We start from the raw sequence: 461373 nt of genomic DNA on the forward strand, positions 1-461373 counted from the left end.
GACTTTTAGGAATACCAACAGTAACCGATAGAGTGTTACAACAAGCGGTGTCACAAGTTCTGATGCCACACTATGAGAATGAATTTAGTGTTCACAGTTATGGATTCAGACCCAACAAAAACGCCCGCCAAGCAGTTGGTAAAGCGTTGGAGCATATCCATGAAGGTTATCCATTTATTGTAGACATTGATCTAAAGACCTTCTTTGATGAAGTAGACCACTGCATTCTTCTGAACTTACTTTATCGAAAGGTAAAATGCCCAATAACCATGCGCTTAATCCGCAAATGGTTACGAGCTCCAATTCTAATCAATGGTCAATTACACAAACGAAGAAAAGGAGTTCCGCAAGGTTCACCTTTAAGTCCGTTGTTGTCGAATATCCTGCTCAACGAGTTGGATAAAGAATTGACAAAACGTAAACTTCGATTTGTACGTTACGCAGATGATTTTAGTATTTATACCCAGTATAAAAGCCATGCAACTGCCACGCTAAAAGCCATAGAAAAGTACTTGAAAACGAAACTCAAACTCACTATTAATGGTGAGAAAAGTGGCGTTAGAAAGCCAGTACAATTTGAACTACTGGGATTCGGATTCGAATCTACATATAAGAAAGGGGACAAGGGAAAATACCAATTGGTAGTAGGTAAGAAAGCGTGGACACGATTGAAAGAGCGACTAAAATCCCTCACCCGCAAAACCGCTCCGATAAGTTTTGATGAGCGTCTCCAAAAGATTAACGAAGTTCAGCGTGGATGGTTAAACTATTTTCGAGGAACAAGTATCAAAGGAAAACTCCTCAGCTTTGACGGATGGCTGAGAAACCGACTGCGGTATTGCATTTGGCATGATTGGAAGAAGCCCGAACGGAAGAGGAAAAACCTCATTCGATTAGGAATCGACCAAAGCCTTGCGTATGCATATAGCCGAACTCGGAAAGGAGGATGGGCAGTCGCACAAAGTCCTATTTTAGGAACAACAATCACTATTTCAAGGCTAAAGAAACGTGCATACATCGCCATGTTAGAACTTCATCTATCACTTAACCCATCAAGATACGAACCGCCGTATACGAGACCCGTACGTACGGTGGTGTGAGAGGCGTACTCCGTTCGATTATGAGCGGAGCCGTCTACTCGATTACCCACTGGCTTTCTTTCTATTTATTATGACATCTTATACTTTCATTGGGATAATATTTTTTCTTTAACCAAAATGAAACTCGAACTAAAAAGATAAGAACTGGAACTTCAACTAATGGTCCAACTACACCCGCAAAAGCCTGTCCGGAATTTAGTCCAAATACTGCTATAGCAACAGCAATCGCCAATTCAAAGTTATTTCCTGCTGCCGTAAATGAGACGGCTGCATTTTCCTTATAGGAAGCTCCCAGTGCTTTAGTAAAGAAAAAACTGATGACAAACATTAAACTAAAATACAAAATTAAAGGAACTGCAATAATTAAAACGTCCATTGGAATTTCAACAATTAACTCTCCTTTGAGCGAGAACATAATGACAATGGTAAATAATAACGCAATTAGCGTTATTGGTGAAATGGCAGGTATAAACTTTTCTGTGTACCACTTATCTCCTTTTAACCTTACCAAAATCACTCTACTTAAAATTCCCATTAAAAAGGGTAGTCCCAAATAGATTGCTACACTTTCTGCCACCGTACCAATTGAGATATCGACAATAGCTCCTTCAAATCCGAAATATGGTGGAAGCACCGTTATAAAAATCCAAGCATAGAAACTATAGGCAAAAACTTGGAAAATACTATTTAAAGCGACCAAACCTGCTCCATATTCGCTATCTCCTTCAGCAAGGTCGTTCCAAACCAAAACCATTGCGATACAGCGAGCCAATCCAATTAAAATAACGCCTACCATATATTCTGGATAATCACGTAAAAAAGTAATTGCCAAAACAAACATTAAAACAGGGGCAATTATCCAATTTAGAAAAAGTGAAATGGAAAGAATTTTAGTGTTTCTAAAAACTTTTGGCAAAAGAGCATAATTCACTTTAGCCAAAGGTGGATACATCATTAAGATTAATCCTATGGCTATGGGAATGTTAGTGGTGCCTCGACTCATGGAATCAATAATGCTTGGAAAAGATGGGAAAAAATATCCGATTCCCACGCCTAATAGCATAGCAATGAAAATCCATAGCGTTAAATAATTATTGAGAAAACTTATTTTTTTCATATACTTCTTGTATTCAATTATTTAAAATGTCTTTTTGCTGCTCAATTACTCCGTTTATATTGCACGATAACTTTACCGTATTGTAGATTGTGCCAAATTTTTCAATATTCTTTTTTAGCAATGGGATATTTAAATTTTCATCAGAACTGTAAATAGTTAGTCTATAATCTATGTTATCCATTTTCAAAGGTTTTTCCGTTCGTTTGGCTGACACATTTACTATGGCTTTTGAATAAGTAAACTTCATCATAGCAGAAAATCGCTCAATATTTTTTAGCATACACGCAGCAAAAGCTCCTAAAAAAAGCTCGGCAGGATTAGGTAAAGTTTCAGCAGATTTTGAAGTTGTTCCAAAAGCTATATCATTTTGCTTTATTTGTATAGCAGCGTTTTTATTTGAAATGGATGCGGCCTTAATTTGGTATTCCATAATTATTTCTATTTTGAATTAGTAGTTTTGAAAATAGTTAATAAGCTTTTATCTGAGAGAAAATGTAAAATAGTTCGGTTGCAATTTGCAGACTTCTTTCTTTATACTTTTCTGCTTGTTGTGGTGTATTGTCAAAAACTTTTGGGTCTTCAAAGGTTATCGGAATGCGTTTTTCAGCACCTGAAACAAATGGACACGCTTCATTTGCTGAATCGCAAGTCATAATCGCAACAAATTCGGATTTTGGGTTGAAATCGTCATCCAATCTTTTTGAAAATCCGATTATTGGATGCTGGTTGTCCGCATATTTAATGTTATAAACAGGGTTCTCGTTTTTTGAAATAGTTTTAATTTGAAAACCCGAATTTTGCAAAGTTTCTGCAACCATTGGGAAAAGTGCTGTAGCCTCTGTACCGCCAGAATAACAAAACACATTTTTGATATTGAAATGATAAGCCAAAGTTTGTGCCCAAACCTGTGATAAATGACTTCTTCGTGAATTGTGAGTACAGATAAAGTTGATTCTAATTTCTTGATGGCTTGAAACTTTAGACTGAATAAAATCCATTAACGGCTGTAAAATTGCTTTACGTTCAGTTGAAATTGTTTTAGGATTTAAGGCCTTGATTACTTGTTCAATTTCTGAAAACATTGTTGATTTTGTTATTGACATTTTCTTAATGTTAAATTATTATTTTAGCAACAGCCACTGCCTGGTGTACAAGAAGATCCATTATTAAATTCAGATAATTTAACTTTTGGTTTTTCACTTGGTATGTCGCATTTATCTTTCGCCAAACAATCGGTTTGTTTATTAGTCAACAAAAAGTTTTTACCGTCAAAATCAAGTCCGAATTTCCCAATCGTATTACCTTGATATTCCACTTCGATATCTAAATCTTCAATTCCTAAAATGCGTTCGGATAATTCAATGATGCTTAATAGTTTTTCTGGATGCAATCTGTGATCATAGTCATTGGCGTTCCAAAGTTGGAAGTTCACTACCTTCTCGTTTCTCACAGTTCCGCCACAATCAATGAAGTGTTTTGTAACTTTTCCAACTTCTGTTACGTGAAAGTGGTTGGGTACTAATTCCCCATTTGGTAATTGGAAAGCGATCTTATCCAGTTTATTCAATTTGTTTTTAATTTCTGATAACTTCATTTCTCTATATTTATTTGTTTATTGCGATTTAACGATTGATATAATGAAAAAATAATTAGCAACAATCTGCTTTAGGAATGTCCTGATCTAAAAATTGATGCATTAACATTTTCATTTTAGTCCAGTTTTCACTGTCTATACAATAGCAGACTTTGACACCTTCGACTGTTCCTTTAATAAGGCCTAAATTCCTTAATTCTTTTAAATGTTGGGATATAGTAGGTTGAGCAAGACCAATTTCTTCGGATAAATCTCCGCAATAGCAAGCATCAATTTTAAACAACTGCTGTAAAATAGCGACTCTAGCAGGATGGCTGAAAACCTTAGCGAATAAAGCGATTTCTTTTTGCTGATCTGTGTACATATTTTATATTCAATTCATTGTTTAATTGCAATATTACGATTAATATTTGAATTAGCAATTCCTTTTTAAAGTTTTGATAGACATTGATAATCTTTTATTGGAAATGGTTTTTGGGGAAAGAAAACATTTTTGTTGTAATGGTAATTTTTTTAGCTTGTGGGTAACGACCAGCTCGGCTTTGTCGTCGTTCTGAAAAAGGAGTTGAAAACTTCTTTTTCGGAATGCGTCAAAGGCGACTGTTGGGAGAACGTCGTGCGAATGCAACGATGGTTTCACAACAGTTGGCGGAGCCGAGCTGGTCGTTGGGAAAAATCGTCCCAAAGGGCGATTTTTCCCAACGGTGCTGGGCTTGCCGAAGGCGGGGATTTTTAGCAACTAAAGTTCAATAGAAATACTACTGTTGAACTTTGCAAAAATGTTCAATCGAAGAACTTAAGCCCCGCTTTTGGCAAACCCTTGTGTGTGCCCAGCATGGGCATCTTTCTCTTACGAAAGTAGGAAATTAATCTAGAGGGTGCAAGTCCCTTATGGGCGAGGGTAACGCCTTGAACCATTAGTAAGTCGCAAGGGTGGTAACCGTGAGGTTACATCTGAAGGAAGCGAGACTACAAAACTCGGTACTGACGAACAGGAACCGTATAGGAGGCATTTATGCATGGGTAAGCAAGCACATCATTGTAACGCCCTAAGATTACAAAAGTGCATAAATGTAGATACGGCAGGAATTGAGTGAAAGAAGATGCCATTACCTGGGGAGATCTTCGTAGCCACGAGTTGGCAAAACGAAGAAGTCAGCAGAAGTCATAGTACTTAGGAGTAACGAGCCGATGAATAAATCGGAGGACTCACAACCCAAGGAAGGACTGAACGTATTTTGGTTCTTAATTCACAATGGAATTCCCGTTAAACGGAATAGCCTTGGGAAAGCGGAACAGGTTAAAGTAAAAGAACAAGAATGATTGAAAGAGTATTACATCCTCGTAACATGCAACGAGCCTTACAGCAAGTAATTGCGAATAAAGGCAGTGCTGGCGTGGACGGAATGAACGTGCAAGAACTATCTGATTATCTTCGGAAAGAGAAAACACGACTTTATTCTTCCATAAAAGAGAGGTGTTATCTTCCTCAACCCATTCTTGGAGTAGAGATTCCTAAAGGAAATGGTAAAACCCGACTTTTAGGAATACCAACAGTAACCGATAGAGTGTTACAACAAGCGGTATCACAAGTTTTGATGCCACATTACGAGAAGGAATTTAGTGTTCACAGTTATGGATTCAGACCCAACAAAAACGCCCGCCAAGCAGTTGGTAAAGCGTTGGAGCATATCCATGAAGGTTATCCATTTATTGTAGACATTGATCTAAAGACCTTCTTTGATGAAGTAGACCACTGCATTCTTCTGAACTTACTTTATCGAAAGGTAAAATGTCCAGTAACCATGCGCTTAATCCGCAAATGGTTACGAGCCCCAATTCTAATCAATGGTCAATTACAGAAACGAAGAAAAGGAGTTCCGCAAGGTTCGCCTTTAAGTCCGTTATTGTCGAATATCCTGCTCAATGAGTTGGATAAAGAATTGACAAAACGTAAACTTCGATTTGTGCGCTACGCAGATGATTTTAGTATTTATACCCAGTATAAAAGCCACGCAACTGCAACGCTAAAAGCCATAGAGAAGTACTTGAAAACGAAACTCAAACTCACTATTAATGGTGAGAAAAGTGGAGTTAGAAAGCCAGTACAATTTGAACTACTGGGATTCGGATTCGAATCTACATATAAGAAAGGGGACAAGGGAAAATACCAATTGGTAGTAGGTAAGAAAGCGTGGACACGATTGAAAGAGCGACTAAAATCCCTCACCCGAAAAACCGCTCCGATAAGTTTTGATGAGCGTATCCAAAAGATTAACGAAGTTCAGCGTGGATGGTTAAACTATTTTCGAGGAACAAGTATCAAAGGAAAACTCCTCAGCTTTGACGGATGGCTGAGAAACCGACTGCGGTATTGCATTTGGCATGATTGGAAGAAGCCCGAACGGAAGAGGAAAAACCTCATTCGATTAGGAATCGACCAAAGCCTTGCGTATGCATATAGCCGAACTCGGAAAGGAGGATGGGCAGTCGCACAAAGTCCTATTTTAGGAACAACAATCACTATTTCAAGGCTAAAGAAACGTGCATACATCGCCATGTTAGAACTTCATCTATCACTTAACCCATCAAGATACGAACCGCCGTATACGAGACCCGTACGTACGGTGGTGTGAGAGGCGTACTCCGTTAGATTATGAGCGGAGCCGTCTACTCGATTAGCAGAAGTTTTTTATTTTGTCAGTTCTAAAATTATTGTCAATATTCCAATTATCAAGCATAATGGTGAAAAATATTTCGTGTCATTTTTGCTAAATTTTGTTTGTTTTATTCTCTTGAAAAAACCAACATAATTAAAATCTCCAATTGCTCTCAAAGTAAAAATACCTGCAATTATCCAAAGTCCATATTTAGAAAGCCATTGAGGAGTGTCAAAAGTTATCAGTCCCGACATTACGAAAATAAAAAGTCCAAAACCCAATAAGCCAAACGCAACAATTAATGTTGCTATAATAGTGGGATTTAATGTCTTTGTATTGTTATCTTCTTTTGTTGGCAATACAGCATCGCTTCCCCATTTTCCTCCAAATACCCAATAAAAGTGAATGGAAGAGATAAACAAGAAAATTAAAATTAATGTAATGGCAATTATTGTTGTCATATTTGGTTTAGATTAAAGATTGCATTTAGTTGTTTTTTGTTTACTGATTTAGGCATATTCCTAATTGTCAAATTACGCAACCAAACTCCAAAATTATTTTCTATGTGTGCAATTTTTCCGAATGTCCAACTTGTGTTTACAATCATATGTGCCTTTTTTCGTCTTAGGCTTTCATATTCTGAAATAGCTTTTTCTATGCTTAGACCTTTATCAAGAAGTTTTCCCAACACATAAGCATCTTCAATGGCTTGACAAGCCCCTTGCCCTAAATTTGGTGTGGTAGCGTGAGCCGCATCTCCAATTAAACAAACATTATCTTTTTGCCATTTATCAATAGGCTTTAAGTCAAAAATGTCGCTTACAATTATTTGTTCTTTTTGAGTAGCCGAAATAATATTTAAAATATCAATATGAAATTCGTCATAAAATTTTGTCAAGCTTATATCGTTTACTTTTACATTTTTTGAGTTTGCCAAGGCATACCAATATACTTTTCTATCACTGATTTTTACAAATCCAAAGCGTTTACCTTTTCCCCAGGCTTCATTCAATTCGTTATGATATTTTTGAGGTAAATCAATTTCACAAATGCCTCTCCAACATATTTGGTCTGCATTTCGTAATGAGCTTTCTGCAAATAATTGATTTCTAACTACAGACTTTATGCCGTCTGCACCAATCACAACTTTACCTACAAAAGTAGAATGGTCTTCAAAAGTTAGCTTCAAAAATTCAGTCTTCTCAATTTGAGTTAATCGTTTGGAAAGATATATATGGTCATAGCCAATTTCGTCAACTAAAATTTTTTGTAATTCTCCTCTATGAATAGCAATATTATGAACACCATACTTTTTTTCGAATTCAGATAACTCAGATACTGAAATATTTTTAAGTTGTTCATCAGTAATTTTTATATAGGAAATCCTATTTCCCACTTTTTCAATTTTTTCTTGAAGTCCTAATTTTTGAAAAACTTGCATTGCATTATTTGCCAAAATAATTCCCGCACCAACTGGTTTTATTTCTGTCGAGCTTTCAAAAATATTCACATTTATTCCTCTTTGTTTTGCTATCAAAGCGGTTGTTAAACCTCCAATTCCTGCTCCAATTATGTTTATTGTTTCTGTCATTGCTATTCTGTTTTATAATGTAAAATTATAGAACGAGATTTGAAGAAACGTTCGCTTAAGTTAATTAATTCGGTTTCGAATTCTACTTAATGACTGGGGAGTGATTCCCAGATAGCTTGCTATATACTTTTGTGGTATCTTTTGGAATATTTGAGGATTTTCTTTTAAAAGTTTTAAATATCTATTTTCGGGAGAATAATAAAGTAAATCCTCTACTCTTTTTTTAGCAGACAAATAGACTTTTTCAGTCATCTTTTTTGAAAAATACAGCCAAAATGCGTTTTTATTAAATAAGTTATTCCAATCATCCTTATCAATGAAATACACTTTAGAATTTTCAAGTGCTTGAATATTTAGTTTTGATTTTGTACCCAATAGAAAACCCTCATAATCTGTAAAAACAATATCTTCAATTTGTTGATTAAAATGAAACAGGAAACTCACATCTTCTCCATTTTCATTTACATAAAATGTCCTCATTGAGCCTTCTTCCAATAATCCTATAAATTTACACGTATCGTTTTCCCTTAACACAAAATCATTTTTCTTTATTTCCTTAAATTTTAATAATGAATACAACTCGTTAAATGCGGGGTTCTCAATTTCAAGTAGTCTTTGTAATTTATTATAAAATGGGTTGTCCATAAAATTTCTGCTAACTCGTTTATATGTCTTACTCCGTTAGACAAATACAACGTATTTGGTAGGTATTTGTCTGATATTCGTAAGACTTATTTCTAATCACTAAGATATGTTTTTTCCGACTATTGTTTTCCGCAATTGTAATTAAATTTTTCCTGAAAGCGTTAAATATCTTAAATAACTTCGTCTTTTTAGACCACTTCTAAAGGCTACCATACGCCATAAAAAAAGCAGTCCTTCTCAAAAACTGCTTTGATGATCTCTATTCTAAAAACGACAACTCCATAAAAGACCATAACGCTATTGAAAAGCTACCGGAGCTTCCGTTCAACGGGCTTTCATTTCTTGGCTTGCAGACAAAACGAAAGCTTAGTTATTAGCGGTAGTGTTTATTTCTGTTCAGCTATTTCTTTCAATTTTTTATTCATTTCTTCAAATCCTTTTTTTGTATTGTTGTCAAGTTGTTTTTTGAAAAGTGGAACAAGAATTCCTTTAAATTTTTCACTTTGTATAAATGTTGTTGTACCATTTCCGTTGTCGATAAGTTCAAATTTATGTTCACCGTCAAAAAGTCCCGCAAACAATAAATGTCCACGCCATTTTAATTCTTTGTTAATTTCATAGGTCAAAACTTTTGGTTTAAAAGTCATTCCTTCTGCTTCTGGTGGTTCAATTCTTGCCGTGATTTTATTTCCAACTTTCACTTCTCCTTTTATTGATTTTATAAATGGGTTCCAATTCGGATAATTTTCAAAGTTTGTAAGAATTGCCCAAACTTTTTCAGGTGTTGCATTAATTAGAATTTCTGTTTTGATTTCTTTTGCCATTGCTGTTACTTTTAAAAATGTGATTAAAATAATTGTTGTTAAGTATTTCATTTGTTTCGTTTTTGAATTACGATACAAAGGTCTAACAGAACAAGTATTTTGCTCTTGACAAAAATCAAGAAATTATAATAGTTGCCTTTTCCTAATTCTACTGAATGTTTCGGGTGTCATTCCAATCATTGAAGCAATGTATTGCAAAGGAACTTGGTTAAAAAGTTCTCGGTTATTTTCAAAGAAGTATTCATATCTTTCTGCCGCTGTCATCGATAAATGACTAAAAATTCTTTCTTCTAAAATTATAAAGCAACGTACAATAAATAATTTTTCCAATTCGTGCCATTTTGGAACTAATTCGCTAATTAATTTATAATCTTCCTTTGAAATAGTAAAAACTTCAGTGTCAACTAATGCCTGGATTGATAAACGAGAAGGTGTCTCAAATACAAAACTTGATAAATCTGTCGAAAAATAACCCTTTGTCGAAATCCATTGTGTTATTTCTTTGTCATCTGTTGTGATAAACATTCTTAAAAGTCCTGATTGAACAAAACTTAATTTGTCGCAACGTTTTCCATTTTTTAATAAAAAATCATTCTTTTTAATAGTTGTCAATTTGAATAATGAAACTATTGTTTTCAAGTCGTCAGTATTGACTACTCCAAAGTATGATTTTATGTATTGTTCAAGTTCTGTCATATTTCGTGGTGTCTCGCAACATTACCGCTAACGTCAGTCTGTGAAAAAACCTCTGTTTATTACTTTCAAAAGTAGCTAAATTATTTCAATGATACGGGAGTAAATTCGTATATTTAGTAATGCAACACATCATTGGAATAGCCCGCAATCAAATGGTCTTTTCTAGTTTTCTGGAAAAGGCTCTAATAACAAAAATGCAGTCCTTCTAAAAACTGCTTTGTGTATCTAATTTCAAAAAAAGGGGTACAGACATGCTGGTGAAAAGCTATCGAAGGTTCCGTTCGACTGGCTTTCAGTTTTTATCTTTCAGACAAAACGAAAGCTTAGTTATTTAGCTTGTTTTTCTTTCTCTCATTTAATACGTCGATTAAAAAGTCGCATAATGTCATTGTTGAGTTTACTGCAAGTTTAGCGTGATGTCGTTTAGTGTTAAATTTATTTGCGTGTCTGTCACCTGCATTATTACTTAATCCTGCAAGTCCATTTATTGTTGTGTCAAGTCCTGATAAAATTTGAAATACAAAATCTGGTATTTCGGCTTTTTTTAGATCAAGTTTTAACACTTTTTTTGCTTTTGACCATAGATTGATAAGATTTCCGTCGTTTTTAATATGACCGTTATCAATTGTTTCAATTATATGAATCAGAATTGCTTCACATAAAGTTCTTGCATTAGTAATTGCACCATTGAAGTCATCCGACGCAATTTTTTGTTGACATTTTTCAATTTGTTCATTCACGAATTCGTGTCCTATTGTTGAAATAGTTTCAGGATTAATAAAGTTTCCTTGTATGTCAGCAACTTTATAGATTTCTCCCCTTTTAATTAAAGCAAATCCATCATATTTTATTAATTGATTAAATTCATTTACTATTTTGTCTATAATTTGCTCGTCACCTCCATATCTTCTCGGGTCGACGAAATCTTCTAAAATATTTTTTAGTCGTTGCGTTCCGTTACTTTCTACAATTTTGTCAGTTGAATATCTCCACCTCGAAGGAAAACCTTCTCCATAAACGTCATCAAATCCGCATTCGTTATAAAAAATCCACCAGTTTTGGACCAGTTAAATAAGGTGCAGAACCTGTGTCTCCTGCAATCAGTTTCCCGATCTGTTCTGTTATTTTATTTGAAATCTTCACTTTCGAATCGTAATTTTTTAAAATGTCGTACAACGTCCGGGTATTTCTGCAGGCGGGCTAAAAATACAAAAACTTTCTATTTGCTAAAAACTGAATTAAGCGCTAAAATCTTCAATGAAAACTTCATACCCGCTTGTAGAAATATCTTGTGTGTGCCCAGCATGGGCATCTTTCTCTTACGAAAGTAGGAAATTAATCTAGAGGGTGCAAGTCCCTTATGGGCGAGGGTAACGCCTTGAACCATTAGTAAGTCGCAAGGGTGGTAACCGTGAGGTTACATCTGAAGGAAGCGAGACTACAAAACTCGGTACTGACGAACAGGAACCGTATAGGAGGCATTTATGCATGGGTAAGCAAGCACATCATTGTAACGCCCTAAGATTACAAAAGTGCATAAATGTAGATACGGCAGGAATTGAGTGAAAGAAGATGCCATTACCTGGGGAGATCTTCGTAGCCACGAGTTGGCAAAACGAAGAAGTCAGCAGAGGTCATAGTACTTAGGAGCAACGAGCCGATGAATAAATCGGAGGACTCACAACCCAAGGAAGGACTGAACGTATTTTGGTTCTTAATTCACAATGGAATTCCCGTTAAAGGGAATAGCCTTGGGAAAGCGGAACAGGTTAAAGTAAAAGAACAAGAATGATTGAAAGAGTATTACATCCTCGCAACATGCAACGAGCCTTAGAGCAAGTAATTGCGAATAAAGGCAGCGCTGGCGTAGACGGAATGAACGTGCAAGAACTATCTGATTATCTTCGGAAAGAGAAAACACGACTTTATTCTTCCATAAAAGAGAGGTGTTATCTTCCTCAACCCATTCTTGGAGTAGAGATTTCTAAAGGAAACGGTAAAACCCGACTTTTAGGAATACCTACAGTAACCGATAGAGTGTTACAACAAGCGGTATCACAAGTTCTGATGCCACACTATGAGAATGAATTTAGTGTTCACAGTTATGGATTCAGACCCAACAAAAACGCCCGCCAAGCAGTTGGTAAAGCGTTGGAGCATATCCATGAAGGTTATCCATTTATTGTAGATATTGATCTAAAGACCTTCTTTGATGAAGTAGACCACTGCATCCTTCTTAACTTACTTTATCGAAAGGTAAAATGCCCAATAACCATGCGCTTAATCCGCAAATGGTTACGAGCTCCAATTCTAATCAATGGTCAATTACACAAACGAAGAAAAGGAGTTCCGCAAGGTTCACCTTTAAGTCCGTTGTTGTCGAATATCCTGCTCAATGAGTTGGATAAAGAATTGACAAAACGTAAACTTCGATTTGTGCGCTACGCAGATGATTTTAGTATTTATACCCAGTATAAAAGCCACGCAACTGCAACGCTAAAAGCCATAGAGAAGTACTTGAAAACGAAACTCAAACTCACTATTAATGGTGAGAAAAGTGGAGTTAGAAAGCCAGTACAATTTGAACTACTGGGATTCGGATTCGAATCTACATATAAGAAAGGGGACAAGGGAAAATACCAATTGGTAGTAGGTAAGAAAGCGTGGACACGATTGAAAGAGCGACTAAAATCCCTCACCCGAAAAACCGCTCCGATAAGTTTTGATGAGCGTATCCAAAAGATTAACGAAGTTCAGCGTGGATGGTTAAACTATTTTCGAGGAACAAGTATCAAAGGAAAACTCCTCAACTTTGACGGATGGCTGAGAAACCGACTGCGGTATTGCATTTGGCATGATTGGAAGAAGCCCGAACGGAAGAGGAAAAACCTCATTCGATTAGGAATCGACCAAAGCCTTGCGTATGCATATAGCCGAACTCGGAAAGGAGGATGGGCAGTCGCACAAAGTCCTATTTTAGGAACAACAATCACTATTTCAAGGCTAAAGAAACGTGCATACATCGCCATGTTAGAACTTCATCTATCACTTAACCCATCAAGATACGAACCGCCGTATACGAGACCCGTACGTACGGTGGTGTGAGAGGCGTACTCCGTTCGATTATGAGCGGAGCCGTCTACTCGATTATCGATAGTGGTTCTGTCGGTCGTGTCGTTTTTCATGTCTTATTGATGTGTTGGCTAATCCGGTTTTGTCTTGTAGTGTTCTGTCTGCACTTTTTCTGTCATAATACGTTTCCGTTACCAATGTCACGCTCCGTTTACTTGAAATGTTAGTTGTAGTTCCGGTACAGCCCTGCAAATCCAAAAATGGGAAATAACAAGGCAAATTCTGCTTCGTCAAAACCCAAAACGGAAGTTATTCAGTTAAAAGTATACAATAACTATTATGGTTGGAAAGCCCAGTGCTGAAACCGCACATCAAAAAAACTCGGTTGCAACAGTATTGCTTACAATTTTCTTTATCATTATTAAATTGGTTTGTTTGGTGTTACCAACCTTTTACCGCACCGCCTTTAAATAATTTTTCAACTGCCTTTTCAACGGCTTCCGATTGATACGCTTTCACGAAGTTTTTTACTTTTTCCGAATCTTTATTGTTTTTTCTTGACACAATTACATTTACATAAGGCGATTGTTTATCTTCTTTCAAAATACCGTATTCCTCAGCGTTTAATCCTGCTTGTGCCGCAAAATTGTTGTTGATAATGGCAATGGTTACTTGTTTGTCGTCCAGTACTGTTGGCAATTGTGGTGCTTCTATTTCCATAATTTTTAACTGCTTCGGATTTTCAAGAATGTCGGTAACTTTCGGTAAAAGCCCAATGCTTTTTTTTAGTTTCAACAAGCCATTTTTTTGCAATAACAATAATGAACGTCCGCCATTGGTAGGGTCGTTGGGAATGACAATCGTGCTGCCGTTTTGCAGTTCGGAAATGTTTTTAATTTTCTTGGAATACGCCACAATCGGGTAAACAAATGTATTGCCAACAACCGCTAGTTTGTATCCTCTTTGTTTGGATTGTTCCTCTAAATATGGAACGTGTTGAAAAGCGTTTACATCAATTTCGCCATTGTTCAGGGCTTCGTTCGGAATTACATAATCGTTGAACACAACCAATTCCACAACTAAGTTGTATTTTTCTTTTGCTTCCTTTTTTGCTGCTTCGGCTATCTGTTGTTCTAAGCCCGAAGTAATGCCAACTCTGATATAATTCGGGTCGTTTTCTCTTGAATTTCCGCAAGAGTTAAGCAATAGCAAACCTGCAGTAATTACACTTAAAAATCCTATTTTTTTCATCTGTTTCATCTGTTTTATTTGTTTTATCTGTGATTGATTTTTTTTGAAAGTTTATCGCCCGAAAACTGAATAACGAATACCAATGCTATCAGCAAAAGTAAAACCGTATTCATAATAAACGGATTGTAACCGACATAACCGTATTGATAACCGATTTGTCCTAATCCGCCTGCACCCACCGCACCGCCCATTGCGGAATATCCCACTAAGGTGATCAATGTAATGGTTGCATTATTGATAAGTGAAGGTAGCGCTTCGGGAAGCAATACTTTTTTGATGACTTGTAATGGACTTGCACCCAGAGCTCTTGCTGTTTCTATTAATCCGTTTGGTACTTCAAGTAAACTGTTTTCTACTAAGCGCGCTATGAACGGTGCTGCACCAATACTCAACGGCACAAGTGCCGCGTACACACCAATGGAAGTACCTATCAATGCTCGTGTGAACGGAATGAGCCACACAATTAAAATGATAAAAGGAATGGAACGAAACACATTTACAAAAACTGATAAAATGCGGTTATAAAAACGGTTTTCTAGCAGTTGGTCTTTTTGGGTAAGAAACAAAATTATCCCTAAAGGAAGTCCAATTACAAACCCGAAAAAGCCCGATGTTAAAGTCATAAAAACAGTTTCCCAAAGTCCTTTAAGCAATAATGAAATAGTAGTTTGATCAAGCATAGCCTCTTATGGTATTTTGAATGTTGTTTTGATTGAAATACTGAATGGCTTGTGTATTTTCTTCTAAACTCCCTTGCAGATGAAGCAATAATTTCCCAAAACTTGCTTTACTTAAATATTCTACATCTGCCGTTATGATTTTGTACGGAATGCTGTAATCGCTATAAAGTACCGATAGTAATTTCTCAAACGGAATGTTGCCATTCAGCTCTATTTCCAGCAAAGGAAATAATCCTGCTGCTGGTTGTTGCTGTAACTTACTGCTTAATGATTGTGGTAGATTCATTGTTTTTGAAATAGTAAATTGTTTAATAATCGGATGTTCTTTATCATAAATAATATCTTCCAACGTTCCTTTTGCAATCAGTTTTCCTTTGTCTATTACGGCAACGTGGTTGCAGATTGCTTTTATTACGTCCATTTCGTGGGTAATAAGCAAAATTGTAATGCCTAACCGTTGGTTGATGTCTTTCAACAGCTGTAAAATAGAATGCGTTGTGGCAGGGTCAAGGGCACTTGTGGCTTCATCACACAACAACAGATAAGGGTCATTTGCCAAAGATCTTGCAATGGCTACTCGTTGTTTTTGTCCTCCTGAAAGACTTTTTGGATAGCTGTTTACTTTGTCTTCCAGCCCTACAATTTTCAAAAGTTCATTTACTTTTTTGCTGATTTCTGTTTTGCTTGCATTATCCAATTCCAATGGTAAAGCCACATTGTCAAAAACGGTTCTTGATGAAAGTAGATTGAAATGTTGGAAAATCATTCCTATTTTTTTTCGCTCTTTCGACAATTCCCTATTGCTTAATTTCGTTAAATCTTTTCCGTTTATAATAACCTGTCCGCTATCAGGTCGTTCAAGTAGGTTGAGGCATCTAATTAAAGTACTTTTTCCTGCTCCCGAACTTCCTATTATTCCGACAATATCACCTTGTTCGGCTGTCAGATTTACACTATCAAGTGCCTTGAAATGCTGCTGTTTTTGGCGAAATATTTTCGAAATATTTTTAATGACTATCATAGATTTTTAGTTTTAGCGTTTTGTTTACCTGCTATCGGTGCCAGCAACCAATTATATACATAACATCCAACACAGATTTTAAAAACCGCTTCCAAAAGGGCAAAAAGAATCAATGTGACGCTTACTATATATGCCACTTTTGTAAGGTTCAGCAACAACAAAACTGTAATTGAAAGCGAAAACACAAAGCCTACTGCTGCCGCAAATTTTTTAGGTGCTGCAAAAATGGGTTTGGGTTTTAGCCTAAAAAGATTAACCACTAATTTAGCAACAAATGTCAATGGCGAAGGCAGAAAAGTAAATGCACGAATGGCAAAATCTGCCGTTAAAATAAATATCAAAAACGTGCTAATGTTGAAAAACACCAAAAGCAAAATAGTGATTACTTGAAATGCTATCAGCCGGGTAACGTTTTCGTCTGTTTGGTATTTTGAAATGTCTTTTTTGGTCATACTAATTGAAATTTTAAAGTGAACTATATTTATAGGGTTGGCCAATACTTACCAAAACCCTGACGTTTCTTCTAATCTGTACTTTTTTGCGATTAGACAGTTTGAAATAAGTGGTTACGTTAGTGAGCAACACACCAAACAAAATGATAAACAAACCAATCAACTGATTGCCGTTGATCACTTCGTTTGAAATAAACCAACCTGCAATAACTGCAACAATAGGATTGATGTAAGTATGTGTGCTTACCAAAGCAGCGTCTTTTACGGAAAGCAACCATATATAAGAAATGTAAGCGACAAGTGAGCCGAAGAAAATCAAAAACAACAAACCTAACCAAGCGGAAGTAGGAACGGTTGTAAAAGAAAATTCGCTCCATTCGCCTCTGAACAGCGCAATCAAAAACGAAGCAATTCCTGCCGTAATAAGCTGTTGAGCAATATTCATAAAGTTAGAATGACTTGCAGCGTTGTTTTTAGAGTATAGTGAACCCAAAACCCACGCAACGGAACTCAATCCTAAAACCACAAAAGCAACAATCTTGATAGATGAAGATGCGGTATGATGGCTGTTGTTGCCCGAAATACTTCCACCCAAAAACAAAATCAATCCTACAAACCCGATAATAAGACCTATCGGTATCCATTTGTCGGAAAAATATTTTTTCCAGTTTTTTTTATCAATAGCGATAAACCAAATAGGTCCTGTTGCTAAGACAATGGCAGCTTCGGGAGCGGTTACATACTGTTCGGCCCAACCGACAAGTCCTGTTCCGCTTGTGAGAATGAGTATTCCTGTAATGGCATTTTTTCGCCAATTTACAAGAGAATCGGCTTTTTCGCCTTTTGTTCGCAAGTATCCGATCAGCAGTAAACCTGCAGCAAGAAATCGTAAACCCGAAAGAATGAAAGGCGGAAAGCCACTTAAACCAAATGAAATGGCTATAAATGTCAAGCCCCAAATGATGTATATGTTGGCGAATGCCACAGGCACAAACCAATTTTTGTTTTTATTTTTACTCATTGTTTTATTTTTTTAATTGTTATTACTATTGTTGTGAAAATAAAAAAGGCGTTACGATGTGTCGTAACGCCTTTTATAAAAGATTTAAATTAAGGTTTATATACGACAACACCGTTGCATTTTCATACGGTAGCACATCATCATTTTATTCATATCCTTACTATTCTTCATTGTCTTATTTTTTACTTCTGTTTGCATTTTTAAACTGTTTTAAACAAAAAAAATCCACCGAGTTGTATCGGTGGATTTTTCAAATTATTTTATTTAATCTCTTTGATTTTACCCAATACAACCTACATCTGACGACATACACTTACAGTAAGACATCATCTTTGAAGTCTTGTTTATGTTGCTGTATTTGATAAAATTACTGTTCATATTTTTCTTAATTCAGTTCTTGTTGTTTGATACAAGGGTGCAAATATAGCACTTATTTTTATTACGCAATAAACTTGGTAGATATTTTTTTATGCCTCAATGAAAACGTACGATTGAGAAGTCCGTTTTTGGGTCGTGGCTTGGCTTCGGTCGCAAGCACTTTTTTTGATTTCGCGAAAAACAACCAAACAACTTTGCGAGAAAATTGTCTGTCGCTCGTTTGTCAGTCCGAATGTTGATGTTTAGCAGGATCGTCCTACCATTATCGATAACGGTTCTCAGCTATACGCAGGCAGGGTATTTTACCACTGTACTTCCTACGAAGAACTGAACTTCAAATATACCACTTTCCTGTCCTACGAAGCACGAAACCCCTGCTTGCGTATAGCTGATGTGTGTGCCCAGCATGGGCATCTTTCTCTTACGAAAGTAGGAAATTAATCTAGAGGGTGCAAGTCCCTTATGGGCGAGGGTAACGCCTTGAACCATTAGTAAGTCGCAAGGGTGGTAACCGTGAGGTTACATCTGAAGGAAGCGAGACTACAAAACTCGGTACTGACGAACAGGAACCGTATAGGAGGCATTTATGCATGGGTAAGCAAGCACATCATTGTAACGCCCTAAGATTACAAAAGTGCATAAATGTAGATACGGCAGGAATTGAGTGAAAGAAGATGCCATTACCTGGGGAGATCTTCGTAGCCACGAGTTGGCAAAACGAAGAAGTCAGCAGAGGTCATAGTACTTAGGAGCAACGAGCCGATGAATAAATCGGAGGACTCACAACCCAAGGAAGGACTGAACGTATTTTGGTTCTTAATTCACAATGGAATTCCCGTTAAACGGAATAGCCTTGGGAAAGCGGAACAGGTTAAAGTAAAAGAACAAGAATGATTGAAAGAGTATTACATCCTCGCAACATGCAACGAGCCTTAGAGCAAGTAATTGCGAATAAAGGCAGCGCTGGCGTGGACGGAATGAACGTGCAAGAACTATCTGATTATCTTCGGAAAGAGAAAACACGACTTTATTCTTCCATAAAAGAGAGGTGTTATCTTCCTCAACCCATTCTTGGAGTAGAGATTCCTAAAGGAAATGGTAAAACCCGACTTTTAGGAATACCAACAGTAACCGATAGAGTGTTACAACAAGCGGTGTCACAAGTTCTGATGCCACACTATGAGAATGAATTTAGTGTTCACAGTTATGGATTCAGACCCAACAAAAACGCCCGCCAAGCAGTTGGTAAAGCGTTGGAGCATATCCATGAAGGTTATCCATTTATTGTAGATATTGATCTAAAGACCTTCTTTGATGAAGTAGACCACTGCATCCTTCTTAACTTACTTTATCGAAAGGTAAAATGCCCAATAACCATGCGCTTAATCCGCAAATGGTTACGAGCTCCAATTCTAATCAATGGTCAATTACACAAACGAAGAAAAGGAGTTCCGCAAGGTTCGCCTTTAAGTCCGTTATTGTCGAATATCCTGCTCAATGAGTTGGATAAAGAATTGACAAAACGTAAACTTCGATTTGTGCGCTACGCAGATGATTTTAGTATTTATACCCAGTATAAAAGCCACGCAACTGCAACGCTAAAAGCCATAGAGAAGTACTTGAAAACGAAACTCAAACTCACTATTAATGGTGAGAAAAGTGGAGTTAGAAAGCCAGTACAATTTGAACTACTGGGATTCGGATTCGAATCTACATATAAGAAAGGGGACAAGGGAAAATACCAATTGGTAGTAGGTAAGAAAGCGTGGACACGATTGAAAGAGCGACTAAAATCCCTCACCCGAAAAACCGCTCCGATAAGTTTTGATGAGCGTATCCAAAAGATTAACGAAGTTCAGCGTGGATGGTTAAACTATTTTCGAGGAACAAGTATCAAAGGAAAACTCCTCAGCTTTGACGGATGGCTGAGAAACCGACTGCGGTATTGCATTTGGCATGATTGGAAGAAGCCCGAACGGAAGAGGAAAAACCTCATTCGATTAGGAATCGACCAAAGCCTTGCGTATGCATATAGCCGAACTCGGAAAGGAGGATGGGCAGTCGCACAAAGTCCTATTTTAGGAACAACAATCACTATTTCAAGGCTAAAGAAACGTGCATACATCGCCATGTTAGAACTTCATCTATCACTTAACCCATCAAGATACGAACCGCCGTATACGAGACCCGTACGTACGGTGGTGTGAGAGGCGTACTCCGTTCGATTATGAGCGGAGCCGTCTACTCGATTAGCGGTTCGGGCTTCTTTATTTAGTTGTCTCAAATACATTGTCAACGATTGTTTCTACTGCATTTTTTGTTCTCGGTACACTGTCAACAAGTAAATATTCACGAAGTCTGTTAGCAATGATTTCAGGTCTTGGATTATCAATAAGTCTTGGGTTTAATTGTCGTAACCAAAGTGATTGGTTTAATCTTTCGCCTATTGTTGTGCAATAAATTAAACTGTCAAGTGCTATCAAACTCAAAGGTCGTCCAAGTGTCAACCACTTGTTTGCTCTGTTCCAAGTGAACTGCGAACTTGCGGCAAGTTGTCCCCAGCTAGAAGAAATATTTTTTATTCTTTTACTAACTTTTTCAATCCAGTCAAGTGTCTGGTCGCTTTTGAAATAGAGAAGTGCGGAAACATTTTCGGATAAAAATTTATCGTCTCCGCTTTCTAGTTCAATTGTTAGAATTTTAAATGCTTCGTCAAAATCCAAACACTTTGCTATTGGTTCTGCAAATATTTGAAGTTCATTTTCTCGTCTGTTAATCCATTCTTTCTTTATCCATTCTTCTGCTGTTTTACCAACTACCTTCCCAGCAATTTCATAGGCTTTGTAATTGATAGCTCGATTATAATCTACCTTTTCTTTAAGTCTTTTAAGAACTTCCAATTTGTCGAACTCTTGAAGCTCGTTGATAACAAAATCGTCCGTGAAATACTGAACAAATGAAAAGTCAATAAGTCTGTTTAAATCATTTCTGATTTGTTCAAAGCTTGGAAATGGAAATTTTTCAGCGTCAATTACTTCAATGTCCGATTGTGTAGCTTCTCCTGTGTCGTAATCGTAAAAGTCATCGTGTAAATAGTAACCGTGTCCGTGAATTGCAGTTAAGTTAAAAAACTCTAAAGGTCTTAATGCTTTGTTTAATAGTCTGTCGTGACAAGGCAAACACAAACGAAAAGGATTTTGTCCTTCGTCCGCAAGTTCTTCAACTTCAATTTCTCTTATGTTGCAACTTTCACATTTCATTGTCTGTGTCGTTTTTTAGCCTGACCGCTAACTCGTTTATATGTCTTACTCCGTTAGACAAATACAACGTATTTGGTAGGTATTTGTCTGATATTGGTAAGACTTATTTCTAATCACTAAGATATGTTTTTTCCGACTATTGTTTTCCGCAATTGTAATTAAATTTTTCCTGGAGACGTAATTATATCTTAAATAACTCCGTCTTTTTAGACCACTCTTAAAGGCTGTCAAAAGCCACAAAAAAAGCAGTCCTTCTCAAAAACTGCTTTGATGATCTCTATTCTAAAAACGACAACTCCATAAGGTTATAAATATGGTGTTTAAAGGTCTCTGAAGCTTCCGTTCAACAGGCTTTACTTCGTAATTTTTATTTTTTAAAGGTCTCGGTGATTTATCAATTCATTTCTTGCAGACAAAACGACCCGAACGAAGTGAACAGAGCGCAGCTAAAGCTTAGTTATTGTGTGCTGGGTTTCTTCGTCAGTCTAAGCTTAATTTATTATCAAGCTGTTTTGTAAACAAAGGCAACCTGTCCAAATTCCTTTACAGAACTTTGACAGGCAGCCATTTTATAATAATTGTGGTGTATTTATTTAGCCGCTAAAACATCCAATTTCTCAATAGATGGTGCAGTAGCCAACAATTCAGGTGCATTTTCCATTAACGCCTTTGCAATCTTACCACCAAGATGTGCTTCTCTGCCCTCTTCATCTGAAAAAGTGTCAAAAATGCCAAATGTAGAAGCGTCAATACGGAACGCATACCATGTAATAGTACCCGCTTCTTCATTAGCAAGTGGCAATGCACTTGTAATAAACTCTTCAACATTTTTTTCTTTTCCTGCTTTTGCTTCTAGTCGAACTAATAATCCTAATTTTTTCATGTCTTTTTATTTTTAAATTAAACCAATTTTGTTTTAACAAATGTAGCACCTTTAAACTTGTGGTGCTTTTTTATTTAGTTCAAAAACTTATGAAAAAAGGTCAAGTTTTCATCATGTTTTTTGGACTGTAACCAAATTCATTTTTAAAGGCTGTGCTAAAATTTGATAAGCTATCATAACCAAAGTCCATATAGATTTCTGATGGGTTTGCTTCATTATTAAGCAATAATTTTTTGGCTTTGTTGAGCCGTTTTAGTTGAAACCATTTTCCTGGAGACTCTTGATATAATTGTAAAAATTTCCGCTTAAAAGTAGACAGACTCATATTGCACAGAAAAGCGACCTCGTCAATATTCAAACTCGTGTACAGATTTTTTTCAATGACCATTTTAAAAGATAATTCTCTTTCATTGATTAATAATGAATGTAGATAAACAAAAAAACTTTGCCCATACTTATCAGCCAGATACAGCATAATTTCTTCAAATTTCAATTCCAGAATCTTTTGAGAGATTGTTTGATTCAAACCATAAATTTGTTGAATAGAATTAATAAAATGGATAATAAAATTGTCTTTTTCCATAAGGAAATAGGGACTACTGGCCGCTGATTTATTTAAGTCATTTGGGTTAAATAAATGCCCATATTTCAATAAAAAATCATTAATGTTTTTTTGAGAAAAGAAAAAGAGTAGGCAACTATAACTATTTGCCCCTACAATTTCTGTTGTTAAAAAATTCCCCGATGCAAGAAGCAAGGATTGTGTATCATCGATCGAAACGATGTCATTAGAAAAGTGAATGTCCTTTTGTCCGTCCAACAAAAAACTGAATACATTTTTGTTTAGGTTAATCTTATTTTTGGAAACAAGTTTATACGCCTCGTAGTTAGCAATTTGCAGGTCTGAAGTGTCCGTGTAGTTATTTTCAAATAAATCTTCTGGCAAATTTGTAATGTCCATGATAGTGTTGTTTTAAAAAACATTTTGGCATTGTAAATATATTACATTTCTATTTCAAAAATTGTTTGCTAAAGTTTGGATGAATAGGTCGTTTAGCCTTGCACACAACGTTTTGAGGCTTTGCGAGGTTGCGAACTTCGTAACCGAGTATTTTCGGCTAAGATAAAATTTCTTGCGAAACGAAAACGTGAATTAACTACAAAATTCGCAATCTTGCAAAGCCGCTGTTGTGCGATGTTTTTTATTTTTCAAATGTTTCAATTATCCAATTCAGGCAAACTTCAGAATCCATAATTGACCAAGAATGTGGGTTTATAGTTCCGTCTAATCTAACTCCTTTTCCTTGACTAACGATTACTCTAGCGTTTTCATTTCCCATTATTCTTAATTGGTTTATCATTGAGATTATATCAATTCCATTCCAATCATTTAAGTCACGATGCCTTTGATTAATTAACCAATCTGTATCTAAATCAGTAAACATTAAAAGAGGCATTTTTTTTAAATACGTTGCGTTTCCGCCATCTTTTGCTCCATAAGAATAAATAGAATTTTCTATATATTTTTCTGGAAATTTTTCTGGTGATCCTCCATAAATACTGTCCCAATTATTCTTCATCCATTTTGCTTCATCTACCGCAGGTTTATAAATATTTCTTTCGATTTCTCTTTCGCAATATTTATAAAATCTTGCTTGGTCTAAAGGTGCGTCTAATGCAAAAACCCCTTTTGGTATTAGAAAAAACTTTTCGGGATTTTTAGTTGCCTTTTCAGCGTAAGTTAATGAAATCATTGCGCCACTTGAAAGTCCACCGATTATAAATTTATCTTTCGATACTTTATGCTTTCCTACAATTTCACTGAAAATTTTATCAAGTAATTTGAATTCTGCTTCTCGATTATCTGTTCCCCAATTTATTGATGGAACAATTACTATAATTCCTTTTTCAACTGCTATTTTTTGAAGAGTTATTTGTTTTAATGTATTTTCAACGAGTTCTCCACCAGAAGGAATAATAACTAAAACGCCTTTGATACTAATTTTTGGTAAATATTTATAATAAAATAATTCTGTAGAATTTTCATCATTAATGTACAGTTCGGAATTATCTGTTTTTGAAACATATATTTTTTCAAATTCTTGTGCTTTACAAGATAAAAAATTAAAAATTAGAGCAAAAATTAATATGTTTTTCATTTTTCGGTTTTTTCGGTCAAAATATCGCACAACGTGCCGCGTATTGGCGATGGGCGGGATTTTTAGCACTGAACTTCAATCGAAGAACGGAAGTTGAATTTTGCACTTCCGTTGATACGAAGCCGTTCAGCCCGCCTATTGCCAATACGATGTGTGTGCCCAGCATGGGCATCTTTCTCTTACGAAAGTAGGAAATTAATCTAGAGGGTGCAAGTCCCTTATGGGCGAGGGTAACGCCTTGAACCATTAGTAAGTCGCAAGGGTGGTAACCGTGAGGTTACATCTGAAGGAAGCGAGACTACAAAACTCGGTACTGACGAACAGGAACCGTATAGGAGGCATTTATGCATGGGTAAGCAAGCACATCATTGTAACGCCCTAAGATTACAAAAGTGCATAAATGTAGATACGGCAGGAATTGAGTGAAAGAAGATGCCATTACCTGGGGAGATCTTCGTAGCCACGAGTTGGCAAAACGAAGAAGTCAGCAGAGGTCATAGTACTTAGGAGCAACGAGCCGATGAATAAATCGGAGGACTCACAACCCAAGGAAGGACTGAACGTATTTTGGTTCTTAATTCACAATGGAATTCCCGTTAAACGGAATAGCCTTGGGAAAGCGGAACAGGTTAAAGTAAAAGAACAAGAATGATTGAAAGAGTATTACATCCTCGCAACATGCAACGAGCCTTAGAGCAAGTAATTGCGAATAAAGGCAGCGCTGGCGTGGACGGAATGAACGTGCAAGAACTATCTGATTATCTTCGGAAAGAGAAAACACGACTTTATTCTTCCATAAAAGAGAGGTGTTATCTTCCTCAACCCATTCTTGGAGTAGAGATTCCTAAAGGAAATGGTAAAACCCGACTTTTAGGAATACCAGCAGTAACCGATAGAGTGTTACAACAAGCGGTATCACAAGTTTTGATGCCACATTACGAGAAGGAATTTAGTGTTCACAGTTATGGATTCAGACCCAACAAAAACGCCCGCCAAGCAGTTGGTAAAGCGTTGGAGCATATCCATGAAGGTTATCCATTTATTGTAGATATTGATCTAAAGACCTTCTTTGATGAAGTAGACCACTGCATCCTTCTTAACTTACTTTATCGAAAGGTAAAATGCCCAATAACCATGCGCTTAATCCGCAAATGGTTACGAGCTCCAATTCTAATCAATGGTCAATTACACAAACGAAGAAAAGGAGTTCCGCAAGGTTCACCTTTAAGTCCGTTGTTGTCGAATATCCTGCTCAATGAGTTGGATAAAGAATTGACAAAACGTAAACTTCGATTTGTGCGCTACGCAGATGATTTTAGTATTTATACCCAGTATAAAAGCCACGCAACTGCAACGCTAAAAGCCATAGAGAAGTACTTGAAAACGAAACTCAAACTCACTATTAATGGTGAGAAAAGTGGAGTTAGAAAGCCAGTACAATTTGAACTACTGGGATTCGGATTCGAATCTACATATAAGAAAGGGGACAAGGGAAAATACCAATTGGTAGTAGGTAAGAAAGCGTGGACACGATTGAAAGAGCGACTAAAATCCCTCACTCGAAAAACCGCTCCGATAAGTTTTGATGAGCGCATCCAAAAGATTAACGAAGTTCAGCGTGGATGGTTAAACTATTTTCGAGGAACAAGTATCAAAGGAAAACTCCTCAACTTTGACGGATGGCTGAGAAACCGACTGCGGTATTGCATTTGGCATGATTGGAAGAAGCCCGAACGGAAGAGGAAAAACCTCATTCGATTAGGAATCGACCAAAGCCTTGCGTATGCATATAGCCGAACTCGGAAAGGAGGATGGGCAGTCGCACAAAGTCCTATTTTAGGAACAACAATCACTATTTCAAGGCTAAAGAAACGTGCATACATCGCCATGTTAGAACTTCATCTATCACTTAACCCATCAAGATACGAACCGCCGTATACGAGACCCGTACGTACGGTGGTGTGAGAGGCGTACTCCGTTAGATTATGAGCGGAGCCGTCTACTCGATTGGCTGTAGTTTTTTTTATTCGGTTTTGTGTTTTTTGTTTCTCAATAAGTAATGATAAACATTTTGATTTCCAACCGAAATTGCATAGGCATTTACAAATTCGTAGCCATTTTTCGACATAAAATTCAAAGCGTCAATCATTGAATTAAAATCGACAGCTTTTCCGTCAAAATCTTTTACAATCGTTTCTTTACCAGAAGAAAAGAATTTTGTTTTTTGTCCAAAGTCAATTTCGATGGTTAATTTGGTACTTAAAAGTTTGGAAGTTCCAACAATTTGTACGTATTCAACATCAATGTCTTTTAGTGGAGTGTCATTTACAGTTTGAGCTTTCATTGTTAAGCTACAAACAAGAATTACTGCAGAAAGTAATAATTTCTTCATTTTGTTTATTTTTTAAGTTCGTCTATTTTATTTTTTGCATCTGTAAAAGCGGTTTCAATAGTATCTCCGTTGTCAATAAATAAGGTGTTATCTGAACCATATTTTTCAAGTTTTATGTACCAACTGGCTTTTCCGCCACTTATAAAATAACCAACTTGAAAACCATCAACAGTAACAAATTTATTTTCCATATAGTCAGGATTTGCAGAAACATCATTTGCTACATCGGTTTTTAAAACTTTCAAAGCTTTCAGAATTTCTGTCAAATCACTGTATTCAATTGAAGCAGTATTGCTACTATATTTTCCTTCTTTTTCTATTTGATAAAAGAATGCGGAAGTTGTTCCATTTGTGATTTTTCTAATTCTAGTTTGAGCTGAACCATAAGTTGCTTTTAGATTTGGAAGTTTTGTGTCTACAAATTTTGTTATGCTTCCTGTTTTGGATGCAAAAACGTCCATTTTTGTTTTTACATTTTCAGCTTCTTTTTTTACGTCTTGCCCGTAAGTTGCAACTGACATAATTGTCAATGTTGAAATAAGGAAAAATTTTCTTACCATCTGTTTTTTTGATTAGTTAATTATTTATTTGGCTAATGTAAAACTAAAATTCTGTGCTTCATTACGGGAAACCGTAATTGGTTACGAAGTTTTGTTTTAAAATTACAGCCAACGAAAAGGTATTTGCGAAGAACGGGCTACTGCAAACCAAAAAGTGATAAGGAAAACCGCCTGGAGCAAAATGCTTTTTCAGATTTCTAAATTACTGAAAATTGAAATATGAAAAGCATTTTTGCGGATATTAAAAACCAAATTTTCAAAGGAAAAACTCAACCCCGTTTTTTGCAAATACACTGTTAGCAGAAGTTTATTTTAATTTTCTTAAGAGTATGTTCCTATTTCTTTCATTGCTAATCAAAATGCCATTTTTTGTCTTTGTAAAACTATAATTAGCATCTACATATCTCGGTATTCCACTACCTGCTTTACGATTATATTTTGCTTTTCTCAGTTTTGAATAAATTTTATTATTGTACTGATCTACTTCATACAGGTAATAACCTCCTCTAGTTGAGTCAATGACCAGCTTCCTTTTATTTTTATATATAACAGGAATTTTACTCAATATCGATTTATTTTGAGTGATATTTAGTGTTAATTTATAATACACTTGATTTTTCTGTAAATGGATTTTTCCATAATCTATATTACATGTATCTGAATAGCAGAATGGATTTTGTTCAAAACCAACGTAAGTTCCATTTTCAATATATTGGGCTTGAACAGAATTAAAGATTAAGAACAATAATGTAAAGGTCAATCTATTCATGGTAATTTTAATTAAATTTCTGCTAACGGCCAGCTCGGCTTTGTCGTCGTTCTGAAAAGAAGTTGTAAACTTCTTTTCGGAATGCGTCAAAGGCGACTGTTGGGAGAACGTCGTGCGAAAGCAACGATGGTTTCCCGGCAGTCGGCGAAGCCGAGCTGGCCGTTGGGAAAAATCGTCCCAAAGGGCGATTTTTCCCAACTTGTTTATATGTCTTACTTCGTCAGACAAATACAACGTATTTGGTAGGTATTTGTCTGATATTCGTAAGACTTATTTCTAATCACTAAGATATATATTTTTTCTTTATAAATCATCAAACGGACTTTTGATGTGTTATAAACTTTTGGTGCTTACATGGGTGTAAATTTCCGCTACTCTGCCGCTGTTAGGTCCCACTAATTCTTGAATATAACACAAATCGTTGTCGCAACTGTAAGCCCAAAAATGCCAGATAACCTCTTTTGTTTATTTCACTTTTTCTAAGACCGATTTTAGTAAATGATGAAAGCTGTATTAAGAATAGAATTTTTTTTTTGAGAAATAAAAATTCCCTTCAAATCATTGAAAGGAATTTTTATTAAATAACTTAGTCACCTATTAATCTAGCCTAACTTCTAATCCACTTCCATAACTCCTTGGCCGTCGCTTTATTACCATACATTAAAATTCCAACACGGTAAACTTTCGCCGCGATGTAAACCATGAATAAAGTTGATAGTAAAAGAAGGAAAATGGACAGGAAAATTTGCCATGGCGGTACTCCGAAAGGAATTCTTGCAATCATGGCCACAGGTGAAGTAAATGGGATCATGGACAGCCAGAATCCTAAAGGACCCTCCGGATTATTCATTATGGTGAAGCTTCCATACATTCCCAACATCAAGGGGATGATCGCAAACATTGTAAACTGTTGGGTTTCAGTTTCATTATCAACGGCAGAACCAATTGCGGCATACATTGAACTGTAAAACACATACCCGAGCAAAAAGAAAACGATAAAAACACCGATAATTACAGGAACATTCATATCCAATAAGATATGAGAAATTTCTCCGGCAGTTTGTTTAAAATCGAATTTCTGGATCATTTCTGTAGATTGTCCACCAGGGATCTGATCCTTCATCGCACTAAAACCCGTGTTTAGAAATAGCGCTCCTACCACTGCCATTGTGATCCATACTGTAAACTGTGTTAGTGCCACTAAAGTTACACCAAGAATTTTGCCCATCATCAACTCAAATGGTTTCACCGACGAGATAATTATTTCTACCACACGATTATTTTTCTCTTCTAAAACACTTCTCATCACTCGAACTCCGTAGATGATGATAAACATGAAAACAGCGTACATTAAAACCATGGCTAAACCCGATTTTACGCCAAAAGACAAATCACTGTCTGAGCTTTTATTATCTACAATATTCTGGGTATTCAGTTCGAAATTTTGATCTAGATTTCTCATCTGATCTTCTGAAATCCCCAGTGTTTTAATCTTTTCTTGTCGAATGATTTTAGAAAGATCGGACGCTACTTTTGTTTTCGTATCAAATCCTATCTTTTTGTTGATCAGCAGCTTGGCGTTATTTTGTAAGGCATCGTAATTTTCATTGTCCAATTTGGGAATTACAAGTAAACCTTCAATACCGTCCATTTCTTTTAAAGTTGCCGTAAGAGATTTCTCATTTTCTGCAGGAACAAAAACGTATTTTACCTGTTTTGTGCTTTTTAAATTGCCTACAAAAAGGCCACTTTTATCAACCACGTTAAAGGTACTCGAGCTTTCATTCGCTTTGAACATAAAGGCAATAACAGCGCCGAACGCAATCATTAGAATTGGCGCCAGGAGCGTTAGAAGAACAAAAGATTTTTTCTTGACCTGCGTGAGATATTCTCTTTTAGTAATCAGAAATATATTTTTCATGAATGTTTAATTAAATTTTAATTCAGAATTAAAGAACCAATGTTGGTCTCTCACTTTGATTCCCACTAACTGCATTGATGAAAACTTCATTCATACTTGGGATTTTTTCATCAAAAGAACGGATTTTTCCGATGGTCATCAGTTGATTAAGCAGCAGGTTTTGGTCGCTGTCATTTTTTAAATCAAAAGAAATCAATTCATTTTCAGTTTTGTAGTTATTGATTTGAAATTGATTTTTAAACTGGTCAAATAAATCCATATTAACGTCTGCCAAAGTCACATTGAAGATATTCTTCTTGAATTGCTCGCGCACATCAAACACTTTTCCATCCAAAACCTTCTTTGCCTGGTTGATCAAAGCTACATAATCACACATTTCCTCCACACTTTCCATCCGGTGAGTAGAAAGGATAATGGTGGTTCCGTTCCTTTTCAAATTCAGGATTTGATCTTTAATCATATTTGCATTTACAGGGTCGAAACCCGAAAACGGTTCATCTAGAATTAGCAATTTTGGACGGTGCAAAACCGTAACCACAAACTGAATTTTCTGCGCCATTCCTTTCGAAAGTTCACTTAGTTTTTTCTTCCACCATTGATCAATGTCTAACTGCTCAAACCAATATTTTGCCTGCGTCAATGCATCACTTTTAGTCATTCCTTTCAGTTCACCAAAGTATAAAAGCTGATCTCCAACCGTCATATTTTTATACAAACCGCGTTCTTCCGGCATATAACCGATCTGTCGGATATGTTCAGGATTCAGTTTCTGATTATTGATATAGACCTCACCAGAATCAGCTTGGGTAATTTGGTTGATAATCCGAATGAAAGTGGTTTTTCCAGCACCATTTGGACCTAGAAGTCCATAAATACTACCTTCGGGAACATCTATAGAGAAATCCTCTAAGGCGATTTTTTTTCCCGCGTTATAGGTTTTAGTTACATTTTCTGCTTTTAGCATCGAATTAATTTTATATGATTAGTCCTTTAAAGATGGGAAAAGTTACGGAAATTATGATTGATTTTTAGGAGCCGGGAACCTGCTTTCACTACTCGCTTTTTTCCAGATTTTCCCACACCCATATTCCACACAAAAAATCTGCAAAAAGAGCTCAAACAGGCCGTTCAATCAGGGCTAAGTTTAATACCGGAATTTTTGAATACGACTAATTGAGTCAATGAAGAGTATCAGCCGACATTTGCTTCGAATTCCGAAGGTAAACGCTACTTCTTATTTTTTCTTGGCTCCTAAAATAGAGGTTTAAATTAATTCACAAATTCAAAATTTTTGTAAAACTGATTGGTTTCTTCGATCACTCCATCCATTTCTTCTAAAGTAAAAACTTCCAGAAACTTCCGGCGGAAATCTTTAAAATGAGGAATGCCACGGAAGTAATTACCGTAATGTTGTCGCATTTCTATTAAGCCTAAGCGTTCGCCTTTCCAGTCTTTACTCCATTCTGCGTGTTGTCTTACGGCTTCTAATCTTTGTGCAATGGTAGGTTCTGGTAATATTTCACCTGTTTTAAAGAAATGTTTCACTTCATTGAAAATCCAGGGATAGCCAATAGCTCCACGGCCAATCATGATGCCGTCACAATCAAATTTATTTTTATATTCCCAGGCTTTTTGCGCTGAATCAATATCTCCATTTCCAAAGATTGGAATTTCAATATTTGGATTGTTTTTTACCGCGTGAATATAATTCCAGTCAGCTTCACCTTTGTACATTTGCGCGCGGGTTCGGGCATGAATGGTTAAAGCTTTTACCCCAGCATCTTGAAGCCGCTCTGCAACCTCCATGATGTTGATGCTTTCTGTATCCCAACCTAATCTGGTTTTTACAGTTACCGGAAGATGGGTAGAATTTACTACCGCTTTGGTCAGGCGGATCATCAGATCAATATCTTTCAAAACTCCAGCGCCAGCTCCTTTGCAAACCACTTTTTTAACAGGACATCCGAAATTGATATCTACTAAATCTGGATTTACAGCTTCTACGATCTTTGCGGAAAGTGCCATTGCTTCTTCGTCCCCGCCGAAAATCTGAATTCCAACTGGTCTTTCATAATCGAAAATATCCAGTTTCTTCATGCTTTTCATGGCGTCACGTATAAGTCCTTCAGAAGAAATAAATTCCGAATACATCATGTCTGCGCCATGCAAATTACATAATCGTCGAAAAGGTGGATCCGAAACATCTTCCATCGGTGCAAGCAACAACGGAAATTCGGGCAGTTCGATATTGCCAATTTTTACCATGGTGCAAAGATATTAATAATGCGATAAAAAATAGAAGAGTTTACGATAGAATAAAAGAGACCATGTGCAGGGTCCGTTGCCTCAGTCAAAGTCGTGATGGGTATCATCTTTGGAGTTTCTATGAACGAACCACATTCCAATAGTTAATCCAATTACGCCAGCAAAGGCAGTCATTAAAGCTCTTTCAATTTTATCAGGCATTGGATTTCCTATATAGTTATATAGAAATAAGATGATGAAAGTGATTATTGCAATGATTGCGTATCGGGTACTTTTTATATTCATAATTATAGTTTATAGCCAATCATTACGCCACCGCGGTAGGGGATCCATTCGCCACTTTTATTCCATTTTCTGTCATCATTGTAATAAATAAATACATGATCCGGATCAGATTCGTCATAACCGTGATAGAATCCCTGTGAGGTACCGCCACCTAAATAAACATCAATGTTCCAGCGGTCACTCAGGTGGAACTGATAGCCAACGGTAGCTCCAGCGAGAATGGCGAAGCCTCTCTGAAATTTATTGGTGTTGATATAATTCCACTTCTGCATGTCAAAAACGGCACTTCCTATATTTACTCCAACATAAAAGTGATGGAAAGCTTCTTTAAAATAGTAACGACCTTCCAAATTTCCCATATAGATTTGGGCATGATTTCCCATAAGGGATTTCCAGGGAGATATAAATACATCTGCTTGAAGCGTAATCTTATCTTTTAACTGGTATTCTAATCCGGCATTCAGCATTCCAAGCGGAAGGAAAAGGGCGTTACCCTTAATATACAATTGATTTTTGGGAACGGAATCCTGACTTTGTGCATTCACAAAAACACTGCAGATGATGGCGAAAAGAACAATTGGATTTTTCAAAATTTATTTCAGTGTTTCCAGAAGTTGAATGGCTGGAGATGCATCGATACCTTGTTGTTGCGATAGGTTCTTAGACATTTCGGCGTACATTATTGCTCCATCTTTATTTCCTGTCTTAGCATACAGTTTTGCCAGGATATAAGTATTCTCAGCAGATTCTGAGTTCATGACTGATTTTTCAGCCCACTCTTCTGCTTTTTTCAAAGAACTTCTCGTTTCGATATGTTCACTGAAGATAAAAGCGGGTTTTAATAGTTCTTGAGGATCGAAATCTTCTGAATTTTTATAATAAGCTAAAGCCGCTTTTTCATACTCTTTGTAATTTCCGGCATTAGCGTAGTAGATCACTTTCATTCTGTTAAGAGCGGTTTCGGCTTCTTTCTGATTCACCAAAGGAACAGCATTTTTGTAAAAATAAGCCTCATCGATCAATCCTGATTTTTGATCCAAAGAGTTTTCCATAATCTTTGAGATCTTAATATTTACATCGAATTGCTGGTAAATATCCTCCGACATTACTTTGACAATATCTGCTTTTTTATTTTTAAAAACTTGGTAGTTAAGATCTGCTGGAGATTTTAGAAAATACAAAAGCATTCCAACATCATCTCTGGTGAGTTCACGGTCTTTTTTTACGTTAAAATAGCGCTCCGAAACTTTTTTAGCCAAATCATAATCGCTTTGGGCATAAAGTCGCATCATATTTAATAAGAAATCGGGATCACTTTCACCCTTCTCAAAAAGTTCTTTGGTAGAAGCATTGGCAAATTTTGGATTATTAGCTTCTTTCGCTATGGTAAGAAAATCCTGTTCTCCCATATATCCTCTGTTTTGCAACACTAATTCTCCATCACCATTGATGAACAGGAAAGAAGGGTAGGAGCGAACTCCGTATTTTAAAGCAATATCGCGACCTTCTCCTTTCTCCATGTCGAATCTTGCATTGATAAAATTAGCGTTGTAATATTCCTTCACTGCAGGAAGTGGAAAAATATTTTTTTCCATCAATTTGCAAGGACCGCACCACGAAGCATAAGCATCCATAAATACGAGTTTCTTTTCTTTTTTTGCCTTCGCTAAAATTTCCTTGAAACTGGTATTTTGAAAATCAATTGTTTCCTGTGAATATGACAGTAGAAACAGGAACAAAAATAGAATGGCAGTGATTTTTTTCATGATGATATAAATTCCGTGCGAAGATAATTATAAAATTATAACCTCTTTGTATAGACCTTTTATTTTTATAATAGATTAGGATTGTTTACAGGTAATTAACATAAAATTCTGCTTTCGCTAGAAAATCTATGTCTTTTATATCAATTAGTTGAAAACCGCAGATACAATAAAAAACTCCGAATAATTTCGGAGTTTTGATTGTAATTTATAGAAACCTATTCAGGTTTGTAACCATCTTTTAGAGTAACGGTTCGGTTAAAAACTAATTGTTCTGCAGAAGAGTCTCTATCTTTGGTAAAATAGCCAATTCTTTGAAATTGATACGGGTGTCCGATCTCTGCGTTTTTTAAGCTAGGCTCGGCAAATCCCTGTACCAGCTTCAAGCTTTCCGGGTTGATAAACTGCATGAAATCAATTTCCTTTTCTGCATCAGGTTGCGGTGTTGTAAACAATCGGTCGTACACTCTTACTTCCACCGGAATCGCATGTTTTGCCGAAACCCAATGCAAGGTGCCTTTTACTTTTCGCAAACTTTCTTCTGTTCCACTCCCTGATTTACTTTTTTCATCGTAGGTTGCATAAATAGTAGTAATTTCTCCATTTTCATCTTTATCTACGCTTTCTGCCTTAATAATGTAAGCAGATTTCAGCCGAACTTCTCCGCCCAATTTCAAACGGAAGAATTTTTTGTTTCCTTCTTCTTTAAAATCCTCCCTTTCGATGTAAAGTTCTCTGGAAAACGGTACTTCTCTGGTTCCTGCATTTTCATCCTCAGGATTATTTTCCGTTTCCAGCCATTCTTCATTATTTTCAGGATAGTTGGTAATCACAAGCTTTACTGGATCTACAACAGCCATTACTCTTGTGGCAATTTTGTTAAGGTCTTCTCTTACGAAGAATTCAAGCAATTGCACATCGATAAGGTTTTCTCTTTTCGCAACACCAACTCTTTCAATAAAGTTTTTAATAGAAGTAGGGGTAAAGCCTAATCTTCGCATTCCCGAAATGGTAGGCATTCTTGGATCGTCCCAACCTGTAACTGCTTTCTCTGCAACTAATCGTTGTAATTTTCTTTTGGAGGTGATCATGTAAGAAACATTCATTCTTGCGAATTCTCTTTGTTTGTTTCTTAGAGACTTCTCATCATAAATTTGATCGAGATACCAATCGTATAACGGTCGGTGATTTTCAAATTCCAACGAGCATAAGGAATGAGAGATTTGTTCGATATAATCGGATTCTCCGTGGGCCCAATCATACATAGGATAGATTTTCCATTTTTCACCGGTCCTGTGATGTGGTCTTTTTAAGATTCGATACATGACGGGATCACGCATATTCATGTTAGGAGAGGTCATATCGATTTTTGCTCGAAGTGACATCGCGCCTTCTTCGAATTCTCCATTTTTCATTTTTTCGAAAAGCGCCAGGCTTTCTTCCATAGGGCGGTTTCTAAAAGGAGAATCTATTCCGTCCTCGAAAGGGTTTTTCCGCTGAGCCGAAATTTCTTCAGACGGCTGCTCATCTACATAAGCTTTACCATCTCTGATCATTTGAACAGCCCAGTCATACAATTGCTCAAAATAATCAGAAGTATATAATTCCTGATCATATTTAAACCCTAACCAATCAATATCTGCTTTAATGGAATCGACAAATTCCTGTTCTTCTTTCTCAGGGTTGGTATCATCAAAACGAAGATTTACAGGAGCTCCATACTTTTCGCCTAAACCGAAATTAATGCAAATTGCCTTGGTGTGACCAACGTGCAAATAACCATTAGGTTCCGGTGGAAAGCGAAAACGCAGTTTCTCCTTCGGTAAACCATTGGCTAAATCTTCTTCTATAATATGCTCAATAAAATTAAGGGATTTTTTATCTTCTTCCATGGGGTTGTTCATTCAGCAAATTTAGGCAAAAGTGTGCAAAATAAAAAGCAAGAGTTGTCTGGGAATATTTTTATAAAACATTAGTTGATGAAATTTCTTAGGAGGATTGTTTTATTGATTTTATTCGGAGAATTCATTGTTATTTTAAATGAAATATCTTGAATCTTCTGCTTACAAAATAATTGGAGGTCTTTAATTTATTTAAAAATGATTTGGTTAGCAATATTTGATTATTGCTATATAATCATTAAAAATTCATCTTTGTGATTACTGATATTGGCATGAATTATGTATTTTTATGAAAATAAATATATTTTTTAACAATAAATTGCCGCATATTTTATTAAATAGTAGTAATTTCCCCACCTACATGAACTATTAAAGAAAAATGATGAACGGGTGATTGGTTATTTTTAATAACCATTGATCTTCTTTAATTTCCATATCAGATGAGGTTTGAAATATATTCAGGCGTGTCTTAAAAAAACAGAACACAAATTTTGAAAGCTAACCAACTAAAAAAAATGCCTGTATCAAATGCGGAGATTATTATTTTTTTTATTATGCACTTTCATGCTCTTTACCTCATCTTTAGAGGGTCAAGATTTTTGCAATGTCCCAAAAATAACAGATATTCTTGGGAACGAAGATGTTATAATCGATTGTGCCTATCCTTTAAATAATGGAGCTTGTCTACCTCTGAAAGTAGCGTATCCCTCATTTAAAGAAACAACATCTTACAGCGTAGATCCTGCGAATTTTTCACCTTATGCTGCCTTCAATTCTGGAACTCCCCTAAATGCAAATGCAGATGATCTTTTTACGGATAAATTAAAATTACCATTCAATTTCTGTTATTTTGGAACGAATTATAATGAAGTAATCATTGGCAGCAATGGTGTGATAACTTTCGATATCGCACAATTGGGAAAAGTAAATTATCCGAATGTAGATGAATTAAATCCAAGTATTAGTCTTCCCAAAAGTGCCATTTTTGGTGTATTCAGCGATATGGTTTTTTCAAACAGTAATGATTCAGAGATTTATTACAGTGTTATCGGAACAGCACCTTGCCGAAAATTTATTGTTAATTTTTATAAAGGAAGACTTTTAGGTTGTGATCAAACCGTTACCTCGCAAATCGTATTGTCTGAAGGGTCGAACAACGTAGAGATTTTTATCGAAAATAAACCGCTAATTTGTTCAGATGCAAAATTTAACAAATCACTTGTAGGAATTATCAATACAGACAGAGATTTAGGGTATTCTCCTCCAGATCGAAATTCTGGTGTATGGGAGACTCAAAATGAAGCATGGATCTTTGCTCCGAATGGCGCAACAGTAGTTCCGCAAATTGCCTGGTTTAATTCCAGTAATCAACAAGTGGGAACTGGAGATCAAGTGAATGTGTGCCCTGAGAAAAATGAAATTTATACCGCGAAAATTACCTATCCAATTTGTGGAAATGAAAATTTAGTACTTCAAGACACAGCCTCCGTAACATTTGCACCCGATTATCCTTTAGCAAAAAATCATACTGAGGTTTTTTGTGGTTCCAATTCAGTAAACGTTAATCTTGACGCCTACATCGCACAGCTGACCCCTCAGAATCCTGCGAATTTAAAATTCAGTTTTCATAATTCACTTGCAGATGCACAAAATAACGTCAATGAACAGCCAAAAACTTTTAATTTAACTGCAAATAAGGTTTTTTATGTTCGGGTGCAAAATCCTTCTGATCCAACGTGTTTTCGGACCGCTATTTTAAATCTAAACTTAATAACGAAAAGCTTACTTGCGACAAGAGTTAGTATTTGTGATGTAGATAATAATGGGGTAGAAAATAATTTTCAGCTTTCACCCTTAAATTCAAAATTATTTGCATCGCCTATTAATGGGACAATCCACTATTTTCTTAATCAGGCTGATGCAGATAATAATTTAAATGAAATCTTTACCACAAATATTGTTGATAATTCACAGTATTATGTCAATTATAAAACAGCGTCCTGTACCCAGACTTTCGGACCGATAACGATCAATCTTGTACCTGCTCCGGTTTTAAATACTCCTATAAGTTTCAGTTATACCACTTGCGATTACAAACGTGATTTGACTGAGCCTTTCGAATTTGAGGTAATTATAGGTCCTTTAATTACTAAAGATCCAACTGTTACTTTGAGGTTTTATAAAACATACGAACAAGCTTATTCAGGAACAGGAGCAACAGTTAGCACGGTGAAAGAAGGGCAGTATCCTATTTTTGTCCGGGCAGAATTCCCTGGTGGGTGTTTTAGTGTCGCTACAGTGAATTTAAATATCACTTTTACTAAAGTTGAAGCCATCGATAGAACCGCTTATATTTGTTTTGATGGGAAACAGGATATCAGCATCAATATCGATGATTACGCACCAAAGATGTTAATTGATTCGCCAGTGGGAATTGTAACAACATATTTCGCAAGTAGTAAAGATGCAGATGACAATGTAAATCCAATTTCTAATAGTCAGATTATTGATACAAATGGGAATTTTGTAACTAAAACCTTTTATGTTCGATTTGAAGATGCAACAGGATGCTATGCGATAAAGGCATTGACCATTAATTTAGTTCATGTTATTATTGCTAAAACTCAGTTTGAAATTTGTGACTTCTATAACAATGGAGAAGAGGTAATCACCCTATCATCCATAAGCAAAGAGATTGCTGGAAATCAGAACGCAACCGTTTCTTATTTTACGACTTTAGCTGATGCTCAGAAAAACTTAAATGCTATCAGTATTTTCAATGTACAAAATTCTGCTAAACTCTTTGTCAGAATTCAATCCTATGGTTGCTCAGATGTATTTGAAATCACAATTCGTCTGGGCGCAACACCCATTTTAAAAACAACGGTTGATATCGTAAAAGATGCGGTGTGTGATAATAATAATGATGGTTACGAACCTGTCGATTTGACCAAGTTTCAATCAAAGATATACGCAGGATCAGAACCTGTTACTTTTCAATATTTTACTGGATATAATGATTCGAATCAATCCTTATCTGGATTAATAGCTTCTCCAACTTCTTATATTATTCCAGGAGCAGGGAAGGTTTACGCAAAAGTATCTGCAGTCGGAGGTTGTTACTCTGTAAGTACAATCAATATTAAATTAAATTTTCTACCCGGAATCGTTGTAAAAAAAGCAGCTCTTCAAAAATGTGACTATGAATTTAATCTGAATGAATCGTTTAATTTGCCCGATGCTATTCCTCAATTATTTGTACAAAGCGAAAATTCTAATAGCTTTGGGGATTTAGAGGTTACCTATTACAGAACTGACGGTGAAGCTAATGCAGGAATCCCTTCTACGCGAATTAATGCTCCTGTAGTTACAATTAATTCAAAAACAACTGTTTGGGCTAGGTTTACTTCAAAACTTAGTACTTGCTATTCTATTGCGCCAATTGAATTACAGACTTATTTGCCGCCAAAAGCAAAAATATCAACGATACCTGATCTCTGCGATGAGAACCTCGATGGTTTGTATGATGTTAATTTAATGAATTTTACGTCCAGGATGGTTTACACCCAAAGTGCAGATAATATTTTTAGTTTTTTCTATACGCAATCAGATGCTAATCAGAATATCAATCCCATCAAAAATCCGGAATCTTTAAGTTTAAGACCAACAACGACGAGAATCTGGATGCGTGTTGAAAATATTCCAGGGTGTTTTGATACGGCATCGGTAGATTTAACATTCGGTAATAAAATTATATTTGATAATGCTGGACCTTTCTTTGCAGAAATTTGTGATGATGGGAATGATGGATCGCAAAGTGTTGATTTAACACAATATGAAAGTACAATTTATAAAAATAATGGTGTTTTTGAATATTACCCTACGATTGTAGATATTAATAATAATTCCAATAAAATTAGCAATCCAAAAGATTATCTGTTTAATGAAAATTTAGGACCCAAAAAGATTTATGCTAAAGTAAATACAGCGGGATTCTGTCCCGACCTGGTTGAAATTAATTTAAGTCTCAAAAAAACACCGATGTTTAGATTACCCGACTATTATTTCTGTCCGAATGGTACTGTAAATATCGATCCTGATTTCTCTAATCTTGATATCGTAAATTATGAATGGATGAATCCTACGAGTAAAGTTCTTTCGGTAACCGATGAATTACATGATGTAGGAACTGAAGGGGTTTATACGATTAATGTAACATCTTCTAATGGATGTACATTCACAACCAATTTTAATGTTATCATGTACGAAGTTCCAATAATTACCAATCTTGTAGCAAGCGGAAACTCCTACACCGTTATCGCGACCGGAAGTAAGAAAATCTTGTATTCTATTGACGGCAGTAATTACCAACCGAATAATATCTTCCATAATTTACCTTACGGAGTTACTACTTTTTATGTGAAATTTGAGGGGTCTGATTGTATTGGAGTTATTAAAAAAGGTTTGATATTAAACATCAAAAACGTGTTCACTCCAAATAATGATGGTATCAATGATACCTGGATTATTGATGATCTTAATGTTTTCGAGGGAGCGAAAACGAACTTAAAAGTGTACAATCGATTGCAGGAAAAAATATTTGAGCAGGAGAGTGCTACCCGTTTGGAATGGGATGGTAAAACGCTGTCGAGGGTCGTTCCTACCGATTCTTATTGGTATGTGCTTACGTTGGCTGATGGGCGGATTTTTACAGGATGGGTTTTAGTAAAAGATAGAAATTGATAGTGAGGTTATTTCAATTTATAAATTGTGCAATATTCAAAATTATTCTCATAGATTATATTGGATTCATCGGAAATTAATTTTTTAGCAATGAGGTTTAGCATTAGGAAATTTCAGTTCAATATCTTTGCATAATGATTTTATATGATCTTGTAATAATTGGCGGTGGACCTATAGGATTAAACTGCGCACTTGAAGCGGAAAAAGCTGGCTTGTCTTATCTAATTTTAGAAAAAGGTACCATTGTGAATTCCCTCTACAATTATCCATTGTACATGACTTTCTTTTCCACAGCTGATAAATTGGAAATTGCCAATATTCCTTTTATTTCTACTGCACCAAAACCCGGCAGGAGAGAAGCATTGGAATACTATCAGGGTATTACCCGTCAGCGTGATATTAATATCAATTTATATGAAGCGGTTTTAAAAATTGAAAAGGAAGAAAATTTCTTAGTTCAAACGAACAAGAATAAATACATTGCTAAAAAAGTAGTTATTGCAACTGGTTTTTATGATATTCCAAATTTGATGAATGTTAAGGGCGAAACTTTGCCGAAAGTAAAACATTATTATTCAGAACCTTATCCGTATGCAAAACAAAAAATCGCTGTAATTGGATCCAGTAATTCGGCGGTTGATGCTGCTTTGGAAACGTATAGAAAAGGAGCAGATGTTACCATGATTATTCGCCATGCTGAGATTTCGAAAAGTGTAAAATACTGGGTGAAACCTGATATTGAAAATAGGATTAATGAAGGGAGTATTTCAGCTCATTTTCATGCTGATCTTCTAGAAATTACGCCGGATTCAATTATATTTAAAGATGAGAAAGAGGATATTCATGAAATTGAAAATGATTATGTTTTAGCAATGACAGGGTATCTTCCTAATTTTGAGTTCCTTAAAAACTCCGGAATAAATTTACAGGGAGATTGCTTAAAACCTCAATATGATGAGAACACCATGGAGACTAATGTCCCTGGTTTGTACTTAGCGGGAGTAGTTTGTGGCGGTAAAGATACGCATCTTTGGTTTATCGAAAATTCAAGAATTCATGCAGAGATTATTGTGAAACATATTCTGCATTCCAGCTGAAAAAATTTATAAATTCTTTAAACTAAAAAAAGAAAAGAATTTTAAAAGGGTGATGAAACTGTTATTTCTTTTGTGGTAAAAATTCATTTTCTTCAACCAGATCACGGATTTTAAATTTTGAAAAATAATTAACTCATCATCAATTGATCGCCGTGCAAAACCAGACGGGTTTTTAAATTATTGGTGAATAATCCGCCGGTTCCTAAACCTTGTGGGATTTTTGCATTTTTCGTAAATGTATATTGTGCGATGGCGTTTAGGCCAATATTGCTTTCGAGTGCAGAAGTGATCCACCATCCAATTTCATTATTTTCTGCTAAGGAAATCCATTCATCAGTGCCAGAAATCCCTCCAACCAATGAAGGTTTTAAAATAATATACTGTGGATTAATCGTTTCTAAAAGTTCTTTTTTGTCTTTGAAATTTACAATTCCTATTAGTTCTTCATCCAATGCTATGGGGGTCGGAGTGATAGAACAAAGGGCACTTATTTCTTTGATGTAACCTGCTTTTATTGGTTGTTCAATAGAATGGATTTCCAATTCCGAGAGTTCCTGCAAAACTACTCGGGCTTCTTCATAACTAAAACCACCATTAGCATCAACGCGTAATTCTAATTGTTCTTTAGGAAATTTTTTTCTAAGCTGTTTTAGAATAGCTTTTTCAGATTTCCAGTCAACACCAATTTTTAATTTGATACAGTCAAATCCTTGATTTAATTTATCTTCAATCTGTTGTTGCATGAAATCTGCAGTTCCCATCCAAATCAAACCATTAATTTTTATAGAAGATTTTCCTTCCGTAAAAGTACTCGGGAAATAAATATCGTGACCATTTTTCAGGTTCAAAATAGCTTGTTCATAACCAAACCAAATTGAGGGAAAATGAAGCAACTCCTTTTGAAGAAATTCTCTACTTTCGTTTATATGATTGCAAAGCCATTCCAGTTTGTTTTTGTATTCAGGAACATCATCATAACTCAATCCACGGAAAATCCCACATTCTCCAATTCCTTTTTTATCGTTCTCGGTAATTTCAAGAAAATAGGTTTCTTTGGTAGTAAGAATTCCGCGTGAAGTCCCACTGGCTTGTTTGAAATTTAAAAGATATTGTTTAAATGTGGCTTTTTTCATGACTTATACGATCAAGAATTGGTGAGAAGTATGTTTTTTAGATCAGGTCTAATTTCATCTGTGGCAGAAATCGGTCTTTAATTGAAGACTCCCTTTTACCGTAGGTTATAAATCCGAATTTTTTATAAAAATTTTCAGCTTGAGGCTCAGCCTCTAAGGTGATTCGTTTTGGAGCTTCAGCTTGCACTTTCAATAAAAAGTCCAGCATCAGTAGCTTTCCATAACCTTTACCGATATATTTTGGAGAAAGAAAAAGGTAATCTAATTTAATTTCCATCTCAGCTACCATTAAATAAGAATAGTAGCCGATTATTTCTCCGTTTAAAAGTAATTTATAAATCTCATTTTCTTCAATGTACTCAGAAGTAATCGTTAAATCTCTTTTCCAGCTTAAAAGTTGTGTTTGTGAATAACCCCAAAAACCTTTTCCCTCAAAAGTTATTTGAGTTAACAGTTTATGATCTGAAGATTCTGCTGGTAGGATTTCAACTGTTTCCAACGAAATTTAATTTGATGAAAATTATACCGATTCATTTATTCCAATTCTCTCATGAATTCTTCGGCTTTATCTACCATTGTAGTGCTTCCACAGAAGAAAGGGACTCTTTGGTGTAGTTCTGTTGGCTCAATTTCCATAATTCTTTGAAAGCCGTCAGTACACTTTCCACCAGCTTGTTCTGTAATAAAAGCCATAGGATTACATTCGTACAGTAATCGAAGTTTACCATTCGGTGATTGTGAAGTAGATGGATATATATAAATACCTCCTTTAATCATATTTCTATGGAAATCAGATACCAAACTACCAATATAGCGGGAGGTGTAAGGACGGTCTCCCTCTTCTTGCTGACAATATTTTAGATATTTTTTTACTCCTTGCGGGAATTTAGCGTAATTACCTTCATTGATCGAGTAAATGTTTCCGCTTTTGGGGAACTGCATATTCGGATGAGAAAGGTAATAGGTTCCTAAACTTGGATCAAGCGTAAAGCCATTAACCCCATTTCCGGTGGTGAAGACAATCATTGTGGATGATCCGTAAACTACATATCCTGCTGCAACCTGATTTACACCTTTTTGTAGAAAGTCTTCTAAAACAACAGGTGTTCCTGGTTCTGAAACTCGTCTGTATATTGAAAATATAGTACCTACAGAAACGTTGACGTCAATATTAGAAGAACCATCCAATGGATCGATCAACACTACATATTTACCCAAATGTGCATTGTGGCTCGTTCTTATTTGCATAAAATCGTCATTCTCTTCAGAAGCTATTCCACAAACGACTTCACGTTGAGATAATGCTTCTATAAAAATTTCATTAGCAAGAACATCTAGTTTCTGTTGCGCTTCACCCTGAATATTATCATTTCCTGCTTTTCCGATAATATTAGCAATTCCCGCTTTGTTTACCTGGCGGTTAACCATTTTGGAAGCGAGACGAATAGCACTCAGTAGGCGAGAAAGCTCACCGGTAGAATACATGAAATCTTCCTGTTTATCGATAATAAATTCACCAAGGGTTTGAAACGACTGATCTTCCATTTTTTTACTTTTTGGGTTTTTACAAATTTCGGAAAATTCTTTTGATTAAAGGGTATTTGTTTTTTAATAAATGGCAGGTCTTTGATGAAGTTCCTTAAAAGTGGAGCCTATTTATGTTTAAAAAAAGTCTTTAAAAAGAGGGTTTGTACTGAGAATTAGCCAGTCGTTTTTTTTATTCATTCTAAATTAATAATTTTGATCCTTGCAATTTTTAAAATGTTTTGCAACTCTTAACGGAATAATTAATTGATAAATAAATATTTGGATGAAGGTTTTTAAATTTGGTGGTGCGTCGGTAAAAGATGCGCAAAGTGTGAAAAATGTAGCAGCAGTATTAGAAACTCAGGGTTTTGAAGGGTGCCTTTTAATCGTTTCTGCGATGGGTAAAACAACCAATGCTTTGGAGAAGGTAGTGGAGAATTATTTTGCTAAAAAAAATTACCAGTCCGAAATTGAAAATGTAAAACTTAAACATTTAGAGATTTCTGAAGAATTATTTGAAAAAGGTCATTCCGTTTTCGCTGAAATTTCACTTTTCTTTAGTGATATTGAATCTTTTTTGCGAAGAAATAAATCTCCAAATTATAATTTCGTTTATGATCAGGTTGTAAGTTGTGGGGAATTAATTTCTTCAAAAATTTTAAGTGAATATTTGAATGATATTCAGTTTAAAAACAAGTGGTGCGATGCGCGTGATTTTATAAAGACAGATCACAACTACCGCGAAGGTAATGTAAACTGGGAAGAGACTGAAAAGAAGATGGCAGGTTTTGATCAGCATACATGCTATGTTACCCAAGGATTCATAGGTTCAGATGATCATAATTTTACGGTTACTTTGGGTAGGGAAGGCTCTGACTATTCCGCGGCTATTTTTGCTTATTGTATGAACGCAGAAACGATGACGATTTGGAAAGATGTGCCGGGAGTGATGACTGGAGACCCAAGAAAATTTGATAACGTTTCCCTGCTTACGCACCTCTCCTATGAAGATGCAATAGAAATGGCTTATTACGGCGCGTCTATTATTCATCCAAAGACTCTTCAGCCTCTTCAGCAGAAAAAGATTCCTTTCTATGTTAAATCTTTCTTAGAACCTTTAAATCCAGGAACAAGAGTGGGGTCTAATGAAAGTAAAAGTGACAAAGAATCTTTTATTTTAAAGGAGAATCAGCATTTAATGCGAATCGCTACTCGAGATTTTTCCTTCATTGCAGAAGATCATTTAAGTCAAATTTTTTCTCTTCTCGCTAAAAACAAAATCAAAATTTCATTGATGCAGAATTCTGCTATTTCATTAGATTTATGTGTAGAAGATATTTATGATTCAATTGATGAACTAGAAAAAGAGCTTCAGCAGGAATTCAAAACTGAAATTATTAAAAGTGTTTCCCTCTATACGATTAGAAATGCTAATTTAGAGGATTCAAATAAAATTTATCAAAACAAAAACGTACTATTGGAACAGATTTCTCAAAAAACAGTCCAAGTGGTAACTAACTAATTGCTTATGAGCCTAATATCTAAAAGTGATTTGATTAAAGCGTCAGGATTGTCTAGACTGGGTTTTCTGAAAAATCCCGCTGCCATAGCACTCATGCGTTTTACGAAAATAGATAAAGTCAATCAGATGTATGATGCTCTGAAAGACAAGACAGGAAAAGATTTTTTCGATTCGTTTGTGCGGTATCGTGACCTAAAATATATTGTTTTTGAAGAAGATTTAGCAAGAATACCCAAAACGGGCCCTTTTATTTTGGTTTCTAATCATCCTCTTGGAGCGATTGATGGTATTTTAATGACTAAAATTCTCACGGAAATTCGACCTGATTTTAAAATCATGGGTAATTTTTTATTGGAGAAAATAGTTCCGATGAAACCTTACGTAATTTCTGTGAACCCTTTTGAGAACCGAAAAGAGTTGAAGAGTAGTTCTGCGGGAATGCGGGAAACATTGAAACACTTAGAAAATGGAGGTTGCATTGGAATTTTTCCCGCGGGAGAAGTTTCTAATATGAACAATGAATTCCGGGAAATTCTCGATAAAGAGTGGCAAAAGCCAGCTTTGAAATTAATTAAAATGGCAAAAGTTCCTGTTGTTCCCATGTACTTCCACGCGCAGAACAGTCGGCTTTTTTATCAACTTGCAAAACTTCATCCCGACTTACAAACGATTTTATTACCATCTGAAATGATGAATAAGCGCGAAAAACCGATTCGAGTCCGTATTGGTAAGCCCATTTCGGTAAAGGTTTTGGAGGATCATGATTCTGTGGAAGAGATGGGTGAATTCCTACAGAAGAAAATCTACCTTTTAAAGTCTTACTATGAAAAGCGAAAGTCCTTGGCTGACCGCTTAAATATCCCAAATTTGAAATTAAATTTCCCTTTAATGAAGGAAGAAAATGTGGTGCAAAACATCATTGATGAAACTCCACAGGAAGATATTATTAAAGAGATTGATGAATTATATAAAAAAGACAAAATGCTTTTCCGAAACGGAATATATGAAGTTTTTTTCTCTTCTTATAATGAGATTCCTTCCATCATGCGGGAAATTGGTAGGCAGCGGGAGTTAACTTTTAGAAAAATAGGAGAAGGGAGTAATTTACCTTTTGATCTAGACGAATATGATGAGCATTATCACCATCTTTTCCTTTGGGATAATAAAGAACGAAAATTAGCAGGTGCTTATCGGATGGCTTTAGGAAACGAAGTGATGAAGAAACATGGTATTGATGGTTTCTATACAAGTTCACTTTTCGAATTTGATCCTGAGCTTCGCCCTTTCTTTCGCAAAGTGATCGAAATGGGACGGGCGTATATCTCTTCCGAATATCAGCAGAAGCCATTGCCTTTATTTCTTTTATGGCGCGGGATCGTGCATGTTTGTTTAAGGAACCCTGAACATAAATTCTTGATGGGTGGCGTAAGTATTTCAGATAAGTTCTCGGAGTTTTCGAAGTCTTTAATGATCGAATTTATGCGGTCACATTATTATGATTCAGCAGTTGCACAATATATACACCCTAAACATGAGTTTAAGGTAAAATTAAAAGACCGGGACAAGCACTTGTTTTTTGATGAGGTCGAGGCGGATTTAAATAAACTGGATAAAATCATCGATGATCTCGAACCAGAAATGCGCTTGCCTGTGTTAATTAAAAAATATATCAAGCAAAATGCAAAGGTCATCTCTTTCAACGTAGATCCAAGCTTTAATGACGCTATTGATGGCTTAATGTACATTCGAATTAGTGAATTGCCAGAGAGTACTATCAAGCCTGTTTTGGAAGAAATGAGTGAGCAAATACAGCGCGAAGAAAATAATAGCGTTGATAATCAATAATATTAGGTTTTTTTATTAAAATATCTCATTAATGATTTGTGAGTTTAGGATAAAGTTATTACTTTTGCACCACTCAATTAACGAAAGGTCTCTTAGCTCAGTTGGTAGAGCAATGGATTGAAAATCCATGTGTCCCTGGTTCGATTCCTGGAGAGACCACTTTAATTTAATCACTTACTTTATTTAGTAGGTGATTTTTTTTTAGATTAGATTTGAGTTTAGAACAAATGGTGATATAATTTTTTTCACAAATGACAATAAAGATCATTCTTACGGACCTGTACGAGTTCTTACGCAGACCTAACGATGAGCAAATAAAACTCAACTTTAAAAATAAATTTCAATTTATTCTAATTTTATTAGGCTTTGAAATCGCGATATCATTGGCTGTTATTTTTCCATTGATGTATTTGATTAATGAAATTACGCCTATAAAGCAAGATCGCTTCGACTATGCAGATACTTTTTTTAATTCAATATTATATTGGGTTCTTATCGTTCCTGTCATTGAAGAAATCATGTTCCGGTATTTTATGAGATTTACCAAGACGAAAAGCATTCTTTTTACGAGAAAAGAGTGGGATAAGATATTTCCGTTTTTGGTTTATATTCCTGTAATCTGCTTTGGTTTAGTCCATATCAGTAACTTTACAAACGATAGTACTTTATTCTATATTTTATCTCCATTACTGGTTATTTCACAGCTTACAGGTGGTTTAATCATTTCATTTATTCGGGTGAGATTAAATTTTTTGTCTGGCGTAATATACCATTGGTCCTGGAACTTTTTATTTGTGATCGCTCTACCAGTGGTATTAAGTGTTTTTATGCAGTCGTACACTGAAAAAACATCGGAGTATCAGATTTCAATCGATGAAAAGCATTTTTTCGATAAAGAAAAAGATCAGGTTTTCAAAATTGACAGTACTCAAAATAGGCTGAATGTGATACATTTAGAACAGTATTCAATGCAACATTTACTTGATTCCTTATACTCAAAGAACAAATATTACGTGGACGATGTCTTGATTAATCTTGATTTTAAATCAAACAAAGGTTTGAATAAAGAAGCGTTCTTAGAGGTTTTAAAGAAAGAGTACGAAATCAAGGATCACTTTGAGTAATTTTGTAGAAATTTTAATTAGTATTATTCTTTTGTAATACTATGATTTTAATCTTTATTTCAACTGACTCTTAATCCGCTCAATCAACATCGTGATGATTCTTTTGTTATAATCCTTGCTTTCCAAACTGTATCTTTCTAATTCTTCTTGGTTAAACATTCCAATGGTCATTCCGATCATGGTGTTTTTTAGAACACTATCTTTTTGAAGACTTTGTTCGATAAATACCTTTTTCTTTTCTGGTTTCAGGGTAACGGCATCAACTTTTTGTCTTTCGGCGTACGTTTTAAACAAAGCTAAATAAAGTTCGTTTTGTAATTTTAAAACAGGTCTTAAAGTTTGGTTTTGAAATCTTTCTATTTCAGAATTGCTTTCTGAAATAGGTATTTCCAACGGTTCTCTTAATTCTAATTTGCTACTCATGCAGGTTTTTATAATTAGGTTGATTTCTTCTTTGAGGAACGAAAATTAGGTAATGGTCATCATACCGTAACTTAATCGGGAATGAATTGCCTCTTTTAGATATAATTATAGAATGATTTATAAGTTTCTTTAAAAACGAAAAGCCCTCTAAGAAAACTTAGAGGGCCCTTTTAATATTATTAATACTTATTTCTTAATGAATTTTACTGTTTTAGAATCTGAAGACCCATTTAGTTTCAACAAATAAATTCCCGCAGCAAGTTTTCCTACAGAAGTCGATTTTTGCTGTTTAAGGTTATCTTGCTGTACCATTTGTCCATTGATACTGTAAATTTGATACCCGTTGAAAGAAGATAGATCTCCTTTCATATTAAGTTGATCTTGTACAGGATTTGGATTGATCGATATTGAGTGTGCGTTACTGCCTGATTCATCGGTAGCCATATTTCCTAAAGATTTCACACTTAAGTCAAATTTGCCTTCTGCAAAGTCGATTAGGCTTCTGTTTCCAACATTAATATAATACATAGTTCCTACCTGACTTACAAAAGTTCCTGTTTCCGTACCTTGATATCCGGTTTCATCAACACTTACTACACATGAAGTTGCAGCGCAGGTACCTTCTTTTACAACAATCATGGGATCCCAAAATTCTGTCGCTTTAACTTTAACTTCTATTTTTTCTCCAGTACCCAAAAACGAATACCATACTCCATCATTGGCTACTTCTATTCCGTCGCAAGAAACATAACCTCCATTATTGCTTGAATAAGTTGCATCTACAGCTTTGATAAGCGGCAAAGTTGTGATTGCTTCTGCCGTAGAGCAGTTGTCATTTGCCACTGCAGCTCCTGTTGTAAACGAACTCGTGCTACATCCTGTAGCTTCACCATTGCTATTTGAAGGATTAATAGTAACATAATAAGTAGTTTCAGGATCTAATCCTTCTGCAAAGAAATAATCCAAATAAGTCCCATTATCATAATGATTCGTAATATCATTACCGCCGGGTGTAGTTCCTACAGTTACAAAATATTTTGTAGCACCCGCTGATGAATTGTAATCTATTTTAGGTAAAAATTCCACATTCGTCGCACCGTTCGCAGGTGATGTTACTGTCGTACATTGTGGGGCAACTGCTGGTGCTGTAAGACCTAAAAGTGTCACATTAGGCAGATAGCTATACGATGCTTTTGAAGTGCCTGCTGCTATGTTAGTAGGATCTATAACACTTCCTCCGAAAAGGTAATACGCCTGTATAGTGCTTAATGCAGGAGCTGAAGTACTTGAGAATTTATCCGAAGAACTTCCATAGTTTGGTGCTATTTCATTCACTGCTATAACAAGGTTATCAACATTATTGTAGGTGAATGAATCACTGAAATTAATTGTGGTAACTCCGGCCGAAAAAGTAAGGGTACCATCAAAAACTTTGGTCATACCTGATGTAGGAAGATAGTCAGTACTGTTGGAGAACACGCTTTTTGCAGTATGTCCCAACCAAACCTGTATTTTATTGGTGTTGTTAAACATCGCTGTAGAACTGCTTGACTTGTAGCGAAGACCTGTAATTGCACCAGAAGCTCCGATCGCACTTTTCAAATAAATACTCTGCGAATAGGAATAACTATATGATCCTGTAAATGGTGCAGATCCGAAAGTTGTTCCGTTTCCAATGGTAATTTGCGCATTAATTACTAACGATGCGAAGATCGTTAGTAATAATAATAGATTTTTTTTCATTTTGAGTGTTTAATTATTTATGATAATTTTTTCATTTGCTTTAAAGTTTAATCCTTCGATATTTACGAGATAGACCCCTTTTGTTAAATTTCTTACATTAACAGGTTCTCCGTCTTTAACATAGGTTTTACTAACCAGTCCTCCGGACATGTTATAGATCGTTACCAAAAGTTTTTCTTTTACCGTACCATTTTTTATGTAGAACTCATCTGTAGCGGGATTCGGGAAAAGGGTTAACTTACTATCCTCAAGTGACACATTTGTTGCAGATAATTCAGCTTTACATTTCGCTGGATAAGTAAAATCTTCGACCTGGTCGGTAATCAACTTTTTATTCCCTGCTGCCGCATTTACTCCAACTCCTCTTTTTGCGAACGCACCCCAGATAAGACATTCGTTTTGGCCAGCATTAGCTAGGGCGTCTGCTTGTATGATGGCATCACGACCCTCTATGAAACCAGGATTACATCCTTGTAATTTCAAAGCATCAACAACAAGTTGCAATGCTTTTGCGTTTCCAGCCGTTCTATTGTTAACAACGTCGGCTGCGTAACCATATTTGTCAATCATTTTCCATGTCATGTCCCATAAGATCGTAGCGTATACAAATCCCACACTATGTACATCGATTTGGGTTACATTGTTGGTGTCTTGGTAGGACATCGCATTGGTATCTGCATAGGTATAATTATTAATAGCAAAGTCAGGGGAATATTTTGCCGGTCTAATTCCGCCACCAGTCGTTGCTTCGCCTGTCGCAAAAGTCCCAACTCCTCTCGCAACTTGTGCTGTAGCACCTGGTTGATACGTAAGCATCATTGCAAAATAATCAGACCATCCTTCTCCCATTTGTTCGGCAGAGGTAGATTTGCTTAAACAACCATATCCTGTTCCAGTCATTCTGTTGGAAATTCCGTGACCATATTCATGGATTACGATACCGTTGTCGAGAGATCCATCCACATATTTATATTGGGTTTTATCATCTTCTAACTTAACAGTTACAGTTTGAGAGGTCATCAATGATTTTAGGTAATCGCCATCGTCATTTTTAATCAAAATTGAAGGAATCGTAATTGTAGTATCTGTGCCACCCATTGGTCCAAATGTAGAACTTGCCAGTGGATTGTAAATGACAACTGCGGTCGCTCCAGCATCCTGCGCAGCTTTTACTTTCATGACAAAATTACAGCTGCCACGCTCTACAAGGGCAATATTTCCATTAATAGCAGCGCCGTTTGTAAGCGCAGTACATCCATCTACAGGTTGAGCCAGTTTTAAGGTTCCAGTTGCTGGTTGACTTTCTAGAGACGGACCAAACGAAGCTAATTTGCTTGCAATATCTCTACTTACTCCAGCTACAGGTGAGGTGATGAAAATATTTTGAATTGATTTTGGACTCCAAAGGTACATCTGCATTCTAGGATATAAGATTGATGATCCTTCGTAACCTGGTCCAAAATTAGCGTTATCTAATCCTCCTCCATCTTGAGCTTCTGCTCTTACATAATCACCACCAGTTCCGCCTTTTCCCAAATTTGAATTTTGAAAGTTTTTTGCTGTTTCAGTAAATCCAAAACTATAAAAAACATCGTGCATCATGTTATTTACATAAAATAAATTGGTGATCGCAGCATCTTTATAATTCTGTGCATTTTCATTAATATTTAGTGGATAATTAAACACTAAATTAGCAGCAAACGGCGAGTTTCCTGGTTCGTTTATACCCGAAGAATCATCGTAGGCATATACATTGTTTCCTTTAGTTGTATTGTAGGAATTGTCCCCATCATTATGCCACCCGATTGGCGAAGAAGTGGTCATCCACGGATCGCTGATCAAAGATCGAGGTCCGAAAGTGGGTGCTTCAAGTGGAAAAGCAAAAACGTTATAACTTGCGGTCGCAGCTGCTTGTTTTAGTTGAGTTGATGATTCTGTATTTTCGTTTTTTAAGTTAAGAGTATTAAGATTTGCATTGCCATGGTCAACTTCATCGTGACGGAAATTACAGGAAATAGTAGTTACTTCATCGTGAATGACAGATCCGGTATTGGCATCTACAATCGTCATTTTTTCAAGATCTCCGCTGTGGTAGCCCAATCTCCAGGACAAAACCAATTGACCGTCTAGTGGATAATAAACAAGATGACCATCAACCTTTTCATTATTGATGGTGTTTTTACCTTGTGTGATATTAATTGCATCATTTATATTAAGAGAAGGTTTTGAGTTATTTTGTTTCATTGCAGAAGATAATGGTGAAAAATTATCTTTTTCTGTAATAACTGCTCCGTCTCTCAATACTAAAACTGCGTCCGAATACATAACAGGCACGCCGTTCATCTTTTGCTGAATATTGATAACTGTTGCTTTAAGAGAGGTGGACGGGTCAACATTATTAATTTCCCACTCATTGTAAGTATTGCTATTTGTTTTTAAGCTGGAGGTTTTTTGCGCCAAATACCCTTTGATAATCGAAGAGTAATCCTGTGCGTTTACCGTGTAAACTAGACCAGTCAATACGAATAAAGCAATAGTCGTTATTTTTTTCATCTATTAAATTTTTGCCAAAAGTATACAAAATATTCTTAATATTTGATAGTTATTTAATATTTACGTAATGTTTTTGCCAGATTTATTCGTACTTGATACTTTCGTCTTAAGGTAAAAAAAGTATGAAGATGTCTATAATTGCTATGTGTTCAATATATTTTATACCTAATTATTGAATATTATGAGAATAATTCATTTTTAGTACGTTTCAAGCCTTCGGTTTTTGAGGTAATATTCTTTAAGAAACTTTTGTAAATGTTAAATATGCAATTCAGCTTTTGCATTTTTTTTCTTAAGAAAGGAAGAGATTGATTTTTTAACAGTCGCACTAAAACACCCATCAAAGATTCAGTTTTAAATAATAAATTTTTAAAAGGTGAAAAATATTTGCCTGAAATTTGATAGGTTTTAAATCCGATAGAAATTTTAATTTAAAATATAGTACTATGGTTGAGGCCAGCGAATACACGTTTGATTTTTGGAAAATGTTATTTGGAGATTTCACAATCCTCATTTACCTGGAAATTATTCTTCGAGTCGTTATCATTATGGTTTATACCATTTTTATGATCAGATGGATTGGTAAGCGGGTAGTAGGTGGTTTGGGTAGTGCTGATGTTTTATTGATAGTTGCGATGGGAAGTGCAGTTGGTGATGCCATGTTTTATCCTGATATCCCACTCTCTATCCCCATAACAGTGATTACATTAATTGCAGCCTTTCAGAAGTTATATGTTTACGTAGGGATAAAATACGAATCTATACGAAAGGTAACGGACCCCAAAGTCATGAAATTGGTGGAAAATGGAAAATTATTAAAACAGAATTTCACAGAAGATGACATTGATGAAAATGAAGTTTATATGCTTTTAAGACAACAAGGAATAAAGTTTCTATCAGAAGTTGAACACGCATATTATGAGCAATCTGGTGTATTGAGTGTCTATAAATTTGAAAATCCAGTTTTAGAAAATTCTATTTTACCGGAACATCTCGAGAGCTTGAAAAGTAAAGAGAGAAAATGACCTAAGTAGTAGCTAACTTTATTATTATTTTAAGATATAGTATATACCGTACGCTTTTATCTATTTTAATCTGATTGGTTTGTTCTGTTTACAAGAGACTAAATCCGTTCCAGTTCATCTCCACTGATCTGCGTTTTAAACATTCCATAATTCACGGAAACCTTTCCATTCTTCTCAATTTTTTCTATTGTTCCGATACTCGTAGAGCCTTTAATTCTTACGCGCTGACCAACTTTCATCCATATAGCACGTTCTTTTTGTCGTTTGTCTTCCAGCTTATCGTTGGTTTCTTCAATCTTTTCCTGAACGTCCACTTTCTTTAGTTGCTGGGTAATCTTACGTTTTACAATTTGCAGTTTTTTATTTTCATCTTTATCTGTACCCAATTTTCTGAACTTTTCCTGCTCTAAAATTTTAACAAAATCTGCAACAACTAGCTTTCGTGATTTTCCTTTAACATAAGAATCAATAAATCCTTCGATTTTATTTCCGAACTGCAGCTTTCTGTGCTCGTCTTCGTAGAGTTTTTGAAAATTAAAAAGTTTTTGCTGAAGTTGATCATTAAGTTTTTCGAGATTTTCCTTTTTATTTTGGGTAGAATCTCTTTTCTCGGCCAAATCAGTTTTGATTTTCTCGATTTCAAATTTTTCCTGCTGCAGGCGCACAATAGTTTTATCAAGGTTTACGATATCGTGTACCACTTTTTTCTTCGCAGATTCGATAATAAATTTTGGGATTTTATTTTTCGTTGCAACTTCAAACGTAAATGAACTTCCTGCCTGTCCAACTTCTAATTTATAAAGTGGTTCCAATGAATTTTCGTCAAAAAGCATCGCGGCGTTAATGGCGTGTGGAAGTTGTTCGATCACCAGTTTAATATTGGTGTAATGGGTGGTGATAATCGAAAAACTTTTCTTGTCGTAGAAAAATTCGAGGAAACTTTCTGCCAAAGCACCACCTAATTCGGGATCGGAACCAGTTCCGAATTCGTCAATCAGCAATAAAGTTTTTGAGTCGGCTTCTTTAATGATTTTGGCCATTTTCTTCAATCGGGAAGAATAGGTAGAAAGGTGGTTTTCAATAGACTGATTATCACCAATGTCAGTCATGATCTTATCAAAGAAAAACATTTCAGATTTCGGGTGTACTGGAACCAAAATTCCACTCTGAATCATTAGTTGTAGTAAACCGACGGTCTTTAAAGTGATCGATTTTCCACCCGCATTTGGACCTGAAATACACAAGATGCGATTTTGCTCTGTTAAGGTTAGCGTTTGGGGGAATATTTTCTTTTTTTCTTCTTTATTTCTAATGAGTAGCAATGGGTGAAAAGCACTTACCAATCGCATGGTTCTGTGGTGGTTTATTTTCGGTAAGATTCCACCTATTCTTTCGGCAAATTTTGCTTTTGCTCGGGTGAAGTCTAGATCGAAAATATATTTTTGATAAGAATAGAGCTGGGATTGGAATTCTGAAATTTCAAAGGTCAGCTTTCGCAATATTTTATCAACCTCTTTTTTCTCCTCTTCAATATCTTCCCTCAGTTTAAATTGATGTTTTACTACTGATTCTGGCTGAATATAAGTAATAGAACCCGTTTTAGATACTCCTAAAACCCTGCCGGCAACTCTTTTCTTATAACCTGATTTTACTGCTAAAACTCTTTGGTCATCTACGATGCTTTCTCGAATATCATCCAGGAAATCAGTGTTGGTAAGCGAGGTTAGCGCTCTGTTGAAGTTTTCTTGAATTGCTTTTCGAGCATGAGAAATATCTGCCCGTAAATTTTTTAGAATGGGTGATGAATCACTTTTTACTTCACCAAACCGATTAAAAACCTTATCAATTTTATCAATGATCTCCTTTCGGTATTCTAGATCTTTAACATCGATATTGAGGTGAAAAAACAAATCGTCATACGCAGGAAAGAATTTTTGCAACCTCGCAATTTGTTCTGTAAGACTTTTGATTTTGAGAAAAGATGCATTGTCTAATCGAAAATTTTCGATGAGCATTAGCTGTAGTTCCTCTTCAATATCTTCATATTCGTTAAAGGGAATGGCATTGTCACTTTCGAAACTGGAAAGATACTCTGCACCTTTTTTTAAGGAAAGCTCCGCATCTTCAATTGCAAACGGGCGAAGGTTTTTTATTTTTAATGCTGTTTTCTTAGAAAATGCATAAGGTGCAATCTCCGCTAACAGTTCCGGAAATTCTAGTTCGTCTAAATCGTCTTTTTGTATATCCACCTTGCAAATTTAATGAGATAATCTGATAATTGTATGATGTGATTTATTTACAATCATTCGATTTATCAAATGTCTATCTTTGGGTCATGAAATTTTTTACGAAACGCCTGGTTTTAAGAATGATTACGGAACATGATGCAGCTGAAATTTTCAAGATAAGAAGTGATCAGGAGATTAATCGGTTTCTTCACCGAATTCCTCCGAAAGATTCTTTTGATGGCCTCGAATTTATATTAAATATTAAGAAGAAATCAGCGAATAATGAAATAGTGTTTCTTGGAATTACTTATCAAAATGATCCTCAGTTATTGGGAACGATATGTTTGTGGAAATTTTCCAATACCAGAGACCGCGCCGAGTTAGGGTATGAATTACTGCCTGCTAACCACGGAAATGGAATTATGTCCGAAGCTGCAAATTTTTTTTTAAATTATGGATTCAATGAATTAAATTTAAAAACGATCGATGCATTTTCCAATAAAGATAATTTTAATTCCATTAAATTACTTCAGAAGCTAAAATTTATTTTGAATGAAAATCGGCATGATGAGAAATTTCCAGAAAATCTTATTTTTGAACTCAATAATCATGATATTTCAACATTAACTTAATTATACTACTACCAAATGACTTGGACTGAAATTCTGGAACCCATAAAAAATACCGACTATTTTCTGAATCTTTGGCAAAAAGTGGAATTGGAATATTCGACTGAAAAATGTTTTCCACCTAAAGATCAAATATTTAGAGCTTTGGAATTAACTGATTTTGACAATGTTAATGTAGTTTTTATTGGTCAGGATCCTTATCACAATGATGGCCAGGCGAACGGCTTATGCTTTTCGGTCTCTGAAAATGTCACGGCGCCACCTTCGCTTAAAAATATTTTTAAGGAACTTTACGATGATCTGGGAATACACAGAACTAAAAAAGAGCTTGATGATTGGGCAAATCAGGGAATTTTACTTTTAAATGCCACCTTAACGGTTCGCGCACATTTGCCTAATTCTCATAAAGATCTGGGTTGGAGTAAATTCACCGATTTTATTATTCGAGAGATCTCAGAGAAGAGAGAAAATGTAATCTTTGTATTGTGGGGCGCTTTCGCACAAAAAAAAGAGGAACTGATTGATTCCTCTAAACATTTTATCGTAAAATCTGCACATCCATCACCATTTTCTGTATATCGTGGTTTCTATGGCAGTAAACCTTTCTCTCAAATTAATGATTATTTAAAAAAGAATAATCAAAAACCTATTTCATGGTAGGTCCGTTATTTTTAGTTGGAGCATTTTCTTTTTCAAATTGAAGTGCTACTTTATAACTTCCTTTTAGTGCATTGAATCCTTTTGCTGATGTGGTTTCGGGAGTCAGTTCTATTAAAGATATCTTGTACCCATTAAAGCTTTGTGACTGGAAAAAACCTCTGCTTTCACTTCTTGTAGTACTGATTTGTAAAGTCGTAGGTCTGGTATAAGTTCCCATTACTTCAATTTCTGCAATGGCATTTCCGATCCACACGCAGTTCACATCTTTTGGACATCGGCTGTCTTCTAAAACTCTTTTAAAGGTGACATTCATTTCATATTCTTTAAGGAACTTATTTTCTCCTTCTTTCAGATAGATGATTCTTTCTTGAGGTGATTCGTCGGATTCTTTCACTTGTGTTTTTGGATTGGTTTCTTCTTTGTTAGGAGAAGAATTTATTGGGCTGTCTTTGCTGTCTTGAAGTACAATGTTAGAATCAAGAGAAGACTGTTTTTTGGCTTTTATCTCTTTCTGCGTTTGACAGGTGGTCAAAGTTAATAGGGAAAAAGAAGCGATGAATAATTTGTAGATCATTTGTTTAGTGTTTTATAATATCAATTATCACTACCAAAAACATTGCCACTCCTACAATGAAATTAAATCCAGTGCCATATAGAAAACCAATCATGGCTCCTTTGGTTGAATTCCAGGCTTTTTTCTTATCGGTCGCATCATGTAAAAGCTCGCCGATGAAAACGCCTAAAAACATTCCGATCAAAAATCCAAAAGGAAGTGGAATAAAAAACATTCCCGCCAAAGTTCCTACAATAGATCCAATACTGCCCCAACGGGTGCCTCCGTATTTGCGATTTGTTCTTGCTGGGATTACGTAATTTAAAATAGCAGATAAAATGGTTAAAACTACAAATATCCAGATGTAAACCATTGAAATGGGAGCGTCAGTACCGAATTTATAGATTAACAGGCCTGCTAAACTCAATAAAAGCCCAGGTAGAACGGGTAAAAAAGTACCAAGGATTCCCACAATTAATAAAATAATACTTACAAGCTGAATTAAAGCGATGTCCATAGGTGATAAATTTTGTTAAATGTACTTATTAATCTGCGAAAGACAAACGGAATTCCTATTTTTGCTGGAATGAATAAAGAACTTGCAGACACTAAAGATTTTCTGGTCAACATAAGTGATTATATTCACTATTTTGTTAGGGCTAACGTCGCGGATAGTTGGGTCTTAATAGTCCAGATCCTGTTGAAATTTATCTTTTTTATAGGGGTTATTTTCGTAGTTGATTTCTTATTTAAGTTATTAATTAACACGGTTTTTAAACTATTTTTCGATAAAGAGAAATACCCGATTTTGAAATCGGTTTATGTTTCGAAAATAACCAACTCTATATCGCATATTAATGCGCTGCTATTCGGTAGCTACGCACTCTTTTCCGTCTTTAGAAGGCATCCACGAAGCCATGAATTTTTAGAAAGAATGATTGGTTTGTTCATTGTTTTAGTTGTGGCTCAAATGCTTCTGCGTGGAGTAACTGCTTTCAGGAATTACTTTGTTATCAAAAAAGATTATTATAAGATTATTGCGCTTAATGCGGTTTCACAGACCATTAATATTTTTGGAATTTTTGTTTGTTCTGTGATTGCGATTAGTGTATTGTTTGGAATCAGCAGCTCTACCATTCTTGGTAGTTTAGGAGCAATTACGGCAGTTTTAGTCTTGGTGTTTAGGGATACCATTCTTGGTTTTGTGACAGGAATCCACGTTGCAACTTCAAAGAATTTAAAAGTGGGTGATTGGATCGGGATTCCCAAGTATAATCTTGAAGGAACGATTGTGGATCTCAATCTTTTAACAACAAAGATTGAGAATTTTGATAAAACCATTTCAACAATTCCGACTTATGATTTTTTAACCACTGAGATTAAAAATCTTCAGGTGATGTCGGAAAGTAACACCCGGCGGATTAAAAGATCGCTTATTTTTAATATTAAATCTTTTAAATTTTTGGATGATGATATGATTGAGCATCTTTCTAAAATTAATTTGATTAAAGAGTATTTGAGCGGGATGAAGTCTGAAATCAGTAAGGAAAGAAATCCTGTGGAAAATGGTGATCTTAAACTCAATGGAAGACAATTAACAAATATCGGGGTTTTCCGAATGTATGCTTTAAACTATCTTAAAACCAATAAACATATTGATCAAAACGGAACTTTGATGGTTCGCCAACTTGAAAATACACCGCATGGGATGCCTTTAGAAATTTATTGTTTTACCAATGACTCGGCATGGGAAAATTATGAAGTGATCATGGCAGATATATTTGATCACCTTCTGGTAGCCTCCAAAGAATTTGATCTGGAAATCATGCAGTTCAATAAAATTTAGAAAAATGACAAAACTTAGCGTAAATATTAATAAAATAGCCACGATCAGAAATGCTCGTGGAGGTGAGCTACCTAGCGTAACGGAAGCTACAATTAAGTTACAGGCATTTGGTGCACAAGGAATAACCATTCACCCAAGGCCAGATCAAAGACATATCACTCGAAAAGATGTTTATGATTTAAAACCTTTAGTTCATACTGAATTTAATATTGAAGGAAATCCCCATCGTCCTTTCATCGATATGGTTTTGGAAATTAAACCAGAGCAGGTAACCTTGGTTCCAGATAGTGATGATGCCATTACATCTAATGCAGGCTGGGATTGTGAGAAGCATTTAGGATTTTTAAAAAATGTGATTTCTGAATTTAAAAATGCAGGTATTAGAACTTCTATTTTTCTTGATCCTGATCCCGGTATGGTGAAATTTGCCAAAGAAACTGGTGCAGATAGGATAGAACTTTATACGGAAGCTTATGCTACTAATTACTCAAAAAATAAAGAAGAAGCGATCAAGCCTTATGTCGAAACTGCATTGGAAGCAGAGAAATATGGCTTGGGAATTAATGCAGGACATGATTTAAGTTTAGATAATTTAAAATATTTTGCAGATCATATTCCTAATTTAGTAGAGGTTTCCATTGGTCATGCGTTAATATCGGAAGCACTTTATATGGGACTGGAAAATACAGTGCAGGCTTATCTTAAAAGATTAGCAAAGTGGTAATTGTTTAAGTGGTTCTAACCACTTGTAAAATGAGTATCAGAGATAATTATATTAATTCAAACTTTAATTTTTTTTAATGGAGATCCTACACTCAAAAATATATGGAGAAGATCAATCCGGAATCCCACTTTTGGTTTTTCACGGCCTTTTTGGAATGCTTGATAATTGGGGCAGTTTCGGAAAAGAAATGGGAGCGTTTTTTCCGTTACATTTAATTGATTTAAGAAATCATGGGAAAAGCTTTCATTCTTCAGAAATGTCGCATGATAACCTGGCTGATGATATTTTAAACTACATGAATGCACATAAACTCCATAAAGTGAATTTGTTAGGACATTCCCTAGGCGGAAAAGCTGTAATGCAGTTTGCGATGAATTATCCGGATAAATTAGAGAAACTCATCGTAGTAGACATCTCACCAAAAGCATATCCTCCTCACCATCAAGGGATTATTAAAGCTTTGGAAAGTGTTGATTTTCAAAATATCACTACAAGACAGGAAGTGGAGGAAGTATTACAACAGTACATTCCTGAAAAATCAGTTATTCAGTTTTTAGCAAAAAACCTATATTGGAACGATGATAAAAAACTGAGTTGGAGGTTCAATCTTTCTACGCTTTCCGCGAAGTATTCAGAATTTGTTTCTAACGCAATAAAATTTGGAGTGTTTGCCGGAAAAACTTTATTTGTTTCAGGAGCGAAATCGAACTACATTTTACCACAGGATGAATATCTGATCAAACAGCAATTTCCTAATGCTTCAATTGTGACCATTAAGAATGCTGGACATTGGGTACAGGCAGAAAATCCTAGCGACTTTAATGAAGTAGTGAAAGATTTTTTAGTGAAATAATTTTTAAAAATTTTATATAGAAATCTAGCTTTTCGAAGTTCATTTTATCAATCTTACCTTAGAAAATATGGTTTTAGTCACAGGTGCAACTGGAATTCTCGGTAGAGTTATTGTTTTAGAATTGCTGAAGCAAGGAAAAGAAGTGCGTGTAACAAAGAGACCATCAAGTGACATACAGGAGGTTCTGAAATCATATCGTTTCTATACCGATCAACCAGAAATGTTTTTCAATAAGATAAATTGGGTTGATGTGGATTTTGAAGATAGTGATTCAATCGATGCCGCGCTCCGTCAAGTTACAGAGGTCTACCATTGTGCAGCTCATGTAAGTTTTCATCCAGATGATCGACGTTCGATGTATCATACCAATATTGAAGGAACCCGCCAGCTCTTATTCTCCTCTCAAAATTCCGCTGTTCAAAAGTTTTGCTTTATAAGTTCTACCGCGGTTTTAGATGGTATGAATGAAAAAGGTGAAATTTCCGAAGATTCAGATTATAATTCGAAAGTTAATCATTCCCCTTATGCAAGATCGAAACATTTTGCTGAAATGGAAGTTTGGCGAGCCTCAGCGGAAGGATTAAATACTATCATCCTCAATCCAGGTGTTATCATTGGGAGTGGAAATTGGTATTCCAGCAGTGGAGAAATATTTCATGCATTTTCCAAATATCCTTATGCGATGAGTGGGAGCACCGCCTATGTTGATGTAAGAGACGTGGGCAAAATTGCGATCTCTTTAATGGAGAAAAATCGGTTTGGAGAAAGATATGTACTAATTTCAGAATCAAAGAAAATTTTAGAAGTTGCTAATTTCGTTCGTGGGAAACTGGGAAAATCAAAAGCGAAAGTGATATCAAAAAATTTTTTGACTATTGGTTACGGGTTACATATTTTATTTGGTTGGCTTATTCCACCATTGAGAATGCTGAACAAAGTCAATTTAGAAACAGTAACTTCCCATCCAGTTATTTCGAATCAAAAAATAAGACAAGAACTAGACTATCAATTTATACCTGTTTTTGAAAGTCTTGATTTTCATCTAAAGAATTATATCTCAGATCACAATAAACTATGAATATTGCAGAGTTCCTAAATACAAATACAGCTAAATTTCCGAGTAAACCCGCTATAGGTTTTAAGAAGAAAGAAAAATGGACCGAAATTTCCTGGTCTGATTTTCGAAGATCGGTTTTCAAGACCGCAAATGCATTGCGTGATGCTGGGATCAATGAGCATGATAAAGTAGCGATTTATTCTGATAATTCTGCAGAATGGATCGTAATGGATTTAGCTATTTTGTCTTTAGGCGCAGTTACTGTTCCTATTTATTCTACCAATAATGAAGAACAAGCCGAGTATATTCTGAATGAATCTGAATGTAAAATCATCTTGGTTGGAAACCAAGAGCAATATGATGCAGCTTTTGAGATTCTAAACAGAAATCAAATTTTACAAAAGGTTCTCGTTGCAAAAAAATCAATTTGGATCAAGAAAGAGAATAGTGCCTACCTGGAAGATTTTATAAAAAAATCAAACGAAGATTTACAAATCGTTGAGAAAAGGGACAGCGATCTGGCTACAATTATCTATACTTCTGGAACAACGGGAGTTCCAAAAGGAGTGATGTTAAGTCATGGAAATTTCCATAAATCCGTAGAAGCTCACTTTAATTTCTTCAAATTTAAGAACTTTGAACAGGAAACTTCGATGGCTTTCTTACCACTAACTCATATTTTCGAGCGAAGTTGGACTTTACTGGCTTTATATGGTGGAGCAAAAGTGTATTTTCTTGAGAATACAAAATTGATCGCCAGTGCTTTAGCAGAAGTGAAACCTACGGTTATGTGCGCAGTGCCTAGATTTTATCAGAAAATTTATGCTGGTGTTCATGAGATGGCAAATAACAGTTCAGCTTCTAAAAAGAAAATCTTTAATTGGGCTATTAAAACGGGAACCGAAGTTGCGGAATTACGAAGATTAAATAAAAATATTCCTTCGTCCTTAAATTTAAAAAATAAAATTGCCAACCTTATGGTCTTTAACAAGATCAAGAAAAAAATGGGTGGTAAACTTTGGTTTATGCCTTGTGGTGGAGCTTCTGTTTCTGCAGAAGTTACTCAGTTTTTTGAAGCATTGGGTATTCATATCACTGTAGGTTATGGATTGACAGAAACTACTGCGACCTTAACTGCTTTTCCTTTTCATCATTTCGTACATGGTTCAGCTGGAATTCCGTTTGGTGACACTGAAATAAAGATTGGTGAGAACGATGAAATTTTAGCCAAAGGAAGTGGTATTATGAAAGGTTATTATAAGAAACCTTCTGAAACTGCTGAAGTATTCACTGCTGATGGTTGGTTTAGGACGGGAGATGCCGGAAAATTCGACGAAGCTGGAAACTTAGTAATTACCGATCGGATTAAGGATTTGATGAAAACTTCCAATGGGAAATATATCACACCACAACCCATTGAAAATCTGCTTTCTAATAATAATTTTATCAATCAAGTGATGATTATTGCAGAAGGGAAACCTTATGTCACCGCTTTAATAATTCCTAATTTTGAAGCTTTGCAGGAACAACTTGAGAAAAAAAATATTCCGTTTACATCATGGGAAGAAATAGTGGAAACAGATAGTGTTAAAGAATTTTATAGGGAAAAAATAGATGAGATCCAAAAAGGTCTTTCTGGTTTCGAAAAAGTGAAAAAGTTTACCATAATGCCTGCTGAATTTGAAATTAACAGTGGTGAGATCACTCCGACTTTGAAAGTGAAGAGAAACGTAGTATTAAAGAAATACGCGGATGTTGTAGATAAAATGTATAATTCTTAGATCTACTTTATTATATAAATGAGTCTTTGTAAAAGTTAAATAAGAAATTAAAATGAACGAATTTTCTGGCAGCACCAACTTCGAAATTTCTGATCAAAAAGTGACAGATAGTTGTCCTTCCAATATCGCATTAATAAAATATTGGGGAAAGTACGAAAATCAAATTCCTGCAAATCCCAGTATTAGTTATACTTTAAACCTATGTAAAACGAATACTGAAATGGCGTTTTTTGCTGGAGAGGAATTTTCAGTAATGACTTTTTTAGGTGGAAACGAAGAATTGAAATTCGCCGAGAAAATAGAAAAATACTTTAAAAATATTCGGGAATATTTACCTTGGATTTTACAAGGAAGATACCTCATTACAACTGAAAATACTTTTCCCCACAGTTCAGGTATCGCAAGTTCTGCATCGGGTTTTGGTGCCATTGCAAAGTGTTTAATGCAGTTAGATCAAACTTTTAGTGGAAGTTCTAATGAAGAAGAAGCTTTGAAAAAAGCAAGCTTCCTTGCGCGATTAGGAAGTGGAAGTGCCTGTCGTAGTTTGTATGACGGTTTGGTGGTTTGGGGTGAAACAAAAGAAGTTTTGGCAAGTTCTGATTTGTTTGCTATTCGATATCCAAATGATGAAATTCATCCAATATTTAAAAATTTTAACGATTGGGTTCTGCTTATCCACGAAGGTGAAAAGTCAGTGAGCTCAACTGTCGGACATGGTTTGATGAACACCAACCCTTATGCGCAAAGGCGATTTCAGGAAGCACATGAAAATTTCTTAACGCTGAAAACAATCTTGAAAGATGGAGATATGGACGCGTTTATAAAATTGGTGGAACATGAAGCCTTAACACTGCACGCCATGATGATGATGAGCGACCCTGCATTCATCTTGATGAAAACTGGAACTTTGGCAGTCATTGATAAAATATGGGACTTTAGAAAAGAAACGGATTTGCCTTTATTCTTCACCTTGGATGCTGGCGCGAATGTGCACCTTTTGTTTCCTGCCAATAAAGATGAAGAGCAAATTAAAGAATTTATTATCAAGGAACTGATACAGCATACCCAAAATAATGGGGTTGTGAAAGATGTGATGAGGTTTTAATGGAAATTTGGAAATCGTGGATTCTGCGACGACAAAAAAAGAGATTTTTGAAGTTTGCCATTTTAGGTAATATATCGGAAACGAAAGGAAAAGTTTTCGCAGGTTTAAAGCCTATCTGTGACTTTTAATCCTTGATCTGATCTTAATAAAGATATTAATTTTTTAAATAAATCATTCCGATAATCCCTTAAATTTTGGAATTTAGATTTTTGTTCCAGGAATTTCAATGTATGGTTATGCGGTTAAACTTACATTGCGTTTATTATTTCCTTAAATAATTTTAATGGATATCCGCAAATAAAGTAATTCCAAGCTAGTTGTTAAGAATATTCCGGCAAATTTCTTGCAGTTGAATCTCTACTGTGCGAGTTTTCTCAGAAAATAGCTAACCCAAAAAATAAGATCTGCCTGTACTTTAGAAAAACAAATCTCTAAAGTGGAAAACTGAACTATTTTTTAAGAGATAAAGTACGCATAGTATGCAAGACGTAAACAACGATGATTCCTAAGATCGCTGCCGAAATAGATAAAATGAATTTAGAATTTTCTTCATGCCAAAATCCTAGGTTCCATTCCATCATATACAGATTGAATCCGATGAAAATTACAAATAGCGCTAAAAATACTTTATAAAAGAGTTGCATTTTGTCTTAATTAAAATTTAACATACGTTGAGAACAACTGAGCAAAATTTGCTGTAAATAACTTAATTGAAATCGCAAGTAGAATAATCCCGAAAACTTTCTGTAAAACCTGTAAAGTTCCATCTCCTAATTTATTCTCAAGCCAGTTCGCTGATTTCAGCACCAAATATACGAAAATAGTATTGAGAATAATACCTGCAATGATATTGATATCATGATATTCCGCACGTAAAGAAAGGGTAGTGGTTAGTGTTCCTGCACCTGCAATTAGTGGAAATGCAATCGGAACTATCGAGGCCGATTTTGATTCTGCATTTTTCTGGATTTCTATTCCTAAAATCATCTCAATCGCAATCACAAAAATAACAAATGCTCCTGCAATTGCAAAGGAATTGACATCAACCCCAATTAATTTCAAGATGTTATTACCAATAAAAAGAAATGCGATCATCAGAGCTCCAGCAACAATCGTCGCTCTCTCAGCTTCGATTTTACCAAACTTTTTCTTTAGTCCAACAATAATCGGTACAGATCCAACAATATCGATGACGGCGAATAGAATCATCGTTGCGGTAAGGGTTTCTTTGATAGAGAAAAATTCGAACATTTCTTAGAATTATTAATTTCGCAAAAATATGAAAAATAATTGGTTATTTATGAATCTTCGAATATAAGGTAACAATAGATTCATACAAGTTGTCTATTTGCCGGTCAAAGTGCAATGGTGCAAATTTTTCAATCTGTACTTTTTCAGAAAGTAATCTGTATTCTTCTGCGATTCCTTTTCCTTTTAACTGTTCTAGTTTCAATAAAAAATCGGAATCCGATGTTGCAGCGAATTTTTCCTTTGTTTCATTCTTTAGCTCTTCATAAGAACTAAAGAATGTTATAAAATTATTATTATCCTTTAATATTTTTAAGTATTCTATACTTTCTTCAAAGTGATTGGAAAGATTTTTCCTAAGAATTTCTTCGGTTTCCGCAATTGAGGAAGATGGTTTTGAAATTAATTTCGGTTGCATCTTCTTTTTCTGTTTTTTCTGTGTTATTATGAAAAATAGTGAAAGCAGCGCCGCAAGAAGGGAGATATTTCCGATAATAATTGACCAGTTCACCGTATTGCCATTTTTAACGATTAGGTTTTGGGTTTTTAAAACCGGGGTGTTTACTGTTTCTAAAACGGTATTTGTATAATCATTTACTTTTTCCAGAGTAGTTTTTGCATCAGCGATTTGGGCTGGAGTTTGAACGTTGATCACTAATTCTTCTGCTCCTAAGTCGATATAGTTATTTGCTTGCGGATCGAAATAGGAAAAATCTTCAAACTTAAGTTTTATTCGACCTGCTTTTTTGGGAATCACTACATATTGGGCACTTACGAATCCTAACAGTTGATCGTTTTTTGTGGAAGTTGAAGTGGAGATCTTTGGTTCATAAAATAGATAATCATCAGATTTTATGATTTTTGGCAGATGTAAACTGCCTAAGTTTCCATTACCGGAAATTTTTAAAATGATATTTAATGGTTTGTCAATTTCAGAAATTTCGTTTGTATTTAAAAGTTTTAGATCCGATGTGAAATTGCCAACCGCATTTTTATAATTCATTGGCATTCCTTCGGGTAGATTTTTTACATTTATTTTCGCCCGGTTAGAGGTAATTTTATTGTGTTTACTCGAATGAGAAAGTGAGGCCGAAATCGGATTAATTTGGACAGTTCCAGCTTCTGTCGGAAAGACCATAAAAACTCCTATAACTTGAGAGGAAACACCAGCCTTTGTTTCAATTTCAGACTTTGCGAAACTGACCTGTTTGATATTGGCATTTTTTTGATGAGATAATTGAATTTTGCCTACTTTTCTAAAATTATCATAATTTTTACTGTATGCTTTTAAAACAGCAATAGTAGGTTGGTCTTTATAGACTACCTTATTTTTTACTTCTAAGTTCAAATATAAATCGTTCTTATCAGTATGATCGGCAACCGATGTTTTTTCATTCTCCCGGATATTAATATCAAAAGGTTCGGTCTTGTATGTTTTACCATTAACTTTAACCAGAACGGATCCGATTTTCACTGTGCCTGCTTGTTTTGGTGAGAGTACATATTGGTAAACAAGTTGGTTGATGGTACTCCCTTTGTTACCATCTAAAATGATCGTATTACGATCAGATGCACTTCCTATAATATCAAACTTAGAGAGATCTGGCATCATCAGTGGAGTCTGTTGCTCCATATTCTCGCCGCTGATCTCAAGTAGAATTGTTAGATTGAATGGTCCTTTAACTTTTTGATCTGCTACTTTAGAAATTGCAAGAGTAACCTGACCGTATGCTAATACAGTTGAAAATAAGGTCAATATGTAAGAAAACAAATATTTCATTACCAATCCTTTTCGTTACTTTCTGGAGTTGAGTAGGAATTTTTATTTAAGATACGTTTTGCTGTTTCTCTCTCTTTGTTACCGACTCTGTTCAAGATGGCATTTTCTACTTCTTTCGGCATGCTGTTGGCGTTGCTGTTTTCATTGGGATCTTTGCCTTCATCGTCGCCTTTATTTTGCTGTCCTTTACCCCCGGAAGTTTTCGCTTGATCTCCTTTATCCTCTCCCTGATTTGGATCTTTACTTTTGTCGTCTCCGTTGCCGCCAGATTTACCCTGTTGCTTCTTTTGTTCTTTTTTTTCCTTTTCCTTCAGCATCGCGATCTCGTAATTTTTGCGAATGCTTTCATTGTATGGGTCTTGTTTCAGTGCTTGTTTGTACAATTCTGCTGCTTTTTTAGAATCTTCTTCTTGCATGTAGGAGTTGCCAAGATTATATAATGCAGCACTCTTGTCAGGAAAAGTTTTAGAAAGTTGCTCCGCTTTTTCATACTCTGCTTTCGCTTCCTCATACATCTTTCGCTTATACAAAGAATTGCCTAAGTTGTAATGAGCCATAAAATCTTTGTCATTCTGTTTTATAGCTTCCATGTATTTGGAAGAAGAGGATTCGTAATTTTTTGCATTAAATTGCTGATTGCCTTTGTGCACGAGCGTTTTATAATTTTCCTGCGCAGAAAAGAAAGTACAGCCAACCATCATTAAAAAAATAGAAAAAATTAGATTTTTATTCATCAGTGCAAAATTATCCCTTTATATGTTAAGGACCATGGTTGGAACTGTTAAAATTGGGTTAAAAAACTTGATATCAGTAGGTTTAGAATTACAAATTGAAATCTTTTTTCGGATTAAAAAGAAAAATAATCATAAAAAACAGAATCGATAATGCCAAAAAATATTGATAATAGTGAATTGCATTATTTGATTGTACAGAACTTTCAGACGAAGAGGTGCTTTTTCGCAATCCATCAATAATCTGGGTAGTAGCATTGTCAAGATTATTGCCATCAACATAAGTTCCATCGGTTTGACTTGCAATATTTTTTAAAGCGAGATCCTGTCTTTTTGAAATGACGGTTTCTCCTGCAAGATCTGTTTTATATCCCATTAATTGTCCGAACACATATTCGGGGATTGGAGCACCTTCTTCTGAGCCTATCCCCACGGTAATGATAGAAATTCCCTCTTTTGAAGCCAATTTTATCGCTGCTTTTTCATTTCCTTCATTATCTTCACCATCGCTTAGCATGATTACTGTACGGGCTCCTTTGGGAATGTTTTTAAATTTCTCAGTAACTGTCTGTAAAGCCTTCAGAAAATCAGTTCCCTGTGTTTTGACAATATTCGTTTCTACTCCGCCTAGATACGTCTCTGCAGCAGTAAAATCTGTAGTTAATGGCATAATGGATGATGCTTCACCTGCGAATACCACAATTCCAACCTTGTCATTTTTCATTTTACCCATGGTGTTAATGATGATGTTCTTGGCTTCATCTAAACGGTTAGGTGCGATATCTTGTGCATTCATAGAGTTAGAAACATCCAACAAGAAGATAACGTTGTTCATTTTCTGTTTCGTCTTTATCTCTTCGGAACCGCTTAAAACATCAACAATTGATAAAATTAAAAATAAGGTACCCAGTAGATAAAGCAGAGGCAGTATTTTTGAGAATTTGGATTTCTTCTCAAATAATTCCTCTTGAAACCTTACTTCTGCAAAGATCCTCTTTCTACCATTTTTCCATTTGAGATAGTAAACCATAATGATCCCTAGCAGCGGCAAAAGCAACAGCAGAAATAAATACCAGTTATTTCCTAAAGTCCAGTTCATTTTTTATATCGTAGTCAATTTTTAATCTTTTTTATCTTTCATTAAACAAAACCCTTGAACTTCTAGCCCCGATTGCAGTGAAAATCCTCTATTTGAGTTTTGCGAAAATAGAGATTGCAGCGAAAAGCGGGATCGTTTTTCAATAAAGCTAAAATCATGTTGCTTCTAATTACAGTTATCCTCTTCTAACTTAAAAATTTATAAAACACCCAACGCAATAAAGCATCAAAAATCAAAACGCCTAAAGCAATCCAAAGAAAAATCCTAAAATATTCCTGGTAATTGTATAGCTTACTGGTTTTTAATTCGGATTTTTCAAGTTGATTAATTTCTTCATATACGTTCTCCAAACTTTCGTTAGAAGTTGCTCGAAAATATTTTCCATTTGTCGTCTGTGCGATTTCACGAAGGACAGGTTCGTCAATTTGTACTTCCGTCTCCGTGAAAACCAAATCACCAAAAATATCAGTCGCAGTCGGCATCAGGGCGTAACCATTAGTTCCAATTCCGATCGTATAAACTTTGATGCCATTACTTCGGGCTAATTCTGCGCCAACTTGGGTTGGCATTGCATTTTCAATCGTATTTACTCCATCCGTCATTAAAATAATGATTTTGGATTTTGCTTTGCTGTTTCTTAAATGGGTTACGGCTACAGACAAACCTTCGCCAATGGCAGTTCCAGGCAAGAGTTCAAGAGGATTCAATTGATCTAACTCTTCCAGAACGACTGCGTGATCAGAAGTGACGGGAACTTTTGTAAATGCTTCCCCCGAATAAGTTACTAATCCAATACGGTCGCCAGGTCTTTGATTAACAAATTTTTTCGCAATTTTTTTCAGAGCCGTTAGGCGGTCAGGTTCCAGATCTTTTGCAAGCATACTCAGCGAGACATCTACGGAAAGCATGATATCGATACCTTTGCTGTCATCTTGATTTTGAGAGATTGTAAAGGTTCTCGGTCGGGAAATGGCAATAATTAAGGCAGAAAGGATAACGTATTTAGAGATTTTCAGTAAAAAAAGAACAAAGAGAATGGTTTTGTTCTCGTCCATACTTTGAGTGGAAGGGACCTTGATTCCTGAGCGTTTTTTCTTGCGCAGATCTAAAATGATCAACGGAATGAAAATCAAAAACAGCAACAAAAACCACGGACTGTAAAACTCAAAGTTTAAAAAATCTAATGCCATCATCTTATTTTTAAACACCAGTCCTTAATTGTTCGTCTTCCAAATCTCTGGAAGATCGTTTCACAAATGTTTTCATTTGATCAAAATCAGTTTGCATATTTTGCTGGTCTGGAAAAACCTTTGCAAATTTCACCAGATCTCCTCTCAAGAAGATGTCTTCTATGATTCTTTCGTTTTCTGGTGAAATGGTATTGTTTAACTTAATTACATCAATCAAATCGTCTGTAAGCAGCACATTCGCTGGGATTTTATATTGTTTCGTGATGAAGTTTCTGGTAATGTCCAGCAATTCTACATAGAATAGGCGGTAGTTTCCGTCTTCTATATATTTTTTCTTTTTCAACAGGTCCAATTCTTTTAAAGTTTGATTGGTCATAACGATAGGCGACGATTTTCTTCTCTTTCCGTAGCGAATAAGTTGATAGATAAGAAATACGATCGCAATTAAAATTAAGGTTCCCAAAATATACCACTTGTAAAGCTGCCAGTAATCCTGCACATCGAGTTTGACCTCTTTGTTTTTCATGATGTCATTGATCTCATCGCCTTTTTGTGCGGTGTTAATTACTTCTACATCATATGGAATTGTTTTAAATACTTTTCCATTAATCTTAAAATCTAAAGAAGGAATAGTGAATTTACCTTCCTCAAATACTGCAAATTCAATAACACGGTCGTAAGTATCAACCTGTTTAGAAATACTGTCTTTTATTTCTTCAAAATGAAAGGGAAGTAATTCATTTTTAGGTGCAGACTGAACATCTTTACCTTGCAATTCTGCGATATGAATTCTAAATATTCCCGGTTCCCCTAAAGCTAAAGTTTGCTTATCTAATTTTGAACCAAGCGTTTGCGAAAACACGAGAACCTGTAGGAATAAAAATATAAGGAGTGCTGTTTTTTTCAATTTATCTTTTTCTAAAATATTGATACAAAAATTTTGCGTAGTCTTCTCCCGTATTAATATTGAGAAAACCTGCAGATGAGCTTTCAAAATCTTCTGTGAGCTTTTTTACTTTTTGTTTTTGCTCTTCTGCGAAGCTGTACCTCCATCGAGCGCTTGAAGTATTTGCCCAAATTTGCTTGCCTGTTTCGGCGTCTGTGAACAGAGCATATCCAACGTCAGGAATCTCATTATCTTTCTGGTCAAAAACTCTTAATCCTAATAATTGATGTTTTCTGGAAGCTACTCTTAGCATTTTCAAATCGTATTTATCTTCAAAATCAGAAAACATAAAGACGAGCGATTTTTTTTTGAATACCGTCATCATATATTCTAATGCTTTCTCAATTTTGGTTTCGGCCTGTACATAATCAGCTGTTAAGATCGTGCTGATAATGGCTAATATATGTTTTCTGCCTTTTTGTGGTGGAATGACTTTGTACACTTTATCGGCGAATAAAATAAGGCCCACTTTATCATTATTTCCCGCCGCAGAGAATCCAACACTTGCTGCAATTTCTGCTACGAATTCTCTTTTTAACTGGGTTTGTGTTCCATAATCCATAGATGCGGAAATATCAACCAGCAACATCATGGTGAGTTCCCGCTCTTCTTCCATCACCTTCACAAATGGTTCCCGGAATCGCGCTGTTTTGTTCCAGTCAATTCTTCGGATCTCATCACCAAATTGATAGGGGCGGACTTCTGAGAACGTCATACCCTGACCTTTGAATGCGCTGTGATATTGTCCCATCAATGTTTCTTCGGACTTTTTCTTAGTCCGAATCTCAATCTGTTTTACTTTTTTGACAATGTCTTTAATCTGCACCGTGGGAATCTTATCGTTAAATTTAGTAGTTAAACTAAATCTCTTTAATTAAAATATGGAATTTCTGATTTCTTCTTAAAATTAAGGAGCTTCAATTTTAGTAAGAATTTTTTCAATAATATCATCAGTACTAATTTCTTCTGCTTCTGCTTCAAAACTTAATCCTATGCGGTGACGCAATACATCTTTCGCAATATCTTTTACATCTTCGGGAATTACAAATGCCCGGTTTTTCAAAAATGCTAAAGCTCTGGCTGCGATTGATAAGTTAATTGAAGCTCTTGGTGAAGCTCCAAAACTGATATAATTTTTTAATTCTGAAAGGCCATACTTCTCTGGAAAACGGGTGGCGAAAACCATATCAAGAATATATTTTTCGATTTTCTCATCCAGATAGATTTGATTAACCAATTTCTTTGCCTCTGTAACATGCTCTAACGTAATCACGGGTCTAATCTCAGGTTGGTGCTCTGTAGCCACCATTTTCATGATTTTTCGCTCATCTTCAAAATCGGGATAGGTGATCGTACACTTCAGCATAAACCGATCGCTCTGCGCTTCCGGCAATAAATAGGTTCCTTCTTGATCAATCGGATTCTGAGTTGCCAATACTAAAAATGGTTTTGGCAAAGGCATCGTCTCATCCCCAATCGTAACTTGCTTTTCCTGCATCGCTTCTAATAGAGCCGATTGTACTTTGGAAGGCGCTCTGTTAATCTCATCCGCTAAAACGAAATTTGCGAAAATGGGTCCTTTTTTGATAGAGAAATCATTGTCTTTGATGCTGTAGATCATGGTACCAACAACATCAGCTGGTAATAGATCGGGGGTGAATTGGATTCTTGAAAATTCTCCATCAACCGCATCTGCCAATGTTTTAATTGCCAGTGTTTTTGCTAGTCCAGGTACTCCTTCCAGTAATACATGACCATTGCCCAGAAGACCGACTAGTAAACGGTCTACCATATATTCCTGTCCAATGATTGCTTTGTTGATTTCCTGTTTTAGAAGGGTGAAAAAATAGTTTTGTTCTCTTACTCTCTCTGTTAGTTGTCTAATATCTTCAGCTTGATGAATTTCTGACATAATTTGTTTAGCATTTAAAGTGTAAATTTCTAATAAATACGCTCACCAATCAACACAATGGATGCCAATACTACGTTAAAGTTTGTTAAAAATTATGAGTAACCGAGACCATTGGTTGAAAAGTGTACCTTTTACCCTCGAAATTTCAGTGCCTCTTATTTAATTTTACTTATATTTAATTGTGATATATCTTATATTAATACAAGGATGTAGTGTGCTAAATTCTTGTCGTTTACAGTTAATTAACCTAATTTTGACCTTTAAATAAATGAAAAATGAATTATCATTTTCAGGCACATCGTGCGGTAAGGCAAAATTTGCTTGAAGTCTTACAGAATACTTCGAAGCGGGATCTGCTATTAATACCAGATGGTTTTAACAATAACATCTATTGGAATATTGCCCATACAGTAGCAACACAGCAGCTTCTTCATTATTATTTAAGCGGTAATCCATTTCGTATTGATAAGTATTGGATCGAAACTTATAAGAAGGGGACGCTTCCTGTTTTAGATGTTCCTCAATCTGAAATGGAAGATCTAGCCTTTTTGCTTACTGAAACTTCGAAAATTTTGATGAAAGATTTTGATGCAGACTTTTTTACCGATTACACTTCTTATACCACGAGTTTTGGGTTGGATCTTAAAAACATTCAAGATGCTATCATCTTCAACAACATGCATGAAACGCAGCATTTAGGATATGCGATGGCACAAAAAAGAGCAATTTTAGGAGAGCAGTTTTAATAGAATTTAATCCATTTTTAAGTTTGGGAGCTGATAATTAAACTTAAATATTAAATAAATATATGAAAGACGATTTTATATTTGGGCTTCGGCCCGTGATCGAAGCACTTGAAGCTGGAAAAACAGTTGATAAAGTATTTTTACAAAATGCCTTACAGGGACCGCTATATGCCGAGCTAAAAGCACTTTTGGCAGAGCATAAAATTCGGGCAAATTATGTTCCGATTGAAAAACTAAACCGATTTACTCGCAAAAACCACCAAGGTGTGGTTGCTTTTATTTCAGATGTCCCTTTTCATTCCATTGAAAATATTTTACCGGAGCTCTTCGAAGCCGGAAAAGTACCTTTTCTACTTATTTTGGATCGGTTAACAGATGTTAGAAATTTCGGTGCTATTTGTAGAACTGCGGAATGTGTCGGAATTGATGCGATTATTATCCCGGAAAAAGGAGGTGCACCCCTGAATTCTGATGCAATAAAAACTTCTGCCGGTGCAATTTATAATTTGAAGATTTGCAAAGAAAAGAATTTAGGACATGTAGTAGATTTTTTACAGCAGTCTGGTGTTCAGGTATTTTCAGCGACAGAAAAAGCTCAAAAATTATTATACGATGTTGATTTTACACAACCTTGTGCAATCGTTATGGGGAATGAAGAAACTGGAATTTCTAAAGAAGTACTGCATCACTCCGATGAGAAAATTAAATTACCCATTGAAGGTAAAACGCAATCACTGAATGTTTCTGTGGCTTGTGGAGCAATTTTATATGAAGCTACAAGACAAAAGCTGAAAGCGCTATAGTTTCGCTGTCAATTCTAAGTTTGGCAGTTGATTTGTGACCACTTTTATTTAATAATATTTTTTATCTTTAAATATAAATAGAAGTGGAATGCAGAAGAGTACTCTAGTAAAAAGTGATGTTAGAAATCACGTTAAAGGAATTATTTCCCAGAAAATAGAAAAGCTTGGCCGGTTTATGGAGTTTACTTTGGATGCTAGTCGTGAAGTGAAGAAAACACCAAAGTATGATTCTATTCGCGAAGAGATGCAGTCAGAAATTTATCACATGCAAAAACAGATGGCTGCGCTTAAGAATTTACAGAATAACTTGGCGAAAGTTCTCAACAATAATTCGGAGAGGATTCAGCTCGGTTCGATTGTCTTCACCAATAAAGCAAGGTTTTACATCTCCGTATCTTTAGGTGAGTTTATTTTTGAAGGAGACCGATTTTATGCCATTTCTGAAGAGAGTCCAATGGCAAAGATTATGTTTGGGAAAAAACAAGGGGATGAATTTGTGTTGAATAATATAAGTCAGGTTATTGAGCATATCTGGTAATTATTCCTATCAGTTATCATTTAAAAATTTTATGGAAAAAACAAGCGTTTTAAAAGAAATTATAGAAGGGAGAAAAAGTATTTTTCCGAAGTCATATTCTGCAGAAGAAATCGATGGGGAAGTTTTGAATGAAATTATAAATTCAGGAAACTACGCTCCAAATCATAAGCGAACAAAACCTTGGCGCTTTAGAACTTTCAGAAATGAAGAAAAGAACCAGTTAGGGGTAAAATTAGCAGAGATCTATAAGCAGACTTGCTTACCACAAGCATATCTTGAAAAAAAATATCTGGATATTTCCGACAAGATTTCAAAAACAGATACCATCATTACCATTTGCGTTAATTTTAGCGGTCTCTTACCAGAGTGGGAAGAAATTGCGGCTACCTCTATGGCGGTCCAAAATATGTATCTTACAGCTACTGCCTACGAAATTGGCTGCTATTGGAGTACTCCCGGAATGATTCAGCACGTAGGTGATTATCTTAGTTTAGAAGATAATCAGAAATGTATTGGGTTTTTCTATTTAGGGAAAGTAGCGCGTTAATGTAACAAGAGCTTCTTTTTAAAGACTTATATATAAACATATAACGAAAACTTTAAAAAATGGAAACTTACGGTTACAACAGTCCAAATTCATCTTCTAATCAAAATTTTAGTAACGGGAATTATCGGTCAGAGAAAAAATTAGCTGCGGGACTTTTGGGTCTTTTATTGGCGCCTTTTGCAGCAAATAAATTTTACTTGGGATATATTAGTGAAGGTTTTATTCAGATAGCGCTAAATATCGGTACCTGCGGCATTGCTACAATTATTCCTTTTATCGAAGGTATTATTTATATAACGATGAGTGATGAACAATTTGATCGCACCTATGTTCAACAAAAGAAAGGTTGGTTTTAATAATAAAAGAGCTTCTGTTTTCAGAAGCTCTTATTGTATTAAAGGAAAATAGATTATTGATTAAGCAAAATAGCTGCTTCTTTTGCAGCATAAGTAAAAATCATATCTGCTCCTGCACGTTTAATGCATGTCAGGCTTTCCATGATCGCTTTGTCATTATCCAACCAGCCGTTTTGTGCTGCTGCTTTCAGCATAGCATATTCTCCGCTTACGTTATAAACAGCAATTGGCAAGTCGATTGCTTGACGTATTTTAGCTACGATATCTAGATACGGCATTCCTGGTTTGATCATGATTATATCTGCTCCTTCTGCAATATCTTTTAGAACTTCATCCATCGCTTCGCGGGAATTATGAAAATCCATTTGATACGTCTTTTTGTCTTTAGGGTTTTCTGTATTCTCTTTGGGCGCAGAATCAAGCGCATTTCTAAAAGGTCCATAAAAAGAACTGGCATATTTTGCGGCATAACTTAAAATACCAACATCAATAAATCCACTTTCTTCTAAACCAGCTCTTATGGCAGCAACCCTTCCATCCATCATATCGCTGGGTGCAACAATATCCGCTCCTGCTTGTGCTAATGAGATAGACATTTTTGTTAATGCATCGTTTGTTGCATCATTGTCAACTTTTCCTTTAGTAATAATTCCGTCATGGCCATAGATGGAATACGGGTCCAGCGCGACATCGGGCATAATCACCATTTCCGGGACTGCATCTTTTATCGCTTTAATGGTATTCTGCATCAGTCCGTTGGGATTCCAGGATTCTTTCCCTGTATTATCTTTCAAATCTTCAGAAACTTTCATGTACAGATTGACTGCTTTTATCCCCAAAGAAAATAATTCCTGACATTCTTTTACCGTTAAATCGATACTGCGTCTGAAAATTCCAGGCATGGAGGAAATTGCTTCCTGCTTACCAACTCCTTCCATCACAAAAATAGGCATTACCAAATCATTGGTAGTTAATACAGTTTCCTGAACCAAAGCTCTTATTGATGCATTGGTTCTTAATCGTCTGTTTCTAGAATATATAATCATATTGGAATAATATTTGTTTTATCGACTGCAAATTTAATTATAGTTTTTTTAAAGAGCTATGATATTTAAATTCATTTGATTACTTTTGTTTGATAAATCTTAAATAAAATCATTATAGGTGAAAAAACTATTATTTCTTGTGCTCTTTATCAGCAGTTTAACTGTTTTATCCGAAAATTTTTATGCGCAGTCTGTAGACAGGTTACCCGCTATAAATACTAATAAAGCGGATGACGGAGTAGTGGTTGCGTATCCAAATCCTGCACGTGACTTTATTATGGTAAAATCTAAAGATGCCACGGTACTTATTAAGTCGGTCACTTTTTATTCAATTCTAGGAATGCAGGTTGCGGAATATCAGATTAACAAGAATTCTGACGAAATACGATTAGATAGATTAAGACCAGGTAAATATCTCATGCGATATACGCTTAGTGACAATACGCAGAAGGTCACCCAGATCGTAAAACAATAAATATAAATCCTTGAAATTTTTCGAGGATTTTTTTTGGCTCTTATATTGTTGATGTTTAGAAACATTTGATTTTAATTTCCCTAATTTTGCAGCAATGGAAACACGTGAAAAAATAGTAATTATCGGAGGCGGTTTTGCAGGACTTCAGTTAGCAAAATCACTGAATAATGAAAGGAAAAAAGTGATGGTCATAGATAAAGTAAACCATCACATGTTTCAACCTCTTTTTTATCAGGTTGCCTGCGGACGGATTGAGCCCAGTAATATTTCTTTTCCTTTTAGAAAAATATTCCAAAGGTCAAGAAATGTACAATTTCGAATGACTGAAGTGGAACAGATTATTCCTGAGTATAATAAAATTGTAACCAGTGAAGGAGAATTTACTTATGATAAATTAGTAATTGCAACGGGCTGTAAGACCAATTTTTTCGGAAATGCAAAAATGGAAAGCTTGACTTATGGTATGAAAAATACACAGGAAGCTATTGCGATCAGAAATAATGTGTTGCTAACTTTTGAAAAATTAATTATCGAAAAAAAGCGAAGTGATGATGGCAACTGGAATATCATTATTGTGGGAAGTGGTCCCACTGGTGTTGAGTTGGCTGGAGCCTTTGCCGAAATGAAAAAAGATATTTTGCCTAGAGATTATCCACATATGAATTTTCAGGATCTCAAAATTATCTTGATTAGTTCTACAGAAACTCCTTTGGGGATGATGAGTGAAGAAGCTCAGGAGAAATCCGCTCAATATTTGAAGGAATTGGGAGTGGATTTTATGAGGGGAGAAATGGTGACAGATTATGATGGTGACAAAGTATTCATGAAGAGTGGAAAGGCAATCTCTTCCAATAACGTTATTTGGGCAGCTGGAGTAACCGGAAATATAGTTGATGGATTAAATCCAGAAGTTGTTTTAAGAAATCGATTCCGTACAGATCGTTATAATAGAATTGAAGGATATCCTAATATTTTTGCAATCGGAGATATTGCATATATGGAAACGCCGAAATATCCAACAGGTCACCCTCAGGTTGCGAACGTTGCAATCAATCAAGGTAAGAATTTAGGGAAAAATTTCTTAAAAAAATCTGTCAAAGATTGGGTGGAGTATGAATATGTCGATCAGGGAAGTATGGCGACAATAGGTAAGCACAGAGCGGTAGTAGATTTACCAAAGCTGAAATTTCAAGGTCTGCTGGCGTGGTATTTTTGGATGTTCCTTCACTTGATGCTTATTCTGAGCGTTCGTAATAAACTCGCTATTTTCTTCAACTGGATGTGGAGTTATATCAATAAAGACTCTTCGTTACGACTAATTATTATTCCTAACAAAAAGAACAATACTGAACAATGAGAATAGATGTTATTAGTGTATTACCTGAGTTAATGGAGAGTCCTTTTCAAGCATCAATTCTAAAGAGAGCGGTTGAAAAAGGATTGGCGGAAGTTCATTTTCATCAACTGAGAAATTGGAGTATTGGTAAGCATCGTCAGATCGATGATGAGCCTTATGGCGGCGGTGCTGGTATGGTGATGATGATTGAGCCAATCGATAAATGTATCTCGGAATTAAAAGCGCAACGGGAATATGATGAGATTATTTATTTAACTCCCGATGGCGAGACTTTAACTCAAAAAATCGCAAACACACTTTCTCTTAAGAAAAATCTTATTTTCCTATGTGGGCATTATAAGGGAATTGATCAGCGGGTTCGCGAACTTCATATCACTAAAGAAATTTCCATAGGTGATTATGTGTTGACAGGAGGTGAATTAGCAGCCTGTGTGTTGGCAGACTCAATTATTCGTTTATTGCCAGGAGTACTCAACGATGAGCAATCTGCCCTTACAGATAGTTTCCAGGATAACTTGTTGGCACCGCCGATTTACACAAGACCTTCTGATTATAAAGGACTTAAAGTGCCAGATGTTCTATTATCAGGCAATTTGAAAAATATTGAAGATTGGCAGTACGATGAGGCCGTTCGTATTACTTTAGAAAAAAGACCAGATATTTTAAATTAATTGTAAGCATAATTAATTATTTTTGCTAAGTTTACAATCTTAATTAAAATAAAGGTTGCTTTTCATATGCCAAATAAGGATAATACAGAAATAATTGCGTTCTATAATGTAGAGAATCTTTTTAATCCCGATCCTACACCAGTACATAAACTTGATCCCACCATCTCCGGCTTAAAAAATTGGGACGAAAGGAAATACAATAACAAGCTTCTAAAAATAGCTCACGTTTTCAGATTAATCTTGGAAACGGAAGGAGAACTGCCCATGCTGATCGGATTGTCTGAAGTACAGGGTCAGAAACCTTTGGAAGAGTTAATCCAGTTAGAGCCTTTTGATGGTAATTATGGAATTGTTCACTATGAGTCAATGGATGAACGAGGAGTAGATGTTGCTTTTTTATACGATAAAGCAAAGGTCGAAATTATTTCATCTGAACCATTTTCATATTTTTTCACTATGGATAATGGAAAATCAGAATATTACGACACTACTCGTGATGTGCTTTTTTGCAAAGTAAAATGTGCGGGTGTACTGATCAATCTATTTGTATTGCATTTGCCAAGCAAAAGAGAGCGGGATGTCAATAAATTCAAACGCGATTATATTTTAGCAGACCTAAATGCCAAAATCTCAGAATTACTTAAAAATGATAAAGATTCAGTAATCGTGATGGGTGATTTTAATGAAAATCCTGATGAAGATAATCTGAATAATTTCCTTTATGATGGCGATTTTAATAAGATATTATTAAATCCTTACATCGATTTATTTAAAAATGGCGTATTTTCTACCTTTCATTACAAAAGTGGCTTGCTTTTTGACCAGATAATATTATCGCCAAAATTTTTTGATGAAGAATATCCACTGAACTTTCAATTCGCAAAAGCTTTTAACCATCAGAAATTAAGAAATTGGGATAAAAAATCCTCAGAAAGACCGTTTAGAACTTATGCAGGAACCAGGTATCTAGGTGGTTATAGTGATCACTTACCTGTGATATCGGTTTTTTCGAGGGACTAATTCTATAAAACGTTAATAACAGAAAAATTTTAAAAAAAATGAAAAATGCAGTGAATGCCGAGTATCATTTAGATGCTATAGATAAGGAAATCATTTATATGCTAATGGATAATGCAAAATCCTCTCTAGCACAGATTTCAAAAAATGTTGGAATATCCACTACAGCGGTACACCAAAGAATAAAGAAATTGGAACAGGCTGGGGTTATAGAAAATTCTATTTCTTTTCTTAATCCTCGAAAGATTGGTTATAAAGTAGTCTCGTATATCGGGGTTTACTTAGAGCAACCTAGTCATTATCACGATGCCATAAAATCGTTAAATGACATCAATGAGGTAGTAGAAGCTCATTATACGACAGGGAATTACACCGTCTTTTTGAAGGTACTTTGTAAAGATAATGATCATTTAATGGAGATTCTGAACAAATTACAGAAATTAAAAGGAGTGACAAGAACAGAAACTTTTATATCCTTAGAACAAAGTATTAACAGACAATTGAAGGTTTGAACAATGAATTTATAAATACTAATTACAAAAATACATTTCGTTAGAAATGTATTTTTTGTTCCAGTTGATGACCACTATTTTCAGTACAAATCATTTTCATTTGTATATAATTAGCTAATTTTACATATCATAAGAAATTCAAAAATATTTTCTAATTAACTCCTGAATTTATGCAAAAGACATTAGAAAAAAAATCGAGCAACCCTATGCATGATCATAGTGAACAAAGAAATAAAGGTCTTCCCTTTAATACCAAATATTTCGATAGGATCAATATTAACCGAAGCGCAGTTGATCGTCGCGTTACAACTTTGGGTGGACGAAGAAGTGTGAAAAAAGAGTTTCAAGCAGCTTGGCTTTTAAAAGCAATTTCTATGATTGACCTGACCACCTTGGCAGGCGACGATACCCGTGGAAATGTTCTGCGCTTGTGCGAAAAAGCGAAGAATCCCGTTCGACAGGATATTTTAAAGGCTTTACAAATGCAGAATGCCAACCTTACCACGGGTGCGGTTTGCGTATACCATAATTTAATTCCTTACGCAAAGGAAGCGCTGAAAGGAAGTACGATACCGATTGCAGCAGTATCAACAGGTTTTCCAGCGGGTCAAATTTCGCTTGAAGAAAAAATTACAGAAATCAAAAAATCAGTTGCCGCCGGTGCAACCGAAATCGATATTGTTATTTCTCGAGCATTGGTTTTAGAATCAAAATGGAAAGAACTTTACGACGAAATCAAATTGTGTCGCGAAGCTTGTGGCGATGCACACATGAAAACCATTTTGGCAACGGGTGAAATTCCAACATATACTAAAGTAGCAAAAGCATCTTGGGTAGCCATGATGGCCGGTTCGGATTTTATCAAAACATCTACCGGAAAAGAATCCGTGAATGCAACTCTAGCCGTGAGTTTGGTGATGATTCGTTGTATTCGTGATTATTATGAATTAACGGGTGTCAAAATAGGTTACAAGCCAGCGGGCGGAATCCAAAAAGCAAAACAGGCTCTCGATTATTTAATTCTGATCAAGGAAGAATTAGGAAACGAATGGTTAACTCCCAACCTTTTCAGATTCGGTGCAAGTTCCCTTTTGGGTGATATTGAGCGACAATTAGAGCATTACGTCACTGGCCGATATAGTGCAGGATTCAGACATCCAATGGCATAGTTTGTAATACGGAACGAAGCAAACGGGTACTGAGCGAAGTTGAAGTAGGGCGCACATTTCCGCCCTCCGTTCCCGCTTTTTTCATCCGCTGCCACGGATGAAAAAGAGCTCCACTCAGGTCGGGGCGCAGTGGGAACCCAATATAAAGAAAGGTTATAATAATAAATACTTAGATTTTTAAAAGCGTAAAATCACATTGTTTTTTTTGCTCTTTTGAGAAATTTAAAAAAAATAAAAACTTTTGTGACTTTTGTGGTTAATATCACATCAATATATTAACACATCACCAAATTATCACATGATCAAATCTACATAATGGAAATCAAAGAAATATACAACACTATGGTTTACGGTCCAGCTCCAGAAAGCGCAGCTGCTGCTGTGGAATTTTTAGAAAATCATAACCGAAGTTTTGACTTGTTCATTGGCGGTGAATGGGTAAAACCGCACTCCAAGAAATACATGGATTCCAACAATCCATCCAATAAAGAATTTTTAGCAAAAGTAGCCGAAGGTGATGAAAACGATGTTGATAAAGCTGTGATGGCAGCCAATAGCGCCCTCGCAAACTGGGTAAACATTGGAGGTTTCGAACGTGCAAAATATTTGTACGCTATCGCAAGACAGATTCAAAAGCACTCCAGATTATTTGCAGTTCTTGAAACATTAGACAACGGAAAATCAATTCGCGAAACCCGCGATATCGATATTCCAATTGTTGCAAGACATTTCTACCATCATGCAGGTTGGGCAAAACTCATGGATACCGAATTCAGAGATTATCAGGAAGTAGGTGTTATCGGACAAATCATTCCGTGGAATTTTCCTTTAATGATGCTTTCCTGGAAAGTAGCTCCGGCTTTAGCCATGGGAAATACGATCGTTTTGAAACCGGCAGAATACACCTCTTTAACTGCCTTGCTTTTCGCTGAGATCTGTGAAAAAATCGGCTTGCCAAAAGGTGTTGTAAACGTAGTTACCGGTCTTGGAACAGTTGCTGGGAATGCTTTAGTAAATCACAAAGATATTCAGAAAGTTGCCTTCACTGGTTCTACCAAAGTGGGCAAAATCTTAAGAACAAATATTGCCGGAACAGGTAAGAAAATATCTCTGGAATTAGGAGGTAAATCACCGTTCATCGTTTTCGAAGATGCAGATCTGGATTCTGCAGTAGAAGGAATTGTAGATGCGATCTGGTTCAATCAAGGACAGGTTTGTTGTGCAGGTTCCAGACTGTTAATTCAGGAATCAGTCTCTGAAGTATTTTACAAAAAACTTCGTGCAAGAATGGAAACGCTTCGTATCGGCGATCCAATGGATAAAGCAGTCGATATGGGTTCCATCATTGATCCGATCCAGTTAAAAAGCATTAAAGAGATGGTGAAAATCGGAATTGATGAAGGTTGCACGATTTATCAACCAAAAAATGGCGTTCCAGAAAATGGATGGTTTTATCCACCGACATTATTTACAGATGTTCCGACCAGCGCCGTCATCGCGCAAGAGGAGATCTTCGGACCGGTTTTGGTCGCTATGACCTTCCGTTCGCATTCGGAGGCTGTTGCTTTGGCGAATAATACAAGATACGGTTTGGCTTCAAGTGTCTGGACAGAAAATATCAATTTAGCTTTAGATATTGCTCCAAAAATTAAAGCAGGAAGCGTTTGGATCAACTGTACGAATCAGTTTGACGCCGCTGCAGGTTTTGGTGGTTACCGAGAATCCGGTTTCGGAAGGGAAGGTGGAAAAGAAGGTTTGTATGAATATATGAAACCTAAAGTGGAGGCTGAATTTACTTCAAAACCAATTGTACCAAAAGCTGAAAAACCCAAAGACGCTAAAAAAGTTGAAAATACTTTGGCAGAAATCGACCGTACAACAAAAATGTACATCGGTGGTAAACAGGCTCGCCCAGATGGTGGGTACAGTACTGAAATAAAAAATGCCTTCGGTGAATACATTGGTGAGGTTTCAGAAGGTAACAGAAAAGACATCAGAAATGCCGTTGAAGCAGCACACGCAGAAAAATCCTGGGGTGGAATGACGGGGCATTCCAGAGCACAGGTTTTATACTATATCGCAGAAAACTTAGCGATCCGTTCAGAAGAATTCGCGGAGAGAATTGTTGAAATGACCAACCAATCTTTAGAATCTGCTCAGGACGAGGTTGGGAAATCGATCGAAAGAATTTATACATATGCAGCTTACGCCGATAAATATGATGGTGCTGCACATTCTACCGTTCAGAGAATGGTGACTTTTGCCATGCCGGAAGCAATTGGCGTGATGGCCATTATTTGTCCAGATGAAAATCCGTTGTTAGGATTTATTTCTACGGTAATTCCCGCCATTGCGATGGGAAATAGAGTGGTCGTAATTCCGTCTGAAAAACACCCTTTTTCAGCAACCGATTTCTATCAGATCTTAGAAACTTCGGATGTTCCTGCAGGGACGGTAAATATTGTAACCGGACCAAAAGAAGAATTAGCCGGTGAACTTGCTAAACATTATAATATTGAAGGGATCTGGTATTTCGGAACAGCTGAAGGAAGTAAAAATATCGAATTACAATCTACAGATTCTATGAAACGTTCCTGGGTGAATTTCGGAAAATACAGAAACTGGCTAAATCCAGCCCATGGAGAAGGTCAGGAGTTTCTAAGACATGCTACAGAGATTAAAAATATTTGGATTCCTTACGGCGCTTAGGATTTTTAAAGTACATAAAAAACCATGCATTATGCATGGTTTTTTTATGGGGAATTGTTTGAAAATTATTTTGTTTCTTTTTTTACATAATCTTTGGTGTCTTCATAACCTTCTTTAACTGCTTTCCCACCTTTTTTAGCAGTTTTATCTGTCCATTTTGCACCTTTTTTGATTCCTTTCTTTGTCGCTTTTGCTCCTTTTTTCACCGTTTTCCCGGTCCATTCTGCGCCTTTTTTTACGGTTGTTCCTACTGCTTTTGCATCTTGTTTAACCTCTTGTTTTAAAGTAGGTTTTGCATCTTGTGCAGAAACCATTACTGCAAATAAAACTATTGCTGCTAATGATAATAACTTCGTTTTCATCCTGATCAATTTTATTGTTAATTCGGTTAGTAATTTCACATATTAAGCCAATATTGAAATGAAAATATTTTTAACTATAAATTAACGCTTTCATATTTAAATTGATATTTTTGCAGCTTCATGGCCAGGAAAACAATTAAAAGAAAAACCAAAAGAAAAATTCATAAAAAGCGCAAAAGGCATTTTCTTCTGCGTCGTGAAATATTGCTGTTCTTTCTCGTCGTTGCATTGCTTGGAACTGGTTTTTATTTAAAGCAGAAAGTTTCGTTTTACTACGCCATGTATTTCAATAAATTCGAACATAAAAGGCTTTCGAATTCGGAAAAGGAAGAAAATAGAATCAATCGCATCATTGGTGATTATGCCGATAAAACCTTTGGGATGGATATTTCTCATTATCAAAGGAAAGAAGATATTGCCTGGGATAGTTTAAGCATAGGAAATCGATCTATTCCACTTAAATTTGTGGTTCTTCGGGCAACTATGGGAAACCGAACTGCTGATAAGCATTTTGACGATTTCTGGAAACTCTCAAAAAAGCATGAGCTTATTCGTGGTGCGTATCATTTTTACAGAGCAGATGAAGATCCCGTAATGCAGGCTAATAATTTTCTGTCAAATGTAAAATTAGAATCTGGAGATTTGCCACCGATTTTAGATATTGAAAAAATCCCCAAACGAAAATCGACTAAAAAATTAATTGAAGATTTAAAGATCTGGTGCCGAATTGTTGAGGAAGCATACGGCGTAAAACCGATTATTTATACCTATTATCATTACCACAAGGATTTTCTAAAAGGCGAGTTTGATGACTATCCACTTTGGTTAGCGAACTATAATGATGTTCCGCAACCTACAGCAGATAATGAATGGGAAATCTGGCAATTCACTGAAAATGGAATTGTTTATGGAATTAATACCAAAGTCGATTTGAACGTTTTCAATGGAAATATGTGGTCGCTGAAAAGACTGACTTTGGATTAACAAAAAAAGGATGCCCGCGAGCATCCTTTATAAATTATATAAAATGAATTATTTGATTTTATCCAATATAGCCTGAGTTTCGCCATATTCCTGACTTTCTTTCTTAGCCAACTCAATTGCCTTTGTCGCCCAAGTTTTAGCATTTACCTTATCTCCCATTTTGAAATAAAGATTTGCTACGGTGTCCGTATTTGCATATCCTTCTTGTAATTTAACAGACTGTTTTGCCCAAAGTAAAGCATGGTCTAAAGCTACTTTGTCAGTTGCGTTTTCAAAGAAGTTCCAGGCAATAGAATTAAGCTCATTTGAACTAAAATCAGAAGATGTACCGTCTTTGTAGTATTCGATCGCCAACTTTTGATATCCAGCCGAATCTTTATTCATAGTAGCAACTCTCATTTTTGTTTTCAATAATAAGGGTTTTACCTCTTCTTCAGACATAGTTTTTCGAGCTTCTGCAACATATTTCTTTTCATCAAAAACTTTCGTTGTCTTGTCATAAGAAGTATTGAAGAGAGAATTCAATTTGAAGTTATTAAGCGTTTTATTATAATTTTCCTCTGGCATTACCTTTAATAATTCCTCTTTACGAGAAATAAATTGCGGATAAAGAGGAGAATTAGAATCTTTCGTTAAAGAAAAAAGATAAGAGAAATCTTCTTGATCCATCGGCTCTTTCTTTTGATTAAAATAAATCGCAGCTGCTTTCGTCGCTAAATCCGGATCTGCAAAAGCATAAACTTTAATAAAGCTTTTCAAAAATTCTGGATTTTTATCACCAGCTTCAAATCTCTTTTTAAGAGCTCCCATCTGTTTTGCAGGATCTATCGCGTCTTTACCAACGTTAATAAATTCTGGAGCGTCATAATAAGAAGTAACACGATGGATCAATTCCCCATCTCCGTTGATGAAAAGATAAGTTGGATAAGCTCTTACGTTGTATTTCTTTGCAATTTCGATTCCTTCCCCTTTTTCCATATCAATTTTCGAATTGACGAAATTGGCATTGTAGAAATTCCCAACTGTTTCCTGTGGAAAAACGTTTTTCGCCATCTGTTTACATGGTCCACACCATGTAGTATAAGCGTCTAGGAAAAGTAATTTATTTTCTTTCTTAGCAGTGGCCAGGAGCTCTTTGAAGGATTTGTTTTCCTCAAATTTCATTCCCTGTCCAAAGGTGATGATGCTGAACAACACCAATAAGATTAATGATATTTTTTTCATTTTTTTAAAATTTATTAAGATGCTAAAATAATGTATTCTGTTTAAAAGAGGATTGAAACCGATATTTATTTTTGAACTTTTACGTCGAGATTAATTGCGGGACTTACCATAGGAACGTTTTTCCATTCTCCCAAATAATTTCTGTAGATGGTTTTATTTCCCATCAATGCGCCACTCATATAGAATCGTCCGTTAAAATTACTCAAAAGCTGAATCCCGACATAGAAATTATCTTTCATCCAAATGTTATTTTTTGAAACATTAAAACTATAAGTGTTGTCTATAATTTTATCTGAAGTAATTTCATCGTGTAGATCTTCGCTAAGAATCGGATTTAGATTTTTATCATAGATCGTAAACCTGATAAAAACGGGTTTGTCGCTTTCAAAACTTGAAATATTAATGTTGATCTTTTCGATTTTAGTCTTTTTATTCGTCTTAAAAAGCATTGCAATTTCTTTTGACCGGTCTTCACTTTCTTTTGAAGGATTATGGCCGATCTGTATTTTTTTAGTTTTCGTATTGATGCCCCAATTCTTTTTTACAAATTTTCCAGGAATAATTTTGACTTCCTCAATATTGCTCACTTTCTGTGTCAAGAGAATTTTATGTGAAGTTTGTTTTAGAAACTGCGCTACAGGAATGGTGTATTTTTCAAAACCACCCACTTCAATTTTTAAATTTGTTTTCGGATTAACGTTTGTTAAATCGATTTTAAAATTTCCGTTTTCATCAGCGATCGTTCCGGTGTTTTGATTACCTATTCCTATTTTGGCGTAGGGAACTGGTTGGTTTTCTTCTTTGGATAAAATGGTTCCTGAAATTGCTTGCGCATTCATTAAAAATCCAAGAAATAGAATAAAAAGTAAAGATGCTTTTTTCATATATTATTTTTCAGCAAATATTAGAAAATTATTGATAAAAGTATCCTAACGAATTGTTAAACAAAATCGAGTGAGAGTTATATTTTTCTTAATAGCGTAAAGTTAATTTTAAGCGAAGATCTACGCCCCGACCTGAACGGAACTCTTTTTTATTTTTAGAGAATTTGGTTTGGTGATGCCGGAAAATAAAAAAAGTGGGAGTCCTTCGACAAGCTCAGGATAAATTCAAGCGGGAAAAGGCGCCCAAAAAATACAAGAATATATACCCGTTTAATTTCCGTACTTTTGCACCTTTCAAAAATCATATAGTCCAAATCTACAATGAATTACATTTCAGCCGAAAATCTAACGAAATCTTACGGGGTAAAAACGCTTTTCAGAGACATTACTTTCCACATTAATGAAGGTGATAAAATTGCCATTGTTGCAAAAAACGGTTCTGGTAAATCGACTTTGCTCAAAATTTTAATGGGTAACGAAATTGCAGATTCTGGGACAGTCGTTATTAATAAAGATATTCAGGTTGTTTTATTTGATCAGGAAATTGATTTTGAAGGCGAGCTGAATGTTGAAGAGTTTATGATGACTTTGGATTCTGCACCGATTATGGCTTTGAAAAATTACCATCACGCGCTGATTTCTGAAAATCCAGACGATATGGATAAAGCGCTGAATGAAATGGAAATTCACGAAGCTTGGGATTTGGAAAATGAGATGAGTCAGATTTTGAGTCAGTTGAAAATTACGGACTTGACTTCGAAAATGAAAACCCTTTCCGGTGGTCAGATTAAAAGAGTTGCCTTGGCAAAACTTTTGGTAGAAACGCGTGCACAACACCGTCATACGTTATTGATTATGGATGAGCCAACCAACCACTTGGATGTTGATATGGTGGAATGGCTGGAGAATTATTTATCAAAAGCAATGGTTACTTTGCTTCTGGTAACTCACGACAGGTATTTCCTGGACGCTGTTTGTGATATTATTTGGGAAATTGAAGATTTCAATATGTATGTCCACAACGGAAGTTATGGAACTTATTTGGAGAACAAAATTATCCGCGAAGACAATATGAACTCTACGATTGATAAAGCGCAAAACCTTTACCGCAAGGAATTGGAGTGGATGCGTCGTCAACCGAAAGCGCGTACCACGAAGTCTAAATCAAGACAAGATGATTTTTACGAAACGGAAAAAATTGCAAAAACAGACACTAGAAAAGAGAAGTTAGAATTGGATTTTGAGATGAAACGTCTGGGATCAAAAATCTTGGAATTGCATGATATTAATAAAAGCTACGGTGATAATTTATTATTAAAAGATTTTTCTTACCAATTTCAACGTGGTGAAAAAGTAGGAATTGTTGGAAAAAATGGTGCCGGAAAATCGACGCTTTTGAATATTATTCAAGGTTTAGAGCCTTATGATTCTGGTTCTATTGAAACAGGAGAAACCATTAAATTCGGTTACTTCGCCCAAAAAGGATTAAAGTATAAAGAAGATCAGCGAGTGATTGACTTTATTAAAGATATTTCAGAAAATTTCCCTTTGGCAAACGGAAGAACGATTTCTGCCTCGCAGTTTTTGCGTCTCTTCTTATTTGACGATCAAACGCAATATGCACCGATTTCGAAACTTTCGGGTGGTGAAAAAAGGAGATTACACCTGATGCATGTGTTGTATCAAAATCCTAATTTCCTAATCTTTGATGAGCCAACTAATGATTTGGATTTACCAACGTTGACGGTTTTAGAGAATTTTTTGTTGCAATTTCAGGGAAGTTTGATTATCGTTTCTCACGATAGATACTTCATGGATCGAATTGTTGATCATATTTTAGCTTTTGAAGGAAATGGCATTATTAAAGACTTTGTTGGGACATTCTCGGAATACCGTGATAAGAAAGCACAGGATCAAAATAAAAAGGTAGCTGCACCTGTTGTAGAATCTCCCAAGAAAGTGGAAGCACCTAAATCGTCTGAGACTATTGCTGTTAAAAAATTATCTTTTAAAGAGCAACAGGAATTAAAAGATATCGACAGGGAAATGCCAAAGTTGGAAAAACAGCGTACAGAAATTTTAGCAAAGCTCAATAATGAAACTGATTACGGTAAAATAGCTGAATTCTCTAAAAGTTTAGAAGATATTTCAGATAAACTTCAGGAATTAGAAATGCGTTGGTTGGAACTTCAGGATTAATTGCAAAAATTGATTTACGGAAGATTTATATATCACAAGACGGGCTTTTGCTCGTTTTTTTTTTTTTTTTTTCTTATTGCAATCTCCGAATTCATTAATTTCTATTTTTTCAGTTATTTAAGTGCCTTGAAGCAATATATAGGGAGAGACACTATGTTTTAAGCAAAATCGTAATAAGATTTTATGAATTTTATCCCATTAGGTTGTTTTTATTTAATTTTTAAAAACCTTTTGCTTTCTTTGTATCAAAAATTTTTAAAGATGAGTACCGACCAGAAATTAGAAGCTAAATACGGACTTTTTACCGCCGTTTCCATGGTTATAGGGCAAGTGATAGGTTCTGGCATTTTCTTTAAGGTGGATGATGTATTATTAGCGACGCAGGGAAATACTTTAGCCGGACTTTTAGGATTTTTAATTGTTGGTATAAGTGTGGTATTTGCAGGCATTTCGATGGCGAATTATGCTGAAATACTACCTCAGGGCGGCGGGATTCTCAATTATGTGAATTATAGATTCGGAGCCACCGCAAGTTATTTTGTAGGCTGGATGTATATGAGTTTGTTCTATCCCGCGCTTACGGCTGTTCTTTTTACGGTTTCGGGAATTTACATTGCACACTTACTGGCAGAGTTCATGAATTTCGAACCGACGAATATACATTTTGTACTTATTGGTTTTGTTAATTTAGGCATCTTTTTCTTTATTAATATCTTTCGACCAAAGAGTAGTGGGATTTTTCAACAGATGACAACCGTTTTGAAAGTTTTACCTCTTATTTTTATCGCATCGCTTGGAATTTTGAGTCTTGTCAAAGGCAATGTAAGTGAAGTGAATACTTTTACACAAATAGGAACTGGCGTGCAAAATCAGTCTTTTATCTTATTGGTTGCAGCGAGTTTTATTCCGATTTCGTTTGCTTTTGACGGTTGGTATATTGCCACCCAGATTTCAGGTGAGATTAAAAATTCCAGTAAAAACCTGCCGAAAGCTTTAATTATAGGAACAATTTCCGTGATGGTCATTTATATTGCTTACTATTTAGGAATCGTTTTTCGAATGAGTGGCGAAGAAATTATTCAGTTAAAAGATACTTATATCACGGAATTTGCGAGAAAAATAGCTTCTAATTCAGGTGCGTTGATCATGCAGCTCTTTATTATTATTTCCGTTTTAGGAACTTCAAATGGATTGTTATTAGCCACTATTCGGGTGCCGTACCAGTTTTCTGACTTAGAAAAATCCAAGAAATTCCTGAACTTAGATAAAGTGAATGAAAATACTAAAATGCCTGTCAATAGTGCGATTTTTGGTGCATCTTTAATTGTTTTTTATCTCGCTGTTTACTATATCAGTAATACAAACGCGTTTTTTTTAGAGAAAAATTTTGACCTTTCTGCGATTCCCATCATTTTTATTTATTTGGTAAATGGTGCTTTATTCGTAGGATTGTTTCGGTTATTTAAAAAGAAGGTCTTTAGTAGAAATTTATTTTTCAAAAAAGTAATGGCTGTTATTGCTGTGCTGGGAATCGGGGTTGTGCTTGCAGGTACTTTTAGTGCACCTAATGGAATGTTGTATTTTGTAGTTAATATCCTCTTTTTTCTTACCGGATTTCTTCTGATAAAGAAAGCATGATAAATGTCATTTCCGTTAAATTATACTCATTTTCAGTGATTTATAGATCAATCTTCGATTCTATTTAGAATAATTAAAGATAAGCTTGCATAAGAGTAGATGCTTTTCTATTTTTGCATCGTTATTTTAATTCAGTCTAAATAAAAACGTTCTATGAAAAAACAGTTAATTTCACTCGGAGCCTTGATTATTGTATCCTCTGTAAGTGCACAGATGCAATTTAAGCCGCAAAGTGATACCATTAGAATTCAGCAAATCGAAGATATTAACCTGCACAAAACAGGGAATCCTAATAAAGCAAAACCGATGTCGTCTAAGTCAAATTTGACGATCATGGAAAATCCACAACCGGTTGCTATTGTTACCCATGAAATTATTGAGCAACAACAGTCAAAACAGTTGAGTGATGTTCTTCAAAATGTAAACGGACTATATATTACTTCTTCCAGAGGAAATTCTCAAGACAGTTTTGGTGGGAGAGGTTTTAATTTTGGAAACGATAATATCTTCAAGAATGGAGCAAGAGTAAATAGCGGTGTTTTCCCCGAGGTTTCTGGTCTGGAAAGAGTAGAGGTCTTAAAAGGTGGAAATGCGATGCTTTACGGAAATGTTGCAGCGGGTGGTGTTGTAAATTTAATTACGAAGAAACCAAGGTTTGATTTTGGTGGAAGTGTTGGACTAAGCGGTGGAAGCTGGAATAATTACAAATCGACCGTCGACTTTTACGGACCGTTGTCTAAATCTGTAGCTTTCCGCGTAAACGGAGCTTATGAAACTGCTGACAGCTTTCGAGATGTAGTTGAATCTCAAAAATATTATTTCAATCCATCCTTTTTATTTAATATCGGAGAAAATTCACAGTTAATCGTAGAAGCAGATTATTTAAAGAATGACTTTACACCCGATTTCGGAATTGGATCAATTACCAATAAAGATGGGTCTTACTCTATGAATAACTTGTTATCAAGAAAAGATTTTGTAGGTGCAGACTGGCAATTTCAAAATGTAGAACAGGCTACGACTGGAATTACTTTTAACCATCAGTTTAGTGATGTCTGGACTTTAAATGCCGTAGCTTCTTATCAGAATTATACCAAGGATTATTTTTCTTCAGAGAGAGTACAATGGGGTTATGCAACCCCTGCAGCAACTCGTTTATCTTGGAAAAGACCTATTAACAGAACCTATGCTGAGCAAAATTACACTTCATTGCAGGTTAATTTGAATGGTGAATTTAAAACTGGAAGCGTTAATCATAAAGTTTTAGTTGGAACAGATGGTGATTATGGAACCAATGATTCTTACGCCTACAATCTTTCTCAAACTCAATATGGAACTAATGGCAGCACCAACGGAACAATCTATTTAGATGATCCTTCAACGTGGGCTTCAGGAGCAATGCCAGATGCTGTTAGAAAAGATAGAAACAGAATTCCAACCCAAAGATTTGGAGTTTATGCACAGGATTATATTGAACTTTCAGATAAATTTAAAGTTTTGGCCGGTTTAAGATGGTCTTATATTGAGAATAAGGATTCAGAAAAAACAACTTTCGCAAACAACGAAACTGCATATTCTGATGGTACGGTTGACAGAGCTTTTTCTCCAAAAGCAGGTTTGGTCTATATGCCGAATGATAATTTATCTCTTTTCGCAACCTACACCAACTCATTCTCGGCAAATACAGGCGAAGATGCAGTAACTGGTTTGGCTTTAAAACCTTCTTTAATCGATCAGTTTGAAGTGGGAATGAAACATAATTTCTGGAATAATGCAGTAGCACTGAATTTATCAGTATATCAAATTGAAAACAGAAACTTTTATCAAACGGCTGAAATGAAAGATGGTCTTCCAAACAGTAATTCTATTTATAAAGAGTTCGCTGGAAAAATGAGAAGCAGAGGTGTTGAATTAGACATCACCGGAAATCCTTATCCGAACCTGTCGATCATCGCCGGAGCGTCTTATAACCATTCTGTTTATTTAGATACGCCCGCAGATTTTGGATATGTTGAGAATCAAAGGTTAGTAAGAACTCCTGCAACCACTGCGAATGCTTCAGTTTTTTATACTTTCACCAATTACGTAAAAGGTCTTAGATTAGGAGCAAGTGCCTACTATGTTGGAGATCGAATCGCAGGTTGGAACGATACTAAAAAAACGTTAGTAGATAGAAATGGTGTTTCACGATTTTTAGAGGTTGGCGACTACGTTACGGCAGCAGTTTCTGTAGGATATGACTGGAATAAATTCTCTGTTATGGGGAAAGTGGGGAACTTATTCGACACGGTAGATTATAACTATCACGAAAATTATTCAGTAAACCCAATTACTCCGAGAAATTTCTATTTGACCTTAACGTACAAATTATAATAAAATACTTTTTTCATATCAATTTAATTCATAGTAACAGCAGTGGGAATTTCGGTTTCCACTTCTGTTATTTTCAGATAAAAAAACAAAAAAACAGAAAATTATGGCAAAAATTAAAGACACCAAGACGTTCATGCGAATAACGCACCGTTATTTAGGATATTTCGCAGCGGGAATAATGGTGGTTTATTCATTGAGTGGAGTATTATTGATTTACCGTGATACCAATTTCCTGAAAAAAGAAAATAAAACAGAAATCGTATTGAAACCCAATATGACGGAAAAGGAACTGGCGAAAGAAATCAAAATGAAAAATGTTGAGTTCGAACCTGGGGAAAGTGCTTTAAAAACTTTTAAGCAGGGAACTTACAATTCACAAACGGGTGAAGCGAAATACAGCAAAATGCAGTTGCCATTTGTTTTGGAAAAATTTAATCAATTACATAAATCAACATCAACTCATCGATATGCGTCGTTGAATACGGTTTTTGGTCTGGTGTTATTTTTCTTTGTTATCTCCTCTTTCTGGATGTTCAATTTCAAATCTAAAGCTTTTCGCCGGGGGATGATTTACGCCGGAATTGGTTTTGTGCTGGCTTTGATTATGGTGTTCTTTCAGTAGTTTTTGCAGCTGCAGAATTTTTTAACCACAAAGGCACAAAGTTTTTTAAGGGGACAAATGAATCTGATAAGTTTTAGTTTAATGCAAAGTTCATCAAGGATTGCAGATATTAATTTTCAAATGGAATTTTAAGTGAACTTACTAACTTCATTAAACCTTAATGCTGAGTTTTTTCCATTTAAAATCTTTAATTTTAAATCTAAAATTGTTTGATAGCAGAATCTCTAGCCCTGATTGAACGGCATGTTTGAGCTCTCCCAAGCGAAGGAAGAAGCGCAGGAGGGAAGCGAGTAGTGAAAGCAGGTTCCTGGCTCCTAAAAAATAAATATTCGGTTGTAAATATTCACGTAATGAGATTGTTGGATTAATAATTTTGATTATCTTTGCACCCTTATAAATAACCGGGACGAGTTCCCATAATTAATCGGGACGAGTTCCCACAAATTCAAACATTTATGTCAGTAAAAATTAGATTACAAAGACACGGTAAAAAAGGAAAACCTTTCTACCACATCGTAGTTGCCGATGCAAGAGCAAGTAGAGATGGAAAATTCATCGAAAAAATCGGTACTTACAATCCAATTACTAACCCAGCAGTTATTGAACTTAACGTAGATTCTGCAGTAAAATGGTTAGAAAATGGAGCGCAGCCAACTGATACCGCTCGTGCTATTCTTTCTTACAAAGGAGTTCTTTACAAAAGACACTTACAAGGTGGAGTTGCAAAAGGTGCTTTTGATCAAGAAGCAGCTGACAGCAAATTTGCAGCTTGGTTAGAAGGAAAAGACAAACAGGTTCTTGGTAAAAAAGACGGTTTGGCAAAATCTAAAGACGATGCTAAAAAAGCAGCTTTAGAAGCTGAAGCAAAAGTAAACCAAGGTAGATTAGATGCTGCACAGAAATTGGTTGACGATGCAAAAGCTGAAGCTGATGCTAAATTAGCAGAAGAAAAAGCGGCAGAAGATGCTAAAGTTGCAGAAGCAAAAGCAGCTGAAGAAGCAGCTAATGCACCTGCAGAAGATAAATCTGTTGTAGAAAACGTAGCAGAAACTTTAGGTGGAGCAGCAGCTGCAGTTGAAGGTGCTGTTGATTCTGTAAAAGAAACAGTAGCAAACGTTACTGAGAAATTAACAGGAACTGACGAAGCTAAAGCTTAATAAATTTCTTATTTAAGAATTATGAAGGCGTCATTTTTGACGCCTTTATTATTTTAAAACTATTTATATTTGCATCATGAAAAAAGAAGATTGCTATTTTTTAGGGAAGATTACCCGCAGACACGGACTGCATGGAAATGTATTCTTGAAACTGGATACTGACCAACCTGAAATGTATTCAAAATTAGACACCGTATTTGTTGATATCAACGGATTATTGGTGCCTTTTTTCATTGCTAAACAAGCTTGGAGCAAAGGTGAAACGCTGATTGTTTCTTTCAAGAATTCAACTGAAGCTTTGGTAGATCAGGTTGTGGGAAAAGATGTTTATCTCCCTTTATCTGGCTTACCCAAACTTACCGGAAACAAGTTTTATTATCACGAAGTCGTAGGTTTCGAAATCCGCGAAGAAGATGGCAAATCTTGTGGAATCATTGAGACGATTAATGACCAAACCGGTCAACACTATTTCGTGCTTAATCTAGGCGGTAAACAAATCGTTATTCCTATCATCAGAGATTGGATTCTTGAATTGAATCGCGAAGAAAAATTCTTGAAAATGTCCTTACCCGAAGGTTTGATGGATGTGTTCTTGGTTCCTTCAAAGAAAGACGAGTAAATTTTTTTATTTTTTAGGGCGATAATTTCAGGTTTCAGCTAAGCCTTATACACTCCACGGATTACTCTTAGAAATTAGGGATACAAAATCAATTGCTCGTTCAAGTTTAGAGGTAATAAAAATTTTAAAAAGAATATGACACTTCTCAATTAATTGAAGCAACCAATAAAGAGAAACTATTAAAAATTACGGTGAGATCCTGGTTTAAATTGAAATTTGATTATTTCGCCAATCCACTCCAAGATTACGATAATTCTACATTATTGATTAAAGTGGAGAATCGAAATATAAAAGAAGCTGATTTACCAGAACTTGCTCAGAAGGAAAGTATTATCTTCGAAAAGATAATAATCCGGTGGAGATTGATAAACCAATTTATTATTCCGCAGAATGAATTCAAACGCTTGTTACGAAGCGTTTTTTTTATGATAATTTCTGCCTAAGAGCAAAATTTACGCCAATTTTTAGTAAGTTTGCATGTACTGATTATAAATACATTGGAAAACTTAAAAGGATTCCGAAATAAATAAAATATTGATTGTTAGCGCATGAGAACGACTATTAAAGAATTACTTGGAGATTATAAAAAACTACTTCATCACGACATTACCATTCAAGGTTGGGTTAGAGCATTTCGTTCGAACCGATTCATTGCTTTGAATGATGGATCAACTATTAATAACTTGCAAATCGTTGTAGATTTCGAAAAATTCGACGAGAATATTTTGAAGCATATCAGCAATTCTGCGTCATTAAAAATTGTAGGCGAAGTAGTCGAAAGTCAAGGTGCGGGACAAAGCATCGAAATCATTGCCAAGAAGATTATTATTCTGGGTGAAAATTTTACTGAAGAGAGAGATAAGACCATTCTACAACCTAAAAAACATTCTTTGGAGGTTTTACGGGAGCAAGCACATTTACGTTTCCGTACCAATTTGTTCAGCGCAGTCTTTAGAGTAAGAAGTTCGGTGAGTTTCGCCATTCACCAGTTCTTTAATCAAAACCAGTTTTTCTACATGAACACGCCAATTATTACGGGTGCAGATGCAGAAGGAGCTGGCGAAATGTTCAGCGTTACCAATTTTGATTTAAATGAAATTCCTCGTAGCGAAGACGGAGCAATTGATTTCAGCCAGGATTTTTTTGGTAAGAAAACAAACCTTACCGTTTCAGGACAGTTAAGTGTAGAAACTGCCATGATGGGATTAGGTAGAGTATATACCTTTGGACCTACTTTCCGCGCAGAGAATTCTAATACCACGCGGCACCTTGCAGAATTCTGGATGGTGGAACCTGAAGTTGCTTTTAATAATTTAGAAGATAATATTGATCTTGCAGAAGATTTCTTGAAATATGTTATCAACTATGTTCTGGAAAATTGTAAAGATGATTTAGAGTTTTTAGATAAGCGATTTGCTGAAGAGCAAAAACAAAAACCAGAGAAAGACAGAGCTTCCGAAGGATTGCTTGAAAAATTACAGAATGTAATTCAGAAAAGATTTAAGAGAGTTTCCTATACGGAAGCAATTGATATTCTAAGAAATTCAAAAGAAAATAAAAAAGGGAAATTCCAATTCCCTATCGAAGAATGGGGTGCTGATCTACAAAGTGAGCATGAACGTTTCTTAGTAGAAAAGCATTTTGAATGTCCTGTTGTCCTTTTTGATTATCCAAAAGAAATCAAAGCGTTCTACATGAAGTTAAATGACGACGGTAAAACAGTTGCCGCAATGGATGTTTTATTCCCTGGAATCGGTGAGATCATCGGAGGTTCTCAGCGGGAAGATCAGCTTGCGGTTCTTCAGGATAAAATGAAAGCGATGAACGTGGACGAAGAAGAACTTTGGTGGTATTTGGATACAAGAAAGTTCGGCTCTGTACCACATGCCGGCTTCGGACTGGGATTGGAAAGACTTGTTCTTTTCGTAACGGGAATGACCAATATCAGGGATGTAATTCCTTTCCCAAGAACACCTCATAATGCGGAATTCTAAAAAAAAATCACTAAGTTTATATTTCTAAGGTCCTATTTTTTAATAAAAAAACTGAGAAATAACATCATAATATGTTAAAACAAAATCTTCAAATGAGACTTGGCCAAAAATTGGCCCCGCAACAAATTCAGCTGATGAAGTTAATTCAACTTCACACGCTAGAATTTGAAGAAGAATTAGAGCGTGAGCTTGAAGAAAATCCAGCATTAGAGAAAGCAACAGAAGAGCCGAAAGAAGAAGATTACTCTTCATTAGATGATAAATATGAAGATGACGGGAACGAAAGTATCGATACCGATTTTGATGTTAATGAATATATTTTCGACGACGAGCCTTCTTATAAAACGAGCGCAAATAATTTTTCTGCCGACGATGAAGATTTTGACAACCAGTCACTTTTGACCGAAGGACAATCATTATACGACTATCTTTTGGAGCAAATTCATTTGGCGAATATTGATGACGACGACTTAAAAATTGCAGAATATATTATAGGTAATCTCGATAATGATGGTTATCTGCGTCGTGAGATCAAACAGTTAGTTGATGATTTAGCTTTTTCCCAAGGTTTGATGACGACTACCGAACGGGTAACAGAGATTCTGGAAAATTATGTTCAGAAATTAGATCCAGCTGGAGTGGGAGCTCGTGGATTGCAGGAATGTCTGCTTTTGCAGATTGAAAAAAAGGTTAGTGCTGATAAAGCAGTGACGTTGGCAGCAAGTATTCTGCGTAATCAATTTGATGCTTTAACGAACAAACATTACAACAAGATCATCCAGAAATATGATATTGAAGAAGATGATTTAAAAGATGCTTTGGAAGTGATTTCTAAACTTTCACCAAAAGTTGGGGGGAATTATGATACCCAAACTATCACCATTAATAACGAAATTATCCCTGACTTTTTAATTCAGGTTAAAGATAACGGACCAAAAGGTGTAGACGTTATTCCGTCGCTAAACAGTAAAAATGCGCCATCTCTAAGGGTGTCCGATGAGTATAAGAATATTTTAACGACTTATTCGCACGACAAGAAATCTGCAGAGCATAAGCAGGCAGCCCTATTTATCAAGCAAAAACTGGATGCAGCGAAATGGTATATAGATGCAATCAATCAGCGCCAAAACACTTTATTACAGACTATTACCGCTATTGTTCAGCTGCAGAAAGAATATTTTATTACTGCAGATGATAAATCATTGAAGCCAATGATTTTGAAAGATGTCGCAGATATTACTGGTTTTGATATCTCAACAATTTCCCGGGTAGTGAAAAGCAAATATGCTGATACTCCGAACGGAATTGTCTATCTGAAAAGCTTGTTCTCTGATTCATTGACCAATGACGATGGTGAAGAAGTTTCTACTAAAGAGATTAAAACTCATTTACTAGATGTGATTAGTAATGAGAATAAGAGAAAACCTCACACCGATGATGCTTTAGTAAAATTATTAAAAGAAAAAGGATACAATATTGCCCGAAGAACAATTGCGAAATATCGCGAGCAACTGAATATTCCAGTGGCACGTTTACGTAAAGAGTTATAAACAGCAATATTAACTTATAAAAGGAGAGGGGAATTTTAATTAATTTCCCTCTTCTATATTTTGTAGCTGACGTAAATTTTTACCCAGTCTTTTCAAAATAAATCCGTAAACGATTCTGTAGTAAACCCAAATTAATCCTACACTTACAAGCATTAAGACTGATATTGCAATCAGAAAACTTACGAAAGTGGGGTTGTTAAGTTGAATGTCTTCACTGGATAAAAAGGAGAATATAAATATGCCTAAGACTAAAGTAAATAGAATTACAAGCAATATGTTGGTCAAAATAAAGAGTTGAACTGTTTTTTTGAACCGGATGATTTGTAATATTAATTTTTTCAGGTTTGCTTCAATGTTTATTTTTCGGTAGTTCTGATAGAACAAGATAACAAACACTGCTGTAAGTGCAAGACTCACGATTTTCAAAACAAGATATAATTGTGTGAGTGTATTTTCAAACGCGACCGAGTCTTGAATACCAAATTTCTTCAACATATTAACCAAACCATTGGTTTCTTCACCGCAGAAAGTGTAGTAAAGATTGGCCCCGAAAATGATGATAAACTCTACGATACTTATCCAGAGAATATACTTTACGTAATTACGTGAGGATTTATTCAGCATCGATTCGATATCGCTGCTGTCGTATTTTGGCTGCGCAGGTTGCTCTTGCCAGGTTGTTTTAAAATTGTCTAAATCGAATTCAGGCATGTTTTTCCATTAAGTCTTTTAATGTTTTCTTCAATCTATTCATTTTTACCCTAGCGTTTACTTCGGTAATTCCTAAGTTTCCGGCAATATCCCGATAGGGTAGATCATCAAGATACATGGTTACAATCGCACGCTCTACATTAGGAAGCATTTTAATCACTTTGTAAAGGACCGCAACATGTTGTTGTTTCTCATCATCATCTTCTACATAATCTCCATGGTGAAAGTCCATGAGTTCGTCTGTTTGAGGTGATTTCGTCTTTTTACGGAATAAGGTAATTGCTGTATTTAAAGCGACACGATACATCCATGTTGAAATTTTAGATTGACCTTTGAATGAGTCGTAGGAACGCCAGAGTTGTAACACGATTTCCTGAAAAAGATCTTCCTCATCTTCTAAAGTATTGGTGTAAAGCCGAGAAACCTTGATAATCAGACCTTGATTATCTTTAATTAATTTCGCAAACTCTTTCTCTTTGACACTCAAAATCTTAAGATTTTTAAAGAGCGAAGATAATTTTTTTAAATGGGAAATGAAACTATAGTGGTATATTTTACAGTTGTATTCTTCTCATTTCCTTAATCTTTCACCTAATTTATTATATTTGTGCTATGATTCTACGTGGAGAAAATTTAATTAAAGAATACGGTCAGAAAAAAGTGGTCAAAGGCGTTTCTGTTGAAGTTGCACAAGGCGAAATCGTGGGGCTTTTAGGACCAAATGGAGCAGGAAAGACGACTAGTTTTTATATGATTGTAGGTTTGGTAAAACCCACATCGGGTAAAATTTTCTTAGATAATCAGGAAATTACCAGTGACGCGATGTACCGTCGCGCGCAGAAAGGAATTGGCTATTTGGCGCAAGAAGCTTCTGTATTCAGAAAACTATCTGTAGAAGATAATATTTTGGGGGTTTTACAATTAACCAAACTTTCTAAAAGAGAACAGCAAATGAAATGCGACGAACTGATTGAAGAATTTTCTTTGCAGCATGTTCGTAAAAACCGTGGAGATTTACTTTCTGGTGGCGAAAGAAGAAGAACCGAAATCGCAAGATGCTTGGCTACTAGTCCTAACTTTATTTTACTTGATGAACCTTTTGCGGGGGTTGATCCAATTGCAGTAGAAGATATACAGAAAATTGTAAGAAGTTTAGTTGATAAAAATATTGGGATACTGATTACGGATCACAATGTTCAGCAGACCTTAGCAATTACGGATAAGACCTATATAATGTTTGAAGGGAGAATTTTGAAAGAAGGACTTCCACATGACTTAGCCAATGATCCACAAGTTCGTGAAGCATACCTTGGTGAGAATTTTGTTTACCAGGATATTTTGAGTAAACCAAAGAAAAGATCTTTCGTTTATAATATCTGGGCAGGCAACTTTGATTCTAAAAATCAATTCCAAAATTTTGTAGAGGAAAATTTCCAAAATACCGATAATCTTCGGTTAATGTATGGCTTTGAAGATATTAGTTTTGCTTCTCTGGCGAATTCTGAAATCGACCATATTTTTAATCAAGTCGTAGATAAGAATGCCAATAATTCTTTTCTGTTTCAGAAAAAAGAGATCAATTCTAATTTTTCTTTAGCAGAATCAGAATCTGCGTCGGCACAATTAGCGAAAGATCAACTTCGATATCTAACAAGTTATTTGTTCGAATCTTAAGGCTGATTAATTTTTTTAAGTTTTTGGTTGAAAAAATATAGCTCCATTTATGGTCGGATTTTTGTTAAATGAGCATGTAGTTTAAATTTCCTTCCAATATGCCTAAACCTTTCAACCGAACGATTACTCTTTATAATATTTATCAGCAACTGGTCCCTTTTATTAAACCATATCGTTTAATGATGTACGGCACTTTGTTTCTGACTTTTATTGGTGCTTTGATGGCGCAGGTAAATCCGCTGGTTTTAAAATATACTGTTGATGAAGTAACAAAACTAACACAGCTTCCTAATCCTATGGATGAGGGGATTCATGTTTTGGTTATCATCTCTGCAATTTTACTTGGCAAAGAAATCCTAAATATTTTCATTCAGTTTGGGCAAAAATTTTACGGTGAAAAAATTAGAATTAATACCAGTTCTGTTCTAGCACAAACGGCTATTGATAAAATCCTTACTTACAGTGTTGCTTTTTATAACGACGAAAACCACGAGTCCGGAAAACTACAGCAAAGAATTGATCGTGGAATTGAGAGCTTAACGAAACTGGTTCAGAATTTCTTTATTGATATTTTACCGATGTTTTCTAATGCAATGATTGCTTTGGTGATCATGTATATGCAAAATGTATATGTCGGCTTAGTTTCTACGATTGTTGTCCCTATTTATTTTGCCGTCAGTTCTCTACAGGCGAAAAAACTGTCTGGCGTTCGTCGTCAGTTACGGAATCAAAGAGAGCAAAAAACTTCCGGACTTTTAAATTTAATCAATTCTATTATGGTGATTAAAAGTTTTGTTCGGGAAAAATTTGAAGGAAAGAAGCAGTATGATTTACAAATGCAGTTGATGGAAAGCCAGATGTTTACACGAAGAACTAATTTTATTTATGATGGTTTAAAAACCTTTATAGAACAGGCTGGAGTTGTTTTAATTATTCTTTTGACCGTCTATTTAGTGCTCGATCAACAAATGACGATTGGAGCAATTATGTTGCATATTTTATTGTTTAATAATGTTTCTGCACCTATTCGTCAGCTACACCGTATTTACGATGATATGAATGATGCGATGATTTATGCAGAAGGATATTTTGATATTTTAAATGCGGATGATCAAACAGAACCCACTGGAACTTTCGTGGAAAAAGATATCAAAGGAAAATTTGAATTAAAAAATGTAGATTTTACTTATCCTAACGGAACCAAAGCATTGCACAATGTTAATATGACCATTGAGAACGGGAAAACAACGGCGCTGGTCGGTTTAAGTGGTGCCGGGAAATCTACCATTATTAATCTTTTGTGTAAATTTTATCTGCCGGATTCGGGTGATATCGTTTTAGATGATGTTAAATTAAATGACTTTGATAATACTTCTCTACGAAATGATATCGGTTTAGTTCTCCAGAAGAATCACATTTTCCAGGGAAGTATTGAAGATAATATTCGCTACGGAAATATGAATGCGACTTTTGAACAGATTGAAACTGCTGCGAAAAAAGCTTATTTACACGATCAAATTATTGATTTACCCGAAAAATATGATCATGATGCAACGCAACTTTCCGGTGGGCAGCAACAGAGAATTGCGATCGCGCGTTTATTTCTGAAAGATCCTCCAATTATATTCCTGGATGAGCCAACGGCCAGTTTAGATGCTATTGCTACAGAACAGATCAAAAACTCTTTAGACGCAATTAAAGTAGGTAGAACCGTGGTGATTATTTCACATTCTCTGTCACAGATTTTAGATTCGGATTGTATTTATGTAATGAAGAAAGGAATGGTGGTGGAAAGCGGAACGCATGGCGATCTCATTAATCTTAATGGTTCATATCGTGAGATTTTCGATGCCTCCGCCAGAAGTCTAAACCTTGATAAATTATTGAGCTCTCTCAAAGAAAATTAAATTGAAATTTTTAATATGAAAAAATATATTTTAGTCATTTTGCCTTTAGCAATATTAATTTCCTGCAACAAAATAGAAGAAACGATCAATGAGCAGATTGACAAAACTACCACAACAGTCAAAGAAAAAGCACAAAATGCGGTAAAGGAAACGCTGAGTAATTCCATTAATTCAGTGACCAACGCAGAAGACGCTCAGTTTCAAGAAGTTTTTCCGAATGGCGAACCAACGATGATCTCAGATTTTAAAGGAAAGAAATTTACGTTCCCCAATGGTTCACCAGCTTTTCTTTTTAGATACAAAGCCGATCGGGATTTGTTGATTCCCTTTTTGGAACAACAGGAAACTTCAGATGAAATGAAATCCGATAAAGTGGCTAAGAAAATGGATGGTAAAACTTTTCTTGATAAACTAAGTTTTATAGAGAAATTTCTGCCTCCAAATATGATTGATATGACTTTTTTGGAGGATCTTAAAAATGATAAAAGTATAGAGTATTATAAATTGAAAAGATTTCCCAACAACAGTACGATTATTTATAGCCCTAAGACACAACAGATTTATCAATTTATAGAAGTTTCTAAATAAATGTGCACTTTTTGTAAACTACAAAAGATACAAAACCAAAATTGAGGAAAAATTTTAAAATTACTTTTGTGTGAAGAAAGCAAAATCTTTGAAAATTTATCGATTTTTATTATTGTGATTGTCTACTATTTATTTTGATAAATTCTGTAGTGACTTTTGTCGTTTAATAACCCTAATATTAAGTTGATTAACAAATTGTAAAAAATATGTCCCAAAATTTAATTCAAAATACAATCTCTTTTGTCAAAGAAAAATTAGAAGGTGCGGAAGCGGGTCACGACTGGTTTCATATTGAAAGAGTTTGGAAACTATCAAAAAAAATCGCAGAGTTGGAAACTTGTGATCTAGAGGTGGTGGAGCTTTCTGCTCTTCTTCACGATATTGCTGATCCCAAATTTCACGGTGGCGACGAAACTTTAGCCCTGAAAATATCTCAGGAATTTCTAGAGAGTGAAAATGCTGAACCTCAGATAATAGAGCAGGTTTTATTCATTATTAAAAATATTTCCTTTAAAAATAGAGGAGAGATGCCTGCTATTTTGCCTGTCGAATTACAAATTGTACAAGATGCAGATCGCCTCGATGCAATAGGAGCAATTGGTATTGCAAGAACCTTCAATTTTGGTGGCTTTAAGAATAATTTAATGTACGACCCCGAGATTTCACCTAAGCTGAACCAAACCAAAAATGAATATAAAAAATCAAACGGTATGACCATCAATCATTTTTACGAAAAACTCTTATTGTTAAAAGATTTAATGAATACTAAAGAAGCAAAGAAAATCGCAGAACAGCGTCATCAGTTTATGCTGGAATTCTTAGATCAGTTCTATAAAGAATGGAAAGTGGAGTAGGAATGTTGCGGTGATGATTTCGGTTTCTAATCGCGAATTTTATTTATCTTTACCGCATGTTTTATTTGTTTTTTATACTTGCAGTTTTACTTGCATTTAGTTTGTTTCTTTCTGTAATAAGATCTGGGAGATTCAGTACTTGGGCAAAAGTATTTCGAATTTTGATGGTCGTTGGGTCGATCGCTATTTTTGCGATTTTATTTTTTAGAAAAAGTGTAGATCAGTTTCTTGAAAATTCTGTCACAGTTCAGGTGATTAACAAACTCCCATTCCCACTCGATTTTTATATTATTAAGGTTAATGATGGAGCAGATCCAGATTTGAAATATGAAACCAGGCACGTTGGAAAAATAAGAAATGATTTTTACAGGATCGACTATCTGGAAATGTCGAATTCTCAACAATATTGGCTGGCTGGTTATATGGGAAAGAAGAACCTGGTTTATTTCTCGCAGCATTCTGTACCTAATAAAAACGAAGATCAAATTATAGAGGTGCGAAATTATATCATACAGAGTTATAAATTAGCAGAGATTGCAAAAGTTGAGATTGATTATCTTAAATTCAATAACATCAAAACTGCGATTTGGATTACGTTGGACCTTTTGTTATTGTTTCTAAATCTCGCTTTATTACTTAGAAAGCCAAAAGAAAAATCCCGGAAGCAAGTCCGGGAAGTATAATATTTATTTGGCTTTTTTCTCTTTCAAAGCTTCTTTGTCTTTATCAGAAGGGTTCCAGACTTTCACTTCAGAATCCTTTGTAATACCTGAGAGTATTTGAACGTTAATTCCATCACTTGCACCTAGTTTTACATTTACTTTCTTAAACTTACCATCTGGTTGTTTAACTTCCACGAAAGAATTGTCCTGGCCTTTAATCTTCTCATACTGAATTAGTGATTCGTCCAATAGCAAAGCATTTTTCTGAGAGCTTAGGATGATCTCGCCATTTGCAGAAAATCCAGCTCGGATATATTCATTTGTTTTATTGAAAACATCACCTTCAATTGGGAATTTAATTGTTCCTGCTTCCTCTTTTCCTTTTGGTGCGATCATGGTTACGCGTCCGGGGAATGATTTATTTTGCAAAGCACCAATCACGATATTCATATTCATGCCTTCTTTTAATTTACCTGCTTGCGCTTCGTCAATCGTTCCTTCAAAAATTAACGAATTCAAATCTGCAATTGAACAGATTGTCGTACCCGCATTGAATGAATTGGCCTCGATAACCTGACTTCCAATCTTTACCGGAACTTCCAGCACCGTTCCGTTTGCTTTGGAGCGTATTTGTGTTGTCGCCAGACCCGCGAGCTCTGGAGTAGCACCAGTTCTTGCGATCTGCAGATTCTTTTCTGCAGTCTGTCTTTGCTGTTGCGCATTTCGAAGTACTTGTTGCGTAGATTGTAATTGTTGCTGGGCCGAAATATATTCCTGTTTAGAGATCACCCCTTGTGTATATAATCTCTGCTGCATTGCAAATTGTTTTTGCTGTTGGGAAACGTTAATCTGCGCGTTGCTGATTTGCAAATTAGCACCACTTATTTCTTGCTGTGCCGCATTTACTGTTTGAATACTAGGGACGATCCTGATTGTTGCTACCAATTGTCCTGCAACAACTTTATCACCCTCTGTAACCAATACTTTATCGATGATTCCCGATATATTTGGCTTAATTTCAATCTCTTCACGAGGCACAATTTTTCCGGTCGCCATTACTTTGTCGTCCATATTTTGAACAACGGGTTTTTTGGTCAGAAAGGTTTCGCTTTCTTTCGTATTGGACGTAATCAGATATTTGATACCCATAATCAACGCCAAGGCGAAAATCAATCCTAAAAAGATATAGATTCCTTTCTTAAAAGTGAATTTCTTTTTCATATACTTAGTTTATTTTTTAATTTTTAATGGCGACTTTATCCGCCCTCCATTCCCGCTTTTTTGTTCGGCTTGCACCTCACAAAAAGAGCTCCATTCAGGTCGGGTCGCAGCTTTGTTCATATATCAAAGTCCAGTTAACTTTTTCTAATTTCCGTCTAACATCATTTACTCCGATCTCAATGCTTCAATCGGTCTTATCTTTACGGCACGCTGTGCGGGAATCATTCCTATAACTAAACCTAAGATCACCATAATCATCATCGCTCCGAAAACCTGTGCGTAATTCACGGTTGGATTATAAAACGGAAAACTATCCTGATTTTTTGTAATGAGATCGATGATCATGAGCAGGAAAATCCCAAAAACAAAACCTAAAACACCAGAAGTCAATGTGATAACTACACTCTCAAGTAAGATCTGGTTACGAACTTCCGCAGGTTTGGCACCTAAAGCACGACGGATCCCAATCTCTTTGGTTCTCTCTTTCACGGTAATCAACAAAATATTGGAGATGGCAATTACACCCGCTAAAATAGTCAGTGAACCTACCACAATCGTTAAGATCTGCATCCCAGTTAGGAAACCTGTTAATTTTCCGAACTCTTTTCCGAGGTTGAAACTTCCAAAAGCATTGGTGTCCTCAGGAGAAACATTGTATTTCTTCTTTAATTCTTCTTTCACCTGATCTTCAACAATTGACAGATCTGCATCAGGCTTACTTACAATCGCAAAAAAACCTACTTTGTCCCCTGCATTGTACATTTTAGAATAAGTGGAAAAGGGAATAAAAGCCGATTGATCATTATCCGGACCACCGGTTTTCTTTACCCGGAAAACACCTATTACGTTAAAGAAAATACCTTTCACATTGATCGATTTCCCGATTGGGTCTTCGTTCTTTTTAGCATCGAAAAAATTTTTGTAGACTTCCTCGCCAATGACCGCGACATTTTTATTTCCAGAGATATCAGCATCATTTAAGTATCTTCCGTATATCAATTTTTTCTCCGAAATTCTATTACCTACCGGGAAGTCACCAGTTAAAGTATAAGTTGCATTTTTTCCATTTCTGGAAAATGATTCACCTGGAGTACCAAATTTGCCGCGTGAACTTTGAGGGGAAATATAATCGATTTGCTTAATTTTTTGTGGAAGCAAGTCGAGATCACTCAAATGCAGATCCATTTTTCTGCCTTTAGGAAAACCATCATATGGAATGGAGGTGTTCTGAGCCCAAAGAAAAATTGAGTTGGTTGCAAAACCTGAAAATACTTTATCAAATCCATTTTCCATTCCTTTTGCAGCACCCAGAAGCGCTACAAAAAGAAACATTCCCCAGCCCACTCCGATCATGGTTAGAAACGTACGCAACTTATTATTCTTTAGGGAATAATAAATCTCTTGCCAGGTATCTATTTTGAAAATGATGTTCATATAAAAAACTTTGTTTTTCGGTCAATTTGTTCTAGTGACTTCGGCTTGCCCGGTCAAATTCGCTTCATGGTTAATTTCTAGGAGTGAATTTTTTCAAGTCATTTTTTATAAAGTTAATTTCCTTCAATCTATTTTAAAATTCACTATTCACTACGAAGTAAATTGCGCTTATTCACTTCGCAAAGCTTCGATCGGTTTTATTCTACTAGCCCGATAAGCAGGTACAAATCCTGCAATAAGTCCAGAAATTACTAAACTTATAAACGCAGCGAGAATAAGTCCCCAACCTACGCTTGGACTTTTAATAAAATATTTTTCTAAACGGTCTCCAATAAGAAATAAAGTAAATACACCTAAAGCAACTCCTATTAGACCAGAGATCACTGTAATGACGATACTTTCCTGCATAATTAGAGCAACAATACTTTTTGGTTTTGCCCCAATAGCTTTACGAACTCCTATTTCCTGAGTACGTTCTTTCACAATATATACCATGATATTGCTGATTCCAATAATTCCAGCCAGTAACGTTCCCATTCCAATAAAACCTACAATAAGGGTAATAATAAAAAGAAACTGGAAAGTTTCGCCCATATTTTTGGCATTATTTCGGACAACAACGCCATTTTCATCATCTGGTGAGACTTTATGCTTTGTCTTTAATTCTTTTTCAACTTTATCACCGTAAGAAACTGCTTGATCTACAGAAAGCTTTGGATTGTAGGTCAGGAAAATAGTATTTACCGTGTCGGATCCTTTTTTCAATTGTTGCAAAGTGGTTATGGGAACAGTAATCATCCGTTCGTCGAAATCACCACCATCATCAGAAAAGACGCCCACCACTTTAAACATCGTACCATTAATGTCCAGGTCTTTACCCAGCGGACTGCTGTTTTTAATCAGGTCACGCTGCACCATCCGGCCGATCACCGCCACATTTTGTTTTCGGTTGATATCTAAAGCATTGATATATCTGCCGTCGATTACATTTCTATTCTCGATAATTTTCTCATCGGGATTGGCACCACTTATTTGATAGTTTCCACTTTCGCGTCCGTATTTTACGGTCATGTTAGCGGAATATCTGGGAGTAGCGCTCTCTAATTTTTCAGGATCTTCTTTTGTAATTTGATCGTAATCTTCATTTTTAAGAACGATTTGTCGGTCAGATTGTAATCCGCCGTACGCGATCGTAGTTTTACGGGTAAAAATAGTAATAAGATTGGTGGCGTCACCAGCAAACCCTTCGGTAAAAGCATTTTGTAATCCTTTTCCAATGCCAAAAAGTACAATAAAAATATAGAGTCCAAGCGCCACTGTAAAGCCCGAAAGTATTGTTCGCAATACATTAGTGCGAATCGATTCGAAAATTTCTCTCCAGCGGTCGAGATCAAACATACTTTTTAATTTTCTATTTTATTTTAAAACTCTTTGAGTAATGAACTCATCACTTTCGATAATACCATCTTTAAGAATTACATTTCTCTTGGTTTCTGCAGCGACATCGGGTTCGTGAGTTACTACGATAATCGTTTTTCCTGCTTCATTAATTTCCTGCAGAAGTTTCATAATATCATACGTCGTTTTCGAATCCAATGCACCTGTGGGTTCATCGGCAAGAATAACTTTTGGATCGGTGATCAATGCTCTTGCTATCGCAATTCTTTGTTTCTGGCCACCCGAAAGTTCGTTAGGCAAATGTGTAGCCCACTGCGCAAGACCTACTTTTTCAAGATATTCCATTGCTCTCTGGTTTCTCTCTTTACGAGGAACATCTTGATAATAGAGCGGGAGTGCAACATTTTCCAAAGCGTTCTTGTACCCGATCAAGTTAAAAGACTGAAAAATAAACCCTAAAAACCGACTTCTATATTCGGCCGCTTTTATTTCTGAAAGATGCTCAATCGGAATTCCATCTAGTTCGTAGATTCCAGAATCTTTTTCATCCAAGATGCCGATAATGTTCAATAAAGTGGATTTTCCTGACCCTGAACTTCCCATGATCGATACAAATTCACCTTCTGCAATGGTAAGGTCAATACCTTTCAAAACATGAAGTTTACTTTTGCCGGTGTCGTATGATTTGTTGAGATCTTTAATTACTAACATCAATGAGAGGATTAATTTAAACGATAAGTAGGAAAAAAAAAATAATTGTTACAGAAGGTCGTTTTTAATATGTTAAATTATTGATGTTTAATGGAAATTCTCCTTTTCATTGTTGGTTGTTATCTCCTGTTTAAATATTTTCGTTGCGAACGCTGATGCCGGTTTTCAAATCGGTGCTAAACCTTTATGAATGCAAGGTCTGTGTGATTGTGGAAAAGTTTTGACCCTTACAGTCAGTTAATTAATGTTTAGGACTTTCTTTGTATGCTTTCATTTTCTATTTTTGTACAGAATGCATAAAAGATCAATTTCTCTATTTCTAGAACATTATCTTTTTCTTAAGTGTTTAATAATCATTTCGTTGTGTAGCTTTGCTTTTTGCGGGTTGAATAAATAAAATAGTTTTCAATATGGGAATTTTCGACAAAAGAGTAGGGTATAAACCCTTTGAGTATCCAGAAGTTTTGCAGTTTGTAGAAGCTATAAATAAATCATTTTGGGTCCATTCCGAGGTAGATTTTACTGCAGATGTACAAGATTTTCATTCACAGTTAGAACCTCATGAAAAGAATGCAATTAAAAATGCACTTCTGGCTATTGCTCAAATTGAAGTTTCCGTGAAGACATTTTGGGGAAATCTTTATAATCACATGCCGAAACCGGAATTGAACGGATTGGGTGCTACTTTTGCAGAATGTGAATTCCGCCATTCAGAAGCGTATTCCAGATTGTTAGAAGTCTTGGGATATAATGATTCCTTCAATCAATTGGTGGAAATCCCTGCGATTAAAAAGAGAATTGAATTTCTTTCCAATGTTTTGAAACATGCCAATTCTACCACGCCAAAAGAGTATGTGTCTTCTCTTTTGTTGTTTAGTATTTTAATTGAAAACGTTTCCTTATTCTCTCAGTTTGCGATTATCTTATCCTTTACGAGATTCAAAGGATATATGAAAAACGTGTCCAATATTATTGCCTGGACATCAGTTGATGAGCAGATTCACGCCAATGCAGGGATTTATCTAATCAATAAAGTTCGTCAGGAACAACCAGATTTATTAACTGATTCTGATATTGAAGATATTTACACTTTAGTTGATCACTCCATCACCGTTGAAGAGGAAATCCTTGACTGGATTTTCGAAATGGGAGAAATTGATAATATCAGCAAAGAAAATTTACTGAATTTTATGAAATTTCGGGTGGACGATAGTTTGAAAAAAATCAACATGAAGCCCCGATATAATATTACTAGTGATCAGTACCGCCCTATGGTTTGGTTCGAGGAGGAAGTTTTCGCCAATTCTATGGATGATTTCTTCGCCAAAAGACCGGTAGATTATACCAAACACGACAAGAGTATTACTTCGAACGATTTGTTCTAGCTCTATAATTAGGCGCGTTTCAGCCTTTCTTTCGTGCTTTTTTTCTTTTTATAGAAGGCTGTAGAAAGTAAGATGGAATTCACCATAATCAGGATTGAGAAACATTTCCTGTTTAATTAATTTTTTTATAAAAAATCTAAAACATGAAAAATGCAACTCATAACCAGGTCGAGCAACTTGTAAAAATAAAAGATAAAATTAAATTATTAACAGATACTGAAGCAAAAACGAACCTGTTTGTCGATGCAGAGGAAATACTGAAGAATATTGATTTTATGAGTAGTTTTTATAGTGCTTTCGTCGGTGATTTAAGAAGATACAAAACTCAAAAAGGGATGTCCATAGAAGTGCTCTTGTTACAATTTTAGATGAAGCTATTGATCATTATAAAAACTAACATGCTTTCGGGCAAGTTCAGTGACTTAGAATAGTTGCTGCGATACGCGCGAAATGAATATAACGAAGGATATTTTAAATTTTGAAAAAGATAACGACAGGAGTTAATAGCCCCGATTGAAACGACATCCTTTTTGTTTTTTTGAAAAAAATAAAAAGATACAGTGGAAAGCGGGAATGGAATTGATAAGAAGCAAGCAGTTAATGCTTCTATAAAAAGATATAAAAACAGTGTACACCGTACATTTTACATTTTAGAAAAAGAAATATGGAGGATCAAAGGAAGATATGGTGGCTGAATGAAGAGTCGGAGCAAATGCTCAACAGAGGTTATTTACTGAAAGGAGAGACCGTAGAAGGAGCGATCTTGAGAATTACGTCTGCTGCTGCAAAACGATTGTACAAACCGGAATTACAACCTGCTTTTGAGGAAATGATCACCAAGGGGTGGATCAGTTTTTCTTCACCAGTTTGGGCCAATATGGGAACGGAAAGAGGATTGCCGATTTCTTGTTTCAATGTGCACGTGCCAGATAATATCGAGGGAATTACCCACAAATTAGGCGAAGTGATTATGCAGACCAAAATTGGTGGCGGAACTTCCGGCTATTTTGGTGAACTGAGAAATCGTGGAACTGCAGTAACAGACAACGGAAAATCTTCTGGTGCAGTGTCGTTCATGAAATTATATGATACTGCGATGGATGTGGTTTCGCAGGGCGGCGTGCGTCGTGGTGCTTTTGCTGCATATTTGGATGTGGACCACGGCGATATTGAAGAATTTTTATCGATAAAAGATATTGGAAGCCCGATCCAGAATTTGTTTACCGGGATCTGCGTGCCGGATTACTGGATGCAAGACATGATCGATGGCGATATGGACAAACGCAAAATTTGGGCAAGAGTTTTAGAAAGCCGTGCTCAAAAAGGTTTGCCGTATATTTTCTTCACCGATAATGTGAATAGAAATAAACCTCAGGTTTATAAAGATCTTGGAATGCCGGTAAACGCGAGTAATTTGTGTTCTGAAATTATGTTGCCATCGAACCAAGAAGAGTCATTCATTTGCTGTCTATCTTCTATGAATTTAGAATTATACGATGAGTGGAAAGATACCGATGCTGTGAAATTGGCGATCTATTTCTTAGATGCTGTCTTATCTGAGTTTATTGAGAAAACAGAAGGAAACTATTATCTAACTGGAGCTAGGAACTTTGCCTTACGTCATAGAGCTCTTGGTTTAGGTGTTTTAGGATATCATTCTTACCTACAGAAAAATATGATTCCATTTGAAAGTTTTGAGGCTACGCAATTCAATGCAAAAGCATTCAGACAGATTAAAGAGCAATCGATTGTTGCTTCTCAGGAATTGGCGAATATTTACGGAGAACCAGAATTGCTAAAAGGTTATGGATTGCGTAATACCACAACGATGGCTATTGCACCTACAACATCCAGTTCTGCAATTTTAGGACAAACCTCACCCGGGATTGAGCCGTTTGCATCCAATTATTATAAAGCAGGTTTGGCTAAAGGTAACTTTATGCGTAAGAATAAATATCTTTCAGTCTTGCTTCAGGAAAAAGGAATTGATAATGAAGATACATGGAGAACAATCATGTTAAACCATGGTTCTGTGCAGAATATTCCAGAACTGACTGACGAAGAAAAAGCGGTATTTAAAACGTTTAGAGAGATTTCTCCAATGGAAATTATTTCTCAGGCAGCACAAAGACAACAATATATTGACCAGGGACAATCATTAAACTTGCAAATTCCTGCAACAATGCCTGTGAAGGATGTGAACTATCTTTATATTGAAGCTTGGAAAAAAGGAGTTAAATCTTTGTATTACCAAAGAAGTTCTTCAGTTTCTAAAGAAATGATGGTGAACTTTGTGAGTTGCTCGAGCTGTGAAGCTTAAAAGAGTTTAAGATTATAGACCAATAGATTATAGACTAAACCGTAGAATTTTTTCTACGGTTTTTTTTACCTTTGATAGGTTAAGACCTAAATTCTGCAACCTAAAACCTAAAAAAATGAAATTCGGACAAGTATCAGACCCATCTCAAATTGATTTTACCCTTCCTAAAGATCATCCAAGAACTGAGGAAATTCTAAAGAAATATCAATCCAGAGATTTCAATGTGTTTGTTGGCTGTGCAAAATGGAATAAAACGGATCTGAAAGGATTCTACCCAAGAGGCACTAAAGATGAATTATCCTATTACTCGACGCAATTTAATTCAATTGAGCTGAATGCAACTTTTTACAAATCTCCCACACCAGATCAGGTTTTAACGTGGAAAGATAAGACGCCGGCTGATTTTAAATTCTTTCCTAAAGTTCCAAATACGGTTTCGCATTACCGAAGGTTATTGAATATCACTGATGTCGTGACTCAATTTGCCACTTCAGTATTAAATTTTGATGATAAGTTAGGAATGGTCTTTCTTCAGCTCCATGATAATTTTAAACCAAAAGATTTTGACAGACTTGAAAAGTTTATTCATGACTGGCCCAAAGAAGTGCCACTAGCCGTTGAGCTAAGAAATGAAGAATGGTTTGCTGATAAAGAAAGATTTGATGCAACAATGGATCTTTTTGAAAAGTATAATATCACCAATATCATAGTAGATACCGCCGGAAGAAGAGATCTGCTACACATGAGACTTACAACGGCAACTGCATTCATTCGATATGTTGGTGCTAACCATGAAAGTGATTACACACGACTTGATGATTGGATAGAGCGCATTAAGATCTGGGAACAAGAAGGTCTGAAAAATCTGTATTTCTTTGTTCATCAGAATGTGGAGAAAGCATCGCCTCTTTTGTCTGCTTATTTTATTGAAGCACTCAATAAGGAATTCAATATGAACTTACACGTTCCTCTAATGGCATAAGGAAAAAAGATATTTCTATCTTTTTTGATAATTAAGCAAAAAATAATAGAGGACTATTTTGTCTTTTATTATTATTTTTCTTTACATTTGTTCTCAGTAATAGTGGTATGTTTTCAAAATCATGTGAATATGGAATACGGGCTTCAATTTATGTTACAAAGCATTCGCTTAAGAACAAGAAAGTAAGTTTGAAAGATGTTGCGAAACATACAGATTCGCCACCCGCATTTATAGCAAAAATATTACAGAAATTGGTAAAAACACAGGTTTTATCTTCTTTTAAAGGTCCTACTGGTGGTTTTTATGTATCACAGGAGGATTTAAAAGAGCTTACGTTGCTCAGTATTGTATTAGCTATAGATGGTGATGGAATTTTTGAAAACTGCACTTTGGGATTAAGAAGATGTGATGGCCAAAAACCTTGCCCAATGCATTCTAAATTTATAGTCATTCGTGATGAAATGAGAGAGATGCTGGAAAGTACTTCTTTAAAATCTTTAGCAGAAGATGTTTCTGACGGGATTACGTTTTTAAAGCGGTAATTTTCTTACAATAATAAAGGACAAATTTATCTTATAATATTTCTATATGAATAATTCAATATTTGGGGAATCGGGAATTCAGATTACGGTGCTTCTTATTTTATTGCCGGTACTTGCCGGTTTGGTCATTGCGATTGTAAAAACCTATAGTACGTACAAAGATTTGAGGAATCGTCGGAAGCTTTTGGAATTTAATAAGAAGATAGAAAATCTTACTCCCGAAGAGCTCGAGTTTTACGAAAAAAGGAAAACGGAAGAAGAATATCAGATCGCACATAATGAACTGTCTGGAGAGATCCCTCCTTCAGATGAAAAAGGGATTATCCATAACATCAACGTGATTGATGAACTGCGGTTTATTCCACATAAAAAAAGCTTTGTTCCACAGAAATATATTTCCCCCGAATTAGCGAAGTTGATTCTATATTTTATCGGTTTCTCTATTTTCTGGTTACTTTTCGGTACTACTGTCGGGGAATATTTGGGAATTAAGTTCGTAGCCCCAGATGCGGATCATGTAAGTTGGTTAAGTTTTGGGCGGCTACGTCCAGTTCATACCAATATGGTTTTTTGGGGTTGGGCTTCATTTGCAATGGTTGGTCTTGCCTATTATGTGATTCCACGGGTAAGTAATGTCGGTATTCATAGCCTCAAAATAGGTTGGTATACTTTGATTTTAATGAATGTCGCTGTGCTGTCAGGAACCATTTCATTAATGGCTGGTATTAATAATGGAGGTGGTGAATACCGGGAATACATCTGGCCAGTGATGGCAATTTTCGCTGCGGGCATCGTGATGTCGCTTTATAATTTCTTAATGACGGTTGCCAAGCGTACAACTCATGAAATTTATGTTTCAAATTGGTATATTATTTCTGCAATGATGTATGTGGTCGTTATTTTGGTTGTGGCTTATGTTCCGATCTGGCAAGACGGTTTGGCAGAAACAATCATTCAAGGATATTATATGCATCAAGGAGTGGGAATGTGGTTCATGTTTTTAAGTCTTGGTTTGATGTATTACTTCTTACCACAACAATTGAATAAACCGATTTACTCTTACAGTTTAGGGATCTTGGCTTTTTGGACGCAAATTATCTTTTATACGCTAATTGGAAGCCATCACTTTATATTTAGTGCCATCCCTTGGTGGATGCAAACCGTGGCCATTGTAGCGAGTGTAGGTATGGTAATTCCAGTTGTAGCAGGAACGGCTAACTTTTTATTAACATTCAATGGAGCTTGGTATCAGGTGAAAAATTCTTACACGCTTCCATTTTATATCATCGGTATAATTTTCTATTTCACAGGCTCGATGCAGGGAACAGTAGAAGCATTTCGATTTACAAATTTGATTTGGCACTTTACCGACTTCACGGTTGCTCACTCGCATTTAACGATGTACGGAATTATTACATTTATGCTGTGGGGATTCATCTATACTTTAATTCCGAGGATTACTGGAAAAGAACCACCAAAAATTTCGGTGGGTATTCATTTCTGGTTAGCTTTGATAGGATTGATGTTCTACACCGTTTCATTGATGATTGGGTCTACGGCGAAAGGATTACTTTGGATGGAAAATAAACCATTTATTCAAAGTGTCGTGCTCATGGCTCCTTATTGGTTATGGCGTGCCATCGGTGGTACCATGATGTGGATCTCGCACTTTGTTTTCGCTTATAATTTCTATAAAATGGTCAATAAAAAACCAGATGTGATCATTCCGACCACTCCAGCAGAAATTTTGGAAGCAAAAAGACAACTGAAAAATACTGAATACATCCCTACAAAATAAATTGGAATAATGGAATTTTTAAATAATCATAAAACTTTGTTCTGGTCGGCATTAATTTTATTTCTGTTCCTTACTTTACAGATTGCAATTTTGCCTGCTTTTACTAATCAACAAGTATACAAGCCATTACCCGACGCGAAACCATTGACCAAAGATGAAGCAGCAGGAAAAGCTGTTTATATTGAAAACGGTTGCATCGCTTGTCACACCCAACAAGTTCGGGAAGTTGAAATGGATAAAGTGTTTGGTAGCAGACCAAGTATCCCTGCAGATTATGCAGGAAATCACCGAACAGATATATGGAGAAATACAGCAAATTTATTAGGTTCTGAAAGAACGGGACCTGATTTAACAGCAATTGGTGAAAGACAGCCTAGCGTCGATTGGCAGTTACTGCACCTTTATCAACCAAGAGCTGTTGTTAAGGAATCCATCATGCCTTCTTTCTCGTTTCTTTTTGAAGAAAAAGAATATCTTGACAAAGGAGATATAGAAGTGAAAGTACCAGCGGAGTTTTTAAAACATAAGTTTAAAAAAATTGTTGCGACCAAAAAAGCACTTCAACTGGTTGCTTATTTAGTAAGTTTGAAACAGACCAAATTGCCTGAAGGGGTGAAACCACAAGAATTTCTTTATAAAAAAGAAGTGAAGAAAACTGCTGGTGCCGCTGGTGCATCTGATTTGCCGGATGGGGGAGAGTTGTTTACCGCAAACTGTGCAAGCTGTCACCAAGCTAACGGAGAAGGATTACCAGGTGCTTTCCCGCCTTTGAAAGGAAGCCCGATTGTCGCAGGAGATGATATTGCAGTTTATGTTAATATTATCATGACCGGTTATACAGGGCGACCGGGTTATGGACCAATGCCTGCAGTTGGTAAAAACGCCAACTTTACGCCCGAAATGGTTACTGCTATTATGAATCACGAAAGATCATCCTGGGGGAATAATGCTAAGCCTGTAACTTTAGAACAAGTAAAAGCAGTAATGGATCAAATGAAATAAATATTTTTAAATAATATTGAAAACCTTAAATGAAAAACATGAGAAATATTAAAAATGTCGCAATTGTCTTTTTCTTACTGTTAGTGAATTTCGCCTTAGCGTGTGATGCCTGTAAATTACAACAGCCAGCGGTGACCAGAGATTTCACACATGGAGTAGGACCTCGTGGGGATTTCGATTGGATTATCGTTGCAATAATCGCGGTGCTTACCATTTTTACTTTTGTTTATTCTTTAAAGTATTTGGTGAAACCTGGAGAAAAAGAAAGAAATCACATAAAGAATTCTATTTTCAATTAATCCAAAAAAAAGTTAAAGATGACTAAAGATAGAAGTTCCGTTTTTCTTTTTATCGACGACGAAGTAAAGCCGCTCGCAGAGCTGGAAACTCCAATCGTATTTGATTTTGACACCTCAAAATTAACAGATGGTGATCATATTTTAAAGATTGTAAGCAAGTCGCCTACAGGAAGAGAAGGGATTAGAAAAATAAATTTCACGGTAAAAAATGGTCCGTCTATTAGTGTAGAAGGGCTTAACGAAGACGATATCGTAGATGGAGTTCTTCCATTAATGATTAATGCCTACGACAAAGGGAATCAAAAAAGTTTCGTTATCGAGGGAAGTGAAACTCCACAAACCGTTCCTGTTTGGATGTGGATTATTATGATTTTAATCGCTGGTTGGGGTGCATATTATTTAATTACTTATTTCAGCGGCCTCCCCTATTAAAGACCTTATTTTCTCCTGACAATAATTATTGCTCCATGATAATATTTCAGTTTAATTATTTTAAAAGACAAAACGGTTTCAAAATTTTTGAAACCGTTTTATAGCTTTATCTACCGAAAGTATCATACTTGTCTTCTGCATATTTAATGAATCGTGTCAGCATTATGATATTTCCTTTTTCCATTTCGGTCAGCTCTTTTTCAACGTCATTAGAAACGGGAATATACCAGTCGGTTTGCTCGAAAAAGTTTCTAAAAGTTTCTTTTCTAAAAGAATAACCATGTCTTGCGTAGATTGCATTCTTTATAATTTCAAGATCTATTTTTCGTAAATTTTTTAATTCTTTTTCCGTAAATGTTTTTTTGGAACCATTAAGTCTGAAGATTGCCTCCGTCCCACTTCTGTTTTGGCGCGACGTGTAAGTTTCGGTTTTACCTGTTTCATCGTCTGTATACTTATTGGTTACTTCCTTAGAATTAGTCCAGTCTACGAGATCAGTCGACTCTTCATCCAGCATAAAATTAGGATTATAGACAAAAGTCTTTTTTATTAATTTCAATTTTTTGAGTGGTGATTTTACTTTCGACTTATTATAAGCGGACCATTTTCCGGTTAAACTGTCTTTCGCGATGGTAACTTCAAATCGTCCGTCTGTCTTGTCGGATCCTGGTTCGTCCAATATAAATTGGTTGTTTTTTTCATTGAAAATTCCGCGAAATGGCCTTTGGTTTCCATTTAAAATACTTTGACCGTAAACACTGTCTTTTGTAATACGGTTTATTTTTAGTGATATCTTTTTATATTCATTTTCATCATAGACATAATCATCCGTTCTTACCTCGTAGGTACCTGTAAAATCTCCAGTGTAAATTCCATAAAGTTCTTGATGTACCTCCGGGATCTCCACAATGGTGTCTTTCTCAATATTCTTTTCGGTTATCTCAGTACTGGCTTCTTTTTTACAGCTAGTGAGGGCTAATGAAATTAAAAAGGCGGACAATAAAGTTTTATTTTTCATCATAGTATTTTTTTTCTGATTAATAATTCGACTAATAATATATTTGGAATCCAGCCTAACCACGCAACAATTTGGTAAACGTCCATAGGATTAAGTTGAAAGAAGTAAACGATGATCCATTTCCAAAGCCTCAAGGTGATTGCTGAAAGAGTAAGTGCAAAACTTCGCCACATCCACTGTTGGTGCGTCGTATAGTTTTTACCACGGACCGATTGATAAGCTTTGAAGGTTGAAAACCACCAAAAAATCCCCAATAGAACAAATGATATTTTTGAAAAAAAACCTCCGTTTGCAAAAAGGCCCATATAAATGCCCGTTGGTGCTGATAGAAATAATAGACCGAAGACATAAATTTTTCCTGAATACTGATGTAATTTTTTAGTACGAAAATTCATTCTAATAATAGCAAAGAAACCTGCAATTAGAACAAAAATGGAAGAATAAACATGAATATAGAAAAAACTTAAATACTCAGGCCGTGTTTCTACCTCAGTTTGTTTAATCATCAAAAACGCGACATCCGATTGTGCGGGCACATATTCCAAGGTCAATTTCAACATCAACCAAAAGAAGTAACCAAAACATAGAATTAATCCTGTTTTTAAGGCTATTGTCAAATTGTATTTTGAGGATAAGTACGTTTTATTTTGCAAAAATTATAAATTTTAGTAGATTCAAATATAACGAAAAAACATAATGAAAGTCTAGACTGATCTAAAGATGATTACCGTGAAAAAACCCTTTTATTTCGAACTTTATAATTTTTTAACCCGCGGAGATTTGATTTTTTTTAAATAAAAAAACGGCCTCAATATAATTGAAACCGTCTATAATTTGAGATGAGGTTCTAAGCTAAAAACTCTATTTCTTTATCTTTAAATTCACTATTGTCTACAAGATCCTGCATCGAACTCATGATCTTCTTACGGAGTTTTGCTAAATTTCGGATGTTGTCATCTTCACTGTAATCAAAGATATTATCCTCAAAAGAAAAAGTATCTCCTTCTTTAAATTCAATTTTGTTGTCCTTAAATTCTTTCAAAAGCATTAGATTGGTCATTGTTTCCAATAAATGATATTCGATTTTTGCCAATTTCTTCAATGATTTTAAAACCTCTTTTTTATATTTCTTCTTTGTTTTCATAACAATACTCTTTTTAACTTTGTCTCGCAAGATAGGATTTTAAACTAAATTTTTCAAGTTAATTCTTAACATTTTAAAGCAATTCATTTGCCAAATTCTTACCTTTGTTGCACTCATGAAAAACACCGATCTTTTAACCTTAATTGCTCTTGCCAAGAACAAAAATCAGAAAGCGCAAACTCAGCTAATTAATTTATTTTGGGTAGATGTTTTTAGTTTTGTCATGAAGAAAGTCCAGAATGAGCATGTTTCAGATGAACTTACTGTTTCTGTATTTTCTAAAGTTTTGGCAAAATTAGATTTGTATGATCCCAATTTTCAATTTAAAACCTGGATTCTAACAATTGCTCAAAATTCTATTATTGATTACTGGCGCAAAAAATCAAGAGATACTGAAGATACTATAGACAATTTTGATGATTTTAAAAATCATTTGGCACTTTCACCGGAAGAATTGTTAATTTCGGAAGAAGACCAGAAACAGATTCTGACCGTCATAGAAAGTCTGGATGCTAACTATAAAGAGATGATTAAGTTGCGTTTCTTTGAAGAGAAAAGTATTAAAGAAATTGCTGAAGAACTTAACTTGACTGTTGCCAATACGAAGGTGAGAATTATGAGGGCAAAAAAGTTGCTGGCTGGCTTACTAAAGAATAATGACTTTGAAGATTAAGTGCAAACCCATACGAATTTTGTAAATTTGTTATTTATTATTAAAAATGAACGAAACACTTACTGATACGACTACTCAAAAACCAAAATGGATTCGCGTAAAACTTCCAACTGGGAAGAATTATCGAGAGCTTAGAACCTTGGTTGATAAATATAAATTAAACACCATTTGCCAAAGCGGGAGTTGTCCAAACATGGGTGAATGTTGGGGTGAAGGAACTGCAACTTTTATGATATTGGGAAATATCTGTACCCGAAGTTGCGGATTTTGCGGAGTAAAAACTGGAAAACCCTTGGATGTCAATTGGGACGAACCTGAAAAAGTGGCCCGTTCAATCAAATTAATGAAGATTAAACATGCGGTATTAACTTCCGTAGATCGTGATGATTTGAAAGATATGGGATCTATTCTTTGGGCAGAAACAGTGAATGCAGTACGTAGAATTTCACCAGGAACCACTATGGAAACTTTAATCCCTGATTTTCAAGGAATTACCAAGCATATAGATCGTTTGATCGAAGTGCATCCAGAAGTAATATCTCACAATATGGAAACGGTTAAACGATTAACCAGAGAAGTTCGTATTCAAGCGAAATATGAACGAAGTTTAGAAGTTTTGTCTTATTTAAAATCGGCAGGCCAAAATCGAACTAAAACAGGATTAATGTTAGGATTGGGTGAAGAGAATGACGAGGTTTTTCAAACGATTGAAGATATCAGAAATGCAAACGTAGATGTGATTACAATTGGACAGTATCTACAACCGACTAAGAAACATTTACCGGTCAAGAAATTTGTAACACCTGAACAATTTACTGAGTTCGGGGATTTCGCGAGGAGTCTAGGCTTCCGACATGTAGAAAGTTCACCATTGGTAAGAAGTTCCTACCACGCAGAAAAGCATATTCACTAAAAATATAAGTAGAAGCCGCCTCAGTATTGAGACGGCTTCATTTTTACTTTCCTTTATAATGAAGGGAATTATTAATTAGTCTTTGAAATATTTTCGCAATTTCCAAGCCATTTTCTCATGTTCCTGCATCAGTCCGTTTAAGAAATCCGACGTTCCTGCATCATTATGATCTTCTTCTACCTTGTCTAAGTTTTCTCTTAATGATTTAACGATAGATTCATGATCACCAACTAGTTCTTTAAGCATGCCTTGGGTATCCGGCACTTTTCCAGGAGTTTCTTTTAATTGAGATTCTTTCGCAAACTCTGCAGTTGTCCCTATAGCTGTTCCTCCCAAAGTTGCGATCCTTTCTGCAACTTCATCAGCTGCTTCTGCCACAGCATTGTACTGGTTTTCAAATAGAAGATGTAATTCCATAAAATTATCTCCGGATAAATTCCAGTGGAATTTTCTTAGTTTAATGTATAAAATGTTGCTGTCAGCCAAAACTGTATTTAAAATTTTGTGAACTGCGGTTAGATTTTTTTGAGTAATTCCTAAGTCTGGTTTCATAATTTATATTTTTAATAAGTTAATTATACATGTAAGTTTCCTTCTCTGCCATCATCATTATCCGATTTTTGTCCTGTGATCGCTGCGGTGGCAAAATGAAGCATCGATACAAATTTTCCAACTTTCGGTTCCCAATAATATGTTTCTTCTGGAGTCACCCTAATCACAGAAACATTTGGATCATCAGAACCATCAAACCAGGCATTTGCGAGGGGACTCCATTTATCTTCGATCGTTCCTTTATCGTTGTAGATATAGGCTTTTCCTAAAATTGAAAGATATTCGGAATCGCTGTTGTTCATAAAATAAAGCTGTACGCGATTGTCTTCTTTAATTTCAAAGTTCTTGTGACTTTGGTCACTACTTAAAAACCAAAGATTTCCCTCTTCATCAGTTTCTTTCAGACTCATTGGTCTGGAAGAATTTGGAAGGGTTTCAAGATCGGTACAGAACATACAGATTCTTGCGCTTTCCGACAGTTTCTTTAAAGTTTCTATGGCTTCTTTTTGCCCTAAATTTTCAGTTGACATATTTTTGATATTTTAATGTTAGCACAAATAAATCGTTGTAAACAATTAAATTCATTTGATAGTTAAGTAGATTCAAAAACTAAACCATGTTTCTTTAAAACGTATTTTAATAGGTTAAAATTTTCTTAAATTATGAAATACATTAATTAGTTTGCTGTTTAATTATTGATCCCACAATACGGCTTGGTTTTTGTTTTTGATTAAATCTACTATAGAATATTTACCGTCTAAATTTTAGTTGGTCTTTAATTAAAACATAAGAAGTGAAAAAATTTAATAAAATAGCAATTCCTGTCGCTTTAGGAATTTTTGGTTTGGCCGTCTTAAATTCATGTTCCGTGGGAATTCCCAAAGGTGCCACTGCAGTTCAAAATTTTAATTCTCCAAAATTCTTGGGTAAATGGTATGAGGTCGCGCGTTTCGATTATCGTTTTGAAAAAAATATGAATAACGTAACAGCAACCTATTCCAAAAAAGACAATGGGAATATTAAAGTGGACAACAGAGGCTATGACTATGTGAAAAATAAATGGAAAGAAAGTATCGGGGAAGCCAAATTTGTCAAAAATGATAAGATCGGCGAGTTGAAAGTCTCTTTCTTCAAACCAATTTGGGCAGGTTATAATGTGATAGATATCGATGACGATTATAAATATGCCCTAATTTCCGGCAACAATCTGGATTATCTGTGGATTCTTTCCCGCGAGAAAACAATTCCAGCTGTCTACAAAGAACGGTTTTTAGCAAAAGCGAAAAGTATCGGGTACAACACTGATCAATTAATTTGGGTGGAGCACGATAAGTAAAATTTTGATGATTTGGGCAACAATTTCCGCCTACCATTCGCGCTTTTTTGTTCCAGTCCGTTTCACAAAAAGAGATCCATTAAAATCACAAAGTGATTAGACGATTCAAATAAAAATAAAAAAGAGGCATAGAGTCAATTCGGGTTGCAAGAAATGCTTATTTACAAAAACTGAATTTTATTTCATGTGCTGGAATAAAATTCAGTATTTTTATACTCTAAATTCTTTTATGGAAGCAGTCCTTATCACTATCGGCGACGAAATTCTGTCCGGAAATACCGTCGATACCAATTCTAATTTTATCGCTGGAGAACTGAAAAAAATCGGCATTCCTGTCGTTCAAATATTCACTATTTCAGACGAGATTGAAAGTATAAAAAATGGGTTAGATGCCGCCCTTAAACTGGGCGATTTGGTTATTGCCACTGGAGGACTCGGACCTACCAGAGATGATAAGACCAAAACTGCATTCAAAGAATTTTTCAATGATGAAATTATTTTAGATCCAGCGACTTTTGAACATTTAAGGAAATTGTTAGAGAAAAGAAACAGGGAGCACTTGCTTGAGTTGAATAAACCACAAGCTGAGGTTTTAAGCAAAGCGTTTATTTTTCAAAACGAAAACGGAAGCGCACCCTGTCAAATGATTCAGGAAAATGGCAAGATTGTAATATCACTTCCCGGAGTTCCTTTCGAAGTCAAACCTTTAATAAAAGATAAGATCATCCCTTTTTTGGCAGAGAAATTCAGTTTAAATCACATTGTCACCCAAACCGTTTCCGTCGTTGGGATTCCCGAAAGTTTGTTATCTGATCAAATCGAATCCTGGGAATTGGCTTTGCCAAAAGATATTTCACTTTCTTATCTGCCCGTTGGAAATCGTATTAAGCTTCGGTTAACCTCGCAAGGAAAATCCAAAGAAGAGCTTGAAGAAAGAATAGAATATGAAGTTCAGAAATTAAAACCTTTAATTGGCGAAAATGTTATCTCTTGGAACGGCGATCACATCGAAGAAATATTGAAAGAAATTTTAGATGAAAAGAAATTGACCGTTTCGACAGCTGAAAGTTGCACTGGCGGCGAGTTGTCAAGATTATTAACATCTATTTCGGGCAGTTCTACTTATTTTTCAGGCGGAATAGTGGCTTACGATTATCAGAAGAAAATGGAAATTCTCGGTGTTTCAAAAGAAACCATCAAAGAAAAAACGGCCGTGTCAGAAGAGGTTGCACAGGAAATGAGTTTTGGTGGGCAACAATTATTCAAAACAAATATTTCGCTTTCTACCACAGGTGTCGCAGGGCCAAATTCAGATGAATTTAATAATGAAGTTGGAACTGTGTTTTATTCTGTACGCGTTAATCATTTTGAAAAAACAAGCAGACTGCATCTTCCACATTTTGAGCGAAATGATTTCGTCAGCTTTGTTTCAAAACGGGTTTTACAGGATTTGGTTGAAATTTTAATAAAAGAACATTATTAAATTTTTAAAGTTCAAAGATCAAATTGTCAGTAAACGCAATACAGTCAAAGTCCTCGCAAGATTTAGTATCCAAACCGGTAAACTCACTGAAGGCAGGAAGAATTAACTGATTATTTGAAACTCTAAAACACGGCAGCCGAACCGATTTTCTTTTTTCTAATTTCACCGTTACGCCGGGGTGAAGATGCCCTGAGATCGAAAACTTATTTTCAGCATCTTCCGGCTCATGGATAAAAGTGAAAGGTTCGATCAATAAGGAATTTTCAACAATTGAAATATCCAGATGTTTCAATAAATCTGCTTGGTGAATATCATGATTTCCTTTGATCAAAATTATTTTTAAAGCGGGATTCTTCGAGCGCCACTCCTCGAAAAGTTCGAAATCTTTATTTTTACCGGCGTGTAAGAAATCACCAACAATGATCAATTGTTCTGTGTTAAAATTCTCAACCAAAACTTCTAAGCGTTCTAAATCTCTTTCCAAAATATTAGCCGGAATGGGAATTCCATTTTTCCTGAAATAGGCTGTTTTTCCAATATGCAGATCACTAATGATCACCGCTTTTTGTTCTTGCCAAAATAAAGCGCGCTGATTGGTAAATACAAGAGTTTGGTTTTGGATTGTTTTCTCTAAGGTCTGCAACGTCATTTTTTCATTTTCTTTTTCATGGTTTCTACTTTCATGCGTAGAATGCGGGCTTTTAAATCTTCGCTGCTCAAACTTTGACGCAAACTGTCGACTTTAATGGGGAAACTTAAGGGTGTAAAGGTATTTGAATTTTTAATAATAATTTCACTTTCATGGATTCGATTAAAGGCATCAACCAATCTAGATTCATCAATTTGCTGAAAGAAAACTTCCGAATACGCCTGCTTTAATAATAGGTTTTCCGGATCGTAATCTTCTAAAACATTAAATATTAAACCGGAAGACGATTGTAGATTTTTATTATTTTTCTGCTGTCCCGGATAAGTGCGAATCACCATTCCCGAAATAACGGCGATATCACGAAATTTCCTTCTTGCCATTTCTGTAGAATTGACAGAAGCCATCACATCGCGAATTAGATTTTCTTTGGACAAGATTTCATGAATATTTTCTTCAGTTAAGGGAATTTCTAATTTCGAAAATAATTCAAATCCGTAATCGTTCATAGCGATTGAAAAGGAGATCGGCGAAATACGGGAAATGCGGTAGGCAATGAGTGCCGACATAACTTCATGTATTAATCTTCCTTCAAACGGGTACATAAATAAATGATGACCTTCACGCGTTTTGATGCGTTCGACCAGAAACTCATTTTCGCTTGGAATATGTGAATTTTCCTGCTGACTTACTAAAAGCGGATGTAAAAATTGCAGTTCTTTCTCAGATGATTTTGCATCCAAAGATTCGGAAAGTTTTTGGCGTAGAAAAACACTTAGGTAAGATGACATCGGTAACCTTCCTCCCAAATAACTGGGCACAATTCCCTTACCATTGGAGTTCCGAACATAAACCGTCATTTCCTTGACGTGCGAAACTTCAAGCACTCGTCCGGCCAAAATAAATTTATCGTTTTTCTTTAATTTTGAAATAAAATATTCTTCGATCATTCCTACATATCCACCAGAAAAAAACTTGACTTTTAGCATCGAATCACTTACGATGGCGCCAATATTCATTCGATGCAACATCGCAATTCTTCGAGATGTTACTTTATACAAACCGTTTTCAATAACGACTTTATGGTATTCTTCGTAGTTTTTTAATTTGCCGCCGACAGTAATGAAAGTCAAAATCCAGGTCCATTCTTCTAAAGACAATTCTCTAAAAGCATTGGTTGTCGTAATTTGCTGATACGTTTCTTTTTCATTAAAGCCGTCGCCAACCGCCAACGTCAGTACGAACTGAAGCAAAACATCATAACATAAAACCAATGGTTCCCGAGGTTCAATTTTATTTTGTTTCACGGCTTCTTTCAAAGCGGCGACTTCAATCAGTTCTAAAGAATGCGTCGGAACGAAATAGATCTTAGAAATTTCAAAAGGCGAGTGGCCACTTCTTCCGGCACGTTGTAGAAATCGCGCGATTCCTTTACTCGACCCAATTTGAATCACCGTATCCACTGGTTTGAAATCCACTCCTAAGTCTAATGATGAGGTTGAAATCACGGCTTTTAAATATCCGGATGATAAATTTTCCTCGATCCAAATTCGAATATCTTTATCGACCGAACTGTGGTGAATTGCTATTTGACCCGCAAAATCAGGATGCGTATTCAGTAAAACCTGATACCACATTTCGGCCTGACTTCGGGTATTCGTAAAAACCAAGGTCGTTTGACTTTCCAGAATGATCGGTATGATTTTGTCGGCCAGTTTTGTTCCTAAATGTCCGGCCCAGGGCAAGACTTCTACATCATCTGGGAAAACAGATTTGATCTCGATTTTCTTTCTTTCCTTGGCGACGATCTTCGTTTTTTTGATATCGTAAGGAATTAAAACATCCATCGCTTCCTCCAAATTTCCGATGGTTGCAGTAATTCCCCAGATTCTTAATTTTTTCTGATAATTAAAGATTCTTGACACCGCGAGTTCCGTCATGACTCCACGCTTGGAACTGAGCAGTTCATGCCATTCATCGACAACTATACATTGTAGATTTTTGAAAAACTTCTGATGTTGTTTTTGGGCTAGAAGTAAGTGCAGGCTTTCTGGTGTAATGATTAAAATGTCGGGCATTTTTTTCGTCTGTCTCGCCCGAATGTTCTGTGGAGTGTCGCCATTTCGAACGGAAACTTCCCAGTCTAATCCAATTTCGTCTAAAGCTTCGCTCATGGCTTTTGCGATATCTTTTGCTAAGGCACGAAGTGGCGTTATCCATAACAATTTCATTCCTGGTTTATAATTTTCCGGATGGTTCATATAATCGATGACGACTGCTAGAAAAACGGAAAATGTTTTCCCAAAACCTGTTGGCGCAATCACCATTCCTGAATAATTATTGGAAAATTTAAACCACGTTTCTGACTGAAAACCAAACGGCTCCCGGTCTTTTTCATCCATCCATTTTTTGATGATTTGAAAACCTGTGGAATTTTTAAACTTTTCGGTCATTTAGATTTAAGATACTTTTAAGTAATCAGTTTTTTAATTTCTTCAAGTTCATCAATTTCTTCTACTGTTTTATCGCGACGCCACCGCACAATTCGTGGGAATCTTAAAGCGACTCCGCTTTTATGACGGCTGCTAAAACCAATTCCTTCAAAAGCGATTTCAAAAACCAATTCGGGTTTTACCGTTCTCACGGGTCCGAATTTTTCAATCGCATTTTTATTCACAAACCTACTAACTTCCATTATTTCCTTATCGGTCAAACCGGAATACGCTTTTGCAATGGTCACCAGTTTATCTTCATTTTTCACGGCAAAAGTATAATCTGTGTAATAACTGCTTCGTCGCCCCGAACCTTTTTGGGCATAAATTAAAACCGCATCAATCGTAAGCGGACTGACTTTCCATTTCCACCAGTCGCCTTTTTTTCGTCCGGCATGGTAATGAGAATTGAGTTCTTTCAACATCAAACCTTCGGAATTATTATCTCTGGAATTTTCTCTGATTCCTGCCAAGTCTTCCCAGGTTTCTGCATGAACAATTTCTGAGACCCTGATTCGTTCAACCGGAGAATTTTCAATTAAACTTTCTAAAAACAACCTTCTTTCTGATAAAGGTTTCTCCCGTAAATCTTCAAACTCTAATTCTAAAATATCATACACAAAAATATGGACCGGAAGTTCTTCCAGCATCTTTTTAGGAATAGTTTTACGGTTTAATCTTTTCTGTAATTCATTAAAATTAAGAACTTTGTTTTCTCTAACAACGAGGATTTCTCCATCGATCACAAAATTTCCTTCCACTTCTTTTAACGCGGTGACGATTTCCGGAAACTGTTCGGTGACCAATTCTTCGCCACGCGACCAGATGAAAATTTCGTCATTTCTTTTGATGAATTGCCCGCGAATACCATCCCATTTAAATTCTGCCTGCCAGTTTTTCCGGTCACCGAGATCCTGTGTTTCCTTTTCTAAAGGATACGCAAGACAAAAAGGGTAAGGTTTCGATTGATCCGGATTAATATGGGTTCCCTGAATAAGATCATCAAAATTTTCTTCCTCCATTTTCCATTTTCCCATAATGGAATGCATCAGAATATTTCCATCAACGCCTGAAAATTTGGAAAGTGCGTTGATCAGTAATTTCTTGGAAACGCCAATCCGAAAGCTTCCACCGATCAATTTATTAAAAATGAAGCGTTCCACATGGTTTAATCCGTTCCAGGATTCGAGGACATATTTTTTCTTTTCTTCGTCAGTTTGATCTGTCAACGCAATGAGTTCGGTCATCCATTGATTTAATGATTTGTCGATCTCATTTTCCGCGTTGGGAAGAATTAAAGATAAGGTTTCGCCCAAATCTCCAACAGAAGAATAAGACTCAATAAAAAGCCATTCCGGAAGTTGGGTAATTTCCAAAGCCCATTGTTTTAAAAGATTGGTATTAACGGGTCTTTTTGGTCGTTTCCCAGTAAACAAAGCTAAAAACCATAATTTGTCACTGGCGTTTGCAGTTTGCAAGTAAGTGACCATCGCTTCTACTTTGGCGGTGGTTTTATTGGTGCTGTCAAGCGCGTTGATGAGGTAGGCAAAATCTTTCATTTAGTTTTCTATCAATTCTTTTTCGGAAGGTTCTTCATCGCCAAAAATGGTTTTCAATTCTACGGCATTGATGCCAATTTCATTTAAGTATTTGGAGAAAACGGCGGTTTGTCCGTGGGTGACATATACTTTTTCAGCTTCGGTAGCTTTGACAGTTTCGATGAGTCCGGTCCAATCTGCGTGATCTGAAATGGCAAAACCAGCATCTGCCGACCGCCACCGTCTGGAACCGCGAACCTGCATCCAACCAGAACAAATTGCCGTCGCACGATTTGGTATTTTTTTAATAATGTTAGAATCAAATAAAGCAGGTGGCAAAATCACGATTTCACCATCGGCGTGTTTTACACTTTCCGTGAAATCCAAAGTTTCATATTCAGGTAAATCAATTCCCACTGATTCCATTCCTTCATTAAGTTTTCCAATAGAACGGTGGACAAATATTTTGCTGCTGCCTTCAATGGATTTCATAATCCTCTGGGCTTTTCCTAAAGAGTAGCCGATGAAGACCGAAGTTTTTCCATTATCTCGATTTTGTTGCACCCAGTTTTTCATTAATTCAGAATATTCCTGAGGTTTGAGCCAATGATAAATAGGCAAGCCAAAAGTGCTTTCTGTGATGAATTCATTGCATCTCACCAATTCAAAAGGCGTTGATAAACCATCATCATCCGTTTTGTAATCGCCGGAAAAAACGATCACATATCCTTTGTATTCCATTCTGATTTGCGCGGAACCAATAATATGTCCCGCAGGATGTAATGAAACTTTGACGCCGTTAATGATGATTTCTTCTCCATATTCCATCGCTTGGATTTCTATATCTTCTCCAATTCTATGTTTTAATATGGGTCTGGTAAAGTGGTGACATAAATATTTTTTCATTCCCCACCTTGCGTGATCTCCGTGGCCGTGTGAAATTACAGCTAAGTCAACCGGCTTCCATGGGTCAATATAAAATTTCCCAGGAATGCAGTAAATTCCTTTGTCGGTCAGTTTTATAAATGTTTTTGATTTCATAATATTTGAGAAAATATATTTTAGAGAGAAGTGGGTAGGGTTATTCAAAAATTAAACCTTTCTCAATGATTTGGTAAGAAATAATACCAAGATTTCAATAAAAGTATTAAGTGATGTTAAAATGACGGATGGATTTAAAATAAATTCTTCTCAAAAACGTTACTTTTACCAAACTAAAATTAAAGTTATGAAAAAAGTTGCAGTGGGTTTAATGTTGGGTGTTTTCCAACTTTCCTTTGCTCAGTTTACAAGAAATGTGGGTGAATTTTCCTCTCTGAAAGTATACGATAAAATAAATGTCGTGATTATTCCATCAACTGAAAGTAAAGTAGAAGCCGAAAATGCTGACGTAGAAACGGTGAACAAAAATGGAGAATTGAAAATTAGAATGACTCCTACAAAAATAATGCAAGGACATCAAGTTTCTGTTATGGTGTATTATCAAAGTTTAAATGATATTCAGGCAAGTCAAGGTTCTTCTGTGACGAATAAGAATACTTTGAAATCCAGTATGCTGAGTTTAACTGCTAATGAAGGTTCACAAATAAATTTAGATATCAATACAGGAAAACTTAATGTAAAAACCAATTCTGGTGGAGAAGTGGTCGTAAAAGGAAATGCGGAGCATCAAGATATTATTGTGAATACTGGTGGAATATTTAACGGGCAAACTTTAGAATCGAAAAGTGCCACAGTCACTTCAAATGCGGGTGGAATTGCCGAAGTTTTTGCGACAGAATCCGTAAGTGCAACCACCAGAGCGGGTGGAGTAATTGATGTGTATGGTGATCCAGATGAACGAAAATATAAAAATGTGATTGGTGGAAAAATAAACTTTAAATAACAAAAAAGAGTCATTCGCTAAGAATGACTCTTTTTTGTTATGGATACTTGTAACAAAAAAACAAAAACTAAGACTAAATAATAAAGAGTGCTACTATGAAAAATATGAAAATAAGTATCTTGGCTTTCGCTGGGATGTTTGCAATTAATTCTTGTGCTACTAAAGTATCGAATCCTGCAGAACCAGAAGGGCCGTCGGTAGAAAAAGTGAAAGAAGTTTCGGAACAAGGATTGGATTTGTCAACGATAGACAAGTCTGTTCGTCCACAGGATGATTTTTATAATTTCGTGAATGGAAGTTGGATGAAAACAGCGAAAATTCCTGGTGATAAATCAACCTGGGGTTCGTTCAACAAGTTAGCAGAGGATACTGATAATAATTCGATGACGATTTTAAATTCTTTATTGAATGATCAATTTGAACCCGGAAGCGAAGGGAAGAAAATCCAGGACATGTATGCTACCTATATGGATATGTCAAAAAGAAATGCCGACGGCATTGCACCTATCAAATCTGATCTAGCAAAAATCGACGGAATCAAATCAATGACTGATCTGCAAAATTATCTGATTGAAGCAACTAAAAACGGAGAAAATCCTTTTTATGCGTGGGGTGTAGATTCAGATTTGAAGAATTCAGGGATGAATGCAGTTTATTTGGGTACCGCAGATCTTGGTTTGGGTAGAGATTATTATCAGAAAGTAAATCCGAAAAACACTGAAACCCTCACGGAGTACACGAAGTATGTAACATCTATGTTGAAGGTTTTGGGATATAAAAATGCTGAAAGTACAGCACAGGAAATTGTTAATTTTGAAAAAAGTATTGCGCAGACTTACTTAACAAATGAGCAGATTCGCGATGCTACTTTACAGTATAATCCGCAAACAATGCCAGAACTTTCGAAACTGGTAAAGAATGTGAACTTACCGAAATACTTTACTGCAGTTGGTGTTAATACGGATAAAGCAATTATTGGTGAGTTAAAATATTACCAAAATTTAGACAAGTTCGTTAATTCGAAAAATATTCCTTTGATCAAAGATTATATGAAATTTCATTTGCTTTCGGGAAGCGCAAGTTACCTGTCTAAAGATCTTGATGACATGAAATTTAATTTTTACAGCAAATATTTGCGTGGTCAGGATGTACAGAGAGCTCAGAACAAAAGAGGATTTGAACTTATTAATGGCGTTTTAGGTGAAGCATTTGGTAAATTATATGTAGAGAAATACTTTCCTGCAGAAGCTAAAGCTCAAATGGTTGAGTTGATCGGTTATTTGAAAAAAAGTTTTGCTTCACATATCAGTAATTTAACTTGGATGTCTCCGGTGACAAAAGAAAAAGCTTTGAATAAACTTAATAAGTTTACGGTAAAGGTTGCTTATCCAGATAAGTGGAAAGATTATTCTAAGCTGACGATTGTTGGTGAGAAGGACGGCGGTACTTTATATCAAAATCTACAGAATGTAAATTCCTGGAGTTATCAGAAAGAGCTAGAAAAAGTAGGAAAACCAGTTGATCGTACGGAGTGGGGGATGACTCCACAAACCGTAAATGCTTATTATAATCCAGTAAATAATGAGATCGTTTTCCCAGCAGCTATATTGCAGCCACCATTCTTTAATCCAAATGCAGATGCAGCGGTAAATTTTGGGGGAATTGGAGCGGTAATAGGCCACGAAATTACGCACGGTTTTGATGATTCAGGCGCGCAATTTGACGCAGATGGAAATCTTGTAGATTGGTGGACTGCTGAAGATAAAGCAAACTTTGAGAAAGCGACTAAAGCTTTAGCAGCACAGTATGGAAAATACGAACCAATTAAAGGAAATTTCGTAAATGGTGAATTTACAAATGGTGAAAATATTGCAGATCTAGGAGGTGTTAATATCTCTTACGATGCATTACAGATGTACCTCGAAGATCATGGGAATCCAGGAACAATAAGCGGTTATACGCAAGATCAAAGATTTTTTATGAGCTGGGCAACCGTTTGGAGAACACTACAAAAAGAAGCAGCATTACTTAATCAAATCAAAACAGATCCGCATTCTCCAGGATTGTACCGAGCTTTTGCTCCGTTGGTGAATACCGATGCATTCTATAAAGCGTTTGATGTAAAAGCAGGTGATCAACTTTATAAAAAGCCAGAAGAAAGAATTAAGATCTGGTAATAAATAAGGGTCCTAATTAAAGAAAATCACTCACTTACTTGGGTGATTTTCTTTTAGATGTATCTTTCCTTCGGGAATGATGCGCTCGCTCTTCAATGCCTCATCCGGGTCGGGCTTTTTGCTATACCTGCCTGCAGACAGGTCTTTTTTTTATACTAAATCCTTCTTCCAAAGAAAAGGACTTATAGCAAAAAAAAGGGATGTCGCTGTAATCCCCTTACGTTATAAAAAATGGCGTGATAAAGGAATAAATATTCAATAATAAATAATTATCTTTGATAATAATCTTAAATAACATTAATAAAAGGCTTATGAAAAGAATTACTATTGCAACCCTTGCTTTTTCAGGAATCGTTTTCCTGAATTCTTGTTCAACTTCGAAAGTGACAAGTGTGGAAAAGGAAGAAACAACTACTGTAGAGCAGACTGCAAAAACAGACGATGGAATCAATCTCTCTTATATGGATACATCCGTTCGTCCACAAGATGATTTCTTTAATTATGTGAATGGAAACTGGATGAAAACAGCGGAAATTCCATCAGATAAATCAAGTTGGGGAAGCTTCAATGCTTTGAGAGAAGATGTTGATAATGCCTCTTTAGAAATTTTAAATAAAATCCTAACTGACAGGTTTGAGCCCGGTTCTGAAGGACAAAAAATCCAGAATCTTTATGGAACCTTTATGGATTGGGACAAAAGAAATGCAGATGGCATTAACCCAATTAAGGGAGATTTAGAAAGAATTGATAATATTAAATCAATTTCTGAACTACAAAAATACCTGACGGAAGCTACAAAAACGGGCGACAATCCTTTCTATGCCTGGCGTGTTGGAGCAGATATGAAAAACTCTGTGATGAATGCTGTTTACTTAGGTGGCGCTTCACTAGGATTAGGTCGCGATTACTATCAAAAAGATAATGAGGCTAATACAAAGACGTTAGAAGAATATAAAAATTATTTAACTCAGTTATTTACCATTATTGGTTATAAGAATGCACAGCAGGCAGCAGCAAATGTTTCCGCCTTTGAAAAAAAATTGGCTAAAGATATGTTGACCAATGAAGAAAATCGTGATGCTAATCTTCGTTACAACCCGAAGACAATGCCTGAGCTTTCTAAATTGGTGAAAAATGTGAATTTACCAAAGTATATGGCTGATGTGGGTGTGAAAACCGATAAAGTCATTGTAAGTGAACTGAAATATTATCAGAAAATGGATTCTTGGATGAACGATCAAAATCTGCCGCTTATCAAAGAATATATGAAAGCGAGATTGGTTTCTGGAAACGCAGGAAATCTTAATAAAGAATTAGATGATTTGAATTTCAACTTCTATTCAAAATATCTTCAAGGTCAGCAAGAACAGCGTGCCATGAATAAAAGAGGTTTGGGCGTGATTAATGGTGTTCTGGGAGAAGCTTTTGGTAAACTGTACGTGGAGCAATATTTCCCGGCAGAAGCAAAAAGCCAGATGGAAACGTATATTATGTATATCAAGAAATCGTTTAAGCAACATATTGCAGATAACGATTGGATGACACCAGAAACGAAAGTGAAAGCACAAGAAAAACTCGCTAAGTTTTCGGTGAAGATCGCTTATCCTGATACATGGAAAGATTATTCTAAACTTCAACTACAAGGGAAAGCAGATGGTGGAACGTATTACAAGAACTTACAGAATATCACCGAATGGAGTTATGCTAAAAATTTAGCCAAAGTTGGTAAGCCGGTTGATAAAATGGAATGGGGAATGTCTCCACAAACCGTAAATGCTTACTACAGCGGTTCCAACAATGAAATTGTTTTCCCGGCTGCGATCTTACAACCACCTTTCTTTAACTTCAAAGCAGATCCTGCTGTAAACTTTGGAGGGATTGGTGCCGTAATAGGACACGAAATCTCGCATGGATTTGATGATTCTGGTTCTAGATTTGATGGAGATGGAAATCTTAATAACTGGTGGTCGGAAGCAGATCGTAAAAACTTTGATGCGAAGGTGGGAGCATTAGCAGCTCAATACGATGCGTATGAGCCTGTTAAAGGGAGTTTCATTAACGGTAAATTTACAAGTGGTGAAAACATCGGTGATCTAGGTGGAGTAGCTGTAGCTTATACTGCACTGCAAATGTATTTGAAAGATAAAGGAGATCCCGGATTAATCAGCGGATTCAACCAAGACCAAAGATTTTTTATGAGTTGGGCAACGGTTTGGAGAACCAAATCTACGGAGAAATATATGGTAAATCAAGTTAAAACAGATCCACACTCTCCAGGATTTTTCCGCGCATTTGGACCTTTGGTAAATCAGGATTCTTTCTACAAAGCATTCGACATTAAACCAGGTGATAAATTATATAGAGCGCCAAACCAGAGAATTAAAATCTGGTAATGCACTGAAATAGTGATTATTTATAACCCTTTCAAATACTGAAAGGGTTTTTTTGTAACAATAGTAGAAGTTTCATTACAAATTATGTAGTAAGTTAAGTGGTTGCTTAAGATTATTATAATATTAATTGGGAAATTCCTTATCAAATATATTAAATGATGAAAAATATAATTGAAATAAAAAATTTAAATTTTGGTTTCGATAAAAATAAATTGATACTGAAAGATGTCAATTTAACGGTTCCGAAAGGTTCAATTTATGGATTTCTCGGATCGAATGGTGCTGGAAAATCGACCACAATGCGTTTAATTATGGGACTTTTTAATGATGATCAAAATTCTGTAAAGGTTTTTGATACTTCAGTCTCAGATTTATATCCAGAGGGTTTGCATAAAATTGGATCATTGATTGACTATCCTGCATTTTACGACCATCTTTCAGGCTATGACAATTTAAAAGTAGTTTGTATTCTAAGAAATCTCAAAGAAAGTAGAATTGAGGAGATTTTAGAATTAGTGGGATTGTCGGAAGCGAGGAATATTAAAATGAAAAAGTATTCTCTTGGTATGAAACAGCGTCTTGCCATTGGTTTAGCCTTAATAAGTAATCCTGAATTGTTGGTATTAGATGAACCAGTAAATGGTTTGGATCCTAATGGAATGAAAGAAGTACGTGAGCTTCTTATTAAATTAAATCAAGAGCATGGAGTCACCGTTTTTATCTCTAGTCATTTGCTTTTAGAAATTGAAAAAATGGTAACCCATATCGGAATTATTTCCAATGGTGAAATTAAATTTCAAGGAAGCAAAGAGGATCTTAATGAGTTGTACCGCTTCCAAAAAACAAAATTCAGTTTAAAAAATCTAAAGAATTTTGAATCGCTTTTAACTGAGCATTATCAGGTAGAATTCAAGAATGAAAATGTTTGTGAGATCGTGACCAGTTCGCCAAAACAGATTGCGGAAATCAATACTCTTTTGGTAAATAATGGTGCAGAGATCCATCAGATTTCTCCAGCAGGTGGTTTAGAAGAGTGGTTTATGGAAATTTCAAAATAAAATTAAAAAGCAAAGATGAAAAATAAATCCAGTTTAATAAAGTCTTTTAAGGCAGAATGGCTAAAAATAAAAGGTTTAGGATTAGTGCCGCTTGCGATAATATTTGGAGCTCTGATTCCTACTTTATTATTCACGATCGGGATGTTCAGTGAAAATGCCAGATTGTATGATGGTCTTTTAACAAATGCCGCTACCAAAGATGTAAAAGAAACAGTAAGTCAGTTTGGTGGCTTCTTCATGTTGCTGTTAGTTATTATTGCGGCAACCAGAGTTACACAAATTGATCATAAAAATAATGGTTGGACCTTCCTGGAAACTCAACCAGTTTCAAAATTAAGTATTTACACTTCTAAATTCTTAGTTCTTGTATTGCTTACATTAATAATGTTTGCAGTCTACTTTTTAACGTCAATTATATTTTCAAATATAACGTTGTTTATATTTCCTCAGGAAGGACTACAATCGGGTGTAGATGTATACTGGCAATTTCAGACCTTTGTGCGACTCTTCTTACTAAGCCTTTGTATTATTTCATTCCAGTTAATGCTGTCAATCATCATTCCCGGTTTTATTTGGCCATTTGCTATTGGATTCGTAGGTTTTGTGATCAATATTGTAGCTGCTGTATTGCAGAAAACATATGATTTTATTCCCTATAATAATGTACAAACAGGTTTGAAATTTGAAGATTCTTTTCAGCTTAATCATTTTCTTAACTATACAGAATATCTAAGTTTATTCTGGACGGTATTATTTTTCGTTATTGGGTACTTATGGTATAGCAGAAGAGGGTTCAAAAGTGCTTTTTTAAGTAGTTCGAAATCAAAAATATCAACTATAATCGGAATCGTCGTCTTCGCAGGTATTTATTTTCTGATAACAAAACCAGTTTATCCTAAGAAATTTACCGATCACTCGCTGATCAGTGGTTCTGTTCAGTCTCCAAAACCTTTAAAAAATGTAAGTATCACTTCTCAGGAATTTGGTGATAAAATAGCAGAGATTCCGGTCGAAAATGGTTTGTTTACCTGGAATTCAAAAGAAGGTATTCCTTTTGGTAATTACGTCCTCAATTATGAAGGTAAATCTTATCCTTTCATTTTTTCAAAAGGGGATCATGTTCATTTTGATATAAAAATGGATGCGAGACAAGCTGCTGTAGTAGTAAAAGGTACCAGGAAGGCGGAAGATCTTTATAACAAATTAGATAATGGTGGCTCGACATTTTATAATTATATCGTCGCTGAAAAATTGTTAACGGACAAACCTTCATCTTTTTACAAAGAGGCAATGAAGGAGTGGGAAAATGAATTAAAGAATTTGAAAAACTTTAGAACTGCTGAAAATATCTATGTCGCAGATGATTTCAAGGAATTTCAAATCCAAAAAAAAGCCACAAGAATGTTATCTGCACTTTATGACTACCAAAAAATGACTTCATTTACAGATAAGAAATTTGCACCTGACCGCTCATTTGTTTCAGAACTGGAAAGTCTAATCCGTAAGCCAAGTCCATTATTATATGCTACTGATAGCTATAAATCCTGGAAGCTAAAAGAATTACTGCCGAAGGAGGGGAACAAAAATCCCGATAGTATCGTTTTTGTAAAGTTAGCACAAATGCCTTCTGGAGTTGCAAAAGACCAGTTGTTGAGCACCCAGATTATTAAAATGATTAATTTAGAAAATGATGAAGTAAAAAGAAATCTGATTTTTCAACAAAATATCGAAGGGATCCAGAATCCAAAGTTTAAAAGCTTTGTAGGACGAAATCTAGAGATCATTAATAATCAGCAAAAAGGGAAGCCATTTCCAATATTGGCTTTTGAAGATGAGGATGGCAAAAAGGTGAGTATTTCCCAATTCAAAGGGAAGTTTGTCGTGATTGATTTCTGGGCTACGTGGTGTGCACCGTGTAAGGAAACGTCTCCGGTTTTTGATTATCAAGCCAAGAAAAATAGAAATAATGATAATATCGTATTCTTGTCCATAAGCATTGATGAAGATAAAAATAAGTGGAAGTTAGATCTTAAAAATACGAAATCTAATGTGAAGCAATGGTGGGCCTCCGATGCAAATATCTTAAAGGAACTTGGGGTAAACAGTATCCCCAGATTTATGATGCTGGATCCAGACGGTAAAATTTATAATGCAAATATGCCCCGACCCAATGAAACTAATTTTGTAGATATTTTAGAAAAGGCTGCCGGGAAAAACACTGATTTTTTTGAGCACGGATTTTAAAATATTTATAAAATATTTTTATCTGCGCCAACTTTAATGAAGTAACTTTATACAATATAAGCCGATTCATATGGAACTTAACATCGATAGAAATATCATCATAAAAAATCCTGCAACCAAAGATTTTTTAGCAGATGTATATTATCCAAAACATCAGGAGAAATTACCTCTGGTTATTTTTGCACATGGTTATAAAGGTTATAAAGATTGGGGTGCCTGGGATTTGATGGCTAAAGAATTTGCTCAAGCTGGATTTTTCTTTGTAAAATTTAATTTTTCCCATAATGGAACAACAGTAGATCAACCAAGTGATTTTGCAGATTTAGAGGCCTTTGGAAATAATAATTTCTCTATAGAAATGTCGGATTATGATGAGGTACTCAACTATTTTTATAATCATCCAAAAATCGATCAAGAAAAAATAACCATTATTGGTCATAGTCGCGGCGGTGGTATTACCGTCATTAAAGCAGCAGAGGATGAACGTGTGAAAGCAGTTGTTATTTTGGCAGGAGTTAGTCATTTTGGATATCGTTTCCCATCAGATGAAAGATTGGTGGAGTGGGAAAAAGAAGGAGTTATGTATTCAGAAAATGGACGAACGCACCAGCAAATGCCGCATTATTTTCAGTTTTTCCAAGATTATAAAGCTAATGAACAGCGGTTCAACATTCAGCACGCTGCTCATCATTTAGAGAAACCTACGTTGATTCTTCAGGGAACGGCGGACGAGGCTGTGAAGGAAAAAGAAGCCAATCTCCTTAATGACTGGATCAAAGATTCTGAACTTTTCTTAATTCAGGAAGCCAATCACACTTTTGGATCAAAGGAACCTTGGAGGGAAAGCAAGCTACCCAACGATTTAGGAATTGCGACAGCAAAGATGATAAGCTTTCTAAAAACGTACTTTTAAAGTAATGTTAATAAAATTTAATATAAAATCTTTTTAAAATTTCTTTAGTTTTACCGACCCAAAATTTAACATATGCTATTATTGTCGGTACTTGAATTTCCTGATTTTGCACAACCACAAATCTGGATAAGTTTACTTACGCTTACGTTTCTAGAGATTATTCTCGGTGTTGATAACATCATCTTTATCTCCATTATTTCTGATAAGTTACCTAAAGAGCGTCAGAAATTTGCCAGAAATTTAGGCTTAGCATTTGCGATGCTTTTCCGGGTTGCATTGTTGTTAATGATTAACTGGATTATTGGATTAAAAGAACCTATTCTTACTTTGGGCTTTATTGAAGAACCAGGAAGCGATTTAGCATTGGCATTAAGCTGGAAAGATCTGATTCTTTTGGTGGGAGGGATTTTCCTCATTGGTAAAAGTACTTTTGAAATTCACAGTAAGATGCAGGGTCTTGAAGAGAATCATAAACCAAAATCGGCAGGCTCTAGTTTGATGACCATGGTTATTGTTCAGATCATATTAGTGGATATGGTTTTTTCGCTGGACTCTATTTTAACAGCGATTGGTTTGGTAGATAATGTGGTGCTGATGATTATCGCCGTAGTTATTTCTATAGGAATTATGATGGTGTTTGCGGGACCAATCTCTGCGATCATTAATAGATATCCGAGTTTACAGATGCTTGCACTTTCCTTCTTGGTAGTGATCGGCGTAATGTTAGTTGCAGAAGGAATTCATCAACATGTAAGCAAAAATATTATTTATTCTTGCCTTGCATTTAGCTTGCTGGTAGAGGTGCTTAATATTAAGTTTAGAAATAACCAGGTTAAAAAAGCCTTAAAATTGAATCCGGATTTAAATTCCGATTTGAGTATCAGGGAAAAGTTATAAAGAATAAAGCCACGTAATTTCGTGGCTTTACTCTTTTATGATGAACAATTTATCGTCCTGTTTTAAGTGTAAGTATGGAAAGCTTTATTAAAGAGATAAAATATTCCAGGCTTCCTTAATTTGATTATTTAGAAGCATCTTTTGAGCGTCGCGATGATTATTTTCGTCTGCTGAAAATTCGCCTTCATTTAATACTTCCACATTGGCAAGCATTCCCAGATCATTTCCAGTGAAAATTTTGCTATATTTCACTTCATCAGGTAAGCGATCGAACCCAATACCTTTTGTTACTAAAGGTTTCGGTACTTCGAAAAGGTTGTTTTCATTATTTCTGGAATACCAGTTTCCACCTAATCTCGCAACCAGATCTAATTTTTGTTGATCTAGATTACCTTGCTCATTTAAATATTCTTCCCGTACATGAATTTTGATGATCTCACAAATAACAAGATTCCCAGCACCTCCTTCTGATCCTAAGTGTTTAACTTCTAATACTTTACATTCTAAATTAACGGGACATTCTTCGATCAGTTTCGGTTGTACCAAATCTGCATCCTTCATGGTTAATCCTGATTTTACAAACTCGTTAATCTCTTTATCATATTCTGTAGAAGCAAGTGAGATCTGTTGAACGATTTTATAATTTACAATACCAATTACAACTTCGGGAAGATCCAAAACATTTTGTAGCGTATGTTTAGTCGTATTGTCTCTCACTCTTCTGGCTGGTGAAAAAATCAGCACTGGCGGATTAGAACTAAATAAATTAAAGAAACTGAAAGGACTTAAGTTGATATTCCCTTCTTTATCAATAGTAGATGCAAGAGCAATCGGGCGGGGAGCTATTGCCGTCTGTAAAAGGGTCTGTAACTCGTGGTTATTTAATTCTTTGGGCGAAATTGTTTTCATCACTGTTATTTAGTTATTTCGCGGGTAGTACTTTGCCTGAGACCTCTCCAAAACCTACTCTTATACCTTCTTTCTCGGCGTAACCTCTCATAATAATGGTATCATTATCCTCAATAAATTTACGTTCGCTGCCATCTGTTAACTTCAAAGGTTTAGTTCCTCTCCAGGTTAGTTCAAGCATAGATCCAAATGAGTTCTTTTCTTTGCCTGAAATAGTTCCAGAGGCATATAGGTCGCCAACTTCAACATTACAGCCATTGATGGTGTGATGTGCCAGCTGCTGCGCCATATTCCAGTACATGTATTTATAATTGCTTTCAGAAATTAAATTTTCGGTGCCATTTTCTGGTTGCAAATAAACATTTAGTTTAATATCGATATTTTGCTTCCCTTCAAACTTCAAATAATCTAAAACTTCGGGCTCTTGTTTTGGCGTTTCCACTCGAAAGGGTTCCAAAGCCTCCAAAGTAACAACCCAAGGTGATACGGTGGAGCAGAAGTTTTTTCCTAAAAATGGTCCTAATGGAACATATTCCCAACTTTGAATATCTCGTGCTGACCAATCGTTAAATAAAACCATCCCAAAAATTGCGTCATTCGCTTCCGTCGTGGAAATACTGTCGCCCATTTCGGTGTTTTTATTAACGATGAAACCCATCTCCAATTCAAAATCTAGTTGTTTACACGGACCAAAAATAGGGTTTGCAGCATCCGCGGGCTTCATTTGACCTTTCGGACGATGGAATTCGGAACCAGAAACAACAATGGATGAAGCTCTTCCATGGTATCCTACAGGGATATGTTTCCAGTTTGGCAATAGTGCATTTTCTTCCCCACGAAACATTTTTCCTACATTAGTTGCATGTTCAATGCTGCTGTAGAAATCGGTATAGTTAGGAACGTGTACCGGCATCATCATCTGAACACTGTTACAATCATAAAAACATGCTTCGATTGTTTTTTCATCATCAGCAATTTTTGAATTTTCCTGAAGAAGTTCTTGTATTTTCAGACGCACAGCATTAGTCACTGGTTTTCCTAATTCGATAAATTCGTTAAGGGTATACGCTTCAAACACATTTTCGTCAATGCCTTCTATTTCATCAAAAAATCCATAGTCATATAAAGTGGCCAAGTCAATCACCATATCCCCAATTCGGGTACAGCAAGAAATATATTCTTTGTTAAAAACTCCTACGCCAAACGGAATGTTATGAATTGAAAAATCTGAATTCTCGGGTATATTTATAAATGATTTCATACTATTATTTGTTAGAATAAAGGTTCAAAGTCAAAAATTTTGAACTTCGAACCTTTAGTTGATAAATTATTTTTTATTGATCGCACCTTCATCGATCCAGCGCTCTTTTGTATTGATATCGATAAGATATAATATTTTTTTCTGCTGAGTCAGTAAAAATGTTTTGGTAAGTGCAATGGGGATTGTCTCTCCTTCGAGACGATTTCCACGAAAAGAAATTATTTGATTTTTTGAACGGACAATATCTCCGGAAAAAACATTTGAAGAGGTTTGTCCAGTAGCTTTATCATCAAAAACTTCAATATAGGTTGCTAAATTACCATTAAGGACGAGAAAATTTCGTTCAGTATGATCTTCAAAATCTTTAATTAAAATAAATTTTCGACCATCAAGATTAATCTTACCCAAATTTTTATTAATTCCTCTATTTTCTTCTAAACGGTCTAAAACCGCATTAATACTTACATACTGTGCTTTTATGCAAGTACTTGAGAAAAGAAAAAATAAGGCGATAAATAATCTGTTCATTGAATTCTAATTAGAGTAAGATAAACTGAAATTTAAAGATTACCTCTCTTTTCCTGTTCTCTTTCTAATGCTTCAAAGAGAGCTTTAAAATTACCTGCTCCGAAACTTTGTGCTCCATGACGCTCGATAATTTCGAAAAATAAAGTTGGACGGTCTTCCACTGGTTTTGTAAAGATCTGAAGCAAATATCCTTCTTCATCATGATCGATCAGAATTCCTAGGTCCTGTAGTTTCTTTAAATCTTCATCAATATGCCCGACTCTCTCAGGAACCATGTCGTAATATGCTTCTGGTGGCGCAGATAAAAACTCAACCCCTTTAGATTTTAATTGGGTAACGGTCTTTATAATATCTTTTGTGGCTACTGCAATGTGCTGAACTCCTTCACCTTCATAAAAATCCAGGTATTCTTCTACTTGAGATTTTTTCTTTCCTTCTGCAGGCTCATTAATTGGGAATTTTGCAAAACCGTTTCCATTACTCATCACTTTGGACATCAAAGCAGAATATTCTGTATTAATTTGCTTGTCATCAAAACTTAAGATGTTAACAAATCCCATTACATCTTCATACCACTTTACCACAGGAAGCATTCTGTCCCAATCTACATTTCCTACACAGTGGTCAACATATAAAAGTCCTGCATCTTCTGGTGCGTAGTCACTTTCCCATTTTTTGTAGCCAGGCATGAAATCTCCTTTATAATTTTTACGTTCTACAAACATGTGGATGGTTTCTCCATAGGTATAAACTCCTGACATTCTAACTTCGCCATGTTCATCCGTTAGGGTAGTTGGTTCAAGGTATGGTTTTGCACCACGTTTGGTCGTTTCTTCAAATGCAGAATAGGCATCGTCAACCCATAGTGCTAGAATTTTCACTCCATCACCATGTTTTTTTTGATGTTCACATATTGGCGAATCTGATCTTAATCCAGAAGTTAAAACTAATCTTATTTTTCCTTGTTGTAGAACGTAAGAAGCACGATCACGAATTCCTGTTTCAGGTCCCGCGTAGGCTAATGATTGAAAACCAAACGCAGTTTTATAAAAATGCGCTGCCTGTTTTGCATTTCCGACGTAAAATTCAATATAATCTGTTCCATTAATTGGCAAAAAGTTTTCAGCCTGTGCAATTTTTTCAGCAAATGTAAGTGTTGACATTTTTTTTGTTTTTTTAGATGTTGCAAATTACGAAAATTATAGGAATTTTGAAAATTGCGCTTAGAATGAACAAATTAGTTTTACGAGCGTAGCTTAGATTCGATTAAGCATTTACCGCCTGATTTCTTAATGTAAATTGAAAATTTAATTTTGCGAATGGTAAGTTTGAAACGCTTTACTTAAAAACTTAAGTAAAAGGTTCAGGACTTAAAACAAAAATTCCCAATTTTTATTGGGAATGTATTTTTTTTCTTTCTTAAAGTGAAACTTTAAATCGCTCAAAAGCAGCTTTATCCAACATTTCTCTGTCCTCTGGGTGAGCAATATCTATAAGAGCTTTTGCGCGTTGTCGAAGGCTCTTGCCATATAAATAGGCAACTCCGAATTCAGTTACTACATAATGAATATGACCTCTGGTTGTTACAACGCCTGCACCTTGTTTTAAGAAAGGTGTAATTCTGGGAATTCCTTTCTTGGTTCTGGACGAAATAGCAATAATAGGTTTTCCACCGTCTGATAGTGCAGCGCCACGCATGAAGTCCATCTGACCACCGATTCCACTAAACTGGAATGTTCCGATAGAGTCTGCGCATACCTGCCCCGTCAGATCAATTTCAATCGCAGAATTGATCGCAACCATTTTTTTGTTTTTCATGATGTTTATGGGGTAATTAACATGTTCAACATCCATAAATTCAAAGGAAGGATTATCGTCAATATAGTCATATAGCTTCCTAGTCCCGAACGCAAAACTTGTGATGGTTCTGTTCAGATGTGTTCCTTTAAACTTATTTGTTATAATGTCTTTTGCTACCAAATCTACAATCCCGTCACTGATCATTTCGGTATGAACTCCCAGATCTTTGTGATTATGGAGACATTTTAAGACCGCATCTGGTATGGTACCAATTCCCATTTGTAAAGTAGAGCGGTCATCAATTAATTGAGCGACGTTTCTTCCGATTCGCATTTCTTCTTCACCTACTTTCGCACCATAATCGATTGTTAGTAGTTCCTCTTCATGCCAAACCATCTTGTGGATCTTGCTGTAGTGAATCATTCCGTCACCATGCGTTCTTGGCATTCTTGGATTTACTTGGGCAATGATTATTTTTGCAGTATCAACAGCGCTTCTCGCAACGTCAACAGAGGTTCCCAGAGTACAGTAACCATGAATGTCGGGAGGTGAAACAGTGATTATTGCTACGTCTAACGGCAATATTCCACTTTTAAAAAGAATAGGGATCTCACTTAAAAATACCGGTATAAAATCTCCTCGTTCGGAATTGACCGCTTCACGCACTGGAGTTGACACGAATAGAGAGTTGATATAAAAACTGTCTTTATATTGAGGTTTAGCAACTTCTACATTTCCTTGCTGTGTGATGGAAACAAATTCAACATCTTTTAATCGAGAAGATTGTTTAGCCAATTCGCTAATCAATAAATTCGGTGTACATGCGCTACCATGAGAGAAAATCCGATCACCGCTCTTTATCAAAGACATGGCGTCTTGGGCACTGACATACTGAACCATATTTTATTTGTTTTAATTACCATAGATTTACCTTTCAAAAGTAATTCTTCCATTCCGGATCTGGAATGAGGAATATCAGTTTTCGATAAATTGTAGAGGTGATATTTGTTACTCCTGACTTCGATCTTTTAAAGTATGATCCTCTGTTTCTAACCAAGAAGTTTTGTACGAAGGATCTTCTACTTTCATTGCTTCTTCAGTGATTTTAAAGGGTCGGAATGGATCTACCATTACCGCATATTCTTCTGTAAATTTCTTGCCAATACTACGTTCCATCGCGCCAGGATGAGGTCCGTGTACGATTCCGCCTGGATGTAAGGTGAAATCCATTAAATCAATATGATTACGACTCATAAAATCGCCTTCCGTGTAAAATAGTACTTCATCTGAGTCTATATTGGAGTGGTTGTAAGGAGCTGGGATTGCCTGTGGATGGTAATCATACATTCTCGCCACAAAAGAACAGATAACAAAGTTATGAGCCTCGAAGTTTTGGTGAATTGGCGGCGGCAAATGAACGCGACCCGTGATCGGTTCGAAATTTTTAATATTAAATTTATAAGGATAAAAATACCCGTCCCAACCTACCACATCAAAAGGGTGGGTTGCATAGATGAAATCCCAGATCTGATCTTCTTTTTTTACTTTTATTAAAAATTCACCTTTTTCGTCGGTTGGTTCAACAAAAGTGGGAACCACAACGTCTCGCTCACAAAAAGGAGAATGCTCCAACAATTGCCCGAACTCATTTCGGTAACGCTTTGGGGTATAAATTGGGGAATGACTTTCAATAAAGAAAAGCACATTCTTTTCGTCTTTAAATTCGATAGAGTATATAGTTCCTCTCGGAATCACCAGGTAGTCACCATAAGAAAAGTCTAAGTTACCGACGAAGGTTTTTAGCGTGCCAGTTCCTTCATGAATGAAAAGAAGCTCATCACATTCTGCATTTTTATAGAAGTAGTCAGTTGATTTTCTCGGTTTTGCCAAACCCATTTTCAGATCATTATTGACCATGAGGATTTTTCTACTATCCAAAAAATCTTCTTCAGAGGAAATATTCATCCCCTTGAACATTCTTGGTGTTACATTTTTTGCAACTGCAATTTTGGGTGTAACATCTTTCGGTTCGCTGATCGATTTAATTTGCGTAGGTCGATGAATATGGTATAAAAGCGAGGAGATTCCATGAAATCCTTCTGTTCCAAAAAGTTGTTCGTAATAGAATTTATCGTCGTCTGATTTAAAGACGGTATGGCGTTTATTTGGGATTTTTCCGGATTGTTGATATCTCATTTGATTTGTTTTAGAAAGGTAAATTTAATGAAATTTTCAGACTTCCAGAAAATCCGGATTAATTAAGGATTCAAAATTCGAAATTCATTACAGGTTCGTAAAAATTTTCTTCCAGTATACCGAATTGCTGAGATAGTAATTGAAGTCCCTCTATATTTTGTAAAATAGCCTCATTGGAAATCGGAATAGCTCCTAAAGAGGTTTGTAAAATAAATGAGTTACCCGATTTTTGATACAGTGCATTTTCAAATGGTAATTTTCTGAAAAAATTTCCTGCGTTATCTACTGTTTCGCTAATGTTGGTATGGTGTACTAAAACGCCACCAGCAATAACATTATTCAAGACTTTAGAAATTGATGAGTCAGGAATTTCTGCGGTAATCAGTACGATGTTGGGTTGAAATTTCGCTGCTTTATCAAGGTCCGAGGTTTCAAGAATAACAAAGTCATTATAGGAATTTTTTGCGTTTCCATTTTCTAAATAAAAATCAAATTCTTTATCGTTAAACTCTAAAACATGGATCAATAATTTTGATACTGAAGGCTGGGTGCTTAAAACCAAAACACGCGTTTTATTCTTAAAAGCTTCGAAATTATTTTCCATCAAATTATTTTCCAGATTTGGTTGTTGTATTTTGGTCGATGATTTGTTGAAAAACGACCACAATTTTATTCCAGCGTGGCAGATCATTTTCCATGATAAAAGAAGCGTCACTCTTGCTTCCGCTATTATTTCCTTTTTTTACGTTAATACTAGTTGTAATATTATCATAAACTTTTTTGTAATCTTCGCGAATCATTCTAAAATTATTTTCAGTAAGAACGCGTTCGATATTTTTTAGATCATCATTAGAAATGGTGAAATCTTTTTTTATGTTTTTCTGGTGCCCTTCAAAAGAATAATGAACCTTGTTTCCTTTGATCAGTAAGTTTTCATAAATCGGTGCAAAACCTCCGCTGCGGGAATAGCTGTAATCAAAATCAGAATATTTATCCTGACTGCCGCAGCTTGCTAAAATAATCAATAAAAATACGTATATCAGCTTTTTCATAAAGTACTTTTTAATTTTTAATTTCTGTTTTTTGAGCTTTTAGTTCTTCATCGTACTCATGCAATACATTAAAATCTTCGGTTTGTTCTATAGCAACCATTATTTTTCGCATGATGGTATGGGAATCATCCTTTTCGTAGTCAATATCCAAAGGGGGTTTAAATTCCATAGTCGGCTTTACACCAGTTACTTTTACCCTTAGTCCCTTTTTATCGAAAGCTCTTCTAAAACCATTAATTTTAATTGGAATTACAATAGGTTTTTGATTTTTAACCAATTTCGCTGTTCCTTTTCTTCCCTGTGCGAATGCAGAGGTAGTACCCTGTGGGAAAGTGATTACCCAGCCATTATCCAACGCTTTCATAATGTTTTCAACTTCAGACAAATCAACCATTCTGTTTACATTATGTCCTTCTGCACGCCAGGTTCTTTTTACAGTAACTGCTCCAGCCAACTTGAAGATTCTTGTCATAAATCCTTTATTCATCGTTTCTTCCGCGGCAACATAATAAATGTCAACTTTTGGATTTAAGAGATAAATTGGATTTTTAATCGAATTTAAATAACCATTGTTTACCGCGCAAAAAGCCTGATACATAGCCGCAACATCTGCGAAATACGTTTGATGATTGGATACGAAGAGCACATTGGAATCAGGAAGATCAACTAAATTTTCGGCGCCAGAAATTTTCAGCTTATTAAAACCGTTGAACCGTCGGTAGGAGATCATCCCTAAGATAAAAATTATCAACCGTTTTAAGAAATACAGATTACCAAAGGCATCTGTGAATATATTTTTCTTCGCCATTTTCAAATTAACATAATTTGCGAATTTACAAATTTTTCAATAATTGACTGAACTCACTCAAAATCATAGAAGTCGCTCCCCAAATGATGTACCCGTTGAAATTAATCACCGGAACTTCTACGCCTCTTGAACCTGGTAAAGTCATCATCTCAGGTTCATTACCCAATGCTAAAATAGAAGAGATTGGGAATTCAATCAGTTCTACAGCCTCACTTTCCTGCAATATAAATTGCGGATTTTTTTTTGTGTAAGAAACAAAAGCTTTGACATAAAAATTACTTGGCGGGATATAGATTGGGGAAAGTTCGCGAATGATTCTTATGTAATGTTCTTCAATTCCCACTTCTTCTGAAGTTTCCCTTTTTGCGGTAGTTGCAAACGTGGGATCACAATCCTCCTTTTTTCCACCAGGTAAAGAAATTTGGCCACTGTGACGGTCTCTTTCATTCTCGCTGCGGACAATTAACGGGATATACCATTCATTATCTTTCAAATATAAAAGAATGTTGACTGCTGCAAATTTTGGATTTTTTTCTAGAATTTCGTCATAAGAATAAAGTGGACGGTAAGGTGGCGAATAAATTTCATGTGCAGCCTCGCCTTGAAGCATTGCCTGTTGTATTTTTGTTAATAGATCGCGACCAAAGGTTTTCATATTACAAATTTACAAAATACGTTAATGAAAGTGTTTTAAAGGAAAGTTAAATTTATAAATAATTTAAAGTGAAACTGATCAATTAAGGCAATTGTTTAAATTTATTTAAAGTGAAAGAATGGATTTCATTTCCGCGTTTTATCCTGACCTTGAGTTTAAGAATATTTTTTTCTAGGTCGTTTAGGGATATAAATACTACAAAAAACGAAAATAGAGATTTCAACATAAGGTGATTATTGTTTATTGATCAAATATTAAACTAGTACAAATATTTCAAAAAAGAGCTAATTCTTCTACTGAAAATGACCTTTTTTTCAAAACTACTTCTTTGAAGAATCCCTTTTCGTTTTAATTTTTGCTACTTTTGCATCTCTTAAAAAATCAGATTGGAAACTTCGGAAATTATTTTTAACCCTCAAGATATTGCAGAAACGCTGAGCGAATTACACGTTGATCAGCGGCTTATAGCATTCTTGAAAGTTCCGAAGCAATATAAAGCAGATGTGTTTTCGCATTTGGATCCTGATTTTCAAGAAGAAACCATCCGAAGGATAGGAAACGAAGAAGTTTCTGAACTTTTGAATGCGATGACTCCTGATGACAGAACTGCTTTGTTTGAGGATTTTCCAGATGAATTGATCAAGTATTCCATTAATCATCTAAATCCGAAAGAAAGGAGGATCGCCCTAAAATTACTGGGTTATCATGTAGATTCCATTGCGCGTTTGATGACTCCATACTATATTCAGATCCGTAAGGAGTGGACTGTTAAAAAGTGTTTTCAGCAGATCAAAAAAGTAGGTAAAAAGGTGGAGACCATGAACCACCTTTATGTGGTTGATGAAAAAAACCGCCTTATTGATGATATTGCTATCGGATCGCTTCTGTTGGCAGAAGAAGATACTTTAATTTCAGAAATAACTGATGATCATTTTGTTGCTATTACAACGACAACGTCAAAAGAAGATGCCGTTCTTTATTTCGAAAAATATGACCGTTCTGCTTTACCGATTGTTACGGAAGCGGGTGTTCTTGTAGGAATTGTAACTATTGATGATATTTTAGACCAGATTGCAGCTCAGAATACTGAAGATATCCAGAGATTTGGGGGTGTGGACGCGCTCGATATGCCTTATACGCAAACCTCCTGGATAGAAATGGTTAAAAAACGGGGAACATGGTTGGTGATTCTTTTTTTCTCCGAAATGTTAACGGCTTCTGCAATGGGATTTTTTGAACATGAAATTGAAAAAGCAGTCGTACTCGCACTTTTCGTTCCACTAATTATTTCCAGTGGTGGAAATTCCGGTTCGCAGGCGGCAACGCTGATTATTCGTGCGATGGCACTTCAAGAAATTGGTTTGAAAGATTGGTGGTATGTCATGCGAAAAGAAATTGTTTCGGGAATTTTGCTTGGTGGGATTCTGGGTATTATTGGTTTTATCAGAATCATGACGTGGCAAAAAACGGGATTGTATGATTACGGTGAGCATTGGGTTTATATTGGCTTTAGTATTGCGGTTTCGTTGGTGTTAATAATCCTTTGGGGAACGCTTTCTGGTTCGATGATTCCTTTTGTTTTAAAAAGATTTAAACTGGATCCTGCAACTTCATCCGCGCCGTTTGTAGCGACCTTGGTCGATGTGACTGGTTTGATTATTTATTTCACCGTAGCCGGGATGTTCCTGGCAGGAAAACTCCTTTAAATCATGAGAATTATTTCATTGGTTCCCAGTATTACCGAAACGCTTTTTGATTTTGGCTTAACTGATGTAGACGTTGTTGGACGTACTAAATTTTGTATTCATCCGGCTGATTTAGTTAAAAATGTAGAAATTATAGGTGGTACAAAAAATTTGAATCTGGATAAAATTAAAGCGCTTAAACCCGATTTAATTATTGCCAACAAAGAAGAAAATGAAAAGTTTCAAGTTGAAGAATTAATGAAAGATTTTAAAGTTTGGGTGACCGATATCGAAACTTTAGAAGATAATCAAGCATTTATAACCGAACTTGGAGCCCTCTTAGATAGAGAAGAATTAGCCGAAAATTTTAATCAGGGAATTGCCTCTATCTTTAACGGTATTAATGTCTCCAAATCTAAAACGGTGGCCTATCTTATTTGGAGAAATCCTTACATGACGGTAGGTTCCGATACTTTTATTAATGAGGTATTAGAAAAACTCGGCTTTGAAAATTTATTTAAATCTCAAACAAGATATCCGGAAATTTCAGGTGAAGATTTAAAAAATGCTGATCTTATTTTTCTTTCTTCAGAACCATATCCTTTTCAGCAAAAGCACATCGATGAACTTCAATTACAACAGATAAATAATGAGATGATTTTAGTCGATGGTGAAGCATTTTCCTGGTTTGGAACCCATTTAATAAAGGTACAGAAATATTTGAAAGAGTTATCTTTAGAACTCGCATAAAAAAAGGATTCTTTCGAAAAAGAATCCCTTCGTATTATTTTAATAAGCAATTAAATGGTAGCCATTTGAGCTTTAATTTTATTCTGTAACTCTTCTGTTGCCACGACTAATGGCAGTCTTACGAAATTTTTAACGATTCCAAGTTCAGCCAATACTGTTTTAATTCCGGCTGGATTTCCTTCAGCAAAGATCATTCGTGTAATTTCTACCAATTTATTGTGAATTTCATAGGCCTCTTTCACTTTTCCGTCAAAAGCCAACTGAACCATTGTTGAAAACTCTTTCGGATATCCTTGTCCAATTACCGAAATTACTCCATTCCCACCTGCTAAAGTTACAGGTAGCGTATATTCGTCGTCGCCAGATACCAGATTGAAGTTCTCAGGTTTTTGTCTCAAAATATCAAAATACTGTAGGATATTAGGTGCTGCTTCTTTGATCATCATGAGATTCGGGAATTCCTTCGCTAACCTCAATGTTGTCGATGCCTCAATATTCTGCCCGGTCCGAGAAGGAACATTATAAATGATTATTTTTTTTCCTATTCCAGCTAATACTTTGTAATGCTGATAAAGTCCTTCTTGGTTTGGTCTGTTATAATATGGTGAAACAGAAAGTATCGCTTCGAAATCCGCTAGATCGCTCTCTTCGATTTCTTTTTTAACTTCCATCGTGTTATTGCCACCAATTCCCAGAACCAAAGGAAGTCGCTTATTGTTAATCTTTATAATGTGTTTGGTTACAGCGTCCTTTTCTTCCTTTGAAAGTGTTGCCGCTTCTGCTGTTGTTCCCAAAACGACCAAATAATTTGTTCCGTTTTTGATATTGAACTCAATCAATTTCGTTAAAGAATCGAAATCTACCGATAAATCTTCATTAAATGGCGTTACTAAAGCAACACCCAAACCTTTTAAATTACTCATTATTATAAAATTAATCTTTCAAAAATACAAAAATTAATGGGAGAATTTAATTAAAAAAGAGATAAGTTTATATTCATATCTTTATATTTGCAACCACAGATTTAGGGATTATGAAGACAAAATTTTTAATGCTCAGTTTGGTGTTTTTATCGATTATCTCGTGTAGAACTTCACTAAGCTTTGCCAGCGTTCAGACCGAGAAAAATATTGCTATTTCGAAAGATTTACCAGAAGATCAAAATTTTAAGGAAGTTATTAAACCTTATAGAATGGAATTGGAAGGTAAAATGAATACCAAAATTTCTCATACATCAGTAGATTTAACGAAACAAGGAGACAATAGTAATCTGGGCAATCTTCTTGCAGATTATACTTTTGAAGGTGCCGATGAGTGGGCGAAAAAGAATGGAATTCCAAACGGAGTTGATGGTGCGGTGATCAATATCGGGGGAATTAGAACTACGATTGCAGTAGGTGATATTTTGACCAGACAGATTTATGAAGTAATGCCTTTTGAAAATGAAGTGATGATCATGAAGATGAAAGGGACCGATATGCAGGGGCTTTTTGATTATTATTTGAAAACATTGAAAAATAATCCAGTTTCGCACATTGTTATTGAAACAGATAAAGATAAAATAATCAAGCAGCTCATCAATGGAAAACCTATTGATCCTCAAAAAGTGTATTACATTGCAACCTCTGATTATTTGGCGTTAGGTGGAGATAATATGGATTATTTCAAAAAAGGTGAAATGATTTCAACAGGTGTTAAATTACGTGATTTATTTCTTGAGAAATTTATTGCTAATCCTGAAGTTAAAGTTCCTACTGATATGCGTTTAGATTTTAAAAATAAGAAAAACAAAACTGATGAATAGGAAACAGTTTCTGAAAACGATAGGTGGTGGAACATTAGCCATGACATTGGCTCCCAATCTTTTGATGGCGGAGAGCTTTTCGTTATTAAATTCCGCATCGGAATATCAATTGACCATTCTTCATACGAACGATCAACACAGCCGAATTGAACCTTTTGATTCGAGTTATACCCGTAATCCTAATCAAGGTGGTTTTGCAAGACGTGCTGCTTTGATTCAGAAAATTCGTGGTGAAGAAAAGAATATTCTGCTGCTCGATTCGGGAGATACTTTCCAGGGAACACCTTACTTTAATTTCTTCGGTGGTGAGTTGGAGTTCAAATTAATGTCCATGATGGGTTATGATGCCTCGACAATGGGGAATCATGATTTTGATAACGGCTTGGGCGGATTCAAAAAAGTAAGATCAGCCGCTAAATTTCCTTTTATATGTTCGAATTATAATTTTAAAAATACCATTCTAGATGGTGAAACGGAGCCTTACAAAATTTTTAATAAAAATGGAATTAGAGTTGGGATATTCGGAGTAGGAATTGAACTTTCGGGTTTGGTTGGTAAAAAGGACTACGGTGAGACAGAATATTTGGATCCTGTTGAAATAGCCCAGCATTATGCTGATTTCTTAAAAAATGATAAGAAATGTGATTTGGTTATTTGTCTTTCACATATAGGATTTGATTATAAAGATGATCCAAAAAAAGTTTCAGACAAGATATTAGCAGCAAATACCAATGGAATTGATTTGATTCTAGGGGGCCATACGCATACTTTTCTACCCGAACCGCAGTCTTTTATGAACAAGATTGGGAAAAATGTTCTGGTCAATCAGGTTGGTTGGGCAGGATTGCTTTTAGGGAAAATTACCTTTTATTTTGATAAAAATAAAAATGTGAAAAATATTTCCTGGAATAATCAAGTTATAGATGACAGCATTCTAGTATAATCGAATGAAAAAAATAACAGCTTTTTTAATTTTTGTCCTTTCATTTCATGTATTTGGCCAGAAAATTTCTTCCAGCAAATGGACCGATTTGTTTTCTTATAACAATATTGTTGCCATTCGAGAAGATAATGGGCGACTTATCACAGCTACGGAGAACGGCATATTCTTCTATACACCAGCATCAGGAGAGATTACCAAATTATCCAAAGCGAATGGTCTTCATGAAGTAAAAATATCCGCATTTGACTACAATCCTGAAACAAAAATAGGTTTGGTAGGATACAAAAATGGAGCTCTTGATGTAATTACTCCAGACGGTATAACTTATGTGGTAGATATTCCTATTGCTACAGGATATAATGGAGAGAAGAAAATCAACCATATTTCTATTACCGGAAATTTTGCTGTGATCTCAGTTGGTTACGGAGTTTCAATTTTTAGATTGGATAAAAAAGAATTTGGTGATTCTGCATTTTTTATCAATTCAGGAATTTATCAGGAAGTTAAGGAAGCTGTGATCAAAGATAATGCAGTGTATGCTGCTACATCAACCGGGCTAAAATCGCATTCAATGCCCGATCCGACCAATGTAACATTCCCTATATATAATACCTGGACTACGATCGCTAGTGGTGATATTAAGCAAGTGGCTACAGGAGGCGTAATTGCTTATGCACATAATAATAAGGTTTATTATTCAGCAGGTGGTCCTTTCTCAGTGTTATCGCAAACCTTTTCAAGCATTCAAGATGTGGTTGTAAATTCACAAAATCTAATTGTGGCCAATGGAAACTCTTTATCTGCATTCGACTTCTCCGGAAATAGCATTAAATCTTTGGACGCTACTGAAAAAGTAAATACAGGCATATTTACCGACTCCAAATTGTATGCAGGAACCAAATTATCTGGAATTATTAATGAATCTGGCGAGCATTTAAAACCAGATGGTCCTTACAATAATACATCGTATAAAATTGATATACAAGGAGATAAGCTCTTGGTTTCAAGCGGTGCCCGGGAAAGCTATAATAACGCAATCTATAATAATTTAGGTTACTATCATTTTGATGGAGCGAAGTGGATATATCCCGAATTGTTTAAGAATTCAAATGTTACTTACAATGTTTTAGATGCCGTTATAAATCCTGCAAAATTATCTGAGATATTTTTTACCAACTATTCCACGCAGGATGGTAGTAAAGGAATTTACAAAATGAATGATGATCAATTTGTAAAAATTTATAAAAGTACCGGTGGATCTTATAATAGGGTGGTTGGGTGTACATTTGATGAGGATAATCAACTCTTTGTGTCAGTATGGAGTGGTGGAGATACTTCAGGCAAAGGAGGCTTTTATTATTATAATAGTAGTATAGATGATTTTAATTTGGTATCAGTAACTACATTGGGAGTACCTCAAAAACCGTTTTCACACGATGGAATTCTCTATATTTTCTCTGCGTTCTTCAATACTACGGGTGGTATGCTTATCTATGATTATAACAAAACATTATCTTCATTAGGAGATGATCGGTTCAAATTAATCAGACAGGGAAATAACCTTCCGGCAGATGGCGTTGTCTCTGCGGCATTAGACCAAAATGACGATTTATGGATCGGAACGAGAATCGGCCTTCGCATATTGCAAAATCCAAGCAGTGCAATAGATGAGGCTAATCCACAAACAGAACCAATTATCATTGAAGAAAATGGAGTAGGAGAAGAATTATTTAGGGATGGACAGATATTGCAAATTGAAGTCGACTCTGGAAACCAAAAGTGGGTTTCTGTTGATGACGGAGGTGTGTTTTATTTAAGCCCGAATGGTGAGCAAACATTAACTTTCTTTAATCGTGCAAATTCACCGCTGCCAACTAATAACGTAACCGATATAAAAGTTGATAAAAAAACTGGGAAGGTTTATTTTGTGACTTTAGATGGAGTCGTGGTATATCAAGGCGATGTTTTAACAGTTACTAAGGATTTTGGAGATGTTCTGGTTTATCCCAATCCAGTAGTTTATGCACAATATAAAGGTAATGTTAGTATTCGTGGCCTTGCTGCAAAAACGAATATCAGAATTACAGATGCTGCCGGAAATTTAGTTCATCAAGCTGTGGCACGTGGTGGTTCTTATGAATGGAATTTAGCAAATCATCGTGGGGTACGTGTAGCATCTGGAATTTATTTCGTCTTAATGACCAATGAAGACGGAACAGATACTGCGACTGCAAAAATTGCTGTTGTTAATTAATGGAGACGCAGAGTTGCTTTCTTCTTTCTTATTTAAAATATGGCGACTATGATGCAATATTGCATTGTTTCACTAAAGAGAACGGTTTTCAAAGTTTTTTTGCAAAAGGAATTTACACCGCTAAAAATAAAAAGAAACCATATTTATATCCGCTCAGCTTATTGCAGATAACAACTTCTAAAGCTTCTAATAGTGGTGGTATCTCAAGAATTTCAAAGATGGAACTAGATTCTGATTCGTATGATTTTTCAGAAATATCGATGACGGCTATTCTTTTTTTTATCGCTGATTTTCTACATCAAGTTTTAAGGGAAGAAAGTGCTAATATTGTAATGTTTGATGAAATCAATAGTTTAAAAAGAGAAATTTCGCTGGGTAATTCTGATGCGTATTTATCCTTTATCTTTAGATTTTTAAAATTATCGGGCTTAGCGCCATTAAATGGAGACGGAAAATACTTGAATCCAGAAAGTGGTATTTTTGAAAATGAAATATCTCACCGTATTTTTAATCAGGAGATTTCTGACCTTTGGAAAACGCTATTGACTATAAGCTCTATTTACAGCTTAGATCTGAAACGAAATCAAAGGAATACATTCTTAGACTCCTTGATAATTTATTGCCAATTTCATCTTGATTCCTTTTATACGCCCAATTCTCTCGCAGTGGTTAGGCAGATCTTTGACTAAATATCGACATTTGAATACATAAAAAAAGTTCCTCATCACTGGGAACTTTTCAATATTAATAAAATAAGTTTACTCTTGACTAGTAGGTCTCGTCTCAGCTTTGTAGATTTGGAAGTTAAAGACAAAACTTCGATTTGCCAACGAAACATTTGAATAGTTGAAATGGGGATCACGAGCAAATGCTGCTCTTGAAGGAACTATAATAACTCCTTGTAAGTTATAATCACTCTCATTTGGAATATCGTACGCTTTAAATTTCTGAAGAGCCTCTTTAAATCCTTCAATCTCGTAATAATTACGTTTTTTTTCAACTTCAGAAGTTCCAGAATTCAGTTTAGCATTATTTACATAATAAAATATAGGATCTTTGTCAGGGACACCCAGTCCAGCAAGATTATTGCTAAATAAAAACGGTGATGTAAAAGATACTTTAGAGTCAATCTCTTTAGCTATATATGTATTGGTATAACTCATTAATCTAATAATGTCAGTGTTGCCAATCGCATTTCCGGGATTAGGTTGAGCATTAGCTCTCATCACGTAAATTACTCCTGAAGGAAGTTTAACAGGGTTAAGAGCGGATAGTTTAACATTGGTAACATCTGCGGCGTCTAATTGTTTTATATTCCCTTTGCTGTCGAAATAATGGGTCTCTAAAAATTTAGTAGCAGCTTGATCATCGTAACTATTTTGCGTTTCTATACTTACTTCTGGTATTACTTCTCCTTCATCCTCTTTTCTACAAGAGGTAATTGCTATTGAAGCCAATGCAAGAAACAAAAATGTTTTTTTCATATTTAATAATATCATTAAATTGCTAAAATTATTTAATGCAGCAAAAGTATAAATAAAATATGAGAATAGATAAATTTTTATGGTGTGTTCGCTTTTATAAAACAAGAAGCATTGCCGCAGACGAAATTAAAAAGAACAGAGTGTCCCTCGCAGGTCAAACTGTAAAATCTTCCAAAGAGGTGAAAGAAGGAGATGTACTTAAGATTCGAAAAAACCAAATTGACTATCAGCTCAAAATTTTACAAATTCCTAAAAGTAGGATAGGATCAAAATTAGTTCCAGATTTCATTGCGGACAAAACAGAGAAAGAGCAGTACGAGATTTTAAAACTAAGAAAGCTTAATCAGGAGCATTATAGAAATAAGGGAGAAGGCAGACCAACCAAAAAAGACCGTCGGGATATTGATGGTTTTGTTGTTGCAGATGGCAATTCGGAGATGGAAAGCGGTGATTGGGATTTGTTTTTTAGTGATGTGGAGGAAGGTTCGCTTGATTAAATAAGTGAAATAATTTCGTCTGTGATCTCTTCCGGAGTTTTAGAATTTGTATTCACTGTATATTTTGCCTGACTATAGAATGGCTGTCTTTCAAAAAGATGCTTAGCAATGAATTCAGGAAGATTTTCGTTTGTTATTTTTGCGATGAGGGGCCTTTTGTTTTTGTGAAGCAATAATCGTTCTGTTAAGTTTTTGATGTTTGTTTGTAAATAAATACTTGTACTTTTTTCATTAATGATTTTCATATTGTCATAGTACGCAGGAGTTCCACCGCCTAAACTTAGTATGCAGGCTGTTTCTGAGTTTAGACATTGTTCTAAAATCTGCCTTTCTTCCTTCCGAAAGTATATTTCTCCTCTTTTTTCAAATATTTCTGCTATTGAAGAATTATTTTGTAAAGAAATCTGGTGATCCAGATCAATTAATTTTAACCCTGTTTTTTTGCTCAAAACTTTGGAAATGTGAGATTTGCCACTTCCCATATAGCCGATGAGTGAAATGATCATATTTTTATTTTGTACAAATTACCAAAAAAATTTTGAGATTTTAAAAAAATAAGTATCTTTGCACCACTCTAAAACGAGAATATAATTATTCAAATTTTAGTGGTGACCGACTCGGTAGCTCAGCTGGTAGAGCAATACACTTTTAATGTATGGGTCCTGGGTTCGAATCCCAGCCGGGTCACTAGCGAAAAAATTCCGTATTTTTTACGGATTTTTTTTGCCTGCGTGGTGGAATTGGTAGACACGCCATCTTGAGGGGGTGGTTTCCTATGGATGTGCTGGTTCGAGTCCAGTCGCAGGCACACAGCAAAAACTATTAGATGGTAAATTTATTTACAAATTCTAAGACTCGGTAGCTCAGCTGGTAGAGCAATACACTTTTAATGTATGGGTCCTGGGTTCGAATCCCAGCCGGGTCACAAAAATTACTTCTTCGGAGGTAATTTTTTTTTCATATTAATATTTTGTGATTTGGTGTTCAAAAGTCTTCCAGTTAGGAAGACTTTTGATTTTTAAATTATTATCACTAGTCCAAATGTAAATTATCAATTAATCGCACATCACCAACATTTACTACAATAAAAGCTCGGTAATTTTTATCTTTATAAAAGAAATCGGTTTCCTTTAAAGTCTGTTCATCAGCAATTTCAAAATATTCTAAAACCATTCCTCGTTGATCGTCAAAAATATCTTTAACACGTGTGTTAATTTCAGGAATGGTGATTATTCTAAACCAATCGTTCACTTTTAATAGAGTTTCATGAAGTACTTTGGCAGCATCTCGTTGCGCGCTGCTTAATCTTTCATTCCTTGAGCTCATCGCCAGACCATTTTCTTCGCGATAAATTGCAACTCCGTGAATTTTTATAGGTAATTTTAATTGTTCTACCAATTTTTCAATGATCGCCAATTGCTGAAAATCTTTCTCTCCGAAATAGGCGTTGTCGGGTTTAACCTGAAGTAATAGTTCTTCCACGACCGTACCCACACCATCAAAGTGCCCAGGACGAAACTTTCCTTCCATTTCGTTTTCTAAACCTTCAAAATCAAATGATTTACTTTTTGGACCTTCTGGGTAGAGGTCTGCGACTTCTGGAAGATAAACCGCATCAACGATGCCGGTCTTGTCTAATAAGTTAATGTCTCGGTCCGTGTTGCGTGGATATTTCTCTAAATCCGTAGCATTGTTAAATTGAGTAGGATTTACAAATATTGATGATATAACAAGATCATTCTCCTTATTTGCAATTTCGTACAAAGATAAATGTCCTTGGTGTAGCGCCCCCATTGTTGGTGCGAAGCCAATTCTCTTGCCCATTTCTTTCTGTCTTTCAATATAGTCTGTAAATGGCTTTTTTGATCTGAAGATTTCCATAAGTATACTTGTTAGTCAATGTAAAAATAACAATTTTCATCAAATTAAAATATTTAACAATCATAAATATCTAATTATTTATAAGGCTTTCCTACTACAAATATTAAAAAATGTTAATTAAAATATATTAGCATAAAATTTCGTAATTTTGCACAGTAGAATATTCTGCCCAAAAATTAGAAGAAAGTTAGAATTTATGCCGAACCAAAAGATTTTATATGTCACCACGGAGATGTTTCCTTATCAAGAAGACAACAACATGGCGACCATGGTGAGTAAGATGGCGCTTAAAATGCATCAGGAAGGGAATGATGTGAGAGTGTTTATGCCAAAATTTGGCCAAATAAGTGAAAGAAAATTCCAACTGCATGAAGTTATTCGCCTTTCGGGGATGAATATTATTATCAACGATTTGGATCAACCTTTAATTATTAAAGTTGCATCACTACCTGGCGAGCGTCTTCAGGTTTATTTTATAGACAATGAAGAATACTTCAAAAGAAAGCAGTTTTACATTGATGATGAAGGAAAGCCTTTTGGAGATAATGACGAGAGAGCCATGTTTTTTGCACGAGGAGTGATCGAAACGATTAAAAAACTAAATTGGGTTCCTGATGTAATTCATCTTAATGGATGGATGGCGTCTTTTATTCCTGTTTATTTACAAACTTTTTACAAGAACGATTCTTACTTCAAAGATTCAAAAATCGTACTTTCTGTTTACAATGAGGAGAATTTAGCATTGTCTGAATCTGTGGAAGAAAAGATGAAGTTCGACAATATTACCGGATTGAAAGCGTTTGAGAAGCCTAGCTTTCAAAGTTTTGTGATTGAAAGTATGGATTTGGTCGATATGGTAATTAAAGGGGATGAATTTTTAGAGGAAGAACTTGATCAAGCATTCAGTAAAACGAGTACGACGAAATCAGAATACATCGACGCTTCAACAATCAACAATTTATACTAATTTACATTTAATGATAAGAAATATTAAAGAATTATTCAAAATCACTACAACATTGGTGATTGGGAGTTTAATTTTATGGAATTGTGAATCTGATGCTGACCAGCTGGGATCCCAATTTTTTCAAAATGGTGCAACTGGTGTAGAAAAAACTTATCCGATAGTTGCCTACAATGTATTCAATAATAATTCAATTAGATCAGATGCAGATCGTTTACAAAGCGCGACTCTAGGTGCATTTCGAGAATCTCAATTTGGATTGCAGAAATCTGCGTTTGTAAGTCAGGTTCGTTTGTCTGAGTACAGTCCTGATTTTGGAACTAATCCCGTATTGGATTCAGTTGTTTTAGTAATTAAGCCGCAATATGCTGCAGATTCATTGACAACAGATACTGATGAAAATTATGTTTATCCTGTCGGATTAACTCCTGCGAAAAAAGTCTTGAGTACTTATCCGGTATTAAAATATGGTAGAACTAAAATTGCTTCTAAAACACTTTTAAATTTAAAAGTAGAAGAGGTTACTGAGTTTCTTTCTTCACGTGCGGATGAAGTTCAATCTGATCGCAATGTTACGACTGGAGCTGTACTTGGAACTAAAACTTTTGACGGTAATGTTCGTGCTGTAAAAATCACTAAGAGTTCGGATAATAGTTCTCTAGTGGATCTTCCAGCTGCTATAAGAATACCTTTAGATAATACATTTTTCACCAATAAAATTTTAACAAAAGGTTCTTCTACTGAATTACTGGATGCAGCCTCTTTTATCAGATATTTTAAAGGTATTAAAATTTCAGTGGATGATAATGACGGCTATATTTTTAATTTTGATCCTAATGGAACAGAGATTAATCTTTATTACAAAAAAGACAAAGTTGAAGGTGCTGTAACTACACGCGAGCAGTCTATTTATGTTATGAATGCGGGATCGCAGAATGCTCAATTTAACCAATTTACATTCGACAGAACTAATACCCCATCTGAATCGGTTACAGCAGCGTCTTCACAAGACTCTATTGTTGGAGCATCGAGGCTGTATGCACAGGGAATGGGAGGTCCAGGTATTGGTCTTAAAGTTCCTGACGCAAAAATTGCCGAGTTAAAAGCATTATATCAGACTGACAAAATTGGAATTATCTCTGCTAAGATGAGAATATATACCGATGCCGGAGCGTGGACGAGTAAATATAAAAAACCTATGGATTTCGTCGTGCAGCACAAAGTTGGCGGTGTTACTTTGGATACTTATTTACAAGATTTGGCTACATTGCCTCTTAGCGGTATGTATCGTTTGGTGAAAGCTTACGATTTAGAAAAAAATCCAGCTTATTATGATATAAGTATTACACAGACTTTTAAAAATATTATCGAATCGAATAAGACGATACCAGCACACTTTGTTGTGAATGTAGGTGCTTATACTTATGATACTAATGGTAATTTGGTAGGAGCAATGTCACCAGGAGTTGGCCAAAATTTCAATACAAGAAGTTTTACACCTTATAGAGCAGTGTTTGTAGGAACTGATCTTGCTAACCCAGATAATCCGACGAGTGCAAAATTAATTCTTACTTACGGTAAAAAATAGAACTAAAACGAATATAATATGTGTGGAATTGTAGGATATACAGGTTTTCAAGACGCTTATGAAGTAGTGATTAATGGTCTTCGCAGATTAGAATATAGAGGATATGACAGTGCAGGGATAGTTTTGGACAATAACAAATCAGACTTCTTCGTTGCAAAAACTAAAGGTAAAGTTGATGATTTGGTTGCGATTTCAAGTGAGCTCGCAGGTAAATCTCATGTAGGGATGGGGCACACGCGTTGGGCTACTCATGGGATTCCTAGTGATAGTAACTCACATCCGCATTTATCAAATAATGGTAAGATCGCATTAGTGCATAACGGTATTATTGAAAATTATGATACTCTAAAAATTATGCTAACTGAGAAGGGATTTACCTTCAAGTCAGAAACAGATACAGAAGCCCTGGTTAATCTTATTCAGTATTTTATGGATACCAATCCAGAATTTGATTTCCCAACTTCAGTTAGATATGCGCTAAATGAAGTTTATGGAGCATACGCTATTACAGTGATGCATGATGACTTTCCTGGTTTACTGGTTGTAGCGCGATTAGGTTCGCCTTTAGCAATTGGTTTGGGGACTAATGAGTATTTTATTGCGTCCGACGCTTCACCATTTGTAGAGTTTACAAAAGAAGCTGTTTATTTGGAAGAAGGGCATATGGCTACTATTTCATTGGAAAATGGAGTAGATATCAGAAATATTAAAGATAATGTCAAGATAACACCTGAAGTACAGCAACTTAAATTAAGTTTAGAACAGATTGAAAAAGGTGGTTATGAGCATTTCATGCTTAAAGAGATATTCGAACAACCTAAATCGATTCATGATACTTTAAGAGGAAGACTTTTGGTAGAAGAGGGTGCTATAAAAATGGCGGGAATTTGGGACCACTTAGAAAGAATAAATCAAGCACAAAAAATTACCATTATTGCATGTGGAACATCTTGGCATGCAGGATTAATTGGAGAGTATTTAATTGAGGAGTTTGCAAGAATTCCGGTAGAAGTTGAATACGCTTCCGAATTTAGATATAGAAATCCAATTATTTCAGAGAAAGATATTGTAATTGCAATATCACAGTCAGGAGAAACTGCCGACACCATGGCAGCTATTAAAATGGCTAAAGAAAAAGGTGCTTTTGTTTATGGTATTTGTAATGTAGTTGATTCTTCTATTTCAAGGGTGACGGATGCAGGTTCCTATACTCATGCCGGACCAGAGATCGGCGTTGCTTCAACAAAAGCATTTACTGCACAACTCACTGTGCTCTCTTTAATTGCTTTGAAATTAGGAAAACATAACGGACATCTGGGTAACCAAGAATTCATGCGTTTAATTACAGAATTAGAAGCGATTCCAAAGAAAGTTCAAGAAGTATTAGAAAATACGCATGAAATTACGAAGGAAATCGCCAAAGATTTTGTTGATGCTCAGAATTTCTTATACTTAGGAAGAGGATATAACTTTCCAGCAGCATTAGAAGGTGCTTTAAAGTTGAAAGAGATTTCGTATATTCATGCAGAAGGTTATCCCGCCGCAGAAATGAAACATGGACCCATTGCGTTGATTGATGAAAATATGCCCATCGTAATTATCGCACCTAAGCAAGGACACTATGATAAAATTGTAAGTAATGTTCAAGAAATAAAAGCAAGAAAAGGAAAAGTGATCGCTTTAGTTAACAAAGGAGATACTCAAGTTTCTTCCGTTGCTGATTATGTGATTGAATTCCCTGAGACTTCGGAATGTTTTTCACCAATTATTGCATCAGTTCCGTTGCAGCTGTTAGCATACTATATAGCTGTTTATAGAGGTGCAAACGTAGATCAACCAAGAAATCTCGCAAAATCTGTTACTGTAGAATAACATTAATTAATAGATCTGTAAAATATTATAAACTATTTTACGTTTTGGAAAAAAAATAACAATGTTTTCCGAAAAAATTATATATTTACCGCTTAATTTTAAAATTTAGAATGAAAAGAGTATTCCTTATATTAATGTCAGCTGCTGTAGTGATTTCTTGTTCAAAACGAGGAGGAGCGTCAGCTGGAAAACCTGGGTCAAAAGGAGAACTTGTGACAAAAGGGAAGTCGAAATCTTTTGTGTCGCAAAGACCTTATGGTATGGTTGCAATCCCAGCCGGCTCCTATGTAATGGGAATGGCTGATCAGGATTTTACCAATACCCCAGAGAAGGCGACTCTTAAAACAGTTACTGTTTCCTCATTCTTTATGGATGAAAGTGAAATTACCAATGCAGAATATCGATTATTTATTGATTACGTGCGTGATTCTGTTGTACGATCTTTATTAGCTGAAGCAGATGAAAGTGGTACATATGCATATGCTGCTAAGAAAGCAGGTAATCAAAATGCGTACCAAGAGTATTTGGATTCACAAGGGGGAAGAGATGGCTATGATGAATCCAAGAAATTAGATTGGAGTACTCCTCTTCAATGGAGAACATCTAACTATCCAGATGCTAAATATGCGGAGATTTTAGAATCTATTTATATTCCACCAGCAGAGAGAATTAATAATGAAAGAATTATCGACACCAGAAAGTTACTCTATGCCTATAATTGGGAAGATATAGAGTCTGCTGTCAAAGACAAGTCTAGAGGTGCTAAATATCTTAAAAAAGAAAGTATCGCAGTATATCCAGATACAACGGTTTGGTTAAAAGATTTTAATTATGCTTACAATGAGCCTTTGTATGAAGGTTACTTTTGGCATAATGCTTATAAAGCTTACCCTGTAGTTGGAGTAACTTGGGATCAGGCCAGAGCTTTTTGTAACTATAGATCTAAAATGAAATCTGACTACAACGAAGCTTTAAAAAAGAAAAAGCAAAAAGCGATGGCATTTAGACTTCCTACAGAAGCAGAGTGGGAATATGCAGCGAAAGGTGGAAAAGAGAATGCAACCTATCCTTGGGGCGGTCCGTATTTACAAGATGACAGAGGTTGTTATCTAGCGAACTTCAAACCGAAACGAGGTAATTATATTGAGGATGAGAAAAAAGGTACGTATACCTATACAGCTCCTGTAAAACAATTTGCGAAAAATGGCTTTGGATTATATGATATGGCAGGAAATGTTGCAGAATGGACAGAATCTCCTTACAATAATTCAACCTACCAATTTGCTTCTACATTAAATCCATATTTATCAAATCAAGCTTACAAAGAACCTCGTAAATCTGTAAGAGGTGGTTCTTGGAAAGATATCGGTTATCTTTTAATGACTGGATATAGAGATTACGAAAGAAAAGATTCTGCAAGAAGCTATATCGGATTCAGAACAGTACAAGACATTCCTGATGGAACAGCTAAGTACAAGAAAAGAACAAGATAGATTACAATTATACTTTAAATAAACTAACAAATACAACTCAAACTTATGTTCAAAGACAAAGCTTCAATTTCAAATTTCATCTATTCCTTTTTCGCGGCAATCGTGTTACTAGGTGCTTTATTTAAAATGACACACTGGAGTATCGGGCCAATAGGTGGAAATTTAATGCTAGGTATCGGTTTGGGTGCTGAAGTTTTAGTATTTCTATTTATGGCATTTTTTCCAGACTCAACTGATACAAGTTATGCGTGGGAAAATGTATATCCTGAATTATTAGACAAAGACACTGTACCAAGTAAAAGAAATGTTGGTAATTCTATGCAATTAGCGGAAGTTAAAGAATTAGAAACTTCGTTATCTGATAAATTAGATGCCATGCTTGCTGATGCAAAACTGGATGTAACTTTATTTGAAAGATTAAGAACAGGAATTGATAAATTTTCAAATTCTGTAGAGCAGATCAATCAAACGGTGGACGTTTCTGGATCTACTCAAAAATACAATGATCAGTTAGTACTTGCTGCAAGTCATTTAGAAAGTATGAATGCTCTATATTCATTACAATTAGAACACGGTAAAGCGCAATCAGAATACAGTAAAAAATATGTAGAGGATATGCAGAAATCTGCAGCTCATTCTGAGAAATTTAATGAAGAATTATCTGGATTAACTTCTAACCTTAATAGTCTTAATAGAGTATACGGCGGAATGCTTAGCGCCATGAAATCGTAGTTCCTAAACCATTATAATTAAAATTTAAAATTATTTACAAAATTTACTAAAAAATGGCACAAGGAAAACAGTCACCTCGTCAGAAGATGATTAACTTGATGTATTTAGTTTTCATTGCTATGCTTGCAATGCAGATTGATCAAGAAATTATTCGTTCTTATAAAGACACTACAGGTTCATTGGTTGAGACCAGAGAACTTACAGAAAATAACAATTCAATATTTAAGCAAACTTTACAAGCGAAGGCAGCAAATACGCCGGAGACTTTTCAAGGTGCATTGGAGCGATACCAAGGATTAGAAGAGAAATCAGATAATTTGGTTAAGTATATTGATGATTTGAAATTAGAGTTAAGCAAGGAAGCCGATTACGATAGTAAAGCTGAAATTCAGGAAAGTTTCGCTGCTCTTAACAATACAGAGCCATCGACATCAGTTTTCTTTACTAAAGGAGATGAAAATATTCCTTCCAAGAAAGCAAGCGACTTAAAAGCAAAAATTGAAGATTACAAAAATTATATCAATCAAACTTTAGGGTCAAATAATTTGATGAAATCTGTTGTTGATAGAACCAATAAACAGATGATTACTGAGTATAAGAATGCTAGAAACGGTAAAAAATGGTTACAGTATCAATTTTACAACCAACCATTAATTGCTGCTTTATCTAACTTAGAAATTATTCAGGCTACAGCCAGAGGAATTCAGGGTGATGCTCTTTCGGTAATGCTTCAAGAAAAAGTGGATGCAGATATCAAATTTGATGCTTATTCAGCAATTGTTTCGGCGCCAACTATTGTAGTTCAAGGTGAATCTGCTCAAGGTAGAGTTGCTATTGGAAATTATTCTAGCAATGTTCCGGGACTTAACATGCCAGGTTTAACAATACAAAATGGTCAGGGAGTAAGAAACTTAGATACAGGATCTTTAGGTGATAAGAGCTTTAGTGGTACTATATCATTTAAAGATGTTAATGGAAAAGAGATCCCTTTAACCTATAACCATACCTATAAAGTTATTGCAGGTGCTCAAGAATTAAAAGCTCAAAAAGGGGCAATTTTAACGGCAGATAAAATGAACGTTCTGTATAGAGGATTACCAAATCCAATTTCTGGATCTATTCTAGGTGCAGATATGTCAGGAATTTCTTTATCAGCAGCAGGAGCATCCGTAAGTGGAGGTGGTGGTAAATGGACTGTTACTCCAGGAGGAGGTAATACGGTAACATTAACTATTTCCGGGCGTGATCCAAAAGGAGGTTCAATATCTCAAGCTTTTCCTTTCAGAATTAAAAATGTCCCACCACCAATTGGACAAATTCAAGGGAAAAATGTGGTGTCGATGCCTGCAAGTTCCATTGCAAACCAGAGAGTTACGGCGGATATGCCAGACTTTGATTTCGATGTACGCTTTACAGTAAACAGTTTTATGTTCAAAGCTCCTGGTAAAGCAGCTATGTTAGTAAACGGAAGTTCACTGAGTTCTGTAGCAAACCTTACAAAAGGGTTAAGAGCTGGTGATATTGCTTACGTATTTAATATTCAGGCTACCGCCACGGGGTTAGGAAACCAACAATTAAAAAATATTGGTAACGTCATAATAAACGTACAATAATAACGTTCGAAGTAATGTAGGTGAAATTTCATCTATCGTTTAAATTTTTACAATGAAAAAGGTCATAATAATACTTCTTGCAATTAGTTTTACTTCGGTTGGAGCACAAACTAAAAAGAAGACCAAGCGTAAGGCTAAACCGAAAACAACTGTTGCTACTAAGCCTTTAGAAGTTGATCCTGCATATGAAATGCCGGAAGAGACCAATACAGGTGGAGTTCAAGTTGATGATTCTCCCATTAATTCAATGTCGATTTTGAATGCGAAATCTCCGGAATCTTTTAGAAAGTACAGGGAATTGAACATGATTAAGAAAGGAGATTCTATGGTTTCTACTAAAATTACACCTTTAAAGTATGGTTTTATAGAAGACAAGGATATTCTGAAAAGTATGGTGGTTTGGGAAATTATTGATATGAATGACAAACTCAATCAACCCTATTATCATAATGAAGATGGCTTAATTTCGCAGAACAAATCGCTTTATCAGATATTATTTGATGCCATTAATGACGGTAGAATCAAAGAGGTTTATGATGATGAGTTATTCGAAACCAGATTAAGTCCAGAAGCAATTCAGTCGCGGATTAAAAGTGAAGTGATGAGTGATGCTGGAATTGACAGGATTAATGAAACTGGTAAATTAACTGACGACGAGAAGAAAGAATATACTAATGTTTACGAAACTAAAACGGAAAACGTTAAGGTTTTGAAAATCAAAGGGATGTGGTATATCGATCGAAGAGATAGTCAAATGAAGTATCGCTTGCTGGGAATTGCAGCGATGGGTCAGGATCCTTCGACAATGGGTCAGTATGGTCCAGATGGTCAACCTTTAGCTTCAAAAGATGAACTGATTGATCTATTTTGGGTTTACTATCCAGATGCGCGAGAAGTTTTGGCGAATTCTGTAGCATTTAACAACAAGAATTTATCTTCGGATATAACTTTTGATGATTTATTAAATGCAAGAAGATTCTCTACAGTTATTTATAAATCTGATAACGGTCTCGGAAATGGGGTGATCAAAGACTATATCCCAAATGATGCAGATGAGCAATTGGAAGAGAGCGAGAGAATTAAAGCTCAGATCCTGCAGATGGAGAGTGATATGTGGAATTACTAAGCAATTTGCTTGAAAATATAAAAGAACCTGGGCACATTTGCTCAGGTTTTTTTGTTTAATTGAACCTTTTACAATTTAGTTTAAAATGAAGAATGTAGATTATATTATTGTTGGTGATGGTTATGCCGCAATGTTCTTTGCCCACCAATTAATAAAACACGAGAAATCTTTCATAATGTTTGCCGGCGAACGTAAAAGTGCGTCACGTGTTTCCGCAGGTATTGTGAACCCATTGGTGTTAAAAAAATTTACGACTTTTTGGTTAGCAGCAGAGCAAATTAATTTTCTAACAAAAACAATGTCGGAAATTGAAGAGTACACTGGCGAAAATTATTTAATTCATGAAAGTATTCACCGTATTTTTCATGATGAAAGAGAAAAAGAATTATGGTTAATTAAAACGGAATTGGATGAATTGAAACCGTTCCTTGATCCGGCATTTGAATCCGTAAATACCCTAATCAATCCATATGGTACAGGTAAAGTAAAGCATTCGGGTCGCGTTGATGTGAACGCTTTCTTCAATGGTATTATGGCTTATTTGGAACAGAATACAATGGTAGTCGCTAAAGATTTTCAATATCATAAAATAGAGGGAAAGACCTACGAAGATTTTGCTTTTAAACACATTGTCTTTTGTGAAGGAATGGGTGTGCGCTCAAATCCTTTTTTCAAGGACATTCCTGTTATTCCAAATAAAGGACATCATTTGAAGGTTCGGTTATCAAAAAAAATGGACAATCAATATACTTTTAAGAAAAAACATTTCTTATTTCCACTTAATGAACAATCCTATTATTATGGAGGAACTTATGATCCCAACGAACGGGAAAATGATATTGATGATTTTAAGACGGAAGAGCTGATTCAGGGATTAAAAGAATTTTATCCACATGATTTTGAAGTAGAAGAAGTTAACTTCGGTTTTCGCCCTACGGTAAAGGATCGGCGTCCTATTCTGGGAAATCATGCTCAATATCAAAATTATTATCTGTTTAACGGCTTAGGTGCCCGTGGTATTTTAAATGGATGTTACTTTTCACAGGAACTATATGACCATATTGAAAATGGGAAAGAGCTAATGTCGGAAGTAGATTTAAGAAGATTCCAGAAATAATTTCACGCTTAAAAGAAAAATCAGTGCAAAAAATCATTTTATTTTTTACTTTAGTTTTGGTTCTTTCTTGTGGGTCTGCGGAAAGTCAAGATTCCTCTCCTCTTGTCTTAGATACCAGTACTTCTGGCAAAGAAACTCAAGAATTAAGTACATTAAATACAAATCCTAAAAGGCAAAAGGATAATAAAATTGTTTATCAAGAATCTACTTATGATGATCCGAAGTTTATTTCTCAGATAGTAGATCATCAAAATAATTTAAAGCGACTTTCAGATAATAAGATATTCTCTAATATTAGTTTACAACTTCTAAGTCGGCTTAACAAAACGCATCAAAAATATTTTAAAAATCACGCCGAATTTGAACTTCTTTCTGCCGCAGAAGGAAATTTATTTCGGGGACAAGGAAAAGATGCAGTATTCTTCGTGTACGATAAAATAAGAAATAGAGGGGTTTTCTTGGTATACCATGATAATAAAAATCGTTATTTTCAACTTTTTACTGAGATACAAGTTGTTAACGGGTTAGAAGGTGCAAATTGTAATTACGGTAACTTTGGCTCTCTGGACTATCGATTTTCGGAAGTGCTTATTGAACAGGAAGAGTATCTTACCAAGAATCCTTATCTTTTTTTGAAGGACCTTCCAATAAAGATTACAGACTTTAGAAAAGATAAAGACTTTGTATTAAAAGAAGGTTGTTTTGCTAAAACTTACATCAAAAATGAAATATCGGATGCGTTTTGTATTTCAACAAGTTCTGTTTATAATAATTGGGAATGTTTACGATATGACAAGAGCAACAACACTTTTAATATTTTCTATGGACAAGCTTTTGCGGATTAAAAATTCCATATAGCTTTTTGAAAATAATTTTTAGTATTCTATTAATTTGGGATTCTGTTCAAGTAAGTTTTATCAGGTTAATATCTTAGATTTAAAATATCGTGCTTTCATTCATGCAATACTGCTCGAGCCTGACTTAATTATAAAAAAAACTTTTCTATTTTGTATCATTTTTTAATATGCAAAATATCTTCACAAAGTAGTTCGTATAGAGATCAATAGGATTTTTAAAAAGATTAGCTATTGATAGATCTGTTAAGGACTGTACATTTTATCTTGTTAATTATTATAAATGTACAAGGTATTCGGAATGTGAATGTTGATGTAAAGTGTTAAAATATAGGGGTTTATTCCAACGATAATAAACGAAATTTAGATTGTGAATAAGACTTACATATTACATATTTATTGATTTTTAATTAAAAAGCACGTATTAAAAAAAATTGTTTTTTATTAAAATATTGAAATATGTCTTATGAAAATTGTCTAGTTAATAATTATGCAATGCATAAACAATATTTTCTATCACTTTTAACAATAAATAAAAAATTTCACTCATTTAATAGGTATTCAACTATAATCATTGGCCAATATATTTTCCATATCATTAAATAAAATTACATAGTAAAATATTAATAATATTTTCGGGTTTAGTTTATGTTTTTAAGGTATTTAGTTATAAATTCGTGCTGTTGATCCAATAAAAACACAAAACAATTATGAAAAAACTAAATCAGTTTTTAGCAGCGTTGGCTTTTGTATTTACTATGCTTTTTACGACGCAGGTAAGTGCACAGACCTTTGTTGTTAAAGGTATTAAGGTTGCTCATGTCGATGGAAGCGCAACAGGAAAAAACAATTTCGGAGAAATTAAATCGGTTTCGAATACGTTTAAGAAGTATGATGTTTTTAAGCTAAATATCAAAGATTTGGCAACTCATGTAAAAGGAGCCAGCGGGACTACAATTATTAATTTTGCCTTAGGTGAAGCTTATCAGTGGAAGATGAATATTGAGCATGTTGATCTTTATTCTCCAAATGCAAAAGGGTATGAACTTACCGAAAATGGACAAAAAGAAGTCGCTTTACCTAGAAATATCTTATTTAAAGGGACTGTGAATGGTAATAAGGCAGACGAAGCCAGACTTACTATAGCGGATAATACTATTGCCGGAATGCTTATGATCGGTGATGAAAAGTATTATATCGAAAGTTTAAAAAACATTGAAAAAAGTGGAGATGTTGAAAACTACGTTATCTATAAAGCATCCGATGTAGTTGAACGTCCAGACCTATTTTGTCAAGCCACCAAAGACACTCGAGGTGCTGCTGATGTTAATAATGATCTGGAGACGGGTAAAGCAGGTTCTTGTAACGGTCAGTGGGTAAACAAGATTGCGACTTATGCTACCTATAAAAGATTTAATTCTGCTGGTGGAACGACTCAGGTTAATACGGAGATCTTAACCATTTTAAATAATGTGCAGGCGTTCTATAATGAATATAATTTGAAATTAGTTGTTACAGAGCAAAAAGTGGCTACATGCAGTACTTGTAACCCATGGGGTGATCGAGATAATAATATCAACAGTCTATTGGATGGTTTCACGAGTTGGGGTCCGACAGGTTTTACCAGCACTCATGATCAAGGAATTTGTTTTTTTGATGGATCAGGATCGGGCGCAGTTGGCTTGGCGTGGGTTGGAACAATCTGCACCAATAATAGATATAATGTTTGTGATAAGTTGGGTTCATCATCACAGAATCGTGTTCTGGTAGCACATGAAATGGGCCATAATTTTGGTGCCAATCATGATGCAGCAGGTAGCAATTATATTATGGCACCAAGTGTAAGCGCAGCAACTACATGGTCTTCATCATCCAAAAATGCGATCAGTGGTCATATTGCTAGTAGAAGTTGTTTATCTTGTGATGCCGGCACGACCCCAACAGAATGTAATATTCCTACAGGTTTAGCAGTAGAGAATCTTACTGCAACTGCTGTTACTTTGAACTGGAATGATATTTCAGGTGCAACTGGATATACTTTGCAGTTTAGAGCTACCGGAAGTTCCACTTGGCAGTCTTTTGATACTACGGCGAGTGTTCTTGATTTAAGTGGATTGACAACGGGAATTACGTATCAGTGGCAAGTTAAAACAAAATGTTCATCATCTTCTAGCAGTGCTTATGCTGGAGGATCTGACTTTACGTCTGAAACGGATACACCACCAGACACTTGTGCTGCACCTGCATCTGCTTCAGCGTCAAATATTACCACTTCGTCAGCTACAATCAATTGGTCTTCGGCAGAAGCTCCAAATTATTATATTTACGTTTTACCTTCAGGAGGGAACTGGTATTTAGCTGCGTCTGAATTAACGGGTACCTCTTATAACTTAACGGGACTGACTGCAAATAAATCATATACGATAGAAGTATATTCTAATTGTTCAAACGGTGCAGTTGCTAAACGTTTTACCTTCACAACTTCATCCAACCCATCATCGTGCGGATCTCCTATAAATCCATCGATAGTTACACAATACGGGGATTATGCTAAATTAGCTTGGGGAGGAGTTTCAGGTGCTGGTACATACACGACCCAAATAAAACCATCATACAGTTCGTCTTGGTATATTTATACTTATCCCAATACGAGTATTGCTTTTCAAGGTTTGCAATATGGCGTAACTTACCAATGGCGTGTAAGAAGCAATTGTAGTAAAGGTTCATCCGATTACGTTTATGGACCAAATATTAATGGTTATGCGAGAGGATATATGGAATTGACTGTCGCTAAAGAAGAGAAATTAACTATTTATCCGAACCCAAGCAAGAGCAATTTTACTTTGAGGGTAGAAAATTCAAGTTCCCAATTTGGAGACATGGAAGTTATTGACATTTCAGGGAAAGTAGTTTACAGTGCTTCAACGGTCGATTTAAGTTTACCATTGGTATTCGGGGATCAGTTAGTGGCTGGTATCTATATTGTTAGAGTGATTACCGCACAAAAAACTACCGTTTCAAAAGTGATCAAGTTATAATTTTAATACTTTTAAAAAGGGGCTGTTCAGAAATGAACAGCCTTTTTTTATAAATATTTTTAATCAAATAAACCCGGTGAGAATATTCAATTATGAATTGACTCTTGTAAATCATTTTTTTACAATAAAATAGAATAAATCTTAAATTCCAAAAGGTAGATGAGATAATGTGGAAAATAGAAACTGCGATCAATAAGACATCCTCCTACCGAAAAATAGGCATTTTATAAAAAATAGGTATAGAAAAGATGAGACTTTCGGTTCATTAAAATAGACCAGTCTTAATAATTATTATCTTTAAATTCACTTCTTTAGATAAAGTTAAAACCCATTCGTATTGAATTAAATTCAGTTTACTCTTCTCAAATTCTTCCTGAAATTTTTCGGTGATCACAAATTTTTTCTCTGCCACGGTCACACTGCTTTTTTCGTAGGATTTACTATTTCTCGAAATCCAATTCTTTATCTCTAATCTTCTTGAGTACAGGAAGTAGGTCAGGGAATTTATCAACTCTAGCTTCTGTCCAAAAATAATATGGGAAACCATTATCACTGAAGTTGTTTAAGATAATTGACAACCTTCTTCGTTTTTCATCTACCATATATTTGAATTTAGTTTCTTTCGCATTGAAGATAAATTCACTAGATTTTTTCTTATACCTTAAATCCAAATTAGGTACGATGCTTTGCTCAATGAAGGCAATGAATTCATCTATTTCATCAATACCAACCCATGCCGACATATAGTCATCATTCCCCATTAAACCTGGATTTAAAGACATCGCGCCAAGAATTACTGCATTTGCACCTCCTTTTTTGATATACATATCAACTTGTAAAGCATTAGTAGTTACTCCGCTTTTGAGATTAACAATCTGCACAGGATAAAACTGTACGCTTTCTCCAATCCCTGATTTAAATTCTGCCATATTGCTCCAATCTTTGTTAATTCTAACAATGCTGGCGTCAATAATCATTTTCCTAGCATCAGACATCTCTTCAATTTTCTCGAAAGAATCGTCTTTGGAAGTCGTTGTCGTAGGTTGGTTTTGATTGGTTTTCGGTGTTGTCTTTTTCTTTTGTGCGGCTGCTAAAGTTGCAACACTTAATGCAGTAACCAGAAGTAAATTTTTCATCATAATTTTTATTTTAATAAGTTTTTTTAAATATATTACAATTATTGTAACCTGGCAATAACCTTCACTTTCCCAATAACCACGTTATCGATGAGCACCGTTTTGTATTCTTTCAGTTTTTCTATTTCCTGCTTTTTAATGGAAATGGTTATAAAAATTTTATATCATACAAAACAAACAGCCAAAACTTTATAGTTTTGGCTGTGTTTTTGGCTGTAATTATCATAAGTAGTTGATAATCAAATGGAATTGTAGAGAGGATGGGAATCTAAAAAACCAATCCAGTATATTGTAAACAATTGAAAATCAACATTAACAGTATTCTGATTTTGTTGTTTTTTTAAGTGTTTTGTTTATTTTTTGTTTGTATTTTTCATCGGAAAGATTGAAGATCCAATTACTATCAATATTTAATTTCTTGCACACATTCTCAATATGAAGAGGGGTGAAATGATAACTTTGATTAGGATAATTCTCACTTTTTTTGATCTTGGCAAAGTTTGCTGGATTAATTTCTATGATCTCACAGAATTCTTTATCTGAAGAAATTTTATTTTCAGATTTTAATAGCTCAACGAGTTCTAATATTTTTCTGTCAGAAGTGTACATATTACCTAATTTTTTTAATGTATTTACGGTAGAATTTTGCGCATGATGATTCCTCCTTATAAATAACCAAGTCTCCTTCTTTAACCCCTTCAACATCTGCGCACTTAAATGTTCTATCTAAAGTCATTGGAGTTTCACCACATCCAACAACTGGACAACCGGAACTTCTAGTGCAATATTCCATAACAGTCCATTCTTGCGTACAAAGTGTGTTTTCTGAACTGTCCCTTGAGCATCCCATAATTAGGGGGATTAAAAATATTAGTTTTTTCATTCCTTTATTTTTTATAAATGAGAACATTTACATCTTCTTGCGAAACGCCATTTACTTTCAATAAATGGGAAAGTAAGTTGATCATTTTGTTCTGATTTTTTATTTGTGTATCAATTCGAAACACATATCTAATTATTGCGATTTGTATTGCGACAACAAATATTGACACGATTAAAATTGGTAAAATACTTTCCATATTGTTTCAGTTTTTATTTTGATGTAGAAAATCGCTCACCAGGAACGACAGATTTTTTGTCTTTTTTTAATTGCTGGTTTTCTTCCTCCAGTTTCTCAATTTTCTCCTTGTAGAAATCGATCTTCTCTTCATAAAGATGCAAGCGTTCCATAACTAAAGATAAATTCTCATCGAGTTGCGAATACTCCTTTGGTTTTTTGTGATGGATATCTAATGCATAAGGCATTTCCCCTTCTCCAGTAATGAACCAATCGTAATTAAATGAAAATTCTTTCGCGAATTTTTCTAAAAAACTTTTTGTTAAATATCTCGGATCACCTTTGATCGCTCTAGAAAGATTAGATTTTGCGATTAGTCCCCGATCAGATATGTCTTTTTGATTTTTTATAATTTCTCTTCCTTTTAATAAAGCAATGGCGGAATTAAATCTTTTTGCGATATCAATATTGTTTGTATCATCTTGATCTTTCATATATTTGGTTAAAATTTGGTTTATGATTATTTTTTTTAAAAAATTATTCAGGAAAGTAAATAACAACAATACTGTCAATAATTTACCAAAACATCGTAATCCTCCACTACCTCCTCCACCCAAAAAAAAAATTATTGCTTAGGCTTTGGAGGAGGTGGAGATGGCGGGTTTCTGTGTGATGGAATATTGTTACTTCCTTTTTCTGGGTATGATCCTGGGTGTGGTCTCGATGGAGAAGGAGGAGTCGGTCTCGACGGAGGAGTGGGTCTAGGGTTCTCTTGTTTAGCCATGTTGTTATAAATTAAATATTTTCTTAAAATAATTATCACATTCTATCTCTGCAGTTGACAGCATTTTAGAATTCTGATTTCGAATTACATCATTTACAATCTTATTTATTTCTGATTCTGACTTAATAATACTGTAAAATTTTTCTTGTGCTTCACTGTCACTTACTATATAATTATAGTGGTCATACCATAGGTTTTCGATCTGATTAAAATGGTTGAAATAAAAATCTATTATTTTTTCAGATTTTGTAAATACTTTTTCATTGGGTAAAAACTCAGTTCCAATAATTTTAAATAAAGCCATTCCAGAAACTAAAATACTGGTAGCTAGAGGAAAATCTTTCCAGAAACTCCATCCCAATACTCCTGAAGCTGAAAAAATTAGGATAAATGCATTGAACCATTTATTAATTTTTCGCTGCTCTGCTAAGTAGATTTTAGTGTAAATGCCTTTTAACTTGGCGTCTACCATTTCATGCCAAATTCTTTCCCTCATTTTTTTTTAATCCTGATTTTCAAGCTGTTAAATATTTTTATATCAAAAAAGTTGATATTGTTTTGTTTTATATCAACTTAGTTGGTATATTTGCTCAATCAATGTTAACAAAGTTATATAAAAATATGATAGCACAAATTAAATACTGCGAAAAAATCATTAAGACCCCAGAATTACTTGGGGAACTGATCAAAAAGATTAATGGGAATATGTCTCCAGACAATATCATTAGACATCTGCAACGGTCCAGCAAAAACATTCGTTCGAATGTGGCTTTGATCGAAACACTGAGAGATTCAGGATTGAAAGACGAGGAAATATTTGAGTCTGAAGAAACCGAAAAAGTAACAGCATGACAGCAGAACAAGCCTATCCGGCTATATCGGCAATCATACAACAATTGCAGGATCCGGGCGAAAAAAGAAAACTAGAAACAATGATACTGGGGGCGGTGGAAAGTTTCGAAAGAAGAAAAGCCCGGATAGCTGCAAATCTGGAAAAGTATGACCGCTATCAAGTAAAACCAAAACGAGTTAACACAAAAATCAATTAAATATTTAAAGCAATGAAAAATCTACTCATCACAGCAATCATACTGATGATAATTACTATCGGTTGCGACATTGAAACCAACGCCAATCAGAATTTGCTGGACTACACCAAATCGATTGCCTTACTGCCATTCTTAGTACTTGCAATTTATGCAGTTACTCATTTAGATGAATTCAAAAAAACAATCAAATGGTAACTGAAATTAAAAACGTTGGCGGCATCTGGTTCATTTGTACTGATGGCCATGCCAAAAGATTAGGCCATGATAAGTTGAGTCCGGAAGAACTTTCTACACTAGATGAGTTTATCCGAGACTACAAAGAATATCTGACTAAAATAAATTCTTAAAACAATTTTCTAAAACAATAGTAATGAATACAATTATCCTTAAAAAACTAAACCTGATTAATTTCAAGGGAGTGAAAAATCTAAGTGTAGATTTTGACGACAGTACCAATATTTTCGGAGCCAATGGAAGCGGAAAGACAACCATTTTCGATGCTTGCACCTGGTTGCTTTTTGGCAAAGATTCTACAGACCGAAAAGATTTCGAATTGAAAACATTGGATGAATTCAATGTGGTCATCCCGAAAATAGAGCATGAAGTGAATGGGGTTTTTATGGTAGGCAACGAAGAAATTACCATTAAAAAAATTCTGAAAGAGAAATGGCCAAAAATAAAAGGTCAATTAGAACCACAATTCGCAGGAAACGAAACACTTTATTATTGGAATGAAGTTCCTCTATCAATGAAAGAATTTCAAACCAAAGTTTCTCAGATTTTGGATGAAACGATTTTCAAACTCATTACTTCTCCAACGGCTTTTAATCAAATGAAATGGCAAGACCGCAGATCTGTTCTGATTCAAATTGTCGGTAATATTTCTGATCAAGAACTGGCCAAAGGAAATGCAGACTATGAAAGATTGGTTTCCCTGCTTACTAATAAAACGTTGGAAGAATATAAGAAACAAATCGCTTCTACCATCAGGAAATCGAAGGAGGATATTAAGTTGATCCCGACCCGAATTGATGAAGTGGAACGCAGTAAACCAGAACCGGTTGAAGAAACAGAGATCGTGCAATTAATCGCTGCAAAAGAAAAGGAAATTGAAGCCATCGACAACCAATTGCAAGACAAGTCGGCCGATCATGATGAAATCATCAAAAAAAGAAATGCGAACCAGGATCAGATTTTCAATCTGAAATCAGATATGAACGCCATTGAATTTGAAGGTCGAGAAAAGGCAAAACTAGAGCAAAAAACAGATACCTCGAAAGCGGACGGAATCCGTAAAGAAATCACAGAAATAGAAGCCGACGTAACAACGGCCAAAACAAAGGTCGAAACTTTGACCACCAAGAAAGCGGGAATCAAAACTCAGTTATTCACTTTAGAAACATTAATCACCAACGCCCGAACCAAATGGAATGAAGTTAACGCCACGGAATTACAGTTCAATGAAACTGAATTCTGCTGTCCAACCTGCCAACGCGAATTTGAAGCGTCGGATGTTGAAACCAAGAAAGAGGAACTGAAAGCCAACTTTATTACTGATAAACAAAATCAGTTAAAAAAGATCAGCGAAACCGGTAAATCCCATGCAGCAGAAAAAACCAATTTAACTGCAGAATTGGAAGGTCTTGAAGAAAGAATTCAAAACGGCGCTGCTTATATTATTCAGTTGAATGGCAAATTGGAGGAACTAAATTTCAATCTTAAAAAGGTAGTTGCTCAAGAACAATCCATTGAAAAACCATCAGCGCAATCGTTGCTAGAATCTTATTTGGCTGCAAACGAAAAGTACCAGGAATTGAAAGCGAAGATCTCGGATTTAGTCGCTTTGAAATTCGAAACTCCCGAAGGAAATAATTCGGAAGCGAAAGAAGCCAAACAGAAAATTAATGAGGAAATCACTGCATTAAGAGCGCAGTTGTCCGTGAATGACCAAATAATTATCGCTAATTCAAGGATCAAAGAATTGATGGCCGAGGAATCTAAATTGGCGCAGGAAATTGCCAATATCGAGAAAGAGCAATACATCATCGACAACTTCATCAAGTTGAAAATTGACACCATTGAAAGCAAGATCAACCAGAAATTCTCTTTCGTAAAATTCAAATTGTTCGAAACTCAAATTAATGGTGCGGAGGTTGAAACCTGCGAGGCTTTGATCAACGGCGTGCCTTTCTCCGATGCGAACACCGCTTCTAAAATTAACGCCGGAGTTGATATCATCAATACGCTTTGCGACTTCTACAAAGTTTCCGCGCCAATCTTCATCGATAATAGAGAGAGTGTAGTTGATCTGATTGATTCTGAATCGCAAATTATCAATCTGATTGTTTCCGCTGGAGACAAAAAACTGAGAGTAGCGTAATGGCATTACCTGATTCAGCCGAATATTGGCAAGATGTGAAAGGTGGTTTTATAATTCCAAATGGATTTCGCCATGCAAAAGGAGTTGATTGTGGACATAATCACAATATTGAAACTGAATATTTTAAAGACGTCGATTGCCATGCTTGTAAAAAAATAATTAATAAAAACAGACCTGCCAATTTACTAGATGGTGATGCACCAGAATTTTATTATTACAGCAAAACGTCCGCTAAAAAAATGCGTAAAGCAAAAAAAGAGCGTGAAGAATTTAATAATGAAAATGGTATTTGTGAATGTGGTTCTGATTGGAAAATCAGATTTAATAAAATTAAAAAACAACATTTTTTAGGTTGTTCTAATTATCCTATTTGTAAAAAAACAAAGTCAATTCCTAAGTAATATTTCAAAATAAAAAAAATGCAAAAAATTTTAATCATCGACATCGAAACAACTGGATTTTCCCACAGAAGCGCAAAGATCGTAGAAATCGGAATCGTCGAACTCAATTTAGCCACGGGCGAAAAACAGATCATATTCGATCAAGTATGCCAGGAACAGGGAACCACGGTTGAAGAAATAGAAGCGTCTTGGATCGTTCAGAATTCCACACTAACAAGCGAGGCAATTTTAGAAGCTAAATTCCTACATGATCTGTCTCCGGAAATTCAAGACATCATCAATAAATATGAACATGGTGCAACCGCCTTTAATAATGTTTTTGATTTCGGATTTCTGGAAAGTAGAGGATTCGTTTTTCCTAAAAAATTAGCGTGTCCGATGCAACTTTCGACCAACATCTGCAAAATACCAAGTCCGCGAGGATTCAAATGGCCGAAAGTAGAAGAGGCTCACACTCATTTCTTTGGAAACGTTGGCTATATCGAAAAACACAGAGGCGCAGATGACGCTTTTCATGAAGCCGATATCGTACTGGAATTATTCAAACTGGGTGTATTTAAATTAAACTAATCTTAAAATTCATATAAAATGAGCACAGAAAACGCCAAAAATGAAGTGTCAAAACTTCAAGAAAAGAACGAAATGGTTCAGCAGAAAACAGAAGTTACACCTTCTGATAGATTCACAAATGCCGTTTTAAAAGAGTTTCCAAGCCCTGGAAACCAACCATTAGAATTAACAAACTTTCAAAGAAAACTGATCCAGAATTACTTCATAAAAATAGATGGAGTATTAAAAGAAAGCGAAGTTAAAAGACTTGGAAAATCAGAACAATATAGAGATGCCTTGTCTTATAATTGGAACAATGTGAATATGAATAAACTTGCGCAGGATGTCGTGGCTTATTCAATGATCGGCCTAGATCCTTTGCAGAAAAACCATATCAATCCAATACCGTACAAAAACAGTAAAACCCAAAAATTTGACATCACTTTCATTGAAGGGTTCAATGGATTGGAACTAAAATCTAAAAAATACGGTTTCGATGTTCCTACAAATGTGATTTTCGAACTAAAGTACTCTTCGGATAAATTCAAATCTGTTAAGAAAAACATTAATAATAAAATCGAAAGTTACGAATTCGAAATCACCGATGATTTTAACCGAGGAACTTTAGATGGTGGTTTTTACTATATGGAATACGAAAATCCAGAAAAAAACAAATTGGTAGTACTGAATCGTGAACAAATTGAAAAACGCAAACCTCAATATGCATCTGCTGAGTTTTGGGGTGGTGAAAAAGACGAATACAAAAATGGAAGCAAAACCGGAGAAAAAATAAAGATTGAAGGTTGGGAAGATGAAATGTATTTAAAAACGATAAAGCGCCATTGCTGGAATTCAATCAATATTGATTCAGAAAAGATTGATGAACATCTTTTAAGAATTATCACCAATGAAAACGACCGCGTCCCACAAGCAGTAATGGAGGATATTGAAAGAAATGCCAACAAAGAGGAATTGGGTTTTGCTGATATTTCTGATGCCGAAGTTGTAGAAGATGAAGCACCGGAAGTTCTGGGGGAAATTGAATATGAAGTAGAAACTGCTAACGCTGGACCAGGATTCTAATGAAACTCAAAGTAATTGGATCAGGCTCCAAAGGAAATGCTTACCTGCTCGAAAATGAGCAGGAAGCCCTCCTGATTGAATGTGGAGTAAATATTTCGGAGATCAAAAAAGCAGTGAATTTTAATGTTTCAAAGATTGCTGGTTGCATCGTTACGCATGAACACGGCGATCACGCAAAAAGCATCAATGAAGTAATGAAAGCAGGAATCAACACCTACGCAACCAAAGGGACATTTGCCAAAGCGGCAAAGAATCACCGGATGAAGATCGTTCCCCAAAAAGGACAGTTTCAAGTCGGTAATTTCAAAGTGATTTCATTTCCTACAATTCATGATGTGGCAGAACCTTGCGGTTTTCTGATCAATCACAAAGATTGTGGAAATACGCTTTTCCTGACCGATACGGTGTATTGCCCTTTCACTTTCACAGGTTTGAACAATATCATCGTAGAGGCGAATTATGATCAGGAAATCATTGATGAGAAATTAGGCGGTATGAAGTTCCTCCGGGATCGAATCTACAACTCTCACATGAGCATCGATACTTGTTTGGATTTCTTGAAAGCCAATGACCTCACAGCGGTGAATAATATCGTATTGATTCACTTGTCCGACAGTAATTCCCATGAGTTGAATTTCGCTGATCATGTGAACAAACTCACCGGAAAAAGCGTACACGTTGCAACGAATGGAATGCAGATCGGATTTAATAAAACACCTTTTTAAAATGAAAAATGCAGATAAACCAATAAATCCTATGAGTGCATCATTTGCAGGTGCAGATAACGAGTTGAAAATTGAATATCAGAACGACAACTTTTCACAGCAAATGGGAGGATTAACCAAACGCGAATATTTCGCAGGATTAGCAATGCAAGGATTAATTAATAATGTTAATTCTCCAACTTTTATCGCACAGAAAGCCGTGGAACTAGCAGATAAACTTTTACAAAAATTAGAATATAAATAATGGCAGAAGTAAAGCTATCAGAACTCCCATTTGGAGAAGAAATCGACATTGGAGGTCATATTTACACTTTTGAAGGCTTCGAAAAGCGAAAAACCAATTTTGGAAATCAGCAGTTTTTTGTTTTCAAATGTAAAAAACCAGAGCAGGAGAAAATCTTTGAAAGATTCAAGTTCTCAACGACTAAAATAAAGTTGAACAACGGAAAATACAAATGGTAAATAATTTTTAAAAATAAGTAATGAGCAAAATTGAAATTAAAAAAGCAGGTATTCGAGGCGGAATCTTTCTCGCTTACGAATACAACATGGAGGACAACGGCGTATCTGCAAAAAACAAAACGCAGTCCACCGCACCCATTCATGATGATTTGAGAGGAGCCTTTGAGAAACTGATCCCTCACTTTATTCTTCTGACTGAAGAATTACCAACAGATCGAATGAAAGACATCATCGAAAAAGGCGAACTCCTTCCAGAAGATATTGAAAAGAAGTACCAGGTTACCGATTTCGAATTGGGCGGTTCTGAAGATGCGCAAACCATTAGAATCACGGGATTTAAAGTTTTGAGCAATGACAAATCGGTCAGTTTTTCAACGCCTTCTCAAAAGCTTTATGAAGAAAAAACAGACGGATATAAATTCGATGAATACCTCAGAGAAATTTTAGAGGTAATTCTTAGCGAAGTACTGGAGTACATGGACGGCAAACAAGCACCACGCTCTGAGACTGGAACTTTAGATTTTGGTGATGAAGATGATGACGAAGCTTTCTCTATGCCATCCGACGTGATTAAGGATTTGAAAAACAATCTTCCTGAAGGCGTAACGGTTGAAGTTTCTACTTCGAAATCAAAGAAGAGAATCGCTGAGCCAATTATTGAAGCTGGAGAAGAAGATTAAAGCGATGAGTAATGAAAAACAATATCCACCCATTAAAAAAGAGATCAAGGTTTCGATATATGCAAGGCCAACTTGATCAACTGGGTTCGCTAACAAATATTCATAAAATAGGAAATAAACACTTTGAATTTCTATTGAATGGAGAAGTGAAGAAAAAATATAAGACACGACAAAGTTGCAATAGACAAATCGAGAAATTATATAAAACCATATCATAAATGAAATTCACATATGATCAACTTGAGTATATCAAAGAAAATTTTAAAAATAAAACGTCAATTAATCTTTTTAACCATTTGGTGAAAGAATTTGATTTTAAATTTTGCTATACCTCATTTCGAAGCGAGTTATATGTAAACGGATTTCATAAAGTAATAATGAGAAGATGGTCGAAATCTGAAACTGATTTCTTATTGAATAATTACAAGTCAATCGGCAATATAGAAATTGGCAAATTACTTACAAAAGGTAAGAGGGTTTTTACAAAAAAACAGGTTCAGAAAAAGATGCAACTTTTAAATTTAAAAAGGACTGATCAAGAATTACAATTGATTTTGGAAAGGAATAAAAGTAATGGACTTTTTAAAGATTGCGGCATAAAAGCATGGGAAACAAGACTTAAAAACAACAATTATCAAAAACAAAGCAATGACAGAATTTAAAGAATTAAAATTAACAGAATTGGTTGCAAGCTCAACCAACCCAAGAACGGAATTCGAAGAGAATTCCTTAAAAGAGTTAGCAGAATCAATTAAACAACATGGTGTTTTGCAACCAATTATAGCAAGGATTCATCCCGATAATAACAAAAAATACGAAGTCGTTTGTGGAGAACGTCGTTTTCGGGCTTCTAAAATTTCAGGAGTGAAAACTATTCCAGTTTCGATCAGGGAATTTAACGATGATGAGGTTTTCGAAATCCAAATCATCGAGAACCTGGAACGAAAAGATGTTCACCCAATGGATGAAGCGGTTGCTTTCAAAAGAATGGTAGAATCCGGAAAGTACACGATAGAAGATATCGCTGCGAAAGTGGCAAAAAATCTAACTTTCGTTGCGCAAAGATTAAAATTAAATGATCTCATCATGGATCTGCAAAATGATTTTAAAGCCGGAAAATTCGGAATTGGTCACGCTGTATTATTGGCCAGAGTTGATGAGGAATCTCAACAGGAAATTCTTTCTGATTATACCAATGATTTTTATCCTACTATTTCCGATCTAAAATATGAATTGCAGGATAATTTCCTTGATAATGCAAAGTTTGATTTGCAGGACGAAACCTTGGTTCCGGAAGCTGGTCCATGTTCTACTTGTCCAAAGTCATCTTTTGGAAATCCAGTATTATTTCCTGATTTGGAAGATAATAGATGTTTTGATAAAAAATGTTTTGAGAATAAAACGGAAATATTTCAGTCAAATAAACTTCAAAAAATAATTGATGAAAATCCCGGAATTCAATTGGTTTGTAATTATGGCGAACCGGAGGAACATTTAGGAAATGTTGCTGCATCAAATGGTAAAACAGTATTAAAATGGAATCATTACAATGGATCGATTGAGGATAATAAACATTCTATTCAAGCCTTTAATATATATTCATGGCAAATTATCTGGATTACATTAACAGGCCGTTCCGTGGAAAAAGGCGTAACCAGTTCACCGGAAGAAAATATAAAAACCGAGATTTTTAATATTAAATCGCGAGCGGATAGAGCGCTTGAATTAGATCGGGAAAAAATTTATATCCGGGCTTTAAAAGAAATTACAAAGAACGAAGAGCGAAATAACAAAATGCTCAATTCAGATACTTTGGAACTTTGTGAGAAAAAAGCATTGGCACTTTCAATCATTTCCTATCAGGATGATAAGTGGATCGAGGAAGAGTACGGACAAAAACTAGGATATAATGACCGACATAATCAATTAGATAAAATTTTCTCCGACTCATTTTTGAATAAATTAATAAGACACCACATTCAAAGATCTTTAATTTCGGAAAACATTGCAGACTTCCAAAAACATGATCGTGCTGCATATATGCATTCAATTTTCGGTCATTATTTTCCAAACGAAATTGAATTATACACCCTCGAACAAACTGCGATCGCAGAAAAAAGAATCATAAAATCTGATCAACGAATTAAAGTGCTGCAGGATGAAATCGACGGCAAAATCGACACTGTAAAACGTTGTGCTAGTTGCAAAAAGTCAGATGATGATTTCCTGGAAGAATTTAGTGTTCCTGCAATGTGGAAAGGAGACTTATGTCATTCATGTTATGTAAAATCAGATAATACTGATACTGAACAAATATGTAGAGTTTGTGGATGTACAAATGATAATTGCATTCAGTGTATTGAAAAAACAGGACATGCTTGTCATTGGGTGGAAGATGATTTATGTTCCGCTTGTGTGGAAATTTTAGACGTAGAATCTGAACCTTCTACTGATGTATCCAATCTTCCAACTTTTGAAAAAATTACTCGCAAAAAGAAATTTTCTTTAAATAATTCTTACTTCAAAAATCATTTAAATACAGAGCCAGGAACTCCATTTGAGATTTACTCATATTTCAAACAGCACGGTGAACTTCCTTTCGATATGGATCCGGAAGAAAATCCCAATTGGATGTATGAAACCTATATTGAATTTCAGAAACGTGCTGGAGTTTATAACTCTCAATTTTTCACACCTCCAGCAACAGCTGAAAGAATCGCAGAATTAGCAGATGAATACTTTACTACAGTTGGTATAGAACCTTATGTTCTTGATGCTTGTTGTGGATTTGGAATGCTTACAAAACCATTAACTGAGAAAGGATTTTTGGTAAAAGGAATTGACAATAATTCTGAAATTCTAAAAATGTACTCGGAGTTTACAGGGTGTTTAAGCGAACAAAAAGATATTAATTCTTACATGAATCAAGATCCTAAATGGATGAATATCGTGGCTAATCCTCCGTATGAAATCAAAGAATTAACTCAATTTTTCAAACTCTTATATGATTTACTTGAAAACGGTGGACTGGCGATCTTGCTTTTACCAAAAGGATTTGTAGATAAAGAAAGGCCAAAACAGTTGGTAGAAACCCTTGAACTGTTCACAGTTATTCATCGTGAAGATATGCAAGAGGATTTTGAGAGAACTGCAATCAATGCGGAAATAGTTGTAATTGAAAGATAAATAAATGACCACTCAAGAACTTCTCCGGCTTCTAAAACCAATCTTCCAGGAGATTGAAAAATCAGAAGGAAAACTTTCAATATTGGAAGCCGTGGAAGTGATCGAGGAATTTAAAAAACAACATCAAGATGAAACAATTAATCAATTTCTTAAAACTTATGGTTTCCTCTACAAAACCAAACTCGCACAAAGGGCAAAAGCTTTTGATTCCGAGCGATTTCAAAATCTTAAAAAAACATTTCTAAAATGCAAGTAGTAGAATTTACAAACGAATTTCACCTCAAAGTAGATTTTGGACGGTTCAAAGATTACCATACCAACATGATCAAGTCGATCGTGAAAGTGATCGAATGGACCACCAGTATTTTTGATGGGAAATATATCTCGCACCCAACCGAAATAGGATATTTCTTGGTTCCAAAAAACCAATGGGACACCATAGAAAAACCTTTCGAATTTAAAAAAGACAACAGTTCTATCACCTTTCGAAACTATGTTTCTGTCGCCAAATTTAATTGGGAGAAAAAAGCATACATCGTCCCGGCCAACTTCATAAAAGAAGTGTACACGCTTGGAAAAATTTGCAAAGCCTCCCACATTAAAATCGGGGAACAACTGCCAGAAGAAGTTGATGTTATTTCACCGCTTCCGGATCTTGATTTTCATATTCCACTCTTAATGGGTGAAATGCGAGACTATCAAAAGAAGGGAGTTGCACGCGGTATTCAATTGAAAAAGTATATCAACGGAGACATGCCGGGACTCGGGAAAACCCTCCAAAGTATTGCCACCTTAGAAGGTGCTGCCATTAAAGGTGAAGACGTATTTCCTGCCTTGGTGATCTGTCCGTCTGCTTTAAAAATAAACTGGTTGCGGGAATTTGAACAGTGGACTGGCCGGAAAGCAATTGTTTTGAATGACAAAATAAAAACTTCCTGGCATGTGTATTACGAAATTGGTGAAGCTGATGTATTTATTACCAATCCCGAAAGCTTGAGAAAGTATTTTGTTCGAAAATATCCAAACAAAGCAGACTTAAAAACTTCTGCTGATATTGAAATGGACCCACGAATCGACCGCTTTAAATCGGTGATCATTGATGAAATTCATAAACTCAAAAACATGGAGTCTCAGCGCTCAAAAATTGCACTTCGGGTAACACGTGGAAAGAACTACATCATCGGATTAACCGGAACGCCTGTGGTCAACAAACCATCGGATTTATTAGCGCAATTGGGTATTATTTCCCGTCTTAAAAAATTCGGTGGACTCAATGGTTTTAAAGCGAGGTATTGCGAAGGTGGTTCTGGATCATCCAACTTAAAAGAACTTAATTTCTTACTCAACAAAAACTGTTTTTTCCGACGTGAAAAACATGAGGTTTTAAAAGATCTTCCAGCGAAAATGAGACAAACAATTTTCTGCAGTCTGGACCCTGATATTCAAAAAGAATATTCCAAAGCGGAAAATAATTTCCGGGCTTTTCTGGTGGATAATGATTTTACAGATAAAGAGATTGCTAAGAAATTGCGGTCGGCGGTTATCGTACAAATCACCATGTTGCTGCAACTTTCTGCCAAAGGAAAGATTGAAGCGGCCAGAGAATACATTGACGAGATCGTAGATTCTGGACAAAAGATCGTGGTATTCTGCCGACATCGAATTGTGGTCGATCTGCTTTGTGAAATTTATCCACAAGCGGTACGAGTTACCGGATCTGAAAATGAAATTCAAAAACAGAATTCCGTGGATTCCTTCCAAAAAAGCGAAAAGACCAATATCATCATCGGATCTCATAGAGCTGCAGGAGTTGGTTTGACTTTAACCGCCAGTTCAGAAGTTTTATTTCTGGAATTGCCCTGGACATTTGCAGACTTAGAACAGTGTGAAGACCGATGCCACAGAATGGGACAACCAGAATCAGTTCGCTGTACGTCGCTTTTGGGCGAAAATACAATCGATAATTGGCTGTATGAGTTGATCATGGAGAAAAAGAAAATCGCGGACGCTGTGACGGGTGCTGATGATATTGTTCCGGTAAGTGTAGTAGATAGTATTATGAATGTTTTTAAAAAATAGAATGATGGGTAAAATTAAAATTAATCAGGGGGTATATTTTATCGGTGAAAGTTTACCGATGACTGTGATGGCAAAAAGTGATAGATATATTATTTGTTCGAGGAGTTTAGATGTAAAAGAAGATGAAGATCTTATTTCTGATGAAGTAAAAAGAGGTGCATATTTTAATAAACATGAGGCTTATAAAGATTTGAAAGAATGTCCTGTTTATTCAATTTTAGATTTAGAGGAAAATGTAAAAGGTCCTGACAGCTATATTTTCGGAATGTTTGATTATTCAAATTCGGATGATTGTGAAGAAGCAATTGCTGAGCTTGAAGCTGAAGAAATGCAAGTCTCATATAGGAACAGATCTAATTTAAATATCGACTGGGAAAGAACAAAAACAAATTAATATGAAAGCACTATCAATAAAACAGCCTTGGGCTTCACTAATCGCTCACGGCATAAAAGACATCGAAAACCGAACCTGGAAAACCAATTTCAGAGGTCGGATTTATATTCATGCTTCAGGAACCAAAGTTTTGAATGGACTACGGGTTTTAACCGAAGAACAATATGTAATCGCACAAAAGATATTCCTAGAAAATGGTTTTGATAAATTTTCAGACTTACCAGTTTCGGCCATCATCGGAGAAGTTGAAATCGTGGATTGCGTAATTAATCATTCGAGCATTTGGGCGGAAGAAACTGAACTTCCTGAACAATTAGGTAATCAATGTATATGGAACTGGGTTCTCGCCAATCCAATCCTCTACAAAAATCCAATTCTCAACGTGAAAGGGAAACTTTCTTTCTGGGAGCCGGATAATCATCTGGAAGAGTGTATCTGGTGTTCAGGTAGATCAAACTTTGAAGAAATGATTCAGGATGCGGGCGACAATCACTATTGCCCTGAATGCTGGAAAGAAGCCGAACCAATCCTGCAAGCAGAATATGACGAAATGATTAAGAACGGCGAAATCGATCCACTGGAAGCAAATGGTTTCTCTTTCGAAACAGGTGTATAAAATTTAAATAAAGTAAAAATGGCAAGACCGCAAAAAACAGGATTAGATTATTTCCCTTTGGACGTTGATTTCTTTGAAGACGAAAAGATATTGGCCATCTCGGGGGAGTTCGCTGTGAAAGGTGAAATAATCGCGTTGAGGCTTCTTTGTGAAATATACAAGAATGGATATTTCGTGGAGTGGTCTGAACTACTTAAAAACAAAATGGCCCGACTTGGTGGCTTGTCTGCCGGATTAATAGAAGAGGTTGTAATTAAGCTTGTGAAATATGGGTTCTTTGATGAGTCTCTATTTTGTGAACATAAAGTTTTAACCTCCAACGGAATCCAAAAACGATTCTTTGAAGCTGTAAAAAGAAGAAAAGATGTCAAATTTTCTAAATATTTACTAATTGAAGGAGTTAATGTAAACATTAACCCCGCTAAAGATGTAGTTAATGTAAACATTAGTACACAAAGTAAAGTAGATGAAAGTAAAGTAGATGAAAGTAAAGTAAATGAAAGTAAAGTAAAGAAAGTAGAAGAAAGCCCCGGTTTTTCATCTTCATCAACTCAACAAATTTTGCTTTCAAAACAAATTTCTATCGATCAATGGGCAATGATGTTCAAAGTTTCAAAAGAAAGAATTCATACCTGCATCTCCGAGTTTTCAGAATTTAAAGCCAGGCATTCCGAAAATACGTGGAAAAACGAAACCGATCTTTCAAAAAACTTTGAATTTTGGCTCCGGTCAAACGTGCACGCAAAATCCCTAAAACCTCAAAATCAAAATCAACCACATGCAAACCTCCAAAGAGCAAAAAGGCGATAAGTTAATTCCGCCCGCAAAAAGTTCTGCAATCAAAATGCTTCAAGCTATAAAACCTGATCATCCGATTGCAAAAAAATATGAAGAAGATTACGAAGAATATCAAAAAAACTTTCAAAATCATCTCAATTCTTTACCGAAAAAAGAAGAAATAATCCTTCCGGATCTTCACCCAATCCCCGTTGATAATCTCTACGCAGTTTTCAAAGAAGGTTTTAAATTTTTCAACGGTAAAGACTTTGACGAAAATTGCAATAACGGTGAAGGTCGAAAATTAGCCAGAACACTCTGTGCTTATTTCCTCGAAAAAGACGGGTTTTATAAATCCCCGCTTCTCAACAATAAATCAAATCCCAATCTAAAAAAAGGGCTAATGATCATTGGATCTTACGGAACGGGTAAGACTTGCATTTTAAAAACTTTTTATCAAATTTTCGCCAACGCAAACAATCATCCGATCAAAGTAATCGACAAAAACGGCACAGATCAATTTTTGGGACGGTATAAATTGGGGTTTGGATATTTTACGGCTAATGACATCGTTAAAAAATTTGAATCGATTTTAGACCACTCTGAGAAAGAAGCATTTTGGAACCGTTACAAAGTCGGATTTAAGTATTTTGATGACATCATGACCGAGAATACCGCCTCAAATTACGGTAAAATCGAAATTTTCAAGGACATTTTGGAGATGAGATACACTTCTGGTGCCCGAACACTCATCAGTCTCAACTACTCCGGAACCTCGGTTGATGAAACCCTCGAAGCACTTTCAAACAAGTACGGTGAAAGGGTTTACGATCGTTTGTTTGAGATGTTTAATATCATCGAATTGAAGGGTGAGAGCCTACGCCGCTAGGTCAACTTGGGTCATATAAAATTTAACAATCAAAAACAAAAAGAACAATGGAAAAAGAAACGACGTTACGTAACGAGAGTTCGTCTGCGACAAAACCCGTGTTTGTGGCTGGGCTCTCTATTGAAGATTGGATTGCCAAAGAAACTGCACCAAGAACTCCAAGTTTATGGGGTCAAAAATATCCAGAATATTGCCCTTATTTATGCGAAAATGTTCTTGGCGATGGATTACAATTAGTTTACCTAGGAACAATAAACAATCGCCCTTATCATTGGTTGATTTTAATTGACAGTAAAACAGACGTAACCTCAGATGAATTTGATTTTGAAGATATTTTACAACCAATAGAAGAAGAATGTGGGAGATGTGAAGATGACGAATGCGAAAGGTGTCAAGAAAATGGCTACGAATGCGAATATCCAAACAATATATCTTGGGGCGGTGGTCATTGGGGTATGATTGTAAATTTTGGTACTGGTGAGGTCGGTTAATAAACAGAAATAAATAATGAGTTGGACAAAAGCCGATTTAAATAAACTCCAGGGCAAAGTGAAATCAATTCACATTCCTCCGGTACCGAAAAATAAGGTGATCATTCCAAAATCAATTGGGAAATACAAACTGCACATCATTCAGGTTCTAAAATCGAGTGGTCTGCATTTCGTAGAGGAACTGCAGTTTGATCAAAAAAGAAAATTTCGATTTGATTGGGCGATCCCGGAACTGATGTTGGGAATTGAGTTCGAAGGAATCATTTCTGAAAAAAGCAGACATACAACCATTCAGGGATTCAGTACTGATTGTGAAAAATATAATCTTTGCCAAATTGCTGGTTGGAAAGTTTTGCGATATACCGTTTTGAATTATACCGATTTTGAGAAGGATTTGAATGGAATAATTTGTATATTTGAAAAGCAAAACCGCACCATGCGACAACATGATACGGTTTCTAATAATCAAAATAAATGTAACTTATTATGAAAACTACTGCAAATGTAGCCAATATTCCTTTTTGGCAAAACACTAATTTAAAAAGTTTACCTAATGAAATCTGGAAAGACATCAATGGTTTTGATGGATATTTAGCGTCGAATTTAGGACGCTTAAAAGCATTGTCAAAACCAAAGTGGAATGGTAATGTATATTACAATACTCCTGAAAAAATAATGAAACAGTCAGTTGCCAAAACAGGTTATTTGGTTGTATCAATGAAAAGAAAAACACAATATGTTCACAGAATTATTGGAATAGCATTTCATTCAGAAGAAAATTTTAAATTACTAGACATCAACCATATTAACGGAATTAAGACAGATAACCGTGGTGAAAATTTAGAGTGGTGTACTAGAAGTGAAAATATTTTACATGCATTTTCTACCGGCTTAAATACCAGCGTTTGCGTTGTTTCAGAAGAAACCGCAAAAAATATTATTGCAAAACATCACGAAACTGGACTTGGTAAAGTTTTATTACAAAGATATTTTTTTCCCAATGTCAATAAAAGCACAATTCAAAGTATCACCGATGGTAAAAACTGGAAGCATTTACCAAGACCATTAAAAAAATAAACGATAATTATTTGGATATTGAAAGTGATCTCAAGGAAATAGTAAAATAAAAAAATGACAGAAAAAATAATTCAAAAAGCATTATACACTAAATTTTCATCACACCAATTTAAGTTTGCAAATGCTTTTTATTTCGAAAATGAAAGCGATTTTTTAACGTTTCTTCCATCAGGATACTGTTATGAATTTGAAATAAAAATAAGCCGTTCAGACTTTAAGGCTGATTTTAAGAAAATAAAACATCAAATACATGCGGAAAACGATAAAGGGAATGAATACTTCATGGATAAGAAAGGCATGAGAACGAATTATGACCCATCTTGGGAATTCTGCAAAAACTTTCCCGAATTGGTCATTGCAGAAGAATATCAGGACTATCGGCAAAAAAGATATAACGAGTGGTCCATTCGATTAAAATTCAACCCGTATTCCATGATAGATTTTAGAAGAGTTTCAAATGAAAGATTACCTAATAAATTCTTTTACGCCGTTCCTGCTGGATTGATTTCCAAAGGCGAAGTTCCGGAGTATGCAGGCTTAGTTTACATCAATGAAGATTTAACCGTAACAAAAATAAAAGACGGGAAATTCATTCATAAAGATCTTCTGAAGCCGCAAAAACTATGGAATAAAATCTATTATGCTTATGAAAACTTATTGAGGTCAACTCTTTATTCTAATTCGCAGTAACCGCTTGTTTTTTTTATTCCATTGAAATTGTATGATATACAACTTTTAATTTATATTTTTGTACCATGCTCGAAAGAATTCAACTCCACCATGCAGATAATTTAGAAATAATGAAAACCCTTTCAGATGAAAGTGTAGATGTTATTTGCATTGATCTACCGTATTTATATCTGAAAAACCAGAAGCTCGAAAGGGTTTTTGATGAGTTGAAATTCTTTTCTGAATGCAAAAGACTTTTGACAAAAGATGGTTTTATTATAATGTTCGGGCGTGGGACTTCTTTTTACCGTTGGAATACAATTTTGGAATATCTTGGATATACCTTCAAAGAAGAAATAATCTGGAATAAATCTTATGGCAGCAGTCCTCTAATGGCCATTACAAGAATTCATGAAACTATTTCAATTTTCTCAAAAGGAAATGGCTCTATTTCTAAAGTTAAAGTTCCTTATTTAGAAATGAGATCCTTTGATATTGGAGCAATTAAAACTGATGTAAGCCGGATCAATAGTTCCTTCGGAAATAAAAAACATTTTGAAGCGCTTCTAAAATATTTTAATGATGGTGAAATTTCCTTTGATGGCGATTATGATTCGTCAACAACTATAACTTCAGGAAGAAAAAGAGTAAATAGATGCATTTCAACCGCACAGGCAATAATTGACGGGATGAATGAAAAAAGTATAATTAAGCTAAAGAGAGAACACTACACTTCAATCCATCCAACCCAAAAACCCGTACGATTATTGGAGCGTCTTTTAAATTTGGTACTTCCGAAAGATAAGAAGGAAATAGTAATCGCCGATTTTTTCGCTGGTTCTATGTCGTGTATGGAAGCCGTTATCAATCTTCAAAATCAAAACCCGGATAAAACTTTTCACGGCATTGCTACAGAAATAGATGAAGAATATTTTTTAGCAGGAAAAGAAAGAATTGAAAATAAGATCAAAACCGAAATTAATTTATTTAATCAGACAGTTATTTAATTCACCATGTCAAAAGCCTCGACACTTGAAAAAGAAAAGAGAATTCAATCCGTTATGGGTTGGATTATTTCCGGTATGCCAACTTACAAACTTTTAAAAAAAGTAAAAGACACTTTCAAAGTTGAAAACAGACAAGCGCGCCGATACATTAACGAGGCTTTTAACCGATGGAAGCCAGAAGCCGATGAAAATATTGAAAGCAAGCGACACGCCCGAATTGATGAACTCAAAGAAATTCTTACTGGAATGTCAGCAGCGAATAAAAAAACGCCTGCCGGAATCAGAACCATCTTAGCGGTGAAAAAGGAAATGTCGAAACTTGAAAATCTTTATCCAGCGAAAAGATTCATTCATTCCAACGATCCAGATAATCCACTCCCAGAAAACTCAACCCAAGTTTCAATATTTCAAATTCCAGAAAATAATAGATAAATTATGAAAATAGAAGAATTAAGGCTAGGAAATATTATACATGTGGACACGGGTTTTCATGATTTCGGATATAAAAAAGGCACTCATGTTATTGATAAAAGATTACTGATTGATATTCTAACTTATTCTACTCTTCAAAAATGCATCAAAGCGGTTCCTGTCACAGAAGAATGGTTGTTGAAGTTTGGGTTTAAAAGATTTCCGTGGGGGCTCGTTATAGGTGAGTTGCTTTTTAAAGACAATTTAAAATGTACAGAATTAACCTTTGAAGTAGGAAATGGTTTTCGTGTTGAATTAAAATATGTTCACCACCTGCAAAATTTTTATTTCGATTTTAACAACGAAGAATTAAAACAACAATAGCCGTTAATTTATATACAAAATCCCGCAAAAATTATATAATTGTCAGCAGTAGACTACATTAGACCTCAAGATGGTTACCAAATGAAAGCCCTATCTTCATTCGCTGACATTGTGGTGGGCGGTGGTGCTGCTGGTGTGGGTAAAACCTTCTCTTTACTTCTGGAACCTATTCGGCATATTCACGTGAAAGGTTTCGGTGCCGTTTGTTTTCGTCGTACCACTCCAATGATTAGAACGGAGGGCGGTTTATGGGATGCCTCCGGTAAATTGTACCGAAAAATAAGTGGAGCAAAACCGAGGGAAAATACCCTCGAATGGAAATTTGAGAAAGGTCCTAAGATCAAGTTTTCCCACATGGAGCACGAGAGCAATAAGTACGATTGGCAGGGTTCAGAAATCCCACTCATCATGTTCGACGAGCTCACACACTTCACGAAATCAATGTTTCTATACATGCTTTCGCGTAACCGTTCCACGTGTGGCGTAAAACCTTACATTCGTGCAACGTGCAATCCCGACCCTGATTCTTGGGTTGCCGATTTGGTAGAGTGGTATATTGAACAGGATCCTAATTCCCCTAATTACGGTTTCCCTATTCTTGAACGTCAAGGCGTGGTTCGCTATTTCGCTTCTGAAAATGATAAGTTTGTTTGGGGTTCCACACCCGATGAGGTGTATCAAAAGTGCAAGGCTTTTATTGATCTTCAAGTTGAAGCGTCAGGCGGATTAGTTCAGCCGAATGACTTCATCAAATCATTTACTTTCATCGGCGGTTCCATCTACGATAACAAAGAACTTTTAAAAATCAATCCTGGTTATTTGGGTAACTTGAATCTACTTTCAGAAGATGAGAAGGTTCGCCTTTTGGGTGGGAACTGGAAGATCTCCAGCAAAGGAAATGACATCTATGATTTCAAAAAATTCAATGATATTTTCACGAACTCCTACGTTCCAGAAGGTCAAAAATTCATCACCACCGATATCGCGCTGAAAGGTTCTGATAAGTTTATTATTTTCGTTTGGTCTGGGAAAAGGTTAGTTGATTTCCACGTCATGGGAAAATCAAACGGTAAGCAGGTGATCGACAAAATCAAAGAATATGCATTTGCTTACTCTGTTCCTTTCTCCAACATTCTTTTTGATAACGACGGCGTTGGTCAGTTCGTAGATGGATTTATCGAAGGCGCTCAGGAATTCCGAAATGGTGGAACGGTGTTACCAAACAACGAATCTGGCGAAAAAGAAAATTACAATCACCTTAAATCTCAATGCTTTTATCATTCGGGTGACGCTGTATCTCGTGGCGAATACTTTGTAACTGAATTTGCAGCCAACAAAAAGTATGATGCTACAATGACTTTGCGTGAACGTTTACTTTGGGAAAGAAAAGCTGTTAAGCGTGGAAATATTGATAAAGATGGGAAATTGTGCGTCATCCCAAAAGTTGAAATGAAAAACTTTCTTGATGGTCAATCACCCGATGTTATGGATGCTTTCATGATGCGCGAGTGGTTTGATTTCGATGAAAACGACACTTCTGGAAGTAATGTGGCAATATCACAATCTTACGATTCCGACGATGAAGAGCGACTTAATGATCTTCTTGATTTTTTAAATTAAAATAATTGTATAATATACAAGATTATTTAATAAATTTACAATTCTAAACAATTGAATTATACCTAATTCTAACCAAAAAAAACAAAGTCAATGAAAAATGAAAACGTTCAAAAAGCCGTAGCAATTCTTGAAGAAGCAAAAGACTACGCCCTGGAAGAGTTGAAAAGCGAAGCCATGTTAGGCCTTCGTGTTGCTAATACAATGCAAACCTTGATCAATGGATTGAAGCACGTCGGTGGATTTGCTGGAGAGGTAACCGGTACTGTTGATTCTACAAATTCCGTTCAACCTGCTAAAACCTTCATGGGTTTAGATCTTGGTGAATTGGAAAAAGAACAAGTTCCGGCAAAGGTTGATGTTCCAACGGATGAAAAAGAGGCCTTTAAGCAGAAAGTAACAGAACTGCATGCTGGATTCTTTGGCCGTGACGAAAAAGAACTTCAGGAAGCATTGACGAGAGAAGAACTTTTGGGAGTTGCGAAGTTATCCGGAATAACCGTTCCTGATCCGACCAAGCAAAACGTTACTCTGAAACTAATCCGAGAAATCAAAGAAGCCATGGAAGATAAAGCCAAACTGGATGAAGAAAAAGCCGCCAAAATTCGAGAATTAGAAAACCAAGGATCAGAAGATTCAGAAGGTGAAGGCTCAGAAGGTAATGATATTCCCAACGCTGGAGACGGAGCCAATGAAAATCAATCATAACGGTAAATCCTACAATTGTCCTGCTTCATTGAGCGAAATAACCTTGAAGCAGGTTATTGATTTTCAATTGCAATACGGAAAAGATTTAGAAACATTTCTAAGCAAAGCGGATCCGGATAATGAATTAGAGTTCTTTGAAATCAAAATGGATATGGCTTGTAAGTCGGTTTCATTCTTTACCGGGATTCCTTTGGAAGAAATTTACAAAACGGATATCACTCATGTATTTTCGATTTTCGACAATGCTCTCGCTCCGATTTTTCAACCACAAGAAGAAAGAACCTTGTACGAGAATTATCATTTTAAAAACGAACTGTGGACCATAGCAAGCCCGCAAATGACTTTTGAAAATACAATGACTTTCAATGAATTGATTCTTGGCAAAGTGATCACCAACGATATGAAAAACTTTGCAGCCGGAAAGTTCGAAGCGCTTCAAAGATTGGCCGTTGTTTATTTCCGGAAAGTAGATGAAAAGTTAGACGAAAGTTGGTTGAGTGAAGAGTTCGAACAAAGCGAAAGATTAAAGATGATGGCAGACTTGCCTATGGATATTGTTTTAGATATCGCTTTTTTTTTGCAAAGTTCGATGATTGCCTTTCTTCAAAGTTCTCTGTTTTCGGGAAATCAAAAGGAAGTAACGGACCCAATTTAACAAAGCATTTTGAAAAATGGGGCTGGATGAGTTTCATGATTTACGTTGCTGAAAATGCGAGCGTTTTTTACAAGAGTAACGGACAAAGCAATTTAGACAACATCAAAGAAACCAAGGCTTATGACATCTTGATCTGGTCGAGTCACCAGAAAGATTTTGACGAAAATATTAACGAATACTACGAAAGTAAGAAATGACAACAATTCACAAATACACTATTCCCTACGAGTTTAATGAACTAAGTATCCCAGAAGGTGCCGAAATACTGTCAATGCAATTGCAAAATGGAATTCCTTGTATTTGGGTAATGGTTGACACGGATCAACCAAAAATAAAAAGAAAATTTATGATCGTAGGAACTGGTAAAGAATTACACCCATGTGTATTACATACTTTTATTGGGACTTATCAATTAAATGAAAAAGGATTGGTATTTCATGTTTTTGAAATTCCAATGCACAATAAGAAATCATGAAGCGACTAGCTTCCTTTTTAATGATAGGAGTATTAATTACTTCTTTCACGTGGGCCGGGGCAACCATTCCCGACACGAAGGAAAATTCAAAAACCGAGTTCGTCTCGAGTAAAATGGTAAACGATCAAGAAGTTCAATTGGTAAAAATCTTCACAATGCAAAAAGCAGCACAACCCACCAGCCAGTATCAAGTTTTCTGTGATACGTTCGACATGAAAGGAGAGGTCAAAATTCACAAGACTGATGACGGTACCCAAAAATTATTGTTATCGCTGACTTCGGAAGATGGAGAAAAAACGCAATCGGTTTCACTATTTAAAGAAGATGCAGAAATGTTGGCCCACTTTATAAACAAAACTACACCGTATCTGAAGAAGAGACAACCTAAGGTCCCCAAGATTCATGATCTGAAAGATCGAAAGGTCTGGTCCTAAAGAATATAACGACTTATAAAATCAACAATCCGAATCATCTCGGTTCGGATTGTTTTAAAATGGGAAAGTAGTTCAGTTGGTTAGAATGAGTGGATATTTAATATCCCGGGTCATTGGTTCGAGTCCAATCTTTTCCACACCTGCAAAAGTTGACAGCACGGAAAGACGTGCATTCATGGTTATTAGTTTTCCCGGTTTTTCGTCATAGTTAAGCCGGTTTTTTTTAAAAATGAAATTATCAAAACAACAGCGAGAAGAGTTCGCAGCGACTTATTTAAAAAACAGACTTTCAAAAAATAATTATAAACCCAAAACTAAAAAAGTATGGATCAAAAAGATTTCAGAGCCGAATTCGAAAAGCAGTTAAAGAAAACCACTTTTCCTAAAGATCAAATAATTGAGGACGTGATCGCCCATTCGTTCGCCATGTTCAATGCAAAATCATTGCATGACTTGAATATCAACATCAAAGATTACAACGATGTGTTGAAGTCGATGAGCGTTGAAGATCTTTCCCTTTACGAAATGTCGCATATTCTTAATAATCTTCCGGGAATGTCGGCAAAAGATTTAGGACTAACGATCAATGAATATACAGCCTTGATGTTTCAAGTCGAAGAAATGGGAGAGCGATGGAATGTGTTGATGAAACCGATTCAAGACAAATTGGTAGATGAGATGAACCGAGAAGCGGCGAAAACGACCAAATCAAACGGTAAAAATGTGAATCCCAATTTAAAAAGAAGGTGATGACAAAAGAGAACAAAAATATAGCAATTGGCTGCGGTGTGATTATCACCGTGGCTTTGGCGTGTATGGCATTCGGAGGTTTGGGAGTTTATTTCTGGATGCGATAATGATTAATATTTTCCACATAGCAAAAGGATGGTTCAGTTCACTGATCTATGCATCCGAAAAGCAGAAGAAACTTTCTGCTGAAAGAATGGCGGTTTGCGAAACCTGTCCTTTTGCTGTGGAAACTACTTTCACCAAAATACTACCGAATGAAGCATTGGAAGAAAAAAAGAAAGCCTGCAAGTTCTGTGGCTGTCCGATCTACGAAAAGAGTTTGGTCAAAGAAGAAAAATGTCCGATGAATCTTTGGAAGCGATGATATGGATGGGGAAAAATGCGGTGGAAAAGTCATCTATCAAAGTTGGCGCGCAGCCAAAACAGAAGTCAATAAAATAAAACGAACCAGCCACCGAAAGAAAATCCCGAAACGGGTTTATTTCTGCCGGTTCTGCAAAGGCTTTCACATGACGAGCCTTCATAACAAAAAAAGACCAGAGCAATGAATGAACTTAATATTTATACGCTATTTCAAAACATATTCTCACAATCCGCTGTAATCGGCGGACGGTTTTCTATCGCAACTGGGTACGGCTCCAGCCTTGATGATGAGAAAGTCGGCGACTACATTATCAATACTTTAAAACCAAAGAAATATCCTTTGGTTGCTTTATTTCCACCAATAGATTTTCCTAAAGAAAGAGGCACAGAATATAAAATGAAAATGGTTTTCGTGGTTCAACAAGGGAACGGATCATTTGGCATTAAATATTCTTTGGCCAATAATACAACTGGTCATCCGATCATTTACGATTGGAAAGATATGCGGGAATGCGCCTTGAATTTTATCAATATTCTTGATAAAGTTTCAAAATTAACACCTCGACTTTTCTCAACATCGCTGGATATGGTAGAGCGGTTTTCTTATCTGGGAACTTCAAAACTTTCAGGAGTTGCCATTTCATTTGACATGAAGGTGATTGAAAATACTAATTGTCAAAACAGCGAGTATCAGCACCTCGATAAAGATTCTCTTTCAATTTTATTAAGCACCGACGATATTCACCCACAACACCAACACTGATGAGTTATTTAAAAACCTTGGCTATGCAGATTCCGGACAGAATCAGAAGTGAAAGATTACTTACTGAGGCTGACCCGATCAAAAATGCCAAAGCAAATAATATGGATGAGCACATGATCTTACTTTCTAAGATCTGGTTTACTTACATAGAGCCTCACAAAGAAGCGAGCAATTGTCCTTTGTGCCTCAATAATGTTCTGTCAAGTTTCCGGAATCTAAAACCTGCATTAATGGAGTTAGAAGTTTCTTATCAAAAACTTAATTATTTATGAACGGCGAGATCATTTTAAAAGAAGCGGGCGAAAAACTAAACAAGATTCTCACCCAAGAATTAAGGGATCAAGGTCATTACTTGACTGGATCATTGGAGGCATCTATAAACAATTCTTTCCGGGTTGAAAAAATGAATCGGAAATATGTTTTACGCGGTTTCGCCTTGGATTATTCTATTAGTTTGGATCAGGGATTAAGTCCAAGAAGTAGCAAACTACCTTCTGTAGATGATTTAAAGAAATATTTTTTACTAAGAGGTTTACCACCCATTCAAGCGCAAGAAGCGGCTTTCTTAACCGCAAGAAAACATAAAAAAGAAGGAATGTCAACCGCTGCATCTTCACAGTTTTCCAACACAGGTGAAAGGAAAAAATTTATCTCATTGTCCTGGGAAAAGGCCGAAAAGATCATTGATAAAATCATCGACGGAAAAACCGATAAAATATTTGAATTTGAAGTCGCTAAACAAAAATCTGAAATCATATAATGCCAGCAATCATAACCCAACAACCGACTGCCAATCAAATACTATCTGCTTATAAACCGATGGTCATTGCATGTACCGCAACAACATCAACCGGTGGAGTTCCAACGTTAGTCCTTTGCGATGTATATATTAATTCGGTGTATTACCGGACCTTTTTCAGTTCAAAGGCGGACAAGGAAGGTAAATATACTTTTGATATTCAGGATGCAGTTCAGGAAAGATTAACGTATTTCATCCCACCAATCGATGGTAATAAAATCGAAATTAATAACTCATCATTAGTTGACATTGTTGTTAAGTTGCGAACTTCAAAACTAAATGCAAGTGGTCTTAATGAATTTGAACAAACGCCACCCATTCCAGGGACTGATGATACATTACCGAGCACTGGTCAAGGGGTGTCGTCAAATAAGTTTTTTGCATTAAATATTTTGATTCAGAATGAAGAAAATCAGGATATAATTTCACTGTGTAGCTCATTTAAAACCAATGATTGGAATAATGAAGCCATTCCGCTAACAAGAAGAAATAAAATAAATTTCCTCACAGCTGATCAAAGTTCATACTTTCCTTTTTTGAGTGATAAGGATATCAGAAAGGTGAAATTATTTGCAAAATTAAAAGGCTCAACTGATTTCCAGGAATATGAAAGAGAGATTGTTTGGGCTGATGATATAAACGAAGTTTCTAATCCCCCGACTATCAACATAAAATGGCTGACTAATGATAGTTCAGAAACGATAACTCCAAAAGTTTTTGATTTAAAATTTGGAGCATTTGTTCCAATTAAAATAAAAACCTATCCCGAGGATCCAGATAGTGACATTGAAAAAGTTGAATTATTCAGCAATACAAATAATGCTGGTTGGATCTCTTTGGGAGAATTAGCTACAAACATTTTTGATATTAACACATTGACTGTTGGTAAATATCAATACAAGGCTATTGTTACCGATAGTAAAGCAAATTTCGCAGAATCAAATATACTGATTTACGAAATCAAGGATACAACTCCAGCACCTGGAACAATAACCTTGGAAGATTTTGATAATGTCGTTGCAACTGGTGGCTTGTATTCTACCAGAGTTAGGCCTATAATTGGAGAACCGGATCGTTTTATAACTTTTTATTCTATCGATTTAGGCATGACTATTAAAAATTTCTATGAAAGCAAAGGCATGATTGCATCCGAATTAAGGATAAAATTTACAGAATTATTTGATTATAATTCCTGGAGGTACAATAATACCGTTGTCACAGAATCTAATTACTCCAGTACAGAAGTGATGCCCTCACAGCTGACTCAATTTAATTCCGATAGTGAAATTGAAGAAGTCGGCACTGCGCAGATTATCCACGAATTTCAAATCTATCATACCGCTGATCCACTACAAGTTTTCACCAATTATCTACAAATGCAATTTGATTAATGAAAAAAGTACAACAATTACCAGAAGGTGCAACCAATCTTAAAGATTTCTTTCCAGAAGTCTATTTCCCCGATGTTGAAGAGTGGAAGGTTCAGGCAATCGATGAAAACAATGAAGTTATAATGACCTCCCGGCTGAATAAAAAAGAATGCTGTTGTGATATCAGAATTCATTTTGTGAATTCCATGGGTCAGTTAGATGCTTTGAATTTCCGTCATCTGGAAAGAATGCAGGAATCAAAATCGGGAGTATGGGAAAAACCACAGTCGAGAAACTTTGACGTTACCAAAGGCGGCCGTTATCGTCAGAATATTACTACCGAAGATCAGTTTGAACTGGAAACCTCTTTTTATCTTGAAAGTGAATTATCATATATAAAAGATTTCGCCAATTCGCCGATGCATTTTATTGAGTATGATATTGAGAATGGTTTCCAAAACTCACTTCAAAAAAACTACGTTCCTTTTTTAATTCAGGAATGCAAAATACCGCAGAAAGCCAAAGATATTTTTGAATTCCAAATTCAGGTGAAAGGTCAATTGTCTAATCAAAGAATTAATTTCCGATGAAAGATTTAAAAATTTATCTGGAGGAAGAAGAGTTGGATTATGATATTGCATCTGGTGATTTTCCTGTAACCATTGATTATGCTTTTGAAGATGCTTCTGATTTTCAGAAAAAGAAAGGGAGTGAAGCGTTAGATATTAATCTTCCTGGCACACTCAGAAACCAACAGATTTTAAATTCGTTTGGAACCAACGCTGTTGTCGATGTTTCTGCAGATCAAAAAAGCAAAAATATAAAGCCGTTGCGAATTCTCGCTTATGGTGATGAGGTTTTTTCAGGTAAAGCAATTACAAAAGGAGCAAAAAAACAGCATGGTCGAGTAACAGGATTTAAAATAAATGCATTCGGTGGGAATTCTGATTGGATTCTGGCTTTGAATGATACTACACTTTACGATTTACTGAAGCATATAAGTCTCGATTTTACGAAGCAAAACATTATTGATTCGTGGGCTTATGATGGCAGAAATGAAAATATGCCTTTTGTTTTTGCTCCGGTAAAATATGCCGTTCCTTTAGATTTTGAAGGCGGGGATGATCGCATTTATTCTGTTGAGAATATGAAACCCAGTATTTCGCCGTACTGGATTATTTATTGGGCTTTTAAAAGTGTTGGGTATTCTATAAGATCAGAATTTTTTAATACCGATTATTTCCGTCGCCTGACAATGCCTTGGACTTGGGGCGCGTTTCTTACTTCTGAAGGTACAAAATATGATATTCACAAAATTGAAGCGAAAAGTCAGTATACTTACAGAATTGAAGGCGATCTCTATCAAGAGATTGATTTCAATGTTTCCAAAGAGCTCGCTGATAACAATTCAACAATTCCTGGTGGAGACTATTCCTACATTTCACCTCGTATGGTTTGGAAATATAATACGCCACATTTTGGTTTACTGAAATCCAGATTTGGAATTGATATTAGTTTTGATTCCCTCGTTGACATGGGGAGTTATTTCTATATTTATGTGAATTGGTTTAAAAATGGAGTGCATATAAAGGAGAAATTAATTAATTATGTTAAAGCTCCGGCCTTTGGACGACGTGCAGACGCCGGTGTGGTTTATGATTGGTTTGATGTTGAAATTAATCCGAATGACACTATTGAATGTAGCATTGTGGTCAATTCTAAAGAAACAAATACAGCGACTGTTTGCAGATCAAATATTTCTGTTCTTTCATTCAAAACAGAATTTTTTAAAATACCAGAAGGTGGTACTGTTGATTTTGATAATTATTTGGGGCTTCAAAAATACAAGTTTTTAGATTTCTTCAAAGGGATTATTGATACGTGTAATCTTTCTTTTGCAACCCACAATGCAGAAAAAACAGTTCTCATTGAGCCTACTCACCCATATTCGTTAACCAACAATTTAGCGACCGTTTCAGGTGGATATTTCAATAATCAAACGCTCAACTGGACCAATATTGAAGACGTAGAAAAAGAAAGTGAAATCATTCTTTACTCAGATGCAGCGCGGGAATACGTCTTTAAATTCAAACAGGATTCTTCAGACGGTGCATTGAAAGTAGTTCAGGATCGAAATAAAATTCTCTTAGGATCCAGCAAATACGTTTTCTCCGAAAGATTCAAAGATAAAACCGAATTCGAAAACCGTTTTTTCAGTCCAACCATGCATTATTTCTGTAATGATTTTCAAGATGTCACAGGTATTTCACCTCAAATGGTTTGCCTGGTTCCAGAAAACATTTCTAATACTTCTTCCGGTGAAGCTCAAAATATATTCGAACCGAAATTATGTTATTACAAAGGCCGCGTTTCGGGTGTTGGTGGTTGGCGTTTAAAGGATCAGAAAGGAGTTACAGAAACCTATACGGATTTTCCATATATGTTCGCTGTTAATTACAAACCGGGCGGAGAGAATGATCCTTGCCTCTCCTATACCGATGAAAGGATAGGCGATAGCAAAAGCTCACCAATCGCTTTTGGATTGATGAAACGCTTCTTTCTCCAAAGGCTCACCATTATGAATCATGGCGTTTGGAATTACACCAACTTCAAGATCACCAACAGTCATATTTCGAACTGGTTTCATCGGGAGCATATTACAACTGATGGAATTCGTTGGGAAATCATCAACGTAAAAGCGTTTAACCCGCTCAACAACGATAGTACGTCGGTAACTTTGCGCCAGTGGTTTCCGGTATCACAAAGAGATATCGACTTTTCATTTCCCAGCAACGATAGTGTAAAATCGGGAAAAATAACCAGCAATAGTAATTCGGGTTTTGACATGCCTTACAATCAGTTGATCTGTCTGTACGGTGATATACCACGAGAAATAAAAGATTAAGATGGCTAAGATTGAAAAAATTTACCAGATCACTCTGGACGGTGAACAAACCTTGCTCCAAAAAATGGACGCGGTTAATAAGACTTTTGAGAATACGAAGAAACTTTTTCAAAATGTTAAGGCGAGTTCGAAAGGGATCTTCGGAAATACTGAAGAATTAACCAAAGAGAAATTGGAACTAGAGAAGGTGACTGTAGAACTCGTCAAACAGCAATCTGAATCAAAAAAACTTCGTGCTGAAACCATCGCCCTTCAAAATTCTAAAAGAGCGCTGACCAATGAAGAATTGAAGAATCAGCAGGCGACCGCAAAAACCTACGAGGCTTATCAGAAACTTAACCGCCAATATCTAGAAGCGAAGAAAAACGCTCTGGGTATCGGCGCAACTTATGGTATAAATTCCCAACGGTTTCAAAAAGCAACAGCGGAATCACAAAAATATTATCAACAAATGCTCGCTCTTAATAAAGCGCAGGGAGATTTCAGATTGAACGTCGGTAACTATCCAACAGCAGCTGTTCGAAATTTTGCAGAAACTTTTAATCAGAGTTTCACAGATATGAAAGGACAATTAGCCTCATTTGCGTTGGGTTATTTGTCTTTTCAGGCTGCATTGAATGTCGGTACTAGAATCAAAAACGATGTTATTGCTTTCGATTCCTTAAATAAATCAATTGAAGCAGTTTCTGCTAAAACAGGTGATTATGCATTAAATCAGGAATTTCTTATTGATGTTTCAGAACGCCTTGGACAAAAAACCTTAGATGCCAGCAAAAGTTTTAAAACATTTTTCGCAGCCTTTACAGAGTCGGGAGGTGGAGCACAGCAGGCGAGAGATATTTTTGAAGCCGCTGCGGAATCTTCCGCGAATCTTAGATTAAGCCAGGAACAAACCAATGGTGTAATGCTTGCATTTGGACAAATAGCGTCCAAAGGAAAAGTTCAGGCTGAAGAACTACGTGGACAGATCGGGGAGCGTGTTCCTGGAGCATTTGGAATTGCAGCGCGTGCCATGGGAATGACTACCGCAGAATTGGATAAAGCGATGAGTAAAGGTGAAATTTATTCGAAAGATTTCCTTCCAAAATTTGCAAAACAATTAAAACTATCTTTCGGTACCGGCGGTGAAGCTGTTCAAGGTTTACAAGCAGATTTGAATCGACTAGATAATATGATCGCTAAAGTCGGTAGCAATAAAAGATTCATTTCTTTGGTAAGCACAACTGTTTCTGTAATCATACTTTTAGCACAAACTATCGGTAAAATTCCTTTTTCTGTTTGGCTTTCCTTTGTTGGATTATTAACGTTTGCTTACTACGCCAAATTACAAGCAATCGCAGCAAATACGGTCGCTATTGGTGCATACATTATCAGAATGGGAGTAGGTAACGCCTTAATCGCAACCGCGATGGTTTTGGAAAATGCGCACGCTTTAGTTTTGGGTATTGTTAATGGCGCTTATACCGCTTTGATATTCACCATGAATCTTTTTGGAATTTCAACCGCACGTTTAAGAGCTTTGGTAATGGGGCTAAATCTTACTTTAGCAGCAACACCTTGGGGAATTGTCATCGGGTTGCTTTTTGCCGTGGGTGCTGCAACAGTTGCATTTGCAAATTCAACAGAAAATGCCACTGGAAAACTGAAAGCGCATGGAAAAGCCTTGAAAGAAAACGCCGCTTTAATGAAAGTTACGGCCGAAATCAACAAACAGGTTTCCGATACTATTTCTGGTCAAATGGGAAAACTAGAAAGATTAACCGCCATTATAAAAAATAATGCGAATTCTCTTGATACCAAAAAAAGAGCAATGCAGGAGATCATTGCCATTGATCCTAAATATCTGGAAGGTCTTACTTTGGGTAACTTCCATACCGCACAGGGAACAAAAATTTTAGATGATTACAAAACCAAATTATTAGAAGTTGCAAAAGCCAAAGCAGCCGTGGCCATCTACGATAAAAAAGCCGCTGAATTATTCGAAAAAGAAATTACCCTTTCCGATGCAGAGAAAGAAGCTGATAAATATGTTAAGTCTGATTTCTGGTCTAAAAGGAATTTTGGTGAAACATTCAAATCAATGGGTGCAGATATTGGCATTGGAGATGGTAGTTCTGTTGATAAACTAAAAAAACAACGCTCAGAAATACAAGGCCTGAAAGAAGACTTGAATCAACTTGGAAATGTGATTGCTGGTAATTCTAAAAAAGGAATCAATCCAGATGATCCAATTTTGGGCGGTGCTGCTGCTGGAAATGTAGCAGCCAATGCAAATTCTATTAAAAGGCTTCGTGAAGAAATTGATGCGTTGAACAAAGAGTTTGAAGATGCAACTATTGGGTCTAAAAAATACTACTCCGTTCAGTCACAATTAAAGAATAAACAGGCAGAATTGGATCGATTGATTGGGAAAAATGGCAAAGGTTCAACATCACGAGCTTACCGTGGTTCTAGATTAGATGGTTATCAAAGAGATTACCTAAAAGATCTTGAAGCCAATCGCGATCGTGAACTTGCAATTATCGAAACCAAATTCCTTAAAGGTGAAATCCTTGAAGAAGATTACATCACAAAAAGCTTGACCGAAAATCAGAAGTATTTCACCAAGAAAATCGCCTATTTAAAAGGGGGCAATGCAGAAGAAAGAAAACAGGAAGCCCGCGCCATTTTAGATAAAATAAAAGCGGAAAGCGAGGCTAATGATAAACTTTACGCGATCTTCAAAAAACGAAATGATCAAGAACTGAAATTGGCAGAAGATAATGCAAAGGACCAATTAAATAAAGTTCTGAACGATCCGTACGCGACCGATTTACAAAAGATAGAAGCCCAAAAAACCTACTACAACGAAAGTACGTCTGCGCAGATTATTTACAATCAAAAAATGATTGATCTTGAAAACGATTTAAGTAAAAAGATGATTGAAGAGGTGAGTGATCGGAGTAGAGTTCTTCAGCAAAAATTAGATGAGGAAAATAATAATAATCTTCAGTCCAGAATTGCATCAACTAGGGCCACAATAGATCTTATTGATGAGGGATCAGAATATCTTGAAAATCAAATTGAAATTAAGGGAGCCATACTGCGTCGTAATATTCTCAACGACAAATCACTAACGCAAGAGCAGAAAAAAATCGATCTTCAAAGATTGTCAGCCAAGTTAGAGTTAGATAATACCAATATAGAACTTGGGAATGTAAATGCACGACTCGCAATTTATAACATGGAACTAGGTCAAAGAAAACTGACCAACAATGAGATGCGGGAGTATAATCGTTTATTAAAAGAGCGAGGTATTTTACAAGGTTCTAAAGCCAATCAGGAAACAAACTTACAACGTTCAGGATATTCTCCGGGAATGCCAGGCTCCGGAACCTCGGGACTTGCTTCTTTCTTCAAACAAAGAATGCAGGGTTCTGATGGCACTTTCAGTATTGGGAAAGATAAGAACGGTGCAGATGTCGATGGTTCTGAATTGCTAGGAGAGGTTCTAGCGCAGTCATTCGAAACCGCCACTTTAGCAATGAATAGTTATTTTGATGCAGAAAGAGACCGAATTGAAAAATCAAAGGAACTCGCCTATAGTAAAATTGAATTAGAACGTGACCAACAAATGAGATATGCTCAATCTGCTGGTGAACGTGAGGCTATAGACAAGGAAGCTGCGCAGAAAAAGAAACAAGCAGATAAAGAAGCCGGTGAACGATTGAAGAAAGTTAAAAAGCAAGAACTAAAAGTTGCCTTGGCAATGCAATTAGCAAACATTGGCGTTGCAGCTGCTCAAAATCCTCTAAATGGTATTACTTTAGGAGCAGCCGGCATCGCAATGTATGCTGCTTTAGCAGCGTTGGCGTTCGGTCAGTATTTTATAAATTTATCTGCAGTGAATTCTGCTCAGTATAAAAAAGGTGGACAGTTCCTCGGTCAAGGTGGACAGTTAAGAGGACCATCTCACAGCAACGGTGGAATGCCCGTTTATAATCCACAAACCGGACAAAAAGTTGCAGAAATGGAAGGCAAAGAAGGAATAATCAATGCCCGGACAATGGAAGATAAAAATATCTATTCCGTTACCGGTACACCTTCACAAATTGCAAGTCGTATCAATGCAAATGGTGGTGGTGTAGATTGGTTTGGTGGTGCAACCATGAAGAAATTCGCTTCCGGTGGTATCTTTAATTGGAATAGAACGCAACCTCCAATATTCAATTCTCAGATTTCTAAGTTTGAAGACAAAGCAGACAATTACAATTCTGATCGTTTGAACCGGATCGAAGAAAATATGGAAACACTTTCACGTGAAGGATTTAAGAAAGTAGTTTTAAATCCAAATGAAGTCACCGAGTACCAAAAAGAAAAGAATAAGCAAACCGAAATTGGAACATTATGAACGTCGTAGATTACACCAATATAGCCTTGCGCCTTGCGCTTGAAGATTTTGAGAAGTTCTGTAAAATGAGCGGCGCAAATATGAATCAATTACGAGTTTGCATAGAACGGGAACGTGGTCTTTCTCTCCAGCAGATTGCCAATAAGTTCAACATTCCGAAAGGCACCGTTAACGACATCTGCGAAAGATGTTTTAAATAAGTAAAATCAAAAGCGTTTGTAAAATCCAAACGCTTTTTGTTGTATAATATACAATCGTTTCATTTTACTTCTACTTTTGTTAAAGAAAGTACAACTAATGAAAAAACTACCGATTTTTAATTACCATATAGAGAATAAATCCGCTGATAGGCTAGATGTTTTTATTGATGGAACTATCGTAGATGCGGAGACGAAAGAATGGTTATCAGAATGGTACAATGAGCATTCTTCGGTTTCATTCAAATCTTTCCGTAATGAAGTCATTTCTTCTGGGATCAAAAATATCAGAATTACTATTAATTCTTTTGGAGGTCAAATCGGCGACGCAATGGCAATGCATGATTTCATTCAACAGTTGGAAAACGACGGTTATGATATTGAGACCATAGGAATCGGAATGGTTTGCAGTGCTGCAACTTACATTCTTTCTGCTTCCAAAAATTCAAAGATTTCCAAAAACGCTTATTACATGATTCATAATGTTTCTGGCGGCGTTTGGGGTGATGTAAATGATATTGAAAAGTACGCTCAAAGTTTAAGAAAATTCAATAACAACATCAGAGATTTCTATTCCAATTTAACAGGCAAAACAGCTGATGAAATTGAAAATTGGATGAATGAAGAAACTTGGTTTTACGGCAAAGAAGTAACCGATAATGGTTTTGTAAAAGAAACTATCGGTGAGTCTAATGTTTCAAATGCAATCAATAAAAATGATTGGGCTTTCAAAAACCAAAATCCGCTTAATGTTTACAATTCTTTCGTAAACAAACCTTCCAACGAAAACTTAATTCAAAATTTAGATATGAAAAATTTAGCAACCCTTATTGGTGTAGCTGTAAGCAACGCCTTTAGTAATCACATCGTAACACCAAAGCCCGCAGAAGGTGCGGAAGGTGCAACGCCGGAACCAGTAACCAACGAAGCATTGACTAATGTAATCACCAATGCACTCGCAGAAATCAAATTTGACGAACATATCACCAATGCGGTGATTGAAATGTTTAAAGATGGTTTGCCAGAAAATATGGTAACACAAATTACCGATGCCGTAAAACCTGCCGAAGCAGCTCCTTTAAATCTTGCAGAAAATGAAGATTACAAAGGCTTGATCAATCGTGTTTCAGAGGTTGAAAAAAAGATCCTTAACGGTGTTGGTGCAGTTCAGCCTCCGAAAAACGAGGACAATGAAAAGTATGCAGGTGTTTCATTCGATTAATTCTTAAAATAATATACAATGAATCCATTTGATAATTCAGCCTTAACAGGCTTTTGCGGATGTGGAGTTAACGGTTTTCAGCCCGCAATTTCATACAGTTTGAACTCAGGCACGAAAGCCTTAACCGTTACCGATGCGAGTGTTTTTCCTGCGGGAGATTCTTTCAAAGCAGTAAATGTGTGGGCAATCGATAAAAACGGAAATGAAGTAAAAGGACAAATTACAGCAGCTGCAGGAAACGTAGTTCTGAGTTTAGTCGCTCCATTTGATGTGAACGGTGGTTTTACCATCACAGCAACAGTAGTTTCCACAAAAAGAGCCGTAGCGGATCTTTCTGTGAGAGGGGTAGGTCTTGCGCTTGCAGCCAGCACTGGAAACCTCGGAAACGCTGCTATTTAATCTTTAATAATTCAAATTTTATACAATGAAAAAGTTTACACTTACGGCTCAGGCGGTTTTCCTTTTTTTAATTGCTCCACACTTCCAGGATTTAACGCCTGATTTCAACGGTGCGTATAACGGAACATTGCAAGAGTTTACCATCGTCGATGATGTATCGATGATGAAGGGTACTCCGATTCTTGATATTTTCAAAAGAGGAAATATCTTAAGAAGAAAGGATGCTGCCTGTGAAGTCGATTGGTCAAAAATCGCAAGATCCGGAGCCCGAAAAATCACAGTTGATGAAATTTACGGTGCTACCAAAATTTGTGAGGTAGAATTCTACCAAGGATGTTTGAAAGATCTTTCTGAAGGATCTCCAAAATTTAGAGATTTCATTCTTCAGTTCTTTAAAGGAGCGGTGGGAATGGATATCGCAACCAACGCCTATTGGGGTGATGTTGCAAGAGCATCAGATGATGAATTCTCCTTGAATATTTTTGATGGGGTAATGACCAAAATCAAAAATTACATTGCGCTTAATAATCCAGACTACAAACCAACCGTTGCAGGTGCAATTACCGCAGGAACGTTAACTCCGGCTCAATGCTACGCGGTTTTTCAAACGGCTGTAGATGCTCAAACGATGGTTTTAGAAAATGCGTTAGGCAGTCAGAAATACTTCACTGTCGATTACGATTTGGCAAAAGGTCTTTGGAGATATTACCAATCAATTGGTGAAAATTCTGGGAACATCAATATTTATCAAAACGGTCAGCCGTCTTTAGAATTTGATGGTATTCCTGTATTGGTTGAACCAACTTGGAAAGCAGTTTTAAGAAAACTGAACGGAGGTACTCAAGCGCATACATGTATCTTGACTTTGAGAAAGAACTTCATTTGGGCGACTAATAAAAACTTCAACAAAAACCTTACAGAAGGAAAAGCGATGAAAGTTTGGTATTCTGAAGATGATTTCCATTGGAAATACTTGTTAGAATTGGTTGCCGGGACTGAGATCGTGTCTCCAAAAGACATTGTGATTCTTCAAACCGAGATCGCATAATTAATTATTAATCTTTAAATAAAATACGATGTTAGGTTATCAAGCACAATCATATCAAACTGCGTGTGGAACTCTTTCGGGAGGTATCTCTGAATTATTCTGGTTCGATCCGGATGATTTGAATTTCACACAAGCAGCAGCAACAGCCGCTCTTTTATTACCACCTTATACGGCGGTGGCTTTAAGAGCTGGAGCAACAGTAGCAACAGGAGGCGGACTTTTCCCAATCGGAATCGAAGAGGAAACAGGAACATTTAAAGCAACTCAAACCATTTCCGGAAGATCAGTAAAATGGGATTACGAAATTGTAGGAGAGTTGGCAAAAATGAGTAATAGTCTTACGAATTTCATGGCCAGATTAGATGCAGCTTCTGTTTGTTCAAATATTGGTTTAGTAATCGTTGACACCACCGGTACAATTCACGTTGTTGCGGAGCGATACGTTAATGATTCTGTTATTCCAAAATTCAAAATGAAAAACGACGGTTCAGTTATTGAACTTGGGGCGGCTTTCGATGGTAAAAACGGCGGTACCGTTTCTTTGAAAGGAGTTTACTCACGCGGTCCGTTGGAGTACACTGGTGGACGTGCATCGTTAGATGCTTTCATTGAAGGTTACACTCCGTAAATTATTATGGAAGTTATAATTAAAACCGAGTTTTTGGATACCGTAATTGGATTCAATAACTCGGCTCTTCCATTAGGTAAAAGACAAGATTTACATATTCTCGCTGAGATGGCCAAGAATAGCAATGATCAGTCTTTACTCCACCTATTTGAAGAGTTGCCGGATCAGGAAGAACTGAACCAGATCAAGGAAGAAAAACTACTAGAAGAAACCACACATGTCAGCACCGACAATAAACCGACGAAAAAACAACGCAACACCCCAAAAAACGCCGACACAAGAGACAAGCCTTAGTGTTAGCAATGAGGTGAAATTAGATGTGTTAAATCCTATCCCGTTTGAAGGGAAAGGAAATTCTACCGCGTTTGATCTTTTCGATGGTGACAAAAAATACATCCCTTTTCTTAATCCTACTGATAATTACTTTAGTGTTCTTCAGGAATCATCTATTCTAAGTCCAACGAACCAAGCGTGTATTAATTCTAAGGTTTTTTTCTGCTCAGGAAATGGAATTAGAATTAAGGATGCGACTGATGAAATAATGAAAGATTTCAAGTTATTTCAAAAAAAAATTAACAACCGACGCCAGTCTCTGGGTAAAATTGTTGATCGAATTTTCAGTAATTATTTCCGGGTTGGAAATGTTTTTATCGAAATAATCAGGATTAAAGTAGGTGAAACCTCAAAAGTAATGGCTTATGTACGGTCTTTTTTAGATTGCCGATTGGGTGCGCCTGATAGTAATGACATTCCCCAAACTGTTCTAATTTCCCAAAAATTCCGAGGCTCAAAAGATTGGGTGATCGATGATAAAAACGCTGTGGAATTACCTATTTATAACGGAGAGGAAACAAAGTGGAAAGAATTTAAAGACGGATCCGAACGATGCATGATTCATATTAAAAATGATATGGATGGGTACGATTATTATGGTTTGCCAGAAAATGTTTCCAGTCTACCATGGCAAATATTAGAATACAATGGTGCTAGGTATAACCTGGACAATTTTGAAAATAATATGGTCATTGGTGGTGCAATTATGCTTCAAGGTAGTTACACCGATACTGAATTGACTAAAGTTGCTACCAATATTCGCAGACAACATACAGGACCTGGAAAACGTGGAAGATGGACCGTTCTTTCAACAAAGCAGGGCGGTGGAACTGTAGAAAATTTCTCCAAACAAACCGACGGTGATTTCCTGAAGTTGGATGAGAATGCTGAACAAAAAATTATTGATTCAAATAATTGGGATTCTTCTCTTTACGGACAGAACAATTCAAAAGGATTAGGAAATGGTGGTAATACTTACTTGAGAAGTATTTTCAAAATCAAACATAAAACGGTCATTGAACCTACGCGTGAAGTTATTTTAGAAGAATTCCTTCTTCCTTTTTTAGAAATAACGGATGCGTTTTGCCAGACGAAGTGGTCAGATGAAGATATTGAATTCGTCTCCATCGACATTGAAGATCTTGTGGAAGATATCGAAATCAATTCCGTCATCACCGTAAATGAAGGTCGAACGAAATTAGGTATAGATGAATTAGAAGACGAGCGTGGTAAAAAATTAATCTCCGAAGTAACTAAAGGAAAAAATGTACAGACTCAACAGAACTAACCGCAATGTTTTGATTATTCCAGATGAGGTAATATTTCATGCAGCGATTACCAGCGATGTAGGTGAGCGCCAGATTCTCAACAATATCATTATTGCTGAGGAACGATTTATTGTTGAAGAGTTAGGCTATGATTTTTACCAAAACATCAACGATAAAAAGAATGTAAAAGTCACCGACTTGAACAAAGCGGATCTCTTGACAAAACTCAGAGCTGATTATGCAAAACAGAATATTAATTTCCAAGACGAGGACCTTCAAGAAGGAATGATCGTGAATGCTATTGAGTTTATTGAAGATGAGTGGATTGTAAAGCTTTGGAATCAATATCTCTGGAAACTAACCGCCGAGTGTGTTGATTTTGTTACGACTGTTCCTTCTTGGCTTCAAACAACTGCAAAGGGGCAACAAACCAATAATCCGAGAAGCATCAGTTCTACAGATATGGCCAGTGGGTCTCGAAATGATGTGGTTTTTAAAATGCAGGATGCGATGCAAGAAAGAATGGGACCATTAGCGGTTAATATGCATGAATGGCTTTGTCGCCATCAATCTTATTTTCCTTTTTACACAAAGTACTGTGGAGGATGTAGGGAAAATCAACCTTATCGATCAGGTAACACCGGATTTGCTTTCGGACATTATGATTAGACATGAGTGGATATTACGATTTTATGAAAACAGTATGTGTGTGCGTTACAAAAGCCGTAATAGTAATTATTTACGGACAATTTTCAAACGATTTTTCAGACGATTTTAAAAATTAAACGATGAGTATTTTAGACTATATATTTTCCAAGCTACCAGACAATTCAAGTAAAAAAATCACAGCAAAAGACGTTCGTGATTCATTTGAAAAAACTGATGAGCGAATTAATCAGGTTATTTCCGGCATCAAAGGCAACGCCACCCAAGCCAACGCACCCACACCTTGGACTTCGGGTGATGATGATTTGTTTGAAAGTTACAGAGTTGTAGAACCAATAGATGTTACTTCTACTTGGTACACTTTGGCAGATGCAACGAATAAATTAAAGTTCCCGATTACGCAAACAATTTTAGATGCGAATAATGTTTTATTTAATGTTAAAAATGGGGTGGTTTCGGTGTTTTTGAGTTTGAAAAACAATGAACTTGCAGATGGTCAAGTTACTACCGAAAAAACAGATTTTGCAATTTCAGATACTTTTCCAGCGGGTGCTAACATTTTAAATCCAGCAAAAATAATCACTAAAAAAAGACCTCACCCCGTTACTGGTTTACCCTTTGATACTGGTGATTTTGATGGTATTTTTTACATTCGGGTGAAATCAAATCAACCTTATTCTTTTAAAGGGCTTTATGATGTTGCGTGGTTTGATGAAGATAAAAATTTGATAAGTAACGGATTTTCTTCAATGAATGTTACAAGTCCAGTTGGTTCAGCTTATTTATCGGTGAGTTACGGCACGGGCGAAACGGGGCAAATAGTAAAAGAAGGCACGTTTAACCCCGTTGAATATGAGCCATTTGTTGGAGTTTTGGGAACTAAAATAAAGAGTTTAATTTTTGATCTATTATTAAAAGATGGCAATAAATTAAATATCGGAAATACTACAACTAACGAAATTAGACTTCAAGGAATAAGACAATACTATCAAGATATTCCACAAGGTACTTATTATGGTGGTGGTGCTGGTGGTGCAACGGTTGCAAGTGTAGCGTCGAATACTGCTTGGGGGCGTGATGCTTTGGCTTCCGTTACTACTGGAGGGGTTAATACTGCATTTGGTTCGAATGCCTTAAAAAAGTTAAAAACGGGATTTGATAATACAGCCTTTGGTGCTGGTGCTTTAGAAAATTTCGAAGATGGTGTAGGTAATAATGCCTTTGGAAGATTAGCACTTTCAAAGTTAGTGAATGGCGGTCATAATACTGGTTTAACGGATAGCGCACTTGAAAAATTAGAAGTTGGAGATGACAATACTTGTATTGGGTATGGTTCGGGAACTCGAATAATTCAAGGATATAGAAATACTTTGTATGGGGTTTATGCGAGTGGTTGGTATCAAGGCGCAAGCGCAACACAACAAACAAACTACGACGATACTTGCGCATTTGGTGCGCAAACTTTGACATACAATATATCGGGTTCTAAAAACAACGTATTTGGAAATTACGCAATGCACCAATTAACGGGTGAAAAAAATTGCGCATTTGGTTATTACTCGATGTATAATTCGACAAATTCTAACAATAATGCTTGTTTTGGAAATAACTCTGGAGGGCGTTTAGTGAACGGTAATGGTAACGTTTTTATTGGTGATGGTTCAGGTTTTATTTTAGGGCAAAAAGTTGATGCAAGTGGAACTACTGTAATAGGAAAAGACGCAATTTCTACAAGAAATAATGAGGTTGTAATAGGGAAAAATACAGACACTCACGTCACTATTTGTGGGGTTGAATTTACAAGAGCGCAAATTTTAGCCTTAAAAGCCTTAGTTTAAATCAAAAGACCGTTAGAAATGGCGGTCTTTAAAAACTAGATAAAAATGAATAAATAATTATAAATGAATGCAAAACTTAAAAGAAGGTGCCGAAATCGTAGAGGATAGAATGACTTTTATCCAGGATTTCCTGCAAAAGAAATACGGATTCGGAATTTTGATTTTCGTGATAATAATTGCAGGGATTTGTACTGCTATCGTTTTTTATAAAGAGGGTGTAAAAAATGGGAAAGAAAACAGCAGAGAAGAAATAATTTCAATTAATCAAGCCGTTCAGTATTATGCAGTTCAAATTAAAAAATATAGAAGTGATGCAGATGAACTTCAAGCGGAATTAGATAGCTGTAACAAGAAATCAAATACAACTAATTTAGAAGAATTGGTAAACAAAAAACTCGAAGAAGCCGACCGTCTGAAAAGAATTTTGGAAAGAAAATTAACCACAAGTGAAAAATTAAATGATAATCTTAAAAATGTTTTAAAATGAAAAATCTAATATTCTTATTCCTTGGTTTTTCCTGCTTCGCAAACTCACAAACTGATTCCTTGCGTATTGTACAAAAATTAAATCAACTCGACAAAGCGAACGCAGAAGCAAAAATGATAATTAAAAAATTGGATAAAATAGATAACGAAAATGAAACGCTCATCTATAAAATCAAAACCTACATTAAAAAATTAACAATCCGAGACAATATTGCTCAAAACCAATTAGAAAAATCACAAGCCATCAAGGCTAATAACATCAACGAACCAGTAACGGAAATAACCACTCCCGACGGCTACGATAGCATAAGGCGTGGCTTTATTTATCGCTTATTTCACAAAGAGAAAATATTTATAAAACCTTATAAAATCATCAACAATGAGAAAGTTTATTTGGATTAGCTTATTGTTTATTTTGAGTTGCGGTTCTCGAAAAGCCGAAAGCCAAAAAGAGGTTATCAAAGAAACAAAGTCGGAGCAATCAACCACCGAAATAAAAGGCTCCACCAATTCTGAACTTTCAGAAAAGACATTATTAGATATTTTCGAAAACAATATGAATTTAGGAATTAAACCAATTGGCGATATTCCTGCAAAGTTTATATTCATTCATAATGGTCAGAAAATCGAAGGCGAGACTACGGGGGAACTAAGTTTCAGTAATCAGCAAAAGACGGTCAATAAAAAAACTGAAATTACTCAAAAACTGATTACTACTTATCAGACTAAAACGACTTATAAAACAAACACTACTTATAAATCAGTAACCAAACATAAAGCAACCGAAAGCAAATGGTCAGAATTCGCCTGGTATATTTTGAGTGCAGTTTTAGGAATGGCTTTCATTATTGCCATTCAAGTTCTTTGGAAAACTTATGTAAATAAATTAAATAAAATATTATGAATAAAGAGCTCCAAACAATAGTAAGATTAGTTGCTTGTAACAACAATCTGGAACCTGCAGCACTCGCTTCATTCATTGAAGTAGAATCAGGTGGAAAAGGTTTCGATGAGAAAACGGGTAAAATCTTAATTCAGTTCGAACCAATTTGGATGAAAAGACTTGCACCTTATACACCCTCTGGTGCTTGGTCAGTTAATAAAGTTGATGTTCAATCTAAAGAGTGGATTGCTTTTAATGATGCATTCAGTAAGAGCCCAAACAAAGCGATGGAAGCAACTTCTATTGGTTTAGGTCAGATTATGGGATTCCATTACAAAAGGCTTGGATTTGCAACGGTTGGTGCTATGTGGGACGATGCAAAGAAAGGTTTAGAACAACAAATCAATCAGATTGCTAAATTCATTTTAACAGATCCTAAACTTTTGTTCGCTCTGAAAACAGGAGATTGGCACACAGTCGCTTCAATTTACAACGGCTCAGCCTATGCGAAAATGGCTAAAGTGTGGGGGCGTGAACCTTATAATATTTCAATGGCGAAAGCCTACGGAAAATACAAAGAGGTTTTTAATAAATGAGCCAATTCACTTATAAGTTAATTTTATAAGCCAGTCCCCTGCTTTACAATTCTGCTAATGTGGAGGACTTTAAAATATAAATATCCTGATTTACTAACCCTAAAAAAATGAGATGTTTGAAACCGCCCAGAAATTGAGCTTTTTTTGTTAGTGTCATTTTCATTTTAAAGCTTTACATTTACACCTAAGTTTCATATCATTGCTTTGTAGAAACTTTAATTGATTATCCGCTCCGCACCTAGGAGCGGATTTTTTATTTAATAGATTTTTAAATCTACTTTTTTAGCTTCTGCAAATCGAAGGTCATTAATATGATTCGCATAGATCTCGGTCATTTTCTCCGTGGAATGTCCAAAAATCTCACTGATTGTTTTAATGTCCAATCCCGCTTTCAATTTATCATTACCGCCTTTGTGTTTTAAAGAATATAGATGTTTATTAATTCCCAAACCATCAATCACATATTTTTTCCACTTGTTTGTAGCAGTGGTCCGCCTGATCGAATAGGGTTTTGGACAGAAATATTCATGTTTAAAAAATTTCGCTCCATACGGTTTTGGACGTCCAAATAAATAATATTCCGGATTGCTTAGATCAAAACTTTCAAGCAAATTTTTAGTATTTCCAATAATGGGAACAAAACGAGTTTTTTTATTTTTGGATGCTTCAGATCCTACTTTGACGATTCCGTTTTTCAAATCAACATCACCACATTTTAACAAAAGCAATTCTTTCGGTCGAATTCCCATGTCATATTCCATTGAACAAAAAATATAGTAATGGAAATCAATTTCTTTTAAATGTGTAAAAACAAAAATGTGTTCCTCATGGGTGAGTTGAATATAACCCTCTGTTTTTTCTTCTTTCTGCATCCGGATATCCCGAACAACATTAGATTTTATTTGCTCCCATTCCACCAGCTCGGAGAATATGGATTTAATATATCCGATATGTTTATTGTAATTTTTAGCAGTCCATTTCTTTTGCTGCTGAAGATCATCCATGATGGATTTTACATGAAACCTTTCGCAGTTCGCAATATTGATTCGATCAAAGTCCAGTCTTTTTGCAGAGCTTTTGAAAAACCGAACGGTGCAACGATAGTCGAGGTACGTTTTTTCGCTGATAGAAGGTTTCTTTTTTTCTAACCCGAAGTCTAAAGCTTTATTAAAAAGTAAAGTGATTTTTTCGACTTCTTTTTCCTTCTTAGTTGGGATCCAGCCTTTTTGTAATTTATCTTTCAAAACATCTGCGAGTGCATTTGTTTCTTCCAGGCGTTCAGTATAATCTGGAATTTTGTTTATTCCTGTCTTAACGAACTTTAGAACGCCATTAAAACGAAACCAAACGTACCAATCCTTACCGCTTTCTAACGGAAAAGATTTGACCTTTGGTGTGGTCCAATTGTTTTTCATAATCTGAAATTTTAATATTCAGATACCGGGGGCGGTGGAAATTCAATTGTTTACATTTGTTTACTTTTTCGCTACACTTATGAAAAAAAGCGTTATCCATAATTGTTTCAGCGAAACTAGTAGAGAGGATGGGATTCGAACCCACGGTACAGTTGCCCGTACACTAGCTTTCCAGGCTAGCTCCTTCAACCACTCGGACACCTCTCTGAATTGAAGACTGCAAAAATAGCGTAATTTATTGAATTCTAAAAATCGAACTCGCTAAAATTTGAAAGTTTAATTTTCAGAAACTTCACCACACAAATTCTTCACGAAATTATCAGCAAAACTTCCTTCGTAATTAGGATTGTCTAAAAGATGCATCGCTTTAGTAATAGCACTTTCAGCTGTAATATCGTTTCCGCTGATAGCGCCAATCTCTCGGAATATATTAGAATTAGAATATTTTCCAAAACTGATCCCACCCGACACACACTGCGAGATTACCACGATTTCTGTCCCATTATTTCTTAGTGTTTGTAAGAGTTTTTTGGTCTGACCTGTATTAAAAATAGTTCCAGAACCGAAAACCTGCAGAACCAAAACCTTAACATTGGGAATTTCTGTAAAATGATTCAGGTGCATTCCCGGGAAAATCCGCCAGAACAAAACATCTTTTGAAATATGAGTATCGACCGTAAATGGTTCATTGGTCTTAGATCTCCACAAAAAATCTTTTTCTATATTCAAATGAACACCCGATTGTCCTAAAACTGGGTAGTTCGGCGTTTGATACGCGTCAAAAAACTCGGCAGAATATTTCAAAGTTCGGTTCCCACGCAATAATTTGTACTCAAAATAAACCGCCACTTCCTGAATCATTGCTTCATCCCCATCATACAAACTGGCGTAATATAAACTGGTTAACAGATTCTCTTTAGCATCAGTTCTCAAATCTCCAATAGGCAATTGTGAACCCGTTAAAATAACAGGTTTGCGTAAATTCTTCAACATAAAACTCAAAGCAGAAGCGCTATAAGACATGGTGTCTGTTCCGTGGAGAATTAGGAAACCATCGTAATTTTCATAATTTTTACCGATATGATTGGCCATCATTTTCCATTCTTTTGGTCCCATATCTGATGAATCAAGGGGTTTCTTGAATGGATAAACAGAAACTTCACACTCAATCAATTTCATTTCAGGAATCTTCTGAAATATATTTCCAAAATCAAAGGCCTGCAAACTGCCCGTTTCGTAATTTTTTTCCATGCCGATCGTCCCGCCGGTATAAATCAGGAGCACTTTTCTTTTCATCTTCCAAAAATACAGCATTTCGCAGAATATTAAAAATTCCTTTTTGGGCGATTTTTTTAGATTTTCACCAGCCTAAATGCCCTCCCAAAAAATCTAAAAAACCGGGCTCTCCGTTGCAATTCCTCCCCGCCACGGCGGGTCCGGGATTTCCCCTGCGATCCCTATCGCAAACCCGCAACCAAATTCAATAAGTGATTAATTTAAAGGTGGCATTATTAAAATGTAAATTCTCGATTAAGTGACTTTTCGGCGCTCGCTTCGCTCGCGCCTCACATTCTAAATACCTAGGAAAAAAATGCTGGAATTTTATTTAATAATTCCACTCTTTATTTCTATTTAATAAATTAATTTTCATCTTTCATCTTTCATCCATCATCCATCATCCATCATCCATTTTCAATCTTAAATTCGTGACAGATAAAATCTAAAATAATCCTTATTTTTGGCCTCATGAAAAACCAAAAAACCTTCGAATATTTACAGCAATTTTTAACTGACGAACGGCTTCAGAAGATCAACCATTTCGCAACCGAAAGTTCCGATTTTGTTTTGCCTGTGATCGAAGATGTTTTTCAGTTTAGAAATGCAGCCGCGATTGTCCGTTCCGTCGAAGCTTGTGGTTTTCATAAAATCGTGGCCATGGAAAGTGAACATGAATTCAATCCCAATCTTCGCGTGACCAAGGGAGCAGAAACCTGGGTGGAGGTGGAAAAACTTCCGCACAATTTAGAATCCATTAATCAGATTAAAAACCGGGGTTATAAAATCATTGCCGTTTCGCCGGAAAAAAATGCAACGCTTCTTCCTGATTTTCAAATCACAGAACCTGTTGCTTTGGTGTTCGGAACAGAAGCAGCGGGTGTTACAGAAGAGATTTTAGATTTCGCGGATGACACTTTAGCCATCCCGATGTATGGTTTTACCAGAAGTTTTAATGTTTCTGTAGCAGCAGCAATTTGTGTCTGTGAATTGAAGCAGAAATTGATGAGATCTAATCTCAATTATAAGCTTTCTGAAGAAAAATTGTGGGAAATGAAAGTACGCTGGGCGGTAAATTCTATTAAAAGTGGCGAACAGATTTTAGCCAAATATTTACAAGAGAAATAAAATAAAGAACCTTTTAGAAAGTGATTTTGTGTAAATTTTCTATTTTTAAAACTCTAATGAATTTCACATTAACACATCAAACCGTAATTCCAGGCCGCTACAAAAACTCCCGCCGTTTCTGTTCGTAATCTTTGCTTTCCCAGCGAAACTGCTTTCACGCCTTTTTCCGCTAAAAGCTGAATTTCTTTATCGGAAAAATCACCTTCCGGACCAATTAGAAAAGTGATATTTTCATGAGTTTTTAAATCTTTTAAATCAATTCTTTCCAAATTTTCATTGCAATGCGCGACAAAAGTATTTTCCGGATTGATGTTTTTAATAAAATCAGAAAACTTTGTTAATTCATTTACAATAGGAAAGTGGAAACGTAAACTTTGTTTTGAAGCAGCAATACTTTGTTTTCGTAGTTTATCGATATTCAAATTTTTACGTTCGGTATTTTCAGTTTGTAATAAAGTAATTTCAGAAATTCCCATTTCGGTGGCTTTCTCAACAAAAAATTCGATTCGGTCAATATTTTTCGTTGGGGCAATGGCAATATGAAGTTGCGTTGAAAAATTGGGAAGATTATTTTTTATTTCTAAAATATCCAGCGAAACTTTCTTTCCTTCGAAATGAAGAGTTCCTTTTGCCAAATTTCCTTTTCCATCCGTGACGAAAATTTCTTCACCTGATCGCATTCGCAATACTTTTACAATATGCGTTTGTTCTTCTTCATTGATAATGATTTCAGGAATTACTTCTCCAAAAAAAAGTTTCATAATATTTAATTATTTGCCGGTGATTATTCATAATTCCTCAATAGAAATCAATCCGTCTATTTTCTATTAGTTTTTTCTATAAATCTTTTTTAAATTCTCCTTCAATATCGTATCTCGCCGTTGCAGAAACTGAAAGGTCTGCAAATTCACCAAGATCGTATTTCAATTTGGCAACCATGGCAATCATCGCAGCGTTATCCGTCGTATATTCAAATTTAGGAATGTAAATGTTCCAGCCTAATTTTTCTGTGTTTTTCTGCATGGCTTCTCGCAAACCAGAATTTGCGGAGACACCACCTGCAATAGCAACCTCTTTAATGTTTAATTCTGAAGCTGCTTTTTCTAATTTATTCATCAAAATATCAACCAGCGTTTTCTGGACGGAAGCACATAGGTTGTCGAGGTTTTCCTTAATAAAATCCGGATTTTTTTTCACCTCTTTCTGAATGAAGTAAAGTACAGAAGTTTTAATTCCGCTAAAAGAGTAGTTGTAGTTTTCTAATTTTGGCTTATTGAAAGTAAAAGCGGTTTTATTTCCGGACTTAGCCAGGTTATCAATAATTGCTCCTGCAGGATAATCCAGACCGAAAATTTTCCCAATTTTATCGAAAGCTTCTCCTGCGGCATCATCAATCGTTTTTCCGATAATTTGCATATCGAAATAATCTTTGACCAAAACGATCATCGTGTGACCACCAGAAACAGTGAGGCAAAGAAAAGGGAAATGCGGTGGTTTGGGATTAGCATCTTCAATAAAGTGAGCTAAGATATGTGCTTGCAAATGATTGACTTCAATTAGGGGAACATGTAAACTCATCGACAATGATTTTGCAAATGAAGTTCCTACTAAAAGCGATCCTAAAAGTCCTGGACCGCGCGTAAAACCAATGGCAGAAATATCTTTTTGTTGTATATTTGCTTTATTGACTGCCTTATCAATTACGGGGATGATATTTTGTTGGTGTGCTCGGGAAGCGAGCTCTGGAACAACACCTCCATATTCCCTGTGTATTTCTTGATTTGCAGCAATGTTGGAAAGGATTTTATTACCTTTGATGACGGCTACGGAAGTATCGTCGCAGGAAGATTCTATACCTAAAATTATTGGGTCACTCATACAATGGCAAATTTAGAGAATAATAACGATAACGAAAACAAAAAATCCATTGCAGAAAACGTTGGTGATTCTGTACAAAAAGGGGTCGAAAATGTTCAGGAAACCGTAATAGAAACGGTTAAAGGTGCAACCAACCTTGCATCTGATGCCATTAACCATCCTGTGGAGACCGCTAAGGAATTTGGAGAACAAGCCGTAAAAGATGTAACGAGTTATAAATGGTGGGCAAAACTTCTTTTGGTTCTTTTCTGGAGTGTTTTATTTCTTGTTTTATCCTTTATCATTATCGTTAGCTTGCCGGCTACCAAAAATTGGGCTGCACAGAAAGTAATTTCCAAGCTCAACACGGATCTAAAATCGCAAATGTCTTTTGAAAGTGTTGATGTTAGTTATTTTGGGGATATTCACATTCATAACGTGTCTGTGAGAGATTATAAAAAATTTCCTTTTTTAAAAGCAGAAGAACTTTATGCGGATTCTGACTGGTTTTCAATTATAGGCAATTCGAGAAACCTTCAATTTCAGTCTTTATCATTAAAGAAATTAGATCTGAAGGTGATTACCTATAAAGGGGATAGTATTTCCAATTTTATACGATTTGTTGATTTATTCAATACTCCATCGAAAAAAGTTCATCAAGATCCATTTCAATTAAAGTCTAGGATATATGTATCCAATTCCAAAGTTTCCATCATTAATCAAAATCATGATGGCGAAGAAGGGAGATGGCTTAACGCAACTGATCTCAACTTGGTAATTCCCGAATTAAGAGTGAATGGTTCAAACGTATTTGCACAAATTAATAATATGCGTTTTACTACTGAAAGATGGGGTAAAAAACATTTTGTGGATACTTTTTCTACTGACTTCTCTTTAACGCACGAATTTCTTTCGCTAAAGGACTTGACTCTGAATACAAATAATTCGCTGCTTCAGGGAGATTTAAAATTTAATTTGAATAAAGGCTCATTTTCAGATTTTACAAATAAAGTTCGCTGGGATCTTAATTTAAAAAAAGGGAGCCAGATCAGTGGTTATGACATAAGTTATTTTGTAACCGATTGGGATAACTATAAGCCAATCAATATTTCAGGGACCATGACTGGACCACTTAATAAATTTTATCTGGACAATTTTTTAGTCAGAAATCCACAAGTCAACATTAAGACCGGAACCATGAAAGTGTCCAATATTTTAAAGGGAAACTTTCAGATTGAAACCAACAATCTTTCTACTGACTTCACTTATAAAGATCTGAAAGCAATGATGCCAACTTTCATTGCTTCTAAAATGAAAAATTTTGCCGATGATTTTGGTAGATTAAAATATGATGGAGCAGTTCGCGTAACGCCGAAAGAAGTATATGTTCCGAATGCACGGTTGATAACCGGGATCGGGCAGGCAAAAATCAATAACTTTTACTTAACGGATTTTAGTACTAATTTACCTAAATACCGTGGTTTTGCGGAGGTCAATGATCTAAATACCTCGGTTATTACTAAAAACAAAGAAGTTGGCTTAATCAGTGGGAAATTTAATGTTCAGGGTCAAAGCTTCGATGTAAATACCATGGTTCTAAAAACGAAATCGCAAATTTCAAAGGTTGAAATTGTCGATAAAGTGATTAACAATGTTTTTTTAGAAGGTGTACTTGATCATAAGAAGTATACAGGGATTATCAACGTAAATGATGACCAGGCAAAAGCAAGTGTAAAAGGGCTCATTGATTTTAGCACCCCAAGATTATTTGCGGATATTAAGGCAGATGTTGACTATTTAGATATTAATTATTTTACAGGTGGAAAAGGATCACAAGTTGTTAGCGGTTTAGTTGATGGTAACATTTCGATGACCAATATCAATGATCTTACTTTAGACGCTGATTTGCAAAATGTCAATTTTGCGGCTAATAATCAAAAGTTTTTAATTCCAAATGCCAAGGTAAAAGCATTTTTTGAAAATGGAAACCGAATTGTTTCAGTTGATGCTCCAGGTGCAGTGAACGGGCAAATTGCGGGAAGGTTTAATCTGGGTGATCTAGCGGGAATGATCGAAAATGGACTCGGGCGAATACTCGTAGGGCCACCGCCGAGAAAATTATATAAAGGTCAAAATTTCACCATGGATTTTGATATTAAACAACGCTTGGTCAATTACTTTTTACCCGATTTACATATTCCTAAAGGCGCAAGAGCCAATGGTTCTTATGATGGGAATTCTAATGATTTGATTCTTAATGTAGATGCTGAAAGCTTAAAATATGTGATGACTAAAAAACAGGAAATCACAGATGCTGACAAAGCATTGGCTAAAGCGAATCCGGCATATAAATTCACAGAACGAGACCAGATTACTCGGGACAGCGCGATGATCGATCAGTTAATGGTTCGGATTAATACTGCGAATTTAAATGAACAGATCTTTGCCAAAATTGATCGAATAGAATACAATAAAAATGTTCTTAAAGACATTACTTTAAGTGGAAGAAATGAAAATAATCAGATTTTGCACCTTGCGACTAATTTTAAACTGGGGACGCCGGAAGAAGAGGTAAAGCAAGAATTGAAAGAATACGCTGTTAATCTTAATCAGTCAACAAACAAAGCTGGTGATTTTGTTTTTAGATTTGAACCGACCACGATTAAATTTAATGATATAGCCTGGAGTGTGGATACCAGTCCAGAACTTAATCATGCGATAACCTACAGGAAAAAATCGGGTGATTTTCTGATTGAAAATTTACGGTTGTATTCAGATGCGAGTGAACTTTTCGTTAAGAATTCCTTATTCAAATCTGCAAAGGATTTTTCCGTAGAAGGAGAAGTTAGAAATTTGGATATTGCAAAAGCTTATGCATTAATCAAAGGAAATGGTGATATGGATATTACCGGGCTCGCAAATGGAACCTTTAGTATTAACATGAATAAAAATAATCTTGAACCGCTTATTGATATTGGGATTACTGATATCTTCATGAATGGTAAAGGATTGGGGAATATTGAGATTATTACCAAAAATAGTTCAATACCTAATGTTTTTGATGTAGATATAAAAGCAATTTCTACCAGTGCTGGTCTTATCGGAGCAAATGATCTTCATCTTACCGGCACCATTAATAATAATACAGCTTCTCCTACATTGGATTTGTTAGCAAAAATGGATGATTTTGATTTAGCTTTTGCACAACAATTCGTAGAAGGTATTTTTTCAAATCTCAGAGGTAAAGCTACAGGTGATCTAAAAATTGCTGGGAACTTAAGTGATATTGATTATAGTGGAGATATTGCTTTAAGCAGCTTTGGTCTGAAACTCGACTTTACGGGAGTAGATTATGAATTGGACGATACGGTGATCTCCTTGTCAAAAGGACTTGCTGTTCTCAATGATATCGGGGTGAAAGATGGGAGAACTAATTCAAAAGGATCAATTTCTGGAGCGATTCAGTTTGAAACCTTATCTTCTATGGGGGTCAACTTAGTGATGAGAGCGGATAATTTAATGTTGCTGAACACGACACAAAAAGATTATGACCTGTTTTGGGGTAGAATATATGGAACAGGAACACTTTATGTCGATGGTCCGGTATCAGGATTAAGCATCTCTACCCCAGAAATGCGCGCTTTAAGCAATTCTGTATTTACTTTTAATTCTAACTCAACTTCAAATGTGGAAGAATTTAAGATGCTTCGGTTTTTAGAGCGGGACGAAAATGGGATTGTATTAACTGAAACGAAAAAGAAATCAAAAGCCAATATGTTGATTGATTTTAATTTGGCAGTAGACAAAGGTACAACTGTAAACGTTCTTGTAGGAGATGATATCGGGGATATTACGGTTCGTGGAAATTCGGAACGACTTCGTTTTGTTATGGGACGAACTGGTGCTATTTCCATGAATGGGAATTACTTTGTAGATAATGGCTCTTTTGTATCTAAGGCGATACTGAACAGAACCTTCCAAATTACTAAAGGAAGTTCTATCAGGTGGGATGGTGATGCGATGGCGCCACAGCTCGATATTAATGCAACCTATTTAAGGACAGTAACCAATGCAGGACAATATTTAAATATGGGCAGTTTGCAGCCTATAAACGTTCTGTTAACGACCAGAATTACGCAAACTCTTAATAATCCGAAAATTGAACTGGGTGTTTCTGCGCAGGATGTCTCCAGTAATTTGAAAGAAACACTGGCGGAGAAAATGAGTAATGAAGATGAGAAAATTATTCAGTTTGGATCTATACTCGTAATGAATACATTCAATGTGGGTAACTCAGCTTTCGATATCACTCTTGGAAATACCCTGGAAACCTCTGGCTACAATATGCTGTTTAAACAACTTGGTTCGGTACTGAATAACATTAGTAATGAATTCCAAGTCGATTTAAATTATTTGAAAGGAGATGCTGGATCCAATACTGGTGACCGTGCTAATGCAAGTGTAAGCTTTGCTTTGTCACCACGGGTCACGGTAAAAACAGGATTGGGTATTCCAATTTCAAAATCTGAAAATGCTGAATATGACTATCTTTCAGGTGAAGGAATAATAGAGTACGATTGGTCAAAGAATAATGATGGAACAAGGTTGTTGAGGGCCTATTCGAAGCCAACGAATATTGGCTTAAATGGGACTTCCGCCGGAAATGCGGGTGCCAATCAAAGTTATGGAGTTGGGGTCGTTTACAGTAAAAGTTTCAATACTATCTTCAAAAGAAAGAAAAAAGAACCTAAATCGCAGTCGAACAAAAGTAAAGTTAAAACCGATTCTATCAAAATCGACACGATTAAATAAGGATTTAAACAATGTTTTTTAATTATTAGTTAAAATTTATTAAATTTTAAGTTTATTTTCTATAATTCATATTTTTTCGTAAATTTGCAAACATTTTATAATACAAGTAGAAAATTTACAAAACCCGAAATATGAATTATCAGTTAGATCAAATAGATAAAAAGATCTTGGATTTTTTAGTAGAAAATACTAGAATGCCTTTTACAGAGATCGCTAAGCAGATGGATGTTTCTGCAGGAACGATTCACGTACGTGTGAAAAAAATGGAAGATGCAGGAATAATTCTAGGGTCTTCATTGAATATTGATTACGCAAAATTAGACTATCATTTTACCGCATTTATCGGTATTTTGTTGACAAAATCTAATAGAACTCAAGACGTTTTGAAAGAATTGACTACGATTCCGAATGTAACAGACGTAAGCGTTATTTCAGGTAAATACAATATTTTCTGTAAAGTGAAAGCTAAGAATACGGAAGACGCGAAAAGAATAATTTATCAGATTGATGATATTCAGGATGTAATGCGTACCGAAAGTATGATTTCTATGGAAGAATTTATTTCTGACAAAAACAGATTGATCAACGCAGTTTCTATATAAATTGCTGATTTTTATCAACTAAACTTAAAACTTTTGATTTCTTATCAAAAGTTTTTTTATTTTTACCATTATGAAAGAAAATTTCGCAGACGAAAGTCCGAAGAAAGATTTAGGATTCGTTTTATCACTACTTGCCTTATTGCTTTTTACTGGCATGGGAATCGGGATCGATTTTGATGAGTTTTCGCAACATTTGGAAATCAATATTCCTCCCGGGTACTTTTACTTTATTTTTTTGGTTGATGTTATCATGATTGTATCCTTAATCATTATCTATAATTATAGGAAAATTGGTGCTTATTTATTCCCTGCAGCCGTAATTACCCATTTTTTAGCACATAACTTTTTTCTGTCCACTTTTTTATATACAGATGTTACTAATATGTTTTTGTATATCACAGTGGGTATGTTCGCCATTCTCCCGAAATGGCAGTTTTTTAAATAAAATAATTACGAATGTTTTCCAAAGCTTGTGAATATGCCATTAAGGCCACGATTTATATTGCTCAGCAGAGCCATCAGAATCGTCGTGCCAACGTAAAGGAAGTGGCAGAGGCGGTCAATGCGCCGGAAGCTTTCACCGCTAAAATCCTGCAACAACTTTGTCGGGAAGATATATTGTCTTCTATTCGTGGAAAGCAAGGCGGTTTTATTTTTGATATTGACAAGCAAAAAAAAATTAAGATCTTCGATGTAGTTACCATTATCGATGGTGATGGACTTTTTACCAATTGTGGACTGGGTTTACAAAAGTGTTCTTCGGTAAATCCATGCCCCGTTCATGATGACTTTAAAGCAGTTCGGGATGGTCTTATAAACATGGTTCAAAAATATTCTTTCTACGATTTAGCGATCAGAACCGAAAGTGGTTTAGCTTGGCTTAAATAACTCCACAGTTCATCTATTTTTAAACAGATTATTAGCAAGTAAATTTCTAAAATTTTAATTAAGATAAATTTGTCCGAATTAAAAAATAATGATTACATTTGTAGTATAATTTTAAAAAAAGACAAGATGTTAACTAAAGAGAAAACCATCGGCGAAATGGTCGCAGAAGATTTTAGAGCAGCACAAGTATTTCGCAAATATAAAATTGATTTTTGTTGCAAAGGAAATAGAACGATTGAAGAAGCTTGCGAGAATAAAAAATTTCAAGCTGAGGAAATTTATAATGATCTGTCAAATGTTGCAAATCTAAAATCAGCAGATATTGATTTTAATACGTGGCCTTTGGATTTATTAGCGGATTATGTTGAGAAAACTCATCACCGTTATGTTGAAGAAAATTCAACAGTACTGATCCAGTATTTAAATAAATTATGCAAAGTTCATGGAGACAGACATCCAGAATTATTTGAAATCACCAAAATGTTTACTGAAAGTGCACAGGAACTTGCTGCTCATATGAAGAAAGAAGAGTTAATTCTTTTTCCTTTCATTAAAAAAATGGTTGCTGCTAAACAAAGTGGGGAAGTTTTAGAAGCTCCAAGATTTGGTTCTGTTGAAAGTCCTGTAGCGATGATGAAGCATGAACATACTGTAGAAGGAGAACGTTTCGTGAAAATTGCTGAGTTAACGAATAACTATCAATTCCCTGATGACGCTTGTGGAACTTATCAAGTGACCTACAAAATGTTAGAAGACTTTGAAAAGGATTTGCACAAACATATTCACTTAGAAAACAATATTTTATTTCCAAAAGCAATCGCTTTAGAAAAAACATTCTAAACTAAATTTTCTGTTTTTTACTGAAATCCACTTCATTTCTTATGAGGTGGATTTCTATTAAATGTTTAGCAGCTATGTGTTTTTTTTACTTTTACCTCCGTTGTGGTCCAAAAAAATGTTCTATTTTATGAGGCCGTTTTGGAACTCAGATAGAAGTCGTACGTATAAACATTGTACGGGAGTAATTTCTTCGCAAATTGATAAGAAATAAAACAGCAAATCAAGATTGGGATAAAAAGATTGTATCCATCCGGGAGCAGATTACAAATCAAAACTACAGATGTGAAAGGGGCATATAAAGAAGCGGACAAGGTAACCGCAGCACCAAGTAATGCAAAATTTACAGCAATTAAATTCATTCCGAAATAATTATTTCCAATAAAAGCGACCATCAAACCTAAAAAAGCTCCGGCCACGATACTCGGTGCAAAAACACCACCATCACCACCTGCCCCTAAAGTTAGAGATGAAGCCAAAGGTTTTAAAATGGCCACAGCAAGCAGAAATAACACAGGTATTGCAGAAACAGAGGCTAAAGGTTCATCAAGAATTTCTCTTAATCCATGATAGCTATCGCCATATAGGCTAGGGAAGAAAAAAATTAAACTCCCAACTGCAATAGCTCCTAAATTAACCCGAATAAAATTATTAGATATATTACTAAAGAGCTTTTTCATTCTTGTTACCAGAAATGTAAAATAGACAGATAGTGCACCTCCCAATAGACTTAATATTAAAAAGAAAGGGATAGCCGCATAATTCCAACTGTTTACTTCGGTACTTAAAATTCTTTCAGAATCAAACATTTTAATAAAGACCCAACTAATTGCCGCTGAAGTAGTACAGGCAATTATAAGTGATTTTCTCATTTTTCTGGCAATGACTTCTAATGCAAATAGAAAACCAGCAATCGGGCTGGTGAACAGGATAGCGACTCCAGCGACAACACCGGCACATATTAGTTCACGTTTATACATTCGAGCTGAAAATTCTTTTTCATATACATAATTTCCGATGGTCGCTGTTGCAACTACAGTTGAAACTTCTACACCGGTGGAGCCTCCAAAAATAACGGTAAGGAATCCGTTGATAAAGTGAGAGGGAATTTTGAAAAATGGCAAGTGATCTTTTCGTTGATCCAAAGTTTTATAGATTTCTGTAATTCCTTTATTTCTTCGATTTTGAAAAATATATTTTCTTAAAAAATAAATTGCAGTGATCCCAACCGATGGTAGAATTATAAACAGTGCAGAGTATTTCCCCGCTATAGAATTGAAGAGGTAATGTTCAAAATGTTCCGTAAGATGTTTGAGCGCAAATGCCAATAAAGCACTTCCTAATCCTACAATAACAGATGCAATGATTAGCCTGAAATAATTTTGGGCAACGATTTTTTTTCTTTCCAAGGGATTCCTTTAAGATGAGTAAAAATGAAATTCTTGTTTGTGATGAATAGTGTATGCTATCATTGAACGCGTTACAAACAAAAATACAGTGTTGCAAATTTACGGAAAGTAAAATAAAATATTTAATTTCTGGTATAGAATCATTTCTAAAAAAAAGTACAATACTAACTATTTCAAAATCATCAACAGACTTCCTGTACTAATAATCACCCAAAGTACGATCGCCAGAAATAAAGGTTTCCAACTGATCGTTTTTAAAGTCTGAATGGATATAGTAGAACCAATAAAAAACAATGTTAAATTTAATCCGGATTTTGCGGCAGTCGTTGCGATATGGCTGAAATCATCAAAAATAGGGAAGTAGGTGTGTAGTAAAATAGCCATGATGAAATATCCGATAAACCACGGAATTTTCACTTTTGCTCCTTTTGTTTTAAACAATACCATCGTTAAAAGTGACATTGGAATAATCCATAATGCCCGGGATAATTTAACGGTCGTTGCAACTTTCAAGGCGATATCACCATACTTGTTTGCGGCACCAACAACAGAACTCGTATCGTGAATTCCAATCGCACACCATAACCCAAATTGTTCCTGAGTCATATTTAATAAATGGCCGATTGCTGGATAAATAAATAATGCGATCGAATTTAAAGTGAATACAATTGCCAAGGCTAAAGAAATTTGTTTTGTGCTCGGTTTAATAATTGGTGTTACTGCAGCGATAGCGCTTCCCCCACAAATTGCAGTTCCCACTGACATTAAATAAGATAATGGTCTTTCAATTTTAAGTAATTTCCCCAGAAAATAACCCAGAACCATTACTGTAGTAATACTCATCATCGTTAAAGTGATTCCTTCTTTCCCAGCTTTTAACGCTTCGTCTAACTGTAATCCAAATCCCAGTCCGACAATCGATATTTGCAGTAAAAGATGAATGTATTTGTGAACTTTCTGCTCGTAAGGATTTCCGATGATGATCGTAAAAGCGATCCCTAAAGCTAACGCGACTGGGGAACTGGCGAAAGGAGAAACACAGAGTAGGACCAATAGAAAAAAGAATGTTTTTCGTAAAAGATCTATGTTTAAAGTGGTTTGCATTGTTTAAGTGATTTTTATAGAACAAATCTCCGCTTTTTATCATTCTAATTTTCATCATATTTTGTTTTTGATTATAACAATTAGTTATAATTAACAAATTTCATAAAAAGATGGATCAATTCTGACTGTTCTCCTTTCAAAGTAATAAAGTTAAAATCCCTTTCAATACTGAAATTTTTAATATCAATAACGCTGAGTTGATTATTCTTCAGTTCCGGTAAAATTGTGCTGATTGATAAAAACGCCATCGCTTCAGAATGCAGTAAGTAATTTTTGATACTTTCGCTGCTCCCTAATTGCATGATAATCTGTAATTTTTTAAGTTCAATTCCGGATTTTTTTAATTGATTTTGAATAAATTCCTGCGTTCCTGATCCTTGCTCTCTTATGATCAAATCGATATCGTACAAGTCTTTTATTTTAAAATTTTTATTCACCAAAGGATGATTTTCTTTACAAACCAAAACGATTTCGTCTCGCTTGTATTTCTGATAATCAAAGTAAGAAGATTTGGATTCGCCTTCAACAATACCTAAATCTATTTGCCCGTTTTTTAATAAAGTAGAAATATCTTCAGAATTATGGGTAACCAATTCGATATTGATGTCTTTATAATAAGAATTAAATTTCGCCAGGATTTCCGGTAAAATATATTGTGCAATCGTTGTACTCGCGCCGATTTTCAGTTTTCCTTTTTGCTGTTTATTGAGTTGAGAAATATCAAATTCAAGATCGCGGGAAAGGTTGCGGATCTTTTCTGCATAGTTCATTAAAATATGTCCGCTTTCTGTAAGTTGAATTGATGTTCCATTTCGGTTAAATAATCTGGTATTCAACTGATTCTCAATTTCTTTGATATGTTTTGTTACTGCAGGCTGCGAAATGTTGAGTTCGTTTGCAGCTTTTGTAAAACTCAAACGGTTGGCAACGGTATAAAAAACTTTCAGGCGGTAATCAAACATAGTACAAATGTAGAATAATGATATTATTCTTTGGTTAAGGCTGAGCCTTTGTGCGCTGCAATATGATCGGTTTTGCTGCTTTTGATTTCATATTGTGGATTATCTTCGGTGCAGTGATGTGTATAACCTTTGTAAACAAAATCCTTGGTATGAACTTTAATAATCGTTCCTGAAACTCTCCCAGCTTCGGAATTCCAGCTGACTTTGTCGCCTACTTTAAATTTGTTTGCCATAATAATTTATTATATAATGATACAATTGTTATGTGAATATACTAGTTTTAATCAACTCTAAAAACCTTGACAAGGTTAGTCACTATTTTCTTCAGAATATAAAACTTGTTTTCCCACAACTCTCGCCGGAGCAGTGTAAGCGTGTTCAGTCGTTTTTCCCAACGCCATTATGTGTAAAACTTCCCAACCTTTTGCTTTAAAATAATCTGAAACCATGGAACGGTGGCAGCGCCACCAAACTGCTTCTGAGCACATCATTGCAGTTGGATTTTTTAGTGCGTACTTTGCCAGTTCTGCGGCACCATTTGCAAAGGATTCAGTTTCCATATAGTCAGCGTAACCTTGAAAGGATTTATTGCGCCAAGTCGTGTTTTTTGAATCTTTTTTTGCCGGTCTTCTTCCGCCTAGATCTGCAATGTAAATATATTCAATTCCGTTTTCTTCTAATGATTTTTTCAACGCATCTTGATCAAACTGCGCATATTTCCTCGAACCCGGCAATCTTCGAATATCTGCGAGTATTTTAATGTCAAATGATTTCAACAATTCCAGAAATTCTTCGATCGTTCTGGTAGAATGACCTATAGTGTAGAGGGTGGGTTTTTCTGGTGATTTCATTTTTAAAAATTTAAAATGTTTCTACAAGTTAAGGAATTTTAAAATTTAATTAGGGTATTGGTCAAGTAGGAAATAGTTTCAATTGATGTAAAGAGCGATTGAAAAGATGGTTTGCGAACCTTCGTATACGAGACCCGTACGTACGGTGGTGTGAGGGGTGCACTCCGTTCAATTATGAGCGGAGCCGTCTACTCGATTGCCCACAGTATTTTTTCAATATCCTATTCCGCTAAATTTAGCAAATGTTGTATCAGATTTGACTTCAAATTTTACCCATCGGTCAAGCGAGGCTCCATTTGTATAATATCCTCCACCACTCATTTCCTTTTTCCCGTTCGCACGAGTAAAAATCAGAGAATAAGCTCCGTCAGATTTATTATTCCGCATTGATAGGAATTCAGTCACACTTTCATTCGGTTCTATTTGGTCGATCCTTATCACATCCAAATTTTCAGATGTGGTAAACTCCACATTAGTAATCGGTTCGTTTGAGTTGTTCTTAATTTTCATTTCAATTCCGTTTTCTTTGAATATAAAACACGAGTTCAAAGTCAGAATTATCATTATTGCGAGCAAGTTTTTAATAAAAAAAACACGCCTTTCGACGTGTTTCAAAAATATTTTCAAAAGAAATTACCTCTTCATAATTCTCTTCACCGCTGCTTGAACAGCGTCAGAATCAATTCCGTATTTTTTCATGAGTTCTGCTGGTGTGGCAGATTCTCCGAATGTGTCGTTTACGGCCACAAATTCCTGGATTGTTGGTCTTTTTCTGGACAACATTCCGGCAACGGATTCTCCTAAACCTCCGATGTAATTATGCTCTTCAGCAGTTACGATTCTTCCAGTTTTTTCAACGGATTTTAAGATGATCTCTTCGTCCAAAGGCTTGATGGTATGAATGTTAATTACCTCGCAAGAAATTCCTTCTTTCTCTAAGGCATCTGCAGCCAATAAAGATTCCCAAACTAAATGTCCGGTTGCTACGATGGTAACGTCGGTTCCTTCCTGAAGCATTATTCCTTTTCCGATTTCGAAAGGCATGTCTTCTGGAATGAAAACCGGAACAACTGGTCGTCCGAATCTTAAATAAACCGGTCCGTCGAAATCGGCGATGGCTAGAGTTGCTGCTTTGGTTTGGTTATAATCGCAAGTGTTGATCACGGTCATTCCGGGAAGCATTTTCATCATTCCGATATCTTCTAAAACCTGGTGTGTTGCGCCATCTTCACCTAAAGTTAATCCTGCGTGAGAGGCGCAGATCTTTACATTTTTGTTAGAATATGCGATGGACTGACGAATCTGGTCATAAACTCTTGAAGTAGAAAAGTTCGCGAAAGTTCCGGTGAAAGGAATTTTTCCGTTGATGGTTAAACCGGCAGCGATACCCATCATGTTGGCCTCTGCAATTCCGACCTGGAAAAAACGTTCTGGTGCTTTTTCAATGAATTTCTCCATTTTCAAAGAACCGATAAGGTCGGCACAAAGTGCTACAACGTTTGGGTTTTTATCTGCTAATTCTGCCAAGCCGGCACCGAATCCGCTTCTTGTATCTTTTTGTTCTGTATAAGTATATTTCATGAGGATTTTTACTTTTTAATTATGGACTCATGGAACCTGACGGTTTCATGACAACTTTTAATTTTTTTTAACTGAGTCATTGAACCTTGCGGTTTCATGACTTTTTTTGATGTTTTTATTTCTCGATTTTGTTCGAATTTTAATAGGTATTCCGTATTTTAAATGATAAAAATTTTAACGAAAAGGACGCAAAGTTTTTTTATAAATATGCTTTTAATTATGTTCGCAAAGGCGTTTGACTTCGTTGAATCTTCGATTTTATTTAGCAAGGTTCGCAAAGAATTTTAGTTATTGCGAATCATGGTAATTACTTTTTAATAGCGAGTGTTCTAATTATAAATAACCTGCAGCCCGGCCTGAGTGGAGCTCTTTTTTGTTTTTTGAATAAAAAATAAAAAAAGCGGGAACGGAGGACGGAATTGTCTGCCCAAATTATTTTAGTAATCAGCCGGAGCTTCTAAATATAATTGTTTGAATGCCGTATCCAACTGCTCATCACTCGGTGCTTTTCCATGCCATGCATGTGTTCCGGTCATAAAATCAACGCCATAACCCATTTCTGTATGCAGTAGTATACATACGGGTTTTCCTTTTCCTGTTTCGGCTTTTGCTCTTTCTAAAATTGCAATAACCGCTTCTAAATCGTTACCATTTTTTTCATTCAGAACGATCCACCCGAAAGCTTCCATTTTTGCATGTAAATCGCCTAAGTCTAATACATCGTCGGTGTCACCATCAATCTGACGGCCGTTATAGTCAATGGTTGCAATTAGATTGTCTACTTTTTTAGCAGAGGCATACATAAATGCTTCCCAGTTTTGACCTTCCTGCAATTCGCCATCGCCCTGTAAAGTGTAAATTAGACTGTCATCACCATCTAATTTTTTGCCTAAAGCTGCTCCAATCGCAACTGACAAACCTTGACCTAAAGAACCTGATGCAATTCTAATTCCGGGAAGGTGATCGTGCGTTGTTGGATGTCCCTGCAATCTTGTTCCCAATTTTCGGAAAGTTCCCAATTCTGCAACCGGGAAAAAATCGAATCTTGCCAAAGTAGAGTAGTACACTGGTGAAATGTGTCCGTTGGAAAGAAAGAAAAGATCCTCATTTTTTCCTTCCATAGTGAAAGGGAATTTGTAATTCATTACTTTACCATAGAGTGCAGTAAAATATTCGGTACAACCTAAACTCCCGCCCGGGTGGCCAGAATTTACTGCGTGCACCATTCTTAAAATGTCTCTTCTAATCTGTGTCGTAAGAGATTTCAGCTCTTCAGTAGATTTACTCATTATTTGTTGATTTATTTGCTCGCAAATTTACAAATTTTAGATGGGTTGGGGAAATGAAAAATCCGAGTTTCTGGCTCGGATTTATTTGTACGAAAATTTGACGATTTAGCAACCTTCGTTGATGTAAATGGTTACTTCTGCCACCACATTATTAACGATTCTGAAGGTAAGCTCTGTCCCGGCGTCATGGTCACTCAGCGTGAAATAACTGGTTGTTTTTTCATCTTCTGCCCAAGATTGATTCATAGAAAAGTTTCTGTAGTTGTTGTATGCAGTCAATAATTCATCTTTGGTGCTGCCAACTCCCATTCCACTTTTGGTTCTGAATTTTTTACTTTTTGTCCCTAAATATTGTATTGCTTCCACTTCAGTTTCCGCTTCACTTATGTAAGTAGTTTGACCTGCCAGCTCTATTATTTCGCCATAATAATCCACTTTAGATTTATTTTCATAATCAGTGAATTTTGGAAATTGTTTTTGTGCTAATTTCTGTGCTTCCGTTTTTTTCATGAATATTTTGTATTCCCCAATTCTGAGTGTAGATAATTCAAAATTTTGAGCAGACAAGGAAAAGGCCAATAATGTTAAAAATAAAGTAGTTAATTTTTTCATGCTGTAAATGAGTTTTTGGTTGTTTTTTTACGGGTGCTAAAATAGTGATTTACGGTCAGATTTGGACATAAAAATCCGAGTTGTGAACTCGGATAATTTTTTAATAATTTTCAAAAGTTTTATGTAATTGCTCCCTATAATTATAAATATCATCAAGCGAAGCCAGAACTAATTTCTCTCCTGAATCTTTACCATTATGAAATAATTCAATGTATTTATTGGAAGAATTAAAATGTAATCTTGCCAAGGGCTTTCTGTTATTATCATCTAATAAAATTCCGAAATAGGATTGTGTATCTCTAAATGCAATTCTTTCAGTTGCAATCTTCTCCCGCAAAATTGCTTTGACAATTTGAAAACCTTCAAGTTCTTCCTCCGTTGTTATAAATTTAGGAATTTCAACATTTGAATCGATCGGAGCTTCTACTTCAGTGGTTTTATCTTTTGTGATATTTTCATTAATATTTAACGCTGACTTTAATCTTAAACTAATAGAATCATTTATTGAATTACTTACTGATTTTTTAGTGTACTCTCTGAAAGTTACCATGCGCGAAGCCGTCAAAGGTTTGTCAAAAAATTTATTAACAAGCAATTTTACAAATTCGTCCGATGGATTTGTAACTTCCTTATCAAATTCTTTTCTAATCGCTTTAATATATTTTAGAGCTTCTGCAGAATCCAATATACTTTCTAAATTATAATCGGTTTTAGTGAAATTTCCTAAAATTTTAATTGAAGAGTCCTTGATGTCATTTAAATCTAAAGTAAAAAATGGTTTATCATCCATTATGTTAGGTTTCTCTAAATCTGTATAAAAATTATAAACATGACCATTTGTAAGTACTCCGAATCTTGCTTTCGCAAGGTGATAATATCGGTGAAGTTGAGAATTATGGGCATCCACATTTTCCTTCCAGTTTTTACATTCTATAATTAAAACAGGTTCATCGTTGTTTTTAATCACATAGTCAACTTTTTCTCCTTTTTTAGTTCCAATGTCGCAAATGAATTCAGGAATCACTTCAGTTGGATTAAAAATATCATATCCCAATATCTGTATAAAAGGTAGGACGAAAGCATTTTTAGTTGCTTCTTCAGTATTAATTTGATCTTTTAATGAATCAACTCTTTGATGTAATTGTTGCAGTTTAATTTTTAAATCAATCATCTCGCTTTTCATGTTTTCAGTTTAAAACAAATATAGTTCAAAATCTTGGTATTACCCATCTTAGTTAATTTACCAGCTTATTTTTTCCGAATCAACCATAAACCAAAGAACGTGATCAATCCATTGATGATCAACAACTCCAAGCCAATTTTAAAATCACCGAAGAAATTCTCTTGGTATTTGTCTATTAAAAATGAAATCGTTGGTGCCGCAATACAAATGTATGGAACCCATTTGTCCTTGACCTGAAACTTAGTGAAGATCCCGAAGGCAAACAATCCGAGAAGAGGGCCGTAAGTAAATGCTGCCATTTTCAGAATAAGACCAATCATTGAATTGTCATTGATCAGCTTAAAGATAATCACCATTACCAAAAAGGCAAACGCTACAATTAAGTGAACTCGTTTTCTGAATTTCTCCTGCTCTTTTTGCGAAATAGGTCTTTCTCTCAATCCAAAAACATCAATGCATAAAGAAGAAGTTAAAGCGGTCATCGCGCCATCTGCACTTGGGAAAAGCGCTGAAATTAAAGCAATGATAAAGATTATAGAAATAAAAGGAGGCATATGGTTCAATGCAATATCAGGGAATAGTTGATCACCGGAACTCACGACATGTTCCGTATTTCCGTAAAGATGAAGAAGTCCACCCATAAAGAGGAACAGGGAAATTACAATTACCAAAATAAAACCGAGCGTTACCATGTTTTTCTGCGAATCTTTTAACCTGGTCACCGATAGCGATTTCTGCATCATCTCCTGGTCGATACCTGTCATTGTGATGGTGATAAATGCACCTGCCAGAATTTGTTTAAAAAAGAAAGCTTTATTATTTACGTCGGTGTTGAATACTTCAGTATAACCTATTTTATTCATTTCCGAGATACTTTCCATAAATCCTAAATCGAGGTGGTTCATCATATAAACCGAACAAATAATCAAACCTAATAACATACAGGAAGTCTGTAATGTATCAGTCCAAACAATTGTTTTAACACCGCCTTCATAAGTATAGAGAATGATCATGACCAAAATAATGAGCGTGGTTACAATAAATGGAACGCCTAAACTATCAAGGATCGCCAATTGTAAAATATTGACTACTAAATATAATCTCGCTGTAGCACCTACTAATCGCGAAACGATGAAAATCCACGCACCCGATTTATAGGACAGTTGCCCCATTCTTTGCTGCAGATAACCGTAAATTGAAGTGAGTTTTAAGCGATAATAAAGGGGTAGAAGAACGTAAGCGATAACAATGTATCCGATTAGATATCCAATAGTAATCTGTAAATAATGGAATTTATCTGCCCCAACCGCACCCGGGACAGAAACAAAAGTCACTCCTGAAAGTGAGGTCCCAATCATCCCAAATGCTACAAGCATCCAGTTGCTTTTACGGTTTCCGATAAAAAAACTCTCGTTGTTACTTCCTTTTCCGGTTCGGTAGGCAACCCAAAGTAAAAGTGCAAAATATGCAATGATAATCAACAGCAACACGATCGGATTCATAGAATTTTGTTTTAAATTTTCACAAATATAGTTTTTTGTTATGATTTGGGACCGAAGTTGACTTTGCCGAATGGAAATTTATTAGTTTTTTTGAGCACTTGTTTCTGTATTGTACGTTCGCTTTCTATAAACCTGAAGTCTCAAAAAAACCTTTCAGTGTTTTACTGAAAGGTTTTAACTTTATAAAGTATCAGACGGAGTCTGTGGAAATATTTATAATAGATTTAAAATTCTATGATGTGACTCTGCGTGAGTTCACATTTGAAAGACTGCCAATATCCTATTTAAATTTAAATTATTATTTTCAGAATGAGGCTAAGGAATTTCCTGCTATTAAGTTATTCCACCAGAACGTCTTTAAATTCCGGCGTTCGCTCCATTGTTTTTTTTGCATAAGGGCAACTTGCAATGATTTTGTAATGATTGTCCTTTGCGTATTCAACTACAGCTTTCACCAATTCTTTTCCTAAGCCTTTTCCGCCAAATTCTTGATCTACTTCCGTATGGGTAATATCTAAAATACCATCTTTGTCGGTATTATATTCTATAACACCTGCTTTTTTTCCTTCGTAATAAAGTTCAAAGCTTTTATCTTTCTTTTTTACTTCTGTCATAATTTTGTCTTTTCAATTAAAATTCAAAAATTATTCCGTTTTTTTCGGTGCCCATTGATCATACGGACCCATATCAAAGTTATTCACGTCATCCATGCTTAAACCTAAAGCATTGGCAACACCTTGACCGTACTCAGGATCTGCTTGATAGCAGTTTCTAATGTGGCGAATCTGCACGAATTTTTCTGCACCGCCAACATTTGCGGCGGTGTTTTTAAATAATACATCAGCTTTGCCATCAGCTTTTATAATTCGGAAAAGGTCGCCTGGTTGGGTGAAATAATCGTCATCATCATCTCTGAAGTTGTACGCATAAGCAGCACCGGATAATTCTAATGGTGGTTCCTTGGCAGAAGGTTGCTCTTGCCATTGGCCATAACTGTTAGGTTCGTAATGTTTGGCGTCACCATAATTTCCATCTACACGCATTTGCCCATCGCGATGGAACGCATGATACGGACACCTCGGTTTATTTACAGGAATTTGATAATGATTTACGCCCAATCTGTACCGTTGTGCGTCGCCGTACGAAAATAATCTTCCCTGTAGCATTTTGTCTGGCGAGAAACCAATTCCGGGTACAATATTGGTAGGATTAAAAGCAGCTTGCTCCACATCTGCAAAATAATTCTCTGCATTTTTATTGAGTTCAAATTCACCAACTTCAATCAGAGGGTAATCTTTTTTAGACCAGACTTTGGTTAAATCGAAAGGATGAAAACGATAAGTTTTTGCTTCTTCTTCAGTCATGATTTGAATGAACATTTTCCATCTCGGGAAATTTCCTTTTTCGATATTATCGAACAAATCTCGTTGGGAAGATTCGCGATCCATTGCGATTAATTGCCCTGCTTCTTCATCGGTCAAGTTCTCGATTCCCTGTTGGGTTCTGAAGTGAAATTTCACCCAGTGACGACCATTATCTTTATTGATGAAACTGTAAGTATGACTTCCGAAACCGTGCATATGCCGATATCCATTTGGTAATCCACGGTCGCTCATTATGATGGTTACCTGATGCAGAGATTCTGGAAGCAAAGTCCAGAAATCCCAATTGCTTTGGGCACTTCGCATATTTGTTTTTGGATCACGCTTTACCGCATGATTTAAATCCGGAAATTTCATTGGATCACGGAAAAAAAATACAGGCGTATTGTTTCCAACCAAATCCCAAATTCCTTCATCAGTATAAAATTTCATTGCAAAACCACGAATGTCTCTTTCAGCATCTGCGGCACCTCTTTCTCCTGCAACCGTGGAAAAGCGTGCGAACATTTCAGTCTGCTTACCAATTTCGTTAAAAATATGAGCCTTCGTGTATTTAGAAATATCATGAGTTACTGTAAAAGTTCCGAAAGCACCAGAACCTTTTGCATGCATTCTTCTTTCTGGAATAACTTCCCTGTCGAAGTTTGCCATTTTTTCTAAAAACCAATAATCTTGCATTAGCAGCGGTCCTCTTGGTCCTGCGGTTTGCGTATTTTGATTATCCGGCACAGGAGCTCCTGTTTGTCTGGTGAGATTTTTCTTTTCTTCCATGATGTTCCTATTTTAATTTAATAAAGTTAGGAATTAAAATTGAGGATAATTATTTATTTCCCTAAATTGGTTATTTTATTTAAAGTATTGTAAATATTTTTATGAATTTTATAAATATTGTTGCTGTTATTGTAAAAAAAGGCCAAAATTTGACTGTTTTATTTTTTTTAAAGTGATCCATTTTAATCTTTCAAAAATCCACATTATCCATTGGTGTAATCATCAAATGCACGATGGATTTCTTCTTTGCTTTTTATTATAAAAAGACCATGCAGATCAATTGTTTCATTTAAAGGTTCGTTACTCCAATTAAACAATACTGTCTTTTATTGCTTTCAATGATCAAATTTTCTTCTGTTCTATCATGGTTAAGCGGTAACGACTAGAAATAAAATTACCTACTCTGAACCCATCGCTGACAAAATATGCGGGTTTTCGTGGAACAATGATTTCTACTTTTTTAACTGGTGTTTTTTTTGTAATAAAATTTTCATTGAGAAAGACTGTAATTCCGTCAATTACTTAAATTTAAACGATTGATTTCATGTTGTTTCCATCTTTATAATGAAGTCTTCTGAAAATAAAACCTGTAAATACGGTTAGGGAACCGACTAGGTAAAACGTGTATCTGAATGCTGAATGGGTGTTTCCATCACTTAATGAGATTTTACTTTGAAATAATTTTAACACGATTAATCCAATTGCAATACCAAATCCAACAGCAAGTTGTTGATTAACTGCTAGTAACGAATTTCCGCTACTCGTGTGGGCGTCTCTTAAATCTGCAATGGCGATGGTGTTCATAGCGGTGAACTGGATTGAGTTGAAAAAACCCAGAATTGCAATTATGGGAATAAACCAATAAATAGAGGTGTTTATGCCTGGAATCCCTAGACAAGCAATCAAAATTCCAATAATAAAAGTATTGGTCATCAAGGTTTTGCGATAGCCAAAATAATCGAGAATTTTGATAACGAAAGATTTGCCAAGCATGGCTGTTAATGCCATTGGGGCGACAATCCAACCTGAGATTACAGCACTTTCGCCGTAAGAAATCTGAATCATCAGCGGCAATAGAAGTGGAATAGAGCTTATCCCCAAACGAGTTGCTAAATTCCCCACGATACCAACTCTGAAAGTTCTCACCTTAAATAAATTCAAAGGAAAAATTGGATTTTTTACCTTTTGAGCGTGCTTATAGTAGTAGTAAACCATTAAAAATCCTAAGATAAAAATCGATAAAACTATTGTTGTATGAGGAGTATTTCCAAATAACTCCAGAGATATGGAAAGAAGCAGAGAGGCAGAAGCGAATATTAAAAATCCTTTCAAATCGAACTTAATTTTCGATGATCGATAATCCGGCATATATTTTAAGCTTAATATAATCCCAAGAATACCGAAAGGAATATTGATTAAGAAGATCCAGTGCCAGGATAAATAGTCCACCATATATCCACCCACCAGAGGTCCCAGAATTGGACCAATTAGCGCTGGAATAATAGCGAAATTCATTGCCTTTACCAATTCATTCTTTTCGAAGGTTTTTATGAGAGCTAATCTTCCGACCGGGGTCATCAAGCTTCCCCCGAGTCCCTGAATAACCCTTGAAATTACAAGTTGGTTTAAATCTTGTGACATGGCGCAAAAGACAGAGCCAAGAATAAAAATGACAAGGGAAAGCATGAATATTTTTCGGGTTCCAAATTTATCCGCTAAAAAGCCACTTACGGGCATAAAAAGAGCTAATGTTAAAACATAACTGATAATTGCATTCTGCATATTTAAAGGGGACTCGTTTAAATCTTTTGCGATGGAAGGCAAAGAAGTATTTAGAATCGTAGAATCCAACATCTGCATAAATATAGAAGTTGCCAGAATCAGAGGCAGGTATTTTTTAACAGATGGAGAAGCGGTTATTGGCATTCTGTAAATTTAGTCTAAACCACAGCAAAGGTATTGCCATCATCAAGTTATAATCTGGAAACCTATCATTGATAAAACCTTAAACGAAAAAATTCTGCGAAAATGAATCGCAGAATTTTGAAATTTCTAGATGAGGTCTTTTTTTATAAATTGTTCATTCCTAGTAAGAATCTTCGTGAACAGAAAGTACTGCTCTCCCGCTTGGATCGTTAGCGTTTTTGAAAGCTTCATCCCATTCCAGCGCGATTGGTGTAGAACACGCTACTGAAGGCACAGATGGAACCGTTGCGGCTGCTGTTTCGCTTGGGAAATGTTCTTCGAAAATCGTACGGTATCGATATTCTTCTTTGTTTTGTGGGGTATTCAGAGGGAAGCGGAATTTTGAATTTGTCATCATTTCGTCGGTTACCTCATTTGCTGCAACTTCTTTCAATGAATCGATCCAGGAATAACCAACACCGTCCGAAAACTGTTCTTTTTGTCGCCACGTAATACTTTCCGGCATTAAATCTTCAAAAGCTTTTCTCAAAACCCACTTTTCAATTCGTGGTTCGTGGGCTCCGACCATTTTATCTTTGGGATTAATCCGCATTGCTACGTCCATAAACTCTTTGTCCAAAAATGGAACCCGCCCTTCAATTCCCCAACTCATTAGTGATTTGTTGGCTCGTAAACAATCGTAAAGATGAAGTTTGTTCAATTTTCTAACGTTCTCTTCATGGAATTCCTTCGCATTTGGAGCTTTATGAAAATACAAATAACCACCGAATATTTCATCACTTCCTTCACCAGAAAGAACCATTTTAATTCCCATTGATTTAATGACTCTTGCTAATAAATACATTGGCGTAGAAGCACGGATGGTGGTTACATCGTATGTTTCCAGATGGTAGATCACATCTCTAACTGCATCTAAGCCTTCCTGAACGCTAAAATGCACTTCATGATGAATGGAACCGATATGTTCTGCTGCTTTTTGGGCTGCAATTAGATCTGGACTTCCTTCTAAACCAATCGCAAAACTGTGCAAACGTGGATACCATGCTTCTTGAGTATCGCCGCTTTCAATTCTGTTTCGGGAATATTTTGCTGTTATTGCCGAGATGATGGAAGAATCTAAACCTCCAGAAAGCAAAACACCGTACGGAACATCACTCATTAACTGTCGATGAACTGCATCTTCCAAAGCTTTTCTGAGTGCAGCCAAATCGGTTGGGTTTTCTTTTACGTTTTCGAAATCTTCCCAGTCCCTTGTATACCATTGCTGCATTTCATATCCATCACCGCTGAATAATAAGTGTCCGGGTAGAAAGGTTTCTATAGTTTTGCAAACACCTTCCAGAGCTTTTAATTCAGAAGCGACGAAATAGCTTCCATATTTATCCCAACCTTGGTACAATGGACAGATTCCCATATGATCACGCGCAATTAAATAGAGGTCATTTCCGATATCATATAAAGCGAAGGCAAAAATTCCATTCAGTTTATCAATAAAATCCTTTCCGTATTTTTGAAATAAAGGAATGATAACCTCACAATCAGATTCAGTCTGGAATTCATATTCGGGAAACTCCGCTCTTAATTCCTTGTGATTGTAGATTTCACCGTTAACAGCTAAAACAATCTTTTTATCTTTTGAAAATAGCGGTTGTTTTCCAGACGTCGGGTCAACAATTGCCAGGCGTTCATGAGAAAAAATAACCTTTTCATTTTGGAAGATGCCGCTCCAATCCGGACCACGATGACGAATCTTTTTGGACATCTCTAAAATTTGAGGTCTTAGTGTTTCTGTTTTCTGTTTAGCATCAAATAAGCATACAATCCCACACATGATTTTATATTTTTAAAGTTCTTTATATTAATTGATTAAAATTCTACCACAAACATATTATAAATGTTTACGAATAGAAAGTAAAAAATTTGATTTAAGAATATTTTTCATTAATTAAATTTAAGTAAGGAAAAATTTAAGTTGAAACTATGTTTTAGGTGTTTTTTGTGGAAAATATTTAGGAATGAGAATTTCACTTTTCGTATGATCATTTTTGGGATTATAAAATTGAAGCTATGTAAAATCCTTTTCGATAATATTTTCCATACAATATTCTGCTAAAGCAGTAATGGTTACAAAAGGATTCACCCCAATCGTTCCAGGAATTAGAGAGCCGTCGATCACGTAGCAATTTTGGTGTCCGTTCAGCCGGCCGAACTGATCTGTTGCTTTTCCTAAAACAATTCCACCCAGCGGATGATAACAAACATCTGCGCCAAAACCATTGTGAAATAACAAATGTGCACGCGTCCCGCCATTGGCTTTGTTCATTTTTCTGAGGAAATATTTCGCATTATCTTTCATATGCAAGGTATGGGATTGATCCCAGTTCAATTGTAATTTTTGGGATTTAGGATTATAGGAGACTGATCCGTATTTCTTCAGTTTGTTTACAATTAAATAGAGTGAAGTTGCTACATTAAGACCCATAGGCAAAGGCGCAATCTCCACAAAAAACGGATGTTCTTTATCTTCCCAATGATCAATTCCACCCACGGGAATCGTCGATTGCTTAAATCCAGTTCCGCCTGAAAAAGCTTTTACCCAGTTTCGGCCCGTCATAAAGTTTCCGTTATTTCCCCATTCTTTACCGATGTTTTCATCAATTGGAAATTGTTTAACTGCTTTTGACTTTAATAATAATTCCAAAGAACCCATCGTGCCAGCAGCAAGGATTAATTTTTTGCATTTAATAATTTTATGCTGAATTGTTTCTCCTTTCGTATTGATTACAGAAATATCGATCGTATAACTTTGATCTTCGTTTTGAGTAAGATGATTAACCCGATGCAACTCGAGAATTTCTAATTTGCCAGTAGCTTTTGCTTTTTTCAAATAGGTTTTATCGAGTGAATTTTTACCGTAATTATTCCCATAGATAACTTCTCCAGCCAAAGCAGAACGGGGAACTTCTTCTTTATATTCTTTTTCCATGTACTTAAAATCGTACACGTTTGGAACCCGAACGGTTTTGAAACCAGCTTTATGAGCTTCTTCCTCACCAACACGATTAAATTTGTAGAAATCACAATCTTCCAGAAATTCTTCTGAGATCACGTTTGTTTTCAGCTCTTTGTTAGCTAATGGAAAATAATGGCTGTAGAACTTCTCCGCATCTAAATTGGGAAATATTTCCTTAAAATATTCTTTTTTTGGGGTTACTGCCATTCCTCCGTTCACCAAAGATCCACCGCCAACGCCTCTTCCGAGCCAAATTTTAATATGTTCGTAATCAAGACGGTCAAGTACACCAGTAAATTTATCTAAAGAAAATATATTAAAAAATGGTGCGATACTTTTTGTTTTCAGCCAAGCTGCAGAATGACCAGGATGAGCCATTGGAGAGAATTTTTCCCCAGATTTCTCCCAATCCATACCCATTTCTAGAATAGTAACTGGAATATTATTCTCACAAAGTCGCAAGGCTGCAACCGAACCGCCATAACCCGAACCGATGATGACGACTTCTTTGTCAATGATTCCTGTGGGTTTCAACGGTTGGATTTCTAATGGATTTTCAGCTTTCCCAAACAAATCGCCTGATCCTAAAAAGAAAAAGGCAGCGATTCCTAAACTACTGGTTTGAATAAATTCTTTGCGATTCATTATTACCACTAAACAATAACCATACTACAATACTGATCATAACCGGATAATACTATGCAACACCCGTTATTATTAATAAAATGTGTTGAACTATAATATCTAAAATTCTTGATATTAAAAAGCTCAAGATTCAATATTGAAAAAACGAAAGATAAATGAAATTTCATAGAGAATAAAAGCGCCAACCATCACGTAATGAAACTTTTTATTTTTAATAAAAAGCGCCAGAAAACAAAGCGCTGCATGAACGAAAATTCGTGGATAGTATTCTGGTTCACTCATTAAAAAGTAGCTGTTCCCTTTTAAAAAAGTATCGATAATATCCGCTAAAAAACACAAACCAAGAATAGAAAAAAAACCAGTTTTTCCTTGATAAGAAATAATCTTCATAGCCGCTGTAATCCTTTAAATCATCGGGATATAGAATTGCACAAAGCAAATAGTAAAGAAGAATGTACGTAATTATAAAAATGTAATCTGCAAAATTCCATTCTGTAATTAATTTTAAATTGAATTCCCACCACCAAAAATGAATGATCAATAGAAAAATATAAGCGACCCATAGAAAATGTAGAAGTGAAAATTTCTTTCTGCCAGGATGCTGTATAAAGTTTACAGAACCTTTGATGAGGTGCGTAAGACTCAAGCCCAGAATTATGGCGATGATCGACTTTATATGAACGTATTCTTCCATAAAATAATATTACGAAAAATTTTATTAAGAAAATCCTGCTAAAATTAAAAAAGTACAGTTCATTTTATTGGTCGCCCAAAAGAACGCCCGAAACATTCCAGGAACTGAAGCTGTTTCCTTCTTTTTCACCTTGAGGAATGAGGACTTGGATTTGATGATTGCCAGCTTTTAGATCGCCTAAAGAAATATAATTCGGATTGGTCGTAGTGCCGGGACACCAGTTACTTCGACTGTAATCGGAGGATGAAAGTCCATTGCTAAAGTTGCCGGAAGCTGGATTGTACAACCGATAACTACCACAATCAGTGCGCCACGGAATAAATGAAAAGATCTCTTTTCCGTCTACATTGATTTTATTTTCTTTCGGCAAAAACTCGTCACCATTTTCCCACCCGCCATGTCCCGTCGTGATATAACGGAGTTTTACGTTTTTTAAATCTTTTGTCAGCGTGAAGTTGGTGATCAACCCTTTTGGCGAATCGAACATGGTAGCGTAGTCCTGACCGTCCATTTCCATGATATTCAAAGTATTGAAAAGCGGAATTACCGTGTTATTTTTGAAAACATCTAATCCATCTTTGTGTACAGTGACTTCTAAAGATATTTTATGACCGTTCTTATCGTAGTTACCGATGAATACGCCGGTCCAAAATTCTTTGCCGCTCAGAATCTCTTTTAAATCCGAAATATCCTGTCGGTATTGAACTTTGTCGTGCCAGTTTTTATCTTTCAATTTCAGATGATTAAACTGCTGAATTCCAAATGGTGTAAAAAATCGCATCAGTTCCAAAGCGGGTTCGTAAGCTTCGGTTGTGATGACTCCTTGATAGGTTTTGCCATTTCCATTGTCGAAAGTGGGAACTGTTTTTGTGCCGTTTTGCAAGGCGTCGAAAAAACTTTTTTCTTTGTTTTGTGGAATGATGAAAACGGTTCCTGTTCGGTCGTAAGCATCGCCGGCAGATTGCTCGGTCAGTTCAACGAAGACATTACTGTTCGATTCGATTTTGGGATATTTTACTTTTTTTAGAATAATAGTTCCTTTCGCAAAACGCAGGATCTTCTCATCAGACTTTAAATAATTGGTAAAATTAATGGTCTCATTTTCAAAAATTGGAATGGTTGTAAATCGGCTTTTCCAAAGTAAATCTTTATAAGATAATTCGTCTGTCGCTGTGATTTTCTTTTTGGCGAAGATATTTTCGACGCTGAAGTTTTTCACCTCAGAAATCTCTGTTGCTTTGGTAGTGCTATTTCCGTTTCGTGTAATTTCTAAAACCAATCCTAAGTCTTGGCCTAAAATCGTTGGACTCCCTTTAACCTTTAAATCGTTGGTGTACCAAATCTCCATGGTATTGGAGTTGATAGAAGTAACTGCTTTTTTACAGTTATAACCTAATATTTTCTTGGTATCACTTTTAAGTTCAAATTTCTGTTTTGCTAAAATTTCATTATTTTGATATTCTGAAACTTGATTGTTTTGCAAAAAAGCATATTGAATAACGGTATTATCAGCTCTGCTGATTTTCTGAATTTCAAAGGGAATTTCTTTAGCACTTTTTGCAATTTTATCACTAACAATAAATGTCTGTTGATCGTTGGTGAAAATAATGGTTGGATCTTGATTCTTATTTTCTTTTCCTTCAAAAAAGGTATTGTAGATGATTTTATAATTTTGCGCAAAACTGATTTGACTAAGAGCCAAAAGGATCACCAGAAATAATTTTTTCATCGAAGAGATTTTAAATAAGATTAATAAGTTATCAAATTTAGCATTATTAACAGTTTTAAAAAAAATGAAATTAGGTCATAAAAAAAGCACAAAAATTTTGCTCTTTCAATGTTTTATGCGATTCTTTCAATCAGCGCCATGTAGAATCCGTCATAGCCTTCGCTCGGCATCATTTTTTGCTCTTTGATTAATTTGTAACCCTCATTATTTTTCAAAAAGAGTTCCACTTGCTCATTATTTTCGCTTGGTAAGATGGAACAGGTTGCGTATATCATTTTGCCCCCTTTCTTCAGAATTTTTGCATAATCCTGTAAAATCTGTTGTTGTTCTTTTCTAATTCGGTCAATGAAATCCTGGTCAATTTTCCATTTAGAATCAGGATTTCTTTTCAGAACTCCTAAACCTGAACATGGAGAATCAATCAACAAACGATCTGCAGTGCCGTGTAATCTTTTGATCACTTTATTATCATCGATATATCGTGTTTCAATATTGTGAGCACCAGCTCTTTTAGCACGACGTTTCAGTTCTGCTAATTTCCATTCGTAAATATCAAGAGCTATGATTTGTCCTTTGTTCTTCATCATAGCAGCCAAATGAAGGGTTTTCCCACCTGCTCCCGCGCAAACATCAACCACACGCATTCCTTCTTTTACATCCAGAAGTTCACCAATTTTTTGAGAAGAAGCATCCTGAACTTCAAACAGTCCATCTTTAAACGCGGAGGTGATAAATACATTTTTTTTCTCTTCTAACTGTATGGCATCAGGATAGTTAGCTAATAAGAAACTTTCCACATTCTCGTCTCTCAAATCAGAAATCAACTCTTTAGGAGTTGTTTTTAGACTGTTAACACGAAGAATCGTTGGCGCTTGCTCATTCAGGGCATACATTTCGCACTCCCAACTTGGTCCCAGTTCTCTTTCTAAAGTCTCGGCTAACCATTCTGGGATTGAATATTCAATCGCTTTTGTTGGAACCGTATTTTTCTTTAATTTGTTGATAATATCGGCAGATTTTACCCCGTCGAATTCTTCAAATTTTTTGTAATGTGTTTTCGTCCAAAGACAATAAGCTAGAATTAACTTGTAAATATTGCTCGGTTTCACGCCTTCGCCCATATAATATTCAAGACGCTTTTTCCATCGAATGATGTCATAAAAGATCTGTGCAACTACTTTTCGGTCTTCGCTGCCCCATTGTTTATGACCTTTCAGAAGTCTTTCGATAACTTTATCAGCATATTTTCGGTCTTCGAAAAAAGTTTCTTGTAATGCATCGTGAATCCCGATGAGTAAGTTTCTGTGTATGAGTTCCATTTAGGATGTTTTAAATTAAATTCGGCCTCGAACCTTCGGGCTGTAATTTTTGCAAAAATAAGGTTTTTAAACCGAATAATACTTTTCGTTTTTTGAGCGCCCCAATTCATCTTCAATTGCTTCTTTTTTTTTCTCCAATGATTACAAAAAGAGATTGCATGAAGCCAGTGCCCCAATCATGTATTTGTACAATAGAAGTATCAGAGGGGATATAAATAATATTTTTGGAGTGATGTAAATCTTTTGATGATCAAGATTGTTAGCGTTCCAAAAGCCTAACAGATTTGAAATAGGGATCATATCTCTTCTCTGCCAATTAAACCTCCGTATCGAACGTACGAAATGTGTAAAATATCAGGTTGGGAAGAAAAGTTTGCAATCTTTGTTTATAAAATTTTAATTTTTCATGATTCCTTTCATCTTGTTATCTCTTTAGAATAATAATATCTTTGTGAAAATTAAAATTATGAGTGATACAATAGTTTGTCCGAAATGTCAGTCAGAATTCACTTACGAGCAAGACGGCAAAATGGTTTGTTCCCAATGTTTCCATGAATGGATTCCTGGTGAAACTGCAGACGAAGATAAAATTCTTGATGCCCACGGACACGAATTGCAAAATGGAGATTCTGTTGTCGTTATCAAAGATCTTCCCGTAAAAGGTGCACCAAAACCAGTGAAATCAGGTACTAAAGTGAAAAATATTCGTCTTCGCCCAGGTTCTGATCATAATATCGACTGCAAAATTGATGGATTTGGATCAATGGCCCTGAAATCAGAGTTTGTGAAAAAAGCGTAGATAAAGTAAAAATTGAAACAGATTGCTGTTTGAGAGGTTTTTATTCTATCAATATTTAGATGATATAAAGAGTCAGAGAAGCATGCGGGATTTCTAATTTAGAAATTTGAATTGCTTCTCTTTTATTTATAAATTAATTTCAATAGATCCTCCGATTTTTTCTGGTGTATACATAATTAAAATCTTCTCATCCAAAGAAATTTTATTCCAATAATGACTTCCTGCGAAACGGCTTTCTAAAACTTCTGCTTTTCTCCCACGATCCGTTATTTTAATTTCGTGTGGATAGTGAAATTTTTTGGAAAGATTAAAATTAAATTGTTCTTTGTCAGTAAAGGTATTTACTTCACCAAAAAGTTCTGCAACATATTGATTGTAAGGGTTTCTGTAGGTTTCCTCGGCATTGTCATTTTGGATTAAACGACCTTCCTGCAATACAATGATCTGATCCAACCACGGCATCACTTCCTGAATTTCATGAGTGGAGATTATTAAAGAAATATTCTTCTCCCGAACGTATTTAAACAGGCGCTCCCGCAATTCAATTTTTCTTGAAAAGTCAAGGTTGCTAAAAGGTTCATCAAGTAATAGCAGTTTCGGCAGTACAGAAAGAGATCTGGCTATTGCAACGCGCTGTTGCTGGCCACCGCTTAAATATTTTGGCAAAGTATCTTTAAAATCCAGTAATCCTACTACTTCCAGTAATTCTTCAACCCTTTCTTTTTTCTCTTGTAGATTAATGTTAGAGATAAATTTCCCCACGTTATCTGAAACGGTCGAGTAGGGCATCAGATCGTAATTCTGAGCCACCAATTTCATATTATCTTCACCAGGAACTAAATTCTTGACAGGACCCAAAATAGGTTTGCCATCGAACATAATCTCACCTTTTTCCCAGTTTATCAATCCATATATTAAATTGAGAAGGGTAGATTTACCACAACCGCTTTCACCTGCCAAGGCGATGATTTTACCTTGATCAACTTTTAGATTAAAATTCTGAAAAAGTTGTTGATCAGCAGTGTGAGAGAAAAATAAGCGGTTGATTTCTAAAAGCATAATGCAAAAATAACATATTTGGCGATAATAAGTTTATTTTTGGTATTTTCGCAGGAACAATATAATTTTTAAGTACTTTTTATGATGAACACAATCAAAAAATCAGTCGTTTTAGGAGTATTTACTTCGATGATTCTAGTATCTTGTGGTAAAGATCAACCCGTTGCAACCGAAACTACTGAAGTTACAACCAATAATAATGGCGCAATTTATGAAATTGATACATTGAATAGCAGAATAGAATGGAAAGGATATAAAGTAGTGAAGTCTGACCAAACCAGTCATTTCGGTACCATCAAATTTGAAAGTGGTGATCTTACCGTTCATGAAGGGATGCTTGAAAGTGGAAAATTCGTAGTAGATATGAATTCTCTTACCTCCGTGGATTTAAAAGATGATGCAGAACAGTTAGCAAAACTAAATGGTCACTTGAAAAGTGGCGATTTCTTCGAAACTGAAAAATTTCCAACTGCTTCTTTTGAAATTACTAAAGTTTCAAAAAATGATTCCGGTGATTATAATACTTTGTTAGATGGTAATTTGACGATAAAAGGAATTACGAAACCAGTTCAGTTCAATGCGAATGTATCTGTAAAGGATGGTGAAGCAAGTATTGCTACAGAGCCCAAAGATATCAGCAGAGAAGCGTATAATGTAAAATTCCAAATGCCGCTAACGAATGGTGTAATTAAAGATGATGTAAGTCTTCAGATTTTAATTAAAGCCAACGAAAAGAAATAATTTGGTATTTCCTGTCAATTTATAAGTCCGTCTCATGATTATGAGACGGATTTTTTTTGGCTAAAATAATCTATGAATACCATAAAAAAGTATAACCAAGATTGATTAGCACTTGTAAAATATTTAAAAATATTTTCAAAAAAAGGTTGCCTTTCGACAACCTCTATTTTTATTTCTTCGCTGTAGGCAGCGGATTAGCATTTTTTGCTTCTTCAAAGACCGACAGTGGTACGTGGCAATAACCATTCGGATTATTGATTAAATAATCCTGGTGGTAATCTTCAGCTTTGTAGAAATTTTCCAAAGGAATCGTTTCTACAACAACCGGTTTAGTGTAGTTTTTAGCCAATTTCGCTACTTCTGCTTTTACAATTGCTTCCGTAGTGGCATCCGTAGAATAGATTCCGCTTCTGTAATTATCTCCGACATCGTTTCCTTGGCGGTCAATAGTTGTTGGATCAATCGATTTAAAATATAAACTAATCAACAACGGTAAATCAACTTCGTCAGCATCATATTTTACCTTTACTGCTTCTGCAAAACCTGTAGAATGACTGATGACCTGTTCGTAAGTTGGGTTTTCTATTTTTCCATTTGCGTATCCAACTTCAGTCGCAACAACGCCTCTTACGAGTTGGAATAAATGCTCTGTACCCCAAAAGCATCCGCCTGCGAAGTATATTTCTTTTATGTTTTTACCTTCCATATTAATTTCTTCTTGTTTATTTTCTACAACATTTTTCATTTTAGCTTTGCTACAGGAAAAACCTGTTGCAGCAAAGATACCAACTCCAAAGATCAATGCCAATAGGGTTAAAATATTTTTCATTTTTTTCTTATTTTTATTCATTGTTTTTTTATTTAATCGTGTTACAAATATTGAGCTGAAATTGAATTATCTTATTAGTAATTTTCTATCATCATCATATTTTGACTTAGGAAATATGTACTAACTAATGTATGTACGGAAAATAATCAAATAGGGTTTGATTTGAATGATATTTATACAGAAAAACTTTTAAAATGGATATTTAAGAATTCTCTAAAACATTATTCGACAGTCATTTCAAAATTCATTAAATTTGCAAACTTATAATTAAGCCACAGCCAATAGCTAAAAGCCAATTCAACTATGACTTCACAACAGATACGCCAGCAATTTCTTGATTATTTTAAAGAAAAAGGACACCAAATCGTGCCCTCTGCACCGATTGTTTTAAAAGACGATCCTACCTTGATGTTCTCGAATTCCGGAATGACGCAATTCAAAGACTACTTCTTGGGCTATAAAGTTCCATCAAATGTGAGAATTGCAGATACTCAAAAATGTTTGCGAGTTTCTGGAAAACATAACGATTTAGATGATGTTGGTCGTGATACCTATCATCACACCATGTTTGAAATGTTGGGAAACTGGTCATTTGGAGATTACTTTAAAAAAGAAGCGATTGATTTTGCCTGGGAATTACTGACTGAAGTTTATAAAATTCCGAAAGAAAATTTATACGTTACCATATTTGAAGGAGATGCGTCTGAAAATTTAGACCGTGATCAAGATGCCTATGATTTCTGGAAAACTCATATCAGTGAAGACAGAATCATCAACGGAAACAAGAAAGATAATTTTTGGGAAATGGGCGAAAGTGGCCCGTGTGGCCCTTGTTCTGAAATTCATATCGATATGAGAACAGCAGAAGAGAAAGCTGCGGTTTCTGGTTTAGATTTGGTGAATAACGATCATCCACAAGTGGTGGAAGTATGGAATTTGGTTTTCATGGAATTCAATAGAAAAGCGGACGGAAGTTTAGAAAAATTACCAAAGCAACACGTTGATACCGGAATGGGCTTTGAGCGTTTGTGCATGGCTTTACAAGGCAAAACTTCGAATTATGATACAGATGTTTTCACTCCTTTAATTGCTAAAGTAGAAGAGCTTTCAGGTCAAAAATATACCGGAATTTTAGAAGACGATAAAGATATTGCAATTCGCGTTGTGGTTGATCATATCCGTGCAGTTGCTTTTGCGATTGCTGATGGTCAATTACCTTCCAATGGTGGAGCTGGTTATGTGATCCGTCGTATTTTACGTCGTGGAATTTCTTATGCTTACCGATTTTTAGGAATGAAAGAAGCCTTCCTATTTGAATTGGTTGGTGTTTTAAAAAACGAAATGGGAAGCTTTTTCCCAGAGTTGGTGAAGCAAGAGAAATTAGTTACTGAAGTGATTAGAGAAGAAGAAAACTCTTTCCTGAAAACTATAGAACACGGTTTAAAGAGAATTGATTTAATTATTAATGATACCATTTCAAAAGGTCAGAAAACCCTTTCTGGAGTTGATGTTTTTGAACTGTATGACACTTACGGTTTTCCCGCAGATTTATCGAGAATTATTGCTGAAGAAAAACAATTGACGGTTGATGAGCAAGGTTTTGAAGAGGAAATGAACAAGCAAAAACAACGTTCAAAAAAATCATCTGCACAGAAAGTATACGATTGGGTTGTTTTAGAAGAGAAAACAGAGACATTTGTTGGATACGACCAAACTGAAACAGAAACTTATATCACGCGCTATAGAAAAATTGAAAATAAAGAAGGAGAGTTTTTTCAAATCGTTTTAGCGAAATCGCCATTCTATCCAGAAGGTGGTGGACAAGTTGGTGACAAAGGAATTTTAATTCCAAGTTATACGGAAGGTTTTGCTATTTCTAATCCAAGTATTTTTGATATTACAGATTGTTCGGAAGTGATAGAAGTTCTGGAAACGAGAAAAGAGAATAATCTGATTGTTTCTTTAATTAAAGAATTACCGAAAGATGCCGGTGCAGTTTTTTATGCGAAAGTAAATGAGTCCGAAAGAAAAAATACGCAAGCGAATCACTCGGTGACACATCTTTTACATGAAGCTTTGAGAGAAGTTTTAGGAAGCCATGTTGAGCAAAAAGGTTCTTTTGTTAGTCCTGACTATTTGCGATTTGATTTCTCCCATTTCTCTAAAATGAATGAAGAGGAATTGAAAATTGTAGAGGAAAAAGTAAATGCGAAAATTAAAGAAAATATTGCGCTTCAAGAGTTCCGTGAAATTCCAATTACTGAAGCGATGGAAAAAGGAGCAATGGCTCTTTTTGGTGAAAAATATGGCGACAAAGTGCGAATGATTCAGTTCGGTTCTTCCAAAGAATTGTGTGGTGGGACGCATGTGAGAAACACAGGTGAAATCGGACATTTCAAAATTCAGAATGAAAGTTCAACTGCTGCAGGAATCCGTAGAATTGAAGCGATCTCTGGAGATCAATCTGCTAAATATTATCGAAATTTAGAAATACAGTTAAAGGAAATTTCATCTTTATTAAAGTCCAAGGATTTAACCAAATCGGTTGAGAAATTAATCGAGGAAAATACTTCGTTAAAATCTGAAATAGAATCTTTGAAAAAAGCGAAAGCAAAATCAGAAACCGCAAATTGGATCAATGATTTTGTCGTAAGAGATGATAAAAAACTATTGGTTAAGAAAGTTTCTTTGGATGCCGGAAGTGTGAAAGATATCGTCTTTCAATTGAAAAAGGATGTTGAAAATTCCGTCATCATCATTATTTCTGATGCTGATGGAAAACCAATGATTACCGTTGGAGTTTCTGCAGATTTAGAATCAAAATACCACGCTGGAAATATCGTTAGAGATTTAGCGAAAGAAATCCAAGGCGGTGGCGGTGGAAATCCAGGATTCGCAACAGCTGGCGGAAAGAACTTGGCTGGAGTAGAAAATGCTTATCAAAAGGCACTGTCACTTTAAGACAAATATAAAAAAGTACTTTTAAATAGATCCCGAAATTAAATTTTCGGGATTTTTTTTATGAGATTCACAGAAAATTAAAACCAACTTAACTATTAATTTTAAATTCATATTTCAAGGTATTCTACTGAAATAATTAACTGAACCTTTCTTTTATTTTAATCTTGTATTAACATAGCAAATATAGATTTGCAGTTATAAAATTAATAAAATTATGATGAATCTTAGAAAGGTTATTTTCTTATTTTCAAGTTCGGTAATCGTTTTACAAAGTTGCGATACCGACATTCCAGTTGTTGAAACCATTAACGAAAAAATTAAAATTGAAAATTGGTCGAAAGAACCTGCATTTGTGAACGCGATGCCAGGTTTTGAGAATTTAGGGATTACGACTCTTATTTCAAGTTCTGATGTTCTATCAGGAACGCCGAATTTCGTTTTCGCTGGACAACCAGATGGAATGGGAATTATGAAAGATCCGCAATCCGATGGTTACTTAATGATTACCAATCATGAAATTTCAAAATCGGTTTCCAGAGTTTATTTAGATAAAACTTTTAAGCCTTTCAAAGGTGAATATATTGTGAATGGTCTCGGCGGAATGACGAGATTATGTTCAGCTTCTTTGGCAACACCTGCAGAACATGGATTCAGTATGTTTTTAACGGCTGGAGAATCTGGACAGGAAAGTATGGTTCACGCCATTAATCCATTGGGTTCAGCCTCAAATGCTTCTGATAAATCTAGAATAAAGCCCGCTTTAGGAAAAGCTTCTATGGAAAATGCGGTACCTCTTCCAAAAGATATCAGCAAGGGGAAAACTTATATCGTAATTGGTGAAGATCAGTCGTATGGATCAAGCCATCAGTCTGCTGGTCAATTGATTATGTATGTTGCAGATGCACAGGGTGATCTGGATAGCGGAAAACTGTATGCTTTAAAACAAACCAATAATGATTATACCGAAACTAACATTAAAAAAGGGAATAATTATGAGGTAGAATTTGTGGAAATTCCTGATGCCAAGAATCTTACTGGTGCGCAAATCAATCAGAAAAACATCGATAACAAAGCGATTCGGTTTTCAAGAGTGGAAGATGTGGATTATCGAAAAGGTGCAGGAAATGGGAATGAAATCTATTTTACAGCAACAGGTCAGTCATCAGATGGCGTAACTCCGACAGAAGGATTTACCATGTGGGGAAGGATTTACAAGTTAGTTCTCGATAAAAACAATATGTTGAAAGGAAAGTTGGAATTGGTAGCTGAAGGTGATTCTAATCCAGGAAAAAATTTAATTAATCCTGATAATATCTGTGTGACAGAAAACTATGTTTACATTCAGGAAGACGGTGATTCTTACTATAAAGATGCTGCACATGATTCTTATATCTGGCAGATGAACATCGCAACCAAACAGTACAAACCGTGGTTGAATATGAAACATAACAGGGGAGATGCAGCGTGGCAGACCGCTTACGATCAAACTGGATCTCTTAAGAAATTTGGCTCGTGGGAATTCGGTGCGATGGTCGATATATCCGATATTATTGGAATTCCGGATACGTTCGCGGTCAATATTCATTCGCACACTTGGCAAAAAGATGCTTTCAAAAATGCAGATGGCGGAGGTGTTAATACCAATAAAGAGGGTGGGCAGATCGTGATCATCAGAAATGTTCAGCGATAATTTATTAATTCTTTAAATATAAAAGTGTCAGCAGATTTTCTGCTGATACTTTTTAGTATTCTATGAAATTTACAAATACTTTCTTAACTGTCTTAGCATTGGCAGTATTTTCTTTCGCACTAGTGTTAAAAGCTTGTTACCCTAAAGTCGAGCAGCCGATCAGTGAGGATTTGGTTTCGGTGAAAAAAGAAATTCTCCAGATCAATAAAGATTTCAATAACCAAACGACCTCATTTTTGAGGCTGATGGAGACAGAAAATAATTCTGAAACGCTTCAAACTCATTTTTTAAGATTGCGGATCACTTATAAAAAAATGGAATGGGCGGTAGAATACTTTCTACCAAACTCGGCACGGTTTATTAATGGACCTGCAATTCCGGAGATTGAGGCAGCCGAAAATATGGTGATAGAACCGGAAGGATTACAAGTCTTGGAAGAGCTTGTTTACCCTTACGAACCAGAAAATAAAGCAGAAGTCATTCGTCAGCTCAAAAAGCTACTTAGTAATTCAGGAACTATAGAAACCCATTTTACAACGATTTCTATTGATAAAGCACAAGTCTTTGATGCTATTCGTCAGGAAGTTTTTCGAATAACTAGTTTGGGAATTAGCGGTTTTGATACGCCTGTCAGTGCCAGTCATCTCGAAGAAATGCCGGTAACCTTAGAAAGTATCGGAAAAATTCTGACGATGATTTCGAAAAATAAGGAGAATATTGCTTTAGAAAAGATCACGAAGAAATTAACAGCTGCTAAAATTTTTCTGAAAAAGAATCCAGATCCTCAAACTTTTAACTACGCTCAATTTCTACCCGAATATCTGAACCAAATTTCAGCCTTACTTTTAGATTTTAAATCTGCTGAAAAAATTAAAGATATTGGCGTGGTTAGAGCTTTAAAAAAGGATGCTTCCAGTTTTTTCGCTCTTGGTGCATTCGATGTCAACGCATTTGTACCTGGTGAGAAATATCAATTTTCAGCTGAGAAAGCAAGCTTAGGTAAGAAGCTATTTAATGATCCACAACTTTCCAAAAGCAATGACCGAAGTTGTGCTTCCTGTCATCACAGCGAAAAAGCATTTTCTGATGGCAAGGTGAAATCATTGTCGTTAGAAGGTGGCGAACTGTCAAGAAATACGCCCTCTTTGAGCTATTCTGCTTTTCAGCATGGACAGTTTTGGGATATGCGGCGGGAAGATCTGGAAAGTCAAACTGCGGATGTGATCACCAACAAAGATGAGATGCATGGAAATTTAAAAGATATCGCGGATAAAATTAATAAAAACACTAATTATGTCAAAGAATTTAATGTCGTTTTTGGCGGAGAGAATGTTGATGTTTGGCAAATTCAAAATGCTTTAGCCAGTTATATTCGTTCATTGCCTCAATTTAATTCAGATTTTGATGAGTTTATGCGGGGAAATCCTAAAGCAATTAGTGAAAAGCAAAAGGAAGGTTTCAACTTGTTTGTAGGAAAAGCTAAATGTGCTAGTTGCCATTTTATTCCACTATTTAATGGGACCGTTCCACCTGATTTCAGTAAAACAGAACAGGAGATTTTGGGGATTGCCGCCAATTTTCATAATAAAGAGTTAGATAATGATAAAGGAAAGGGGAAATTCAGTTCTCAGATTGCATTTCTTCAAAATTCCTTTAAAACACCAACCATAAGAAATATTGAAAAAACAGCACCTTACATGCATAACGGCGGTTATCAAACTTTAGAACAGGTAATGGAATTCTATAATAAAGGGGGTGGGAAAGGTTTTGGTTTTAAAGTAGAAAATCAAACACTTTCAGAAAACGAACTGAAATTAACATACAAAGAAACTGCAAGTATTATCGATTTTATGCGAAGTTTAAATGATCATTAATAATATTGAATTTCATTGGTTTAATAATTAAATCAAAAATCCCGAAACTGTTAAGTTCCGGGATTTATATTAATAATGTATTATTTATTTTCTTCCGCCACCTCTTGCTACTAAAGCAATAATAACGATCAATACCAAAGCACCAATTACCCAGACTAAGGGATTACTCATCCAGTCGCCGCTCATCATTCCGCCACCATCTTTGTTTACGTCAACATCAACTTTTAAGTCTGGGGCTTTTTCCTGAGCTTTTACCAAAACTACTGCAAGGTTTGCTATCACTGCTAATGCAAAAATCTGAATCTTAGAAAATAAATTAGTACGTGTCATGATTTTAATTTTTAATGTTATTAAAATTAAAGGTTCTAAAATCGTACCAAAAGTTAAAATTAATTTAAAAGAGACGTAATAAAAAGATAAATTAAAGTTCAAATTCCATTAAATAATCATCCATTACATAACCATTTCCGATATCAAAAATATCTTCCTTAAAAACTTTAAATCCTTGTGATTCGTACATTTCTTTTGCTGGATTATTTTTATTGACGTTTAAAATGATTCGGTGATCACTAGTTTCTACGACCTTTTCTTTTAAAAAAATCAGCGCTTTTTTGCCGAGCCCTTTTCCTTTAAATTCTTCTAAAAGATAAATACGATGCAGTTTGGTAGTGGCACTTTCATAATTAAATTCGAAACCGATAAATCCTGCAGTATTATCATCATTTAAAATTAAATAATAATGATAATTTGGGTTTTGAAGTTGGTTTGAGATTTCTGAGTGCGAATACATTTCAGCCAACATATACTCGATCTGAGCTTGTGATAAAATAGCTGCATAAGCTGAATTCCAGGACTTTTCTGCCAATTGTCGAAGAAGTGGAATGTCATTTTCGGTTGCTTTTTTAAACGCAATCATCAGTAGTAGTATTAAATTTTAACTCAATTCAAATAAGGTGATTTCAGGATCAATGCCGACTCTTCCTGGATAACCAATCACGCCGAAACCTCTATTCACGTAAAGATATTTACCCGCACTTTCATATAAATCTGCCCATTTTTTATAACGGTACTGAACTGGTGACCAACGAACATTTTTCAAATCAAGACCAAACTGCATTCCGTGGGTGTGTCCGGAAAGAGTGAGCTGAACATTGGAAGGGTGATTTTTCACAACATAATCAAAGTGTGTTGGGTCATGACTCATCAATATTTTCGCAGCTTCTGGCGGAACTCCTGCAGAGGCTTTATCTAAATCTCCATATTGTGGGAAAGGTTTTTCGCCCCAATTTTCTACACCCAAAATATAGAATTTTTCTCCATTTTTTTCGATGATTCTGCACTCATTTCGTAAAAGCTCAAACCCAGCTTGTTTTTGCAAAGCAGTTAATTGAGGAATGTTTTGAGCTTTTTCTGTCGCTGATTTCCACTCGCCATAATCTCCATAATCGTGGTTACCCAAAATAGAAAACTTACCATCTTTGGACCGGATGGATGAAAATAATGGAACAAAAGGTTCAAATTCAGCTGCATAATTATTGACCATATCGCCGGTGAATAAAATTAAATCTGCATTTTGTTCATTAATCATGTCAATTGCTTTTTGCAATTTCTCCGGATGAAAAAAACTTCCTGCGTGTACGTCGGAGATTTGAATGATCTTGTAACCTTTAAAACTTGCGGGTAAACCTTTAATTTTAAGTTTTACTTTTCGAACAGTGTGTCTGTATTTTCCAAAGATAATCCCATCTAAAAATAATCCAGAAAGCAATGCTGCCGTACCTAAGCCCATAATACTTAAGAATTTTCTTCGGTCAGGCAGATGATGATCAGACGTTCCCAAATACTGAAAAGCAAATCGAATAACACGGGTGAAATCTTCAATTAATAAAAAGAAGGTCACAAAAAGTTTTGGCAATATAAATACTAAAAATATACCAGCTACAAGTTGCACGCGGTGATGATCTCTATCTGTTTTTTTAAAGTTTAGAACTTCATAGATGAAAAATAAATAGAGCAGTACCGTTATCGCCCAATAAGCAGTGCGCAAATAGGAATTATTTGTTATGGTTTTAAATGCTTGGTATACATAGAATTCCAAAGCGAAGAGGATTCCTGTAACCATCAGAATTGTTTTCTGCATATTGTTGATTCAAATAAAAAAGCACAAAAACAAATTTTGTGCTTTTTTCTATTTTTAAATTAAATTTTTAAGGGAATCGATAAACGATTGCATTAATATTCATTCCTGCTCCTACGGAAGCAAAAACGATATTTCCTTTTTCTTTGAAAGATTGATTCTCCAACTCTCCTTTTTTGATCAAGTCAAACATTGTTGGAATAGTTGCTACGGAAGAATTTCCTAATTGTTGAATGGTCATAGGAGCAACTGCGTGATCATAAGTTTTCTTACCGTAAAGTTTAAACAACCGGGAAATCATTGCGTAATCCATTTTTGCGTTTGCCTGATGAATCAAGATTTTATCAATATCATCAATGGACAAGTTGGCTTTATCGATTGTTTCTTTAATTGCGTCTGGAACGTACTTCAATGCGTATTCATAAATTTTACGACCGTGCATTCTGATGTATAAAGGTCTACGGTCTTCATCTTTTTTTAATGAAGGCGAATTCTCCAGGAAATTTAATTCTGCATGGTTGTCGCAAATAGTAGAATCAGCGATGATCCCTACATTCTCCTCATCTGTAGCTTTTACAATAACAGCTCCTGCACCATCTGCAAAAATCATTTTATTCCGGTCAAATTCATCGGTCACTCTACTAAGAGTTTCAGAACCAACAACTAATATCAGTTTTGCTTTCTTGGCTTTAATTAAGGTATCAGCTAAAATCATTCCTTCAACCCATCCTGGACAACCGAAGATCATATCATAATTGACAGTCCTTCTGTTCTTGATTCCCAGTTTGTTTTTAACGCGGGCAGACATAGAAGGCATAAAATTGGTCATACCGTCATGATTAACTTCGCCAAAATTACTTGCGTAGATAATATAATCCAAATCTTCCTGATCGATCTTTGCATCCGCAATCGCCTTTTCAGCAGCCCGGAAACCCAAATCAGAATTATATTCGTTGTCTTCCAGATAACGCCGATTTTCAATCTCGGTAATTTCTATAAATTTCTGAATGATTTCTTCGTTAGGCTTGTCGATTCTGTCACCTTCATCAGTATAAAAAACAGAATCCATGAAATAATCTTTACCTATCACCTTTGTAGGAATGCAACTTCCTGAACCTATTATGATTGTGTTGGGCATATATTTTTAGTGAAAAATTTACGGCAAAGTTAAGAATTAAAATTGTACCGTGACAGAACAAAATTATTATTAAATTTGCAAAAAGTTTTACACTATAAAAATCTTTATGAAAATTAGCTCTTCTACCAAAGGTTTGCTCATCTCTATCTTTACCGTAATTTTTGCTTTCGGGATTTACTTTTTGTTATTGGCGAAGAGAAACTATTATCTTGTCGATAATCCTACCGAAAATACTTTTTATTTCAAAATTAATAATGGGGACGAAAACATTATTACTGCCGGACAGAATGTAAAAGTGGATTTGAAAAAGGGCGTTAATAAAATTAAAGTCTTTGATGCACAGAAGAAACCGTTGTATGATTCCGCATTTGAGGTAAAAAAAGTGAGAGGCCTTTTAAATATTGCACATCAGGACTATTATGTTAATGAGCAGTTTTATGGCTATGGTGTTAATAAAGATTCCTTGATTGCCACAAGAAGCCAAACCAATATCGACGGTAAGTTGTATGTAAATGCGCCCGTTCGTTTTGATAAGTTATATACAGACGATTTTTATTATAACATCGATGAGGATTATGATAAGGTTGTTAAAAATGTACAGAAAGTAGAATCAAGAACGAAGATTTTTCGAAAGTTTGATTTTTTAAACTATTACAAAGAATATTACCAATTTAATAAGTAAATTTTGAAACAAGTTACTCCCTATAATACTGAAGCAGGCAAGAAAAAAGAAGTCGAAGATATGTTCGATAATATTGCTCCCAAATACGATTTACTGAACCATGTTCTTTCAATGAAAATTGATGTTTTATGGAGAAATACTTTGGTAAAGTGGATGAATGCTGATCAACCTAAAGAAGTATTGGATGTAGCGACCGGTACAGGTGACTTAGCCATCGCGGTGCAAAAAGGTACAGGTGCTAAAATAGTAGGATTAGATCTATCTCAACAAATGTTGAATGTGGGGATTGAAAAAATGAAGAAACTCAATTTGAGCGACCAGATTGAAATGATCAAAGGCGATGCAGAAAATCTTCCCTTTGAAAGCAATAAATTCGATGCTGTTTCCGTTGCATTTGGAGTACGGAATTTTGAGAATTTTGAAGTAGGTCTTGCCGAGCTGAAAAGAGTAGTTAAGCAGGAAAGTAGTGTATATATCCTGGAGTTTTCGAAAGTCGAAGGATTTTTAGCTCCTTTCTATATGTTCTACTTTAGAAATATTTTACCTCAGATTGGTAAATTAATTTCTAAAGATAATAGAGCTTATACTTATCTTCCCGATTCTGTGAATGCTTTTCCGTTTGGAGAAAAAATGAAAAATATTTTACTCAATGTCGGATTTAGAAAAGTAGAGTATAAAAAACTAAGTTTAGGTATTGCAACTATTTATAAGGCAACCAAATAATATGGCGAAAACCTCTTTTAAAATTAATATCATTGCCGCATTTTTAATATGCAGCTTTGCGAACGCTCAATTGTTTAGAACGAGAGATCGTGCAGACAATAGGGAAGAAGATGATGTTCGTCAATTTAGCTATGGTTTCTATCTAGTCGCTAATAATTTTGACTATAAATTAGTGCTGGATCCGAAATTTGGAATGAATGGTCAAAAAAATCTCGTAACCCCCAAATCTTCTTATGGTTTCGGTGCAGGTTTAATTGGACGATTAAGATTAAATGAAAATTTTGATCTAAGATTAGAACCGGCATTACAGTTTGTTGAGCGGGAACTGTACTTTAATACACAATCTAACGATCGGTTCGCCGGTGGAACACCAGCCAATCAGCCTTTTGTTCCGAGAGTTTTAACAGATGCAGACAAATTAAGAACCGTGAAATCTACGTATGTTGATATTCCGTTATTGTTGGAAATGCACGGCGAAAGGTGGTATAATTCCAGACCATATGCGGCAGCCGGGGTAAATTGGATGATGAATCTACAATCAAACAGTAAATCAGAAGAAGATAACCAGCAAGGAATCTTTAGGTCAACCGCGAGTAATTTCGCCTGGACTGCAGAAATAGGAATTCAGTTCTATTTCACAAGGTTTAAATTGACGCCAGGTTTTAGAGGAACCTTCATGACAAATAATGAATTAGTTGCAGATGATGCGACCACACCACCGTATTGGACATCGGCAATGTCTGGTATAAAAACAAGGGCATTTATGTTCGTTTTGAAATTTGAATAATGGGATTGTCTCCCAGTTTGTAGATATAAAAGAGAAGGTTCTGTTGCTTTCTCTTTTTTAATGCTGTTTTTTATCAAAATACTCCGCAATAATCGCCATATCAAATTAATTTTTTATATTTTTGCTCAAGAGTTAGAATAAATTAACCTGAGGAATGCTCAAAGAATTAGAACAAAATTTTTCGATTTTAGAAAAAAAGGTTTTGGCAGTTAGTAAAAATTATCAAAATCTTACCGAAGAATTTAAAGAATTGAGTAATGAACACCAAGAATTGAAGGAGAAATACGACGAGGAAAGGAAGAAAAATCAGGTATTAGCAGAAGAACAGAAAAATATAAAACTTTATTCAGCATTATCAGGGAATCCCGATCATAACCGATTGATGAAAAACCATATCAACCGATTGATAAAAGAAGTGGATTACTGTATTGCAGAGCTTCAAAATAACGGTTTATAATGGATATAAGAAGAATTACGATTTCCATTGCCGGCAGAAATTACCCTTTAAATGTTCCCTCTGCAGAAGAGGAAACTTTACGAAAAGTAGGGAAACAAATTGACGCGATGATTAAGGATTTTGAACAGAATTTTGACGTTAGAGACAAGCAGGATGCTTTGGCAATGTGCGCCTTAAAATTAGGAACCAATGCAGAAGTAGCCCAAATCAGTAACGAAAAAAATATTATAGCTTCTACAGAACGATTGAGTAACATTAATCAAATTTTAGAAGATTTGGAAAAGTAGATTTTTCTTTTCCATAAAACAACTGCCTACAATAGTTCTAACACATTACAGGTAAACTCAACGCTATACAATTGCCGAACGAAAGTTTATTTAATGGCGCGCCGACTTGCTCGGATTACAGAAAATAAAAAACAGTTCAAATCGTGTTGATAAGGAGTTTACTCTATATCTTGAATTATTGTGGGCTTTTTTATGATTAAAAATGAAAGTAATCAGTTTATAAAAACGAAGAAAATCTTCATCTGATTCCTTTTGTATACCAATATTAACATTAAAACTAAACATATATGACAACAACTATCGCTGTTATTATCGGCATTGTTTGTCTGATAGCAGGAGCAATTTTAGGAATGGTTTTTTCTAAAAGCGGTCTTAACGCTAAGGCAAAATTCATCGTAGATGATGCGAAAAAAAATGCAGAGAATCTAATAGAGAAAGCGACAAATCAAGCAGAATCCATTAAGAAAGAAAAGCACTTGCAGGCCAAAGAGAAATTCATGGAATTGAAATCGCAGCACGATGCTGATATTCAGTCTAGAGATAAGAAAATGCAGGACGCTGAAAAAAGAGTAAAAGATAAAGAGCAAAAACTCAACGATGATCTTAGTAAGGCTGGGAAATTAGAAAAAGATCTGGACCGACAGATTGCTGATTACAGTAAGAAAAATGAGATCCTAGAAAGAAAGCAGCAGGAATTAGATTCTGTAACTGCGAAAAAAGTTGAAATTTTAGAAAGAATTTCGGGATATTCTGCAGAAGATGCCAAAAGTGAATTGGTAGAAGCTTTGAAAGCAGAAGCTAAAACAAAAGCGCAGGCCCACGTTCAGAATATTATGGCGGAAGCACAACTAAATGCGAAACAAGAAGCCAAAAAAATTGTTATTCAAACCATTCAAAGAATTGGAACGGAACAGGCGATTGAAAATTCAGTTTCTGTTTTCAATATTGAATCTGATGAAGTTAAAGGTAGAATTATTGGTAGAGAAGGTAGAAATATCCGTGCTCTTGAGGCTGCGACCGGTGTGGAGATCATCGTAGATGATACACCTGAGGCAATTTTATTATCATGTTTTGATCCGGTAAGAAGAGAGATCGCACGATTGTCACTTCACCGATTGGTAACCGATGGTAGAATTCACCCTGCCAGAATTGAAGAAGTAGTTGACAAAACGAAAAAACAAATCGAAGAGGAAATAATTGAAGTTGGTAAAAGAACAGTTATTGACTTAGGAGTGCACGGGCTTCACCCAGAATTAGTAAAAATAGTTGGGAGAATGAAATTCCGTTCTTCTTATGGACAGAATTTATTACAACACTCTCGAGAGGTTGCGAACATTGCAGCAACGATGGCAGCAGAATTGGGATTAAATGTGAAATTAGCGAAAAGAGCTGGCTTACTTCACGATATTGGAAAAGTTCCCGAGCAGGAATCAGAATTGCCACACGCGCTTTTAGGAATGCAATGGGCTGAGAAATACGGTGAGAATCCAGAGGTAGTGAACGCAATTGGAGCTCACCACGATGAGGTAGAAATGACTTCCCTGTTGTCACCAATCATTCAGGTTGCTGATGCTATTTCAGGAGCGAGACCGGGTGCAAGAAGACAGGTGCTAGAATCTTATATCCAAAGATTAAAAGACCTTGAATCTGCAGCTTTAAGTTTCGATGGGGTGTCAAGCGCTTATGCGATCCAGGCAGGTAGAGAACTACGTGTAATGGTGGAAAGTGGAAAGATCAACGATGATCAATCGGCACAACTTTCTTATGACATCTCAGAGAAGATTCAGAATGAATTGACCTATCCAGGTCAGGTTCGAGTGACGGTAATCCGTGAGACAAGATCCGTGAATATCGCGAGATAAGAAAACAAAAATTATTGATATAGAAACTCCTTTCAGAAATGAAAGGAGTTTTTTGTGGTTTTAGTACAACTATCTCTTCTATTGTGAACGCTGTTTTTTAACGCTTCGAGTATTAAAGGGTTTAATTATAAATTTGTGTTAAGCTTCTATTCTATTTTTAGATTAACCATATAAATTTTGCTCAGTCCGTTAGCATTTTCCTGAATATAATTTTTTAAATCTGAAATATTTTTAAATTTTCTTGACGGTAAATTTTGTCTTTTACTGGTAAAATATAAGATTTGGTTCTCCTCATCATAAAAAGGGCAGTATTCCATATATTTTGTATTAATGGGAACGCCTAAGTTGGTCGCTTTCTCCCAATCTCCATTTGTATTTCTTTTCGAGATATAAAGATCGCCGCTTCCTTGCCCGCCTTCTTCATTATACTTCGTAAATATTATGAAATCTTCTTTCTTAGAGATGAAGGCATTAAATTCGTAACCTTTACTATTGATATTTTCATTTAAAAGAACAGGTTTTAAATATGCTCCTTTTTCCCACTTCGAAAAGTAAATATCATCTTTTCCTACACCATTGGGAGAGTCCACTGTAAAATATAAATTATTGTTGTCGCTGACTGATGGATAAAATTCGTCCAGATGGGAATTGATGGGTTTGCCTATATTCTTAGGTCCAGACCAAACATCGTTTTTATTATTTCTTTCAACATACCAAATATCAAAATCCTTTTTTTGATCATTTATAGCATCTAAAGGTCGATCCGAAACAAAAAATAATCGAGTACCATCCCCCGATAGAAATGGCTCTAAATACATAAATGAATCGCAGAACGGTAATAATTCCGGTTCTGACCATTCATTATTTTCTTTTTTGATAAAAGCTAACTGCGATATTTCTGCATTTGGACTATGTATTGTAAAAAACGCTTCATCTCCATCTTTGGAAATAGAAAAATCTCTTACATTATGAAACTGACTAAGTTTTTTATTAAACGGAACGATAACATTCTGAGCTGATAATAAGCCGAAAATTATAGTCAATGAAACAATTAATATGCTTTTTAACATAATTAAATTAATTAGTATAAAGTAGCTTTAAATGGTTGTTTACTAATAAATTACATAAACGGTTTCATTTCATCCTCAATATTTTTCCGCAGATCCATTAATTTAATGGCGTATTTCTCCATCTGTTGATCTTGTTCAGTTTTAGCAATGAATTTAGGAACTTCTACCGAATTACCTTCATCGTCAACTGCTACAAAAACAATGATACAGTGCGTTTTCTTTTCGAAATCTTTTCTCTTAATATTTCGGGAAAAAACATTGATCGCAATATGCATGCTGGTCTTTCCGGTATAGATGACTTCTGCTTCTACTTTCACAATATGACCGATCTTAATGGGCGAATAAAATCGAATTCCACCCACATAAACCGTAACGCAGTAACTAGAACTCCATGAACTTGCACAAGCGTAACCGGCCTGATCGATCCATTTCATTACACTTCCTCCATGTACGTTTCCACCGTAATTCACATCACTGGGTTCAGAAATAAATTGAAAAACTGTTTTATTGGTCATTTTATTGATTTAAAATTTAAAAATAGTGATTTTTAATTCGGAATGGGGATTTAGCGTAAGTTTTCTCAATAAGTAAGTTATTATATAAGAAGATAGAAATTTCTTTTAGAGCCGGATTTTTCTATTTTTGCAGTTATGAAAAAAGTCTTCTATTTAAAAACTTGTGGAACCTGTACTAAAATATTAAATAAGTATGATCTTTCTGATTGGGAACTTCGGGAAATTAAAAGTTCGCCTTTAACAACAGAGGAGCTGGCACAAATGTTTCAGAAAACAAATTCTTACGAAGCGCTGTTCAGCAGGCGATCTACCCAAATAAAAGCCAGAAATATCAACCTGAAAACTTTGCGAGAAAATGATTATAAAGAATTGCTATTGGATCATTATTCTTTTTTGAAAAGACCGGTTTTTATTACCGATCAAGAGATTTTTATTGGCAATGAAAAAAACAATATCGACAATTTAGATACTTTTTTCGGACGGTAATGACTAAATTATTATTCGTATTCCTTTTATCAGTAAACCTCTCGGCACAAACAGTTTATAAAACTCCATCTGGGACGAAATATCATTTGTCCATTTGTAGAATGGTGAAGAATGCTTCTTCCTCCTTACCATTAGATAAGGCATTGCGTGAAGGATTGTCACCTTGCAAGATTTGTCGTCCACCGTTTCGTGAAACGGTGGGAATTATATCCAAGTCTAAGAAAACGCCCGGTGAAAACACTACAAATAGATGCCCTGCAACGATAAAGGAAGGATTGCGATGTAAAAGAAATACTAAAATTGGAAATAATTTTTGTTTCCAACATCTACCAAATTAAAAAAACCGGATATTTGCCGGTTTTGTTTTATTTCTTCTTTCTATTCTCCAGTAGATTATAAACTCCTATACTCACTATCGCTCCGAAAAGATAATAGCCCGTGGTCATCCATTTCTTCTGATCGGTATTTGTAGCTTTGTTATTTCCTAACAGCTGATCTGCTAAACCCATGGTCCCAGCAGCACCAAGAAGTCCCGTTCCTAATGTTTTGGTTATGATTTGGGAAGTGTTTGTAGAGGTTGCTAAAGTAGAAAATAAAAGTGCGTTTGATAATATATTTCCACCCATTGCGGCAGCATAAACCTGATCCTCGTCTGTATCGTTGATGTCGACCTTTTCCAAAGAGTCTTTTACTGCTTTTTCTCCAACTTGATCTAAGTTTGGTGCTCCTGAACAGTACTTCTTGAAAAGTTGATGTACTCCCGTTAATGCTAACGATCCTGCTAGTCCTGCGATGCTCCTGTTAATATATGACATGATTTAAATTTTTTAAGTGTGCGAAAAGAGTGCGAAAATAATGCCACACAAAAAAAGCAAGTGAAATTTCACTTGCTTTTGGATGATTTCAATTAAAGCTCTTAAACGAATGGCGTTTTTACAACTTTTGCAGGAATATTTTTATTTCTAATCTGAATAAAGATATCAGAACCTATTTTATTATGATCGGTTGCAACATAAGCCAGCCCGATTCCGATGTTTTTCATTGGACTCATTGTTCCGGATGTCACTTTTCCGATTTCATTTCCGTCAGCATCAACTACTAAATAGTCGTGTCTTGGGATTGCTCTTTCCTGCATTTCAAAGCCTACTAACTTCTTAGTGATCCCCTCTTCTTTCTCTTTTGCAAACCGTTCTTTATCTACGAAATCTTTATCGAATTTTGTGATCCATCCCAATCCAGCTTCTAAAGGTGAAGTAGTGTCATCAATATCATTTCCGTAAAGACAGAAACCTTTTTCCAGACGTAATGTATCTCTTGAAGCCAATCCACAAGGCATTAATCCGAATTCTTCACCAGCTTCTGTAATCGCGTCCCAAAGTTTTACAGCGTCTTCATTTTTAAAATAAATTTCGAATCCCCCACTACCTGTGTAACCAGTATTAGAAATAATCACATCAGAAACTCCAGCCACCGTTCCCACTGAGAAATGATAATATGGCACTTCTGAAAGATTTACTTCCGTTAATTTTTGTAATGTTTCTGTTGCCTGTGGACCTTGGATCGCCAATAGGGACATCTCATCTGAAGCATTAGTCAGTTTTGCACCAAATTTTTCGTTGTGTTTTGAAATATGATTCCAGTCTTTATCGATATTAGAAGCGTTAACTACAACAAAATACTTTTCATCCGACATTTTATAGACGATCAAATCATCTACAATTCCGCCGTTACCGTTTGGCAAACAAGTATATTGTGCTTTCCCGTTTTCTAAAGCGTCTACGTTATTGGTTCCTACAAATTGAAGTAAATCTTTTGCATGAGGACCTTCTACAAAAAATTGACCCATATGCGAAACATCAAACATTCCCACTTTTTCACGAACAGCAAAATGTTCTTGAGTGACTCCGGTATATTGCACCGGCATTTCAAATCCTGCAAAAGGAACCATTTTAGCGCCTAGCGACACATGTTTATCAAATAAAGGAGTTTTTTTCATATTATATTTTTATTAATTTATGTATTTTGGAGGAAGTCTATTTTAGCTTCTTTAGAAGTTCAGTGCTGCTGTCCGTTTATTTTTTTTACCATTGCTTTTGCATTTTAAAAAAAGGATGCCACTTCCATCGGGGCTACAGGTTCAGTCATTTTCTTTTTTGAAAGATTTAGAAATTTCTATGAACTTATATTTAAAGCCTCTCCTTGTATTCTCTCAGAATAATTTTAAACCACTCTGTAAAATGTTCAGGATTAGATTCCATCTCTTGATCCAATGATTCCATAGTAATATATCGGACTTCAGAAACTTCTTCTTCGTTCAAAACAAAGTCACCGTTATAACTTCCGGTGAATACATGATCCAATTCGTGTTCCCAAAGATTTCCACCAACATCCGCTTTGTAGATAAAATAAAACTTCGGAGACAATTCCATACCTTCAATTCCCAATTCTTCTTTTAGCCTTCGTTGTGCAGCTTCAAGATAAGTTTCATTCATTCTTGGGTGTGAACAAACTGCATTGGTCCATTGGTTCGGCGAATGGTATTTTTCCGCAGCTCTTTTCTGTAATAGAACTTCTCCTTTGTCATTAAACAAAAAAACAGAAAAAGCGCGGTGCAGTATTCCGTTTTCGTGAGCTTTAAGTTTGTCCATCAAACCAAGCACTTCATCATTTTCTGAGATTAAAACTACCTGTTCTTCCATAGTAGACAAATTTAAGTTTAAAAACTTGAGTAATGAAATTTTTAAGAAATATTTAGCTTTCATAACTTCTTAAATGTTGTTCTAAGTAAGTTATATTTCTTTAGAATTATGAAGTGTTATGTTCTTAAAAAATTAAATAAAAGGGAGAATCTTTACAGAAAACTGATCATTTTTTAACTTTTTAAATTAAATTACTATTCGTAGCTCTTTAAAGAAGCGTTGTTTTTAATTAAACTATTGTTTAAAGTTGTAATTTTAGCCTAATAGATTTTGAGAAATGGAATTAGAATATAACGAACATTTAAGTCCAGTGTTAAAAGGTAATATTAAAAATTACCTGATTGATATTGATGGTACTATTACGGACGATGTACCGAATGAAGAGCCAGAGAGAATGGTTACGTGTGAACCGTATTTGGATGCCTTAGAAACAATTAATAAATGGTATGATGAAGGTCATAATATTTGCTTTTTCACGTCCCGTACCGATGATTTAAAACAGATAACAATTGAGTGGCTCGATAAACATGGTTTCAAATACCACAGCGTTTTATGTGGCAAACCACGGGGTGGCAATTACCATTGGATTGATAACCACATCGTAAAAGCGACTCGTTTCAATGGAAAGTTTACTGATTTAATACAAAAACAAGTGAAGATTGAGGTCTTTAAAGATTAAATATACAAATGAAGATATTAGCAAATGACGGTTTAGATCAATCAGGAATTGAGGCATTAACCGAGAAAGGTTTTGAAGTAATCACTACCAAAGTTCCGCAGGAATTTCTAGCTGATTTTATTAACGATCAACAAGTTCGAACCTTATTAGTAAGAAGTGCGACGGAGGTTAGAAAAGAACTTATTGATGCGTGTCCATGTTTGGAAATAATTGGTCGCGGTGGGGTAGGAATGGATAATATTGATGTCGATTACGCACGGTCAAAAAATATTCATGTAATTAATACCCCGGCCGCTTCTTCAGCTTCCGTTGCAGAATTGGTATTTGCCCATTTATTCAGTGGCGCCAGGTTCCTACAGGATTCCAATAGAAGAATGCCTTTAATTGGGAATTCCGCTTTCAACCAATTAAAGAAAGAATATGCTGGTGGCATTGAACTTCGTGACAAAACCATCGGAATTATCGGAATGGGCAGAATAGGACAGGAAGTTGCTAGAATTGCATTGGGATTAGGAATGCGTGTTGTCGCTGCAGATAATAATATTGGCAAAGCAACTATTAAAGTCAAATTTTATAACAATCAATTTATTAATGTGGATATCGACACAGAACCTTTGGAAGATGTTTTGAAGCATGCAGATTTTATTACACTTCACGTGCCCGCACAAAAAGATGGCTGTATGATTGGTGCGGCAGAGATTGCTAAAATGAAAGATGGTGTGGCGATTATTAATTGCAGCAGGGGTGGAGTTGTTCATGAAAAAGACCTGATTAAAGCCCTTGATTCTGGAAAGGTTTCGTTTGCAGGCCTGGATGTTTTTGATAATGAACCAACTCCAGGTAAGGACATTTTAGATCATACAAAAATTTCTTTAACTCCCCACACCGGAGCCTCCACGTTGGAAGCACAAGATAGGATCGGGCTTTCACTTGCAGAGCAGATCTGCAGTATTTTACAGGTATACTAAAAAGAGAAAGACGCACTATGAGGTGCGTCTTTTGTATGTTGAGCTAAATTTTTATTATTTAGTTTTCAGTAGATCTCTAATTTCCATTAATAATTCTTCCTGAGATGGTCCAGCTGGAGCAGCTTCGGGAGCAGGTTTCTGCATTTTGTTTGCACCTTTGATCAACCAGAATAGGACAATTGCAATACATAAAAAGCTGATGACGGCAGATAAAAAGTTTCCATACATAACACCATTCCAACTTAGTTTCGCAATATCTTCTGCACCTGCAGCTTTTAAGGCTGGATTTAATAATAGTGGAGTTATGACATCTTCAACTAGCGATGATACTATTTTACCAAAAGCTGCACCAATAATCACCCCTACTGCTAGATCCATTACATTTCCTTTAAATGCAAAGTCTTTAAACTCTTGTACAATTCCCATAATTTTATTCTTAAATGTTTAAGTCGTAAATTTAATATTTTATTTTATACTTTTAGCTTTAAATCAAAGAGATGTTAAAAAATAAATAGGAATAATTTTCTATATTTCAATTATTTATAGGTTCTTAACAATTTTTAATCAATAAATTTGATATGAAACTCTTTTCCGCACAACAGATCAAACAGTGGGACGAATATACCGTCGAACATCAACTAATTTCGTCTTTAGCTTTAATGGAACGTGCTGCTATTTCCTGCGTGGATTGGTTGATTCAGAGATTTAGAAAAAATGAAACTTTCGTATTATTCTGTGGGAATGGAAATAATGGCGGAGATGGTTTTGCTATTGCAAGATTATTATATGAAAAAGGATATAATGTTGACGTGTTTTGTGATCAACAATTACCATTTTCGAAAGATGCTGCGGCTAATTTTAAAAAATGCAAATCAATTTCTGCAATTGCTTTACATGCTTTTTCAGCGGTTACTAGGTTTTGCTTTGATAAAAATACAGTGTTGGTTGATGCGCTGTTAGGGACTGGACTGAATAGAAATGTAGAAGGTGAACTTGCCAAATTGATCACTTTTATAAATAATGAAGATCTGATAAAAGTTTCTATCGATTTACCTTCCGGATTAAGAGCTGATGAAATGACTTGTGAAAATGCAGTGATTTTTCAAGCAGATGATACTTTAACTTTTCAGAGTTGGAAGAAATCCTTGCTTCATCCAGAAACCGGATGCTATGCTGGGAATGTTCATTTGCTTGATATTAAGTTGGATCAAAATTTTCTTTTATCAGAAAACACGAATGAGTTTAGTATTGATGAACAGCTTATAAAAGGTATTTACAAACCACGAAAAGAATTCTCTCACAAAGGAACTTATGGTAAAACCACGATCATTGCCGGAAGTTTTGGTAAAATAGGCGCCGCAATTTTCGCTACGAAAGCAGCGATGAAATCTGGAAGTGGATTAACGTTTATTCTGGCTCCAAAATGTGGTTATGAAATTTTGCAAAGCAATTGTCCTGAAGCCATGTTTGTGCCTGGCGGACAGAATGATATTACGGCTTTTCCGATTGAACGGGATTCCGTGGTTGGCATTGGTTCAGGTATGGGAACTCATGACAAAACAGAGATAGCATTTTTAAAATTTCTAAAAAACGGTATTAAACCATTGGTTTTGGATGCGGATGCGTTAAATATTCTTGCGAAAAATCCCAGTTACTTGTCATTTATTCCGGAGAATTCAATTATTACTCCTCATCCGAAAGAGTTTGAAAGGCTTTTCGGAAAGACTAAAAATTCTTTTGAAAGATTAATTTTAGCCCGGGAAAAAGCTTTAGCACTTAAAATTTTTATTGTCTTAAAAGATCATCATACCCAAATCATCACACCCGGAAAGCAAATTTTTTATAATAGTACTGGAAATTCCGGAATGGCAAAAGGCGGAAGTGGAGATGCCCTTTTGGGAATTATAACTTCTCTTTTAGCACAAAATTATTCGTCAGAGGATGCCGCGATTTTTGGCGTTTGGCTTCATGGAAAAGCAGGTGATTTCGCAGCTGCAAAGTATTCTAAGGAAGCAATGTTGCCGACGGATTTAATTGACCAGCTGGGAAATGTTTTCAAATTTCTAGCATAAAAAATCCTTCCAAAAATTTGAAAGGATTGTAAATTTATTGAATATTCATTACCATTTAATCAGGTTTTTCATTTTCAGCTTCTGTAATCATCCTGTTTTTTGAAGTCAGCATAATCACTACTCCTGCAATCATAAAAGGTATTGACAAGATCTGCCCGGTGTTTAAGCCTGCAAAATGGATAAATTCATCACCTTGAGGTTCTTTTAAGTATTCTACAAAGAAACGTATCGCCCATAATAGGATGAAGAACAAACCGAATAGCCAGCCTTGCTGGTATTTTTTGCGGGTATAGCGGTATAAAATCCAAAGTAGAATGAATAGTAAAAAGTATCCGGTAGCTTCAAATAATTGAGTTGGGTAGCGCGGAACAATTGCACCATATTCAGAGCTTTGCTGTGGAAACAGAATCGCAAAAGGTGAACTTTCCGGTGCTGGTTTACCAATGATCTCGGAGTTGAAGAAATTCCCAATTCTTACGAATGCACCGCCGAGCGCAACCGGAATTCCAATGCGGTCATAAACCCAAAAAGGATTCTTCTTGATAATTTTAAAAGAATAATAAAGCGTTGTAAAGATTAAAGCGATAGTTGCTCCATGACTTGCTAATCCTGAGAATCCAGTGAATTCTAACGTCGGTTTTGTCCTGATTGGTAGAAATACCGACCAAAAATCCTCTTTGAAAAGTTCTGGTTGATAAAAAATCACGTGTCCTAATCTAGCACCCAATATGGTTCCGATCAAAGTCCAGGTGAACAGAGGTTCTACATATTTGAGATTGACTTTATCGATGGTGTAAATTTTCGTCATTAGAAAATAACCTAATCCAAAGGCGAAAATAAACATCAAACTATAAAAATGAAGCGTAACCGGACCTAAATGTATTCCTGTTGACGGATCCCAAGTTGTGTATAATAATGTCAGCATATATTTAATTCAAAAATTTAAAATTTAATTTGATAATGTTCTTCGTTTATTTTTTTTCTGTAACCTTCTTCCTTATTGATTTTTCGGTGGAACAGGGTCGTAGCCTTCTCCGCCCCACGGATGGCATCTTGCTATTCTTTTAGAACCCAGCCATAATCCTTTAATTGGGCCATGAATTTTGAGCGCTTCGATCATGTAACTGGAACAAGTTGGCTCATACCGGCAGTTTTTTGGTAACAAAGGTGAAATGAACCATTGATAAAATCTGATCAGCACAATCAGTGGAAAAGAGATGATTTTATTGAACATGCTTTGCAAAAATAACTAAATAGTTTAAATTTGTTCTAAGTTTCCACCGAAACTTCCTTTACTTGTTTCAGAAATACCAAACTCTCAATCTTTTTATCTTGAATTCAAATTCTCCTCTTGCTGAAAAACTGCGACCGAAAACTTTAGATGAAGTTTTGGGGCAGGAACATTTAACAGGTAAGAATGGACCAATTCGTAAGATGTTAGAGAATGATACTTTGAATTCCTTAATTTTTTGGGGTCCACCTGGTACCGGAAAAACAACTCTGGCAGAAATAATCTCTGAAACATCACGAAGAAAATTCTATAAACTTTCCGCAGTTTCAAGTGGAGTCAAGGATGTACGGGAAGTGATTGACGAGGCGAAAAGACAAAATTTGTTCTCAGGAAAATCACCAATTTTGTTCATTGATGAGATTCACCGTTTCAATAAATCACAACAGGATTCATTGCTTCATGCAGTAGAAAAAGGATGGGTCGTTTTGATGGGTGCAACTACTGAAAATCCAAGTTTTGAAATTGTTTCTGCATTGCTTTCCCGGTCTCAAGTCTATGTGTTGAAGGCTTTGGATTATGAAAAACTGGAAGAACTGATTGCTATTTCATTAAATCAATATAATAATCTTGAGAAAACAGATTTTAGTATAGAGGATCATGAAGCGCTTATTCAATATTCAGGAGGAGATGCTCGTAAGTTGATTAATGCCGTCGAAAATGTGTTAAATCAATTTAAAAATTCTGATAAGAAAGAAATTAACAATCAAGATGTGCTCTCGGTTTTACAAGAAACTATGGCGCTTTATGATAAAAATGGAGAGCAACATTATGATATAATCTCTGCATTCATTAAATCGATGCGTGGATCTGATCCTAATGGCGCGGTTTATTGGCTAGCGAGAATGTTGGTTGGTGGTGAAGATATTAAATTTATTGCCAGAAGAATGCTCATTTTGGCCTCAGAAGATATTGGTTTGGCAAATCCGAATGCATTGGTTATTGCAAATAATTGTTTTCAGGCAGTTAATGTAATTGGGAATCCTGAAGCCAGAATTTTATTGAGTGAGACCGCTGTTTATTTGGCGGTTTCTCCAAAGAGTAATTCTACCTATGTAGCTATTAATGATGCGATTGCCAACGTTAAAAAAACTGGAAACTTACCTGTTCCTTTGCATTTAAGAAATGCGCCAACAAAGTTAATGAAGGATCTAAATTACGGCAAAGATTATGGTTATGCTCACTCTCACGAAGGTAACTTTGTAGATTTAGAATTTTTACCGGAAGAGATTATTGGAACTCAGTTTTATAAACCAGGTGCTAATGCCACGGAGAATAAAATTGCGGAGCAACTGAAAAAGAAATGGAAAGACAAATATTAAGAATTAGCTTTTTATAGATGTGAAATTAACTTTCCAGTAAATATTCGTTATAATGACCTATGAATTTTACGATTACACCTATTGAATCCAATTCTTCCAGCGCATTTTTTGATAAAATTGGATGCCATTCATTCGCCACATTAATGAAGAAGAAATAATTTCCTAATCCTGTTTTTAAAGTTCGGCTTTCTATTTTTGATAGATTCATTTTACGCCAGGCAAAAATAGAAAGAACCTGATGTAAGCCACCTGCATGATCTTCAGGCAACGTTATTAATAAAGAGGTTTTCTCGGATGTTTTAGGAAAGGAGAGTTCTAAGCAATTTTGCTTTTTAGAGATCACGATAAACCTGGTGTGGTTTTGTTCAAAGTCCTGAATATTCTCTTTGATTACTTTTAAGCCATATAATTTGGCAGCATAAGAATTGGCAATAGACGCCCATTTTTCTTGTGGATTTTCTGAAACTAACTTTGCCGCTGCAGCAGTTGAACTAAAATCCCGCGTAGCAATATCTTTAAAGTGATCTTGACGAAAATGAAAAGTTTGTGCTAAAGCTTGTGGATGGGAAATAATAGTGTCAAAATTTTCATTTTGTGGATGAATCATTAAATGATGAGAAATGGGCATCACGACTTCTGTTTCAATCTGTATTCCATCAAAATCATACAAATAATCCAAGGTCATAGAAACTGTTCCTTCAATAGAATTTTCCAGTGGAACAACTGCTTTGTCAACAACTCCACACTTTACCGCATTAAAACAGTCAATAATGCTGGATTGCGGAATTAGATCTTAATCAGGGAAAATTTGTGAACAGGCAAGTTGGGTGAAGCTTGCATGAGGTCCGAGGAAAGCGATATTCATTTAGCAAAAATAAAAAAGACACTTGAATAGCGTGTAACGATCTTGACTTTTTTTCTTTAAATCATTGGATTTTCTGAATTTTATCGATCACAAGGAAAAAATCCGCACAATTTGTACGGATTATATTTTGAATCTTAGAAAGATAAGTTCTTTTAAAGGTCATTCATAAGCGATGCAGAAACAGACATTTCTGGTATTGAATAGATGTGTGATTTGGCACGAACTGCGACGATTTTTTTGATCTGATTCAAATCTTTCGCTTCTTCATTGGTCATATTTTCAAATTCGTAGATCTTCACCACTTTATTTAGTTCAAATGCTGTAGTTACATTTTTGAATTCTTCTTCATTTTTAACAGTTACACTTGTAATCAAATTATCATTATTTGAATACATTTTGCTTTGTTCAACTCCGAAAAGTTTTTTCCAAAAATTTTTCTTTATGGAAGGTGAGTTTTCTTTATCGGTTCTGTAAATAATGTAATCCTGGTTTTTGATTCCGGATTTTTCTAACCCTGCAGATACTTCTTTGATGTTTTCTTGACTTGGGAAAAGGCCTACAATCGTGTAATTCATGATAAAGTGTTTTTATTGTTAAATTCTATGCAAATATACTTCTCAATTATTTGATAAAATTGTATTTCTAATAAATTAACAGAAAGTTGATAAAAATCAGTTAATTTATTATTAATGTCATAATTGTGAATAGTTGTGTATTATGGGTAATCGCATTTTAGTACCTTTACAATTCATTAATTAAACCGTCATCAAAATGAATATACTGCTCGCTTCAACTTCCACGCTCTTTGGTGGGAATTATTTAGAATACATTCGCGCTGAAATCAAGGAACTCTTTCTGGGCGTTGACGAAATAATATTTGTCCCATTTGCCAGGCCAGGTGGAATATCGCATGATGACTATACGGACAAGGCGAAAGAGTTTTTTGAAAAGTTCAATATAAAAGTAAAAGGCTTGCATGAATGTGATAATCAAAACCAAGCGGTTAATGAAGCGCAAGGCTTTTTTACAGGTGGTGGAAATACTTTTTTATTGGTAAAAACTTTACACGAAAAGAATTTGATGAGCACTTTGAAAGAAAACGTTGAGAAAGGGAAACCTTATTTAGGTACAAGCGCAGGTTCCAATATTGGCGGACTAAATATGAAAACGACCAATGATATGCCAATTGTTTACCCGGCAAGTTTTGAATGTATGGGATTGGTTCCTTTTAACATCAATCCACATTATCTTGATCCAAATCCAGATTTAAAACATAATGGTGAAACAAGAGAGACCAGGATCAAAGAATTTTTAACCCAAAACGATACTAAAGTGATTGGACTTCGGGAAGGGAACTGGATTCGGAAAATTGGAGATCGAATTACCGTTGAAGGGGATAAAAAAACCAGAATATTTGAAAAAGGAAAAGATCCTTATGAAATTATATCCGGAACAGAATTATAAATTACTTTTCCCAGTTTTTCATTAGCAATTCCATTAAGAAATCTGGACACTTAATTACCTTGTTAATTTTAGAATCTAGAAAAAATAAGGTTGTTTTTGCTTCCGTTATTTTTTGTTTAGATTCATTATAAATTTCATATTCAAATTCTATTTTTACCCCTGGTATTTTTCTAATGTAAGTGTGGACTTCGAGTAGTTGATCATACAAGGCTGGTTTTAAATACTTAATGGAAAATTCAGAAACCGGTAACCAAATTCCTTGCCTTTCGATCTCTTCATATGGTATCCCGAGTTTGCGGAAAAGTTCTACTCTTGCTACTTCAAAATAAGTAGCGTAGTTGCCGTAATAGACGTATTTCATAGGATCAGTTTCGGCGTAACGTACACGAATTGAGTGTGTTGTATGTATCATCTTAAGTATTAAATTAGTCATACAAATATATTTCTAATTAATCAATAGCACAATAATTTTTTTTTGACGTTTAAAAATTCCATCTTTGTCTTCCCGTCAAAATCAACAAACGAAGGAGAAATTGCAGCAAGAAAATGGATGAAAATTTAACTTTAATTTGGGAAAAATGTCTTCAGTTTATGAGGGATAACCTTAACGCCGCTGAAGACAATACTGACCTAAAAAAACTCGAGAATTCTTTTGATTTATTGTTCGATAATGTACAACCTGTGTCATTAATCAGTAATAATTTGACCCTATTGGTTCCGAGTGATTTTTACAAAGAATATATTGAAGATAATTATTTATCCTTGCTTTCGGCTGCGCTTAAAAAAAATATTGGTAGAGGAGTTAAATTATGGTATTCTGTAATGGAAAATAAACCAACCGGTCAGGAAAAACCCATTACCATGAATATGAAAGGTAAAACAATTCCTACACCCAAAATGCAGGAAAGTTTGCCACCATCTTTTTCTCCGAACCTGATCAATCCATTTGTGGTGCCGGGAATGAAGAAGATCAATATTGATTCTAATCTGAAAGCAGATTTTTCTTTTGACAACTATATAGAAGGAGAAAGTAATAAGTTTGCTTCTACTGTTGCTAAATCAATCGCGAAAAGACCTGGAGCAACCGCTTTTAATCCCTTGTTTTTATATGGAGGATATGGAGTTGGAAAAACACACTTAGGTCATGCCGTTGGACTGGAAGTTAAAAATGCTTATCCTGAAAAAGTAGTTCTTTATTTATCTTCAGAGAAATTCATTCAACAATTCGTTTCTGCAGCGAAAGCGCATAAGCAAACTGAGTTTGCTAATTTTTATCAGATGGTTGATGTTTTGATCATCGACGATATTCAGTTTTTATCGGGCAAAAAATCTACGCAAGACAGTTTCTTCCATATTTTTGATTATCTGCACCAAAACGGAAAACAGATTATCTTAACGTCGGATAAGGCTCCTGTTGATATTTTGGATATTCAGGATCGTATTGTTTCCCGATTTAAGTGGGGACTTTCGGCTGAAATTAAATCTCCTGATTTCGACACCAGACGTAAAATTATCGTTGATAAATTAAGTCGTGACGGCATTGTTTTAACGGAAGATATGCTGGATTTCTTGGCCTCCGAAGTAAAAACTAATGTTCGTGAACTAATTGGTGTTATTAATTCGGTAATTGCCTATTCTACCATTTATAAATCAGAGTTATCACTGGAACTTCTTAAAGACACGATTAATAAAATCGCTGCAAACCAGAAAAAGGTAATCAATATTCCTTATATTCAGGAAGTTGTTTGCGAATATTTTGGGATCCAAAGAGAGCAGTTATTATCGAAAACGCGAAAAAGAGAAATCGCTTTGCCAAGACAGTTGGCAATGTATTTCTCGAAAGAGTTCACCAATGCTACCTTTAATAAAATCGGTGAGGAAATGGGCGGAAAAGACCATTCAACCGTAATGTATGCCTGCGATACGATCAAAGATGTTTCTAAAATCGATAAAGAAGTTAAAAAGTATGTTAAGGAATTAACAGAAAAAATAAAACAGTAGTAATTAATCTTTATTGCTAAACACAAAAAGGAATTTATTTTAAATTCCTTTTTTTTATTTGTATTTTGCATCTTTAACAGGAAATAATACGAAGATTTTAATGGTTTGCCTTGGAAATATTTGCAGAAGCCCTTTGGCCGAAGGGATACTGAAATCCAAACTCCCAGATACTTATATAGTTGAATCTGCAGGTACCATCAACATGCACGAAGGTAAAAGTCCTGATTACCGTTCTATCCAGACGGGAAAGAATAATAACGTCGACATTTCAAAACAAAAGTCTAGGCACTTTTCCGCAAAAGATTTTGAAGAGTTTGATCGTATTTATTGTATGGATCGCAATAATTTAAAAGACGTTCTTTCCTTAGCAAATGACCTCCAACAAAGAAAAAAAGTTTCTTTGCTTCTTGATGATGAAGAAGTTCCTGATCCTTATTGGGGCGAACAAAAAGATTTTGATCATGTCTTTCAAATGTTAGATTCTGCCTGTGAGAAAATCGCAGCTGATTTACAAACCCAAATTTCACCTAATTAACTATCAAAATATGCTATTTCTAATTCCAGCTTATCTGTCAGAAAACTCGCCAATCGATTATTTTGCACCATCGGTAAAAGAATACATTCTTAAAACTGATTATTTCTTTGTTGAAAATGAAAAGACCGCTAGAAAGGTTATTAAATTTTTTGCACCTGAAAAGAAACAGGCAGATTTAAAATTATTTTTGTTAAATAAAAATACGGAAAGAAAGGATTTACAGGAAGCTCAGATGCTGATGAAAAAAGGTCAGGATTTCGGACTGCTTTCAGAAGCTGGTTTGCCGTGTATTGCAGATCCTGGGAATTTAATGGTTAAGTGGTGCCATGAAAATGCAGTGAAGGTTATTCCAATTAATGGACCTTCTTCAATTATATTAGCGTTGATCGCAAGTGGTTTCAACGGTCAGGAGTTTACTTTTCACGGATATATTCCTATCGATAAGTCAGACCGAAAATCAAAAATTAAATGGCTCGAAAATCAAGTGCAGACTACTGGGTATTCGCAGGTTTTTATGGAAACACCATACAGAAACAATCCTCTTTTTGAAGATTTGTGTAAGACTTTGGCACCAACTACAAAGCTTTGTGTGGCTGCAAATATCAATGATCCAGAACATGAATTCATTAGGTCTTTAACCATTAAAGACTGGCTAAAGAATAAGCCTGAATTGCATAAGATGCCGGCTGTTTTTATTTTAGGAATTTAAAGTTTAACAATCTTTAACATCGCCGTTGCACCATTTTTGTCTTTAGTATTGCATAACATTAAAATTTTAAAATTATGTCAGAAAAAAAATTAGCAGGAATCTGGATGGATTCAGAAAATGCAACAGTTGTTAAAAATCATGATATCGAGAGTGCTTACAAATTTTTTGTTTGTGATCCAGTGAAAAGAGACGTTCAGCATGGGAACTCAAGTGAAAAAAACGCTAACAATGTAGAACAAACTAATACGGCAAAGTTTTTCAAAGATTTGGAGCATTTAATTACCAATACGCAGGAACTTTACCTTACAGGTACAGGAACTATTCAAGAACAGTTTAAAAATCATCTGGCGGAAACAGCTCAGTTTAAAAACTTAAAAGTAACTCTTGATACCGATCAAAAGATGAGTGACGAACAATTTTTAGAAAAAGTAAAAAGCCACTTCGGTGAGTAATAAGAAATAAATTACTTTATCAAAAAGATCAGAAATTTCTGACCTTTTTTATGCGTAATCAATTCTTATAAAGTTTGATCTATTTTAATATTCCTCTTTTATTGCTTATTTTTGCCGAAATATCACAGTTATGAAAGACTTAATGGGACAGGCGATTTGGGATTTTTACCACGAGCAGAATCCTGAGAATTTGTTAACTGAAACTTCCATCTCTGAGATAGACGATCTTCCTGTTGATTACTTTTTTAGATCGTTTGGTGACATGAATTTGATAGAACAAAAAGCATTGGAATTATCGAAAGGAAAAGTTTTAGATATTGGAGCAGGAGCCGGTTCGCACAGTTTATATCTTCAAAATGGAAAAGGTCTGGACGTGTTTGCACTGGATTTTTCTCCGAAGTCAATTGAGATTTGTCAATTGCGTGGCGTTAAAAATACTTTGTGTTCGGATATTTTAGAATATTCAGGCGAAACTTTCGATACCATTCTTCTACTAATGAATGGAACAGGAATTTTTCAATCGCTTGATAAAATCGATTTATATCTAGAGAAATTGCATTCATTGTTAAATGAAGACGGACAAATTTTAATCGACAGCACCGATATTCTTTATATGTATGATAAGGCTGATGATGGCGGTATTATGGTTCCTGCAGATCATTATTATGGCGAAGTCGATTATTTTATCCATTATAAATTAGATACTGAAAAACCGATCAAATGGCTTTATCTGGATTTTGTAACTTTAAAAAGAGCTGTCGAAAATAACGGATTTAAAATTGAAAAAATACTGAAAGAAGAAGATTCTTTTTTAGCGAGATTAACGAAAGAAGACCTGAATTAATTTTCAGGTCTTCAATATTATAAAATGAATCAGTAATTAATTATCCAATTTCAACACCATTTTCCACCGTTTCAGTAGGCGTTACAAAAACCAATTTTCCTTCTGCATTATTGGTTAAAAGCAACATTCCCTGAGATTCGATTCCACGGATTTTACGTGGAGCAAGATTTAATAAGATCATCACCTGTTTTCCTACACATTCTTCCGGCGTGAAGCTTTCTGCAACACCAGAAACCACTGTTCTTACGTCAACGCCTGTATCTACGGAAAATTTCAAAAGTTTGTCTGCTTTTTCCACTTTTTCAGCGGTCAAAATGGTTGCAGTTCTTAAATCTATTTTGGTAAAATCATCAAATTGAATTTCTTCTTTCATAGGGTTGGCTTTCGGGTTAGTTTTTTTATTAGATTCTTTGGTATTCTCTAATTTCTGAATTTGAAATTCGATGGTTTCATCTTCAATTTTTGAGAATAACAATTCTGCCGGATTAATTTGATGTCCGGTTTTGATTAATACTTTTTCGTTTTTAATTTCTTCCCAGTTGAGTTGAGAAACATTAAACATTTTCTGTAATTTCTCTGCACTGAAAGGCAGGAATGGTTCACAGATCTGTGCCAATCCAACTGCAATTTGTGCCGCAACGAAAAGAGACTGCGCCGCTTTTTCTGGATGGTCTTTAATAGTTTTCCATGGTTCTTCAATTTGAAGATATTGATTTCCAAAACGGGCCAGATTCATCATTGCAGTCAAAGCATTTCTGAATTCATAATGTTCCAAGAAATTTTCAACTTCGGTCGCGGCTTTTGTAACTTCGTTCAGTTCTTCAGCATTTTCGTTTCCAGCGGGAACAATTCCGTCGTAATATTTATGAATCAAAACGGCAACTCTGTTAATGAAGTTTCCGAAAATTCCCACCAACTCTGAATTGTTTTTCGTCTGGAAATCTTTCCAGGTGAAATTATTGTCTTTGGTTTCCGGAGCGGAAGAAAGAAGTGAATATCTTAAAACATCCTGTTGTCCAGGGAATTCTTCAACATATTCGTGTGCCCAAACTGCCCAGTTACGGGAAGTTGAGATCTTGTCGTTTTCTAAATTTAAAAATTCAAACGCCGGAACATTGGTAGGCATAATATAATTACCATGCGCTTTCATCATCGCCGGAAAAATAATACAGTGGAAAACGATATTGTCTTTTCCTATGAAGTGGACTAAATCGCTATTTTCATTCTGCCAATAATCTTTCCAGTCTTTGCCGTTTTTTTCTGCCCATTGCTGGGTGAATGAAATGTAACCAATAGGTGCATCAAACCAAACATAAAGAACCTTTCCTTCTGCATTTGGAAGTGGAACGGGAACTCCCCAGTTCAGATCTCTGGTCATTGCTCTTGGTTTCAAACCATCAGTTATCCAAGATTTTACCTGTCCGTACACATTAGGTTTCCAGTCGTCTTTATGTCCTTCAATGATCCATTCATTTAGGAAATCTTCATATTCATTTAAAGGAAGATACCAGTTTTTGGTTTCCTTTAAAATCGGAACGTTTCCGCTTAACATTGATTTTGGATTTATTAATTCAGAAGGAGAAAGAGTAGAACCGCATTTCTCACACTGATCACCATAAGCATTATCATTGCCACAATTTGGGCAAGTTCCTACGATATATCGGTCTGCTAAAAATTCGCCAGCCTGTTCGTCAAAATATTGTTCGGAAACATCTTCAGAGAATTTTCCTTTATTATATAGCGTTTTGAAAAAATCCTGACTAACGTCGTGATGTCTTTTAGAAGTTGTTCTGGAATATTCATCGAAAGAAATTCCTAAATCTTTAAAAGATTTCTTTATGATTCCGTGGTATTTATCAACAATATCTTGTGGAGTAACTCCTTCTTTTTTAGCACGAATAGTAATTGGAATTCCATGCTCGTCGGAACCACAAATAAAAGCAACATCTTTTCCCATTCTTCGCTGAAATCTAGCATAAACATCTGCAGGAATATAAACTCCTGCTAAATGACCAATGTGAACGGGTCCGTTTGCGTACGGCAAGGCAGCCGTAATCATCTTTCTATTTGACATATGTTTATTCTAAATTTTTGCAAAGATAAGCGATAACAATCTGACTGAAAAATCATAGGACACAGAATTACAAACTTTAAGTTTTTAGTCTGCTAAAAAGTAATTTAAGACCAATGTATTTTATCAAATAATTGTGAAGAAGATGGGTTATCCTATATTTGTGAATCTGTTTCTAATTATTTAACACCAACCTAAATGAATTTTAATGCTGCATAAACTCAAAACCTTTAATCAGCAGAATGTTTTTTTGATTCTCTTAATGTTGATGGTGGTAATAGGAAAGTTTCTTCCATACCGAGAGTCTTATCAGCACGTTTTTAGTCTAGAATATTTCATAGATTGGGGAATAATAGGAATATTCCTTCTTTATGGTTTGAAGCTAAATATTAAAGAAGTAAAAAAAGATATTTCAAACTGGCGGTTGCACTTGTTAGTGCAGATCGCTACATTTTTTTTATTTCCATCCTTGGTTTTTCTTTTTTATGGATTTGCGAACGGAACGGTCTATTACAGCCTATGGCTTTCTTTGTTTTTTTTGGCGAGTTTACCTTCTACTGTTTCATCATCGGTGGTAATGGTTTCTATTGCTAAAGGAAATGTAACTTCCGCTATTTTTAATGCTTCAATTTCTGGATTAATAGGGATTGTCATGACGCCGTTTTTAATGAGTTTATTCCTCCATCATAATGGCGAGCATGCAGATACTCAAGCAGCAATTTTTTATCAACTTCTTTTAAAAGTAGTTCTTCCCATTATTTTTGGATTACTTCTAAATCCCATTTTCAAAAAACTGATTGTGAAATACCGGGATTTGGTGTCACAGTTTGACAAATTAATTATCCTGCTCATCGTTTACGATAGTTTTTCTAAGGCTTTTCTTCAGAACATTTTTAAGTCTGTTCCACCTATGGTATTTGTGGTCCTTGTAATAAGCGTACTCCTGTTATTTTTTGCTGTTTTTGAAATTTTGGAGGTGATCACTACCAAATTAAAATTCTCTCGAGAAGATAAAATTACTGCTAAATTTTGTGGAAGTAAAAAATCGCTCGTACATGGTAGTTTATTTGTTTTGATTCTTGGAATTCCAGATAATCAAAAAATGCTGTTTCTTTTACCAGTGATGATTTTCCATAGCTTTCAACTATTTTATGTGAGTTGGGTAGCAAATCGATTGGCAAAAACAGCAGAAATATAGACCACAGAATTATAATTAATGGGATGTACTCTGAAATTGTTTAATTGTATTTAATAAATTAAAATTTCAGTTTTACGGAAATCTTTCCTACTTTTAAAGAGTGATAACTCTTTAAAAAAATAAGATATGAAAAATGTTTTTCGGTTGACCGTTCTATTGCTTTTATTCTGTTCTTTTTCCCTTTTCGCACAAAAAAAAGGATTTTACGAAAATGTTCAGAAAAAAAATGTTAGTAAAGTTTTGGATGATTTAAATACTTTTGCCGCTGTTGCAGATTTTAAGAATTACTTTAATTTGTATGCACCAGAATCTACTTTTATTGGAACAGATGCTGGTGAAGTGTGGAATAAGAAAGAATTCATGGAGTATGCAAAACCTCACTTTGATAAAGGTAAAGCATGGAATTTCAGCTCTGTAAAAAGAAATATTACTTTTAGTACAGACGGAAAATATGCATGGTTCGATGAACTGTTAGATACCCAAATGAAAATTTGTAGAGGAAGTGGCGTTCTGGAAAAGATTGGTTCTCAATGGAAAATAAGACAGTATGTTCTTTCTATGACCATTCCAAATAATGTTAGTAATAAAGTAGTGGAAATTAAAACTCCGCTTGAAGATGAAGTATTGATTAAACTCAGAAATAAATAGAGATAATTGTTAGGTAGTTTTCAAAATTAAAGCCGCGTTTTTAATGAGCGGCTTTATTATTTTATATGTATGTCCGTAACTTCCCATAATTCCGTATATTTGTTTGATAATTAAATAATTGAGATGAATATTTTTAGTTTTGGCGTAGAGTTTAGCAGTGAAGAGGATTGTATATCTCATTTCAAAGCAGAACGTGACAAAATTGGTGTTTCCTGCAAGTGCGGAAAAACTGATTTTTTTTGGATTAAAAGCAGATTAAGTTACGAGTGTAAATCTTGTAGAAAGCGAACTTCATTACGAAGTGGAACCATCATGGAGAATTCCAATTTGTCCTTTCTAGTTTGGTATAAAGCGATGTTTTTGATGAGTGCAACAAAAAAGGGATTTTCTGCTAAAGAAATGCAAAGGCAATTAGGTTTGAAGCGCTATGAGCCAGTTTGGGCCATGATGCACAAATTGAGAAAAGCGATGGGAAAACGAGATGAAAGATACACTTTAGAGGGCATGATTGAAATGGATGAAGGGTATTTTACAGTTGAATCTAGAGAACTGGAACAAGAGAAAGGGATTCGTGGAAGAGGTGCAGTTGGAAAGCAAAATGTTGCAGTGATGGCGGAATCTACGCCATTAGAAAATATAGAAACGGGAGAGACATCGAAATCTTGTAGATATTTTAAAGCAATAGTATTAGAAGATCATACAGCAGAGGGAATTAATGAGACTATTAAAGAATCTTTGGCAGAATCCAGCATAGTTTTTACAGATCAAAGCACGTCATATGTTGATATATCACAACTTGTAGAAATTCATATTTCAGAAAAATCTTCGAAAGAAACTACAAAAGATACTTTGCGTTGGGTTCACATATTTATCAGTAATGCGAAAAGGAATTTATTAGGAAATTACCACAAAATAAAACGCAAAAACCTTCAACTTTATCTAAATGAGTTTGTTCATAAGTTAAATCGGAGATATTTTGAAGATAAACTGTTCGATAGACTTGTGATAGCAAGCATTACAGGAGTATGATGAAAAACGGATATACATATTATTTTATATTTATCGAGTTATTTTTTAATCAATGTATAGATCTTTTTGATGGGAAAAAGCAAACAAACCACTACCAACCCAGCAATTATTCCGTACAAGAAATGTTTGGCCATTTCGGGAACATTTGGTAATAAATGGTGAACTTCCGCTATGTTGTGATCGAAGATACCACCAGAAACCAATAATAATGCAATTGTTCCAATGATAGACAGTGCTTTAATAATAATTGGTAGAGCCTTTACTAAAAAATTTCCTAAGTCGTTAAAAAATCCTTTTCCGTGAGACTTTTTGATAAGTTTATATCCTGTATCATCCATTCTTACTATTACGGCTACAATTCCATAAACGCCTACAGTGGCTAAAAGAGCTACAATAGAAACAGTAAGGATCTGAATGGCTAAGCTTTTATCTAGTACTGACCCCAAAGCAATAATTACGATTTCCAATGATAAAATAAAATCTGTCGTAATAGCAGATTTTACTTTCGTTTTTTCTGCATCCACATCATTTTTGATCTCTTCAATTACCTCTACATGTTTATCATTTTTATGAAACAGATATTCAATAATCTTTTCCACACCTTCGTAAGCAAGATAAAGTCCACCTAAGATTAAAATTATTTTAATCGCGGGTGGAAAAAGAACCTGTAATAAAAAAGCAATAGGGATAATGATCAGTTTGTTCACAAAGGAACCCTTGGTAATTGACCAAAGTACAGGAATTTCTCTGGAAGATAGAAATCCAGTCGCTTTCTCTGCATTCACAGCTAAATCGTCACCCAAAATACCTGCGGTTTGTTTAGTAGCCACTTTCGAGGCAACAGCAACATCGTCCATTAATGCTGCAATATCATCTAATATTGCGAAAAATCCTGAAGCCATATCTTTAATTATGCCACAAAAATAGATAATTTTGAAAGATGTAAGAGTTATTTTTTTGTAGAGAAATCATAAAAATTTTGACATCACTGAAATGTGGAAAAGATTATGGATTTATCGTTTTCAAATTAAATTAAAATTGCTATTTTCGCAGAACAAAATTTTTACAATTGAATCTGCATCAGTTATATTCACCAACAAAGGTATTCCAAGAGTTTGGAAATGTAATCGACGCTGAAAAAAAATAGAAAAAGCCGACGATCAGAATGATTGTCGGCTTTTTTGTATAAAAATTAATAAATAACTAGAATTGATAAAATCTGAAAATGAGCAATACTTATAAATCTGCAGGAGTTGATAAAGAAGAAGGTTACAAGACCGTAGACAAAATAAAAGCAGCTGTTTCCGAAACTCATAATAAAAATGTACTAAACAATCTAGGTAGTTTCGGTGCTTTTTATGAGATCGCTGGTTACAAAAATCCTGTTTTGGTTAGCGGTACCGATGGAGTAGGAACAAAACTGAAAGTAGCTTTAGATTCTAAAAAATACGATTCTATTGGCGTAGATTGTTTTGCAATGTGTGCCAATGATATTATTTGTCATGGAGCAAAACCATTATTTTTCCTGGATTATTTAGCTTGTGGCAAACTCGACGCTGATATCGCTGCAGAAATTGTTATGGGAATGGTAAAAGCCTGCAAAGACAACAATTGCGCATTAATTGGTGGAGAAACGGCAGAAATGCCTGGAATGTATAAGCCGGGTGATTATGATGTTGCTGGATTTTGTGTAGGAATTGTAGAAAAAGAGGAGATTATTGACGGTTCTGGGATCAAGAAAGGATGTAAAATTATTGCATTGCCAAGTTCTGGATTTCACAGTAATGGATTTTCATTGGTAAGAAAAATATTCCCTGATTTTAACGAGGAGTTTGAAGGGAAACCGTTATATGAAACGTTGCTTGTTCCTACAAGATTGTATTATCAGCCGATTCATAAGATTTTAGAAGAAGTTGCGCTATGCGGGATTGCCCATATTACAGGAGGTGGAATCATTGAAAATATTCCTAGAATTATCCCAGAGAATTTATGTGCAACAATTGATGCTTCTAAAATAAAAATTCCTTCCATCATGCTTGAATTGGAAAAGAGGGGGAATATTGACCGCATGGAAATGTATGGAACTTTTAATATGGGTGTAGGAATGGTGATTGTGATTGATGAAATTCATGCAGAAAAAGTTTTGAATCTTGCTACTGATGCTTACGAGATCGGTGAAATTACAGAAGGTCCAGAGAAAATACAATTCATCTAAGAATTTAATCTATAAATGTTTCATAGACAATACATAATGATGTTGGTAAACTGTTACATTAATAAATTGGTACCTTAATCATAATGAAAAATATTGTTGTTTTAGTTTCAGGAGGCGGAACAAATTTGCAAAGAATCATCGATTGCATTGAAAATGGAGAAATTCCGAACGCAAGAATTTCTTTGGTCATTGCAGATCGGGAATGTTTTGGTTTGGTAAGAGCGAGAAACCACAACATTGCTGCTCAACTAATCCCAAGAGGCAAATCTTTCTCCGCGGAACTAAAAAATGCTCTTCCAGAACACACCGATTTAATTGTCCTTGCTGGATTCTTATCCATTTTAAATAAAGAATTCTGTGAATCGTTTAATGGAAAGATTATTAATATTCATCCAGCCTTATTGCCGAAATATGGAGGGAAAGGAATGTGGGGACATCATGTTCATGAAGCGGTTTTAGCTGCAAATGAAAAACAAAGTGGTGCAACTGTACATTATGTAAATGCGGAGATTGACGAAGGGCAGATTATTTTACAGAAATCTTTTGAAATTGCACCTAACGAAACATTAGAATCATTGGCAAAGAAAATTCATGAGGTAGAATTTGAAATATTTCCAAGGGCCATTAATAAAGTTCTAGGAATTCCCCTCTAGTAAGAGGGGTGTCCGAAGGACGGGGTGTGTATTTGTTAATATGGATAGAAAGCTATTAACACGTATTGACGGAGTAGAAATCTTTCGAAGAAAAATAGAAGTGCTTCCAAAGAACAAAGAACTTTTAGCCAGATCACGAAGTTTAAGAAAAGGCTATGTTTTGTCAGAAGTTATATTTTGGAAACAGGTTAAAAGTAAAGATTTTCATCAAATTGATTTTGACAGACAAAGAATAATTGGAAATTATATTGTTGATTTCTATATTAAATCTTTAGGACTTGTTATAGAAATAGATGGTTCAAGTCATGATGATAAAGAAGAATATGATGGAAGAAGACAATTGTTTTTTGAGAGATTAAATTTGAAAGTTTATAGAATTTTAGATTTTAGAGTTAAGCATGATTTAGCAAATGTCATGAAAGAATTAGAAGAATATATTATAGAGTATTTCTCATAATTATAGCAAACACCCCGCCTTCGGCACCCCTCTTTCAAAAAGAGGGGAATTGTACAAGAAAATAAAGTATTAAATAAAAAGTAAAAAGAAAGAAAAATGTCAAAAAAAAGAGCGCTAATCTCTGTTTCCGATAAATCCGGTCTCATTGATTTTGCAAAATTTTTAGAAGCAAACAATTACGAATTAATTTCCACTGGAGGAACTTTTAAACATTTAAAAGAAGCAGGTTTAAATCCAATTCAGATTGATGAAGTAACCAATTTCCCTGAAATGCTGGACGGCAGAGTGAAGACTTTACATCCGAAAGTACATGGTGGGTTGTTAGCAGTTCGTGATAATGATCAACACATTTCTACCGTGCAGGAACACAATATTGAGTTGATAGACATGGTTATTGTCAATCTTTATCCGTTTTTTGCCCATGCTAACACCAATATTTCTTTAGAGGAAAAAGTAGAGTTCATCGATATCGGCGGACCTTCTATGTTACGCTCTGGGGCGAAAAACTTTCAGTCAGTTGCTGTAGTTACAGATGTGCAAGACTATGCCATCATTCAAAAAGAAATGTCCGAATCGGGAGATACGACTTTAGAAACAAGAAAGAAATTAGCGGGTAAAGTATTTAATCTTACTGCTGCGTACGATGCTGCAATCTCACAAATGCTTTTAGATGAAGATTATCCACACTATTTAAACGCTTCTTATCAAAAAGTTTCTGACTTACGATATGGCGAAAATCCACATCAAACCGCTGCCTATTATGTTTCTACAACCGAAAACGGTGCGATGAAAGATTTCGAAATTTTGGGAGGTAAAGAATTATCTTTCAATAATCTGAGAGATATGGATTTATGCTGGAAGGTGGTTAATGAATTTAAAGATGAAATGGCTTGCTGCGCAGTAAAACATTCAACACCATGTGGCGTTGCAATTGGAACATCAGCGGTAGCAACTTATAAGAAAACTTTCGAATGTGATCCAATTTCTATTTTTGGAGGAATTATTGGTATGAACTTTAAAGTAGATTTAGCGACTGCCGAAGAGTTAAACAAAACATTTTTAGAAATCGTAATGGCTCCGGATTTTGATGAAGATGCAATCGCTTTTCTAAAAACAAAGAAGAATCTGAGAATTATTAAAATTAAAAACTCAGTTTCTGACAGTCAAGCTTGGGTGAAGATCGATGGTGGAATGTTAGTTCAGGATAATGATAATCAATTCTCTGAAGATATTAAAGTAGTTACCGATAAAAAGCCAACCGAAGAACAGGAAAAAGCTTTATTATTTGCTCAGCGAGTGGTAAAATATGTAAAATCTAATGCAATCGTAGTTTCCAATGGTGTACAGGCTTTGGGAATTGGAGGTGGTCAGGTGAATAGGATTTGGGCAACGCAACACGCGATTGAAAGAGCGAAAGTGAAGTTTGATGGAGACCTCGTTCTGGCTTCAGATGCATTTTTCCCTTTCCGTGATGTGGTAGAGTTCTGTGCGAAGGAAGGAATTAAAGCCATTATTCAACCTGGTGGAAGTATGAAGGATCAGGAAAGTATCGATGCAGCAAACGAGTATGAGATTCCGATGATGTTGACGGGAATGCGTCATTTCTTGCATTGATTTTGCTACATATTATTTTAGAGATTTTTTTTTCAACTAAATTGAAAATCCATTCTCAAATTAGTAAATTTGTAGAATTCAAAATAAACAGATAAAAATGAAAATATTAATAGTAGGAAATGGCGCCAGAGAATCTGCGATCGCTATGAAGCTGAAAAGTGACAAAAGAATTTCTAAGATGTATTTCGCTCAGGGAAATGCAACTACTGATTCAATAGGACAAAACGTTTACGAAGATAGTGTGGAAGGACTTCGCGATTTTGCTATTAAAGAAAGAATCGATCTTACCATCGTTGGCCCGGAAGCGCCTTTGGTTGCAGGTATTGTTGATGAATTTAAAGCACATAATCTTAAGATTTTCGGACCAAGAAAAAGAACTGCAGAATTAGAGGGGAGTAAAGCCTTTTCTAAGAAATTCATGCAGACTCATAATATCAAAACTGCCAAAGCGGTGGTGTTTGACGCGTATCAGGAAGCAATTGACTATGTAAGAACCCAACCGTTTCCATTAGTAATAAAAGCCAGTGGTTTAGCAGGAGGTAAAGGAGTGGTTATTGCAGATGATCTTGCAGAAGCAGAATCTACAATTCATCAGTTCATGATCGAAAGAATTTACGGAGATGCCGGTATTCAACTGGTTATTGAAGAATATTTGAGAGGTTTTGAAGCTTCCATTATTGCCTTTTCCAATGGGGAAAAATTGTTTCCATGTATTCCGGTGAAAGACTATAAAAAAGCAGGAACAGGTGATACAGGTCCTAATACAGGAGGAATGGGTAGCGTGGCACCAAGCCCTGAATTTACGGAAGAACACCATAGAGATTTTGAAGAAAATATCTTAAAACCAACTTTAGAAGGACTTCACGCTTATAACATTCGATTCAAAGGTTTCATCTTTTTTGGTCTCATGATTACAGAAAATGGGACGTATTTGTTGGAATACAACATGAGATTAGGTGATCCAGAGACACAGTCGATAATGGCATTATTAGAAAATAATTTGTTCGATGTGATCACGGATTGTTTAGCAGGGAATGATATTGAACTGAAATTCAGCGACAAAAAAGCAGTTTGTTTAGTGATGTGTTCAGGTGGTTATCCCAGACAGATCGAAACAGGCTTTGAGATCAGAAATATCGACAAAGTACACGAAAGCCAAGTGCTGTTTGCCGGTGCCAGAATGAAAGGTGACAAAGTGGTTACTTCTGGTGGTCGGGTGCTAAGCTTAGTTGCAACAGGTGATACGTTCGAAGAAGCTCGTAAGAAAGTTTACGAAGATGCCCGAACCATTCATTTCGATTACGAGACCTATAGAGAAGATATCGGTAAGTTTTAATAGATAAGACGTGGTTTTCCACGTCTTTTTTTTATATTTTTTTAGGAGCCGGGAACCTGCTCTTCGTTACAATTCCTCATTTCGGCGCTAGCTTCGCTCGCGCCTCATTCCGGGATTAGGGCTAGGGATCTGGGTTTCTACTCAATTTTATTTAGTTAAATTATTCATCAACATAGTCAACACAAATACATATGCAAAACGGAATTATCATCCTCGATTTTGGCTCACAATACAATCAATTGATCGGACGTAGAATTCGAGAAATGGGCGTTTATTCAGAAGTTCTACCATTTAATACCCCGTTAGAGGACATACTAGAGCGTGAACCCTCAGGGATTATTCTTTCTGGTGGACCAAGTTCGGTAAATGCTGAAAATGCGAATCTTGTTGATAAAAAACTATTCGAACAAAATATTCCTGTTTTAGGAATCTGTTATGGAATGCAGCTTACAACTCATTTATTGGGTGGTAAAGTTAAAAAGGGAGTAAAAGGAGAATACGGAAAAGCAAAACTTCAGATTCAGAAATCAAATCAATTACTTTCTGGGATAAGCCGGTTCTCAACAGTTTGGATGAGTCATTTTGATGAGGTAGAAACACCCCCCGAAGGTTTTGTTGTTAATGCGATGACTGATGTTATTTCGGGAATTTCAAATGAATCGAAGAAAATTTACTGCGTGCAGTTTCATCCAGAAGTTTCTCATACCGAAGAAGGTGCCAGAATGATGGAAAACTTTGTATTCAATGTTTGTAAAGCACCAAAAAATTGGAAACTAACTAATTATATCGAAACAACTGTTGCAGATATTAAAGAAAGAGTAGGCGATCAGAAAGTGATTTTAGGTCTTTCCGGTGGAGTAGATTCTTCTGTAGCTGCTGTCTTAATTCACAAAGCAATCGGTGACCAACTACAATGTATATTTGTAGATACAGGATTATTGAGAAAAGACGAAGGTATAAAAGTGATGGAAAATTACGGTAAGCATTTTAATTTAAAAATTAAAATGATCGATGCTTCGGAAAGATTTCTAACGAAATTGGCTGGAGTTTCTGATCCAGAAGCAAAACGTAAAGCAATTGGTAATGAATTTGTAATTGTATTTGACGAGGAATCTAAGAAAATTGAAGGTGCGAAGTTCTTAGCACAGGGAACCATTTATCCGGACGTGATCGAAAGTCAATCTGTAAAAGGACCTTCTTCTGTGATTAAATCTCACCATAATGTCGGTGGGCTTCCAGAAGAAATGGATTTTGAATTGCTTGAGCCTTTGCGTGAACTCTTTAAAGATGAGGTTCGTAAAGTAGGAGAGGAGCTTGGTATTCCACATCATTTAGTTCACCGTCATCCGTTCCCAGGTCCAGGATTAGGGATCAGAATTCTTGGAGCAGTAGATGAAGAGAAAGTCAGAATTCTTCAGGAAGCAGATGATATCTTTATAGAAGAATTATACAAAAATGATTTGTACGACAAGGTTTCGCAAGCATTTGTAGTTTTACTTCCAGTGAAATCTGTTGGAGTAATGGGTGATGAAAGAACCTATGAATACACTGCAGTTGTTCGTTCGGCTAACACTACTGATTTCATGACTGCAACTTGGAGCAGACTTCCTTATGAATTCTTAGACACTATTTCTAACAGAATTATTAATGAAGTACGTGGGATTAATCGTGTTGCTTATGATATTTCCAGCAAACCACCTGCAACGATTGAGTGGGAATAATTTCTCATTTTTTAAATCGAATTAATTATAAATATTCCCCATCTTTCAAAGTTGGGGAATACTTTTTGCCTTACCCAGTAAAACATTAAAATGTTCGATAAACAGCAAAGGAAACTCAAACGTTCCGCAAAATTAATTTCTATTTTTAGCAAATATGGGTTCAAGGATATTCTGGCCAGAATGAATCTTGCGAAAAATAATGTACCCTCTATTGATGAAAATGAAATGGTTTCGACCAATTCTGTTTATGAAAGAATTAGATTGGCGTTGGAAGAATTGGGACCAACTTTTGTGAAATTGGGTCAAACATTTTCCACCCGCGAAGATCTGCTGCCTCCTGAATTGATAATAGAGTTACAGAAACTTCAGGATAAAGTAGAAGAAGTTGATTTGAATCTGGAAGAAATTTTAGAACAGGAGTTTAATATTTCACCGTTCGAACATTTTAGGGAAATTCAAAAAAAACCGATAGCAACTGCGTCTATTGCACAAGTTTATAAAGCGATACTCAACGATGGGTCACAAGTAATTTTGAAAGTTAAAAAACCTAATGTTCAGGAAAACATTCAAGATGATCTGTTGCTCATTCATGACGTGGTCAAAGTCATTACTAATTATTCCGAACTGGGTTCAAGACTTAATTTGAAAAGTGCAATTTCTACCTTTGAAAAATCTTTGCTAGAAGAAATTTCCTTAATTAACGAAAAGAACAATATTCAACAGTTTGCGCTTAACTTCAAAAACAGTAAGGAAACCTACATTCCAAAAGTTTACGAGGAGTTTTGTAGTAATAATATCCTGTGTATGGAATTTGTTGATGGAATTAAAATCACTAATAAAGACGCTCTAGTAGAAAATGGGATTGATCCTGTTAAGATCTCTGAAGTAGGTCTCAGGTTATTTGTGTCCCAAATTTTGGACTACGGCTTTTTTCACGCAGATCCGCACGCTGGAAATATTTTAGTAAAGAAAGATGGGAAGGTTGTATTTATTGATTTTGGTGCAGTAGGAAAAATTCAGCCGAATGATAAAGAAATTCTGGAGCAGATGATCGTAGCTTTTGTTTCTAAAAACGCACCTAAGATTGTTAAGAATCTTAAGAAAATGGCTGTAAGTTATGAGATTCCGGATGATAAAGCATTTGAGAATGATGTGGAAGAGGTGCTGGATTTCGTGCACAGTACTTCACTTCAACAGATCGATGTTCCTAAACTGGTCGGTAAAATGACAAATACTTTAAAAAATAATCAGATTAACATGCCTGATTATCTATATCTGCTGTTGAAAGGGATCAGTTTAATTGAAGGGGTTGGAAGAAGTATCAACCCCGATTTGGATGTGGTTAAAAGTTTGCAGCCATTCACCAAAAAGATCATCTTCAATAAGATTTCACCAAAGAAGCTTATCAAGTCCGGATCTCAGAAGTTGATGGCCTTAACTGAAAATATCGAGGAAATTCCAAACGAATTACGTTCACTTCTACAAAAATTAGATGAAAATAAATTCACCGTTACCAGTGAAATAAAAAACATTGAAAAAACACACCAGTTAATAAAATCCAGTATTATCAATCTTATTTTAGGAATGATTTTGTGTGCAAATATTATTGCAACAGCGATTATCTGGAGTATGGAAAGCAGTTATAATGTTTCCTCAATTCCATATTTAATCTTCTTGAGTGTAGGATTTTCAGTTATTCTAGTGGTGATATTACTTTTGAGATTATTGAAAAGATAGATTTGTCACAAACGCTCTTCTTTTTGTAGGATTTTAGAATGTATTTGGTCTCATTAGATAATAAGGTCTCCAACATTTGGAGGAAGGAGTGTTCACTTTAAATATTCAGCTTAATTTTTCTGGTCAAAAAATCTCAAAACAGTTTTATTAAATAATTCAGGAATTTCTTGTGGAGCGCTATGGGTGCTACCTTTAAAGATGACCAACTTACTATTAGGGATTTTTTCAGCAATTAATTTCGTGTGGTTCTCCGTCACAATATCATGTTCCCCAGCCATTACTAAAGTAGGGGCTTTAATTTTTCGTAGAGAATCCGGATTAATATGGGGTTCGGTTAATAAAAGCATTTTCAATCTATAATTCATACTGTTTTTTGATAAACCTCTATCATCCATTTCTTTCAACTGTGCGCGGAGAATTTTATTAGTGCCAGGAACGACAGAAGTGTCATCATTATATAAAACGGTACCCATGACAGCCATTTTATTTATCTTATCAGCATGGTCTATTCCTAATATTACAGCGATATTACCACCATCGCTCCAACCTAATATATTCACATTTTTTAAATTCATTTTATCAATGAAAGTGTTCACATCTTCCGCCATCACTTCATAGGTTATTTTGGTGTCATCAGATGTTGATTTTCCCTGTCCACGACTATCAAGACCAATTACCATATATTTTTTACTTAACGCATCTAGTTGACGATTAAAAATAGCCATTGAGGAGTTATTCCCGTGTAGCATTAAAAGAGGTTCGCCTTTTCCATAAATTTCGTAATAAAGTTTGACCCCATTTACCTCCATATATTTCCCTAGTGCCTGATTGTTACCTAAGGTTGGTAAGGGCTTTACAGTAGAATTGTCTACAAGCAAAGCTTGCTTACCGGAAAATACCTGATCTTTAGAAAGAGTGAATTTTGTTTCTTTATCCTTACTGTAAGTCTGCCAATTTTGTAATGAATTAATTTCGAACCCAGGATTTACCAATGGAATTTCTATTTTATTTTTGCCTTCTTTGACAAAAAGTTTAAAATCATCTAAATAATAACTGGCATTGCCTCCAAAGGCTGCCATCACCCCTATATATTTAGCGTTTTTATTAATTTTTCCTGAAAGTTCGTAATTACTCCATTCCCCCTTTTTATAATAATCTTCTGCATCATCATTATAAATTATTTTATTGATTATTTTACCTTTGGTGTCATAAAATGATACTCCCAATACCCCGTAAGAACCATATGCTAACTCAGTTGTGTAATATATTTTACCTTCGATAGTGAAGTTCTTGCCAGCGTATTTCTCAATGCTTACAGTTTGATAAATTCCAGAATCTTGTGCATACGAAGTAAAATAATTTAGAAAAAATAATATGCTAAGAAATTTGATGTATTTCATGATAAAAAGTTTACTATTTCAGTTGGGTTATTGATAATTAGCTTACAAAATAAGTAAATAATAGGAATAATATTCTATTAAATTTTATAAAATTATAATTAAATCTTGGAAAAGTAAAATATTGGGAGCTAATCAACCTTTTAATCTGAATGAGTAATAAGGTTGATAACTTTTTGGTAACAGGATGTTTAAATTTTTTATTGGGTGTTTTTTATCAGACTTCTAGTCGGTGATAAAAGCAACTTTATCATAGCAGTTTACCTTAAGAAGTTGATATTTTTATTTCTGGATGTTGCAAAGAAGGCATGTCCTTCTTCTTATCACAGGAAAAAGTTACAAGGAGAGTTAGAAAAGATAAGCTTTCATTTTTCCGAAATGCAAAATATTTCTAATCCTGTCAAAAAAACTATCTTTGCAAAATGGAAAAAATGACTTTTGCCGATTTCGATCTTCCGGAGAAAATTCTTGATGTTCTTGCCGATTCTAATTTATTTGAACCGACACCTATTCAACAAAAAACTTTAAGCCCCATTCTTTCAGGAAGGGATGTGATGGGAATTGCGCAAACCGGGACTGGAAAAACTTTAGCATACCTACTTCCGGTTCTAAAATCTTGGAAATTTAATAAAAGCGGTAACCCAACTGTACTTATCCTCGTTCCAACACGTGAGTTGGTGGTACAGGTTGCGGGAATTGTTGAGAATTTAACCCAAAACCTTACGGCGAGAGTAATTGGGATTTATGGTGGGAAAAATATCAACACTCAGAAATTATTATTTAATGGAGGATGTGATATCCTTGTTGGAACACCTGGGCGTGTAATGGATTTGGCGATTGATAATGCAATTTCGTTGAAAGAAGTTCAGAAATTAATCATCGACGAATTTGATGAGATGCTTAACTTAGGTTTCAAAGCACAGCTTACCCACATTTTCCAAATGATGAAAGAGAAGAGGCAGAATATTCTGTTCTCTGCAACTATGACCGAAGCAGTTGATGCCTTATTATATGAGTACTTCGCAGGCCCGGTAGAAATTTCACTTGCAAAATCAGGAACACCACTGGAAAAAATTGAACAGGTTGGATATAAAGTGGAAAACTTTAACACTAAAATTAATCTACTTGAACATCTGCTAAAAACAGATATTGATTTCTCCAAAGTTTTGATCTTCTGTAATAATAAGAAACACGCTGATATACTTTTTACCAAAATAGATGAATTGTTCCCTGACGAATTTGATGTTATTCACTCTAACAAATCACAGAATTATCGTTTAAATGCGATGAGAAGCTTTGAAAATCAAGAAGTACGTGGTTTGATCACAACTGATATTATGGCGCGTGGTTTAGATATTTCTGATATTACCCACGTAATTAATTTCGAAATTCCTGAAGTACCAGAACAATATATTCACAGGATAGGTAGAACTGGTAGAGCAGACAAAAATGGTATCGCAGTTTCTTTTGTCACTAATAATGAAGAAAGCCAATTGTTGGATATTGAAGTGCTGATGGATAAAGCAGTTTTAATCAAAGAATTCCCAACAGAGGTGAAAATAAATCCAGTTAAAATTGCTTCAGAAAAAGATGAAGTGGTTATGAAGAATGCCCACACCGTCAAATTAGAAGAAGGTGGAGGAGCATTTCACGAGAAAAAAGATAAAAATAAGAAAGAAAACTGGGGCGGTCCACATGCCAGAAAACTTCCGAAAAAAGTTGGAGCCAACAGAGCGCACGAAAAAGCAAAATCAAAAGCAAAGAGAAAGAAATAAGAAAAAAATCCGGACTGTAGATCCGGATTTTTTATTTTTTAAGCGTTTTATTTCCAAAAAATATCAGCGTATTCTGGTTCTTTCAGCTCGGGATGATCTAACTGAAGTAATTCTTCCAGTTGTTCAGTTGTAGCTTGTTTTTCTATTTCCGGGAAAATCTGCCGTTCTTCTGTCCGTATATGTAGTTCTAATAGGGAGCGAAAAATCTCTATCTGTTCCATTGTTTCAAAACCATCATCAATCATGCTCTTAAACGCATGATGTTGGGAAATAGCTTCTGTAATTAATGGATGATCATTTCCTAGAATCTTAAAGATAGTACTTTCTTCTTCCGCGAAATGAGGTTTAAGATTATGTTGATAAAAAACCTCAATATATTTCCCCATTCGGTCTGCAGAAACCTCTTTCTTCATACCCTCTTTTAATTTCCAGCAGAGGAGCAGACCAAAATGATGATCTCTGCTCAATTGTACTAATGCTTCGTGTCTTTTCATAAGTTCTCGTTTCGCTTTATTTTAAAACTAAATTTACTTAAAATTTATTTAAGATTAATAATTTTAATTGACTCTAAAAGTTTTATTACAATGCGAACTGTACTTAATTCTTATCGTCGATTTATTTAGCGGCTTATTTTAAAGTATTTTTATAAAGTATTACTACAAAGAAAAGAATTATAAAAATAGGAAGAATTACTCTGTTAACTGTGCGGTAAGAAATATTTTGGCCATATCCTGGTTAAGATTTCCGCACCCATTTGAATTTCCACCATAGGTTAATGAGCTACCGTATTCCGGTCCGTATCCGGTATAAATTAGTGGAAGATTATATCCATACATTTTAATATTATGAGAAACATTCGGAGAGAGATCAGAAAATTGACCACTAATCTCAAATTTTTTCCATGGACAAGCGGTGATGTCCTCAAATTTGTACTTTCTGACAATCTTTAATTGATTGTCTACGAAAATTGCGATAGCAAACTGAAAACTGTTGGGGTAATTAGGATTATTAAGTTGAACCATTCCTTCACCAGAGATGAAAATCGTGTTATTTAATTTTTTTGGAGTGATCGGGACATTTACTTTAAGATCAGTCCAGCCTGCAGGTCCTGTACCCATGGTAAAAAGTTGCATATAGTTGGGGAACCCTGTAATTACTGTAGGTGTAGCAGAGCTAGACGAGTAATTAAATATTGATGAAATATAAGGTTGGGCATCTTCGATTTCAAAATTTTTATTCCATTTTGAATTCTCCCAAAAATTCATTTTTCTAATTGTAGTGTTGTATAAAACCAAGCCTGGTACCGGTGTTGGAACGGTAACTTTATCCTTGTCATTAAGTAAACCTACTCTGGGGAATAGAACGCCTGTACGATCGTCAGAAATTTCTAAAATTGCGGAACGATGTGGTTTGGAATTTACATCGCTACTTTTAAGGGTGATCTTAACCTGTGTTTTGAAAATTGAAAATATCAACAGAAAAATGATGATAAGATAGTTATGATTTAAAATTTTCATTTTTTAAAAATTGAACGGTTGGTTAACTAAAATTACACCCGAGATTTTGGCTTCGTCATTAGTTAAAATATTATTGCAGGTGCTGCTATTATTTCTACCACCAAATGCTATCGTGGTATCCTGACTGGAAGATCTATTTCTTATTGCAAACTTTACCGTATGATTTCCAACAGCTACATTTTGGGTGTATCCATAAACTTTGAAAGATCTAAATGCGCATCTGTCAGAGAACTTAAGGTCAAAAGGTTTAATATCAACCAATTTATCATCGATGAAAATTCCAATTACATTTAGGGCACTTCCGCCAGTATTATAATTATTCGCCTGGATCATTCCGGTAATGGTAAATACAATCTCATTGGAAGCACGATCAATTTTAATTGTTTTAGTTGCGTCTGTCAGCACCGTCCAACATAAATCTGCATAAATTGATTCCTGCAGTGAATGATTCGTATTATCGTAGTAATTAGCTGGTGCTGAAAGAGAGTAGGTCGTGTTATTTGTGACCGAATATGATTTGGTTAAATTTTTGAGATTGCTTTCATTTAAATCACTAAAAAAGAAATCCCAGCTTTTTCCATTCCAAAAATATAATCCTTTGCCGCCGGTCAAATTATCATTTGTATTATAAACCAATAATGATTCTTTAGGATTAGGAATGGTTGTGACGTCAGTTTTTGATTTAAGGAAAATTTGAGGGAAGGATACTCCTTTATTTGTTGCCTGGATATCAATAGATGAAGAAGAATGGGGAGTAGTTGTATTGATTCCGACTTGCGCCTTTGAATAATTTAATAGAATGAAGACCATTAAAAAGTATAAAATTTTCTTCATCACTATGGGTTCTCTGTTAGTTGTATATTAAGGAATGATCTGGACATGTCGTTACTTAAGTTATTGCAGCTATTTGATTTTCCGCCAAAAGAAAGTACAGCGTTGCTGGTGTCTAAAAGATTGACACGGTAGGTTTCATAAACTTCAACCGTGTGATTACCGACAGATAAATTATTCTTGGACATAAAAAGATTAAAGTCAGTATAGAGGCATGGTGTGTAGCCTGTGATAATAAAATTTCGAACGGACGCTAATTTTTTATCAATGAATATTGCAATTGCGAAAGAATGAGAAGTGTTATTTTGACCTGAATTAACCTGGACAATGCCATTTACGTTTACCGATACATTATTTGATGAAGCATATACATCAAAAGATTTTGAAAGATTAGGAATCAATTGCCAGTCATGAGCGTTTGCAGTTTCACCTAAAGCGTAAGCATTTGCTCCATCAGGTGTAGAATCTGATCTGGTTGCATTAGAAACAGCATTTATTGTTTTAATAACTCCAAGATATTTATATATATTTGTTGAGTTAATTAATGGATTCCATTTGTTATCTTTCCATATATAGAAGCCGGTGCCCGTATTAGTGTTCGTGTTATATACAAATAGTGAATTTTCTGGATCGGTAACAGGAGCTGATTCGTTAAGATTAGGGATTGAAATATTGGGGAAAAGAACTCCCTTGTTGTTAGATACTATTTTTAAAACCTCTGAATCATCGAAAGATTCTACATTATTTCCTATCCCAATTTGAGCGTAGGAGATAACTATTGAGAACAATAGTCCCAATGTTAATATAAATTTCATCATCTGTGTTTTGCAGCGCAAATATCGCTGATTATCAGCGTATTCTGTCTATGGAAACACGTCTTTCTTTACCGTGAAAACACCCTTTCGTAATTGGTTTTAATTATTTGTTAATGATTGTTTTTATGGTAATGGATTTCGTAATAATTCGATTCATCTAATATGTTTTAAATAAAATTGCCCTGAAAATATTTTTCAAGGCAACTTATAAAATCGGTAAATTAATAGTATAGCAATTATTAATATCTGTAATATTCTGGTTTGAAAGGTCCTTTCACATCCACACCAATATATTTCGCTTGTTCTGGAGATAAAGTTTCTAATTCTACTCCTAATTTTTTCAAGTGTAAGAAAGCAACTTTTTCATCTAAATGTTTTGGTAACATGTAAACCTCATTTCCATACGCTTCAGAATTAGTCCATAATTCAATTTGCGCTAAAGTCTGGTTGGCGAATGAATTACTCATTACAAAGCTTGGGTGCCCAGTTGCGCAACCAAGGTTGACCAAACGACCTTCTGCTAGAATGATAATTTCTTTTCCATCAACCGTGTAAACATCAACTTGTGGTTTTACTTCATATTTAGTGTCGCCATAGTTTTGGTTTAACCAAGCCATATCCAATTCATTATCGAAGTGACCGATGTTACAAACTACAGTTTTATCTTTCATTTTTTTGAAATGCTCTCCTTTAACAATGTTAAAGTTTCCAGTTGTGGTAATAACAATATCTGCATTTGCAACTACGGTATCCAGTTTTTTAACTTCAAAACCATCCATTGCTGCCTGCAATGCACAGATCGGGTCAATTTCAGTGACGGTAACAATAGAACCAGCACCTTTAAAAGAAGCCGCAGTACCTTTACCTACGTCACCATAACCACAAACTACCACTCTTTTACCAGCCAACATTAAATCTGTAGCTCTTCTCACTGCATCTACTGCAGATTCTCTACAACCGTACTTGTTATCGAATTTTGATTTGGTAACAGAATCATTCACGTTAATTGCAGGCATAACCAAAGTTCCGTTCTGCATTCTTTCGTATAATCTGTGTACTCCTGTTGTAGTTTCCTCAGAAAGACCTTTGATATCTTTTGTTAGTTCAGGATATTTATCAAAAACTAAGTTTGTTAAATCACCACCATCATCCAAGATAAGGTTTAATGGTTTTCTGTCTTCTCCAAAAAATACAGTTTGTTCAATACACCATTCAAATTCTTCTTCTGTCATACCTTTCCATGCATATACAGGAATTCCTGCAGCAGCTATTGCAGCAGCAGCATGATCTTGTGTAGAAAAAATATTACAGGAAGACCACGTAACATCTGCTCCCAAAACCACTAAAGTTTCAATTAAAACAGCAGTTTGAATGGTCATGTGAAGGCAACCTGCGATTCTCGCTCCTTTTAAGGGTTGAGATGGGCCATATTCTTCACGAATAGACATAAGACCTGGCATTTCTGCTTCGGCTAATTTGATTTCTTTTCGGCCGTATTCGGCTAGTGAGATATCCTTAACTTTATAAGGAACGTATTGTGTATTGGTTTCCATCTAGATAAATAAATTTGATGCAAATATAAGGAATCACTTTCTATTTAAAGAAAAAGCAAATCAAATAGTGGCAATGTATATAATCTATAGTTTTCTCTAAACTTGCTTTGGTTTAAAAGCGGGAAAAGTATAAAAAAGTCGTTAGGTGACCGATTTTTATAATATTTATCATCTTTCCAATTGTATAAATATCTGCTTAATTTTAGAAATGCTTACTTTTACTCCATAATTAATTTAAATGCCACTTTTTCGCGATTTTTCAGATAATCAAGCCACTATTCTTGTATGGAAATATGATGAAAAAGAAGAGTTGGATCCCCTTGTTTTAATAGAAGAAGAAAACCTGGAACGAATAAAAGATTACCATCCAACGAAGTTAAAGGAGCTTTTGTTGGTGAGAAAAATATTAAAATCTGTTTTGCCTGACCATAAAATATTGTACAATGGGCGTGAACCTTATTTATCACCGCCGGATTTTGAAATTTCCGTGACGCATTCTTTTCCTTTTGCAGCATTGGCTATTTCTAAGAATAAAGTGGGAATTGATCTTGAACCTTTCAACAGTAAAATTGTTAGAATACAACATAAGTTTTTACAAGAACAAGAAAGTGTTTTTATTGAAAAAGGGAAGGAGATTGCTTACCTGACCGTAATTTGGTCTTTGAAAGAAAGCTTGTATAAAATTCACCATTCTAATTATTGGTCCTTAAAAAAACATTATGAAGTGAAACCCTTTGCGCTGGATTTTCCTTTCAATATCCAATGTCGAGTACATGACGAAAAGATTTCTGATCATTATAAAGCGCGTGTAGAGTTTTTTGAAAATTACTGTTTTACTATTGTAGACTGAATTTCCGGCTGTAGTTTTTCCGCAACTTTTCGTTGTTCTTTCGCAACATCGTAAATTAGTTCCAATATCTCTTTTAAGTTTTTCAGCTCTGTAAGATAGGTGATGCGGTTTGGATCTCTACGGTCAAAAAATTCGTTTTCATGAAGTTCTTTTCGTCGGTTCTCTAATAATCTTTCCACTGAATCCAGAGGTTGGATTTGGCTTTCCAGTTTAATGTTTTCCTCCAGGTTCTTTTGATTTAATAAGGATTTCGTTCTTAACAGTTCTGCAGATATTTTCAAATCCCAGCTATCAAAATCTATTTCAGAATATTTTTTATTAGGTTCAAAATATTGTGAGAAAGATGCTATATAGGCAGTTATCAGATGAGAGGTAATAACGAACTGATGAAGATGTTCCAATTTTTTCTGTTGATTTTTAGGATCTGAGATCATGCGTTGAAAATTATCTGAAAGATTAGCAAGATCAATTATTGCCGCTTTTCTCGATAATTTATAATCCTGGCTGCTGAAGTTTTTTTCCTTAAAAAAGTCCATTGCAGAGGAAAAGTAATTCAGATTACTGGTTGCAGATTTCTTCATGAAATCAAGATTTTTAGTATGTTCCCAAACAGGGAATACAAAATACGATACTGCAAAAGCTACTATTCCTGCAATGATGGTGTCGAGCACCCGATCTTTAAAAATGACATTCAAATTTCCTGGATTTAAAATATTAAATGCCAGAAAAACATAAATGGTCATAAAAAACACTGCCCACGAGTATTTGGTCTTCAGGAATGCAAAACAAAGAATCATAGTCAATAAAAAGAAAACAAATAAGACCGTTTGGTTAGGAATGAAATATAAGATCGCGTAGGCGCATACTGCTCCTGCAACAGTCCCGTATAATCTCAATACATTCCGGTGTTTGGTGGTTGCGTAAGCAGGTTTTAAAATTGCGACTATGGTAATAAAAATCCAGTAGGAATGGCCAATTCCTAAAAATTCTAATTTTGAAATAAAATAACCAACCACCAAAGCAAAAGCAATTCGTATGGCATGGCGGAAATGGGATGATTTTAATGAGAAATTGCTCATTAAAACCTTGCTGTTTAATTTTTCGTCAGCTGTTACAAACTTTTGATAATCTAAACCAGTTGATAAACTTTTTGCAAGCTTTTCATCCTGATTAAAAACTTTATAGATCGTGTTAAGTTCATCAGAAACTGCGGTGATCCTGTTCAGGATAATTCGGAGCGTCATGAAATTTTCAAGATTGTCCGAATTTAATCTGCGGTTACGCAAGTCGAAATATTCATTAAATATTTTTTCTAACAAAGAATCGATATCTTCCAGAGGTTTAGGTTTTATTCCGCTCTGAAGTGCAATTCCAATGTTTGATAATTCATGTGATATGGTTTCTAAATAGTGTCCTATCGATTTTAAAAATCCTGAGCTGCCAAAATTTTCCTGAACTTTCCGATAATCACTTTCTGAGGTCATCAATTTCTCGTGAAGATCAATTGAATTAAGAAACATTAGCATTAATAATCGACTGGTTGTCGTAGATTCATTGACTATTTTTCTAGTCTTGAAAACGGTTTCGCGGGTTTCTTCCTGCAAGTTTTTAATGGTGATCTGTTGAGAGATGATCTGAGAATACAGCGCGTCGTAATCTGGTTTTGGTAAGTAGAATTTTGACTTTATGGAAAGATAGTTTGCTAATTCCAGATAATTTTCGCCAATCATCTGGCCCGCAAGTTTGTAAGGCTGAATTTTTGATACGAGTAAGAATATACACAGGTAGCAAATTGATCCTGCCAGGAAAATGAGTGAACTTTTAATAATATTATCTCCCGTTAAATGACCATCAATAAATATTCCCAAAACAACTAAAGATAGTGAACCAACCGCTGCTAACCTTTGACCATAAACCCCAATCATGGTAAAGAAAATAGCAAAAATGATAATTTCCGGATAGATAAGGATCGGAAAACTTTTTAGAAAACTCGCTATAAGGGAAACTACAAAAAATGAGACAGTTGCAACAATTAAAGCATTTCTTCGTCTTATGAATGGTCCGGCCTGATCGGTGAGTCCAATAAAACTCGTTGCAAGTGGGAAAAGAAAATATTCTTTTAATAAACCAAAATGTGCAAGAACGATGCTGGGCAATACAATTGCCAGGGAAATTCTTACCGCCGAAAATATAGATTGGCTGGTTGCAAACTTTTTAAATTCCAGTGCATAATTCATTGTACAAAAATAATGTTTTAAACAGAAAGAAGTCCCATTCTCATGAGACTTCTATTAAATAGGTAAGAATTTTTATTTAGTCCTGAGCATTAGATGACTCTTCGCCAATATTCCATGTTAGGCCAAATCTCAAAGTATTATCTAAAGCAGAATTTACCTTCGAAGTATTAATTAAATAAGACAGGTCCAAACCGAATGATTGATATTTTAACCCTACTCCTACGGTTCCATATTGTCGACCACCTTGTTCTGCACTTTCATGAAAATAACCTCCTCGGAGCGCAAAAGCATTGTCATACTCATAGTCTACCGCTGCACTTAGCATCATACTTTTTTCATTACTGAAAGATTTTCCAACACCTTCAATTACGCCAACATTAGGAATTCTACCCATATTGTCAGGTCCTGGAACCAGTAATTTAGAAGCTTCAAAATTAACACCAACTCTATTTAGATCGTCGATGAACAAATCGTATCCAGCTCCTAATCTCGCCATAGTCGGCAGATAAGATCTTGATTCATCATTGCCGGTATAATCTAAACGTGGACCCAAGTTCTGAATTGCAAAACCTGCTCTTGCACGACCTTCAAAATCATTAATACTGGTATGCTTAGGAGACATGAAATATCCTGAAACATCCACTGCAAAGGAGTTTGCAGGTTTCAAAGTGTTGTCGGAGTTAAAGCCACCTGATAGATCAGATCGTATATACCGACCTGTAACTGCCATGGAATAAGTATCTGTAAGCTTCAAAGCATAAGCAACATCGATGGAAAATTCGTTTGGTTTAACCGTTCCGTCTGATGAAACTTCACCTGTCGTACCATTAAGTTTGGTCAAATCTACCTGCCCCATATTAAAGTAATAGAGACTTGCCGAAATAGTCGCTCTTTCCTCATCTCCTAAAAACTGATGATAAGCTCCGTACAGCAAGAAAACATCATTGGTTAATTTACTCATATAAGGCGTGTAATTAATCCCCACTGCAGACGTAGTGGTACTAAAAGGATATTTTGCAGCATTCCAAAATTGTGAGAATGCATCCGTTGTAGTAGCGACTCCTTGATCTCCCATTCCGCCCGCTCTCGCATCTGGTGATATTCTCAAAAATGGAGCACCAGTAAGTACTGGATTGGTTTGAGCATAAGCAATCATGCTCACTCCTAAACCGATACCCAAAAATAGTTTTTTAGTTAATGTCATCTGTGAATTTTTATCGTTATTTAATGTTTATTTTAATAAGACCATTTTTTCTACGGCAGTAGCACTTCCTTTGCATTTTTCCTGATTTTGGCTTCTTGCAAAAATTTTAAAAATATAAGTTCCTTTTCCTACAGCATCACCAAAGTCATCATTTCCATCCCATTCAATTGCAGTTCTGGGTGTTCTGAATCCTTCTAAAAATGGCTCTGCCGTAACTATTGTACTTAGAGTCCTTACCAATTTACCTGTAATCGTATAAATTTGTACGTTTACTTCTAAAATATCATCACAATTATGTTCAAATTGTACGTAGGTTTTATTGGTAAAAGGATTCGGCCAATTTAACAATTTGTTAACTACTAAATTTTGATTGGATTCATCCTTAACTACAAAGTTTAACGTAGAGGTTGTAGAATTATTGTTAATGTCCCAAACTTTGAAAGCTAATTGATGCTCACCGGGTGATAAGTTCCGGAAAGGGTAGGTTACATTTCCTTTTTGGTAGTCTGCAAGGGAAGGATTTGAGCATCCGTTTGCATCTCCCGAAAAGTAATAATCATTCAACACTACAGTTTCTATAATTTTTCCATCCAGAATTACAGTAACATCATGTCCAATACCTGAACCGGTTGAGTTAATTCCCTTATCATCATTCACACAGGCTAGTAGCAATGGGTTTTGGTCTGTTATTCCGCCATCTGCAAAATTCGTGTTATTCATGAAAAGTTTTACCTTAGGAGGTTCTGTGTCATTAATTCCGTCTGGATTGATTCCGCCGATGATCTGACTTTGATTTTCAAAAACATCAAAAACTTTATTATCAGCGTACACTAACATTCTGCCTGTTCCTATTTCATAATTGATGTCTTTTGGAACATAGAATTCTACGGTGAATATACCATTAACTGCGACTCCTGATGATTTTACAATAGGACTTCCTTCTTCGGTATATTGCATAATTGGGGTCATTTTTGGAACTCCATCGTTATTCAGGGTTTTTTTGCTTATCCTTTTATCAAAAATATTGACGGCAACTCTTCCGTTGAAACTCGTGTCCACACTGCCATCTTGCTTTGTTATTTGGCCTTTTATCTTCACAAAATCCAAAGCCCGAAGCTGGTTTGGAACTGGCGAATCGATGTTAAGTATCGTAATTCTTCTTTTTGGTCTGCTTAATTTGGTAGCCGGATCGCCTAAGAAATTTACTTTTAAATGATCGCTGAAAGGTCCTTTTTCAATTTTTGCTTTTAAAAATGCATCTCCCAAATTAATAAATTCATCATCAACTAACTCAAAAATATGCTTGGTAAAAATGGTTGTAAATTCTTCTCCATATCCAACCCCGATTGCTCTACTAGATGTTATTAAGGTGGCAGCACCTCCTGTTTTTGATTTTATGACCTGCTCACCTGCAGAAAAAGTTCCAGGATCATCCCAGAGCGTAAATTCACAAGTGATCGTAGAAAAAAGTGGAAATCTCGAGTAGACATTGTTATAATTATTAAAATTCTGAATTTGATTAATCGTTAAAACGCGTTCCTGAGACCAGCCATTGATTCCCCCATGTCCGAAATAGAACAAATAAAGGCTGTTTCCTACATCATTTGAGATTGCCTGATTTACTTGAGGATATCTTTGCCCTCCAGAAGAAGTTTGAGCTGCAAAAGCATCTAGGTAAAGTTTTCTAACATTATATTCTTTCTTTTCACTCCCTAATTCAAATACATTAACCAAAGAGTTGTTCATCGTTTTATGGAAAGGGAATTCATTATCCGCATCATCATCAACTACAAAATCAAGTTTCATCCGCCACTCACCAAAAGGGGTAGATTGTCCCGGGAGTGCGTTGTTATAAGCTAACGTTTTATCGATTAATAGTTTTGCTTCAGAAATGTTCGCAGCAGGTAAGCGCCCAATTGGTAAATTAGGGAGGGTAGAAGAAACGGATGTTGCACCCGCGGCCTGGCTCTCGGTAATTACGAAATAATCATCTGTTACAAATGAATCGGCATAATTTCCACTTTCCTCGCTTTGATAACTCGGAATGATATCAGACCCAGGATGATTTTTACCTTTGTAATCATAAGAAGTATCTCCCAGAATAAAAACATATTTTAAATTTCCTGCAGTATTGAGTTTGGTTACAAAATCTCTTATTGCCGTAATGTCTTTTCTCCCACTGCTATATTCATTATAGATCTTTTGGACATCCACAACGGCCACATTATACTGGTTCTGGTAAAAATTAGCAAGTCTTTGGGCGTGTCCCATCATTTGCGGAACAGTAATCATCAAATAGTTGATGTTTTGTAAACCTGCTAAATCCTGATTTTCTACTTTCCCAACAAAATTTGGTGCAAAAGCGTCACTGTTTTTGAAGGCAACAAATTCGTTCACAAAATCGCTGTTGGCGAGATATCCAAAAGTGAATGTAGAGTTATTTCCAGATTTATTCACCTTCTTACTAACATTTGCTAGATCGGATACCTGCCAAACCTGTTCGGCAGATGAGGCATCAGATATAGAAAATGTATAGATGTTGGAGCTTTTTTCATTGATATCATAACTTCTAAAATTCATCTGCGAATTATTAAATTTTAAATCTTCCTTGTACTGAACTTCAGCATAGTCAAAATAGAATTTACCATTCGGATTACTAGTTACGCTTGGTGCATAATTAAAACTTAATTGGGTGCCAGTCAAATTAGAAACAGTCCCTGTGTAAATACTCTGAATGTACTCTCTGGTATCATTAGAAGCGATCTCTAAAGTAACAGGATTGCTATTATTAATATTTACCGCCATTTTATTTCCTGCGGACTGGAAGGCGATGTATCTTGTTCGGTAGTAGACATAATCATTAGCCTGAATTGGGCTTCTGGTAGTGAATGTTACCGTCTTATTATCAATGAATGAATCACCTGTCCAAATTCTACCAATCTTCATCAGGTTATACTTTTCCTCATTGATATATTGAAAATCATCATATCTGGAAATTATATTGGAGCTGATCTCTTGATCTTGCTCAAGAATTCTTTTTCCAGGTCCACTATCGAAATTGATGAAGTAGTAAGCGAAATCATCATAAATATTAACCAGGTTTTTAGATTTGTCAGTTCGCGTTTCTATTCTTCGGTTTTCGTTTCCATTACTGTTACCGGAATTTTTGTACACATTATAGCCGTTTGGACCCTGTGCATAAAAAAGCGCGTAATCTTCTTCATTCCATACACCGTCATCTTCACCCGTAACTTGAATGGCGTTCTCTTGTAGGGAACTATAACGAAAATCTGTATTATGTTCTGGAAGCATTAAACCACCATTACCATAAATTCTGAAATTTTTTGGATTAATGTTTGATGGATTCAGCCCATTATCCCGCAGGAATTTGGCGGTGATTTTAAATACACCAGACTTGTCCACTTTAATTTTATAAAAATTTCCATTTTTTAAGGGGTTATCGGTGGATGCTGCTCTGGTAGTAAATTTGTTGGATTGTAGTTTATTTTCTGCCGTAGAAAGCGTGAAAGATTTTAGTCGGTAGATAGAACCTTTTTCATACTTAAAAGTTGACACCCGGATATTAGTGCTTTTTTCTTTTGAATATGGATTAGTATAATAGCTGATATCGGATTCTATATCACTTGGTAGATTATACGTTTTTAAATCAAATAATTCCTCTTGTGTGATCTTCTCCCAATCAAAGTTTCCTATTTTTTTCTGAATATTACTGTTCTCTATTAAAATCCTAATAAAAATATTATCGTTTTCATAAGAAAATGTTTTATTCTTAAAAAAAGGAACAGTTATTTGATTATTTCCGTAATCAATAGTGTTACTACCTTCCCAGTCTAGTTCTATTGTTTGTGAAAATGATAAAATACTAAAAAGAAAAATAGAAAGAAAAGTTAGAATACGCGTCATTTATAATAGGATTTACCGGTACAAATTAACTGAAAAATAATAATATAAATTAAGATACAATAAAATTAATTTCTTCACGTTTTGGAAAAAATCAAACTATAATTTGATTTATAAGATAATTTCTTTTTTCTTTGTGCTTTGATAAATTCTATATAGACTATGAACAAAATAAAGTTGTTAACATTACTAATGTTTAGTGCATCAGTTTTCCTTGTAAGCTGCGGAGGCGGCGGTAGCAAGAAAGGTGGTGGAACAAAGCGTTTTACGAGTATGACCGGATGGAAACCTAATGACTCCAAAGGTTGGTTCTTTACCGGAAAACAACAAAAACAAAAAGGTTTGCCCGGAATGGTTCACGTGGAAGGTGGTACTTTCACAATGGGCTTGGTTAAAGATGATGTGATGCATGATTGGAATAATACTCCGAAAAGAATGCAGGTCAGTTCTTTCTTCATGGGTGAAGCTGAGATTACAAATTATGATTACCGCGCTTATGTTACTTGGTTAAAGTATGTGTTTCCACCATCTGATCCTAGTTTCAAAGACATTTACACAGGAGCATTACCAGATACTTTGGTGTGGAATAATAAGTTGTCGCGTAATGATTTCGCAGAAACTTATTTTAGATCACCAGAATATGACTACTACCCAGTAGTTGGAGTTTCTTGGTTGCAGGCATCTAGATACTGTGAATGGCTAACGGATAGAGTTACAGAACATGAGTTGATGGCACAAGGGGTAATTTCAAAAGATCTTTATACCAATGAGTCCAACAATCAAGGTGCAAACGCTTTTAATCTAGATAAATATAAAGGTAATGATCCAGAAATGGAATCGTATATCAACAAACAAAGATTACAGCAGAAAACAGGTATTAAAACTACCAACCAACGAATTGTTGCAGCGAATAGAAATGCGAATCAAGGAGTTGTAGAAAAATTCCGACTTCCTACAGAGGTAGAATGGGAATTTGCAGCATTGGGTATGCAAAAAGAAAGAGAGTATAATCTTTATACAAATAAGCAACCGCAAATTCAGCAGATAAAAGGTAAAAAAGGAAGAGATAGAGGAATGTATCTTGCGAATTTCAAACAAGGTAGAGGAGATTACTCTGGTGTAGCTGGCTGGAAAAATGACGGTTCACCCACAACTTCTGATGTTAAACAATATCCATCTAATAATTTAGGAATATTTGGAATGTTCGGAAACGTTGCAGAATGGACAGCCGATGTTTACAGACCTATTATTGATGAAGAGGCTAGTGATTTTAACTATTTCAGAGGAAATGTAAGTAGAGAAGTAGTTAAAAATGCTGATGGTTCTACCAAGAAAATCGAAAGTCCTAAATATGATACTTTGGCTGATGGTAGATTAGTTTATAAAGGTCTTCCGGGTCAGTATGAGAGAGAAGTTGTTGCAGATAACAGAAACTTTAGAGATGGTGACTTTCAGTCTTCTTTAGATGCCGGTTATGGTAGAGCAGAAGATAGTTCTACAATTGGTTACAACATGTATAATTCTAAGGATAAAAAATTCGTTGTAGACGGTAGAGGTCGTGTGATTCTCCAAAAAGATAAAACAGCCAGAACAACAAGGATTTCAAACGAAGTGAGAGTTATAAAAGGGGGATCTTGGTTAGATGGAGCTTACTGGCTTGATCCCGGACAAAGAAGATACCGTGAACAGGCTAAGGCTTACGGATGGGTTGGTTTCCGTGTTGCACAAGACGCAAAATCGAGTTCGAAAGGCCGAACAAAAAGATAAAATTTTATTTAAATATTTTCAAAATCCTTCTCTTATTGTAGAAGGATTTTTTATTTTTGACTTATGAATGCAGCATCCTTTTATCCACTATTTTTAAAATGTGGAAAAGTAACGATTGATAGCCGAAAGATTGAAGAAAATGATTTGTTTTTTGCCTTTTCGGGCGAGACTTTTAACGCGGCAACTCAAGCAGAAGATGCTGTAAATAATGGTGCCTTAGCTGCCATTGTAGAGCACAAAGAATATGAAAATACAGCAAAAAATATCTTCTATGTGCCCTCAACATTGATCTTTTTACAGGAATTGGCTATGCATCATCGTGACCAGCTGTCAATACCGATCATTGCACTTACTGGCAGTAACGGAAAAACGACTACCAAAGAAATTATTCATGCGGTACTCTCCCAGAAATATAATGTTCAGTATACTTACGGAAATCTAAATAATCACATCGGAGTTCCATTAACTTTACTTTCGATAAAAACGGAGCATGAAATTGCGGTGGTAGAAATGGGTGCTAATCATCAGCATGAAATTGAAGCATTATGCAATATAGCAAAACCAACTATTGGGTATATTACCAATTTTGGAAAAGCCCATTTGGAAGGCTTTGGTGGTTTTCAAGGCGTGATCAAGGGGAAATCGGAGCTCTACAATTATCTGATAAAAAATTCGCAGACTATTTTAATTAATGAAAATGATCCGATTCAGCTTGAGAAAACAGAAGGTTACCAGTTAAAAATAACTTTTGGGAGCAATACTTCCGATTATAACTTCCAACACTTCTCTGAAGATAATTTGGTGGGATTGTCTTTTGAAAACGAAAATGTACTATCTAAATTGACAGGGAATTATAATTATACCAATCTCTGTGCGGCGGCGACTTTGGGTTTTCATTTTGACGTAAATTTTGATCAAGTTAAAACAGCAATAGAACATTATATTCCAACGAATATGAGGTCGCAATTATTAGAGAGAAATGGAAAGGTTTTTGTGCTGGATACGTATAATGCCAATCCAAGTTCTATGAAGGAATCATTGAAAAACTTCAGTGGTTTCGTAGGTTCTAAAACGATTATTATCGGCGATATGCTAGAGTTGGGAGATGAATCTGAAAGAGAACATCAAGGTATTTTAGATCTTGCTCATTCTCTTTGCTTTGATGAGATTGTCACCGTGGGAAATCATTTCTCCAAAGTGAATTCTGATTCAAAAGCTTTTAAGAGTTCTGCAGAGCTTTCTACTTATTTAAATGAAAATAGAATTTGTTCAAAAAATATTCTTCTAAAGGCTTCTCGTGGTATTGCTTTAGAAAATATTTTAGAGCATATTATTTAAATGAACTCCAGTAGTTTTCAAGAATTAATTTAATATTTCGAAAGGTCATCGGGAAGACATCTTGTATAATTTCATTTTTAGATTTCCAGGAGACTTCAGAAATACCTTCTTCTAATTGCGGGACCAGTTTCTCATTTCCTTCGTAGGAAACTTTGAACCAGTGGGTTATTTTAAGAATTTTTTCGCCATTTCTTTCGGTATAGATATGGTAAGTTGTATTTAGAAACTTTTCTAATAACAACTCTTTCACTCCTGTCTCTTCTGTAATTTCCCGCAAGGCTGCCTGTTCCAAAGATTCTCCTTTTTCAATTTTTCCTTTGGCGAGATCCCATTTTCCTAATCTTCTGATGAAAAGAATTTCTTTATCCTGATTAGTAACAATCCCACCAGCGGCTTCAATAACCTTGAACATTTGTGAGAAGTCTTTCCAAATTTCTTCAATTTCTTCGCCATAAATATTTAATTCTGGGCAAGAAGTATTCTCCAAAAGATCAATAGCAATTTCTAGAGTTGCTCGTGTTTCGTATCGCAACTTTTTATGAATGTCTTCCGGAACCGTGCTGAAAATTAATTTTTTTTCATTGACAAAAACTTTATACATTTGTGATGTTTTAATTAATACAAAAATATAAAAATGAATTTAGAAGGACGAAAGATAGTTGTAAATAAATCCTCGAAAGATTTGGTGGAGATGTTAAACAATCCAGAAGGTTATAGGGGATTGATGCCAGATTCATTGCAGAATTTTGAGGTTAGAGAAGGAGGTTTTAAATTTAGCCTTAAAGGAATGCCCGAAATTGCACTTGTTATAGATGAGGTAACGGAGAATCAGGTTGTTTTAAAATCTGCAAGTTCCAGTCTTGATTTTTCATTGAAAGGATTGATGAATGCAATTAGCGAAAATCAAACAGAAGTTCAGCTGTTATTTGAGGGAAAATTCAATCCGTTCATTAAAATGATGGTAGAAAAACCTTTAAAGAATTTCATCGATGCTTTGACGGATAATATTGAGAAGATCTAAATAGAAACTTCATAAATTAAAGAGCTCTGAATGGTGAATTCAGGGCTCTTTTCGTTTAATGAGTATAATTTGAAAAGGCTTCTTCTAAACTCGCATATTTGCCTCTAAAATCATCAATATTGGCGTCCTGTATAATGTTCCCTTGATGAATAAGAATAACTCGGGAACATAAAGCTTCAACTTCCTGCATAATGTGCGTAGATAAGATGATGGTTTTTTCTTTTCCAATCTCTTTAATCACGTTTCTTATTTCTAAGATTTGATTAGGATCTAACCCATTAGTAGGTTCATCCAAAATTAATAGATCAGGCTTGTGTAAAATGGCTTGTGCTAATCCTACTCTTTGTTTGTATCCTTTTGAAAGCTGAGAAATCTTTTTGGATTTTTCTGGAGTAATCCCAACCAGATCGATGACTTCATCAATTCTTTCTTTTGATATTTTATGGAGGTCCGCAACAAATGATAGGTATTCTCTTACGTACATTTCGTTATAGAGCGGATTGCTTTCCGGTAGGAAACCTATTTTTTTCTTGGTGGCTATTTCATCTTTGTAAATGTCCTGACCATCAAATAAAATCTGTCCCTCATCAATTTTAATAGCGCCAACAATCGATTTCATCAAAGTTGATTTTCCTGCGCCATTTGGACCGAGTAAACCTATAATTTCGTTATTGTTAATTTCAATATTGATGTTATTTAAAGCGACTTGATCGCCAAATTTTTTGGTAAGGTTGATGATTTTTAGTGACATTAGTTTTATTTAATAAAACACAAATTTAGTGAATAGGATGAGAATGGGGAAGAAAAAATAGAGAGACAAAGGATCGAGAGTCAGAAAAACAAAAAAACTTCACAAATAATTGTGAAGTTTCAGTGAGCGCGACAGGATTCGAACCTGTGACCGTCTGCTTAGAAGGCAGATGCTCTATCCAGCTGAGCTACGCACCCAAAATATTGGGATTTTCAAACTTATCTTTGGGAAGATATCGTTTTTTAAAAAAAGAAAACTCTCGAAAGAGTTTTCTATAAAGTCGGGGCGGCAGGATTCGAACCTGCGACCTCCTGGTCCCAAACCAGGCGCGATGACCGGACTACGCTACGCCCCGAATAATTTTTTGGCGGAAGTTGCGGAGAGTAAGGGATTCGAACCCTTGGTACAGTTTCCCATACGCTTGTTTAGCAAACAAGTCCTTTCGGCCACTCAGGCAACTCTCCAGTGCAATATTTATAAGAGCTTCTGTTCTGTAATTGCGAGTGCAAATATAAAATAGTTTTCGTTATAAACCAAAATAAATTCCTAAAAAATATTCGTATTTTTGACTCTAATTTAAAATTATTTTAAAATTCATGCGTAATTCATTATCTGTCATATCCTTAGGTTTTTTAATTATTTCTTGTGGAACGCAAAAAAATTCACAATCTGTTGTTGCAAAACCTACAATGCCTAAAGTTGCACCTTCAAATCCTGTAAAACCTGTTACTCCGGTTTATAAACCGAAGATTAAACATGACGGTGGTCTAGACTTTTTTAGGGAGAACATCGCGGATGCATCTAAAAATGATAATACCGCTAGTTATGGATCTATTGTTGCTGCAAATCCTGCAGGTTATAAAGTGGTCAAAACATATTTTCCCTCAGTTGGTCAAAATTTTCGTCAGAAATATATCATTCTGCATTATACTGCTTTAGATAATGATAAATCTGTTACAGTCCTTACACAGCAATCTGTAAGTGCTCACTACTTAGTGAATAATTTGGATGATAACGAAATTTATCAGTTGGTTGATGAAAACAAAAGAGCCTACCATGCCGGAATTAGTGCATGGAGAAATGATAAAATGTTAAATGATACTTCAATAGGAATTGAGATTGTAAATGCAGGATATGTAACCGATGCATCGGGCATAAAGATATTTCCAGAGTATCCTGCAGAGCAAGTAGACAAAATTGCAGCTTTAGTAAAAGATCTTGCTGTGCGGTACATGATTGCACCAACCAATATTTTGGGTCACTCAGATATTGCACCAACCAGAAAACAGGATCCTGGGCCGAAATTTCCCTGGAAAAAACTATATGACGATTATCAGATCGGAATGTGGTATGATGAAGGCACCAAACAAAACTTTTACAACACTGCTGTTTTAGAAGATTTTGTCATGCAAATGTCTGTACCGTCATTTTTATTTAAAATTCAGACGGAATTACGGAATTTCGGATATGATCTAGTTCCGACAGGAGTTTTTGATGATGCAACCAAAAAAACAATCGAAACTTTTCAATATCATTTCCGGCCACAGAATTATTCTGGGATGATGGATGCAGAAACGTGGGCGATTTTGCAGGCGTTAAACCAAAAATATCCTAGTAAATAAGTTCAATTATTTTTAACATATTTGCGGACGATAATTGATCGTCCTTTTTGTATAGATCAAATAGACATAATCAGCTAAAAAATTTAATAAAAAATCTTAACTTTTCAACAAATTAATTTTATGGAAAATTTCAGAAATGAAAGCGATTTATTAGGGACGTTACAAGTGCCAGTCAATGCGTATTTTGGAGTTCAAACCCAAAGAGCTATTGATAATTTTAAAATTTCAGGACAAAAACTTTCTTCCTATCCTCATTTAATTAACGCTTTGGCAGTAGTGAAAAAAGCAGCTGCGAAAACCAATTATGAATTAGGACTGTTGGACGAAAATATGTATAAATTAATTGCAGAAACCTGTGAAGAAATTATGACAGGTCAGTTGCACAGTGAATTTCCTATCGACATGATTCAAGGTGGTGCTGGGACTTCAGTGAATATGAATGCCAATGAAGTTATTGCGAACAGAATTTTAGAGAAATTAGGGAAAGACAAAGGTGATTACCAGTTTTGTTCTCCGAATGATCATATCAATCTTTCTCAATCCACCAATGATGCTTATCCTACTTCTTTGAAGATGGCGTTGCTTGAAATGAATGGTGAGCTTGTTGAGAAACTTAAAAAAATTGTAGAAGCGTTCCGTGAAAAAGGCAAGGAGTTCTCTACTGTTATTAAAATGGGAAGAACGCAATTGCAAGATGCAGTTCCAATGAGTATGGGGCAGGAGTTTGAGGCTTTTGCCGCAACATTAGAAGAAGATGTTTCTAAATTAAACGCAAATGCTAATCTTTTTGTAGAGATTAATATGGGTGCTACAGCTATTGGTACTGGGTTAAATGCACCTGTAGGTTATGCTAACCTATGTGCGAAAAACCTGGCACAACTAACTGGTTTTGGAATCGTTTCTGCACCCAATTTAGTAGAAGCAACACCAGATACCGGATCTTACGTCATTTATTCTTCTGCACTTAAAAGATTAGCAGTTAAATTATCGAAAATATGCAACGATTTGCGTTTGCTTTCTTCTGGACCCAGAGCTGGTTTTTTTGAAATCAATTTGCCAGCCGTACAACCCGGCTCTTCAATTATGCCCGGAAAAGTGAATCCGGTAATCCCGGAGGTGGTCAATCAAGTGTGTTATAAAGTGATTGGAAACGATTTAACGGTTACTTTCGCAGCAGAAGCAGGACAACTACAACTTAATGTAATGGAGCCTGTTTTATCACACTCTATTATGGAGAGTATGATCTTCCTTGGGAATGCATTGGATACTTTAAGAGAGAAGTGCGTAACAGGTATCACCGCAAATAAAGATATCTGCTTAAACATGGTTCGTAACAGTATCGGAATTGTCACGGCTTTAAATCCTTATATTGGATACAAAAATTCAACTGAAATTGCAAAAGAAGCTTTGGAAACCGGCAGAAGTGTATATGATCTTGTTCTTGAGAGAGGAATTCTGTCCGAGGAAAGACTGAATGAAATCCTAGATCCGGAAAATATGTTAAAGCCACATTTACCGATGTAATATTAAAAAGATAATTCAATGTTGAATTAGACTCAAACTCAGTTTAAATATGAAGAAAATACTAATAACTTTATCCATCATCGGAGCAATTACCATGACGAACGCACAAAAATATGAAGCCACGAAAATGATTGATAACGGCGGTTACCAATACGAAACTGTTACAAATGATAAAACCGGAGTTAGAGTTTATACCTTAAAAAATGGTTTGCAAGTCTATCTTGCAAAAAATGACGATGCGCCGAGAATTCAAACTTATATTCCTGTTCGAACGGGAAGTAATAACGACCCCGCGGATAATACGGGTTTAGCACATTACTTAGAACACATGATGTTCAAAGGAACATCGAAATTAGCTAGTGCAAACTGGGGCAAAGAAAAACCACTTTTGGACGAAATTTCCAAACTTTATGAGCAGCATAAAGCGGAGCAGAATCCAGAAAAAAAGAAAGCACTATATAAAAAGATTGATGAGGTTTCTCAGGAAGCAAGTAAATATGCAATTGCTAATGAATACGACAAAGCAATTTCTTCCCTTGGAGCTTCCGGGACCAACGCTCACACCTGGTTAGATGAAACTGTTTACAAGAATAATATTCCAAACAACGAACTCGAGAAATGGCTTAAAATTGAAAAGGAAAGATTTTCTGAATTAACTTTGAGACTGTTTCATACCGAACTGGAAGCTGTTTATGAAGAATTTAACCGTGCTCAGGATAACGATGGTCGGTTGGTGAATTATGAGTTAATGGATGCTCTTTTTCCAAAACATCCGAACGGTCAACAAACGACTATTGGGAAATCTGAACATTTGAAGAACCCTTCAATGGTAGCTATCCATAAGTATTTTGATGAATACTACGTTCCAAATAATTATGCGATGGTTTTGGTAGGAGATCTTGATTTTGACAAAACGATTAAATTGGTAGATCAGTATTTTGGCACTTTCGAATACAAGGAATTACCAAAAAAACAGGTGATTACTGAGGTTCCAATGACTAAAATCGTTGAGCGTACCGTTAAAAGTCCTTCGACTCCACGACTACAGTTAGCTTGGAGAAGTGATTCTTATGGAACTCAGAATGCGAGACTCGCGGATATTGTAGGAAATATATTGACGAATTCTGGAGATACTGGTTTAATCGATATTAACATCAATCAAAGTCAAAAAGCACTGAGAGCAATGTCTTATGAATCTGCGTTTAAAAATTACGGTAGTTTCTCCATGATCGTGGTGCCCAAAAACGACCAATCCTTAGATGATGCGAAAAAATTATTATTGGAGCAGATTGATTTGGTTAAAAAAGGAGCGTTTCAAGAATGGTTAATTCCTGCCATCGTAAATGATATGAAGATCAACCGTATGAAAACCTATGAAACTGCAGACGGTTTGGCTACCAGTTTATATGGAACTTATATTAATGGTAGAACGTGGGAACAGGAGCTTAATGAAATTAATGAATATGAGAAAATTACGAAAGCAGATGTTGTGAAATTTGCTAACGAATTTTTTAAAGATAACTACGTAATTGTAAAGAAAGAGAAAGGAGTAAATGATAAACTAGTACGTGTTGAAAATCCTGGAATTACACCAATTAAACTAAACCGGGAAGAGCAGTCGCCATTTTTAAAAGAAATTTTGGCTGATAAGTCCACGGACATCAAACCCGAATTTGTTGATTACAGCAAAGCTATTAAGACTGATAAAATCGGTGATAAGAAAGTGAGTTTTGTTGCTAATAAATACAACGATATTGCGCAAGTCCATTTTGTTTTCCCTTTCGGAAGTGATAATGATAAGGAATTAAGCCTGGCAACGGAGGTTCTTCAATATTTGGGAACGAACAAAATGAGCGCTGAAGAATTGAAAAAGGAATTCTTCAAATTGGGAATTTCTAATAATTTTAGAACTTCAAATGATCAATTATTAATTTCTTTAAGCGGTTTAGAAGAAAATATGCCGAAAGGAATTGAATTGTTAAAGAACTGGATGCAAAATGCTAAATCTGATCAGGAAGTATATGAGAAGAATGTAAAAACCATTTTGGAAAGCCGTGAAGTAGCGAAAAAGGATAAAGGACGTATAATGGCTGCTCTTAGCAACTACGCCAAATATGGTAAGGTTTCAAGGTTTTCAGATGTACTTTCTAAAGACCAGTTAGAGGCAATTAATTCTGCAGATATGACTAAAAAAGTGCAGAATTTATTGAAGATGCCTTACGAGATTTTCTTTTATGGACAAGATTTCAACTCATTTAAAAAATACGCAAAATCTTTTGTGGAAAAAGAAACAATGAAATATTCTGCGAGAAAAGTTTATCCGGAACCCGCAACTGAAGGCAAGGTTTATTTCACGAATTACGATATGGTGCAGACGGAGATGTCGAGAGTTGCAAAAGGTCCTAATGTAAATCTAAAAAACTTCGGTAAAATTAACGTTTTCAATGAATATTTCGGTAGAGGATTATCATCCATCGTTTTTCAGGAAATACGTGAAAGTAAGAGTTTAGCATATTCTGCTTACGTTTCCTATAGTGCAAATGGAGAGCTTAATCATCCCGATTACGTGACCACTTATATTGGAACACAGGCGAATAAGTTGCCTCAGGCAGTAAATGCAATGGATGAGCTAATGGCAAATCTTCCGCAGATTCCTGCACAGTTTAACAACGCAAAAAATGCGGCTTTAAAACAAATATCTTCAGGTAGAGTTAACAGAACAAATATCTATTTTAATTTGTTAAGTCTTAGAAAACTTGGAATCGATTATGATCTAAGAAAAGACATCTACGACGAAATTGGAAGATTGACATTAGCAGATTTAACTAACTTCTATAATTCACAAATGAAACCGATGAAATATAACACGGCGATCATTGGTAAGAAAGAAAACTTAGATATGGCTGCATTGAATAAAATAGGCGATTTTCAGGAAGTATCTTTAGAGGAGATCTTCGGATATTAATTTAATAGATTACCCTAAATAGTAAAGTGAGGCTTCGGTCTCACTTTTTTTGTGAATATTTCCGGACTAAAGTTTAGATATTGTTTTTAGTACTTTGATTAATAGGCTAGTATAATATGCTGCATTAATAGAGTAGAGTTTGTAAATAGACAGTTCGCTTAAAGTCCGTTTTGATTTTCCACTTCTTTTATTGACAGTGTAGATTTAGATACTGCAAAACAAAGCCTCGATAATCACTGATTATCGAGGCTCTTAATTACCTATTGAGGTTATAATTAGGTGTTATTTAACAATTTTCATCTCATTTAATAACCATTTTGAATCAGCAAATTTATCAACGATAAAGAGGATATACTTGGTATCTACCATAATGTTTCGACTAAAACGTGGATCGTAATTAATGTCACTCATTGTTCCTTCCCATTGTCTGTCAAAATTGAGTCCGATCAAGTTTCCTTTTGCATCCAAAGCAGGACTTCCAGAATTTCCACCAGTAGTGTGGTTCGTGGCCGTAAAGTTTACGGGTACATCACCAGTTTTGTCTTTGTAAACCCCATAATTTTTGGTATCATATAAGTTTACAAGCTTTTTCGGAACATCGAATTCATAATCACCAGGAATGTATTTTTCCATCACCCCTGAAAGATGAGTTTGATAATTATAGGAAATGGCATCTTTAGGATTAGACCCTTTTACCTGGCCGTATGTTACGCGCATTGTAGAATTGGCATCTGGAAAAAACTTCCGTTCTTTGTCCGTTGCCATTTGCTGAGCCATGAATTTTTTCTGCAACCCATCAATTTGATCCTGATATTCTGCATACTTTCCTTCTGTAGTTTTGGTATACGTATCACGCATTCCTGCTGCTAACTGTATAATTGGATCATTTTTTAGATTTTTGATCATTGCGGTTGGATTAGAAAATACCTTGTCAATATCTGCAGAAGCAGTTGCTCCATTGATCATTCCTCTTCCTGTTACTACCGAATTCTTAGACCATTTTTCAAATGTTCCTAAATTCTTTGTAACATCTTTGAATTGGTCGAAATTTTTTGGGAGGAATTCTTTTGGTGTTTTCTCCGCGTAAAGCGCCAATAATTGTGCAGTAACTTTTGCATCTAATTCACCATTGTAATCTTGATAAATTCCTTTTAATTTGTTTTTGAACGCATTTAGAGTCTGGTCATTAATTTTTCCATCCTCATAACTTTTTATGAAATTTAAATAATGATTAGCCAGTGATAGTGTTTCGGCATTTCTTACAACTTCTGAATAGTAAGCTTTGTTTAATGCGTAGGGTGATTGTTCTGTATATAAGCGGTTAAGTTCATCAATAGTTGGCTTAATTTCTGCATTTTTTCCGATAAGACTTTGCTCATAGATCTTCTTCTTCCCAACAGCATCGGATTTTTTTAGACCTTCCACTTCACCGATCCATTTTTTATGATAGTTGGCTACAGAAGCATATTTAGCAGCGTATTTCAGTCTTGTTTCATTATCCGTACGCATTTTTTCATTTAGTGTTTTCAATGCTACTTCCCGTACAGCGATCATCGCTGGATCTATTTCATTCATTATTTTCTCAACAGCGATTGCTGGTAAATATTCAGTTGTTCTTCCTGGGAATCCGAATACAAAAGTGAAATCGTTTTCCTGAAGATCTTTAATGGAAACTGGTAAGAAATATTTCGGGGTGTATGGAATATTGTCTTTTGAATATTCTGCAGGCTTATTGTTTTTATCTGCATAAATCCTAAACATGGAGAAATCACCGGTGTGACGAGGCCAAACCCAGTTATCAGTATCAGAACCAAATTTTCCAATTGAGCTTGGTGGTGCTCCTACCAAACGAATATCTTTATAAGTTTCAATAATAAATGCATAATATTTATTGCCGTAATACATCGGTTTTACAACAACTTTTTGCCAAGGTTCTAATTTGAAACCTGCTTTTACAGCTTCAATATTAGCAGTAACGGATACGGCTGCCGCTTTTTCATCTAAGTTTTGAGTTCCGGCTAAAACTGAAGCGGTAACCTCTTTAATATCAGCGATAAAATCAACAGTAACGCCAGGATTTGGTAACTCTCCGTTCATATCCTTAGCCCAGAAACCATCACTTAAGTAATCATTTTCGACTGTTGAGTGTTTTTGAATTTGACTGTAACCACAATGGTGATTTGTTAAAAGTAATCCTTTAGGAGAAATTATTTCTGCAGTACAACCACCGTTAAATTGTACAACGGCATCTTTAATACTCGGTTTTGAGGTGCTGAAAATATCTTTAGCAGAAATCTTCATTCCCAAATCTTTCATTTCCTTTTCATTGAGTTCAGTGGGAATCCACATTCCACCGTACTGTTGCGCAAAAGCCATCACAGCTGGAAAAATTATTGCAGACAGCAATATGTTTTTTCTTTTCATTTTTAAAAATTTGCCTTAAAAATAAGAAATTTTAGCCGATTTCGGTCTGCTTTTCTATGAATAAGGGGTTTCTGTTTTGAAAATGATCGTATTTCAAATTAACAGAACTTTTATTTGAATTATTAAAAGTCTAGTTTTTGAAATAAATATATATATCTCTGCTAATTGCCAGACAAGTTATAATGGAATATTGTTTGATAATTCACTTGTATTCCTCTTAAGAAAACTCAACAATAAAATGATGCAGATGGAACTTTATAATCATATAACAATCCTCTTTATTCTTGCAATTCCAATCGCTTGTATTGCTTGGACGGTGACCCACGAAGAAGTTTTTCGGGAGCCTCGAGAGCTTTGCGCGAAAAAATCTACAGAATGTAAAAGTATCTGGCAAAGAAAGTTTTTCTACTTATTTACCTGTGAATACTGCTTTAGCCATTATGTTTCTTTATTATTTATTTTTATTACTGACTACAAATTACTATTTGAAGATTGGCGGGGTTATCTCATTTCTTTTTTCGCATTGGTTTTTATCGCAAATTTATACATGACTTTATTTGGTTTACTACGACAGAATTTGAAAGCCGAAAAGATAGAGGCGAAATTGAAGGATAATGAGTGGCATGAAGTAAAGGAGAAAATTGAAGAGATCAAGTAAATAATGGTTAGAGTTAAAAAAAATAAAGAAATTTAGATGGAGGCTATTTTTTTTAAAAAGACCTTAAATGTAGAAGGTCTTTTTCTATGCTGAATTACGACTTGCGTTAATGTTCCCAAATAATGATCTCATCACCAGCTTTTCATAGGTGCTGCGATTTCCTTCTCCTTTCTGGATTTTGATTAATGCATATTGTTGAATACTCAATAGTGGTAAAACGATTTTTTCTCTAATCTTTACTGAAAGACGGGAAAGTGGTTCTTCTTCCATTAAGGTTTTAAATCCGGTTAACTCCAACATAAGATTTTTTGAAAGGGTATATTCCTCAAAAAGGATATTCCAAAACGGTCCGAATTTTTCATTCTTTGTCATGTAAGACGTGAGCGGAAAATATGATTTATTCATACTCATCATTGAATTTAGAACTAAGGTTTTAAAGAAATCGGAACCTTTGTACAGCTCTTTTACTTCTTCGAATCTTCCTTTGTTTTTTAATTCCTGCAACGCAAATCCAAAACCGAAGAAACCAGGAACGTTTTGTTTCAACTGGCTCCAGGATCCTACAAAAGGAATTGCCCGTAGATCTTCGAATCTTAATTCTTTTCCGGCACCTCTCTTTGTTGGCCGACTGCCAATATTAGTCTGGCCGTAAAATTCTAACGTGCTCATTTCCTGAAGATAAGATACGAATCTGGGGTGTGCTTTCAGATCAGAGTATTTTTTAAAACTGATTTCTGCCAATTCTTCTATGAGTTTCCGCTCTTTTTCGGTTAAGTCTTTTTTGTAATTTTTAAAAATATCGTTTTCAATTCCCGCAGTTAATAATTGCTCAAAATTATATTTTGCCTGATCTTTATTTCCGAAAACACTGGTAATAGTTTGTCCCTGAATCGTTAATTCTATTTGATGATTGGCAATTGTTTTTCCTTGAGACGCATAGAAATCATGTGTTTTCCCTCCACCTCTTGCAGGTGGGCCACCTCTTCCGTCAAAGAAAATAACCTTAATATCAAACCCATCCGAAACTTTTGTCAGTTGTTCTTTTGTTTCATAAATTTCCCAGTTGGCTTTCAAATAACCTCCATCTTTCGTACCATCTGAAAAACCTAGCATGATCGTCTGGACTCTTTTTCTTCGGTCTAGATGGCTGCTGTAAACTGGCAATTCATAAAGATCCTTCATTACTTTTTGTGCAAGATCCAAGCCTTCCATAGTTTCAAAGAGAGGCACAATGTCCATATTTATTTCGTTTTCAGCATATCCACATAATTTGAATAACGCGAATACGTTGAGAACATCTTTGATTGATTCAGAATTTGAAATGATATAACGACTCATTCCACGCTCTCCATTCTTTTTTTGAATATGTTTTACGTTATAAATATTCTGTAAAGTGTCCTTTGTAATACCTTCAAAATCACCTGGATTAAGGATTACGTCAGTTTTTAGAAGCCAGTCCAGTTTTTCTTGATCGGAAACAGTTTTGATATTTAAGTTGCTTTTTTTATAAATGATCTCGTCAATTATTTCCTGATGCACGCGACTGTCCTGTCGAATATCCAACATAGCGAAATGAGTTCCGAAGATTTTGACACGATCTTCAAAGTCTTCCAAAAGATTTTTGAAAAGCCCGTTATGTTGTTCAATAAGGATTTTTTTGGCACTTTTAATTTGAGTTAGGATTTGATCCGCAGAAATATATTTTTCTTCTCTGAAGATAGCGTCATACAAAACATTGCTTAAATCATCCAATATTTCAGAAACACCCCGAAAACTTAATCGTCTTCTAATGTTTTTAAGGTGGGCATAGTAGGATTTCAAAATAGAAAGTTGAAGTTCATGGGCAACCTGCTGCGTGATTTCTGCAGTTACAAAAGGATTTCCATCGCGATCGCCACCAGGCCAAAATCCCATTTGAATTAATTGTGGGGAAGGCGTGAAATTAGGCGTGGAAAAGGAGTTTTTTATTTTTTTGTACAATTCGCCAATCGTGTCGTAATATACATAACGGAGGTAAAATATAATGCTCATCGCCTCATCCAGAGGCGTTGGTTTTTCCTTATTAACAAAGGGTGTTTTTCCTAATTGTTGTAAGAGCATATCAATTTCGGTAACCGAATCAGTCATAATCGCTTTACGCAAATCATGTAGGATTCTTTGAACTGAATTTGGATAAAATTGGGTTGGGTGAGCTGTAAAAACCACTTTAACACCAAAATCTTTTAATTTTTTTCTAGTTGCTTCTAACTGGTGTTCCTGCATAGCACGCTCATGCAGTTGAAGTACAGTTCCGGCTTCGCTGTCTCCATGTAATTGTGGGAACGCAGCGTCTTCAATACTATCATATAAAACAACCTGTCGCTCGATGTATTGAATGATCTTAAAAAGAAGTTCAGTTTTCTGTTCCTCTGTCTTAAGGTCAGTATGTTTACTGAAAAAAGCTTCTACAATATCCTCTGGACTTTTCTCGGCTTCGTAACCCGTTTTGCTTTCTTCATACAAAAAAGGCAACAACATTCCAATATTAGTCATTTTATCATAGGGCAAACTCATGAACAGCGAGTTATAAATCTGGAATTTATTCTCGATGAGTTGTCGGAATTTTTCTTTTTTCTCTTCTTGTAGCATCTAACAAATTTAGTACAAATAACATTGGTTATCTTTTGTTTTAATAAAAATTCCTATGAAGAACTTAGAAATTCGTATCTTCATTTTATGAAATTAATGAAATTCTTATTCTTATTGATCACGCTAAATTCTTTTGCTCAACAAGGATTTCAAATTTCAGATTCGAAAAAAACGGTTATTCCCTTTAAACTTATTAATAATCTTATCTTCATTCCAGTAAATGTAAATGGGGTGGGATTAACTTTTTTACTGGATTCAGGAGTGAAAGAATCTATTCTATTCAGTTTGGAAAACAAGGAAATTAATTTTAATGAAATAGAGAAAGTCAAATTTTCCGGTTTGGGCGAAAGTATGGATATAGAGGGATTAAGTTCCCGAAATAATTTAGTCACAATTGGAAAAGATTACCGAGATATAAAACATACCATTTATATAATATTGGACGAAGGGATTAACTTTTCTTCACATATAGGTATTCCTGTAAATGGAATCATGGGATATAATTTCTTTGCTAACCACAAAGTTGAAATTAATTACAGTTCCAAAAAAATAACCGTATATAATAATAATGCATTTGCTGAAAAGAGGTTGCGCAAATTCAAAGATTTGCCCATCACAATTGAAAATAATAAACCCTATATAATGACAGGAGTTGAAATGACTGGTCATAAAATAGACTCAAAAATGTTGATAGATCTTGGAAATAGTGACGCAGTTTGGCTTTTTCCTAAACTAATTGAAAATTTCGAATACAACAGACCTAATATTGATGACTATTTGGGTAGAGGTTTTAATGGGGACATATTCGGAAAAAGAAGCCGGATTCACCGCATTTATATAGGTGATTTTATATTTGAAAAGCCATTAACTGCAATGCCGGATGAATATTCTATTCAAAATTTAAAACTCGTCCCGAACAGGAAAGGATCAATTGGAAATGAGTTGCTAAGACGTTTCACCGTAGTATTTGACTATCCGGACAGAAAAATACTACTAAAAAAGAACAAATTTTTCCGAGATGCATTTTTGTTTAATGCAAGTGGACTAGATATTCAGCATGATGGAATGGATTGGGAAAAGGATCTTGTAAAAATAGAAACGGTAAGAAACAGTCGGTCTACTGAAGCAATAAATGTTTACCAAGCTGAATCTGGTTTTAGATATAATTTTGTCTTGAAACCAAAGTTTTCAGTAGCTGGCTGCAGAAAAGATTCACCATGTTTTGTAGCTGGTATAAGGAAAAATGATCAAATAATTAGTGTTAACAATAAGAAGACCAGTGAATTGACCTTGCAGAAAATCAATAATATTTTAAAAGAAGATGATGGTACAAGAGTTAAAATACAAGTACAAAGAGCTGGTGAGATTCTAAACTTCACCATCACTTTAGTAGATCCTATACCTTACAAAGATGAAAATTGAAGAAACTGCATTAGATCATATTCGTTCACTACCAAGATTTAAAATCTATACCGATATCTCTCGTGAGGAATATACGGAGTATTTAAGAGGTTTTTTAAATGAAAGAACTCATGAATATACTGGAAATGTAAATAATGAGGCAGCAATAATTAGAGTAAAAACGGAAAACGATCATTATTGGAAACCTTGTCTCTCATTACGGACGGAAATTGATACGGAAGAAAATAAAACTTTAATAAGAGGTATTTTTGGACCTACCTCTGCAGTTTGGACTTTTTTTATGTTCTTAAATTTTATTTTCGGAATCATGTGGATGGTTACCATCACGCTTTGGTATGTAGAAAAACAAATTAAAAGCAATGATTTTAGTTGGGCATTGCCCTTTTCTTTCGTGATGTTGTTTTTGTTGCTTCTAACTTTTTTGGCCGCCCGCGTTGGTAAATATCTAGCTAGAGAAGAGATGGCTAAGCTTCGAAAATTTGCCGAACAGTCAATCGCAAATTTGGAATCATGGTAAGCTGCTTATAAATCAGGTTCTTGAGCAGCGATTACTTTCTCTCTTTTTGTTTGTTCCTCTAAAATTTTGCTAAGGTGTGGTTCAATGATCTTTCCTATTTCGTCAACTGAAATCTCATTTGAATTCGGGTCGTTTTCCAGAGATTTCCAAGGTTTCTTTTTGCCCCAATTATAGTCTCCAAATACAATTACTGGAGTTCCATTTGCTTTTACAGTGGCACCACCCTTGTTTAAAATCCATTGATCTGCCCAGTTGTAAAGGTATTTTGCGTCTTCTCTAAGTAATCGTAAACAAGAATGAGATGCAGGATATCCTGGTAAATCATATTCGTGCCACCCAATTCCTAAGGTATTATGAATGTTAAAGTTATAGGGCAACTTCCAATCGCTATCTACGGTGGAGATCGCCAATTCCTTCTTCCAGTTTGCAAACATTAATCCGCGCTTCGTTTGAGCATTTTTCTTACCTAAACTTGTAGGTCCCCATTTTATCAATGTTCCCTTTTCATAAAGAGCATAGGCTTGAATTGGATAAGAGAACAAAGCTATTTTCTTTACTTCTTTCAATTCTCCTAATTTTTTTGGAAAAGGGGAGTAGATCATCAAGGATTTATCAAATTTATCCGGAATAGAAAGAGTATCTGCCCGCCATTTATTTTTTGTATCAAGACGGTTCAAAGACAATATGATATTTTGTTCTTCCTTTGAGAATTCTTTACTAAAAGCCGACATTACAGAGTCTTTTTTCTTTTTTGGGAAGATTAAGGTTCGGTAAGTAGTCCTATTTTTCTCAATAGAATCTTTTCTTAAAGAATCCTTCTTAATCGTTTCTATAGAATCTCTTTTAGAGCTAATGTCTGGATTTAAAGTCGTTTTTTTCTCGCATTGAATGATTAAAGAAAGTAGAAGAAATACAAAAATTAAATTTAAAAAAGGTAGTTTTTTATTCGCTGGATGCATGGTTGTTTTTTATCGCATACCATTTACAAGAATAGTACCATCAGCCAAGGAATTATTTATGTTTCATATAAAATACGAAGTAATAAAAATCGATGCGATAATATTAAGTTTATTAGAACCCAAATAATGCGCGAAGATAAAAGATATTTTATACTAATATTGGGCTAAGTACTTTGTACTTATAGATAAATAGTATATTTTTATTGATCTTTTGAAAAAATATGTGGGAAATTTATCTGTTTTTTGTTTTTCTTTTATTTCTGCTGACGATACTACCAAAAATACCCAGTTCACATTGGATTTTTCGCGTAGCTGATTTTGGTAAAATTCAGATTAATTATTTCAGCCTGCTTACCTTTTTTGGCGGATTTCTCTTTTATGAAAATGAGGGGTGGTGGTACACTCAATCGCTTTTGTTGGTGCTTATTATATTTCATAGCGTTACGCTTATCAAATACACGCGATACTATCCAGTAAAGAAAATAATTTCTTCCGGTAAAAATTCTTCACAAAATATTAAAATTATTTCGGCCAACATTTACCAGTTCAATAACAAATACCATTTGTTTTCTGAACTCATTAAAAAACACCAACCCGATATTTTCCTCACCATGGAAAGCAACAAAAATTGGGAAGAGTCGCTTCAGCACTTAGAAAGGGATTATCCTTATCATCACAAAGTGACGCTTGAGAATACTTACGGAATGCATTTTTATTCAAAGATGAAGGTTGAGCGTTCAAAGACTCATTTCTTCGTGGCTGATGATATTCCCAGTATAGAAGTACATATTACCACAAAAGATGGTTTTGAATTTGTTTTCTTTGGAGTTCACCCACCACCACCGAGTCCTACTGAAGAAAAAACTTCTAAGGAAAGAGACGGAGACTTATTAAGCGCTGCAAAACGAATTAAAGAGATAAAGAAACCTGTTATTGTTATTGGAGATTTTAATAATGTCGCCTGGTCGAAATCCTCTATTTTATTCCGCAAAATAAGTCTTTTGATCGATCCTAGAGTTGGGAAAGCTTTTGTTTCAACTTTTCATGCGAAATATCGTTTGTTGAGGTTTCCAATTGATTTAATGTTTCATAGTGAAGATGTCTTCATCAAAGAATTAAAAACTTTAGAAAATTTTGGTTCAGATCATCTTCCTCTTTTTTGCGAGTTTTTTATAGACTATGAAAATAAAGACCAAAAAGACAAAATTGAAAAAGCTGATTCTGAAGAGAAAGCTGAAGCAATAGAAATGATCAAGGAAGGAATAGAAGAAGAAGGAAATAGGGAAATTTATGTAGACTAGATTTAGTAAAAGCCAATCTAATAAATGTGTTGGTTACATTATAAATGTTCTACTGGAGAATTACCAGAATCCATCACCTTTTTCTTAGAAGGTAAATTCATCAGTACGATTGCGAGAAGTATTAATATGATCCCAACCCATTGAATGACAACTACTTGTTCTCCTAAAAGAAGAAAGGCAGTGGTTACTGAAACGGGTAATTCTAAAGATGAAATGATACTTCCCAGACCCAATCCAGTTTTTGGAAAACCAATATTAAATAAAGTCGGTGGAATAATGGTCCCGAATAAAGCCAAAATGAAACCGTAGGTGTAAAATATGGAATAATCAAAAGGTCTTATATGTTGTGTATTCGTGGTGAAATTTAAATAAAATGATTTCAATATGTCAAAATGAAGCGGACCAATTTGTGCAAAAAATAGAAATATAAAAACAATTACTGCTCCTCCAGAAAGCATAATAATACTCTTTCTAAGCGCAGGAATGTGTGTAGCAATCTTGTTTGAAGTAAACATGGTCATGGTGAAAGAAGCTGCTGCTAATAAACCCCACATTATTCCGCGCCAATCCAATTTTACATCTAAGTTAATGATGTTAGTTGCTAATACGGTTCCCACTAAAACAATGATGGTTGCAAATATTTTTTTTGCATTCGGAAATTTCTTGGCAATAATACTTTCCGCGACTACACTGAACCAGACGGATTGCATTAAAAGAACAATGGCAATCGATACATTGATATATTGAACAGAAAGATAGTAGAAAAGGCTTGTGAATCCTAAGGAAGTTCCAGCCAGCAAAAGCATTAAAATTTCTTTAGTTGTGGGAATTGCAAGCTGCTTTTTGGAAGTTGCTTTCTGAATTAAATTTAATATCAGCAGCCCTATAAAACCTAAAACAAACTGTGAGGTTGTAACCTCAGAAGTGGTGAAGCCATCTTGGTAAGATAATTTAACAAAACTTGCCAGCATTCCGAAAATACTGGCTCCCGCGGCAACAAATAAAACCCCTTTTAATATATTTTTCTTCTCCATCTTTTTTTCAGCCTGCAAACTTAAGGTTTTAAAGTTTCTTAGTTTAAAAAAAGTAGAATAAAAAATAAAAGTAATTTAATAAAAAGATTTACTTTCTATACAATTCCAAATATCGCTGTGCAGAATGTTCCCAAGAGAAATCGTAGTTCATATTAGAATTCACCAGATCATTCATTAATTCTTTATTATTGTAGATAATCATTGCTCTATGAATTGCATGAACAGTTTCTTCAGCACTTGCTTCGCTAAAGTTAATTCCACTTCCACCCGTAGATAGATCTTCCACCGTATCTCGTAATCCACCAATGTAATGAACAATAGGAATTGTGCCGTATCTCATCGCATACATTTGGTTAAGTCCACAAGGCTCAACGCGAGAAGGCATTATTAAAAAATCCGAAGAAGCATAAATTTTATGAGAGAGATATTCTTTGTAACCTAAGTCCAGCGCAAAATTTGAAAATGTTTTTGAAAGATCCAACAGCTGATTTTCAATATTTTTATCTCCAGAACCAAGAACGACGAAATTTAATAATCCTTCTGTTTCCTGAATTGCTTTCTGAACGATCGCTGGTAGGAAATCAGCTCCTTTCTCACCGGCAAAACGGCCTATAAAACTAAAAAGTGGTAAATCTGGATTTAATTCATATTCTTTGCAAAGCGCATTTTTGTTTTTCTGCTTTCCTGGGATCGCATCTTTTTTGTCATAGTTATAATCTAAAAATGAATCAGTTTTTGGATTCCAAACGTCGGTATCAATACCGTTAATGATGCCATATGCTTTGGAATGCTCATTTCTCAATAAAGATTCCAGCCCCCGGAAATTTTCAAAAAGTTCATCCATGTAACCTCCCGATACGGCATTGAAGGCGTGACAGCATTTGATCATCGTTGCCAAAGGATTGAGAAATCCATTCCAATCCAATAAACCGACTTTGCTTCCATCAAACCACGGAAAGTAATCCAGCATTTCCCACTTCATGATTCCTTGGTATTCACCATTATGAATGGTTCCAATTGTTTTTACTCCTTTAAGAAAATTAAATTCCGGACAATTCTCCACCATAAAAGGTACTAATCCCGTATGATAATCGTGACAATGTAATACATCTGGACGAATTTTCATGGCAGTCAACCAATGTAATACACCATGTTGAAAAGCTAGAAATTGTTGGCTTTCATCCCAATAACCGTAGGGATTATCGCGATCGAGTAGTCCTGGGATCTTAACCAAATAGAGATCAAATCCCAAAACATTCGAACGTTCTTTCATTACGATAACCTGGAAACTATCATTGTGCTGGTGAATCCAACCATCAAATACTATTTCGAAACTATGTTCCTGCACGAAAGGTTTATTGTACCAAGGCATGACGACGCTGGCTTCAATACCATCGATTTTATTCAAATATTTAGGCAAGGCACCAACAACATCCGCTAAACCACCAACTTTGGCAACGGGATAACATTCTATCGATAGGTTGAATATTTTCATATAATAATTAATCTTCTGTTAAATTTATTTTATCTAAAAAAAGTAACTGATAGTTATCAATTTGATTTCTACTTGATCGTTTTGTTTATAGTGGGTTCTCCTTTGTTTATGTTAAGACGTAAAACGACAGCAGAAAGTGGAGGCAATCTTAAGGTCAACGATTCAATTTTCCTATAAGATATTTCTGCATTTATACCACTACCTCCAAATTCTTTATCATCTGAGTTGAGAAGAACTTCCCAGGTTTTATCTCCATTAATTTCGATTTGATAATCTAAAACTCGGGGAGCCAGGTTCAAACTAATCATTAAAATATCCTTTTCTGATGCCCCTTTTCTTAAATATACAAAAACGGAGTTATCTTGATCATTGGCTTCGATCCATTCTAAACCTTCGGGTGAAAAATTGTTTTCATAAAGTGCTTTCTCATTTCGATACAAATGATTAAGTGCTTTTACAAACTTTTGCATACCTTGATGAAGAGGGTAGTCGAGAAGATGCCAGTCAAGGCTCGTTTTAAAATCCCACTCATGAGTTTGGGCGAATTCATTTCCCATAAACAACAACTTGGCTCCTGGATGAGTAAACATATAGGTGTACAAGGCACGAAGATTTGCGAATTTTTCCCATTCATCGCCAGGCATTTTATAGATCATACTAGCTTTTCCATGCACGACCTCATCGTGCGAGAGTGGCATCATGTAATTTTCATTATAAACGTAGGAGGATGCGAAAGTCAGTTGATGATGCTCCTGTTTTCTGTTGACTGGATCTAATTTGAAATAATTTAAGGTATCGTGCATCCAACCCATCATCCACTTCATACCGAAACCAATACCTCCATCGTAAACTGGTTTTGTAAGTTTAGGAAAATCGGAACTCTCCTCTGCAATAGTTATCGTGTCGGGAAAATTTTTGTAAACCGCCTTATTAAAATCCTGTAGAAACTTTTTTGCTTCTAAGTTGATATTGTCTCCATCAATATTTGGTTCCCATTCGCCTTCATTCCGTGCATAATCTAAATACAATATCGAAGTTACCGCATCAACCCGTAATCCATCAGCATGATAACGGTCTAACCAAAATAAAGCGTTACTGATCAAAAACGATTTTACTTCTGGTCTGCCATAGTCGAAGATATAAGATTTCCATTCGGGATGAAAACCTTTTTTTGGGTCTTTGTGTTCGTATAGATGAGTACCATCAAATAAATGAAGCCCATTTGCGTCACCAGGAAAATGGGATGGAACCCAGTCCAGTAATACACCAATATCATTCTGGTGCAACTCATCAATCAAAAACATTAAATCCTGCGGTGAACCAAATCTGGAAGTGGCTCCGAAAAAGCCAGTGATTTGATAGCCCCAACTTGGATCGTAAGGATATTCCATTACTGGCATCAGTTCGACATGGGTAAATTCCATTTCTTTAATATACGGAATCAAATGGGCGGAAATTTCGCGATAGGTTAAGAATTTTTCTGGATTCTCGGTTGCTCGCATCCAAGATCCAAGATGAATTTCATACACGGACATTGGAGCTTTTAGGGAATTTCTGTTTGCTCTTTTCAACATCCAGGTTTTATCGTTCCACTCATACCAAGTAGTAGAAATTAAGGAGCCAGCCTGAACATTCTGTTCCCAACTTAAGGCGAAAGGATCTCCTTTTTCTAAAATAACACCATCATTTGTCAAAATTCCATATTTGTAGACTTCTCCCCATTTTAACCCGACAATAAAACCTTCCCAAACTCCAGAACCATCCCATCTTGGCAATAGTTTGTGCGTTTCTGTATGCCAGTCGTTAAAATTTCCTATAACAGAAACCTCTTTTGCATGTGGAGCCCAAACTGAAAAATAAACACCATCCTGATCATTTACTTTTAAAGAATGTGCACCAAATTTTTCGTATAATCTGTAATGATTTCCTTCCCGAAATAAATAAATATCATCATCGGTAAATAGGGAATAGGGAAGCACGGTTTTTATCATTGCAGTATTTTGAGTTTGCTTATAAAAGCAAATTTTTCAAGAAAAGCAGTGGAAGCATTTCTTCTTCAAATATATTTAAAATTAAGATAAGAAACTTAGCGCTCATTTTAATTTTTTGAAAAACTTAATTTTAGTAAATTTGAGGAAATATTATTTATGAAAAAGATTCAGATGGTTGACCTTCAAAGTCAATATTATAAAATAAAACCTGATGTTGATAATGCGGTTCTTAATGTGATGAATACTGCGGCATTTATTAACGGACCTGAAGTTAAATTTTTCCAATCCGAGTTAGAAGCGTATCTCGATGTAAAACATGTCATTCCTTGTGCGAATGGAACTGATGCTTTGCAGATTGCATTAATGGCGCTTAAGTTAGAAGAAGGTGATGAGGTGATTACCGCAGATTTCACTTTCGCTGCGACCGTAGAGGTTATTCATTTGTTAAAATTGAAATCAGTTTTAGTGGATGTTGATTATGATACCTTTACCATCGATCCCGAAAAATTAAAAGCGGCAATTACTCCAAAAACGAAAGCGATTATTCCTGTTCATTTGTTTGGACAATGTTCCAATATGGAAGAAATTCTAAAAATTGCAAAAGAACATAACCTTCACGTCATAGAAGATAATGCCCAAGCTATTGGATCTGATTTTACTTTTTCTGATGGAACGGTTAAGAAATCCGGAACGATGGGAATTATGGGAACGACGTCGTTTTTCCCTTCTAAAAATTTAGGATGTTACGGTGATGGTGGAGCAATTTTTACGAATGATGATGCTTTAGCGCATCAACTTCGAGGCATTGTAAATCACGGAATGTACGAAAGATATTACCATGATGAAGTTGGTGTAAACTCCCGTTTAGATAGTATTCAGGCGACGGTTCTGAGAAAAAAACTAACCTTACTCGATACTTATAATGAAGCTCGTAGAAAAGCTGCTGACTATTATGATGAAGCATTTGCTGATTGCAAAGATATCTTAACACCGACAAGAGCTGAAAACTCAACGCACGTTTTTCATCAATATACTTTGAGAATTCTGAATGGAAAAAGAAACGAATTGCAACAATTCTTAACCGAAAAAGAAGTTCCTGCGATGATCTATTATCCTGTGGCATTAAGAAAACAAAAAGCTTATTTCCAGGAAAGTAATGATGCTGATTTCGTGAATACAGATAAATTGTTGGAACAAGTTATTTCTTTGCCGATGCATACGGAACTAGATGATGAGCAGTTGAAGTATATTTCGGATGCGGTGTTGGAATTTATGAATAAAGTAGATTAATGAAGACAATACTCGTTACCGGCGGTCTCGGTTATATTGGTTCCCACACGGTGGTAGAACTTTTACAAAATAATTTTGAAGTCATCATTGTAGATGATTTATCAAATTCAGAAAAATTTATTTTAAATAATATTGAACAAGTTTCTGGAAAGAAACCCATTTTTTATCCTTTTGATTTAAGAAGAAAAGAATTGTTGGCTCAACTTTTTGATGCGCATGAAATTGATGGTTGCATTAATTTTGCGGCTTTTAAAGCTGTAGGAGAGAGTCAGGAGAAACCTTTGGATTACTACGAAAACAATTTGTTTTCTTTGATTAATATTTTACAGGAATTTAAAGAGAGAAATCTTTCCAATTTTATTTTTAGTTCATCTTGCACGGTTTATGGACAAGCTGATCAGCAGCCAATTGATGAGAATACTCCTTTGAAAATGCCGGAATCTTCTTACGGGAAGACGAAGCAAATGGGTGAGGAGATACTAAAAGATTTTGCGATCGCTTATCAAAAGAAAGTATCTTTACTTCGTTACTTTAATCCAATAGGAGCACATCCTACCGCACTTTTAGGTGAGTTGCCGATTGGTATTCCTAATAATTTAGTTCCTTTCGTAACCCAAACAGCTTCTGGAATTAGAGAAAAACTTTCCATTTTTGGTAATGATTATGAAACGCTGGATGGAACAGCAGTTCGTGACTATATTTACGTAGTTGACTTGGCTAAGGCGCATGTTGCGGCTTTATTAAAATTGATGGCAGATCCTTCCGAAACTCTAATTGATATTTATAATCTGGGAACAGGAAAAGGATCATCTGTTATGGAGGTGGTTGAAGCTTTTGAGGTTGCTAACAATGTGAAAGTGCCTTACCAGATTTGTGAACGCAGAGCAGGCGATATTACGATAGCTTATGCCAACGCGGATAAAGCCGAAAGGGAATTGGGCTGGAAAGCAAATACCTCTTTACAGGAAGCTTTGCGTACTACTTGGCAGTGGCAAAAGTATCTAGAAAACAGAAATAAATAATATAGTCACAATAATAAAAAAATCAGTCCCGTATTTATACAGGACTGATTTTTTATCTAAAGACTATTTATTTCATTATTACATTGGTGGGCCTTGATCATCATCACCTGTCGCATTACTGTTAATATCTTTTTTACGTTTAGGTGCATCGATTTTGTCCCCTTGTTTGAAGCGGTAACTTAGAGAGATGCTAAACTGTCGCGGCTGCCATTGCATGTAGCTGTATTGTGAGTAAGTAGGAGTAGTTATGAAATTTTCTCTCGAACGGGTATTGAAAATATCCTGAATGTTGAAAGAAATTGTTCCATTGCCTTTCCAGATGGTCTGGCTAGCCCCTAAGTTCACAGCATACATCGCTTCTCTTTTCGTAGATACGGTATTTTGTGCACCACGATAAAAACCTTGTATTTGGAAACTTGTAGTTTTAGTTGGTTTAAAAGTATTTGTTAAACGGAATCTTGTAGAAAAACCATCTCCTGAGAAATCGAAATCTTCATAAGATCCTTCATTTTTATAACCATAAATATCTGCACTCCCCATAATTTTCCACCATTTGAAAGGGTCGTACGTTGCATTAATATCTAAACCATACTGAGTTTCTGTTCCGGCATTTACAGGCATCGTATAAATTACGGTATTACCATCTGTATTCACTCCGCTGTACTGATACATATTTACTTCATCCTCAGATTTTTTATAATATAGAGTCGGGTTGAAGGTGACTTTACTTTTTGATAGATTATAACCCAGTTCAAAAGAGTTTTCATAAGTAGGATCCAAATCTGGATTTCCGCTGAAAAGGTTTCTGTTGTTATTATAAGACATGAAAGGAATTAAAAAGAACGAACGTGGACGGTTAATTCTTCTTGAGTAATTCAATAACAATTGATTGTTTTTATTAAGATCATAACTTAAAAAGACGCTTGGGAAAAATTTGAGATAGTTTTTATCAACATTAATCTGCGTTGCATCACTAACTCTTTTAAAGTTGACGTTGATGTCTGTGTTTTCAGCTCTTAATCCTACTTGATATCCGAAATTGTCAATCTTGCTTTTAAATTGTGCATAACCAGCAAGAATATTTTCGTTATAAGAAGTCTTGCTTGTAAAATTTGGCAATACAGCAATTGGACCATTGTTTTTACTTTCGTCTACAAAGTAGTCGTAATCATTTTTGTTAGAGTCAAATCGTGCTCCAGCTTCAATCTTAGATGATTCTCCGATGGGCAATTCATAATCTGCTTTTGCTAAATATTTCGTGTTTTCGGAGGTTGTAAGAATGTTATTTAAAGTTAAAGTTGAATTATCAAATTCATTATCATAACCATTTTCAATGGTATTAGATTTTCCGTCGCTTTTACTTTTCTGGTAACTTCCTGCAAGTGAAATCAATTGACCATTATCGCCTATTTTCTGGTCGTAACCTAAATCTGCCTGGAATGAATTATTCGTGCTCGTTCCCATGTTCAAACGATTGGTGAACTGATCTTCTAAAACAAAAGGTACATTTGGATATCCTACTGCAAATCTGTCTTTTACAATAACGTTGTCAAAATAGTTAGTCTCTCCTGTGGATTCATTATCGAAAGTCCTGAACATTACAGAAGCGTTCAGAGTAGCCTTTTCAGTAACATCAACTAAAAAACCTGTGGTCACATTGTAATATTTACTTTCTCCTTCATTGGTCCCATTCTGAATTGATTTCATTGAAAAACCATCATTCAAAGTTTGAGGGTTTAAAAAGGAGTTGAATTCTGAATTATTTTGAGATTTATTTCTGCTGTAACCACCACCACCATTGATGTAGTAAGTCCAAGAACCTTTTCTCCAGCTTAGATTCGTATTTAATCTCGTAGTTGGTAAATATCCTAAAGTCCCCTCTACACTACCGTTGAAACCAACTTTTTTTGATTTTTTTAATATAATGTTCAAAATACCGGCAGTTCCACTGGCTTCATATTTTGATGAAGGATTGGTGATTACTTCAATTCTTTCAATTTGATCAGCAGCAATGGACTGCAGAGCATTGGCTCCATCATCAATTCCTAACATAGAAGAAGGTTTGCCGTTGATCAGAAAACGTACATTGGAATTCCCACGCATTGAAACGGTTCCGTCTGTATCTACATCTACAGAAGGTACATTACTTAGAACATCTTGAAGATTACCACCTTTTGCAATGATGTCTAAAGAAGGATCATACACTTTTTTATCAATTTCTACACGATAAGCTTTTACGGCTTGTGCCGTAATAGTTACGCCTTGGATATCTTGTGTTTTTCCGGTTGTAACTGAGCTTTCATGTTCCACTGTAAATTTACCAAGATTTGCAGGACCAGAAATCTGCTTATTTAAAGTTGATTTTTTAAAATCAATCGCTTCGATGGTAATGTCGTAATTTCCGGGAGTTAAATCCAGTTTGTAGGTTCCTTTTTCGTCACTTAAAGTGGCGTCGCTAAAGAGTTTGTTCGCTTTATTACTAAAGGTTACAGAAGCGTAGGGAACCGCATTGTTTTGCTTGTCCGCAATGGTGCCAGTTACATTAACCTTTTGTTGCGCAAAAGCTAAACTTGCTGCTCCCAAAACGAAAGTTAATCCTAAAGACCGTTTTTTGATAATTGATGCAATCTCAATTTTGTTGCTCATAATTTTAGTTTAAACTATACAGATTGTTTTTTAGTACAAAAGTTAAATTAAACTTTTGTTTAAATATTTCTAAATTTTCAAAAAATCTCTAATTTTTTGATTTGTAATGAAATAGTAGAATAAATGTTATTTGATGTTTTTAGAATTGAGCCATTGCTGGTATGCTTTTGCGTTTATTTCGTGCTGCGCAGCGCTGGCTGTAAATTTGTGAAATCCAAACTTTGCAGGATCTGCACACATATAAATGAAATTATTACTTTCTGAATTGAGAACCGCATCAACCGAATTCTTATCAACCATACAGATTGGTCCTGGTGGAATACCTGCCGAAAAATACGTGTTATATGGAGAAGCTTCCTTTAAATGTTTATAGAAAACTCTTCTGATTGGATCTCCCTGGAAATTATTCGCTTTACTTACCGCATAAATAACCGTAGGGTCACTTTGTAATTTCATTCCTTTTCTGTGACGATTCAGATACAGGCCTGCAACCGTTTTCATTTCGTCAGGTTTACCGCCGGTTTCTTTATATACCAATGATGCCAACGCGTAGATTTGGTCACGACTTAACCCTAAACTTTGCTCTTTTGCTTTGCGTTCGGGTGTCCAGAAATGATCATATTCTTTTTCAAACTTTTTAAAGAAATCTTCAGGAGTGACGGTCCAGAAAAAATTGTAAGTATCAATGAAAAAATATTTCTTAAGATCTTCCGCATTTGTAAGACCTTTTTCACTTGCGATTTTATTCAAATCTTTTGCAAATCTTAAAGAGTCTAGTTCTGTTTTTTTGGCGACTTTTCCAATCATTTGATAGACGGTAAAAAAGTCTCCAATTCGGAAAGTATTTTCAGTTTGATTTCCGGCTTTAATCATATTCACTAAATCAGTGTTACTGGTTCCTGATTTAATTCGATAACGACCTGCCCGAAAAAAACGGGACATATTTTTACTTGTTGCCACTTCAGCAAACTGTTCCTTATTCTTGATATAAGGAGTAATCGAGTCTAATATAGAATTGAAATTTGCAGAGTGCGGAATAAGCACATAACCTTCTTTGGTTACATTGTTTCCGTAATATTTCTTATAATATTGATATCCAAAAAAACTTCCGATTGCAAAAATCAGAAATACAATGATCGAAATAATCCCAACGTTTATTTTCATAAATTCAATTGATATACCTTATATATTAATTTTGCCTTTAAATACCTGCTTTGCCGGACCTTCTAACCAAATGTTTTTAAAGCCTGCTCCGTCCTGTTCAGCATAAACTTTTAAATTTCCACCCAGAACTTTTACTTTTACAGAAGATTGGTTTTTATCTTTTAGAAAAACCAATGCTGATGCAGTTGCACCGGTTCCACAACTGAAAGTTTCATCTTCCACTCCTCTTTCGTAAGTTCGAATGAAGATCTCATCTTCATAAATTTTTTCCACGAAATTCACATTGATTCCTTCTTGACAATAAGACGCAGAATTTCTAATTATGTTACCATTTTCGTAAACTTTATAATTCTTTAACTTTTCTACGAAGGTTACATAGTGTGGAGAACCTGTATTTAACTCGAAATTTCCGTCAATTCTTTTAATTGATTCTACATCAATCATCTTTAATTTTATTACACCATTTTGAATTTCTGCTTCGTGTAGACCGTCAATCGCGATAAAAGTGACGTGGCCTTCGAATAGGTCGAGGAAATGAGCAAAGGCAACAATGCATCTTCCACCGTTTCCGCACATCGTACTTTCATTACCATCAGAATTGTAATAAACCATTTTAAAATTTGCAGAAGCATCATTTTCTAATAAAATCAATCCATCACCACCGATGCCAAAACGTCGGTCACATATTTTTTCTATAATTTGCTGATCTTTAGGAAACTGTAAATCCCGGTTATCGATCATTACGAAATCATTTCCTGTTCCTTGGTACTTAAAAAATTCGATGGTATTTTGCATAAAATAAAAGGTATTTACCCTCATGATTTTGGGACTGCAAAGATACTTAAAACTTTATCAATCAAAGAGAAAGTGAACATTGATAAAATTAGTTAATGTGCTTTCCTTGACTTGTTTTCTTCCATTCAAAATATCCGACAAATGCCATTGCAGTGAAAACGAAAAATTGAAGAGAGGTTATCCCTAAACCTTTGTAAATCATCATCGGGATACATATTAAATCACCTACGATCCAAAAGATCCAGTTTTCGATTTTCCTTTTTGCCATCAACCACATTCCCACCAAGAATATTGCGGTTGTAAGGACATCTAACCAATTTGCCCAATCCAAATGATACAATCCAAGTTGAACATTTTCCATTGAAAAATGATTATCAATAAAAGGTTTGTAATAATAAACGATGGTTACTAATAGTAAGCTGATCAGGAATAAAGCGGTTGCGAAAACCCATTCCTTGTTTGTTGCCCAAGAAACCTCAACATGAATATGATCCTTAGAACTTCTTGACCACAAAATCCATCCGTAAATACTCATCACCGTGTAGTAAAAATTAATCATCATGTCCCCAAGCAATCCAAATTTATAGAGGATATAGACATATAAAACAGTAGAAATAATTCCGGTAGGATAGACCCAAATATTTTTTCGAATTGAAAAAAATACACTTAATAAACCAAAAATAGTTGCGGTTATTTCGAGTGCTATTTGATAACCGTCATAAGACTCGTAAGGTTGTAAAAACAGATCGTAAAAATTCATGGTCTCAAAGATAAGAATTTCAGTAAATAAATTGAGGTGGGAAAGATGTGGGTATGCGGTCTCTAACGTAAATGAGACCCAATGAATATGGTTTGATTATTTCCAGAGTAAGAGTTTCAACTCGGAAGCTTCAGAATTTTACTGAAATAGTAGTAATAATTCAGTCAGGTGGAGAACATCTTATAGATATTACAGAAGCTCAATTTTATTTCGGGACAGAATAAGTAATTTCTCTTTTTCCATTTGTTTTAAAACGCGACTCGCAGCTTCTCGGGTAATTCCAAGTTCATCTGCCAATTGCTGATGGGTTACTGAAATTTCTTTTGAGTTGTAAAGCTGCGTTTTCTGTTTGATTAAATGCAAAAGGCGAGTGTCAATTTTTTGAAAAGCCACAGAATTCACAATATGAAGTAATTCTTCAAAACGTTTTTGATAAAGATTAAAAATAAAATCTGTCCAGTCTGGATATTTTTTTACCCAATCTTTAGCCTTATCTGCAGGAATCATCATCAATTCTGCATCTTCCTCTACAAGTGCTTTGATTGTAGAAGTTTCATTTTTCATTCCGGCAAGTATCGAAACAATGCAGCTTTCACCAGGAGTTAAGTAATAGAGTAGAATTTCGCGTCCATCATTTTCGGTACGAAATACTTTAATGCTTCCCGAAATTACCACAGGGATATTTTTGATATATGAATCCATATTGATAATGGTTTCACCGGCAGAAAAATGTTTAAGATTGCCAGAATCTTGAATCTCTTTAACCAAGTCTGCCTGGAAAATTTCTGTTAAAATCATGGCTTAAAGTTAAAGAATATTTAGTTCGAAAAAATTTCATAATTTTAAACAGGTAACTTTAGAAGTAGTTTTTTTTCTTTTTTTAAGGTTTTCCAACTTCCATATGGATATCAATGTTTTATCTGTTATCAAACAATTTTTCAAAAAGAAATTGGTGAATTATAGTTAATAATTACTAATTTTTTATATTTTTGGAAATCTTAAACAAATATAACATGTCAAATCTTTGGAAAACTAAATCTCTTGCCCAACTTCTGCAAACTGCGGATGAGTCGGAAAAGGGATTAAAAAGAACACTGAGTGCAGCGTCACTGGTGGCTTTAGGAATTGGAGCAATTATCGGAGCCGGCTTATTCTCACTAACAGGAATTGCGTCTGCAGAAAATGCAGGACCTGCTGTGGTGTACTCTTTTATATTAGCAGCTCTTGGTTGTGCCTTTGCGGGTTTATGTTATGCAGAATTTGCATCAATGATCCCTGTGGCAGGTAGTGCATATACTTATTCTTATGCTACCATGGGAGAATTTATGGCTTGGATTATTGGATGGGATTTGGTTTTAGAATATGCTCTTGGAGCAGCTACAGTTGCGGCTTCATGGTCACAATACGTCGCGAAGTTTATGTTGACCTTCGGGGTCACATTGCCAAATTCTTTGTTACATGGTCCTTGGGATGAAACCCCAGGTTATTTAAATTTACCAGCGATTATCATTATCTGTCTGCTTTCTTTACTTCTAATCAAAGGAACTAAGGAATCAGCATTGATCAATAATATTTTAGTAATTCTAAAAGTAACAGTTGTATTAGTATTTATCGCACTTGGATGGGGTTTTATTAATCCGGCGAATCATGATCCATTTATCCCGATTAACCAAGGAGAAGTGCTTATGTCTCAAGGTAAGATGGGCTTCTTTGAGTTTTTCCATAGTGATTATTTCGGTAAATATGGATGGAGCGGTATCTTAAGAGGAGCTGGGGTTGTATTCTTTGCTTTTATTGGATTTGATGCGGTAAGTACTGCAGCACAGGAAGCAAAAAACCCACAGAAAGGCATGCCAATCGGAATTATTGGATCTCTAATTATCTGTACCGTTTTATATGTATTGTTCTCTTATGTATTGACAGGATTAGAAAATTATGTAAACTTCAAAGGGGATGCGAGTCCAGTAACGACCGCATTCGCTAAGACAGGATATACGTTCTTAAATGCAGCCCTAACAATTGCTATTATCGCAGGATATACTTCTGTAATGTTGGTGATGTTGATGGGACAGAGTAGAGTATTCTATAGCATGAGTGTTGATGGATTATTGCCGAAGTTCTTCAGTGATCTGCATTCAAAAAGTAGTACGCCGTGGAAAACTAATGTAGTTTTTATGATTTTCGTAAGTTTATTTGCTGGTTTTGTACCCGTATCAGACTTAGGACACATGGTAAGTATTGGTACTTTGTTCGCATTCTCACTTGTATGTATCGGAATTATTGTCATGAGAAAAACGAATCCAGATGCCGTTCGTGGTTTCCGCGTTCCTTTAGTGCCATTTCTGCCAATTCTAGGTGTGGTCATCTGTGTAGCATTGATGGCTGGTTTACCAATAGAAAGTTGGGAGCGACTGGGGATTTGGTTAGCCTTAGGGTTGATAATTTATTTCCTCTACGGTCAGAAAAATTCAAAAATTAATGATACTCATTAAAAAATATAATCCCATCTTTATAAGGTGGGATTTTTAATATCCTTAAAGCTTATGAATAAGATCTTGTTAGTGCTATTTTCAGCAATGAGTTTAGGTGTTTTTGCGCAGAATGTCAGTTTTTCTACTTTATTAAAAGATGATATTTCAATTCGTGCCTTACAAATTAATGATGGTAAAGTTTGGTATACCGGAACCGATTCTAAATTTGGCTACGTGAATATAAATGATTCTACAGAGAAGAAGCAGTTGATACTATCTGACAAGAAGTTTCAATTTAGAACTCTCGCTCAGACTAGGACTGCTTTTTATACGGTCAATATTGAAAGTCCTGCTTATTTCTTTAAGATTAATAAAAAAGATTTAAGTTCTAGGATAATTGCTGCAGATACTGTAAAAACTGCTTTTTTCGATGCTTTTATTTTTGATCAAAAGAACCGCGGACTGGCGGTAAGTGATCCATATAAGGATGGCAAAGCTCATTTTAAATTGTTCTTCAATTCAAAGGTTCCAGTGCACTCATACCCATCTTATCTTCCAGGAGAAGCGCACTTTGCAGCCAGCAATTCTAACATTGCGATGAAAGGGAACAATATCTGGATTGCTAGCGGTGGTACCCATGCCCGTATTTTTAAAAATAACTTAAAAAAGCCTAACATATGGAACGTTTATAAAACTCCATTTATCCAAGGAACATCTTCCCAAGGGATTTATTCCATTGATTTTTACAATGATCAATTTGGTATTGCAGTCGGCGGCGATTATACCAAACAAGAAGAAAACATCAATAATATCGCCACAACAAATGATGGTGGAAAAACCTGGGAGATTCAAGCTTCCGGAACAAATGGTGGTTACAAAACCTGCGTAAAAATCAGACCTAAATCGAAAGGCAAAGATATTGTCGCAGTTGGTGATCAGAACATAGAATTTTCCAGTGATTACGGAAAAACGTGGAAAATTATTTCTGAAGAGAAAGGGCTATATGTTTGCGAATGGGTTGATGCCAACACCCTTGTTTTCGCTGGAAAAAATAGAATTATAAAGATGAAGTTGAATGAACAATGAATAAAAATGCCGCACTTCAATATATCAAATCCAACAATCATATCGGAATAAAAGCAGGAACAGAAAGGAATTCCTTCTTACAAATCTGGATGGTCATTTGTTGATGACAGGATTTTTGCTCGTTCTTGGGGTTTTGCAGAGAGAAGTTGGTACAATACTTTCCTAAATAATCCTTTTGGTGAAATACAGGGCGGTGATGCTATCTTTAAAATTAAAGCAGAGATTCCCGAAAAGGAAAATGGCTTGATGGAGAAAATTAATAATGCCTACTTGTCTAAATATACGTCCACAGAACACAATAAAAAATATGCAGAAGGAATTATTGAAGAAGATCATATTGAGAAAACAATGGAATTTATCATTTTGTAGAACTGAATTCTCAATATTGTGTCGATTTTCTTTGGATAAATTAAAAATTACGGAAATCTTCAACCATCAAATTGATTTCATCGCTCCTAACTTATTTCGTATTTTTGCAATGTGAAATTTCAAAATGAATTTCAGAAATCTTTCTAAAAAAACTTACTTCGACATGAACTCTTTGATCGATAAATACAATATTCCGGGACCTCGTTATACTTCTTATCCAACTGTTCCTTTTTGGGATGATGCTAGTTTTACAAGCGAACTTTGGCAGGAATCAGTGATCCGTACTTTTAATGAAACCAATGATTCAGAAGGGATTTCGGTGTATATCCACTTACCATTTTGTGAGAAACTATGTACCTTCTGTGCATGTCACAAAAGAATTACCAAGCAGCATTCAGTAGAAACACCTTATTTAGAATCTGTTTTAAAAGAATGGGATTTATATGTCAAATTATTTGGGAGAACTCCAAAGATTAAAGAATTACATTTAGGTGGTGGTACACCAACTTTCTTCTCGCCAGAAAATTTAAAGATATTATTAGAAGGCATTTTCTCAAAAGCAGAAATTGCTGAAAATCCCGAATTCTCTTTCGAAGGTCATCCTAATAATACCACCAGAGGGCATTTGCAAACTTTATACGATCTAGGTTTTAGAAGAGCCAGTTTTGGAGTACAGGATTATGATCCACAAGTTCAGAAAGCGATCAATAGAATTCAACCTTTTGAAAATGTGAAAAATGTAACCGATATGGCCAGAGAAATTGGTTATAAAGGTGTTTCTCATGATTTAGTGTTTGGATTACCATTTCATACTTGGGAGAAAATGGAATATACCATTCGTAAAACTTTGGAACTGAAACCAGACCGTTTGGCATTTTATTCTTACGCCCATGTTCCTTGGATTAAAGGGGTTGGACAAAGAGGTTTCGATGAAAATGATTTGCCAAGTGGTGAAGAAAAAAGAAAATTATATACCAACGGAAAAAAATTATTAGAAGAGCTAGGTTATATCGAAGTTGGGATGGATCACTTTGCTTTGCCACATGACGATCTTTATCAGTCGATGGTTTCGGGAGATATTCACCGTAATTTTATGGGATATTCTTCCAGTAAAACCAAATTAATGGTAGGTTTAGGAATGTCGGCAATTTCTGATTCCTGGTATGCGTTTGCTCAAAGTAACAAAAGCGTGGAAGAATATCAGAAGATTGTAGAAGATGGAATTATTCCAGTTGTGAAAGGACATATTTTAAATCAAGAAGACTTAGTGATCAGACAACATATCCTAAATTTAATGTGCCGGTTAGAAACTTCTTGGGATCTACAAACCAGTTTTCCTGAAATTGAAAATGCCTTGGAAGCTTTAAAAGAAATGCAAACTGACGGTTTAGTTGAAATTACGGATAATAAGATAAAAATAACCGAAAAAGGTCGTGCTTTCACAAGAAATGTGGCGATGACTTTTGATTTAAGAATGATGCGAAATAAGCCCGAAACCCGGATTTTTTCGATGACGATATAATTAGGAAAGCGACTTGAGAAAGTCGCTTTTTTTATTTGCAGTTTTGTTAATACCTCTCCCTTTATCAAAGTAAGCAGAGATTTGACTATCTTTATGAGTACAAGTATTTTACAGATATTTTTAATTAGAAAAACAAATATTAAAATTTTACAATATGAAATTCTCAATTTGAAAAGTACTACCAATTATTTATCCGCTTTATTATGATTATTACAAATAGCAATCTCGATGATATTCCAGAAATTTTTAGACTTTACAGGCTGGCTACCGATTATCAAAAGCTCGCATTTCCGGGAAATATATGGCCAGAGTTTGACCTAGATTTCATTGCAACGGAAGTAATTGAGAACAGGCAGTTCAAATTAGTAATTGACAATACAATTGCCTGCATTTGGGCAATTACTTACAATGATGCAATGATCTGGGAAGAGAAGGAAAATAATGACGCAATTTACATTCACCGCATTGCAACTAACCCTAAATTTCGTGGAAATAATTTGGTCCAAATCATTTCCGATTGGGCCAAAGATTTTGGTAAAAAAGAATATAAGAAATTTATTAGAATGGATACTTGTGGACAAAATGATCGACTGATCAATCATTATAAAAACTGTGGTTTTGACTTCTTAGGAATGAAAAAATTGAAAGATTCTTATGGCTTACAGGCCCATTATCAAGATGCTGATGTTTGCTTTTTCGAGATCAAATTAGATTAATTATTCTTAAAATTGATGACTAAATATTATCATCATCCTAATCTATCATCGATCGGTTTTTTAAAAATGTTATTAAAAGATCTTGCTCATCATAATTTAATATATATGCTTTTATACTTTTTTTAGACGTAATTTTGAGTTATGAAAGAAATATTTTTTTGAAGATCAAGAAATATTTTTGTAGTGTAGTATAACTTTAATTCTCCAAGATGCTTACAATCGACAATTACCTGGATGCTCATTATATACACCGCAGCAATTGGCTCCGAGCTGCAGTTCTTGGTGCTAATGATGGGATAATTTCCGTATCCAGTCTTGCGATTGGAGTAGCAGCCGCAAGTTCTTCCTCAGAACCAATTGTCTTAGCGACGGTCGCTGCCTTAATCGCTGGAGCTTTGTCAATGGCAGCCGGAGAATACGTTTCTGTAAGCTCTCAGACCGATATCGAACTAGCGGACATCGAAAGAGAGAAGTTAGAATTATTGGAAATGCCAGAAGAAGAATTGATGATGCTAGCACAGATTTATGAGAAGAGAGGACTGAAAAAAGAAACTGCGCTGCAGGTCGCTCGAGAATTAACGGAAGTAGATGTTTTAGGTGCTCATGTTCGTGATGAATTAGGAATTACAGAAATGAGCCAAGCTAATCCTATCCAGGCTGCACTGGCTTCTGGAAGTGCGTTTACGGTTGGCGGCATTTTGCCACTTTTAGTTGTGCTTTTTGCACCGTTGAAAGGAATGGAATATTGGCTGTATGGTTTTACCATTCTGTTTCTGATTATTTTAGGCGCTTTTGCTGCAAAAACAGGAGGTTCAAAAATTTCTACTGCACTCGTCCGTATTACTATTTGGGGAACGATCGCGATGGGTCTATCTGCATTCGTTGGTTACCTATTTGGAGTAAATGTTTAATTTATACCTAATATAGTGGATTATTAAACGATAGAGTGCAAATAACATTTTTTTGTTTATCCATCTACCAAAAATTCACGTTATAAATTTTCAAAGTATTATAAAAAAGGCGTTTCCCCGGAATCGCCTTTTCTGTTTGTGAGCTACTTAAATTTTTAAACTTTTGTTTTCCTATGTGGAACTCAAAACATATTTTGAAGTCGGACGATAGTCTCCATATCGGATATTTGTAGATTTAGGTAAATCCATAATCGAAAATAGGAATATATCGAAGGAATACCTTTTTATCTTATTAATAAAATAGAAAATATTTCAATTCGATTGCCCACCATTAATCTAAATCCCCATTAAGTTCTCGGTGTAATTTGCTTTTTCTGTAGCCGTAAGAGAAGTAGATAATTAATCCAAATCCAAACCAGACCAAGAAATAAAACCAGTTATCATGAGTCATTCCTGTTAGTAAATATAAACAGGAACTTAAACCCATTAACGGAATTAAAGAAAGATTTTTTACAAAGGCCAAAACGCAAAGACCGATATTTAAAATGAGGAATACGGTCATTGAAATTCTAAATTCTCCTTCCAAAGGATCGTTCCAATTCATTAAATTATGGAAGAATGATGGTTGCCATAAGTAAAAGAAAACCACTCCTCCCAGGAATACAGCAGGAAAAATAAATCGGGCATTGATGTAAGGCATGTGGAATCTACCGGGTAGTTTTTCTTTGGATGGCAGGAGGAGAACGCCACCACAGACTAAGACAAAGGCAAAGATGGTTCCAATACTTGTAAAATCAAGAATAAATGATTTATCGGTAAAGAGGATAGGAATCCCAACGACCAGTCCTGTTATAATGGTTGCAAATGAAGGCGTTTTATATTTAGGATGAATGGTCATAAATTTCTTAGGCATTAGACCATCTCGACTCATCGCATACCAAATTCTAGGCTGACCCATTTGGAAGACCAATAAAACCGTTGTAATCGCCACAATTGCGACAAAAGAAACAGTTATTTCCATCCAGGCAACGTTTGCATTAGATTTTTCAAAGATGAAGGAAAGTGGGTCTCCAACTCCGTCAAATTTTTTGTAATCTACCATTCCGGTTAGAACCAGCGTTAAAATAATATAAATTACCGTACATAAGATCAATGATATGATCATTCCTCGCGGGAGATTCTTTTGTGGATCTTTTGTTTCTTCGGAGAGTACACTCAATGCGTCAAAACCAATGTAGGCGAAGAAAACACCCGAAACTGCGCTCATTACCCCTGCAAAGCCATTAGGCATAAAAGAAGGAACTTGAGTTTCTGGATTAATAGGCGTCCAATTATCAATATTAACATAAGCGACGCCGACTAAAATTATCAAAACAATTACCGCAAGTTTCATTAAAACCAAGGCATTATTGAAATTCTTACTTTCCCGTACTCCCCTGTAAACCAACCAGGTAATTAATCCATTAATCACTAATGCAGGAACATCTAGAATTATTTTTAAATTTCCTACCAGTGGTGCATTATTCCAAGCGTTCAGTAATTCCTTATTGGTGGAACCATTTAGGAAAGCTTTTTTAGCTTCAGGATAACTACAAGACAGGGATTCAGGAATATGTACCCCAACTCTCCCCATGAAACTTGTAAAGTAATCCGACCAGGAAAAGGCTACGTAAATGTTTCCGAAGGAGTATTCCATAATCAAAGCCCAACCGATAATCCAGGCGATTAGTTCACCAAAACTCGCGTAAGCATAAGTATAGGCGGAACCAGCTGTAGGAATTCTACTAGCAAATTCTGCATAACATAATGCGGTGAAACCACATGCAAAACCACAAATGATGTATAGGATAATTACTCCTGGACCACCACGGAAAACTGCCTCCCCTAATGAACTGAAACTTCCAGCTCCAATAATTGCTGCAATACCGAAAAATACAATATCCCAAACCCCTAAAACTCGTACTAATCCTGACGAATGATCACTCTCCTTATATTGTTTTCTTCTAAAAAGTTGGTTCATTGTAATTATTTAATTTACACAAATGTAACAGAAAAATTTAAAAAAGATGATTTTTTAGCACCTTTATACTAAAATAGGCTCTTATTCTGTTTGTATAAATAACGTATTTTTGCCAAAAATTGAAAGCATGCCCAAAATTTACTTTTCTTTATCTCTTTTTATATTTTCTTTGGGTTTTAGCCAGTCAGTCAATTTATTTAATCCAGCAGATCAACTAGGTTATCCGCAAACTCAATATTTCTGTCCTGCAGAACAATTTGATTTAGAAGTAGATGCGGTAGCGAGCTCTACCGGAGATTACGCGATAACGAGCGTTTCCCCAAGCGATTATCAACTAGGCGCAGGCTCTATTCCTATTAAGTTTCCCGGGGCAAGTTCCAGTATTTTTAGTGAAGCTTTTCCAATTGGATTCAATTTTAGTTTTTATGGAAAAACTTACACCAATGTAGTGATGGGAAGCAACGGTCGTTTAGTTTTTACCAATGATGCAGCTCTTGATAATCTTAAAGATAAAACAGTTTATAAAGATCGTACATTTAGTGGTATTACCGGTTATAATAGCTATTCGGCATTACCATCTAAGGATTATAATAAAGTTTACCAAAATGATCCGTTAAAAGAGCTAAATCTTGCGCAGATATTTTTTGGATATACTGATTTGGTCGATCGTTCTGTAAATTCAAGCGTAACTTATCTGTATAACAATGTTATGATCGGAGCAGTAAAAGGACTTTTGGTCTCTTTTCAAAATCAGATCAGAACTAACGGAACAGGTGATATTTCAAGTGTAGGATATTACAGTTATATTTTAATTTTGGAAGATGGTCGAATTGTTATTTATGTAAATGGTAAAAATGAAATAAAATACAACGCGATATTAGGGATTCAGAATGAAGATGCATCGAAATTTAGAGTTCCGGAACATAGTTCTAAGCCCACTTCTGATTATAATAATGGGCCTTGGAAAAGTGAAGGGAAAGCCTGGCTTTTTACACCCAATCAAAAATTGACTCCAGTTTTTAAGTGGACAAATAACGGAAATCCTGTGGGAACGAATTCTAATACTTTACATGACTTTGCACCAAATGATAATGATGTTTTAAAAGTGGTAGTTACTTATGTTGATCCGGATAATGGAACTCAAATTGGCGCAAGCGTTTCTGACCAAGTTCTATTTAAAAGTTTGCAAACTCCTGTAATTACAACGGTAAATTCTACTTGTGCACAGATTGATTTGGAAACAGCGTCGATTCCTGATGTTAGTTATGAATGGCGAAAAGTAGGAAGTACAACCATTTTATCCTCCACTAATAAATTATCAGGTACTTCAAGCGGTGATTATGTTGTAAAGATAATACGAAATGGTTCTGTAGGTTTGTGTAGCTTAGATTCTGCCCCAGTTTCATTAGTATTGAATGGTACTTTCCCACCATTTAATGACAGTCCAAAATTTATTTGTAAAACCGATGGTAGTACACAAACGACTGTTGATTTATACAATTATTACGCAGCAAATCCTACCCAATATTCCCTGAAGTTTCAGGAAAACGGTGTTGATATCGCTAATCCTACTAATTTTGTAATTGATGAAAATGTAAAGAGAACCATTACAATTATTGCAGAAAGTTTGAGTACAACTTCATCATGTCCTTTCACCAAAACATTTGATCTTACCTTTATTTCCTTACCATTAACTAATTCAGAATATGTAGCAAGTGATTTATGTTTTGGAACAGATAATTACAATCTCTCTAATTTCGAGAATCAATATTTTACGGAAAAAAATTATCAGTTTACTTATTCAATAGATGGTGGAATGTCTTATCAGACCAAAACTTCTGTAAATCCACAACTTAATAATCTGGTTTTTGTCAAAATAAAACATCCGGATGTGACTTGCGAATCAGTGGTGAAATTAAAATTTAATTTTTATCCTGCAATTGAAATTAAACCATATTCTCAGTTTCCTGAACATTGTCATAGCAGTACAGAATACTTTGATTTAAATATTACCAAAGCTCAATTAGAATATTCACCAGATATTAAAGTTACATTTTTCACTGATTTGGCACTGACCAACCCAATTGTCAATTTAAATTACCGTGGAAGTGGAAAAGTTTTTATTAAAATTGAAAATACAGCTACAAACTGTGTTGCAGATACAATTCCAGAATTAGATTTAAAAATTTATCCTAAACCAGATTTAATAAAAGGTACGCCAGAAACTAAATATTCCCAATGTGGAACCACGGTTTTCAATTTAACTACTAATATCAATGATTATATAGGAAACTGGACTCGGTATTCAGAAATACGATATTATGATTATGCGGGAAATTTACTTTCTCAATCTGAATGGGAAAATTATGATCTTTCAGTTCGCCTGCAACCTTATATGGTTTTTGTTTATAATGCAACCAATAATCTACAATGCTCTGACCGAATTAATTTTCAATTAATAGAATATAAGAAACCTGTTTCAATCAAATCGCAGATTTTAATTTGTGCAGAACTCACTTACGCTATTGATGATTTTAAAAATCAAGTAATCAATAATTCTTCAAATTATACTTTCACCGATCTTTCGCGTGATCCACTTCCTAATAATTTCAATCTGTCTTCTTTGCCGGTAACGGTTGACTTTTTAATGAAAGATAACACTACAGGATGTATTTCTGATCCTCAAACAGTTAATTTTGTTCAAGGTGGAAATTCGGCTTTAGATGCAACAGCAATCGATTACCCACTTTGCGATACAGATTTCGATGGAAAAACAGCATTTAAGTTAGATTCGAAAAAATCAGATTTTACGACAGATCCTGCAGCGACTTTTAAATATTTTAAAGATGCCAGTCTGAGTCAATCCATCGGTTCAACATATACGAATGAAATTGCTTTTGCTCAAACCGTTTATGTTCGAATTACGATTCCTACTTTCTGTCCAACGGTAGCAGAAATTAATTTAAAAGTGAATATTCCTTCAAAATCTACGACGCTAAAGGATGATCCATATTTTATTTGTTACGGCGAAACATTGACCATCGATGCAGGTCCGGAAAATGATTCTATCGTCTGGAGTGATGGGCAGACCGGACGATTCGGTACTTTCACTGAGGCAGGAACTTATTCCGTAACATTACATAACGGTCAGTATGGTTGTCCTTACACGCACAACTTTACAATTTCTGATGAGAATCAGCCAAAAATTAAAGTCATCAACCAAACCAATACTTCCATTGAAGTGATCGCCGAAGGTGGTGCGAAACCGTACAAATACTATTTTAACGGAATTCCACAAAATTCTAATGTGCTACAAAATCCGACCGCTTCTTCTTACGTCATTCAGGTAGAATCTGCAACGGGATGTTTTGGTCCACCACAAACCGTGTATTTTATTAAGATCAATAATGCATTTACACCCAATAGTGACGGCAAAAATGACGTATGGAAAATCGATAATTTAGATAAAATGGAACAGGTTTCTATTGTGATCGTCGATCGAAACGGAACCAAAATTTTTGAATCCACTAATCCAAATAAAAGCGAATGGGATGGTAGGCACAACGGCAAAAGTTTGCCAACTTCGACGTATTGGTATGTTGTTTCGTGGTACGATTCTGTGACCCAAAAAACGGACCAGCGTCAAGGTTGGGTTTTGCTGAAGAACAGAGATTAGAGCAGATTCTAATTTTAAATCTTGAATCTTCTATCGCATCTTAAACTTATAATTTTAAAGTTATCCACATATCCACAACCAACAAATAAACTTGTATAAGCAATAACTTTTCTTTATTTTCGTTGATTAAATGTGGAAAAGCGCTGTTAGTGTTAGAAGCTCTTACAGTGCTATACATGTTCCTAAAAACTTCCCGAAAATCAGGATTAAATGAATTCAAAGAAAATCTTAATAGCCACGGCCATCTTCTATTTCGGCTTATCCGAGGCACAACAATCTCAATACTTTAGCGACCGCGAAAATTACCGTTTCAATCTCGCAGAAAACCTATACCAAAATAAAATTTATAACGCTTCTCAGTTTGAATATGCACGACAGTATTTCTACAATGAGAATCTCTCCAATTCAAAGAAAGAAGCGGCTCAGTTTTTTGATAATGTCATTGGTGTTATTTTAAGAAAGAATCATGCAGAGCAAGGGTTAGATGCTTTTATTAAAGAGTATCCGAACTCGGCTTATTTTGCGCAGGCGAACTTACCATTGGCAGATTTTTATTTGGCTCAAAAGGATTTTGATAAAGCCCTGGAAACGTTGAAAAACGTAAATCAATATCAACTTTCAAGAGAAGAAAATACACAGTATATCATGAAACTCGGTTATGCGAAATTCATGACCGGCGATTCTCAAGGGGCGATCGAAGCTTTAGAAGAAGCGTACAAAACAAGCGAAGGTTCCGACAAAAACGATATCGCTTATATGTTGGGTCATCTGTATTATGCAGACGGACAAAATGATCAGGCATTTACCTTTTTTGATCAGATCAAAGATAACGAGAAATACGCACGCGTTGTAAAACCTTATTACGTGCAGTTATATTTCAACGACAAAGATTACGATAAAGCAATTTTAGAAGGAAATTCATTGCTTAACGAAAATATTTCAGCAGATTATAAAGCCGAAGTTCATAAAATGATCGGTGAAAGTTATTTTATGAAAGGCGATTACAGTTCTGCTTATCCACACTTAAAAATTTATCTGGAAAGCAAAGGAAAACCATCTGAAAGTGATCTGTATGAAATGGGATTTGTTTCAGCACATCTTAAAAAATATGATGAAGCCGTTTCTTATTATAATCAGTTATTGAACAGCAATTCGGCGACTTCTCAAAACGCATATTACCAGTTGGGAAATGCTTATTTAGAAGTTGGTAAAAAACAGGAAGCACTTTCTGCGTTCCGGTCGGCGTATCAAATGACTTACGATCCGAAAGTTCAGCAACTCGCACATTTGCAATATGCTAAACTGAGTTATGAACTCGGGAATCCATTTGAATCCGCATCAAATGTCATTCAAAGTTATATTTCAAAATATCCAAACAGTCCGGATACGAAAGAAATGAAATCACTTTTGGTGAAATCTTATCTGTATTCCGGTGATTACAAAGGAACTTTGGCAGCCATCGACAAAATGCCAAATTCAACACCAGAAACGGATAAAGTAGATCAGGAAGTTTCTTACTTAATTGGAACAGAAGAATTCAACAAAGGAAATTTAGACGCTGCTGAAAAATATTTCTTAAGAAGTTTAGAATTTAATATCAATAAGGAATTTAATTCCAGAGCCTTGTATTGGTTGGCGCAAACTTATTATCAGAAATCAAATTATCCTTCTGCGATCGTTCGTTTCGAAAAACTGCAGACCGAAAACTTTCCGGAAAAACAGCAGCTGAATTATGATCTGGGTTACGCGTACTTTAAATCAAAGAAATTTGACAAAGCTAAAGAATATTTCAAGGCATATTTAAATAATCCAAAACCGGAATTTAAAAATGATGCAGAACTACGGTTGGCAGATACCTATTATGCGAATAATGATCTGAATGAAGCGATCGCTATTTATGATAAATCGGAAAGTGCTGATGATTACACGATGTTCCAGAAAGCGATGGCTTTAGGATTTAAAGGGGATACTGTTGCAAAGATCGCAGAACTGAAGAAGTTGCAAACCCAGTATAAAAACTCAGAATATTTTGACGATGCTCAATATGAGATCGGAACGGCATATGCGGCAAATGATGACTTCAAAAACTCGAACGATTATTTTACACAGGTTATTAAAACCAGTACTGATAAAGATTTGGTAGCGAATGCTCAAATTTATCGTGCTCAGAATTATATCGATCAAAACGAAGATTCCAAAGCCTTATCTGAATTAAAGTCCCTTGGAAATCAGTATAAAAATACGGCTTTTGCCAGTAAAATTGTTCAGGCAGCAAGACCGATCTTTATTAAAAATAATGATGTTGCCGGTTATCAGAATTTTGCCCAAAGTTTAGGCGTTCGGATCGATGCTTCAGAAATTGACGAAATTAATCTGAATCGTGCGAAAACGTTCTACGCCAATAAAGACTACAAAAATGCAATTCCTTTATTTGAAAAATATCTAACGCAGAATCCAACGGGCGAAGGTTTATATCAGGCGCAATATGAATTGGGTGAAAGTTATTTCCAAACGAGTAACTCCACGAAAGCGTTGTTGGTTTTACAGGAAGTTGCAAATGTACAGAATGATTATCAGGAAGATGCGCAAACCAGAATTGCACAGATTTTTATCGCACAGAATAATAGTAATGAGGCGAAGAAATATTTAGTGTCGCTTTCTAATTCGACTAACGTAAATGTGAAAAATTTCGCCAATTTTGAATTAATGAAGATTTATGCGGACGAAAAAGATTTCAGAAAAGCAGAAATGCTGGCTGATTTGGTTTTGCAAAACCCTAAAAATTCAGCTTCGGTGAACGAATTAGCCAAAGTAATTAAAGCCAGAAGTCTGATGAATAATGGAAAAGATAACGAGGCAAAAACGGCGTACACTGCTTTAGAAAAATCTTCTAATACCGAGGTTGCCGCAGAAGCTTTATACGCAAAAGCGTTTTATCAAAACAAAGGAAAAGCTTTTAAATCCTCCAATGAAACTATTTTCAAACTGGCCAATAATTATGCTTCTGAAGAATATTGGGGCGCAAAATCTTTGGTTTTAATGGTTAGGAATTATATCGGTTTGAAAGATAATTACCAGGCGAGTTATACCGCGGATCAGATCATCGCCAATTACGGTGATTTCCCGGAAATTGTTGCAGAAGCCAAAGATTTAAAAAAGCAAATTAAGAAATAGATTTTTAGACATTAGACAAGAGACGTAGCTTTGTGTAAACACCGGCGAGCTGCGAAGTGGCACAATAAAAGAGCAATGGGTGAAACCCATTGAAACTTAAGTAAACCATTGATAGGTCAAAAAAACAAAATAAATGAACAAAAGAATTCAGCATATATTTTTCATCGGATTATTATTTTCCTCAACTGCAGTTTTTTCCCAGATCAAGGAAGAAAAATTGATTTTAGACCGAAAGCGGGAACCGGAAGTGAAGAAGATCGAGAAAAAGAAAACTTCCATTGAAGCAGAAAAAAATTATCCACCTGAAGAAAAATCTGCAAATCCACCAACTTATGATATCACGAACGTTCCGGCATCGTCAGATTTTAAAACGTCGTTGATTCAGGGTGAAGATATTTCGCCCAAATTTGATGCGGAATATCAAAATAACTATTTCCAACTCGGAATGGGGAATTACGGAAAAATTCTGGCAGACGGGAATATTTCAACCAAGTTAGAAAACGGACTGGAAGTAGGCGGAGATGTTCATTTCCTTTCTACGACTGGTTTAAGAAAAGTGTATGACTGGAATTCCAAACAAAATTCGGGGAATGTTGGCGTGTATCTTAATTCTTATGGTGAGAAAGGGAAATTGAGCGTGAATGCTGATTATGGTTTAAAAGATTATCATTATTACGGAATTTATGCTTTTACCCCTTCTTCAAATAATATCGATTTAAAGCAGAAAACGAATCGTATTAAGATTAACGGTTATTATGATTTTTACTCCAATGATATTCTAAATGATGTTCGCCTGAAATCGTCCTTTCTAAGCGATCATTTTAATGCAAAGGAAAATCAGGCAGAAGTGATGTTGAATTTATCTAAGCATGGAGTAGAATTACCGGCTTTTGATGATGTTAATTTTAATGCTGATTTGGGCGTGAATGTAGAAACCGTGAAAACGGATTTTGAATTACTTAACAAAAATTCGTCTCAGTTCCTGAATGCGACTTTAGTGCCGAAAATGACTTTCTTTAAAGGAAAATCTTATTTAATGATCGGTTCGGACTTTTCGTTTTTAAATGCGAAGAATTCAAATTTAATTTTGGCTGAACAGGTGAAAAATAGTAAAACCTACTGGTTTCCAAAAGCGGAATTACAGTTTGCAGCAGCCGATGAATTCAAGTTTTACGCAGGAATTACAGGGGGGTTAAAACTAAATACCTACGCTAATTTACTGGAGCAGAATCCTTATTTGGTTTCTGATCAGGAACTGCGTGCGACAGAAACCAAGTATAAATTCTACTTTGGTTTGCGTGGAGATATTGATCAAAATATCAAATATGATTTCAGTGCAGGATTCGGGAAAATGAACGATATTCTGTTCTTTAAAGCGAACGGATTATTTAATGATGTAGTTGATTATAACCGCCTCGCGTATGATTATGCCAATACATTCTCTTCTGTTTATGACAATGGAACAGTGAGTGAGGCAAAAGCCAGTGTGCAGTATTTCCCTTTGGCAAACCTGGCTTTGGATGCTGAGTTGAATTTTGAAAAATACAATTTGGATAATAATGAGAATATTTTCAACAAACCTTTGGTGAGAGCCAGTATTGGAGGAAAATATACAATGTTGGATAAAAAGTTAAGTTTAGGAGCAAAAGCAATTTTTGCGACGGATCAAACTACGAATTCATTTGAAGTGAATAATGATGGCATTAATCCTAACATATTTATCTCTTCAGAGAACAGAAATGACAAAGTTGGCGGATTTGCTGATTTAAATTTGTCTGTAGAGTACAAAGTTCACAAAAATTTCAGTATTTTCGCACTCGGAAACAATTTACTCAACACCAAGTATCAAACTTACAAAGGTTATAAAGTTTTGGGAGCACAGATTTTGGGAGGAGTGAAGATTTCTTTTTAGTGAAGAATAATGTGATTAAAAATATTAATTATTAATCATCAATTTTTAATTATAAAAATGGCTGCGTAGTTCAACTGGATAGAATATCAGATTTCGGCTCTGAGGGTTGGGGGTTCGAATCCCTTCGCGGTCACTTAAAGAAGGATAAAATTAATTTTTTATCCTTCTTTGTTTTAATACGAGAAGAATTAACCATACGAATTTTTATATTCGTCTAGTAAATTAGATGTTATTTTTATAATCATCTTTAAATGGAATATTTTTTATATGTTTTAAAGAATAACAAAGATGGAAGACTATACAAAGGTTAGATATCAAATCTTCTAAACCGAATAAGACAAAAGAATTCGGGTAGGGTTAGGTCCACCAAAGGTTTTATGCCGTAGGAAAGTTCCTTGAATGTTCAAAAGTAAACGGCAAAACTATAACACGTTCTGCCGTTTTCATTTTCAATTAAATCTTCTATTCGATTTAATTTTCTATATATAATGATGGCTTTAAAAATAACTCTAAATAATATCGAATTAATTATTGGTCACAGAAAGTTTAACCTCAATATTATTTCGGGTGGCGTTGGAGTAAGGACAAACCTGATGAGCTTGTTCTGTCAGCTTCTGAGCGTCTCTTAAGGAAACGCCTGGCACATTTACATCTAATTCAACCGCCAAGCCAAAACCGCCGTTTTCAATTTGACCAATGCTTACTTTTGCTTTCACGGTAGTTTCGCCAGTTTCCATCTTTGATTTCTTGATCATAAGGTTTAAAGCACTGTCAAAACATGCTGAATATCCTGCTGCAAAAAGCATTTCAGGATTGGCGAAATCATCATTTGCCCCACCCAGAGCTTTTGGTGTTTTTACATCCAATTCCAAAATTCCGTTTTCACTTTCAACATGTCCGTCGCGGCCACCTTTTGCGGTGACGCTTGTTGTATATAATGTTTTCATATTTGTTATTTTTCTATTATTTGCATTAACTTATTAATTGTTACTTTCATTTCCAGGATATCAGCTTCTGATAAATTGAGTTTTTCCTGCATTTTTCCTGGGATTATACAGGCTTTTTTCTGAAGTTGATTTCCTTCCTCCGTAAGAAAAACTTCTACTACACGTTCATCTTCTTTCTTTCGATGTCTGATGATATAGGATTTTGCTTCGAGTCTTTTTAATAAAGGTGTTAAAGTTCCGCTATCCAGATAGAGCTTTTCACCGATTTGATTCACTGTCAATCTTTCATATTCCCAAAGTACCATCATGACCAAATACTGAGAGTAGGTGATATCTAATTCCTCAAGGAAAGGGCGGTACATCCCCGTAATTTCTTTGGCGATCAAATAAAATGGAAAACATAATTGATCTCCTAATTTTGGGGTGTCTAAATTTTTCATTATTTGAAATTGAAAGTATTAAATCAATTAATTATTTTTTAATAATAAATTCCTCCATCGGAATTCTCACTTTTTTCATATGAGAAAGGTAATCTTTTTCGAGATCTCGATATCCCAGATAGAGAAGGCTTACACTTTTCAATCCCATTTCTTTCAAACCGAGCATTTTATCTACCACCTCATTGCTGAAACCTTCAGCGGGTGTACTATCAATCTTTAATTCTGCTGCTTGAGCCATTGCCAGTCCTAAAGCGATATACGTTTGTCTTGCCGTGTGTGCGAAGTTTTCTTCAGCAGTTTGAGCATTATATATTTCTTTCAGTTTATCGGTATAACTGCCGAATCTGCCTCTTGGCAACTCTCTCACATCAGTGTGGTAGTCGTATACTTTATCAATTTTTTCATCAGAATAGCGATCCCAGGCCGCAAATACCAAAACCTGAGAACAGTCTTTCATTACTTCAGGATTCAAAGCACCTTGAACCATTTTTTCTTTCAATTCCTGGTTTTCTACCACGATGATACGGAAAGGTTGAAGTCCTGAGGAGGTAGGTGCTAATCTCGCTGCTTCTAATATTTTATCAAGATCTTCTGCTGCAACTTTTTTTGAAGGGTCATAAGCTTTTACAGCGTGTCTCCATTTTAAATCTTCTATTAATGACATACTTTAAATATTTATTGTTTTAATTTTGAACTGCAAATATAACGAACAATTAAATTGTACACAATTTAATTTAAAAATGATGTTGATTGTAAAAATAAATAATGTGAATAAAAATAATAATTTTTATAATTTCTCCCATAGATCTTAGGCAAATATCCTCGATAAATCCTATGTTTGCAGCCTAAATTTATTTACATGAAAGAACTTATTGAAAAAATCAACGCTGAATTTGAAACATTCACAACCGAATCAAACCAACAATTAGAAAAAGGAAACAAAGCAGCGGGTACCAGAGCTCGTAAATCAGCTTTAGAATTAAGCAAATTGTTCAAGGATTTCAGAAAAGTTTCTGTAGAAGAATCTAAGAAATAAGACCTTTTAAGCCAGCTGTTTAGCTGGTTTTTTTATTTACAAATTTTGAGGAATATAAAGAGATTAATCGAAAAAACCGCCTGAAATTTCAGACGGTTTATATATTTAACAAGATAAATTTTTTCTTATCCCATTTTTTTAGCATCAGCAACAAACTGCGCTAAACCTTTATCAGTCAATGGATGATTCAATAAATTAAGAATTGAATCTAGCGGCGATGTAATCACATCTGCACCGATTTTAGCACAGTTGATAATATGCATTGGCGAACGAATCGACGCTGCAAGAATTTCTGTATCGAACATGTAGTTATCAAATATAATTCTGATTTCTTCGATCAGGTTCATTCCAGCTACAGATATATCATCTAATCTTCCTAAGAACGGAGAAACATAATTAGCTCCCGCTTTCGCCGCCAATAAGGCTTGGCCGGCTGAGAAAATTAAAGTACAGTTTGTTTTGATCCCTTTGTTGGAGAAATATTTTAAAGCTTTGATACCGTCTTTGATCATTGGAATTTTTACCACGATGTTTGGGTGAATCGCTGCTAATTCGTCGCCTTCCTTGATCATTTCTTCATAAGTAGTGCTTAGAACTTCCGCAGAGATATCTCCATCAACAATTTCGCAAATAGTTTTGTAATGGTTCAGAATTGCTTCTTTTCCACTAATTCCTTCTTTTGCCATTAATGAAGGATTGGTGGTAACTCCATCTAAAATTCCTAAATCCTGCGCTTCTTTAATTTGCTCAAGATTGGCCGTGTCAATAAAAAATTTCATATTACTTTTTGTTTTTGCAAAGGTAAGATTTTCGGGTGCAACTAAAAAGAGATTTAAGTTCTAAAATAATGGTGAATCTTTTTCTACCACAAAAGTCACAAAAGTTTTTTATGTTTTTAGATACTTGACATATAAGTCAAACGAGTCTTTAATATAATAAGTTGTAATTACTTTCAGATATAAAAGTGCGCATCAGCAGGTCTTAAATTTACGAACGAAATCTTAATAATCTTAACGCTTTAACCCAAAAACTTAATGGTGAAATTTTTGTGCAAAAGTGTCATTCGTGAAATCATTGGTATATTTGTGTTTAATATTTTTTAGAAATAAAATCGATTAAAAAATTATTTCGCAGCCAGTTTCTCCTCAATCACAACTAATGCAGATTTTACATCGCGCATTTTCTCCATGGATTCCGCATCGATTTCAATATCAAAAACTTCTTCTACGTCTAAAACAACATCTACCAAATTAGCCGAATTGATGTTCAGATCATTGATGAAATCTGTGTTTTCATTAATAGTATTTAAAGCTTCCTCATTTTTGACATAAGGTTTTACGATTGATTTTAACTTTTGAATAGCCTCTTCCTTGTTCATATTTTGTAATTGAAATTTATTAAGAATATTTTTTAAAGATAACACATCCGTTAACGTCGCCAAAACCAAAACTTACCTTCGCAGCAATATTTATTGCTTTTTCTAAAAGTTGCTGCGGAATACGATCAGTATTAATGATTGCCGTAATTTCGTGATTCAAATCTTCGCAATTGATATTGGGAGCGACAAAATTTTCATTCAGTTGCAAAATCGCCGCAACGGCTTCAATACTCCCTGCCGCAGAAAGACAATGGCCTGTCAAAGCTTTGAGAGAATTGATATAAGGGAAATCTTTACCCGAACGGTTTAAAGCTTCGGCTAAGTTTTGAATTTCGGTGCTGTCTTTTGAAGTTGCGGTTAAATGTCCACTGATAAAATCGATGTCTTTTGCTTCAATTCCAGAATCTAAAATTGCATCTTTTACACATTTTTGAACGGCAGTAGAATTCGGAGCAGTCATACTTCCGCCACCGCGTTGACCGCCGCTGTTTAGATTTCCTCCTAAAATTTCGCAATAAATTTTTGTATTTCTTGCTAAAGCAGATTCTAAATCTTCCACGACCAAAGCACCAGCGCCACTTCCGGGAACAAAACCTGCAGCGGATGCACTCATCGGACGAGAGGCAGATTTTGGATTATTATTAGATTTAAAATTGCAAACTTTGATCGCATCAAAACCTGCCCAAATATACGGTCCGGAATCGCTCGTACTTCCGGCTAATATTCTTTTTGCTTTTCCCGCTTTTATGCGGTCGAAAGCCATTAAAATACTTTCTGTTCCTGTTGTACACGCAGAAGAATTGGTGGTGACTTGATTTCCTAAACCTAATTTTCCACCAAGATAAGCGCTGATTCCGCTGTTCATCGTTTGAGAAACGGCGGTACTTCCCAATCTTCTTGTTTGAAGCGCATCAATTTTATAAATACTTTCTCGAAATTTTTCAATTCCAGAAGTTCCAGCACCAAATATAGTTCCGCTATCCCAATCCGGATTTTCACCGGCTGAGATTTCTAAACCTGCGTCTTTCCAAGCATCTAAACCTGCAATAACGCCATACATAATTCCGGTCGAATTGAAATTTCGTAATTCTAAATCAGTGAAATATTGGTGTAAATTATTTTTATCAATGGGCGGAGTTCCGGAAACCTGACAGGAAAACTGCAAATCGGCCAATTGTTGATCAAACTGAATTCCAGAACGACCTTCTTTTAAAGCTGATTTAAAATCTTCCAAACCAACGCCATTCGGTGCAACGACACCTAAACCTGTTATGACTACGCGGATTTCTTTCATTGTTTTTACACTAATTTATATTACTATTTTGCACACAGATTTCACAGATTAACACAGATTTTCTAAGTATTGAATCTTCGTAAATCAATGCAATCTATGCGGTGTTTTACTTAATATCTATTGCTATTTTTCACACAGATTTACACAGATTCCACAGATTTTTAAACTGCTGCATCCGTGAATATCTGTGGAATCTGTGCGCGACATTTTGCGAAACTTGTACTATTAAAAACTATTTAATAATTCCCGCCATTGTTCCTTCACAAACGATCTCTGATTTTTCATTCAACATTTTCACTTTGCATTTTAACTTGTTAAATCTAAAATATATTTTCTCTGAGATTACAGTAACTTTTTCACCCGGAAAAACGGGTTTTAGAAATTCGATTTCAGTTGCAGTTAAACCGATCTGACTTTCTTCAGTCAGATCATCTCCAACCAGAAAAATACCTAAACAAACCAATCCGATTTGTGCCATGGTTTCGGTTAAGATAACTCCTGGTGTAATTGGTTGAGTTTTAAAATGACCTTTATAAAAATCTAAATCTTCTTTAAAAGTAAAAGTTCCGGTCACGCCATTTTCATCAACGCTAACCAAATCATCCACAAATAAAAATGGAGTAGTGTATGGTAGTTTTTCTAAAATTTCTGCAATATTCATTTAACTTAAATGTTCGCCACCATCGACGGGAATTACACAACCATTAATCCAAGCGGCTTCATCCTGACATAATAAACTCACCACATTCGCGACATCTTCGGGCGTTGTTAACCGTTTAAAAGGATTGCGCTTTTTAGTATGTTCTTTTATTTCTTCACTTCCCGGAATCATTTGTAAGGATCTTGTATCAGTAACTCCGGCTTGAATACAATTTGATCTTAAACCAAAAGGTGCAAATTCTAAAGCGATATTTCTGGAGATTGCTTCCAAAGCTGCTTTTGCGGCAGAAACTGCTCCATAATTATTGATAGGTTTTGAACTTCCTTCACTTGTAAAAGCGAGAATTCTTGCGTCTGCTGCAAATAATTTTTCATTGAATATTAATTTCGTCCAATCGTATAAACTTGTTGCCATCGCCTGAAGCGTGATGCAGAAATCATCGGTCGAAAGACTTTCGCTTTCTGAGCCGATCATTGGTTTTAAATTTCCTTTAGCAATGCTGTGCAAAAGACAACGAGTTTTTCCAGCTGAACCTAAAGCGGTTTTTAATTCTGTTAAAATATCCTGTTGATGTTCTGGATTTAAAACGTCTTTATTTAAACTTAAAAACTGAATATTTTGATTTTTAATTAAAGTAAATTCTTCATTGATACTTTCCATTTCCGCACGAGAACTACGGTGAATAATACAAATATTCATTCCTTCGGAAGCTAATTTTTTTGCAGAAGCTAATCCTAATCCTGAACTTCCACCCAGAATTAAAGCCCAATAATTGGTATTTTCAAATCTTCTTACCATTGCAATAAAACTCGTTGTGCAGAAAATCCAGGTCCGAAACTTAACATTAAACCTTTCTCACCTTTCTGCGGTTTTTGATTTATAATTTCTTCTAAAACATAAAGCACTGTCGCGCTCGACATATTTCCATACAGTCTTAAAATCTCTTTCGTCGTATCAATGTTTTTACCCAAATCAGAAAATAAACCTTCTACCATTTGAACGATTTTCTTTCCACCTGGATGAAAAATAAGATAATCAATATCTTTAATTTCTAAATTTTGTTTGGCTAAAAACGGATGAATAATATTTGGAAAATGTTCGCCAATTGTATCAGGAACCTCAATATCTAAAATCATTTGCAATCCAGAATTCGTCAGTTTGAAACCCATCATGTGTTCATTGTTGTAAAAATGATACATTTCTTCCGCCAGAATTTCCGGACCTTCTGCGTTTTCTTCTGATGATAAAAGCACACATGCCGCGCCATCGCCGAAAATCGCTGCACTCACAATATTTGCCATTGAGAAATCCTCCAATTGAAAAGTTGCGGTCGGACTTTCTACTGCGATCACAGCAGCACGTTTCCCCGGATTTGCCTGCAAAAAATTTTTGGCATAAATAATTCCAGAAACGCCGGCTGCACAACCCATTTCGGTAACGGGCAAACGAACGATATCCTGGCGTAAATTTAATTTATTAATGAGATAAGCATCAAGCGAAGGAATCATAATCCCGGTACAACTTACGGTGATAATATAGTCCAATGATTGTGGATCCCAATCGGTTTTTTTCAAAGATTTGTCCAAAACTTGTTCGCCTAAAATAACGACTTCACGGGCATAAATATCATTTTTATCTTCAAAAGATGTTGCAGTGAAAACTTCGGCCGGATCCATAATGGAATACCTTTCATCAACTGCGGCACCTTCAAAAATCTTTTTGACTTTCCGTACAAAGCGGCTTTCCTGACCTGCTAACCAAAGATCAAGAAATGGTAAAACTTCAGAAGTTTTTCGGGAATATTTTGGAAGTTGCTTGGCAACCGTAACTATTTTTACACTCATATACTGAATATGTTTTACCACAAAAGTCACAAAAGAGGAATGATGATAACTATTATTAAAGAAGTTTACAAAAGAGAAAATTTATTAATTTTAGTCAAGATTTGTGCACTTTTGCAATGATATATCATTCAGCTTGCCATTCAAAAACTTATATGTCTTTTGTGGTTTTAATTTATTTATTAATGATCCATTGGTAGCGGAAAGCCCACTTCCATTTGATGCTGTATTTTTTTAGACCTAATTGTTTTGAGAATTTCTGTAGATCTTCTTTTTTGAAACCTCTTAAAATAGAAATCAGTCCGTCATTCGCGGTCATTTTTTCTAATCTGAAAATAAAGATAATCATTTGAAACAAGCGATAGGCTAATTTACTTCGCTGTAAATCATTGACGACGATTCCTTTTTTGACCAGATTTAAAATAACACGCAGTATTTTTAGAATTTCATCATCTTTGAAATGATGTAAAGTCAAAGTGATCAAAGCGATATCGATTTTATATTTTGAGAAATCGTAAAGAAAAATATCTTCGGCGAGATAGGTAATATTTTTAAAATCGGTTGAACATTTTTCAGCGTGGCGAATCGTCGCTTCGTTGGCATCGATGCCGATCAACTGAAATTTTAGATTATTTTGAGTTCCAAATTTTGAAAGCATTCGAAGCATATCGCCACTTCCACAACCAAAATCCATAATGGTGATGGTTTGGTCTTTTCGAAGATCTTTAATTAAATGTTGAACGCCTTCTAAAGTCACAGCGTTTCCACCGAGCAATTGATTAATTCGCGCAATGTCATCCAAAGCGGTGACCAACCCTTCATTATCCATCGAAAAATCATCCATCGATTCTTCAAGATCTGTTCTGTACGTGGTATCTAAAGCCATTAATTTTGAGTCATTTTGATTTCTTTTCCGTGAGTTTTTCTAATGATGATCGGAAGTAGGAAAGGAAGATAAGTTATTAAATTAGTCAAAACTTCAGAGAGTTTTGAATGTTCTAAAATACTACCTAAAATTCGGCCATACCATAATCTTTGTTTGAAGTTTTTATTCCAGTTTGCAGAATAATTCTGTTCCATTTGCTGACGGGAAATTTCACCTTTTAAAAAACTAATCGTTTGTTCTGAAGCTAACTTAGCACTATGAATCGCCATGGCCATTCCGTTTCCACATAAGGGATGAATTAGTCCTGCAGTATCGCCCATCATTAAAATATGATCTTCGACGTTTTCTTTTTTTTCAAAACAAATCTGACTGATCGTCAAAGGTTTTTCAAAAACGGATTTAGAGTTTTCTAAAATGTTTTTTAAATGAGGATTTTGAGAGATTACTTTTTGCTGAAACTCTTCAATGTTTTTAAATTTCTTGAACGATTTAAAATTAGTCAAATAACAGATATTGAGCAAATTATTTTCAACTTTTGAAACACCGCAATAGCCGCCTTTAAAATTATGTAAGCCAACAACATCATCCGGAAAATTTCCTTTGTAATGAGACTTCACCGCTAACCAAGGCGATTTCTGTTCGATGAAATCCCGTCTCATTTTTACATCTATATTGGATCTTTTTCCAAATCCACCCAAAACGACTTTCGAGGTCAAAATTTTTCCGGAAGCCAAATGAACTTCAAAAAGGTCATCTTTAAAAATAACCTCATTCACTTGATCTTCGATAATATCACAGTTTTGAGCTAACGCTTTTAAATAAAGTGCCTGATCCAAAGTATAACGGCTGATCCCAAAACCACCGAGTGGAAGTTTCGTTTCTATGGTTCTTCCAGACTCTGATGAAAATTGTAAAAATGTAATGTGGGTCGGTTTTAAATCCTCAATATCTACGTTAAGCCATTTGAAATAGGGAAGGACTTCATTGGAAATATATTCGCCGCAGACTTTATGTTTTGGATAGTGATTCTTTTCAATAACTATGACTTCAACTCCCATTTTTGAGAGGTGAATCGCGCTTGTTAAACCTGCCAAACCGCCGCCAATAATGATGACTTTGGATGTTGTAATTGAACCGTCCAATTTTTTATTAAAAGTAAAGAATATAAACCACAAAAGTCACAAAAGTTTTGGCGGTCTAAAAATCATTTTTAAAAAGAGCATAGAATTTCTAATCAATTTTTTGCCACTTCTGCTTTTCCATTATAGCGCGAACGGCTGCGTAAAACTTTACTAGCCCTAGAGAACCGCGCTCACCATAATCGTAGATGGTTTTAGTTTTTCCGTTATCGTACACTACTTTAATTTCTGTGGCAGGACAATCAGAACAGTCAATGAAATATTTCTCTTTTAAATTTTTGAAATCAATACCGTTAAGATATGAATCTAAATTTTCAAAATCCTGCTTATTATTTCCAAAGAAATTACCTTCTAAATTTTTATAAAATTTTGAATTTAAAATAATTGAATCTTTTTTTAAAGACAAAGTATAGTATACTCCAGGTACATAACCACCGAACTGGGTAAAAATGATTTCCGAAATTAAATGATTATTTTTTGTTTTAACAAATTCTGTAAGTTCATTATTTCTGATCATTAAAGTATCAAACTTCAAAATGTCATTTAAATCATCAAATCTTGGTTTGAAATTTAATACTTTAATTAAATTCTGATCATTATAATTTATTGTTTTGGCAGAGAAGATCGCGTACACGCCTTTCCTTCCTGAATTTAAAATTTTATATCCGTTGGAGGTACTTAGCAAAACAACACAATTCTTGGTATCGCCATCTGGATCAATATACATTTTGACAACGTTGCCAGAACTGTCTTTTGGATATTCCAGATTGACCAAATAATCCTGTTTTCCATCCTGATTGAAATCGGCTTTATAGATTGGTTTTAGATTTTCTTTCGCAATTATTTTTCTAAAAGATTTAATCGAATCAATGAAGTTTTCACCGGTCCAAAAATCTGTTTTTAATACCAGATCCTTGTAATTTTTATCAGCATGAATAATTTCTAATATTTGTTGGTCTGTCAGATCTTTTTTCTCACACGATAAGATCAGAAACAGACCCAAAAACAGAATAATGAATTTCATAGTTAAATTATAGAAAAGAAAGATACAAATTTAAACAAAGCAAAAAACCTCACGTTTCCGCAAGGTTCAATTATAATTAATTACTTGTGTTCTCATCAACACATTATCTCATCAACACATCATCAAATCAAATCTTCTCATTCTTAATCTCCTCCACAATCTCTGGATTCAAAAGTGTAGAAGTATCTCCGAAATTAGCAAAATCACCTTCCGCAATTTTTCTCAAAATACGACGCATGATTTTGCCGGAACGTGTTTTCGGCAAGGCAGAAACAAACTGAATTTTATCCAGTTTTGCGATCGGTCCTATCGTATCTGAAATCACTCCGTTTATTTCTTTTCTCAAATTATCTTTATCACGTTCCTCACCGCTGTCTTTCAGCATTACGAAACCATACAGCGCACTTCCCTTCACATCGTGCGGATATCCAACGATCGCAGATTCTGCCACAGCTGGATGTTGATTAACACTATCCTCAATGGGTGCAGTTCCCAAATTATGACCGGAAACAATGATCACGTCATCAACACGTCCGGTGATTCTGTAGTAACCAACTTCATCTCTCAAAGCGCCATCTCCCGTAAAATATTTTCCAGGGAAAGCCGTGAAATAAGTTTCTTTATATCTTTGATGATCTCCCCAAATCGTACGCGCAATTCCGGGCCACGGAAAACGAATACAGAGATTTCCATCAACCTGATTTCCGGTAATTTCGTTACGTTTATCATCCATTAAAACGGGCTGAATTCCCGGCAAAGGCAACGTCGCGTAAGTCGGTTTTGTTGGCGTGATAAAAGGCAAAGGCGAAATCATAATTCCACCCGTTTCAGTTTGCCACCAAGTATCAACAATTGGACATTTTTTCTTGCCAACATGATCGTTATACCAATGCCACGCTTCATCATTGATCGGTTCACCAACGGATCCAATCACTCTTAAACTAGACAGATCATGTTTTTCCACCCATTCGTAAGATTCTTTTGCCAAGGCACGAATTGCGGTCGGAGCCGTATAAAATTGAGTTACTTTATGTTTTTCAATAACTTTCCAGAAACGATCGGGTTCAGGATAAGTCGGAACTCCTTCAAAAATAACGGTCGTCGCACCATTTGCCAACGGTCCGTACAAAATGTAGGAATGTCCCGTGATCCAGCCGATATCCGCCGTACACCAGTAAATATCATTCTCTTTATAGTTGAAAACATTTTTAAAAGTATAAGCAGTGAAAACCATAAATCCTGCCGTCGTATGCAACATTCCTTTCGGTTTTCCCGTCGAGCCGGAAGTATATAAAATAAACAAAGGATCCTCCGCATCCATGATCACTGAAATAAAATCAGAAGGGGCTTTGTCATAAAGTGGAGCCAGCCAAATATCCCGTCCTTTTTTCATTTTCACTTCGCCGCCAGTTCTTTTCACCACCAAAACTTTTTCAACAGTCGGACATTTATCTACGGCTTCATCGATGATTCCTTTCAAATCAATGGATTTTGCACCACGGAAACTTCCATCGGAACAAATGATCACTTTCGCACCACAATCATTCACTCTGGATTCTACAGCATTGGCAGAAAATCCCGCAAAAATTACGGAGTGAATCGCACCCAATCTCGCACAAGCCAACATCGTAACCGCCAGTTCCGGAATCATCGGCAGATAAATACAAACCCGATCGCCTTTCTCCACGCCTAAATCACGCAGCACATTGGCCATTTTGCAAACGCGATCGCGCAACTCTCTGTACGAAATATGTTGCGCCTCTTCTTTCGGATCATTCGGTTCAAAAATAATCGCCGTTTTATCGCCACGTTCATTCAAATGCCGATCAATACAGTTTTTGGTGATGTTCAGTTTTGCATTTTTAAACCACTCAATTTTCGCATTTTCCATATCGTAAGAAACCACTTTCGACCAGCGTTGGTACCACACAAAATTTTCATCAGCAACCTTATCCCAGAATTTTTTCGGGTTTTTAATCGATTTTTTGTACTGTTTAAAATAGTCCGGCAAATCGTCTATCACATAATTTTTCATAATATTTTATTTTTTTTAATTCTAATTTTATTCAGGAGCCAGGAACCTGCTATCCGCTCATACTCCTCACGCCCAAGCTTTTCCCAACGCCTGTTGTGGGGTAACCGCTTCTATCAGGGCTAGTTAGTCGCGGAGATTGTTTTTTAAAGTTACTTTAAAATTTACAGATAGCATTAATTTAATATGTACAAAATAAAATTATCATTTTTTAAATAATTATAGTCGCTTTTGGAAATTGCTCATAAACGTCATTATAATAGTCATTTGTGTAATTTAATAGAGAGCAGATAGTGTTTTTTTTTCTCTTTCATCACCCCAAATGAAAAAATCAATTTTTCATTTCAAAATAAAATTATATCTTTGCATCTAATGAAAAGAACATTTCCATTAGACAATTTACATAAAGGCAGTAATGCCGATATTCACGATATTTATTAGCAAAACGAAGCTCCATTGGCTTCGTTTTTTTTTGATTTAAAAACTAAAATTATGCTCAGAACTGCCGACTTATCCGTAGAAAAAATCAACAAATTGCTTCAGGAAGCCGACGAATTTTCCAAAGGGAAAGTTTTGAAAGCCAAAACTGAAATTTATGTTTCCAACCTATTTTTTGAAGACAGTACCAGAACAAAAACAAGTTTTGATGTCGCTGAAAGAAAGTTGGGACTCAATGTTGTTCCCTTTGATGTTTCTGCAAGCTCTGTAAATAAGGGAGAATCTTTATATGATACGGTTAAAACGCTGAAAAGTATTGGAGTTGATCTTTGTGTGATCCGACACAAAAAAGAGAAATTTTATGATGATTTTAAAGGAATTGATATTTCTATCATCAATGGTGGTGATGGTACTGGAAATCACCCATCGCAGAATCTTTTAGATTTAATGACCATTGAGCAGGAATTTGGCAAATTCACAGGACTGAAAGTTGGTATTGTAGGTGATATTAAACACAGCAGAGTTGCAAATTCTAATGCAGAAGTTTTAAGAAAGCTCGGAGCAAAAGTGTATTTCTCTGGACCGGAACAATGGTTTGACGAAGGCACGATAATTAACGGAACTTATCTGTCAATAGACGATTTAATTAAAGAAGTAGATGTTTTAATGCTATTGAGAATTCAACATGAAAGACATGATAGTGATGAGAAACTAAAGTTCTCTACAGAAAAATACCACCGACAATTCGGTTTAACAAAAGAGCGGGAGCGCGCAATGAAGAAGAATGCAATCATTATGCATCCGGCACCTATCAACAGAGGTGTAGAGATTGATGATGAGTTGGTAGAATGTAAACGTTCCAGAATTTTCAAACAAATGGAAAATGGGGTCTTCGCAAGAATGGCCATACTGAAAACCGCTTTGGAAACAAAAGGATTTGAATTCGTAGAAAAAAAGTAAGAATAAAAAATATAAATGAAAAAGAAATTAGTATTAGAATCTGGAGAGGTTTTCCATGGCAATGGTTTCGGAGCCGATCAGGAAATTGAAGGCGAAGTAGTATTCAATACGGGAATGACGGGTTATCAGGAATTAATTTCTGATCCTTCCTACTGCGGACAAATCGTTTGCATGACCTATCCTTTGATCGGAAATTACGGAATTAACCGTGATGATTATGAGAGTATAGAACCCGCAATTAAAGGTCTAATTGTAAAAGAAGTTTGCGATTTTCCATCGAATTTCCGAAACCAAATGACGTTGAGTGAGTTCTTTCAAAAAAGAAATCTTTCCGGTATTTCCGGAATTGATACCAGAAGATTAACACGTATCATTCGTAACTCAGGGAGTGTTAAAGCTAAGATTGTTAATGAAAACGCAGATGAGAATTCAGTTATAGCTAGCTTAAAAAACACCGAATTTAATACCGATCAAGTGGCACGAGTATCAACAAAAACCGCTTACGCAAGTCCTGGAAGAGGTTTGAAAGTTGTTTTGGTAGACTTCGGTTCAAAATTGGGAATTTTAAGAGAACTTACTCAAAGAGATTGCGATGTTACCGTAGTTTCGCACGATATCACTGCCGAAGAGATTCTATTAATGAATCCAGACGGAATCATGCTTTCCAATGGTCCCGGAGATCCACAAGATGTGAAAGGAGCAACCGAAATGATTCAGAAATTATTGGGTAAAGTTCCAGTTTTCGGAATCTGTTTAGGTCATCAATTAATTGCGCTTGCAAGTGGAGCCAAAACGTTCAAATTAAAGTTTGGACATCGCGGTGGAAATCACCCGGTTTTAGATTTGAAAACGAATAAAGTTGCCATCACTTCTCAAAATCACAGTTATGCTGTCGATCAGGAATCTTTAAAAAATACCGATTTAGAAGAAACGCACATTGCTTTAAATGACCGAACAAATGAAGGTGTAAAACATAAACTTTATCCTTGTTTTTCTGTTCAGCATCATCCGGAATCCAGTCCTGGTCCCGAAGATTCAAATTATTTGTTTGATGAATTTATTGAAATGATGGAACAGTTTAAAGTCAAAGATTCGTCAATTTAAGTTTAACAACTTTTATTATGAAAACCACGAATATCCAACTTTTTGAACAAAAACAAGTTCGTTCGGTGTGGGACGAGGAGCAAGAGAAATGGTATTTTTCAGTGCAGGATGTTGTAGAGGTTTTGACTGAAAGCAGCGATGTTAAACAATATATTAAACGCTTACTTTCAAGAGATGAATCTTTAAAATTAAACTGGGGTACAATTTGTACCCTAGTTGAAATGCAAGCTGCAGATGGAAAAAGACGAAAAATACAAGCGTCAGATACCAAAGGACTTTTAAGAATTATCCAATCCGTTCCTTCTAAAAAAGCAGAACCTTTTAAACTTTGGTTGGCTCAAGTCGGTTCAGATCGACTCGATGAAATGCAGGATCCGGAGTTAAGCATTAATAAAGCAATGCAGGATTATTTGAATTTAGGATATTCCGAAAATTGGATTAATCAAAGATTAAAAAGTATTGAAATCCGAAAAGAATTAACAGATGAATGGAAACGTCTTGGAATGAAAGGAGGACAACAATTCGCCGTCCTAACAGATATCATCACTAAAGGTTGGAGTGATAAAAACACCAAAGAATACAAAAAACACAAAGGTCTTAAAAAAGAAAATCTTCGGGATAATATGACCAACACCGAATTGATTCTGAATATGTTGGCAGAAGCATCTACGAAAGATATTTCGCAAGCAGTAAATCCCGAAACTTTTGATGAAAATAAAACCGTTGCACAACAAGGTGGAAATGTTGCAAAAGTAGCAAGGCTGGAATTAGAATCTAAAACCGGTAAAAAAGTAGTGAGTGATTTATCTGCGAAAAAAATGTTAGAAAATAAACCTAAAAAATAATTTAAAAGTATATAATCTTCACTTTTAAATCAAAGTAAAAAAAATGAAAAGAACCGACATAAAAACAATTTTAGTAATTGGCTCTGGTCCCATCATCATCGGACAGGCCGCAGAATTCGATTACGCAGGAACTCAGGCTTGCTTATCTTTAAGAGAAGAAGGTTACAAAGTAATCCTCATCAACTCTAATCCGGCAACGATTATGACCGATGTAGAAATTGCTGACAAAGTTTATATCGAACCGATCTCTTTGGAATTCGTAAGTCATATTATACGCAAAGAAAGACCAGATGCGCTTTTACCAACGTTGGGCGGACAAACCGGATTAAACATGGCAGTAGAATTGGAAAATTCTGGAATTCTTGAAGAATGTAAAGTGGAAGTTTTAGGAACTAAACTTTCGGCCATTAATCAAGCTGAAGACCGTGATTTATTCCGGAATTTGATGCGGGAATTAAAAGAACCCGTTCCGGATTCTGATATTGTAAATAATGTTCAGTCTGCGTTGGAATTTGCTCATAACATTGGTTATCCTGTGATTGTTCGTCCAGCATTTACGATGGGAGGAACTGGTGGTGGAATTGCAAATAATGATGAAGAACTGAAAGAGATTACAAGTTTCGGATTAAAATATAGTCCAGTTCGCCAGTGTTTGATCGAGAAATCAATTGCTGGTTTCAAAGAGATCGAATATGAAGTAATGCGCGACAAAAACGACAATGCAATCGTTGTCTGTAATATGGAAAATATTGACCCGGTTGGAATTCATACTGGAGATTCAATCGTAGTGGCGCCTTCGCAAACGCTTTCTGATAGAGAATACCAAATGTTGAGAAACTCTTCATTAAAAATTATTCGTGCTTTAGGAATCGAAGGTGGATGTAATGTTCAACTGGCTTTGGATCCGAATTCTTACGATTATTATATCATTGAAGTAAATCCAAGAGTTTCCCGTTCATCAGCTTTAGCAAGTAAAGCAACCGGTTATCCGATTGCGAAAATTGCCGCTAAAATTGCGGTTGGTTTGACTTTAGATGAAATTATGAATCCAGTGACAGGAAAAACCTACGCATGTTTTGAACCCGCTTTGGATTATGTAGTGACGAAATTCCCACGTTTTCCTTTTGATAAATTTGAAACTGCTGACCGACGACTTTCTACCCAAATGAAAGCGACTGGTGAAGTCATGGCAATCGGTCGTAATTTTGAGGAATCTTTGCAGAAAGCAATCCGTTCTCTGGAAACTGGTTTAAGACATATCGGCCTCAAATCAAAAGATGCTGCAGCTTTAACCGACGAGGAAATCGAAAGAAGAATAAGAGTTTGTGATGATGAGCGTTTGTTCATTATTGGTGATGCTTTACGACGAGGTTACGACTGGGAAAAAATAGTAGAGTGGAGCAAAATCGATAAATTCTTCATTTGGAAAATTAAAAAATTGATCGATTTCGAAAAGGTAATCGCTGAAAACAAATTCAATAAGGAAATTTTATTGGAAGCCAAGAAATTAGGGTTTTCAGATATGAGTATCGCCACTTTATGGGATTCTACTCAAAAAGAAATTTTTGAATACCGAAAAAATAACGGAGTGATGCCGGTTTATAAAATGGTTGATACTTGCGCCGCAGAATTCGAAAGTGAGACCCCTTATTTTTACGGGACTTACGAAGAAGAAAACGAAAGTGTTCCTTCTGATAAAGAAAAAATTATCGTTTTAGGTTCTGGTCCGATCAGAATTGGTCAAGGAGTAGAATTCGATTACGCGACAGTTCACTCGGTTTGGGCAATAAAAGAAATGGGCTACGAAGCAATTATCATTAATAATAATCCGGAAACTGTTTCTACCGATTTCTCGATCTCAGATAAATTATATTTCGAACCGATTACGGAAGAAGATGTGATGAACATCATCGAACTCGAAAAGCCAAAAGGCGTTGTTGTTCAGTTTGGCGGCCAGACCGCCATCAACTTAGCGGATAAATTAGCAGCACATGGCGTTCAGATCTTGGGAACCTCACTTGAAGATTTAGACCGTGCTGAAAATCGAAATAAATTTGAAGCTGCCCTTCAGGAAATGGGAATTCCGCAACCTTTAGGGAAAACCTGTTTTACGAAAGAAGATGCTTTGGTCATTGCCAATGAGATCGGTTTCCCGGTTTTAGTTCGTCCGAGTTACGTATTGGGTGGAAGAGCCATGGAAATCGTTTATGATGAACATGAACTTGATCATTATATGACGAATGCGGTGAAAGAAAATCCGGAACATCCAATATTGATCGATCGTTATTTGACCGGAAAAGAAGTTGAAGTTGATGCGATTTCTGACGGCGAAACGGTGGTGATTCCTGGAATTATGGAACATATCGAACGAGCAGGAGTTCACTCCGGAGATTCGATCGCGGTTTATCCACCTCAAAATATCAGCGCTGAACAAATTGCAACTTTGGTCGATTACACGGAAAGATTGGCGAAAGGATTGAACGTTATTGGATTAATGAATATTCAATATGTGTTATATCAAGGTGGAGTTTATGTGATCGAAGTGAATCCAAGATCAAGTAGAACCGTTCCTTTCTTATCAAAAATTACGGAAATCCCGATGGCGAATTTAGCCACAAAAGTGATCCTTGGACAGAAATTAAAAGACTTAGGTTACAAAAACGGATTGGCTCCAGTGAAAGAAGGAGTTTACGTGAAAGTTCCCGTCTTCTCTTTCTCAAAATTAACGAGAGTTGATATTTCCCTCGGACCAGAGATGAAATCGACTGGCGAAGTAATGGGGAAAGATACCACGCTTGAAAAAGCATTATACAAAGGTTTAATTGGCGCCGGAAGAAAAGTTCCTTTGCATGGTGCGATTCTGTTCACTGTTGCCGATAAACATAAGCCAGAAGCTTGTGAATTGGCGAGAAGATTCCAGGAGATTGGATTTAGAATTTGGGCAACCGAAGGAACTGCCAATTATTTTGAAGAACATGGCGTTCGCACTAAAATAGGTTACAAAATTGAAGAGAATCCAGAAATAAATCTGATTGATTTAATTCAAACCGGAAAAGTTCAATACATTGTAAATACCATGACCAAAGGTAAACAATCCGAAAGAGATGGTTTCCAGATCCGAAGAACTTCTGTAGAAAACGGCGTTCCGTGTTTGACTTCAATGGATACGGTGGAAGCGATTTTAAAAGTGATTGAAAGTATGAGTTTTAAAATGGAGAAGATGTAAATTATTCAAACCTTCAAGGATTTAAAATCCTTGAAGGTTTAGAAAATAAAAGAAAGGCGAAGAATTATTCTTCGCTTTTTTTGAAACAAATTTTAGATTAGCAATTCTAAGAACTTTCCTAATCTGTCAAAATTAATATTTCGAAAAAACAAATCTAACCAAAAAATCATTTTATATATTTGAAAAAATTTAGCTAAAATGGATGTTAAAACCATTAAGAAATACATCAAAGATAATAGCAATCCTAGCTCCAGAAGCAATTCTTATTACGTAGATCCTAAATTGATTAGCCATTCTAACTCCCATTTTGAGTTTACTTATGATGGAAATTCTGGATATGATTATCAAATTTTAGTTGATTTTCAAAACGGAATAGAAACTTCCTGCAATTGTCCTTATAAAAATAATTATCCGGGAATTTGTAAACATGTCATCGCTTCTTTGAATACAATTATTGTTAATTATGCAGATCAAATTGTAAATGCCATCACGACTGGTCAAAATGTAGATTTATTTGGAAATATTATTCCCGCAAAAAATATTCAAATAAAAAAAACAATTCCAGAAATAAAGTATCAGTCTGATAAAATTTTTCTACCAGATGCAATAATTACGGATGAGATTATTGAAGAATGGACTGTACAGCCTGATAATCGATATAAAGGTCCAGATGAACTTCAAATTGTTGAAGTTGATAAAAATGAAGTCCATTTTCAATTAAAAGGTTGGTACAGCTATAATCAGATTTTGAAATTTGATCTCAAAACAAATTTCATAGATTTTAAATGCAGTTGTGCTAAACATAAAAAGATGTGTGAACATTTGGCAACAGCATTAAAAAAAATTGTAGAAGTTTTTGGTAATGATTTTTTCACCGAAAATTATTTTCAGAAAAAAATTGAGAAAATTGTGGTTGAAAATGGTTTTTCGCTCGATGAAGATTACCATTCTATTTTCAATTTTCAATTGACCTCAAGAGGTTTTCAGGCAAGTTACAAAGTGGATAATTTAGTTTCAGGTTCTCGAGACATTTCCATTTTGATAGAGAACGATTTAGATGATATGTCAATCAAACTACCCGAATTTTCCAAAGTGGTTAATGATTTTGGTTTGGGTGTTTTTTTTGAATTTTACCGAAAAACCTTTACCAGAACAAACCTTTTTCAAGCAAAATATAACAAAACCAGAACCGATTTTTCTTCTTCTGTAGTTCCAATTAATTCCAGCAATTTTGAGGACGCTTTGATGGTTTATGATAGCGCAGAAGAGCAAACACTTATCTTAAAATCCATCCAAATTGATCGAAGTTTGGCAAAGTTTAAGATTTCTAAAGATATTCAATACCTAAAGAAAGCCGTTTCTGCCAATGTATATTTTTTGAAATTGATAGAAAATAAATTCAATTTTATTTTTGATGGAGGCAAAAGTCTGGTTCGCAAAAACCTTACACAAGCAAAAATTGAAAATAAAGATATCAAATTATTTTTCAGTTTATCTGAAACGCCTTACTTCTATACTTTAAAAGCGAAACTCTGTATTGAAGATAAAAATTACAATTTAAATGCCGCAGCATTGCAGATTTCGCCACTTTATATTTTTTTGGATAATCTCATAATTCCGATTAGAGATGCAAAATTATCTGCTTATATTTTGCATTATCAAAAGTTTTCAGAAATTAGTTACCTCAAAAAAGATACTCCAGAATTTTTTGATAAAATCATCAAACCCTTATCTAAAAAATTCGAAATTCAGTCGACTGTTTTTAAAAAAAGCAAAGCGAAAACTGGCGAAGAATTATTAGAAAAACAAGTATATCTTACAGATCATGTTGGAGAATTTATCGTTTTTAAACTGGCGGTGAAATATAAAGATCAATTGGTAGATGTACTTTCTACAGAGTTTTTATTTGATGAAAATCAGAAAAAATTATTGGAAAGAAATCAATCTTTTGAGGACAATTTTGTTGAGGAATTCCGGAGCCTTCATCCCAATTTTGAAACACAGGAAAATATCTTTTTTCTGACTCCCGAGGAACTTTTCGAAAACTATTGGATGTTACATTCCATCGAAAGAATGAAGCAATTAGGAATGACTGTTTTTGGCGCGAACGATTTAAAATCTTTTAAATTTAATTTGAATAAGCCCGTAATTCAAGTTAATTTAAAGTCGGATATTGATTGGTTTGATATCGAAATTGACATCAGTTTTGGCAATCAAAAAGTCAATATTAAAGAATTGCAAAAAGCATTTATAAAGAAATCAAATTATGTAACTCTGGGCGACGGAACATTAGGAATTCTCCCAGAAGAATGGATGAAAAAATTTGCAAACTATTTCAAAACTGGTGAAGTAAAGAAAAACGGAATTCAAATGTCCAATTATCAGTTCGGAATTATTGACGAATTGTATCAGGAAGTAGACACAAAACCTGATTTTCTGGAAGAATTGTACCGTAAAAAAAATCGTTTGCAAAACATCACTGAAATTGAAACAGTTGCGATTCCAAAAGGGATAAAAGCAAAACTTCGAGATTATCAACAACATGGTTTGAACTGGCTTGCTTTTCTAGACAAAAACCAATTGGGTGGCTGTTTAGCAGACGATATGGGTTTAGGTAAAACTTTACAAACCATTGCTTTTTTGCAACATTTGAAAGTAACAAATCCCAACATTCAGCCTTCATTAATTATTGCGCCAACTTCCTTAATTTTTAACTGGCGAAATGAAATAGATAAGTTTTGTCCAACCCTGAAAATGCTCACTTTTACAGGATTAAACAGACACGAAAACAAAGACGATTTTAAGAAATATGATGTAATCATTTCTACTTATGGTTCCTTATTAAATGATATTCAATTTTTAAAAGATTTTAAATTTCATTATGTCATTTTAGATGAAAGTCAAGCCATAAAAAATCCGAATTCTAAAAGATATAAAGCGGTTAGATTATTAAATTCTTACAATAAAATTGCACTTACTGGAACACCTATTGAAAATAATACTTTTGATTTGTATGCTCAACTCAATTTCCTAAATCCTGGATTATTGGGTAATATGACCCATTTCAAAAAGATTTTTTCAGATGCAATTGATAAAGAAAAAGATATTGCAGCATCGCAAATCTTGAGTAAAATTATTACGCCATTTATGTTGCGAAGAACCAAAGAACAAGTTGCCACAGAATTGCCGGAAAAAACAGAAAGCATTATTTTCTGTGAAATGGAAAAAGAGCAACGTGCAGTTTACAACACTTTCAAAGATAAATACCGTGATTATTTATTGAACAAAATTGATGAAAACGGGGTGGAAAAATCGCAAATGTATATTTTAGAAGGTTTAACTAAACTACGGCAAATTTGTAATTCGACTGCGCTTATTCCAGCGGAAGAGGATTTTGGAAATTACTCGGTAAAACTCGAAATTTTGATGGAAAATATCAAAGAAAAAACAGGAAATCATAAAATTTTGGTTTTTTCGCAGTTTGTAAAAATGCTTCAAATTGTAAAAACAAGACTAGAAGAAGATCAGATTTCATATGAATATCTGGACGGACAAACTACCAATAGACAAGAACGGGTAGAAAAATTTCAAAATAATGCCGATATTCGGGTGTTTTTAATCAGTCTTAAAGCAGGCGGAACTGGGTTAAATTTGACTGAGGCGGATTATGTTTTCATCATCGATCCGTGGTGGAATCCTGCGGTAGAAAATCAAGCGATTGATCGTTGTTATCGAATCGGACAAACCAAAAAAGTAATGGCGTATCGTATGATTTGTAAAGATACTATCGAAGAAAAAATTGTTTCGCTGCAGAAAAAAAAGGAAAATGTAGCTTCGAGTATTATTTCGATAGATGAGGAGAAAAAATCATTTGATATCAATGAAGTGAAGGAATTGTTTAGTTAATTTCCTTGAATGCTAATGCTTTAAAGTATAATAATCTACACTCGATATTTTTAGAAATAATGAATTCAACGCAGAATTACAATTATTAATATCCAGACAAAAAAGCGAAGAACAAATCTTCGCTTTTATATTTTAAAATAAGTTTTCTTTCTATATCGTGCCCATCACATACATTTCCTCCATAGTCGGGGTTGCGTTTCCACCTTCCTTTTCGAGAGTGATGGCGAAGGCTTGTGCATTATCAACTGATTTCATTTCTTGCACTGTCGAATCTGATTTCGCAGAATACATTCCCATATCTACAGGTTTACCATCTACAATCGCCCAAAGTTGATATTGTTTTCCAGTTGGTGCGGCCGGCAGATTTTTGATTTCCAGAAATACCTTTTTCGAAGTGTGCCAGTAAACATCTGCCAACATATTCGGATGATTTTCAACGCCTTTCAATTCAATTTTTTTTGAATTCATGATCATAGAGTTCATTTGTTCTAAATTGGAAACTTTGGTTGAAAGTTCAATGTTGTTTTGTGCAATTTTTTCTAACTGCGCACTTTTCGATCCAACTTCATAACCCATATAACCCAATCCGAAAAGTACAGCTACAGAAGCCGCTTTCATCCACATCGGGAAATTGGTTGCCGGAGTTTCAATCTTTTTTTTCTGCGTTAAAGGGATTATTTTTCCTCCAACTGATTCCAGATTTCCAAACTCAATTTTACTGCGGATCGCAGCTTCTAAATGAGCTGGAGGTTGAATGGCTTGACTTGTTGCTAATTGTTCGAAAATCTGTTGTACTTCAAAAACTGCTTGCATTACTTCCGCATTATTTTTCATCACACATTCCAAGATCGAAGATTCCTCCGGAGAAATATTCCCCGTTACGTATGCTTCGATGACGCCTGATGATATGTAAGTTTTTATATCCACTTTTATTTAATTAAAAAAAATAAAAAAATAAATTTAAATTCCTTTAAAATTTCTCGTAGTTCTATTAATGCAGCTCTTGTTCTTGTTTTTACGGTTCCGAGTGGTATTTGTAATTCTTCAGCTATTTCTTCTTGAGTTAATCCTCCGAAATAAGCTTTGTTAATAATTATTTTGTAATCATCTCGCAACGTATTTACCCGATCCTGCACTTCATTAAATTCATGAGACTGTTCCGTAGAAAGTCCTATACCATCATTTACGAAGTCTGGGATACTTTGGTTTTGTAAATCGTTCTGAAAAGATTTTGATTTTAATCGGTCAATAGCAGAATTTCTAGCGATATTCAGCATCCACGTGTATAATGAAGCTTTTGTAGCATCGAAACTTTTAGCAGAATTCCAGATTTTTACAAAAACATCCTGCAAAACTTCATTGGCTTCTACCTCATACCGAACGATTCTGATGATGACTCCATAAAGTGCACCCGAATAATTTTTGTATAAATAATTAAACCCTTTTTCATCTCTACTTAATAGTAAAGACAAAATTTGATCTGGTGAAAGGGTTTCTTTAATCAATAGTTGTATTCGACCTCAAAAGTAGTTTTTTTATTTAAGATATAAAACCAAAATCTCAAGTTCTCCGTATATCCTTGTATAATTAATAAAGAAATGAAAAATTTAATTAAAATATCAGCAGTCTTATTATTAGGAACCTTCGGTTTTCAAAATATGAATGCGCAGAAAATTCAGAAAGTGAATGGTAAAAATATCGTCAATCCTTTTTATTCCAGAACGGATACGAAGATTTTAAAAGTGAAGAATTCAGAATGGAAAAAAGTTTTGAACAACAATCTTTATTTGGTTTCCCGATTGAATGAAACTGAAATGGCAAATACCGGAAAGTATAATAAATTCGATGGTTTAGGAACGTATTATTGTGCGGCGTGTGGAAATGCACTTTTCAAATCTGATGCAAAATTTGCCAGTACATGCGGTTGGCCAAGTTTTTTTGAAACCATAACACCTAAGTCTGTTATCTATAAAAAAGACCTGTCTTATAATATGGTGAGACAAGAAGTGCGATGCGGAAGATGCGATGCTCATTTAGGTCACCTTTTCGATGATGGACCAACTGCGAACAAAAAGAGATTTTGTATGAATTCTATTTCCCTTGAATTTGAACCCATTGCAAAAAATTCTAAATAATTTCAATTAAAATAAATCCAAACCGAGTTTCAACTCGTAACTGATCATAACACAAACATAATAAATAACATTAAAACAATTTAAAATGAACTTTTCAAAAATCACCACAGCAGCTTTAGCTTTAACAATGACTTTAGCGATCGGAAACACCGCCAACGCACAGAAGATGGCTAAGAAAGAAAAAACAGTAATGGTTGGAGGAGCGCCAATGTACGCTACCAAAAACATTGTTGAAAATGCAGTAAATTCAAAAGACCACACCACGTTAGTTGCCGCTGTAAAAGCTGCCGGATTGGTAGAAACTTTATCGAGCAAAGGACCTTTCACGGTTTTCGCTCCAACCAATGCAGCTTTTGCGAAATTACCTGCCGGAACAGTAGAGATGTTGATAAAACCGGAAAACAAAGCAATGCTAACGAAAATATTAACCTATCACGTAGTTCCTGGAAAAATTTCTGGAAAAGACCTAATGACTTGGGTTAAGAAAAATAATGAAAAATACATGGCCAAAACCGTTCAGGGAGAAGAATTAACATTCTGGATGAAAGGTCAAAAATTATACGTTACAGATGCAAAAAACAATTCTGCCCAGATTACAATTGCAGATGTTAACCAATCAAATGGAGTTATACACGTAATCGATACCGTGTTAATGCCATAGTTTCATAGTTTTATTTTTAATGGTGCCACTTAGACTTCGGTTTAGGTGGCTTTTTTTGACCCTAAATTTATTGAATATTGAATTGCAATTTTTTATATCTTTAGTCTTTGTTAAAATTTTCTTCACTAATATAATTAAACTTATGAAAAAATTATTCGTTACTCTTTTCTTATCGTTTTCCCTTTGTGGGTTTTCGCAATTTAATGTTCCTACAGCTAGTCCGCGCCAGAAAGTAGAACAGCAATTCTCAATGACCAAAATTTCTGTTGATTACGGCAGACCTGGCATTAAAGGGAGAAAAGTTTTTGGTGAACTCGTTCCTTATGGAAAAGTTTGGCGTGCAGGTGCAAATAGTGCAACCAAAATAACTTTTGATCAAAATGTCAACTTCGGTGGGAAAGAGGTGATGGCAGGAACATACGGTTTATTCGTTATTCCTATGGAGAAAGATTGGAAAGTAATCTTAAATAAAGATGCCAATCAGTGGGGCGCTTATTCTTACGATGAGAAACTAAATATTGCAGACGTAACAGTTCCAGTTCAAAAATTAGCTGATAAACAAGAATGGTTTGAGATTTCTCTAAATCCAATTGATGCTCATTCTTCAGATCTGGTTTTTAAATGGGATATGACGAAAGTGGTAATTCCGGTAAAAGAAGCCAAACCCGAAATGGTTACAAAAATTATTGAGAAACTCAATGAAATTAAGCAGATTGAAAAAGATGCCGCAGCTAAAAAATAATTCAAAGTGAACTTCGGTTCACTTTTTTTATGGGATTACTTGTAGCGGTTATGATTGCTATATTTTCTAAAATTTAATCTTTCTTCTTTATAAAATGATAGAGAATATTCCAAAATGATTATTATCTTTGCGACACATCGGGGTGCCTTCTGGCTGAGATAATACCCGTATAACTTGCTCTGGTTAGGACCAGCGAAAGGAATGTAAGATCTTTTACAAAGAGATCCCGGTGGTAAAATATTATTTATGGAAAAAGAAATAAATAAAACCGCCCAATCCCAATTAATTTTTGATGGAATTCGCTCTTGGCAAGGACGTAAGGAATGGTTTTTCAACCGCCAATATACCGATCGGTATGAAGATTATTACGAAGGAAAATACAAACGTGCAGAAATTGAGCAAAAAGCTGTTATGGCTGCCTTAATCAAAGCTGATGTTCGAAATCAAACCCTTTTAGAATTTGGCTGTGGCACGACCCGATTCACCCGATGGTGGCACCAAATCGGTTTGGAAGCAACTGGCGGAGATATTTCTCCTTTCATGCTTTCGCAGGCTCTTTACCGCTGGGGTGGCGATCTTACCATGGCGGATGTTCATCATATGCCTTTCAAAGATCAAAGTTTTGATCTGCTGGTTTTCATGAATACTTTTGAATACTATCAAAATCCTGAGCAAGTAATTGCAGAAGCATCGCGCGTTTGTAAAAATGGCTTTGCAATGGGAATGATGAATAAGTTAACGCCCAAATTCATTCGCAGAAGAGTGCAGCAATCTTTTGGAGCGAATGAATACTATCGAACAGCCACTTTTTACACTCCAAAAACTTTAATAGACTTGCTCGAAAAAAATCTTCAACATCGTGAATTTGAAATTACGTGGATGTGTACAGGTTTACCCAAATGGTTTCCTGTAAAAGAATGGAAAATGCCTTACGGTGATTTTTTTGGCGTTTACGTAAAGTTTCTTGATGTATGAAAATAAATAATGATCTTATCAATAACACTTTATTAAATCAATTGGGATATCGGAATAAAAATGTTTTAAAAGGACCTTCTTTCGGTGTTGACAGTAGTTTAATAAAAATTTCGGACGAGTTAGAAATGGTCTCTGCAAGTGATCCATTATCGTATTTACCAAAATTGGGTCCCGAACTGTCTGCCTATTTATCTGTTCATTTAATTGCCAATGATATTGTGACTTCTGGTGTTTCACCACAATATTTTCAGATGGTTTTAAATTTACCCGAAGACATGACGGAAAAAGTATTCCAAGAATATTGGACCGCAATTCATTACGAGTGTGAAAAAAATAAAATCGCAATTACGGGCGGACATACCGGTTGGGTAATGGGACACAATTCTACCGTGAGTGGAGGAGGAACAATGTTCGCAATCGCGCCAAAAGGAAGTTTGTTGACGTCGGATCAAGCAGAAGTAGGAGACGTGATGTTGATGACTAAACACGCTGGAATTGCTTCTACGGCGATCTTAGGTTTGTATTTTCCTGAAACTTCAAAGAAACTTTTTAAAGGAGAAGAACCTTTCGATTTTCTTCAATTATTTCACCAAATAAGTGTGATGCGTGAAGGTTTACTCGCTGCGGAATTTAATAAGAAAAATCCAGGATCTGTAAAAGCGATGCATGATATAACGGAAGGTGGAGTACTAAACGCATTTGCCGAATTTTCGATTGCAGCCGGGATTCGGTGTGAATTGGATTTACGAAAAGTTCCAGTTTTAAAAGAGCAATGGAAGTTGTTGGATCAATTCAATCTTTCGCCTTTTGAAATTATTGGAGCAGGAAGTATGCTGATGAGCGTCAATCCCAGTAAAATTGAAGAATTACTGAATTTTTTAAATTTAAATGGAATTCAAGCAACGGTGATAGGATCTTTTCATAATAAAGAGCGTTCAACTTACAAAGACCTCAATGGAAATGTGATGGATTTAAAACCGATAGAATTAGATCCTTATTGGAAAGCATTTGGGAATGCCTTAGAAAAGGAATGGTTATGAAAAAAGAATTGTATCTAATATTGGATTGCAGTATTGATTTTGAATTACTGTTCTCTCAAGCGAAACAAGCCTTAGAAGGTGGTGCGGACAAAATTCAGCTGTTTAATGCTCATCGTTTTACAAATTTAGAAATTGCACAACTGCTTAAACTTTGTCACCATTATCACGCATTATTGCTCATTAATCAAGATTTTGACTTTGCAATTTCAAATAATTGTGATGGAGTGCATTTCGACGAATTACCAGACTCCTGGGATTCTGATAAAGTTCCAACCTCTTTCTTAGTTGGTCTTACCGTTGGAAATGATGAAAACACCATTAAAAAAGCAATTGAGAATTCAGTTGATTATATTTCGTTTTGTAGTTTGTATCCCACGAAATCTGCGACAAATTGTGAAATAATCAATCACCAAAACATTATAAAAGCGTCGGAGAACTTTAGTATTCCGATTTATGTAGCTGGTGGAATAACCCCCGAACATTTAGATGAAATAAAAGATTGGCCAATAGCAGGAATCGCCATGATCACAGGAATTACTGAAGCTGAAAATATAACAGCTCGCGTTAAAGAAATTAAAAAAAGAATAAACCCATGACTCAAGAAAAATTAGATAAAATGTGCTGTCCATTTGATAAAAATGATTTGCATTTGGAAATTTACAGAGAAGATCAAACACAGGTTTTAGAGGGTTTATTTACCTGCGCTTCTTGTAAACGATATTTCCCCATCATCTCTGGAATACCGATTATGATTCCGGATGAATATCGGGAACTTTCATTTGAACAAGGCTTTTTAGATCGATATCAACATCAAATGCCTAAACTACAATCCAACTTTCGAGTGGATGAAATAAAAGTTTTAGGATAATTCTTTTTCTAAAAATTAGGAACTTTCTTTAGTTTTTAGAAATCAGAAAAAGAGGAGACTTTAATTGTAATTTTATTCAACTTTTGGTTTAAAAAATAGTTGTCGACTTTTCGGTTGTGTTGCGATTTGTATTCGTGTATTTTTGTTTTAAATTTACGACATGGAACTTTCAAACGACCTCATGTATCAAGCTTCAGTTGATAAAAACCCTGATTTTGAAGGCGTTTTTTGGATGGGCGTGAAAACAACTGGAATATTTTGCCGACCAACGTGTACCGCACGAAAACCGAAACCTGAAAATGTAGAGTTTTTTCAAAATACAAAAGATGCTATATTAAAAGGGTATCGACCTTGCAAAGTTTGTAAACCATTAGAAAATCCAGATGAAACTCCAGAGTATATTCAAAAGATTTTAGAAGAATTAAGAGAAGATCCTTCTTTGAAATTTAAAGATTTTGATTTGGTCGAGCGTGGAGTAGAGCCGGCTACAATTAGAAGATGGTTTCAAAAAAACCACGGAATGACCTTTCATGCATTTCAAAGAATGTTCCGGTTAAATACGGCTTTTAAAAAAATACAGCAAGGTGATAATATTATGAAAACTGCTTATGATAGTGGTTTCGAAAGTTTAAGCGGTTTTAATGAAAGTTTCAAATCGATATTTGGAGTTTCTCCCAAAAATTCTAAAACGCAAAAAATTATTGATCTTAAAAGAATCGAAACTCCGATCGGAACAATGTATGCTGCAGCGGTTGAAGAAGGGATTTGCATGCTAGAATTCACCGACCGAAAAATGTTGGAAACTGAATTCAAAGATCTCGCAAAATCACTTAATGCAACCATCGTTCAAGGTGACAATCCACATTTCAAAACTCTAGAAAAAGAGCTTTCAGAATATTTCGAAGGAAACAGAACAGAATTCACCGTTCCACTTTCTCCGGTTGGAACAGAATTTCAAAAAAGCGTTTGGCAGGTTTTACTAAAAATTCCGTATGGAGAAACCTGGACTTACAAAAAGCAATCTGAAGTTTTAGGTGATGCGAAAAAAGTGCGTGCAGTTGCTAATGCGAACGGATTGAATAAAATCTCCATTATAATTCCGTGTCACAGAGTAATTGGAAGCAACGGAACTCTAACCGGTTATGGCGGAGGAATTTGGCGCAAACAAAAATTATTGGGATTAGAGAATGCCATTCTTTTCTAAAATTTAAATTAAAAAATCATGAATCCAGAAGATTTAAAAAATATTGCGAAACTTTGGTTTAAAGCATTCAATGAACACGATTTAGAAAATTTGCTTGCGTTATATGATGATCATGCCGAACATTATAGTCCAAAATTAAAAGTTCGTGAACCTGAAACTAATGGTTTGATTAAAGGGAAAGAAGCATTAAGAAAGTGGTGGAAAGATTGTTTTGAAAGATTACCGACTTTGCGTTATGAAGTCAATAAATTAACTGCCGATTCTGAGCATGTTTTCATGGAATACACCAGAAAAGTGGATGGTGAATTAGATATGGAAATCGGCGAAGTGTTGGAAATTAAAAATGGAAAAATTGTTTTTTCTCGAGTTTATCACGGCTAATTTTTCACATTAATATTTTTTCTAAAAATAAATATAAAACTCTCGTAGATTTTGCAGATGACGCAGATTTTCCACCTTATTTTACTCTGCTTAAACTACAAAATCCGGAGGAAAATATTTTTACTTTATTTTTAAAGAACAGATAAAACTTATTTTTATCTTTGAAAAAACATCAACTATGAATTTCTCAATCCAACCAACTTTAGAAAACGACAACGTTAGATTAGTTCCTTTAAAGGAAAGTGATTTTGAACGATTATACATCGTCGCTTCAGATCCAGAAGTGTGGTCCATGCATCCTAATAAAGAACGCTATAAGCGCGAAGTCTTCCAGAATTTTTTTACTGGAGCAGTTGAAAGCAAAGGTGCTTTTTTAATAATGGATAAAACTTCTGATGAGGTTTTAGGAAGTACGAGATTCTATGATTACGATGAAAATGATAATAGCATTTTAATTGGTTACACTTTTTACGGCACCAAATCTTGGGGCAAAAACATCAATGCAAGTGTCAAAAAAATGATGCTGGATTATATCTTTCAGTTCGTGGATAAAGTAATTTTCCATGTAGGAAAAGACAATATCCGTTCTGTAAAAGCCATGACTAAACTCGGCGCAGAAAATTTGGGCGAACTAGAAGTTGCGTATTTCGGCGAAGATTCAAAAGTGAATGTTGTTTTCCAAATCAAAAAAGAGGACTGGCAGTAATAAATGAAATCTATTTCCCTGTACAATCCTGAAATAGTTCACCGCCATAATAGAAGATAAAGAGCCAGGCGATTCCCTTCACGGTGAAGAAGATCAAGCCACCAATTCCAACACGTTTAAACCATTTTTTGAATTTTGAATTTTTATCTTCAGGTTGTAAATTTTCCATAGATAACTTTTTTCAAAATTAAGACTATTATCGTACTCTTTAAAATTAAACTAGAAAAATAATTGGTACTTCCCTTTTTATTATGAAATCATGCTATTCATGGTATTTACGATATTGTTTTCTAAAATCCGTAATCATTTAAAATTTAATAAAACTCTGTTTAAATTTTTCTGATTTCAGTAATTTCTCTATCTTTAAGGACAATTCAAAATAATATTATGTCCCAAAAAAATCAGGATTTTGGAATAGAAAAATCCCTTTCTAATTTAGGTATTACAAAAGAAAATAAAGGCGTCTCTTCTGGCGGAAATTACTTTGCCAATGGCGATTTACTCGAAAGCTATTCTCCAACAGATGGAAAATTGATTGCCAAAGTAACTACAGGAAATTTAAACGATTACGATCAAGTAATTGAAACTGCTAAAAAAGCTTATTTAGAATTTCGTCAAATCCCAGCACCAAAAAGAGGAGAATTGGTTCGTCAGTTTGGTTTAAAACTAAGAGAATATAAAGATGATCTAGGAAAACTTGTTTCTTATGAAATGGGAAAATCTTTGCAAGAAGGTTTGGGTGAAGTTCAGGAAATGATCGACATCTGTGATTTTGCGGTAGGATTATCTCGTCAGCTTCACGGTTATACCATGCATTCCGAACGACCTGGACACCGTATGTACGAGCAATATCATCCTTTAGGAGTTATCGGAATTATCTCTGCTTTTAATTTCCCAGTTGCCGTTTGGTCTTGGAATACTGCATTAGCATGGATTTGTGGAAATGTAACCATTTGGAAACCATCAGAAAAAGCACCACTTTGTGGCATCGCTTGTCAAAATATCATCAACCAAGTTTTAAAAGAAAACAACCTTCCAGAAGGAATTTCGACCATGATTGTGGGTGATCATCAAATTGGTGACAGAATGGTGAATGATAAAAATGTTGCCTTAATCTCTTTCACAGGTTCTACGAAAGTTGGAAGACTGGTTGGAACGAATGTGGCGAAAAGATTCGGAAAATCGATTTTGGAATTAGGTGGAAATAACGCAATTATTTTTACAGAAAATGCTGATTTGAATATGTCGATAATCGGCGCAGTGTTCGGCGCAGTCGGAACTGCCGGGCAGAGATGTACTTCTACAAGACGTTTAATTATTCATGAATCTATATTTGATGACGTGAAAAACCGTTTGGTAAAAGCTTACAAGCAAATCAAAATCGGAAATCCTTTAGATGAAAATAACCACGTTGGTCCTTTGATTGATCAGCAAGCTGTTCAACAATATTTGGATTCAATCGAAAAATGTAAAAAAGAAGGTGGAAAATTCGTTGTTGAAGGTGGTGTTTTAGAAGGAGAGGACTATGAATCTGGATGTTATGTAAAACCATGTATCGCAGAAGTTCAGAACTCTTACGAAGTCGTTCAGCACGAAACATTTGCACCCATACTTTATATCATGAAATATAAAACTTTGGAAGAAGCAATCGCCATGCAGAATGATGTTCCTCAAGGTTTAAGTTCTGCGATTATGACGACCGATATGCGTCAGGCAGAATTATTCCTTTCTCAAAACGGTTCCGATTGTGGAATCGCCAACGTGAATATCGGAACTTCTGGTGCAGAAATCGGAGGAGCTTTTGGTGGAGAAAAAGAAACTGGAGGTGGTAGAGAATCTGGCTCCGATGTTTGGAAATATTACATGCGAAGACAAACCAATACGATCAATTATACCGATAGTTTGCCTTTAGCACAAGGCATTAAATTCGATCTATAAAACGATTAAATAAAACTAAAAAATTAACTTCAGATTGAGGGATTAATTTCTAATTTCTTAAATCTAACTACTAACTTCTATAATATGAACAACGCAATTGCATCTCATCCGGAGCCAACCAATACGGTAAAAGAAACCTTGTCAAGACACATGCTTGCCGATGGTTTTGATTTCGTAATGGATTTCGATAAATCTCAAGGTTCTTGGATTCATGACCGATTAACAGGTAAAAACTATCTCGATATGTTCTCCATGTTCGCCTCAGCGTCCATCGGGTATAATCATCCTTATCTTGTGGAAAGATCCGCATGGCTTGGTAAATTAGCTGTAAATAAACCTACTTTGGCAGATGTTTACTCTCAGGAATTCGCCGATTTTATGACAGTATTTGAACGAGTGGGGATTCCAAAAGAATTACAATATTGTTTCTTCATCGAAGGTGGAACGATGGGCGTAGAAAATGCTATGAAAGCATGTTTTGATTGGAAAACCCGAAAGAATTTTGAAAAAGGTCTTGATCTGGAAGCAGGAATCTGTATTCATTTCAAACAAGCATTCCACGGTAGAAGTGGTTATACATTGAGTTTAACGAATACTTCTGACCCAAGAAAATACATGTATTTTCCAAAATTCGATTGGCCTAGAATTATCAATCCTCATTTGAATTTCCCGATCACAGATGAAAATTTAGAGGAAACCATTAAAAATGAAAATTTAGCACTTCTAAATATTGAAGAGGCAATTCTTTCAAATCCGAATAAAGTAGCTTGTATCATCATCGAGCCTATTCAGGCCGAAGGTGGGGATAACCATTTCCGCGATGAGTTTTTTGTTGGCTTAAGAAAACTTTGTGATCAAAATGAAGTCTTATTAATTTTTGACGAAGTTCAAACAGGAATGGGACTAACAGGAAAAATGTGGGCTTATGAGCATTTCAGTATAGTTCCGGATATCATTTCGTTCGGTAAAAAAGCGCAGGTTTGTGGGGTTTTAGCCAATAAAGAAAAATTCGATCAAATTCCCAATAACGTTTTTAGAGAAAGTTCCCGGATCAATTCTACCTTTGGAGGTAACTTTATCGATATGATGAGGTTTCAACTGATCATGGAGGTTATTGAAAAAGAAAATTTAGTAGAAAATGCAAAAGTAGTAGGCGAGTATTTAAAATTAGGATTACAAGGTCTTTCGCAAAAATACCCACATATGATTTCTAACCCTAGAGGGCGTGGTCTTATGTGTGCAATTGACTTGCCAAGTGGAGGAGAGCGCGATCGTTTGCAAGCGTTAATGTATGAAGAAAATGTCATTATTTTATCTTGTGGAGATCAGTCTATTAGATTTCGACCTCATTTAAACGTGACAACCGAAGAAATTCAGATGGCTCTTGATAAAATAGAAGTTTGTATTGCGAAAATGTAATTATAATAAGGATTTCAATATGTTTTAAGATAAAATATTTGAAATCCTTACTTTTTTTTGTTTATAAGTACAGAAAGTATAATATTTTTTTGTAACTTTAGAACTCAGAAATAAAAATAATTATGGAAAGAGAAACAAGAGTCGCAGTTTTTGAAAGTGAAAAGCCCTCAGAGATTCAGTTAGTGAAATCAAAACTTGAAGCTAAAAATATTACCAGTTTTTTAAATGATAACTATATGTCCTTCACCACCACTCCAACTGCAAATACTGTTCGTTTGATGGTAAATTTGCAAGACGAGCAAAAAGCCTTTGAAATTATTGATGGCATGCTTAAGCAAACTGAATTTAATCCAAGTAACAACTAAATCAAATTCATATTTTTTTAAATTTTACGTTTTACAGAAATTGGAATCATCTTATTGACTCCGATTTTTTTGTGAATTTTTTAACGGTAATAGATTTTATTACCTCTAGAACAGATTAAAAGTCACTAAAATCACAGATATGGAAATACATAATAATGCGGTTATAAATAAATAATCTGCAATTTTTTCGAATTTAGATTCAAAATTTTCTTTTGTGCTTCTGATAGCCAAAAATGACATAAAACAACTGATTGATAAACAGAGACTTGCAAGTCCGGCAATTTCATCAATAAAGGTCCGGTCACTCACTTTGGTGATCTCTAAAGAAGTGAGTATAACCAAGCAGAATCCGAGTAAACCTGATGATGCATTTAAGATATGCGGTGATTTTTTTTCCATTAATATTTATATTTTGAAAGAGGGAGATACAGATTATCAAATTTATAAAATTCAGTAGGTAAAAATAAACAATTATTAATAATTATTTTTTACAATTTTATAAATTCAATTCTATTATTTACCTTTGTAAAAATTCACCTTTTATGGAATCGACCTATATAGAAACTCAGCAGATCTCTTTTCAAGACTTTAAAAATCAAATCTTGGAAGATTATCGTCTTGGAAGAATTTCTCGCGAGATGTCTTACCTCGGAAGAAGAGAGGTTCTGACAGGGAAAGCAAAGTTTGGTATTTTCGGAGACGGAAAAGAATTACCACAGCTGGCAATGGCCAAGGTTTTCAAAGATGGAGATTTCCGTTCTGGATATTACCGTGATCAAACTTTTGCATTTGCAATCGGTGCCGTAACGGTAGAAAGTTTTTTTGCACAGTTGTATGCAGATACAAATATTGAAAGAGAACCAGCTTCTGCGGGACGGCAGATGAATGGACATTATGCTACCAGAAGCTTAAATGAAGACGGTAGTTGGAAAGATTTAACGAAACAGAAAAATATATCTTCAGATATTTCTCCGACCGCAGGACAAATGCCAAGATTACTTGGGCTTGCTTTGGCTTCGAAAGTTTATAAAACAGTACAGTTTGAAGGCTCAGAGAAGTTTTCTAACAAAGGTAATGAAGTTGCTTTCGGTACAATTGGTGATGCGTCCACGGCGGAAGGCCATTTTTGGGAAACTCTAAATGCTGCCTGTGCTTTACAAGTTCCTATGATTACTTCTATTTGGGATGATGGGTACGGTATTTCTGTCCCGACCCATAATCAACGAGCAAAAGCGGATATCGCAGAAATGCTTTCCGGTTTCCAAAGAAAAGAAGGAGAAAATCAAGGTTGCGAAATCATTCAGGTAAAAGCCTGGGATTATCCATCTTTACTGGATGCTTACGCACGTGCAGAACATTTTGCAAGAACTGAAAGTGTTCCTGTGGTTGTCCACGTCATTGAAGTTACCCAACCGCAAGGACACTCAACTTCCGGTTCACACGAAAGATATAAAAACGAAGACCGCCTGAAATGGGAAGGAGAGTTTGATGGTTTATTAAAATTCAGAGAATGGATTTTGGATTATTCCATCGAAATCGAAGGCAATGAACAACAACTTGCAACCCTTGAAGAACTAGAAGCAATTGAATCCGAAGCAAAGAAGTTTGTTAAAGATGGTCAGAAAAAAGCTTGGGAAAGCTACCAAAAAACCATTACAGATTTAAAATCGTCAGTACTTCCTTTAGTGGAAAGTTTAAAAACACAAAGTGCTGATGTCGCTGCAGAATTGGAAAAATTTAATGCAGTAATTTCTATAGCTAAGAAAGATATTTTTCATTTAATAAGAAAGTCGCTATTAGTATCCAGAGCAAATCAGACTATGGAAAGACAAAATCTTCAAACTAAATATGAGGAAATATATGTAGTAGAAAAGGATAATTATTCTTCCCATTTATATTCTCAGTCAGAATGGAAAGCGACGAATGTACAAGAAATTGCTCCAATTTTTTCTGACGCGTCGGAAACAGTTGATGGTAGAGTAGTCGTAAGAAATAATTTCGATAAAATTTTTGAAAAATATCCCCAAACTTTAATTTTTGGTGAAGATGCCGGAAATATCGGAGATGTGAATCAAGGTTTAGAAGGACTTCAGGAAAAATATGGAGAACTTAGAATCGCAGATACTGGAATCCGCGAAGCTACAATCCTTGGTCAAGGGATCGGAATGGCGATGCGAGGTTTAAGACCAATTGCAGAAATTCAGTATTTAGACTATATTCTTTATTGTTTACAAGGAATGAGCGACGATTTGGCAACGGTTCAGTACCGAACTAGAGGCGGACAAAAAGCACCGTTGATCATTAGAACACGTGGCCATCGATTAGAAGGGATTTGGCATTCTGGTTCACCAATGGCGGGGATTCTTAATCTTTCTAAAGGGATTCTAGTATTGGTTCCTCGTAACTTAACCAAAGCCGCCGGTTTTTATAACACCATGCTCCAAGCGGATGAACCTGCTTTAATTATTGAATGTTTGAATGGGTATCGATTGAAAGAAAAACAACCTGATAACATCGGTGAGTTTACGGTTCCTGTTGGGAAAATTGAAGTTACCAAAGACGGTAGGGATGTTACCTTAGTAACTTATGGTTCAACCTGGAGATTGGTAATGGAAGCAGCACAGGAATTAGAAAAAATCGGAATCTCTGCGGAAGTGATTGATATTCAATCTTTAATCCCATTTGATTTAAGTCATGAGATTTCCGAAAGTGTGAAGAAAACCAATAGATTGGTGATCATCGATGAAGACGTAGAAGGTGGAGCGTCAGCATTTATTCTTCAGCAGATTTTAGAAAAACAAAAAGCCTTTAGATATTTGGATTCCGATCCACTGACGATTTCTGCAGAAAATCACCGTCCACCGTATGCGAGTGATGGTGACTACTTCAGCAAACCAAGTGTTGATGATATGGTAGAGAAAGTTTATGCCTTATTTACGGAAACAAATCCTACGAAATTTCCGAAAATCTAATCGGGATATCAATTACTTCTGAACGTTTTAAATAATCAACCCTTTCAGCCTTTAAAAGGTTGAAAGGGTTTTTAATTAACGCTATTAAACCTCAAAAAATTTCCGTAAATTCGCATCAAATTTTTAAATAATGAACTACGATATTATTGTCATTGGGAGTGGACCTGGTGGTTACGTTACGGCAATCAGAGCCGCACAATTAGGTTTTAAAACAGCCATTATTGAAAAAGAAAGCTTAGGCGGAATTTGCTTGAACTGGGGATGTATCCCGACAAAAGCATTATTAAAATCTGCGCACGTTTTTAAATATTTGCAACAGGCCGAACAATACGGTTTAAATAAAGTAGAAAATCCAGGTTTTGATTTTTCTAAAGTCATCCAGAGAAGTCGAGGAGTTGCCACTAAAATGAGTGGTGGAATTGCTTTCCTAATGAAGAAAAACAAGATTGATGTGATCATGGGAACAGCCAAAATTCAAAAAGGTAAAAAAGTTTCTGTAACCGATAAAGAAGGAAAAGCAACTGAATATTCAGGTGAACATATTATCATCGCAACTGGAGCGCGTTCCAGAGAATTACCGAATCTTCCACAGGATGGAAAAAAAGTAATTGGATACAGACAGGCTCTGAATCTTCCTGAGCAACCAAAATCGATGATCGTTGTCGGGTCAGGTGCGATAGGAATTGAGTTCGCTGATTTCTATAACACCATGGGAACCAAAGTTACCGTTGTAGAATTCATGCCAAACATTCTTCCAGTGGAAGATGAAGATACTTCAAAACACGTTGAGAAGTCTCTGAAAAAATCAGGGATCGAGATCATGACCAATGCTTCCGTAGAATCTGTGGATACATCTGGAAACGGTGTAAAAGCAACCGTGAAAACGGCTACTGGAAACATTACTTTAGAAGCTGATATTTTATTATCTGCTGTTGGAATCGCTTCCAATATCGAAGGTCAAGGTTTCGAAGAAGTAGGAATCCAAACTGATAAAGGAAAAGTTTTAGTGAACGAATGGTACGAAACTTCTGTACCTGGTTATTACGCAATTGGTGATATTTTGGCAACTCAGGCATTAGCTCACGTTGCGTCAGCAGAAGGAATTACCTGTGTGGAAAAGATCAAAGGCCTTCACGTAGAAAAAATTGATTACGGCAATATTCCTGGTTGTACGTATGCTCATCCAGAAGTGGCGTCGGTTGGTTTGACCGAGAAGCAAGCAAAGGAAAAAGGCTACGAATTGAAAGTAGGTAAATTCCCATTCTCAGCTTCAGGTAAAGCTACAGCAAACGGCGATACCGATGGTTTCATCAAAGTGATTTTCGATGCCAAATACGGCGAATGGTTAGGTTGTCATATGGTCGGCGATGGCGTTACCGATATGATCGCAGAAGCAGTTGTAGCGCGTAAATTAGAAACAACTGGTCACGAAGTTCTGAAATCAATTCACCCGCATCCAACGATTTCAGAAGCCGTGATGGAAGCAGTTGCTGCCGCTTATGGCGAAGTGATTCACATCTAAGATATAACTTTCATATAGAATACTAGAAAACCACAGCATTGTCTGTGGTTTTTTATTAGGATGAAATTTTGGCTTTAAGCAAGTCTAATCATTCTATTTATTTGGGCAGCTTTAACCGTCTTCCACTCTCAAAACTAGGTACTAGTTTCGACGATTCAAATTAAAATAATAAGAGGATAAAGTCAATCTTTTTTAGCCTTCGGTTTTGCCCACCTAAAAAAGGATTTCCGTTCAAGCCAGGCTGCAAAACTATTTCCTTTATTGTTTAGAATGATTTTATATCTGCCATTGAAATACTCAATTTAACCAAATTGTTAATAGTAGATTTTAGATATGAAGTAACAAAGATTAAACAGAAATTAATTAAATCTTTTATAGGGTTAAATAACGGTTTTTTTAACAATAAATCAAATTGTAGTTAAAATTTATTAGAAAGTGTAATTTTATTTATATATTTATTTAGCGGTTGTAAGTTACTTACAACTTCTCGAAAAACACACAACCTACATTATTAACCTCTAAAATTAGGCGTATGAGAAAAACAATATTTCTTGCAATCTTCGGATTTTTACTCTTGATGGTTTCCTATAGAACAGAGGAAACGATTACACCACATGAAGCTCAAAAAAAGAACTGGCCTCTAAATCCTTATGGGAAGAGGATCTGCTTTACATTAAAAATGTAAAGAAAATATTTGAAACGAATTTTAATGAAATAAAATTCGAACAAGATTTTGGAAGATTAGATTGGGATTATGCCATGACTTTTGGACAATTTGATGAGAGTTTTGTGAGCGTTCCTATTATTAAAAATGAAAAAATAGTGAGTGTAATGCAAGGGATACGGAATAAAAAAACGAATAAAGTTTTTTTCAGCCATACCGAGGATACGGAATCTATTTCATTCTTCCAAAATATCATTTTTTCTAAAAGAATTTTGAAACCGCTCAAAGATACTGCTTACCCAAGCAATAATTCCACATCAAGAGCATATTGGCAACCTGTTACCAGTTGTAGTACCCGGACTTTAATTGTGGGATGTACCCAAGATGCAAGTGGTGCAAACTGCACTCCGATAGTTTCCACTACAACAACTTGTACGACCACCTATATCTTTACAAACGATTATGATGATAGTGATGATGGTTATTATCCACCAGATGGCTACACCTATGATGGCACAAGACCGAATGTTTCTAATGAAGAGGAAGATCCGTGTGCGAAAATGTCTAAATATGGAAAAAGTGAAAAAACTAAAAGCTTAATGAGAAATTTAAAGGCTGAAACATCAAGTAATAAAGAAAAGGGGTATACGCTAACAGATGAAAGCAATTCTTTAGTAGAAACTTATTTTGAGGGAGAAATTGGTAATAGCTTTCTTGATATAGATGTTTCTTCTGGAGTGAATGTTATTATTCATTCTCATTATACTGGTCTACTCTCTATATTTTCCCCAGATGATATTTTCAATATTGCTGGTGCTTATAAAGGCGGATTTATTCGAGATCCAAATAATTTCGTATTGGGGGTGGTTACAGATTCGGGTACGCAATACTATTTAATAATTGATGATTTACAGAAGTTTTCTAACTTTGCTAATATGGTTTTACAATATGGTTTTGATATTTATAATCATATGTACGCAAACTTATCTAAGGTAAATCAATCTAATACTAATATACAAAACGAATATAATTTTTTGAATTATTTAAAATTAAATAACTCTGGATTAAGTGTCATGAAGGGTGATGCTGATATGAATTCTTGGTCAAAAATTGGAAAAGGTGATAATAAAAATGAAATTAAAGAAGATAAATGTCCTTAAAAAATAAATTATGAAATTAATAATAAAAACACTAATCGTACTTATGGTAACTTTTGTGGGTGTGAATTTTTCAAATTGTAAGGCACAAAATCAAAGTAAAGATTTTGCAAATGGTGATAATTATTTAAACAATAATCTCGACAAGTTTGTCGGCACTTGGAAATGGAGTAATAATGATGACTTATTTATATTAATCTTTAAAAAAGAAAATATAAAATTACCAATAGACAATGATGTTAGAGCAGATGCTCTTATTGGATTTCACAAATTAGTGAAAAATGGAATAACGATAGAAGATAATACCCAATTTATCTATACTAATTATAACGAAAATAAAGGCTCTCTCTTTACCTTTGGTGAAGAAGAAAAACCTAATTTAATTGATCCCACAATATTTAATATATCTCGAAATAAGAATTTGAATATGATAATTGAATATATTGATAATAATCATTTGAAAATTACATCAATAAAAAACACACCTGGTTTGAAATTAAATTTCCCAGGAAAACCTAAGTTTGATCCAACAATTATATACCCCGAAAATATAATTCTAACTAAACAGTAAAAAAAGCACCACTATACGCAACCGATCTACTATAAGTCTTCGCTTCTCCTTTTAGTACATCGTTAGGCGGATTTCATTTGCTGATGTGTGAAGCTCTTCGCTTCACGAAGCCCCTTCTCACATCAACTAAGCTTTTTCGTTGCGTACGAAGCACGAATAATGAAACCCGGGTTGTACGGAACCGCTTCCACTTCTGCAATACAATGCATTTGTTGTAAAAAAATATCGTCTCATTACGGTTTCCCGTAATGAGGTACAAATTAGATTTGCTATTTTAGGTAAAATAAAATATTGAGCGTAAAACTCACCTATTTCCTGCTCTTTCGCTCTTAACTGTGAAGTAAAATGGAAAAATTAAAACCCTGAGAAAAACAATATTTCTTGCAATCTTCGGATTTTTACTCTTGATGGTTTCCTATAGAACAGAGGAAACGATTACACCACATGAAGCTCAAAAAAAGAACTGGCCTCTAAATCCTTATGGGAAGAGGATCTGCTTTACATTAAAAATGTAAAGAAAATATTTGAAACGAATTTTAATGAAATAAAATTCGAACAAGATTTTGGAAGATTAGATTGGGATTATGCCATGACTTTCGGACAATTTGATGAGAGTTTTGTGAGCGTTCCTATTATTAAAAATGAAAAAGTAGTGAGTGTAATGCAAGGAATAAGGAATAAAAAAACGAACAAAGTTTTTTTCAGCCATACCGAGGATACGGAATCTATTTCATTCTTCCAGAATATCATTTTTTCTAAAAGACTTTTGAAACCGCTCAAAGATACTGCTTACCCAAGCAATAATTCAACATCAAGAGCATATTGGCAACCTGTTACCAGCTGTAGTACCCGGACTTTAATCGTGGGATGTACCCAAGATGCAAGTGGTGCAAACTGCACTCCGATAGTTTCCTCTACAACAACTTGTACAACCACCTATATCTTTACAAACGATTATGATGATAGTGATGATGGTTATTACCCGCCAGATGGCTACACCTATGATGGCACAAGACCTAATGTTACTGATGATGAAGATCCGTGTGCGAAAGCGAAAGCGGGTTCTACACGAGCAACTACAACTTCAAAATCTACCGCATTTAATACTGCAAAAACAACTATTACTGGCATGAAAAATGGAAAAGAAAATGGAGTGGTTTTTGGAAATGTGAATTATGAGACAAAATCTACGTCCGTTCAAACGGGAGGAACAAGTTCTGGCACATTAACTCATACTTTTTCCGATCCAATTGCAGATTTACATAATCATCCTGGAAATAATCCACCTTCAACTGGAGATTTGTATGTTTTAATTAGTAATCAGCAACAATTTACAAATTATAGCACAAGATATGTTGTAACATTAAATGGAACAACTTATGCATTGGTTGTAACAGATAAAACTGCAATGAATATATTTCTTAAAAATTATCCACCCAGTATTACCTCTAACCCATATGGTGGAAATTTTGTCAATTTTCCTCAACCGCTTTTCAATGAGTGGGATGATATTTCATTCTATAACAATGATAATCAAGAAATGGCACTTTCTGTTATTTTAGATAAGTATAATTCTGGAATCATGCTCACCAAAATGGATAATAATGGAAATTTTAAAAAAGTTAATTATATTAGCAATACAGATACTGCTGGAACTACGACATATACAAATACACCATGTCCAAATTAAAAATAATCAAAATGAAAAATTTAAATAAAGCATTCACTCTTATTATAGTTCTACTTTCTTTTATGGCTTGTTCTCAAACAACTATGAAGTCTGTAAGTGATGCGAAAAAATTAGAAATTAATAAGAAAAACTTTGTTGGGAAACCTTTAAGTTATCTACTTAAAAATATAAATGTTGAAATTAAGTCAATTATTCCCTCACCAAATAAAAATTTCAATGAAATAAATAGAATTAGTTTTTTGTTTGTTTCTAAATCTATTTATAAAAAGTCAACTGCAAAAGATATAGAAGAAAAACCAACAAGAATTACTGTAAATTTTAATCAAAACGGTGATTTAAAAGGAGATAAATGTACTTATGATAAACCTGAATGTACAGAGTGGACAAAAGAAGATGAAAAAAATCTTGGCAAATTAATCATTTATGACATTTATGTTTCTGGTAAAAATTAATGCCACTATAGCCAATAACTAAGCTTTCGTTTTGTCTGCAAGACAAGAAATGAATTAACAATCACCGAATCCTTTAAAAAAAATAAATATTGAGGTAAAGCCCGTTGAACGGAACCTTCGGTGGCTTTTCAGCGGTATTTTGGTGGGTTATGGAGTTGTCGTTTTTAGAATTTAGATACCCAAAGCAGTTTTTTAGAAGAACTGCTTTTTTTGGGAACTGATGTGAGATTTTTTGAAGCACTCGAACATTGATGTGGGATGTACGGGCGATGCAAGTGACTCAAATTGCGTTCCCTTAGCTTCTTCTACAACAACTTGTACGACCACCTATATCTTTACAAACGATTATGATGATAGTGATGATGGTTATTATCCACCAGATGGCTACACCTATGATGGCACAAGACCTAATGTTTCTAATGAAGAGGAAGTCCGTGTGCGAAAATGTCTAAATATGGGAAGGATCCAAAAACTAAAATTTTAATGTCTGATTTGAAAACAAAAACTAACCAGACTAAGGAATATGCTTATACTTTAAATAAGGAAAATGGCGAAGTTAAAGAAACCGCATATATTGGGGAAGATAATGGTCTACATGATTTATATATAGATAACGCACCGGTAAATGCTTATATCCATTCACATGATGTTGGTGCACTTTCTATTTTTTTCTCCTGATGATTTGTTTGCAATGGCTGGTTTATACAAAAGTGGAAATATAAAAGAATTAGAAAATTTTGTAATGGGTGTTGTAACTAATTCTGGTACTCAATATTATTTAGTGATTGATAATATAGAAAACTTTGGAAATTTTGCAGAGAGCTTGTTCTTATAAAATTACAACGACAAATTCAGTATCTTCCAATGAAAATCAATTTCTAAATTATTTGTCACAAAATAGTTCTGGTCTCAAATTATTTAAAGGGTCAGACAATATGAAAAACTGGCAATTGCTAGAAAAAGATAAAAATGGAAATGTGATTCCAAAGGATTGCCCATAAGTTAAACAATAAATTAAATAAAGAATAAATGAAAAATACAATAAAAATAATAATGACCCTATTACCCATTTTAGCTTGTACTATGTGTTTTTCCCAAAAACCTGGAGATAATATTTCAGATCCATATGTTGATAAATTCATAGGTACTTGGGAATGGAAAAATGGAAATAATAATTTGGTTTTGATTTTAAAAAAGGAAAATATACTCTATCCAACTGGTATGACTTCTGATGTTATTTTGGGATTTCATCAGTTAATAGAAAATGGAAATGTAATTGAAGATAATATTAGCTTTTCAAATACAAATTTCAATAATAGAAAGTGGAGTATTTTAGGGAATTCAGATGATAATAATTCTAATTTATTAGTAGTAGGAATAATTCATAAAGCTAAAAATAAAGGGATTGAAAGTGAAATTCAATATATTGACTCCACACATATAAAAATCATAAGCATTAAAAACTCTCCTGGTACAAAGTTAAAACCATATGATAAAACAATTTCTTTACCACAGAATATAATTTTAATAAAACAGTAGAATACCAGTACAGCCAACAAAGTATTTGCAAAAAAATCCCCGAAATCATATGTTGAATAAGGGGCTCTCTTCGTAAGTACCCAACCCTTCCCTTAGCTTCTTCTACGACAACATGTACGACCACCTATGTCTTTGCAAACGATTATGATGATAGTGATGATGGTTATTATCCACCAGATGGCTACACCTATGATGGCACAAGACCTAATGTCACTGATGATGAAGATCCGTGTGCGAAAATGTCTAAATATGGAAAGGATCCAAAAACAAAAGCTTTAATGTCTGATTTGAAAACAAAAACTAACCAGACTAAGGAATATGCTTATACTTTAAATAAGGAAAATGGCGAAGTTAAAGAAACCGCATATATTGGGGAAGATAATGGACTACATGATTTATATATAGATAACGCACCGGTAAATGCTTATATCCATTCACATGATGTTGGTGCACTTTCTATTTTTTTCTCCTGATGATTTGTTTGCATTGGCTGGTTTATACAAAAGTGGAAATATAAAAGAATTAGAAAATTTTGTAATGGGTGTTGTAACTAATTCTGGTACTCAATATTATTTAGTGATTGATAATATAGAAAACTTTGGAAATTTTGCAGAGAGCTTGTTTGATGGAAATACATTTGATAATGATATGATTAATGCATACAAAAACATGTATGTCAAAGCTTATAAAATTACAACGACAAATTCAGTATCTTCTAATGAAAATCAATTTCTAAATTATTTGTCACAAAATAGTTCTGGTCTCAAATTATTTAAAGGGTCAGACAATATGAAAAACTGGCAATTGCTAGAAAAAGATAAAAATGGAAATGTGATTCCAAAGGATTGCCCATAAGTTAAACAATAAATTAAATAAAGAATAAATGAAAAATACAATAAAAATAATAATGACCCTATTACCCATTTTAGCTTGTACTATGTGTTTTTCCCAAAAACCTGGAGATAATATTTCAGATCCATATGTTGATAAATTCATAGGTACTTGGGAATGGAAAAATGGAAATAATAATTTGGTTTTGATTTTAAAAAAGGAAAATATACTCTATCCAAATGGTATGACTTCTGATGTTATTTTGGGATTTCATCAGTTAATAGAAAATGGAAATGTAATTGAAGATAATATAAGATATTCTTCTTCCGGGTTTAAAGATAAAAAATGGAGCATAATAGGGAATTCTATAGATAATATACCAAATAGTTTGTATGTTTTTTTAAATCATGATAGTAAAAATAAAAGTATTGAAAGTGAAATTCAATATATTAATTCTACACATATAAAAATATTGAGCATTAAAAATTCTCCTGGTACAAAATTGAAACCCTTTGATAAAACAATATCTTTACCTGAAAATGTAATTTTAATACAACAGTAGAATACCAGTACAGCCAACAAAGTATTTGCAAAAAAATCCCCGAAATCACTCCATGAATAAGGGCTTTCTTCGCAAATACCCAACGGTTGGCTGTAATTTTATCAAAATACAATGAATAAAAAAAAATCACGAGATTAAAGATCAATTTGAATTATTCGAAAACTTTGTAATGAAGACAAGATAATTCAAGATGAAAAAATTCTACTTCAACTAAAAACAAACTAAATGACGCGGATTTGTAATCCGTGTCTCTTCACCAATACTTTCCCATCTAATAATTTAACTTCAAAAGCAAAATTATAAAACCATTAGCCGAAACCTATTAATAAATCGATTAAAAATGAAAATAAATAACGAACTCCTCACGAAAGGATTTATTGTAGCTGGATTGATGAATATTTCTGGTGTTTTAACTTTTTCCAGAATTTTCACCAATCCCGTTATTACCGAATTTGACAATCAAGCAATGTCAAATTTTGGATTATTAATGATTGTGCTTTGGGGTTTTGCTTATATCACTGTTTCTAAAAATTTTTATAATTTAAAATGGCTCGTTGCCGTATTTACCCTTGAAAAATTGATTTATGCAACACATTGGACAAAATGGATGACAACAAATAATCTTACAGATGTACTTGAAAAAGATAAAATGGCTGGAATATTTTATACAATTTACGGCATCAATGATTGGATCTTTTTTGTATTTTTTTTATTTGTTTTTATCCGTTTAACACGTGAAAGATTAAACTAATGACGCGGATTTTAAATCCGTACATATTATACTTTATCCTCGCTACCGCACGAATCCTTTCATGTGTTCTCATTTAAAAAGTTACAGACTTTCTATCCAAACAAACAAAACTATAATTTAAAATTGTGGTTTTTTAATCGGTGAAATTTTCTATCTTAACACTAAGTTTTGACAAAAGATTATCAAAATTTTTCCTACATTTTTTAGGATGCCTAAAAAGGGAAATAGAAAAACAATAATTTAATTTTAAATTGGTGGAGATGGTTGCAATCTAACACGTTTTCCACAAACATATCAATAGTACTATCAACATAAAAATTAAAAGTTATCTTCAAGGCGATAACTTCATTTAAAAAAAAATCAATGATGCACAAAATTACTTTTTTTATCCTGGTCTTGTTTTTTGCTAGAAGCAATGCACAAGAATTAATTATTCCTTATGAAAATCCATTTGGAATGCCTGTTGTTAATGTATCTGTGAATGGCAGTATGCATCAATTTGTTTTTGATACCGGAGCGTATAAAACAGTAATTAATTCACAAGTTTTTTCTGGTCTTTCAATTTCAAGCAAAATAGATGATGTGGGAGGAATTAATAGTGTGAGAAAATCTATGGATCAGGTTAAGTTTTCTTTTAATTTTCTCGACAAGCAGTTTGATAAAGAAGTCATTTATACTGATTTAAGTATGCTTTCGGAATTTAACTGTACTAATTCAACTATTAGCGGCATTATTGGACGTGATGTTATGGAAGATTATATAATTGAGATTAATCCCGATAAAAAAGAACTTATTTTTTATAATCCCTCTAGTTTTAACGAAGATAAAATCGCTGATTTTACTAAAATAAAATTGCGAAAGTCAAATAATCCTCGTTTTCATGTTAAAATTGGGAAACAGGGGCGATATGTATTGTTTGATACAGGAAGTGCTGGTAAATTAAGGATATCAGATTACAAACTTGACCAATATATAAAAACAACGAAACATATTGCATATAAGAAAAAAGGAAGTAGTTGGGGTATTCACGGATTCAATAATAAGGAGGATGTAATTCATACAATATACAATGCAGAAGTACAAATAGGGAAACTAAAAATAGAAAATCAAACCGTAGAAACCTCTAGAAATGATCTTAATAATATGGGGTTTGGATTTATCAGTCAGTTTATATCCTATTTAGATCTAAAAGGTAAAAAGCTATATTTAAAACAAATTGGCAAAGATTATATTAGCGAAACTCCCTTGAAAAATTTAGGTTTTTATACCAGATATGATTCTGAAAAAAAGAAAACTCATATTGTAAGTCTTTCAACAAAAAATAATCAATTGAAATTAGGGGATCATATCATTAGTATTAATGGAGAAAAACCGCCTGTTAACAATTGTGAAATGTATTCTTTTCTTCAAAAATTCTACAACATTCCCCTTAAAATTAAACTCGAAAGAGAAAATAAGGTAATTGAAATAGCGCAATCTGTTCAAAATTAAAACTTTTAATGGAAAGATAAATATCCTCGCTACCGCACGAATCCTTTCGTGTGGTTTCACTTAAACCGTACAATCTTTATATCCACTTAAACAAAACCACAACTTGAAATTGTGGTTTTTTAATTCCAAAAAATTACTATCTTAACATTAAGTTTTGACAGAGGAGTAGCAAAAGTTTTCCTTTACAATTTTTAGCAGATTAATTAAAAAAAATATAAATGGACACCTTGTTTTGGATCTGCGTGAAAATAATGCAGGTAATGAGAAAAATGCTTGGTATCACCTACCAGAAATTGAATGTACTGCTTTTCGTGCTGCTTCATTCTGCAATCACATTGGTTTTATTCTATCAATATAGAAAATATAAAAAATTATATAAAGATCTTCTTGCAAAACCTAACCAAAATAAAAATTCTTTATCTGATAATTAGTATTTGTAATTTTTACTTTAATCAATGTTAAAACGGCACCACATCTTAACATTGTGGTTTTTAATTCCCAAAAAGTCCTATCTTAACTTCAAATTAATAGCAATAAAAATTAAATACTTTTTACTTATTTTTCTTTTTTCTGACACAGCAGTTTTTTCGCAAACCAAAAGTGAAAATGTTGTTCCGAACGAGAATTTAATAACGGAGAACATTCCTGCAATTCCCAAAAGTTTAAATGAAAAAATCAAGAAATATACGGAAAGCAGAAGTGCCAACTTTACCGCAATCCACCCGAACGGAAAAGAATTGATTATGGTGACGCGGTTTGCGTCTACCATTCAACTGCATCATTTAAACTAACCTTTAGGCAACAGAAAACAGGTCACCTTTTTTGACGAACCTGTAAATTCCGCAGATTACGAATCAACGGAAGGAAAATACTTGGTCTATTCAAAAGATATTGGTGGAAATGAATTCGGACAACTTTTTAGATTAGATTTAAACACCATGGAATCTACATTGTTAACCGATGGCGGCAGATCTCAAAATGGTGGAATGCGCTGGAAAAAAGATTGTTCAGGATTTTATTTTTCATCGACTAAAAGAAATGGCGGCGATCGTGATATTTATTACATGAATCCATTGAAACCAAACGGAACCAAATTGATTCTGGAATTGAAAGGTGGCGGTTGGGGAATTTCTGATCTTTCAGCAGACGGCAAAAAAATTATTGTTAGCGAATATGTTTCAGCGAATGAATCTTACATGTATTTATTCGATACAGAAACCAAAAAACCAATGTTCATTATTCAGGGAATCAACGATGCGCGAGTTCCAGTAACAGAGGCAATTCAAATGCGTGATAAATTGAAAGCACAGGGAAATACGGTTTGGTATTTAGAAGCTAAAAATGAAGGTCATGGTTTCCGCAAAAAAGAAAATGTAGATTTTCAGAGATTGGCGGTGATCAAATTTATGCAGGAATATCTTTTAAAATAGAAAGCATAGCATCTTAAATTAATAGACCGAAACCACAGAATTTCTTCTGTGGTTTCTTATTTTTGACTAACTTTTAACTATGGAAAAATATAATCTTGGATTGGTACTTTCTGGTGGAGGAACCAAAGGTGTCGCTCATGCTGGAGTTTTAACCTTTTTGGCAGAGAAAAATATCACCGCAGATGTTTTGGCCTGCTGTAGTGCAGGATCTATTGTTGGAGCTTTGTATGGAATTGGGAAATCTGGCGAAGAAATTCTGGACTTTTTTAAATCGGTTTATTTTTTTAACTGGCGACATTTTACCTTTAACAAACCTGGTTTGGTCTCTTCTAAAATTTTTTCAAATTATCTTTATCCTATTTTTAAAGATATGACGATTGAAGAATTGGATATCAATTTGAAAATAATTGCTACAGAGCTGGTTTCAGGTGAACAGAAAATATTTAATGGCAAAGACAGGATCGTAGATGCCGTAATCGCTTCCTGCTCCATTCCAGGAATTACAGTTCCCTACATTGTCGGTAATGAAATGTTTAGTGACGGTGGAGTGTTAAATAATTTTCCGGCAGATATTATCCACCTGGATTGTAAAAAACTGGTTGGTGTTTATGTTTCGCCACCGCAAGACGTTGAAATTGGGGATTTGAACACCATAAAATCCATAACTACCAGAGCTTATGAGTTAATGTCGCATCGCACAGAGATCCATAAATTCTCTTACTGCGACTGGATCATTACTTCCAAAAAGTTAGCCAGTTATGGAACTTTCGAAAGAAATGCGACCCGATTAGAAGAGATTTTTGAGATTGGTTATCAAGCGGCAAAGTCTTCGTACGATGAAACTATATTTAAAACAGATATTTAGAATAAATTAAAATTCCCACAAATAAGGAACTAATCGCCATGAGCAGTACGGCACCAGCAGCAACGTCTTTGATAATTTTAATTCGTGCATCAAATTTTGGTTGAATAACATCGCAAAGTTTTTCTACGCATGTATTTAGAATTTCCAGACTTAAAACGGCAGAGCACATCATCAGAATTATAGCAGCGTCTACCGCCGAAACCTTTAAATAAACAATCAAAAAGAGATTGGCCAATAAAGCAAAAACTTCAATCTGGAAATTCCTTTCGGATTTCAAAATCCAAATAATTCCTTTTATAGCATTCCAAAAGCTATCGTGAATTGCTGGTTTTCTCATTACCAGTTTTTATCAATCATATAGATGAGTTGCCCCATTACGGTGGCTCCCAATAATAACTCTCTACGGTTCACTTTATCAAAAGTGTCTTCTTCTGAGTGGTGAATTTCGAAGTAGCGCTGAGAATCAGGTACTAATTCCGCCAGGGGAACACCCAAAGGTTCCATCGGTTCGATATCTGTTCCCGCATATTCCATTTCGAAATTATGAACTCCATAAGGTAAAAAGAGTGATCGCCAGGATTGAATTTGCTTACGTTTGGTTTGATCCATTACCAAAGCAATGCCGCGCGGCGTAAAACCTCCACCATCGCTTTCAATAGCAAAGAGGTGTTTTTCATTATTCTTTTTTATATTTTCAGCATATTGATTTCCGCCTCTTACCCCGTTTTCTTCATTAGCGAAACATACTACTCTGATCGTATGGTTATTTTTAATTCCTAATTTTTTGAAAGTTCGTAGTACTTCAATACTTTGAACAATTCCGGCGCCATCATCTTGTGCTCCTTCGCCAACATCCCAGGAATCCAAATGTCCGCCAACTACAATCACGCTTTTATCTTTGTTCCCGCTAATTTCTCCTATGACTGAATGAGACAGTATTTGCCCTTTCATGGTTGCATTAGAATTCAGTTTTGCATAAACTTTTTCAGTTTGTAAGGTCTTTTCCAATTCGTCTGCACTTTTTGGCCCAATAGCGACCGCAGGTATTTTCGTGGTGTCATCCGCATCATAGCGCATCATTCCAGTATGTGGTACGTCATCAAATGCCGAAGAAAGTGAACGTATAATTACGGCTTTCGCTCCTTTTTTTCCTGCCCATGAAGCGGATGCCCGGCGGTAGATCCCAGCGTCGCCATAAGCTTGCCCCGTAGAAATAAATTTTTGGTTAAATGCGTAATTGAAAAATACAATTTTACCTTTTACTTGCTCCGCAGACAATTGATCGAATTCTTCTTTATTTTTTACAAAAATAATTTCTGCTTCGACATCCTTACCCTTTGTTCCCTCTGAATTTCCTAAAGAAAGCATTTTTAAAAATCTCCATTTTCCACTTTTATCTTTGATAAATAAAGATTCTTTACCTCTTTCCCAATTCGGGACCATCACTTGTTCTTTCCAGACTTTATCAGCGCCAGCATCTTTTAATTTTTGAACCGCCCAATCAGTTGCTTTTTCGTAAGCTTGCGAACCGCTTAAACGATGTCCAATTGTTTTGGTTAATTGATGTAAATTCTGGTAAGCAGTTCCATTGACCAGGATCTCATCAGAAATATTTTTGAATTGAACTGAATCTGCTGATGTTTGTGCAAATAAAAATCCGCCTAGAAAAAGCGGAAGTAATTTTGTAATTGAATATTTCATGGATGCTACAGTTAAATTAGTAAATTCAAATTTAAAGAAAAATTATAAGAAATTGGACTTTCGTCTTTTTTAAGATTCTATTTCCATAATCTGCTCTTTAAAAAACGGCTAAATTTACTTAAGTAACTATTTCATATCATACATGAGCAGTGCAGTAACCAGTTTTGGTTCGATATAGGTACATTTTGGTGGCATCTTGATATTTTGGTCAGATACTTTTAATAAGTCATTAAAACTTACAGGAAAAATACCAAAACCGACTTTTGCTTCACCAGAATCTACACGCTCTTTAATCGTTTGTATGCCCTGAATGGTAGAATTACCTTTAAGATAAGAAATCTTATCAGTAGTTTTTGGATTTTCAATTCCCAAAATGTCTTTGATGATATATTCCTCCAGGAGATAATGATCTAAGTCATTTAGTTCATTCGGCTGCTTTCTGAAGTCATGTTTTACATGAAGAGAGTAAAATCTACCTTTGAAATACATCGAAATATGGAACTTCTGCGATGGAAAATAAGGCTGTATTCCTTTATCATGAATGAGAAAATTTTTCTCTATTTTTTTTAAAAATTCCTCATCCGACAAGCCGTTTAAGTCATGGATGAAACGGTTGTAATCATGAATCTTTATAGATTGGTTAGAGACAATGAAACTAAAAACATAATTATAAGGTTCTGAACCCGTTTGCTTTTTGTTTTTATCCTGCTGCCGTTTTGCATGTAGTGCAGTAGATCCTATTCTGTGATGACCGTCCGCAATATAAAAAGAATCAATCTGCTCCAATACTTCTTTAAACTGAAGCATTTTTAGCCGGTTATCGATGCGCCAGATCTTATGTCGCGTTCCATTGTCGTCTAAGTAGTTGAGAATGGGAACGTTTTTTTCTTCGTGATTCATTAACAGCTCCACTTTAGGATTTGCCATATAAGTCAATAGAACTGGCTCTGCCTGTACATTTACTTTTTCAAGATAATAGGCTAATTTTTCCTTTCTGTGCGTTAATGTTGATTCGTGCTTTTTTATTTTCCCATTCCAGAAATCCTCCACGCTTACTAAGCCGAGTAATCCTCTGAAAATAGATTTATTAGGCAAAAACTGTTCATAAAGGTAATAAGAAGAGTTGTCTTGCACTAGTTTTCTTTCGGCTAAAAGTTCTTCAAAATTTGTTCTGATTTTTCTCAAATTTCGATCAAGATCCTTCGATTTACTAACCACGTAAGGTTTAACCATTTGAATGTAAGATGATTCAACTTGAGATTTTTTATTAATTTCTTCCTGCGAGAAATTATCCAGCGGATGCGTTGGGAAAATGTCAACAAATTCTTCACTCGGTCGTATTCCTCGAAATGGTTTAAATATAGGCATATGTTATTTACAATTTCTTATTGATTGCAATAATTTGCTCCGCAAGTTCTTTGCCTATTTTTTCTTGTGCATCCTGCGTGTTTCCTCCTAAATGCGGTGAAAGTGATAAATTAGGATTCATCAGAATAGCAAGTTCGGGAGTTGGTTCATTTTCAAAAACGTCCAGTGCTGCACCTGCAATTTTCCCTGATTCAATAAACTGCATCAAAGAAACTTCATTAATCACGCCACCTCTTGCAGTATTCACGATAAAAATACCGTCTTTCATTTTTTCAAACTGAGGTGTGTCTATAATATATTCTTTTGTTTTTGGCGTATTGATACTTAGGAAGTCAAGATCTTTTAAAAACTCTTCGGTGTTATTATTGGAGGTTATTTTAAATTCTAGTTTTTGACCGTCAAAAAAATCTAAAGAAATTGTTTCCGTTTTTGGCTGTCTAGTAAGGACTTTAACCTTCATTCCTAAAGAAATTCCAATTTTTACAACTTCTTGTCCAATACCCCCAAAACCGATTACCCCCAAAGTTTTACCTTCTAATTCAACAGCTGATGAAAATGATTTTTTCAACGCGTTAAAATGCGTATCACCTTCTAGTGGCATGATTCGGTTGGATTCATGTAGAAAACGAGCCAAAGAGAAAAAATGGGCAAAAACCATTTCTGCTACAGATCTGGATGAAGCTTTTGGAGTATTGATGACATACAAACCTTTTTCAATCGCATATTCTACATCAATATTATCCATTCCAACTCCGCCACGTCCAATAATTTTCAACTCCGGACAGCTATCAATAAGGTCTTTACGAACTTTAGTAGCGCTACGTACCAATAAAACGTTTACTTTATTTTCGTTAATGAAATTGATAAGATGTTCTTGTGAAACCTTAGCTTCTAATAACTCAATTCCAGCATCTTGCAGCATCTGTTCTCCGGCTTTCGATATGCCGTCATTAGCCAATACTATCATTTATTTTAAATTTTGCATTACGTGAACTAAAACCTGAACACTCTCTATTGGCAAAGCATTATACATACTCGCACGATATCCACCTAAACTTCGGTGCCCATTTAGACCATTGATTCCTGCTTCTTTCCAGGCATTGTCAAAGGCTTCTTTTTTAGAATCATCTGTTAGTTTGAAAGAAACATTCATTAGAGAACGGTCTTCTTTTCTACAAAATGTTTCAAACAATGGGTTTCTGTCAATTTCTGTGTAAAGTAATGCTGCTTTGGCTTCGTTTCTTGCTTCAGCTGCAGCAATTCCACCATTGTTTTCTAAATGCTGTAAAGTCAATAAGGACGCGTAAACAGGGAAAACGGGTGGGGTATTGAACATTGATTCTTTTGCAATATGCAACGAATAATCAAGGTAAGACGGAATATCTCGTCCTGTGTTGCCTAATATTTCTTTCTTAATGACCACTAATGTTGTTCCTGCAGGACCCATATTTTTTTGTGCTCCAGCGTAGATCACATCAAATTGTGAGAAATCAATCACGCGGCTAAAGATATCTGAACTCATATCACAAACCATCAAGGTATCCACTTTTGGAAACTCTTTCATTTGAGTTCCGTAGATGGTGTTATTTGAGGTACAGTGGAAATAATCATATTCGCTTCCTACTGTATAATCTTTAGGGATAAAGGAATAATTCTCTTCTTTAGAAGAACCAACAACCTCTACAGTTCCTAGTTTTTTAGCTTCTTTGATAGCGCCTGCAGCCCAGGTTCCAGTATCCAAATAGGCAGCTTTTCCGTTTTCCTTTTTCATAAGATTGAAGGGAACCATTGCAAACTGCAAACTTGCACCTCCTCCTACGTAAATAACTTCATAATCATCACCCAGATTCATAAGTCTCTTAACGATTGCTCTGGCTTCATTCATTACAGGAACAAAATCTTTGCTACGGTGCGAGATTTCTAAAATAGATAATCCGATTCCGTTAAAATCCAAGATCGCTTCTGCAGATTTTTCAAATACTTCTTGTGGTAAAATGCAGGGACCTGCACTAAAGTTGTGTTTTTTGCTCATAAACGCTGATTTTTAAAAGAATTCAAGCGGCTACCTGTCGGTTGATATTCCTATATTGAAATATTACTAAATTAAAACAAAAAGCGCCCACAATAGTGGACGCGAATAATTATTCTCCGTGTAAAAAAGCTTTTTTCTCGAGTAAGCTTTCTTCTGATTCTACGTGGTCTTCATCTGGAATACAGCAATCCACGGGACAAACCGCAGCACATTGGGGTTCCTCATGGAAGCCAATGCACTCGGTGCATTTATCGGTTACAATAAAATAAACATCATCACTTACCGGCTCCTGAGGTTCATCTGCATCTATCGCTAAGCCAGATTTTAGTACGACTTTACCTTTTAGCGCAGTTCCGTCGGAGGCTTTCCAATCCACTGCTCCTTCATAGATCGCATTGTTCGGACATTCCGGTTCACAAGCGCCACAATTTATACATTCGTCTGTTATTTTAATAGCCATTGCTACTTTATTTTTTAAATTTGTACAAAATTACTAAAAATCCAGCAATTTTCCCCCATAATGAAGACAGAAAAACTAATTTTAGGACTTTGTAAACTAAGTATTTATATTAAAGAATTTTTAGACAAAAATACAGAGGTTTATAATGAAGATGATGAGCGGTTGAGCGCAATCTTACGAAGATCAGAAATCGAAAATCCTTGGTTTACTATTGAAAATCAGAAATTTGCGTTGAGTCAATGGGCGGATTTATTAACAGAGAAAAATTTGAAAAACTGGCTTTCTAGCTATAAAGTTGGTACCACTTCAAAAAAGGTGGGTTTAATTTTAGCTGGAAATATACCGATGGTTGGATTCCATGATGTGCTTTCGGTTATTTTAAGTAATCATATTCCCTTGATCAAATTGTCTTCAAAAGATAAATTACTATTGCCATTTTTATTAGAAAAATGGAATGAGTTTTCAGATGAAAATGTTCGTTATGAATTTGTGGAAAGATTGAAGGATTTTGATGCTATTATTGCAACTGGAAGTAATAATACAGCGAGATATTTAGAATATTATTTTAAAGATGCGTTGAGTGTCATCCGAAAAAATAGAACCTCAATCGCAGTTTTAAAAGGTGATGAAACGAAAGAAGAATTAGCACTGTTGGCGGACGATATTTTTAGATATTTTGGTTTAGGTTGTCGTAATGTGACCAGACTTTTTATTCCCGAAGATTTTAAGATTGATCAGATCTTTGAAAGTTTTCTGAAATTTGAATCTGTTATAAATCACAACAAATACGCTAATAATTATGAATATAATCGTGCTATTTATTTGTTAAATCAAGAAAGATTTTGGGATAATAATTTCGTAATGCTAAAAGAGGATGCAGCCTTGTTTTCGCCGCTTTCTGTCCTGAATTTTACCCGTTACCAACAAATAGAAGAAGTCGAAGAATTTATCGTTGAAAACGCTCAGAATATTCAAGCAATTGTTGCTAAACCTGAACTTGGATTAAATTCTATTAATTTTGGTGAAGCACAAAATCCAGGATTAGAAACCTATGCAGATAATGTGGATACAATGAGTTTCTTAGAAGTTATTTAGGTTTTTAAAATCTTGATTTCTTTGGGTTTAGATAGGTTGTAAACACCATTACGTTCTCTCCGAACTTAAGATGTACTCTTTCTGTAATATTTGGTAATTCAATTTGTACAAAGTCTTCGCGCTTCTCTTCGTTTTCAAAAATCAACAGTAAATTGCTGTTTTTACCTTCTGAAATCATGTTACTTTGTACTTCGGATAAAATGTATTTTTCTGCTTCCATCAGGTTTTCAACCATCTGATGAAGGTCATCGGTGAGATATTTTTCCCAGTCAGTACTTACGTTTTCGGTCGTGTGAAAAGTAATGCTTAAAACGCTCATTGTTTTTTATTTTTTTTATGATTTAAGGTGCAGAATTTGAGGCAAAATTCGGGATTTTTTTCGTAATTTAGCACGTTATTAAAATTAGAAATGTAAGAATTTTCAAGCGTAATACTAACCGCTTGATTTTCATTTTATTAAAATATTATGCATAAAGAAGGAGAAAGGTTAATTCCTATCAACATTGTTGATGAAATGAAATCCTCTTATATCGATTATTCGATGTCGGTAATCGTTTCCAGAGCGTTACCCGATGTAAGAGATGGCTTGAAACCCGTACACAGAAGAGTCCTGTACGGTATGTACGGACTCAACGTTTTTTCAAACAGAAAACATTTAAAATCAGCGAGGATTGTCGGAGACGTTCTTGGTAAGTACCACCCGCATGGTGATACCTCTGTTTATGATGCGATGGTTAGAATGGCGCAACCTTGGAGTTTGCGTTATCAGCTCGTTGACGGACAGGGTAACTTTGGTTCCATGGATGGCGATCCGCCAGCAGCTATGCGTTATACGGAAGCAAGAATGAAAAAGATTTCAGATGAAATCTTAGCAGACCTTGACAAAGATACCGTTGATTTTCAAAATAACTTTGATGATTCCATGACGGAGCCAACCGTTATGCCAACGAAAATCCCTAATCTTTTGGTTAATGGAACTTCTGGTATTGCTGTGGGAATGGCAACGAATATGGCGCCTCATAACCTTGCAGAATCGATTGATGGGATCTGTGCCTATATTGATAATCCAGAAATTACGGTGGACGAGTTAATGCAATTCATCATCGCACCAGATTTTCCTACTGGCGGAATTATATACGGGTATGATGGAGTACGTGACGCTTTACATACTGGTCGTGGTAGAATTGTTCTGCGTGCAAAAGTAGGATTTGAAGAAATTGGAAATAGAAATGCGATTATCATTACCGAAATTCCTTATCAAGTCAACAAGGCAGAAATGATTTCGAGAACTGCAGAACTTGTAAAAGATGATAAAATCCAAGGGATCTATGAAATCCGAGATGAATCTGACAGACAGGGAATGCGTGTTGTTTATGAATTGAAAAATGATGCAATTCCGAATGTGGTTTTGAATATGTTGTATAAATATACCGCATTACAAACTTCATTTAGTGTTAATAATATTGCCTTGGTTAAAGGGCGTCCGGTACAATTAAATGTAAAGGATCTAATTCTTCATTTCGTAGATCACAGACATGAAGTAATTGTTCGCAGAACGAAGTACGATTTAAGAAAAGCTAGAGAAAGGGCACATATCCTTGAAGGGTTCATGAAAGTGATCGGTACCCAGGATGATCTTGATAAAGCAATCGCAATTATCCGTCACAGTTCTAATCCTGCGGAAGCGAAGGAGGGATTGATGAAAGAATTCGATCTTTCTGATATTCAGGCGCAGGCGATATTGGATTTAAGATTGGCACGTTTAACTGGAATGGAACTCGACAAAATCCGTGCGGAATATGACGAGATCATGGCGTTAATTAATGATTTAGAAGATATTTTGGCAAATGAGCCAAGAAGGTATCAGATCATTAAAGACGAAATGCTAGACATGAAAGAAAAGTACGGTGACGAAAGAAGAACCGAAATTGATTATTCAGGTGGTGAAATGTCAATTGAGGATTTAATTCCAGATGAAAAAGTAGTTCTTACCATTTCTCACGCAGGATATATCAAAAGAACTTCTCTTTCCGAATATAAAGTGCAAAGTAGAGGTGGAGTAGGAAACAGGGCTGCAACAACCAGAGATGAAGATTTCCTGGAATATATTGTAGCAGCGACCAATCACCAATATATGCTCTTCTTTACAGAAAAAGGAAAATGTTTCTGGTTGAGAGTGTTTGAAATTCCTGAAGGATCTAAAACTTCTAAAGGTAGGGCTGTTCAGAACCTGATTAATATTGAGCCGGGTGATAAGATCAAAGCCTATATCAGAACCAATGATTTAAAGGATCAGGAATATATTAATAAAATGAATGTGGTGATGATTACAAAAAACGGTACCATCAAAAAAACATCCTTAGAAGCCTATTCAAGACCAAGAACAAATGGAGTAAATGCCATTGAAATCAGAGAAAATGATCAATTATTAGGTGCAAGATTAACTGATGGAAATTCAGAGATTATGATTGCGACCAAAAATGGTAAATGTATTCGATTCCCAGAAGAAAAAGCGAGAGCGGTAGGACGTGGTTCCATTGGAGTTCGTGGTATTTCTTTGGAAAAAGAGGACGAAGTTATTGGAATGATTGTTGTGAACGATGTTCAGAATGAAACCGTTTTAGTAGTGTCTGAACGTGGTTACGGAAAACGTACCGCTGTGGAAGATTACCGTATTACCAATCGTGGTGGTAAGGGCGTTATCACCCTAAATATTACCGAAAAAACAGGAAATTTAATTGCGATTCAAATGGTAAAAGACGATGATGGATTAATGATCATCAACAAGTCTGGTGTTGCAATTAGAATGGGAATGGATGAAATGCGTGTGATGGGTAGAAATACACAAGGGGTGAAAGTAATTAATCTGAAAAAGAATGATGAAATTGCAGCAATTGCCAAGGTAGAGATGGATAAAGAGGTTGCAGTCGAAGCTGAAGAAGACCTTAATGAGCTTCCTACAGAACATGTAGATTCTGCACATCCTGATTTTACAGACCATCCGCAAACAGGAAATAATGCTTATACAAATCTAGGAGATCCAGCAGCGCTTCAAAAAATTGAGGATGATGAAGCAAAAGATATTAATGATCTAGAAGAAAATAAGGATTCCGAAGGTGAATCCGAAGAATAATAAATCAACCAAATTTATAATTAAAATAAAATGAAAAAAATATTTTTAAGCGCAGCAATGCTTACAGTTGCATTCGCATTTGGGCAGAAAAAAGAAATAACCGCTGCAGTAAAAGCAATTGAATCAGGTGATACAACAACAGCAAATTCACAACTATCTCAAGCAGAAAGTACAATGGGCGGGAAGACTTATTTGCTGGAGCCTGCAGTTTTGGAGCAGTATTATTACGCTAAAGGTTTGTCTCTTCTGAAATCAGGGAAGACCGCTGAAGGAGCAGTTTATCTTGGAAAGATCAATGAGTTGGCCAAAAATAAAATTTATACAGGGAAAGATTCCAGTAAAAATAAAGTTTACTTTGTAGGTAAACAGGCAGCAGATGAGTCTGGAATCAGTGGACTAAAGGAAGAAACATATTCCCCATCGTTAACCGGAAAATTAGGATCATCTCTTAATCCTGCGATCGAGGCCGCAAATAAAATAGCAGTAAACGCTTATAATGCGAAAAAGTACGCGGAAGCAGCGCCGAAATTTAAAGAAGTGTATAACCTACTTAATGCTGCGGGTCAGGATAACAAGAAATATCTTTATTATGCAGGTTTAACTTATGCGCTTGCCGATAATAAGAAAGAAGCTATTGAGGTATTTAGCGAATTGATTAATTCCGGATATAATGGTATTGAAACCACTTACACGGCAAAGAACAAAAAGACCAATGAAGTTGAAAATTTAGAGAGAATTAATTGGGATTTATACAAAAAAATGGGTACTGCTGGTGAGTATACTGATTTTAAAACCGAAGTTTCAAAAAGCTTAGAGCAGGAATTGTATGAAACAAATGCGGCCTTATTGGTAGAGTCTGATCGTGCGGAAGAAGCATTAGCGATTATTGAAAAAGGATTGAAGAAGTTTCCTAACAATGCTAAATTAGCAGAGTTGCAGGGTACTGCCTACTATAAATCAGGAAAAACCAATGAATTTATTGGCAATCTTAAAGCTCAGATCGCGAAAAATCCGAATGATGCGACCAATTGGTATAATTTAGCGGTATTGCAAAGTAAGGATCCTGCAACTGAAGGTGATGCACTCATTTCTTACAAGAAAGCAGTAGAGTTAAAACCAGATTTTACACAAGCTTGGCAAAACCTTACTTATATGACAATGGGTGATGATGGTAAAGCTATTGATGATTACAATAGCGCTAAGAAAGCAGGTAAAACCGAATTAGCAAATAAAATTATTGAGGCTAGAAGAGTTAGGTTAGCTGCTACTGTTCCTTATGCTGAAAAATGGTACCAGACTGATATGAATAATATAGATGTGGTAACTTTACTCAGAGGTTTGTATTTATCAACCAAGAACGATGTGAAATTCAAAGAGTTTAAGGCGAAAGAAGAAGCAATGAAAGCGAAATAGATCATAAGTAAGATCGAATATTATAAAAAGTATATCAAATTAATTTTGTTATACTTTTTTTTTCTTATTACATCAGCTATTTTTAATAAAACTTTAAGACTCATCTTTTTCTAAATTCTTATTTTCTTTGTAAATTCACTTCAAATATAATGTTATGACTTCATCAGAAAAAATAGTGGCACTTCGCCAGCAAATGGCTTTGAACGACGTAGATGCCTTTATTATATATTCCGCAGATCCGCATATGAGTGAATACTTACCTGACGAGTGGCAAGAGCGTACTTGGCTTTCAGGTTTTACAGGTTCCGCGGGATTTGTAGTAATTACTAAACATAACGCTGGTTTATGGACCGATGGACGGTACTTTGTGCAAGCTCCCATTGAATTAAAAGGATCAGGTATTGATCTTTTTAAAGATGGTGTGGATGGAACGCCGAATTATATCGACTGGATTATTTCGGAAATTCCGGAAAATGGTACGGTCGCAGTGAATGCGATTGCAACTTCTCACTCCAACTGGGAATTATTAAAGGAAAAGCTTTCTGAAAAAAATAGAAAGTTGGTAGACTTACCTTTATTGAAAGAAATTTGGAAAGATAGAAATCGGAATGCTGCTAAGAATCCTGTTTTTGTACACCCATTAGAGAGAGCAGGGAAATCTGTGACTGAAAAACTCTGTGACATTCGCGATAAAATGGAGGATCTTGGCGCCTCAGTTCATATTATTTCAAGTTTAGATGATGTGGCTTGGACGCTCAATTTACGTGGGTCAGATGTTCAAGCGAACCCGGTGTTCTTAGGGTATATCATTTTAACTAAAAACGAAGCGAAATTATTTGTTGATTTAGAGAAATTAGATGTTGATTCCAGAAAGCAGATGGATGAGGCCGGTGTCAAAATGTTACCTTATGACGATTTCTATAAAGATTTAAAAAACTTCAGTAACGAAAAAATATTGATTTCACCTGCAGGTAATCAATCCATATTTGAGACTTTAAAAGAAGACAATACCTTCATCAAAGCAGCCGTTCCCGGAAACTTAATGAAAGCCGTTAAAAATGGGACAGAATTGGAGGGCTTTAGAACTGTAATGCAAAGAGATGGGGTTGCCATGGTGAAGTTTCTCTATTGGTTAACACACCAAGCTGGAAAGGAAACTTTAAATGAATATACAATCGGAGAGAAATTATTAGGCTTCCGAAAAGAGGGGAAAAATTTCGTGGGCGTAAGTTTCGGGAGTATTGTTGGATACAAAGAAAATGGGGCTCAAATGCATTACTCCGCAAAAAGTGAAGGAAGTAAAGAGGTGACTAATGAAGCAACTATTTTAGTAGATTCAGGGGGACAGTATTTAGAAGGAACCACCGATATTACGCGAACTTTTGCGCTTGGTACTGCTACAGAAGAATTTAAGCACAATTGTACTTTGGCGTTAAAAGGAATGATTCAGCTTTCTATGGTGAAGTTTCCGAAAGGAACCAGAGGGGTACAGCTCGATGCTTTTGCAAGAATGGCACTCTGGAAAGAAGGAAAGGATTATAACCATGGAACCGGGCACGGCGTTGGTAGTTTTATGAATGTACATGAAGGCCCGCAGAATATTAGAAAAGATATGAATTTTCAGGAATTATTACCTGGAATGGTGTTGTCCAATGAACCTGGCTTCTATTACGAAAACCATTATGGAATTCGTCATGAAAATCTGGTTGCAGTACAGGAAAAAGAAACTACGGATTTCGGAACGTTTTACGAGTTCGAAACTCTAACGATTTGTCCTTTTGACCGAAATGTAATTGAAACAGAATTATTGACAGAGCCCGAAAAACAATGGCTGAATACCTACCATCAATGGTGTAAAGATAAATTAGAAAATGATCTGGACGGCGACGTAAAAGCTTGGTTCCTGGAACAGGTCAAACCTTTATAGATAGCAAAGTGTAGATTTTTCTACACTTTTTTTTGGGCGTGACCCTTGTCCTTGCTAAGGCCTTCGCTGGGGTCGGGCTATCTGTTACAATTCCTCGTTTCGGCGCTCGCTTCGCTCGCGCCTCTACTGCGGGATTTTTACGTCTATCCCTCACGCAGATTGTTGCCAATTTAGAATTTTAGTTTGATAGATTTTGATTAAAAACTAAAAGGCTCTATTGCCTAATTTGGTCGCACTTCTGTTTCTTTAATTAAGAATATAAGTCAGCGCCTATGCGATAGGTATTGGTATGAGCATTAATAATGGTTTTAATCTCAGCAGAATATCCACCGCCCATACTGCATTGTACTGGTATTTGAAATTTTTCACAATTGGAGAATACGATTTCATCCCGCTTCTTGCAGCCTTCTAATGTACAATTTAAATTTCCTAATTTATCAGAATCTAAAATATCGACGCCACTGAGATAAAAGATAAAATCAGGTTTTTCCTGGTTAATTATTTTTGGGACAAACTTATTGATAATCTTCAGATATTCATGGTCAGAAGTTCCGGTCGGAAGTCCAATATCTAGATCAGAAACTTCTTTTTTGAACGGATAATTGGTTTGACCATGTACAGAAAATGTAAAAACGTTGTTATTATTCTGAAAAATTTCCGCAGTTCCATTTCCCTGATGTACGTCAAGATCAATGATTAGTATTTTTGAGGCTAATTTTCTTTCTAAAAGATAAGTTGCCCCAATAGCCTGATCATTCAACATGCAAAAACCTTCACCCCGATTGGTAAAAGCATGATGCGTTCCACCGGCTATATTAAATGCGATACCACTGTCAAAGGCATTTTCACATCCTGTAATGGTCCCTTGGGCAATTCGTAGTTCCCGTTCGACCAATGCTGCTGACAGGGGAAATCCTATTTTACGTATTTCTTTTTCATCGAGAGTTAAATTTAATAAACGGTCTACATATTCCCGATTATGAACAGCGTATATCGATTTTAAATCAGCAATTTCCGGCTTGAAAAAATCAGCCTCTTCTGCGATACCTTCTAATATTAATTGTTGAGGCAGTAATTCATACTTCAACATCGGGAATTTATGACCTTCTGGCACTGGATGCCTGTAAATGGGATGATAAGCAATGGACAACATTTAATAGTTATTTTAAAATTGGATAGAAGATCACAAGTCCTTAGTCAAAGTTTAAGCTGGGCTATAGAAAGAGGGTTAGGGATTGCAAAAGGTTACTTATTAAAAGATATATCTACAAATAACTAGTGATAATGCTAAATTACTAAATATCAAGTATTTAAATGGTTGAGATTATTTCCCAAGTTCATACATATATTTGATTATAGCCAATCTGGAATCAGATCTTGGATCATTTTAGTTGATATCGGGTAGATTTTAATAATATCTGGATGATCCTTGGTTAAAAACCCCATATTCGCTTCGCCTCCAGTCATCAGGAAATCTGCAAGTGCTAAATGATACGATTTTTCTGGATCAATAGTGACATCTTTTAAAGTCCAATTTTTCGTTTCTGGATTGTACTTAACAGCTTCAGAATATTGTAGAAAACCACCAGATCCTATATTATTTCGGCCCGCTTCTAAAATACGTTTTACCAAATTGCCTTTCATTTCCACTTCCATGATAGAACCACCGTAAGGCAAAGTACGGATGATATCATATTCAGTAATCGGCATTTGAAGAATGTCATCCACCCGAATTGACCCGGAATTAAGAATTGCTATATCAGCTTTTGGAACCGCCTTTTCCATCGCGGAAACGATAATTCGGGTTAAGTTTGTTTTCCCGCTGCGAATCATTTCTTCCCGTCCATCTAAAGGTTCGCCAGCTTGCCGAATAACTCTTTTAGCATTAAATCCAAGCGCTTCATAATTTATTTCACCGATATCCATCCACTTCTTTACAACCAAAGCAGTTGCTGGATCATCAATAATTGCAGTATCGATCATTCGTAATTCTGGAATAACGGAAGTCTTTTTGTTTTTTACATCAATCGTAAGATAATTTACATAAGCCGATTTTGCATTGGCGTGTGCTTTAGTAATATAGAGATCACCTATTTTTTTAAACTGCATATTATGTTCATGTCCGCCCATGATCAATGCAAGCCCAGGCACCCGACGAGCCAAAATACTGTCTTGCTCTATGGCGAGATGTGTGATCGCAACTACTGCATCACACGTTTTGTTTAATTCATTGTACAGTTTTTCGGCAACTTCAAATTCATCTGTATAAGTAACATATTCGGCTTTATTAAATGGAAGTGTTAATCCAATAAAGCCAATTTTTGCTTTGGTGCCGTCTGCATCCTTCACGTCCATAATATAACTTTCAGGAAAAGGTTCTTTACCGGAAGAAGTTGTTTTCACGAAAGGTGCAACGCCAGAAGCTGTTTTGTGAAAAGTATTGGATGCGATCCACCTAAAGCTAGATTCATTGATTCTTTCTTGAAGTTCATCTTCCTTGATATCAAACTCGTGATTTCCAAAAACTGCCAGATCCAAACCTGCGGAATTCAATGATTCTACCATTTGTCTTCCCCGAATTCGCTTACCTTCATATTTCAAACTATTGTAGACGGATGGACTTAGAAAATCACCTGCCATTACCATAAAGGTATTTGAATTTTTGGCAATCTCTTGCTTTTTTAAAGTTGAAACTCTGGCAACACCGCCCACTTTGCCGCCTTGCAGGGAAGCAATTTCATACACATCATTGATCTGAACAAAAGTTACGGCTATCTTACCGTCATCTTTAACAATAGATGAAGTTGTTCGTACCGTTTTACAGGAAGTTAAAACCAAGACAAAAATCAAAGAATAAAAAGAAATACTCGTTTTCATAGTAAAAAATTTAACTCAAGGTATTAATAATTAGTCATTTATGCAAACTGTAAATTGTGCTAGTGTAGGGATTTTAGTTTTCCAAATTTTCTCCTAAAGCTAAATTTTCGAAATTATTTCCAAATCCGTGCGATAAAATCCAAAGCATTCTGACTGCTTATTTTATTAGTTTGGTCAACGCCAAAATCTTTTTCTAAAATTTCATTAATTGGTGAATAATGTCCAGCATTGTCATGTTCTTTAAAATAGAATGGGATTCTTGATTTGTCCGGATTGTCCTTGGTGTAAAAATAATCAGCGCCGTAACAGATTGCGTTTTCTCCTCCTAATTCAATACCTTGAACAACGTGTTCATCCAGAGCTTCCACTTTTTCTGGATTCACAAACGCCCGCACAAAGTTAAGTCCAATCAACCCTTTTTGATGGATGATTTCTTTCGCAATATCATCCGGTAAATTCCTTGGATGATCAAAAACGGATCGGTAATTAGAATGACTCGCAATAATAGGAACGTTGATGTTTTCTTTTGAAATATAATTTAAAATATCGTAAGCCAAAGCATCACTCGTGTGCGAAAAATCGATGGCGATGTTTCGGTTGTGTAGATAATCAATTAACGTTTTTCCATCATTCTTTAAGCCTGCAGTGGAGTAGTTGCCGCCACCAAATCGGTTTTCGGCATGATGCGTAAAACTGATATAAAGAACGTTTCCCACGATTTTAATAATCTTTTCCAAATGATCAAAACCTTGTTTCAAAGTCATGTTTTCATCACAAAATGCAGAACCGCTTTCTATAGCCGCCAACATTCCGATATTTTCATTGTTGCTAAAGGTTTCTAAATGTTGTTTTCCGAAACGATACAATGCATTATCTTCCTTATTTAAGTTTTGGAAAATCTCACTTTGTTTCAAACCAAATTCATGGCTTTTTCCCTCAACAGGTGCGAAAATCGCCATGATCTGTAATTTCACATTTCCTTCTTTCAACCAAGGAATGGCACAACCGATTTCTTCTGCGTCATCAATACTGGTGTTTGGTCGGGTCAGATAAGAAAGAAGGTCGCAGTGGAGATCGACTACAGGTTTTTTCATAAGGTTTTTTTTATTTTCCTCAATGATAGGAGTTTAATATATAGTTAGCAATTTTTTTGCGTGATTCAAATCAATTTTTTTAGAATCGGAAAAATCTAAAAAATATTGCAATTGCCACGCTTGTGTTTTTTGTGCTTGTTTGCTGGTGGTCTCGTCCCAAATTGGATACACTCTTATGCCGCGTTTCCCGTCTTTTATTTCATCTGATAAAATCCGGTGTTTATGCAGTGCATTTTTTGGAAAGATAAAAACGCCCATTTGAGTTGGAGTATTGGCGACGATCATTAAGAAATCTAAATCATCTTTGATGTCAAAAGGCGTTGTAATTCCCTTTTCATTTCTTTTCCAAATGCTTACGAATTGTCCCGTTTTCGTCGGTGTGATTTTGGCTTTTCGAAATACAACTTTATATTCGTTGAGGTGAAAAGTATGAGCGGCATATTCCTGGCTTTCTGGTTCAGGTTCTATATTTTTTAAAAGTAAGTGACACGGTTTGAAAACCAGCTCATCAATTAATTTGATCTCGTAACAAGTGATCTTTTGGGAAATCATATAAGTTCTAAATATTTAAATTTTATTAGCGGCTCCGTTTCCTAGGTCATTCCAAATATGCTTTATATTTAATCAACGAATTCTGTTATTATGAATGGAATGGAGCAACACTAAACGTAATGAAGAATTTCAACTTTTAATTTTCTTAAGGGTTAGATTTCCGAGGCTGTATTGAAACAGATTTTCAGATTGATAAATTAACACATCATCAAATTAGCACTAATCCATCACCAACAAAATTTTCCCAATATGTTCGCTGGTTTCCATCAATCGGTGTGCTTCGGCGGCTTCGGCTAAAGGAAACTTTTTATAAATGATCGGCTTTATTTTTTTGGAATGAAACATCGGCCAGATGTTTTTCTCAACCTGTTGAGCGATTTCTGTTTTTACTTCGTCCGTTTGGGGTTTGAGGAAACTTCCCGTTAAGGTCAGGTTTTTGGCCATGATCGTACGCAGGCTAATATTGACGTCGCTGCTTTTCATGCCGTTGATGTAAACAAGACGGCCTTTTTTATTCAAGATCTCGAGGTTCTTTTGGGTGTAATCTCCGCCGACCATATCGAGAATGACATCGATCTCTTCGTCTTTCCATACTTCTTCGAAAGCTTCTTTTTTATAATTAAGGATATGATCAACTCCAAGATTTTTGAGAAATTCTACCTTTTCTTCTGTTCCCGCAGTGGAGTAGGTTTCGCAACCATAGGCTTTTGCCATTTGCAATCCCGTGGTTCCGATGCCGCTGGTTCCGCCGTGGATCAGTAATTTTTCACCCGGTTGAAGTTTGCCCAAATGAAAGACGTTGAACCAAACCGTAAAAACCGTTTCTGGAATTGCCGCAGCTTCGGTTAAACTGATTCCTTCCGGGATGGGAAGACAATGAGAACTGTCGACCACCACATATTCGGCATAACCGCCGTCTGCAATAAGTGCGCAAACATTATCGCCGACTTTTTTATCTTTTAAAGCAGAACCGATTTCTGTTATTTCGCCGGAAACTTCTAAGCCGGGAATTAAAGTGGTCGGCGAACCTTTGCCGTAAGTGGCTGTGTTTTGTCGCGTGATAATATCGCTGCGATTGACTCCGGCAGCTTTTACTTTAATAAGAACCTGGTTTTCTGTCGGTGATGGTTGTGGAGTTTCCTGTAATTGTAAAACTTCCGGTCCGCCGGATTTTGTGATATGGATTGCTTTCATTTATTCTTTTTATGGATTGACCTTAAAGGTAAAAAAATGTTACTGGAATCGAAAGAAAGTATAAATGAAATTAGTAAAACTTCAAAAGGAAAACTTATGTTTTGGACTTAATTAACTGAAATAGGAGCTTAGATTTAATCTTCAGATTCGTAATCAATCCATTCAAACTTAGATTTTCCGTTTTCAGATATTGTTAGATGAAAATCATTTTCAAAATCGGTGTTGGGAATGGATAAAATTCCTACGAAAATGAGGTCGTTATTTTCTTCATTAAGTGATTCAAACCTAAAATCTTTAATGGTGGCCTTGTTAATAAATTCGTAGAAATTCCCTTTTGGAAAGTCTTTTTTCAAAAAAGATTGATTGAAAATAACTGCGTTATCCCGTTCTATTTTAATAGTGCTTTCCATTTCGGGATAATAATTTCTGACTACAATAGAATCCGCTAAGTAAAAATCCTGATAAATATATTTTTCGTAAATATTCTTATTGGTTACGGAGATTTTCAAATTTCCTATTAAAGTATCTCGAGTTACATTGTAGACAATCTGTTCGTTTCTTTTTAAAGTGTCAATTTTAAAAGTGTCTTTATTAAGCGTTTGAACGTTTACAACTTTTTCTTCTAGTTTCTCATTGTCGTTTTTTGAAGAACACGCAAAGATGGATAGGATCAAAAAGGAAGCAGTAAGGAGGTTGAGTATTTTTATCATGGTCTTCGTTGAAAAATTCGTCACACATTTTGTTTTTTATAAATACAATTAGGGAATCACTTTATATATTGTATTGTCATTATTTCCAAAAACTTCTTTTTGAATAAGTTTTGCTAAATCGACCGTTTCCGTGATACTCGTGTTTGTTTTTAGACTTAGATAGGGGATTCTGTCCAGTTTTTCTGTTTCAAACATGATATTGTTTTTCGAAGCAAAATCTTCTAATAGTTGTAAATAAGGAAGCTGAATCTTTTTAAGTGCTCTAAACTCTATGTTAAAATTCTGGTCATTCCGGACAAAAAAGAGACTGTCGTATTCATTTGCAGTGATTCCAATAAAATTAAAGTCGGTTTTTCCCTCCAGGACCAGGTTGAGTTCTTCAGCTAACTCATCCAATTGAATTTGCTTTGCCGTAAATCGATCTCTGCGTTTTTCAGTGCCAGTATTTGTAGCAAACGTTTTGACGCTGTTGATAAGGGATTTAAAAATATTCATACTGATTTAGTTTTTAGTCGAACGCTGTTACTTTCTTTTTGCTTTCTGTAATTCAAGACGGAAAACCTTACTGTCTTCTAAAAGTTCTGCCTCTTTACTTTTCTTATCCATTTTAGTGAAAATCTCTTTTCCAGTTTGCTTGATTGAAAATAGTTTGGAGTTTTCAAAATAAAATCGACCTGTGTAAACGGATTCTAATTTTGTGTGATCCAATCCAGTTACTTGATTTGATTGATCTTTTATTTCTGCAAATTGATCCTGCTTTTCAAAAACGAAAATTAGTTCATCGTTTGAAAAGAAATATTCGGAGGTTTTCAATCCGTAAGAAAGTCCGATACTGTAAACTATTTTTTTTAGTTTTCCATTTTTATAATAACCGGAAAGCTCTTGTCCGCCATCAGTGGATTCGTTTTTTATGTTCACAAAATAGTCGTTATCTAATTTTTTGATCTGATAACTTTTTTCTGTGTTGATTGCTTCAACCTTTTTGCGAAATGCAGCAATTCTCTCTGCGGTTTGTCCGAAAAGCAAAGTTGTTAAAGTGAGAAATGTTAGAAGGAAGAGCTTAGTTTTCATTGAGGTTTGAAGTTTCCTGTAATTGAAGATGCTCGATCCAGCGGATTTTGTGATATGGATTGCGCGTGTTTTATTTTTAACTTCGACCTCGGAATGACGTATTCTGTTTTGATAAATTTTCTTGTTGAAACTGAAAATTAATTTTAGAATAAAGAACACATATTGCAAATTTTGGAGTTGTTCGACAGTGCGGAAATCAAATCTCAAATCTTTAATTTTGCAAAAAAATTGAAACGAACATCTGCCGCGAAGGGCTGAAATTTGAAGTTTCTTTCCAATGCTGAAAAACCTTTTTTAGGCGTAGTTTATATTATAAACGTCATTTTCAAATGAATTATAGTTTAGACTTGTGTCATTTTTGATTTCATCGTAAACATTAATATTCCCATTTTCATCCATGACTTCTATAATTATAGCATAGTCTTGCTTGAAATTTACGTCAGTTATGCTCCTGGTATATAACCTTAATGCAACTTCCCATTCTCCAGCATCAAAATTTCTAGTGAAAGATTTTTCAAATTGTAAAATTGGACTCCATTGTTTAGTATAAATATTTGAATTTGAAAGACTAATTTCTTTTAACCCAACTGCAGTGTTTTTAACCAACTTTACCGAAAGTCTCGTTTTTGAGTATTCATAATCATTATTTAAATTAACCTCTGGATTATATACAATTGTGATTTTTAATTTGAGTTTGCTTTCTAGATTTCCATCATGAAAAATATCTGGAATGTTAAATTTTACATAATCATAGTTGTCCATGTCTAACTCCCCTTGATATAGATATGTTGCTGTCTTATTTGCATATAAAGCATTTTGAATCAAAGGTTCGCCAAATCCAGTAAATTTAAAATCGAAATCAAAGTTTTCAAAAACTTCTCTTTTTTCTGCAAAATGAATAAGCAAAGCTTTAATTAAATTTGTTTTTGCAAAGGGATAATAATCGAAAAGCATTTGAGCATGTCTTGATATAATTGGGGACGAGAAGCTAGTTCCATTATCATAAGATAAGCTTAAACCATCTTCGAATAATCCACAAGCTGAAATTCTAGGAAATGAAGTATACGGAGACATAAGATTTCCACCGTGAGAAACTAACTCAGGTTTCAAACCACCATCTGTGCCAGGACCAATTTTTGAAAAAGGAGAAATTAAGTCTCTTTTAGTGAGTGAACCGTGATCGTCATATTTAGCGATTGATCCAACCGTTAATCCTAATAATGATTCTGCTGGTGATCCAATTCTAGCATTTACATTTGAAAAGTGATTCTCGGGATAAGTTCCAAGACTAGAATTTATATTCCCTGATGAAATAACAAATAATACATCAAATTCTTTAGATAAAAAATCAAGTGTTTTCCCTAAATGGGATCGCTCATTATCTCGTAATGAATTTGGATTCCCTAAAGATAAGTTGTAGACTTTAACTTCTAAATATAATGATTCAACTACTTCTGTAATAGCATTTGCTAAATCAAAATCATTTAATCCAAGTATATTATTAAAACTATCAATCCCGAAAACTGGAACATCAATAACATAACAATATGGTTTTAAATTTTTAGTGGTAATTTGAAATTCTATGTCATCACCGAAAATACAACGACTTGCGACAAATGTTCCGTGGGAATATTGAGGTGATACCGAACCTGCTGGAATATAAGAGTTAATTCTATCTCGAACAAAATTTGGAATTATTTTACCACTAGTAGTTATTCCTGAATCAAATATACAAATTGCAGAACTTGAAGATACATCTTCGAATTTTATGTCATCTGCAATTAGTTCTCCTTTGACAGAATTTGTAATGAAGTAATTTTGATTTAAAGAAATCTCTTTAATCGAGTTAAATTCATTCAAGATAGTATTAATTTCCGAACCATTCAATCTTGTTTTAATAGTTACTATGCGATTTGAAATATTTGAAAAATTATATTCGAAATTATTCTGAAGAAACTCTTTTCTTATTAATTTTTCTAAAGATTCAATTTCTTCTTTTTTTATTCCATCGAAGAATTGGATAAGCAAATCATACCTTAACTCTGAATTAATATCAATATCATGAGACACTTTGGTTTCAATAGGTATTGCTTTTATATTTTCAATGGCGGAAAAGTAAGTCTTATATTTGTTTTCTGGTGTACTAATATACTCGTCTAATTTTACTTCAAATTCTTGAAATTTATCATCATTAATTTTAAAATTCGCAATAGATTTATTTTCGAAATTTAAGGAAACTAATTCAAATCCTAAATTCTCTATTTTGAGAATATGCGATTTAATATTCATGTTGTCAAGTGTTGAAAGTTGTAAGAATACATTGCTTATTACCTTCAAATCCTTTTTTGAATACTCAATTTCTTTAAATTGATTTTTTTTATTTCGTAAAGAAATCCCATGTTCAGAATAACTGAATCTTGGTACAGATTCACCGAATCCAGTTTTATTTATCTCCTTTTTTGAAATATTATCTTTAGGAATTTCTAAATGGTATTTCTTTTTCATATGTTGTTTTAAATTACTATTAACTAGTAAATATAGGCAAGATTTTTTTATTTCAAAAAATAAAATCTTCAATAGAAAAACCGCCCTCCATTCTAGCCCCGATGGGAACGGCATCCTTTTTTGTTTCGCCGACAGGCGAAACAAAAAAGATATAGTGGACAGCGGGACGGGTCTTTGGAAGAAGCGAAATCTTGGTGCTCCTAAAAACAGGAATAATTCCGTAATTTTGCAACATGAACGTGAATTTAAATCAAGATACTATTTGTGCAATCGCCACGGCAAACGGAGTTGGAGCTATTGGAATTATAAGAATTTCGGGTAACGAGGCTTTTAAAATTGCAGCCAAAATTTTTGAAGGTAAAAATCTGGAGGAGGCGAAAACGCACACCATTCATTATGGTTTTATAAAAGATGAAGCGGAAGTGATTGATGAAGTGATGGTTTCGGTTTTTAAAGCGCCGAAAACCTTTACGGCAGAGGATTCTGTGGAAATTTCTTTTCATGGTTCACCGCATATTGCGAAGAAAATTCTGGAAGTTTTGGTGAAGAATGGAGCGCGACTGGCGAAAGCCGGGGAATTTACGATGCGTGCTTTTATGAACGGCAGAATTGATCTGGCGCAGGCGGAATCGATTGCGGATTTGATTGCTTCGGAAAATGAGGCGTCGCGGAAAGTGGCTTTGAATCAGTTGAAAGGGGGAATTACGAATGAGATTTCGATTCTTAGAAATGACCTGCTGAATTTTACGTCGCTGATTGAACTGGAACTGGATTTCGGGGAAGAGGATGTGGAATTTGCGGACCGTACCGCCATGAATAAATTGCTGCTCAACCTGCGCCATAAACTGGGTTCTTTGATTGAGAGTTTCCAATATGGAAATGCGCTGAAAAATGGAGTAGAAGTGGCCATCATCGGGAAACCGAACGCAGGGAAATCGACGCTTCTGAATGCTTTGTTGAAAGAGGAAAGGGCGATTGTTTCTGAAATTGCAGGGACGACGCGCGATACGATTGAGGAAGTGATTCATTTGAAAGGAACGGCTTTTCGGTTTGTGGATACGGCCGGACTTCGGGAAACGACCGATATCATTGAGAAAATTGGCGTGACCAAAGCGAAGGAGAAAATTGCTTCGGCGAAAGTGCTGTTGTATCTCTACGATGAACAAGATTCTACGACGGAAGAAGTGATTGCTTTTGTGAAGGAATTCCACCGCGAGGATTTGAAAATTGTGCTGGTTCATAATAAAGTAGATTTGACCAACGACGAAGTTCCAAACGAATTTGACGCCACTTTAAACTTGGAATTGTTTGCGGATTATTGTGATGAATTGTTGCGGATTTCCGCGAAAGATCAAACGGGAATTGAAGCGGTGAAAACGGTTTTGATCGATTACGTTGAGAATTTGAAAGATCAGGAAAGCAATGTGATTATTACGAATCAAAGGCATTTTGACGCCTTGCAGAAATCGCTGCAATCTGTTCTTCAGGTGGAGGAAGCGGTGAGTTCTGGGATTCATACGGAATTGTTGGCGTATGAGTTGAGAAATGCGCTGGAGCAGTTGGGAGAAATTTCCGGGGAATTTACGAATGATGAGGTGTTGGGGAATATTTTTTCTAAGTTTTGTATCGGAAAGTAACCACTATAAACAATAAAATCACCCTCTAAAATTATTTTTTAGAGGGTGATTCATTTTAAAAATCCATAGCAGATTACTGGGATCGCTCGTTTGAATCGCTGCTAATAAACATTTCGTTTCTTTCTTCAGACACAATATCTAAGAAACGATCGTAATGTTTTAAAACATCTGAGATCAATTCATTTTTTGTGAAATATTGAACGTCGTAACCTGCACGCGTATCTCCAAAATAAGCTTTTGGATAGAAAGCTCCTTTTTCTTGAACTTCTGGAATGTTATCTTCATCTACCAGGAAACCGGATACTTTTTTAGAGGAGGTTTTCACGCCGTAAACGAAGTTATTGATCATATCATATTTGATCTCTATTTCAATTTTTGTAGGATTGGAATTTTGGTTAAGGTTGGATGCAATACCATTTTCGGCAAACTCAGTTTGGAGTTCCATAAGAGCCTCTTTCACAACTGTGTTGATGAATTGATCGATCGATCCACGGTCTTTGGTAGCAACAATTTGTTTCAGCCGGTCTTTCCATAATCTTCCGGACCAGGGAACCGTTGCTTTTGAAAATGTCCGGTCGTAATAGGCTTGGTCGATAGTGAATGCTTTGACCAGACTCACAATGAATAATATTAAAATGATAGAAAATGGCAAAGCCGTGATGAGCGTCATACTCTGTAGTGCCTTCAATCCTCCAGCGTTTAGTAGAAGTAAAGATAAGCTTGCCAGTAAAGTTCCCCATAAAATAGTTTGCCATTTTGGAGATTTTGCCGCATTTTTTGTCGCTATATTATTCATTACAAAAATACCTGAATCTGCCGAAGTCACGAAGAAGATAATCACAATGAGGATCGTCATGAAACTTGCTATGGTCGAAAAAGGTAAGTATTCTAAAAACCGAAACATCAAAGCATCAGGATTGCCTGCGACAGCGCTTAGTGCTCCATTCCCCACATTTTGGTCAAACCAAATAGCACTGTTCCCAAACACGGTCATCCAGATAAAATTGAATAGTGACGGGATCAGTAATACGGCCACAACAAATTCTCTTATAGTTCTGCCTTTTGAAATTTTTGCTATAAAAAGTCCAACGTAAGGTGACCATGAAATCCACCAGGCCCAGTAAAGGATCGTCCAGTCATAAAACCAAGGTAATTGTTCTTTGTCATAAACGTGGGTAGCAAAAGTTAGATTGAAAAAGTTGTTGATATAGTTACCGATACCTTCTGTAAAACTTCCGATTAAAAATACCGTAGGACCCAATATTAGAACGAATAAAAGTAGTGCGACTACCATCGTGACATTAATGTTGCTTAATATTTTTATGCCTTTGTCAACTCCAGTTAACGCTGAAATTACGGCCAGCGAAACCAAAACTCCGACAATAATAATTTGGTAAAGAAAGTTAGTGTCCGGAACAATATTTAAAATCTGTAAACCGGAATTGATCTGAACGACTCCAAAACCCAAGGTAGTTGTGATTCCAAAAAAAGTACTGCAGAGCGCAAACACATCAATCAGATTTCCCCATTTTCCATTTGTTTTATTTTTTAATAAGGGATAGAAGCAACTTCGTAAGGACAGGGGCAACTTAAGACGATAAGCGAAATAGGAGAGAGCTAAACCAACCAGTCCATAAATAGCCCATGCGTGAACTCCCCAATGGAAAAAAGTATAGAGCTGGGCATTTTTTGCTTTATTAACGTAATGTTCTAAACCAAAAACATCAGCAGTATAATGCTGCATAGGTTCAGCTACTCCAAAATACATCAGTCCAATTCCCATTCCCGCAGAAAAAAGCATCGCGATCCATGAGAAAAACGAATGTTCGGGCCGGCTGTCATTATCGCCTAATCGAATGTTTCCATATTTACTAAATAACAGATAGACCAGGAAAATCACAAAACACGTAACCGACCATACATAGACCCAATTGAGATTTACAAAAATGAAATTTTTAATGATATTCAATATCTTATCAGCCATTTCCGGATAAAGGATGGAGACAATTGATACAATTATAATAAAACTGATGCTGGGAATAAATATCCCTTTATTTAGGGTAGTCTTAATCATAGAACTTTTTTTAGGTACTTCTTTTGGTAAAGAAAATAGAAATATGTGGTCAAAGATGGCTAAAGTGAGAAGCAATCTACAAATAATTCTTAAAACGCATCAAAAAACCTGTCTTTTTTAAAATTAAGAAGAGTAGTTTTCTACTAATATTTTTCAGGTCTATTGAAGTAGAATTACAAAGTGTTAAATAATTGATGTTTTTGACGATCACCGAAATTTTGGATAATGTTAATTTTAGGTCAGTTGACCACCAATTACCTCAAAATAAGATTCACTAAGTAACCGTATAGCTTCTTCCATCTCCGCGGGATTTAAGTGTGCAAAACCCAGTCTTAAAGCGCTAACTTTTCGGTTTTGATAAAGGCAGGTCATTGGAATTGAAAGTCCTTTTTTTCGCGCCTTTTTTTGCAGATCCGTTAACGAAATTGAATTTTTAAACTGAATCCAAAAAGCCAGACCCGCAACGGGAATGGTAAAAGATAATTTATTTACAAAATAAGTATTCAGCAATTCAATGAAAACTTCTTTTCTCTCGGCAATTACTTTTGTAGATTTTCTTTGATAGCGGTGAATGTCACCTTGGTGAATGAGTTCACCCAAAGCTTTCTCCATCATGACATCGGGCTTGCCGAAAATATTCAAGTATTTTGCAGCTTCCTCCAAAAGATCTTTTGGTGCGATGATAAAATTCATTTGGAAACCGGGATTTAGAAACCTGCCAAAAGTCCCAATATATATAATTCGATTTCCACCATTTCTACGAAGTAGTGTTTCTTTTTTGTTTTTCGTGGCTGAAAATTCAAAATCAGAATCATCTTCAATCACAATAAAATTATATTGCTCTGCTAAAATTAATAATTGTTTCTTCCGATTTTCTGATAAGCCGATCGTCGTAGGATATTGGCATTTTACATTAATATAAACCATACGGATTTCTCCTGGTTTAAAATTATTTTGAATATAATCTACATCCATTCCATCTTCATCCACAGGTATAGTTTTCAGGTGAGCACCCGCCTGACTGTAGATCATATTGGGTAAATAGTAGCTTAGCTCTTCGACTAAAATGACATCGCCTTTGTTGACAAGCAATCGAGATAATATGGAATGTGCCTTTTCGATACCGGCAACGGGAAATAAAAAATCTCTTGAAACATGAAATCCTCTGGTCAAATTTAGATAATAGCTGAGTTGATCCTTGAAAAATAAACTTCCATCACTGGTAGCGGTAAGTATTCCCGATTGTTTTTTTCTTCTTATGACTGAAGTATAAAAGCGCACCAGCTCTTCAGATCTAATAATTCGATAGTCAGGGGTGCCTTCTGTGAAATAAATTTTCTCTTGATTTCTTTCAAAAGGGGCATCAAGAATAAATTCCTTCCGGAAAAGAAAAGGAGCTTTTTCCGGGGGATGTAAAAAAGTTCTGTTTTCATGAACTTGAGATGTGGAAATTTCAGGATTTTTTACAAAAGAACCCACATTAGGAACGGTTTCTAACCAACCTTGATCCTTCAGCTCACCTAAAGCTGCTACCATAGTTTTGCGGTGCACGTGCAGACTTTCTGCGATAATTCTGCTTCCGGGAAGTTGATCACCATCTTCTAACAGGTTGCTTTTTACAGCGTTAATGAACTGATAAACAATTTGTAAATAAACTGCGTCTTTTTTGCGACGGTCTATTTTAATAAAAGATTGAAAAGGGAGAATAACCGGACTATTCATGATTTATATTTCGGACTACCAAAATTAGTGTTTTTATTCAAATCTTTGCAGCCTC

The 461373-nt window shown here is 35.3% G+C and carries 430 protein-coding genes, 10 tRNA genes, 2 pseudogenes and 1 riboswitch (1 of these 443 cut by a window edge); of the genes and pseudogenes, 248 read left to right on the forward strand and 194 right to left on the reverse strand.

The genetic code is table 11. From position 1 onward, the window contains the following. On the forward strand, window positions 1-1100 hold the 3' portion of the coding sequence (gene ltrA / locus FNJ88_RS10085) for a group II intron reverse transcriptase/maturase (RefSeq protein WP_143852997.1). The gene continues 217 nt to the left of window position 1, outside the view; only the last 1100 of its 1317 coding nucleotides appear in the window; its start codon lies beyond the left edge, outside the window; its stop codon occupies window positions 1098-1100. 61 nt (window positions 1101-1161) lie between these two features. Here the strand turns inward: ltrA (FNJ88_RS10085) and arsB are convergent, their stop codons facing one another. Genes arsB through FNJ88_RS10110 form a run of 5 tightly spaced genes read right to left on the reverse strand, consistent with a single transcriptional unit; the run spans window position 1162 to window position 4175 of the window. Then, window positions 1162-2217: an ACR3 family arsenite efflux transporter gene (gene arsB / locus FNJ88_RS10090; protein WP_143852998.1), complete on the reverse strand. Its 1056-nt coding sequence runs from the start codon at window positions 2215-2217 to the stop codon at window positions 1162-1164. A 13-nt stretch (window positions 2218-2230) separates the two neighbouring features. Then, window positions 2231-2647: an OsmC family protein gene (locus tag FNJ88_RS10095; RefSeq protein WP_143852999.1), complete on the reverse strand. Its 417-nt coding sequence runs from the start codon at window positions 2645-2647 to the stop codon at window positions 2231-2233. Window positions 2648-2684: 37 nt separating this feature from the next. Beyond that, entirely contained in the window at window positions 2685-3320 is a 636-nt protein-coding gene (locus FNJ88_RS10100) for a low molecular weight phosphatase family protein (RefSeq protein WP_143853000.1), read from the reverse strand. A gap of 23 nt (window positions 3321-3343) precedes the next feature. After that, window positions 3344-3811 (reverse strand): DUF6428 family protein, encoded by a 468-nt coding sequence (locus FNJ88_RS10105; protein WP_143853001.1) that lies wholly within the window; start codon window positions 3809-3811, stop codon window positions 3344-3346. Window positions 3812-3866: 55 nt separating this feature from the next. After that, entirely contained in the window at window positions 3867-4175 is a 309-nt protein-coding gene (locus tag FNJ88_RS10110) for an ArsR/SmtB family transcription factor (RefSeq protein WP_143853002.1), read from the reverse strand. Between the two features lie 955 nt (window positions 4176-5130). Between FNJ88_RS10110 and ltrA (FNJ88_RS10115) the strand changes: the two genes are divergently transcribed. Continuing rightward, window positions 5131-6447: a group II intron reverse transcriptase/maturase gene (ltrA, locus tag FNJ88_RS10115; protein WP_143852995.1), complete on the forward strand. Its 1317-nt coding sequence runs from the start codon at window positions 5131-5133 to the stop codon at window positions 6445-6447. Between the two features lie 56 nt (window positions 6448-6503). On the opposite strand, the gene FNJ88_RS10120 is transcribed toward ltrA (FNJ88_RS10115), so the two are convergent. The 7 genes from FNJ88_RS10120 to FNJ88_RS14325 form a co-directional block, all read right to left on the reverse strand. Next, window positions 6504-6932 carry a DUF3995 domain-containing protein gene (locus FNJ88_RS10120; RefSeq protein WP_143853003.1) on the reverse strand — a complete coding sequence of 143 codons (429 nt, stop codon included), beginning with the start codon at window positions 6930-6932 and terminating at the stop codon, window positions 6504-6506. Then, window positions 6929-8062, reverse strand: a complete 1134-nt coding sequence (locus FNJ88_RS10125) for an FAD-dependent monooxygenase (RefSeq protein WP_143853004.1) — start codon at window positions 8060-8062, stop codon at window positions 6929-6931. Before FNJ88_RS10125 ends, FNJ88_RS10120 begins: the two co-directional genes overlap by 4 nt. Before the next feature lie 60 nt (window positions 8063-8122). Beyond that, window positions 8123-8641 (reverse strand): Crp/Fnr family transcriptional regulator, encoded by a 519-nt coding sequence (locus FNJ88_RS10130; protein ID WP_185145806.1) that lies wholly within the window; start codon window positions 8639-8641, stop codon window positions 8123-8125. Between the two features lie 452 nt (window positions 8642-9093). Continuing rightward, entirely contained in the window at window positions 9094-9582 is a 489-nt protein-coding gene (locus FNJ88_RS10135; protein WP_228414519.1) for an SRPBCC domain-containing protein, read from the reverse strand. A 72-nt stretch (window positions 9583-9654) separates the two neighbouring features. Continuing rightward, window positions 9655-10227: a Crp/Fnr family transcriptional regulator gene (locus FNJ88_RS10140; RefSeq protein WP_143853006.1), complete on the reverse strand. Its 573-nt coding sequence runs from the start codon at window positions 10225-10227 to the stop codon at window positions 9655-9657. 323 nt (window positions 10228-10550) lie between these two features. After that, window positions 10551-10967 (reverse strand): abortive infection family protein, encoded by a 417-nt coding sequence (locus tag FNJ88_RS14320; protein WP_185145807.1) that lies wholly within the window; start codon window positions 10965-10967, stop codon window positions 10551-10553. Between the two features lie 298 nt (window positions 10968-11265). Further along, the gene (locus FNJ88_RS14325; RefSeq protein WP_185145808.1) at window positions 11266-11403 is read right to left on the reverse strand and encodes a hypothetical protein; all 138 of its coding nucleotides are present in this window, start codon (window positions 11401-11403) and stop codon (window positions 11266-11268) included. Window positions 11404-12015: 612 nt separating this feature from the next. Here FNJ88_RS14325 and ltrA (FNJ88_RS10150) point away from each other — a divergent pair. Then, window positions 12016-13332, forward strand: a complete 1317-nt coding sequence (gene ltrA / locus FNJ88_RS10150) for a group II intron reverse transcriptase/maturase (protein ID WP_143853008.1) — start codon at window positions 12016-12018, stop codon at window positions 13330-13332. 408 nt (window positions 13333-13740) lie between these two features. On the opposite strand, the gene metQ is transcribed toward ltrA (FNJ88_RS10150), so the two are convergent. Genes metQ through FNJ88_RS10175 form a run of 5 tightly spaced genes read right to left on the reverse strand, consistent with a single transcriptional unit; the run spans window position 13741 to window position 17724 of the window. After that, entirely contained in the window at window positions 13741-14550 is an 810-nt protein-coding gene (gene metQ, locus FNJ88_RS10155) for a methionine ABC transporter substrate-binding lipoprotein MetQ (RefSeq protein WP_143853009.1), read from the reverse strand. A 23-nt stretch (window positions 14551-14573) separates the two neighbouring features. Continuing rightward, complete coding sequence (gene metI, locus FNJ88_RS10160) at window positions 14574-15230, reverse strand: methionine ABC transporter permease MetI (protein WP_143853010.1); 657 nt, start codon at window positions 15228-15230, stop codon at window positions 14574-14576. After that, window positions 15223-16251 carry a methionine ABC transporter ATP-binding protein gene (locus tag FNJ88_RS10165; RefSeq protein WP_143853011.1) on the reverse strand — a complete coding sequence of 343 codons (1029 nt, stop codon included), beginning with the start codon at window positions 16249-16251 and terminating at the stop codon, window positions 15223-15225. The genes metI and FNJ88_RS10165 overlap by 8 nt, the downstream gene beginning before the upstream one ends. Continuing rightward, on the reverse strand, window positions 16248-16703 hold the full coding sequence (locus tag FNJ88_RS10170; RefSeq protein WP_143853012.1) for a DUF4395 domain-containing protein: 456 nt from the start codon (window positions 16701-16703) through the stop codon (window positions 16248-16250). The genes FNJ88_RS10165 and FNJ88_RS10170 overlap by 4 nt, the downstream gene beginning before the upstream one ends. 13 nt (window positions 16704-16716) lie before the next feature. Beyond that, a complete protein-coding gene (locus tag FNJ88_RS10175) occupies window positions 16717-17724 on the reverse strand; it encodes an EamA family transporter (protein ID WP_143853013.1) in 1008 nt (335 codons plus the stop codon). A 1268-nt stretch (window positions 17725-18992) separates the two neighbouring features. Here FNJ88_RS10175 and ltrA (FNJ88_RS10180) point away from each other — a divergent pair. Beyond that, entirely contained in the window at window positions 18993-20309 is a 1317-nt protein-coding gene (gene ltrA, locus FNJ88_RS10180; RefSeq protein ID WP_143851356.1) for a group II intron reverse transcriptase/maturase, read from the forward strand. A gap of 60 nt (window positions 20310-20369) precedes the next feature. Here the strand turns inward: ltrA (FNJ88_RS10180) and FNJ88_RS10185 are convergent, their stop codons facing one another. The 4 genes from FNJ88_RS10185 to FNJ88_RS10200 form a co-directional block, all read right to left on the reverse strand. Next, entirely contained in the window at window positions 20370-21362 is a 993-nt protein-coding gene (locus tag FNJ88_RS10185) for a hypothetical protein (protein ID WP_143853014.1), read from the reverse strand. A 589-nt stretch (window positions 21363-21951) separates the two neighbouring features. Next, window positions 21952-22245, reverse strand: coding sequence for a putative quinol monooxygenase (locus FNJ88_RS10190; RefSeq protein ID WP_073585164.1), 294 nt, complete (start codon window positions 22243-22245; stop codon window positions 21952-21954). A gap of 100 nt (window positions 22246-22345) precedes the next feature. Next, complete coding sequence (locus FNJ88_RS10195) at window positions 22346-23206, reverse strand: helix-turn-helix domain-containing protein (RefSeq protein WP_143853015.1); 861 nt, start codon at window positions 23204-23206, stop codon at window positions 22346-22348. Window positions 23207-23447: 241 nt separating this feature from the next. Next, window positions 23448-24404, reverse strand: coding sequence for a hypothetical protein (locus FNJ88_RS10200; protein ID WP_143853016.1), 957 nt, complete (start codon window positions 24402-24404; stop codon window positions 23448-23450). Between the two features lie 648 nt (window positions 24405-25052). Here FNJ88_RS10200 and ltrA (FNJ88_RS10205) point away from each other — a divergent pair. After that, a complete protein-coding gene (ltrA, locus tag FNJ88_RS10205) occupies window positions 25053-26369 on the forward strand; it encodes a group II intron reverse transcriptase/maturase (RefSeq protein WP_143853017.1) in 1317 nt (438 codons plus the stop codon). Between the two features lie 58 nt (window positions 26370-26427). On the opposite strand, the gene FNJ88_RS10210 is transcribed toward ltrA (FNJ88_RS10205), so the two are convergent. The 11 genes from FNJ88_RS10210 to FNJ88_RS10260 form a co-directional block, all read right to left on the reverse strand. Continuing rightward, window positions 26428-26796 carry a hypothetical protein gene (locus FNJ88_RS10210; RefSeq protein ID WP_143853018.1) on the reverse strand — a complete coding sequence of 123 codons (369 nt, stop codon included), beginning with the start codon at window positions 26794-26796 and terminating at the stop codon, window positions 26428-26430. A gap of 5 nt (window positions 26797-26801) precedes the next feature. Further along, the gene (locus FNJ88_RS10215; RefSeq protein WP_228414520.1) at window positions 26802-27317 is read right to left on the reverse strand and encodes a hypothetical protein; all 516 of its coding nucleotides are present in this window, start codon (window positions 27315-27317) and stop codon (window positions 26802-26804) included. Between the two features lie 346 nt (window positions 27318-27663). Continuing rightward, window positions 27664-28125, reverse strand: a complete 462-nt coding sequence (locus FNJ88_RS10220) for a hypothetical protein (RefSeq protein WP_143853020.1) — start codon at window positions 28123-28125, stop codon at window positions 27664-27666. 22 nt (window positions 28126-28147) lie between these two features. After that, window positions 28148-28306 carry a hypothetical protein gene (locus FNJ88_RS14330; protein WP_185145810.1) on the reverse strand — a complete coding sequence of 53 codons (159 nt, stop codon included), beginning with the start codon at window positions 28304-28306 and terminating at the stop codon, window positions 28148-28150. Window positions 28307-28732: 426 nt separating this feature from the next. After that, window positions 28733-30046, reverse strand: a complete 1314-nt coding sequence (locus FNJ88_RS10230; protein ID WP_143853021.1) for an ABC transporter permease — start codon at window positions 30044-30046, stop codon at window positions 28733-28735. Window positions 30047-30074: 28 nt separating this feature from the next. Further along, on the reverse strand, window positions 30075-31010 hold the full coding sequence (locus FNJ88_RS10235) for an ABC transporter ATP-binding protein (protein ID WP_143853022.1): 936 nt from the start codon (window positions 31008-31010) through the stop codon (window positions 30075-30077). Between the two features lie 305 nt (window positions 31011-31315). Next, the gene (gene dusB / locus FNJ88_RS10240) at window positions 31316-32311 is read right to left on the reverse strand and encodes a tRNA dihydrouridine synthase DusB (RefSeq protein WP_143853023.1); all 996 of its coding nucleotides are present in this window, start codon (window positions 32309-32311) and stop codon (window positions 31316-31318) included. 81 nt (window positions 32312-32392) lie between these two features. After that, on the reverse strand, window positions 32393-32596 hold the full coding sequence (locus tag FNJ88_RS10245) for a hypothetical protein (protein WP_143853024.1): 204 nt from the start codon (window positions 32594-32596) through the stop codon (window positions 32393-32395). Between the two features lie 2 nt (window positions 32597-32598). After that, window positions 32599-33186, reverse strand: a complete 588-nt coding sequence (locus tag FNJ88_RS10250) for a DUF3575 domain-containing protein (RefSeq protein WP_143853025.1) — start codon at window positions 33184-33186, stop codon at window positions 32599-32601. Window positions 33187-33189: 3 nt separating this feature from the next. Continuing rightward, the gene (locus FNJ88_RS10255) at window positions 33190-34362 is read right to left on the reverse strand and encodes a thioredoxin fold domain-containing protein (RefSeq protein WP_143853026.1); all 1173 of its coding nucleotides are present in this window, start codon (window positions 34360-34362) and stop codon (window positions 33190-33192) included. A 215-nt stretch (window positions 34363-34577) separates the two neighbouring features. Next, complete coding sequence (locus tag FNJ88_RS10260; RefSeq protein WP_143853915.1) at window positions 34578-36251, reverse strand: glutamine--tRNA ligase/YqeY domain fusion protein; 1674 nt, start codon at window positions 36249-36251, stop codon at window positions 34578-34580. Window positions 36252-36824: 573 nt separating this feature from the next. Between FNJ88_RS10260 and FNJ88_RS10265 the strand changes: the two genes are divergently transcribed. Beyond that, window positions 36825-41003 (forward strand): T9SS type B sorting domain-containing protein, encoded by a 4179-nt coding sequence (locus FNJ88_RS10265; RefSeq protein WP_185145811.1) that lies wholly within the window; start codon window positions 36825-36827, stop codon window positions 41001-41003. Window positions 41004-41137: 134 nt separating this feature from the next. Then, complete coding sequence (locus FNJ88_RS10270; RefSeq protein WP_143853028.1) at window positions 41138-42100, forward strand: YpdA family putative bacillithiol disulfide reductase; 963 nt, start codon at window positions 41138-41140, stop codon at window positions 42098-42100. A gap of 128 nt (window positions 42101-42228) precedes the next feature. Here FNJ88_RS10270 and FNJ88_RS10275 read toward each other — a convergent pair whose 3' ends face one another. The 3 genes from FNJ88_RS10275 to fbp are packed head-to-tail and all read right to left on the reverse strand — an operon-like array spanning window position 42229 to window position 44778. Continuing rightward, window positions 42229-43233, reverse strand: coding sequence for an o-succinylbenzoate synthase (locus tag FNJ88_RS10275; RefSeq protein WP_143853029.1), 1005 nt, complete (start codon window positions 43231-43233; stop codon window positions 42229-42231). 37 nt (window positions 43234-43270) lie between these two features. After that, the gene (locus FNJ88_RS10280) at window positions 43271-43732 is read right to left on the reverse strand and encodes a GNAT family N-acetyltransferase (RefSeq protein WP_185145812.1); all 462 of its coding nucleotides are present in this window, start codon (window positions 43730-43732) and stop codon (window positions 43271-43273) included. Between the two features lie 35 nt (window positions 43733-43767). Further along, the gene (gene fbp, locus FNJ88_RS10285; RefSeq protein ID WP_143853031.1) at window positions 43768-44778 is read right to left on the reverse strand and encodes a class 1 fructose-bisphosphatase; all 1011 of its coding nucleotides are present in this window, start codon (window positions 44776-44778) and stop codon (window positions 43768-43770) included. A gap of 265 nt (window positions 44779-45043) precedes the next feature. Here fbp and FNJ88_RS10290 point away from each other — a divergent pair, with 265 nt between their 5' ends. From FNJ88_RS10290 to FNJ88_RS10305, 4 genes are all read left to right on the forward strand, one after another. Beyond that, window positions 45044-46282, forward strand: a complete 1239-nt coding sequence (locus tag FNJ88_RS10290; protein WP_143853032.1) for an aspartate kinase — start codon at window positions 45044-45046, stop codon at window positions 46280-46282. A gap of 6 nt (window positions 46283-46288) precedes the next feature. Then, a complete protein-coding gene (locus tag FNJ88_RS10295) occupies window positions 46289-48127 on the forward strand; it encodes a lysophospholipid acyltransferase family protein (RefSeq protein WP_143853033.1) in 1839 nt (612 codons plus the stop codon). An 86-nt stretch (window positions 48128-48213) separates the two neighbouring features. Further along, window positions 48214-48286: transfer RNA gene (locus FNJ88_RS10300), tRNA-Phe, on the forward strand. A gap of 92 nt (window positions 48287-48378) precedes the next feature. Next, entirely contained in the window at window positions 48379-49251 is an 873-nt protein-coding gene (locus FNJ88_RS10305; protein ID WP_143853034.1) for a CPBP family intramembrane glutamic endopeptidase, read from the forward strand. A gap of 54 nt (window positions 49252-49305) precedes the next feature. Here the strand turns inward: FNJ88_RS10305 and FNJ88_RS10310 are convergent, their stop codons facing one another. The 3 genes from FNJ88_RS10310 to FNJ88_RS10320 all read right to left on the reverse strand — a co-directional run bounded on the left by FNJ88_RS10310 (window position 49306) and on the right by FNJ88_RS10320 (window position 53970). Continuing rightward, complete coding sequence (locus tag FNJ88_RS10310; protein WP_143853035.1) at window positions 49306-49674, reverse strand: glyoxalase; 369 nt, start codon at window positions 49672-49674, stop codon at window positions 49306-49308. Window positions 49675-49860: 186 nt separating this feature from the next. Then, complete coding sequence (locus FNJ88_RS10315) at window positions 49861-51417, reverse strand: T9SS type A sorting domain-containing protein (RefSeq protein ID WP_143853036.1); 1557 nt, start codon at window positions 51415-51417, stop codon at window positions 49861-49863. A gap of 9 nt (window positions 51418-51426) precedes the next feature. Beyond that, a complete protein-coding gene (locus FNJ88_RS10320; RefSeq protein WP_143853037.1) occupies window positions 51427-53970 on the reverse strand; it encodes a T9SS-dependent M36 family metallopeptidase in 2544 nt (847 codons plus the stop codon). Between the two features lie 446 nt (window positions 53971-54416). On the opposite strand from FNJ88_RS10320, the gene FNJ88_RS10325 reads away from it, so the two are divergent. Further along, window positions 54417-54995: a DUF421 domain-containing protein gene (locus FNJ88_RS10325; protein ID WP_143853038.1), complete on the forward strand. Its 579-nt coding sequence runs from the start codon at window positions 54417-54419 to the stop codon at window positions 54993-54995. Window positions 54996-55093: 98 nt separating this feature from the next. Here the strand turns inward: FNJ88_RS10325 and FNJ88_RS10330 are convergent, their stop codons facing one another. Then, the gene (locus FNJ88_RS10330; RefSeq protein WP_143853039.1) at window positions 55094-57244 is read right to left on the reverse strand and encodes an endonuclease MutS2; all 2151 of its coding nucleotides are present in this window, start codon (window positions 57242-57244) and stop codon (window positions 55094-55096) included. Window positions 57245-57363: 119 nt separating this feature from the next. Between FNJ88_RS10330 and FNJ88_RS10335 the strand changes: the two genes are divergently transcribed. Further along, entirely contained in the window at window positions 57364-57855 is a 492-nt protein-coding gene (locus FNJ88_RS10335; RefSeq protein WP_228414521.1) for a GNAT family N-acetyltransferase, read from the forward strand. A 15-nt stretch (window positions 57856-57870) separates the two neighbouring features. Then, window positions 57871-58512 (forward strand): uracil-DNA glycosylase, encoded by a 642-nt coding sequence (locus tag FNJ88_RS10340; RefSeq protein WP_143853041.1) that lies wholly within the window; start codon window positions 57871-57873, stop codon window positions 58510-58512. Here FNJ88_RS10340 and FNJ88_RS10345 read toward each other — a convergent pair. After that, a complete protein-coding gene (locus FNJ88_RS10345; RefSeq protein WP_143853042.1) occupies window positions 58499-59086 on the reverse strand; it encodes a hypothetical protein in 588 nt (195 codons plus the stop codon). The genes FNJ88_RS10340 and FNJ88_RS10345 overlap by 14 nt on opposite strands. Before the next feature lie 4 nt (window positions 59087-59090). Continuing rightward, window positions 59091-59582, reverse strand: coding sequence for a DUF456 domain-containing protein (locus FNJ88_RS10350; RefSeq protein WP_143853043.1), 492 nt, complete (start codon window positions 59580-59582; stop codon window positions 59091-59093). 69 nt (window positions 59583-59651) lie between these two features. Here FNJ88_RS10350 and FNJ88_RS10355 point away from each other — a divergent pair, with 69 nt between their 5' ends. The 6 genes from FNJ88_RS10355 to FNJ88_RS10380 all read left to right on the forward strand — a co-directional run bounded on the left by FNJ88_RS10355 (window position 59652) and on the right by FNJ88_RS10380 (window position 66431). Then, on the forward strand, window positions 59652-60911 hold the full coding sequence (locus tag FNJ88_RS10355; protein WP_143853916.1) for a mechanosensitive ion channel family protein: 1260 nt from the start codon (window positions 59652-59654) through the stop codon (window positions 60909-60911). Window positions 60912-60915: 4 nt separating this feature from the next. Then, window positions 60916-61635 carry a pyridoxine 5'-phosphate synthase gene (locus FNJ88_RS10360; RefSeq protein WP_143853044.1) on the forward strand — a complete coding sequence of 240 codons (720 nt, stop codon included), beginning with the start codon at window positions 60916-60918 and terminating at the stop codon, window positions 61633-61635. Between the two features lie 76 nt (window positions 61636-61711). Beyond that, on the forward strand, window positions 61712-62488 hold the full coding sequence (locus FNJ88_RS10365) for an alpha/beta fold hydrolase (protein ID WP_143853045.1): 777 nt from the start codon (window positions 61712-61714) through the stop codon (window positions 62486-62488). Window positions 62489-62555: 67 nt separating this feature from the next. Further along, the gene (locus FNJ88_RS10370; protein ID WP_143853046.1) at window positions 62556-63566 is read left to right on the forward strand and encodes an NAD-dependent epimerase/dehydratase family protein; all 1011 of its coding nucleotides are present in this window, start codon (window positions 62556-62558) and stop codon (window positions 63564-63566) included. Beyond that, window positions 63563-65326, forward strand: coding sequence for an AMP-dependent synthetase/ligase (locus FNJ88_RS10375; protein WP_143853047.1), 1764 nt, complete (start codon window positions 63563-63565; stop codon window positions 65324-65326). The genes FNJ88_RS10370 and FNJ88_RS10375 overlap by 4 nt, the downstream gene beginning before the upstream one ends. A gap of 52 nt (window positions 65327-65378) precedes the next feature. Continuing rightward, window positions 65379-66431 carry a diphosphomevalonate/mevalonate 3,5-bisphosphate decarboxylase family protein gene (locus tag FNJ88_RS10380; RefSeq protein ID WP_143853048.1) on the forward strand — a complete coding sequence of 351 codons (1053 nt, stop codon included), beginning with the start codon at window positions 65379-65381 and terminating at the stop codon, window positions 66429-66431. Window positions 66432-66880: 449 nt separating this feature from the next. On the opposite strand, the gene FNJ88_RS10385 is transcribed toward FNJ88_RS10380, so the two are convergent. From FNJ88_RS10385 to FNJ88_RS10425, 9 genes are all read right to left on the reverse strand, one after another. After that, window positions 66881-67075, reverse strand: coding sequence for a hypothetical protein (locus FNJ88_RS10385; RefSeq protein WP_143853049.1), 195 nt, complete (start codon window positions 67073-67075; stop codon window positions 66881-66883). 10 nt (window positions 67076-67085) lie between these two features. Further along, window positions 67086-67682: a MarC family protein gene (locus tag FNJ88_RS10390; RefSeq protein WP_143853050.1), complete on the reverse strand. Its 597-nt coding sequence runs from the start codon at window positions 67680-67682 to the stop codon at window positions 67086-67088. 43 nt (window positions 67683-67725) lie between these two features. Beyond that, window positions 67726-69459 carry a BatD family protein gene (locus FNJ88_RS10395; protein WP_143853051.1) on the reverse strand — a complete coding sequence of 578 codons (1734 nt, stop codon included), beginning with the start codon at window positions 69457-69459 and terminating at the stop codon, window positions 67726-67728. Beyond that, the gene (locus tag FNJ88_RS10400) at window positions 69459-70193 is read right to left on the reverse strand and encodes a tetratricopeptide repeat protein (RefSeq protein WP_143853052.1); all 735 of its coding nucleotides are present in this window, start codon (window positions 70191-70193) and stop codon (window positions 69459-69461) included. The genes FNJ88_RS10395 and FNJ88_RS10400 overlap by 1 nt, the downstream gene beginning before the upstream one ends. 88 nt (window positions 70194-70281) lie before the next feature. Then, a complete protein-coding gene (locus FNJ88_RS10405; RefSeq protein WP_143853053.1) occupies window positions 70282-71289 on the reverse strand; it encodes a vWA domain-containing protein in 1008 nt (335 codons plus the stop codon). Window positions 71290-71474: 185 nt separating this feature from the next. Next, the gene (locus FNJ88_RS10410; protein WP_410494964.1) at window positions 71475-72482 is read right to left on the reverse strand and encodes a VWA domain-containing protein; all 1008 of its coding nucleotides are present in this window, start codon (window positions 72480-72482) and stop codon (window positions 71475-71477) included. A 7-nt stretch (window positions 72483-72489) separates the two neighbouring features. Beyond that, window positions 72490-73386, reverse strand: a complete 897-nt coding sequence (locus tag FNJ88_RS10415) for a BatD family protein (RefSeq protein WP_143853055.1) — start codon at window positions 73384-73386, stop codon at window positions 72490-72492. Between the two features lies 1 nt (window position 73387). Next, window positions 73388-74251: a DUF58 domain-containing protein gene (locus tag FNJ88_RS10420; protein WP_143853056.1), complete on the reverse strand. Its 864-nt coding sequence runs from the start codon at window positions 74249-74251 to the stop codon at window positions 73388-73390. Between the two features lie 81 nt (window positions 74252-74332). Continuing rightward, on the reverse strand, window positions 74333-75337 hold the full coding sequence (locus FNJ88_RS10425) for an AAA family ATPase (RefSeq protein ID WP_143853057.1): 1005 nt from the start codon (window positions 75335-75337) through the stop codon (window positions 74333-74335). Window positions 75338-75612: 275 nt separating this feature from the next. Here FNJ88_RS10425 and FNJ88_RS10430 point away from each other — a divergent pair, with 275 nt between their 5' ends. From FNJ88_RS10430 to FNJ88_RS10450, 5 genes are all read left to right on the forward strand, one after another. Further along, a complete protein-coding gene (locus tag FNJ88_RS10430; RefSeq protein ID WP_143853058.1) occupies window positions 75613-76083 on the forward strand; it encodes a DinB family protein in 471 nt (156 codons plus the stop codon). A gap of 62 nt (window positions 76084-76145) precedes the next feature. Continuing rightward, window positions 76146-76886 carry a 23S rRNA (guanosine(2251)-2'-O)-methyltransferase RlmB gene (gene rlmB, locus FNJ88_RS10435; RefSeq protein ID WP_143853059.1) on the forward strand — a complete coding sequence of 247 codons (741 nt, stop codon included), beginning with the start codon at window positions 76146-76148 and terminating at the stop codon, window positions 76884-76886. An 88-nt stretch (window positions 76887-76974) separates the two neighbouring features. Continuing rightward, a complete protein-coding gene (locus FNJ88_RS10440; protein ID WP_143853060.1) occupies window positions 76975-77424 on the forward strand; it encodes a hypothetical protein in 450 nt (149 codons plus the stop codon). 31 nt (window positions 77425-77455) lie between these two features. Beyond that, entirely contained in the window at window positions 77456-77971 is a 516-nt protein-coding gene (locus FNJ88_RS10445; protein ID WP_143853061.1) for a nitroreductase, read from the forward strand. 59 nt (window positions 77972-78030) lie between these two features. Then, window positions 78031-78327 (forward strand): TM2 domain-containing protein, encoded by a 297-nt coding sequence (locus FNJ88_RS10450; protein WP_143853062.1) that lies wholly within the window; start codon window positions 78031-78033, stop codon window positions 78325-78327. A gap of 53 nt (window positions 78328-78380) precedes the next feature. On the opposite strand, the gene hemB is transcribed toward FNJ88_RS10450, so the two are convergent. Next, on the reverse strand, window positions 78381-79373 hold the full coding sequence (hemB, locus tag FNJ88_RS10455; protein WP_143853063.1) for a porphobilinogen synthase: 993 nt from the start codon (window positions 79371-79373) through the stop codon (window positions 78381-78383). 118 nt (window positions 79374-79491) lie between these two features. Here hemB and FNJ88_RS10460 point away from each other — a divergent pair, with 118 nt between their 5' ends. The 7 genes from FNJ88_RS10460 (at window position 79492) to FNJ88_RS10490 (ending at window position 87283) form a co-directional block, all read left to right on the forward strand. Then, the gene (locus FNJ88_RS10460) at window positions 79492-79848 is read left to right on the forward strand and encodes a T9SS type A sorting domain-containing protein (protein WP_143853064.1); all 357 of its coding nucleotides are present in this window, start codon (window positions 79492-79494) and stop codon (window positions 79846-79848) included. Between the two features lie 94 nt (window positions 79849-79942). Beyond that, window positions 79943-81205 carry an NAD(P)/FAD-dependent oxidoreductase gene (locus FNJ88_RS10465; protein ID WP_143853065.1) on the forward strand — a complete coding sequence of 421 codons (1263 nt, stop codon included), beginning with the start codon at window positions 79943-79945 and terminating at the stop codon, window positions 81203-81205. After that, a complete protein-coding gene (gene trmD, locus FNJ88_RS10470; RefSeq protein WP_143853066.1) occupies window positions 81202-81876 on the forward strand; it encodes a tRNA (guanosine(37)-N1)-methyltransferase TrmD in 675 nt (224 codons plus the stop codon). The genes FNJ88_RS10465 and trmD overlap by 4 nt, the downstream gene beginning before the upstream one ends. A gap of 66 nt (window positions 81877-81942) precedes the next feature. Continuing rightward, the gene (locus tag FNJ88_RS10475; RefSeq protein WP_143853067.1) at window positions 81943-82896 is read left to right on the forward strand and encodes an endonuclease/exonuclease/phosphatase family protein; all 954 of its coding nucleotides are present in this window, start codon (window positions 81943-81945) and stop codon (window positions 82894-82896) included. 38 nt (window positions 82897-82934) lie between these two features. After that, window positions 82935-83405 carry an Lrp/AsnC ligand binding domain-containing protein gene (locus FNJ88_RS10480; protein WP_143853068.1) on the forward strand — a complete coding sequence of 157 codons (471 nt, stop codon included), beginning with the start codon at window positions 82935-82937 and terminating at the stop codon, window positions 83403-83405. A 170-nt stretch (window positions 83406-83575) separates the two neighbouring features. Continuing rightward, window positions 83576-84574, forward strand: a complete 999-nt coding sequence (gene deoC / locus FNJ88_RS10485; protein WP_143853069.1) for a deoxyribose-phosphate aldolase — start codon at window positions 83576-83578, stop codon at window positions 84572-84574. Window positions 84575-84889: 315 nt separating this feature from the next. Further along, window positions 84890-87283, forward strand: a complete 2394-nt coding sequence (locus FNJ88_RS10490; RefSeq protein ID WP_143853070.1) for an aldehyde dehydrogenase family protein — start codon at window positions 84890-84892, stop codon at window positions 87281-87283. 65 nt (window positions 87284-87348) lie between these two features. Here FNJ88_RS10490 and FNJ88_RS10495 read toward each other — a convergent pair whose 3' ends face one another. After that, entirely contained in the window at window positions 87349-87645 is a 297-nt protein-coding gene (locus tag FNJ88_RS10495; protein WP_143853071.1) for a hypothetical protein, read from the reverse strand. Between the two features lie 120 nt (window positions 87646-87765). Between FNJ88_RS10495 and FNJ88_RS10500 the strand changes: the two genes are divergently transcribed. Further along, window positions 87766-88629, forward strand: a complete 864-nt coding sequence (locus tag FNJ88_RS10500) for a glycoside hydrolase family 25 protein (protein WP_143853072.1) — start codon at window positions 87766-87768, stop codon at window positions 88627-88629. A 48-nt stretch (window positions 88630-88677) separates the two neighbouring features. On the opposite strand, the gene FNJ88_RS10505 is transcribed toward FNJ88_RS10500, so the two are convergent. Next, window positions 88678-89853, reverse strand: coding sequence for a thioredoxin fold domain-containing protein (locus FNJ88_RS10505; RefSeq protein WP_143853073.1), 1176 nt, complete (start codon window positions 89851-89853; stop codon window positions 88678-88680). 65 nt (window positions 89854-89918) lie between these two features. Next, window positions 89919-90737 carry a carboxypeptidase-like regulatory domain-containing protein gene (locus FNJ88_RS10510; protein WP_143853074.1) on the reverse strand — a complete coding sequence of 273 codons (819 nt, stop codon included), beginning with the start codon at window positions 90735-90737 and terminating at the stop codon, window positions 89919-89921. Window positions 90738-91058: 321 nt separating this feature from the next. Between FNJ88_RS10510 and FNJ88_RS10515 the strand changes: the two genes are divergently transcribed. From FNJ88_RS10515 to rpoN, 8 genes are all read left to right on the forward strand, one after another. Then, window positions 91059-92936 (forward strand): ABC-F family ATP-binding cassette domain-containing protein, encoded by a 1878-nt coding sequence (locus FNJ88_RS10515; RefSeq protein WP_143853075.1) that lies wholly within the window; start codon window positions 91059-91061, stop codon window positions 92934-92936. A 261-nt stretch (window positions 92937-93197) separates the two neighbouring features. After that, window positions 93198-94574, forward strand: coding sequence for an APC family permease (locus FNJ88_RS10520; protein ID WP_185145813.1), 1377 nt, complete (start codon window positions 93198-93200; stop codon window positions 94572-94574). Window positions 94575-94727: 153 nt separating this feature from the next. After that, window positions 94728-96947 (forward strand): TonB-dependent siderophore receptor, encoded by a 2220-nt coding sequence (locus FNJ88_RS10525; RefSeq protein ID WP_143853077.1) that lies wholly within the window; start codon window positions 94728-94730, stop codon window positions 96945-96947. Window positions 96948-97050: 103 nt separating this feature from the next. Beyond that, window positions 97051-97569: a hypothetical protein gene (locus FNJ88_RS10530; RefSeq protein ID WP_143853078.1), complete on the forward strand. Its 519-nt coding sequence runs from the start codon at window positions 97051-97053 to the stop codon at window positions 97567-97569. 455 nt (window positions 97570-98024) lie between these two features. Beyond that, on the forward strand, window positions 98025-98726 hold the full coding sequence (locus tag FNJ88_RS10535) for a 30S ribosomal protein S16 (protein WP_143853079.1): 702 nt from the start codon (window positions 98025-98027) through the stop codon (window positions 98724-98726). 76 nt (window positions 98727-98802) lie between these two features. After that, a complete protein-coding gene (gene rimM / locus FNJ88_RS10540; protein WP_143853080.1) occupies window positions 98803-99345 on the forward strand; it encodes a ribosome maturation factor RimM in 543 nt (180 codons plus the stop codon). A gap of 548 nt (window positions 99346-99893) precedes the next feature. Then, window positions 99894-101339: an asparagine--tRNA ligase gene (asnS, locus tag FNJ88_RS10545; RefSeq protein WP_143853081.1), complete on the forward strand. Its 1446-nt coding sequence runs from the start codon at window positions 99894-99896 to the stop codon at window positions 101337-101339. A 71-nt stretch (window positions 101340-101410) separates the two neighbouring features. After that, a complete protein-coding gene (gene rpoN / locus FNJ88_RS10550; protein WP_143853082.1) occupies window positions 101411-102889 on the forward strand; it encodes an RNA polymerase factor sigma-54 in 1479 nt (492 codons plus the stop codon). A 39-nt stretch (window positions 102890-102928) separates the two neighbouring features. Here rpoN and FNJ88_RS10555 read toward each other — a convergent pair whose 3' ends face one another. Further along, window positions 102929-103600 carry a beta-carotene 15,15'-monooxygenase gene (locus FNJ88_RS10555; RefSeq protein WP_143853083.1) on the reverse strand — a complete coding sequence of 224 codons (672 nt, stop codon included), beginning with the start codon at window positions 103598-103600 and terminating at the stop codon, window positions 102929-102931. After that, window positions 103593-104087 (reverse strand): RNA polymerase sigma factor, encoded by a 495-nt coding sequence (locus tag FNJ88_RS10560; RefSeq protein WP_143853084.1) that lies wholly within the window; start codon window positions 104085-104087, stop codon window positions 103593-103595. The genes FNJ88_RS10555 and FNJ88_RS10560 overlap by 8 nt, the downstream gene beginning before the upstream one ends. Before the next feature lie 125 nt (window positions 104088-104212). Here FNJ88_RS10560 and lptB point away from each other — a divergent pair. The 5 genes and pseudogenes from lptB to FNJ88_RS10585 form a co-directional block, all read left to right on the forward strand. After that, window positions 104213-104938, forward strand: a pseudogene (gene lptB / locus FNJ88_RS10565) (LPS export ABC transporter ATP-binding protein); the annotation flags it as partial. A 515-nt stretch (window positions 104939-105453) separates the two neighbouring features. Further along, a complete protein-coding gene (locus FNJ88_RS10570; protein WP_143853917.1) occupies window positions 105454-107181 on the forward strand; it encodes an ABC transporter ATP-binding protein in 1728 nt (575 codons plus the stop codon). A 15-nt stretch (window positions 107182-107196) separates the two neighbouring features. After that, window positions 107197-107769 (forward strand): hypothetical protein, encoded by a 573-nt coding sequence (locus FNJ88_RS10575; RefSeq protein ID WP_143853086.1) that lies wholly within the window; start codon window positions 107197-107199, stop codon window positions 107767-107769. 206 nt (window positions 107770-107975) lie between these two features. After that, window positions 107976-108623: an HD domain-containing protein gene (locus FNJ88_RS10580; protein ID WP_143853087.1), complete on the forward strand. Its 648-nt coding sequence runs from the start codon at window positions 107976-107978 to the stop codon at window positions 108621-108623. Window positions 108624-108679: 56 nt separating this feature from the next. Further along, window positions 108680-109306, forward strand: a complete 627-nt coding sequence (locus FNJ88_RS10585; protein WP_143853088.1) for a hypothetical protein — start codon at window positions 108680-108682, stop codon at window positions 109304-109306. 3 nt (window positions 109307-109309) lie between these two features. Here FNJ88_RS10585 and FNJ88_RS10590 read toward each other — a convergent pair whose 3' ends face one another. From FNJ88_RS10590 to FNJ88_RS10605, 4 genes are all read right to left on the reverse strand, one after another. Beyond that, window positions 109310-110506 carry an efflux RND transporter periplasmic adaptor subunit gene (locus FNJ88_RS10590; RefSeq protein ID WP_143853089.1) on the reverse strand — a complete coding sequence of 399 codons (1197 nt, stop codon included), beginning with the start codon at window positions 110504-110506 and terminating at the stop codon, window positions 109310-109312. Window positions 110507-110671: 165 nt separating this feature from the next. Continuing rightward, window positions 110672-111940, reverse strand: coding sequence for an ABC transporter permease (locus tag FNJ88_RS10595; protein WP_143853090.1), 1269 nt, complete (start codon window positions 111938-111940; stop codon window positions 110672-110674). A gap of 168 nt (window positions 111941-112108) precedes the next feature. Continuing rightward, the gene (locus FNJ88_RS10600) at window positions 112109-113338 is read right to left on the reverse strand and encodes an ABC transporter permease (RefSeq protein ID WP_143853091.1); all 1230 of its coding nucleotides are present in this window, start codon (window positions 113336-113338) and stop codon (window positions 112109-112111) included. A gap of 18 nt (window positions 113339-113356) precedes the next feature. Next, window positions 113357-114049, reverse strand: coding sequence for an ABC transporter ATP-binding protein (locus tag FNJ88_RS10605; protein ID WP_143853092.1), 693 nt, complete (start codon window positions 114047-114049; stop codon window positions 113357-113359). 410 nt (window positions 114050-114459) lie between these two features. On the opposite strand from FNJ88_RS10605, the gene FNJ88_RS10610 reads away from it, so the two are divergent. The 9 genes from FNJ88_RS10610 (at window position 114460) to FNJ88_RS10650 (ending at window position 122809) form a co-directional block, all read left to right on the forward strand. Further along, the gene (locus FNJ88_RS10610; protein ID WP_143853093.1) at window positions 114460-115434 is read left to right on the forward strand and encodes a ribonucleotide-diphosphate reductase subunit beta; all 975 of its coding nucleotides are present in this window, start codon (window positions 114460-114462) and stop codon (window positions 115432-115434) included. A 143-nt stretch (window positions 115435-115577) separates the two neighbouring features. Next, window positions 115578-115802 (forward strand): hypothetical protein, encoded by a 225-nt coding sequence (locus FNJ88_RS10615; protein ID WP_143853094.1) that lies wholly within the window; start codon window positions 115578-115580, stop codon window positions 115800-115802. A gap of 296 nt (window positions 115803-116098) precedes the next feature. After that, window positions 116099-117754: a ribonucleoside-diphosphate reductase subunit alpha gene (locus FNJ88_RS10620; protein WP_143853095.1), complete on the forward strand. Its 1656-nt coding sequence runs from the start codon at window positions 116099-116101 to the stop codon at window positions 117752-117754. 115 nt (window positions 117755-117869) lie between these two features. Then, the gene (locus tag FNJ88_RS10625; RefSeq protein ID WP_143853096.1) at window positions 117870-118736 is read left to right on the forward strand and encodes a DUF72 domain-containing protein; all 867 of its coding nucleotides are present in this window, start codon (window positions 117870-117872) and stop codon (window positions 118734-118736) included. A gap of 107 nt (window positions 118737-118843) precedes the next feature. After that, a complete protein-coding gene (locus FNJ88_RS10630) occupies window positions 118844-119278 on the forward strand; it encodes an RrF2 family transcriptional regulator (RefSeq protein ID WP_143853097.1) in 435 nt (144 codons plus the stop codon). A gap of 46 nt (window positions 119279-119324) precedes the next feature. Continuing rightward, window positions 119325-121076: a cbb3-type cytochrome c oxidase subunit I gene (locus FNJ88_RS10635; protein WP_143853098.1), complete on the forward strand. Its 1752-nt coding sequence runs from the start codon at window positions 119325-119327 to the stop codon at window positions 121074-121076. 9 nt (window positions 121077-121085) lie between these two features. After that, entirely contained in the window at window positions 121086-122078 is a 993-nt protein-coding gene (locus tag FNJ88_RS10640) for a cytochrome c (RefSeq protein ID WP_143853099.1), read from the forward strand. A gap of 38 nt (window positions 122079-122116) precedes the next feature. Next, entirely contained in the window at window positions 122117-122377 is a 261-nt protein-coding gene (locus FNJ88_RS10645) for a hypothetical protein (RefSeq protein ID WP_143853100.1), read from the forward strand. Between the two features lie 18 nt (window positions 122378-122395). Then, on the forward strand, window positions 122396-122809 hold the full coding sequence (locus FNJ88_RS10650) for a cytochrome C (protein ID WP_143853101.1): 414 nt from the start codon (window positions 122396-122398) through the stop codon (window positions 122807-122809). 106 nt (window positions 122810-122915) lie between these two features. Here the strand turns inward: FNJ88_RS10650 and FNJ88_RS10655 are convergent, their stop codons facing one another. The 3 genes from FNJ88_RS10655 to FNJ88_RS10665 all read right to left on the reverse strand — a co-directional run bounded on the left by FNJ88_RS10655 (window position 122916) and on the right by FNJ88_RS10665 (window position 124971). Further along, window positions 122916-123830, reverse strand: coding sequence for a YARHG domain-containing protein (locus FNJ88_RS10655; protein WP_228414522.1), 915 nt, complete (start codon window positions 123828-123830; stop codon window positions 122916-122918). After that, window positions 123827-124444: a DUF2306 domain-containing protein gene (locus FNJ88_RS10660; RefSeq protein ID WP_228414523.1), complete on the reverse strand. Its 618-nt coding sequence runs from the start codon at window positions 124442-124444 to the stop codon at window positions 123827-123829. Before FNJ88_RS10660 ends, FNJ88_RS10655 begins: the two co-directional genes overlap by 4 nt. A 230-nt stretch (window positions 124445-124674) precedes the next feature. Then, a complete protein-coding gene (locus FNJ88_RS10665; RefSeq protein WP_143853102.1) occupies window positions 124675-124971 on the reverse strand; it encodes a hypothetical protein in 297 nt (98 codons plus the stop codon). A gap of 115 nt (window positions 124972-125086) precedes the next feature. Between FNJ88_RS10665 and FNJ88_RS10670 the strand changes: the two genes are divergently transcribed. Both FNJ88_RS10670 and lipA read left to right on the forward strand, forming a co-directional pair. Next, window positions 125087-125644 (forward strand): RNA polymerase sigma factor, encoded by a 558-nt coding sequence (locus FNJ88_RS10670; RefSeq protein WP_143853103.1) that lies wholly within the window; start codon window positions 125087-125089, stop codon window positions 125642-125644. Between the two features lie 46 nt (window positions 125645-125690). Continuing rightward, window positions 125691-126557 carry a lipoyl synthase gene (gene lipA, locus FNJ88_RS10675; protein ID WP_143853104.1) on the forward strand — a complete coding sequence of 289 codons (867 nt, stop codon included), beginning with the start codon at window positions 125691-125693 and terminating at the stop codon, window positions 126555-126557. A 75-nt stretch (window positions 126558-126632) separates the two neighbouring features. On the opposite strand, the gene FNJ88_RS10680 is transcribed toward lipA, so the two are convergent. Together FNJ88_RS10680 and FNJ88_RS10685 are read right to left on the reverse strand one after the other, a co-directional pair. Then, on the reverse strand, window positions 126633-127109 hold the full coding sequence (locus FNJ88_RS10680) for a Dps family protein (RefSeq protein ID WP_143853105.1): 477 nt from the start codon (window positions 127107-127109) through the stop codon (window positions 126633-126635). A gap of 23 nt (window positions 127110-127132) precedes the next feature. Continuing rightward, window positions 127133-127639: a pyridoxamine 5'-phosphate oxidase family protein gene (locus FNJ88_RS10685; RefSeq protein ID WP_143853106.1), complete on the reverse strand. Its 507-nt coding sequence runs from the start codon at window positions 127637-127639 to the stop codon at window positions 127133-127135. 263 nt (window positions 127640-127902) lie between these two features. Here FNJ88_RS10685 and FNJ88_RS10690 point away from each other — a divergent pair, with 263 nt between their 5' ends. Both FNJ88_RS10690 and FNJ88_RS10695 read left to right on the forward strand, forming a co-directional pair. Continuing rightward, a complete protein-coding gene (locus FNJ88_RS10690) occupies window positions 127903-128445 on the forward strand; it encodes a lipocalin family protein (RefSeq protein WP_143853107.1) in 543 nt (180 codons plus the stop codon). Between the two features lie 229 nt (window positions 128446-128674). Beyond that, window positions 128675-129928 carry a CinA family nicotinamide mononucleotide deamidase-related protein gene (locus FNJ88_RS10695; protein WP_143853108.1) on the forward strand — a complete coding sequence of 418 codons (1254 nt, stop codon included), beginning with the start codon at window positions 128675-128677 and terminating at the stop codon, window positions 129926-129928. Window positions 129929-129932: 4 nt separating this feature from the next. On the opposite strand, the gene pdeM is transcribed toward FNJ88_RS10695, so the two are convergent. From pdeM to FNJ88_RS10715, 4 genes are read right to left on the reverse strand one after another with little or no spacing between them, the layout of a single operon-like run. After that, the gene (gene pdeM, locus FNJ88_RS10700; RefSeq protein ID WP_143853109.1) at window positions 129933-130577 is read right to left on the reverse strand and encodes a ligase-associated DNA damage response endonuclease PdeM; all 645 of its coding nucleotides are present in this window, start codon (window positions 130575-130577) and stop codon (window positions 129933-129935) included. Beyond that, window positions 130574-133027 carry a ligase-associated DNA damage response DEXH box helicase gene (locus FNJ88_RS10705; protein ID WP_143853110.1) on the reverse strand — a complete coding sequence of 818 codons (2454 nt, stop codon included), beginning with the start codon at window positions 133025-133027 and terminating at the stop codon, window positions 130574-130576. The genes pdeM and FNJ88_RS10705 overlap by 4 nt, the downstream gene beginning before the upstream one ends. Window positions 133028-133044: 17 nt before the next feature. Next, a complete protein-coding gene (locus FNJ88_RS10710) occupies window positions 133045-134625 on the reverse strand; it encodes an ATP-dependent DNA ligase (protein ID WP_143853111.1) in 1581 nt (526 codons plus the stop codon). Next, window positions 134626-135645, reverse strand: a complete 1020-nt coding sequence (locus FNJ88_RS10715; protein WP_143853112.1) for a ligase-associated DNA damage response exonuclease — start codon at window positions 135643-135645, stop codon at window positions 134626-134628. Window positions 135646-135832: 187 nt separating this feature from the next. Here FNJ88_RS10715 and FNJ88_RS10720 point away from each other — a divergent pair, with 187 nt between their 5' ends. The 7 genes from FNJ88_RS10720 to FNJ88_RS10750 all read left to right on the forward strand — a co-directional run bounded on the left by FNJ88_RS10720 (window position 135833) and on the right by FNJ88_RS10750 (window position 146171). Beyond that, window positions 135833-136489, forward strand: coding sequence for a head GIN domain-containing protein (locus tag FNJ88_RS10720; protein WP_143853113.1), 657 nt, complete (start codon window positions 135833-135835; stop codon window positions 136487-136489). A 95-nt stretch (window positions 136490-136584) separates the two neighbouring features. After that, complete coding sequence (locus tag FNJ88_RS10725; protein WP_143853114.1) at window positions 136585-138666, forward strand: M13 family metallopeptidase; 2082 nt, start codon at window positions 136585-136587, stop codon at window positions 138664-138666. Between the two features lie 311 nt (window positions 138667-138977). Beyond that, a complete protein-coding gene (locus tag FNJ88_RS10730) occupies window positions 138978-141059 on the forward strand; it encodes a M13 family metallopeptidase (protein ID WP_143853115.1) in 2082 nt (693 codons plus the stop codon). A 155-nt stretch (window positions 141060-141214) separates the two neighbouring features. After that, a complete protein-coding gene (locus FNJ88_RS10735; protein WP_228414524.1) occupies window positions 141215-142117 on the forward strand; it encodes an ABC transporter ATP-binding protein in 903 nt (300 codons plus the stop codon). A 15-nt stretch (window positions 142118-142132) separates the two neighbouring features. Further along, entirely contained in the window at window positions 142133-144361 is a 2229-nt protein-coding gene (locus FNJ88_RS10740) for a thioredoxin-like domain-containing protein (RefSeq protein ID WP_143853116.1), read from the forward strand. Between the two features lie 70 nt (window positions 144362-144431). After that, window positions 144432-145274 carry an alpha/beta hydrolase family protein gene (locus FNJ88_RS10745; protein ID WP_143853117.1) on the forward strand — a complete coding sequence of 281 codons (843 nt, stop codon included), beginning with the start codon at window positions 144432-144434 and terminating at the stop codon, window positions 145272-145274. Between the two features lie 72 nt (window positions 145275-145346). Beyond that, window positions 145347-146171, forward strand: coding sequence for a TerC family protein (locus FNJ88_RS10750; protein WP_143853118.1), 825 nt, complete (start codon window positions 145347-145349; stop codon window positions 146169-146171). An 87-nt stretch (window positions 146172-146258) separates the two neighbouring features. Here the strand turns inward: FNJ88_RS10750 and FNJ88_RS10755 are convergent, their stop codons facing one another. The 10 genes from FNJ88_RS10755 to FNJ88_RS10800 form a co-directional block, all read right to left on the reverse strand. Further along, on the reverse strand, window positions 146259-147080 hold the full coding sequence (locus tag FNJ88_RS10755) for a flavin reductase family protein (protein WP_143853119.1): 822 nt from the start codon (window positions 147078-147080) through the stop codon (window positions 146259-146261). A 13-nt stretch (window positions 147081-147093) separates the two neighbouring features. Then, window positions 147094-148341: a fumarylacetoacetase gene (gene fahA / locus FNJ88_RS10760; RefSeq protein WP_143853120.1), complete on the reverse strand. Its 1248-nt coding sequence runs from the start codon at window positions 148339-148341 to the stop codon at window positions 147094-147096. A 66-nt stretch (window positions 148342-148407) separates the two neighbouring features. After that, window positions 148408-148869 (reverse strand): hypothetical protein, encoded by a 462-nt coding sequence (locus tag FNJ88_RS10765; protein ID WP_143853121.1) that lies wholly within the window; start codon window positions 148867-148869, stop codon window positions 148408-148410. A 32-nt stretch (window positions 148870-148901) separates the two neighbouring features. After that, a complete protein-coding gene (gene hppD / locus FNJ88_RS10770; RefSeq protein ID WP_143853122.1) occupies window positions 148902-150032 on the reverse strand; it encodes a 4-hydroxyphenylpyruvate dioxygenase in 1131 nt (376 codons plus the stop codon). 256 nt (window positions 150033-150288) lie between these two features. Beyond that, window positions 150289-151569, reverse strand: coding sequence for an acetyl-CoA hydrolase/transferase family protein (locus FNJ88_RS10775; protein ID WP_143853123.1), 1281 nt, complete (start codon window positions 151567-151569; stop codon window positions 150289-150291). A gap of 108 nt (window positions 151570-151677) precedes the next feature. Continuing rightward, entirely contained in the window at window positions 151678-152865 is a 1188-nt protein-coding gene (locus FNJ88_RS10780; RefSeq protein WP_143853124.1) for a homogentisate 1,2-dioxygenase, read from the reverse strand. Window positions 152866-152935: 70 nt separating this feature from the next. Continuing rightward, window positions 152936-153469, reverse strand: a complete 534-nt coding sequence (locus tag FNJ88_RS10785) for a hypothetical protein (protein ID WP_143853125.1) — start codon at window positions 153467-153469, stop codon at window positions 152936-152938. Window positions 153470-153473: 4 nt separating this feature from the next. After that, window positions 153474-153917, reverse strand: a complete 444-nt coding sequence (locus FNJ88_RS10790) for a hypothetical protein (protein ID WP_143853126.1) — start codon at window positions 153915-153917, stop codon at window positions 153474-153476. 10 nt (window positions 153918-153927) lie between these two features. Then, window positions 153928-154725: a lysophospholipid acyltransferase family protein gene (locus tag FNJ88_RS10795; protein WP_143853127.1), complete on the reverse strand. Its 798-nt coding sequence runs from the start codon at window positions 154723-154725 to the stop codon at window positions 153928-153930. Window positions 154726-154750: 25 nt separating this feature from the next. Then, entirely contained in the window at window positions 154751-155380 is a 630-nt protein-coding gene (locus tag FNJ88_RS10800) for an NUDIX hydrolase (RefSeq protein WP_143853128.1), read from the reverse strand. Window positions 155381-155760: 380 nt separating this feature from the next. Here FNJ88_RS10800 and mgtE point away from each other — a divergent pair, with 380 nt between their 5' ends. Together mgtE and FNJ88_RS10810 are read left to right on the forward strand one after the other, a co-directional pair. Beyond that, window positions 155761-157086, forward strand: a complete 1326-nt coding sequence (gene mgtE / locus FNJ88_RS10805; RefSeq protein ID WP_143853129.1) for a magnesium transporter — start codon at window positions 155761-155763, stop codon at window positions 157084-157086. A gap of 3 nt (window positions 157087-157089) precedes the next feature. After that, window positions 157090-157815 carry an ABC transporter substrate-binding protein gene (locus FNJ88_RS10810; protein WP_143853130.1) on the forward strand — a complete coding sequence of 242 codons (726 nt, stop codon included), beginning with the start codon at window positions 157090-157092 and terminating at the stop codon, window positions 157813-157815. Between the two features lie 50 nt (window positions 157816-157865). Here the strand turns inward: FNJ88_RS10810 and dapA are convergent, their stop codons facing one another. After that, on the reverse strand, window positions 157866-158738 hold the full coding sequence (dapA, locus tag FNJ88_RS10815) for a 4-hydroxy-tetrahydrodipicolinate synthase (RefSeq protein ID WP_143853131.1): 873 nt from the start codon (window positions 158736-158738) through the stop codon (window positions 157866-157868). 110 nt (window positions 158739-158848) lie between these two features. On the opposite strand from dapA, the gene FNJ88_RS10820 reads away from it, so the two are divergent. From FNJ88_RS10820 to recO, 4 genes are read left to right on the forward strand one after another with little or no spacing between them, the layout of a single operon-like run. Continuing rightward, complete coding sequence (locus FNJ88_RS10820) at window positions 158849-159619, forward strand: 5'-nucleotidase C-terminal domain-containing protein (protein ID WP_143853132.1); 771 nt, start codon at window positions 158849-158851, stop codon at window positions 159617-159619. After that, complete coding sequence (locus FNJ88_RS10825; RefSeq protein ID WP_143853133.1) at window positions 159612-160562, forward strand: bifunctional metallophosphatase/5'-nucleotidase; 951 nt, start codon at window positions 159612-159614, stop codon at window positions 160560-160562. The genes FNJ88_RS10820 and FNJ88_RS10825 overlap by 8 nt, the downstream gene beginning before the upstream one ends. A 4-nt stretch (window positions 160563-160566) precedes the next feature. Beyond that, window positions 160567-162816 (forward strand): T9SS type A sorting domain-containing protein, encoded by a 2250-nt coding sequence (locus tag FNJ88_RS10830; RefSeq protein ID WP_143853134.1) that lies wholly within the window; start codon window positions 160567-160569, stop codon window positions 162814-162816. Continuing rightward, entirely contained in the window at window positions 162816-163505 is a 690-nt protein-coding gene (gene recO, locus FNJ88_RS10835) for a DNA repair protein RecO (RefSeq protein WP_143853135.1), read from the forward strand. Before FNJ88_RS10830 ends, recO begins: the two co-directional genes overlap by 1 nt. Window positions 163506-163574: 69 nt before the next feature. Here the strand turns inward: recO and FNJ88_RS10840 are convergent, their stop codons facing one another. Beyond that, window positions 163575-164285 carry a hypothetical protein gene (locus FNJ88_RS10840; RefSeq protein WP_228414525.1) on the reverse strand — a complete coding sequence of 237 codons (711 nt, stop codon included), beginning with the start codon at window positions 164283-164285 and terminating at the stop codon, window positions 163575-163577. A 74-nt stretch (window positions 164286-164359) separates the two neighbouring features. Between FNJ88_RS10840 and FNJ88_RS10845 the strand changes: the two genes are divergently transcribed. Continuing rightward, complete coding sequence (locus tag FNJ88_RS10845; protein ID WP_143853137.1) at window positions 164360-164797, forward strand: RNA-binding S4 domain-containing protein; 438 nt, start codon at window positions 164360-164362, stop codon at window positions 164795-164797. Here FNJ88_RS10845 and FNJ88_RS10850 read toward each other — a convergent pair. Next, complete coding sequence (locus FNJ88_RS10850) at window positions 164794-165303, reverse strand: shikimate kinase (RefSeq protein WP_143853138.1); 510 nt, start codon at window positions 165301-165303, stop codon at window positions 164794-164796. The two genes, FNJ88_RS10845 and FNJ88_RS10850, sit on opposite strands and share 4 nt — an antisense overlap. 108 nt (window positions 165304-165411) lie before the next feature. Between FNJ88_RS10850 and FNJ88_RS10855 the strand changes: the two genes are divergently transcribed. The 3 genes from FNJ88_RS10855 to FNJ88_RS10865 all read left to right on the forward strand — a co-directional run bounded on the left by FNJ88_RS10855 (window position 165412) and on the right by FNJ88_RS10865 (window position 165722). Further along, window positions 165412-165484 (forward strand) — tRNA-Lys (locus tag FNJ88_RS10855). Window positions 165485-165522: 38 nt separating this feature from the next. Further along, a tRNA-Leu gene (locus FNJ88_RS10860) sits at window positions 165523-165605 on the forward strand. A gap of 44 nt (window positions 165606-165649) precedes the next feature. Further along, window positions 165650-165722 (forward strand) — tRNA-Lys (locus FNJ88_RS10865). Between the two features lie 107 nt (window positions 165723-165829). Here the strand turns inward: FNJ88_RS10865 and panC are convergent. Beyond that, the gene (panC, locus tag FNJ88_RS10870; RefSeq protein ID WP_143853139.1) at window positions 165830-166678 is read right to left on the reverse strand and encodes a pantoate--beta-alanine ligase; all 849 of its coding nucleotides are present in this window, start codon (window positions 166676-166678) and stop codon (window positions 165830-165832) included. Window positions 166679-166874: 196 nt separating this feature from the next. Here panC and FNJ88_RS10875 point away from each other — a divergent pair, with 196 nt between their 5' ends. The 10 genes from FNJ88_RS10875 (at window position 166875) to FNJ88_RS10920 (ending at window position 181075) form a co-directional block, all read left to right on the forward strand. Next, window positions 166875-167645, forward strand: a complete 771-nt coding sequence (locus FNJ88_RS10875; RefSeq protein WP_143853140.1) for a glycogen/starch synthase — start codon at window positions 166875-166877, stop codon at window positions 167643-167645. A 10-nt stretch (window positions 167646-167655) separates the two neighbouring features. Further along, window positions 167656-169230 (forward strand): DUF4270 family protein, encoded by a 1575-nt coding sequence (locus tag FNJ88_RS10880; protein ID WP_143853141.1) that lies wholly within the window; start codon window positions 167656-167658, stop codon window positions 169228-169230. An 18-nt stretch (window positions 169231-169248) separates the two neighbouring features. Further along, complete coding sequence (glmS, locus tag FNJ88_RS10885; protein ID WP_143853142.1) at window positions 169249-171102, forward strand: glutamine--fructose-6-phosphate transaminase (isomerizing); 1854 nt, start codon at window positions 169249-169251, stop codon at window positions 171100-171102. Between the two features lie 110 nt (window positions 171103-171212). Further along, on the forward strand, window positions 171213-172595 hold the full coding sequence (gldK, locus tag FNJ88_RS10890; RefSeq protein WP_143853143.1) for a gliding motility lipoprotein GldK: 1383 nt from the start codon (window positions 171213-171215) through the stop codon (window positions 172593-172595). A gap of 45 nt (window positions 172596-172640) precedes the next feature. Beyond that, window positions 172641-173327: a gliding motility protein GldL gene (gldL, locus tag FNJ88_RS10895; RefSeq protein ID WP_143853144.1), complete on the forward strand. Its 687-nt coding sequence runs from the start codon at window positions 172641-172643 to the stop codon at window positions 173325-173327. A gap of 53 nt (window positions 173328-173380) precedes the next feature. Next, window positions 173381-174940 carry a gliding motility protein GldM gene (gldM, locus tag FNJ88_RS10900; RefSeq protein ID WP_143853145.1) on the forward strand — a complete coding sequence of 520 codons (1560 nt, stop codon included), beginning with the start codon at window positions 173381-173383 and terminating at the stop codon, window positions 174938-174940. A gap of 190 nt (window positions 174941-175130) precedes the next feature. After that, entirely contained in the window at window positions 175131-176066 is a 936-nt protein-coding gene (gene gldN / locus FNJ88_RS10905; protein WP_143853921.1) for a gliding motility protein GldN, read from the forward strand. Window positions 176067-176151: 85 nt separating this feature from the next. After that, window positions 176152-177183: an NAD(P)/FAD-dependent oxidoreductase gene (locus tag FNJ88_RS10910; RefSeq protein ID WP_143853146.1), complete on the forward strand. Its 1032-nt coding sequence runs from the start codon at window positions 176152-176154 to the stop codon at window positions 177181-177183. Window positions 177184-177206: 23 nt separating this feature from the next. Beyond that, complete coding sequence (locus FNJ88_RS10915) at window positions 177207-178028, forward strand: hypothetical protein (protein WP_143853147.1); 822 nt, start codon at window positions 177207-177209, stop codon at window positions 178026-178028. 719 nt (window positions 178029-178747) lie between these two features. Next, the gene (locus tag FNJ88_RS10920; RefSeq protein WP_143853148.1) at window positions 178748-181075 is read left to right on the forward strand and encodes a M12 family metallo-peptidase; all 2328 of its coding nucleotides are present in this window, start codon (window positions 178748-178750) and stop codon (window positions 181073-181075) included. A 440-nt stretch (window positions 181076-181515) separates the two neighbouring features. On the opposite strand, the gene FNJ88_RS10925 is transcribed toward FNJ88_RS10920, so the two are convergent. The 6 genes from FNJ88_RS10925 to FNJ88_RS10945 all read right to left on the reverse strand — a co-directional run bounded on the left by FNJ88_RS10925 (window position 181516) and on the right by FNJ88_RS10945 (window position 184548). Beyond that, window positions 181516-182214, reverse strand: a complete 699-nt coding sequence (locus FNJ88_RS10925; RefSeq protein ID WP_143853149.1) for a hypothetical protein — start codon at window positions 182212-182214, stop codon at window positions 181516-181518. Between the two features lie 309 nt (window positions 182215-182523). Further along, window positions 182524-182820 carry a hypothetical protein gene (locus tag FNJ88_RS10930; RefSeq protein ID WP_143853150.1) on the reverse strand — a complete coding sequence of 99 codons (297 nt, stop codon included), beginning with the start codon at window positions 182818-182820 and terminating at the stop codon, window positions 182524-182526. Between the two features lies 1 nt (window position 182821). Beyond that, window positions 182822-183094: a hypothetical protein gene (locus FNJ88_RS10935; RefSeq protein ID WP_143853151.1), complete on the reverse strand. Its 273-nt coding sequence runs from the start codon at window positions 183092-183094 to the stop codon at window positions 182822-182824. A 4-nt stretch (window positions 183095-183098) separates the two neighbouring features. Continuing rightward, entirely contained in the window at window positions 183099-183290 is a 192-nt protein-coding gene (locus FNJ88_RS14335; RefSeq protein ID WP_185145815.1) for a hypothetical protein, read from the reverse strand. A 13-nt stretch (window positions 183291-183303) separates the two neighbouring features. Continuing rightward, window positions 183304-183762: a hypothetical protein gene (locus tag FNJ88_RS10940; RefSeq protein ID WP_143853152.1), complete on the reverse strand. Its 459-nt coding sequence runs from the start codon at window positions 183760-183762 to the stop codon at window positions 183304-183306. A 294-nt stretch (window positions 183763-184056) separates the two neighbouring features. After that, window positions 184057-184548 carry a hypothetical protein gene (locus FNJ88_RS10945; protein WP_143853153.1) on the reverse strand — a complete coding sequence of 164 codons (492 nt, stop codon included), beginning with the start codon at window positions 184546-184548 and terminating at the stop codon, window positions 184057-184059. Window positions 184549-184673: 125 nt separating this feature from the next. Between FNJ88_RS10945 and FNJ88_RS10950 the strand changes: the two genes are divergently transcribed. The 56 genes from FNJ88_RS10950 (at window position 184674) to FNJ88_RS11210 (ending at window position 228154) form a co-directional block, all read left to right on the forward strand. Beyond that, a complete protein-coding gene (locus tag FNJ88_RS10950; protein ID WP_143853154.1) occupies window positions 184674-184904 on the forward strand; it encodes a hypothetical protein in 231 nt (76 codons plus the stop codon). Continuing rightward, a complete protein-coding gene (locus FNJ88_RS10955) occupies window positions 184901-185101 on the forward strand; it encodes a hypothetical protein (RefSeq protein WP_143853155.1) in 201 nt (66 codons plus the stop codon). Before FNJ88_RS10950 ends, FNJ88_RS10955 begins: the two co-directional genes overlap by 4 nt. A gap of 12 nt (window positions 185102-185113) precedes the next feature. After that, window positions 185114-185296 carry a hypothetical protein gene (locus FNJ88_RS10960; RefSeq protein WP_143853156.1) on the forward strand — a complete coding sequence of 61 codons (183 nt, stop codon included), beginning with the start codon at window positions 185114-185116 and terminating at the stop codon, window positions 185294-185296. Further along, window positions 185290-185448 (forward strand): hypothetical protein, encoded by a 159-nt coding sequence (locus FNJ88_RS14340; RefSeq protein WP_185145816.1) that lies wholly within the window; start codon window positions 185290-185292, stop codon window positions 185446-185448. Before FNJ88_RS10960 ends, FNJ88_RS14340 begins: the two co-directional genes overlap by 7 nt. 23 nt (window positions 185449-185471) lie before the next feature. Then, the gene (locus tag FNJ88_RS10965; protein ID WP_143853157.1) at window positions 185472-187481 is read left to right on the forward strand and encodes an AAA family ATPase; all 2010 of its coding nucleotides are present in this window, start codon (window positions 185472-185474) and stop codon (window positions 187479-187481) included. Next, window positions 187481-187882 (forward strand): topoisomerase DNA-binding C4 zinc finger domain-containing protein, encoded by a 402-nt coding sequence (locus tag FNJ88_RS10970; RefSeq protein WP_143853158.1) that lies wholly within the window; start codon window positions 187481-187483, stop codon window positions 187880-187882. The genes FNJ88_RS10965 and FNJ88_RS10970 overlap by 1 nt, the downstream gene beginning before the upstream one ends. A gap of 18 nt (window positions 187883-187900) precedes the next feature. Next, a complete protein-coding gene (locus FNJ88_RS10975; protein ID WP_143853159.1) occupies window positions 187901-188452 on the forward strand; it encodes a 3'-5' exonuclease in 552 nt (183 codons plus the stop codon). 18 nt (window positions 188453-188470) lie between these two features. Further along, window positions 188471-189514: a recombinase RecT gene (locus FNJ88_RS10980; RefSeq protein WP_143853160.1), complete on the forward strand. Its 1044-nt coding sequence runs from the start codon at window positions 188471-188473 to the stop codon at window positions 189512-189514. Continuing rightward, the gene (locus tag FNJ88_RS10985) at window positions 189514-190239 is read left to right on the forward strand and encodes an MBL fold metallo-hydrolase (protein ID WP_143853161.1); all 726 of its coding nucleotides are present in this window, start codon (window positions 189514-189516) and stop codon (window positions 190237-190239) included. Before FNJ88_RS10980 ends, FNJ88_RS10985 begins: the two co-directional genes overlap by 1 nt. Window position 190240: 1 nt before the next feature. Continuing rightward, entirely contained in the window at window positions 190241-190483 is a 243-nt protein-coding gene (locus tag FNJ88_RS10990; RefSeq protein ID WP_143853162.1) for a hypothetical protein, read from the forward strand. Then, window positions 190483-190701 carry a hypothetical protein gene (locus FNJ88_RS10995; RefSeq protein ID WP_143853163.1) on the forward strand — a complete coding sequence of 73 codons (219 nt, stop codon included), beginning with the start codon at window positions 190483-190485 and terminating at the stop codon, window positions 190699-190701. Before FNJ88_RS10990 ends, FNJ88_RS10995 begins: the two co-directional genes overlap by 1 nt. A 20-nt stretch (window positions 190702-190721) precedes the next feature. Continuing rightward, window positions 190722-191381 carry a hypothetical protein gene (locus tag FNJ88_RS11000; RefSeq protein ID WP_143853164.1) on the forward strand — a complete coding sequence of 220 codons (660 nt, stop codon included), beginning with the start codon at window positions 190722-190724 and terminating at the stop codon, window positions 191379-191381. Window positions 191382-191599: 218 nt separating this feature from the next. Continuing rightward, window positions 191600-192043, forward strand: a complete 444-nt coding sequence (locus FNJ88_RS11005) for a sialidase domain-containing protein (protein WP_143853165.1) — start codon at window positions 191600-191602, stop codon at window positions 192041-192043. Further along, complete coding sequence (locus FNJ88_RS11010) at window positions 192030-194567, forward strand: ParB/RepB/Spo0J family partition protein (protein ID WP_143853166.1); 2538 nt, start codon at window positions 192030-192032, stop codon at window positions 194565-194567. The genes FNJ88_RS11005 and FNJ88_RS11010 overlap by 14 nt, the downstream gene beginning before the upstream one ends. Window positions 194568-194571: 4 nt before the next feature. Then, window positions 194572-194823, forward strand: coding sequence for a hypothetical protein (locus FNJ88_RS11015; RefSeq protein ID WP_143853167.1), 252 nt, complete (start codon window positions 194572-194574; stop codon window positions 194821-194823). Continuing rightward, entirely contained in the window at window positions 194814-196646 is a 1833-nt protein-coding gene (locus FNJ88_RS11020; protein ID WP_143853168.1) for a DEAD/DEAH box helicase, read from the forward strand. The genes FNJ88_RS11015 and FNJ88_RS11020 overlap by 10 nt, the downstream gene beginning before the upstream one ends. Window positions 196647-196650: 4 nt before the next feature. Further along, window positions 196651-197040, forward strand: coding sequence for a hypothetical protein (locus FNJ88_RS11025; RefSeq protein WP_143853169.1), 390 nt, complete (start codon window positions 196651-196653; stop codon window positions 197038-197040). A gap of 1 nt (window position 197041) precedes the next feature. Continuing rightward, window positions 197042-197656 carry an ASCH domain-containing protein gene (locus FNJ88_RS11030; RefSeq protein ID WP_143853170.1) on the forward strand — a complete coding sequence of 205 codons (615 nt, stop codon included), beginning with the start codon at window positions 197042-197044 and terminating at the stop codon, window positions 197654-197656. Between the two features lie 18 nt (window positions 197657-197674). Next, the gene (locus FNJ88_RS11035) at window positions 197675-198466 is read left to right on the forward strand and encodes a DUF4373 domain-containing protein (protein WP_143853171.1); all 792 of its coding nucleotides are present in this window, start codon (window positions 197675-197677) and stop codon (window positions 198464-198466) included. Next, window positions 198435-199322, forward strand: a complete 888-nt coding sequence (locus tag FNJ88_RS11040; protein ID WP_143853172.1) for a hypothetical protein — start codon at window positions 198435-198437, stop codon at window positions 199320-199322. The genes FNJ88_RS11035 and FNJ88_RS11040 overlap by 32 nt, the downstream gene beginning before the upstream one ends. A gap of 47 nt (window positions 199323-199369) precedes the next feature. Further along, a complete protein-coding gene (locus FNJ88_RS11045) occupies window positions 199370-199813 on the forward strand; it encodes a hypothetical protein (protein ID WP_143853173.1) in 444 nt (147 codons plus the stop codon). A 16-nt stretch (window positions 199814-199829) separates the two neighbouring features. Further along, on the forward strand, window positions 199830-200303 hold the full coding sequence (locus FNJ88_RS11050; protein ID WP_143853174.1) for a hypothetical protein: 474 nt from the start codon (window positions 199830-199832) through the stop codon (window positions 200301-200303). Continuing rightward, on the forward strand, window positions 200300-200890 hold the full coding sequence (locus FNJ88_RS11055) for an NUMOD4 motif-containing HNH endonuclease (RefSeq protein WP_143853175.1): 591 nt from the start codon (window positions 200300-200302) through the stop codon (window positions 200888-200890). Before FNJ88_RS11050 ends, FNJ88_RS11055 begins: the two co-directional genes overlap by 4 nt. A gap of 54 nt (window positions 200891-200944) precedes the next feature. Then, on the forward strand, window positions 200945-201580 hold the full coding sequence (locus FNJ88_RS11060) for a hypothetical protein (RefSeq protein WP_143853176.1): 636 nt from the start codon (window positions 200945-200947) through the stop codon (window positions 201578-201580). A gap of 65 nt (window positions 201581-201645) precedes the next feature. Further along, window positions 201646-202566: a DNA methyltransferase gene (locus FNJ88_RS11065; RefSeq protein WP_143853177.1), complete on the forward strand. Its 921-nt coding sequence runs from the start codon at window positions 201646-201648 to the stop codon at window positions 202564-202566. Window positions 202567-202572: 6 nt separating this feature from the next. After that, window positions 202573-202998: a hypothetical protein gene (locus tag FNJ88_RS11070; RefSeq protein ID WP_143853178.1), complete on the forward strand. Its 426-nt coding sequence runs from the start codon at window positions 202573-202575 to the stop codon at window positions 202996-202998. A gap of 3 nt (window positions 202999-203001) precedes the next feature. Continuing rightward, window positions 203002-203361 carry a hypothetical protein gene (locus FNJ88_RS11075; protein WP_143853179.1) on the forward strand — a complete coding sequence of 120 codons (360 nt, stop codon included), beginning with the start codon at window positions 203002-203004 and terminating at the stop codon, window positions 203359-203361. A 39-nt stretch (window positions 203362-203400) separates the two neighbouring features. Next, window positions 203401-204981: a terminase large subunit domain-containing protein gene (locus FNJ88_RS11080; RefSeq protein ID WP_143853180.1), complete on the forward strand. Its 1581-nt coding sequence runs from the start codon at window positions 203401-203403 to the stop codon at window positions 204979-204981. Window positions 204982-205071: 90 nt separating this feature from the next. Continuing rightward, window positions 205072-205686: a hypothetical protein gene (locus tag FNJ88_RS11085; RefSeq protein WP_143853181.1), complete on the forward strand. Its 615-nt coding sequence runs from the start codon at window positions 205072-205074 to the stop codon at window positions 205684-205686. Continuing rightward, window positions 205670-206341, forward strand: coding sequence for a hypothetical protein (locus tag FNJ88_RS11090; RefSeq protein ID WP_143853182.1), 672 nt, complete (start codon window positions 205670-205672; stop codon window positions 206339-206341). Before FNJ88_RS11085 ends, FNJ88_RS11090 begins: the two co-directional genes overlap by 17 nt. Before the next feature lie 26 nt (window positions 206342-206367). Beyond that, a complete protein-coding gene (locus FNJ88_RS14345) occupies window positions 206368-206538 on the forward strand; it encodes a hypothetical protein (RefSeq protein WP_185145817.1) in 171 nt (56 codons plus the stop codon). Beyond that, window positions 206535-206816, forward strand: a complete 282-nt coding sequence (locus FNJ88_RS11095; protein ID WP_143853183.1) for a hypothetical protein — start codon at window positions 206535-206537, stop codon at window positions 206814-206816. The genes FNJ88_RS14345 and FNJ88_RS11095 overlap by 4 nt, the downstream gene beginning before the upstream one ends. Next, window positions 206813-207250, forward strand: a complete 438-nt coding sequence (locus FNJ88_RS11100; RefSeq protein WP_185145818.1) for a hypothetical protein — start codon at window positions 206813-206815, stop codon at window positions 207248-207250. The genes FNJ88_RS11095 and FNJ88_RS11100 overlap by 4 nt, the downstream gene beginning before the upstream one ends. 61 nt (window positions 207251-207311) lie before the next feature. Further along, window positions 207312-207387: transfer RNA gene (locus FNJ88_RS14350), tRNA-OTHER, on the forward strand. A 187-nt stretch (window positions 207388-207574) separates the two neighbouring features. After that, entirely contained in the window at window positions 207575-208000 is a 426-nt protein-coding gene (locus FNJ88_RS11105) for a hypothetical protein (protein ID WP_143853185.1), read from the forward strand. Window positions 208001-208106: 106 nt separating this feature from the next. Then, entirely contained in the window at window positions 208107-208364 is a 258-nt protein-coding gene (locus FNJ88_RS11110; protein ID WP_143853186.1) for a hypothetical protein, read from the forward strand. Window positions 208365-208544: 180 nt separating this feature from the next. Further along, window positions 208545-209126, forward strand: a complete 582-nt coding sequence (locus FNJ88_RS11115; protein ID WP_143853187.1) for a hypothetical protein — start codon at window positions 208545-208547, stop codon at window positions 209124-209126. After that, window positions 209126-209398 (forward strand): hypothetical protein, encoded by a 273-nt coding sequence (locus FNJ88_RS11120; RefSeq protein ID WP_143853188.1) that lies wholly within the window; start codon window positions 209126-209128, stop codon window positions 209396-209398. The genes FNJ88_RS11115 and FNJ88_RS11120 overlap by 1 nt, the downstream gene beginning before the upstream one ends. Further along, window positions 209395-209886: a hypothetical protein gene (locus tag FNJ88_RS11125; protein WP_143853189.1), complete on the forward strand. Its 492-nt coding sequence runs from the start codon at window positions 209395-209397 to the stop codon at window positions 209884-209886. Before FNJ88_RS11120 ends, FNJ88_RS11125 begins: the two co-directional genes overlap by 4 nt. After that, entirely contained in the window at window positions 209886-211316 is a 1431-nt protein-coding gene (locus tag FNJ88_RS11130) for a hypothetical protein (protein ID WP_143853190.1), read from the forward strand. The genes FNJ88_RS11125 and FNJ88_RS11130 overlap by 1 nt, the downstream gene beginning before the upstream one ends. Then, a complete protein-coding gene (locus FNJ88_RS11135) occupies window positions 211316-211885 on the forward strand; it encodes a hypothetical protein (RefSeq protein WP_143853191.1) in 570 nt (189 codons plus the stop codon). The genes FNJ88_RS11130 and FNJ88_RS11135 overlap by 1 nt, the downstream gene beginning before the upstream one ends. Further along, window positions 211882-214200, forward strand: a complete 2319-nt coding sequence (locus tag FNJ88_RS11140; RefSeq protein WP_143853192.1) for a hypothetical protein — start codon at window positions 211882-211884, stop codon at window positions 214198-214200. The genes FNJ88_RS11135 and FNJ88_RS11140 overlap by 4 nt, the downstream gene beginning before the upstream one ends. A gap of 1 nt (window position 214201) precedes the next feature. After that, a complete protein-coding gene (locus tag FNJ88_RS11145; RefSeq protein WP_143853193.1) occupies window positions 214202-218590 on the forward strand; it encodes a tape measure protein in 4389 nt (1462 codons plus the stop codon). Beyond that, complete coding sequence (locus FNJ88_RS11150) at window positions 218587-218790, forward strand: hypothetical protein (protein ID WP_143853194.1); 204 nt, start codon at window positions 218587-218589, stop codon at window positions 218788-218790. Before FNJ88_RS11145 ends, FNJ88_RS11150 begins: the two co-directional genes overlap by 4 nt. 97 nt (window positions 218791-218887) lie before the next feature. Then, window positions 218888-220009, forward strand: coding sequence for a Clp protease ClpP (locus tag FNJ88_RS11155; protein WP_143853195.1), 1122 nt, complete (start codon window positions 218888-218890; stop codon window positions 220007-220009). Window positions 220010-220027: 18 nt separating this feature from the next. After that, window positions 220028-220408 carry a hypothetical protein gene (locus FNJ88_RS11160; RefSeq protein ID WP_143853196.1) on the forward strand — a complete coding sequence of 127 codons (381 nt, stop codon included), beginning with the start codon at window positions 220028-220030 and terminating at the stop codon, window positions 220406-220408. A 25-nt stretch (window positions 220409-220433) separates the two neighbouring features. Then, complete coding sequence (locus FNJ88_RS11165) at window positions 220434-221456, forward strand: hypothetical protein (protein ID WP_143853197.1); 1023 nt, start codon at window positions 220434-220436, stop codon at window positions 221454-221456. 28 nt (window positions 221457-221484) lie between these two features. Further along, entirely contained in the window at window positions 221485-222084 is a 600-nt protein-coding gene (locus FNJ88_RS11170) for a hypothetical protein (protein WP_143853198.1), read from the forward strand. 6 nt (window positions 222085-222090) lie between these two features. Beyond that, the gene (locus FNJ88_RS11175; protein ID WP_143853199.1) at window positions 222091-222378 is read left to right on the forward strand and encodes a hypothetical protein; all 288 of its coding nucleotides are present in this window, start codon (window positions 222091-222093) and stop codon (window positions 222376-222378) included. After that, window positions 222302-223705 carry a phage portal protein gene (locus FNJ88_RS11180; protein ID WP_143853200.1) on the forward strand — a complete coding sequence of 468 codons (1404 nt, stop codon included), beginning with the start codon at window positions 222302-222304 and terminating at the stop codon, window positions 223703-223705. The genes FNJ88_RS11175 and FNJ88_RS11180 overlap by 77 nt, the downstream gene beginning before the upstream one ends. Beyond that, window positions 223683-224354 (forward strand): hypothetical protein, encoded by a 672-nt coding sequence (locus tag FNJ88_RS11185; protein ID WP_143853201.1) that lies wholly within the window; start codon window positions 223683-223685, stop codon window positions 224352-224354. The genes FNJ88_RS11180 and FNJ88_RS11185 overlap by 23 nt, the downstream gene beginning before the upstream one ends. Window positions 224355-224473: 119 nt before the next feature. Further along, window positions 224474-226189 (forward strand): hypothetical protein, encoded by a 1716-nt coding sequence (locus FNJ88_RS11190; protein WP_143853202.1) that lies wholly within the window; start codon window positions 224474-224476, stop codon window positions 226187-226189. Between the two features lie 67 nt (window positions 226190-226256). Next, window positions 226257-226676 (forward strand): hypothetical protein, encoded by a 420-nt coding sequence (locus tag FNJ88_RS11195; protein WP_143853203.1) that lies wholly within the window; start codon window positions 226257-226259, stop codon window positions 226674-226676. Then, entirely contained in the window at window positions 226673-227077 is a 405-nt protein-coding gene (locus FNJ88_RS11200; protein ID WP_143853204.1) for a hypothetical protein, read from the forward strand. The genes FNJ88_RS11195 and FNJ88_RS11200 overlap by 4 nt, the downstream gene beginning before the upstream one ends. Beyond that, window positions 227055-227579, forward strand: coding sequence for a hypothetical protein (locus FNJ88_RS11205; RefSeq protein WP_143853205.1), 525 nt, complete (start codon window positions 227055-227057; stop codon window positions 227577-227579). The genes FNJ88_RS11200 and FNJ88_RS11205 overlap by 23 nt, the downstream gene beginning before the upstream one ends. Further along, entirely contained in the window at window positions 227576-228154 is a 579-nt protein-coding gene (locus tag FNJ88_RS11210; RefSeq protein WP_143853206.1) for an N-acetylmuramidase domain-containing protein, read from the forward strand. Before FNJ88_RS11205 ends, FNJ88_RS11210 begins: the two co-directional genes overlap by 4 nt. A 257-nt stretch (window positions 228155-228411) precedes the next feature. Here the strand turns inward: FNJ88_RS11210 and FNJ88_RS11215 are convergent, their stop codons facing one another. From FNJ88_RS11215 to FNJ88_RS11225, 3 genes are all read right to left on the reverse strand, one after another. Further along, window positions 228412-229569 carry a tyrosine-type recombinase/integrase gene (locus FNJ88_RS11215; RefSeq protein ID WP_143853207.1) on the reverse strand — a complete coding sequence of 386 codons (1158 nt, stop codon included), beginning with the start codon at window positions 229567-229569 and terminating at the stop codon, window positions 228412-228414. A gap of 120 nt (window positions 229570-229689) precedes the next feature. Next, window positions 229690-229776: transfer RNA gene (locus tag FNJ88_RS11220), tRNA-Ser, on the reverse strand. A gap of 69 nt (window positions 229777-229845) precedes the next feature. After that, window positions 229846-230865 (reverse strand): asparaginase, encoded by a 1020-nt coding sequence (locus FNJ88_RS11225; RefSeq protein ID WP_143853208.1) that lies wholly within the window; start codon window positions 230863-230865, stop codon window positions 229846-229848. 450 nt (window positions 230866-231315) lie between these two features. On the opposite strand from FNJ88_RS11225, the gene FNJ88_RS11230 reads away from it, so the two are divergent. Beyond that, complete coding sequence (locus FNJ88_RS11230) at window positions 231316-231972, forward strand: TrmH family RNA methyltransferase (protein ID WP_143853209.1); 657 nt, start codon at window positions 231316-231318, stop codon at window positions 231970-231972. A 68-nt stretch (window positions 231973-232040) separates the two neighbouring features. Here FNJ88_RS11230 and FNJ88_RS11235 read toward each other — a convergent pair whose 3' ends face one another. Further along, entirely contained in the window at window positions 232041-232733 is a 693-nt protein-coding gene (locus tag FNJ88_RS11235; protein ID WP_143853210.1) for an RsmE family RNA methyltransferase, read from the reverse strand. Between the two features lie 76 nt (window positions 232734-232809). Next, on the reverse strand, window positions 232810-233850 hold the full coding sequence (gene tsaD, locus FNJ88_RS11240) for a tRNA (adenosine(37)-N6)-threonylcarbamoyltransferase complex transferase subunit TsaD (protein ID WP_143853211.1): 1041 nt from the start codon (window positions 233848-233850) through the stop codon (window positions 232810-232812). Window positions 233851-233853: 3 nt separating this feature from the next. On the opposite strand from tsaD, the gene FNJ88_RS11245 reads away from it, so the two are divergent. The 5 genes from FNJ88_RS11245 to ric all read left to right on the forward strand — a co-directional run bounded on the left by FNJ88_RS11245 (window position 233854) and on the right by ric (window position 240971). Next, complete coding sequence (locus FNJ88_RS11245) at window positions 233854-238641, forward strand: translocation/assembly module TamB (protein WP_143853212.1); 4788 nt, start codon at window positions 233854-233856, stop codon at window positions 238639-238641. Window positions 238642-238772: 131 nt separating this feature from the next. Next, window positions 238773-239243 (forward strand): Lrp/AsnC family transcriptional regulator, encoded by a 471-nt coding sequence (locus tag FNJ88_RS11250; RefSeq protein ID WP_143853213.1) that lies wholly within the window; start codon window positions 238773-238775, stop codon window positions 239241-239243. Between the two features lie 70 nt (window positions 239244-239313). Continuing rightward, window positions 239314-239688 carry a hypothetical protein gene (locus FNJ88_RS11255; protein WP_143853214.1) on the forward strand — a complete coding sequence of 125 codons (375 nt, stop codon included), beginning with the start codon at window positions 239314-239316 and terminating at the stop codon, window positions 239686-239688. 11 nt (window positions 239689-239699) lie between these two features. Then, window positions 239700-240131 (forward strand): RrF2 family transcriptional regulator, encoded by a 432-nt coding sequence (locus tag FNJ88_RS11260; protein ID WP_143853215.1) that lies wholly within the window; start codon window positions 239700-239702, stop codon window positions 240129-240131. A gap of 126 nt (window positions 240132-240257) precedes the next feature. After that, entirely contained in the window at window positions 240258-240971 is a 714-nt protein-coding gene (gene ric, locus FNJ88_RS11265; protein WP_143853216.1) for an iron-sulfur cluster repair di-iron protein, read from the forward strand. Between the two features lie 125 nt (window positions 240972-241096). Here ric and FNJ88_RS11270 read toward each other — a convergent pair whose 3' ends face one another. From FNJ88_RS11270 to FNJ88_RS11365, 20 genes are all read right to left on the reverse strand, one after another. Continuing rightward, window positions 241097-242377: a chloride channel protein gene (locus tag FNJ88_RS11270; RefSeq protein ID WP_143853217.1), complete on the reverse strand. Its 1281-nt coding sequence runs from the start codon at window positions 242375-242377 to the stop codon at window positions 241097-241099. Window positions 242378-242545: 168 nt separating this feature from the next. After that, complete coding sequence (locus tag FNJ88_RS11275; protein ID WP_143853218.1) at window positions 242546-243481, reverse strand: YeiH family protein; 936 nt, start codon at window positions 243479-243481, stop codon at window positions 242546-242548. 80 nt (window positions 243482-243561) lie between these two features. Further along, the gene (locus FNJ88_RS11280) at window positions 243562-244443 is read right to left on the reverse strand and encodes a LysR family transcriptional regulator (RefSeq protein ID WP_143853219.1); all 882 of its coding nucleotides are present in this window, start codon (window positions 244441-244443) and stop codon (window positions 243562-243564) included. A gap of 23 nt (window positions 244444-244466) precedes the next feature. Beyond that, entirely contained in the window at window positions 244467-244676 is a 210-nt protein-coding gene (locus tag FNJ88_RS11285) for a DUF2945 domain-containing protein (RefSeq protein WP_143853220.1), read from the reverse strand. Between the two features lie 75 nt (window positions 244677-244751). Then, window positions 244752-245294: a DUF488 family protein gene (locus tag FNJ88_RS11290; RefSeq protein ID WP_143853221.1), complete on the reverse strand. Its 543-nt coding sequence runs from the start codon at window positions 245292-245294 to the stop codon at window positions 244752-244754. A gap of 213 nt (window positions 245295-245507) precedes the next feature. Then, window positions 245508-245804 carry a hypothetical protein gene (locus tag FNJ88_RS11295; protein WP_143853222.1) on the reverse strand — a complete coding sequence of 99 codons (297 nt, stop codon included), beginning with the start codon at window positions 245802-245804 and terminating at the stop codon, window positions 245508-245510. Between the two features lie 123 nt (window positions 245805-245927). After that, window positions 245928-246875, reverse strand: coding sequence for a transketolase family protein (locus FNJ88_RS11300; protein WP_125025989.1), 948 nt, complete (start codon window positions 246873-246875; stop codon window positions 245928-245930). Between the two features lie 437 nt (window positions 246876-247312). Beyond that, window positions 247313-248164, reverse strand: coding sequence for a transketolase (locus tag FNJ88_RS11305; RefSeq protein ID WP_143853223.1), 852 nt, complete (start codon window positions 248162-248164; stop codon window positions 247313-247315). 105 nt (window positions 248165-248269) lie between these two features. After that, a complete protein-coding gene (locus FNJ88_RS11310; protein WP_143853224.1) occupies window positions 248270-248776 on the reverse strand; it encodes a hypothetical protein in 507 nt (168 codons plus the stop codon). A 100-nt stretch (window positions 248777-248876) separates the two neighbouring features. After that, entirely contained in the window at window positions 248877-249959 is a 1083-nt protein-coding gene (locus FNJ88_RS11315; RefSeq protein ID WP_185145819.1) for a type I restriction endonuclease, read from the reverse strand. Between the two features lie 65 nt (window positions 249960-250024). Then, window positions 250025-251461, reverse strand: coding sequence for a sodium:solute symporter (locus tag FNJ88_RS11320; RefSeq protein WP_143853225.1), 1437 nt, complete (start codon window positions 251459-251461; stop codon window positions 250025-250027). A gap of 338 nt (window positions 251462-251799) precedes the next feature. After that, window positions 251800-252075 (reverse strand): GNAT family N-acetyltransferase, encoded by a 276-nt coding sequence (locus FNJ88_RS11325; RefSeq protein ID WP_143853226.1) that lies wholly within the window; start codon window positions 252073-252075, stop codon window positions 251800-251802. Between the two features lie 30 nt (window positions 252076-252105). Continuing rightward, window positions 252106-253614: a catalase gene (locus tag FNJ88_RS11330; protein WP_143853227.1), complete on the reverse strand. Its 1509-nt coding sequence runs from the start codon at window positions 253612-253614 to the stop codon at window positions 252106-252108. 203 nt (window positions 253615-253817) lie between these two features. Next, a complete protein-coding gene (locus FNJ88_RS14575; protein ID WP_143853228.1) occupies window positions 253818-253931 on the reverse strand; it encodes a pirin-like C-terminal cupin domain-containing protein in 114 nt (37 codons plus the stop codon). A 211-nt stretch (window positions 253932-254142) separates the two neighbouring features. After that, window positions 254143-255540, reverse strand: coding sequence for an MFS transporter (locus tag FNJ88_RS11340; RefSeq protein WP_185145820.1), 1398 nt, complete (start codon window positions 255538-255540; stop codon window positions 254143-254145). A 160-nt stretch (window positions 255541-255700) separates the two neighbouring features. Beyond that, the gene (asnB, locus tag FNJ88_RS11345) at window positions 255701-257371 is read right to left on the reverse strand and encodes an asparagine synthase B (RefSeq protein WP_143853230.1); all 1671 of its coding nucleotides are present in this window, start codon (window positions 257369-257371) and stop codon (window positions 255701-255703) included. A gap of 234 nt (window positions 257372-257605) precedes the next feature. Continuing rightward, entirely contained in the window at window positions 257606-259198 is a 1593-nt protein-coding gene (locus tag FNJ88_RS11350) for a GMC family oxidoreductase N-terminal domain-containing protein (RefSeq protein WP_143853231.1), read from the reverse strand. 274 nt (window positions 259199-259472) lie between these two features. Further along, window positions 259473-259892, reverse strand: a complete 420-nt coding sequence (locus FNJ88_RS11355; RefSeq protein WP_143853232.1) for a hypothetical protein — start codon at window positions 259890-259892, stop codon at window positions 259473-259475. Between the two features lie 64 nt (window positions 259893-259956). After that, a complete protein-coding gene (locus tag FNJ88_RS11360; RefSeq protein ID WP_143853233.1) occupies window positions 259957-261621 on the reverse strand; it encodes a GLPGLI family protein in 1665 nt (554 codons plus the stop codon). A gap of 113 nt (window positions 261622-261734) precedes the next feature. After that, on the reverse strand, window positions 261735-262940 hold the full coding sequence (locus FNJ88_RS11365) for an RsmB/NOP family class I SAM-dependent RNA methyltransferase (protein WP_143853234.1): 1206 nt from the start codon (window positions 262938-262940) through the stop codon (window positions 261735-261737). A 466-nt stretch (window positions 262941-263406) separates the two neighbouring features. On the opposite strand from FNJ88_RS11365, the gene FNJ88_RS11370 reads away from it, so the two are divergent. Beyond that, the gene (locus tag FNJ88_RS11370; RefSeq protein ID WP_143853235.1) at window positions 263407-263739 is read left to right on the forward strand and encodes a zinc ribbon domain-containing protein YjdM; all 333 of its coding nucleotides are present in this window, start codon (window positions 263407-263409) and stop codon (window positions 263737-263739) included. Between the two features lie 126 nt (window positions 263740-263865). Here FNJ88_RS11370 and FNJ88_RS11375 read toward each other — a convergent pair whose 3' ends face one another. Then, window positions 263866-264798: an ABC transporter ATP-binding protein gene (locus tag FNJ88_RS11375; RefSeq protein WP_143853236.1), complete on the reverse strand. Its 933-nt coding sequence runs from the start codon at window positions 264796-264798 to the stop codon at window positions 263866-263868. 81 nt (window positions 264799-264879) lie between these two features. Between FNJ88_RS11375 and FNJ88_RS11380 the strand changes: the two genes are divergently transcribed. Continuing rightward, entirely contained in the window at window positions 264880-265539 is a 660-nt protein-coding gene (locus FNJ88_RS11380) for a YceI family protein (RefSeq protein ID WP_185145821.1), read from the forward strand. A 169-nt stretch (window positions 265540-265708) separates the two neighbouring features. Here the strand turns inward: FNJ88_RS11380 and msrA are convergent, their stop codons facing one another. After that, window positions 265709-266368, reverse strand: a complete 660-nt coding sequence (gene msrA, locus FNJ88_RS11385) for a peptide-methionine (S)-S-oxide reductase MsrA (RefSeq protein WP_143853237.1) — start codon at window positions 266366-266368, stop codon at window positions 265709-265711. Window positions 266369-266671: 303 nt separating this feature from the next. On the opposite strand from msrA, the gene alaS reads away from it, so the two are divergent. The 3 genes from alaS to FNJ88_RS11400 all read left to right on the forward strand — a co-directional run bounded on the left by alaS (window position 266672) and on the right by FNJ88_RS11400 (window position 272893). Beyond that, a complete protein-coding gene (gene alaS / locus FNJ88_RS11390; protein ID WP_143853238.1) occupies window positions 266672-269329 on the forward strand; it encodes an alanine--tRNA ligase in 2658 nt (885 codons plus the stop codon). A 217-nt stretch (window positions 269330-269546) separates the two neighbouring features. Next, window positions 269547-271019, forward strand: coding sequence for an alkaline phosphatase PhoX (locus FNJ88_RS11395; protein ID WP_228414622.1), 1473 nt, complete (start codon window positions 269547-269549; stop codon window positions 271017-271019). A 62-nt stretch (window positions 271020-271081) separates the two neighbouring features. Continuing rightward, the gene (locus tag FNJ88_RS11400; protein ID WP_143853239.1) at window positions 271082-272893 is read left to right on the forward strand and encodes a cytochrome-c peroxidase; all 1812 of its coding nucleotides are present in this window, start codon (window positions 271082-271084) and stop codon (window positions 272891-272893) included. An 84-nt stretch (window positions 272894-272977) separates the two neighbouring features. On the opposite strand, the gene FNJ88_RS11405 is transcribed toward FNJ88_RS11400, so the two are convergent. The 4 genes from FNJ88_RS11405 to FNJ88_RS11420 all read right to left on the reverse strand — a co-directional run bounded on the left by FNJ88_RS11405 (window position 272978) and on the right by FNJ88_RS11420 (window position 276168). Next, window positions 272978-273223: a hypothetical protein gene (locus FNJ88_RS11405; RefSeq protein WP_143853240.1), complete on the reverse strand. Its 246-nt coding sequence runs from the start codon at window positions 273221-273223 to the stop codon at window positions 272978-272980. Window positions 273224-273314: 91 nt separating this feature from the next. After that, window positions 273315-273809 (reverse strand): GNAT family N-acetyltransferase, encoded by a 495-nt coding sequence (locus FNJ88_RS11410; RefSeq protein WP_143853241.1) that lies wholly within the window; start codon window positions 273807-273809, stop codon window positions 273315-273317. Between the two features lie 18 nt (window positions 273810-273827). Beyond that, on the reverse strand, window positions 273828-275033 hold the full coding sequence (locus FNJ88_RS11415; protein WP_143853242.1) for a metallophosphoesterase: 1206 nt from the start codon (window positions 275031-275033) through the stop codon (window positions 273828-273830). 67 nt (window positions 275034-275100) lie between these two features. Further along, the gene (locus FNJ88_RS11420) at window positions 275101-276168 is read right to left on the reverse strand and encodes a 3-oxoacyl-ACP synthase III family protein (protein ID WP_143853243.1); all 1068 of its coding nucleotides are present in this window, start codon (window positions 276166-276168) and stop codon (window positions 275101-275103) included. A 106-nt stretch (window positions 276169-276274) separates the two neighbouring features. On the opposite strand from FNJ88_RS11420, the gene FNJ88_RS11425 reads away from it, so the two are divergent. From FNJ88_RS11425 to rny, 6 genes are all read left to right on the forward strand, one after another. Further along, window positions 276275-276850: a hypothetical protein gene (locus FNJ88_RS11425; protein ID WP_143853244.1), complete on the forward strand. Its 576-nt coding sequence runs from the start codon at window positions 276275-276277 to the stop codon at window positions 276848-276850. Window positions 276851-276910: 60 nt separating this feature from the next. Next, window positions 276911-277573 carry a bifunctional demethylmenaquinone methyltransferase/2-methoxy-6-polyprenyl-1,4-benzoquinol methylase UbiE gene (gene ubiE / locus FNJ88_RS11430; RefSeq protein ID WP_410495270.1) on the forward strand — a complete coding sequence of 221 codons (663 nt, stop codon included), beginning with the start codon at window positions 276911-276913 and terminating at the stop codon, window positions 277571-277573. 1 nt (window position 277574) lies between these two features. Continuing rightward, window positions 277575-278360, forward strand: coding sequence for a porin family protein (locus tag FNJ88_RS11435; RefSeq protein ID WP_143853246.1), 786 nt, complete (start codon window positions 277575-277577; stop codon window positions 278358-278360). Window positions 278361-278514: 154 nt separating this feature from the next. After that, window positions 278515-278817: a hypothetical protein gene (locus FNJ88_RS11440; protein WP_143853247.1), complete on the forward strand. Its 303-nt coding sequence runs from the start codon at window positions 278515-278517 to the stop codon at window positions 278815-278817. Continuing rightward, window positions 278817-279104, forward strand: a complete 288-nt coding sequence (locus FNJ88_RS11445; RefSeq protein WP_143853248.1) for a cell division protein ZapA — start codon at window positions 278817-278819, stop codon at window positions 279102-279104. Before FNJ88_RS11440 ends, FNJ88_RS11445 begins: the two co-directional genes overlap by 1 nt. A 287-nt stretch (window positions 279105-279391) precedes the next feature. After that, complete coding sequence (rny, locus tag FNJ88_RS11450) at window positions 279392-280966, forward strand: ribonuclease Y (protein WP_143853249.1); 1575 nt, start codon at window positions 279392-279394, stop codon at window positions 280964-280966. Between the two features lie 146 nt (window positions 280967-281112). Here the strand turns inward: rny and FNJ88_RS11455 are convergent, their stop codons facing one another. Then, complete coding sequence (locus FNJ88_RS11455; protein ID WP_143853250.1) at window positions 281113-282036, reverse strand: PD40 domain-containing protein; 924 nt, start codon at window positions 282034-282036, stop codon at window positions 281113-281115. 50 nt (window positions 282037-282086) lie between these two features. Then, window positions 282087-282551, reverse strand: coding sequence for an acyl-CoA thioesterase (locus FNJ88_RS11460; RefSeq protein WP_143853251.1), 465 nt, complete (start codon window positions 282549-282551; stop codon window positions 282087-282089). A gap of 135 nt (window positions 282552-282686) precedes the next feature. Here FNJ88_RS11460 and FNJ88_RS11465 point away from each other — a divergent pair, with 135 nt between their 5' ends. Next, window positions 282687-283037 carry an arsenate reductase family protein gene (locus tag FNJ88_RS11465; RefSeq protein ID WP_143853252.1) on the forward strand — a complete coding sequence of 117 codons (351 nt, stop codon included), beginning with the start codon at window positions 282687-282689 and terminating at the stop codon, window positions 283035-283037. Beyond that, entirely contained in the window at window positions 283037-283375 is a 339-nt protein-coding gene (locus FNJ88_RS11470; RefSeq protein WP_143853253.1) for a hypothetical protein, read from the forward strand. Before FNJ88_RS11465 ends, FNJ88_RS11470 begins: the two co-directional genes overlap by 1 nt. 27 nt (window positions 283376-283402) lie before the next feature. Here the strand turns inward: FNJ88_RS11470 and FNJ88_RS11475 are convergent, their stop codons facing one another. From FNJ88_RS11475 to idi, 3 genes are all read right to left on the reverse strand, one after another. Then, entirely contained in the window at window positions 283403-283852 is a 450-nt protein-coding gene (locus tag FNJ88_RS11475; protein WP_143853254.1) for a hypothetical protein, read from the reverse strand. A gap of 101 nt (window positions 283853-283953) precedes the next feature. Then, on the reverse strand, window positions 283954-285033 hold the full coding sequence (gcvT, locus tag FNJ88_RS11480) for a glycine cleavage system aminomethyltransferase GcvT (RefSeq protein WP_143853255.1): 1080 nt from the start codon (window positions 285031-285033) through the stop codon (window positions 283954-283956). Window positions 285034-285223: 190 nt separating this feature from the next. Continuing rightward, window positions 285224-285736 (reverse strand): isopentenyl-diphosphate Delta-isomerase, encoded by a 513-nt coding sequence (gene idi, locus FNJ88_RS11485; RefSeq protein WP_143853256.1) that lies wholly within the window; start codon window positions 285734-285736, stop codon window positions 285224-285226. 277 nt (window positions 285737-286013) lie between these two features. On the opposite strand from idi, the gene FNJ88_RS11490 reads away from it, so the two are divergent. Together FNJ88_RS11490 and FNJ88_RS11495 are read left to right on the forward strand one after the other, a co-directional pair. After that, complete coding sequence (locus tag FNJ88_RS11490; RefSeq protein WP_143853257.1) at window positions 286014-286415, forward strand: phosphoheptose isomerase; 402 nt, start codon at window positions 286014-286016, stop codon at window positions 286413-286415. An 8-nt stretch (window positions 286416-286423) separates the two neighbouring features. Beyond that, window positions 286424-287383, forward strand: a complete 960-nt coding sequence (locus FNJ88_RS11495; protein ID WP_143853258.1) for a D-2-hydroxyacid dehydrogenase — start codon at window positions 286424-286426, stop codon at window positions 287381-287383. A 54-nt stretch (window positions 287384-287437) separates the two neighbouring features. Here FNJ88_RS11495 and mscL read toward each other — a convergent pair whose 3' ends face one another. Further along, window positions 287438-287809: a large conductance mechanosensitive channel protein MscL gene (mscL, locus tag FNJ88_RS11500; RefSeq protein ID WP_143853259.1), complete on the reverse strand. Its 372-nt coding sequence runs from the start codon at window positions 287807-287809 to the stop codon at window positions 287438-287440. A 152-nt stretch (window positions 287810-287961) separates the two neighbouring features. Here mscL and FNJ88_RS11505 point away from each other — a divergent pair, with 152 nt between their 5' ends. Then, the gene (locus FNJ88_RS11505) at window positions 287962-289455 is read left to right on the forward strand and encodes an NAD(P)H-hydrate dehydratase (RefSeq protein WP_143853260.1); all 1494 of its coding nucleotides are present in this window, start codon (window positions 287962-287964) and stop codon (window positions 289453-289455) included. A gap of 55 nt (window positions 289456-289510) precedes the next feature. On the opposite strand, the gene lgt is transcribed toward FNJ88_RS11505, so the two are convergent. Further along, a complete protein-coding gene (gene lgt, locus FNJ88_RS11510; protein WP_143853261.1) occupies window positions 289511-290380 on the reverse strand; it encodes a prolipoprotein diacylglyceryl transferase in 870 nt (289 codons plus the stop codon). Window positions 290381-290452: 72 nt separating this feature from the next. Continuing rightward, complete coding sequence (yidD, locus tag FNJ88_RS11515) at window positions 290453-290689, reverse strand: membrane protein insertion efficiency factor YidD (protein WP_143853262.1); 237 nt, start codon at window positions 290687-290689, stop codon at window positions 290453-290455. Between the two features lie 98 nt (window positions 290690-290787). On the opposite strand from yidD, the gene FNJ88_RS11520 reads away from it, so the two are divergent. After that, a complete protein-coding gene (locus tag FNJ88_RS11520) occupies window positions 290788-292065 on the forward strand; it encodes a replication-associated recombination protein A (protein ID WP_143853263.1) in 1278 nt (425 codons plus the stop codon). 25 nt (window positions 292066-292090) lie between these two features. On the opposite strand, the pseudogene pheA reads toward FNJ88_RS11520, so the two are convergent. Continuing rightward, window positions 292091-292930, reverse strand: a pseudogene (gene pheA / locus FNJ88_RS11525) (prephenate dehydratase). Window positions 292931-293082: 152 nt separating this feature from the next. Beyond that, complete coding sequence (locus FNJ88_RS11530) at window positions 293083-293505, reverse strand: hypothetical protein (RefSeq protein ID WP_143853264.1); 423 nt, start codon at window positions 293503-293505, stop codon at window positions 293083-293085. 196 nt (window positions 293506-293701) lie between these two features. On the opposite strand from FNJ88_RS11530, the gene pepE reads away from it, so the two are divergent. Further along, window positions 293702-294394, forward strand: coding sequence for a dipeptidase PepE (gene pepE, locus FNJ88_RS11535; RefSeq protein ID WP_143853265.1), 693 nt, complete (start codon window positions 293702-293704; stop codon window positions 294392-294394). Window position 294395: 1 nt separating this feature from the next. On the opposite strand, the gene FNJ88_RS11540 is transcribed toward pepE, so the two are convergent. Further along, window positions 294396-294806 (reverse strand): acyl-CoA thioesterase, encoded by a 411-nt coding sequence (locus FNJ88_RS11540; RefSeq protein ID WP_143853266.1) that lies wholly within the window; start codon window positions 294804-294806, stop codon window positions 294396-294398. 134 nt (window positions 294807-294940) lie between these two features. On the opposite strand from FNJ88_RS11540, the gene dnaA reads away from it, so the two are divergent. From dnaA to FNJ88_RS11565, 5 genes are all read left to right on the forward strand, one after another. Beyond that, on the forward strand, window positions 294941-296395 hold the full coding sequence (gene dnaA, locus FNJ88_RS11545; protein ID WP_143853267.1) for a chromosomal replication initiator protein DnaA: 1455 nt from the start codon (window positions 294941-294943) through the stop codon (window positions 296393-296395). 100 nt (window positions 296396-296495) lie between these two features. Beyond that, window positions 296496-296930 carry a low molecular weight protein-tyrosine-phosphatase gene (locus FNJ88_RS11550; RefSeq protein ID WP_143853924.1) on the forward strand — a complete coding sequence of 145 codons (435 nt, stop codon included), beginning with the start codon at window positions 296496-296498 and terminating at the stop codon, window positions 296928-296930. 10 nt (window positions 296931-296940) lie between these two features. Then, complete coding sequence (locus FNJ88_RS11555; RefSeq protein ID WP_143853268.1) at window positions 296941-297639, forward strand: SAM-dependent methyltransferase; 699 nt, start codon at window positions 296941-296943, stop codon at window positions 297637-297639. Window positions 297640-297713: 74 nt separating this feature from the next. Continuing rightward, the gene (locus FNJ88_RS11560) at window positions 297714-298091 is read left to right on the forward strand and encodes a hypothetical protein (RefSeq protein WP_143853269.1); all 378 of its coding nucleotides are present in this window, start codon (window positions 297714-297716) and stop codon (window positions 298089-298091) included. 130 nt (window positions 298092-298221) lie between these two features. Further along, a complete protein-coding gene (locus FNJ88_RS11565; protein ID WP_143853270.1) occupies window positions 298222-298935 on the forward strand; it encodes a class I SAM-dependent methyltransferase in 714 nt (237 codons plus the stop codon). 40 nt (window positions 298936-298975) lie between these two features. Here the strand turns inward: FNJ88_RS11565 and metG are convergent, their stop codons facing one another. Beyond that, a complete protein-coding gene (metG, locus tag FNJ88_RS11570; protein ID WP_143853271.1) occupies window positions 298976-301009 on the reverse strand; it encodes a methionine--tRNA ligase in 2034 nt (677 codons plus the stop codon). A 205-nt stretch (window positions 301010-301214) separates the two neighbouring features. On the opposite strand from metG, the gene FNJ88_RS11575 reads away from it, so the two are divergent. The 3 genes from FNJ88_RS11575 to FNJ88_RS11585 all read left to right on the forward strand — a co-directional run bounded on the left by FNJ88_RS11575 (window position 301215) and on the right by FNJ88_RS11585 (window position 303881). Next, the gene (locus tag FNJ88_RS11575; RefSeq protein WP_143853272.1) at window positions 301215-302204 is read left to right on the forward strand and encodes a bile acid:sodium symporter family protein; all 990 of its coding nucleotides are present in this window, start codon (window positions 301215-301217) and stop codon (window positions 302202-302204) included. A gap of 126 nt (window positions 302205-302330) precedes the next feature. Next, window positions 302331-302852, forward strand: a complete 522-nt coding sequence (locus FNJ88_RS11580) for a nuclear transport factor 2 family protein (protein WP_143853273.1) — start codon at window positions 302331-302333, stop codon at window positions 302850-302852. 123 nt (window positions 302853-302975) lie between these two features. Continuing rightward, complete coding sequence (locus tag FNJ88_RS11585; protein ID WP_143853274.1) at window positions 302976-303881, forward strand: IS1595 family transposase; 906 nt, start codon at window positions 302976-302978, stop codon at window positions 303879-303881. 38 nt (window positions 303882-303919) lie between these two features. Here FNJ88_RS11585 and FNJ88_RS11590 read toward each other — a convergent pair whose 3' ends face one another. Next, window positions 303920-304783 (reverse strand): DUF808 domain-containing protein, encoded by an 864-nt coding sequence (locus FNJ88_RS11590; RefSeq protein ID WP_143853275.1) that lies wholly within the window; start codon window positions 304781-304783, stop codon window positions 303920-303922. Window positions 304784-305106: 323 nt separating this feature from the next. On the opposite strand from FNJ88_RS11590, the gene purM reads away from it, so the two are divergent. The 7 genes from purM (at window position 305107) to FNJ88_RS11625 (ending at window position 313614) form a co-directional block, all read left to right on the forward strand. Continuing rightward, complete coding sequence (gene purM / locus FNJ88_RS11595) at window positions 305107-306096, forward strand: phosphoribosylformylglycinamidine cyclo-ligase (protein WP_143853276.1); 990 nt, start codon at window positions 305107-305109, stop codon at window positions 306094-306096. 83 nt (window positions 306097-306179) lie between these two features. Continuing rightward, complete coding sequence (gene purN / locus FNJ88_RS11600) at window positions 306180-306749, forward strand: phosphoribosylglycinamide formyltransferase (protein WP_143853277.1); 570 nt, start codon at window positions 306180-306182, stop codon at window positions 306747-306749. A 40-nt stretch (window positions 306750-306789) separates the two neighbouring features. Continuing rightward, window positions 306790-307206, forward strand: coding sequence for an endonuclease domain-containing protein (locus tag FNJ88_RS11605; protein ID WP_143853278.1), 417 nt, complete (start codon window positions 306790-306792; stop codon window positions 307204-307206). Between the two features lie 96 nt (window positions 307207-307302). Beyond that, complete coding sequence (gene purH, locus FNJ88_RS11610) at window positions 307303-308820, forward strand: bifunctional phosphoribosylaminoimidazolecarboxamide formyltransferase/IMP cyclohydrolase (protein WP_143853279.1); 1518 nt, start codon at window positions 307303-307305, stop codon at window positions 308818-308820. 97 nt (window positions 308821-308917) lie between these two features. Then, window positions 308918-310156, forward strand: a complete 1239-nt coding sequence (gene purD / locus FNJ88_RS11615; RefSeq protein ID WP_143853280.1) for a phosphoribosylamine--glycine ligase — start codon at window positions 308918-308920, stop codon at window positions 310154-310156. Between the two features lie 191 nt (window positions 310157-310347). Continuing rightward, window positions 310348-311877, forward strand: coding sequence for a glutamine-hydrolyzing GMP synthase (gene guaA / locus FNJ88_RS11620; RefSeq protein ID WP_143853281.1), 1530 nt, complete (start codon window positions 310348-310350; stop codon window positions 311875-311877). Between the two features lie 90 nt (window positions 311878-311967). Then, the gene (locus tag FNJ88_RS11625; RefSeq protein WP_143853282.1) at window positions 311968-313614 is read left to right on the forward strand and encodes an ABC1 kinase family protein; all 1647 of its coding nucleotides are present in this window, start codon (window positions 311968-311970) and stop codon (window positions 313612-313614) included. Window positions 313615-313724: 110 nt separating this feature from the next. Here FNJ88_RS11625 and FNJ88_RS11630 read toward each other — a convergent pair whose 3' ends face one another. Beyond that, window positions 313725-315014 carry an alpha/beta fold hydrolase gene (locus tag FNJ88_RS11630; RefSeq protein ID WP_143853283.1) on the reverse strand — a complete coding sequence of 430 codons (1290 nt, stop codon included), beginning with the start codon at window positions 315012-315014 and terminating at the stop codon, window positions 313725-313727. A 419-nt stretch (window positions 315015-315433) separates the two neighbouring features. Here FNJ88_RS11630 and FNJ88_RS11635 point away from each other — a divergent pair, with 419 nt between their 5' ends. Beyond that, complete coding sequence (locus FNJ88_RS11635) at window positions 315434-316786, forward strand: DEAD/DEAH box helicase (RefSeq protein WP_143853284.1); 1353 nt, start codon at window positions 315434-315436, stop codon at window positions 316784-316786. Between the two features lie 47 nt (window positions 316787-316833). On the opposite strand, the gene FNJ88_RS11640 is transcribed toward FNJ88_RS11635, so the two are convergent. The 5 genes from FNJ88_RS11640 to ahcY form a co-directional block, all read right to left on the reverse strand. After that, window positions 316834-317280 (reverse strand): hemerythrin domain-containing protein, encoded by a 447-nt coding sequence (locus FNJ88_RS11640; protein WP_143853286.1) that lies wholly within the window; start codon window positions 317278-317280, stop codon window positions 316834-316836. A 195-nt stretch (window positions 317281-317475) separates the two neighbouring features. After that, window positions 317476-318303, reverse strand: coding sequence for a hypothetical protein (locus FNJ88_RS11645; protein WP_143853288.1), 828 nt, complete (start codon window positions 318301-318303; stop codon window positions 317476-317478). A gap of 3 nt (window positions 318304-318306) precedes the next feature. Beyond that, on the reverse strand, window positions 318307-319137 hold the full coding sequence (locus FNJ88_RS11650; protein WP_143853290.1) for a hypothetical protein: 831 nt from the start codon (window positions 319135-319137) through the stop codon (window positions 318307-318309). A gap of 2 nt (window positions 319138-319139) precedes the next feature. Beyond that, window positions 319140-319949 (reverse strand): hypothetical protein, encoded by an 810-nt coding sequence (locus FNJ88_RS11655; RefSeq protein ID WP_185145823.1) that lies wholly within the window; start codon window positions 319947-319949, stop codon window positions 319140-319142. A gap of 239 nt (window positions 319950-320188) precedes the next feature. Continuing rightward, entirely contained in the window at window positions 320189-321502 is a 1314-nt protein-coding gene (gene ahcY / locus FNJ88_RS11660) for an adenosylhomocysteinase (protein ID WP_143853293.1), read from the reverse strand. A gap of 238 nt (window positions 321503-321740) precedes the next feature. Between ahcY and FNJ88_RS11665 the strand changes: the two genes are divergently transcribed. Then, window positions 321741-322352: a 4'-phosphopantetheinyl transferase family protein gene (locus FNJ88_RS11665; RefSeq protein WP_143853295.1), complete on the forward strand. Its 612-nt coding sequence runs from the start codon at window positions 321741-321743 to the stop codon at window positions 322350-322352. Here the strand turns inward: FNJ88_RS11665 and FNJ88_RS11670 are convergent. The 3 genes from FNJ88_RS11670 to porU form a co-directional block, all read right to left on the reverse strand. Then, window positions 322328-324589, reverse strand: a complete 2262-nt coding sequence (locus FNJ88_RS11670; RefSeq protein ID WP_143853297.1) for an FUSC family protein — start codon at window positions 324587-324589, stop codon at window positions 322328-322330. The two genes, FNJ88_RS11665 and FNJ88_RS11670, sit on opposite strands and share 25 nt — an antisense overlap. 76 nt (window positions 324590-324665) lie before the next feature. Then, window positions 324666-325793: a type IX secretion system outer membrane channel protein PorV gene (porV, locus tag FNJ88_RS11675; protein WP_143853298.1), complete on the reverse strand. Its 1128-nt coding sequence runs from the start codon at window positions 325791-325793 to the stop codon at window positions 324666-324668. Between the two features lie 27 nt (window positions 325794-325820). Further along, on the reverse strand, window positions 325821-329717 hold the full coding sequence (gene porU / locus FNJ88_RS11680) for a type IX secretion system sortase PorU (protein ID WP_143853311.1): 3897 nt from the start codon (window positions 329715-329717) through the stop codon (window positions 325821-325823). A gap of 159 nt (window positions 329718-329876) precedes the next feature. On the opposite strand from porU, the gene gldJ reads away from it, so the two are divergent. Further along, window positions 329877-331481, forward strand: coding sequence for a gliding motility lipoprotein GldJ (gldJ, locus tag FNJ88_RS11685; protein ID WP_143853314.1), 1605 nt, complete (start codon window positions 329877-329879; stop codon window positions 331479-331481). A 63-nt stretch (window positions 331482-331544) separates the two neighbouring features. Beyond that, a complete protein-coding gene (locus FNJ88_RS11690) occupies window positions 331545-332819 on the forward strand; it encodes a UDP-N-acetylmuramoyl-tripeptide--D-alanyl-D-alanine ligase (RefSeq protein ID WP_143853315.1) in 1275 nt (424 codons plus the stop codon). Here the strand turns inward: FNJ88_RS11690 and FNJ88_RS11695 are convergent. Beyond that, on the reverse strand, window positions 332812-333420 hold the full coding sequence (locus FNJ88_RS11695; RefSeq protein WP_143853317.1) for an NUDIX hydrolase: 609 nt from the start codon (window positions 333418-333420) through the stop codon (window positions 332812-332814). The genes FNJ88_RS11690 and FNJ88_RS11695 overlap by 8 nt on opposite strands. A gap of 33 nt (window positions 333421-333453) precedes the next feature. Here FNJ88_RS11695 and FNJ88_RS11700 point away from each other — a divergent pair, with 33 nt between their 5' ends. Beyond that, entirely contained in the window at window positions 333454-333840 is a 387-nt protein-coding gene (locus FNJ88_RS11700) for an SRPBCC family protein (RefSeq protein ID WP_143853318.1), read from the forward strand. A 55-nt stretch (window positions 333841-333895) separates the two neighbouring features. Here the strand turns inward: FNJ88_RS11700 and FNJ88_RS11705 are convergent, their stop codons facing one another. The 4 genes from FNJ88_RS11705 to FNJ88_RS11720 form a co-directional block, all read right to left on the reverse strand. Next, on the reverse strand, window positions 333896-334591 hold the full coding sequence (locus FNJ88_RS11705; protein WP_143853320.1) for an ATP-binding cassette domain-containing protein: 696 nt from the start codon (window positions 334589-334591) through the stop codon (window positions 333896-333898). Window positions 334592-334714: 123 nt separating this feature from the next. Then, a tRNA-Arg gene (locus FNJ88_RS11710) sits at window positions 334715-334788 on the reverse strand. 83 nt (window positions 334789-334871) lie between these two features. Further along, window positions 334872-334946 (reverse strand) — tRNA-Pro (locus FNJ88_RS11715). Between the two features lie 22 nt (window positions 334947-334968). After that, a tRNA-Ser gene (locus FNJ88_RS11720) sits at window positions 334969-335055 on the reverse strand. A 132-nt stretch (window positions 335056-335187) separates the two neighbouring features. On the opposite strand from FNJ88_RS11720, the gene FNJ88_RS11725 reads away from it, so the two are divergent. The 3 genes from FNJ88_RS11725 (at window position 335188) to FNJ88_RS11735 (ending at window position 340702) form a co-directional block, all read left to right on the forward strand. Beyond that, window positions 335188-336213 (forward strand): N-acetylmuramoyl-L-alanine amidase, encoded by a 1026-nt coding sequence (locus FNJ88_RS11725; RefSeq protein ID WP_143853322.1) that lies wholly within the window; start codon window positions 335188-335190, stop codon window positions 336211-336213. A 120-nt stretch (window positions 336214-336333) separates the two neighbouring features. Beyond that, a complete protein-coding gene (aspA, locus tag FNJ88_RS11730; protein WP_143853324.1) occupies window positions 336334-337737 on the forward strand; it encodes an aspartate ammonia-lyase in 1404 nt (467 codons plus the stop codon). A gap of 49 nt (window positions 337738-337786) precedes the next feature. Further along, complete coding sequence (locus FNJ88_RS11735) at window positions 337787-340702, forward strand: M16 family metallopeptidase (protein WP_143853326.1); 2916 nt, start codon at window positions 337787-337789, stop codon at window positions 340700-340702. 282 nt (window positions 340703-340984) lie between these two features. On the opposite strand, the gene FNJ88_RS11740 is transcribed toward FNJ88_RS11735, so the two are convergent. Next, window positions 340985-343126 (reverse strand): S46 family peptidase, encoded by a 2142-nt coding sequence (locus tag FNJ88_RS11740; protein WP_143853328.1) that lies wholly within the window; start codon window positions 343124-343126, stop codon window positions 340985-340987. 247 nt (window positions 343127-343373) lie between these two features. Between FNJ88_RS11740 and FNJ88_RS11745 the strand changes: the two genes are divergently transcribed. Continuing rightward, a complete protein-coding gene (locus FNJ88_RS11745) occupies window positions 343374-343784 on the forward strand; it encodes a hypothetical protein (RefSeq protein ID WP_143853330.1) in 411 nt (136 codons plus the stop codon). Between the two features lie 84 nt (window positions 343785-343868). On the opposite strand, the gene FNJ88_RS11750 is transcribed toward FNJ88_RS11745, so the two are convergent. Next, window positions 343869-346412, reverse strand: coding sequence for a phosphoenolpyruvate carboxylase (locus tag FNJ88_RS11750; RefSeq protein WP_143853332.1), 2544 nt, complete (start codon window positions 346410-346412; stop codon window positions 343869-343871). Window positions 346413-346508: 96 nt separating this feature from the next. Here FNJ88_RS11750 and FNJ88_RS11755 point away from each other — a divergent pair, with 96 nt between their 5' ends. Both FNJ88_RS11755 and FNJ88_RS11760 read left to right on the forward strand, forming a co-directional pair. After that, complete coding sequence (locus FNJ88_RS11755; protein ID WP_228414526.1) at window positions 346509-347834, forward strand: PDZ domain-containing protein; 1326 nt, start codon at window positions 346509-346511, stop codon at window positions 347832-347834. Then, a complete protein-coding gene (locus tag FNJ88_RS11760; RefSeq protein WP_143853334.1) occupies window positions 347824-348351 on the forward strand; it encodes a hypothetical protein in 528 nt (175 codons plus the stop codon). The genes FNJ88_RS11755 and FNJ88_RS11760 overlap by 11 nt, the downstream gene beginning before the upstream one ends. A 5-nt stretch (window positions 348352-348356) precedes the next feature. Here FNJ88_RS11760 and FNJ88_RS11765 read toward each other — a convergent pair whose 3' ends face one another. Then, the gene (locus tag FNJ88_RS11765) at window positions 348357-349310 is read right to left on the reverse strand and encodes a L,D-transpeptidase (protein WP_143853335.1); all 954 of its coding nucleotides are present in this window, start codon (window positions 349308-349310) and stop codon (window positions 348357-348359) included. 221 nt (window positions 349311-349531) lie between these two features. Here FNJ88_RS11765 and FNJ88_RS11770 point away from each other — a divergent pair, with 221 nt between their 5' ends. Continuing rightward, window positions 349532-350611 (forward strand): endonuclease/exonuclease/phosphatase family protein, encoded by a 1080-nt coding sequence (locus tag FNJ88_RS11770; RefSeq protein ID WP_143853336.1) that lies wholly within the window; start codon window positions 349532-349534, stop codon window positions 350609-350611. A gap of 38 nt (window positions 350612-350649) precedes the next feature. Here FNJ88_RS11770 and FNJ88_RS11775 read toward each other — a convergent pair whose 3' ends face one another. The 3 genes from FNJ88_RS11775 to glgB form a co-directional block, all read right to left on the reverse strand. Then, window positions 350650-351645: an EamA family transporter gene (locus tag FNJ88_RS11775; protein ID WP_143853338.1), complete on the reverse strand. Its 996-nt coding sequence runs from the start codon at window positions 351643-351645 to the stop codon at window positions 350650-350652. Window positions 351646-351733: 88 nt separating this feature from the next. Beyond that, window positions 351734-353140, reverse strand: coding sequence for a glycogen synthase (locus FNJ88_RS11780; protein ID WP_143853340.1), 1407 nt, complete (start codon window positions 353138-353140; stop codon window positions 351734-351736). Between the two features lie 68 nt (window positions 353141-353208). Continuing rightward, on the reverse strand, window positions 353209-355131 hold the full coding sequence (gene glgB, locus FNJ88_RS11785; protein WP_143853342.1) for a 1,4-alpha-glucan branching protein GlgB: 1923 nt from the start codon (window positions 355129-355131) through the stop codon (window positions 353209-353211). Window positions 355132-355287: 156 nt separating this feature from the next. Between glgB and FNJ88_RS11790 the strand changes: the two genes are divergently transcribed. Next, a complete protein-coding gene (locus FNJ88_RS11790; RefSeq protein WP_143853343.1) occupies window positions 355288-356421 on the forward strand; it encodes a DegT/DnrJ/EryC1/StrS family aminotransferase in 1134 nt (377 codons plus the stop codon). Continuing rightward, window positions 356421-357443, forward strand: a complete 1023-nt coding sequence (gene galE / locus FNJ88_RS11795) for a UDP-glucose 4-epimerase GalE (RefSeq protein WP_143853345.1) — start codon at window positions 356421-356423, stop codon at window positions 357441-357443. Before FNJ88_RS11790 ends, galE begins: the two co-directional genes overlap by 1 nt. Window positions 357444-357521: 78 nt before the next feature. Here galE and FNJ88_RS11800 read toward each other — a convergent pair whose 3' ends face one another. The 5 genes from FNJ88_RS11800 to FNJ88_RS11820 form a co-directional block, all read right to left on the reverse strand. After that, on the reverse strand, window positions 357522-360089 hold the full coding sequence (locus FNJ88_RS11800) for a TonB-dependent receptor (RefSeq protein WP_143853347.1): 2568 nt from the start codon (window positions 360087-360089) through the stop codon (window positions 357522-357524). A 126-nt stretch (window positions 360090-360215) separates the two neighbouring features. After that, window positions 360216-361253, reverse strand: coding sequence for an endolytic transglycosylase MltG (gene mltG / locus FNJ88_RS11805; RefSeq protein WP_143853349.1), 1038 nt, complete (start codon window positions 361251-361253; stop codon window positions 360216-360218). A gap of 18 nt (window positions 361254-361271) precedes the next feature. Further along, window positions 361272-362048, reverse strand: a complete 777-nt coding sequence (gene dapF, locus FNJ88_RS11810) for a diaminopimelate epimerase (protein ID WP_143853351.1) — start codon at window positions 362046-362048, stop codon at window positions 361272-361274. 88 nt (window positions 362049-362136) lie between these two features. Further along, entirely contained in the window at window positions 362137-362808 is a 672-nt protein-coding gene (gene pnuC / locus FNJ88_RS11815) for a nicotinamide riboside transporter PnuC (protein WP_143853352.1), read from the reverse strand. A 189-nt stretch (window positions 362809-362997) separates the two neighbouring features. Next, on the reverse strand, window positions 362998-363606 hold the full coding sequence (locus FNJ88_RS11820) for a Crp/Fnr family transcriptional regulator (RefSeq protein ID WP_143853354.1): 609 nt from the start codon (window positions 363604-363606) through the stop codon (window positions 362998-363000). Window positions 363607-363821: 215 nt separating this feature from the next. Here FNJ88_RS11820 and FNJ88_RS11825 point away from each other — a divergent pair, with 215 nt between their 5' ends. From FNJ88_RS11825 to FNJ88_RS11850, 6 genes are all read left to right on the forward strand, one after another. Continuing rightward, on the forward strand, window positions 363822-365300 hold the full coding sequence (locus FNJ88_RS11825; RefSeq protein ID WP_143853356.1) for an amino acid permease: 1479 nt from the start codon (window positions 363822-363824) through the stop codon (window positions 365298-365300). Between the two features lie 51 nt (window positions 365301-365351). After that, complete coding sequence (locus FNJ88_RS11830; RefSeq protein WP_143853358.1) at window positions 365352-366365, forward strand: WD40/YVTN/BNR-like repeat-containing protein; 1014 nt, start codon at window positions 365352-365354, stop codon at window positions 366363-366365. Between the two features lie 111 nt (window positions 366366-366476). Continuing rightward, window positions 366477-366734: a hypothetical protein gene (locus tag FNJ88_RS11835; protein WP_228414626.1), complete on the forward strand. Its 258-nt coding sequence runs from the start codon at window positions 366477-366479 to the stop codon at window positions 366732-366734. A 163-nt stretch (window positions 366735-366897) separates the two neighbouring features. After that, entirely contained in the window at window positions 366898-368256 is a 1359-nt protein-coding gene (gene hemN / locus FNJ88_RS11840) for an oxygen-independent coproporphyrinogen III oxidase (protein ID WP_143853925.1), read from the forward strand. Window positions 368257-368459: 203 nt separating this feature from the next. Beyond that, window positions 368460-368972, forward strand: coding sequence for a GNAT family N-acetyltransferase (locus FNJ88_RS11845; RefSeq protein ID WP_143853362.1), 513 nt, complete (start codon window positions 368460-368462; stop codon window positions 368970-368972). Window positions 368973-369181: 209 nt separating this feature from the next. Next, the gene (locus tag FNJ88_RS11850; RefSeq protein WP_143853364.1) at window positions 369182-369883 is read left to right on the forward strand and encodes a VIT family protein; all 702 of its coding nucleotides are present in this window, start codon (window positions 369182-369184) and stop codon (window positions 369881-369883) included. Window positions 369884-370214: 331 nt separating this feature from the next. On the opposite strand, the gene FNJ88_RS11855 is transcribed toward FNJ88_RS11850, so the two are convergent. Next, window positions 370215-371903 carry an APC family permease gene (locus FNJ88_RS11855; protein ID WP_143853366.1) on the reverse strand — a complete coding sequence of 563 codons (1689 nt, stop codon included), beginning with the start codon at window positions 371901-371903 and terminating at the stop codon, window positions 370215-370217. A gap of 127 nt (window positions 371904-372030) precedes the next feature. Here FNJ88_RS11855 and FNJ88_RS11860 point away from each other — a divergent pair, with 127 nt between their 5' ends. The 4 genes from FNJ88_RS11860 to FNJ88_RS11875 all read left to right on the forward strand — a co-directional run bounded on the left by FNJ88_RS11860 (window position 372031) and on the right by FNJ88_RS11875 (window position 380798). Further along, window positions 372031-375579: a T9SS type B sorting domain-containing protein gene (locus FNJ88_RS11860; protein WP_143853367.1), complete on the forward strand. Its 3549-nt coding sequence runs from the start codon at window positions 372031-372033 to the stop codon at window positions 375577-375579. Between the two features lie 210 nt (window positions 375580-375789). Then, window positions 375790-378753 carry a tetratricopeptide repeat protein gene (locus FNJ88_RS11865; protein ID WP_143853368.1) on the forward strand — a complete coding sequence of 988 codons (2964 nt, stop codon included), beginning with the start codon at window positions 375790-375792 and terminating at the stop codon, window positions 378751-378753. Between the two features lie 133 nt (window positions 378754-378886). Further along, window positions 378887-380665: a TonB-dependent receptor gene (locus FNJ88_RS11870; RefSeq protein ID WP_143853370.1), complete on the forward strand. Its 1779-nt coding sequence runs from the start codon at window positions 378887-378889 to the stop codon at window positions 380663-380665. A 59-nt stretch (window positions 380666-380724) separates the two neighbouring features. Then, window positions 380725-380798: transfer RNA gene (locus FNJ88_RS11875), tRNA-Arg, on the forward strand. Window positions 380799-381189: 391 nt separating this feature from the next. Here the strand turns inward: FNJ88_RS11875 and FNJ88_RS11880 are convergent. From FNJ88_RS11880 to FNJ88_RS11890, 3 genes are read right to left on the reverse strand one after another with little or no spacing between them, the layout of a single operon-like run. Then, window positions 381190-381612: an organic hydroperoxide resistance protein gene (locus tag FNJ88_RS11880; protein ID WP_143853372.1), complete on the reverse strand. Its 423-nt coding sequence runs from the start codon at window positions 381610-381612 to the stop codon at window positions 381190-381192. A 5-nt stretch (window positions 381613-381617) separates the two neighbouring features. After that, window positions 381618-382052, reverse strand: a complete 435-nt coding sequence (locus tag FNJ88_RS11885) for a MarR family winged helix-turn-helix transcriptional regulator (RefSeq protein ID WP_143853374.1) — start codon at window positions 382050-382052, stop codon at window positions 381618-381620. A 31-nt stretch (window positions 382053-382083) separates the two neighbouring features. Continuing rightward, complete coding sequence (locus FNJ88_RS11890) at window positions 382084-382716, reverse strand: NAD(P)H-dependent oxidoreductase (RefSeq protein ID WP_143853375.1); 633 nt, start codon at window positions 382714-382716, stop codon at window positions 382084-382086. 195 nt (window positions 382717-382911) lie between these two features. Here FNJ88_RS11890 and FNJ88_RS11895 point away from each other — a divergent pair, with 195 nt between their 5' ends. Then, window positions 382912-383088, forward strand: coding sequence for a histone H1 (locus tag FNJ88_RS11895; protein ID WP_143853377.1), 177 nt, complete (start codon window positions 382912-382914; stop codon window positions 383086-383088). Between the two features lie 125 nt (window positions 383089-383213). On the opposite strand, the gene fsa is transcribed toward FNJ88_RS11895, so the two are convergent. From fsa to acs, 10 genes are all read right to left on the reverse strand, one after another. Then, window positions 383214-383867, reverse strand: a complete 654-nt coding sequence (gene fsa, locus FNJ88_RS11900) for a fructose-6-phosphate aldolase (RefSeq protein WP_143853379.1) — start codon at window positions 383865-383867, stop codon at window positions 383214-383216. Window positions 383868-384211: 344 nt separating this feature from the next. Next, entirely contained in the window at window positions 384212-384466 is a 255-nt protein-coding gene (locus FNJ88_RS11905) for an acyl carrier protein (protein WP_143853381.1), read from the reverse strand. A gap of 19 nt (window positions 384467-384485) precedes the next feature. Beyond that, window positions 384486-385760: a beta-ketoacyl-[acyl-carrier-protein] synthase family protein gene (locus tag FNJ88_RS11910; protein ID WP_143853383.1), complete on the reverse strand. Its 1275-nt coding sequence runs from the start codon at window positions 385758-385760 to the stop codon at window positions 384486-384488. Between the two features lie 232 nt (window positions 385761-385992). After that, complete coding sequence (locus FNJ88_RS11915; RefSeq protein ID WP_143853385.1) at window positions 385993-386421, reverse strand: 3-hydroxyacyl-ACP dehydratase FabZ family protein; 429 nt, start codon at window positions 386419-386421, stop codon at window positions 385993-385995. After that, window positions 386422-387219, reverse strand: a complete 798-nt coding sequence (locus FNJ88_RS11920; protein WP_143853387.1) for an SDR family oxidoreductase — start codon at window positions 387217-387219, stop codon at window positions 386422-386424. It abuts the gene before it with no gap. After that, entirely contained in the window at window positions 387213-388265 is a 1053-nt protein-coding gene (locus FNJ88_RS11925; RefSeq protein ID WP_143853388.1) for a type III polyketide synthase, read from the reverse strand. Before FNJ88_RS11925 ends, FNJ88_RS11920 begins: the two co-directional genes overlap by 7 nt. A gap of 172 nt (window positions 388266-388437) precedes the next feature. Then, window positions 388438-389148 (reverse strand): methyltransferase domain-containing protein, encoded by a 711-nt coding sequence (locus FNJ88_RS11930; protein WP_143853390.1) that lies wholly within the window; start codon window positions 389146-389148, stop codon window positions 388438-388440. Next, window positions 389148-390290 (reverse strand): NAD(P)/FAD-dependent oxidoreductase, encoded by a 1143-nt coding sequence (locus FNJ88_RS11935; protein ID WP_228414527.1) that lies wholly within the window; start codon window positions 390288-390290, stop codon window positions 389148-389150. Before FNJ88_RS11935 ends, FNJ88_RS11930 begins: the two co-directional genes overlap by 1 nt. A gap of 88 nt (window positions 390291-390378) precedes the next feature. Further along, window positions 390379-391311: a hypothetical protein gene (locus FNJ88_RS11940; RefSeq protein WP_143853392.1), complete on the reverse strand. Its 933-nt coding sequence runs from the start codon at window positions 391309-391311 to the stop codon at window positions 390379-390381. A gap of 127 nt (window positions 391312-391438) precedes the next feature. Beyond that, on the reverse strand, window positions 391439-393346 hold the full coding sequence (acs, locus tag FNJ88_RS11945) for an acetate--CoA ligase (protein ID WP_143853394.1): 1908 nt from the start codon (window positions 393344-393346) through the stop codon (window positions 391439-391441). A gap of 489 nt (window positions 393347-393835) precedes the next feature. On the opposite strand from acs, the gene FNJ88_RS11950 reads away from it, so the two are divergent. From FNJ88_RS11950 to FNJ88_RS11970, 5 genes are all read left to right on the forward strand, one after another. Continuing rightward, window positions 393836-394741, forward strand: a complete 906-nt coding sequence (locus FNJ88_RS11950; RefSeq protein ID WP_143853396.1) for an aspartate carbamoyltransferase catalytic subunit — start codon at window positions 393836-393838, stop codon at window positions 394739-394741. A gap of 15 nt (window positions 394742-394756) precedes the next feature. Continuing rightward, entirely contained in the window at window positions 394757-395845 is a 1089-nt protein-coding gene (gene carA, locus FNJ88_RS11955) for a glutamine-hydrolyzing carbamoyl-phosphate synthase small subunit (protein WP_143853398.1), read from the forward strand. Between the two features lie 17 nt (window positions 395846-395862). Beyond that, complete coding sequence (locus FNJ88_RS11960; protein ID WP_143853400.1) at window positions 395863-396690, forward strand: BRO family protein; 828 nt, start codon at window positions 395863-395865, stop codon at window positions 396688-396690. Between the two features lie 43 nt (window positions 396691-396733). Further along, window positions 396734-399916, forward strand: coding sequence for a carbamoyl-phosphate synthase large subunit (gene carB / locus FNJ88_RS11965; protein WP_143853401.1), 3183 nt, complete (start codon window positions 396734-396736; stop codon window positions 399914-399916). Between the two features lie 198 nt (window positions 399917-400114). Continuing rightward, window positions 400115-403822 (forward strand): DEAD/DEAH box helicase, encoded by a 3708-nt coding sequence (locus FNJ88_RS11970; RefSeq protein WP_143853402.1) that lies wholly within the window; start codon window positions 400115-400117, stop codon window positions 403820-403822. A 150-nt stretch (window positions 403823-403972) separates the two neighbouring features. Here the strand turns inward: FNJ88_RS11970 and FNJ88_RS11975 are convergent, their stop codons facing one another. Both FNJ88_RS11975 and FNJ88_RS11980 read right to left on the reverse strand, forming a co-directional pair. Next, window positions 403973-404749: an anti-sigma factor domain-containing protein gene (locus tag FNJ88_RS11975; protein WP_143853404.1), complete on the reverse strand. Its 777-nt coding sequence runs from the start codon at window positions 404747-404749 to the stop codon at window positions 403973-403975. Window positions 404750-404751: 2 nt separating this feature from the next. Continuing rightward, a complete protein-coding gene (locus FNJ88_RS11980) occupies window positions 404752-405294 on the reverse strand; it encodes an RNA polymerase sigma factor (RefSeq protein WP_228414528.1) in 543 nt (180 codons plus the stop codon). A gap of 126 nt (window positions 405295-405420) precedes the next feature. Between FNJ88_RS11980 and msrB the strand changes: the two genes are divergently transcribed. The 10 genes from msrB (at window position 405421) to FNJ88_RS12030 (ending at window position 412534) form a co-directional block, all read left to right on the forward strand. Beyond that, window positions 405421-405957: a peptide-methionine (R)-S-oxide reductase MsrB gene (msrB, locus tag FNJ88_RS11985; RefSeq protein ID WP_143853408.1), complete on the forward strand. Its 537-nt coding sequence runs from the start codon at window positions 405421-405423 to the stop codon at window positions 405955-405957. An 85-nt stretch (window positions 405958-406042) separates the two neighbouring features. Beyond that, window positions 406043-406618, forward strand: coding sequence for a fasciclin domain-containing protein (locus FNJ88_RS11990; protein WP_143853411.1), 576 nt, complete (start codon window positions 406043-406045; stop codon window positions 406616-406618). 142 nt (window positions 406619-406760) lie between these two features. Further along, window positions 406761-407360, forward strand: a complete 600-nt coding sequence (locus tag FNJ88_RS11995) for a DUF2911 domain-containing protein (RefSeq protein ID WP_143853413.1) — start codon at window positions 406761-406763, stop codon at window positions 407358-407360. 128 nt (window positions 407361-407488) lie between these two features. Beyond that, window positions 407489-407578, forward strand: a riboswitch (TPP riboswitch). Between the two features lie 28 nt (window positions 407579-407606). Continuing rightward, the gene (locus FNJ88_RS12000) at window positions 407607-408335 is read left to right on the forward strand and encodes a class I SAM-dependent methyltransferase (RefSeq protein WP_143853414.1); all 729 of its coding nucleotides are present in this window, start codon (window positions 407607-407609) and stop codon (window positions 408333-408335) included. Beyond that, entirely contained in the window at window positions 408332-409375 is a 1044-nt protein-coding gene (locus FNJ88_RS12005; RefSeq protein WP_143853416.1) for an AIR synthase-related protein, read from the forward strand. The genes FNJ88_RS12000 and FNJ88_RS12005 overlap by 4 nt, the downstream gene beginning before the upstream one ends. After that, a complete protein-coding gene (locus FNJ88_RS12010) occupies window positions 409372-409971 on the forward strand; it encodes a thiamine phosphate synthase (protein WP_185145824.1) in 600 nt (199 codons plus the stop codon). Before FNJ88_RS12005 ends, FNJ88_RS12010 begins: the two co-directional genes overlap by 4 nt. Next, window positions 409968-410243, forward strand: coding sequence for a Trm112 family protein (locus FNJ88_RS12015; RefSeq protein WP_143853420.1), 276 nt, complete (start codon window positions 409968-409970; stop codon window positions 410241-410243). Before FNJ88_RS12010 ends, FNJ88_RS12015 begins: the two co-directional genes overlap by 4 nt. Window positions 410244-410403: 160 nt before the next feature. Further along, window positions 410404-411447, forward strand: a complete 1044-nt coding sequence (locus FNJ88_RS14580) for a bifunctional transcriptional activator/DNA repair enzyme AdaA (protein WP_143853422.1) — start codon at window positions 410404-410406, stop codon at window positions 411445-411447. 18 nt (window positions 411448-411465) lie between these two features. Continuing rightward, window positions 411466-411828, forward strand: coding sequence for a nuclear transport factor 2 family protein (locus FNJ88_RS12025; protein WP_143853424.1), 363 nt, complete (start codon window positions 411466-411468; stop codon window positions 411826-411828). A 178-nt stretch (window positions 411829-412006) separates the two neighbouring features. Next, window positions 412007-412534: a GNAT family N-acetyltransferase gene (locus tag FNJ88_RS12030; RefSeq protein WP_143853426.1), complete on the forward strand. Its 528-nt coding sequence runs from the start codon at window positions 412007-412009 to the stop codon at window positions 412532-412534. Between the two features lie 10 nt (window positions 412535-412544). Here the strand turns inward: FNJ88_RS12030 and FNJ88_RS14355 are convergent, their stop codons facing one another. Further along, the gene (locus FNJ88_RS14355; RefSeq protein WP_185145825.1) at window positions 412545-412703 is read right to left on the reverse strand and encodes a hypothetical protein; all 159 of its coding nucleotides are present in this window, start codon (window positions 412701-412703) and stop codon (window positions 412545-412547) included. A gap of 218 nt (window positions 412704-412921) precedes the next feature. On the opposite strand from FNJ88_RS14355, the gene FNJ88_RS12035 reads away from it, so the two are divergent. The 3 genes from FNJ88_RS12035 (at window position 412922) to FNJ88_RS12045 (ending at window position 416256) form a co-directional block, all read left to right on the forward strand. Further along, entirely contained in the window at window positions 412922-414472 is a 1551-nt protein-coding gene (locus FNJ88_RS12035; protein ID WP_143853428.1) for an aldehyde dehydrogenase family protein, read from the forward strand. 84 nt (window positions 414473-414556) lie between these two features. Further along, the gene (gene lat, locus FNJ88_RS12040) at window positions 414557-415891 is read left to right on the forward strand and encodes an L-lysine 6-transaminase (protein ID WP_143853430.1); all 1335 of its coding nucleotides are present in this window, start codon (window positions 414557-414559) and stop codon (window positions 415889-415891) included. A 122-nt stretch (window positions 415892-416013) separates the two neighbouring features. Continuing rightward, window positions 416014-416256 (forward strand): putative signal transducing protein, encoded by a 243-nt coding sequence (locus tag FNJ88_RS12045; RefSeq protein ID WP_143853431.1) that lies wholly within the window; start codon window positions 416014-416016, stop codon window positions 416254-416256. A gap of 105 nt (window positions 416257-416361) precedes the next feature. On the opposite strand, the gene FNJ88_RS12050 is transcribed toward FNJ88_RS12045, so the two are convergent. Next, a complete protein-coding gene (locus FNJ88_RS12050; RefSeq protein WP_143853433.1) occupies window positions 416362-416655 on the reverse strand; it encodes a hypothetical protein in 294 nt (97 codons plus the stop codon). A gap of 143 nt (window positions 416656-416798) precedes the next feature. Here FNJ88_RS12050 and FNJ88_RS12055 point away from each other — a divergent pair, with 143 nt between their 5' ends. The 19 genes from FNJ88_RS12055 (at window position 416799) to FNJ88_RS12135 (ending at window position 432753) form a co-directional block, all read left to right on the forward strand. After that, window positions 416799-419228: a thiamine pyrophosphate-dependent enzyme gene (locus tag FNJ88_RS12055; RefSeq protein WP_143853435.1), complete on the forward strand. Its 2430-nt coding sequence runs from the start codon at window positions 416799-416801 to the stop codon at window positions 419226-419228. Window positions 419229-419358: 130 nt separating this feature from the next. Next, window positions 419359-420750, forward strand: a complete 1392-nt coding sequence (gene lpdA / locus FNJ88_RS12060) for a dihydrolipoyl dehydrogenase (protein ID WP_143853437.1) — start codon at window positions 419359-419361, stop codon at window positions 420748-420750. Between the two features lie 532 nt (window positions 420751-421282). Beyond that, window positions 421283-421435, forward strand: a complete 153-nt coding sequence (locus tag FNJ88_RS14360) for a hypothetical protein (RefSeq protein ID WP_185145826.1) — start codon at window positions 421283-421285, stop codon at window positions 421433-421435. 74 nt (window positions 421436-421509) lie between these two features. Beyond that, entirely contained in the window at window positions 421510-422574 is a 1065-nt protein-coding gene (locus tag FNJ88_RS12065; RefSeq protein WP_143853439.1) for a hypothetical protein, read from the forward strand. Between the two features lie 10 nt (window positions 422575-422584). Continuing rightward, entirely contained in the window at window positions 422585-423142 is a 558-nt protein-coding gene (locus tag FNJ88_RS12070) for a DUF6705 family protein (RefSeq protein ID WP_143853441.1), read from the forward strand. A 589-nt stretch (window positions 423143-423731) separates the two neighbouring features. Next, window positions 423732-424832 (forward strand): hypothetical protein, encoded by a 1101-nt coding sequence (locus FNJ88_RS12075; protein WP_143853443.1) that lies wholly within the window; start codon window positions 423732-423734, stop codon window positions 424830-424832. 11 nt (window positions 424833-424843) lie between these two features. After that, the gene (locus FNJ88_RS12080; RefSeq protein WP_228414529.1) at window positions 424844-425284 is read left to right on the forward strand and encodes a hypothetical protein; all 441 of its coding nucleotides are present in this window, start codon (window positions 424844-424846) and stop codon (window positions 425282-425284) included. A gap of 232 nt (window positions 425285-425516) precedes the next feature. Continuing rightward, on the forward strand, window positions 425517-425768 hold the full coding sequence (locus FNJ88_RS12085) for a hypothetical protein (RefSeq protein WP_143853445.1): 252 nt from the start codon (window positions 425517-425519) through the stop codon (window positions 425766-425768). 141 nt (window positions 425769-425909) lie between these two features. Continuing rightward, window positions 425910-426119, forward strand: coding sequence for a hypothetical protein (locus tag FNJ88_RS12090; RefSeq protein WP_143853446.1), 210 nt, complete (start codon window positions 425910-425912; stop codon window positions 426117-426119). A gap of 194 nt (window positions 426120-426313) precedes the next feature. Further along, the gene (locus FNJ88_RS12095; protein ID WP_143853448.1) at window positions 426314-426823 is read left to right on the forward strand and encodes a DUF6705 family protein; all 510 of its coding nucleotides are present in this window, start codon (window positions 426314-426316) and stop codon (window positions 426821-426823) included. A gap of 239 nt (window positions 426824-427062) precedes the next feature. After that, on the forward strand, window positions 427063-427296 hold the full coding sequence (locus tag FNJ88_RS12100; RefSeq protein WP_143853450.1) for a hypothetical protein: 234 nt from the start codon (window positions 427063-427065) through the stop codon (window positions 427294-427296). Further along, on the forward strand, window positions 427244-427678 hold the full coding sequence (locus FNJ88_RS12105; RefSeq protein ID WP_143853452.1) for a hypothetical protein: 435 nt from the start codon (window positions 427244-427246) through the stop codon (window positions 427676-427678). Before FNJ88_RS12100 ends, FNJ88_RS12105 begins: the two co-directional genes overlap by 53 nt. Window positions 427679-427706: 28 nt before the next feature. Further along, complete coding sequence (locus FNJ88_RS12110; protein WP_143853454.1) at window positions 427707-428216, forward strand: DUF6705 family protein; 510 nt, start codon at window positions 427707-427709, stop codon at window positions 428214-428216. 340 nt (window positions 428217-428556) lie between these two features. Beyond that, window positions 428557-428967: a hypothetical protein gene (locus FNJ88_RS12115; RefSeq protein ID WP_143853455.1), complete on the forward strand. Its 411-nt coding sequence runs from the start codon at window positions 428557-428559 to the stop codon at window positions 428965-428967. Window positions 428968-429330: 363 nt separating this feature from the next. After that, window positions 429331-430458 carry a hypothetical protein gene (locus tag FNJ88_RS12120; protein WP_143853457.1) on the forward strand — a complete coding sequence of 376 codons (1128 nt, stop codon included), beginning with the start codon at window positions 429331-429333 and terminating at the stop codon, window positions 430456-430458. Window positions 430459-430676: 218 nt separating this feature from the next. Continuing rightward, entirely contained in the window at window positions 430677-430889 is a 213-nt protein-coding gene (locus tag FNJ88_RS12125) for a hypothetical protein (protein WP_143853459.1), read from the forward strand. Window positions 430890-430913: 24 nt separating this feature from the next. Then, entirely contained in the window at window positions 430914-431249 is a 336-nt protein-coding gene (locus FNJ88_RS14365) for a hypothetical protein (RefSeq protein ID WP_185145827.1), read from the forward strand. Window positions 431250-431330: 81 nt separating this feature from the next. Continuing rightward, window positions 431331-431888, forward strand: coding sequence for a prolyl oligopeptidase family serine peptidase (locus tag FNJ88_RS14370; protein WP_185145828.1), 558 nt, complete (start codon window positions 431331-431333; stop codon window positions 431886-431888). A gap of 79 nt (window positions 431889-431967) precedes the next feature. After that, window positions 431968-432753 (forward strand): patatin-like phospholipase family protein, encoded by a 786-nt coding sequence (locus FNJ88_RS12135; RefSeq protein WP_143853461.1) that lies wholly within the window; start codon window positions 431968-431970, stop codon window positions 432751-432753. Here FNJ88_RS12135 and FNJ88_RS12140 read toward each other — a convergent pair. The 6 genes from FNJ88_RS12140 to FNJ88_RS12165 all read right to left on the reverse strand — a co-directional run bounded on the left by FNJ88_RS12140 (window position 432737) and on the right by FNJ88_RS12165 (window position 438314). Beyond that, a complete protein-coding gene (locus tag FNJ88_RS12140; RefSeq protein WP_143853463.1) occupies window positions 432737-433090 on the reverse strand; it encodes a diacylglycerol kinase family protein in 354 nt (117 codons plus the stop codon). The two genes, FNJ88_RS12135 and FNJ88_RS12140, sit on opposite strands and share 17 nt — an antisense overlap. Then, entirely contained in the window at window positions 433090-434454 is a 1365-nt protein-coding gene (locus tag FNJ88_RS12145; protein WP_143853465.1) for a M20/M25/M40 family metallo-hydrolase, read from the reverse strand. Before FNJ88_RS12145 ends, FNJ88_RS12140 begins: the two co-directional genes overlap by 1 nt. 126 nt (window positions 434455-434580) lie before the next feature. Continuing rightward, window positions 434581-435822: a DUF1015 domain-containing protein gene (locus tag FNJ88_RS12150; RefSeq protein WP_143853467.1), complete on the reverse strand. Its 1242-nt coding sequence runs from the start codon at window positions 435820-435822 to the stop codon at window positions 434581-434583. A 7-nt stretch (window positions 435823-435829) separates the two neighbouring features. Continuing rightward, a complete protein-coding gene (locus tag FNJ88_RS12155) occupies window positions 435830-436789 on the reverse strand; it encodes a D-2-hydroxyacid dehydrogenase (RefSeq protein WP_143853469.1) in 960 nt (319 codons plus the stop codon). Then, entirely contained in the window at window positions 436790-437854 is a 1065-nt protein-coding gene (gene serC / locus FNJ88_RS12160; protein WP_143853471.1) for a 3-phosphoserine/phosphohydroxythreonine transaminase, read from the reverse strand. 109 nt (window positions 437855-437963) lie between these two features. Further along, entirely contained in the window at window positions 437964-438314 is a 351-nt protein-coding gene (locus FNJ88_RS12165) for a 4Fe-4S dicluster domain-containing protein (RefSeq protein ID WP_143853473.1), read from the reverse strand. A 60-nt stretch (window positions 438315-438374) separates the two neighbouring features. Here FNJ88_RS12165 and FNJ88_RS12170 point away from each other — a divergent pair, with 60 nt between their 5' ends. Then, on the forward strand, window positions 438375-439409 hold the full coding sequence (locus FNJ88_RS12170) for an acyl-CoA reductase (protein WP_143853475.1): 1035 nt from the start codon (window positions 438375-438377) through the stop codon (window positions 439407-439409). Window positions 439410-439413: 4 nt separating this feature from the next. Here FNJ88_RS12170 and FNJ88_RS12175 read toward each other — a convergent pair whose 3' ends face one another. Next, window positions 439414-439728 carry a DUF4286 family protein gene (locus FNJ88_RS12175; RefSeq protein ID WP_143853477.1) on the reverse strand — a complete coding sequence of 105 codons (315 nt, stop codon included), beginning with the start codon at window positions 439726-439728 and terminating at the stop codon, window positions 439414-439416. Window positions 439729-439875: 147 nt separating this feature from the next. Between FNJ88_RS12175 and gyrA the strand changes: the two genes are divergently transcribed. The 3 genes from gyrA (at window position 439876) to FNJ88_RS12190 (ending at window position 445882) form a co-directional block, all read left to right on the forward strand. Continuing rightward, complete coding sequence (gyrA, locus tag FNJ88_RS12180) at window positions 439876-442542, forward strand: DNA gyrase subunit A (RefSeq protein ID WP_143853479.1); 2667 nt, start codon at window positions 439876-439878, stop codon at window positions 442540-442542. A gap of 30 nt (window positions 442543-442572) precedes the next feature. After that, entirely contained in the window at window positions 442573-443955 is a 1383-nt protein-coding gene (locus tag FNJ88_RS12185) for a tetratricopeptide repeat protein (protein ID WP_143853481.1), read from the forward strand. 154 nt (window positions 443956-444109) lie between these two features. Beyond that, window positions 444110-445882: an aminopeptidase P family protein gene (locus FNJ88_RS12190; RefSeq protein WP_143853483.1), complete on the forward strand. Its 1773-nt coding sequence runs from the start codon at window positions 444110-444112 to the stop codon at window positions 445880-445882. Window positions 445883-446132: 250 nt separating this feature from the next. On the opposite strand, the gene FNJ88_RS12195 is transcribed toward FNJ88_RS12190, so the two are convergent. The 9 genes from FNJ88_RS12195 to FNJ88_RS12235 form a co-directional block, all read right to left on the reverse strand. Beyond that, on the reverse strand, window positions 446133-447035 hold the full coding sequence (locus FNJ88_RS12195; RefSeq protein ID WP_143853485.1) for a histone deacetylase: 903 nt from the start codon (window positions 447033-447035) through the stop codon (window positions 446133-446135). Window positions 447036-447235: 200 nt separating this feature from the next. Further along, window positions 447236-448759 carry a bifunctional metallophosphatase/5'-nucleotidase gene (locus FNJ88_RS12200; RefSeq protein ID WP_143853487.1) on the reverse strand — a complete coding sequence of 508 codons (1524 nt, stop codon included), beginning with the start codon at window positions 448757-448759 and terminating at the stop codon, window positions 447236-447238. Window positions 448760-448872: 113 nt separating this feature from the next. Then, the gene (locus FNJ88_RS12205) at window positions 448873-449853 is read right to left on the reverse strand and encodes a dipeptidase (protein ID WP_143853489.1); all 981 of its coding nucleotides are present in this window, start codon (window positions 449851-449853) and stop codon (window positions 448873-448875) included. A 33-nt stretch (window positions 449854-449886) separates the two neighbouring features. Further along, window positions 449887-450405 (reverse strand): MepB family protein, encoded by a 519-nt coding sequence (locus FNJ88_RS12210; RefSeq protein WP_143853491.1) that lies wholly within the window; start codon window positions 450403-450405, stop codon window positions 449887-449889. Between the two features lie 219 nt (window positions 450406-450624). Further along, window positions 450625-451599, reverse strand: a complete 975-nt coding sequence (locus FNJ88_RS12215) for an NAD(P)H-quinone oxidoreductase (RefSeq protein ID WP_143853492.1) — start codon at window positions 451597-451599, stop codon at window positions 450625-450627. A 134-nt stretch (window positions 451600-451733) separates the two neighbouring features. Continuing rightward, window positions 451734-452309 carry a DUF4738 domain-containing protein gene (locus FNJ88_RS12220; protein ID WP_143853494.1) on the reverse strand — a complete coding sequence of 192 codons (576 nt, stop codon included), beginning with the start codon at window positions 452307-452309 and terminating at the stop codon, window positions 451734-451736. Between the two features lie 48 nt (window positions 452310-452357). Beyond that, window positions 452358-452804 (reverse strand): hypothetical protein, encoded by a 447-nt coding sequence (locus tag FNJ88_RS12225; protein ID WP_143853496.1) that lies wholly within the window; start codon window positions 452802-452804, stop codon window positions 452358-452360. Window positions 452805-452831: 27 nt separating this feature from the next. After that, window positions 452832-453380 (reverse strand): hypothetical protein, encoded by a 549-nt coding sequence (locus FNJ88_RS12230; protein ID WP_143853498.1) that lies wholly within the window; start codon window positions 453378-453380, stop codon window positions 452832-452834. Between the two features lie 294 nt (window positions 453381-453674). Beyond that, the gene (locus tag FNJ88_RS12235) at window positions 453675-455885 is read right to left on the reverse strand and encodes a S8 family peptidase (protein WP_185145829.1); all 2211 of its coding nucleotides are present in this window, start codon (window positions 455883-455885) and stop codon (window positions 453675-453677) included. Window positions 455886-456118: 233 nt separating this feature from the next. Between FNJ88_RS12235 and mnmE the strand changes: the two genes are divergently transcribed. After that, window positions 456119-457522: a tRNA uridine-5-carboxymethylaminomethyl(34) synthesis GTPase MnmE gene (gene mnmE, locus FNJ88_RS12240; RefSeq protein ID WP_143853501.1), complete on the forward strand. Its 1404-nt coding sequence runs from the start codon at window positions 456119-456121 to the stop codon at window positions 457520-457522. Between the two features lie 73 nt (window positions 457523-457595). Here mnmE and FNJ88_RS12245 read toward each other — a convergent pair whose 3' ends face one another. Both FNJ88_RS12245 and FNJ88_RS12250 read right to left on the reverse strand, forming a co-directional pair. Further along, window positions 457596-459596, reverse strand: a complete 2001-nt coding sequence (locus FNJ88_RS12245) for a BCCT family transporter (protein ID WP_143853502.1) — start codon at window positions 459594-459596, stop codon at window positions 457596-457598. Window positions 459597-459830: 234 nt separating this feature from the next. Continuing rightward, entirely contained in the window at window positions 459831-461318 is a 1488-nt protein-coding gene (locus FNJ88_RS12250; protein WP_143853504.1) for a PLP-dependent aminotransferase family protein, read from the reverse strand. Window positions 461319-461373: the final 55 nt, after the last annotated feature.

Origin of the sequence: Chryseobacterium sp. SNU WT5 (genome assembly GCF_007362475.1) — a bacterium.
Taxonomy (GTDB): Bacteria; Bacteroidota; Bacteroidia; order Flavobacteriales; family Weeksellaceae; genus Kaistella.

Excerpts from the sequence above, each read along its gene's own strand:
- FNJ88_RS12025 (WP_143853424.1), top strand. The coding sequence starts at position 411,466 with ATGAATCCAGAAGATTTAAAAAATATTGCGAAACTTTGGTTTAAAGCA.
- acs (WP_143853394.1), bottom strand. The coding sequence starts at position 393,346 with ATGAAAAATTATGTGATAGACGATTTGCCGGACTATTTTAAACAGTAC.
- recO (WP_143853135.1), top strand. The coding sequence starts at position 162,816 with ATGGAGACGCAGAGTTGCTTTCTTCTTTCTTATTTAAAATATGGCGAC.
- FNJ88_RS10820 (WP_143853132.1), top strand. The coding sequence starts at position 158,849 with ATGAAGACAAAATTTTTAATGCTCAGTTTGGTGTTTTTATCGATTATC.
- FNJ88_RS11035 (WP_143853171.1), top strand. The coding sequence starts at position 197,675 with ATGGCAAGACCGCAAAAAACAGGATTAGATTATTTCCCTTTGGACGTT.
- FNJ88_RS11590 (WP_143853275.1), bottom strand. The coding sequence starts at position 304,783 with ATGGCTTCAGGATTTTTCGCAATATTAGATGATATTGCAGCATTAATG.
- FNJ88_RS11125 (WP_143853189.1), top strand. The coding sequence starts at position 209,395 with ATGAACGGCGAGATCATTTTAAAAGAAGCGGGCGAAAAACTAAACAAG.
- FNJ88_RS12215 (WP_143853492.1), bottom strand. The coding sequence starts at position 451,599 with ATGAAAGCAATCCATATCACAAAATCCGGCGGACCGGAAGTTTTACAA.
- FNJ88_RS11410 (WP_143853241.1), bottom strand. The coding sequence starts at position 273,809 with ATGATTGCGTTTAAAAAAGCAACCGAAAATGACATTCCACTTCTTCGA.
- FNJ88_RS10230 (WP_143853021.1), bottom strand. The coding sequence starts at position 30,046 with ATGAAAAATATATTTCTGATTACTAAAAGAGAATATCTCACGCAGGTC.
- FNJ88_RS12165 (WP_143853473.1), bottom strand. The coding sequence starts at position 438,314 with ATGGCTATTAAAATAACAGACGAATGTATAAATTGTGGCGCTTGTGAA.
- FNJ88_RS10260 (WP_143853915.1), bottom strand. The coding sequence starts at position 36,251 with ATGGAAGAAGATAAAAAATCCCTTAATTTTATTGAGCATATTATAGAA.
- FNJ88_RS11030 (WP_143853170.1), top strand. The coding sequence starts at position 197,042 with ATGAAAGCACTATCAATAAAACAGCCTTGGGCTTCACTAATCGCTCAC.
- FNJ88_RS10430 (WP_143853058.1), top strand. The coding sequence starts at position 75,613 with ATGAATTATCATTTTCAGGCACATCGTGCGGTAAGGCAAAATTTGCTT.
- FNJ88_RS10140 (WP_143853006.1), bottom strand. The coding sequence starts at position 10,227 with ATGACAGAACTTGAACAATACATAAAATCATACTTTGGAGTAGTCAAT.
- FNJ88_RS11435 (WP_143853246.1), top strand. The coding sequence starts at position 277,575 with ATGGCGAAAACCTCTTTTAAAATTAATATCATTGCCGCATTTTTAATA.
- FNJ88_RS12075 (WP_143853443.1), top strand. The coding sequence starts at position 423,732 with ATGACTTTCGGACAATTTGATGAGAGTTTTGTGAGCGTTCCTATTATT.
- FNJ88_RS12155 (WP_143853469.1), bottom strand. The coding sequence starts at position 436,789 with ATGATAGTATTGGCTAATGACGGCATATCGAAAGCCGGAGAACAGATG.
- FNJ88_RS10390 (WP_143853050.1), bottom strand. The coding sequence starts at position 67,682 with ATGTTCGAATTTTTCTCTATCAAAGAAACCCTTACCGCAACGATGATT.
- alaS (WP_143853238.1), top strand. The coding sequence starts at position 266,672 with ATGACTTCACAACAGATACGCCAGCAATTTCTTGATTATTTTAAAGAA.
- FNJ88_RS11755 (WP_228414526.1), top strand. The coding sequence starts at position 346,509 with ATGAAATTCTTATTCTTATTGATCACGCTAAATTCTTTTGCTCAACAA.
- FNJ88_RS10590 (WP_143853089.1), bottom strand. The coding sequence starts at position 110,506 with ATGAAAAAGAAATTCACTTTTAAGAAAGGAATCTATATCTTTTTAGGA.
- FNJ88_RS10600 (WP_143853091.1), bottom strand. The coding sequence starts at position 113,338 with ATGTTTGATCTCGACCGCTGGAGAGAAATTTTCGAATCGATTCGCACT.
- FNJ88_RS10765 (WP_143853121.1), bottom strand. The coding sequence starts at position 148,869 with ATGAACAGATTATTTATCGCCTTATTTTTTCTTTTCTCAAGTACTTGC.
- FNJ88_RS10790 (WP_143853126.1), bottom strand. The coding sequence starts at position 153,917 with ATGAAAAAGCTGATATACGTATTTTTATTGATTATTTTAGCAAGCTGC.
- FNJ88_RS10580 (WP_143853087.1), top strand. The coding sequence starts at position 107,976 with ATGTCCCAAAATTTAATTCAAAATACAATCTCTTTTGTCAAAGAAAAA.
- FNJ88_RS10685 (WP_143853106.1), bottom strand. The coding sequence starts at position 127,639 with ATGTCAACTGAAAATTTAGGGCAAAAAGAAGCCATAGAAACTTTAAAG.
- FNJ88_RS11185 (WP_143853201.1), top strand. The coding sequence starts at position 223,683 with ATGTACAGACTCAACAGAACTAACCGCAATGTTTTGATTATTCCAGAT.
- FNJ88_RS11260 (WP_143853215.1), top strand. The coding sequence starts at position 239,700 with ATGTTTTCCAAAGCTTGTGAATATGCCATTAAGGCCACGATTTATATT.
- FNJ88_RS12055 (WP_143853435.1), top strand. The coding sequence starts at position 416,799 with ATGGAATCGACCTATATAGAAACTCAGCAGATCTCTTTTCAAGACTTT.
- FNJ88_RS14580 (WP_143853422.1), top strand. The coding sequence starts at position 410,404 with ATGGAACTTTCAAACGACCTCATGTATCAAGCTTCAGTTGATAAAAAC.
- FNJ88_RS11285 (WP_143853220.1), bottom strand. The coding sequence starts at position 244,676 with ATGGCAAACAAATTTAAAGTAGGCGACAAAGTCAGCTGGAATTCCGAA.
- FNJ88_RS11090 (WP_143853182.1), top strand. The coding sequence starts at position 205,670 with ATGAAAATCAATCATAACGGTAAATCCTACAATTGTCCTGCTTCATTG.
- FNJ88_RS11850 (WP_143853364.1), top strand. The coding sequence starts at position 369,182 with ATGCTTACAATCGACAATTACCTGGATGCTCATTATATACACCGCAGC.
- FNJ88_RS11290 (WP_143853221.1), bottom strand. The coding sequence starts at position 245,294 with ATGAAATCACCAGAAAAACCCACCCTCTACACTATAGGTCATTCTACC.
- FNJ88_RS11655 (WP_185145823.1), bottom strand. The coding sequence starts at position 319,949 with ATGAAATTTATATTAACATTGGGACTATTGTTCTCAATAGTTATCTCC.
- FNJ88_RS12000 (WP_143853414.1), top strand. The coding sequence starts at position 407,607 with ATGGAAAAAGAAATAAATAAAACCGCCCAATCCCAATTAATTTTTGAT.
- FNJ88_RS10610 (WP_143853093.1), top strand. The coding sequence starts at position 114,460 with ATGGGAATTTTCGACAAAAGAGTAGGGTATAAACCCTTTGAGTATCCA.
- FNJ88_RS14345 (WP_185145817.1), top strand. The coding sequence starts at position 206,368 with ATGAGTTTCATGATTTACGTTGCTGAAAATGCGAGCGTTTTTTACAAG.
- FNJ88_RS10445 (WP_143853061.1), top strand. The coding sequence starts at position 77,456 with ATGGAAAAAACAAGCGTTTTAAAAGAAATTATAGAAGGGAGAAAAAGT.
- FNJ88_RS11295 (WP_143853222.1), bottom strand. The coding sequence starts at position 245,804 with ATGAAAATTAAGAACAACTCAAACGAACCGATTACTAATGTGGAGTTT.
- FNJ88_RS10110 (WP_143853002.1), bottom strand. The coding sequence starts at position 4,175 with ATGTACACAGATCAGCAAAAAGAAATCGCTTTATTCGCTAAGGTTTTC.
- FNJ88_RS12170 (WP_143853475.1), top strand. The coding sequence starts at position 438,375 with ATGAAGACAGAAAAACTAATTTTAGGACTTTGTAAACTAAGTATTTAT.
- FNJ88_RS11300 (WP_125025989.1), bottom strand. The coding sequence starts at position 246,875 with ATGAAATATACTTATACAGAACAAAAAGATACAAGAAGCGGATTCGGT.
- FNJ88_RS11400 (WP_143853239.1), top strand. The coding sequence starts at position 271,082 with ATGAAATTTACAAATACTTTCTTAACTGTCTTAGCATTGGCAGTATTT.
- FNJ88_RS10920 (WP_143853148.1), top strand. The coding sequence starts at position 178,748 with ATGAAAAAACTAAATCAGTTTTTAGCAGCGTTGGCTTTTGTATTTACT.
- rimM (WP_143853080.1), top strand. The coding sequence starts at position 98,803 with ATGAAAAAAGAAGATTGCTATTTTTTAGGGAAGATTACCCGCAGACAC.
- FNJ88_RS12190 (WP_143853483.1), top strand. The coding sequence starts at position 444,110 with ATGACTTCATCAGAAAAAATAGTGGCACTTCGCCAGCAAATGGCTTTG.
- FNJ88_RS10220 (WP_143853020.1), bottom strand. The coding sequence starts at position 28,125 with ATGAATAGATTGACCTTTACATTATTGTTCTTAATCTTTAATTCTGTT.
- FNJ88_RS11355 (WP_143853232.1), bottom strand. The coding sequence starts at position 259,892 with ATGGAAGAATACGTTCATATAAAGTCGATCATCGCCATAATTCTGGGC.
- FNJ88_RS10620 (WP_143853095.1), top strand. The coding sequence starts at position 116,099 with ATGGAGGATCAAAGGAAGATATGGTGGCTGAATGAAGAGTCGGAGCAA.
- FNJ88_RS11000 (WP_143853164.1), top strand. The coding sequence starts at position 190,722 with ATGAGCAAAATTGAAATTAAAAAAGCAGGTATTCGAGGCGGAATCTTT.
- FNJ88_RS10555 (WP_143853083.1), bottom strand. The coding sequence starts at position 103,600 with ATGCCTGAATTCGATTTAGACAATTTTAAAACAACCTGGCAAGAGCAA.
- FNJ88_RS10400 (WP_143853052.1), bottom strand. The coding sequence starts at position 70,193 with ATGAATAAAAATCTAATTTTTTCTATTTTTTTAATGATGGTTGGCTGT.
- idi (WP_143853256.1), bottom strand. The coding sequence starts at position 285,736 with ATGGAAGAACAGGTAGTTTTAATCTCAGAAAATGATGAAGTGCTTGGT.
- FNJ88_RS11800 (WP_143853347.1), bottom strand. The coding sequence starts at position 360,089 with ATGAGCAACAAAATTGAGATTGCATCAATTATCAAAAAACGGTCTTTA.
- FNJ88_RS10410 (WP_410494964.1), bottom strand. The coding sequence starts at position 72,482 with ATGATGGCATTAGATTTTTTAAACTTTGAGTTTTACAGTCCGTGGTTT.
- FNJ88_RS11565 (WP_143853270.1), top strand. The coding sequence starts at position 298,222 with ATGAAAGACTTAATGGGACAGGCGATTTGGGATTTTTACCACGAGCAG.
- FNJ88_RS10365 (WP_143853045.1), top strand. The coding sequence starts at position 61,712 with ATGGAGATCCTACACTCAAAAATATATGGAGAAGATCAATCCGGAATC.
- carB (WP_143853401.1), top strand. The coding sequence starts at position 396,734 with ATGAAAAGAACCGACATAAAAACAATTTTAGTAATTGGCTCTGGTCCC.
- FNJ88_RS10785 (WP_143853125.1), bottom strand. The coding sequence starts at position 153,469 with ATGGAAAATAATTTCGAAGCTTTTAAGAATAAAACGCGTGTTTTGGTT.
- FNJ88_RS11560 (WP_143853269.1), top strand. The coding sequence starts at position 297,714 with ATGTCAGAAAAAAAATTAGCAGGAATCTGGATGGATTCAGAAAATGCA.
- purD (WP_143853280.1), top strand. The coding sequence starts at position 308,918 with ATGAAAATATTAATAGTAGGAAATGGCGCCAGAGAATCTGCGATCGCT.
- FNJ88_RS11165 (WP_143853197.1), top strand. The coding sequence starts at position 220,434 with ATGAAAAAGTTTACACTTACGGCTCAGGCGGTTTTCCTTTTTTTAATT.
- FNJ88_RS11575 (WP_143853272.1), top strand. The coding sequence starts at position 301,215 with ATGCTGCATAAACTCAAAACCTTTAATCAGCAGAATGTTTTTTTGATT.
- FNJ88_RS10515 (WP_143853075.1), top strand. The coding sequence starts at position 91,059 with ATGAATTACATTTCAGCCGAAAATCTAACGAAATCTTACGGGGTAAAA.
- FNJ88_RS10535 (WP_143853079.1), top strand. The coding sequence starts at position 98,025 with ATGTCAGTAAAAATTAGATTACAAAGACACGGTAAAAAAGGAAAACCT.
- FNJ88_RS10710 (WP_143853111.1), bottom strand. The coding sequence starts at position 134,625 with ATGAAAGATTTTGCCTACCTCATCAACGCGCTTGACAGCACCAATAAA.
- FNJ88_RS12010 (WP_185145824.1), top strand. The coding sequence starts at position 409,372 with ATGAAAAAAGAATTGTATCTAATATTGGATTGCAGTATTGATTTTGAA.
- dusB (WP_143853023.1), bottom strand. The coding sequence starts at position 32,311 with ATGGTAAAAATTGGCAATATCGAACTGCCCGAATTTCCGTTGTTGCTT.
- FNJ88_RS10640 (WP_143853099.1), top strand. The coding sequence starts at position 121,086 with ATGGAATTTTTAAATAATCATAAAACTTTGTTCTGGTCGGCATTAATT.
- fahA (WP_143853120.1), bottom strand. The coding sequence starts at position 148,341 with ATGAAATCATTTATAAATATACCCGAGAATTCAGATTTTTCAATTCAT.
- FNJ88_RS11700 (WP_143853318.1), top strand. The coding sequence starts at position 333,454 with ATGAATTTAGAAGGACGAAAGATAGTTGTAAATAAATCCTCGAAAGAT.
- FNJ88_RS10775 (WP_143853123.1), bottom strand. The coding sequence starts at position 151,569 with ATGGTTCAGTATGTCAGTGCCCAAGACGCCATGTCTTTGATAAAGAGC.
- lat (WP_143853430.1), top strand. The coding sequence starts at position 414,557 with ATGAACAACGCAATTGCATCTCATCCGGAGCCAACCAATACGGTAAAA.
- FNJ88_RS11870 (WP_143853370.1), top strand. The coding sequence starts at position 378,887 with ATGAACAAAAGAATTCAGCATATATTTTTCATCGGATTATTATTTTCC.
- FNJ88_RS11135 (WP_143853191.1), top strand. The coding sequence starts at position 211,316 with ATGAAAAAAGTACAACAATTACCAGAAGGTGCAACCAATCTTAAAGAT.
- aspA (WP_143853324.1), top strand. The coding sequence starts at position 336,334 with ATGGAAAATTTCAGAAATGAAAGCGATTTATTAGGGACGTTACAAGTG.
- FNJ88_RS12005 (WP_143853416.1), top strand. The coding sequence starts at position 408,332 with ATGAAAATAAATAATGATCTTATCAATAACACTTTATTAAATCAATTG.
- FNJ88_RS12110 (WP_143853454.1), top strand. The coding sequence starts at position 427,707 with ATGAAAAATACAATAAAAATAATAATGACCCTATTACCCATTTTAGCT.
- FNJ88_RS10595 (WP_143853090.1), bottom strand. The coding sequence starts at position 111,940 with ATGAACATCATTTTCAAAATAGATACCTGGCAAGAGATTTATTATTCC.
- FNJ88_RS10670 (WP_143853103.1), top strand. The coding sequence starts at position 125,087 with ATGAAAAACACCGATCTTTTAACCTTAATTGCTCTTGCCAAGAACAAA.
- FNJ88_RS10725 (WP_143853114.1), top strand. The coding sequence starts at position 136,585 with ATGAAAAATATGAAAATAAGTATCTTGGCTTTCGCTGGGATGTTTGCA.
- FNJ88_RS10750 (WP_143853118.1), top strand. The coding sequence starts at position 145,347 with ATGCTATTATTGTCGGTACTTGAATTTCCTGATTTTGCACAACCACAA.
- FNJ88_RS10960 (WP_143853156.1), top strand. The coding sequence starts at position 185,114 with ATGAAAAATCTACTCATCACAGCAATCATACTGATGATAATTACTATC.
- FNJ88_RS10880 (WP_143853141.1), top strand. The coding sequence starts at position 167,656 with ATGATAAGAAATATTAAAGAATTATTCAAAATCACTACAACATTGGTG.
- FNJ88_RS10135 (WP_228414519.1), bottom strand. The coding sequence starts at position 9,582 with ATGAAATACTTAACAACAATTATTTTAATCACATTTTTAAAAGTAACA.
- FNJ88_RS10625 (WP_143853096.1), top strand. The coding sequence starts at position 117,870 with ATGAAATTCGGACAAGTATCAGACCCATCTCAAATTGATTTTACCCTT.
- FNJ88_RS10270 (WP_143853028.1), top strand. The coding sequence starts at position 41,138 with ATGATTTTATATGATCTTGTAATAATTGGCGGTGGACCTATAGGATTA.
- FNJ88_RS10525 (WP_143853077.1), top strand. The coding sequence starts at position 94,728 with ATGAAAAAACAGTTAATTTCACTCGGAGCCTTGATTATTGTATCCTCT.
- FNJ88_RS11055 (WP_143853175.1), top strand. The coding sequence starts at position 200,300 with ATGAAAACTACTGCAAATGTAGCCAATATTCCTTTTTGGCAAAACACT.
- FNJ88_RS11380 (WP_185145821.1), top strand. The coding sequence starts at position 264,880 with ATGATGAACACAATCAAAAAATCAGTCGTTTTAGGAGTATTTACTTCG.
- FNJ88_RS11365 (WP_143853234.1), bottom strand. The coding sequence starts at position 262,940 with ATGGAACTCATACACAGAAACTTACTCATCGGGATTCACGATGCATTA.
- FNJ88_RS11695 (WP_143853317.1), bottom strand. The coding sequence starts at position 333,420 with ATGTATAAAGTTTTTGTCAATGAAAAAAAATTAATTTTCAGCACGGTT.
- FNJ88_RS11770 (WP_143853336.1), top strand. The coding sequence starts at position 349,532 with ATGTGGGAAATTTATCTGTTTTTTGTTTTTCTTTTATTTCTGCTGACG.
- FNJ88_RS11910 (WP_143853383.1), bottom strand. The coding sequence starts at position 385,760 with ATGAAAGAAATCCGCGTAGTCATAACAGGTTTAGGTGTCGTTGCACCG.
- guaA (WP_143853281.1), top strand. The coding sequence starts at position 310,348 with ATGCAAAACGGAATTATCATCCTCGATTTTGGCTCACAATACAATCAA.
- FNJ88_RS11010 (WP_143853166.1), top strand. The coding sequence starts at position 192,030 with ATGACAGAATTTAAAGAATTAAAATTAACAGAATTGGTTGCAAGCTCA.
- FNJ88_RS12145 (WP_143853465.1), bottom strand. The coding sequence starts at position 434,454 with ATGAAATATTCAATTACAAAATTACTTCCGCTTTTTCTAGGCGGATTT.
- FNJ88_RS11740 (WP_143853328.1), bottom strand. The coding sequence starts at position 343,126 with ATGAAAAGAAAAAACATATTGCTGTCTGCAATAATTTTTCCAGCTGTG.
- FNJ88_RS11490 (WP_143853257.1), top strand. The coding sequence starts at position 286,014 with ATGGAATTAGAATATAACGAACATTTAAGTCCAGTGTTAAAAGGTAAT.
- ric (WP_143853216.1), top strand. The coding sequence starts at position 240,258 with ATGTTAACTAAAGAGAAAACCATCGGCGAAATGGTCGCAGAAGATTTT.
- FNJ88_RS10665 (WP_143853102.1), bottom strand. The coding sequence starts at position 124,971 with ATGAAAACAAAGAAGAAATATAAAAAAGAGGTTTTAAAATCATTGAAG.
- FNJ88_RS10105 (WP_143853001.1), bottom strand. The coding sequence starts at position 3,811 with ATGAAGTTATCAGAAATTAAAAACAAATTGAATAAACTGGATAAGATC.
- FNJ88_RS10520 (WP_185145813.1), top strand. The coding sequence starts at position 93,198 with ATGAGTACCGACCAGAAATTAGAAGCTAAATACGGACTTTTTACCGCC.
- arsB (WP_143852998.1), bottom strand. The coding sequence starts at position 2,217 with ATGAAAAAAATAAGTTTTCTCAATAATTATTTAACGCTATGGATTTTC.
- FNJ88_RS10995 (WP_143853163.1), top strand. The coding sequence starts at position 190,483 with ATGGCAGAAGTAAAGCTATCAGAACTCCCATTTGGAGAAGAAATCGAC.
- FNJ88_RS10095 (WP_143852999.1), bottom strand. The coding sequence starts at position 2,647 with ATGGAATACCAAATTAAGGCCGCATCCATTTCAAATAAAAACGCTGCT.
- FNJ88_RS12125 (WP_143853459.1), top strand. The coding sequence starts at position 430,677 with ATGGACACCTTGTTTTGGATCTGCGTGAAAATAATGCAGGTAATGAGA.
- FNJ88_RS11970 (WP_143853402.1), top strand. The coding sequence starts at position 400,115 with ATGGATGTTAAAACCATTAAGAAATACATCAAAGATAATAGCAATCCT.
- FNJ88_RS11330 (WP_143853227.1), bottom strand. The coding sequence starts at position 253,614 with ATGGAAGAAAAGAAAAATCTCACCAGACAAACAGGAGCTCCTGTGCCG.
- gldJ (WP_143853314.1), top strand. The coding sequence starts at position 329,877 with ATGAACAAAATAAAGTTGTTAACATTACTAATGTTTAGTGCATCAGTT.
- ahcY (WP_143853293.1), bottom strand. The coding sequence starts at position 321,502 with ATGGAAACCAATACACAATACGTTCCTTATAAAGTTAAGGATATCTCA.
- FNJ88_RS10650 (WP_143853101.1), top strand. The coding sequence starts at position 122,396 with ATGACTAAAGATAGAAGTTCCGTTTTTCTTTTTATCGACGACGAAGTA.
- FNJ88_RS10195 (WP_143853015.1), bottom strand. The coding sequence starts at position 23,206 with ATGGACATTACAAATTTGCCAGAAGATTTATTTGAAAATAACTACACG.
- FNJ88_RS10315 (WP_143853036.1), bottom strand. The coding sequence starts at position 51,417 with ATGAAAAAAAATCTATTATTATTACTAACGATCTTCGCATCGTTAGTA.
- FNJ88_RS11830 (WP_143853358.1), top strand. The coding sequence starts at position 365,352 with ATGAATAAGATCTTGTTAGTGCTATTTTCAGCAATGAGTTTAGGTGTT.
- FNJ88_RS11305 (WP_143853223.1), bottom strand. The coding sequence starts at position 248,164 with ATGAGTAAATCTACTGAAGAGCTGAAATCTCTTACGACACAGATTAGA.
- FNJ88_RS10755 (WP_143853119.1), bottom strand. The coding sequence starts at position 147,080 with ATGAAAACAATTTCGCCCAAAGAATTAAATAACCACGAGTTACAGACC.
- FNJ88_RS11460 (WP_143853251.1), bottom strand. The coding sequence starts at position 282,551 with ATGACCAATAAAACAGTTTTTCAATTTATTTCTGAACCCAGTGATGTG.
- FNJ88_RS11200 (WP_143853204.1), top strand. The coding sequence starts at position 226,673 with ATGAAAAATCTAATATTCTTATTCCTTGGTTTTTCCTGCTTCGCAAAC.
- FNJ88_RS11045 (WP_143853173.1), top strand. The coding sequence starts at position 199,370 with ATGGAAAAAGAAACGACGTTACGTAACGAGAGTTCGTCTGCGACAAAA.
- FNJ88_RS10845 (WP_143853137.1), top strand. The coding sequence starts at position 164,360 with ATGAGAATAGATAAATTTTTATGGTGTGTTCGCTTTTATAAAACAAGA.
- FNJ88_RS12235 (WP_185145829.1), bottom strand. The coding sequence starts at position 455,885 with ATGAAAAAGAAATACCATTTAGAAATTCCTAAAGATAATATTTCAAAA.
- FNJ88_RS11040 (WP_143853172.1), top strand. The coding sequence starts at position 198,435 with ATGCAAACCTCCAAAGAGCAAAAAGGCGATAAGTTAATTCCGCCCGCA.
- FNJ88_RS14340 (WP_185145816.1), top strand. The coding sequence starts at position 185,290 with ATGGTAACTGAAATTAAAAACGTTGGCGGCATCTGGTTCATTTGTACT.
- FNJ88_RS10950 (WP_143853154.1), top strand. The coding sequence starts at position 184,674 with ATGATAGCACAAATTAAATACTGCGAAAAAATCATTAAGACCCCAGAA.
- ubiE (WP_410495270.1), top strand. The coding sequence starts at position 276,911 with ATGTTCGATAATATTGCTCCCAAATACGATTTACTGAACCATGTTCTT.
- FNJ88_RS10530 (WP_143853078.1), top strand. The coding sequence starts at position 97,051 with ATGGCAAAAATTAAAGACACCAAGACGTTCATGCGAATAACGCACCGT.
- FNJ88_RS11250 (WP_143853213.1), top strand. The coding sequence starts at position 238,773 with ATGAATTATCAGTTAGATCAAATAGATAAAAAGATCTTGGATTTTTTA.
- FNJ88_RS11210 (WP_143853206.1), top strand. The coding sequence starts at position 227,576 with ATGAATAAAGAGCTCCAAACAATAGTAAGATTAGTTGCTTGTAACAAC.
- galE (WP_143853345.1), top strand. The coding sequence starts at position 356,421 with ATGAAGACAATACTCGTTACCGGCGGTCTCGGTTATATTGGTTCCCAC.
- FNJ88_RS10255 (WP_143853026.1), bottom strand. The coding sequence starts at position 34,362 with ATGAAAAAAATCACTGCCATTCTATTTTTGTTCCTGTTTCTACTGTCA.
- hppD (WP_143853122.1), bottom strand. The coding sequence starts at position 150,032 with ATGTCAACACTTACATTTGCTGAAAAAATTGCACAGGCTGAAAACTTT.
- gldL (WP_143853144.1), top strand. The coding sequence starts at position 172,641 with ATGTTCAAAGACAAAGCTTCAATTTCAAATTTCATCTATTCCTTTTTC.
- FNJ88_RS10120 (WP_143853003.1), bottom strand. The coding sequence starts at position 6,932 with ATGACAACAATAATTGCCATTACATTAATTTTAATTTTCTTGTTTATC.
- FNJ88_RS11845 (WP_143853362.1), top strand. The coding sequence starts at position 368,460 with ATGATTATTACAAATAGCAATCTCGATGATATTCCAGAAATTTTTAGA.
- yidD (WP_143853262.1), bottom strand. The coding sequence starts at position 290,689 with ATGTTCAATAAAATCATCTCTTTTCCACTGATTGTGCTGATCAGATTT.
- FNJ88_RS12220 (WP_143853494.1), bottom strand. The coding sequence starts at position 452,309 with ATGATAAAAATACTCAACCTCCTTACTGCTTCCTTTTTGATCCTATCC.
- hemB (WP_143853063.1), bottom strand. The coding sequence starts at position 79,373 with ATGATTATATATTCTAGAAACAGACGATTAAGAACCAATGCATCAATA.
- FNJ88_RS11905 (WP_143853381.1), bottom strand. The coding sequence starts at position 384,466 with ATGAACAAGGAAGAGGCTATTCAAAAGTTAAAATCAATCGTAAAACCT.
- carA (WP_143853398.1), top strand. The coding sequence starts at position 394,757 with ATGAAAAAGAAATTAGTATTAGAATCTGGAGAGGTTTTCCATGGCAAT.
- FNJ88_RS14355 (WP_185145825.1), bottom strand. The coding sequence starts at position 412,703 with ATGGAAAATTTACAACCTGAAGATAAAAATTCAAAATTCAAAAAATGG.
- FNJ88_RS10945 (WP_143853153.1), bottom strand. The coding sequence starts at position 184,548 with ATGAGGGAAAGAATTTGGCATGAAATGGTAGACGCCAAGTTAAAAGGC.
- FNJ88_RS12205 (WP_143853489.1), bottom strand. The coding sequence starts at position 449,853 with ATGAAAAAACCTGTAGTCGATCTCCACTGCGACCTTCTTTCTTATCTG.
- glmS (WP_143853142.1), top strand. The coding sequence starts at position 169,249 with ATGTGTGGAATTGTAGGATATACAGGTTTTCAAGACGCTTATGAAGTA.
- FNJ88_RS10165 (WP_143853011.1), bottom strand. The coding sequence starts at position 16,251 with ATGATAGTCATTAAAAATATTTCGAAAATATTTCGCCAAAAACAGCAG.
- FNJ88_RS12035 (WP_143853428.1), top strand. The coding sequence starts at position 412,922 with ATGTCCCAAAAAAATCAGGATTTTGGAATAGAAAAATCCCTTTCTAAT.
- FNJ88_RS11665 (WP_143853295.1), top strand. The coding sequence starts at position 321,741 with ATGCCACTTTTTCGCGATTTTTCAGATAATCAAGCCACTATTCTTGTA.
- FNJ88_RS10630 (WP_143853097.1), top strand. The coding sequence starts at position 118,844 with ATGTTTTCAAAATCATGTGAATATGGAATACGGGCTTCAATTTATGTT.
- FNJ88_RS11670 (WP_143853297.1), bottom strand. The coding sequence starts at position 324,589 with ATGAATTATGCACTGGAATTTAAAAAGTTTGCAACCAGCCAATCTATA.
- FNJ88_RS11120 (WP_143853188.1), top strand. The coding sequence starts at position 209,126 with ATGAGTTATTTAAAAACCTTGGCTATGCAGATTCCGGACAGAATCAGA.
- FNJ88_RS10310 (WP_143853035.1), bottom strand. The coding sequence starts at position 49,674 with ATGAGTAGCAAATTAGAATTAAGAGAACCGTTGGAAATACCTATTTCA.
- pepE (WP_143853265.1), top strand. The coding sequence starts at position 293,702 with ATGAATATACTGCTCGCTTCAACTTCCACGCTCTTTGGTGGGAATTAT.
- FNJ88_RS11645 (WP_143853288.1), bottom strand. The coding sequence starts at position 318,303 with ATGAAAATTTTAAATCATAACTATCTTATCATCATTTTTCTGTTGATA.
- FNJ88_RS10575 (WP_143853086.1), top strand. The coding sequence starts at position 107,197 with ATGAAAAAATATATTTTAGTCATTTTGCCTTTAGCAATATTAATTTCC.
- FNJ88_RS10405 (WP_143853053.1), bottom strand. The coding sequence starts at position 71,289 with ATGAACTGGACTTTAGGAAATAACTGGTATTTATTTCTGCTGTTGCTT.
- serC (WP_143853471.1), bottom strand. The coding sequence starts at position 437,854 with ATGAGCAAAAAACACAACTTTAGTGCAGGTCCCTGCATTTTACCACAA.
- FNJ88_RS11860 (WP_143853367.1), top strand. The coding sequence starts at position 372,031 with ATGCCCAAAATTTACTTTTCTTTATCTCTTTTTATATTTTCTTTGGGT.
- rny (WP_143853249.1), top strand. The coding sequence starts at position 279,392 with ATGACAACAACTATCGCTGTTATTATCGGCATTGTTTGTCTGATAGCA.
- FNJ88_RS11155 (WP_143853195.1), top strand. The coding sequence starts at position 218,888 with ATGAAAAAACTACCGATTTTTAATTACCATATAGAGAATAAATCCGCT.
- FNJ88_RS11915 (WP_143853385.1), bottom strand. The coding sequence starts at position 386,421 with ATGAATATTGCAGAAATTTTAGAAAAACTACCATACACTACTCCATTT.
- FNJ88_RS11230 (WP_143853209.1), top strand. The coding sequence starts at position 231,316 with ATGAAAAACCAAAAAACCTTCGAATATTTACAGCAATTTTTAACTGAC.
- FNJ88_RS11145 (WP_143853193.1), top strand. The coding sequence starts at position 214,202 with ATGGCTAAGATTGAAAAAATTTACCAGATCACTCTGGACGGTGAACAA.
- porU (WP_143853311.1), bottom strand. The coding sequence starts at position 329,717 with ATGACGCGTATTCTAACTTTTCTTTCTATTTTTCTTTTTAGTATTTTA.
- FNJ88_RS11495 (WP_143853258.1), top strand. The coding sequence starts at position 286,424 with ATGAAGATATTAGCAAATGACGGTTTAGATCAATCAGGAATTGAGGCA.
- FNJ88_RS10425 (WP_143853057.1), bottom strand. The coding sequence starts at position 75,337 with ATGTCAGAAATTCATCAAGCTGAAGATATTAGACAACTAACAGAGAGA.
- FNJ88_RS11095 (WP_143853183.1), top strand. The coding sequence starts at position 206,535 with ATGACAACAATTCACAAATACACTATTCCCTACGAGTTTAATGAACTA.
- dapF (WP_143853351.1), bottom strand. The coding sequence starts at position 362,048 with ATGCAAAATACCATCGAATTTTTTAAGTACCAAGGAACAGGAAATGAT.
- FNJ88_RS10730 (WP_143853115.1), top strand. The coding sequence starts at position 138,978 with ATGAAAAGAATTACTATTGCAACCCTTGCTTTTTCAGGAATCGTTTTC.
- FNJ88_RS10635 (WP_143853098.1), top strand. The coding sequence starts at position 119,325 with ATGAATAATTCAATATTTGGGGAATCGGGAATTCAGATTACGGTGCTT.
- FNJ88_RS11075 (WP_143853179.1), top strand. The coding sequence starts at position 203,002 with ATGAAAATAGAAGAATTAAGGCTAGGAAATATTATACATGTGGACACG.
- FNJ88_RS10100 (WP_143853000.1), bottom strand. The coding sequence starts at position 3,320 with ATGTCAATAACAAAATCAACAATGTTTTCAGAAATTGAACAAGTAATC.
- FNJ88_RS11880 (WP_143853372.1), bottom strand. The coding sequence starts at position 381,612 with ATGAAAACATTATATACAACAAGCGTCACCGCAAAAGGTGGCCGCGAC.
- FNJ88_RS11175 (WP_143853199.1), top strand. The coding sequence starts at position 222,091 with ATGGAAGTTATAATTAAAACCGAGTTTTTGGATACCGTAATTGGATTC.
- lgt (WP_143853261.1), bottom strand. The coding sequence starts at position 290,380 with ATGCTGACATTATTATACACAACTTGGGATCCGTCAACAGGAATACAT.
- FNJ88_RS12115 (WP_143853455.1), top strand. The coding sequence starts at position 428,557 with ATGAAAATAAATAACGAACTCCTCACGAAAGGATTTATTGTAGCTGGA.
- FNJ88_RS14365 (WP_185145827.1), top strand. The coding sequence starts at position 430,914 with ATGTTAAAACGGCACCACATCTTAACATTGTGGTTTTTAATTCCCAAA.
- FNJ88_RS10345 (WP_143853042.1), bottom strand. The coding sequence starts at position 59,086 with ATGATCTACAAATTATTCATCGCTTCTTTTTCCCTATTAACTTTGACC.
- FNJ88_RS11630 (WP_143853283.1), bottom strand. The coding sequence starts at position 315,014 with ATGAAATACATCAAATTTCTTAGCATATTATTTTTTCTAAATTATTTT.
- rlmB (WP_143853059.1), top strand. The coding sequence starts at position 76,146 with ATGAAAGACGATTTTATATTTGGGCTTCGGCCCGTGATCGAAGCACTT.
- FNJ88_RS10570 (WP_143853917.1), top strand. The coding sequence starts at position 105,454 with ATGATGTACGGCACTTTGTTTCTGACTTTTATTGGTGCTTTGATGGCG.
- FNJ88_RS10935 (WP_143853151.1), bottom strand. The coding sequence starts at position 183,094 with ATGAAAAAACTAATATTTTTAATCCCCCTAATTATGGGATGCTCAAGG.
- FNJ88_RS11745 (WP_143853330.1), top strand. The coding sequence starts at position 343,374 with ATGGAACTTTATAATCATATAACAATCCTCTTTATTCTTGCAATTCCA.
- gldK (WP_143853143.1), top strand. The coding sequence starts at position 171,213 with ATGAAAAGAGTATTCCTTATATTAATGTCAGCTGCTGTAGTGATTTCT.
- FNJ88_RS11960 (WP_143853400.1), top strand. The coding sequence starts at position 395,863 with ATGAAAACCACGAATATCCAACTTTTTGAACAAAAACAAGTTCGTTCG.
- FNJ88_RS10970 (WP_143853158.1), top strand. The coding sequence starts at position 187,481 with ATGGCATTACCTGATTCAGCCGAATATTGGCAAGATGTGAAAGGTGGT.
- FNJ88_RS10185 (WP_143853014.1), bottom strand. The coding sequence starts at position 21,362 with ATGAAATGTGAAAGTTGCAACATAAGAGAAATTGAAGTTGAAGAACTT.
- mnmE (WP_143853501.1), top strand. The coding sequence starts at position 456,119 with ATGAACGTGAATTTAAATCAAGATACTATTTGTGCAATCGCCACGGCA.
- FNJ88_RS12150 (WP_143853467.1), bottom strand. The coding sequence starts at position 435,822 with ATGCCTATATTTAAACCATTTCGAGGAATACGACCGAGTGAAGAATTT.
- FNJ88_RS10215 (WP_228414520.1), bottom strand. The coding sequence starts at position 27,317 with ATGTCAGTTGCAACTTACGGGCAAGACGTAAAAAAAGAAGCTGAAAAT.
- FNJ88_RS10735 (WP_228414524.1), top strand. The coding sequence starts at position 141,215 with ATGATGAAAAATATAATTGAAATAAAAAATTTAAATTTTGGTTTCGAT.
- FNJ88_RS12080 (WP_228414529.1), top strand. The coding sequence starts at position 424,844 with ATGAAAAATTTAAATAAAGCATTCACTCTTATTATAGTTCTACTTTCT.
- msrA (WP_143853237.1), bottom strand. The coding sequence starts at position 266,368 with ATGAAAAATATTTTAACCCTATTGGCATTGATCTTTGGAGTTGGTATC.
- FNJ88_RS11585 (WP_143853274.1), top strand. The coding sequence starts at position 302,976 with ATGAATATTTTTAGTTTTGGCGTAGAGTTTAGCAGTGAAGAGGATTGT.
- ltrA (WP_143852995.1), top strand. The coding sequence starts at position 5,131 with ATGATTGAAAGAGTATTACATCCTCGTAACATGCAACGAGCCTTACAG.
- FNJ88_RS11420 (WP_143853243.1), bottom strand. The coding sequence starts at position 276,168 with ATGCCCAACACAATCATAATAGGTTCAGGAAGTTGCATTCCTACAAAG.
- FNJ88_RS10615 (WP_143853094.1), top strand. The coding sequence starts at position 115,578 with ATGAAAAATGCAACTCATAACCAGGTCGAGCAACTTGTAAAAATAAAA.
- FNJ88_RS11790 (WP_143853343.1), top strand. The coding sequence starts at position 355,288 with ATGAAAAAGATTCAGATGGTTGACCTTCAAAGTCAATATTATAAAATA.
- FNJ88_RS11530 (WP_143853264.1), bottom strand. The coding sequence starts at position 293,505 with ATGAATTACACGATTGTAGGCCTTTTCCCAAGTCAAGAAAACATCAAA.
- FNJ88_RS12095 (WP_143853448.1), top strand. The coding sequence starts at position 426,314 with ATGAAAAATACAATAAAAATAATAATGACCCTATTACCCATTTTAGCT.
- FNJ88_RS10360 (WP_143853044.1), top strand. The coding sequence starts at position 60,916 with ATGACAAAACTTAGCGTAAATATTAATAAAATAGCCACGATCAGAAAT.
- FNJ88_RS12120 (WP_143853457.1), top strand. The coding sequence starts at position 429,331 with ATGATGCACAAAATTACTTTTTTTATCCTGGTCTTGTTTTTTGCTAGA.
- FNJ88_RS11555 (WP_143853268.1), top strand. The coding sequence starts at position 296,941 with ATGCTATTTCTAATTCCAGCTTATCTGTCAGAAAACTCGCCAATCGAT.
- FNJ88_RS10495 (WP_143853071.1), bottom strand. The coding sequence starts at position 87,645 with ATGAAAACGAAGTTATTATCATTAGCAGCAATAGTTTTATTTGCAGTA.
- FNJ88_RS11825 (WP_143853356.1), top strand. The coding sequence starts at position 363,822 with ATGTCAAATCTTTGGAAAACTAAATCTCTTGCCCAACTTCTGCAAACT.
- FNJ88_RS11130 (WP_143853190.1), top strand. The coding sequence starts at position 209,886 with ATGCCAGCAATCATAACCCAACAACCGACTGCCAATCAAATACTATCT.
- FNJ88_RS10605 (WP_143853092.1), bottom strand. The coding sequence starts at position 114,049 with ATGTTAGTAATTAAAGATCTCAACAAATCATACGACACCGGCAAAAGT.
- FNJ88_RS11750 (WP_143853332.1), bottom strand. The coding sequence starts at position 346,412 with ATGCTACAAGAAGAGAAAAAAGAAAAATTCCGACAACTCATCGAGAAT.
- FNJ88_RS11475 (WP_143853254.1), bottom strand. The coding sequence starts at position 283,852 with ATGTCATATATTAACAGGAGCATCGCAGGACTAGCAGGATCGTTAGCA.
- FNJ88_RS11455 (WP_143853250.1), bottom strand. The coding sequence starts at position 282,036 with ATGTTAAAAAGCATATTAATTGTTTCATTGACTATAATTTTCGGCTTA.
- FNJ88_RS10490 (WP_143853070.1), top strand. The coding sequence starts at position 84,890 with ATGGAAATCAAAGAAATATACAACACTATGGTTTACGGTCCAGCTCCA.
- FNJ88_RS11550 (WP_143853924.1), top strand. The coding sequence starts at position 296,496 with ATGGTTTGCCTTGGAAATATTTGCAGAAGCCCTTTGGCCGAAGGGATA.
- FNJ88_RS11775 (WP_143853338.1), bottom strand. The coding sequence starts at position 351,645 with ATGGAGAAGAAAAATATATTAAAAGGGGTTTTATTTGTTGCCGCGGGA.
- FNJ88_RS10385 (WP_143853049.1), bottom strand. The coding sequence starts at position 67,075 with ATGCAACTCTTTTATAAAGTATTTTTAGCGCTATTTGTAATTTTCATC.
- porV (WP_143853298.1), bottom strand. The coding sequence starts at position 325,793 with ATGACATTAACTAAAAAACTATTTTTGGGTATCGGTTTAGGAGTGAGC.
- FNJ88_RS10170 (WP_143853012.1), bottom strand. The coding sequence starts at position 16,703 with ATGACCAAAAAAGACATTTCAAAATACCAAACAGACGAAAACGTTACC.
- FNJ88_RS11990 (WP_143853411.1), top strand. The coding sequence starts at position 406,043 with ATGAACTTTTCAAAAATCACCACAGCAGCTTTAGCTTTAACAATGACT.
- FNJ88_RS10305 (WP_143853034.1), top strand. The coding sequence starts at position 48,379 with ATGACAATAAAGATCATTCTTACGGACCTGTACGAGTTCTTACGCAGA.
- FNJ88_RS10370 (WP_143853046.1), top strand. The coding sequence starts at position 62,556 with ATGGTTTTAGTCACAGGTGCAACTGGAATTCTCGGTAGAGTTATTGTT.
- FNJ88_RS11465 (WP_143853252.1), top strand. The coding sequence starts at position 282,687 with ATGAAAAAAGTCTTCTATTTAAAAACTTGTGGAACCTGTACTAAAATA.
- FNJ88_RS11885 (WP_143853374.1), bottom strand. The coding sequence starts at position 382,052 with ATGAAAAATTTAGACACCCCAAAATTAGGAGATCAATTATGTTTTCCA.
- gldM (WP_143853145.1), top strand. The coding sequence starts at position 173,381 with ATGGCACAAGGAAAACAGTCACCTCGTCAGAAGATGATTAACTTGATG.
- FNJ88_RS11780 (WP_143853340.1), bottom strand. The coding sequence starts at position 353,140 with ATGAAAATATTCAACCTATCGATAGAATGTTATCCCGTTGCCAAAGTT.
- ltrA (WP_143853017.1), top strand. The coding sequence starts at position 25,053 with ATGATTGAAAGAGTATTACATCCTCGCAACATGCAACGAGCCTTAGAG.
- FNJ88_RS12140 (WP_143853463.1), bottom strand. The coding sequence starts at position 433,090 with ATGAGAAAACCAGCAATTCACGATAGCTTTTGGAATGCTATAAAAGGA.
- FNJ88_RS10450 (WP_143853062.1), top strand. The coding sequence starts at position 78,031 with ATGGAAACTTACGGTTACAACAGTCCAAATTCATCTTCTAATCAAAAT.
- metQ (WP_143853009.1), bottom strand. The coding sequence starts at position 14,550 with ATGAAAAAAATAGGATTTTTAAGTGTAATTACTGCAGGTTTGCTATTG.
- FNJ88_RS11940 (WP_143853392.1), bottom strand. The coding sequence starts at position 391,311 with ATGAAATTCATTATTCTGTTTTTGGGTCTGTTTCTGATCTTATCGTGT.
- dnaA (WP_143853267.1), top strand. The coding sequence starts at position 294,941 with ATGGATGAAAATTTAACTTTAATTTGGGAAAAATGTCTTCAGTTTATG.
- ltrA (WP_143853008.1), top strand. The coding sequence starts at position 12,016 with ATGATTGAAAGAGTATTACATCCTCGCAACATGCAACGAGCCTTAGAG.
- FNJ88_RS11340 (WP_185145820.1), bottom strand. The coding sequence starts at position 255,540 with ATGCCAATAACCGCTTCTCCATCTGTTAAAAAATACCTGCCTCTGATT.
- FNJ88_RS11865 (WP_143853368.1), top strand. The coding sequence starts at position 375,790 with ATGAATTCAAAGAAAATCTTAATAGCCACGGCCATCTTCTATTTCGGC.
- FNJ88_RS12250 (WP_143853504.1), bottom strand. The coding sequence starts at position 461,318 with ATGAATAGTCCGGTTATTCTCCCTTTTCAATCTTTTATTAAAATAGAC.
- mltG (WP_143853349.1), bottom strand. The coding sequence starts at position 361,253 with ATGAAAATAAACGTTGGGATTATTTCGATCATTGTATTTCTGATTTTT.
- FNJ88_RS11760 (WP_143853334.1), top strand. The coding sequence starts at position 347,824 with ATGAAAATTGAAGAAACTGCATTAGATCATATTCGTTCACTACCAAGA.
- FNJ88_RS12175 (WP_143853477.1), bottom strand. The coding sequence starts at position 439,728 with ATGAGCGTTTTAAGCATTACTTTTCACACGACCGAAAACGTAAGTACT.
- FNJ88_RS11325 (WP_143853226.1), bottom strand. The coding sequence starts at position 252,075 with ATGACAGAAGTAAAAAAGAAAGATAAAAGCTTTGAACTTTATTACGAA.
- FNJ88_RS11235 (WP_143853210.1), bottom strand. The coding sequence starts at position 232,733 with ATGAAACTTTTTTTTGGAGAAGTAATTCCTGAAATCATTATCAATGAA.
- FNJ88_RS10125 (WP_143853004.1), bottom strand. The coding sequence starts at position 8,062 with ATGACAGAAACAATAAACATAATTGGAGCAGGAATTGGAGGTTTAACA.
- FNJ88_RS10930 (WP_143853150.1), bottom strand. The coding sequence starts at position 182,820 with ATGTACACTTCTGACAGAAAAATATTAGAACTCGTTGAGCTATTAAAA.
- FNJ88_RS12230 (WP_143853498.1), bottom strand. The coding sequence starts at position 453,380 with ATGAAAACTAAGCTCTTCCTTCTAACATTTCTCACTTTAACAACTTTG.
- FNJ88_RS10810 (WP_143853130.1), top strand. The coding sequence starts at position 157,090 with ATGAGAATTATTTCATTGGTTCCCAGTATTACCGAAACGCTTTTTGAT.
- FNJ88_RS10965 (WP_143853157.1), top strand. The coding sequence starts at position 185,472 with ATGAATACAATTATCCTTAAAAAACTAAACCTGATTAATTTCAAGGGA.
- FNJ88_RS11765 (WP_143853335.1), bottom strand. The coding sequence starts at position 349,310 with ATGCATCCAGCGAATAAAAAACTACCTTTTTTAAATTTAATTTTTGTA.
- FNJ88_RS12050 (WP_143853433.1), bottom strand. The coding sequence starts at position 416,655 with ATGGAAAAAAAATCACCGCATATCTTAAATGCATCATCAGGTTTACTC.
- FNJ88_RS10740 (WP_143853116.1), top strand. The coding sequence starts at position 142,133 with ATGAAAAATAAATCCAGTTTAATAAAGTCTTTTAAGGCAGAATGGCTA.
- FNJ88_RS11370 (WP_143853235.1), top strand. The coding sequence starts at position 263,407 with ATGAGTGATACAATAGTTTGTCCGAAATGTCAGTCAGAATTCACTTAC.
- FNJ88_RS10320 (WP_143853037.1), bottom strand. The coding sequence starts at position 53,970 with ATGAAAAAAATAACGACTATTGCTTTATTCGTATTGACTGGTCTAGTT.
- FNJ88_RS10380 (WP_143853048.1), top strand. The coding sequence starts at position 65,379 with ATGAACGAATTTTCTGGCAGCACCAACTTCGAAATTTCTGATCAAAAA.
- FNJ88_RS10925 (WP_143853149.1), bottom strand. The coding sequence starts at position 182,214 with ATGATGAAAAATTTACTTCTGGTTACTGCATTAAGTGTTGCAACTTTA.
- FNJ88_RS10350 (WP_143853043.1), bottom strand. The coding sequence starts at position 59,582 with ATGGACATCGCTTTAATTCAGCTTGTAAGTATTATTTTATTAATTGTG.
- FNJ88_RS11580 (WP_143853273.1), top strand. The coding sequence starts at position 302,331 with ATGAAAAATGTTTTTCGGTTGACCGTTCTATTGCTTTTATTCTGTTCT.
- FNJ88_RS11440 (WP_143853247.1), top strand. The coding sequence starts at position 278,515 with ATGCTCAAAGAATTAGAACAAAATTTTTCGATTTTAGAAAAAAAGGTT.
- FNJ88_RS10440 (WP_143853060.1), top strand. The coding sequence starts at position 76,975 with ATGCAGAAGAGTACTCTAGTAAAAAGTGATGTTAGAAATCACGTTAAA.
- FNJ88_RS10190 (WP_073585164.1), bottom strand. The coding sequence starts at position 22,245 with ATGAAAAAATTAGGATTATTAGTTCGACTAGAAGCAAAAGCAGGAAAA.
- FNJ88_RS11405 (WP_143853240.1), bottom strand. The coding sequence starts at position 273,223 with ATGACACGTACTAATTTATTTTCTAAGATTCAGATTTTTGCATTAGCA.
- FNJ88_RS11170 (WP_143853198.1), top strand. The coding sequence starts at position 221,485 with ATGTTAGGTTATCAAGCACAATCATATCAAACTGCGTGTGGAACTCTT.
- FNJ88_RS11395 (WP_228414622.1), top strand. The coding sequence starts at position 269,547 with ATGAATCTTAGAAAGGTTATTTTCTTATTTTCAAGTTCGGTAATCGTT.
- FNJ88_RS11105 (WP_143853185.1), top strand. The coding sequence starts at position 207,575 with ATGGATCAAAAAGATTTCAGAGCCGAATTCGAAAAGCAGTTAAAGAAA.
- FNJ88_RS12245 (WP_143853502.1), bottom strand. The coding sequence starts at position 459,596 with ATGATTAAGACTACCCTAAATAAAGGGATATTTATTCCCAGCATCAGT.
- FNJ88_RS10210 (WP_143853018.1), bottom strand. The coding sequence starts at position 26,796 with ATGAAGAAATTATTACTTTCTGCAGTAATTCTTGTTTGTAGCTTAACA.
- deoC (WP_143853069.1), top strand. The coding sequence starts at position 83,576 with ATGCAAAAGACATTAGAAAAAAAATCGAGCAACCCTATGCATGATCAT.
- FNJ88_RS11065 (WP_143853177.1), top strand. The coding sequence starts at position 201,646 with ATGCTCGAAAGAATTCAACTCCACCATGCAGATAATTTAGAAATAATG.
- dapA (WP_143853131.1), bottom strand. The coding sequence starts at position 158,738 with ATGAGTAATTTAAAAGGTTTGGGTGTTGCTTTAGTAACGCCATTTAAT.
- FNJ88_RS10715 (WP_143853112.1), bottom strand. The coding sequence starts at position 135,645 with ATGAAATCAAAAACATTTATAAAACTGACCGACAAAGGAATTTACTGC.
- FNJ88_RS10355 (WP_143853916.1), top strand. The coding sequence starts at position 59,652 with ATGAATAAAGAACTTGCAGACACTAAAGATTTTCTGGTCAACATAAGT.
- FNJ88_RS11020 (WP_143853168.1), top strand. The coding sequence starts at position 194,814 with ATGCAAGTAGTAGAATTTACAAACGAATTTCACCTCAAAGTAGATTTT.
- FNJ88_RS10745 (WP_143853117.1), top strand. The coding sequence starts at position 144,432 with ATGGAACTTAACATCGATAGAAATATCATCATAAAAAATCCTGCAACC.
- asnB (WP_143853230.1), bottom strand. The coding sequence starts at position 257,371 with ATGTGTGGGATTGTATGCTTATTTGATGCTAAACAGAAAACAGAAACA.
- FNJ88_RS11050 (WP_143853174.1), top strand. The coding sequence starts at position 199,830 with ATGAGTTGGACAAAAGCCGATTTAAATAAACTCCAGGGCAAAGTGAAA.
- asnS (WP_143853081.1), top strand. The coding sequence starts at position 99,894 with ATGAGAACGACTATTAAAGAATTACTTGGAGATTATAAAAAACTACTT.
- FNJ88_RS11640 (WP_143853286.1), bottom strand. The coding sequence starts at position 317,280 with ATGAAAAGACACGAAGCATTAGTACAATTGAGCAGAGATCATCATTTT.
- FNJ88_RS10395 (WP_143853051.1), bottom strand. The coding sequence starts at position 69,459 with ATGAAATATTTGTTTTCTTACATATTGACCTTATTTTCAACTGTATTA.
- FNJ88_RS11310 (WP_143853224.1), bottom strand. The coding sequence starts at position 248,776 with ATGAAAAAATTAACTACTTTATTTTTAACATTATTGGCCTTTTCCTTG.
- FNJ88_RS10475 (WP_143853067.1), top strand. The coding sequence starts at position 81,943 with ATGCCAAATAAGGATAATACAGAAATAATTGCGTTCTATAATGTAGAG.
- FNJ88_RS10850 (WP_143853138.1), bottom strand. The coding sequence starts at position 165,303 with ATGATCATTTCACTCATCGGCTATATGGGAAGTGGCAAATCTCACATT.
- FNJ88_RS10295 (WP_143853033.1), top strand. The coding sequence starts at position 46,289 with ATGAGCCTAATATCTAAAAGTGATTTGATTAAAGCGTCAGGATTGTCT.
- FNJ88_RS10940 (WP_143853152.1), bottom strand. The coding sequence starts at position 183,762 with ATGAAAGATCAAGATGATACAAACAATATTGATATCGCAAAAAGATTT.
- FNJ88_RS10795 (WP_143853127.1), bottom strand. The coding sequence starts at position 154,725 with ATGGCGAAGAAAAATATATTCACAGATGCCTTTGGTAATCTGTATTTC.
- FNJ88_RS11690 (WP_143853315.1), top strand. The coding sequence starts at position 331,545 with ATGAATGCAGCATCCTTTTATCCACTATTTTTAAAATGTGGAAAAGTA.
- purH (WP_143853279.1), top strand. The coding sequence starts at position 307,303 with ATGTCAAAAAAAAGAGCGCTAATCTCTGTTTCCGATAAATCCGGTCTC.
- FNJ88_RS12200 (WP_143853487.1), bottom strand. The coding sequence starts at position 448,759 with ATGAAAACGAGTATTTCTTTTTATTCTTTGATTTTTGTCTTGGTTTTA.
- FNJ88_RS12100 (WP_143853450.1), top strand. The coding sequence starts at position 427,063 with ATGTCTAAATATGGAAAGGATCCAAAAACAAAAGCTTTAATGTCTGAT.
- gyrA (WP_143853479.1), top strand. The coding sequence starts at position 439,876 with ATGCATAAAGAAGGAGAAAGGTTAATTCCTATCAACATTGTTGATGAA.
- FNJ88_RS11195 (WP_143853203.1), top strand. The coding sequence starts at position 226,257 with ATGCAAAACTTAAAAGAAGGTGCCGAAATCGTAGAGGATAGAATGACT.
- FNJ88_RS12070 (WP_143853441.1), top strand. The coding sequence starts at position 422,585 with ATGAAATTAATAATAAAAACACTAATCGTACTTATGGTAACTTTTGTG.
- FNJ88_RS11605 (WP_143853278.1), top strand. The coding sequence starts at position 306,790 with ATGGATAGAAAGCTATTAACACGTATTGACGGAGTAGAAATCTTTCGA.
- fbp (WP_143853031.1), bottom strand. The coding sequence starts at position 44,778 with ATGGAAGATCAGTCGTTTCAAACCCTTGGTGAATTTATTATCGATAAA.
- FNJ88_RS11625 (WP_143853282.1), top strand. The coding sequence starts at position 311,968 with ATGTTCGATAAACAGCAAAGGAAACTCAAACGTTCCGCAAAATTAATT.
- FNJ88_RS11920 (WP_143853387.1), bottom strand. The coding sequence starts at position 387,219 with ATGGTAAGAAGATTTGAAAATACCAATTATTGGGCTTTAATTCTGGGT.
- FNJ88_RS11350 (WP_143853231.1), bottom strand. The coding sequence starts at position 259,198 with ATGAATCGCAAAGAATTTATTCAAACCAGTAGTTTAGGAATCGCTGCC.
- glgB (WP_143853342.1), bottom strand. The coding sequence starts at position 355,131 with ATGATAAAAACCGTGCTTCCCTATTCCCTATTTACCGATGATGATATT.
- FNJ88_RS11925 (WP_143853388.1), bottom strand. The coding sequence starts at position 388,265 with ATGAGTGTAAAAATAGTTACGGTTGCCAAGCAACTTCCAAAATATTCC.
- tsaD (WP_143853211.1), bottom strand. The coding sequence starts at position 233,850 with ATGAGTGACCCAATAATTTTAGGTATAGAATCTTCCTGCGACGATACT.
- FNJ88_RS11735 (WP_143853326.1), top strand. The coding sequence starts at position 337,787 with ATGAAGAAAATACTAATAACTTTATCCATCATCGGAGCAATTACCATG.
- FNJ88_RS11360 (WP_143853233.1), bottom strand. The coding sequence starts at position 261,621 with ATGAAAAAATTATTTCTGGTGATCCTTTTGGCTCTTAGTCAAATCAGT.
- FNJ88_RS10990 (WP_143853162.1), top strand. The coding sequence starts at position 190,241 with ATGAAAAATGCAGATAAACCAATAAATCCTATGAGTGCATCATTTGCA.
- metG (WP_143853271.1), bottom strand. The coding sequence starts at position 301,009 with ATGTCAAATAGAAAGATGATTACGGCTGCCTTGCCGTACGCAAACGGA.
- FNJ88_RS11245 (WP_143853212.1), top strand. The coding sequence starts at position 233,854 with ATGGCAAATTTAGAGAATAATAACGATAACGAAAACAAAAAATCCATT.
- FNJ88_RS11950 (WP_143853396.1), top strand. The coding sequence starts at position 393,836 with ATGCTCAGAACTGCCGACTTATCCGTAGAAAAAATCAACAAATTGCTT.
- hemN (WP_143853925.1), top strand. The coding sequence starts at position 366,898 with ATGAACTCTTTGATCGATAAATACAATATTCCGGGACCTCGTTATACT.
- FNJ88_RS11320 (WP_143853225.1), bottom strand. The coding sequence starts at position 251,461 with ATGAATCCGATCGTGTTGCTGTTGATTATCATTGCATATTTTGCACTT.
- FNJ88_RS12185 (WP_143853481.1), top strand. The coding sequence starts at position 442,573 with ATGAAAAAAATATTTTTAAGCGCAGCAATGCTTACAGTTGCATTCGCA.
- mscL (WP_143853259.1), bottom strand. The coding sequence starts at position 287,809 with ATGGGAATTGTACAAGAGTTTAAAGACTTTGCATTTAAAGGAAATGTA.
- fsa (WP_143853379.1), bottom strand. The coding sequence starts at position 383,867 with ATGAAATTTTTTATTGACACGGCCAATCTTGAGCAAATTAAAGAAGCG.
- FNJ88_RS11895 (WP_143853377.1), top strand. The coding sequence starts at position 382,912 with ATGAAAGAACTTATTGAAAAAATCAACGCTGAATTTGAAACATTCACA.
- FNJ88_RS11180 (WP_143853200.1), top strand. The coding sequence starts at position 222,302 with ATGTCAGCACCGACAATAAACCGACGAAAAAACAACGCAACACCCCAA.
- FNJ88_RS10265 (WP_185145811.1), top strand. The coding sequence starts at position 36,825 with ATGCTCTTTACCTCATCTTTAGAGGGTCAAGATTTTTGCAATGTCCCA.
- FNJ88_RS10340 (WP_143853041.1), top strand. The coding sequence starts at position 57,871 with ATGACTTGGACTGAAATTCTGGAACCCATAAAAAATACCGACTATTTT.
- FNJ88_RS11375 (WP_143853236.1), bottom strand. The coding sequence starts at position 264,798 with ATGCTTTTAGAAATCAACCGCTTATTTTTCTCTCACACTGCTGATCAA.
- lipA (WP_143853104.1), top strand. The coding sequence starts at position 125,691 with ATGAACGAAACACTTACTGATACGACTACTCAAAAACCAAAATGGATT.
- FNJ88_RS11150 (WP_143853194.1), top strand. The coding sequence starts at position 218,587 with ATGAACGTCGTAGATTACACCAATATAGCCTTGCGCCTTGCGCTTGAA.
- msrB (WP_143853408.1), top strand. The coding sequence starts at position 405,421 with ATGAAAAATTTAATTAAAATATCAGCAGTCTTATTATTAGGAACCTTC.
- FNJ88_RS11445 (WP_143853248.1), top strand. The coding sequence starts at position 278,817 with ATGGATATAAGAAGAATTACGATTTCCATTGCCGGCAGAAATTACCCT.
- FNJ88_RS11255 (WP_143853214.1), top strand. The coding sequence starts at position 239,314 with ATGAAAGAAAATTTCGCAGACGAAAGTCCGAAGAAAGATTTAGGATTC.
- FNJ88_RS10290 (WP_143853032.1), top strand. The coding sequence starts at position 45,044 with ATGAAGGTTTTTAAATTTGGTGGTGCGTCGGTAAAAGATGCGCAAAGT.
- FNJ88_RS11140 (WP_143853192.1), top strand. The coding sequence starts at position 211,882 with ATGAAAGATTTAAAAATTTATCTGGAGGAAGAAGAGTTGGATTATGAT.
- purM (WP_143853276.1), top strand. The coding sequence starts at position 305,107 with ATGAGCAATACTTATAAATCTGCAGGAGTTGATAAAGAAGAAGGTTAC.
- FNJ88_RS11705 (WP_143853320.1), bottom strand. The coding sequence starts at position 334,591 with ATGTCACTAAAAATCATCAACCTTACCAAAAAATTTGGCGATCAAGTC.
- FNJ88_RS11275 (WP_143853218.1), bottom strand. The coding sequence starts at position 243,481 with ATGCAAACCACTTTAAACATAGATCTTTTACGAAAAACATTCTTTTTT.
- FNJ88_RS11650 (WP_143853290.1), bottom strand. The coding sequence starts at position 319,137 with ATGAAGAAAATTTTATACTTTTTAATGGTCTTCATTCTATTAAATTAT.
- FNJ88_RS11725 (WP_143853322.1), top strand. The coding sequence starts at position 335,188 with ATGCGTAATTCATTATCTGTCATATCCTTAGGTTTTTTAATTATTTCT.
- lpdA (WP_143853437.1), top strand. The coding sequence starts at position 419,359 with ATGAACTACGATATTATTGTCATTGGGAGTGGACCTGGTGGTTACGTT.
- FNJ88_RS11425 (WP_143853244.1), top strand. The coding sequence starts at position 276,275 with ATGAAAATTAGCTCTTCTACCAAAGGTTTGCTCATCTCTATCTTTACC.
- FNJ88_RS10500 (WP_143853072.1), top strand. The coding sequence starts at position 87,766 with ATGGCCAGGAAAACAATTAAAAGAAAAACCAAAAGAAAAATTCATAAA.
- FNJ88_RS10695 (WP_143853108.1), top strand. The coding sequence starts at position 128,675 with ATGGAAGCAGTCCTTATCACTATCGGCGACGAAATTCTGTCCGGAAAT.
- panC (WP_143853139.1), bottom strand. The coding sequence starts at position 166,678 with ATGGAAATCTTCAGATCAAAAAAGCCATTTACAGACTATATTGAAAGA.
- FNJ88_RS10375 (WP_143853047.1), top strand. The coding sequence starts at position 63,563 with ATGAATATTGCAGAGTTCCTAAATACAAATACAGCTAAATTTCCGAGT.
- FNJ88_RS11470 (WP_143853253.1), top strand. The coding sequence starts at position 283,037 with ATGACTAAATTATTATTCGTATTCCTTTTATCAGTAAACCTCTCGGCA.
- FNJ88_RS11190 (WP_143853202.1), top strand. The coding sequence starts at position 224,474 with ATGAGTATTTTAGACTATATATTTTCCAAGCTACCAGACAATTCAAGT.
- FNJ88_RS12195 (WP_143853485.1), bottom strand. The coding sequence starts at position 447,035 with ATGTTGTCCATTGCTTATCATCCCATTTACAGGCATCCAGTGCCAGAA.
- FNJ88_RS11930 (WP_143853390.1), bottom strand. The coding sequence starts at position 389,148 with ATGGCTTTAGATACCACGTACAGAACAGATCTTGAAGAATCGATGGAT.
- FNJ88_RS11005 (WP_143853165.1), top strand. The coding sequence starts at position 191,600 with ATGAAATTCACATATGATCAACTTGAGTATATCAAAGAAAATTTTAAA.
- FNJ88_RS10875 (WP_143853140.1), top strand. The coding sequence starts at position 166,875 with ATGCCGAACCAAAAGATTTTATATGTCACCACGGAGATGTTTCCTTAT.
- FNJ88_RS10175 (WP_143853013.1), bottom strand. The coding sequence starts at position 17,724 with ATGAGTAAAAATAAAAACAAAAATTGGTTTGTGCCTGTGGCATTCGCC.
- FNJ88_RS10275 (WP_143853029.1), bottom strand. The coding sequence starts at position 43,233 with ATGAAAAAAGCCACATTTAAACAATATCTTTTAAATTTCAAACAAGCC.
- FNJ88_RS12225 (WP_143853496.1), bottom strand. The coding sequence starts at position 452,804 with ATGAATATTTTTAAATCCCTTATCAACAGCGTCAAAACGTTTGCTACA.
- FNJ88_RS11115 (WP_143853187.1), top strand. The coding sequence starts at position 208,545 with ATGAATGAACTTAATATTTATACGCTATTTCAAAACATATTCTCACAA.
- metI (WP_143853010.1), bottom strand. The coding sequence starts at position 15,230 with ATGCTTGATCAAACTACTATTTCATTATTGCTTAAAGGACTTTGGGAA.
- FNJ88_RS10510 (WP_143853074.1), bottom strand. The coding sequence starts at position 90,737 with ATGAAAAAAGCATCTTTACTTTTTATTCTATTTCTTGGATTTTTAATG.
- FNJ88_RS10200 (WP_143853016.1), bottom strand. The coding sequence starts at position 24,404 with ATGAAAAACATATTAATTTTTGCTCTAATTTTTAATTTTTTATCTTGT.
- FNJ88_RS10680 (WP_143853105.1), bottom strand. The coding sequence starts at position 127,109 with ATGAAACCAGACTTAGGAATTACTCAAAAAAATCTAACCGCAGTTCAC.
- gcvT (WP_143853255.1), bottom strand. The coding sequence starts at position 285,033 with ATGAAAAAAACTCCTTTATTTGATAAACATGTGTCGCTAGGCGCTAAA.
- FNJ88_RS10705 (WP_143853110.1), bottom strand. The coding sequence starts at position 133,027 with ATGACCGAAAAGTTTAAAAATTCCACAGGTTTTCAAATCATCAAAAAA.
- FNJ88_RS11635 (WP_143853284.1), top strand. The coding sequence starts at position 315,434 with ATGGAAAAAATGACTTTTGCCGATTTCGATCTTCCGGAGAAAATTCTT.
- FNJ88_RS11225 (WP_143853208.1), bottom strand. The coding sequence starts at position 230,865 with ATGAAAAGAAAAGTGCTCCTGATTTATACCGGCGGGACGATCGGCATG.
- FNJ88_RS11855 (WP_143853366.1), bottom strand. The coding sequence starts at position 371,903 with ATGAACCAACTTTTTAGAAGAAAACAATATAAGGAGAGTGATCATTCG.
- FNJ88_RS11215 (WP_143853207.1), bottom strand. The coding sequence starts at position 229,569 with ATGAAAAACAATTGGACCACACCAAAGGTCAAATCTTTTCCGTTAGAA.
- FNJ88_RS10645 (WP_143853100.1), top strand. The coding sequence starts at position 122,117 with ATGAGAAATATTAAAAATGTCGCAATTGTCTTTTTCTTACTGTTAGTG.
- FNJ88_RS10655 (WP_228414522.1), bottom strand. The coding sequence starts at position 123,830 with ATGATGAAAAATAAAACTTTATTGTCCGCCTTTTTAATTTCATTAGCC.
- FNJ88_RS12135 (WP_143853461.1), top strand. The coding sequence starts at position 431,968 with ATGGAAAAATATAATCTTGGATTGGTACTTTCTGGTGGAGGAACCAAA.
- FNJ88_RS11280 (WP_143853219.1), bottom strand. The coding sequence starts at position 244,443 with ATGTTTGATTACCGCCTGAAAGTTTTTTATACCGTTGCCAACCGTTTG.
- FNJ88_RS10720 (WP_143853113.1), top strand. The coding sequence starts at position 135,833 with ATGAAAAAAGTTGCAGTGGGTTTAATGTTGGGTGTTTTCCAACTTTCC.
- FNJ88_RS10975 (WP_143853159.1), top strand. The coding sequence starts at position 187,901 with ATGCAAAAAATTTTAATCATCGACATCGAAACAACTGGATTTTCCCAC.
- rpoN (WP_143853082.1), top strand. The coding sequence starts at position 101,411 with ATGTTAAAACAAAATCTTCAAATGAGACTTGGCCAAAAATTGGCCCCG.
- FNJ88_RS10980 (WP_143853160.1), top strand. The coding sequence starts at position 188,471 with ATGAGCACAGAAAACGCCAAAAATGAAGTGTCAAAACTTCAAGAAAAG.
- trmD (WP_143853066.1), top strand. The coding sequence starts at position 81,202 with ATGAGAATAGATGTTATTAGTGTATTACCTGAGTTAATGGAGAGTCCT.
- FNJ88_RS10505 (WP_143853073.1), bottom strand. The coding sequence starts at position 89,853 with ATGAAAAAAATATCATTAATCTTATTGGTGTTGTTCAGCATCATCACC.
- FNJ88_RS10780 (WP_143853124.1), bottom strand. The coding sequence starts at position 152,865 with ATGAGATATCAACAATCCGGAAAAATCCCAAATAAACGCCATACCGTC.
- purN (WP_143853277.1), top strand. The coding sequence starts at position 306,180 with ATGAAAAATATTGTTGTTTTAGTTTCAGGAGGCGGAACAAATTTGCAA.
- FNJ88_RS14360 (WP_185145826.1), top strand. The coding sequence starts at position 421,283 with ATGAGAAAAACAATATTTCTTGCAATCTTCGGATTTTTACTCTTGATG.
- FNJ88_RS11060 (WP_143853176.1), top strand. The coding sequence starts at position 200,945 with ATGACAGAAAAAATAATTCAAAAAGCATTATACACTAAATTTTCATCA.
- FNJ88_RS10800 (WP_143853128.1), bottom strand. The coding sequence starts at position 155,380 with ATGAAAACCTTTGGTCGCGATCTATTAACAAAAATACAACAGGCAATG.
- FNJ88_RS10235 (WP_143853022.1), bottom strand. The coding sequence starts at position 31,010 with ATGCTAAAAGCAGAAAATGTAACTAAAACCTATAACGCGGGAAAAAAA.
- FNJ88_RS12030 (WP_143853426.1), top strand. The coding sequence starts at position 412,007 with ATGAATTTCTCAATCCAACCAACTTTAGAAAACGACAACGTTAGATTA.
- FNJ88_RS12045 (WP_143853431.1), top strand. The coding sequence starts at position 416,014 with ATGGAAAGAGAAACAAGAGTCGCAGTTTTTGAAAGTGAAAAGCCCTCA.
- FNJ88_RS10245 (WP_143853024.1), bottom strand. The coding sequence starts at position 32,596 with ATGAATATAAAAAGTACCCGATACGCAATCATTGCAATAATCACTTTC.
- FNJ88_RS10985 (WP_143853161.1), top strand. The coding sequence starts at position 189,514 with ATGAAACTCAAAGTAATTGGATCAGGCTCCAAAGGAAATGCTTACCTG.
- ltrA (WP_143851356.1), top strand. The coding sequence starts at position 18,993 with ATGATTGAAAGAGTATTACATCCTCGCAACATGCAACGAGCCTTAGAG.
- FNJ88_RS12090 (WP_143853446.1), top strand. The coding sequence starts at position 425,910 with ATGCTTATATCCATTCACATGATGTTGGTGCACTTTCTATTTTTTTCT.
- FNJ88_RS12105 (WP_143853452.1), top strand. The coding sequence starts at position 427,244 with ATGCTTATATCCATTCACATGATGTTGGTGCACTTTCTATTTTTTTCT.
- FNJ88_RS10465 (WP_143853065.1), top strand. The coding sequence starts at position 79,943 with ATGGAAACACGTGAAAAAATAGTAATTATCGGAGGCGGTTTTGCAGGA.
- FNJ88_RS11540 (WP_143853266.1), bottom strand. The coding sequence starts at position 294,806 with ATGATACATACAACACACTCAATTCGTGTACGTTACGCCGAAACTGAT.
- FNJ88_RS10325 (WP_143853038.1), top strand. The coding sequence starts at position 54,417 with ATGGTTGAGGCCAGCGAATACACGTTTGATTTTTGGAAAATGTTATTT.
- FNJ88_RS12065 (WP_143853439.1), top strand. The coding sequence starts at position 421,510 with ATGACTTTTGGACAATTTGATGAGAGTTTTGTGAGCGTTCCTATTATT.
- FNJ88_RS10955 (WP_143853155.1), top strand. The coding sequence starts at position 184,901 with ATGACAGCAGAACAAGCCTATCCGGCTATATCGGCAATCATACAACAA.
- FNJ88_RS11315 (WP_185145819.1), bottom strand. The coding sequence starts at position 249,959 with ATGAAAAGCGAGATGATTGATTTAAAAATTAAACTGCAACAATTACAT.
- FNJ88_RS10910 (WP_143853146.1), top strand. The coding sequence starts at position 176,152 with ATGAAGAATGTAGATTATATTATTGTTGGTGATGGTTATGCCGCAATG.
- FNJ88_RS11505 (WP_143853260.1), top strand. The coding sequence starts at position 287,962 with ATGAAACTCTTTTCCGCACAACAGATCAAACAGTGGGACGAATATACC.
- FNJ88_RS10830 (WP_143853134.1), top strand. The coding sequence starts at position 160,567 with ATGAAAAAAATAACAGCTTTTTTAATTTTTGTCCTTTCATTTCATGTA.
- FNJ88_RS11070 (WP_143853178.1), top strand. The coding sequence starts at position 202,573 with ATGTCAAAAGCCTCGACACTTGAAAAAGAAAAGAGAATTCAATCCGTT.
- FNJ88_RS11015 (WP_143853167.1), top strand. The coding sequence starts at position 194,572 with ATGACCACTCAAGAACTTCTCCGGCTTCTAAAACCAATCTTCCAGGAG.
- gldN (WP_143853921.1), top strand. The coding sequence starts at position 175,131 with ATGCCGGAAGAGACCAATACAGGTGGAGTTCAAGTTGATGATTCTCCC.
- FNJ88_RS10825 (WP_143853133.1), top strand. The coding sequence starts at position 159,612 with ATGAATAGGAAACAGTTTCTGAAAACGATAGGTGGTGGAACATTAGCC.
- pdeM (WP_143853109.1), bottom strand. The coding sequence starts at position 130,577 with ATGACGTTGCAGACCTTAGAGAAAACAATCCAAAACCAAACTCTTGTA.
- FNJ88_RS12015 (WP_143853420.1), top strand. The coding sequence starts at position 409,968 with ATGACTCAAGAAAAATTAGATAAAATGTGCTGTCCATTTGATAAAAAT.
- FNJ88_RS11820 (WP_143853354.1), bottom strand. The coding sequence starts at position 363,606 with ATGATTTTAACAGAAATTTTCCAGGCAGACTTGGTTAAAGAGATTCAA.
- FNJ88_RS14335 (WP_185145815.1), bottom strand. The coding sequence starts at position 183,290 with ATGGAAAGTATTTTACCAATTTTAATCGTGTCAATATTTGTTGTCGCA.
- FNJ88_RS11110 (WP_143853186.1), top strand. The coding sequence starts at position 208,107 with ATGATTAATATTTTCCACATAGCAAAAGGATGGTTCAGTTCACTGATC.
- FNJ88_RS10480 (WP_143853068.1), top strand. The coding sequence starts at position 82,935 with ATGAAAAATGCAGTGAATGCCGAGTATCATTTAGATGCTATAGATAAG.
- FNJ88_RS10585 (WP_143853088.1), top strand. The coding sequence starts at position 108,680 with ATGTTTTATTTGTTTTTTATACTTGCAGTTTTACTTGCATTTAGTTTG.
- FNJ88_RS11100 (WP_185145818.1), top strand. The coding sequence starts at position 206,813 with ATGAAGCGACTAGCTTCCTTTTTAATGATAGGAGTATTAATTACTTCT.
- FNJ88_RS11025 (WP_143853169.1), top strand. The coding sequence starts at position 196,651 with ATGGGTAAAATTAAAATTAATCAGGGGGTATATTTTATCGGTGAAAGT.
- FNJ88_RS11160 (WP_143853196.1), top strand. The coding sequence starts at position 220,028 with ATGAATCCATTTGATAATTCAGCCTTAACAGGCTTTTGCGGATGTGGA.
- pnuC (WP_143853352.1), bottom strand. The coding sequence starts at position 362,808 with ATGAATTTTTACGATCTGTTTTTACAACCTTACGAGTCTTATGACGGT.
- FNJ88_RS12210 (WP_143853491.1), bottom strand. The coding sequence starts at position 450,405 with ATGATTTCCCAAAAGATCACTTGTTACGAGATCAAATTAATTGATGAG.
- FNJ88_RS11995 (WP_143853413.1), top strand. The coding sequence starts at position 406,761 with ATGAAAAAATTATTCGTTACTCTTTTCTTATCGTTTTCCCTTTGTGGG.
- FNJ88_RS11415 (WP_143853242.1), bottom strand. The coding sequence starts at position 275,033 with ATGCAGAAAACAATTCTGATGGTTACAGGAATCCTCTTCGCTTTGGAA.
- FNJ88_RS10335 (WP_228414521.1), top strand. The coding sequence starts at position 57,364 with ATGATTACGGAACATGATGCAGCTGAAATTTTCAAGATAAGAAGTGAT.
- FNJ88_RS11205 (WP_143853205.1), top strand. The coding sequence starts at position 227,055 with ATGAGAAAGTTTATTTGGATTAGCTTATTGTTTATTTTGAGTTGCGGT.
- FNJ88_RS11890 (WP_143853375.1), bottom strand. The coding sequence starts at position 382,716 with ATGTCATTAATAGAAGATTTAAAATGGAGACACGCTGTAAAAGCTTAT.
- FNJ88_RS11085 (WP_143853181.1), top strand. The coding sequence starts at position 205,072 with ATGAAAAATGAAAACGTTCAAAAAGCCGTAGCAATTCTTGAAGAAGCA.